This is a genomic window from Leucobacter sp. WKLB1 (genome assembly GCF_059696215.1).
In genome coordinates this window covers 2,345,615-2,800,275 of sequence record NZ_AP046115.1, presented here as the reverse complement: position 1 = coordinate 2,800,275, position 454,661 = coordinate 2,345,615, and the positions used below count along the sequence as shown (strand labels likewise).

Sequence of the window (454,661 nt, the reverse complement as noted above, 5' to 3'; positions counted from 1 at the left end):
CTTCCGTCTCTACGAGAAGCTCTCGGGCATGACCGGCACGGCCGAAACCGAGGCCAGCGAGTTCATGTCGACGTACAAGCTGGGCGTCGTGCCGATCCCGACGAACCGCGGCATGCAGCGCAAGGATCAGCCCGATCTCGTCTACAAGAACGAGGAAGCGAAGTTCGCGCAGGTCGTCGTCGACATCGCCGAGCGCTACGAGAAGGGTCAGCCCGTACTCGTCGGCACGACGAGTGTCGAGAAGAGCGAGTACCTGTCGCGTCTGCTCGCCAAGGCCGGTGTGCGTCACGAGGTGCTCAACGCCAAGAACCATGCACGCGAAGCGGCGATCATTGCCCAGGCTGGCCGACTCGGCTCGGTCACCGTTGCTACGAATATGGCCGGTCGCGGTACTGACATCATGCTCGGCGGCAACGCTGAATTCCTCGCGGTGCAGGAGATGGCCGCACGCGGCCTGTCGACCGACGAAGATCCGGAGGCCTACGAGGCTGCGTGGGACGACGTGTTCGCCGCGGTCAAGGAGACCGTTTCGGGCGAGGCCGCGAAGGTCATCGATGTGGGCGGGCTCTACGTGCTCGGCACCGAGCGTCACGAATCGCGCCGCATCGATAACCAGCTCCGCGGCCGTTCGGGCCGTCAAGGCGACCCGGGTGAGAGCCGTTTCTACCTCTCGCTCGGCGACGATCTCATGCGCCTCTTCAACTCGGGTGCTGCTGCGGCGCTCATGAACCGCGGCAGCTTCCCCGACGATCTCGCGATTGAGTCGAAGGTCGTCACGCGCGCGATTCAGAGCGCGCAGAGCCAAGTCGAGCAGCGCAACGCCGAGATTCGCAAGAACGTGCTGAAGTACGACGATGTGCTGGATCGCCAGCGCAAGGCCATCTACAGCGATCGCCAGCAGATTCTTGACGGCGAAGAGATCGAACCGCGCATCGACGCGTTCCGCGAGCAGACGATCGACGCAATCCTCGATTCGCACGGGCGTGATGATGACTGGGACTTCGACGCGCTCTTCAGCGATTTGCGCCAGGTCTACCCGGTCGGGCTCACCGTCGACGAGCTGCTTGCCGAGGCCGGCGGTTCGCGTCGCGTCGATCGGGCGTTCCTCCGTCGCGAGATTCTCTCGGACGCTGAGGTCGCCTACGAGGCGCGCGAACAGGCGCTCGGAGGCGAGGCGATGCGCGAGCTCGAGCGTCGTGTCGTCCTCGCGACGATCGATCGCCGCTGGCGCGACCACCTCTACGAGATGGAATACCTCAAGGAGGGCATCGGGCTCCGCGCGATGGCGCAGCGCGATCCGCTGGTCGAGTACCAGCGCGAAGGCTACAACATGTTCGAGGGCATGATGGGCCAGATCAAGGAGGAGTCCATGGGGCTGCTCTACAACCTGGAGGTCAAGGTGCGCCCCGCCGAGGGCCCGCAGGATCACGTGCACTTGGAGGGTGGCGGGCTCGAAGCCGAGCAGACCACTGACCAGTCGAAGCTCAGCTACAGCGCTCCCGACGAAGACGGCGCGCCCGCGGTCAGCGGTGCTGAGGCAAAGAACTCCGCGTCGGGGAAGCCCGCTCAGCAGGCTCGCGGAGCATTCGGTCAGCAGACCGGAAACGGTACATCGAATCGCGCGGAGCGCCGCTCCGGCAAGAAGAAGTAAGGCGCTCGCGCCCTCCACACTGATCCGTGATCCGCTGCGGCGGACCAACTGAGAGATATTCATGGCAAACGAGACGAATCCCCGTCCCACGAAGAATGAGCGTCGCGCTCAGGCGCGCGAGCAGGCAGCCGCTGCGCGTGTGCAGGAGAAGAAGCGGGAGAAGCGCAACCGCATCTTCCTGCAGGGTGGCATTGCCGTCGGTGTGCTCGCCGTGCTCGCGATCGTGGCGCTCGTGCTCACCCAGTCGATCAAGCCGGCAGGCCCCGGGCCAGAGAACATGGCATCGGGCGGCGTGGTGATCTCCAAGGACCTCAAAGTCGTTTCGGGCCCGGCGCTCGAGGCCGGTGGGGATCGCGTGGCTCCCGAGACCAACACCGATGAACTGCCGGTCAATGTGACGCTCTACGCCGATTACATGTGCCCCTACTGCGGCCAGTTCGAGCAGCAGTACGGCACCATGTTCGAGAACTACGTCGGCTCAGGTGACGTGAACCTCGAGATCTACCCGCTCAACTTCCTCGACAACGCGTCGCTCGGAACAAAGTACTCGACGCGCGCGGCGAACCTCTTCGCCTGCGTGGTCGATCAGCAGCCCGACTACGCGTTCAAGCTGCACAACACGCTGCTCAGCGCCGACGTGCAGCCGGCTGAGAGCACCACGGGCCTGACCGACGATCAGCTCGTCGAGCAGGCTGTGGCCGCGGGTGCTGAAGACACCACCGAGCTGCGCCAGTGCGTCAAGGACCGCCAGTTCGGCAGCTTCATTTCTGCGAACTACAAGCAGGTTAGCGAAGTGGGCATCCTCGGCCTCGCCAAGGGAGCCCAGCTGCTCAGTGCAGACGGCGTAACGCCGCAGGATGCCGACCAGCCGCAGCGACTCGTCAGCACCCCCACCGTGATCGTGAACGGTCAGCAGTGGAGCCAGAGCCGCGACGGCGACCTCGAGTCGTACCTGTTGAAGGTGAAGGGCGAACTGGAGCAGAACCAGAAGAACGCGTCATCCGACGAGGACGACGCCAAGTAAGCTAGACCGGGGCGGTCGTTCGCCGACCGCCCCCATTGCCGCCTTAGCTCATCTGGTAGAGCAGCGCCCTTGTAAAGCGCAGGTGGTCGGTTCGAGTCCGACAGGCGGCTCAAGGCACCACGCATCGCGTGGTGACGCAGAGTCGGCGGCGCACACGGCGACGCAACTGGGAAAAGGCCCCGCAATGCGGGGCCTTTCGCGTCGGCGCCTGTCGGTGTCCGCAGCCGAGACGGCTGCGGCGCGCTTACCTGTGCTGAGCGGGCACAGGTAAGCGGGAGAGCGGCGCTGCGCATCGGAGTACTGTTGGGGGAGTGTCGCAATCGAAACTGCCCGTGTGGGCTGCTCTGGTCGGGTCGGGCCTTGCGGGCGTGCTCGTCGCCCTGCAGTCCCGCATCAACGGCGGCCTGAGTCAGGAGCTTGGCAACGGGTATGTGACCGCTGCGGCGTCCTTCGGGTCGGGGCTCGTCGTGATGTGCCTCACGATGCTTGTTTCGCGCCGCGGCCGTGCAGGCCTGAGTCAGATACGCACCGAGGTGCGTTCCGGATCACTGCCGCTCTGGACGCTCTTCGGTGGCGCGGGCGGCGCGTTGTTCGTGCTCGCCCAGGGGCTGGTCGCACCGATCACGGGGCTGGCGCTGTTCACCGTCGGCATCGTTGCCGGCCAGGTGCTCGGAGGGCTGGTGCTCGATCGTGTGGGTTTGGGACCGGGGGGTCGAATTGACCCCACCCCGATGCGTATCGCGGGCACCGCACTCGCGATTGTCGCAGTCGCCCTGTCGGTCGGTCTGAGCGGCGTGCACGGTGTCTGGCTGATGGTCTTCCCGGTGGTCATCGGCGCGCTCGTCTCTGCCCAGTCGATGGTGAACGGGTTGGTGCGCGCTGCGGCTCAGAGCGCGATCACGTCGACGTTCGTGAATTTCGTCGTGGGCACGACGATCCTCGTCGTCATGGCAGCGGTATCGGTGGGAGCTACCGGCTGGCCGACGGAGTGGCCCACGGCGCCATACTTCTACATCGGCGGCATTATCGGCACGCTCTTCATCGCCATTGCGGCGATGCTGGTGCGCACCGCGGGTGTGCTGCTGCTCAGCATGTCGAATGTCGCGGGCCAGCTCCTCGCTTCGGTCGCGTTTGAAGCCGGGGCTCCGCTCGCGGGTGGCCTGACGCAGGGCATGATTGCCGGATCAGCGGTGGCGATGCTCGCGGTCGTCGTTGCCGCGCTTCCCGGCCGGCGAAGCTCCGCGGCCTGAGAGTCGGCCCGCTCGGGCCGCGCAGCCGAGTGGCGTGGAAGCCCGGCGCCGCTACTTCGGAGCGCTCAGGTGCTTCGAGACATCGAGCGGCTTACGCGGCTTCTCGGTGCGATCACGCTCCGGGATACCGCCGACGTGCATCCAGCCGAGCAGGTACTCGGGCTTCTTGACCCCGAGCGCCTTGCGTACGGCCTTGCTGCGCGTGTGCGTGCCGCTCTTCCAGATCGACCCCCAACCCGACTCGTGCAGCAGGAGCCCGAGGAAGTGAGCGACGCCGTTCGCGACAGACTCCTGCTCCCACAGGGGCACCTTGCGGCTCTCGCGCGGGCTGACGACGAAGACGAGAATGAGTGGCGCCCGAGTCATCTTGGCGATCTGCTTGCCGCGATCCTCACCCGATGCCTTGGCGAGCCCCTTCGCGAGCTTCTTCCTCGCCTTGCCGCGCAATTCGATCACCCGCCACGGGCGCAGCCGCGAGTGGTCGGCGACGCTGGTCATCGCGCCGATGTACTCCGCGAGTTCTTCGTGGCTCGGCGCCTCATCGGTGACTCGGGAGTGCGAGCGGCGTCGCCTGAGGGCGCGGTAGGCCGGGCCGCCGAACTCGCTCATGCGGGGTCGGCGGAGGCGCCGGGGTCGAAGCTGAGCGAGAGCGAATTCATGCAGTAGCGGTCACCCGTCGGGGTGCCGAAGCCGTCGGGGAAGACGTGGCCCAGATGCGAACCGCATTCGGCGCAGCGCACTTCGGTGCGCACCATGCCAAGGCTGCGATCTTCGAGCAGCTCGACGGCGCCGGGGCGCACGCTCTCGTAGAAGCTCGGCCAGCCGCATCCGGAGTCGAACTTGGTGCCGGCGACGAAGAGCTCGTTGCCGCAGGCGCGGCAGCGGTAGAGGCCGTCGCGCTCCTCATCGAGCAGCTCGCCCGTGCCGGCGCGTTCGGTGCCCTGGTTGCGGAGTACCGCGTACTCCTCTGCGGAAAGCCGTTCGCGCCACTCGCTTTCGCTGAGCTGGAACGGGTAATCGGCCGAGTCGATCGGCTTGCTCATGGCGACCTCCGAAGGGTTGATTGCGCCCGCCCAGTGTACGCCGATGGGGTTCCCGAATGCTGGTGGCTGAACTCATGGGCGAGCGTCACGAGAGAAACCTGAGAAATTGCTTGACGCGTGCCGATCGTTCTGTTTAGTCTGATCTTGGTAAGGCTAACCTAAGTTAGGGAACTTTGATCTCGGTGCGCATGGTCTCGCCTCCGAAGAGAGCATGCGATCACCGTCGATCTTGAGGCTGCCGGTGTCGGGTGGAGCGAGTGCTCTCCGGTGATGTGTTGAACACTCGCCCCACCGGCCGAGCACCTCAAGCGCGGTGCCCGCAATCGGGTACCGGTGATGCGCGGATGGCCACTCGGCTACTCCGCACTGTAACTGCGAAGTGAAGTGAGGACAAGAATATGACGTTCAAGACTCGAGCCACCAAAGTCGCACTGGGAACAGTCGCCGTTGCCGGATTGCTGCTTGCGGGTTCTGCGGGAGCAAATGCACTGAGCTACAGCCCGGGGCCGGCCGTCAGCGGCTCCCCGCTCTCAGTCACCTCGACGAGCACCAGCATCCCCGCCGGAACGTACCGCGTCGGCATTTGCACGAAGGCGAATGTCGGCATCCCTGCTATCGCCCCGGCGTGCGGCGCATTCTCCGCTGACGTCGTGCTCTCGTCAGCCGGGCAGATCGTGAATGCGGCTACCGATGTCGTCAAGCAGACCGGCAACGTGAACGCGCACGCGAGCATTCCGGGTCAGCCTGCGACCTTCAACTGCGCGTCGAACAATTGCGAAGTCGTGATCGTGAATCATGCCACCCGCGCGTTTATCGAGCGTCAGGATCTCGCCTTCTAGCCGAGCCCCGCGGGCCGTCGCACGATGCGTGCGGCGGCCCGCTCCCCTGTCACCCCCCTCGAATTCCGCTGTCACCAGAACCGTCCGAGAAATGGAACCTCAATGAGTCATCCGCACCCGCTTCGACTGGCGGCATCGTCGCCCTCCGCGCTCCCGGTCGCGCGCCGCGCCCCTCGCAGGCATCTCGCTCGACGCCTGATGGCCGGTGCACTTGCCGCGGGAATCGCGCTCGTCGGGATCGGTCTCGACCTCGGTGCGAATGTGCAACCTGCTCGCGCAGCCGATGACGCGGTGTCGATCTCGGAAGGGGCCGTGACGTGGGGGATCAAGGAATCGTGGCGCAACTACATGGGTGGCGGTGAACTCTCTGGCGGGGTCACTGCCTTACCGAGTGGCGAGTACCAGTGGCCGATCGAATCCGGTGCGTTCGACGAGTCAACGCAGACCCTCACGCTCGAACTCGGAGGGTCGGCGCACTACCGCGGGTACTGCGCTGACTCCGGGTTCTGCCAACTCGATTCAACCTTTGAAGATCTCGCACTCGAGATCAGCGCTGATCACCAGGTGATTCGCGGCACCTACATCGGCCGCCCGCAGGGCGATCCCGGCGGCCCGCTCCAGCGATCCGAGAACGGGGTCATCGCCGAACTCGACATCTACGATGCGCAGCCCACGGTTGCCGATGGTATGACAACGTGGTCCGAGATCCCGGCAACAGCCGGAGACGGCATGATCCTGTATTCAGGTGGTATTCCTATCGATCCCGTGTCGATCTCGTATTCGGGACCGGGAGGCAAACCCGATCTTGCCGAGCGATGGGACACCCCGGGGGCGCCGCGCTACACCGCCGGTGCTGAATGGGTGCCGGCGCCGTACCGATTCGGGGAACAACCCGCCGTGTACGCGTCTGCATCGAGCGACGCACTCGTCGCCACCGAGTTCCTCGGGGTATCGAATGGCGCGGCCCGCCTGCGCTTCTCCGCGCTCGATGCGACGACGCTCGAGCCGATCGGGCAAACGGAGATCGCAGCCGGCACTTCCGCCGAAACACAGACCGCCTTCGACCCGAAGACGAACACGGTGTTTTTCATGCAGCGATCAGTGACCACTGATCAGGCACGCATCTCGCTGCACGCAGCCCAGTGGAACTCCGAGACCTCTGCGTTCGACATCAGTGAGCTCTCATCGTTCTCGACGCCGAGAGGGGCAGGCATCGGCATTCCGAATGCTGGCGGTGTGCTGGCGTGGAATGACGTTTCTGAACAGGTGCTCTGGACGACATTTACGAACCAGGCAGGCGAAAACGACTCTCGAACGGACATCGTGCTGCACACGCTGAGCCGTTCCGACGGCGCGTGGGCGCACGAGGAGGCCGGACTCGACCTGCCTGCGGAGGTGCTCGCGGACCCGACTGAACGCAGTGCCGCGACGTTCCTGGTGCAATCGCTGCGATCTGAGCGGAGTTCCGTCAGCCTGTCCGATGGCAGCATGCTCTTTGCATTCGGCAGCACCTATTTCGACGCCGATTGGAACGAGATCAAGCGTCCGATCACCCGGCTCGCTCCGCTGGAAAATGGGCGCTGGAGCGTTGCCTACCTCAAAGATACGGTTGCCCCGGACACGACCGGATACGACGTGGGTCCGAGCGCCTATTCGGCGATCTCACGATCAGCCGACGGCAACATCATGGCGTTCGGCAGCGACTGGTCGGGCACCCTCGGGTACTTGCCGGCAGATGACTACACGGCTGCGATGGAGCACGTCGACCCCTACCCCGACGCGTTCACGTACTCTTCGATGAACGCCGCAGCCGACCCCGTGCACGGGTACGACCTCTCGCTCGACCCGTTCCAAAAGAGCGTCGCTGTGATGAGGGATCACCAGCTCCTGACGGAGTTCTCGATCCCGGTGAATCAGCGCTCGAGCACGTTCCTCGTGACGGGTGATGGCGCCTTGATCACCGCCGTCGAATCCGCAGATGGTGGGCCGCAGCCGCTGCGTCATTACGAGGTCATCGCGACGGCGCCGCAGATCACGCAGCAGCCGGGATCCGCCACCCTCGCACTCACCCAAGGTGCACTCTCATCGTCGACATCGCTCGCGCTCACGATCGACGATGCCGAGGCGGAGGTGCAGTGGCAGCGCAAGTTCCCGGGGCAGCAGCGCTTTGCGAACATCGGAGGCGCCACCGAGGCCACCTACGCGCCGGAACTGACGCTCGAACAGAGCGGTGCTGAGTTCCGAGCTGTGGTGGCGAACGACGCTGGCAGCGTGGTCTCGGAGACGGCGGCCATCACGGTCGTCTCGGCTCCACGTTTCGCTCAGCAGCCGGTCTCGTTGTCGGTGTACGACGGGGACACCGCCGTGTTCACCGCCCCGATCGCAGCCGGCATCGCGGGCGAGCAGCGCTGGGAGCAACGCGTCGATGACACCTGGGTTACTGTCGAGAACGATGACGCACACACTGCTGATGGAGCCACCCTCTCGGTCATCGCATCCGAGGTGGTTGACGGCCAGCAGTTCCGCTCCGTACTGACGAACGAGGTCGGCGAGAACATCTCGGACGCCGTGACCCTCACGGTCGTGCCGAAGGGGACGATTCCCGAGGGCGGATTGACGTACACCGGGGTCGGGTTCGAGTGGGACGGCAATGCCGAGTTGCAGCACCTCGCTCCGACGCGCGTGGCGAACCACTTCAGTGCGGGTGTCTCCGACGGCACCGCCGCGTCGTATCGCAGTTCCGAGGGAAACGTGCGCATTGTGCATGAAACTGCGGGTCAGCGATTCGAAGCGCAGTACGACAATCGCGAGTCTTTCATCGCAGCGGGTGGTCGGCAGCTCGTGGAACTGTCAAACGGTATCGCACAGGTGCAGGCGGATGGTTCTGCCGTCGTGCGTTGGGAAGGCTCCTGGTCGGTCAATATGTACGGCGGACTCGTGCCGTTCACAGTGTCCAACCCGGTGCTCGAGGTAGCGGCCGACGGTACCGGCACGCTCACCGGTGATCTGGCGGGGTACGCCGGCGACATGGCGAACCCCGACCAGAAGACGCCGCTCGAGCCGGTTGCCGGCGCAACCATCGCAACGTTCACCGGGGTGGCGCTCGACACCCTGAACGCCGATACGGTGACGCCCGACTATCGCGGCGTCTCAGTTGATATTCCTTCCGGTGTCGCCGCGGCGCAGTCGCGCATCGGGGCCGATTGGGGGGCCTGGCCGCAGTCATTCGTGAACTTCCAACTCGCGACCGGCCTTTCGTCGTACTGGTACTCCTCGGGAGGCGCCGCCGATGCCAACAAGGTGGCGAATCCCTTCATTATCGACTTCTCATCAGCGAAAGCAGAACAGCCGGTCACCACCGTGTCGGCGCCCCGGATCACCCAGCAGCCGCAGTCCACGACCGCGCAGGTGGGGGGTCGCGCTGAGTTCACCGCGTCGGCTTCGGGGGAGCCGAGCCCGACGGTGCAGTGGCAGAAGCGAGCCGCAATTGCCGTGTCAGAGGCTTCTCGCGCGACTGCGCTCGCCGCAGCCGATGAGGGCTGGACGGACATCACCGGTGCGACCGGTGCGGAATACACGACGCCGTTCCTCGTCCCCGAAGACGTGGGTGCGTGGGAGTTCCGCGCGGTATTCACCAATAGCGAGGGCAGCACCGCGACTGACGCTGCGTCGTTGTCCGTCGCAGCTATCGATGCGGAGAGCGACGCCGAAGCAGATTCCGGGGCAGCTGGGTCGGCGGATGCCGGTGCCGGCACCGCAGGCGGAAGCGAAGGTGGCGCCACGGCAGGCGCGAGTGCGAACGGCGTCGGCAACGCGAGCGGAACTGCCGCTGAAGCTTCGGGCACGAGCGGGGGTTCGCCGCAACCGAGTTCGGCGGAGAGCACTGGTACACGGAGCACTCAGGCTGACTCTCAGGGCGGTTCGGGCGACCTCGCGCGAACGGGCGGAGCCGAACTGGGCACGTTGACCACCGCTGCGGTGCTCGCATTGCTGCTCGGGAGTGGGGTCGTGGTGCTGGCTCGTCGACGTTCGGTTGCGGAACGAGACGCGATCCGGCACCGGCAGCGCTGATCGTCACCGGCCGTGGCCGATGCGGGAGTCGAATGCACTCCGCATCGGCCACGGCTGTTTCGTTGACTGTGCGATTGCTTCACGGACGCCGAATGCCGCGTGCAAGTTGCAACATCCGATGAAAATCGTCAGACTAGAGCCGGTGCTGTGGGTTAGGTGAGCCTCAGCTCAGTCCGATGAGTGTGTTGCTGCATGCGCGGTGGCCGATTCTTGATCAGAAAAGGAGTGCTTTCTTCATGACTGCACAGAAGAGTTGGCGCCGCCTGCTCGCGACTGCGACGGCGGGTCTGCTCGTCGCCGGTGGCGCAGTGATGGTGCCCGCAGTAGCGAACGCCGCACCGGGTGAGGGCGTCGTTGCAGACGCGACCCTGAACTGGGGTGTCAAGACGTCATTCCGCAACTACATCTCAAGCCCCATCGCGAAGGGCACGGCCACGCTGCTCGGGGCAACGACCGGTGCCGGGCCCTACTCTTGGACCGGCGGAACGGGATCCGCGAACCTCGACGGTTCCGACCTCGATGTCGCGTTCGGAGAGAACGACGGCGTGCACTTCCAGGGTCATGCAAGCGGTGACGACTACATTCTCGACCTCGCCTTCACGCAACCGCAGATCAAGGTCACTTCGGCGACGACTGCCGAGCTCTACCTCGATGTCGATGGTCGTGAATATGTGAATACGACGACCGTTGGCGACCGTTACTCGCTTGATGATGTGCACTTCGCCGACTTGGTGCTTCCGGCTCCCACGGTGAGCGGCTCGTCGTACACCTGGACCAATGCTGCCGCAAAGATGACAACCGAAGGCCTCGCAGCATTCGGTGGTTTCTACAACGCATCGACCGCGGATCTCGACCCGCTGACCTTCACCGCCCCGATCGCAGCTGTCCCAGCGACGGAGACCACTACCACGCTTGCTTCGAGCGCGGCATCCGCGACCGCCGGTGACACCGTCGAGCTGACAGCAACCGTGGCCCCCGCGGAAGCGGCGGGCGCTGTGACCTTCAGCAATGGCTCGACCGCTATCGGATCGGCTGTTCCCGTAGCGAACGGCGTCGCGAAGCTCTCCACGACCGAACTGACGGTCGGTGACAATGTCATTACTGCAAAGTTCACCCCGACGGACAGCGCAGCTTTCGCCGCGTCGACCTCCGCCAGCACGACGGTCACCATCACCGAAAAGAAGGTCTGGGCGCCCAAGATCGAGGTCTTCCAGGCTGATGGCGTGACGCCGGTCGGCGACACGCGCGTGTCTGCCGGAGACAAGCTGGTCGTTAAGGGGTCGGGCTTCGATCCTGAGGCCAACGTTGGCGGCCGCGGTGTGCCGATTCCCAACACCCTGCCTCAGGGCACCTATGTGGTGTTCGGTGAATTCGGCGAGAACTGGCAGCCCTCGAAGAGCGCAGCATCTACCGAGCGTCTCGTCGCAACACAGGGATGGGTGCTGACGGAGGGCACTGTTAATCAGATTCCGACCGCCTACCAGGCGACTGTGCGAGCACAGTGGGTGTCGTTGAACGCAGACGGGTCGTTCGAGTGGACGACCACGCTCAAGGATCGCGACACGACCAAGCCTGCTCCGGTCAACGGTAGCTACGGTGTCTTCACCTACGGTGCCGGTGGCGTGAATAACGCTGCTCAGGAACAGGCCGTTCGCGTGAACTACGGTGCTCCGCTCGTCACGACGACGACCACGTTGACCTCGAGCGCAGCCAGCGTGCTGCAGGGTGAGGAAGTCGAGTTGCAAGCCGAGGTCTCGCCTGCTGATCAGGCCGGTACCGTGCAGTTCTCGAACGGTTCGACCGCTCTGGGCGAGCCCGTCGAGGTCAAGGACGGCGTCGCAAAGCTCGTGACCTCGGAACTCCCCGTCGGCGCGAACCAGATCACTGCCGTGTTCACGCCCGCGGATGCTGCGAACGTCGTCAACTCGACGTCCAACACCGTTGATGTTTCGGTCGCTCTGAAACCTGCGATCACCATCGGTGGGCAGGAGCCCAGCGCGGCCAAGGTTCGACAGGGCGAGGCAATTGAGTTCGAGGTCGGGCCCTACGCAGAGGGCAGCGAGTTCGAGGTGTGGATCGATCCGACCGCGCCGGTTGCACGCACTGCCGCTGCGGACGCTGAGCCCGCTGCAAACGAGCCTCTGCAGCTCGACAACGTCGTTGTTGACGCTTCGGGTGTCGCCACGGTGAAGTGGGATGTTCCCGCGGACTTCGCCGCCGGTGACCACGTCATCGAGGTCCGGGGTCAGAATGTGCCCGCAACCTTGCGTGCGAACTTCACGGTCTCCCAGTTCACTCAGTCGACCACCACGCTCACCACGTCCGCCAGCGTCGGCGGCAGCCCGAAGGGTGTGGAATTCGTTGCGACCATCGCTCCGGAGACCGCGACCGGCACGGTGACGTTCACCAACAACGGCGCGACCATCGCGTCGGTTCCCGTTGCAGCCGGCGTGGCTCGGACTACGACTGATCTCGCCAACGGTTCGAACGAGATCGTCGCATCCTTCGCTTCGAGCGATGACACAGTCTCCGACTCCGTGTCCGATGCGCTGGTACTGACGGTCACCGGTGGAACTGACGGCACCGCGGGTTCCGGCTCGAACGGCGCGGCTGATGGAGGCGCGAACGGTGCTGGCACCGGCGCGAATGGCTCGGGCTCCGGCAACACCGGCGGCACGGTCGACTCAGTGGTCACCAAGCCAGCCGTTGCCGGCGCCAAGGGTCTCGCGACCACTGGTGGCGGTGACTTCACCGGCCTGCTCGTCGGCGGCGCATTCGTGCTGCTGCTCGGTGCCGGTCTGATGATCGGACGCCGACGCGCAACTGCGTAACGCGAACGCCACGCAGTTGCGGCCCTGCCATGCTCCTCGGAGTGCGGCAGGGCCGCAACTGTTTCGCTGCATCTACAATCGATGAGGACGAACCCGCTTGGGTGATCCCTCGAACTCACCAGGAGCCCGCTCATGTCTCTGCGATCCCGTCTCCGTGTCGCACTCGCGATGATTGCCACCGGCACGATCGGGTTGACTGGTGTCAGCGCCGTATCATCCGTCGCCTCGGCCGATGACTCGACCGTGGCTCCGCTCGCCTCTGGCGTTGTGATCTCCGACGGCGGCCTGAACTGGGGTGTGAAAGAGTCATTCCGGAGCTACCTCACCGGCCCGATCGCGCACGGTTCGATCAGTGCGTCAGGCGGGGCGACATTCGACGGCTCGAGCTTTCATTGGAACGCCGGTTCGGGCGTGATCTCGGACGCTCTGGACACTGCGCAGATTCAGTTCCCCGCTGATGCGTCGATCCACTTCCTCGGTCATGGGGGAGCACTCGACGTGACGCTTTCACGCCTGGCAATCCAGATCGAATCTCCGACGAAGGCAGTCTTGGTGGCAGATGCGGCGGGTGTCGCGCTCAGCGGCGAGGCCTATGATCTGCACGCGATGCGGGTTGCCACGATGACGTTGAACCAGCCCGTCATCGCTTCGGGCACTGCAACCTGGTCGGCGGCGCCGACGGTTCTGGCGCCCGAGGGTGTTCCGGTCTTCGCGAACTTCTACACGGCGGGAACCGCAATGGATCCCGTGACCTTCTCGGTGCAGGTGCCAGTCGCATCCACGAGCACCCGACTCAGCGCTTCGCCGGTGACGTCAACGGTTGGAACTGCGGTGACGGCGCGTGCCACCGTGCTGCCCGCGGGGGCCTCGGGAACGGTGCAATTCACTGAGCAGGGCAAGCCCGTCGGAACGCCGGTCGTCGTGACGAACGGTATCGCTACGAAGTCATTTTCGTTCAGCACCGCGGGCGCACGCACGCTCGGTGCAGTGTTTGTACCAAGCAACTCGCTGAGTGTCGCAGGCTCATCGGCGCAGGCGTCGGCTTCAGCCAATGCGAAGACGACAACGACCATCAAACTGAGCCCGAGCACGGTTGCATACAACGGGGCTGAGACCATCACCGTGGGCGTGAAACCGTCGGCGAGTGGGGCGGTCGCTGCCGGCATCGCGACCGTTACGGTCGCAGGGAAACGCTACTCCGCTTCGGTGCAAAATGGCGCGGCCGTGATCAAAGTGAATGCGCCGATTTCGGTGGGCACCCAGGCAGTGACTGCATCGTTCGCGCCCGCGAAGGGCAGCTATGCTCTCGCGTCGACCACGACGGCGAATCTCAAGGTGGCGAAAGCTACGCCGTCAGTGAGCGCGAAGCTCGCGAAGTCAACAGTGACGACGAAGCAGGCTGCAAAGATCTCGGTCGGGGTAAAAGTTCCAGGAACGCTCAAAGCGCAAGTCTCGAAGCTGCGCATCGAGGTCTACGACGGGTCGAAGAAAATCTCGACGTCGACGCTGAGCACGACCGGAGCCGCTCAGGTAAGCCTTCCGAAGTTGAAGGCCGGGGTGCACAAACTCAAAGTGAAGTTTGTCGGCAACGCGAATCTCAACGCGAAATATAGCGCGGTTGCGACGTTGACCGTCAAAAAGTAGACGACTGCACTTGGGTGGTCTTCGGCTCGGGTGCAATTTCGATGCCCTGGACGGCCCGAAAACTTGCATCATCTGATGAGGCGGACCAGACTAGAAGTTGGATTACTTAGGTGAACCTCACCTTGGGCAGACATTGCGCCGAGTGAGTGAGGAGCGAAGGATCCGGTCGACGTCGTCTCACAAAGGATTATTCGTGTCTGCTCGCACGCGCTTCATCAGAACCAGCTCCCTCGGGATCATTGGACTGCTCGTAGCTGGTGCGGTGTACAGCGGTGGATCGGCAGCGTACGCCGTCGGTGGATCAGTCGGAGGCTCGATCGGTGCAATCGAGTCGGTCGACGAGGCATCGTCGGCCAGTGAGGCGACGAACGACCCCGCGGCCGATGCATCGGACCCGGTGTCGGAGGCCGAAGGCACAACTGAGATTGAGGCGCCCGCAGCCCCCGCGCCGGTCGCGGATGCGGCCCCGGTCGAGGTGGCACCGGCGCCCGAGGCGACCGTGCTCCCTGAATCAACCGATGTGACCGAGCCCGTCGATGCCGCGGCGGGACTGGACGTACCTGCTCCGAACGCGGCTGACACGGCGACGTTGCAGTGGGGCGTGAAAACGTCGTTCCGAAACTACATCACGAGCCCGATTGCCAAGGGAACGATCACCCCACTCGGCGCCACGACGGGGACTGACACCTTCTCGTGGACCAGCGGATCGGTTGTGGAACCACAGGGCAATGATGCCACCGGACTTGAAATCGAATTCGGTGCTGTCGACGGCGTGCATTTCCAGGGCCATGCCAGCGGCAGCGACTTCATTCTTGATCTCGCCTTCACCCACCCGAAGATCAAGGTGACCTCATCGACAACGGCCGAGTTGTATCTGGACGTGGATGGTCGCGAATTCGTCGACACGACGACGGTGGGCGACTATTACTCGCTCGACGACGTGCACTTCGCCGATGTCACTCTGCCGGCTTACACACAGAGCGGCTCGACGTACACGTGGGCCAACGCCGACGCAACGATGACCGCAGACGGGCTTGAAGCGTTCGGCGGTTTCTACAACGCGACCACCGCGGGCCTGGACCCGATCACGTTCAGCGCCGACATTGAAACCCCTGTCGAAGGGCCGAAGGGGGAGAATACGACTGTCGCACTCTCAGCCACTCCGTCCTCGAAGTTTGTCGGTGCTGAGGTCGCGCTCGAAGCGAAGGTGGCGCCGGCCGAAGCGCTGGGTACGGTGCAGTTCTCCGAGAACGGCATCGCGATCGGAGCGCCGGTGGCCGTGCAACGCGGAAGCGCGAAGTACACGGCGAAGCCGACGAAGGCGGGCAACTTCGAATACCGCGCGTCGTTCACACCGACCGATACGAATCAATTCTTGGCATCGAAGTCAGTCGATCCCGTCACGGTGAGTCTCACCGAAGAGGTCACCGGCGCGAAGGGCACCCTGCAGTGGGGCGTCAAAGAGTCATTCCGGACCTACATCACCGGCAATATCGCGCATGGTGAGATCCGGGCGAGCGGAGGCGCGAAGCAGGCGAACGGCAACGGCGTCTTCACCTTCCCGCAGGCGTCCACTGAGAAGTGGAACGGGAAGACTGGTTCGGTGAAGTACGCCGGAACGGTGAATTTTACGGGCCACGGTGGCATCCTCAACGTCGACGTTCGCAACCCGGAGATCGTCGTCAAGAACGAGAAGTCCGCTGAATTGCGCATTCCATTCGGCACGAATCAGACCTTGACGGTGGCGACGATCGACCTGAGTAAGGCAACGCGCAGCACGCTCGCGGGCGGTGCGGTCAAGTTCGAGAACGCGAAGGCGACGCTGACCAACGACGGTTCGAGCAAGTTCTTCAGCTACGAGTTCAAACCGGGTGAACTGACCGAGTTCTACAAGCCCGGTCAGCAACTGGACGATATTACGTTCATCATCGGGGCCGACAGCGGGGCGAAGCCGTCGGAGCCCACGACGAATCCGTCGAAGCCGACGACCCCGTCGAAGAACGATCCCGCGACGCCCACCGCACCCGTCGCGACCGATGGTGCGGCTGCCGGGTCGATGAATTGGGGAGTTTCCTCGTACTTCGTCGGCTACACCACGCAGAAGTCGGGCCCGTCGTGCCCGACCGCGGGCAAACACTGCGCCGGTGGCTCCATTGATCAGTCCGGTGTGGGTGGCGACGCCGGGTCGGGCTGGTCGTTCCCGCAGGCCGTGAGTTCCAGTTGGAACACGGCTGCGCAGACGGGCACCGTGCAGTACTCGGGTTCGGTGCTGTTCAAGGGCTACGGGCAGACCATGTTCCAGGTCGTGAACCCCTCGATCACGGTGAACAGCGCAAGTTCGGCGACGCTCTCGACCGGTAACAGTACCCGCTACGGCCCCCAGTCGGTGCAGCTGAATCTTGCGAGCGCTGCGAAGTCGGTCGGCGCCAGCGGTGAGGTGACCTGGAGCGGAGTCACTGTCGAGGGCTCGATGATGGGCATCTCCGACAGTCAGGTGATCGGCTTCGACAACCTGAGCTTCACTGTCGGTTCGGCCGCGCAGGTCAGCTACGGGTCCGCCTCGGCGGGCGAAGGCGCGAAAGACAAGAAGACCTATACCCCAGCGGCCACGGCTCCGGCGACGACCGGGGTCACGGTGATCACCGACCCCGACAAGATCAAGCCGGGCGGTCGCATCGAGATCGAGGCCTCAGGCTTCGATGCCGAGGATGAGGGCGTGCTCGTCGTGCTCTATTCCGACCCGATCGTGCTCGATGACGCGGCGAAAGCTGACAAAAACGGTGTCGTGCGCTGGTCGGGAACGCTGCCGAAAGACGTGACCGGCACGCATACGATCACCATCCAAGGCAGTTCGAATGCGGGTGCCGTGATCGATATCGTCGACGAAAAGACCAAGAAGAAGGCCTCGCAGTCGAAGGCCGAGCAGGATGAGCAGCAGCTCACCGCGCAAGCAGTGCAGGATCGCGCTGCCGCCGCAGGGTTCCTCCCCACCGCGGGCGGCATGGCACTCTGGGAGTGGTGGGCCAGCGCGGGCGGCCTCGTCGCGATCGCCGCGTGCATGACACTGCTCGCGATCCGACAGCGTCGCCACTCCGCGTAGCCGCGCACCATCCGTGCTGACTTTCACCCGCAACTGAGACACAGGAGAACTATCCGTGAACGCCCGAATCCGCCGCTCCGGCGCACTCCTCGCCGGAGCCGCAATGATCGGCGGGCTGCTGCTCGCCCCGACCGCAGCGCAGGCCCAGCCGGTACGTGCCGAGAGCGCGACTGCGGGCACCTGCGAGGTCAGCGGTGGATCGTTCACCTGGGGTGTGAAAGAGAGCTTCCGCGCGTACATCAGTGGCAGCATCGCGAACGGATCGTGGGAGGAGAGCGACGGCGCCACCTACGAGACGCCGAACTTCTCGTGGGGCGGCGCGACCGGAAGCATCGACCCTGAGACGGGCGAGGGTTCGGTATCGTTCACCGGTACGGTGCACTTCACCGGCCACGACGGCGTGCTCGATCTCACGCTCGCGAACCCGACGATCGAGTTCGAGGGTGACGGCTCGGCGGCGTTGCTGCTCGATGCGCGCAGCAACGACATGGAGGGCGAGGTCGCGATCGACGCGACGCAGGAGTGGGTCGGTGACGTGACGGTGCCGGATCAGCTCGGCGTGAGCGACAACGCGCTGCAGCTGCAAGACCTGCCCACGAAGCTCACGAACTCCGGGGCGAAGGCGTTCGCCGGATTCTACGAGGCCGACATCGATCTCGACCCGATCGCGGTCGACCTGCAGTTCGCGAGCTGCGCGGATTCCGCGGGCGGCTCGGCGAGTGCGGCCGGTGACGGCTCAGCAGCGAACTCGGACGATACTGCGCTCGAGGCCCCCGTGGCGACGCAGACCCCCAACCCGGTGGAGGCGTCGAACGACATTCCATGGCTCCCGATCATCATCGGCGGCATCGCCATTCTGGTCATCGGGATCACCGGCGGCATTCTGCTGGGCGGGCGCAAGCCCAAGTCTGCGGCGCCCTCAGTCGCCCCGCATACCGATGCCGCGCAGCAGCCGCAGAACCCGCAAGCCACCGAGAAGCTGTTCGGAGACGAGCAGTGACGCGCGGTCGGCGTATCCCGGCAACCGCGGCGGCGATCCTGACCGCCGCGCTGCTGCTCGCTGGCTGCTCGACTGCCGCGAACGGTGGGGGAGATACGGCGTCCGGTGGGTCTGCGCAGCCGACGGTACCGCTCGCCGAACTGCAGACGCTCGACGACCCGAAAGCGTTTGAGGGGCCCTCGACGGCGGTGCTGCAGCACTCCGAGATCGAGCCGATCGCCGACAACCCGGCGCAGTCGCTGCCGGCGACCGTGCCGTCATACGCGACTGACGGGTCGAGCAGCGACGTCGTCATCGAGTCGACCGACAAGGTGGTTGCCGCAGATCTTGGCGGCAACATCTCCGTGACGATCGCCGGCCTCGGCTTCGCCGACAGCCTCGTCGGCGTCGATCAGTCGACCACCCTCGAGAGTCTGAGCGCCCTGCCGCGGGTCACGAGCGGAGGCCACACGGTGAACGCCGAGGCCATCATCGACCTCCACCCCGACCTCGTCATCACCGACGGCACGGTCGGCCCGCGCGACGTGATTGAACAGCTCCAAGACGTGGGCATCCAGGTCGTCTTCGTGCAGAACGAAGCGTCGTTCGCGGGCGCCGAGGATCTCACGCGGCAGGTCGCTGCGATTTACGGCAGCCCCGAGACCGGGGAGCAGCTCGCCCAGCGCATCGCGAGCGAGGTCGACGCGAAGAAGGCCGAGATCGCGAAGATCGCTCCCGAGAACGCCGACGGCAAACTGCGCATCGCGTTCGTCTACCTGCGCGGCACCGCGGGCGTTTACTACCTCTTCGGCAAGGAGTCGGGCGCAGATCAGCTCATCGAGGCGCTCGGCGGCGTCGACGTCGCGACCGACATGGGCTGGGACGGCATGAAACCGATGACCGACGAGGCGCTCGTCAAGGCGAACCCCGATCTCATCCTTGTAATGACGAAGGGCATCGAGTCGGTCGGCGGCGTCGATGGGCTGCTCGAGGAGAAGCCGGCCATCGCCGTGACGACCGCGGGCGAGCACCGGCGGTTCGTCGATATGGAAGACGGCACGATCCTCTCATTCGGCCCGCGCTCGGCAGACATTCTCGACGCTCTTGCCCGGGCGATCTACGCGCCCGTGGCCGAATAACTCGGCACCCGACTGCGCGCCGCGGCGTCGATACAATAGAACACTGTGTCGGCGCCCTCGCGGCCGCAGCGGCACCCACCGCACAGAAAGCAGCACGTGACGAACGCCACCCAACGGATTCTCGGCCGCCGCAGCGCGGGCCGCGGAGCCATCGTCATCATCGCGGCGGCGATCTTGCTCGCGATCGGCATCGTGCTCTCTGCCGGCATGGGGCAGCTCTCGATCGGGCCCGCTGAGGTCATCGGCTCCATCCTGCAGAAGCTCGGGATCACCAACAGCTGGGCGCCCACCGACGACCTGATGGATCGCACACTGTGGCAGATCCGCTTCCCGCGCGTCGTCATGTCTCTGCTCGTCGGTGCCGCACTCGCGGTCGCCGGCGCCGTGATGCAGGCGATCTTCGGCAACCCGCTCGCGGAGCCCGGTGTCGTCGGCGTGTCATCGGGTGCAGCGCTGGGCGCCTCGGCGTCGATCACCCTTGGCGTCACCGCCTTCGGAAACTGGACTGTCGCGGTCTTCGCGTTCGCCGGAGGGCTCGCGGCCACCCTCATCGTGTACCTCACGGCTCGGGCTCAGGGGCGCACCGAGATCGTCACGCTGCTGCTGACCGGCGTCGCGATCAACGCCTTCGCCGGGGCCGGTATGGCGCTCTTCACATTCATCGGCGACACGGCCAGCCGCGAGCAGATCGTGTTCTGGCAGCTCGGGTCGCTCAACGGGTCGCGCTGGAACGAAGTCGTCATCGTTGCACTCGTCGCCGCGATCGCCGCATTCGTGGCGATCCTGCTCGCCGACCAGTACGACCTGCTCTCGCTCGGCGATCGCACCGCGGCCCATCTCGGTGTTCGCGTGGAACGCCTGCGCATCGTCTCGATCGTGCTGGTGTCGCTGCTGACGGGCGTCGGCGTCGCGTTCGTCGGCGTCATCTCGTTCGTGGGCCTCGTCGTACCGCACCTGATGCGGATGATTCTGGGGCCATCGCATCGTATGCTCCTGCTCGCCTCCCTCCTGGGCGGCGGCGTGCTGCTGATCTACGCCGACCTGCTGGCGCGCACCCTCGTCGACGGTGCGGACCTGCCGATCGGCATGCTCACGTCGCTGGTCGGTGGGCCATTCTTCTTCTGGCTGATCCGCCGCAACCGCAAACGCGCAGGAGGATGGGCATGAGTGTCTCGACGACTCCGGAGCCCCGCCCCGGCCAGGTTGCGCAGCAGGTCACCGGTGTGAGCTATCACGTCGGCGAGTTGGCAATCCTCTCCGATGTGACGCTCGACGTGCGCTACGGCGAGGTGCTCGCGCTCGTCGGCCCGAACGGTGCGGGCAAATCGACGCTGCTCAGCGTGCTGTGCGGCGATGTGACTCCGAGTGCCGGATCCGTGACGTTTGACGACCGGGAGATGCACGCGTGGCCCGCCCGCGAATTGGCCCGCGCCCGCGCGGTGCTGCTGCAAGCGAATCAGGTGGCGTTCTCGTTCACCGCGCAGCAGGTCATCGACATGGGGCGGGCGCCGTGGATCGGTACTCTGCAGTCCGATGACGACGAGCGAGCGATCCACGATGCAACTGTCGCCGCCGATGTCGCCCACCTCACCGGACGCGGGTTTCCGCATCTCTCCGGTGGTGAGAAAGCGCGAGTGTCGCTCGCTCGCGTACTCGCCCAAGAGACGCGCGTCGTGCTGCTCGACGAACCCACGGCAGCGCTCGACCTCAAGCACCAGGAAGCCGTGCTGCAGATCGCGCGCCAGCTCGCCGCCGCCGGTCGCGCCGTCATCGTCGTGCTCCACGACCTGTCGCTCGCCGGCGCCTACGCCGACGAGGTGGCGATCCTCGCGGGCGGTGCGCTCGTTGCACGCGGCGCGCCCGGTGCGGTGCTCACGGAGCAGCGCATTGCCGACGTCTACGGCGCGCCCGTGCGAGTGATCCCGGACCCCGACACGGGGCGACCGATTGTGATACCGCGCCGCAATCACTGACGCTGTCATCGAACTGGCAGGTCGCGGCAGGTAGTGTGGGGGCATCTCGCCCCGCGAGTGGCGTGCATGGGGCACGGCAGGAATCAGCGAAGACGAAGGAAACCCGAGTGGCGCAACGGACCGATGTGGAGGTATCACGTCCCAGTGCCCGTCAGGCCTACCCGGAAGACCGCTTCGATCGGCTGAAGCGCTCAGGCCGAGTGGGAGCGCATCGCGTCACTGCTCGCCCTCGCTATATCTGGCAGTACCTCATCGCCGGGCTCCTCGGGTTCGCCGTGCTCACAACGCTCGGCATCCTCGCCGTGCAGGGCATCGGCGGTACCGGCAAGCTCTCCCTGGCGCCATCCGGCGGATCATCGGGATCCGCCAATACACAGGTCACCGCAGAGCTCGACCCGACGGCGACGGTAGCGATCCTCAACGGCACGTCCACCCAGTATCTGGCGGCCGCGCTCGACACGATCGTGACGGAGCAGCAGTGGGGATCGATCGAATTCTCGGGGAGCGCCGCCACCGCAGACGTCGCAATCTCCGCAGTGTTCTACTCGGACCCGGCAGATGCCGCCGCAGCCGCGGGGCTGGCAGAGAAGCTCGGGGGAGTCTCCACGTACACCTCGACCGATTACGAGAAGTACGGCGTGCGGCTCGTGGTGTTGCTCGGTGCCGACTACAAGGGACCGGGCATCGATGAGGCCGCGCAGCTCGCTGCGAATGGTGGTGACGCGACCGCCGACACCACTGCCGAAGCCGAGGGCGATGCGACGGGTGCGGCACAGCGAGAAGTGAACCCCGCGACGGGCAACGAGATCAACCCGGATACGGGGCTCGATATCGACCCGACGACCGGGTGGGATATCGATGTCGCCACGGGATGGCCGATCGACCCGGCGACGGGTCTGGCGACGGATCCGTCGACGATCGCCGCCGCGAGCGATGCCACGGCGAACGCGATGGCCGACGCCGCAGCTGCGCAGTAAGCGGGCACGGGCGCGTCCGCGATCTGTTCTCGGAGTGTTCGCTCAGCGCGAGCGCGAGCGCTTGCACTCCCTGGGTGAGAGTGCCAAGATTGGTGTTAGCAGTCAATCTGGCTGAGTGCTAAACATCTGTGCGCAGGCGCATTGCGTGGGCACGGTGATGACCACATCTCGAACGTCCGGGAGGGGCGAAATACATGGCAAAGATCATTGCGTTTGATGAGGAAGCGCGTCGTGGACTCGAGCGGGGCCTGAACATCCTCGCCGACGCCGTGAAGGTGACGCTCGGCCCGCGCGGTCGCAACGTCGTACTGGAGAAGAAGTGGGGCGCACCCACGATCACCAACGACGGCGTCTCCATCGCCAAGGAGATCGAGCTCGACGATCCCTACGAAAAGATCGGTGCCGAGCTCGTCAAGGAGGTCGCGAAGAAGACCGATGACGTCGCAGGCGACGGCACCACCACCGCGACCGTGCTCGCTCAGGCGCTCGTGCGCGAGGGCCTCCGCAACGTCTCGGCCGGTAGCGACCCCATCGCGATCAAGAAGGGCATCGAGAAAGCTGTTGCAGCTGTCTCGGCGAAGCTCCTCGAGAACGCTCAGGAGATCGAGACCACCGACCAGATCGCGGCAACCGCATCGATTTCGGCCGCTGACGAGCAGATCGGCAAGCTGATCGCCGAGGCGATCGACAAGGTCGGTAAGGAAGGCGTCGTCACCGTCGAGGAGTCGAACACCTTCGGCACCGAGCTCGAGCTGACCGAGGGCATGCGCTTCGACAAGGGCTACCTGTCGGCGTACTTCGTCACGGACACCGATCGCCAGGAAGCGGTGTTCGAGGATCCCTACATCCTCATCGTCAACAGCAAGGTCTCGAACATCAAGGACCTGCTCCCCGTCGTCGATCCCGTGATCCAGTCGGGCAAGCAGCTCCTCATCCTCGCTGAGGACGTCGAGGGCGAAGCGCTCGCGACGCTGGTGCTCAACAAGATCCGCGGCATCTTCAAGTCGGCGGCAGTCAAGGCTCCCGGCTTCGGCGACCGTCGCAAGGCAATGCTGCAGGACATCGCGATCCTCACCGGCGGCCAGGTCATCTCGGAAGAGGTCGGCCTCAAGCTCGAGAACGCGACGCTCGACATGCTCGGCACCGCACGCAAGGTCATCATCACCAAGGATGAGACCACCATCGTCCAGGGTGGCGGCGACGAAGAGGCGATCCAGGGCCGCGTGACCCAGATCCGCCGCGAGATCGACAACACCGACAGCGACTACGATCGCGAGAAGCTCCAGGAGCGCCTCGCGAAGCTCGCCGGTGGCGTCGCCGTCATCAAGGCTGGCGCTGCAACCGAGGTCGAGCTCAAGGAGCGTAAGCACCGTATCGAAGACGCCGTTCGCAACGCGAAGGCAGCTGTCGAAGAGGGCGTGCTCGCCGGTGGCGGCGTCGCGCTGATCCAGGCCGGCAAGGACGTCTTCAGCGCACTCGAGCTCTCGGGCGACGAGGCAGTGGGCGCGAAGATCGTGCAGACCGCCATCGAGGCTCCGCTGCGCCAGATCGCGCTCAACGCAGGCCTTGAGCCGGGTGTGGTCGCCGATCGCGTCGCGAACCTGCCCGTGGGTCACGGCCTGAACGCTGCGACCGGCGAGTACGGCGACCTCGTCGCCCAGGGCATCCTGGACCCGGCCAAGGTCACCCGCTCGGCGCTGCAGAACGCCGCATCGATCGCCGGCCTGTTCCTCACCACCGAGGCCGTCGTCGCCGACAAGCCGGAGCCCGCCTCGGCTGCTCCCGCCGGTGACCCGACCGGTGGCATGGACTTCTAAGTCCAATCCTCCTCACTGAGGGGTCGCGCCTGCGGGCGCGGCCCCTCAATGCGTTTGGGGGGAGTAATGAGCCGGGCTGCTGCTCCGCGCCGGGCTAGCTTTAGCCCCTTGCTCTTCAACCCTCAGAGGGTTATCTGCAGTCATCACACTCCTCGGCTACTGATACTTCCTCTGAATGCAGATCTTCCGCTGGCTGCGACGCTCGCGCCATGCGTCCACAATCCGCGAAATGAATGGAGTCTCTAGACCGTTCACATATCGGCGAAACGTCGCCGATCGAGGCGCACGCCGTCGGCATACTCGGAACCATGAACCTCACAGCGCACCTGGCGCGTACCCGTGGCATCGCTCGGTCACGAGACCTCACGCTGGCTGGCGTATCTCGCCACCGGATTGCGCGTGCGCTTGCAGCGGGGACAGTCGTACGCCCGGTGCGCGGTTGGGTGGCACTGCCCGACGCGGATCCTCAGCTGATCTCCGCTGCGAGAACCGGCACGGTGCTCACCTGCGTTACCCAGGCAAGCAGGTTGGGTCTTTGGGTGCTCGACGCGTCCGAAACCCATGTCGCTGCAACGTACCGAGGAAATCGCTATCGGCCGAGCATCGGGCGAGTGCACTGGGCGGCGCCTATGATGGCAAGGCAGCCGGGCACGCTCGAAGATCCCTTGGTGAATGTCTTGCAGCTGGTTTCTCAGTGCCAACTCCACGAGATTGCGGTCAGCATCTGGGATTCCGCACTGAATGCGCGCCTCATCGATCAGCCGAGCCTGCGGGCACTGCCGCTCTCCAAGCGTCAGCGCGACATTCTTGAGGCCTGCTCGCCATACGCAGACTCTGGCCTGGAATCGTTCGTTCGGACACGGACCTCGTGGATGCAGTGCAGCATTGTGACGCAGGCGTGGGTGGAGGGACACCGAGTCGATTTTTTCTTCGACGGGTGGCTCGTTCTGCAGATTGACGGAGGCCACCACGTCGGCCCCCAACGCGATCGCGACAATGCGCACGATGCGGCACTCCGTGCACGTGGATACGATGTGATTCGCGTGGGGTATGACGAGGTGATCAATCACTGGCCTGACGTGCAGCACCGCATTATGCTTGCGCTGGCACTGGGGCGACCGCGGGTGCGTCGTTGAACGCAAGATCTGCAATCATCACCTCTGATTGGTGGCCATTCGTTCCTCTGGCTGCAGATTTTCCTCTGAGCAAGCGCCGAGCCCCGCATCGCCCCTACTCGAGGCGAGGCACCGGCACCGTGTCGTCGGAGGCCGGGGCGCCCGGCAAGTCGACGCGGAAGGTCGCTCCACCACCAGGGGTCTCATGCACGCTGACGGTGCCGCCATGAGCGTCGACGATCGACCGCACGATGGCCAGGCCGAGGCCCGAGCCGCCGGTTTCGCGGTTACGTGAAGTATCGGCGCGCCAGAAGCGACCGAAGATCTTGTCTCTGATCTGCTCGGGTACGCCCTCACCGTGGTCCACGATCTCGAAGCGGGCGACGGGCTTGCCGTCGGGCTCAGGCGCGGGCGTCGACACGACGAGCTCGATGGGGCCGCCGTCTGGGGTGTGCCGCATCGCGTTGCCGAGCAGGTTCGTCATCAGCTGCCGCACCTTGTGCTCGTCGCCGATCACGGACGGCTCGGCGGGGTCTGCGACGACCGTCACCTCGCGGTCGGGTGCCTGCGCGCGTGCGTCGAGCGCGGCATCCGTTGCCAGCTGGTTCAGTGGCAGGTGCGCGAGCTCGAGCGGGCGACGCTCGTCGAGGCGAGCGAGTGCGAGCAGGTCCTCGACGAGCGAGGTCATGCGGATCGCCTCTTTCTCGATGCGCTCCATCGCCTGCGAGATATTTTCGTCTTCTTGCAGCGCGCCCATGCGATACAGCTCGGCGTACCCGCGCACCGAGACCAGCGGCGTGCGCAGCTCGTGGCTGGCGTCTCCGATGAAGCGACGCATGCGTTCGATGGTGCGCGCGCGGTCTTCGAGCGAGCCGTCGAGCCGGTCGAGCATGATGTTCAGCGACTGGCCGAGATGGCCGACCTCGGTGTGCGGGCTCGAGATCATGATGCGCTTCGAGTAGTCGCCGCGAGCGATTTCGAGCGCGGTGCGTTCGACCTCGGCGAGCGGCAGGAATGTGGCGGTGACGAGCAGGCGCGTGAGCGCGGCTCCGAGCAGGATCACTGCGATGCCGAACCCGGTGAAGATGATGATGTACTGCGCGACAGTCTGCGTGACGGGGGCGGTCGAAATGGCGACCAGGAGCGCGCCACCCACCTGGCCTTTCTCGGTGATCGGTTTCACGACACCGTTCCATTTGGTGCCATCAGCGGCGTAGAGCGGCACGATGCCGTTCGCCCACTCGTGCAGCACTGCGTCGGTCGAGAGCACACCCTCGGGCACCACCGGCACGCTCTTGTCGTCGGCGCTCAGCGTGTTGTCACGAACGATGTTGCCGTACGAATCGAGCTGGGCGACGTAGTAGCCCTGCGGTGCCTGCGTGATGTCTTGCGCGCGCAAACCGTTGACATTTGCAAGCGGGCCGAGCGCATTGGTCGGGTCAGCGCGCAGACGCTCAAGCGCTTGCGTCTGATTCGAGCTCAGCATGGGCTGCAGCACGGCGAGCGTACCGACCCCCGCGACGATCAACCCGAGAAAGAGGATGAAGACCGTAACGCCGGTGATCTTCGCGCGGAGCGAGATGTCGGCCCAACGCTCGGTCCAGTTGGGCCGAGCCACGCTACTTCGCTTCGGTCTTCAGCATGTACCCGAAGCCGCGTTTGGTCTGGATCAGCGAGTCTTCGGTGAGCGGATCGAGCTTGCGGCGCAGGTACGAGATGTACGACTCCACGATCCCAGCGTCGCCGTTGAAGTCGTACTCCCACACGTGATCGAGAATCTGCGCCTTCGAGAGCACGCGGTTCGCGTTCTGCATCAGGTAGCGCAGCAGCTTGAACTCGGTGGGGGAGAGTTCTACGGAGGCGCCCTGCACGGTGACCTCGTGCGTATCCTGATCCATCGTGATGGGCCCGACGCTGAGCACCGAATCCTCATCCTCCTGGATCGTGCGACGCAGTACGGCCTTGATGCGGGCGATAATCTCGTCCAGGCTGAACGGCTTTGTGACATAGTCGTCGCCACCGACAGTGAGCCCCTCGACCTTGTCTTCCGTGTCGTCTTTTGCCGTCAAGAAGATGATGGGGGCGGTGTAGCCGGCGGATCGCAGTCGCTTTGTGACGCTGAACCCGTTCATATCGGGCAGCATGACATCGAGCACGATGAGGTCGGGTTCCTCTTCGAGTACTGCCGAGATGGTCTGCGCGCCGTTGCCGACCGCGCGCACTCCGAACCCGGCGAAGCGCAAGCTCGTGCTGAGCAGCTCGCGGATGCTGGGTTCGTCGTCGACGATGAGAATCCGGGGTCCCTTTGGCTGAGTGTTCATGCGTCTCAGTCTCTGATTGTTTGCTATGAAGTGGCTGGAAATGATTGCGGATCGGAGCCCGAGCGTGTTCACGCTCAGCGCACGCTTCGACCTCCCGTTATCCGTCGACCTCTCGCTCCGTGACGACTTCGTGCGCCCGAGGCGGGTTCGCCCCGACGCGCGATGAGGTGATGCCGGCGGCGCGGACCGCGAATTCGAGTGCGTTGGTGACGCCGAAGCGATCCGGCACCGCCGTCGAGCGCAAGGATGCCGCAAGCGGGCCGTCGAGCACCGCGGTGAGGAGGGCCGCCATGAACGAGTCACCCGCGCCCACGGTGTCTGCGACGACAATGCGCGGCGCGGGCACGGAGTAAGCGTCGGCGGAGGTGCGCGCGAGACACCCCGCTGCGCCGCGCGTCAGCACCGCAAGCTGAGCTCCGAGCGACAAGAAATGCTCGAGCACGCCGTCTGCTGACCGCCCGGGGTACAGCCACTCGGCGTCTTCATCGCTCAGCTTGACGATGTGACTCATTGCGACCAGCGATTCGACCTGTCGGAGCGTATCAGCGTGGTCGACCATGAGCGCGGGGCGGATGTTCGGATCGTAGCTGCCCAGGGCGTGTTCCGCGGACGCAAAGGCGCGCGCGACTGTGTGCGACCCCGGTGCGAGGACGGCGCCCAGCGACCCGGTGTGCACCAGTTCGACACCGTCAAGCGAGGTCTCGGGGAGGGTCGAGTCGAGTGTGAACTCGTACTGCGCCTGACCGGCGTCATTCAGTACGACCTCGGCCCGCGACGTGGTCGCGCCGACAATCGGATCGGGGAAGGCGACGTCAGAAGCGCGCAGGTGCTCCGCGATCAGAGCTCCGTGCGCATCGTCGCCGAAGCGACCTGCCAGTCGCGTGGTGACCCCGAGACGACTCAGCCCGACGGCGACATTGAGTGGTGATCCGCCGGGAAAAGCGGTGCCGTCGATCACGTCGACGAGGGCTTCGCCGAACACGACGGCGCGGGGGCTGTGGGGAGGTCGGGGGGTGCCCGAAGCTGCGTTGCTCATCAGAGCGCAGTGTACCCGCCATCGATGACGATGGACTGCGCAGTCAGGTACGAGGACGCATCCGAAGCGAGGAATCCGACGAGCCCATGCAGATCGCTCGGGTCACCCATGCGCCCGAGCGGGATTCGCGAGGTCCAATCGGCGGCGAGCACGGGGTTGCTTTCAGTGAACTGCTTCGTCATATCCGAGAGAAAATACCCGGGAGCAATCGCATTGACGCGGATGCGGTGACCGGCCCACTCGACGGCGAGCGAGCGTGTGAGGTGATCTACTGCGGCTTTCGAGGCGTTGTAGGCGGTCTGCTGCTGGGGCACATTGACGATCTTGGCCGACATTGACGAGACGAGGATCGCCGAGCCCGCCAGTTCTGCAGCGATCAGGCGACGAGCGAACACCTGCGCAACGAAGAACGTGCCGTCGACGTTGATGGACTGCAGGCGACGCCACTGGGCCGGGTCGATGTCGACTGCTGCTTCGAGCAGGGTGATTCCCGCAGCGGTGAGCAGGATCTGCGGTGTCGCGATCTCCGCGGTGATGCGATCGAATGCGGCGTTGATCTGTTCGGGATCGGTGACGTCGGTGCGGATGCCGATGGCCTGCACCCCGTACTCGGCAGCGAGCGACGTGGCGGCCTCGCCGACCTCTGGGAGGACGTCGAGCAACGCGACGTTGACACCCTGACCGGCGAGTGCCTCGGCGAGGGAGAAGCCGAGGCCGCGCCCTCCGCCGGTGATGACGGCGGTGCGCCCGTGCAGATCTTCGAACTTCATGAATCGCTCCTGTGTGCTGAATCGGCGAGTGTGGCGTCGGCGAGGAGTGCCTGGGCCGTGATGGCGTCGCAAGCGAGAGAATGGATGAGGCCGCTCCGCAATGCTGCCCGTATCGCAACAAATTTGAGCGGACCGCCGGCTACGGCGAGAACGTGGGGCACATGTCGGAGCCCCTCAGCATCGATGCCGATGCTCTGCGCGGTGGCTTGCTCGATGACCTGGCCATCGGTATCGAGGAGCACTGCGCCGAGATCTGCGCGAACGCCGCTCTCCAGCAGTGAGTCCCTGATGCCGAGCTGGCCGGCGAGCATCGATACTTGCGAATCCTCGGGATTCCAACTGCCGATGCCCACAACGGCGGTGGTGACGTCTGCGAAGCGCGAGAACGTGTCGCGTGCCGCTGGCTCATCGCGCAGCAGCGCCGCCGACTCTGCGGTACGGGTGAGCAGCGGCGCGAGGAGCGCGTGGGGCGTGCCGCCGGAGACGCGTGCGGCGCGACGCACGAGTTCGACGCCGCTTTCGTGCAACCCCGCAGCGACGCCCTCGAGCTGCACGACGTCGACGGGTGGAAGCTGCTCGCAGGCCAGCACCATCTGACGAAGGGTGCGGCCGGCGGCGAGGCCCAATACCTCGCCAGGGAGGAGCACTTCTTCGAGCAGTCGCGCAGCGGCAGCGCCCAACCGCTCCTTCATCGTGATGTCGGCGCCGCTCGGCGCGTGTACAACAATTGCGTGACGAAGTGAGAACGCGGTGCGCAACTGAGCGGACAAGTTGAGATCGAGATCCTCGGGCGACGCGATCTCGAATCGGACCACTCCGCGCTCGCGCGCCTGCTCGAGGAGGCGCGCGACGACGAACCTGGAAATACCCATCTCATCTGCGATTTCAATGCGCGAGAGCCCGTCGATGTAGTGGCGGGTTGCCACGAGCGCCATTCGGCGTTCCGATTCGCTCATGCGGCTCCTTCGTCGGGCGTATTCGGCGGGTCAGGATGACTGTAGCACCGCTCAAATGTGCGCAAGTGTTTCTCAGATGTTACAACTCATGATAGAAACCTATACGGGCCGCGAACGCTGCGACCCAGAGCCGGAACGACGAGAAACCTCCGCTCGCCGTGGAGAGAGGTGCATGCATCATGAGTGACTTGCAAGCCAACGAGCCTGCGACCGCACCAGCGGGCGCGCTGCTCGAGTGCGCGGGCATCATCAAGGGCTTCGGCGGAGTTCCGGTGCTCCGCGGGATCTCCTTGACGCTAGAGGCGGGCACGATCACCGCGCTCGCGGGCGAGAACGGCGCCGGCAAATCCACGCTGATGAAGATCGCTTCGGGCCAGTACCGCCCAGATGCCGGCACCGTGCATGTGCAGGGCACGCCGCTCCCCGCGGGCAACGCGCAGGCCGCGCACCGACTGGGCGTCGCCATCGTGCCGCAGGAGCTTGCCTCGATTCTCGAGCTCTCCGTTTACGAAAATCTGTTCATCGGGCGTGAACTGCGCGGCCCGCTCGGGCTCCGTCGCGGCGCCATGATCGATGCGGCGCGGGATCAGCTGGCCGTCTTCGGCCTCACCATCGACCCGCGCAAGCGCATGGGCGATCTGCCCGTCGGCATCCGTCAGATCATCGAGATCGTCAAGGCGACGAACACGGGGGCCAGCGTGATCCTGCTCGACGAGCCGTCGAGCGCGATCTCCGAGCGCGAGGTCGGCCGACTGCTCGAGGTCATGGACATGCTGCGCCGACGCGGGGTCGCACTGCTCTTCACGACGCACAAGATGGAGGAGATCCGCGCGATCGCCGACCGAGTGATCGTGCTGCGCGACGGCGAGCTGGTCGAGGATCAGCCGCTCGGGAACCTCACCGACGACGACATCGTCACCGCGATGATCGGCCGAGAGCTCGAAGACCTCTTCCCGGATCGCGGCACGCACACCGACGAGGTGCTGCTCGAGCTCGACGCCGTGCAGGTCGCGGGCGCCGCAGAGCCCATCACGCTGAACGTGCGCCGCGGCGAGATCGTCGGGCTCGCAGGCCTCGTCGGCGCCGGTCGCACCGAGTTGATGGAAACCGTGTTCGGCGTGCGCCGCTCGGAGGGCGGCGAGGTGCGCGTGCGCGGCAAGCGCGTGAAGGCGGGCGAGCCCGCTGCTGCGATCACAGCCAAGATGGCCCTCGTGCCCGAGGATCGCAAGGGGGCCGGCGCAGTGCTGCCGATGTCGGTACTCGACAACGGCACGCTGCCGGGCCTCGGCCAGTTCTCGATCGCCGGCTTCCTGCGCCAGCGCGCCCGACGCGCGAAGATCTCGGAGGTCATGGACTCGGTGCGCCTGCGCAGCCGCGGTCTCGACCAGTCGCTCGAGACACTCTCGGGCGGCAACCAGCAGAAGGTGGTGCTCGCGCGGTGGCTGACCGACGACGTCGACGTGCTGCTGCTCGACGAGCCGACACGCGGCGTCGACGTGGGGGCTCGCAGCGAGATCTACCGCATCATCGTCGACCTGGCGGCCAGCGGTATGGCCGTGCTGATGGCATCGAGCGATATGCCCGAGATCCTCAGCCTCTCGCACCGCGCGCTCGTGCTGCGCGACGGCGCCGTCGCCGGGGAGCTCTCCGCCGATGACCTCTCCCGCGCCGAGGTGCAGGACCGAATCTTCCGCCTCGCCAGCGGACTCGAAGCCACGGATGCGAGCTCGGCTGCTGCCGACACGGCGGCCGCTCCGCGAAAGGACGCATGATCATGTCGAACCCGACGAAGACCGAAGTGATGCGGACGGTGTCCGAGAGCGGCGACCTCCGCCGATTCTCTGGCCCCTGGTTCCGAGAACTCGCCATCCGCTACGCGATGGTGATCGTGATGCTCCTGATCATCGCGTTCTTCCTGTACCGCAGCGCGCGCTTCGGCACCGTGGACAACGTGACCACGATTCTCATCGCGGCTGCACCGTTCGCGCTGATCGCTCTCGGGCAAACACTGGTGATCCTCACCGGCGGCATCGATCTGTCGGTGGGCAGTGTGATCGCGCTCAGTGCCATGGCCGCCGCAGTCACGGCGAAGTCCGCGCCCGACCAGCTCTGGCTCGCGCCGGTGGTCGCGGTGGCGGTCGGCTTCGCCGCGGGCTCGGTGAACGGCTTCGTGGTCTCGGTCATGAAGGTGCCGCCGTTCATCGCGACTCTCGGCATGCTCACCCTTGCCAGCGGCCTCGCATTCGTGCTCGGCGACGGCGCGCCGATCAACGGCCTGCCCACGGACTACGGCCAGTTCGCCAACACGCGCGTCTTCGGACTCACGATCCCGGTCATCCTGATGATCATCGCGATCGTCTGCCTCGGCCTCATCATGCGCCGCACCAGCTACGGCCTGCGCGTCTACGCCGTCGGCGGCAACCCCCTCGCTGCGCAGATCGCCGGTGTCAAGACCGGGCGCGTGCTCTTCAGCGTCTACGCGATCAGCGGTGCACTCGCCGGGCTCTCGGGCATCATGCTCTCTTCGCGCGTCATCAGCGGATCGCCGAACCTCGGACAGGGCTACGAACTCGATGCCATCGCGGCCGTTGTGATCGGCGGCGCCAGCCTCATGGGTGGTCGTGGCACCGTCTGGGGCACCGCCCTCGGTCTCCTCCTCATCCAGACCCTGAACAACGGTCTCGACATCCTGACCGTCCCGGCCTACTGGCAGGACGTGATCAAGGGCGTGCTGATCGTCGCCGCGGTCGCCGTCGACGTCTGGGCCAGCAAACGACGACGATCTTGAACGTCGCCGCGTCTCGCAGTTGAGACGCGGCGCTCCCTCTCACCGCACCACCCACACCGAAATGGAGTACCCCATGAAGTTCACCTCTCGAATGACCCGCAGCTTCGCGGTCGTCGTGGCGGGCGCCGCAGCGCTCTCGCTCGCGGCCTGCGGTGCCGGCGATCCTGCAGCGCAGCAGGGCTCGGACGACAGCGGCAAGGAACGCGTCACCATCGGTGTCAGCGTCTACGACATGTCTTCCTTCATCACTGAGGGCAAGGAAGGCATCGACCGCTACGCCGAAGACAACAACATCGAGATCCTGTGGAATGTCGCGAAGATGGACGTGTCCACGCAGGCGACCCAGGTCGACCAGTTCATCCAGGCCGGCGTCGACGCCATCATGGTCGTCCCGGTGCAGGCCGACACGCTGCAGCCCCAGGTGGCTGCGGCCAAGGAAGCCGGCATCCCCTTCCTCGACGTCAACGCGACCCTCAACAACGAGGACGTTGCCGGCAGCGTGCAGCCCGACGACGTGGCTGCGGGCGCTCAGGAAGCCGAGATGATGATGGACGAGCTCGGCGGCAAGGGCAACGTCGTCATTCTGCAGGGCCCCCTCGGCGGCTCGGGCGAGATCAACCGTGGCGCGGGCATCGACCAGGTGCTCGAGGAGAATCCCGACGTCAAGGTGCTCGCGAAGGACACCGCGAACTGGAGCCGCGACGAAGCGGTCAACAAGGTCAAGAACTGGATCTCGGCCTTCGGTGACGACATCGACGGAGTCATCTCGCAGAACGATGACATGGGCCTCGGCGCGAAGCAGGCGCTGCGCGAAGCCGGCATGGACGATGTTCCCGTCGTCGGCATCGACGGCATCGAGGACGGCCTGAACGCCGTCAAGAGCGGTGACTTCATCGGAACCTCGCTGCAGAACGGCACCGTGCAGCTCGCAACCGGTGTGGCGGTAGCCGCGGCGATCGCCCGCGACGAAGCCGTCGACAACAACCTCATCTACACGATGCCCCCCATCACGAAGGACAACGTCGAGGACGCTCTCGATCACGTCGTGAATGATCGCCCGGCCTTCCTCGACGGCCTGAGCGACCTGATCGCCGAAAACCTCAAGACCGGCGACATCGCCTACGAGGGTCTTCCCGGCCAGGAGAAGTGATTCGATGCACAGCGGCGGTCCGCTCCCGGGCAGGGGAGTGGGCCGCCGCTGTCGTTCTCAGTGGGAACTGGAGAGCAGTGCGAGTGCGGAGGCACGGTCGGTGATCAGCGTCGTCACGAACCCCGCCCGCAGGACCGCGCGCAGCGCTGCGTGCTTCTCGGCTCCGCCGGCGACGACCACGATCTCCGGGATGCGCTGCAGCTGATCGAAGGGAATCGCGATGGTGCGATCGTCGAGTGCCGAGACGCGCTCACCATGCTCATCGAAGAGCGATGCGCCGACGTCGGCGCGAACGCCGCGCGCGATGAGTGCGTCGGCCTCTGTCGCGGTGATCGAGTCGGCGAGTTGCGACACGACCGGCACCCAGCTGCCGAGCGCCAGCATCGCCCGGGTCACCTCTGGCATGCGCGCGAGAGTCTCGGCGACGCCTGGCTGGCGTTCGAAGACTGCCGCCGCCTCGGTGTCAGAAGCGACGAGCGGGATGTACATCGACGCAGGCGCGCCGGTTGAGATCGCGCTGACGGCGCGGACGAGGTCGCCGGCGGTTTCACCGGGCGGGCCGGAGAGACCGGTGAGTTGCACGACGTCGCAGACGGGCAACGAGCGCAGGTGCTGCGGGATCGCCCCGAGTGTGCGTCCACTGGCGAATCCGAGCACTTCGCCGGAGCGCACCGACGTCTCAAGGTACTCGGCTGCTGAACGTCCGAGAGCATCGCGAAGCGCTTCGGGGGAGGCTTCGCCGTCAGGGAGCGTGACGCAACGGATCTCTCGGAGCCCGTATCGACGCCGCAACTCTGCGGCCTCGTCGCGTGCGAGGGCCTGCGGATCGCCGATGGTGATGCGCAGTACACCGAGTTCCCGGGCCTCAGAGATGAGGCGGGCTACGCGGAACCGAGACATGCCGGTGCGAGCGGCGAGCTCCACCATCGGCACATCATTGATGAAGTGTTCGCGGGCGACGTGGGCCATTTCGACGAGTCGGTTGGGGCCGGGTTCCATGGGCGTCTCCTCTCGAGGGGTCATCCTCCCACACCGTTCGGCTCAATCGGTGCGGATTGCACCGATCGAAGTCGCGTCCTCTCGCACGAGGCGATAGAATCAATGCAACAAATGAGAGATCAGGTCAATCATATGAGCGCAACCGCCGCAGACCTTGTGCAGCACGCCCGAGAGTCGATCCTTCGCGAGTCGCAGGCACTCGCGAACCTCGCCGAGCAGATCGACGTCGACTTCGCCGAGGTCGTCGACGCCGTGCAGCGCTGCGCAGGCAAGATCGTCACCACGGGTGCGGGCACCTCCGGCATCATGGCCGAGCGCCTGGCGCACCTGCTGTCGGTCTCGGGCACACCCTCCTTTTATCTTCCGTCGCAGGATGCGCTGCACGGCGGAATGGGTGCCGTCACGCCTGACGACCTGGTCATCGCCTTCTCGAAGGGCGGCCAGTCGGCCGAACTCACGCAGCTCGCCGAGCGGCTGGCGGAGCGCGGCACCCATGTCATCGCGGTGACCGAGCGGCCCGACTCACCCTTTGCGGCTGCCTCCTCCCGGGTCGTGCACATCACCACCGACCCCGTCGAGGCGGATGCGGGCGGCCTCATCGCGCTCGGGAGCACGCTCGTCGCCGGCGCCTGGGGCGACGCACTCACCGTGACGCTGATGGGCTTGCGCGGCTTCAGCTGGGAAGAGGTCGTGCAGATTCATCCCGCGGGGATCGTGGGCCAACAGGAGGACCTGCCCGACGCGGTCTCGGTGCCGACGCAGGGGAAGAACGCATGATCTCGGTGGTCTGCGGCGTCGACACGTCGACGCAGTCGTGCAAAGTCGAGTTCTTCGCCATTGATGATGGGCGTCGCATCGCCGGGGCATCCGCCGCCCACCCGCCGGTTGCGCCGCCGCGCAGCGAGCAAGATCCGCGGGCCTGGTGGTCCGCCTTCGTGAGCGCGTTCCGGGCTGCGCTGGCCGATGCGGGCGCCGTGCGGGTGCAGGCGATTTCGGTCGCGGGCCAGTGCCACGGCATGGTGCCGCTCGACGCGCGCGGCGAGGTCATTCGCGACGCGAAACTGTGGAACGACACGACGACTGACGCCGAGCTGCGCAGCCTGACTGCGCGCATCGGCGCGGAAGAGCTCATCACCTCGACGGGGTCGCTGCCCACGGCGGCCTTCACGCTGAGCAAGGTTGCGTGGTTCGCCGACCACGAACCCGACAACTTCGCGCGCCTCGCGACCATCCTGCTGCCGCATGACTACCTCACCTACCGTCTCACCGGTGCGTTCGCGACCGATCGCTCGGAGGCGTCGGGCACGGGCTACTTCGACCCGGCCGCGAACGCCTACCTCTTCGACCACCTCAATCTGATTGACGACCGCCGCGACTGGGCGAGTATGTTGCCGGAGGTGCTCGCACCCGAGGGCGTGGCCGGTTCGACCACGGCTGAGGCGATGGCCGAGCTCGGGATCACCGAGCCCGCGCTCGTCTCAGCGGGCGGCGGTGACCAGCATGCCTCGGCGCTCGGCCTCGGCATCGCGCAGGGCGACGCGGTCTTCGCATTCGGCACATCGGGCGTGGTGTTCTCGACGACGCCCGATCCGGTGCGCGATCCGAGCGGCCTGGTCAACGGCGTGGCCAACCTCACCGGCGGGTTCTTGCCGCTCGTCTGCACACTGAACGGCGCCAAGGTCGTCGATACCTTCGCCCGACTCATGGGCGCGAACCACGACGAGCTCTCGGAGCTGGCGCTCGCAGCGGGCAGCGAGGGGCCGGTGCTGGCCGCGTTCCTCGACGGGGAGCGCACCCCCAACCGTCCGCTCGCCACGGGGCTGCTGGCCGACCTCACGACCGAGACCAGTCGTGAAGAGCTCGCGCGCGCCGCCTACGAGGGCGTCGTGTTCGGCCTCGTGACGGGGCTGTCACACTTCGAGCGCTGCGGCGTGCGCACTGACGGAGAGGTGATCGCCATCGGCGGCGCCGCCCGCTCCGCGGCGACCCGCCAGATTCTCGCCGATGCGCTCGGCAAGCCGGTGCACCTCGTCGATGCCCCCGAAGCGGTCGCGCGCGGTGCCGCGGTGCAGGCCGCTGCTGTCGCTACTGGCGCCCCGATCGCCGAACTCGCGGAGAGCTGGAAGCCGGAACGTCGCGTATCTGCGGTGCCGCGCCACGACTCGGCCGACCGCTTCGCGCGCTACACCGAGCTTGCTGCGATCGACACGCTCGACCGGAGCCGCGCATGACGCGCCTCCGAGAGCGCAGCGACGCCGTCGAGGCGCTCCTGCCGCATGCGGGATGGGTGGCCGAGCTTGCCGACGGCGCCGTGTACGCGAGCCTCTACTCGGCGCCGGAGGCGACGCGCGACGGCGTCGCGACGCGCTTCGTGAACGCGGGCCTGCCGATTCATCTCGACGTCATCATCTCTCGAAACGAGCGCGGCGCGCTCGTGCACCTCGGCATCGCACCCGAAGCGATCGAATCACTGGGTCGGCAGCACCCCGATGCGCTGCTCGAAGTGCACGTCATCGTGCTTGCCGACTCCGTGAAGCAGCCTGACGTACGCGCGGAGATTGCTCGGGTCATCGCGAGCGCGGCGCGCGTCGGCGCTCAACGCGTCGCGCTGCCGACCCCGTTCGCATCGGACCGCTCATTGAGTGACGCCTTCCGCGCTGCCGGCGGCGAGATCTGGTCCGTCGTGAATCCTGAAGACGAGCCCGCGGCGCACCGTCACCTCGACGGTGAGGAGGCCGCGAGCGGCACCCTCGTGATGCTCATTGAGCCCGGCACTCGGCAAGCGGCACGCCCCGAACTGCTCGAACGGGTCGCCGAGCTCGCGCCGTCCACGCGCGTGAGCGTCGACGGCGGCGTCGACGCCGCCCTCGCGGCACGCGCCCTCGGTCTGGGCGCGCACCACGTGGTCGTCGGCCGTGCGCTGCTCGGCCCGACTCCTCAGTCAGAACTTCCCGCATCCGCACCCCAAGGAGAACCGTCATGACCACCCCCGAGATTCCGCAGCAGATGCGCGCGAGCGTGCTGCTCGGCACGCGCGAGCTCACCATCGAGGAGCGCCCTGTCCCCACGCCCGCGGCCGATGAGGTGCTGGTGCGCGTGGGTGCTGTGGGCGTGTGCGGCTCTGACGTGCACTACTTCCGCGAGGGACGCATCGGCGACTTCGTCGTCGATGGCCCGCTGGTGCTCGGCCACGAGGTCGGCGGCGTGATCGTCGCCGTGGGCTCGGGCGTCGACGCATCGCGCGTGGGCCAACGCGTCGCCATCGAGCCGCAGCGCCCCTGCGGCCACTGCCGCGAATGCCGCATTGGCAAGTACAACCTGTGCCCGGACATGGAGTTCTACGCGACCCCGCCGATCGACGGTGCCTTCACCGAGTACGTGACCATCCAATCGATGTTCGCGCATGACGTGCCCGACACCGTGACCGATGAGGCCGCAGCGCTGCTCGAGCCGCTCTCGGTCGCGATCACGTCGGTTCGCAAGGCCGGCATCGTTCCCGGCTCGACGGTGCTGATCGCCGGTGCCGGCCCGATCGGCATCATCACGGCCCAGACCGCGCGCGCGTTCGGCGCCGGAGAAGTCATTGTCTCCGATCTCGTCGAGGAGCGCCGCGAACGGGCCCTGAAGTACGGTGCGACGCGCACCATCGACCCGCGCACCCAGAGCCCCGCCGACTTCGGCCTGCCGATCGACGCCTTCATCGACGCGAGCGGCGCCGCCCCCGCGGTGCAGTCGGGTATTCGCGCGGTGCGCCCGGCGGGTACCGCGGTGCTTGTCGGGCTCGGCAACCCGGAGATGACGCTGCCCGTCGAAGACATCCAGAACCGCGAGATCACCGTGACCGGCATCTTCCGCTACACCGAAACCTGGCCGGTGGCGATCCAGTTCGTCGCGAACGGACAGGTCGACCTCGATTCGCTCGTCACCGGACGCTTCGGCCTCGACGAGGTCGAGCAGGCGCTCGAGAGCGACACGAACCCCGACAGCCTGAAGTCGGTCGTATACCCCGGTCGCTGAGCCGCCGACGCCTCCATCCAACTTTCAGAACCCCGCACCACACGAAAAGGACATGCACATGACTACGTTCAGCCTCGAGGGCAAGACCGCTCTCGTCACCGGTGGCAACCAGGGCCTCGGCAAGGCGTTCGCCTACGGGCTCGCCGAAGCCGGCGCGCGCGTCGCGATTGCAGGCCGCAGCGCCGAGCGCAACGCACAGGTCGTCGCCGAGGCCGCGGCTGCCGGCCACGACTTCGTCGCGATCACCGCCGACATCACCGACGATGCGCAGATCACCCGCATGGTTGAGGAGGCCAAGGCCGGTCTCGGGCAGATCGACATCCTCGTCAACAACGCTGGCACCTGCTTCCACGGCGAGTCGTGGGGCGTGACCGATGAGCAGTGGGATGCCGTCTGGGACCTCAACGTGCGCGCGCTCTGGAAGGCGAGCATCGCGGTCGGCGAGCACATGCGCGAGATCGGCGGCGGTTCGCAGGTGAACATCGGTTCGATGTCGGGCCTCATCGTCAACCGCCCGCAGATGCAGCCCGCCTACAACGCTTCGAAGGCCGCGGTGCACCACCTCACCAAGTCGCTCGCGGTCGAGTGGGCGCCCCTGGGCATTCGTGTCAACGCGGTCGCGCCGGGCTACGTCAAGACCGAGATGGCCCCGGTCGACAACCCGGAGTTCCAGCGCTACTGGATCGAAGACGCGCCGCAGCAGCGCTTCGCTCTGCCCGAGGAGATCGCCCCGAGCGTCGTCTTCCTCGCGAGCGACGCCGCCTCGTTCATCACCGGGTCGGTGCTCGTCGCCGACGGCGGCTATACGGCCGTCTGATGGGCGACGTGTTGAACGCCGTGCGACGCATCGTCGTCAATGCGGCCGATGACATCCGGGTCGAAGAGGTCGCGGCTCCCGTCGCCGGTGCGGGCGACGTGCTCGTGCGCTCGACGATCGTGGGTATCTGCGGCTCCGACGTGCACGCCGCGCACGGTCGCCACCCGTTCATGTCACTGCCGTTCTGGCCGGGCCATGAGGTCATCGGCGTCGTTGAAGCCGCTGGGGCCGACGCGCCGGCCGAACTCGTCGGCAAGCGCGTGGTCGTCGAGCCGAATCTCGCCTGCGGCGAGTGCACGCCCTGCCAGCGCGGTCGCTACAACATCTGCGCGACGCTCGATGTGTTCGGCTGCCAGACCCCGGGCGGCATGACGGATCGCTTCACGATCGCTGCCGACCGCGTGATCGAGCTGCCCGACGATCTGAGCGACCGCGAGGCCGCTCTGATCGAGCCTTTCGCGACGCCCGTGCACGCGGTGCGCCGCGCGGGGGACCTCGCGGGAGCGCGCGTCGTCGTGCTCGGTGCGGGCCCCATCGGGCTGTTCGTCTCGATCGCCGCGCTTCACGCCGGCGCGTCGCAGGTGGTCGTCGCCGATCTGCTCGAATCGAAGCGCGCCCGCGCGGAGCGCCTCGGCGCCACCGGCAGCTTCGACTCCAGCGCGCCCGATGCGGTGGAGGCCGCCTTGCGCGAGCTCGGCGGCAAGGCCGATGTGGTCTTCGACTGCGTCTCGCGCGAGTCCACGGTGCGCCTCGCGATCGATCTGCTCGAGAAGGGCGGCACGGTCATGACCGTGGGCGTGCCCGCGGGCCCGACGACGATCGATCTGGAGCTGATCCAAGATCGCGAGATCGCGCTGCTCGGCAACCTGATGTACGTGCGCGAGGATGTCGAGGCGGCGATCGAGCTGCTGCGTGAGCGGCGCTTGCCGCTCGACGAGCTCGTGACCGCCGTGTTCCCGCTCGAGCAGGCGCAGCAGGCGTTCGACGCGTCGAACGATCTCGAGCAGGTCAAGGTGCTCGTAGAGGTCGGCGCGTAGTCGCGCTCCGCTGCACACGACAGGGCCGGTGCCCGAGGAATTCCTCGGACACCGGCCCTGTGCGTTGCGTGGTCGGGTTGCGCCCTCGCGCCGTCCGGTCGCGCCCCCGGTCGGAGCAGCGCATTCAGCCCCGGTCGCGCGCGCCAGTCTGCAGCCCGTGCGTGAGTGTGTGCATCGCGGGGAGCTGCGCGAACAGCGTTGCCTGCAACGCGTGATACAGATCGGGCTTTCCGCTCCAGGTGCCGCTCGCCGGCGCCCCATCTGCGTCGAGCTCGTGGATCCAGCTCCCATCGGTTTGGATGTGGTGCTCGGCGGCGTACGCCCAGAAGCGCGCGTACCAGTCGGCGTACTCCGAGTTGCCGGTCACCCGGTAGAGCACCGCCGAGGTGCCGACGGCCTCGGCGATCACCCAGTGGAAGCGGTGGTCATTGAGAATGCGCCCGCTCCAGTCGGTGCTGAAGGCGAAGCCGCCGCGATCCTCGTCCCAGGCATCGGCGACCGCACGGCGGAATAGATTCTGCGCGGCGTCGATCAACCACGAATCCGACTCGCCGAGTGCTGCGCGCTGCGCGGTCTCGAGCGCCACGATGAGTCGTGCCCACTCGAGCCAGTGGCCCACCGTCGCACCGTAGGGGCGGAAGTGGCTGTCGGGGGAATCGGCGCCGTATTCAGGATCAGGCGTCCAGTCCTCGAGATAGTGCTCGGGTAGTCGCCACTCGTTCTGCGCCGTGACCTCGCCGATCAGCCGGCGCACGATTGCGGTCGATCGCTCGATGTGTCGGGGGTCGCCGTCGGCCTCATACGCGAGTAGGCCCGCCTCCACGAGGTGCATATTGGGATTCGCGCCGCGATACGGGTCGAGAGCGGTGAACTCACGGTCCCACGTGTCGGCGTACATCTGCGGTCCGGGCTCCCACCAACGCTCCAGCTCGGTGAGCACGTCGGCATAGAGATCGTCAGCGTCGAAGCCGGCGAGCTTCGCCGAGGCAGCAGCGAGCAGCACGAACGCGTGCCCGTAACTCTCTTTCACCGTCGAATTCGCTGCAGGATCAGCCGCGCCGACCGTGACGAACCATCCGCCATGGGCCGTGTCGCGCAGCGCTCCGGATCGCAGGAATGCGAGACCGTGCTCGACGCGTTCAGCCTGGCCCGGGAATCCGAGCAGGTGCCCGAGCACGGCGCAGTAGGTGTACCGGCCCGCGAGCCAGAGCTGCGAACCCTCAGCAGGCACGGGGCGGCCCGCATCGTCGAGCCAGGCGAACCCTGCATCGGGGTCGAGTGCTGGCTCGGAGAAGGCGAGCAGCAAGCGCGTCTGCTCGTCGAGCCAGGCTCGGTGCTCGGCGGTGTCGATGGAGAAGTGCGGGTCGGTCATGCGCTGCCTTTCGAAACGGCGCTGCGCCGGGGAGCGGTGGAGTGATCCTGCCGTGCCCCGGCGCAGCTCAGTGCGTGAGCTTCTCGAGAAGCGACGCGGTGGTTACTCGTATTCCTTCACGATGTCGAGCAGGCTCGGCACGTTCTTGTATGCCTCAGCGGCATTCTCCTTCGTGACGATCACCGGATCGAGGAGGTACGAGGGGACGATCTTCGAGCCGTTGTCGTACTGCTCGGTGTCGTTGACATCGACCTCTTCGCCCTTCTGGAGCTGGCCGACCATCTTGACGGCCTGCTCGACGAGTAGCGTGGTGTCCTTGTTGATCGTCGAGTACTGCTTGCCCTCCATGATCGAGCGCACGGATTCGACCTCGGAATCCTGGCCGGTGACGACGGGCAGCGGCTTGCCGGCCTGCTCGACAGAGGTGAGGATGGCGCGAGCGAGGGTGTCGTTCGGCGAGAGCACGCCGTCGAGTGTCTTGTCGCTGTACGTCGCGGTCAGCAGCGTATCGGTGCGGCTCTGCGCGTTCTCGGCCTTCCAGCCAGCGGTCGCGGTCTGCTGGATGTCGGTCTGGCCCGAGCCGACCACGAGGGTGCCGTCGTCGATCTTCGGCTGCAGCACGTCCATCGCGCCATTGAAGAAGACTGCCGAGTTCGCGTCGTCGGTCGAACCCGAGAACAGCTCAATGTTGTAGGGTGCGTCGTGATCCGAGCGCTCCTTGAGCCCGTCGAGCAGCGCCTGGCCCTGCAGCTGGCCCACCTTGAAGTTGTCGAACGCGACGTAGTAGTCGAGCGCATCGGTGTTCTCGATCAGGCGGTCGTACGCGATCACGGTTGCGCCCGCGTCTTTCGCGGCCTGCACCTGCGTGCCGAGCTGCTTGCCGTCTTTCGCGCCGATGATGATGACCTTGGCGCCGCCGGTCACCATCGCCTGGATCTGGTTCTGCTGCTCGGCGACCGTGTTCGAAGCCGGGGCGTACTGCACGTCGGCCTTGAAGCCGGCCTTCTCGAGGTCATCGGTGAAGAGCTTGCCGGCGAGCACCCAGTTCTCACTGGTCTTGTCGGGCAGCGCGACGCCGATGGTCGAGCCGGCCTCGAAGCCGGTCGCGGTCTCGGAGGAATCGGACGAGCCGCCGGCATCGCTGCCACCGCGCTCAGAAGAGCAGCCGGTGAGCGCCAGTGCCGCCGCGGCGAGCAGCGCGCCCGTCGAGAGGAGGATTCTCTTATTCATGGATTCGATTCGCTTTCTGTAATCGTTGGTGGCACTCGTCATCGAGAGCCGGGTTCCCTCGTCGCGCTGTCGTCGGCGGGAGAAGTTTGGGGAGACGCGTCGCTGGGAGCTGGGGCCGCGGGCGGCGCCGGCTCCATGGCGCGGGCGCCGATAGGGGTGGTTTCGACGGAGCCGAATTCGCCTGCGGGAGTGCGCTTCTTCGTGAGGAAGCCGATCACCGAGGGGCGGCCCTGCTGCTTGTTGTACGCATCGATGCCCACGGCCACGAGCAGCACCGCGCCCTTGACCATCTGCACGGTGTCGGCGCCGAAGCTGAGCAACTGCATGCCGTTGTTCAGGAAAGCCATCACGAGACCACCGATGATCGAGCCGATCACGGTACCGATGCCGCCCGAGACCGCGGCACCGCCGATGAACACGGCTGCGATGGCGTCGAGCTCCCAGCCGTTTCCATCCTGCGGGCCGGATGCCTGTGAGCGGGCGACGAAGATCATGCCGGCCACGGCGGCGAGCACCGACATGTTCATCATCACGAAGAAGTCGACGCGACGATCCTTGACGCCCGAGAGCTTCGCCGCCTGGCGGTTGCCACCGACCGCATAAATGTGGCGGCCGAACACCGTGTGGTTCGTGACGAAGGAGTAGAGGATCACGAGCGCCAGCAGAATGAGACCCGAGACCGGGAAGCTCGTGCCGGGGCGACCGCTGCCGAAGAGCAGTGCGGCGCCGATGATGACGGCGCAGAGCAGCACCACCTTGGTGACGCTCACCCAGAGGGGTGCGCGATCCGACCCCATCTTCTTCTGCTGACGACGGATGCGCCATTCGAAGAAGACCAGCCAGGCCGCGGCGAGCACGCCGAGAATCAGCGTGGGCACGTTGTACGGGATCGGGATGCCGCCGATCTCAGGGAGGTAGCCGGCACCGATCACCACGAACTCCTTCGGCACCGGAACCGAGATCGAGTCACCGATCCACTGGTTCGCGCCGCGGAAGAACAGCATGCCCGCGAGCGTGACGATGAACGCCGGGACGCCGACATAGGCCACCCAGAGCCCCTGCCACGCGCCGACGAGGGCGCCGAGCACGAGGCCGAGAATGATCGCGGCCCACCACGGGAAGTTCCACTCCGCCATCGACTTCGCGACCACGATGCCGACGAACGCCGCGACCGAGCCGACCGACAGATCGATGTGGCCCATGATGATGACCATCACCATGCCGATCGCGAGAATCAGGATGTAGGAGTACTGCTGCATCACGTTGATGACGTTGCCCGGTGAGAGGGTGAGCCCGTGCGAAGCGATCTGGAAGATCAGGATGATCGCGATGAGGCTGCCCAGGATGCCGAACTGCCTCAGGGTGGAGGTGCCCCCGCCGAACATCTTGCGGATGTCGGTGAAACGGAAGCCGCGCTGCTCCGTGGTGTCGGTGGTGGTCATGCGTGTGCCTTTACATTCAGCGACGTCATGCTGCGCATGAGCGTCTCGGGAGTGGCCTGATCGGCGGGGATGCAATCGGTGATGCGCCCCTCGAACACCGTGTAGATGCGGTCGCAGATGCCGAGCAGCTCGGGGAGCTCGCTCGAGATCACGACGACGCCCTTGCCGGCGTTCGCGAGCTCGTTGATGATCGAGTAGATCTCGTATTTCGCTCCGACGTCGATGCCGCGGGTGGGCTCGTCAAGGATGAGCAGGTCCGGGTCCGTGAACATCCACTTCGCGAGCACAACCTTCTGCTGGTTGCCGCCCGAGAGGCTCGCGACCCCGTTGTTGACGTCGGGAGTCTTGATGCGCAGCGACTTGCGGTAGCGCTCGGCGACGATGCGCTCCTCCTGCGCATCGACCATGCCGCGATGGGTGATCTTCGAAAGCTTGGCGGCGACCACGGAGCGTTTGATCGAGTCGAGCAGGTTGAGGCCGAGCGACTTGCGGTCCTCGCTCACGTAGGCGATGCCGTGTTTGATCGCTGCCGGCACGTCGGGCACGTGGATCTCGACGCCGTCTTTCACGATTGTGCCCGAGATGAATCGGCCGTAGGAGCGGCCGAACACGCTCATCGCGAGCTCCGTGCGCCCGGCGCCCATGAGGCCGGCGATCCCGACGACTTCGCCTCGGCGCACATCGAAGCTCGACCCCTTCGAGACGAACCGCTCGGGCACCGTGGGATGCTGCACCACCCAGTCGCGCACCTTGAAGAACACGTCGCCCGGGTTCGGGGTGCGGTCGGGGTAGCGGTGCTCGAGCGACCGACCGACCATGCCGTGGATGATGCGATCCTCGTTGATGCCGCCGTGCTGCACGTCGAGGGTCTCGACCACGCGGCCGTCGCGGATGATCGTGATGTCGTCGGCGATCTGCTCGATCTCGTTGAGCTTGTGGCTGATGATGATCGAGGCGATGCCTCGCTCACGCAGATCGCGGATCAGGCCGAGCAGATGCGCGGAGTCGCTGTCGTTGAGGGCCGCGGTCGGTTCGTCGAGGATCAGGAGCCGCACGTTCTTGTTGAGTGCTTTCGCGATCTCGATGAGCTGCTGCTTGCCGACGCCGAGCGTCTTGATCGGGGTGTCGGGATCTTCGCGGAGCCCGACGCGTTGCAGCAACTCGGCGGTGCGCGTGCGCGCCTCCTGCCAGTCGATGCCGAGACCGCGGCGCAGTTCGTTGCCGAGGAAGATGTTCTCCGTGATTGAAAGCTCAGGGATCAGTGCGAGCTCCTGATGGATGATGACGATCCCCGCTTCTTCGCTGGCGCGAATGTCGCGGAATCGCATCTCTCGGCCTTCCACGATGATGTCGCCCTCGTATGTGCCGAACGGGTAGACGCCCGAGAGCACCTTCATGAGTGTGGACTTGCCGGCTCCGTTCTCGCCGCAGATGGCGTGAATGGTCGCCGGTCGCACGGTGAGAGAGACATTCGAGAGCGCTTTGACACCCGGGAAGATTTTCGTGATGTCGCGCATCTGCAGCACCGGCGCCTCGCCTGGCGTGCTCGTCTGGGGTTCCACTCGATCGACCTCACTGTCATCGTTTGCTGCCACTCATGTGACCGTTCACATCGTGGATGATGTTACGCCGAGTGTCAAGACGTTGTGGGGTGATTACAGAATCGTTACCGACGTGTTGCCGAGCCTGTTGTGGACTCCCGCACGATGAGCTCCGGGCTGAGCACCGCGAAGGTCGGCGGCTCCTGCCGGTCGATGGAGGCCAGCAAGTGCGTCACCGCACGCCGACCGAGCTCCGCGAAGTCCACGCGCACCGTCGAGAGGGTCGGCCAGACGTGCGCCGCAACGGGGATGTCGTCGAACCCCACCACGCAGATGTCGTCGGGCACGCGCACACCCGCAACGCGGAATCCGTGCATGAGGCCGACCGCCATCAGATCGTTCGCGGCGAACACTGCCGTGACGTCGCGTCGCCCCGCGAGCTCGCGGCCCGCGAAGTGCCCGAAATCGGCGGTCCAATCCCCGCGGATCGGGGGCAGTGCCGAGAGGTCGGCCTCGAACATCGCGTCGAGGTAGCCGCGCATGCGCGACTCCGCTTCAATCCAATCCTGTGGCCCGGCGATGTGCAGAATCTCTTCATGACCGAGTGAGACCAAGTGTTCAACCGCGACCCGTGCGCCAATGCGCTGGTCGGACGCGATGCTCTCTGCTGAGCCGTCGGCGTCGCTGTGGAGGCTCACCACCGGGACCGTGAGGCCGAACCCGCCGATGACGTTGAAGACGCGCACCTGCGGTGCGAGCACGATCAGGCCGGCCACTTGCTCGTGCTCGAGCTGTCGCACCGCAATCCCGATCGCTTCAGAGGAAGCGTCCGGGAGGTTCACGGTGCTGATCGAATACCCGCGATCGCGCGCGAATTGTTCGATTGCCACAATCGCAGATGTGGTTCCGTATTCGCCCACCGTCGCCGACAAAATCCCAATGACCTGGGTGCGCGATGATGCCAGCGCGCGCGCCGCCTGGTTCGGGCGGTAGTCGAGGCTGCGGATCGCGTCGAGCACCCGCTGTCGCGTTTCGGTGCGGATGCTCGGATGATCGTTGAGTACCCGGGAGACGGTCTGGTGCGAAACGGAGGCGAGGCGCGCGACATCACGGATGCTGGCCGGCTTGGCCCGCGTTTCTCCGTTTCCGGACATCAGGGCCTCCGCGCTGAAACTCGAATGTGCACGTTCACATTACTCGACCCAGCCGAGTTTCGAAATGGTTGCGTGAGTGAGCCGTACGGGTGAACCGCGCGCCGCGGTCGGTCTTACAGGTCGTCGGCGTCGAGGATCGTGTACGAGTACCCCTGCTCGGCGAGGAAGCGCTGGCGGTTCTGCGCGAAGTCTTGATCGACGGTGTCGCGCGTGATCAGCGTGTAGAACGACGCCGTCGCGCCGTTCGCCTTGGGCCGGAGTAGGCGGCCGAGGCGCTGTGCCTCCTCTTGCCGCGAACCGAACGAGCCGGAGATCTGAATGGCGACCGAGGCGTCGGGCAGATCGACGGAGAAGTTCGCGACCTTCGAGACGACGAGAATCTTCTCGTCGCCCGAGCGGAAGGCCTGGAACAGTCGCTCGCGCTCGTCGACGGGGGTCTGACCCGTGATCAGGGGCGACCCCAGAGCCTCAGCCATGGACTCCAACTGATCGATGTACTGGCCGATGACCAGGGTGCTTTCGCCAGGATGGCGATCGATGATGCGCTGAGCGATCGGTTGCTTGATCAGTGCGCTCGACGCGATGCGGTAACGATCTTGATCTTCGGCGACGGCGTAGTCGAGACGCTCGGCCTCACCGAAGTCGACGCGCACCTCAAAGCAGGCGGCGGGCGCGATGAACCCCTGCGCTTCGATGTCTTTCCATGCGGCGTCGTAGCGCTTGGGGCCGATGAGGCTGAAGACGTCGCCCTCGCGTCCATCTTCGCGAACCAACGTCGCGGTCAGGCCGAGACGGCGACGCGCCTGCAACTCGGCCGTGAGTTTGAAGACAGGAGCCGGCAGCAGGTGGACCTCGTCGTAGACGATGACCCCCCAGTCTTCGGCATCGAGCAGCGACAGGTGCGCGTACTCGCCCCTTCGGCGACTGGTGAGAATCTGATAGGTCGCGATGGTGACGGGCTTGACCTCTTTGACCTGCCCCGAGTACTCGCCGATCTCGTCTTCGGTGAGATTGGTGCGGCGCAGCAGTTCATCGCGCCACTGGCGAGCGGAGACGGCGTTCGTCACCAGGATCAGGGTCTTCGCGCCGACCGCGGCCATCGAGGCGGCACCGACGATCGTCTTGCCGGCACCACAGGGCAGTACGACGACGCCCGAACCGCCCCGTTGGAACGCCTCCACCGCTTTCGCCTGGTAGTCGCGCAGTTCCCAGCCGTCTTCGGCCAGAGCGATGTCGTAGGGCTCGCCGGGACGATAGCCCGCGAGGTCTTCGGCGGGCCAGCCGCGTGCGACGAGCTGTTGCTTGAGCTCGCCGCGCGCCCACGCTTCGACGGGGAAGGTGTGCTCATCGATGCGGTTGCCGAGCAGCGGCGCGATCTTCTTCGCGCTCGCGACCTCGCGCAGCACCATCGGATCCTCGGAGCGCAGCACGAGCTGAGTGGCGGGCTCGTCGGGCGCGCCCTCGGCGGCCGCCTCGGAAGAATCGCCGGGCAGTGGTGCGCGCTCGATCGTCAGGCGACCATAGCGGCGCATCGTGTCTTCGATTTCGGAGGCGACCCCGCTCGGCACCGGAAACTTCGCATACCGATTGAGCGTGTCGAGAATTTCGTCGGCCGTGTGACCGGCGGCGCGCGCATTCCACAGCCCGAGCCGCGTGACGCGATAGGTGTGGATGTGCTCGGGCGCGCGCTCGAGTTCGGCGAAGACGGCAAGCGCGTGACGGGCGTCTTCGGCGTCGGGATGGGCGACTTCGAGCAGCACGGTGTGGTCGCTCTGCACGATGAGGGGACCGAGAGTCATAACGAGCGATTCTACCGGGGAACGCTGAACCGGGGGTGGCCGCGCCACTCCAATCGGCGCGCTTCGCGGCCGGCTCGGAGCGCCACGAGGTTAGACGGGTTCGACCGAGGTGATCATGCTCACCGGGAAGGTGCGCTCCACGCCGGCGGCCTGATCGGCTGCGCGCAGTCGCCCGGCGTTCACGGAGACGGGGAGCAGCGTGAATGTGCGCACCTGCCCGCGCGCCTCGGCCGTGACGAGTACAGTGCTGCGATCGCGGATCGCGAGTTCGAGTCGTCGGGTGAAGTCGCCCGTTCCGGGCTCGGAGCGCGCGGCGGCGTAGACGCGATCGACCAGGTCCATGAGCGGGGCGGCGAGCGGGGTGTCGGCATCGGCAGGGGGCGGCGATGCGGCGCGTTGCGGATCGCCGACGCGTGCCAACGTCGGAGCACCCGTGCGCAGCGCGGCGTCGTGCGACGTGGCATGGTAGCGGGCGTCGGCGAGGGCTGCCAACACATGATCGGCGCTGAGTCGAGAGAACAGTTCGGTGTCGGATCCCGTGGAGCGGTGCAGCTGCAAGTGCTGCAGGGAGCGATCGACGAGCAACGTGCTCGCGACATCGGCCCGTGCCAGTGAGATGCGGGTGCGCCCCTCGTCGCCGACGTACTCGCCGACGACGATGCCGCCGACACGAGCCCCCAGCGATTCGATGAGGTACTCGAGGGGCTGGGGGATGCCCGTGAGCGAGATGCGAGAGAACGCCTCGCGTGCGGCCTCCGGAGTGAGCCCGCGCTCATACGCCTCGGCAATGGACGTTTCGGAGATGCGGCGAGTGGAAGCGACACCGATGTGCTCGGGGCGCGCGAGCGCGGCCAACACGGCTTCATCGGCTGGGTCGAGCGGGCCGGGAACCACGACGCTGAGGTCGGGCTGCACATAGACCCCGGCTGCGGGATCAGGCATCGCGTGTTGCACCTCAGGAGTGACGTCGGCCCCTCCCAGCAGTCCGTCGGCGACCGGGGTCAGCGCTCCTCCGAAAGTGAGGCCGAGGTGCTCGGCGCTCCGAACATACTCCGATACCGCCTCCAGATCGGCACTGGGCAACAGCGGATAACGGTGCGGGATCGACGCCGCGAGGAGCCCGAGGTGCTGGTCGGGTGTGCCGACTCGCTCCCATTGGACCCGCAACGGGTGAGGCATCGCGGCAGCTGCGGCAGTTGCCAGGCGCAGCCATCGCTGCACGTGATCGAGCGCCAGCCATTCACTTGAGTGGGCCGCCGTGATGAGAAGCTGATCGTCGGTGAGCGACGCGATGAGTTCAGTGCGCAGCAGTGCGCTCAGAGTGAGGGAGACGTCGTTGGCGTCGACACCGGTGGAATCGGCGATCTGCTTCACCGTGGCCACCGCGATGCTGCCAGTGCGGTTGAGTCGGCCGGGCCGATCGCGCAGTGTCCGCAGCGCTTCCGCGGATTGGCCGACCGCGGTCAGCGCTGATGTGAACCACGCACTGGTGTCGTGCGCCTGTTCGGGAGGACTCGCCGTCGTCGGTTCTGAGAGTCGCTCAGGTGCGACGCCATGGGCAGCCAAAGCTTCGTCGAGGACAGCATCGACTTCGGGGAGCCGCACGACTGCTCCCGCTTCAGTTCCGAGGAGGCCGAGACTGATCAACCGCGGCAGGTGCGTCGGGTCAGACCCCAATCGCAGCGCGGAAAGGAGTCCGCGATCGAGGGGGGCGATCGCCCGGGCGATGGAGTCAGGTTTCAAGAGATCTGCCGCGAAGCCGATCGGATCGGACACGCTCGATGGGGACATCGGGCGGCGCGCTCGGGCGAGAGCCGTGAGCGCGCCGCGATCCATCTCCGCAATAGCGGAAGCGAGCGCGAGTGTGCCGCTCATGGCAACGAACCCGGTCTAGCGACCGGTGAGCTTCCGGGCTTCGTGACGTCGTCGCCGCTGCGTGAGGATCAGCAGAATGATGAGCAGCGCGAAGCCGATGGGCAGACCGATCATCGAGATGCCGTACACCACCGGCCAAAACCCCTCGGCGAGTGCGCGTCGATCGTTCAGGCCGACGATCAGCGTTCCGAAGAATGAGAGCAGCGCGATCGCGATGATCGAGAGCGAGGCATACGCCAGAATGCGCTCGATGAGCGTCGGCGTGCTGGGTTCAGTGGACATCCGCTCCATTTTATCGGGTTTCAGGCTCCGCGTGGGGGCAGCATGCCCCGCTAGAATTGGCTGGATGTGTGGGCACCCGCGCTTGCCGACCGGCGTGAGCGAAACGCGGGGAACGCCCATCGAGACGGAGAGGGACGAGGCATGCCGAACGGCAAGGTCAGGTTCTATGACGAAGACAAGGGCTTCGGGTTCATCCAGGGCGATGACGGATCGCAGGTGTACTTGCACGCCTCGGTGCTGCCCGCAGATGCCGAGGTGCAGGCCGGAACGCGTCTCGAGTACAGCGTTGCCGATGGCCGCCGTGGACCGCAGGCGCTCTCGGTGCGCGTCATCGATACGCCGCGCATTGCGAAGCGCAGTCGCAAGTCTGCCGATGAGATGTCAGTGATCATCGAGGACTTGGTCAAGCTGCTGGACGGCCTCGGGGGGCGCCTCAAGAACGGGCAATACCCGGAGCGCTCGCAGTCGCGTAAGGTTGCGACCATGCTGCGCCGAGTGGCGGACGATTTCGATGTCTGAGGCTGTGACCCCGGACTCGGTGCTGCTCGCGGCGACGGAGCAGGCACGCTCGGCGCTGCTCGAGATCACTCCGGCCGAATCGATCGGCAGCCACGACGGGTATGCCGTCGAAGGCGAACACGTACTCACCCAGTTCTTCGTGTGCCGTCTGCCCGGGTACCCGGGCTGGCGGTGGGCCGCCACATTGACGCGAACCAGCGAAGAGGCCCCGATCACCGTGCTCGAAGTCGAGCTGCTTCCGGGTGAGGGCGCGGTGATTGCGCCCGAGTGGGTGCCGTGGTCGGAACGGCTCGCGCAGTATCGAGATGCCCAGTCGCGACAATCGGGCGGCGCCGAAGGTGATGAGGGCGATCACGACGACCTGGACGACGAGTTCGATGCCGAAGACGACGACCTCGACGATGACCTGGATGACGCGCTCGAGCTCGATGACGACGCAGTGGGTGACGCCGACCTCGATGACGATGAGGACGACGATGAAGGGCTCGCCGACGACGCTGACGATACCGAGCTCTTCGCCGGCGACACCGACGACGTCGATGATGAAGACGATGACACCGACGGCGATGATGACGTTGCGGGCGATGGAGCTGAAGATGGAGACATCCACCACCGCTGACGCTGGCTGAACACGCCCCAGGGCGCCTCGATTACACCCGAAAACCCCCTGTACCGCTCCGGCGGCGCAGGGGGTTTTCATGTTTGATCAGGCATTTGTACCCCCTCTGAAAAGTTGCGTAATTCTTACGGATCCCCTGGAAAGACGAAAAATCTACCGTTATCGCGAGGGGTAGCCAGCGTTGCGGGTAAAGCGTGATGCGTCCCTGTGAAGCAATCGAAACGGGGTCATCATGCAGCAGCTCAACCGCCCGAAGCGGGGACGGCACGGCCAGGCATCCCGGCACGCCTATGTTCGGTGGGAGCGCCGGGCAGTCACGGGTGTCGCCACGCTGGCAGCGTGCGCAATCGCACTGGTCGGCGCTTCACCCGCCCTCGCCGAATCCACGGCCAACGACGGTCAGCAGGTCACGCAGTCTCAGGTGCCGACGACGACGTCGACTCCGGACACCGCTACGGAACCCAGCGCCGCAGCACCGAACGAAGCAGCAGCTGACGCTGCAGCACCCGAGTCCACCGAGGCGGCCGATACAGCGGTCGATCCGGCCCCGGTCACCGAGACTCCCGTCACCGAAGCGCCCGCGCCTGAGGCCCCCGTGGTCGAGACGCCAGCGGACGATCCACTCGCGGCACCGTTCCTTCGCTGGACGGCCGTCGATGCAACAGGAGCGGCTGTCTCCTCGACCGCCTTTACGGTGGTCGGCGCACGCGACTCCCAGGTGGTTGCCGACGGCACGGCGGAGTGGGCGGCTGCGGTTCAGGGCACCGTGGCCGACAATACCGGTCAGAGCGATTACGTCGGAGCCGATCTCGATCCGACGCCTGGTGCGTTCCTGGTGAAGCAGCTCGCTTCCGACGCCGACGCCAGTGTGGTCGTCGACATCGCCGCTGAACAGACGTTCCGCGTGCGTCCGAGTCAGGTCGCCGCCGGTTTCCAGAGCGGTGATGCTGCGTCGTGGACGGAGATCGTCACCGAGGCGAATGCCGACACCGACGCGACGCAGGTCGCCATCGTCGCGACGCCGAAAGTCGTCACGCCGACGCCGACGCCACGCACCAAGGCGCGCGCGGCCGCGCAGCCGCTCGTCACCGCAGCTGCGGCGGCGACTCAGCCGGTCTGCACAGCGGGGTACGTATATGCCGTCTCGGCAAGCGGTCAGATGCAGCAGATCGCGCCGAACGGAACGGTGACCTCATTCGGTTCGCCGGCGGCAAACGTCTCCAACTTCAACGGACTCGGCATCGGGCTCGGCGGAGCTTCCGCGTATGCGATTATGCGCAGCACTGACATGGGTACCCAGCAGAACGGCACCGTCTACGTGTTTAACACGGCGACAGGCACGTGGAGCTCGACTGGGGCGAACTCCGGAAACACCCAGACAAACCTCGTGGCGGGGGCGGTCAGTCTCGGCAATGGGCGATACTACTTCGGCGGCTTTACGGACAACGGCAATTTCCGGCTCTACGAATACAACGCTGCCGCATCGAACCCGATTTCGTTCAAGGGTACGATCGCGATCAACTCGGGCTCATCGGCGAACGGCGATATGGCGTTCGACGCCGTCGGCAACCTCTTCGTCGTGCGAGGTGAAGGGGCCTCGACATCGATCTACAGCGTCACGGCGGCGAACCTCGCCGCCGCAAACGGAGGCACGATTCCGGCATCCGTTTCGGCGAGCCGCACCACCATGGACAACGTCAACGGCGTCGCCTTTGACGCCTCTGGCAAAGGGTATCTCGGCTCCGCGGGCCAGATTCGCTCCTATGACATGCCGGGGTGGTCGAATCCGACCGTCGTGACCACGACGGGGCTCAGCAGCACCGACCTCGCAAGCTGCTCTTCGCCTCCGACGATCACGCTTGAAAAGTTCATCGATGGTCAGCGCGTGAAGTCGACCGACCAGTTCGCACTCACCCTCACGCAGGGATCGCAGACCATCGGCACGACCACGACGACCGGTACCGCTTCGGGCCTGCAGGGCCAGCGCGTGGGGCCGATCCCGACCGTGCGGGGCGTCGAGCTCACGTTCACCGAGACCGCCTCGGGCGGCACTGATCTGTCGCAGTACGCCTCGAGCTACCGCTGCCTCGTCGACGGCGTGCAAACGACTCAGGGCACCACGACGACGGGCAAGATCACGATTCCTGCAGGCGGGCAAGCCGTGGAGTGCCGATTCTTCAATGCGCCGCTTGTCGCGCAGGTCACGATCCACAAGGACGTTACCGACGTGAACGGGCAGAACCCGACACCGCGTCAGGGGTGGACGGTGGGTGCCACGGCGACCCCAGCCAGCGGTTCGACACTGGTTGCGAGCACGAACGCGGTCACGCAGACCACCAGCACTGCTGGCGACGCCTCCTGGTCGTACACCTTCGGTGCCAAGGCGCAGTCGGCCACCATCACGGTGAACGAGCAGAACGGCACCGACTACGAGTTCCAACGCGGCAGCTGCCTCGTGACGCACCTCGATGGCACCACGGCCACGACCGCGTTGACCGGCCCCAACGCCACGCAGATCGCGGGCGTCATTCCCGGCGACCGCGTCGACTGCACCTATGTGAATCGGCTTAAAGCGCCAAAGCTCACCCTCGTCAAGAAGATGAACAATACGTCGGGCGGTACCAGTGTGGTCTCGGATTGGACGCTCACGGCGACCGGCCCCACCACAATCTCGGGCAAGACCACACAGGCGGCGGTCACCGCGGCCACGGTGACGGCGGGCAACTACACGCTCACCGAAGCCGGCCCCGGCGGGTACACCGCCAGCGCGTGGAGCTGCACGAACGGGCAGACGGCGCTCACGGTTTCTGCCGCAGGCGTCGTGCAGATCGCGAACGCGGCAGACGTCACCTGCACGATCACCAACAGTGACCGACCGGGCGCAGTGAAGTGGTCGAAGACCGCACAGGCAGGCGGTGCCCTGCTGAACGGATCCGAGTGGAAGATCACCGGCCCCGGCATGGGCGCTTCGGGCACCGCGATCACCGACTGCACCGCCACGCCCTGCACCGAACCCGACACCGATGCTGCCGCCGGCCGCTTCGCGCTCGGCAACCTCAACTGGGGAACGTACACGGCGACCGAGACGAAAGCACCTCCGGGATACGTCATCGGGGCGCAGTTCACCTTCACGGTCGATGCGAGCAACGCCGGCACCGTGATCGACAAGGGAGCGCAGACGAACAAGCAGCAGTCCGCGGTCGTCGTTCCCCTCACCGGTGGCCTCGGAGCCGATGCCTTCACCCTCGGCGGGCTCGGCGTCGCAGCGCTCGCCCTGATTACCGGCCTGGTCGCGCGAGGCATCCGCCGCGCACGAACTCACTGACCTATCCACGCTTTATAGAACACCGATACCCCGGTCCGTGTGCGCACGGCCCATAGAGAGGAAACCATCATGACTCGCAAGAATCGCGAAGGGATCGCCCGCCGGGCGATCGCCATCGCCGGCGCTGCCGCTCTGGCGCTGCTCGCAACCGTGGGTGTCGGGTCTGCGGCCCAGGCCGCAGACCCGAGCACGTCGAACATCACCGGCACTGTAGGATCGCTCACGATCCACAAGCACGCCGGCGACCCGGGCGTCGCCGGTGACGGCAAGGTCATCAACTCCCCGTCAGCGGTCTCGGCACTCGGCGCCGGGCTCGACGGCGTGACGTTCAAGATCGACCGTGTGGCCTACAACGGCACCCCGATCGACCTCACCACCTCGACCGGCTGGGATCAGACCAAGGTCGGCGGCAACTCGCTCACCCCGGCCGACGTGACCGGCAGCGCGGCGAAGGCCGGCTACAGCGTTGTGGCCGCCAGCACCCCGACGGTGACGACCGCAGGCGGCGGGCTCGCCACGGCGAGCAACCTGCCCTACGGCCTCTACCTCGTCACCGAGACCAGCCCGGGCTCGAACCCGGTCGTCTCGCCGGCGCAGCCGTTCCTCGTCTCGGTGCCGTTCCCGAGCTCGACCGACAGCACGTGGATCTACGACGTGCAGGTCTACCCGAAGAACAAACTGAACACGACGGTGCCGACCAAGTCGGTTTCGGCTCCTGACGACGTGAAGCTCGGTTCCACGGTCAAGTGGACGGTCTCGACCGCCGTGCCCGCACTCGGCGCGGGAGACACCTACCGCAAGTTCGTCATCACCGATCAGCTCGATTCGCGCCTCGGCCTCACCGCCGTCGACGTGAAGCTGAACGGCACGGCGCTCGTGCGCGACACCGATTACACATTGACCCCCGCCACGCTGCCCGCAGCGAACGGCGCGAACGTCATCGTGACCTTCACCGGCACCGGCCTCGGCAAGCTCGACAGCTCCAAGACGGTCACGGTCGATTACTCCACCAAGGTCAACTCGCTCGGCGACGGCAAGATCCTGAACCAGGCGTTCGTCAACACCAACGACTCGGTTCGCGAGACCAACAAGCCGCAGACCAACTGGGGCGGGCTCAAGATCGTGAAGACCTCGGCGAAGACCCCCGCGCAGACGCTGAAGGGCGCAGAGTTCACGCTGCACACCTCGAACACCGACGCTTCTCGCGTCGCCTCGGTCGGCACCCTCACGACGAACGACGCCGGTGAGATCACCATCGATGGCCTCTGGGTCGGCAACGACGCGACGGTATCGAAGGACTACTGGGTCAAGGAGACCAAGGCTCCCGCGGGCTACGTGCTTCCTACGGACAGCACGGTCTGGACCAAGATCACCGTGACCGCTGGTGCGATCACCTCCGTCACGCCCGTCACCATCAAGAACACGCAGCAATCGGTGCCGAACCTGCCGCTCACCGGTTCGACCGGAACCATGATCTTCATGGCCGGAGGCATCGCACTCGTGGCGATGGCCGGTGGTGCAGCGCTCGCCGCATCGCGTCGTAAGCAGCGGGCCGCGAACTAGCCGCGATCCGGCCGCGGATCGGGGGCGGCGCGCCAGCCGCCCCCGATCCTGGCCATCACTCCCGAAGCACACACCGCACCGCATCGAATCTCGAGAGGAGGGGATCCCATGAGCATCACGACCGCACCGCGTCCGAGCGCACCGCGCCACGCACAAGCATCGGTTCGACGCACCTGGCGGTTCCCTCGCCTCGCGACGGTGATCTCGGTGCTGGCACTCATCGGCGTACTGATCTTCATGTACCCGAGTGTGGCCAACTGGTTGTCTCAGCTGGAGCAGGCTCGCGTCATCGCCTCGGTCGGCGGTGCAGAGCAGCAGGAGACCCCGACGCAGCTCTCCGACGAGCTTGCGCGAGCGCAGGCGTACAACGACGACCTCGTCGGTGGGGCCCTGCTCGCGGAGAACGCGCGGGTGCCGCAGGGCACCGGCGTCGCGAGCGGCAACGGCGATTACGCCGACCTGCTGCGCGCCGACGCCGACGGAGCAATGGGGCGCCTGCGCATTCCGAAGATCGATGTCGACCTGCCGATCTACCACGGCACCGACGACGCGACGCTCGCGAAGGGCGTGGGACATCTGGAGGGCACGTCGCTCCCGATCGGTGGCGAATCGCAGCACTCCGTGCTGACCGCGCACCGCGGGCTGGCGTCGTCCGAGCTGTTCACGCACCTCGATCGTCTCGCGGTCGGCGACACCTTCACGATCGAGGTCTTCGGGCAAGTGCTCACCTACCGGGTGACGACCACCGAGGTCGTCGAACCCGAGGACACGGCATCACTCTTTCCTGAATACGGCAAGGATCTCGTCACCCTCGTGACCTGCACCCCGCTGGGGATCAACACTCATCGCATCCTCGTGACCGCAGAGCGCGTGACGCCGACTCCGCAGGCCGATCTCGATCGTGCCGGATCAGCATCCGATCAGCCGGGGTTCCCGTGGTGGGCTGTCGGACTCGCGGCGACGCTCCTGCTGCTCGGCTCCTACGTATACCGTTCGGGCATTCACACTTCGGAGGTCCAGTCGGACCCCCGATCCCAGACCGGAGCGGCTGATGGCCTTCCTCTGTCGGCTGCTCCGCCCCCAGCGGGTGCTCCATCGTCTGCATACCCCTTACCCCGCAGCGATGGACACCCGCGCCCCGCCGAGCCTGGAGCACCCCCCTTGTAAGCCGGGTTCGGCGGCTCAACGACGACGGGCCGGGTGAACGGTGGTTCTCAGAACCCTGTTCACCCGGCTTGTCGTCGCTTGGGTGGGTCGGTGCAGCGCGGCCGGTTACCCCAGGCGCTCGAGCACGTAATCGATCGAAGCGGTCAGCGCCCGCACGTCATCGGGGTCGATGGCGGTGAACGTCGCGACGCGCAGCTGATTGCGACCCAGCTTGCGGTACGGCTCGGTGTCGACGATGCCGTTGGCGCGCAGCGCCGAAGAAATCGCTGCCGCATCGACCGAGTCGTCGAAGTCGATCGTGACGACGACCTGCGAACGATGATCGGGGTTCGTCACGAACGGAGTGGCGACCGCCTTACGCTCGGCCCAGTCGTAGAGCACGGCGGAGGACTCGGCGGTGCGGGCCGCAGCCCACGACAGGCCGCCCTGCGCGTTCATCCAGCGCACCTGCTCGTCCATGAGCCCGAGGGTCGCGAGAGCAGGAGTGTTCAGCGTCTGGTCTTTCCGGGAGTTCTCGATGGCGCCGGCGAGGTTCAGCGTCTCGGGGATGTAGCGACCGGAAGCGGTGACGCGCTCGATGCGCTCGATGGCGGCGGGGGAGACCAGAGCGAACCACAGTCCGCCGTCGGAGGCAAAATTCTTCTGCGGAGAGAAGTAGTAGACGTCGACCTCGGATGCATCGAAGTCGATACCGCCCGCACCACTGGTCGCGTCGACGACGGTGAGCGATCCGGCGTCACCGGCCACACGGCGAACGGGGGCCATCACGCCCGTTGACGTCTCGTTGTGGGGATAGGCGTACACGTCGACGCCCGCGATCACGGACGATTCCGACCGCGAGCCCGCATCTGCGGAGCGCACGTCGGGCTGCTCCAGGAACGGCGCCGCGCCGGCCGCTTTTGCGAACTTCGCACCGAACTCGCCGAACGTGAGGTGCTGACTGCGGCGCTCGATGAGCGAGTGCACGGCCGAGTCCCAGAACGTCGTCGCCCCGCCGTTGGCGAGCAGGATCTCGTAGCCCTCGGGTGCGCGGAAGAGCTCGGCGAGGCCCGAGCGCACGCTGCCGACCAGGTTCTTGACCGGCGCCTGGCGATGCGACGTGCCGAGCACCCCCGGCTGCAGCGAACCGAGGAAGGAGATCTGCTCGTCACGCACCTTCGACGGGCCGCAGCCGAACCGTCCGTCGGCGGGCAGCAATTCAGCAGGGATCGTAATGTCAGCCATACGCGTAATTCTAGCGACGGCGCAGGGCCAGGCATGCGCCGCCAGGTCAGGATGCCCTAAGCTGGACGCCGGACCCGAAAGGACGGCGATGACGGACCTGATCGACACCACCGAGATGTACCTCCGCACCATTCTGGAGCTCGAGGAAGAAGGCATCGTTCCGCTGCGCGCGCGCATTTCGGAGCGCCTCGGCCACTCGGGTCCGACCGTGTCGCAGACCGTCGGTCGTATGGAACGCGACGGGCTCGTCGTTGTGACCGATGACCGCCGACTCGAGCTCACCGTTGCGGGCCGCAGCAAGGCGACGCACGTGATGCGCAAGCACCGGCTCGCAGAGCGTCTGCTCGCCGATGTCATCGGACTCGAGTGGGCGTATGTCCACGAAGAGGCGTGCCGCTGGGAACACGTGATGAGTGAGCAGGTCGAGCGCAAGCTGCTCGGCATCCTCGGCAACCCCACGGAGTCGCCGTACGGCAATCCCATTCCCGGTCTCGAAGAGCTCGGTGCGGTGCGCGCCGGTTCGTTCCAGACCGGGGTGACCGGACTCAGCGATGTGCTCATCGACCCCGACCAGCCGATCACCGCGCGCATCAAACGGCTCGCCGAACCGCTGCAGACCGACCCCGAGCTGTTAGAGCAGCTTGCGGGCGCGGGAGTGCTGCCCGGCAACAAGGCTTCCTTCACCCGGACTGCGGACATCGTCCACATCGAGGTTGAGGGTTCGAGTGAGGCGATCGATCTGCCAACCGAGGTCGCCGCCCACATTTTCGTCTCGCTGTAGAGACCCCGTAGTTCCCCCGCCGTCACGAAACGGCTCGTTTGGAGTGCGGTACCCATTCGGTGCGGCCTATGAGGTCTGCCCACAACGGAGTTGATACACCAAGGAGTAATTCGTGACCGTACCCACCCCAGAAGCGCATCTGCAGGCTGTTGCCGAGATCGTCGAATCACGCAGTGCCGCGGAGCCGGAGTTTCTGCAAGCGGTGCACGAGGTGCTCGAAACCTTGAGCCCGGTGCTCGCCGAGCACCCCGAGTTCATCGAAGCCGGTGTACTCGACCGGCTCGTGGAGCCGGAGCGGCAGCTGATCTTCCGCGTGCCGTGGACCGACGATGCCGGTCGCGTGCGCGTGAACCGCGGGTACCGCGTGCAATTCAACTCGGCACTGGGCCCCTATAAAGGGGGTCTGCGCTTCCACCCGACGGTCAACTTGTCGGTGGTCAAATTCCTGGGCTTCGAGCAGATCTTCAAGAACGCGCTCACCTCGCAGCGAATTGGCGGAGGCAAGGGCGGTTCCGACTTCGACCCGAGCGGCAAGAGTGACGCCGAGGTGATGCGTTTCTGTCAGAGCTTCATGACCGAGCTGGTGCACCACATCGGCGAGCACACCGATATTCCTGCAGGCGACATCGGGGTCGGGGGGCGCGAAATCGGGTATCTCTTCGGACAGTATCGCCGAATCACTCAGCGCTATGAAGCCGGTGTGCTCACGGGCAAGGGGCTCGGTTGGGGCGGTGCGGAAGTGCGCACGGAGGCAACCGGATACGGAGCCGTGTTCTTCGCCGAAGAGATGCTGCTGCGCGCGGGCGAAGGCATTGAAGGTCGTCGCGCCGTCGTGTCGGGCTCGGGAAACGTTGCGACGTACGCCATCGAGAAGGTGCAGCAGCTCGGCGGCATCGCCATCACGGCATCGGATTCGAGCGGGTACATCGTCGACGAGGCCGGTATCGACGTTGACCTCCTCAAGCAGGTCAAAGAGGTCGAGCGCGCGCGCATCTCGGAGTACGCAGAGCGCCGCTCGAGCGCGCGCTTCGTTTCGGGCGGATCAGTATGGGACGTCACCGGTGAGCTCGCTTTCCCCTGCGCCACGCAGAATGAACTGGACGCCGATCATGCCCGCTCGCTCATCGCCGGTGGCCTGCGCGCGGTTGCTGAGGGCGCCAATATGCCCGCGACGCCCGAAGCCGTAGAGCTCTTCCAGCAGGCCGGAGTACTGTTCGCGCCGGGCAAGGCGGCGAATGCCGGCGGTGTCGCGACGTCTGCGCTCGAAATGAGCCAGAATGCGGCTCGGTCGCGCTGGGACCGCGACACCAGCGAGTCTCGTCTTCACGACATCATGCGCGACGTGCACGATTCGGCGTATGAGGCTTCTGAACGGTACGGGCGACCCGGTGACTACGTGCTCGGCGCGAACTCGGCGGCGTTCGTCAAGGTCGCTCAGGCCATGCTGGCTCAGGGCGTGATCTGATCCCGTGAAATCGCTCGGCGTCGAAACAACGGCGCCGAGCTCTGGGCCCGAATTACCGCACGTTTCAGCGGAGGTTGAGGGTTTCGTGACCCGAGCGTGACATATTCGTGATGTTCGGTTACCCTTGAACAGTCGTGGCCCCAGGGCCCACACCTGACGCAGACACCCGTAGGCAACAGTAAGGCAGATACCCACGTGACTCAGCACTCCAGCGCGGACGTCGTGCTCCCGAGCGAACTCGGTCAGCGCACCCCGTCGCGAGCGAAGCGGATCGCCCAGATGGCCGGCGCAGCAGCGCTCAGCCTCGGCATGGTCGGCACGTTCTCGATTCCTGCATACGCAGCTACCCCGACCGTCGAAGGCGCACCTGATGCAGATGTTTCGCTGCAGCAGTCGCTGACCGCCGCAGACGTCGATATCACGCTCGTCGACTCCACCGTGGGTTCGGTCGAGGGCGCTGAGTTCATCGCCGCCGACAAGGCCGCGGAAGAGCAGAAGAAGCAGGAAGCCGCTGCGAAGAAGGCTGCTGAAGCTCAGGCAGCTTCCGCTGCCAGCGGTGGTACCGGAGCTGCGACTCCGGTGAACAATGGTTCGACCGGCACTGACGTTCCCGCCGGCGAAGGCGCCACCGGGCTGGTCGCTGCAGCGCTCGCACAGGTCGGCGTGAACCAGGACTGCACCGATCTCGTGCAGAACTCTCTCGCAGCCATCGGCCTCACGACGCGTCGTGATCAGGGCGGCTACGACCACGGTGTGAGCGACTTCACCCGCTACGGCACCCAGGTCACCGATGGCAACTACGCACCCGGCGACATCCTGATCTGGCCGGGCGCCCCGCACACCGCGATTTACATTGGCAATGGCCAGGCCGTGCACGGCGGCTGGGGCGGCAACCAGACCGTCGTCAACACGTACGCGTCACCGAGCGCGACTCCGATCGTCATCCGACTCGGCTAAGGCGTTCGATACAGCTCAGCGGGCGGGGTTTCGACTCCGCCCGCTGAGCTGTATCCGCGTCGCGTGCCTGGACAGAAGCGCGGGTCGCCGTTGCGTTAGACTCGCAGAGGCCGTTTCGCGGCTCGCACTGCGCCCCGGTAGCTCAGTGGATAGAGCACTTCTCTCCTAAAGAAGGTGTCGTAGGTTCGATTCCTATCCGGGGCACTTCAAGAATTTCGACTGAAATCGTTGCTATGAATGGCCTGTAGACGCAACTCTGAGGCCGCGGTCTCGCGCTTTGCCCACAATTTGCCCACAGTTGCAGCGCTCTTGGCTTGAGCGCAGCCGGTTATCCACAGATTCGGCGTCCGCTCGCTCGCTCGATTGAGTGATGCGAGACGCTGGATTCGTGGAACACATCATCTGTGACGAGAGCTGCGATCCCCTGGTGCCTTCGTGCCCGGCCTGCGACCTGCACCCGATGCGCGCGATGGGCCTCTGGTGGGCGTGCGGGTGCGGGGTAGTGCTCGTGCCTCGAGTGTCCGATCCGGTGCATCCTGCCGAGATTGTCGGGGGAGCGGCGTACGGTGCTGCGCATGACGAAACCTGCACCAATCCGTCTCGATGCTGACACGTGGGTGATCATGCGGAGTGAGAAGGATCGGCCCGCTGCGATCGTGAACCGTGTGACCGATACGCACGAGACGGCGAAGTTTCTCGTGATGGTGTGGAACATTGACCCGGCGAAGCGGCGAATGCACGGTATCTTCCCGACCCTGCAGGCTGCGGATGATTCGGTGCCGTTCGATAATGACGCAGAGATTGCGCGAGCGAGTAGGCGAACGTCGGGCCCGCCGAACGGTGGCGGGCCGCTGCACCGGTAGAGTGAACACTCCGCCAGCAGATGGAGGAGGAATCTTGCGATGAGCGGTGCGTTTACCCTCGGTGCTGCCCTCGTGCCGATTCTGGGGTCGATCTGGGTGTCGATATCCGCTCTTCTTCGGCACCACTCACGCGTTATGGAAGAGGCCTATCGCCAGGAGCACCAACTGCTGACGCTGAAATGGATGGAATCTGAGGGAGAGCTTGAAAAGCGCGTTAGAGCCATAACTGGCGATTGGAGAGCGGCCAGTGAAGCGAAGCTCGCTCTCGCAGACCTGCACCACATTCAAGCTCAACGCCTCCTCGAGTACCGCGGGTACGCACCTGACCCCAGCTACCGGCAAGTCGGAATCGATGTCGCTATGTCAGGCAGACCTCTGAACGTAGATGAGCGACGCGATCAGTGGGTGCTCATATGGTGCGCGATTCTTGGCGTGTTTCTTCTCGCGCTTTCGGGATTGTAGAGAACGCAGAAAACGCCCCCTCTCCCGGGCCGTGAGGCTCGGGAAAGGGGGCGTAAGTCAGGACTTTCCTGCTGAGGTGCCAAATTCATTGTCTAAAGCTTCATTGGACCTGGTGACTTTCGCGTCTACTGACGCGATCGCTTCAGAGTCGTCGTCGATGTAAGCGTCAGTCCATTCAACGAGTTGGCCGACTAAGAGGGCATAATTCTCAGCCATGGCCGTCGAGAAACTTCCTTTGTTTAGAAGGTCGCGTGTGAGTACTGCGTACCGGTCCTGCAGATCTGCGAGTGCTAGGTAGGACTCGCGAACGGGTTTTGCCAGATGCGAGCGAACCTCCCTATGGAGAGCGATCACCTCGTAACGCTGAGCTTCAAACTTTTCAAGCTCTTTACCTGTACTCGCAATCCGCTCGATCGTGAGAATCGCCACCATGAGTGAAGTGCGCAGACGCAGTATCTCTCGGTGTGCAGATGCTACCCGCTCAAGCTTCAATTGCTCATACAGCAGCGCCTTGTTCTCCTCGAGCTGGAATCGAAGAAGTTCAACATTCTTATCTTGCTGCTCTTTGAACTGAACTCTTTGGTCAGCGATTTGATCTTTATGCTGCCCCCATTGGACCCAAAGGGTGAGGATCAGAACAACAAGCATAATTGCGCCAGAGAGTAAAGCGCCGAAGAACCCGCTTGTAAGTTGCAGGCTATCGATGCTGGGCGGCTCACTCAGTTCCATCACGCTATGAGATTATCCGAATGGCCAAGTCCTGCTCATTTCACGATTGAGCCGAGAAATGGAACGCTCATTTTGCCGCGTAACGGGGTTCGTAATGTGGGCGGGCTGCGTTACCGAGCATCCACTTTTCGATGTTCGGCCAGCGGTCGCCGAGCCACTGCGCGATCTTCTGATAGGCCAGGATCGCGGCGGCAGTGATTGCGGCTTGGACGAGCGCGAGCGTGCTCAGCCCGCCGTACCCGGCTTCGGTGAAGATGCCGTCGACCCATGTGAGCAGGTCCGCGATCTGTGGAACGAGTGCGACGAGGCGCACGACGAGCACGCCGACGAGCGCCGCTACGAATGTGCGGGTGGACTGGATGGTCATGGTGTTTCTCCTGGGGTTGTAGGTGTGATGGGGTCGATGCGGCATGTGCCGGCGGAGACGGTGATTCCATCGGTGTAGGTGACTTGCCATTCGCCGGTGTCGTCGCAGGTGAGCGTCTCAATTCCTCGGCCTGTCGTACCTTGCATGCCTGGTGCACCGTCGCGTCCCGGGGGGCCGGTGGCTCCTTGAGGGCCGGGCACCGTTGAGTCGGCGCCGGGTGCCCCGTCCCGGCCAGTTGGCCCGATCGGTCCGCGCTCTCCGTCTTCGCCTGCCTTGCCCACGCAGATAATTGGCAGGCAGAATGCGGAGACCGCCGAAGCGATCTGTCCGTCGGTGGCGTTTCGGCCATTTGCGCCGGCCGGGCCCGCGGGGCCGACCGGGCCAGGTGGGCCTTGCACACCAGCAGTTCCTTCGACGATGTCGGAGGTGTCCTTCGCGACGTCGTCGGGTGCGGGTGCTGCTGGTTCCTGCCCAGTGCTCTGGGTGTACTCCTCATACAGCTCGACGTAGCGGTCTTGCCACGAGATGGACTGCTCGTGCCACGCCTGCCGCCCGTTCCAAGCTGTGGCCCACCCTGTTCCGAGTACGCCGATGGCGGCCAGGAGCACGAGCGTGAATGCCAGCACGATGCGGCGGCGTTCTTTCTGCGCTGCCTTCAGCAGTCGGTCGTTCGTCATGTGGTTCCCTTCAGCTCGTCGGGTAGATCCGGCCATGGCGGGATTGTGCCGTTCTCGACGCCGCGTTGGATCAGGGCGTAGTGCTGAGACCACGCGTTGTCTCGGCTGCGGTACTGCGTCATCTCGCTCCGCATGCCTCGGATTTCTTCGCCGAGTGCTTTGCGTTCGAGACGTTCCGCTTCGAGGTCTTCTTGGAGTTGGTCGATTCGAGTGTTTTCGATCGTGCCTTTGCGGGGGAGGAGTGCGATCAGTGCGAGCACGATCGCAGCTCCCCACCCCCCGATGGTGCCGACGACTTCCACAGGCGTCCCCTCACTGGGCGCGAACACCCGACTACCTGTCGCTGCATCTTCCGCGACAGCGTGCTTACTTGGCCGCGGCTCCTGCAACGGCTGCCTGAACGCCGGCGTTGACCATTGCCTGCAACCGCTTGTGTGTGGCGTCGTCGAGCGCGACGACCTCGACCTTGGGTGCGAGGATGCCGAGGAGGGCGAGCTTGTTCTTGTACTTGTCACTGCCGAGCTTGTCGCCCGCCCAGTTCGTCTTGATCGACCCCATGTACCCGGCGATCCAGTCGGCTTCTTTCTGGGTGTGTACCGCGAACACGCGCCCGGTCGCCCAGTTGATCCAGCACCACGACGGCACCTTGTCCACGACAGCGAACATCGAATCGATCATGTCCTCGTCCTCCTTGCTTGGGGCGGTGAGTCCGCCGTTGACGCGCGCCACTTCGGCGCGCGCGATGATCCGGTCCAGGTGTTGCACGATGTAGGGGCCGGGGCAGCTCGTCGGCACCCAGTCCTGATGGATGCCGACACCCTGCCCAGCACCGCGGCGCACGGGGCCGAGCCCGTGGCGGCGGTACACGTCCCCGATGAGTGCGGAGAGCGCGAGCTCTGCCGCTTCCGAGATCGCCCAGGTCTTGGCGCGAACGCCCTCGGGAGAGTTCGACACCTCGACGGTGATGTTGCGGTGGTCGGCCGCGGTGCCGGCGGGGTAGCCGGCCATCCCGGAGGTGAACGCGCGCAGGCTTTCATCGACGTTCGGGATGATGATCCCGGCGTTGGTGATCCAGTAGTTCGCGCTCACCTCCCGGTTCGGGTTCGACGCTTCCCCGTAGGCGTCTACGCCGGCGTTGTGATGGATGCCGAACCCCGTGACCCGGGATTGGCGCTCGTTGAAGCGTCCGCCGTCGGGGATGCGGCGGCTCATATTGGCCAGTGGTGAGAACCCCATGGGGTGCCTCCTATTCGGGGTCGGAGTGAGCATTGCGATGAATGCAAAGTGGTTTTGCATAGGGAACACTCATTTTGGATAGGCTCCTGGAATGAGTAACTTCTGGCGAACGCGTATTGATTCATTGAAGGCGGAGCATCCCGGTCGCATCGCAGTGGCGGCGATCGCCATCGTTATGGCCGCGGCTACAGCCGCCATCATGGCGCTCAATTGGGGTTCGATACCGGTGCTGATCGTGGTGGTGGCTGCCCTGGCGCTGATCGGAGCTGTAGCTCGAGTGGTTGCACACGACAAGAAAGATGAGCCGTACCCCACGATCGACTACTTCGGGAAACTACTCGCTGCTGTAGCCGCTCTCAGTGCGTTTACCGGCGCCCTGCTCACCGTCTTGCTCTGACAAAGAACAAACCGTGACGCATCGATCTATCCGATGTCACCAAGGTAGTCACGCATCGGCCACTGCATGACGCCGGTAACGAGGTTGATGTCTGTGGTCGAGTTGTTGCGCACGTAGATCTTGTAGTCCGTCGTGAGCGACGCGGTGACCTGCAGCCCGTTGCCTCCCGCGACGGTGCCGCGGGATTCCTGGAACGAGCGCGGGCAGAACTGCTCCGGCACGGCGTCGTTCGAGGCGAGCACCCAGGCGTTCTTCGCGAACGCAGTCGCCCCGGAGCTCAGGTTGAACTCGCACTGCACCATCCCGTCACGAGCCCGGAGCGAGAGCGCGGGAATGCCGGCGGCGGACTGCACGAACGGGGAGGCCGGCGTGAGCTTCACGCTGCCCGTATCGAACCGGTTCATCGTCGGCGCGGTGATCGCGACCGCCGACATGATGCCGCGTTCGAAACCGGCGTCGGTCGAAGGGTGGAACGTGACCCCGTCCCACACGCCCTGAGTGGATCCGCCACCGTCGAGGTTCACCGCGATGATGCAGCCCTCGGCGATCGCGAGGGCGGAGATCGCCGCGCCCGCGACACCGTAGCTGCCGGTCTTGCCGTGCACGAGGATGATAATGAAATCACCGTTCGCGGCCTGCCCGAGGATCGTGCGCGCTGACGTGCTCGTGACGAACGCCTGGTAGCCGGACTTCTGATGCCAGAGCGTGTCCTGCCCGTTGCGCACCAAGACGGGCCCGTGCGCGAACGTGTCGGTGACACCAGCTGCGACGTACTGTGCGGCGGTCTTGTTGTCCGCCCGCGAGATGTATCGCAGCACGCCGTCCTGGTAGAGCGCAGCAGCTTCCGTGTCGAAAGCATCCGTGCCAGGTGTCCCGAGCGGCGGCGAGTCACCGAATGACGCGTACGGGACGCCGCCGGTGATGTTGATGCCGTGCATGCGTGCGTGGGTCGCATCGACGGTCATCGAGGCGTCCGCGTTCACGATCGCGCCGTACCCGTTCTCGACAGACAGTTGCTTCAGCAGCCTCCGGTTCGCGCGCGGCACCCGCCCGTCGGGGAGGAAGCCGGGAGCCTGCACCTTCTTGATGCCGTCGCGGCCGGTGACTCGGATCACCTCGTAATCGAATCCGGTACCTCGCACGTACCGGACAGTCGCTCGGCCGCGCTGCTGCGCGTCCACCCGTGTCAGCTGCGTGCGCGTGGCCAGGGTGAGCGCGTCAACGAGCGTCGCCGCTGCTTCGCCGAGTTCGCTGTTCTGCTCCGCGAGGAGCGCGGCAGAGACTCGGTCGAGTGCTGCCTGCGTGGCGGAAGCGCTGCTGTCGATCAGACCAGCAGAGAGCGCGTCCATGCCGGAGCGTGTCTGACTGCCCGTTTTCGCGAGGAGCGCAGCGGTGGCGACATCGAGGCCTTGGTTCGAAGCCGACGTCGGTTCCTGCAGGTACGTGCCGATCGCCTGATCCGTCGGAACCGCGTTGGTGCCCGGCATGCCCTTCGGAATATCGAAGGCGACGTGCACGCTGTCACCGTGCTGCTCGATCACTGCGCGCGCGGGCTCGGTCGGTTCGACGGTCCGAGCAGAAGCGGACGACGCAACCCCGGGAGGACCCTGCGGGCCGCGCTCGCCCCGCGGGAGTCCGAGAACGAGGTGCACGTCGGACGTGCCCTCGAGCTTGGCCGTCGCGGGCTCACCGGGCGGGAGAGTAGCCGCGGATACCGAGGACACCGTTCCCGCGTCACCCTTCGGTCCTTGCGGGCCGCGAATGTTGTCGACGAGTTCCCATGCCATTTAGAACCACTCCTTCACGTCACCCGTTTCCGGGTTGATCCAATAGATGCCGGTGCGCTGTGCTGGCGGACGCGTGGTGCCAAGCCAGATGCGCGAGATGATTGCGTCGGTCATGTCGGCGATGGGGCCGCCGCCGAGTGCCGCGGTGAAGTCCCACTGCGCGTACCCGCGGATCACGCCGTCGGCGTCGAGCCATTCGCAGCGCAGCGAGTACTTCGTCGGTGGGGTGAGGTCGACGGTCGCGACCAGGTCGACCTGGAATCGGCCGGAGGATTGCACCGTGACCGGGATCCGGCGACTCGCGTGCACCGCGCCGTCGCGCCCGAAGGCATCCTGGAACGCTGAGACCCAGAGCCTCGGGATCGCTCCCGGGAAAGGTTTCTCGCCGAAGTCGGCGAGTGTTCCGGTGTAGGTATAGGCCGTCACAATGCCTCCTGTCTGAGCGGTCCGATGATCTGCTCCTCGACGTCGAAGTGGCCGCCGTGCTCTGCCTTCCGGGCCGCTTTCACGAGCCACGACACTTCACGTCCGGGGTCGCCGTACACGGTCATACGGCCGTCACGGATGGGCTCATAACCGACCGGGAACGGTCTTCCGACCGCGGTGATGTGCGCGGTGCGACCATCTGGCGAGGTGAGCGCTTCGAAGTACCCGGGGAGCTCGACGATGGCGACGCCCGCATCGTCGAGCTGTGCGGTGCCGGCGTATTCGACGCCAGACACGGGGGACTCAGTCGCCGCGTGCCTGAGCACGTGGTCCGGCTTCGTGGGGTGATCGATGACGAACTGCTTGGACCCCGTCACCTCGAGAGGGCCATTCACGCGGACGCGGTCGAAGTAGCCGTTCTGTGCGATAAAACCGGGCGCCAGTGAGACGACCGCGGTGACCGCGTCGAGGTTGAGGTAGGAGACCGTCGACACGATGCGCCCGCCACTCGCGTGCGCACGATCGAGCCGGATCGGTCCGACGTCGATGTAGCCGGACGCGCCGACCGTGAGTCGGTTCTTCACATCGAGGGCGCCGGTGATGTCGACGTTTCCCTGGATCTTCCCGTTGCCGGTGAAGTCCCACGCGCCGGCGAAGGTCGACCGGCCGTTCACGGTGATGTTGCCGTCGATGGCGACGGGCCCGGTGATGTCGCCGGCGCCTGCCAGCTCCCATGGTCCCGACCACACGAACTCGCCGGAGCCGAGCAGGCGACCGGTGACGCTGAGCAGTCCACTGACAGACTCGGTGCCGGTAACGAAGAGGCCGCCACCTTGGATCGTGATCGACCCGCCGTCGTAAACACGGAGCCCGGCGCGGCCGATGGAAGCGTTCTGGATCGTCGCGACCGCTTCACGGCGCACGATCCTGATCAGCTCGTCGATGCTGAGCTGCAGTCCGGGATGGTTCACCCCCATCAGGCACCTCCTACCGGCTGCACACCGATCGTGACGAAGGGGCCGGTATTCCCGGTCACCTTCACGACGCGGCGCTCGTGCCGTCCGTCTTCGATCCAGGCGTCGCCGTAGATCGGCAGATAGATCGTGTCGCCCACGTCGACGCCCTCGGATGCGAGTACCTCAAAGTCCCACTGCACCGTCGGCGACCCGTACATCGCAAGATCGGACAGCGCCATTTGCTCGAGCTGCAACGGGTCCGAGATCGTCTTCGCCGGGGTGATGCGGTCGAGCACGGGGAACGGTGAGGAGAAGTCCTGCCGGGATCGGGTGAGCATGTCGACCTCGCTGCCTTCACCGAGGCGCGCAGCGTTGTTGGTCATGCGGATCCCGTCATCGCTTTCGCGCAGGTTCGTGATCTTCGGCTGATCAGCGAGCGGCGCGAACTCGTGCACGTTGCCGGACTGCCACGTCATGCCCGCACGGAAGCCCCAGTCGAAGCGGTCGTTCACCCATCGCGGCTGCATGTAGATGTCGAGGCCCTCTTCGAGCAGCCCTGAGAGCACGTCGGCGATGTACTCGAAGTTGTAACCGAAGTACTTCCGCGACACCGACCCGCCGCCACCGGTGCTCACGAGTGATACCGGCATCTGGGTCTTGTTCAAGACGCCGCCGGTGATCGTTCCGCGCTCGATCGCGCGCCATGCTTGCAGGCCTCGCGTGCCGGCGACGGTCGCAGCCCATTGCGCGGTGATCGGAATCGATCGGTCCCATGCGCCGCGGCGTTGAAACATCGTCCACGCGTCTTGCAGGTTGGCCTGGAAAGTGCCAGCACCCAGGGGGCGGCCGCCGCCGGTCGCGTACCCGCCGTATTTGACTTCGCCGTCCTCCTCGAGAATGATGATGCGCTCCCAGCGAGCGAACGCTGCCCGACGTGCGGCGCGCGTGTGTTCGGGCTTCACGGGGATCGTGACCGATCCCTCGCCGCCCGCAGACAGCAGACGGTTGTAGCTGGCATCGGTGACCGGGAAGACATCGATCTTCTCGCCCGTGATCGCGTCGCACGACCAGGCGAGCATTCTCGACATCTGCACGGTTGCCCCCTAGTTAGATCCAGGTGTCGGTCGTGTCGACACTGAGTTCGATCCCGGACGATGCCGTGTGCACAACGGCAGCACCTGGCGGGATCGTCCACGGCTGAAACCGGGCGAGCGCACCAGTGAGGCGCGTGCTGCCTGAGTAGACACTTCCCGTGCTCACATCGATGCGATGCGTCGCACCGACGGCAAGCGCCGCCGATACGGTGATCTCGCCCGCGGGGGTGGTGATGGAGTATCCGCCGGTGCCGCTCAGGCGGCGTGCGTACAGGACAGGTGTGGCGGGGAAGTTGCCGTAGTTCACGGCGGGCTCCCGACCTACCGTGCGCCGCAGGGCGCCGAACTTTCGCGGGTCCGGGCAGATGATCTGCATGTCGAAGTCCGCGAGGAACGGTTTCGACGCGCTCCCACGATCACGGAACGAGGGGGATGCGGCCAGGCGGCCCATCATCGACACGGACTCGGCGAGGTGATCGACCTCGATCCGAAACAGTGACCCGTCACCGCCGACACCCAGGAGCCGCGATCGCAGCTGACCGAGATCGAACACCGACCGTTCGGCTGCGATCCCGGTGAGCGTGATCGCTCGAGAGCCACGCAGCACCGGGAAGTCGAACTCGCCGTGTCCGCCGGGAATCTCGATCGATTCCCGACGAACACCGGCACCGTCGTCGATTCCTTGCAGGCCGTCTTTCTTGATGAAGAGGCCGCGGATCTCGCGGTCTGGCGGGGTGGCGCCGAACATTTCGACGCCACCCACAGACACTCTCAATCGGTTCACAGTGACGACCTCACAATCTGATCGAGCTGCTGTTTCGCGAGCTCGGCCGCGACCTGTGGATCCTCGTTCGCGAAATGGTTCTCCTGATGGATATTCGTTTCGCGTGCCTGCGAACCTGCACCGCCGTCAGCCTGAGCGGCTGCGGCGCGCACGCGGGCGGTTGCCGAGATCTCGGTCGAGACGTTCGACATCGCTGCCTGAGCGCGCTGCGACGCGGACTGAGCCATATCGACAAGCGAGTCCCCGAACTCCGGGGCCTGCCTGTCGACACCGACCACCGCACCGCGCACGACGTCGCGGCCGGGCTGGATCATCTTCCGCGCCGGCGAGTGGATTCCGAAGAAGTCCTTGAACCCGTCGAACGCGCTCGATGCCAGATCCACGATCGCGTCGAGCAGCGCGCCACCCATGGAGGCGAGACCGTTGATGATCCCCATCACGATCTGCACGCCGAGGTCGAGCCAATCGACCCCCATGAGGCCGTCCCAGATCGCGGAAATGATCTGAGGCAGCATCTCGATGATCTGCGGGATCGCGTTCACCAGTCCCTCGATGAGAGCGACGATGAGCTGGATACCCGCCTCGATGAGCTGCGGCAGCATCGAGATCAGCCCGGTGACGAGCTGAATGATGAGATCGATCGCGGACGTAATCAGCGTCGGCAGCATACTCACGATCCCCTCAATGAGAGAGGTCAGGAGTTGGATGCCGGCTTCGATGATCATCGGCAGGTTGTCGACGATCGCCGTGATGAGTCCGAGCACGAGATCGAGCGCCGCCTGGATAAGCAGGGGGAGCGCATCGATCAATCCCGTAATGAGGGACTGCAGCATCTGGATACCGGACTCGATGATCAGTGGCAGGTTGCTGATGATCGCCGTGAGCAGCCCAGTTACGAGCTGCAGTGCGGCATCGATGAGCATCGGCAACGCGTTGATCAGGCCCGTCACGAGCGACGTGAGTAGCTGGATGCCACCCTCTATCAACATCTCGTGATACGCGACCAAGCTGTCGAGGAGGCTCGTGACAAGCCCAAGGACCGCTTCAATCAGCATGGGGAGCGCAGTTACGAGCCCCTGTACCAACCCCATCAGGAGCTGAATACCGCCCTGAATGATCAGGGGCAGCGCGCCGATGATCGCGGCCAGGAGGCCCGAGACGAGCTGGAATGCGCCCTCGATCACAATCGGCAGCGCAGCGATGATGCCCTGCAGTAAACCGTTCACGAGTTGGATCGCGCCGTCGATGATCATGGGGAGGTTCCCGACGATCGCGGCGATCAGGCCGCCGACGAGCGCGACGGCACCCTCAACGAGTACCGGCAGTGCGGTGATCAGTCCCTGCACGAGCGCGGTCACGATACTCGTCGCCGCGGTCAGTAGCAGCGGCAGTTGCGACAGGATCGAACCGACGAGGTTCGGGATCATCGTCGAGACGGTCGACACGAGCGCGGGAAGCGCGCTGACGACCTGCGTGATGATGCCCGTGATGCTCGACACCAGACCGGAGAAGTCGCCACCGGAGATCGCGAACCCAGCGAATGCCGCCGCAACGATCCCCAGCGGGGAAGCGAGTGCGGCCAGCGCCCCACCGAGACCCGGAAGCAGCGCACCGAGCGGCCCGAGACGGGCGAGCACGGATGCCAGGCCGCCAGCGCCGAGCGCCGCCATGATGCCCGCAAGTGGACCCGCGATGCCCGAGAGGTTCTCGAACATCGTGCCGGCGAGCCCGCCACCCTCAGCGAGCTTGTTCAGGAAGTCGGTGACCCGCTGAATACCGGGGCCGAGGATCGAGTCGAGCTTCGTACCGAACGCCGCAGCCCGCTCCTCGAGGGGAGCCATTGCGGCAGTGACAGCCTGCAAGAGTGGTGCGATGCGAGCGAATAGCCCGTACATCTCGCCGGTCTCTTTGTTGATGCCGCCGAAGATGCCGGCACCGGAACGCCCGAGCGAGGCGAGCATGTTCTTCCACGCGCCAGGTACGGTCTTGCCGATCTGGTCCGCGACGGTGCCAGCGGCTGCGGTTGCCGCGGCCGAGAACGTCTCGAAGTCGACCTTGCCCTCAGAAGCCATCTTGAAGACTTCGCCGGCGGTGACGCCCATCTGATCGGCGAGCGCCTGGTAGATCGGGATGCCCTTGTCAGCGAGCTGACTGATGACGTCGTTCTGCACGCCGTTGGCCTGTGTCGCGGCCTTATTGAAGATCGAACCCATGTCCTGCATGGACAGGCCCGCCGCCGACGCGTTGTTCGCGATCGACTTCAGGTGACCCTGCAGTGCCTCACCTGGCTTGATGCCGGCGGCGACCGCGGAAGCGGCAACCGTGGCGGCTTCGCCGAGCCCGAACGACGTACCCCGCACTGATGCGGTGGCGTCGCCCATGATCTGCGCGACGGTGGTTCCGTCATTGCCGAGGCCGACGAGCTTCGCCCGCGCGGTGTCAATCGACGAGAGCCGGGAAAGACCGGAGCCGAGCGCGACTCCGATCGCGGCGCCCGCAGCGGCGACACCAGCGGTAGCAGTGTTGGTGAGTGCGCTGCCGAGTGCTTGCCCCGCAGCGGAGCCCGCACGGGACGCGGCGGATACGACCGAGCTGAACGCGCTCGACGCCGCGCTCCCGATGCGGGAGACACCGGAGGCGAAGCTCGCGGCGAGGCGGCTCGCGCCGGTGGCGCCTGCGGTCCCGAGGCTCGCGAACAGGCCGCGCACCTGCGTGGTGACGGGGGAGAGGTAGGAGGCGACGCGGCGGCCGAGCTGCAGGAACGGTGACGCGATGAGCGTGCCCGCTGCTGCCACGTACTGCCCCATCGGTGCGAACGCGCTGCGAACGTAGGAGCCGACCGCGCCGAGGCGCGAGCGCGTCGCGGTCAGCGCATTCGCGATCCCGCCGCCGACCATGGTTGCGAGCGAGGTGAACTGCTTCGAGACCTGCTGTGCCTGCAGTGACGCCCAGGTGCCGAGCTTCGTGTTCCGGGCGAGGATCACGGTCTCTTTCGCGATGCCACCGATCGACCCGGCGACACCCGTGAACGCGGATGCGCCGACCCGCGCATCGGAGTAACCAGCGCGGAGGTCCGAAACGAACTGTGACACGCTTCCCGCACTGCGCGCCGTGGCGACGTTCACGGTCGCTGTGGCGGCGGCGAGTGCGGACTGTGCGGTCTTGAGCCGGGTGGCGGCTGCTGCCGCTGCATCGCTGCTGACCTGCTGGGTGCGGCGTGCGGATGCGAGCCGCTCGGATGCGGCGATCGCGACGGAGGACTCTGCACCGGACTTCGCGACGGCTTCCTGCAGGCGCGCCTCGGCGACGCGCACGCGGCCGGCGTCATCTTGCTGCTTCAGGCGTGCCTTCGAGAGCGCTGCGGATGCGGTGGCGATGTTCCGGTTGAGGGTCTTCATCGCGGTCGCGCCGAGGTCGCCGGCCTGCGCGTTGAGTGCCGACTTCATGTCGCGGCCGAGACCGCGACCCGTGCGCGCACCGGCCCCCTTGAAGCTGCCCTCGAAGGTCTTTGCGCCGGCGTCTCCGGCCGCCTTCACGTTCTTCGTCACATACCCCTTGAATCCGGGCATGGTGGGGAAGATCGCGATGTGACCGGAGCCGACCTGTGACGACATGGCACCCCCTCTGATTAGGACGAGAACACGATGCCCTCTTCGAGTGCCGCCTCAGCCTCGGCGACTTCCTCGGCTGAGAACTCCGGCTTCTTGCGGTTCGGATTGTCGAGTGCCCACGGCATCAGCTTCTTGGATGCCTTCTTGTCGCCGATCTGCGCGATGAGACCAATCAGTTGCGGGGTGCTCGCGGGGTACGCCCAACCGGCGAGTTCAGCACCGATAGACGTTGCGGGGTCGCTGGCTGCCGCCTCGAGCAGCAGCTTCGCCTCAGCCCAGGAGACGGCGCCGCCCAGATCCGAGAGCCCCACCCCGAACGTCTCACGCAGTGAGCGCGCGATCGCGGCGGGGTGCTCTCGGATGAACCGGACGACGCTCAGGATTCCGGGAGGGTGGCGCCCGCGATGCGAGCGAACGCGGTGAAGAACTTGTTCGCCATCGCGATCGTCTCCGTCATGTTCTGACGAGTGAACTCGGCGACGGCATCCTTGCCGCCGAGCTGCTCGAGGAGCACCTTCACTTGGTCGACCGGGTTCTCGGTTTTCTCGGTGAGAGCGTCGATCTCGTCGACCGACAGCGAGAGGGGGAGCTTCACGATCGTGCCGTCTTCGAAACGACCGATGAAGTTCTTCTCGGCGATGATGTACTTGATGTCGGGGGCGAGGGCTGCGAGAGCTTTCGTCTCGTCAGCCTCGGTCCAGCTGTCGAAGTCATACTCGACGACGTCGGTGGTCTTCGGGGTCTTGGTTGCGGTTGCCATGCTGGCGCTCCTTCGGGTTATCGGGTTATCCGGCGCAGGGTGCGCCGGATTCGTGCTGTGCGTCGCGCGTGGGCTACGACGCTGCGGTCGCATGCCCAGTCCGGTGCGGTGCGGAGCTCGCATTCGCCGCCGAGACCGAGGTAGTAACCCCGGCTCAATGCGTCGTGCTCCTGGCCCCTCATCACTGCGCGGGTGAACTTTTCGTAGTCGCTCGCTGCGAAGACGATTTCGAAGCGGTCTTCTCTGCCGGGCATAGCTCGGATCATGAATCTGCGAGCAATGTCCTTGATCAGGCGGTCGCGACGGAGGGCGGAAATGTTGTCCATGAGGACTCCATTCGGGTTACGGGTTCGGGTGTGAAGCTGGCCGGGACGACCCGATAACGCCCCGGCCAGCAGTCATGGTTAGGACGCGACGCCGGTCGCCCAGTCGCTGCCGTCCCAGTGCGCCTTCAGCGCGTTGCCGTACTCGATGTACTGGCCTGCCGACCATGCGGTCGTCTGCCCCAGATCGCCGAGGTCGCGCAGCGCGGCGATCGTGGCCGGCACCTGCGCACCCGAGGGGGTGAACGTGCCGGGGGTGCCCGCGGTCGCACCGGTGGGCTGCGGTGCAGCGCCGGGGATCGCGGGACCGAACTGCCAGAACGGCGACCCCTCGAACAGGTCGTGCTCGAGCCAGGTGAACGTCACCGAGGCGCCCTCGACCGATCCGCGCTCGGCCTGGTCGGACTCGACCGCCGAGATGTATGCGACGCCGAGCTGGCGCTTCTCCTTGCCGCCGCGGTAGCGCAGCGACGAGAAGAACAGGAATCGGTTCGATGGGAGCGCGGACGACACCTTGTAGATGCCGTGCTCGTCAGGCTCGACGCCTTCGATCAGGCTGAGCACGATGGGGTTGTTCTCGGCGAGACCGATGGTCAGCGAACGTGCGCCCTCACCAGCGAGCTTGTAGCCCTGCTGGAAGAGCTCGATCGCGTCGCCATCCTCGCGCCCCGGGGTTGGTCCGCCGTCTTGCTTGTACAAGCCGAGGCGCTTGTACGCCGGAGGCAGCACGATCGGACGTGCCGCGAGCTGCGGCTCGGTGAGCATGTTTGCTTCGAGCAACTGCGCAAACGCAGCCATGCCGGTAATTGGGACGCCGACGGCGTCGAGGTCGAATCCCTGCTCATCAGCAGACATGGGGTACTCCTTCGGAAATGCGGAAGCCCCGCGATCTGCGGGGCTTCGGATGGGTTGGTGGGTGGCTCACCAGGAGCCGGCCACGACGTACTGCGCCGTCAGGTAACGTCGCGCCACATCGAGGGTTTCGGTCACGGGGTACGGGCCGTTGCAGCCGTCCCACTCCACGGACACGATCGGCGTGCCATCGACGAGTGGGAGATCGGAGTCGTGGAGCAGCGCGGCGAGCCACCGCGCGAGCGTGTTCGCGGGTGCGTCGTTCTGCTTCGTCCAACCGAGCACGGATGCCCCGATGGAGCGGTCGAAGGTTGTGTGGTCGAGTCGCGTGCCGGAGTCGTCTCGGATGACGATCAGCGGACGAGCGAGCGGGAGCTTGAGTGTCGCCGGTTCCTTATTCGAGACATCGACGAGGTGTCCGGCGGCGAGTGCCTGCTCCCGCACGTACCGGGTGAGCCATTGCTCGAGGTCCGGCGGTGTCACTCTCACTGCTTCGCCGCTTTCAGGCTGCGCGCGAGGTTGCCGGTGCGGGCCTCGATGATGAGCGTCTTCGGATCGCTGCCGACGACGAGTGTGACGCGGCGGTAGCGCGACTCACGGTGCTCGATGTGCAGGCCGTCGCGATACTCGCCCGAGTCGACAGTTGCGTTTGATTTCGCGGTGGCCAGTGAGCGCCCGGCTGCCTCGTCGGTGAGGCGTTCGACTCCGGGCTGCCGGAGCACGGTCTCGAAGAACTTCGGGTTCGGGATGAACTCGGTATCGCCGCTGCGTGCCATAGTCGGTCCTCTCGGTCAGCCGACCGCGCGGGTCAGCGGGATTTCGCGCGGAGGCGTCCACCCCGTGAAGGGGTTCGTGTCCGCAGCGGGCGGGATGCCGTCGATCGTGTAGATCTCGCCGAGCATCCGCGTCCCTTCCGGGATCGTCTCGGCATCGTCTGGGAGCTCAGGGTCGAATGATCCGGTGAAGATCCGGTCGCCCTTCTGCACGTCGGCGCTGCCTTCGCAGAAGAGAGACTTCGATTCGAGAGCCTGCTCGCGCGTCGCATCCGTGAGCATCGACGTTGAAGTCTGCGCGACGAACGCCGCCTCGATCGCGAGCACCCTTGGCGACTCCCAGTCGCCGGGGACTTGGCCGCCGCTGTATGCGTCATCGACGAGGCCGGCGCGGAGCCGGTACACGGTGCGCCCATGTGTGAACACCATCGGCGCACCACCGTCGGCTATCTCATCGAGCCAGCCCATTACGGACCCCAGACGAGTCGGTACGGCGCGAGCAGGTCGCGCTCTGATTCGAGGAGCGGTACTCCCAAAGCTGATCCGTCTTTGCTCGTCGCGAGACGCTGAGATGCACCTCCGATGGATTGCTGCACGACTATCCCACTTGCTGCACTGCGCTTGGTCAGTGTCACGATGAGGGCGGCGACCTCCGGGACTTCCTCTATCGGGTAACCGTGGGTAAGCCGTATTGTGATGCCTCCGACGTCATGGCTCCAACCAGAAGCGAGGGTGATCACGCCGGCACTGCGAGAGAACTTCACCTCGTCTGTGACGGATATTCCGTCGTTGACGACTTCGATGATCGAAACAATGCGCTGCGATGGGAGGAGCAGCACTGTGCCACCCCTCCCATCGAGCACAATCGTTTCTTCGGCGACGGGCGCGACGTGCCATCCGCATTCGCGACGCACAGCACCTTGGGCAGCCTTCATCCAGAAAGCCGGATCAACCTGCGAGCTAGCGCTGATGATGTCAGGAATCGTCACGCCCGTCACCTCCTTCTACTTCGCCGCCCTGGCGGCCTCGGTCTTCGCGGCGCGAGCTCGCGGCGCCTTGTCGGTGTTCGCGCCGGCGGCGAGCGCCTCCTCGACCGCCGTCGCCACTCGGGTCTCGAATTCTGCTTCGAGTTCCGCTTTTCGGTCAGCGTGCTCCCGGTCGAGCTCGGCGACGCGTTCAGCGTGCGTGGCTTCGAAGGCCAGGCGGATCTTCTCGGCCTCGGCGTCAACGAGAGCGGCGATCTCTACGTCCGTTTCTGCTTCGATGAGGCCACGCTTTGCGGCATCTTCGTTGCTGAGCAGCATCGTGTGATCGACGCCGTCGATAGTGACGGTGTACTCCTTGAGGTCGGCCACGATCAGCCCTCCGTTCCGATGGTGACTTTCACGAAGGCCGAGGGGCGGCGTACCGCGAGCGCCAGGCGCTCCTCGCCGAGGATCGTGATCTTGTTGTTCACGAAGTCGTCCTCGTTGGTGTTGGTTGCCTGGAGGGTGAGGCCTCCCTTGCGGTAGACCGTGGCGCCGAGCTGGCCGGCACCGACGAGGATGGTGCCCTGTGCGATCGCGGGGGTCACGATGGTGCGCTTGCCCCAGATCGGAGGGTTCTGGAGCATGTCGCCGTTGCCGTACTGGCCCTGGAATGGGCCGCCGGCGATGTACTGATCGTTGCCGTCCTTTGCCAGGCGCAGCTTCTGGTAGTCCATCGGGTTGATCGCGACGCCGTCGGCGACGAGATCGGTGGCGGTTTCGACCTTCGTCATCGCGCGGAAGATCGCGTCGAAGACGTCCTTTTCGCCGGCGGCTGTCTCGGTTTGAATGCCGGAGCGATTCAGGAGCCCGCGAACGTTGGTGCCGGTCCCGTTGCCGTTGAGGAGCTGGTCTTCCTCGGCGAGTTGCAACTGGTAGAGCAGACGTCCCTCGATCTCAGACACCAGGAACGCGGCGTCCTCGGTCATCTCGTCAGAGATCTTGATGTAGCCGGCGACCTTCTTCAGAGTCTCCGTCACCGGGTCGTGGTCGGGGAAATGCAGCTGCGGCTTCTTCGCGCCCTCCGCCACGGTGGTGACGGCGCCTTCGATGGTGGGCGATTCGGTGAAGTAGACCAGCGTGTTGCCGGCAAGCGTGCCCGCGCCGAGCCACTCCGCAAGGAAGGGACGCTGGCGCTTGCCCTTGACGATGCTGAAGTCGTACTCCGGGAGGATGAGACCTTGCCCGGTGGTGGTGGTGAGGTGCGTGTCAGTGGCTGCCTTGTACTCCGGGAGCACAAGATTCATACCCCGTGTCCCCTTGACACGGTTTAGCTCGCCGAATGCGCTCTTGACGAAGTACCGCCCGAGCGAGATGTCGCTGCCGTCGGTTTCCTTCTTCTCGACCGCGGGCATCGACTCGATCGAGTCGAGCAGGGACTGTGCATCCATGCTCGATTTGATCTGCTCGTCGAACGCCTTGATCTCGGCGGTGAAGCCCTTCAGCTCCTCGATCTGCTCAGGCGTAAAGCCCTCGCCGTTGCTCTCTGCGGTGGTGAGGATGCCGCGCGCCTTTTCAGCGACGGACTTGCGCTCCTGCACCAGCTTTTCGATCGCGCTCATGCGTGATCTCCCTTCAGGGTTGTGATGTCGACCCCGACCATTCGGGCGAGGTCTTGGAGTGCGGATTCGTGCTCTGTCGTCTGCGACTTGACCTCTGCCGGCTCCTGATCCTTGACCCTTTCGGGCTCCTCAGACTTGGCCTGCTCGGGTTCCTGACCGCTGTCAGATTCCGACTCTGCAGCTCCCGCCGAGACGGCGGGAAGTTCAATGCCGGCGGCCTTGGCCGCCGTGGTGGCGCTCAGTAGTGCACCCTTTGCGAGACTGAGATGCTCAATCGCGACCCCAAAGAGAGTGGCGATCTCTTCGGGGGTCGGCTCTCGGCCGGCTGCCTTCGCTGCGAGGATCTCGGTTTCCTGATTTGCGCCGATCGGCACGACCGACACCTCGTGCAGCTTCAGCTTCCGCAACTCGTAATAGAAGCCGTGCTCTTCGGAATCAACGAACGCGCCCTCGACGACGGTGTACCCAAAGCTCATCTGGTTGACACGGCCCTCTTTCAAGAGCTTCAGCGTCTGTTTCGCGTTCTGGGTATCGAGATCGAGCTGCACCCGAACCCGGAGCCCGTGTGAGTCTTCCTTCGCCCAGATCGTCGACCCGATGTTCTTGAACGGGTCGGTGAAGTCGTGGCACCAGTACGTCGGGACACCCTGCCCCTCAGCCCCGAAGTCGGCGGCGAGCGTGTCGGCGAAGGCTCCGGGCACGATGACGTCACCGTAGGAGTCCTTGTTGCCGAAAACTGCTGCGTAGCCTTCGAACTGGCCGGCCTCGAGGTCGATCGCTTTCACATCGACACGAATGGTTTTGGTCTTCACGACCCCACCTCCAACATGGATTGATTCGCTGGTTCGCCCGACGAATAGTGATCGAAGAGCAGTGAGTTGATGCCGAATGCCGCCTGTGGCGCGTAGCGCTCCGGCACGCCGGCCTTCAACAGATCCGACGCGAGTTCACGGTTCCAACGCTGCGCATCCCACCAGCGCTCCGCGCCACCGTTCCTCTTGGCTTGCACGACCTCGAACTGTCGGACGAGGTAGTGCTCGGTTGCTGACTTCACCGCGTCGTCGCGCACGGTGACGGGAAGGAGCCCGGTGTGCTCGATTGGGTCGAGGCCGACCGCCGAGAGAGATGCTTGCGGCTCGAACCCGGCGCGGATTAACGAACCCGCTGCGGTGACCAACTTCGCGATTTCCTCGGCGGTCGGTCCGGCTTTCACGGGGACCGCTTCGATCTCCTCCGGGACACCACCGCCCCCCGAGGTCTCGCCATCCTGCGGAGATGCCTGGCCACCGAAGAGCACATTCAGCGGACGCACCATGTCGTCGCCGCCTTCAACCGGCGAGAGGTTGAAGAGTTTCCGCGACTCGTTGACGGTCTGCCAGGGCGCTCCGGTGGCGGTAGAGACTACAGCGGCTTGCTCCTCGAACGATCCGCGCAGCTTCGCTTCGACGTTGAACTCGACGTACTGGTTCTCGCTAGCACCAAGTGCGGGCAGGATGAAGCTATTGAATCGGTCCTCGATCTTCTTCACGATCGGCCCGAGAGAATCGCCGTAAAGCGACCGCCGAAATTCACGCACGTTCGAGAAGTTCGCGTTGTCGAGGAGCCCGACCATCGTCGGATTTACGTAGTAGACCTGTGCGCACATCTCGAGCGATGCGCGAACAGATTCGAGCCACTGATCTTCTTTCGACGCGATGCGCGTGGTCTCGTACTCCATGCCGTCTTCGAGGAGCGGGGCATCGCCGGCACGGGAACCTGAATTGCTTGTGAATGCCTGCCACATGCGATCGAACCGGCCGCGCGCTGCGTCGTCCCACTTCGGTGCTGCGGCGGGACGTTTCAAGTAGCCACCGAAGCGGCCGCCGCGCTTCCAGACCTGCTTGCGGAATGTGCGTGCCGAGTGCTGCTCTTCGAGCATTAGCTTCAGCGTTTCCACAGGTGATGTCGCCTTCAGCGGCTGCGATGGTGTCCACCCCTTGAAACGGAACACCTGATCCATCGACAGGTCGACGCGCTCGCCGTCCTTTGTGATGAGCTTGTACCCGTCGACCTGGAATGCGTTTCGTTTCTTCGGTGTCAACCACTTCGCGGGAAACACCCGAAGCTCTCCGCCCAGAAGAACGAGGTAGGAGTCATCCCAGAGCGCCCACTCACCGACCAGCGTGTAGAGCAACTCTGAGAATGTCTCTTCGCTGTTCGGGGTTTCAAGGAGCCGTGCGATCTTGCCGGTGCGTACCCGCTTGATGTCTTCACCGTCCCGCTCATAGAGCTTGAGACTGAGCTGCGACATCTGCCGGGCGATGAACCCGACGACGGTGCGCAGGTGAGGCTGGGACTTCCAGAGCGACTCGATCGTGTGCCCCTCGAGGCCTTCCCCTTCGGTCATGAAGGCGAATGCTGTGACAGCTTGGCCATTGAACTCGCCGGCGACTTGGCCCTGCTGTTTCCCAGAGATCATGCTCGTGAAGACGTCGAGAAATCCCATGCGTTCACCACCAGTCCTTTGCTTGCTCGCCCTCGGCGAGGGCGTACGCCGATTGCGCCTCTTCGGGCGGATCGGTCGTCAATAGGGCGTAGAGCGCGACGGTGATCGCGATGATGGGAGCGACGTCGACTTCGCCGGTGCGATCCCAGATCGGCATGCCGTTGAGGTTCCGAGTCGTGCCGTATTCGACTGCCGTGTTGAGTACCGGCTGTGAGCGTTGGCGAACGACACCATCGCGGACGGCATCGTTGAGGCGTCCGGCAGAGTTCAGCATCGGGGTGCCAGAGATCTCGTGCACCACGAAATCGGCCTGTTGGAGCGGCTTCACTAGGTCGGCTGCGGGGCAGCCTTTCGACTGCAGCGCCACCTCGTTGATGCCAGTCTTCTCGCGCACCTGCTTGAGGTAATCGACGACCCAGAGGATCCCGGCTCGCTGAGCGATCACTTCGACGTGCGCGAGCTCATCAGCACGGAGTCCAGCCACGCCGACGTAGGACATCTTTCGGTCGCCGGAAACATCGACGCCGAGTACCCGCCGAGATGCTTCTGGAATCTGTGACCCGAGGTACACGAGTTCGCCCCGTTCGTTGACCTGCGGGGCGTCCGCGCACGCTTCCCACTCTCCGAGGTTCAGATACGGCGTGACCTCAGCGGACACCCACTGTCCGAGCACCTCGATCTTCTCGACCGTGAGTGCTCCGGGCTTGTCGCGGGCGTTGGCCGCGGTGCGCATCAACTTCTCGATCGTCATACCGGGTAGGTAGCCGGCAGATGGATTCGCCTGCTCGAACGCGGTTGGATCGTCGATCGTCTGGTCGGGGTGCGCAGACCATTCCGCGACGAACCATTCAGCGTCCGGATCATCGACCTCGGCGTGCGCGATGTCGCGGGTGTCTTTGAGTACTTCGGATCTTGCCGTGCCGGCGTTTGAGAGCGCGAGCAGGAACGAGTCGTACACCGCGGTGTCGGCCTTTACGATCGCCGACCATCCCTCGTAGTCGTACTGCTTGCGGAGCTCATCGAGGATCATCCGCGCAGCGGTCAGCCCTCGGACGGCCTCGAAGGTACGCGGCTTGTACGCGGCTCCCTCATGGGTCTTCAGTTCGACTTCACCGTTCACCATGCGCGGCGAATAGGTGTGTTCTTGCAACAGCGGAACTCGGTCTGGGGCGATGCCGATCTTTGGGTTATCCGGGCCCGCCCACGCTCGTACCTGCCGCCACGGCTTCATCGCGACATCGAGTTTCTGTGCGGCCCCGTAAATTTCGAACTTGTGCGCGGGTGAGAGATCGCCCCATCGAGTCGCGTCGACGAACATCCAATAGGCCGAAAGCACTGACGCGAGCAGGGTCTTGCCGTTCTGCCGGCCGACGATGACGAGCGCCTTTCCGAACCGGAGCGTGCCATCTTCGTTCAGCTCGAACATGTGGATGAGGAGCCACTCTTGCCACGGGAACAGCGGGACGTGCAGAACCTTCGCTGCGAACGCGATGATCTCGAAACCGCGCGAAGTTTCCGGTGTCAACTCGGTGCGCGGCTTCGTGAACACGCGCGGCTCTGTGCGGCCGAAACGCTTCTTCGTCACGGCACCCCCCGGTTACACGGCCCGCAACCCTTCCCGCATTGCACCGAGGCCTACTGGCTTGGGTGCCGCACCGGGCCGTGCTCCACTCTGAGCCGCCTCACCCTCGGGCGGGAGGAGACGGAGCTTCTCGAGGTACTTCAGGAAACTCGCGATCGAGACGTTGTCGTTCGCGGGAACCGCTGGACGGGAGCCACGCTCGGAGGCATCCTCGATCGCCCAATCCACGATGACGTCCCACGCATCGATCTTGCGGGCGAGTGCTCGAGCTGCAGCCACGGCTGGTGCGTCACGAACGCGAAGGTGCTTTGCGTTCTTCACTGCCCGCTCGAATGCATCGCAGAGCGACTCGTCAGTGAAATTTGCCACCCGTATACCTCCTACTCGCGCGCACGCGCACGACCCCCTATCGGAGCCGGCGGGGAGAGAGGAACACTGCGCGCGGGAGGTGTTCCGTCGATCGCCCTTGCAGCGATCTGACCGCCCCTCCCCATAGGGGTAGCTCACCGTCGGGCATGATGGTCAGGTGGCGATCAAAGACTCACTTGAACGGACCGCGGCGCTGCGTTCATTGCGCGCTCAGATCTCAGAGCAAGCGGTGCTCGTCCAAGGTGCTTTGGGAGACCTCATGCGAGTAGGTGGCAGCCTCCCCAACGCCGCGCAGTCTCTCGGCCAACGCAACGGCAGCTTCAGGACGACCGATCTGCGACGATGGTTCACAGAAGCCGAGCAAGAGGAGCTGTGGAACATTGTCCGCGGTTTGCTCACCTATCGGAATCGTCTTGAACACGACATGTGGTTGTCCTTCTACACCAACGACATCGCGCCGGAGGGCGTTATGGGTCTCGGTGAAAAGCACATGACGAACACGAACTCGGCCTCTATCGAGCTGATACTCAAGGCATTCACGGTAGTCGCCGATCAGGCGCTCGCGCTCGCATCAGTCCTGCTCCGAGATCGCGACCAAGACATCGATATCGAGAAGTACCTCGACCCCATTCGCGAGGCTGCGGCCGCTCTGAGCAGGGATGTGAGCCCGTGGTGGAGATGGGATAGCTCCGAAGGAATGCCGGGAGCGGTCACGTCCAAGCCTGACTCAGAATCCCGAGGCTAGGACGCGGTGCACCGTTGCTTCGCTCGTTATTGCATAGATGAGCACTCGGTTTGAAATTCGCCGGGTCTTCCTGCAAATGCGGGTGAGTTGATACCGGATAGAAGTGGTCGAGCTCGAATCGGTCGTCGTTTTCCCAATCATCGAACGGAGCTTCGTAGTCGATGTGGGCTTGACCGCAGAGCCAGCACGCGCGGTTCTCCTCGGCGCATTTAGCTCGGAAGCGAGCACGCAGCTCGATGAAGCGGCGGGTGATTTTCCGCTTCCCGGCCACGACACCTCCATAAATGCCGAAGCCCCGGCGCCATGCGGACTCCGGGGCTTCGGAATAGTTCGCTCAGTCGTCAGCGTGCGAGCTAGAAGATGCTCGGTGCGATCTGATGAAACGATCGCCGGGAAACAAGAAACCGGCCCCATCAGGACGATGAGACCGGTTCTGCGGCACACTTATGCCGAGCACCCACAGGTTAACACACGAGCGCCGACATTACGCGCTCACGACTCACTGGGAGGATCGGTGAGGTGAGGGCGCGCTGTGCTCTCGCCGAGACTCGCTGCGATGAACTGGAACAGGCCCGGCCCCCATGACGCTCCGCATGCGAGGCACCGGATCTCGCGCGAGCACCCGTCTGAGTCGTGCACGAACACGAACACCCGGTACGGCACATGCTCACCACCCGATGTGCGGGCCGCCCACTCGACACCGCATTGAATGCATGGCGCCGCGATCTCGCGCGTGCGCGGCGGGTTGAAGAACTCCATTACCTGACGCACCCACCGGCGCATCAGCGCGACCCACGTGAAATCGACGGGCTGGCGTTCCACCCACCAATGCTCATCGCGCTCGCCTCGGTGCTCGACGCGCTGCTCTGCGACGAGCACGGTGATCGTCTCATCTTGCTTCGCAACGGCGACGACCTGGGACAGCAGCCGCTCCGGTGCATCGACGGTTGGCACCTGGCCAGGGAACGCCGAGACCCACGCCTCGGCGATCTGCTGGTCGATCGTTTCGTACAGGTCGAGCGCACCGTCGCTGATCGGGAGGCGTGCGCCGAAGCTCGCCGATCCGCCGGTGCTCTCCATCCCGCCGAACACGGCGCTGCGCAGCTCGGGGAGCAGGGCGGGCATGACGCGAGCGACGATGTGCCCGGTCTCGCTGTCTGGCTCATGCAGCGTCCACGGCTTCGTGAGTCGTTCGAAGCAGTCGTGCACGTCGAGCGTCGCGAGCTCGTCTGCGGCAGCCTCTGGGGTTCTGGTCTCAGTCACGTGATCCTCCGGTGTCAGGGTGAGCGAGCTTGGCGAGCGCGCGGGCGGTTTCGTCTTGAATGTGGGTGGTGATGCTGGCGCCGCGCACGAGCCGGCGGCGCTTTCGCACGGTGCTCACCCGTTCGCGTTCGGCGGCGGCCTGGCGCTTCTGGGCGAGCTGTGCAGGGTTCGGGATCTCTGCCATCAGTTCGTTCCTTCCTCGGCGGCGAGCGCGGCGGGTATCGGCAGAGTGGTGCCGGAGTAGGTGGTGACGATTGGGTCGGGGTCTGAGGTGTAGATGAACCCATAGTCGACGTAGTGCTGCAGCTCCTCGATCGATTCGCGAATGTCATCGAGTGCACGGTGCGCGAGCTTCTTCACCGGTGCGACACCGAACGTGTTCGGATCGAACCGGCGTGCGAGCTCCTTCACCGTTGACACGTCGATACTCCGGTAGTGCAGGTGCTCCCGGTTCAGCGTCGGCATCCACACGTCCAGGAACCCGCGATCGAACGACACGTTGCTGCCCGCCACCACCGCACCCGTCGCACCATGCGCCTCAAGGAACGCGATCACTCGGCGCTCCACCTCACCCACCGCCAACGACGCAGGCGCGGCGGCGAGCGCAGCGAACAGACCCGAATCGGTGTGCATCCGGTACACGACCTCCTCCATCTGAACCAACCCGCCGTCGTCCTGGCGGATCACCGACGAGAAGTGCGCGACCTCCCGCAGGCCGTTGTCAGTTACGACCACCGCAATCTCAAGCAACCGATCCGACGCAGCATCCAGACCCGTCGTCTCCGCATCAATCCACACAATGCAACCCGGATTCAGCACCGCAGGCACAGCAGCGCGCTCGCCGCCGGTGGGGGTCGGATGTGATGAAAGAGTGGTGCTCATTGTTTGCCTCCGGCTAGAGTTCGATCATGTCTGAGGAAGAATTTCCCAAGCTTGAGTCCTATTCGCAGCTCCCCCTGATTGGTGACGCAGTCTTCGAGATCGGAGATGCTCTGGTGCGATTCACTGCACGCGAGCAGAACGGCACACTGCTTGGTTGGACCGTGAACACGGGAGACCCCGGGTACGAGGGCACTCTGATTGCGTCGAACACAACCCAGTGGGTCGGGGACGGCCCCGAGCCCGTTCACGTTTACTCGCACGAAGAGCGCGGGACTCAGCCGGGTCAGCCCGCCTTCCGAAACTCGAATCCCACCGACGTCACGGTTGCTGAACTTAAGTCGCTGTACTTCGGCGTCCACGAGTAAGCGGCGTCGGCATCTGTTCGGCCTCATCGCTGCTCACCTCGCAGCACGGGCTTCACAGAGTGCTCGACCAGTCTGCGCGCAGTAGCGGCAAGCTTCCCCGCTGACCATTGCTCGGCGATACAAGAATCGGTTTCGAGTTCGTCAGCGATCGCCTCGGCGAGCTTCGCTTCGTCTACCTCGACCGGGGCGGCGAGAGCAGCAGCTAGATGCTCCTTCGCCTCTCGGAGGAGCGAGCCCCACGCCGTACCCTCGCGAGTAAACGGGCTGTTCAGGTCCAGCGCTGAGAGATTGTCCAGAGCGCGCTGGACAGGCTCCCTCCCTAGTGCGCCTGTTACCGTTGCCGCATGATCCTCGGACTCGGCCTGACGCTCCTCGGCATCGTGGTGCTCGTCCGCTTGATCAGCGGACGCAGACACTGACACAACGACGCATCCGGCACGCGTAGCGACCGCTGTAATCTTCTCGAGCAACGCAGCGATCGCTAGACCTCGGTGATCGTCGAGATGCTCGTAGGCGCCCAACGCAGTGACGGCTACATTGAGCAGCTCGGCGCGAACGTCGTCCAACGACTTACACACGCCCTTGCGCGGGTTCTGGCCTGTCGCCCCGATGAAGGCCTCGATCACCTCGCCCGCTTCTTCGGTGATTTTCGCGAGTCTGCCCGAGGTGACGGCCTCCGGGTCGCGGTGCGCATTGCCGGCATCGATCCATCGGCTTAGCGCCACGAGCGCCGGTGCAGCCGCATGTTCCTCGGTCGCGCCACCCTGCACGGCTGTCTTCTCGGTCATGCCTCGCCCTCCTCGTTCTTCGTCCACCAGCGCAGCCGGTACTTGATGTGATGCACACACTCGGGTCCGTGCGTGGGCCGTTTCGGATCCCCGATGAGGCGTGCCGCACCGATCGGGTCATGACTGCGGTCACACACGCACCCCTCAGCCGGCTTGAGCCAGTAGTCCACCGCCGCGAGAACCTCTTCGACGTTGAACCCGTAGAGGTCATTACCGGGTGTGGTGAACGGCAGATAATCGCGGTCAAGCTCGACATACCACCCACCGGCCAAACCGCCCATCTCGCCTGAGTCATAGGGGGCTTCATATTCGAGTTCGGTGATCTTGTAACCCCGAGACTCGACAGCCAGTCGGATCCGCCGACGTGTGCGTGTCTCCGCCTGCACGGGTGTCTTCTTGTTCGTCATGGCGTTGCCTTTCACTTCACATTGGCGTTGGGTTGCATCAGGTAGCGGTAGCCGTCGCCGGCGGTGAACATCACCGGGCCCGGCTTCGCCGCATCGGGATCGTGTGTGAACCACATCTCCACGACCGCCGCGCGGCACGAGTTCAGGGCATCGAGCACGAGCTGCGGCTTCAGTGCCACGGTGAGGCCCGCCGCGTCGGTCTCGACGTCGAACTCCTCGGACACGTCCTTGCCGTCAGCGGCCGACTTGCCCGCGACGCTGCACTCGCCCTCATCGAACGAGTACCGGACCGCACCATTAGGTTCGATCGCGAGCGCTGCGCGACCCGTCGCGTCCGCCGCGACATCACGATCGATGACGGCGCGAGCCCTTGGCTCACTCGGGAACAGACGGGCGAGGGGCGGGAAGTTGCCCTCGATGGTGCGAGCGAGCATCGTGCCGCGCTCACCACGGATCGAGATCGTGCCCGACTCGCCGACGATGATCTCGACCACCTCGGACGGTCCGAACGCCTTCGCAGCCTCCCGCATCACCACGGCCGACGCGATGAACTGCAGACTCTGCGTCGTCTCGCACGCGATCGGGAAGATCGCGACCCGGTGACGATCCGTCGCCTCGAACACGACCTCACCCTCGCCGACCATGACGTGCACGCCCATGAAGTGCGCCGGCTCCGGACTCGTTGAAGCTGCAACCGCGACGCGCGACACCGCGTCCTCGAACACCGCCCCCGAGAGCGTCGCGACCGTCGCGCCGTCGAGCGGCGGTGCCGGATACGTCTCGGCCTGCATCAGCGGGAGCGACGCGCGGACACTGCCGCACGTGATCTTCAGGACAGTGTCGGCAGTCTCGAGCGACACCGGAAGCTGCGGCAGTTTCGCGACGACCTGCGCCAGCGTGGCGGCGTGCACGAGCGCGACACCGGGATCCACGACGCTCGCGACGATCGACGTATCGGCGGCGGTCTCGTAGTCGTAGACAGTGAGCTTCAGCGCATCTGCTTCAGCTGTGAGCAGCACGCCCGCAAGCACGGGCTGCAGCGGGCGGCGCGGCGACATGCGCACGACGAACGCCACAGCATCAGCGAAGTCGCTGCGATCGATCGAGATCTTCATGCCTGCACCTCCTCGAGATCGAAGAGGGCCGGGCCGGTGCGCTCGCGGTCGCGGGCGAGCTCGGCGCGCTGCTCTTCCGTCAGCGGTGGCTGGCTGCTCACGTGGTCGGCGAACGCTTGGGCGAGCGGGCGCACGAGGTGCACGACGTCGTCGCCTTTCGCTGCGGCCTCCTGCATGGTCTGTTCGATGAGAGCGAGCGCTGCGTCAGTGGTCATCATGGTTTTCTCCTTCGTGGGGGTGAAATCTCGTGGGGTTACTCCGAAGCGCGCGAGCGCGACGACATCGGCGCCGGTAAGCCGGGTCATGCTGCGACCTCGTGCACGGCGGTAATGGCAGCGAGTGAGCGGTACGCGGCCAGCGCCTGCGGCGGCACCACGCCATTGCCGAGCATCTTCAGCTGCACCTCGCGCGCTTTGCGTGGCGAGATGTGGGCCCAGAGGTCGAGGTCTGTGACTCGCCCCGGCTCAAGGCACATCATCCACTCAACGAATGCCGGCGCGAGTTCCGGATTGTCCTTCGAATTACGCTGCGTCGGGGCAGGTGCAGTCCGCCCCAACATGGCTTCGTGACGCTCGACCGCGACGCCGTATTTGCCCCAGCCAGACCCTGTGTTCTCGTGCGCCCAACGGCCGCCTACCTGCCGCTCGAGTGTCTGCACACCGCCCGCCAATGCGGCGGTGGGGGTTTGAAGTAACGCCATCTGCGTGGCGAGCTTCGTCGACTTCTCGACTGGCCGCCCGCCGGTGCGTGCCGTCGCTGAGAAGACCGCGTCAGAGGCCTGGGGGGTGGGTAGGAGTCGAGGGTTTGGGATCGTCCCCATTTCGGTGCGCACGATGGCGTCCGTGAGCGTGACATTTGAAGGGGTGCTGCCGCCAGACGAATGCGGTTCCATCGTCGTCGGCGTGGGCAGCATCACCATTCCCTTCTCAACGACATCAGCCAGAGACACCGTGTGCCCACCTGCCTTCCGCTTCTCGGGATCCTGCGAGCCACCACGGCTGCCCTGATAGGCGTCGGGCGTGGGTAGAAGTGTCAGGTTGAGCGGCGGCTGATGCAATGTGACCGCGCGGAGCTCTCCGGCGCGCATCACTCCCGACACCGGCAGCTGCTCTGTCCACATCATCCGCTCGCCGAAGAGGTCCGCCTCGGCTTCGAGCCACCCGTCAGCGCCGGCAATGGCGAGCACGGGCCCACGCTGCGCGGCGACGAACTCGACCGGCTGGGCGTAGATGAACAGGCGCTCGCGACGGTGGCAAGCGCCGACCGCTGCAGCAGACAGGATGCGCCACACGACGGCGTAGCCGAGTGCGTTGAGGTCGTGCAGCACCTGGTCGAAGCCGAGCGAGAGGTGCCCGCGCACGTTCTCGAGGAGCACGTGCCGGGGACGCATGATGCGGATGCCCTCAGCAATCGACGGCCACAGGTGGCGGGGATCCTCCTCGCCCTTGCGCGCGCCGGCGAGGCTGAATGGCTGGCACGGGTAGCCGGCGGTGAGCGCGTCGATCGGCGCCATGATGTGCCACGGGATCCGCTTCACGTCGTGCATGTTCGGTACACCGGGGAAGCGTGCCTCGATGACGCGCGACGGGGCTTCCTCGAACTCAGCGCACCAGATCGTGCGCGCGCCGAGGAACTCCTCAGCGGCGAGGTCGAGGCCACCGTACCCGGTGCACAGCGAGCCGAGCCGGATGCTCTTGGTAGTGGTGCTCATGTGTCGGTGCTCCATCCCCGGCGGCGAGCGCGCGGGTTTTTGGTGGTGGGGGTGTTGGGCCAGGTGAGGCCGCAGCCGCATTTGTGGCGGGCTTCGTGGTTGGTGAAGTGGGTGCAGGTGTGGACCATGGCGCGGTTGCCTTGGGCGGTGCAGCGTCCGGCTTTGACGCTGGGGCAGTTGCGGGAGCGGTGGGCCATGGTCAGGAGCCTTTGCCGCAGGGGCAGGTGTGGTTGCAGTCGGGGCCGTGGTCGTGTTCGTGTTTGAATCCGCAGAGTGATTCGGTGCATTGTTCGGGGAGGTCTGCGGCGCGGGCGATGCGGCGGAGTGTTGCGGTGTTGATGAGTTGCTCGGTGATGAGGCCTTCGGCGATCGCGATCGCTGCGTTGCTGTCGACGGTGCCGTGGTGTTCGATGCGGGCGGCGAGGGTGTCGCGCATTTGCAGGGCGTGGTCGAGGGTGAACGTCTCCTGGACGGGCACGGCGGCGAGCGCGGCCTGTGTGGTGGCGATCTGCTGCTGGAATGTGGTGGGTCCGGGTTTCGGGGTGGTCATCGGGTGCTCCTAGAGGGTGTGGAAGTCGGCGGTGCGGCGGGAGTTGAGCTGCACCATGGCGAATGCGGCGAGCGCGTCCGCGATCTGTTTGGGGCTGAAGTAGGCAGGTGGCTGGCAGGGTTCGAGCTGTTCGTCTTCGGTCTGCAGGTGCCAGTCGTAGGCGGTGCCGTAATGGTTGATGCGGTAGATCGGGACGGTCGCTGGGTCCACCCATGAGGGGACGATGTAGCCGAGGGTGGTCGCGAGGTCGGGGTGTGCGTGTACCCAGCCGTGCTCGCCGGTGGTGCCGGAGCCGGTGAGGGTGACGAGGTTCGCGGGTGAGTGCGTGCCGCCCCTCGAGCGCAGCTGTCGGTGGTGGGTGGAGTAATGGCCGTTCGGGCCTGACGTCTTCGGGACGTCCGACCATGCCGAGCGGTCACGGTCCCGGCCGGCAGCGGCGGCGAAGCCGGATTCGCGGGTCCAGGTCAGTCCCTCAGTCGACATGCGCGCTCCCATCCGTTCGCCGCAACGAGGAGATCGCGCAGCGGGACGAGGACCGTGTTCGCGATCTTCGTGCCGAGCTCCTCGATGCGCACCGCTGCGGGCTGCACGTCGACCACAGACCAGCGGGAGCCGTCGAGCATCGTGAACGTGTCGCCGTGCGCCGGGTCGAGCGGGGTCGACCGTCCCAGGCGGCTCATGCTGCGGCCCGTTCATCCGAGACTCGACCGAAGCGGGCGGCGAGATCCTTTAACCCGTGCTCGGCGAGACGCTTCTGCACCGACGACGGCCGCATCTTCAGCTGACGAGCCACCACGTGCGGGTGAGTTCCGAACGACAGCAGCCAGTTCAGCTCGTCCACGAACTCATCGATCGGCAGCGCACCATGGCCCACACGCCTCGACTTCGCCGCGGTCACAGGTTCACCCCGAGATCTCGCAGCGTCCGCCGCGCGCGCTCGTTCGCGACAATGTCCGTGCGCTCGACGGCGTTCTCGATCTCTGCTGCCATGACGATGACGACATTCGCGTTGAGGGTGGCGCTGGCGATCGCGTGCTCCCGTTCGGCTTCGAGCAGCGTGATCCTCGCTTGCGCGGCGCCGAGCTCTTTCGCGATGACGTTCGCCTCGGCGAGATCCGGCCAATCCGGGTGCGCGTAGCGGTCGGTCATGATCTGGTTCGCGAGTGCCTGCTCGCTGGTGTGGTCTTCGGCTTCGGCTTTGAACGCGGCGATGGTGTCGGTGTCGAGCGAGAGGGTGAGGTTCAGGGTGTTCTTCGGCATGGTGTCCTCGTTGGGGTCAGGTGTGGTCGATGAGGCCGTCGGGAGTGATGTACTCCTCCGGGTCGTCAGTGTCAGCGGGCGGGAGAAGAGCTTGGGCGGCTGCGGCCTCGAGGTCCGCAAGCTTCCGCTCGAGCGGTGGGAGAACGGCGGCGCGGAGGATCGGTGAGAGCTTCCGTGCCTCGATGAGGGCGACGCGGGTTTCCTTGTGCTCTTCCTGTCGGAGCCTCGCGGTGCCACAGTTGCGACAGTCTTCGTCCTCTGGGGGACCGCCGGGGTGCTCGCTGCAGAACCGGGAAGGAGTGACTCGAAGCTTCGCCTGTGAGGTGGTTCCGGAGGAACCCGCCCGCTCGCCCGCTCCCGCGCTCGCGCTCTCGCCCGCGCACGCCCGCTCGCGCTCTCCCCCTACTACTGGTTTCCGGAGTGGCTCCACCATTGGGATCGCGGGGAGCGGTTGACGCTCGGTGTTCGGGGGCGGATCCCACTTCGGGAAGCCCTGCTTCTGTGGCTTCGGCCACGGGGCGAGCACCTGAAAGAGTTCCGTTCCCGTCCCCTTCGGATCCGGGTACAGCAGTAACCATCCGGCGTCCGCGAGTTCGAGCATCATCGTCTCGACCTCGTCGATCGATGGCCAGTGCGCGCCCTCCTCGCCGGCCTGCCACGTCTCCCGCCGAATGCGGTGCGGGTCGACCTCGCCCGCGCCGCCGACGTCCGCGAGCATCCTGAGCGCCTGCATCAGCACGCGGTGCGCGTCGGGGAGCCTGGCCCACGCGATGTTCGTGAAGTCGTCGCCAGGCACCTGCCTCGGCTGTCTGATGTACATACGGTGTGATTCCCTCAATGAAGATGTCGGTCGCGTCTCCTACCTGTGCAGGCGTGACGATGAAGCACTCGGTGAAGCCGCCACCCAGCGACCACAGGCCGTGCTCCTTCTGCTCGGCGTCGGTGCGGTACGCGCGTGGGAAGCGGCGCCGGGTCAGTTCGAGCACTTCCTGCTCGCACTCGCGCAGCACGCCCTCCTGCACGTAGAGCACGATCGCTCCGGTCGCGAGGTACTGGCGGACCCGGTCGAAGCGGTGCGCGCGACCGACCTTCAGCACCGAGTGCTCGGGCCACCAGACGAGGTAGACCATCGCGTACGGGTTCACCCGCGTGCACTCGGCGGCGCCGTCGCACGGGCAGTCCCACGCTTCACGCCGGGTCATCGGAGTGCCCGGTCGAGGTAGCGGGCGACGTCGCCGAACGCGTGCGCGACGCGAACCAGTCGATTGCGGTGATCGCCGTGACGAGCAGCCCGGGCGCGACCAACAGGATCAGAAAAACGGGGGCGATCGTGAATAGGCCGAACAGCGCCATGAGCCCCGCGAGCCCGGCCCACGCCTGCAGGCCTCGCCAGATGTAGTCCGTCCAATGCATGCGCGGTCACTTCTCCACTCCGGCGGCGAGCGCGATGGTGAGTACCGGGTCGACGCAGTCGCGGTTTGAGCGGTGGGGTTCGAAGCGGATGCGGAGTCCGGGGTGCGCGTCGCAGACCACTCGGCCGGCGTCGCGGGGGTGCTCGCACTCGGCCGAGATGCGGTGTGCACGAGGCATGATGCCGCGCGGGGTGTGGGCATCGGACTCGCAGGTGACGAGCAGCGAAGCATTCTCCGGGCGGATCGCGATGGGGGAGTTGAACAGGCGAGCGGCGGCGAGCGCGCGGCTTGTGGTGTGGGCGGTGGGGGTGGGCATGGTTTTCTCCTGGTTTTGGGTATGCGGTGGCCAGGCCGGGCAGCGGGTGCGCGGCGGGAGTGTGCGGCCGAATGGTTTAGGGGGTGAGCTGTGGTAGGGGTTCGGCGGCTCGGATCAGGTCGCGAAGCTTGCGCACGCCGTTGGGTGTGATCCGGATCTGTGGGGCGTCGACGATGACTTCGTCGGTGCCGGGGTGGCGGTGTGACTGTGCCTTGTACGCGAGGAGGCCGGCGTCGACCTTGTCTTGGTAGGCATGGGGGCGGCCGCCGCGGCGGAAGATCCAGCCGAGGGCGGTGAGAGTGGCGAAGAGTCGCTGCTGACCGGTGTCGATGCCGGCGTTGACGAGCATCTTCGCTGCGTCTGCGACCGAGTAGTCGCCGGTGCCGGATGCGAGCTCGTCCCAGGCATCGGCTTTCGGCTTGGCGACCTCGAGCGCAGCGAGTGCGGCGGATGCGGCTTCGAGGACGAGCTTCATGCCTGCGGGTGAGGTCGGGTCTACCTGCTGCGATCGGTAGGCGCCGGTACGGCGGATCTCGGGGAGGACCGTGCTCGTCACCCAGCGGCGGAACGTGACTGCCTCCGCCTTATCAGAACGGATCACGACCTCGTACATGCCAGCCTCAGACACCGTCGTTGCGCGCTGAGGGCGGCCCATCGTGTCGGTGACCTCAGCCAGACTGAGGGCATCCTCGCCGAGTGCCTCACGCACACGGCGCGACACCTCCGATGGGTTACTCAGATCCAACGCTCGGCACAGGTCCGCGAGAACAAACCATGGTTCTCCATTGACGTCGAGCACGCGGAGCTCCTGCGCGGCAGTGAAGCGGAAAATCTCGATCGGGTTCATCGTTGCGCCTTTCAGGGTCTTGCTGCTCGAGGAGATGATGCTGATGCCCGCACCCATCGATCGATTTCAGCGAGCTCGTAGATCACGGTCTTTGCAGAAGGTTTAAAGAACTGGGGTTCGAGGTTCTTCTTTCGCCGATCGGAAAGGATCTCGACTGTCATTCCTGGAACGCGTTCACACACCTGCGTCGGAGAGAGCCACACCGGCTCCGGGTGAAAATTCGCCTTCCGAATGGGCGTCACTGCCGCGGTCATGCCGAACCCAGACTCAAAAGGTCATCGAGACTGCAGAGCGGAAACGCGACTTTCAACCCCGCGATGAACTCGTTCGAAGGCACCGACTTGCCCGTCGAGACACGGTAAAGGGTTGATGCGTCGACTCGCAGGAGGCGGGCTAACTCAGCCTCAGATCGAATGCCGTTGGCGCGGCGGAGCTCATCGAGCTTCTGGCGATTGAGCGCCAGAACGGGGCGAATTGCGGGGGCGCTTGTGGGTTGCATGGCAGCAACACTAGCCATGCGATTGCGTCCTCGCAATTGCATTGCACGAATGAAATTGCAGCAATGGCGGAATCTTGCGGAGCGGCAACGGAAATCAATTGCACGCGTGCATGATTTCGAGTAGCCTCAATTCCTGTGGAAAACAAAGCATGGACGCGATACATGGCCGCAGCTACGCATCCCGACAACGACAAGACGATCGCCGAAAAGATCGGCGTCAGTCCCTCGACGATTGGTCGGTGGCGAAGTGGTGACGTGGACCCGAAGCCGCGACAGGTGGTGGGCCTCGCTCGCGCCTATGGAAAGGCACCGCTTTCTGCACTGATCGCCGCCGGCTATCTCGCGCCGGAGGACCTCGAAGGCGACATGGTCGTTTCACTCGCCTCCGACCTCGACGAAGTCTCCACCTCTCAACTTCTCGAGGAACTCTCTGACCGAATGGAGACCATGAGCGCCTTCATGAGTATTCTGCGTTCGGCTGGCGATGGCACCTCGTCCTCGGCGAACCTCTCCACTTCTGTGCTCCGCTATCTCGACCCGGACCGGGCGCCCGCGATCGTTGAGGGCACTGACTACGTTGCCCCGTTCGCAGACAAGATCTCCGTCCGTGAGATCGGTGGCACGACGTACGTTGGCTCCTTGCGCCACGGAGACGAGGTGAGGAATAGGTTCGACGGGGCTGCTGGCGATCTCCTAGGTGACGCCAATGTCGGTGGCCAGAGCGAGGATGACATCCCCCACCTCGGGCACGTCGCACTGGATGGACTGGCGCTTGCTGCGCACGACGAAGACGGGGCCGAAGACGAACAGGAACGAACCCAGGAAACCCCGTAAGGAGACCCCATGCAGGACTTGCTCGACGAAGCCGATCGTCTGGGAGTGCGTGTGAGCTTCGCTAAGCTCGCGCCGCCGCGCCGCGCTGTCTATCTCGATGACCAAAAGCTGATCCTTCTCAGCGACCGGCTCGACACGATTCAGACCAGAGAGTCCTGCGCCCACGAACTCGGGCATTGCAAATACGGTGACCGCTGCAGCAATCCAGATGCGGAAGAACGTGCGTGGATCTATGCGGCGAAGCTACTTGTTCAACTAGAGCCATACCGCCTCGCTGAGATTGAAGATCCGCACCCACTCGCGATCGCCCACAAATTGAATACGACACGAAGAATTGTCGAGCTCTACAAGGAACACCACCTTCAGCGTCAGGCGCTCGCCGCTCCCCGCAACATCTTTGGTGAGCTCGATGACGAAGACTACTTCGAAGATTCCATGCGTCACAGTTTGAAGACTGAGCGAGCATGGCGATGCGGCCTTGCCGCGATTTGAAACCCCGAAACATACCCATGGCTGCAAAGCAGCTTGAACGATATGAGCTGCGGCACTGTGCGCTGGCTCGAAAGGAAATCCAGCATGACCTACACCCAGCCTGCGCCGGCGCCAAAGAAGAAGAGCATCTGGAAGAACAAGTGGACGTGGATCGTTATCGCGGGTCTTCTCGTCGTGGGCGGCATTGGCAACGCGATCACCGGCGGCGAGCGCGAGTCACCGGCGGCGAGCGCACCCGATGAAGTTCCTGTAGCGGACGTCGTGAAAGCGGCCGTGCCTGATGTGACGGGCCTGTCTGGCAAGGATGCAGAGCAGGCTCTGCGTGACGCTGGGTTTACGATCGAGCGCGATGGAGGAGCCGAGTCGGTGGTGGCTCTCTCGAACTGGGATGCTACTGGAACCACTCCGGCCGCGGGCAGCGAGGCGGAGGCTGGCGCTTCAGTCCAGTTGCACCTTGTGCGGGCGACCGAGCGCCTCGCGGCTGAGCAGGCTGAACGAGATGCCGCTGCTCTGGCTCGGGCAAATGCCCCCATCGAGGAGATCGAAGCTCAGACCTTCTGTGACGCGTATGCTCAAACACAGTTCCCTTTCGGTGTGAAGCTGCATACCGTTGTGGGTGTCCTTGCTGAAGAGCAGACCGAGACCGGCTGGTATCTCAAGTACGAAGCGACCATCACGAATGCCTACAAGGCGAAGCAAGCAGCAAATGTTGAGTGTCACATCTCGGGTACCAATGGCACCCCGGTGATGGATAGCTTCTTGGCTTACTGATGGCCACGATCACGCCATATGAGACTGCGGCTGGGAAACGGTACCGCGTCCGGTACCGGAAACCCGACGGTTCACAGACCGATAAGCGCGGTTTCAGGACGAAACGCGAGGCCGACTATTTCGCGGCCACCGTCACCGTCTCGAAGGCGACCGGCGAGTACATCGACCCTGCACTCGGCAGGACAACTGTCGCAGCGATCGGGGAAGTTTGGATCGCTGGGCAGACCCACCTCAAGCCGGCATCATTCGTCGCATTCGATGCGTCCTGGCGCACGCACGTTCGTCCCCGATGGGGCGATCGCCAGATCTCTTCGATCGTCCACTCCGACGTGCAGACCTGGGTTGCCGAACTGACGAACGGTATCCCCGGCGCGGAAGAAGGGGAGTGGGTGCGGAAGCCGAAGTCGGCGGCGACGGTAGGCCGAGCGCATGGCGTGCTCTCGTCGATCCTCGACGTCGCCGCTCGTGACCGACTCATTGCGTCAAACCCGGCTCGCGGAGTGAAGCTGCCTCGCAAGGTACGGCGGGGGCATGCGTACCTCAGCCACTCACAGGTGGCGCATCTTGCACGTGAGTCCGGTGTTCACGCGACGCTCGTGAACACGCTCGCCTACACGGGCCTGCGATGGGGCGAAGTGACAGGGCTCCGGGTTATGGACTGCGACTTCGGCCGCTCTCGCGTGCGCATTGTGCAGAACGCTGTCACGGTCGGTGGGCAAGTGATTGTCGGCACTCCGAAGACGCACCGTGCGCGTTCGGTTCCGATCCCGGCGTTCGTGCGCGCGGACCTTGCAGAAGTCGTGGCGGGCCGATCGCCAGAGTCTCCGGTGTTCGGCGACGGCATGGCCACCATGAACGTGCCGGCTTCGAAGCGGGGCTGGTTCGCTCAGGCCGTGAAGCGCTGCCAGGGTGCCGACCCAACCTTCCCGCGGATCACGCCTCATGATCTGCGGCACACCGCTGCGTCGCTCGCGATTGCCAGCGGCGCGAATGTGAAGGCGGTGCAGCGCATGCTCGGTCACGCCTCGGCGGCGATGACGCTCGACGTCTATGCGGACCTCTTTGATGACGATCTTGATCTCGTCGCGAGTGCCATGGATCAGGCCCGGCGTGCCCACATTTTGCCCACACTCGATGACCCTCGACGCCCCCTGACACCCCTCGACGCCCCTCCATTGTCGGCATGATCATGCGGATGTTATGGTGGTTCCTCGGAGAAATGCGAATCGATTCCTATCCGGGGCACGCTCATTTCTCGCGTGTTGGGGCTCGCCAGCGCTGAGCGCGCATCCGCGCGTCACGATTCCGGCTTCGTGGCGTGTTACTGATACGCGGAACTCTCCGCAGACTGCGCCGACTGGCGCAATGAAATGTGATGGGACGTGCATGGCCGACGACAATCGAGCAGGTTCAGGCGACCTGCAACCGCTCGGCATCACGCACGCTTCCGATTACGGTACGCGTACCGTCTATGAGCTGAGCGGACAAGAGGGTCTGGACCTCTTCGCGGTCGTTGCGAACGGGCGCGCGCTCGATCCGGCGCGGTTCGTCGGCCGTCTCGTGTCGGTTCCTCTTGAAGAGGTCGGGTTCGAAGAGCTCACCCTGTCACCATGTGTCATCGAGCGAACGCCCGATCGCATCGCGACGCAGCCGAGCGAAGTCGTGCGGTTGAACTATGTGCTTGAGGGATATCTCGATCTCGAGACGCGAGATGGATCGTTTCGGGCTCAGGCCGGCGAGCTGGTGGTGCTCCCCATGACTGAGCCGTTCCGCTTGACGCTGAGCGAACCGGCGAAGTTCTCCGTCGTCATCGTGCCCGTACCGCTGCTCAAGATGTCGCCGAGTGTTGTCGATGTGACGAGGGCGCGTGTGCTCCCGTCGTCACCGTTGAGCGAATCGTTTATCGGTATTCTCCGCGGTCTTTCTCAAGAGGCTCCCGATGATCACACGGTCGACGCCGAGCTGCTGTCGCATGCCCTGATCGATATCGCAATCGGCCTGGTGCTCACTCGTGGTCGCGGGGCGGAAGTGGACTCCGAGGACACGCTGATGCGACGACGGGTGTACACGATGATCGAGCGCGAGTACGCGTCAGCTGATCTGCGCGTCGAGCAGATCGCCCAACGGCTTCGTGTGAGCGTACGGTACCTGCATCGCCTGTTTAGCTCGGAGAACCGCACGATCACGCAGGCGATCCGGGCGCGTCGCCTCGAAGCCCTGCGCGCGGAGTTGCTGCGTTCGGAGGAGACGTTCGAAGCGATCGCGAAGCAGGTCGGCTTCGGATCGACCGACGCCGCCTACCGCGGCTTCCGAGAAACGACGGCTCTCACCCCGTCTGAGTATCGCCGGAACGGTCGTTCGCACCACTGCGAGTAAGTCAGAACGCGTCAATCGGCGCCGAGAGTATGCGCGATGAGTACCTCGGCCGCGGCGCGCGCCTGCTGTGCGGCTGCCGGGTTGCCGCTGATCGCCGCGGTGCTCTGAGCGCCCTCGGCGAGAATCGAGAGCTGAGCCGCAAGCATCGGGGTGCCGCCGGCTTCGCCGACGAGTGCAGCGATATAGATCTGGAACGAAGCCTTGTGGTCGTGCACGATCTGCGCGACCGAGGCGTCGGTGCCGCTCAACTCACCGAATGCGTTGATGAATGCGCAGCCGTGGAAGCTCGGGTCGCGGAACCAGCCGTCGAGGTAGTCGAATACGGCGAGCAGGCGAGACCGTGCGTCAGGTGCGGCTCGCGAGACCTGATTCCCGAGGCCGCGCTCCCATTCAGCGTGCTTCCGGTCGAGCACCTCAGTGACCACAGCGCTCTTTGATGGAAACAGGGTGTAGAGCTTACGCAGAGATACCCCGGCGGCACTGCGTAGTTCGTCCATGCCCACTGCCGCGTAGCCCTTCGCGTAGTACAACTCTTCCGCTGCGCGCGCTACGCGCTCCCGGGCGTCGGTGTCTGCCATGGAGTCAGTCTACTTGACATGAGAACGAACGTTCTCGTACAGTGAGACCCGAGGCGAGAACGATCGTTCTCGCTCGATATCTGGCACGCGAGGAGCACACCATGGGCACTATCACCGTCGGCACCGAGAACTCCACTCCGATTGAGCTCTCCTACGAAGACCAGGGTTCGGGTCAGCCCGTCGTACTGATTCACGGCTATCCCTTGAACGGCCACAGTTGGGAACGCCAGACCCGCGAGCTACTGGCCGCCGGGTACCGAGTCATCACCTACGACCGGCGCGGGTTCGGTGGATCGTCCAAGGTGCACGCCGGCTACGACTACGACACGTTCGCCGCCGATCTCAACACGGTGCTTGAGACACTGGACCTCACTGATGTCGTGCTTGTCGGCTTCTCCATGGGAACGGGCGAGCTCGCGCGGTATGTCGGCACGTACGGCCACAAGCGCATCGCCAAGCTCGCATTCCTCGCTTCGCTCGAGCCATTCCTCGTGCAGCGCGATGACAACCCCGAAGGCGTACCGCAGGAGGTCTTCGATGGTATTTCGGAGGCGGCGCGCGGTGATCGCTACGCCTGGTACACGCAGTTCTTCTCGGACTTCTACAACCTCGACGAGAACCTGGGTACCCGCATCAGTCGGGAAGTCGTGACCGGCAGTTGGAACGTCGCGACTGCGAGCGCTCCGGTTGCCGCCTACGCGGTCGTGCCGACCTGGATCGAGGACTTCCGCTCTGACGTCGACGCGGTGCGCGAGAGCGGCAAGCCGACTCTGATTCTGCACGGTACCGCCGACAACATCCTGCCGATCGATGCCACCGCGCGCCGCTTCTCGAAGTTGGTGCCCGAAGCGCAGTACGTCGAGATCGAGGGCGCCCCCCACGGACTGCTCTGGACGCACGCAGACGAGGTCAACGAGGCACTCGCGGCGTTCCTGGCTCGGTAGGCCGGGTCAGCGCGGAGCGAAGGGCGGGTCGATCAGCAGGTCGGCCCGCTCGGTAAGAAAAGCGTCGAGGGTCGGCGCCCCGGAGAGTGGGGCGCCGGCCCTCCACCGCACGCGCACCTCGCCGGCGTCGAACCCGACGGGCAACTCGGAGGCGAGGGTGAGAATCGACTCGGGCGATGCCGGTTCGAGCGCGATCGGCACGGCGTCGTAGTTCACTTCGGTGCCCGCCGCGTAGCCGCCGCGCAGCGCTGCCGCGGCGATCTCTCGCCGCTCCTCGCGTGAGATCGACTGGTAGCCAGGCCTGCCGCGTTCCGCGGCGCGGGTGGCATGACCGAGCGCGAAGAGGGCGCCATCCGGGTCGAGCAGCAGTGAGCCGAGTCGCCAGACCGAGCCGAGAGGGCGCATGGTTGGTGGCTTCATCCGCAGAAAGCCGCGACGCGACGGCACGTACTGCGCCAGTTCTTCCGGCGCGACCGAGGAGTCGCGCAGCCGCGCAGCAGTGCCGCGAGCTGCCGCACCGGCGCGCTCGACGGCGGCACGCACCTCCGTCACTTCGACCACCGGGCCAGTGTAGCCCGGCCCACCCACTAAGCTCGGCCTGATGAGCAGTTCTTCGACGGCGCAGCGTTTCACGCTGAGCGCCATCATCCGTGCGATGCTCCTCGTGCTGATCGGCGCGACGGGTGTGCAGCTCTCCGCCGTGTTCGCGGTGGGTCTCTTCGAGCCGCTCGGAGTGCTCGGCACGAGTTCGATGCGCCTCGCCATCGCTGCGGTCTTCCTGTTGATCATCTTCCGCCCGAAACTGCGCGGCCGCACGCGTGCCGAATGGCTGGGCATCGTGTTGTACGGCATCGCGATGGCGTCGATGAACGCACTGCTCTACCTCGCCGTCGACCGGCTGCCGCTCGGCATTGCGACGACGCTCGACTTCTTGGGGCCGTGCGCGGTCGCGCTGCTCGCGTCTCGTCGATTGCGCGAGGGCCTGCTAGCGGTCGTGGCGCTGCTCGGCGTCGCGCTGATCGCGGGGTTCGGTGGGCCGCTCGATCCGCTCGGCATCGTGTTCGGACTGCTCGCGGGCACCGCCTTCGGGTTGTACACCCTGCTCGCCGCCCACGTCGGGCAATCGGGTGGCGGGCTGCCGGGAGTCTCCTTGTCGGTCGCGGTCGCGGCGATCCTGACCCTGCCGTTCACCATCCCTGCGATCCCGCTCATCCAAGCTCCGCACCTGCTGCCCCTCATCGCGTCGGCGCTGCTCGGCACGGCGTTGGCCTTTACCGTCGATACGCTCGCCGGCAAGCTCACCTCCGCGCGGGTGCTCGGCGTATTCTTCGCGTTCGACCCCGTCGTCGGCACGATCGTCGGTGCGATCTTCTTGCATCAGCTGCTCACGCCGATCGCGGTCGGCGGCATCGTGCTGGTCGTCGCGGCGGGTGCCGGAATTGTTTGGCTGGCGGGCGCGGATGCCGAACGCCGTCGCCTGGAACACAAGGGTTCTGAGCCGCCGACGGGGGAGTCGTCGCCCAGCGTCGGGTCATAGACTGGCAGCGTGAGTCACGAAGCCGGTCAGGAGTCGCTCGAGGTCGAGCGCAAGTACGAGGTTGCCGCCGATCTGCCGCTGCCCACAGCGGAGGCCTTTGCCGCAGTCGGACTGACGGCTTCCGCACCCGTGACCTACGAGCTCGCGGCGATCTACTTCGACACTCCGGAGCGCGACCTCGCACGCGGGGGCATGGCGATGCGTGTGCGGCACGGCGGCAAAGATGCCGGCTGGCACATCAAGCAGCGCGGCGCAGAAGGCGTGCGCGAGCTCTTCTGGCCGCCGCGCGACGAGATGCCTGCTGGGGTGCGCGAGGAACTCGCGGCGCGCATCGGTGAGGAGGCGAGTTCGGTGGCCCCTGTCGCCGAGCTCGACACGGAGCGCACGGTTGTGGTGCTCTCCGACGAGTCGGGGGCCGAAATCGTCGAATTGGCCGACGATCGCGTCGAGGCTTTCGATCGAGTCGCCGGTGTGGCACGGGTATGGCGCGAGTGGGAGGCAGAGGTGCTTCCGGGCGCCGACACGGCTGTGCTCGACAGAGTGGAGCCGGTGCTGCTCGCCGCGGGGGCGCGGGTCTCGCTCAGTCTCGCAAAAATCGCGCGTGCGACGGGGGCACTGATCCCGATGGCTCGCGCGCAAGGTGCCGAAGCGTCGCAGATCGCCGCGCTCGAAGCCCTCGATAGTGCCGACCGTGCCGCGGCGCGTGCGGCGGGTCTTGTCACGTCATCCTTAGACCTCGAAGAAGGAGCATCCCTGTGAGCCCGACCCCTCCGCCCCGCACACCCCGAGGCTCGGGCAAGCGCTCGCCGGGCGACTCCGAACCGCCGTCACCGCGGGCGCGACGCAAGCAGATCATCGTCGGCCTCGTCATGGGGGCCGTCATGGGGGTCGTGCTGGGCGCGCTTACCCAGTTCTGGCTGTGGCTCCCCGCCGGCCTGGCCATGGGGCTCGCTACCGGCGCGATCATGAAGCCGCCGGCCGACGAGAAGTAGTTCGCGCTTGTATTGCTGATTCCGCAGCAAAAGACACATGTATGTGTTGAAATCCGTGCATGGTGCCTGAAATGTGCGTGATTTCGAGGCAATTCGTCGAGATTTCGCATGTACAGAATCTGTTCGATGTGCAAGGATCGAATCGGACATCGACGACGAGGACGACATGCACCCCACTATTTTCGAAACCCATCGACCCGACGAGCACGTGATTGATGCGTCGCTCGCCGACACCCGTTTCTCCTGCTTCTGGACCGACGATGTCGAGCACCAAGCACCGCATCACCCCGAGCTCAGCGGGGAGCAGCGCGTCGACGACGCGGTCGTCGGTGGAGGGTTCGCCGGGTTGTGGACGGCGATCAAGCTGAAGACCGAGCACCCGGAGCGCCGTGTGGTGCTCATCGAGGCCGTGCGCGTGGGCTGGGCGGCCTCGGGCCGCAACGGCGGATTCTGCGAGGCGAGCATTACGCACGGCGAGCCGAATGCCGAGTCGCGCTGGCCCGAAGAGACCGGCACGCTGCGTCGTCTCGGGTACGAGAACCTCGACGCGATCGAAGCGTTCATCAGCGAGCACGGGCTCGACGTCGATTTCGAGCGCAACGGGGCTCTCTCCGTGGCGAACGAGGCCTATCAGGTCGACTGGCTGGGCGAGAGCGAAGACGAGCACGTCGTCACGCTGGATCGTGATGCCGTGCAGGCGCGCATTGCCTCCCCGACCTTCCTCGGCGGCGAGTTCTCGCCGTCGGAGAACGCGAATGTGCACCCGGCGAAGCTCGCACTCGAGCTCGCCCGGCACGCCGCGGAGATCGGCATCGAGATCTATGAGGGCTCACCGGTGAAGAATCTCGAGGGATCGGCCGAGTCTCCGATTCGCCTCACCGTCGCGAACGGCAGCACGGTGACCGCTGAGCGCGTGGCGCTCTGTACCAACGTGTTCCCCTCACTGCTGAAGCGATACCGGTTCCACACCATCCCGGTGTACGACTACGTGCTGATGACCGAGCCGCTGACGGACGAGCAGCTGGCGTCGATCGGGTGGGAGGGGCGCGAGGGGCTGTCTGATCTCGCGAATCAGTTCCACTATTCGCGCCTCACCAAAGACAACCGCATTCTTTGGGGCGGCTACGACGCGGTGTACCACGCTGGTGGGCGCATCAAGCGTGAGTATGAAGATCGCATGGAGAGCCACCGCAAGCTGGCGAGCCACTTCTTCACGACGTTCCCGCAGCTCGAGGGCGTGAAGTTCTCGCACCGTTGGGCGGGAGTCATCGACTCGAGCACCCGGTTCTGCGCGTTCTTCGGGCAGGCCCACGGTGGCCGGGTGCAGTACGTGTCGGGGTTCACCGGCCTCGGGGTCGGGGCGACGCATTTCGCGGCCGATGTGATGGTGGACCGGTTCGAGGGGCGCACGACGGAGCGCACGCAGCTGCAGATGGTGCAGCAGATGCCGCTGCCGTTCCCGCCCGAGCCGGCCGCGTCGATCGGCGTGAAAATGTTCCGCTGGTCGTTCGATCGTGCGGATCACAACGGCGGCAAGCGCAACTTCTTTTTGAAAGCGATGGATGCCGTGGGATTCGGGTTCGACTCGTGAGCGCGCTGGTGCCCGACGGTCGCAACGCCGCGGTGCCGGCGACGCAGATCGCGGTCGAACTCGAGGCGGTCGACCCGACGGACGTGGTGTCGGGTGCTCCGGTGCAGGGCATTTCGGAGCTCGGCACCGTCGGCGGTGCAGAAGTGGGTATCTGGGAACTGCGCGACGGCACCGTCACCGACACTGAAGTCGACGAGATCTTCATCGTGCTGAGCGGGGGTGCGCACATCGAGTTGCTCGAGGTGCCGGGTGCGCCCGAGGACATCGGAAGCGTCGTCGAGGTCGCCACCGGTGACGTGATGCGATTGGTCGCGGGTACCCGCACACGGTGGACGGTGCCGGATCACATTCGCAAGGTGTACGTCGCGGGGGAGTGATTCCTGAACGTCAGCTGAGCGCTAAGATGTGAGATTGGCTGTGCGCTCGAAGGGGTGGCCGTACGGCTCCTTGCGATCCGGCACCCCGAAGGAGCCCGCGATGGCATTGACCTGGAAGCAGCATGGAGACGGGACGCACGTTGCGCCCGACGCGATCGTGCTCCCCGAGGAGCGGCTCAGCTGGCTCCGCACGATCGGCTTCGGCGCCCAGCACGTGGTGGCGATGTTCGGTGCGACGTTCCTCGTGCCGCTGCTCACCGGCTTCAGCCCGACGGCGACGCTGTTCTTCTCGGGTCTCGGCACGCTGCTCTTCCTGCTGATCACGGGCAACCGCCTGCCCAGCTATCTCGGCTCCTCATTCGCTTTCATTGCTCCGATCATGGCGGCGACGGCGGGTGGCGACCCCGAGAACCCCGATCTCGGCCGCGCCTCGTTTGGCATCTTGGCCATCGGCGTGCTCATGGCGATCGTCGGCATCATCGTCAATCGCTTCGGCACCGGGTGGATCAATGCCCTCATGCCGCCGGTCGTGATGGGCGCCATCGTCGCGCTGATCGGCTTCAACCTCGCGCCCGCGGTCAAGAACAACTGGAATGCGACTGAGCTCTCGGGCTGGGTCGCGCTCATCACCATTACCGCGGTGCTCCTCATCACGGTGTTGTTCCGCGGGTTGGTCGGTCGCCTGTCGATCGTGCTCGGCGTGGTCGTTGGCTATATCGCCGCGGCACTCATGGGCGAGGTCGATTTCTCGAAGGTGGGCGACGCTGCCTGGATCGGTTTGCCGTCGTTCCACGCCGTCGGCAACCCGTTCGCGGACCCGACGCTCTGGGGGCTGCTGCCGGCGTTCCTGCCAGTCGTGCTCGTGCTCATCGCCGAGAACGTCGGCCACGTGAAGAGCGTCGGCCTCATGGTCAACCGTGATCTCGATCCCGTGACGGGTCGCGCGCTGCTCGCAGACGGCGTATCGACGATGCTGGCCGGCTTCGGCGGCGGATCGGGCACCACCACGTACGGCGAGAACATCGGCGTCATGGCGGCGACGCGCGTCTACTCGACAGCGGCGTACTGGGTGGCCGGCATCTTCGCCGTGCTGCTCAGCTTCTCCCCGAAGGTCGGCGAGATCATCTTCTCGGTGCCGGCGGGCGTGCTCGCGGGCGTCACGGTCGCTCTCTACGGACTCATCGGCCTCATCGGCGTGAAGATCTGGATCGATAACAAGGTCGACTTCTCCAAGCCGATCAACCAGTTCTCTGCGGCGGTGCCGCTGATCGTGGGCATCGCGGACTTCGGTCTGCAGATCGGGTCGGTCGTCTTCAACGGCATCGCGCTCGGCACGATCGCCGCAGTGCTCGTGTACCACGTGATGCGCGGGCTCGCGAAGCTGCGCGGCGGCGAGGTGCAGGTCGTCGATCCGGTGGTGACCGGCAGCACTCGCGACTGACCGTCGCAGCCTCGGTTGTTGCGGGGCTGAGCATTCGCACCGAAGGCACGCGGCGCGCCGCGAAACTCCGGGGAATCAGCGCCGATTCCCCGGAGTTCAGCCTAGGGTGGCGGTGTGTGGAGTGTAGATCGGCTACGGCGACCTGAAAAGGGACGCGGCGCGGGAAGCGCCGAGTCCACGGCAGCGCGCGTGAACGGCGCCGATGACGCGTCGGCCGACGCATCACGCACGAGTACGTCTCCCGACGCCGGCACTGCCGCGATGCAGCCGCGCAGCGAAGGTGCGCTGGCTACGGCCCCGCAGTCACAGCCCCAGCCCTCAGACGCTCTCGCATCGCAGCCCGTCGGACCCGTGTCGCTCGTCGATTCGTATGCCGACGAGCACGCCGAATGGCGACGCGAACTCGCGGGCATCGGTGGGCGCAACCCGCTGCTGCACTTCGAGGACGAGACGGCAAACCGTATCGAACTGTCGACGACGCACCCCGGTGGGTTGCCGCAGTTCATCACGGGCAACAAGATCCTGCTCTCCGCGTTGATCCGCGACGACCTGGCGCTGCGTCACGCCCGCGCTGCCGCTGGGCGTGTGACCGACAAGGCGATCGAGATGCGTACCGTGCGCGGTCTCGAGACCACGAACCTCGGCGTCGGCATTGCGAAGTGGAGCTTCGAGGGCGAGGACTTCTGCGCCCCGATTCTGCTGCGTCCCCTCGCCATTCGTCGATACGGTCGTGACTTCGAACTCAAGCTCAAGCAGTTCCCCGTTGTGAACTCCGAGCTGATCCGCGTCATGCGCGAGCAGTTCGGCATCAATGTCGACGCCCGCGCCCTGATCGAGCTGTCGCAGTCGGAAGGCGTCTTTAAGCCGCAGCCCGTCATCGATCGGCTGCGTCAGATGGCATCGGGTGTGCCGGGGTTCGTCGTGCAACCGCGACTCGTCGTCTCGTCGTTCCATAACGTCGGTCAGTCGATGGCGGCCGACGCCAAAGACCTCACCTCGCCCGTGCTCGCTGCCGTCTGCGGCAATGAGCCGGCGAAGCGTCAGATCGAAGCGGCGTATCGACCCGTGTCGGCGACGCCGCCAGACGATCGCTCACCTGACACCGACCGTGCGCTCTACGACGCAGACGCTGAGCAAGACGATGTGCTTGCGCAGATCGACGCCGGGCACTCCCTCGTCGTGCACACGCTCCCCGGTACCGGCGGCACCCAGACCGTCGTGAACGCGCTCGGCAACCTGGTGCGTGCCGGCAAGCGCGTGCTGGTCGTCTCGCCGCGCCGCGCCACGCTCGACGGCATCACCCATCGGCTTGCCCGTGTCGGTCTCGCCGGCCTCTCGGTGAGCCCGCGGCGCCTGCGTCGCAACCTCGTTGAATCGATCAGCCGCAACGAGAACGCGCGCGGTGAACAGTTGCGCGATGTCGATGAAGCGCTGATACGTCTGCGCGGCGTACTCCTCGACTATCAGAGCGCGCTCGCCGAACCCGACCAGCGTTTCGGCGTCTCGCCGCTCGAAGCGCTTCGCACGCTCACCGCGCTCTCGCTTGCCGAGCACCCGCCGACCACGACGGTCCGCCTCGACGACCAGGCACTCGGCCAGTTGACGCTCGATCGCTCGTCCGTGGCCGAATCGCTGACCGAGGTCGCGCGCCTCGGGCAGTTCCAGTACGGTCCCGAAGATTCACCGTGGTACGGCGTCAGTTTTGCGACGACCGAGGAAGCGCGCACCGCGTACGGCACCGCGGTCGACCTCGCCGAGTCGCAGTTGCCCCGCCTGATCTCGATGTCGAACGAGCTTGTGGGTCAGACGTCGATGCGCCCCTACGAGACGATCGCCGAGCTCGGCATCTACCTGCGGCTGCTCATGGGCATCCAGGAGACGCTCGACCGGTTCACCCCCGCCGTGTACGACCGTTCGCTGACCGAGGTCATCGCCGCGCACGCCCCCCGGGGCGACGAGATGTCGACGGCGAACAAGCGACGCCTGCGCAAGCTCGCTCGCGAGTACGTGCGCCCGGGTGTGCACATCTCAGACATGTACTCGCGGCTGGTGCAGATTCAGCAGCAGCGTGTGCTGTGGCAGCGGTACACCACGGTGGTCGGCGCACGCCCCGAGGTGCCGCTCGGCATCGCCGATGTCGTCGTGGCATACCAGTCGGCCTACCAAGATCTTGACGGGCTCGACCGAGTGCTCGGTACGACGACAGACGCGAGTCGCCTCAAGAACCAGTCGCTTGCGCAGCTCGCAAGCCGTGTTTCGGATCTCGCCCGCGAATCCGAGGTGCTGCAGAACATCCAAGAGCGTACGACGATCGTCGAGCAGATGCGCGCCGCGCACCTCGAACCACTGCTCGATGATTTGTCTGCCCGTCACGTGCCGGCAGAGGACGTCGCCGCTGAGCTCGAGCTCGCGTGGTGGCAGTCGGTGCTCGAGCGCATGCTGCAGTCGAACCAGGCGCTGCTGAGCGCCAATACGAGCGTGATCGATCGACTCGAAGCCGACTTCCGGCTCGTCGACGACGCGCATTCGGGTGCGAACGGCACCCTGCTGGCCGCTTCGCTCGCCGATGCCTGGCGCGTCGCGGTGCTCGACCATAAGCAAGAGGCGCTCGCGATGCGTGAGGCATTGCGCAGCGGCTACGTGTCGCCGATCTCGCTCGCGCAGCGTGCACCGCATCTGCTCGGCGTGCTTGCGCCGGTGTGGACGATGTCGCCGTACGAGGTCGCGATGCTGCCCGATTCGATGCGCTTCGATGTCGCCCTGGTGGTCGACGCGGGGGCGACGACGCTTGCCGAGAACCTCGGGGCGATTCGTCGCGCCGACCAGGTGGTCGCGTTCGGCGATACGATGACGCAGACGCCGTCGCACTTCGAGATCTCGGTCGGTGCCGATGCCGGGGCGGATCGCGGGGTCGACGATGCCGATGCACTGCATCAGCGGTCGGCCTTCGCCCAGCTGGGTGCGGTGCTGCCGACGCTGACGCTGACCCGCAGCTACCGCGCCGGCGGTGAAGACCTGACGAATCTCGTCAACACCCGCTTCTACGATGGTGCAATTCACTCGCTGCCGTGGGCCGGGAGCTTCTTGGGGCACTCGAGCCTGACGTACGAGTTCGTGCGCGGCGGCCAGGGGCTGCCGGATCAGCAGACCGGTGCGGTCGAAAGCACCGATGCTGAGGTCGAGCGCGTCGTACAGCTCGTGCTCGAGCACGCGAGCGATCGGTCTTCGGAGTCGTTGATGGTGATCACCGCGAGCGAGCGCCATGCGGTTCGGGTGTATCAATCCGTGCTGCAGGCCTTCTCGAAGTTCCCGCAGTACCGCGACTTCCTGCTGGGTGAACGGGCGGAGCCTTTCGCGGTGCTCACGCTCGAACAGGCGACGGCGCAGAGCCGCGATCGCGTGATCTTCTCGATCGGGTTCGGGCGTACACCGCACGGGCGCGTGCTATCGAACTTCGGGGGGCTCGGGCGACCGGGCGGCGAACGACTGCTCGCCGTCGCGATGACGCGTGCACGCCGTGCCATGACGATCGTCAGCTGCTTCAAGCCTGAAGACCTCGATCGCAACCGACTGAAGCACGGGGTCGTCGAACTCGCAGAGCTGCTCGCGTTCGAACACCCCGAGCCCGAGGCGCCGGCGCTCCCCGCAGAGCGCGATCCGATGCTCGGTGAACTCGCGGATCGCCTGACGGCGCTCGGCTTGACCGTCGCCATGGATTACCGCGGGGCGATCCCGCTCGTCGCCTCACTCGGTGAACGCGCGATCGCGATCGACCTCGACCTCGGCGCTGCGGGTGAGTATCGGGGCGACAGCCTGCGCGACACCCTGCGCTTGCGGCCCGCGGTGCTGCGACGTCTCGGCTGGCACTACCATCGCGTGCAAAGCTTCGATCTGTTCGCCGACCCCGACGAAGTCGCGCTGCGTATCGCGCGCATCGTGGGTTACGACGCGGGGGAGAGCGCGACCGCGTCGGAGCTCGGGTGATCCCGGAACCCGACGCCACACCGCGCCGTGTGTCGCGGCGCGCTTCCCGCCCGGCGCCCGACGGCGTCGACCCCCGCCCGTCAGAGCATCCCCTCGACGCACGTGCCTCGGAGGACCGCCCCGAAGGCTGGGGCGAAGATGGCACGCAGAAGCCGGGTGCGCCGAGTTCGCGTGATGCGGCATTAGCTCGGGATCGCCCGCCGCACTGGGGGTGACGCGCGTCGGCGGCCGCCGACGGTCGGGGCTACGAGCCTGAGCCGGAGGACGTCGAGGTGCTGGAAGACGAAGAGCCCGACGAACCCGAGGCTGATCCGGAACCAGAACCGGAGCCCTGCGAACCAGCTCGCGAATCGGTGCGGTAGAACCCCGACCCGTTGAACGTCACGCCGAGCGATCCGAAGACCTTGCGCAGCGTGCCACCGCACTCCGGGCAGACGGTCAGCGCATCATCGGAGAACGACTGGTAGATGTCGAAGGCGTGGCCGCACTCGGAGCAGCGGTAAGCGTACGTAGGCACAAGTAGATACTCTACTCGCCCTCACTCCGCAGTGAAGCGTCGCAGTGACGTCGCCGTCACCACCCCGTCGACGGGAATGTCGTGGGTTTCGCGGGGAAGCCAGGGATACAGGTCGTCGTCATCGACGATCGCGAAGAGCGGCGGTCGCGGCGCGATCGCCTCGAGCGCGCGGTCGTAGTAGCCCAGCCCCCATCCGAGTCGCGTGCCCCGATCATCGATCGCGCACGCCGGAATGAGCATGAGATCGACGTCGGCGGCCGCGGACGCTTCGAGGCGGGGGCCGTCGGGCTCAGCGATCCCGTGCAACCCGGTCACGCGATCGCCGGTATCGACCGCCCACGCGAGACGATGGCCGGGGAGTGAGACCGGCAGCAGAACGCGGACCTCGGCGGCTCGAGCCCACGCGAGGAAGCCCTCGGTATCGGGCTCGCTGCCCAGCGGCACGTATGCGGTCACCGAGCGCGCGCCCGTCTCCGCGATCAGCGTGGTGAGCTGCCGGGTGAGGCCGTCGCGGCGGCGGCGGCGCTCGAGCGGAGTGAGCGCATTACGCCGCGCACGCACCTCCGATCGGACCTCGATCTTGGCTACACGGGTGTCGCTCGACATAGCACTCAGCATAGGCGTCGGGCGACCGGTGATATCCGCGGCTTTGAGTGCGCAGGAGGTACGGATAGGCTGGCGGTCATGACTGATACGCGCGCGACGCAGCAGAGCACGGTGAAGAAAGCCGTCGTTCCGGCCGCCGGCCTCGGCACCCGCTTCCTTCCGGCGACGAAGGCGATGCCGAAAGAGATGCTCCCCATCGTCGACAAGCCGGCGATCCAGTACGTGGTCGAAGAAGCCGCCGCCGCGGGCCTCGGCGATGTGCTCGTCATCACGGGGCGCAACAAAGACAACCTGCTGAACCACTTCGACAGTGTTCCTGAACTCGAGTACACGCTCGAGCGCAAGGGCGACGAGGGCAAGCTCGGCAAGGTGCACGAGTCGAGCGAGGTCGCCGAGGTGCACTTCCTGCGCCAGGGGCAGCCGCTCGGGCTCGGTCACGCGGTCGGCCGTGCCCGTAGCCACGTCGGCAACGAATCGTTCGCCGTGCTGCTCGGCGACGACCTCATCGACCCCCGCGATCCGCTGCTCGATCGCATGATTGCTGAGCACGATGCGCGCGGTGCGACGGTCATCGCGCTCATGGAGGTGCCGCCGGAGTCGGTGCACCTGTATGGCTGCGCAGCAGTCGAGCCCACCGATGACCCCGACGTGGTGCGCATCACCGGCCTCATCGAGAAGCCTGCGCCCGAAGAGGCGCCCTCGAACCTCGCCGTGATCGGGCGCTATGTGCTGCGACCCGAAATCTTCGACATCATCGACGAGCTGCCGCCGGGGCGCGGTGGCGAGATTCAGCTCACTGACGGGCTCAATTATCTGGCCGAGGGCAAGGGTGACGGCCCCGTCTACGGCGTGGTCTTCCGCGGACGGCGCTACGACACCGGCGATCGCGCCGATTGGATCAAGGCAAACGTGCTGCTCGGGGTCGACCATGCGGAGCTCGGTCCGGAGATCACCGACTGGGTGATCGAGTTCGCGGATCGCCTCCGCGGGCGGCGCTCGGAGGGCTGACCGCACGTGCCGCTCGGGCGGGTGATCGAAGATCCGGGCTTCCTGTTCGCAGGGAAAGTCGGCGTACGCATCATCCGGTGGGGTGACGCGGAACCGCTGCGTCGCCTGCTCACGGAGAATCGCGAGTGGCTGCAGCGGTGGGAAGCCACGCACCCGTCGGGCCGCAGCGTGGTTCCGGGGTCAGTGTCGATGCGCCCGACCGTGCGCGTGTTGCGCAAGCAGTTGCGCAGCGGTAGCGGCATGCCCTTCGTCGTCACCTATGACGGCAAGGTCGTGGGGCAGCTGAGCGTCTCGGAGATCAGCGGTGGCGCGTTGCAGTCGTCGCAGATCGGGTACTGGGTGTCGCAGCACGTCGCCGGTCGCGGTATCGCGACAACCGCGGTCGCGCTCGTCATCGATCACCTCTTCGCCGAGCTGCAGCTGCATCGCGTCGAGATTTGCATTCGGCCGGAGAACGGGCCATCGCTGCGGGTGGTTGAGAAGCTCGGCCTGCGGCACGAGGGCCGTCGCCCCGCGTACATTCACATCGACGGCGCATGGCGCGATCATGAGAGTTTTATCGCGCTGCGCGAGGAGGCGGGAACGGGCTACGTGGCACGGCTGGGCACGGTCTAGCACGAGCGGGGAATGCGCAGGATCGTTGCGCCGCTACTCCCTGATCGGAACCCGATTTCGCCCGCAAGTGCGGCGCGGCGAGCAGATCGCCTGTGGCGAACACCGTACAGTGAACCCCATGACTGGCGGAGTACTCGGTGGGGGCGTGATCTTCGTGGTCGCGGCGCTTCTCTGGGGAGCCGTGCTCGTTCCGTCGTGGATGCGTCGACGCGAGTTCCGGGCCGCCGAGAAGAACGCACTGCGGTTGCAGCGCACGCTGCGCGTGCTGGCTGAGGCGAACGAAGTGCCCCAGGAAGTGCGGCTCGAGGCGACAGCCCGCGAGGCGCTTGCGCACGAGAAGATGCTGCGCAGTGCGCAGCGACGGCAAGACGCGGAGCGTGACGCGGCGCTCGCGGAAGCGGAGGCGGAACAGGTGCGAGCCGAGATCAGGGCGCAGCAGATGCGTCGCAAACAGGCCGCTGCGCAGCGCTCGGCGCAAGTTCGCCGGCCGATTGCGCGTCGAGTACGCGCGACCGCCGCGCTCGGCGCAGTGCTGGGAGTCGTCGGGGTGCTCGTCGGCACCGGCTTCGCGGTTGCCGGGAGCGGTGCCGGAATGCTGGTCGGTGCGCTCGCGCTCTTCGCCGCATCGAGCGGTGCGCTTGTGCTGCTCGCACCGGGTCGCAGTCGCGTGCACACGATTCCTGCTGAGCAAATGACCACGGCGATCGCGACCGCGGTTGTCGAGTCGGCTCCGCAGCCTGAACCCGAGGTCGATCCGACCGTCGCCGCGGCAGCGCACGCCGAAGCGCAGCGCGCCGCTGCCGAGCGCATCGAGCGTGCGCGCGCACTGGCTCGCGCTCGCGCCGAGCGCCCGGCTCAGAAGGTGAACCAGACGGACTCGATGCTGCTGCGCGAGGTGCGCCAGCAGCTGGCGCAGTCGGCTGCGGAGGCGTCGCCGGCACGCGCTGCGGCGTCGGCCGCCGCTGAAGAGCACCAACGTCAGCAGGAGCGCGCCCGTGACGAAGAGCGCCAGCGTGCCGCGGTTCGGGCTCGTGAAGTGCAGGCGCAGCGCGACGCGGCGAGTGACCGCCTGCGCCGCATGGGCGTGGTCGGCGATACCGCCGATGGTCTCCCCGACCTCGACGCCGCACTGCGTCGCCGTCGCAACGCGAGCTGAGGCACCCGAGGTCCTCATCACACGTATGTTAGGTTGAACTTACCTGCACACGTGCTTCTTGAGGTCTCCATGATTCTGCTCTCCGCCCCGTATGCGCCCTCCGCGCCGACTGCTCCGGCGACGGCTCCGGGGCAGGCACTGGCGCCGTCAGCAACTCCGACTCGCGCACATCGCGCGGCAACCCGAGACGCGGCACGTGAAGTCCCGAGGCACTTTCTTCTCGCGACGACCGTGTTGCAGCCCGACCACGGCCTCGCCTGGCCGCCGCACCGCCACGTCGAGCACGAGCTCCTCTGGACCGACAGCGGCGTCGCGCACATGGTGGTCGACGGGCGGCAGTGGACGGTCACGCCCGGTGTCGGCGTCTGGATTCCGGCGGGAGTGGAGCACGAGGGTTCAACTAGTGACCGCACGGCGGTGCGCGCTACCTACTTCGCACTCGACAGCTGGACGAAGACGTGGCCCGCGACGACGGCGGTGCGCATTCATCCGGCCGTGCGGCAGCTGCTGATGCATCTGAAGCACGCGGCCATGAGCGACGTGCAGCGGCTGCGCGCCCAGCAGGTCTGCATGGACATGCTCGAGGCGACGGAGTCGGTGCAGCTCGACGTACCGTTGCCGCCAGACGCGCGGCTCGCCCCGCTGGTTGCGCGCGTCATCGCTGACCCGGCCGACGATCGCTCGCTCGAACAGTGGGCGAGCGACATCAATGTGACAGCGCGCACGGTGAGTCGAATCTTCGCTGCCGAGGTGGCGATGAGTTTCGCAGCCTGGCGCAGGCTCGTGCGCATGCAGGCGGCACTCGGTGCTCTGGCAGGCGGCGTGCCGGTGAAGACGGTTGCCGGGCAGGTCGGCTATCGTACGACGAGCGCGTTCGTCGCGGCCTTCCGCAAAGTCGTGGGGTCGACCCCGGGTGATATCGCGGGCCGGTTGTGAGTCGCCCGACGGGTGTCCGGATCGCGACACCGACTGTCTTCCCGCACCGCCCAGAGCCGCGTAGCGTCGAATTCGTGCGCTGAAGCGCGCCCGGAGTCGTCACGACACCCGGCGCCGACCCCCGCAGCCCCTCACCCATCCCTTCGATCCTTACGGAGCCCGATTCACGTTGAGTGACACTCTCACCCGCCCGAGAGCGACGTCCGTCGGCCTCGCGTCGGGCAACGCGTCGCGGGCGCTCGTGCTCTGCGTGGCATCGGCAGTGCTCGGCGCGGTGGCGATCCTGAGCATCATGGTCGGGTCGCGCGACCTGGGGTTCGACGTGGTGCGCGATGCCGTCTTCGCGCCGAGCGGCGATGAGGCGCAGTTCGTCATTCTTGACCTGCGCATTCCGCGCACGGTCGTCGCGATCGTGGTCGGGGCGGCGCTTGGGGTGTCGGGCGGGCTGATTCAGGCGCTCACCCGTAACCCGCTCGCCGATCCCGGCATTCTCGGGGTGAACTCGGGCGCCGCGTTCGCTGTGGCGGTCGGCATCGGCGGCTTCGGGGTGGCATCGATATCGGGCTACCTGTGGTTCGCGTTCGCCGGGGCGCTTACGGTGTCGATCGCGGTGTACGCCATCGGTGCGGCCGGCCGCGGGGGAGCGGACCCGCTGCGGCTCGTGCTCGCGGGTGTCGCGCTGGGTGCGGTGCTCGGCGGTCTGACCAGCGGCTTGACGCTGCTCGACCCGAAGGCGTTCGACGCGATGCGCAACTGGGGCGCCGGCACCGTGGTGGGGCGCAGCCTCGAGGTGGTGCTCCCGGTGCTGCCATTTCTCGCCGTCGGGCTCGTGCTCGCCGCGGTCGTGGCGCGCTCGCTGAACGCGATCGCCCTCGGTGAGGATCTGGCGGCCGCGCTCGGGGCGAACGTGCTGCGCACGCGTATCATCAGCATCATCGCGATCACGCTGCTCGCCGGCGGTGCCACCGCGATCGCCGGCCCGATCGGGTTCGTCGGGCTCATGGTGCCGCACGTGGCGCGCTGGTTCGTGGGCCCCGATCAGCGATGGATTCTCGCGTACACCGTGGTGCTCGCGCCGATCCTGTTGCTCGTCTCCGACATCTTCGGGCGCCTCGTCATGCGCCCGGCCGAGATTCCGGTCGGCATCGTCACGGCGTTCGTCGGCGCTCCGTTCTTGATTGTGCTGATTCGACGCCGAAAGGCGAGTGGGCTGTGAGCGACGTTCAGGATCGCGTGGACTTCGGGCGCACCGTACACCGGTGGCATGCCCGCGGCGTCTGGCTGCGTGTCGACGTGCGCTCGGTGATCATCGGCGTCATGCTGCTCGTGGCCTGCCTGGTGCTCGGCGTGCTGGGATTGGTGTTTGGCGAGTACTCCCTCAGCTTGAGTCAGGTCGGCCACGCGCTGTTCTCGGGCGTCGACGACTTCACGCGCACCGTGGTGGTGGAGTGGCGCATGCCGCGTGTGCTCGCCTCGATCGTATCCGGAGCGGCGCTCGGCGCGAGCGGTGCGATCTTCCAGTCGCTGACGCGCAACCCGCTGGCGAGCCCCGACATCGTCGGCTTCTCGGCGGGAGCGTACACGGGCGCGCTCATCGTCATCATCGTGCTCGGCGGCACCTACCTCGAGGTCGCGGCCGGAGCTTTCACCGGTGGGCTCGCGACGGCGCTGCTCGTGTACGTGCTCGCGTTCAGCCGCGGCGTGCAGGGCTTCCGGCTCATCATCGTGGGCATCGCGGTGTCGGCGATGCTCGGGTCGGTGAACACGTGGCTGATGCTCACCGCAGACCTCGACCAGGCGCTCATCGCGGCCGTGTGGGGTGCCGGGTCGCTCAACGGCATCACGTGGGCGCAGGCCGGCGTCGGCAGTGCGCTGGTGATCGTACTGCTCGCTCTGGCGCTCGTGCTCTCTCGCCCGCTGCGGCAGCTCGAACTCGGCGACGACGCCGCCCAGGCTCTGGGGGTGCACGTCGAGGCGGCGCGCCTCGCGCTGATGCTCGTGTCAGTGGCGCTCATCGCCGTGGTCACCGCGGCGGCCGGGCCCATCGCGTTCGTGGCGCTCGCCGCCCCGCAGATCGCGCGTCGGGTGACCCGCGTCGCCGGCGTCTCGATCGGGGCGTCCGCGCTCATGGGTGCCGCGTTGCTTGCCGCCTCCGACTTTGTCGCGCTCCACGCGCTCCCCGCCATGCTGCCGGTCGGCATCGTCACGGTCGTGATCGGCGGCGCCTATCTCATCTGGCTCCTCATCCACGAAGCACGGAGGCGACTGTGACGTCCACAGACTCTGCACCTGCCCGCCTGCGCGTCGAGTCGGCGCGCATCGGCTACGACCGGCGGGTCATCTCAGATGACCTGACGGTCGCGATCCCGAACCACTCGTTCACGGTGATCGTCGGGCCGAACGCCTGCGGCAAGTCGACGCTGCTGCGCGCGCTCTCGCGGCTGCTGAAGCCGCAGCAGGGCGAGGTGCTGCTCGACGGCAAAGCGATCTCGACCTACAAGGCGAAGGAGGTTGCGAAGCGCCTCGGGCTGCTGCCGCAGACCTCGCTCGCGCCCGACGGCATCACGGTCGCCGACCTCGTCGCGCGCGGGCGCTACCCGCACCAGGGGCTCATTCGTCAGTGGACCGACGACGATGAGCGCGCCGTGGTCGAAGCGATGGCTGCGACCGGGGTCACCGAGCTCTCGCCCCGGTTGGTCGACGAGTTGTCGGGCGGGCAGCGTCAGCGCGTCTGGGTCTCCATGGTGCTGGCGCAGCAGACCCCGCTCCTGCTGCTCGACGAACCGACCACCTTTCTCGATATCTCGCACCAGATCGAGCTGCTCGAGCTCTTCACCGACCTGCACCTCGCGGGCAACACGCTCGTCGCGGTGCTGCACGACCTCAACCACGCCGCCCGCTACGCGACGCACCTCATCGCGATGAAAGACGGCGCGATCGTGGCCGAGGGCGCCCCCGCCGAGATCGTGAATGCGGATCTTGTGCACGAGGTGTTCGGGCTCGAGTGCCGCGTCGTGCCCGACCCGGTGACGGGCACTCCGATGGTCGTGCCGCTCGGCCGCGATCGCAGCGGCACCCCGCCCGTGCGTCCGGAACGCGACGCGACTCGTCCGCCCAGCGTCGCCGCGGCTCCCTAGCGTGGATCGTGGCGCTCCGCGCCGGTACCCCGTCTCCGAACGACCAAGGACTGACATGACTCTCGCTTCACCCTCCGCGACCCGTACCACCGCGCGCCCTGCCGTGCGCCGTGCGATCACCGCCTCGCTCGCCGGATTGCTCTCGGTCGGGCTGCTCGCAGGCTGTTCCGCGGAACCGTCTGCGGAAGCCGTGGGGTCGGGCGGATCCGCCGAGACCATCGATTTCTCATACGAGGGCTACGAGGCCACGATTCCCGTAGAGCCCGAGCGTGTGGTCGTGCTCGACAGCCGCAGCGGGCTCGAGATGTCGCTGCTCGCCGACTACCCGATCGTGGCGACCGCATTCGACGACGACAGCCCGCTGTCGCCGCTCGTCAGCGACGATGCCGCGCACCTCAAGAACACGGCGTTCGACCTGAACCGCGAAGAGATCGCATCATACGACCCCGACCTCATCGTGGTGGGCTCGGGCTGGGCGAACTATTACGAGGGCGAAGACTTCAAGCTCGACGAGATCGCCCCCGTGCTCGCGGTGAACGATGGCCTCGATGTCGCGGGCGCGTCGGCCGATGACCCGTTCGTGTCGATGACGGATCAGCTCACCTTGCTCGGCCGCACCGACGAGGCTGACGAGGCGATCGAGGGCTACGAAGATGCGGTGGCGGATGCGAAACAGCGGATCGGCGATCGCGTCGCGGGCAAGAGCGCCACGGTCATCCATACGCCGACCGACAACTTCACCGTGATCTCAGACGAGTCGGTCTATCAGGTCGTGCTGCCGGCACTGGGCTTCACGATTCTCGACAATGAGCAGATCAGCTCGGCACCGCCGAACCAGAACGGCATCGGCCACATGCTGAGCTTCGAGAATGCGGTGAGCGCACTCGGCGACGCTGACGTGGTATTCGTGTACAAGGCTGAGGAAGACATGGAACTCGATCCGCTGCTCGCCCGCGTGCCCGCCGTCGAAGCCGGCCACTGGATCGACGGAAACCTCGCGCAGCGCTTCGGCTTCGCGCTCACCTACACGAGCTTCGTGAACGATATCGCCGATCACGTCGAGGCATTCGACAACTTCTGATCCGTTTCGTGCGGATGCTCCTGAGGCCGCACACCGACCGGCCCGCCCCGAGAGGACCCCATGACCGACACCGCATCACCATTCCCCGCATCGTACGTGCCCCGCATTCACCGCGCCGAGGTGGTCGATGTGCGACGTCTCGGGCCGGGAATGGTGCGCGTGGTGTTCGGCGGCGACGATTTGGTCGACTACCCGACCACGGGCATCGGTGACGAGTACGTGCGCATGTTCTTCCCTGACACCCCCGACGACGAGGTGCGGCTGCCGTTCATCACGTCGCTGCGCGGCTGGGAGTACACCGAAGGCGTCGAGCCGTCGGAGATGCGCGTCTACACGATCCGGGCGCATCGCGCGGGGCAGGTCGACGTCGACTTCGTGGTGCACGAGGGCGGGATCGCCGCGGCGTGGGCGCTCCAGGCCCGGCCTGGGCAAGCGGTCGGTATCAACCCGCCGTGCGGGCTGTATGAGCGACCGGACCTGCTCAAGCGACAGATTCTCGTCGCCGACGAACCGGGACTGCCAGCGGCGCTGCGCATCGCTGAGGAGACTCCTGACGACGTCGAGACCGTGCTGCTGCTCGAGGTGGGAGATGCCGAGCGTCGGCTCCTTGCGGATGCCCCGGGCGTCGAATACCGCTGGCTCGACGGCTCGGGCAACGGGCATGCCGACAGTCGCGTGCTCGATGCGCTGCGCGAGCTCAACCCTGATGCGTCGACGTACGTCTGGGTGTCGACCGAGGGGCGGCTCAACCGTGCGGTGCGCAAGTATCTGCGCCACGAGCAGCAACTCCCCGCTGCGAACTACAAGTGCGTGGCCTACTGGCAGGAGCGCGCCGAGGCATGGCGTGCACGTCTCGACGCGCTCGGGCCAGCATTCACCGAGCGAGTACAGGCCCTGCGATCCGACGCAGACCGCGACTCGGAAGAGGTCGTCGACGCGGTCGAGGCGCTCTACGAGTCAGCGGGGCTGTAGGCGCGGTGCTGTTCAGAATGCGATGGTGCGGTACTCGCCCATGGCGTACGAGCTGACATCGACCGATTTCGAGCCCTCAGCAGCGCCGGCCCAGTCATCGTTCCAGCTCGTTGCGGAGATCGTGGCCGACCATGCACCGGCGATGTCGGCGGTGGCCGTGAAGCTCTTCAGGTCGTAGGTGATGCTGACCTGAGTGCCCGGTGTCGCGGTCCCCGAGACGACGGCGCGCTTTGCGGCGCGATCCACCGATGTAACCTGAGCGGCGAACTGCACCGTGCTCTGCGCACGGTCGATCGTGACGCCCGTGTATGAGCGCCCATCGTTCGTCGGAGCGCCGACGGTGCGGGCGCGGAACGTGTTATCGCCGTAGGTGCCCGTCACCTTCGCGCTCCACGCGCCCTGCGTGTTCGACTGTACCGTTGCGACGCGCACATAACGGCCCGCAGCAGCTCGCTCGATGTACACGGTCGTGCGCGCTGCCGCGGTGCCCGAGAGCTGCACCTGCTGGGTATCGGGCTGTACGGCGTCGACCTGGATGGTCGGGGCGCCAGTGGTCGAAGCGACCGTCGAGATACCGGCGGTCGTGTTGCTCGGCGCGGGTGCGACGGCATTCGCGGGGAGAGCGATGCCGCCGGCGAGGGCGGCTGCGAGGACGCCGGTGGCGCCGATACGGGTGATCTTGTTCGCGTGAGATCCTTCGGTCGTGCCGCATGTGGTGCGGCGATGGTGACGTGAGGAGGAAGCGGGCGGGGTGCCGCATCCTCACTCTCAAAGGTATGTTTCAGTGGCGGAGTGGCGGAGTGGCGGAGTGGCGGATCGACCGATCGGTTGATGTTCTGAAATTTTAGATGCGATTGTCGGGCGTGATTGTCGAAGCGTCAGCGATTGCGTTGCGAACTCATTTGCGAACTCACTCCACTTTGAATCTAAAACTTAAACCTTAATAAAACGCATAGGTTCAACTATGCTCAAAGCACTCTCTGATGGTGCGGGCACAGCCGCAGTGTTTCAACTGCCGGAGGTGCGCCCTGGTCCCACCACGTGCGGCGAGCCACCCGAGCACTTCTGGGTGGCTCGTTTCGTGTGATCCGACACCTGCGTTGCGAGTGGAAGCATTGTCGCTTGCGCCCCACTCATCACCGCGTACCCAGAGTGGGGGTCAGACCTGCGACGCCTGTTGCTCCTGGTGCCAGGTGGGCGGTGCCCAATCGTTGCCCGCGCGAGGCAGCAGGTGCATCTCTTCGCACGCGAGTTCCGCGGCGACCGCATCTCCGGCGATGATGGCATCGTGCATGCGAAGCCAGCCAGAGGCCAGCATGTCCCAGTTGGGTGTGCGCTGATCGACGGTAATGCTGTAATGAAAACTCAGTGACGTGACGGCCCAGTCGGCGATGCGCTGCATTGTCGGGTTCGGGCAGTGGGTGATGAGCAATCGATAATACTCGAGCGTAACTTCCATATGGGTGCGCGCTTCGGCGTTCGCGATCGCCCGGTTAGCCCGTTCGACCAGATCGAAAATCTGCGAACGGAGGCGATCGGAGAGACGAGGCACGACGGTGCGGAGTACGCCGCCGAAAATGACGCCCACGGTCTGAATAGAGTGCATGACCTGCTCGGGGCCCGGGTTCACCACCCGAGTATGCGTCTGCGCGGCGATTTCCACGAAGCCCTCGACCTGCAGGGCGATGATGGCCTCGCGGATCGGTGTGCGAGAGATGCCGAGCCACTCCTGCAAACTGGCGTCGTCGAGTTGTTCACCGGGGGCGAGCGTGCCGTCGAGAATGGCGTCGCGGATGAGGTCGTGCGCCTCATCGCGGAGCAGACGTCGAGCGATCTTGGGCTGGGCGGTATTGGGAACTGGCACGGTACTCACTCTAAGGGCGTCGGCGCTGGGATGCCTTGAACGCCTGTCTGCGCCTATTGCAATGGTCGTGATCCAGGGACTGGCTTCGACGCGATGCGATCACGATTCGAGAAGTCTGTAGCGGAAGAGACGATTACTCTGGCACCACGAGTGCACAACCGAAGGGACTTCGATGCCGAACGATACTGAAACGCTCTCTGCCGAAGAGCGAAAAGCGCTCAAGACGCGTGCTGCCGAACTGAAAAAGCGGGAGAACGGCGACGCCGAGGTGCGCAAGATCATCGCGGCGATGACGCCTGATGAGCAGGTGATCGCGCTTCGACTTCACGAGGTGATTCTCGAACAGGTGCCGCACCTGCTGCCCAAACTGCGTTACGGCCAGCCGGCCTACTATCTGAACGGCAAAGTGCTGTGCTTCTTCATGGCAGCCTCGAAGTATCAGACGAGCACGTCGACATTCGGATTCGAAGATGCGACATTGATTCGCGAGGGCGGCATGTGGCCGAGTGCATACGGCATTCTGGAGCTTTCAGACGCGGACGAGACGCTGCTGCTCAGCCTCGTGAAGCGTGCGGCGGGGTAACTGGGGAACCAACAAGCATTCAGGCGCTTTGTTGCTTGCTGCCTGAACGCAGTGGTGAACGTCTTTCCGTGTGTCAGCGCCTGGCCGGCTACCGGGGTTCGCTGAGAATGTCGCGTTCTTCGGCGGCGCTCAACCCCGCACGGCGGGGCCGATCGCGACCCCGCGCCAGTTCGTCAGTGAGTACGCGGATCAACGTGTCCTGGAGCGATCGCAGTCGACCTCCGGTAGACATGAAGGCCGCTCCGTCGCGCTGTGCGAACCCGGCAGCTTGTGTTGGGAGCCACAGCGGAAGCGACCGGGGGCCGGCCCAATGCTGCACGCCGCCGCTGAGAAGCGCATCGTCGTCGACGGTGATCAGACTGCCGTCGAACTCAGCAACCTGACGTGCCGCGCGAAAGAAGTCTTCCATCGTGTGTGCCGGGCCGACGGCATTGACAGTTTCGGTGATCTGGTCGGCGCCGGCCGTTACGATCCATGCTGCGAGATCGGAAACATCGATGAACTGCACAAATCGCCGATTCATTGTCGGAACGAGTACCCGTCCGCCTCGGTGCAATCGGGCGGGCCAATAGCCGAGCCGGTCACTCGGATCGCCGGGTCCGACAATCAGGCCAGGACGGGCGATGAGTAGGCGGTCTTGGAGGCATGCGCGTGAGACGCGTTCAGCGCTGACTTTGGCGTCCGCGTAGCGTGTAAGATCCCGTGGCTCAACCACCTCGGCTGACTCGTCGGCTCCGGGTGTGCTGTTGTTGGCATATACGGACACGGTTGAGACGAGCGTCCAGTGAGACGCGCGGGGCGCCAGCGCGTCGAGTGCGGATTGTACGAGCTGTGGTTCTGAAGAGAGCTCGATCACGTCATCCCATTCGTTCATGACCCGGTCATAGGCGCCTGGAAGACTGCGGTCGGCGCGCACGAGTTGCGTGCCGACAGGAACGTCGCCCGAATCGCCGCGCGCGAGACACGTCACTTTGGCTCCGCCGTCGCGCGCCGCCCGCGCAATCTCGTGCCCCAACCAGCCGGTTCCACCCAGCACCAATACTCGTCTCATGCGTACGAGTTCACGGGGTTCGGCTGCCTGGCGCAACGGACTTCGCTCTCGGCGCAGTGCAAAAGGTGCGTAAAGATCAAAAAAGAGCCCCGCTTCGAGAAGAAACCGAGGCCCTAACTGGTGGATCTGAGGGGAATCGAACCCCTGACCTTCTCATTGCGAACGAGACGCGCTACCAACTGCGCCACAGACCCTAACAGCGGTTTACTCTATCAGTCGTGCTGAGGCGATGTGAAATCGCGGTGTTGCGCTCGGCCATACACTGTCTGGGTGGCTCCTGCGATCTGGTTCTCCCTACTTACTGCATCGGTCGTCATCAGCTTGACGCCAGGAGCAGGGGCGATCAACACGATGTCGAACTCGATGACCTTCGGTTGGCGTCGATCGATCTGGGGCATCGCGGGGCAGCAGCTCGCCTTGCTGGTGCATCTCGTGATTGTCGCCGCCGGGGTCGGGGTGCTGGTCGCCGGCAGCCCTCTGCTGTTCAACGTGATTCGTTACGCGGGGGCGGCGTACCTCGTCTACCTTGGTCTGAGGCTCATCCTGACGAGGCCCAGTGAGATCGTCGACCGCGGCGAAGATGCCATTGACTCCGGTGGGCACTGGTCCATGCTGCGACGTGGATTCTGGGTGAACCTGCTGAACCCCAAAGCGATCGTTTTCTTCCTCGCGTTCGTGCCGCAGTTCATCCGGTCGGACCTGCCGCTCGCACCCCAGTACGCGGTGCTGGCGACGACCGTCGTGTGTGTCGACATTGCCGTCATGTGGGGGTTCTTCGCCGTAGCGGCGCGCCCATTCCGACGATACTCGGCGACGATGCCTGGGCAGCGCGTGCTTAATACCGTCTTCGGTGCGCTCTTCATCGGAGTCGCTGCGCTGCTGGCCTTTATTCACTGAGGATCCCGCGCCTGAGTCGCCAGGGCGACAGCGAGGCCGTGCGATCCGCTAAGCTTGATCGGGTTGGCCCCTATAGCTCAGCGGTAGAGCTACGGACTTTTAATCCGCAGGTCGTAGGTTCGATCCCTACTGGGGGCACCAACACCGCATATGAAACGGCCCCGCTCCCGGATGGGAGAGCGGGGCCGTTTCGCCGTGCGGCGGTTCAGTTGCCGAAGGCATCCTTCGCGGTGTCCTTGGCTTTCTCGCCGGCGCTCTTGAGGTCGCCCTTCGCCTGGTCGAGCTTGCCCTCGGCGACCTTCTCGTCATCGCCGGTCACGCGACCGACGGCTTCCTTCGCGTTGCCCTTCAGCTTGTCAGCTGCGGCAGAAATCTTGTCCGATGCACTCATACTGATCCTCCTCAGGAGTTCGGGAACATTCTCGGTGCGAGAACACGTTCCACCCTGCCATCGATCGGTTCACAGCCCCAGGGGGTTGCACCCCCGGCGGCGGGTCTGCAACGCGACGCCCTACCGATACAAGCTGTTCCTTCCAAGATACCGCTCGAGCCCGCGTACGACATGTGCGCACACGCGACGCCTGCGGCGTAGACTCGCGTGGTCTGCCACCCCGAACTCGAGAAGAGGCCGATGTCCCGCGATCACCAGCGCCCCGTGCTGCAGCCGAGCTTCACCTTCGACTGGATCATCGGATCCGATGAACCCGGAGCAGCTCAGCGCCTCGCCCAGGAGACCTCCTGGGCGCTGCTCGATCGCGTGCGACGCGTCGCCGACCCCGAGGTGGTCGAGCGCGTCGTCGGCCTCGCGGCGGGCTCTGGCCTCGATGACATTGCGGAGCTGTGGGCGGGGGAGAGCGCGCACTCGCTCGCGGGCCTGCTCTGGCGCCTGTACCTGTTGCGTCGCGTGGTCGATGCAGATCCTGCCGGATCAGCCGACCTCTTCCGCCGCGGCGCCGCGGTCACCGTCACTATCGACCCGATCGTCGCCGGCGCAGTCGAGCCGGTCACACCCGACTCGATTTCACACCTGTGCGACACGATTTTGCGCGGAGTGTTCGCGGGCGACCTCGGAGGAGCGCTCGATCGCGCAGCGAGTTACTGCCGCATCATGTCGCTCGGTGCCGCCGATCTCGCCGACGCGCGTGACGTGCTCGACGACGCGCACGCTGAAGAGCTGACAAGACGCGCGCTGCGCTACTCCACGCTCGCCCACGACCTGCACGGCGGTGCCCGACGCTGGCGAGACGGCACGCTCTCCTGATCGACGTCGAGATCATCGGACGCGCGAGGAAGACCGATCGCAGTGTTCGCCCTCCGCTGACGCCGCGCCGACGCGGCCCTGAGCCCGTTTGATAAACTGGTGCACGCCGGGCCGCAGTAACCCCGGGCTCCAATTTTCGCCGCTTCGAGCGGCCTTCCGCCGAGAGGCGTTTCTGCGGCTCGGTCTTTTCTGCCCAGCGGGTCTGAGAGTGCGTCAGGCGCACGCCGCGAACCGGTCGCGATCTCAAAACACACGCGTTCTAAGCTCGGGGTATGAGATCTCCGCTTCAGCACGCAGACGGCATCAACTTCTCGACGCGCAAGTGGGTGCGCCCCGAAGACATGAACGCGAACGGGTCGCTCTTCGGCGGCAGCTTGCTCAAATGGATCGACGAAGAAGCCGCGATCTACGCGATCATACAGCTCGGCAACCCGCATGTGGTGACGAAGCTGATCTCGGAGATCAACTTCGAGGCGTCGGCGCGCGAGGGCGACCTCATCGAGATGGGACTCGTCGCGACGGAGTTCGGCCGTACATCGCTCACGATGCGGGCGGTCGTGCGCAACATGATCACGCGCAAGACGATCCTCTCGATCGAGCGCATCGTCTTTGTGAACATCGGGCCCGACGGTACTCCGGTGCCGCACGGCTACACCGAGATCACCTACGATCGCGACCGCATGCCGACGGCCGACGAAATGCCGAACCGTATCGAGAACTGAGCGGCAACGCGAACACCCCGGTGCCGCCATCGACAGGCGTGCACCGGGGCGTTCGCGATCCCGACCTCGGGTTTACCCGAAGCGGCCCGAGACGTAGTCTTCGGTGGCCTGCACCGACGGGGTCGAGAAGATCGTCGAGGTGTCGTCGAACTCGATGAGCTTGCCCGGCTTGCCGGTGCCCGCGATGTTGAAGAACGCCGTGCGATCCGAGACGCGCGAGGCCTGCTGCATGTTGTGGGTCACGATCACGATCGTGTACTCCTGCTTGAGCTGATCGATGAGATCCTCGATGGCGAGGGTCGAGATCGGGTCGAGCGCCGAGCACGGCTCGTCCATCAGCAGCACGTCGGGCGACACCGCGATCGCGCGTGCGATGCAGAGACGCTGCTGCTGCCCGCCCGAGAGGCCCGAGCCCGGCTTGTCGAGGCGATCCTTCACCTCGTTCCAGAGGTTTGCGCCGGTGAGCGACTTCTCGACCAGTGCGTCAGAGTCGCTCTTCGACATGCGACGGTCGTTGAGGCGCACGCCGGCGAGCACGTTCTCGCGAATCGACATCGTGGGGAACGGGTTTGGCCGCTGGAACACCATGCCTACCTGACGGCGCACGAGCACCGGATCAACGCCCTGCCCGTAGAGATCTTCACCGTCGAGCAGCACCTCGCCCTCGACGCGAGCGCCGGGGATGACCTCGTGCATGCGGTTCAGCGTGCGCAGGAAGGTCGACTTGCCGCAGCCCGAGGGGCCGATGAAGGCGGTGACGCTGCGGGGCTCGATGTTGATCGACACCCCTTCGACCGCCAGGAACTTCGAGTAGTAGACGTTGAGGTCGTTGACCTCGATGCGCTTCGACATGGTGATTCTTTCGTTCGGGAGTCGGTGTGGGTCTGCAGGGCCGCCGGCTAGCGGCCGAACTTCGGGGCGAACCAGCGGGCGATGAGACGCCCGAGCAGGTTGAGTGCCATGACGATGAGGATCAGCACGAGGGCGGCGGCCCAGGCGCGGTCGATGAACGCTTCGGCCGGGTTGCCCTGGTTCATGAACTGCGTGTACACGTAGACGGGCAGTGACTGCATGCGGTCGGAGAAGAGGTTGTAGTTCATCGATGCCGTGAATCCGGCGGTGATGAGCAGCGGGGCCGTCTCGCCGATGACGCGCGCGATCGAGAGCATGATGCCGGTGGTGATACCCGCAATCGAGGTGGGCAGCACGACCTTCATGATGGTGCGCCACTTCGGCACGCCCAGCGCGTACGAGGCTTCGCGCAGTTCGTTGGGTACAAGACGCAGCATTTCTTCGCTCGAGCGCACGACGACCGGGATCATCAGCACGGAGAGCGCCACGGCGCCGACGATGCCCATGCGCACGCCTGGCCCGAAGAAGAGCGCGAACAGCGCGTAGGCGAAGAGACCCGCGACGATCGAGGGGATGCCCGTCATCACGTCGACCAAGAAGGTGATGGTCTTCGCGACCTTTCCGCGGCCGTACTCGACCAGGTAGATCGAGGTCATGAGGCCGAGCGGCACCGAGATGATGGTGGCCGCCAGCGTGATGAGCAGCGTGCCGATCATCGCGTGGAGCGCGCCGCCGCCCTCACCGGTGACGTTGCGCATCGAGGAGTTGAAGAACTCCGAGTCGAAGCGTGCGACGCCGTTCGAGACAACCGTGAAGGCCACGGACACGAGTGGCACCATCGCGAGCAGAAAGGCGCCCGAGACGATCGCGGTGATGAAGCGGTCCATCGCCTGGCGCGATCCTTCGACGCTCGCCGACATAATCGTGATGACGATCACGTAGGCGATGGCGCCGACCAGGACCGCACCGACGGGCGAGAACTCGGCGCCGCTCGCCGCGGCGAGCAGACCGAAGAGCGCGAGTGATGCGGCCAGGCACGCGGCGAGCACGACCCACGGTGTGGAGCGCGAGAGCCGGTTGCCGGCGAGGGAAGACCCTGCGCGGACGGGGCGAACGGTGATGGCCACGGAAGTGGTCCCCTCTTGAGTCGGTTCGGTCGTCTGGAGCATCAGTTCGCCGCCGAGAACTCGGCGCGGCGGCTCACGATCCAGCGAGCCAGCGCGTTCACCAGGAAGGTGACGACGAACAGGATGAGGCCGGTGGCGATCAACACGTTGATGTTCTCGCCGTAAGCCTCAGGGAACGACAGCGCGATGTTTGCGGCGATCGTGGAGGGGTTCTCGGAAGTGAGCAACCGGAACGTGACCAGGCCGGTCGCCGAGAGCACCATGGCGACGGCCATCGTCTCGCCAAGCGCGCGGCCGAGGCCGAGCATGGCGGCCGAGACGATGCCCGGGCGGCCGAACGGCAGCACGGCCATGCGAATCATCTCCCAGCGGGTCGCGCCGAGTGCGAGTGCGGCTTCCTCGTGCAGTCGGGGAGCCTGGAGAAAGATCTCGCGGCAGATCGCGGTCATGATCGGCAGGATCATCACCGCAAGCACGAGTGCCGCAGTCAGAATGGTGCGGCCCGTGCCGCTGACGGTGCCGCCGAAGAGCGGGATCCACCCCAGGTAGGTGTTCAGCCACTCGAAGATCGGGCGGGCAGCCGGCGCGAGCACGCCGATGCCCCAGAGACCGAAGACCACGCTGGGCACGGCGGCGAGCAGATCGACGATGTACCCGAGCACCTGCGCGAGCTGACGGGGCGCGTAGTGCGAGATGAAGAGTGCGATGCCAATGGCGAGCGGGAGTGCGATCAGCAGCGCCAGAGCCGCGGCCCAGACGGTGCCGAAGACGAGGGGGCCGACGTAGGCCCAGAAGTTGCTGGTGAGCAGTGAAGCGCTTTCATCGGTCGCGACGAACGCGGGGATGCTCTGCACGATGAGGAAGATGGCGACTGCGGCGAGCGTGACGAGAATCATGCTGCCCGCGAAGACCGCGGAGCGTGAGAACACGCGGTCGCCGAGGCTGAGCACCGGCTTGGCAGGGGCGGAAGTGGCGGTCACTGTGTCTCCGGGGTTGAGGGGAGAATGAGTCGAGGATGGTCGAGGGAGCCCGACCTGCGGAGAGCGGCGGGCACGAACTGCATCGTGCCCGCCGCTCTCACGGGGATTACTTGATCGAATCGATCGCGGTCTGCACCTTGGTGCGGAGATCGTTCGAGATCGGGGCGCTGCCCGCAGCCTCGGCGGCGGTGTTCTGGCCGTCCTCGCTCACGATGTAGCTGAAGTACGACTTCACGAGCTCAGCGTTCGCGGCATCTGCGTATTCTTCGCAACCGACGAGGTAGCTCACGAGCACGATCGGGTAGACGCCGCCCTCGGTCGAGGTGCGGTCGAGAGCGATCGCGAGGTCGTGGTCGGTGCGACCCTCCTCGAGCGGCGACGCGTCGACGACTGCGGCTGCAGCCTCGGGGGAGTAAGCGACGTACTCTTCGCCGACCTTGATCTCGACGGTGCCGAGGTCGCCTGCCTGCGATGCGTCGGCGTAGCCGATGGTGCCGGTGCCGTTCTTGACTGCCGAGACGACGCCCGAGGTGCCCTGTGCACCCTCGCCGCCGAACTCGGTCGGCCAGGTCTCGACCGAGCCCACGGTCCAGTCGGTCGAAGCCGCTGCACCCAGGTAGTCGGTGAAGTTGCCCGTGGTGCCCGAGTCATCGGAGCGGTGCACCGCGGTGATGTTCGCATCGGGGAGCTCGACGCCCTCGTTCTGCGCGGTGATCGCTGCGTCGTTCCACTTGGTGATCTTGCCCGAGAAGATCTGGGCGACGGTCGATGCATCGAGCTTCAGCGAATCGACACCGTCGACGTTGAAGATGATCGCGATCGGGGAGATGTACGCGGGGAACTCGACAATGTCGCCGGTCGCGCAGCCCTCGAAGGGGCCGGCCGAGATCTCGTCGGTCTTGAACGCGCGGTCCGAGCCGGCGAACGCGCTGGCGCCCTGCTGGAAGGTCTCGCGACCCGCACCCGAGCCCGAGGGCTCGTAGTTGACGGTGACGTCAGCGTTGGCGGTCTGGAAGCCGGCGACCCAGGCCTCCTGAGCCGAGCCCTGCGACGATGCGCCGGCGCCGACGAGCTCGCCCGAGAGGCTCGAACCGGCAGAGGTCTCTTCGCTGGAGGAGCTGCCGCCCTCGTTCGCGGCGCAAGAGGTCAGCGTGAGTGCGGCGATGCCACCGATGGCGGCGACCTTGGCGAATGCGGAAAGCTTCACTTGAGGGTGATCCAATCTGGAAAACGGATGTGAGGTGATGGTCTCGAACGACCACGACACCACGCTAAGCATCCTGCATGACGCGAGGTCTGCCAGCGGGTGAACAACAGGTGAACTCACGCCGTCTGAAAGCCGCCAGGTCAGATGATGCACGCGCATTCGTGCGCGTTGCCGTTCAGCTTGTCTACGGTGCGGTGAAACGATTCGCCGGTGCGCGTCAATGCTGCAGCGGGTAGGTTTCGACGCCCAGAATGCCGACCTCGGGGTGATGCTTCGCGAAGTGGAACACCGAAAAGCCCGCGGTGGGCAGTGCGGCTGCCGCGTCGAGATACGCGCCGATCGGGCTGCCGGTCGCGAGGGCGAGCTCGCGCGCGAGATCGGGCAGCACCGGGCGGTGGCTGCAGATGACCGCGCTTTTACGGCGTGAAACGATGCGCGTCAGCAGCGTGCGTAGCTCGGACAGGTCGCCCGTGTCCCAACGATCTTGGCTGATCGCGTCGGTCTCGCGCACGGTCTTGCCTCGATGGCGCGCGAGCGGTGCGATCGTCGACCGGCAGCGCACGGCGGTCGACGAATAGAAGCGCTTCGCACCGAAGGCCTCGAGTGTCGGCACCAGGGTTTCGGCCTGGTCTTGCCCGAAGGCGGTGAGCGGTCGCAGGTGGTCGGCCATGGTGCTCGACGAGCGCGGCAATGCCTTCGCGTGGCGCAGCAGCGTGATCGAGTACGTATCGAGCAGGTCGCGGCTGGCGAGGTCGAGGAAGACGTCGAAGAGTTCGCGGTCGGCTGCATATGTGAGGCGCTCGCGCACCGCATCGAGCGGCACCCATTCGATGGCGTCGACCTCGCTGTTCGGGCGGAAACGGCCGGCCCCCGCGACTCGCTCGGAGACCTGCGCCGCCCAGTACTGCACCGTCTTGCGGCGCCCGCCGCTCAGATCGTAATGGATCGTGCCGAGGTGCGCCCCGAGGTGCACTTTGAATCCGGTCTCTTCGCGAGTTTCGCGCACGGCGGCCTGGGGCATGCTCTCGCCCGGGTCGAGCTTGCCTTTGGGAAAGGAATAGTCGCCTCGCTTCGGGCGGTGGATCACCAGTACGAGCGTGCGAGCACCTCCTTCAGAGGTCGCTTCACGTCGCCAGCAGATTGTGCCCGCCGCGAAGACTTCCCCCGTCACCCGCCGTGTCAACGTGCCCGGCGCGCGCGACGCGCCTCGGTGCGGTCGTCCATGACGAGGTCTTGCAGATCGGGGAGCTTCTCGCCGGCCGCATTGACCACTGAGCGGTGCCAATTCCCGTCGGGCAGCATGCGCCATGACGACACATCGTCACTGAACGCGAAGTCGAAGAACCGGTCGATGCGCGCCAGGTGTTCGCGCTCTTCGAGCCGCACGAGCACCTCGATGCGGCGGTCGAGATTGCGGTGCATGAGGTCTGCGCTGCCGATGAAGACCTCCCGTTCGCCGTCGTTCTCGAAGGAGAAGATGCGCGAGTGCTCCAGGTACCGGCCGAGCACGGAGCGCACGCGGATCGTCTCTGAGAGCCCCGGTACCTCGGCGCGGATGGAACAGATGCCGCGCATCCACACATCGATCGGCACGCCGGCCTGGCTCGCACGGTAGAGCGCATCGATGATCGTTTCGTCGACCATCGAGTTGCCCTTGAGCTTGATGCCGCTCGACCGACCAGCGCGTGCGTGCTCCGCCTCGCGTTCGATGCGTTCGAGCAGCCCGCTGCGCAGTTGCAGGGGAGCGACGAGCAGACGGTCGTAATCGGTCTCGATGGCGTAGCCCGAGAGCACATTGAAGAGTTTCGTCACGTCGCGACCGACCTCGGGCGATGAGGTGAACAGGCCGAAGTCTTCGTAGATGCGGCTCGTCTTCGGGTTGTAGTTGCCGGTGCCGATATGGCAGTAGTGGGCAAGGCGCCCGCCCTCTTCACGAATTACGTGAACGAGCTTGCAGTGGGTCTTGAGCCCGACGAGGCCGTAGACCACGTGCACGCCCGCCTGCTCGAGCTTGCGGGCCCAGGTGATATTCGCCTCTTCATCGAATCGTGCCTTGACCTCGACGAGCGCGAGCACCTGCTTGCCCGCTTCAGCAGCCTTGATGAGCGACGCGACGATGGGGCTATCGCCTGACGTGCGATAGAGCGTCTGCTTGATCGCGAGTACGTCGGGGTCGGTGGCCGCCTGCTCGACGAACGCCTGCACGCTGGTCGAGAACGACTCGTAGGGGTGGTGCACGAGCACCTCGCGACGCGCGATCGCGGCGAAGGTGTCGGGCTTCTCACTCGGCGAGCTCGAGAGGAACTGCGGGTGAGTCACCGGAATGTGGGGCGTGAACTTGAGGTCGGGGCGCGCAACGCGTGTCAAGGCGAAGAGGCCGCTGAGATCGAGCGGCGCAGGCAGGGTGTACACCTGCTGCTCGTCGATGTCGAACTCGCGAACGAGCAGCTCGAGCGTCGCCTCGTCCATGTCGTCTGAGATTTCGAGACGGATGGGAGGCCCGAATCGGCGCCGCAGCAGCTCTTTTTCAAGCGCCTGAATCAGGTTCTCGGTCTCGTCTTCTTCGATCTCGACGTCTTCGTTGCGCGTCACACGGAAGACGTGGTGGTCGATGACCTCCATGCCGGGGAACAAACCGTCGAGCTGATTCGCGATGAGCGCTTCGAGCGGGATGTACCGAACGTCGTCGACGCTCTCGCGCCCGTCGACGCGTACGTACCGCGGAATCATCTGGGGTACCTTGAGGCGAGCGAACTCGACCTTGTCGGTATTGGGGTTGCGCACGCGAATGGAGACGTTCAGTGCGCGCCCCGAAATGTAGGGGAAGGGGTGCGCCGGATCGACGGCGAGCGGCATGAGCACCGGGTAGATGCGCTGCTCGTAGTAATCGGTGAGGATCTCACGATCGGCGTCGTCGAGATCTTCCCACTCGACGATCTTGATGCCGGCCTCGGCGAGTGCCGGCATGACATCGCCGCGGAAGCACTCGGCGTGCCGCAGCTGCAGCTCGTACGCCCGCCGATTGATGTCGGCGAGCACCTCGGTCGGTGCGCGACCCACGTTTGTCGGCACGGCGAGCCCCGTGACAATGCGGCGCTTCAGACCAGCCACGCGCACCATGAAGAATTCGTCGAGGTTCGCCGCAAAAATTGCGAGGAAGTTCGCACGCTCGAGCAGGGGTGTCGACGGGTCTTCGGCGAGCTCGAGCACGCGCTGATTGAACGCGAGCCAGCTCAGCTCGCGGTCGATGTATCGATCGGCCGGGAGCTCGATCGTGCCGTCGGCAATCTCGCTGATGTCGTCGTTCATGCGTCCATTGTGGCACCCGGCACCGACACTGGGGGCCGCTGCCACTGGCGGCTGCGTGAATCGATGGTGAACCCCGCGCGTTCATACAGCTCGACGGCCCGTGTGTTCTCGCCGTCCACATACAACGAGACGTGATCGGGCGAGTGCTGCGCCATCCGAGCGAGCGTGACGTCAAGCAGCAGGCGGCCGAAGCCGCGGCCGGCGAAATCCGGGCGAACTCCGACGGCGTAGAGCTCGGTCTCGACCGTCTCGCCGCGCACCGTCTTGATCCAGGTGGATCCGGCGGCCTCGCCGGCTTCGAGCCCTGCCTCCGCACCCGCGTCGGCGATGAGGAGCAGCAAATCGTCTGCGTCGAACCACGGTTCCGCGCAGATCAAGGCGAAGTCGGCCTCGGTGATGCGCCCCTGCTCGGGGTGGGTCGCGAATGCCGCTGCGTTCGCGCGCACCCACACCCCTGGGTCAGTGGCGCGAGAAGGATCGAAGGGTCGCAGGGCGAACCCCAGGGGAACATCCAGGGCGAGCAGATCGGTACCTTCGCAGGGAAGCAGCGCCGGGTCGAGCGACATGCGGTACAGCGACCGCACGGGTGCAAAGCCCGCTCCCGCCAGCAGCGATTCGGCGGCAGGATTCACCCCGTGTGCCCAAGCGAGGGATGCAGATTCGTCTCCGGCAGTCTCGAGCAGCACACCGAGTGCAGCGCGACCGACCCCGCGGCCTCGGGCTTCGGGACGTACGACGAGATCGACCTCGCCATCGCCGACGATGCCGAAGGCCACGGGATTCGGAATGCCGGCATCGGAGAAGAGCAGGAGGGCGCGCTCGCCCTGAGTGGCTGCGAGCATCGCCTGGTCAGAAACAGGGGCCGAGCCGTCGTGCGCCTCGGCAGCGTGGGCGATCACGCGGGCGGTCTCGAAGTCGGACGATCGTTCGGCGATGTGCGACTCGAGACGCGTCATTCGGGGCTCTCCTCCTCGGTGCGAGCCCGAGCGAAGCCGTACCCGACGCCGCGAACCGTGCTGATCAGGCCCTCGTGTTCGCCCAGCTTGGCACGGAGCCGCCGCACGTGCACGTCGACGGTGCGCGTGCCGCCGAAGTAATCGGTGCCCCATACATCGCTGAGCAACTGCTCGCGGGTGAACACGCGACCGGGGTTGCCGGCCAGGAAGTGGAGTAGCTCGAATTCCTTGTAGGTGAGGTCGAGCGGGCGCCCGAACAGGCGCGCGGTGAAGTTGGACTCGTCGATGACGACGCCGGCAGCGTGCACCGCAGAAGGCTGCTCGACGGCTTGCGGGCGTTCAAGGAGTCGCAAGCGCAGCTCGATTTCGACCGGGCTGGCGGTCGGCAGCAGCAGCTCTTGCACCCCCCAATCCGGGGTCAGTGCGGTCAAGGCGACTTCGGGAAGCACGACGATGCGAGGCGTATCGCTGCCGTCGATGAGGCTGAGGCACGCCGCACGAGCACGCCGCGCGTCGAGTGTGCCGTCGATCAGGATCGCATCGAAGCGATCGGCCATCGTCTCGGGCACCCGCAGTGAGAGCGGAGACGTGCGCACATCGTGCGGCAGGAGATCGAGGCCCGGGAGCGAGTCCGCAGGATCGCGATCTGACAGGCAGAGCAGCTGCATCGATTCGCTCCCTTCCTAGTCCGGTTGGTCTGGATTCATAGTACTCAGCGCCCTGTTTCGCGGCCGTTTCGTTCGTGTTTCACGGCATTGAACGTTGCGGAGAGGTCGAAAACCCGCGGTGTGGAACAATGGCCTGATGACCGAGACGCCGCCTCCGACTTCCGAGATGCCCGATGCGCACTCGTGGCACGTTTCGCGACTCATCATTGCCTGGGCGGTCGCCGCAGTGATCGGTGTACTCGTCTCGGTGCTCGTCGCCCCCGAGCACCGCTTCTCGTGGTTGGTGCTCGCCATCGGCGTCTCGACGCTGGTCACGTTCGGGCTGCAGCTCGGCACGGCGCAGCGCGAAGGCTTCATTACCCGTGTCGCATTCAGTGTCGCGGGCTCCGTGGTGGTCATCGCCGTTATCGACGTGATCGGGTTGCTGTTCTCCCACTGAGCCCTGCCGTGCTCCCTGTTTGACTCGACGGTATAGAATAGACGCATGCTTCTCGCGCTCGAACTCTTCTTCCTCGGACTGCTCGGCCTGGCGTCGCTCGCGATCGCCTGGGTGTCGGGCACGGTCATCTACAAGCTCTTCAAAGGCCAGCGCTAAGCGCACCACTGCGGTGACGCACGGGCTTCTCGCATGAATCCTTTCGCAGTGCTGCCCGGTGCGATTATCGACGCCGACTTGGGTGTGGCTCAACACTACGGCGAGCCACTCATCGAGCAGCGTGCGCTCGACGAGGGAAAGGCGATCGTCGATCTGTCGCACCACGGCATCATTGTGGTGTCGGGTCAGGATCGCCTGAGCTGGTTGCACTCGATGACGAGTCAGCAGTTGCTCGGTCTGCAGCCGGGCGAGAGCACCGAGACGCTGCTGCTCGACGCCAATGGACGCATCGAACGCGCGGCGCGGGTTATCGACGATGGCGAGCGCACCTGGTTGCTCGTCGACCAAGGGTCTGCGGCACCTCTGACCGAGTTTCTGCAGCGCATGCGATTCGCGCTCCGCGTTTCCGTTGAAGATGTGAGCGAGTCGCACGCTGCAGTGCTCGCATTCGCGGGAGAAGCTGCCGATGCAGTGCGTGCACTCGAGCCAGTGGTCGAATGGAACGACCCCTGGGCCGCGGTGAGCCGCGGAGGCGTGCAATACGCCCGCTCTGATGCGCCGCACGCGGGCGCTGATTGGTCGGCCACCCACTTCGTCTTCCCCCGAGAGCGCATCGGCGCAGTGACGGCGCTGGTGCGCTCTGGTGTTGTGCGCGCTGCGGGCTCACTCGCGCTCGACGCGCTCGAAGTGCGTGCCTGGCGCCCGTCGCAGGCCGGGGACGCCGATGAGCGGGCGATCCCGCACGAACTCGACTGGATGCGCACGGCGGTGCACCTCACGAAGGGCTGTTACCGCGGGCAAGAGACGGTCGCGAAGGTGCACAATCTCGGGCACCCTCCGCGGCGCCTCGCGCTGCTGCATCTCGACGGGCTGGCAGGGGAGCTTCCGGTCGCCGGTGCGCTGGTGTTCGCGGGTGCCGGATCCGCGAACGATTCGACGGCCCGGCCGGTCGGCCGTGTGACGCGCGCGGCGCTGCACTACGAGTGGGGCGGCATCGCGCTCGCGCTGCTGAAGCGCTCGGTCGCTGAAGACGCGATCCTTGAAGTGCGCAGTGGGCCGAACGGTAACGATGCGAGCGCTGTCGCGGAGGAGCCCATCGCGGCGACGCAAGAGACGATCGTGCCGCCCGAGGCCGGGGCGACGCGAGACATTCCTCGGTTGCAGCGTCTCTGGCGGTACAGCAGTGATCGTGCGCCCATAGACTGGGGCGTATGACGAATACGCTGATCCTGCTGCGTCACGGGCAGAGTGACTGGAACCAGAAGAACCTCTTCACCGGATGGGTCGATGTGCGGCTCACCGATCAGGGCCGCACAGAGGCCGCGCGGGCGGGCGAGTTGCTCGCCGAGGCCGGTCTGCTGCCCGACGTGCTGCACACCTCAGTGCTCAGCCGGGCGATTCAGACGGCTCATCTCGCGCTCGAGACCGCTGACCGACTCTGGGTGCCGGTGCGCCGCTCGTGGCGACTCAACGAGCGTCATTACGGGGCACTGCAGGGTCTCGATAAAGCTGAGACCCTTGAAAAGTACGGCGAAGAGCAGTTCATGGAGTGGCGGCGCTCGTTCGACACCCCGCCTCCCGTGCTCGACGACTCGAGCGAGTGGTCGCAGGCGGGCGACCCCCGTTACGCGCACATCGATGGCGAGCGTCCGCAGACCGAGTGCCTCGCCGACGTGATCGATCGCATGCTGCCCTACTGGGAGAGCGACATTCTCACAGACCTCCGCGCAGGCAACACGGTGCTCGTCACCGCGCACGGCAACTCGCTGCGTGCGCTCGTGAAGCATCTCGACGGCATTTCAGACGAAGACATTGCCGGCGTCAACATTCCGACGGGCATGCCGCTGGTCTACGAGATCAACGATGACGGTACGCCGACCGGCCCGGGTCGTTACCTCGATCCTGAGGCAGCTGCGGCCGGCGCTGCAGCCGTCGCTGCGCAGGGCAAGGGCCACTGAGCGCGACCAGTTGAATCGGTGTCGATTTCTGCGCGAGTGAACCACGAATTCGCGCAGAAATCGACACCGATCGCCGGCAGCGTCGGCATTCGGCGCCGTGAACTCACGATCGTGCGTTCAGGCACGAGTAAGGGCCCCTCCAGAGGAGGGGCCCTTACTCGTGTACCGCGAAGCGATGCGACGCGTCGAACTTAATCTTCGTCGTCGTCTTCCGCGTTGTACTTGCTGGCATATTCCGCCCAAGGATCTTCCTCGCGAACGCGCGATGCCTCAGCGGCTTCGGCCGCGGAGAGTTCTCGTTGCAGCGCAGAGTAGTTCGTATCCGGGCTGAAATACTTCAGCTCCCGGGCGACCTTGGTGTGCTTTGCCTTTTGACGGCCGCGCCCCATGCGTGACCCCCTTACACATTCGGGCCCCGCGGGATATGCTCCCCGAGGCAGATACCAGTTCATAGACGTATGGTGCAGATTCTAGCATGATGAGTCTGCTCACTACGCCGTGCGCGTTAGCATGAGGTCATGCTTTCGACGCGATCACGCCCCGTACGAATCGCGCTCATCGCGCTGCTGATCATTGCAGCGCTCGTGCTCGTCGCGGTCGCCGCAGTGGTTGCGCCGATCCTGCTGCATCGCAGCGCTGGCGGGTCAGGCCAGGCAGTGCCCGACACCATCGTCTCGTCGGTCACCGCCACCGGCGCCGACGACCGCACGCGCACGCTGACCGCGCAGAACTCCGACGGCGCGCCGGCTGTTCTCGACGCGCTCGAGCCCGGGCAGCAACTGCAGATTGACGGTGGCGGGTTCGATGCAGGCATCGGCATATACGTGGCGATCTGCGCGATCCCCGCGACGGCCGACGAGAAGCCGGGGCCGTGCCTGGGCGGCATTCCCGAGGGGGCCCAATCGGGTGATGCCGATCTCAGCCATCTGTCGAGTGCATGGGTGACGAACGACTGGGCGTGGCGCAACTTCGCCACGCACGCGTTCACCGAAGACGGTGATTTCTCGGTCGAGCTCACGGTGCCAGAGCCGGAGATCGACGGCCTCGACTGCCGAGTGCAGCGCTGTGCGATCGCGACCCGGGCGGACCACACCGCGTCGTCAGACCGCGTGCAAGACCTGCTGCTGCCCGTCGCCTATCGCGAGTGAACGACCTCGACGCTCGGCATCAGTGCGAAATGCCAGCCAACGGAGAGATCACGAGCGTGGCAATCGTGTAGATGACGAGACCCGCGAGTGAGCCCACGACAGTCCCGTTGATACGAATGAACTGCAGATCCTTGCCGACCTGCAGTTCGATCTTCTCTGCCGCCTCTTGCGCATCCCAGCGCTGCACCGTTTCAGTGATCACATTGGCAAGATCATGGCGGTAGGTACGCACGAGATGCTCCACCACCTCCATGACCCAGACATCGATCTTGTACTGCAGTGTTGCGTCCTCTTGCAGTTTTCGCCCGAAGTCTTGAGCTGCGCTGACCATGCGCACGCGCAGGTCGCTCTGCGGATCCTGCAGCATCTCGACGATCGCCGCGCGCGCCGTGCGCCAGGTGCTCGCTGCGAGCGCACGAATGCGCGGGCTGTCGAAGACCTCCCGTTTGAAGGACTCCAACTGCTGCTGCAGGTGCTCCTGCTGCTGCAAGTCGCCGGCAAGGTCGGTGAGGAACCGGGCGATTGCGATGCGAGCGGGGTGCTCAGGGTCACGCGCTACGTTCTGCGCAAACTTCACGGCTTCGGCATGCAGTCGATTATCGACAAAGCGATCGACGACGCTCGGCACCCATGACGGCAGGCGGGAAGAGACAACGTGATCGAACGCGGCCGGGTGGGCGATGAGCCACTCTGCGAGGCGATCCGCAGCGATGTCGAGCAGCGCGCCGTGATGACCCCCCGCCACGAATGTTTCCGTCGCGCGGCCCAGTAACGGGCCCCACTCGGGTTCGACGACGTGTCGTCGCACGAGTACCTCGATCAGCTCCTGCACGTCGTCATCGTCGAGCACGGCGAGAGCTCCGAGACCTGCATTCGCCACCATCTCGCCGACGCGCTCTGCGCTGCGGCGATCCGACAGCCACTCGCCGGCTCGGCGTGCGCCGCTGATCTCCGAGAGCTTGTTGTGCACGACCTCGTCGGCGAGGAAGTTCTCTTCGACGAACGATCCCAGCCCCTCGCCGATGTCATTCTTCTTCTGGGAAATGAGGTTGGTGTGCGGAATCTTGATGCCGAGGGGATGCCGGAACAATGCCGTGACTGCGAACCAGTCGGCGAGCGCGCCCACCATGCCCCCCTCGCTCGCCGCGCGCACAAACCCCCAGGCTGGAAAGCGAGCCTGCAGCACGAACGAGACGACGAACAGCACTGCCATCGCGATCAGCAGGGCCACCGCAATGGTCTGCATGCGGCGGAGCTCGGCAAGGCGCTGGAAGTCGGCGTCGGAGACGGCGCCGAGAGTGCGGCGCGTGCGGGGCTGCGGCATCCCAGTATTATCCTCCTTTGTACGACGGCCTTCCACGCGGAAGCTGGGAACCCCAGAATGTCGCACCCCGCATGGGATAATCGTGCCCATGCACCTGCTCACCGCGCTCAGCCTCAAAAACCGTGCACTGATCGCGCTCGTCACGATCGTTGCCGCCGTGTTCGGCTTGATCGGGGTCGGATCGCTCAAGCAGGAGCTGATGCCCTCGGTGCAGTTCCCGACGATCGCGGTGGTCACGAGTTACCCGGGAGCCTCACCCGAGGTCGTCAACAAAGACGTGTCGGTGCCCATCGAAACCGCGCTGCGCGGTGTGCCCCAACTCGAATCGTCGTCGGCAACGTCGAGCACGGGCACATCCACCGTGCTCGCGCAGTTCACATACGGGGTCGACCTCGCATCGACCGAGCAGAAAGTGGAGCGTGCGATCAGTCGCATCTCGCAGATGCTCCCGGACGCTGCGGACACCCAGGTGGTCTCGGGCAGCATCGACGACTTCCCGATCATTCAGATCGCGGTCACGCCCGCCGAGGGCGAAACTCCGGAATCGATAGCGGCACTGGCCGAGCGCACGGCGATTCCCGATCTCTCCGATATCGACGGCGTGCGCGACGCTCAGATTACCGGTGCGCGCACGGAGCGCATCACCATCACGCCGAACTTCGAAGCACTCGCGGCCCAGGGGCTCAGCGCGCAGACGATCACCGACACCCTGCAGCAGAGCGGTGTGCTCATCGCGGCGGGGTCAGTCACCGAGGGCGATCGTACGCTCGCGGTGCAAGCGGGTACCGAACTGCACTCCGCCGACGAGATCGCCGCGCTGCCGCTCGCGGTGAGCGCCGAACAACTCGCCGCGCAGCAGGCCGCGGCTCAGGCACCGGGGCTCGCTGATGACGCGACCGTGGCGCCGGCTCCGGCCACGATTGGTGCAGTCGCCACGGTGTCGCTCGAGCCGGGGCCTGAGACGAGCATTTCGCGGGTGAACGGTGCCTCGGCGCTCACTATCGCCGTGACAAAGACGTCGGCGGCGAACACGGTCGACGTCTCGCACGCTGTCCAAGCCCAGCTCTCCGACCTCGAAGATCAGTTGGGCGGCGCCCAGCTGACTGTGATCTTCGATCAGGCGCCCTACGTGGAGCAGTCGATCGAGACGCTCACGACCGAGGGGCTGCTCGGGCTCGTCTTCGCCGTGCTCGTCATTCTGGTCTTCTTGATGTCGATTCGCGCGACGCTGGTCACGGCCATCTCGATTCCGACTTCCGTGCTGCTCACGTTTGTCGGCTTGAACTTCGCCGACTACACGCTGAACCTGCTCACGCTGGGCGCCCTCACCATTTCGATCGGTCGCGTCGTCGACGACTCGATCGTGGTGATCGAGAACATCAAACGGCATCTCGCGGATGGGGGAGACCGGGCGCCGGTCATCATTACCGCAGTGCGAGAGGTCGCCGGTGCGATCACCGCATCGACGATCACCACGGTCGCGGTATTCCTCCCCATGGCCTTCGTCGGTGGTATGGTCGGCGAACTCTTCCGCCCCTTCGCCTTCACCGTCACCATCGCCCTCATCGCGTCGCTCCTCGTTTCGCTCACGATCGTGCCGGTGCTTGCTTACTGGTTCTTGCGTACCGGGCCCGCGCGGAGTCGAGACGGTTTCATCACGGCCGGCAGCGGAGAAGACGCGAAGTACCAGGCCGGCGCCGAAATCGATGCGCACCCGACGCGACTGCAGCGCTGGTATCGACCGATCATCGAATGGACGCTGCACAGCCCGTTGAAGACGTTGGCCATCGCGCTCGCGATCTTCATCGGCACGATCGGCTTGGCGGCGACACCGCTGCTGAAGACGAACTTCATCGGCTCTGATGAGCAGAACTCCGTCGGGCTCGTGCAGAACCTCGCTCCGGGAACCAGTCTCGACACGCAGTTGGCGCAGGCCGAGAAGGTCGAGCAGGCACTCGACCCGATCAGCTCGATCGAGAGTGTGCAGGTGACCATCGGCAGCGCCGGCGGAGCCGCGGCGTTGTTCGGAGGCGGTGGAGATGGCGCGGTGAACTACTCCATCACCACGAATGCGGACGCGAACCAGGCGCAAGCGCAAGATGATATTCGTGCCGCCGTCGATGCTCTCGATGGCGCCGGAACATTCTCGATCAGCCAGTCGGGCGGAGGAGTGACCGGATCGAGCGCGATCGAGGTCAATGTCACCGCTCCCGACCAGGATTCGCTCGCACAGGCAAGCGATGCCGTGGTTCAGGCGCTTTCAGACGTGTCGTCACTGCAGCAAGTGGAGAGCGATCTCGGCGTCTCACGCCAGTACCTCGCCATCACGGTCGATCGCACGCTCGCCGCCCAGGCAGGCCTGACCGAGGCGGGAGTCGCCGGACAAGTCGCGCAGCAGATGCAGCCCGCGCAGATCGGCCAGATCACCATCGATGCGAATACCGTCGCCGTCTACCTGGCGAACGGCGTTGCGCCGACCGATGCGGCGGGAGTCTCCGCCCTGACGATTCAAACAGCCAGCGGCCCCCAAGCGCTGAGCGGCCTCGCAACCGTTCAGGTCGCCGACGGTCCGGTCACCGTGCGTACCCAGGACGGTGCCCGATCGGTGACGGTCTCTGCGCTGCCACAGGCTGACGATCTTGGCTCCGCCGGCGCGCAGGTCAGCGCCGCGCTCGAGAGCATCGATCTCCCGCAGGGGGCGAAAGCCGAGGTCGGGGGAGTGCTCTCACAGCAGTCTGATGCCTTCCAGCAGCTCGGCCTGGCACTGCTCGCCGCGATTTTGATCGTGTATGTCGTCATGGTTGCGACGTTCCGCAGCCTGCTGCAGCCGCTGCTGCTCCTGATCTCGGTGCCATTCGCCGCAACCGGCACGATTCTCCTGCTGATCGCCACGGGCATCCCTCTGGGCGTGGCCTCGCTCATCGGCGTGCTCATGCTCGTCGGCATCGTCGTCACGAACGCGATCGTGCTCATCGACCTCGTGAATCAGTACCGCGTGCGCGGGGATGCCCTGCGCGATGCCGTGCTGCACGGCTCGCTGCAACGTCTGCGACCCATTGTGATGACTGCCCTGGCGACCATTCTCGCGCTTACGCCGATGGCACTGGGGATCACGGGCAAGGGAGGGTTCATCTCGCAGCCCCTCGCGGTCGTCGTGATCGGTGGTCTGCTGTCGTCGACGGTACTCACGCTCGTGGTGCTTCCGACGCTCTACTACCTCGTTGAACGGCGTCGGGAAACCGGGCCCCGGCGAGGGAGAGGCATCGCTGTGCCGGATCCGCGCGACTCGACCGACCCGCTCGCCCTCGCAACCGGTGACGGCGCGACGGCATCTCAGCCGCGCCGTCGCCGCGGTACCTTCGGGCGCACCGGTGCGAGTGCTGCGGGTGTCGGCATTGCGGAGGTCGGCGCAAGCGGCGGTGTGGGCGCGGGCGCGACCGCCACGGGCGTTGGCGCCAGCGGATTGGGTGACACGGGATATCCCGCCCACGGGGTGCCAGAGACGTCACCAGGGGGTCAAGTTTCTGCCGCTTTCGGTCAGCCGGCGACGGCGGCTCCGCCGACGCCAGCACCACTTTCGACACCCGGGCCGGAGTCGGAGATCGCTTCGGACTCCGTGACTGCCCCCGCGACCGCACCGGTCACGATCGAGCCGGCGTCGGTGAACGCCGAGCCCGCCGACGATTCCGTGCGCACTGACCACGTTGAGGCCTCCGCTCCGATCGAATCTTCTGCGCCGTCGGGGTGGGAACTGCTCGCACCCGATCACGTCGTCGACGTCGAACCGACACAAGGGGTCGAGCTCGATCCCGAACAGCACGAGTTCGGTCGTGTTCCCGAAAACGGTCACGAAGCGATGGGGCCGTCGACGCAGCAGATGTCGATGGATCTCTCCGACCTCGGGTTTACCGGCACGGACAATCCACTGAGCGATCTGGAGAGCGACCCCAACAGCTCTGAAGCAGCCGATGACACACCGACCCGGGCTGCTGGCGCCCACGGTGTGCCCGACGAGCCGGCGCAGATCGATCCGGAACCGTGGACTGCACCTGACCCCTGGCCCGCTCCAGAGACAGCCTCCGGCCAGAACATTGCGCCGCATCCCGCGGATGACGCCGTGGGCGAGTCGCAGCCTGAGAACCTGGAGCCTCCGGTCGAACCCGAGCCCGAGTCCCTACCCGATCAGCCGGAGCCGGTTGAGTCGGTCGCGCCGTTGTTCGCGCACTCCGACATCGATACGGCGACCACGCCGCTCGTGCTGCCGCAGCCGGAAGCTGCTGCAGAGACGCAGGAGCCTGCTCCGCCAGTGACCGGCGAGCTCGACTGGGAGCAGCTCATGTGGCAGGCGACGCAGGAGGTCGACGAGGCCGCAGGTCTCAAGCTGGCTTCGGGTGCGGCTGAAGGCACACGAACGGAAGATCCCGAGCCGACTGATCCCACCGAGGAACGCTGAGATGGCGCAAAAGAAGCGCGGCGGATTCAAACCCCCCGCCAATTACGATCCGAACCGGGGGCGCAAGCGGTCGGGCGGAGCGCCGGGGCGTCGCGGAGCTTCGGAATCGCAGGATTCGTCGACGCCGCGAGGTGGTCGGGAGCAGCCTGCCGACGCCGCGCGACGCGATTCACGGGGCGGCGGTGCGCGACGTGAGACTCACTCTGAGGTGGCGGGCCAGGGGCGCAGGACGACGCCTCGCGCGGACGCAGGCCGGCGTGACCACTCACGCGAGACATCGCGGCGTGACGCCACTGGCAGTGCCACAGGCGGCGCCCGGGTCTATGCCTTCGACGGCGACGGGTCGGCGAAGCGGACCCCTCGTGCATCTTCCGGGGCGGCCCCTGCGACCGCGAGCGAGACTCCTCAGCGTCTCGACGCTCAGCTGACGACGGCTGCGGAGGCCGCCGCGCTGTCGTTCAGTGATCTCGGCCTCGGCGGCAACCTGATTCGCGTGCTCGGTGAGCTGGGTGCGAAGAGCCCGTTCCCGATTCAAGCGGCTACGATTCCCGACACCATCGCCGGGCGCGATGTGCTGGGTCGAGCCCGTACCGGTTCGGGGAAGACGATCGCGTTCGGCGCGGCAATCGTGGAGCGTCTGCTGCGGCTCAAAGCCGACGGGGCGTTCTCGGCGGATCCAGCACCGGCGAAGCACCGGGTGCAGCGGGGCGTACGTGCTCCGAAGGGGCAGGTGCGCACGCCCAAAGCGTTGATCCTCGCACCGACCCGCGAACTCGCGTTGCAGATCGATCGCACGGTGCAGCCGTTGGCTCGCTCAGTCGGCTTCTACACCGCTCAGATGGTGGGCGGCATGCCGATCGAGCCGCAACTGCACGCGCTCGAGCGCGGGGTGGACATCGTTATCGGTACCCCGGGTCGCGTGCTCGATCTGGTGCAGCGCCGTCGACTCGACCTGCGCGATGTGCGGGTGTCGGTCATCGATGAGGCCGACCACATGTGCGACCTGGGTTTCCTCGAGCCCGTGCAACAGGTGCTCCGTGACACGGTGCGCGATGGCCAGCGGTTGCTCTTCTCGGCAACGCTCGACGCGTCAGTGTCGACCCTCGTGTCAGAGTTTCTCAGCAACCCCTCCGTGCGCGAAGCGGAGGAAGCCGCGGCAATGCCGGTGGACCATCGCGTGTTTGTCGTGTCTCGCGAACACCAGGACGAGGTGGTCGCTGAGCTCGTCAGGCGACGCGGGCGCATCATGGTGTTCACTCGCACCCGCGAGTATGCGGCACGGCTTACCGAGACGCTCACCGAAGCCGGGGTGCGCGCGGTAGAGCTGCACGGCAACCTCAGCCAAGCGCGGCGCGAGCGAAACCTTGAGAAGTTTGCAACGGGCAAGGCGGCGGTGCTCGTCGCGACCGACGTCGCCGCGCGGGGGCTGCACATCGATGATGTCGACCTCGTCGTGCAGGCGGACGCCCCGATCGATTTCAAGATCTACCTCCACCGATCCGGCCGCACGGGGCGCGCCGGAAAGGCGGGCCAGGTCGTCGTGTTGGTTCCGCGGGCGCGGCAGCAGCGCTTGCGCGACCTCCTCGATGAGGCCGGTGTCAGGCCCAGCTTCTTCGGCGACATCGAGCCCGGGTTCGCAAAGCGGTTCTGACGACGCCGATCGTGGGAGGGTTCCGATAGCTGCTGAGCTGACTATTTAGAGCTTTTACACAACTCGACCGGGGTGCGTCGTCGGTGTGCATTGTGCACGAGCGGGGGCTGCTTGGCGCCGTCGCAGCACTTCTTTACGCTGGCGTGACGAGGGTGCTCGGCCGCCGCGGCCGGCTCCCGAACGTCATCTCGAAGGAGAACCGATGGCCGACACCACCCCGTCGTCACAGCCCCGTATCGATGTCGACGTCGTCAGCGACGCCCTGCTCGGCACCTGGAAGGCCGAACGCCTCGCCTCGCGTGCGTTGGCGAGCGATTCCCGACTGCACACCATTCCCGGTCAGTCAATGGATGCGCACCGTGAGCGCGCCCTCGAGCAGATGGACATTCTCGTCGAGGCCGGCGCGATCCAGCGTGCGTTCCCGACGGCGCTCGGCGGGAGCGACAACCACGGCGGCAACATCGCCGCGTTCCAGGAGCTCGTGCTCGCCGACCCGTCGCTGCAGATCAAGAGCGGGGTGCAGTGGGGGCTCTTCGGTGCGGCGATTCTGCACCTGGGCACCGCGAAGCACCACGAGCAGTGGTTGCCCGACGTGATGAGTCTGGCGCTGCCCGGCGCATTCGCGATGACGGAGATCGGCCACGGATCAGATGTCGCGTCGATCGGCACCACGGCGACCTACGACGCCGACACCGAGGAATTCGAGATCCACACGCCGTTCCGTGGAGCGTGGAAGGACTACTTGGGGAACGCGGCACTCCACGGTCGCGCCGCCGTCGTCTTCGCACAGCTCATCACCCGCGGGGTCAACCACGGTGTCCATGCGTTCTTCGTGCCGATTCGCACCGCAGACGGCGAGATGATGCCGGGAGTCGGCAGCGAAGACGATGGTGTGAAGGGTGGCTTGAACGGCATCGACAACGGCCGTCTGCATTTCTCGCACGTTCGCGTACCGCGTGAGAACCTGCTCAACCGATACGGCGATGTCGCCGCCGATGGCACGTACTCGTCGGCGATCGAGAGCCCCGGGCGTCGCTTCTTCACCATGATCGGCACGCTGGTGCAGGGTCGTGTTTCGCTCGACGGCTCGGCCGTACGCGCGATGCAGGCCGCGCTCGGCATCGCGATTCGTTACGGCAGCGAGCGCCGTCAGTTCCCCGGCGCCTCAGGGCGCGAAACGGTGCTGCTCGACTACGGTCAGCATCAGCGCCGGCTGCTGCCGCGTCTCGCACAGACCTACGCCATGACCTTCGCCGACGAGCGCCTGTTGACCGTGTTCGACGAGGTCTTTTCGGGGGCCAAAGACACGGACGAGAATCGTGAAGATCTCGAGACACTTGCCGCGGCGTTCAAGCCCCTGTCGACATGGGCTGCGCTCGATACGCTGCAGGAGGCCCGCGAGGCCTGCGGCGGCTCAGGGTTCATCGCCAAGAACCGCCTTGTCGGGTTGCGGGCAGATCTCGACATCTACGTGACGTTCGAGGGCGACAACAACGTGCTGCTGCAGCTCGTGGGCAAGCGTTTGCTCACGGATTACGCGGCCCAGTTCAAGAATGCCGACCGCGCGACGTTGGCAAAGGCTGCCGCGACGCAGCTGGGGGATCGCGTGAGTCGCTTCGGGCTGCGCCAGGTCGGGCAGAGCATCGCCGACCTCGGCCAGGTGGCGCGCTCTGTTGAGAGCATGCGCACCCCCGAAGCCCAGCGTGAGCTGCTCGCCGACCGTGTGCAGACGATGGTCGCCGAGATCGCGCTCGCACTGCGCGACGCGACGAAGGGCATCGCGAAGAATGACAAGCGCGCTCGGGCGATTGCCAACGAAGAGGTGTTCAACGCCCAGCAGCACAAGCTGATCGAGGCCGCTCGCGCGCACGGCGAATTGCTGCAGTGGGAGGCCTTCACCGAGGCACTCGACAAGATCGCAGACCCCGGTTCGCGCCAGGTGCTCACCTGGCTGCGAGACCTCTTCGGTCTCGGGCTCATCGAGCAGCACGCGGCGTGGTATCTCATCGCCGGGCGCATCTCGGCGCACCGCGCCGAGTCGGTGACCGCCTACATCGACCGGCTCATCGGCCGCTTGCGCCCCCACGCGCTCGACCTCATCGAGCCGTTCGGGTTGACGCCCGAGCTGCTCCGTGCAGAAATCGCCACGGGTATCGAAGCCGAGCGGCAGGAGGAGGCGCACGCCTACGTCGAAGCGCAGCGAGCTGCGGGCACCTGGCCGATCCACGAGAAGGAGCTGCGCAAGCAGCAACAGGAGGATCAGCGTGCCGGTGTGCAGTCGGCGGTGGCGCCCGAGGCGGTGGCGGCAGCGGCTCGTTAGGGTGGAGTCATGACCGAGACGCTGCGAGAACTGTATCCGCCGATCGAACCGTACGCTCAGGGAATGCTCGCGGTCGGTGACGGCCACGAGATCTACTGGGAGACGTGCGGCAACCCTGACGGGAAGCCTGTCGTTTTCTTGCACGGCGGCCCCGGCGGTGGGTGCTCACCCGACCACCGCCGGTACTTCGACCCGGAGCGCTATCGCATCGTGCTCTTTGATCAGCGCGGATGCGGGCGCAGCGCTCCGCACGCGAGCGCCCCCGATGCCGACCTCTCGACGAACACGACCTGGCACCTCGTCGCCGACATCGAACTTCTGCGGGAGTCGCTCGGCATCGACCGCTGGCAGGTTTTCGGCGGCTCGTGGGGGTCGACGCTTTCTCTCGCGTACGCGCAGACGCACGCCGATCGGGTGACCGAGCTCGTGCTGCGCGGCATCTTCACGCTGCGTCAGAGCGAGATCCACTGGTTTTATCAGGAGGGCGCCTCGAACCTCTTCCCGGATGTCTGGGAGGAGTATCTGTCGGTGATTCCCGAGGCGGAGCGCGGTGAACTCGTGGCCGCCTATCACCGCCGTCTCTTCGACGCGGACCCTGCGGTGCACGTGCCCGCCGGAGTGGCCTGGACCGTGTGGGAGAACTCGACGATCCGTTTGATTCCCGATGCTGAGAGCATCGCCGCAGCCCGCGCCGATGAGGCTTCCGCCGTCGCGTTCGCGCGCATCGAGAACCACTACTTCAGCAATGACGGGTGGATGGAAGACGGGCAGCTGATCCGGGATGCGTCCACGAAGCTCACCGGTATTCCCGGGGTCATCGTGCAGGGGCGATACGATGCGTGCACGCCGCCGCAGACCGCATGGGATCTGCATCGGGCCTGGCCCGAGGCGCACTTCGAGATGATCCCGGATGCCGGCCATGCGGCCAGCGAGCCCGGCATCGTCGACGCTCTGGTGCGTGCGACCGACCGATTCGCCGACGCATAACCGTAGGGGCGCCGGGCGCTGAGCCAGCGACGATAGTCTCGAAGCATGCTGCACGCCACCATTCGCCAGATTGAACACGTTCAGGTCGAGGTAGCCGGTGAAGGCCTGCCCGAAGTACAGGAAAAGCTCGCAGAAGCGAGGCCGGAAGGCTTCGATCTCATCCTGGCGCCGGTGGCGATGCTGAAAGGGCAGACCGCGATCACGGCCGTCGGTACCTATGCCCGTCGCGACGGGCTGCGTGAAATCGAAGCGGAGACGCTGGATCAGCTGCGCGCGCAGGTGCCCGACGGGTGGCAGCTGCTCAACGTGCGTCGAGATTGACCCCTGCCGGCAGAAGCGCGCGAACGAGGGGGCGCGTACGGCGAATTCTCAGTACAATCTGGATCAACGGAAGCGTCGCGTGCTCGGTGAACGCGCGCGCTCCATCGCCCCACTGACGGACAGGAACCGCCGTGACCTTCAATGACAATGTGAGCATCGACAACTCGAAGGTACGCAAGCGCAGCGGAGCCGCGAAGGGCGGCATGATTGCCGGCGGCGGCATCGGTATCGCTCTGCTGCTCGCGATCGGCTCGCAACTGCTCGGGTTCGATCTCACGCAGTTCGCTCCGGCGGTGCAGCAGGTGGCGGGCGCGAACACGACCTCCTCCGAGGCCGAAGAGGTGCTCGCTTCGTGCAAGAACGGAGCCGACGCGAACACGGACGACGAGTGCCGGATGAATGCCACTGCCGACTCGCTCGATCGCTACTGGGCGACGCAGGTCGGCAATTACCGCGCCCCTGGTCCAGTCGTGCTTTTCAGCGGTCAGACGCAGTCACCGTGCGGCACCGCGTCGTCGGCGACCGGGCCGTTCTACTGCCCGGGGGACGAGACGATCTATGTCGATGTGGCGTTCTTCGACACGCTGAGCAAAGACTATGGTGCTTCGGACGGCTCGCTCGCGCAGATGTACGTGCTTGCGCACGAGTGGGGTCACCACATCTCGAATCTGATCGGCTCACTGCAGGGTGCCGGCCGAGAGACCGGCGCATCGTCGGGGTCGGTGCGACTTGAGTTGCAGGCCGATTGCTTCGCGGGCGCTTGGGTGCAGAACGCGTCGAACGTGACAGATGACCAGGGCGTCTCATTCTTGAAGCCCGTCACGCAGCAGCAGATCGCAGACGCGATGAGCGCGGCGGAGGCCGTGGGCGACGACCACATCATGGAGTCCGCCGGGGTGCAGGTGAATCCCGATCGTTTCTCGCACGGAACGTCGGAACAGCGCCAGCGCTGGTTCATGACGGGTTACGAAAACGGCCCGACAGCCTGCGGCACTTTCGATGTGAGCGCCTCACAGCTGTAGGAACGTCAGCCCGGGCCTCGCGCCGGGGGCGCCCATGCCCGGTCGGTTCAGCGGCGTTTGCGTCGTTTGGCCTGCCGGGCTTCCGCTTTTTTGCGCTCGGCCTTCTCTTTGGCGGCCTGCAACTGCGCACCTCGCGAATTCGGTTTGAGCTTCGGAGCCTGCTTCTTCGGCTGCGTCTGCACGCGCGGCGTGCGGCGTGTTTGCTCGGCCTCGGCCTGTGCAGACTCGCGGGAGCTGTTGGCCGTGCGGCCGCGCAGGATGCCGGCGAGGTGCTGCACCGTGTCGTCGTCGCGCTCGGTGCGCCAAACAGCCCAGACGACCGGACCGTCGAGCGGGGTGTCGCCCGGTTCAGGTCGCACAGGGAGCACCACATGCTCTCGCTTGGAGACGAGGTGGCGAGCGAGCGGAATGGGCAGCAGGATCGCGCCTGCCCCGGTCGCGACGAGTGCGAGGGCCGCACGAGGGTGCTTCGGCATCCACTCCGGGTTCTCCCACGGCGCCGCCGCAGGCCAGGAGGCGTGGTGATCGGGGTGGTCGAGGAGCGTGACGAACTGGATCTCGGCGAGACTGACCGACTCATGCTTCGCGAGTTCGTGATCGACGGGCACCACCAGGGCCATGGACTCGGCGTACAGCCGGATCGCGTGGCGCGTCTGCGCGGCTCCGTCGTGGCCTGCGCCGGCCGAGGCGCCGGCGGGGCGGACGTCGGGGGCCGTGCGCTCGATGAGCACGTCGCAGCCCTCCGCCGTCGCGACGATGTCGGCATTGCGCGCGTCGAGGCCCGACCCGAAGGCGACCTCAAGTGGCACGAGTTCGAGCTTGCGCCCCGGCGTTGCCGCTTTCCAGCGCCGTGCCCATTTGCTCGGCGCGATGCCGCGAGCGAAGCCGAGCCTGATCGGCGTCGGAGCGCCGAGTGGCGCGCCGGCGTCTGCCGAGAGCGCCGTTGCGCCAGATGCGGGGTCAATCGTCGTGTCGCTCACAGCGCCACCTCTCCAAAGATCTCGTGCGTGTAGGGCAGGCGGGCTGCCGAGAGGGCGATGCGATACTCGCCGGAGCGTGCGGCGCGCGCCGTCAGCTCTGCCTGCGACACCGCAGCCGCGGTGCCGGCACGGGCGGCTCCGGTGAGTCGAATGGGAGTGCCCTCTTCGACGTAGTGCGGCAGTGCGAGCTCTGCATGCCCCTGCGGGGGATTGCCGCTCGCCGGAATCACGCGCCACCAGGGCACTGCGTGCCCATACAGAGCCATCACCCGGCCCACGGCGCGCGGAGCCGAAGACCCGATCGCGATGCCGACGTCGCCGTAGGTCATCACGTGACCCGCGGGAATGCGCGTCACGACGTCGAGCACGGCTTCGACGAATTCAGCGGACGGCATGCGTCCAGACTACGCGGTGCCGTCGACACCCTGACTCGTCGGGCCGCCCCACGCGCAGACTACGACGTCGAGACGCCGAGCAACGAGCCGATCGTGTAGGTCACGGCGACCGCGATGCCGCCGAACACCAGCTGACGCACGGCACCCATGATCCAGTTGCGCTTCGTGAACCGTGCAGCGAGACCGCCCGCAATGAGCAGGCCGACGCCGCCGAACGCTAGTCCGAAGCCGAGGGTGCCGAATCCAAAGATGAAGGGCAGAATCGGAATCAGCGCGCCGATGCCGAACGCCGCAAGTGACGAGAACGCTGCGACCCAGGGAGACGGCTTCTCTTCTGGGCTCACCCCGAGCTCGGAGAGCAGATGCACCCGCACGGCCTGGTCAGCGTTTTCATGAACCTGTTCTGCAGCGGTTTCCGCGATCCGCGGCTCAACCCCCAGATTCTCGAGCAGCGCGGTGAGCTCGGCTTTCTCGCCCTCGGGGTTACGCAGATGCGCCTCGCGCTCGGTGCGCACCTCGTGGTCGAGTTGCTCGTTTGCAGTGCGCACCGAGGTGAATTCTCCGAGCGCCATCGATATGGCACCGGCGATCAGCCCGGAGATGCCGGTGATCGCGACGATGTGCGGTGCAGCACCCGCGGCCGCGATGCCGGCGATGAGCCCGAGGTTCGAGACGAGGCCGTCCATCGCCCCGAATACGCTGGCCCGCAGCCAGCCCGATGTGACGTCGGCGTGGCGATGATCGTACTCGTGCGGATTGGCGAGGTTGATGTCGCTCATGATTGCGTTCCCTTCGGCCCCTCGGGCGATGCCCGACCAGTCACCGTAGCAAGTTCTCGGCGCGAGGGAGAAGCCGGGTCGAGACCTCGTGCGACCAGTCGGTAGGAGTTCGAGGACACGAACTTTTCGGCTGCGTCGGTGCCGCCCTCTACGCTGGAGAAGTGCGGCACCGGCCGCGAATCAGCGACAGGAGACTGCCATGACCGAAACCAGCGGACGCGTCGTGCCCACGGTCGGAGGCCGCGACCTCATATTGGTGCGCTCCCTGGCGCTCTCCGACCACGAGGCGTGGCAATTTCTCACCGACTCCGTGCTCACCGAGCAGTGGTTCGGGCCTTGGGAGGGCGACGACCGGCCCGGGGGCGCCGTGCGCGTGCGGATGCGCTTCGAAGAGCATGAGCCGGCGATCAGTATGAAGATTCTGGCGTGCGACGAACCTCGTTTTCTGGCACTGCAGGCCGACGCCGAGGTGGGCGGCTGGAGGCTCGAGCTCCACCTCGAGGCCGACGGCGACGAAGATTCGCTGTTGACGTTCGTGCACCACCTTGACGCCGACGATGAGGTCGGGGAGATCGGCCCCGGCTGGGAGTACTACCTTGACCTGCTCGTCGCGGCGACCGAAGGCACCGAGCGGCCAGGGTGGGATCAGTACTACCCCGCGCTGCGCGAGGCCTATCTGGCGATGTAGCGAGGCTGTGGACAACGCCGCGCATCTGTGACCAAGTGCGCCTACACTGTCTCCATGCCATACGAGCCCGACGACCACGCGACCCGTTCGGGTTGCCGGGAATGGGACGTGGCATTCGACGGGGCAGGGGTCGCCGACATTCCTGACGCGTTCGCGCCGCTTCGTTCGTACGTCACGGCGTTTCGCGGTGTGAACGAGTCTGCGGTGCGCTTCGTGCTGCGAGACGGCGACGCGTGGTGGCGGATCGCGATGTGCGCGAAGGCTCCGAGCGATGGGGCTGCATCGGCCGACCGGGTCTCGGTCAGCGTGCAGTTCGGGGCGCAACCGCCGGGTGGTCTTTCGAATCGAGAGATCGAGATCGGCACACTGATTTCGGCGGGGCTGGCCGACAAAGAGATTGCGCAGCGGCTCGGCACGAGCCCGCGAACCGTCTCCACTCAGATCAGCCGCCTGCTCACGCGCTTGTCGCTTCCGACGCGCTCCGCGCTCGCCGCAGTGGTCACCTCGGAAGGGCGGGTGCTGCTCCCCATCGCGGGGCCGCCGATGCGCGACCCCGTGCTCCCGGTGTTCGCGCTCGATGCGCTCGTGCGCGGCGCGGAGACGCGCGTGCGCGAGGGTGCCGCTCAGTCTGCGGCGTCGGCGCGGGCCGGCGACACCCGTCGAACGGTGCGGGCTCCGCTGCGCATCGGGCTCCTGGTCACCTCGGGAGTGTTCAGCCACGACGGGATCGAAGCCGCACACGGTGCGGAGCTCGCGCTCGCGCAGATGACGCGCATGCATCGTGGGTTGCAGGGCCGGCCATTCGAGCCCGTGCGCATCGCGATCGACCCGCTTTCGGAGTCGTCGGTCGCCGACGGGCTCGCGCGGCTCGAGGCAGAGGATGTCGATGCGATCCTCAGCACCTATGCGAGCGCACTCAACCCCGCCATCTTCACTTTCGCGGCCGACTACGGCCGCCCGTTCCTGCACACGAATTCCTGGAGCGACTCGGCGCGGCGGGTGGCGCAAGATCCGATGCGCTTCGCCCACACGTTTCAGACTTCGCCGACCGAGCTCTCATACACGTCGGGCCTGCGCGCACATCTCATGCGTGCGCAGCAGCACGGGCAACTCGCAGTATCGCGAGTGTCGATCGTGGAGCTCGACGGGTACGGGTGCTCGCTTTCCGCAGGCGGAATTCACGACGAGCTGGCGGCTGAAGGCATCACCGTCGTGTCGACGGTGCGGGTCGGGCTCTCGATCGATTCAGCGGAACGCATCGCGCGTGAAGCACTGCGGCACGATCCGGGCATCGTGATCGTCTCGCACCTCGACGTCGACGTCGCGATCGAACTGCAGCGCGCGCTGCGGCGGGTGTCGGCAGAGACCCCGGTGTTCCAGCTGTACACGCCCTCGATTCCGCGCTTCTTCGACGAGCTTGGAGACGACGGCAATGGGGTCGTCTGGTCGACCACGACGGGGCGCACGCGCGATCTGCTGGGCCAGCGATTCAGCGAGGGCTACACGCAGGCGTTCGGTACGAGCCCGGGGTGGAGCCAGGCGAGCGCCGCCTATGACCAGGCGCAACTGCTCGCCCAAGCATTTCTTTTTTCAGGGTCGCGCCGCGCCGCTGACGTCTCGGACGCCCTGCGACTCATGGTGCATCGCGGGGTCAATGGCACCTACGCGCTTGGCACCCCAGGGCAGACGGTCGAAAGCTACCCGGCCGGTTCGGCCGATGCCACGCTGACGACCCCCACCATCACCTACCGCTACCAGGGCGGCCATATGTCGGTACTCGACTGATGTCGCCCGAGAAGGTCGATCGCGATGCCCGTTACATCACCGCCTGACCGCCGTCGACCGGGAGCACAGCTCCGCTGATGTACGACGCTGCGGGCGACGCGAGGAAGACACACGCCTCCGCGACCTCTGCGGCGAGACCCTCCCGCCGCAGCGGCACGCGCTGGGCAAAGAATGCGTCGGCCGCCTGGGGATCATCGGTCAGGGTTGTCATCGCGGTATCGATCACGCCGGGGGCAACGGCGTTCACCCGGATTCCCTGCGACCCCAGTTCGGCTGCGAGCTGACGGGTGAGCGACGTTACGGCGCCCTTCGACGACGAGTACGCCGCGCTCGGCTCGTGATCGTCGCCGCGGATCGCTCCGATGCTCGAGAGCAGCACGATTGCGCGGTCACCCGTCTTCGCGCCCGCGTTGTCGTCACCGTGCAGCATGAGGCGCGCCGATTCGCGGGCGATGAGGAAGCTGCCGCGCCCGTTGATTCCGAGCACCGCGTCCCAGGCCGAAGCCGCAGTCTCGATCAGCGGCGTCACCCGGTAGACACCCGCGCAGTGCACCACGGCGTCGGGCCCGCTCGGCCAGAGCTCCGCGACCTTGGCAAAGGCGTGCTCGACCGAGGCTTCATCGGAGACATCGCATGCGACGCCCGTCACGCCCGTTGCTGCCACAGCGTCGACGTCCAGGTCGAGTCCGATGACCGACCAGCCGTGTCGCGTCGCCTGTGCAGCAGTTGCAGCGCCGATGCCGGCTCCGGCTCCGGTGACGAGGAGACGTCGCGCGTCGGCCTTGGTGGATGCGTGTGGTGTTGCGGTGCTCATGCGGTCTGCACCCCTCCGTTGATGTTGAGTGTCTGGCCCGTGATGTATCCGGCGCTCTCCGACAGAAAGAACGCGACTCCCGCAGCGACGTCGGCCGCGGTGCCGTGCCGTTCGAGCGGAACAAGGGCGCGTACCGCTTCGGCCTGCTGATCGAAGGTGGTGCCGGATCGCTCTGCCCGGAATTCCAGCTCCTCGCGTTGCATGTCGGTCATGATGTAGCCCGGAGAAACGGAGTTCACCGTGAACGCGGGGGCCAGTTCGAGGGCGAGCGCGTGCATGAGACCCTGCACGGCACCCTTCGACGAGATGTACGGGGCGGCGCCGACGACCGGTTGCTGCTCGAAGAGCGAGCCGATGAGCACCACGCGTCCCCGCCCCACGTGCGCTCGAATATGGGGGACCGCGGCCTGTACGGCGTGCACGGCACCGAAGTAGTTGACGTCGAACACAGCACGGATCTGCTCAGGGGAGAGTTCCACGAGGAGGCCGTCGGGCCCGCCGATCGCGGCGTTCGCCACGACCGCGTCGAGTCGGCCGAAGCGCTCCGCCACCGCGCTCGTCGCCGAGGCGACTGCAGCGGGATCGCGTACATCGACCGCGGCAACATGCACGTCATCGGTGCCGAACGGCTCCGCAGGAACGGTGAGGTCGAGCGCCCCGACGCGCCAGCCCGCGGCGACGAGTGCCTCGACGACGGCGCGGCCGATCCCGCGCCCCGCCCCGGTAACGATGGCGACCGGGCCCGGTCGTGCGGGCGGGTGCGGATCACCGGGTGCCGGGGAAAGGATGCGTGCGGAGTCGTCAGCGGTCATCGGTGAACTCGTTTCGTGCGGTATGAACGCGCCATGGTCGACGCGCGGTGGCTCTCACCGAGTCAAGCGAACGGGCAGATGCCTGGCAATCCGCAAGATTGCGTACTGGCCTCGGCGCACGCGATTCCCGGCGCCGAGGCGACCGTGCGCGATGCGTAGGATTGCGCATTGTTCGGGTCGTCCGGTTCGGCGAAGGTTGCAGAAGCGATCCCGCTCTGTCGCGGGCATCCTCCTCAGAAAGGACCCACAGCGATGTCGTCCTCACAGACCGCTTCCCCCACGACGCAGGCCGGTGCCGGCGTCGGACTGCGCCGTGCGCTCAACCTGCCCACCCTGATCCTGTTCGGTATCAGCTACATGTCACCCGTCGCCGTGTTCACCACGTACGGGCTGATCAACCAGCAGACGGGCGGGCATTTGCCCGCAACCTACCTGGTGGCGACGCTGGCGATGCTGCTGACCGCGTACAGCTACGGTCGCATGGTGTCGTCGATCCCGACCGCCGGATCGGCCTACCGCTACGCGCGCGTCTCGTTCGGCCCGCACATCGGATTCATGACCGGGTGGACGCTGATGCTCGACTACCTGTTCCTGCCGATGGTCAGCTTCTTGCTCGCAGGGGTCTACCTGAACTCGATTCTGCCCGAGGCTCCGGCGTGGATCTTCAGTCTTGCGCTGCTCATCATCGTGCTGGGCCTGAATGTGCTCGGCGTGAAGCTCGTCAGCGGCGTCTCGGCCGTGATCATGGGCCTGACTGCCATCGTGATCGGCATCTTCGTGGTGCTCGGTTTCGCGCAGGCCGAGGTCGAGCCCGGGCAACTGTTCGAGGCATTCACCCCCACCTCGGAGCAGTTCCCGCTGATCGTTTCGGGCGCCGCGATTCTCGCGTTCAGCTTCCTCGGATTCGACGGCATCTCGACGATGGCCGAAGAGACGAAGGATCCGCGCAAGACCGTGCCGCGGGCGACGCTGCTCGCGACGCTCATCGCCGGGCTACTCTTCGCCCTCGTCGCGTGGGCGGGCAACCTCGCGCACCCCGGCACCGACTACGCGAACCCCGACGCTGCCGGCGTCGAGATCATGGTGCAGCTCGGCGGTCAGATCTTCGGCGTGATCTTCGTGATCGTCTACGTGCTCGGCTGCTTCGCCTCGGCCATGGTGTCGCAGGCCAGCGTCTCGCGCATCATGCTCTCGATGGGTCGAGACGGTGTGCTGCCGCGAAAGCTCGCCTACGTGCACCCGCGCTGGCAGACGCCCGTCGTGGCGCTCGTCGTCGTGGCCGTGGTCGCGCTGCTCTCGACCGTCCTCACCATTGAGCAGGCCGTCGTGATGATCAACTTTGGTGCGCTCGTCGCGTTCTCGATGGTGAACCTCAGTGTGATCAAGCACTACCTGGTGGATCGCAAGGAACGCACGGCAGGGTCGTTCCTGCGGCACGGCCTGATCCCGCTGCTCGGCTTCGCGGTGACCGCGTGGCTGTGGACGCAGTTGACCGGCCCCGCGTTCGTGGTCGGCTTCGTGTGGGTCGGTGTCGGGCTCGTGTACCTGCTGTGGAACACACGATTCTTCCGCCGCCAGCCGGCCGAGATTGATTTCAGCGAGTAGGGGCCGCGCCATGATTCAGTACCCCGGCGGCGCCTCTTTCGGCGCGACCATCTCGTTCGATTTCGATGCCGAGGAGGTGTGGATCGGTGAAGACCCCGCGAACGCGCATCGCCCGGGCGTGCTCTCCCAGGGTGCGTACGGGGCACGCGTCGGCGTGCCCCTGATCCTCGATCTGCTCGAACAGCTCGAAGTCACCGCGTCGTTCTACGTCTGCGGGCGCGACGCGCTGCGTCACCCCGATGCGGTGCGTCGCATTATCGCCGCCGGGCATGAGGTCGCCCACCACGGCCACAGTCACGTGTCGCCGACCCGGATGGACCGCGAGACCGAGGCGCGCGAGCTCGCCGACGGGCTCGAGGTGCTGCAGGGGCTCGGCGCGACCGTCACCGGGTACCGGTCGCCGAGCTGGGACTTCTCGGCGCACACGCTTGACCTGCTCGCGGAGGCCGGCATCACGTACTCGTCGAACCTGCTGAACGACATCCGCCCTTACCGCCACGACACGCACCCGATCACGGAGCTGCCGATCTCGTGGATCTTGGACGACGCCCCGCACTTCTGGTTCGCGAACGACACGTGGGAGAAGACGATCCGATCGCCCCGCGAGGTGTGGGACGTGTGGCAGCCCGAGCTCGACGGAATCGCCGACCTCGGCGGGCACGCGATGCTCACGTTCCACCCCATGATCTCGGGCCGCCCGTCGCGACTGCCGTTGATCGAGCGGGCGATCCGGCATCTGCAGGATCGCGGAGCGTGGTTCGGCACCAGCGCCGAGACGGCGGGGCTGCCCGGCATCCCCGTGCTCAGCGGCGCGCTGTCTCCGGCGGAGCCGCCGACGGCGCGAGCCTAGGGGCGCATCGCCCGGCGTGCCAGAATCGTGACTGTTGCCGTGCGGGTTCGCCGCGCGATGTGCCTGAGCGGGAGCTGCTGACGTATGAATCTTGACCCTTCGCGTGAAGCCGAGGCAGCAGTTGTCATCGATTCAGCAGTCATCGCGTTTTGGCGCGCACGTCGCACCGAGTCGCCCGGGCTGCCTGAACGGCTCCCCGAGGTCTGGGCGTTCGGAGCGACGCCCGAGCACGCTGACGAACTGCTCGATCTCGTGTTGGCAGGAGTGAAGACCGGCACCGCCTCGTCGCTCTGGGACTACGACGCTACGAGCGATCCGGTGCCCGCCGTCGGCGACTACAGTGTCATTCTCGACGGGGCCGGGGTTGCTCGTGCGGTGCTCGTGACGACCGAGATCGAGATCGTGCCCTTTGATGAGGTCACGGCCGAGCATGCGTATTCAGAGGGCGAAGGCGATCGCTCGCTGGAGTACTGGCGGGCCGCGCACGAGCGCTATTGGCGCGCCTACTCCGAAAATCCGCGGGGGTTCGCTGCCGATATGCCCGTGATCTGCGAGCGATTCACGCTCGTGTACCCCGAGCGCGACTGAAGTTTGTCGACCGCGTGCATCGGTAGCGGCGGCGCTGCGGCCATCGTGGATCGATCTCGAGCAACGGCTGCACGTCGAACCCGAGACGGCGATAGAACTCGACCGCGTCATCGTCGGTCTCTGCGACGATCGATGCACTTGAAACAGACTCTGAGACGTGTGCGATGAGCGAGCGGCCGACTCCTCTGCCCTGTGCTGATTCCGCGACCGCGATGTACTCGAGCGTCGCTCGCTCGGGAGCATCGTGGTACGCCGCGAAACCGGCGAGCTCGCCGCCTGCGTACCAGCCGAGCACCCGCAGCGCAGGCAGCTCCGCGCGAATGATGCGATCGAGTTCGTCTGCATCGACCTCGCAGGCGAGCCACAGCAGCGCCCGGAATGCCGGTGTCGTCAGGTCGTGTCGCTCGAGATGTCGGATCACCGTGCCAGAATATCGACCGGCGCACTCGGGTCGAGCAGCGCCGATCGAGGAGAGGGCACGGCATGCACGCAGCGGACTACTGGGACCTCATTCGGCGCGAACGAGCCGACCTGGCTGCTGCGGTCTCCGGCCTCACCGAGGCGCAGTGGGATTCGACATCGCTCTGCGACGGGTGGACGATCGAGGAGGTCGTCGCCCACCTCACTGCCGCGGCGAACACCGGCACGGTGGCGTGGCTTGTCAGTATCATCCGTGCCGGGTTCGACCCGGCCAAGCACAATGATCGACTGATCGAGCGCTATCGCGGGGCGGATGCGCCCGGCACGCTCGCCCGCTTCCGTGATGCCGTGCCGAGCCAGGTTGCTCCGACCCGCGACTACGCCGCGTTCCTCGGCGAAGTTGTGGTGCACGGGCAAGACATCGCGTTTCCGCTGGGCATCGCCCTCGAACCGCACCAGGCCGGCGTGCTCGAGGTCGCGCGCTTCTTCTCCACGCGCGACTTCGCGGTCAACAGCAAGAAGATGGTGCGCGGGCTGCGCCTCGTCGCGAGCGACGCCGACTTCGTCTCGGGAGACGGGCCGGAGGTGAGCGGCCCGCTGCTGGCGCTCGTCATGGTGATGGCGGGGCGCCCCGCGTTCCTCCCGCAGCTTGGAGGCCCAGGACTCTCCGAGCTGGCGGCGCGTCTGGGGCGGTAACGCCTACGCTGCGTCCCCCTGCACCGGGCCCTCGGCGTTCGACTTCCAGCCCAGCGCCGGCGCCACGTGCTCCGCGAAGGCCTGCAGCACGTGCAGGTTGTACTCGGGGCCGAGCTGGTTCGGGATCGTGAGCATCAGGGTATCCGCCGCCATCACGGCTTCGTCGGCCTGCAACTGCGCGATGAGGCGATCGGGCTCGTCGGCGTAGGTCTTGCCAAAGGTCGAGCGGAACCCGTCGATGACACCGACCTGGTCCATGTTCTCGCGCGAGCGCAGCCCGAAGTAGGCCTCGTCTTCTGCGGTGACGATCGGGAAGACGCTGCGGCTGACCGAGACGCGGGGCGTTCCGGCGTGACCGGCCTCGCGGTAGGCCTCGCGGTAGCGGTCGATCTGTTCGCGCTGCAGCACGTGGAAGGGCTGCCCGGTTGCCTCGGTGAGCAGGGTGGAGCTCATGAGGTTCACGCCCTGGCGGCCGACCTGTTCGGCGGATTCGCGCGATCCGGCACCCCACCAGATGCGGTCGCGCAGCCCCGGCGACCGCGGTTCGATGGCGAGTTTGCCGGGAGGCGCCATCTGCGGGTCGCTGTCGACGAGGGGTTCGCCGTCGATCGCGCGCAGGAAGAGGTCGAACTTGTCACGGGCGAGGTCGGCGCCGCGCGGGTCGTCGGAGCCGCCGTAGCCGAAGGCCTCGTAGCCGCGGAGGGCGGTCTCGGGGGATCCCCGGCTGATCCCGATCGCGATGCGTTGATCGGCGAGCAGGTCGAGAGCTGCGAGCTCCTCCGCGAGATAGAGGGGGTTCTCATAGCGCATGTCGATGACGCCGGTGCCGACCTCGATGCGCTTCGTGCGCGCCGCCATGGCGGTGAGCAGGGGAATGGGCGACGCGGCCTGGCGTGCGAAATGATGCACGCGCACGTACGCGCCGTTCACGCCGATCTCATCAGCGCCTTCGGCGAGCTCGACCGTCTGGCGCAGCATGTCGCCGGCGGTGCGCACGCGCGAACCGGGGACGGGGCCGTAGTGCCCGAATGACAGGAATCCGAATGCTTTCATGCCCGGTACAACGGTGGGCGACGAAGTATATTCCCGCGCATATAGTTCGGGACCGCCGGGCGCCGATCGATGCGCCCCGACCGCCGCCACACTCCGCTGCCACGCCGTGCCCGCCTCATCGAAAGCGGCACCAGGGGGCCACCCGCGTCGGTACCGAGGCACGATCCGCATAGGCGCGCCCGCTCGTAGCTTCGAAGTATGCAGATTCAACCGAGCGACATGGGAATGGTCGCGCTCGTCGCGAACCTCGGCAAGCACTACGGCGACGGCGAGCAGCGGGTGCGCGCGCTCGATGACGTCTCCATCGGCATCAAGCGCGGCCAATTCACCGCGATCATGGGGCCGTCGGGGTCGGGCAAATCGACGCTGATGCACGTCATGGCCGGTCTCGATACCGCCTCGACGGGGCGCGTCTGGCTCGGCGACGACGAGATCACCGGACTGAACGATGCTGCGCTCACGCAACTCAGGCGACGGCGCATCGGCTTCGTCTTTCAATCGTTCAACCTCGTGCCCACCCTTGACGTGCGCGGCAACATCCTGCTGCCGTTTCAGCTCGACGGAGTCTCACCGGATCGCGCCGAAATCGAGCGCATCGACGCCCTGCTGCACGGCCTCGGGCTCGCCGATCGCGCCCATCACCGCCCCCACGAGCTCTCGGGCGGGCAGCAGCAGCGGGTCGCGATCGCCCGCGCCCTCGCGACCCGCCCCGACGTCATCTTCGCCGACGAACCCACCGGTGCCCTCGACTCTCGCACGGGTCGCGACGTGCTGCGCCTGCTGCGATCGGCGGTCGACCACTCCGGGCAGAGCATCGCGATGGTGACGCACGATCCGATCGCTGCGAGCCACGCCGACCGCATCCTCTTTCTCGCCGATGGGCGCATCGTCGCCGACCGTGGCGCAATGACCGCGGCGCAGATCTCCGAGACGATGCTCGGGCTCGAAGCGGTGCAGGATGCGACGGGAGTCGCCTCATGATGCGCCGGGTCCGAGGCCGGGGTACGGTATCAAGCCGGGGCAGCCGCACGCGTGTCCACACCGGCGGCCGCATACGCGAGCACGCGGCGACGATTATTGTCGCGGCGCTCGCGACCCTGTTCGCGGTCACCCTGATTCTGGGCACCGGGGTGCTGACGGCCGCGCTCGATCCCGAACTCCTCGAGCAGTCGGGCACGTTTCGCGTCGTGCTGCTGATGGTCAGTGGGATTTTCGTGCTCATCGCGCTCTACGTCGGCGCCGTCGTTACCGCGAACACGTTCGCGACGGTCATCGCCGGGCGCGTGCGCAGCATTGCGCTGCTGCGGTTGCTCGGCGCGACGTCTCGCACCGTGCGAGTGCGGGTCGCAGGGGAGGGTCTCATGATAGGGGCGCTCGGGTCCCTGCTCGGGTTCGTGCTGGCCGAGGCGCTCGTCGCGGTGCTCACCGGATTCGGCCCGGCCTGGGGATGGCTGCCGCTTGGCCGCGACTACCCCCTGTTCGATCCGCTCGCGCTCGCCGCAGTCGTGATCGTGACGCTGACCACGTGGCTCTCCGCATGGGTGGGCACGCGTCGCGTCGCCGGCGTCTCGCCGATCGCGGCGACGGGAGCCGCGGTGGAGCCGGCACCGGCGGCCGCGCGGGAGCGGACGGGTCGCACCGTGTGGGCGCTGATCCTCATCGCCACCGGCATCGGCTGCCTCGCGCTCGGGCTGCTCGTCGGCATGGTGACCCCGTTGGGGCTGTTCGTCGCGTTTCTCGGCGGGCTCGGCTCGTTCACGGGCATCGTGGTCGGTGCGCACCTCATCATGCCGACGCTGCTGCGGGCGGCGGGCCGTCTGCTCGGCGGCAGTCTGACGGGCCGGATCGCTGCAGCGAACGCCGTCCGCACCCCCGATCGCAGTGCCCGCTCGACGATCGGTCTCGTGATCGGGGTGACGCTCGTGACGATGTTCGCGGTGGCGCTCGAGAGCTACCACTCGATGACACTCCTGGCGTTCGCGAACGATCCGGCGCTCGCCGAAACACTCGATCAGACCCTCGCGATCACCACGGCTATTTTCACGGGACTCGTCGGATTCTCCGCCGTGATCGCCGCCGTCGGGCTCGTGAACACGCTCTCGCTCAGCGTGCTGCAGCGCACCCGCGAACTCGGCCTGCTGCGCGCGCTCGGCTTCACCGGCGGTCAGGTGCGCCGCATGATCATGGCGGAGAGCGCGCAGATGACACTCGCCGCGCTCGGCTTCGGCCTGGCGCTGGGCATCGTCTACGGCTGGGTGGCGGCGCAGTCGCTGCTCGGGTCTCAGATCGGGATCGCCCCGCCCACGATTCCCTGGCCGGTGCTGGCGGGGGTCGTCGCGTTCGGGATCGCGCTCGCGATCATCGCCGCCGCGGCTCCGGCACGGCGCGCAATTCGGCTCTCTCCGGTCGCCGCGCTGGGAGTGGAATGATCGAGTGTCGGCGCGTGGTGCGGAGGTCGGTGCGCGAGGCGATTGAGCGGAGAGTGAACGCTCGGCGCGACCCGCAGAAATGTCGGCGGCGAGGTCTAGGCTTAACGCCATGACCGTTGTGATTGACCCTGCTTTCGATCCCGTCCCTTCTCTCTCCGCGAGCGCCGATGTGCGCGTCGTCGCGGGCGCCGCATTCGACGGTGCCGCCGCCGTCGCGAGCTTCGTCGCCAGCGAGGGCGACCTGCCCGAGGCGCTCGGCAGCGTGACGCGTGACGCGCTTGCCGCAGCCGGCTTCACCGGTGCGAAGAATCAGACCCTCGTGCTGCCCGGCGAGCAGCTGCGCGTGCTCGTCGGCACCGGCTCTGGCATCGAGTCGGCCGCTCATCTGCGCGACGCGGTCGCCGCGTTCACGCGTGCCGCTCGCGAAGTCGCCGACCTTGGCGTTGATGTCACCGAGGTGCTCGCAGGCGCGGCCCAGCTCGGCGCGGCCGATGCGGCGCTCGCCGTCACCGAGGGCGCGATTCTCGCGCGGTACCGCTACGACGCGCTGAAGGGCGACGCGCACACCGTGGCACTCGCCTCCCTCGCGATGGGCGTGACCGAGGCCGACGCCGAGGCCGCCCGCTCGGGTGTCGAGCGCGGACTGATCCTGGCTCGCTCCGCGAGCCTCGCGCGCGATCTTGCGAACACCCCGCCGCGCCACCTGAGCGCCGAGAAGTTCGCCGAGGTCATCGAGCGCCTCGCCCCCGACTTCGGTCTGGAGGTCGAGGTCTTCGATCGCGCCCAGCTCATCGAACTCGGCGCCGGCGGCCTGCTCGGCGTCAACGCGGGCAGCATCGAAGAGCCGCGCATGATCAAGGTCTCCTATCGTCCCGCCGACGCCGACGGGCACCTCGCGCTTATCGGCAAGGGCATCATGTACGACTCGGGCGGCATCAGCCTGAAGCCTTCGAACGCGATGCACGCAGCGATGAAGTTCGACATGATGGGCGCCGGCTCAGTGTTCTCGTCGATGACCGCGCTGCGCGATCTCGGCGCGACCACGGCCGTGACCGGCTGGCTCATGTGCACCGACAACATGCCCTCGGGCAGCGCCACCAAGCTGGGCGACGTGCTCACCATTCGCGGCGGCAAGACCGTCGAGGTCAAGAACACGGACGCCGAGGGGCGCCTGGTGATGGCCGATGGCCTCGTGCTCGCCACCGAAGACCGCGCAATCGCCGACCGCCGCCCCGACGCGATCGTCGACATCGCCACACTCACCGGTGCCGCCATGGCGGCGCTCGGCACGCGCACCGCGGCGATGCTCGCCAACGATGACGACGTGGCAGCGCAGCTGCAGGCGGCGGCAGACGCGACCGACGAGAACATCTGGCGCTTCCCGCTCGACCACCGCTACCGCGAGCAGCTGAAGTCGAACGTCGCCGACCTCTCGAACATCGGTGGCCAGTACGCTGGGGTCATTCTCGCCGCTCTGTTCCTGAACGAGTTCGTGGACGGCACCCCCTGGGGGCACCTCGACATCGCGGGCACCATGCAGGCTGAAAGCGACGACCTGTGGCGCTCGGTAGGCTCGACCGGCTTCGGCGCGCGGCTGCTCGCCGAATACGCGTTCAACTTCGCGCCGTCCGCCGGCGCAGCAACGAAGGAGTAACCCGGTGGCCCGTTCCGTGCTCTCCGACCGCGACGCCTACATCAGTGCGTTCGCCGACTTCGTCTCGGCGTCGCCGAGCTCGTACCACGCCGCTGGTGCGCTCGCCGAAACTCTCGCGAAGGCCGGTTTCGTCGACCACGATGAAACGCAGGGCTGGGCTCCGCTCGAGTCGGGCGGTCGCGGCTTCGTGCGGCGCGACGGCGCAGTGATCGCGTGGCGCGCCGGGGCCGACGTCGATGCGCTCAGCCCGGTGCGCGTGCTCGGCTCGCACACCGATTCCCCGGGGTTCGTAGTGAAACCCGAACCCGACTTCACCGCCGATGGCTGGGCGCAGGTCGGTGTCGAGGTGTACGGCGGGCCGCTGCTCACCTCGTGGCTCGATCGAGACCTCGGGTTCGCCGGGCGCATCGTCACCCGTGACGGTGCCGAGCACCTGGTGCGCACCGGCGCCGTGGCGCGCATTCCGCAGCTCGCGATCCATCTCGACCGCTCGCAGAACACAGAGCTGTCGCTCGACAAGCAGCGGCACACGCAGCCGATTATCGGCCTTGCCGGCGAAGAGCTTTCGGTGCTCGCACTGCTCGTGCGCGAGCTCGGCGGCGGTCGATCGGGCTCGGGGCGCGGCCGCGCGGCCGCGCGATCAGCCGCGCGCGCAGCGCTCACCGTTGACGACCTCATCGGTCTCGACGTGCGCCTGTACGACACGCAGGCGCCGCAGCGCATCGGTGCCAACGCTGAGCTCTTCGCCTCACCGCGTCTCGACAACCTCAGCTCGACCTACGCCGGTCTCGCCGCTCTGCTCGAGACCGAACCCGAACCCGGCACGATTTCGATGATCGCGGCGTTCGATCACGAAGAGCTGGGCTCGAACACGCGCTCGGGCGCAGCCGGCCCGTTCCTGTCAGATGTGCTCGACCGTCTCCGCCTCGGGCTCGGCGCGACCGTGGAGGACGCCGCGCGCGCCCTGGCGGGCTCGTGGTGCTTGTCGGCCGACGCCGGTCACTCGTTGCACCCGAATTACAGCGAGAAGCACGACCCGCGCGTGCGACCGCTCGCCGGTCGGGGGCCCATGCTCAAGCGCAACGCCAACCAGCGCTACGCAAGCGACGCGCACGGAGCCGCGCTCTGGAGCCGACTCAGCGCCGACGCGGAAGTGCCCACGCAGGAGTTCGTATCGAACAACACGGTGCCCTGCGGGTCGACGATCGGCCCGATCACGGCGACGCGCATCGGCATTCGCACCGTCGATGTGGGCGTACCGCTGCTCTCCATGCACTCCGCCCGAGAGCTCGCGCACGTCGATGATCTCTACGGTCTGGCAAAGGTCACCAGCTCCTTCTTCCAGCGCGCATGAGTCATCGCGTCGGCGGCCGAAGGCGTACGCGCGCTCGCGTGTGATGCCATTTCGGTCGCCGATGCGCAATCCCACCAACTGATCCGCGCGTGATCGGCCGTTTCTCTGCCCGAATCTGGAGTGATTCGCTAGGATCGTGCTATGAGCGAGATGCAGCAGTCGGAGAACGGGGGCGTTGCCCTTTCCAAGAACAAGCTGATGCCCGACGTTCAGCGCATCGGCTCTCGTGACATCGAAATCACCTACCTCGGTAAGAACGCCGACGGTTTGCCCACTTGGATCATGTGGAACGCCGCCGAACCCATGCTCATGGGCATGCTGCGCCAAGGCAAGATGGGGTACCACTTCGAACAGCGCACCAGCTCAGGCGTGCTACTGCTCGAGAACATCTCGCTCAGCCGCGTGCAGCGCGCCCTCGGCGGTTTCTGAGCCACACCTATCGCGTCTGCGATGGTCGCGTTATCTGCGCTGGCTGCGCACAGACCAGCTGCGCGGTGTGAACCCACACCGGCTGCGCCAGCTGAGTCCACGCCGGCTGGTCCGGCTGCGCACAAACCGGCTGCGATGTCTGCGCCGTTGAGCCTGCACTCGCCGGCCTCGAACCAAGCCCGCCGCGGTGCCGTGTTCGCGACGAGCCCGAGTTGATGGCCGCCAACTCCCGAGTGACCGTCCCCATCCCGGGTGACCGCTTCCATGCGCCATGAGCGCGGTCACTCAAGAATTGGGCGGTGGCTCGTGTGGGAGAGGGCGCTCACGAACCCGCTAGGCGTTTGCGCATGGCGCGGAGCCGCCTTGCGCCCGTTCAACTTTCGCCGAGCCCCTCTCTTCTCGCCGAGCGCTCGCAATGTGCGCGTGCAGGAAGGGAGCGCTCGGCGACTTCGAAGGGGCTCGCGCCAGCGGCGCCGCAGGCTTCTGTCCGCGAGTTGCGCAGTCGCGAGCCGCGCCTCAGCCGCCTCGCCCCGCGTCAGGCGCGGACGAGCACGCGGCCCAGCGTGCGGGCATAATCCTCTTTGATGACGTCGTAGTGCGTCCACGAGTCGAGCGCGCTGACTCCGGGCAGGGCGCGCATCGCGTCCATCACTGACAGCAGGTGCGCGGGCGACGGCCCCACCATCGTCGCGATGAAGTCGAAGCTGCCGTGCGCGCGCACCGCGAAATCGATATCGGGGGAGTCGACGATGTACTGGCGCACCGCCGCCGGGTCCCCGTTCACCGTGATGCCGACGCCGATCGCAATGCGGCTGCGCAGAATGCCGCCCGACTTGATCGTCGAGATGCGAATCACGCCGGCGTCGATGAGGCGGTGCACGCGGGCCCGCGCCGATGACGGCGACAGGTGCACGGTCTCGGCGAGGGCGCGGTAACTGGTACGCCCGTCTTGCTGCAGCACGGCGATGAGCTCGTAGTCGATGCGATCCAGCGCGATGTCTTGCTTGTCTTCAGACACGAAGAATCCTTTGAACACCTCGACGTAGGTCGACACGATGACGCGGCGCACCCCCGGCAGTGCGCGCACTAGGTCGAGCACCTCGTGCAACTCGGAGCTGTCGCCATGCCGTGTCTCGAAGACCAGGGGGAGCGGCCCGCTCGCCATCGAGACGAAGACGGCGTCGGGGAGCTCGGCGATGCGGCGCGCGATGGGCGCGACCGGTCCATCGACCTCGGCCTTCGCGTGCACCAGCAGGTTATGACCGACAAAGCCGGGGTCGAGTGCGGCGACGATGCGCAGCCCGCCGCTCTCGGTGAGTAGTCGGAGGCGCGCGGCGATGAAGTCGCGCGTCACTCCAAGCTGTGCGGCGAGCGCCTGCGTACTTGCCCGCCCGTCGCTCTGCAGCGCGCGGATGAGCGCGGCATCGAAGTCGTCGAGCTCGCTGACGCGCTGCTGGCTGCGCGCTTGCTCGGCGCGTCGGGTGATCGGCTGCATGGGTCGCTTTCTGCAGGTGCCGGGTCTCGCGCACTGCAAAAACCAAAATACGCGGAACCGGGCAATCTCGCACGCGATTCAATGGCATTTGTCACGTATCCACGCACGTATTCGGATGCATTTCGTACTTCCGGGCGCGATTCGTCGGTAATTGGGGCGAATTCCACGATCTATCCGCGCGCGAATGTCGTCGGTCTGACCTACAGTCGAGGCAGTTGCGCGCGAAGTGCGCCGTCCTTAAGCAAAGGAGCTTCCATGTCCACAGCCACAGCCCCGGTGAATACTCACCGCAGAGCGCTGAAGTCCGGTTTCGCCGCCGCCGTCGGCACCACCATCGAGTGGTACGACTTCTACGTCTACGCGACTGCCGCCGCCATCGTCTTCCCGAGCGTGTTCTTCCCCGAGCTCGATCGCGGTCTCGGCACGCTCGCATCGTTCGGCACGTACGCGGTCGCCTACTTCGCCCGCCCGCTCGGCGGCATCATCTTCGGGCACATCGGTGACAAGCTCGGCCGCAAGCCGGCGCTGACCATCACGCTGCTCGTCATGGGTATCGCCACCACGCTTGTGGGTCTCTTGCCCGGTTACGCCACCATCGGCATCTGGGGTCCCATCATGCTCATCGTGCTGCGAGTGGCCCAGGGCCTGGCGGTCGGCGGCGAGTGGGGCGGGGCAAGCCTCATGGCTGTGGAGAGCGCTCCTGAGAAGTTCAAGACCTTCTACGGCGGCTTCACGCAGCTCGGCAACCCGCTCGGCGCACTGCTGTCGACGGCGGCCTTCTGGATCCTCGCCGCGATGGGCGACGACGTGCTGCTCACGTGGGGCTGGCGCGTGCCGTTCCTCTTCAGCATCGTGCTCATCGGTGTCGGCTTCTGGGTGCGCTACCGCGTCGAGGAGACCCCGGTGTTCGAGCAGAAGATCGAGGGCCATAACCAGTCCACGCCGATCCTGTTCGCGCTGAAGAACAACTGGTGGCCGATGCTGCTCGGTTTTGGCATCATCGCGATGGCGTCGGGCGGCTACGTGCTCGCCACGACGTTCGTGCAGAACTACGCGACGAGCCCCGAAATCGGCCTCGATGCCGAAATCATTCTCGGGGCCATGACGGTTGCCGCGTTCGTCGAGACGCTCGTCACACTGCCGCTCGCGTGGCTCGGCGACAAGATCGGTGCGAAGACGATCATGATTCTCGGCTCGGGCCTGTCGCTCGTCGCGGTGATCCCGCTCGTGCTCTTCATCGATGCGCACAACGTCGCGATGATCTACCTTTTCGTGTCGGTGCTACGTCTGACGCTGAGCGGCGCCTGGGCACCGTTGTCGACGCTCATGGCGCAGATGTTCCGCCCGCAGGCGCGCTACACCTCGATGTCACTGTCGTACGGCATTGGTGCCGCAGTCTGGGGCGGCCTGTCGCCCGCGATCGCGACAGGCCTGCTCGTCGCCACCGGCAACTTCTGGGCCGTCATCGCGTTCTTTGGACTGCTGGCGCTGCTCGCCATTCTCGGCACCGTCTTCGCGCCGCAGCACTCGGACGCCGCTCCCGCGACGGCCTCGCTCAAGGCGCGCCTCGACACTACCGCCGTACCCACCTCCAACCGCTAGTCGGTTGGATGCATCACTGAATACCCACTGAAGGAGTAGCCCCGTGCGACAGCTCGCCACCTACGACGCCCGCGATTCGATCCCCACGATCGTCACCGCGCAGCGGATCCTGACCGTCGACACCGAACGCCCGGAGGTCGAGGCGTTCCTGACCGCCGGCGGGCGCATTCTCGCCGTCGGTTCCGTCGCGGACGTCGAGGCGGCGGCTGCCGACGCGGGGCTCACTCCCGAGCGGGCCGACTACCCGGACGCCACCATCGTGCCCGGCTTCATCGACCCCCACGCGCACCCGCTCATGTACGGGCAGATGCTCACCTGGATCGACATCTCGCCGGCGAAGGCCGGGTCGATTCCCGAGATCGTCGCGCTCATGCGCGAGGGAGCGGCGAAGCTGCCCGCGGGTGCGCCGATCCGCGGCTACGGCTACGAGCAGCGCAACCTGACCGAGCGCCGCCACCCCACCCGTCAGGAACTCGACGAGATCGCGACCGACCGCGAGGTGTACATCATGAACGCGTCGGGTCACGGCGGCGTCGTGAACACCTTCACATTCGAGAAGTTCGGGATCACCCGCGACACCCCGAATCCCGAGGGCGGCGAGTTCTTCCGCGACGCCGACGGCGACCTCACCGGCGAGTTGTCTGACGCCGCGTGCAACGTGCTCACCGGCCTGCACGGCGTGAAGATCGGGCACCACGGGCCCAACTTCCACCTCGGAGACGAGCCCGCAGAGCACCAGCGTCAGCTCGACCTGGTGCAGCGCGAGTTCCTGCGCGGCGGCGTCACGGCGATCGGCGACGCCCAGGTGTCGAAGCGCGAGTTCGCGGCGTACCTCGAGGCCGCCGACCGCGGCGCGCTCGACATGCGCGTCTCCATGTACTTCCTGTCGCACCTGCTCGACCAGGTGCTCGACCTCGGCCTGACCGGCCCGTTCGGCAACCCATTCCTCGCCGCGACCGGCATCAAGCTGTACGCAGACGGCACGCTGGGCGGCTGGACCGCCTACTTCCCGGAGGGCTACGTGGGCGATCCGTGCCGCACCGGCCAGCTGTACCACGAGCCGCGCGAGTACACCGAGCTCGTCAGCAAGGCGCACGCCGCCGGTCTGCAGACCGCCACGCACGCGCAGTCGCCGACCGCGATCAAGCTCGTCGTCGACGCGATCGAGCAGGCGCTCATCGAGCGACCCGACGCCGACGCGCGTCACCGCATCGAGCACTGCGGCTTGCCCACGCCCGAAGAGATCACGCGCATGGCGCAGCTCGGCATTCGCCCCGTGAACCAGACCCAGCACTACTACAACTGGGGCGAGGGCGTCGAGCAGGCGATCGGCACCCCGGGCGAGCGCTTCAACCCGCTCGGCGAGTTCATCGAGGCCGGCGTACCGGTCACGATCTCTTCGGATGCCCCCGTCGCCGAGCCCCGCCCGCTCGAGGCGATCCAGGCCGCGGTGACCCGCGTGACCCGCCGCGGCGCGCAGCTCGGCCCCGACTCGCTGCGCATCAGCCCCGAGGCAGCGCTGCGCGGCCACACGCTTGAGGGCGCGATCTCGTTGGGCCGCGAGAGCGAGCTCGGATCGATCAGCCCCGGCAAGCGCGCCGACTTCGTCGTGCTCGGTGCCAACCCGCTGACGGTCGACGGAGCGGAGATTTCGCAGATCCCGGTCCGTGAGACCTGGGTCGACGGCAGCCGCCGCTTCGCCGCCGACGAGGCACGCTGATGAGCGCCGTCTCCGCAGCCACCGCCGTCACCGAGACCGCCGCCAAGCGCACCACAGGCTGGGTCGTCATCGAGGCCCTGCGCGGCTACGGCGTCGACACGGTGTTCGGCATTCCGGGTACGCACAACCTTGAGCTGTACCGCCCGCTGAGTGCGCTCGGGATCCGCCCGGTCACCTCCCGCCACGAGCAGGGCGCGGGCTACGCCGCCGACGGCTGGTCGCTGCAGACCGGGCTGCCGGGCGTCGTGATCACGACCAGCGGCCCCGGGCTGCTCAACGCGCTCTCGGCCGCGGGCACCGCGTACTGCGAGTCGCGCCCCATGATCATCGTGTCGCCGGGCCCGGCCCGCGGCGCAGAATTCGCCGATGTGGGCACGCTGCATGAGACGAAGGATCAGCTCAGCGCCGCCTCGGCGATCGTCGAATGGGGTCGCCGCGTGCAGACCGCGGCCGAGGCCGTCGATGCCGTGCACGACGCCTTCGAACTCTTCGCCACCGGGCGTCCGCGCCCGGTCTATCTCGAGATTCCGCTCGACCTGCTCGAAGAGGAGACCGACCTCGACGCCGCCGCGCTCGCGCCGCGCGCATTCGCGCCAGTGCCCGCAGCAGACGCAGTGCAGGTTGCGGCCGCGGCCGCACTGCTCGCAGCGGCACGGGAGCCCGTGATTCTCGCGGGCGGCGGATCGCGCGGCGCGGGGGAGCAGCTGCGCGCGGTCGCCGAGCGCATCGGCGCCCCGGTGGTCACGACGCTGAACGCGAAGGGTGTGCTCGACGAGTCGCATCCGCTCGCGATCGGCTCGAGCCTGCGCCTCGCCGCCGCGCGCTCGCGCGCTCAGCAGGCCGACGTGCTGCTGGTGGTCGGCTCGAAGCTCGGCGAGGCCGAGCTCTGGGTCGAGCGCCTCGAGGCGCAGGGCCGCGTGATCCGCATCGATCTTCTCGCATCGCAGCTGCCGAAGAACCAAGAGATCGAGATCGGTCTCGTCGGCGACGCGGCCGCAACGCTCGACGCGCTGCTCGCGGAACTCGACGGCATCGCGACCGAGCCCGCCGTGATCGTCGCCGCCCGGGCTCGCGCGGAGGCGTCTGTCGCCGAGACGATCGCCCAGGTGCGCGCCGAGTCGGCCGAGCTGTCCGAGGCGAACACCGTGCTCGCCGAGCGCATCGCGACGGCGCTGCCCGCCAACGCGATCGTCGCGACCGACTCCTCGCAGATCGCATACTGGGGCCTGCTCAACACGCTGCGCGTCGCGCAGCCGAACTCGACGCCGTACATGGCGACGTATGCGACCCTCGGGTATGGTCTGCCGGCGGCGCTCGGTGCCCGCATCGGGGCTCCGGATCGCCCGGCGTTCGTCGTCGTCGGCGACGGTGCGCTGATGTTCTCCATGCAGGAGTTCATCACCGTCGTCGAGCAGCGCCTCGATGTCACCGTCATCGTCGTGGACAATGGCGGCTACGCCGAGATCAAGCAGAACGAGGCCGATGCGGGCATCGCTCCCGTGGGCGTCGACCTCGTGCAGCCCGACTGGGCCGCCGTGGCGACCGCGTTCGGCGGCACCGGCCGACGCGCATCGACGGGTGCCGAGCTCGCCGACGCGATCGCGGCCGCGACCGCCGGCGGTGGACTGCAGCTGATCCACATCGACCAGGCGGCCTTCACCGCCTAACCGTTTCGGGGCGGGCCTTGCCCCCGCTCGGCCCGCCCCGAATCTCACCGCGATCCGGAACTCCACCGACCCAGATCGCCACACCGAACACCGGTACCGACCCCGAACCGACCCGGCGCGGCAGCGACCCGCGCGGAAGCGAGCACCCCATGTCAGCGACCCCCGCCCCCCGCATCGCGGTCTACACCGACACCGATGACACCGATGTGGCCGCGGGCGTGCGGCTGCTCGAAGACGCCGGGTTCACCGTGCGCCTCCTGGAGACCCGCGACCCCGCCGAGATCATCGCGGGCGCCAGTGACGCCGAGGTGCTGCTGCCCGGCTACGCGTCGATCACTCGCGAGATCATCGTGGCGTTGCCGAATCTGAAGGTCATCGCGCTCATGTCAATGGGTTTCGACTACGTCGACATCGATGCGGCCACGGAGCGCGGCGTCTGGGTGACGAACGTGCCCGGTGCCGCCACCGAGGAGGTCGCGACGCACGCGCTGGCGATCCTGCTCCACGCGACCCGGCAGCTGCCGTTCTATCTTGCGTCGGCCACCCCGGCAGACTGGAACTCACGGGCCGAGGTCGCCCCGCCGCGCCTCAGCGAGACGACCCTCGGTATCGTCGGCCTCGGCAAGATCGGGCGCGAGCTCGCGCGGCTCGCGGGGCCGCTCTTCGGCCGCGTGCTCGGGTACGACCCGCTGCTGCCCGATACGCCTGAGATCCGCGCCGACCTCGACGCGCTCGGCGTGACTCGTACCGACCTCGAAACCGTGCGCCGCGAATCGCACGCGCTGTCGCTGCACTTGCCGCTCACCCCCGAGACCGAGCGCATGGTCGATGCCGCGTTCCTCGCCGACATGCCCCGCGGGTCGGTGCTCGTCAACGTGTCGCGCGGCGCCCTGATCGACGAACCCGCGCTGGCCGCTGCCCTCGACGCCGGGCAGCTGTCGGCCGCCGCGCTCGACGTGCTCGCTGAAGAGCCGCCCGCTCCCGGCCACCCACTCGTCGGTCGTGATGACGTCGTACTCACGCCGCACATCGCCTACTTCTCGGCCCGCACGGAAACCGAGTACGTGCGCATCCAGGCCCAGAACGCCGCGACCTACGCCGAGACGGGTGCGCCCGACTCACCGGTCAACCGGCTGTCCTGAGCTACGCGCAGCGATGCGGCGCCCGCTTCACTGCCGCACCCACTGCTTGCCGCCCCATTCCGCTTGTCGACCACCCCGCGCCCGATCGGTGACGGGGCGGCTCGACCGACCCCATACAACTCGAAAGGACCCGTCATCGTGACCGAACTCACCGCCGAGGCGAAGCGCACCGCGCAGACCTGGATCGACGACCACCTGCAGCAGCTCACCGAGTGGCACACGCACATCTGGGAGCTCGCAGAGCCGGCCTGGCGCGAGTACCGCTCGCAGCAGTGGTACGTGGAGCGCCTCCGCGCCGAAGGATTCGATGTCGAAGACGGCTCGGCGGGCATGCCGACCGCATTCAGCGCGCGCTGGTCGAACGGTGACGGACCCACGCTGCTCACCTACGCCGAGTACGACGCCGTGCCCGGCAACAGCCAGGCCGCGACCACTGCCGAGGCCCCGCGTGAGGGGCTCTCGCGCTTCGCCCCGGGGCACACCGACCCGCACTCGGTGCTCGGCATCTCGACGCTCGCAGGCGTGCTCGCCACGAAGCACGCGATGGAGCAGCACGGCATCACCGGCACCCTCCACTACACCGGAGAGCCCGCCGAGAAGATGCACGGCTCGAAGGTCGTGCACGGCCTGCGCGGCTACTACGACGACGCCGACGCCATCGTGTCGTTCCATCCCTTCTACATGCTGCCGCTCTGCAACACCGCGCGCTGGGATACCCAGTGCGGTGCGTACTACAGCAAGGTCTACTCGTTCGTCTGCGATCACCCCGAGCAGTGGCAGCTCTCGAGCGCCGACCCGAACTCCCCGATCCCGGCCTCGCACTCGGCCGCCCGCGCGCCCGGCGCCAACCTGTCGCTCGTGCAGATGTATTCGGCGTCGCGCAGCATGCTCGACGCAATGCTGCCCGCGGCGGGCGGGTGGAGCTTCTCTGACGCGATCCTGAGCGACGGCCAAGCGACCGCCGACAACCTGCCGCAGCGCGTCGCTCGCATCCAGTTCTCGTGGCGTACTCCCGACATCGAAATGGCCGAGCACATCCTCGCCGTGCTCGACCGCAACGCGGCCGCGGCGGCGACGATGGGCCACTGCGAACTCGAAGAGCGGTGGATCGCCCGCAGCCGACCCGGCCGCACCAACCACGCGATGGCGACCGTGCTGTTCGACAACTTGTCAGAGGTCGGAGCACCCTCCTACGGGCCCGAAGCGATCGCAGTGGCGCAGGAGGTGCAGCGCTCGCTCGGGCTGACGCCGAGTGAGCGGCCGTTCCTCGCCGAGACCGAGCAACTCATCACCCCGCAGGAGGCCGAGCGCGGGCTGCGCGAGCACATGCCCGCCTGGCAGCGCAACTGGACCAGCGACGACTACGTCGAGATGAGCCACTACGCCCCGCTCGTGCGCTTCTACGTGTCGCGGCCCGCGCTGCAGCCTGTGCCCGGCGCAGGCCCGTACCCGTCGTGGGTGATGAACGCGCTCGGCGGCATTCCCGAGACGATCGCCCCGACCATTCTGACCGCGGGCAAGACGGTCGCAGGCACGTTCCTCGACCTGCTGACGAAGCATTCGGTGTTGGAGGAGGCGCAGCGCGAGTTTGCCGAGCGCACCGCGGCCGAGCCGGTGCCCGCGCTGCTGCCCGCCGACTTCGAGCCGCCGATCGACCTCCCCTGGCCCGACTACCGCGCCGACCTCGCCGGCACGCACGAGCACCGCCACTGGTAGGTCTGAGCGGCTGGCTGCCGGCTGGCCGGGCGGCTCGTCGTGCGGCTGGCTTGGCGGTTTGCTCGGCGGCTTGTGCCAGATAGACTCACCGAACCCCTCCGAAGTTGCCGAGCCCCTCCTTTCTGCGCGTGCAGATTGGAGGGGCTCGGCAATTTGAGAGGGGTTCGACGTTTGACTCGCGGGCTCTACGCGCCCGACGCGTCTGGGCTATGGCCGGGCACGTCACCCCCGTGCCCATGCGTGTGCCCGCCGCCGCCATGGCCGTGGTCGCAAGTGCAGCCCGCTCCGCCCGCGGCGCCACCGGCGCAGCACGCGCCACCGCCCTTGGGCTGCGAGCGTGGGGCGTTGAGCGACGGGTTGCGGTCGAAGAACCCGAACGGCTTGAGCGTGAAGGCGACCTTGTCGACCGGCATGATCGGCCAGTCTTCGGCGCGCGTGATGTGGTGGATGCCGAAGACGTACCAGAGCACCACGTCCGTGTCGACGAGGTTCTCGTCGTCGGCGATCCAGACGCTCATGCCGTTGCCCTGGTCGTTCGCCGACTGTGTGGGGTAGTCGCCGGCCGGCCACATCTCGGTGTCGTGGTGCTGCGTCACCCAGAGCGTGTTGCCGATGACGGGGTTGCGGCGCAGAATCGGCGACGACTCGTCGAACATGGCCGGGAACGATCCGGTGGGTACGAGCTTGTACGCGGTCGGCGCGCCCCACGCGTTGAGCCGGTTGGGGTTCTGCACCTTCCACGCGCGCTGCCGATCCCAGCTGTACAGGCGCCCGGCGTCCTTCTCCGACGCGATCACGGTGCCCCGCGTGTTCAGGTCGAGCCCGAACGGGTTCGCGTCGCTGATGGGCGCGGGGAGCGAATCGGATTCGACGACGGTGTTGCGGTCGCCGTCGACATCGAGGTCGAGTCGGGCCACCAGGAAGTGCTGGTGGTGGGGTGCGTAGGTGCGCTGGTCGATGACGGTGCCGGTGGCGTGCGTCGCGGCGTGATCCTCCATTGGAGTCGACACCATGATGCCGGTCGCCCGAATCTCGCACTCGATGTTGCCGTCGGGGTAGAAGCGCCAGTAGACGAGGTACTCGTAGTTCGCGACGGTGGCGTGCACCGAGACGACGAAACGGCGCATGCGGCGCACTTCGGTGCCGGCATCGGGGTCTACGTGCTTCCAGAGCACCGCGTCATCTTCTTCGTGCAGGCAGATGACGTTCTTCGTGACGACCGGATCACCCGCGGTGTTCGGCAGCACCCCGTCGAGGTAGGTGATCTCGCCGAGGCAATCGCAGCCGAGTTCGAGCGAGGTGCACATGTAGCCGAGGCCCCACTCGCCGATGTCGAACGCGGTGCGGCGGTAGTGGTCGAAGCTCGAGTCGCGGTACGGGACGATCATCTCGGCCAGCGACATGCGGTACGCGACGTCGCGGTACTCGTCGCCGTCTTTGAACTTCACCTGGTAGATGACCGGGCCCTCACGGTAGTTGAAGCCGAGCCGAAATTCCCAGTCTTGCCAGCGCAGTCGCGACCCGTCAAGACCGAATGACACCCCGTCGGGCTGCACGATGTCGAGGGCTTTCAGGTCTTGTCGCTCGGGCTCGCCGCGCAACTCGGGCACGTACTCGGCGTCGACCTCGGGGAACCCGCGGTCGTGCCCGTCGTCGATCTGCAGCACCTCCATGGTGTTGACGTCGACGATGATCTTGAGCCCGCTCACCGGGTGCGCGTAGGGGTTGCCCTGCGGCGTCGCGCGCTTCCAGATGTCGACCCAGCCGAGGCGCCGGTCGCGCCACTGCGGAGGCATGACGGCGTTGCCGTACGTCCAGAGGTCGAACAGCACGAGGGCAGGATCGATGCCGCGCGCCTCGAGCACCGCGCGCACCTCGGCATTGTCGCGCAGAGCGACATCGCAGTCGTGGTATTCGTCGACGGTGAAGTTTGGAGTGACGCCGGGTCGGTGCTCCCAGGACTCGACGGTGGAATCAGAGAGGTTGACGATCGCTTCGTAGACCTCGTTGTTCGACTTGTTCCAGACGACGGAGAGGGAGCGGCGTTCGATCGGGTCGCCCTCGACCCACGCCAGCACCTGCGCCTTCGGCGGCTCGTGCAAGATGATTGAGGCGTAACGCCACCCGCCATCGATCTGGTGCTCGGTGGTGAGCAGCGCCGAGGTCGCGGCGATTTCATCGGCGGACAGGGAGTCGAGTGGGTGGGAAGCCATGGTGCTCCGATCTTTCGCGATCTCGGGGGTGCGACGTCGCGGTCGCATCGCTCTCAGGGTGCCACGGACCACAGACATTTGGGAAGATCCGAACGGGGGAGTGACCCCCGTCGCGTCGCCCGTGTTTCCGCGGATGTCGGGCGCTCGATGCATGAAATTCGCATCCCTGTTGCCAGTGCGACACGCCAGAGATCCCGCTTTTGCTGGCTCGATTTGCACCGGCATGAAAAGTCCCCGTAAGATTACATCTCGGTAGCAAGCGAGAAATTGCTTCGGCCCCATCGTTTAGCGGCCTAGGACACCGCCCTTTCACGGCGGCAGCACGGGTTCGAATCCCGTTGGGGTCACGCTTCACCAAACACAATTGAATAGCAATGCATTATGGCCCTGTGGCGCAGTTGGTTAGCGCGCCGCCCTGTCACGGCGGAGGTCGCGGGTTCAAGTCCCGTCAGGGTCGCCAAGGTGAGAAGCCCTTCTTCGGAAGGGCTTCTTCATCTCCCGGCGATCGCCATAAGGTGAATGCCTGGCTCTGTAGCTCAGTTGGTAGAGCGTTCGACTGAAAATCGAAAGGTCACCGGATCGATGCCGGTCGGAGCCACTGTGGGAGTATTACGCCCACTCCGAACCCTCGCAAGGCTTCTACTTGCGGGGGTTCTTTTTTGTCTGATTGAGGTTCGCCCGAAGTGCCACAGCTCGCCCGTTAGGCTCGAGAGTGATGTCTCTTGAACTCCCGCTCAGCACCGATCGACTCGTGCTCCGTGCGTATCGCACTGAAGATACTGGCGCTTTCCACGCGATCTATTCGCGGCCGGACGTCGCAAGGTACCTTCTTGATGATCCGTGGACTCCTGAGGTCGCTCAGGCGAAGATTGCTGAGCGGATCCTGCGCACTGGTCTCGACAGCGACGCCCACATGCTCGGTCTGGTCATTGAGCTCGACGGAACCGCGATCGGCGACGTCATGATCTGGCTCACCGACATCGAGCGCGGTGTGGCCGAGATTGGCTGGGCGCTTGACCCGGCGTTCGGTGGTAAAGGGTACGCGCGTGAAGCTGCGGCAGCGCTGCTCGACGTGGCATTCGAGGCGTACGAGCTGCACCGAGTCGCGGCCCAGCTGGATCCGCGCAATGTTGCCTCAGCGAAACTCGCAGAGAGTCTCGGTATGCACCGAGAAGCCCATCTGCGCCAGAACTGGTGGAGCAAGGGTGAGTGGACAGACACTGTGGTCTACGGGATGCTCGCGAGCGATCGAACGAGCTCATCAGAAGTTCGCGATTCATTGCGCTTCGACTGACCGATCTCGGTGGTGCAGTCGACGAAACCGGTGTCGCTCGATCGCTCGATGACGACGGTAGCGTCGACCGACACACGGCACGACACGGTGCGATCGTCGGTCGCCGAAGCGGGGAGCCGCACGATCAGCTGAACGCGACCGACATCGGAGCGGCGCTCCTCGGTGAAGACGCGCTCGGCTGTCTCGGTGACGTCGTCTTCGCCGACGATGTATCGCACGCTCACTGATTCGGCGGAGGCAGTTTGCGCCTCGAGCATGAGGTCGCGCTGCACGGATGAGGAATCTGCGGGGCCGCCGAACGCCCAGACCAGAAGCCAGACGGCGGCGATCATTGCAGCGGCTGCAAAGGCCCAGTCTCGTGGCCTGCGCACGAAGGGAACGGGGAAGGACTGCGACTGCGGCGCCATGGCCTTGCCCTCGAATGAATGAAACGCGACATCTCCAGCATTCCTGGTGCGCCGGGGAGTGAGCAACCCCACTGGTGAACCGGCCGGAGAGAGGTGCACATGGCTTCGACCGCATCAGCGCAACCCCGAGCGGCAGCGGCATCCCGAACCCTACGATTGACGCATGACGGCTCTGATCTGGTTCCGAGATGATTTGCGCCTCGCCGACCACGCGGCGCTCAGCGCGCTCGCCGATGACCCGGACGGCGTGGTCGCACTGTTCGTGCTCGACGAGGAATCGGCCGAGACGCGAGCCCTCGGCGGCGCGACGAAGTGGTGGCTGCACCATTCGCTGACCCGGCTGCAGGCGTCCCTCCAGCAGCACGGTGTGCCGCTGGTATTGCGGCGGGGCCGCGCTGAGGAGATCGTGCCGGCCGTGGTGCGTGAAGCGGGGGCGGATCGCGTGGCCTGGAATCGCCGCTACGGGTCCGAGCGGCACATCGATGCCCGTATCAAGGCGCAGCTGCGCGCGGACGGCGTCGACGCGCACTCGCAACCGGGCGGGCTGCTCTTCGAGCCGTGGACGATCGAGACCCAGACCGGCGGGCATTACCGCGTGTACTCACCGTTCTGGCGGGCATGCCTGAGCATGCCGGCGCCGCCCCCGCCGCTGCCGCGCCCGCGTGCGCTGAGCGGCATCGCCCAGCCCCCGGCATCGGACGCACTCGACGACTGGGAACTGCTGCCGACGGCTCCCGATTGGTCTGGCGGGATCGCCGAGACGTGGACCCCGGGCGAGCGTGCGGCATCGCTGCGCCTCACCAAGTTTTTGGACGGCCCCACGAGCGAGTATGCGACGCAGCGCGACTTCCCGTCCGAAGACGTCACCTCGGGGCTCTCGCCGTACCTCCGGTGGGGCGAGATCAGCCCGCGCACCATCTGGCACCGGGCGCTCGAGTCGGGCAAAGACGTTGGCACGTTTCTGTCAGAGCTCGGTTGGCGGGAGTTCGCCTGGCACACGACGTTTCACAACCCGCCGCTGCACCTGCACGGCCTGAACGCGCAGTTCGACGACTTCCCGTGGAAAGAGCCTGACCCCGAGCAGCTGCGGGCCTGGCAGCAGGGCCAGACCGGCTACGGTCTCGTCGACGCGGGCATGCGCGAGCTGTGGCGCACCGGATACATGCACAACCGGGTGCGCATGGTGACGGCGTCGTTTCTCACCAAGAACCTGCTCACTGACTGGCGGATCGGCGAGGCGTGGTTCTGGGACACCCTCGTCGACGCCGATGAAGCCAGCAACCCGTTCAACTGGCAGTGGGTTGCGGGGTGCGGAGCCGACGCGGCCCCCTACTTCCGCATCTTCAACCCGACGACGCAGCAGAAGAAGTTCGACCCCGATGGGCACTACGTGAATCTCTGGGCGTCAGACAGCGTGATGTACCCCGAGATCGTCGACCTCCGCGCGACGCGCGCACGGGCGCTCGCCGCCTACGATCAGGTGCGTCACGGCGGGTGATTATTTGCTCGGGTTCGAGAACGCCACTCCGAAGCAGATGCCCAGTGAGAGCCCCATGGTGATCCAGAGCCCGATGTTGTCGGTGAGCGCGCCGATGACGACGCCCGCCAGCGCGCCGAACACGAGCCCGTAGGCGAGCCGGCGGTTCGGGCGTGCACCGGGGTCGTCGTCAGACGGCTCGCGCTGCTCCGGCGGCGTCGGTCGTTGCGTGCTCATAGGGCGAACCTACGTGCCCGGATGCCTGCGCACATCCCCCTTGCGGGGGAGAATGAAGGGAGGCGAGGGCCAACGCGTCGCAACCGCGGCACCACATGCGAAGGAGTGCACCATGTCACCGAAGGAACCGGCAATGTCGCCTTCCGATGCTCCCGTCGACGAGGTGCTTGCGAAAGCGAGCGGCCCGCGGCGCGCGGAGGTCGACGAACTCCTGGAGCTGCATCGTGCCGTGAGCGGAGAGCCGCCCGTGGTGTGGGCCGGCCGCATCATCGGATTCGGTGAGGTCGGGTACACCTATGACACGGGCCACTCCGGTCGCATGCCCGTGATCGCGTTCGCGCCCGGAGCATCGAAGCACACCATCTACCTCACCTCGGGGTTTGCTGAGTGCTGGCCCGACCTGCTCGAACGCCTCGGCCCCCATCGCGCGAGCGTGGCGTGCTTGTATCTGACACGGCTCGCGCCGGTCAACCGCGCTGTACTCCGGGAACTGCTCGAGCGCACCCGCGATGCTGCGCTCGGGTCAGCGCAGTAATCGACCGCACGCACCCTGAGAGCGCGGGGAAACTTACCTGAGGGTCTGCCTGGCAGGCCTCAGAATGCAGCTCGCTGCATGATGCAGGCGCTACGGTAGGACCAGCGATCGGCGTATGCCTTTGGCTTACCCAGAGTCGTTCGCAGATCGGCTCGGAACGGAACCGGTGCTGATCATGACAACTCCAATCGCCCGTACCCTGAATGGCCTCGGCCCGTTGCGACCGACGCGATCGGGTACCGCCGACTTCCCGCCGATCGCCAAGGCTTACACGAGCGTGTCGCAGGTGGTGCGCGAGTCGGGGCTGTTGCGGCGAGCGCCCTGGTTCTACTCGCTGGTCGGCTCGGCGATCGTGCTCGCCTTCGGTGGAGCGGTCACCGGCTTCATTCTGCTCGGCGACAGCTGGTTCCAGCTGCTCATCGCCGGTGCGCTTGGCATCATCTTCACGCAGACGGCGTTTCTCGCTCACGAGGCGGCCCACCGCCAGATCCTCTCGACTGGACCGGCGAATGATCGTCTCGCACGTTGGTTGTCGGGCGCCATCGGCATGAGCTATTCGTGGTGGGATTCGAAGCACACACGCCACCACGCGAACCCCAACAAGGTCGGCAAAGACCCCGACATCGAGGTCGACACCATCTCGTTCATCGAGGAGGATGCGGTGGAGGCTCGCGGCCTGCGTCGCGCCATTACCAAACGGCAGGGGTGGTTCTTCTTCCCGCTGCTGACGCTCGAGGGCGCCAACCTGCACTTCCACAGTTTCAAATACCTCTTCGGCCGAGGCCAGATCTCGGGGCGGTGGACTGAGTTGTCGATCATCGCCGCGCGTTTCGCGCTGATTTTGGTGCCGGTGTTCCTGCTGCTGCCGGTCGGCATGGCGTTCGCGTTCATCGGGGTGCAGCTGGCCGTCTTCGGCGTCTACATGGGCGCCTCCTTTGCTCCGAACCACAAGGGCATGCCCGTCATCGCGCATGATGCGAAGCTCGACTTCTTCTCGAAGCAGGTGCGCACGTCACGTAACATTCGCGGTGGCTGGTGGGCGACGTGGCTCATGGGCGGGCTGAACTACCAGGTCGAGCACCACCTGTTCCCGAGCATGGCCCGGCCGCATCTTGTTCGTGCTCGCGCGATCGTGCGCGAGCACTGCCGCACGCTCGAAGTTCCGTACACGGAGACCTCGCTGTGGCGTTCGTACGCGATTGTTATCGACTACTTGAACCGGGTCGGCCTTGCCGCCCGCGACCCCTTCGACTGCCCGATCACGGCGCAGTACCGTCGCGCGTAACCCCGCGCGGCCGCCGGTCAGTCGGCGCCAGGTGACGAGGAGCGAGCGGCCTACTCGGCGTCGTACTCGGTTTCGCGCCGCGTACGCCGCGGGGTCGTGGTCGCTTTCACGAACAGGCGAACGAGGGCGCGCTTCTTCACGAAGTACGCGTGCCGACTGAGCTCACCACTCGCATATTGTTCGTCGAGCTCCCGGAGCGTCTCCTCCGCAGTTGCCGCGTCGAACCGCGAGCTGCCGTTCGCGAGCGTGTGTTCTTCTCGGATGCCCAAATCGATGCTCCTCTCGTGCGACCGATGCTACGCGCCGCCGCCGACAACGGGATCAATGAGCGTGCCGGGTTGACCTTGCACCGTAGTGCAGGGATAACACTTGCGGCATGTCACTCACTTCCGCACTCCGAATCGTTCGCGCTTCCGCTCTCTACGACCTCATTGTCACCGTAGGCTTCGCCTTCCCGTTCTCAGCTCCGCTGATCTTCGCCGGGGTCGCCGCACTGCAAACATCGCTCGGCGTGAGCGGGTCTCTGCCAGACGCCGGGGATGCCTCCACCGTGATGTTTGCGAATCTCATGGGCGGTCTTGTCACTGTCTGGGCGCTCTTCCGCATTGTGCGGCCATCGCTGCTCGCGGGGGCCGCAGACACTCTGGGTCGAGCATTCTTCAGCATGGGCATGATTGCCGCACTGATCGCCGGCGCATCGCCGGTGATCTGGATCATGCTTGTGCTCGAACTGGCATGGGGTGCCGTGCAGGGGAGCGCAGTCGTCGCGGCCTGGCACCGATCACGCGTGGCCACGGCGTAGAGTCCCAGACATGCAGATCACTGAGCTGGCGCGCCGCGCGGGTGTCAAGGTGTCCACGATCCGGTTCTACGAGCGCAGCGGTGTGCTCGCTGAGCCGAAGCGCACGAGCAACGGGTATCGCGCCTACGACGGCGATGATGCGGTGTTCGTGCGCTTTCTGCGGCGCGGGCAAGAGCTCGGCTTCACGCTGGCAGAACTCTCGGCCTTCGTCGAATTGTCGGCACGCGCACGATCGGGAATGGCGTCCGCCGACGAAGTCGCTCAGGCGGCGGTGAGCAAGGTCGCCGAGATCGAAGACCGCATCGCAGCTCTTGAGCGCACGCGCGCTGCGATCACCGGCATGATTGACGCGCAGTGCGTGGATGCTGACGCGCCGTGCCCGATCGTGCAGGCGCTCGGCGCGGAGTCCGCACCGGCACCGCGTCGCGCCGGCTAGCTGTACTGACCTCGACCGTTGTTGACGCGATCGATCGGAGATTGGCCCCCGATACCGAGATGGGGCCTGTCCAGGTTGTAATAATCGAGCCAGGCAGTCAACCCTGCCCGGCGATCCTCGTTCGACGCCCACGGCCGCGCGTACGCCCACTCCGTCGCGAGTGTGCGATTCAAGCGTTCGACTTTCCCATTCGTCCACGGGCAATGCGGACGAATGAACCGTTGCGCGATGTTGTGAGCGTCAAGAACACCACGAAACACTGCGGAGTGCCGGTATGCGAAAGCGTTATCGCTGATGACACGCTCGACCCGCACCCCAAGCAACGCATAGAACGCGATCGCACGCTCCAAGACCCCAGCCGCGGTAACACCTTTCTCATCATCGTGGATCTCGGCGTACGCGACACGCGAATGATCATCGATCACGGTATGGACATAGTCGTACCCGTGTCCCCGTTTCCGGTTCGGTCGTTCGCGACGACCGTGTAGCCGCCAACCGCCACCGTCGGGGATGCGGCCGAGTTTCTTGACATCGATATGGATCAACGAGCCTGGATGATCGTGCTCGTATCGGTTCGCGGATCGTCGTTCTGCGCGGATCCGAGTTCCCGTGACGGGATCGATATCGCGCAGCAATGGTTCCCGGTGGCGGCGCAGCACCCGTCCGACCGTCGAGGCGTGCATGCCGAGCTTGCCCGCAATGAAGACCGGGCCGCGGCGGGTCAACTCACGCATGATCCGCACACGAGTCTCCGCGCACGCATTGGTGCGGTTGGGATGCGTGTGCGCGACGCTGGATCGATCTTTCAAGCCCACGATCCCCAACTCACGGAATCGGCGCCACCACCGCCACGCAGTCGTGCGAGAGACCCCCATCTCAGCGGCGACATGCGCGACCGCACGCCCGGACTGGATGCGCTGAATCATGATCAAACGGCCCGCGGGAGCCAGTCGGGCGTTAGCGTGGGACATGAGAAGCCTCCGTGGTTCGAGATGTAGAACTAGACAGCTCCAACTCGACACCGGGGGCTTCTCTTATGTCAACAACGATCCGGGTCAGTACAGCTAGCACGTTCGCGCATCGAGCGTCACCCCGTGGCGCCGCCGCATCGCAGCACCTAGCGTGGATATCCCATTGGGAAGGAGCACGTCATGACCGAATCACACACCCACCCCCACCCCGCCAATGAGCACGAAGCGTCGAATGGCGGCGGTACCGTCCACGATTTCGGCTCGGGTGATACGCTCGACCACCCGGTGCTCGACGGTTCGACCGAAGACTACGGCTCGGAGGGGCAAGAGAAGAATCCCCGCTACGGGCAAGAGAATCCCGAACTGATTCGGCACCCCGAGACCGGCGAAGAGACCCCGACGCCCGACGAGAGCGCTTAACCGGGTGCGGTGCGCGGCGCGTCAGTGGTGTTCGGCGGGTCGGCGATCTGCGGCGCGTCAGCGATCTGTTGCGAGGGTGCGGCCGGGGTGCACGCCGAACTCAACGCGGTACGCCGTCGAGAACCGTGACACGTTCGAGAACCCCCAGCGACGGGCGATGCTCGCGACAGAGTCACCGGGGAGCGCGTCGAGCAGATCGTGGTGGGCTCCGGCTAACCGGGCGCGGCGCAGATACTCGCTCGGAGTGAGTTCCATCGACCGTCGGAACGCGTACTGTAGCCCGCGCGTCGAGATGTGCGCGGCCGCAGCGACATCATCGATGGTGATCGCGTCTTGGGCGTGGGCGTCGATGTAGGCGAGCGCACGGCGCACCGTATCGGGGGCCGCCGTGCGCTGCGGCGCACTCTCCCAGAAATCGGTGAATGTCGTCGAGAACGTCGTGAGAATCGTCCACAGGGCGTGCCGTTGCAGACCGGCGCCGACCGCGGTCTCGGGGTCGAGCGTCGCATCGCCCGACAGCACCGCCGCGGTGAGATAGGAGAAGGTGCGCTCCCACTGCGCGGCTTCGGCGTCGCCGACGGCCTCCGGCTTCTTCAACTGGATGGTGAGCGCATCGTCACCGATCATCTGCCGTGCCAGTCGTTGTGCGTGATCACGCTCGAAGACCATGGCGTGCACAATGGCAGAATCTTCCCACTGCGCGCGCACGGGGCGGCCGTGCGAGGCCCAGGGCCGCCCATGCGGCAGTGGGCGACGATCAGTTTCGGCGCCGCCGCGAGGCGAGTGCACACTGCACGTAAAGAGCTGGTCTTCGGGGGCGATTGACGACTCCACCTGAGCCGAGAGCTCGTACCGCACGAGCGAGAATCCGGTCGCAGTGGCGGAGAACCACTCAAGCTTGCTGCGATCGTCGTCGATGCTGACGAGCTGCGAGCTGGGGGCGTATTCCGCCCAGGTCTCGGCAACAGTTGCCGCGTCAGTAGAACGGAAGCGACGAATCTCGGTCGGTGGCACGGGTGTCGAACGTTCCTTTCGCGCTGCGCGGTGACGCGCGAAGGTGCACGTCTGGTCGAGCGTATTGAGTGCAACAAAGCTCTCGGCAGGGGTGTTCAAACGAAGCAAAATATGCAAGGCATTTCGGTGCTCGTGAAGCCGCATACTGGCGCGGTTTCGCGCGCGGGTGCGAAGAGTTCGTGCGTCTTCTGTACGGCTCTGCGTGGCGAGGCTCAAGAGACGCATCTCCGAACCGACCCACTGACAAACTGGGCAGTATGGGGTTTTTGATGCACGGGGGCACTGAGTACGAGTTCGAGGATCGCCTGCTGGCTCATCTCAAGATGGTCATCGGGCAGAAGTTGAAGAAGCAAGAGTGCTTTTTCGTGAGCTGGACGAAGTCGGCCGACGAGGGCAGTGGACGCGTTTCGGTCTGGTTGTCTCCCTATACGACCGTGGCGTTTCGGTTTGCGGGAAGCCGACCGCCCGAACTGAATCCTGCATGGGTAAAAGTGCTCATCGCACTCTCGCACTCCAACCGGGGCCTGGTGGTGATCTCGGAAGACGACGCCGTACGATACGCGCAGAAGAACCCCGACCTCATATAGGCCCGCCTTGCGTGCGCCTGACACCCCGGATACGGTCGAATGGGGAACGAATCGTGCGAATGGGGGTTCGCAATGCACGATGATTGGCGCGCGTGGCCGTCACGATGGCGCTGGAGTCGCGCTGCTTCGGGTGCGCTCACGGCCATGATGATCGCAGCGGCGAGCTGTGGCGCGGTCTTGGGAATCGCCGCGCCTGCGCCGGCCTCCGCTGCTCCACCGCACCCCACCTCGTGCATCGTGCCGGATGCCCCTCGCGGAGAACCCGGAGTCGCCGGCGAACCCGGAGCGCAGGGTGATCCCGGTCGACAGGGACCCACCGGGGAGACCGGGCCGCGCGGCCCATCGGCCGAGGCGAGCGCGAACGTGGTTCGCAGTGCGATGGTCGCCACGGCGACGTCTCCGTTCCTGGTGCGCGGCGAGGATGATGCGCCGAACTGCGCCGATATTGCGGAGGTCTGTGTCGTGCTGCTGCCCGGAGCCCAGGGGCAGCAGGGGGAGCCAGGTATCAAGGGTGCTCCTGGCCCGACGGGTGAACCCGGGGTTCCCGGGCCACCGGGGCCGCCCGGAACCCCGAATGCGGATGCGTCGCGATCGCTCATGCACCCCGAGTCCACGCGGGCAGCCGTCGCCGCGATCGCAACCATCGCGGTCGCGAGGCACGCCGAATCGCCAGCTCAGCGGGCACCCGCATGCCCCGGTATCGACGCGGTGTGCACCGTGACGGTGGCCGGTCCAGTCGGGCCCGCGGGCGAACCCGGTACCCCCGGTGAGGTCGGCGTGCCCGGTCCACAGGGGCTCCCCGGAGAGCAAGGGGAGCCCGGTGCGCCGGGGGCGCCGAGCACGCCGCAGGACCCCAGCTCGCTGGGAGAACCGAGTCGAGACCGTGAGAGCAGAATGACCACCCGCGCCGCGGCCTCGGCCAGCATGGTGCAGCCCGCCGCGATCACGCTGGAGAACGGCTCGTCGTTCGCGATTCCGTCCACCTGCTTCGAAGACGTGGGCGAGAGCGGTGCAGAGACGAGCGACGGTGGCGCGACGGCAGGCGGAAGCGGAGGCGGAAGCGACAACGGCGATCAGGGAACCAGCACCCGGCCCGTGAGCCCGCGCCCCGGGGAGACGTCGGACGCGCCAGCAACGGGAGCGAGCGCGACATCGGGCACGGACCCGCAATCGCCGGGCGGGAACACGGCGCGGCCGCCCGCTGAATCTGCGGAGGGCCCGTCGTCGGAGTCCGACGGCGTCGAGCGGCCGAGCGCCAATGACGCCCTTCCCTGCACTGGCGCGTCCATTGCGAGTGGCGCGCTCGCCGCAGCGGTGATCGGGTGCACGGCGCTGATCGGTGTCGGTGCATTGGTCGTGGCGCGTCGATCGCGCCGGTGAACGTTTCGAAAACCCTCGACGAACGTTCGGAGGCCGCGGGCGCGTGCGTCGAGGGCGCCTGCGCCGCGAGTGGGCCTCGCCGCTGATGCGGCGCGGATGGGGAGCGCCGGAAGTCAAGCCCTTCAGTATGAACGGTGGGTGCTGGCGAGAAAACTCCCAGTTCACGCGCTCATACACTCGGTGTGGTGAATGAGGTTCAGGCCGCAGCGCAGCAGAAGACCGGGGCGATCTCGGGCTCCGATCGCCCGGAGTCACGCCTCCGTGCCGAAAATGAGATTCCGCGCGGGGCCCGATCTCCCGAGTACCGCTTCTTCGAGATGCTGCCCGCCATGCTCAGCATTGGCGTGCCCGTCGTCGCGGTGGCGCTCTCGCTCATCGATCTGCGGGCCGGCATGGGGTTCGTCATGCTGTTTATCGCCATGACACTGGTGCGCGCGGTACGCGGCGGTGTCGATGCCCTTCGAGGGTTTCGGCGGCTGAAGACCGCTGAGTCGCTCGACTGGCCGGCGATCCTGCGCCACACGGAGACCGAGATCGTGCGCGCCCGACTCGGCATCGCGCCGACGTCACCGACCCCAGCGATCGCATCGCTACCGCGGCCCTTCAGCTCCGCGCATCGCCGTTTCCGCTCCGACCTCGCGGCCGACCCTGCGTCGTTCCCGCTGCCCTCGGAGCTGCTGCACGCCGTCATCGTCGCCGCGTACAACGAACCGTACGACGTGATCGAGCCGAGCATTCGTTCGCTCGTCCGGTCAACGACCGACGGGCAGCAGCTCGTCGTCGTCTTCGCGCACGAGGAGCGCGGCGGGTCGGCGATGCGAGCGACGGTCGAGCGACTGCAGCGCAACTTCGGCCACGAGTTCCGTGCATTTCTCACCGTTGAGCACCCGGCGGGGCTCCCTGACGAGTTTCCCGGTAAAGGCGCGAACATCACGTGGGCCGGTCGGGCGCTCGAGCGCTGGCTCCGCGGAGCCGACATCGATGCCGAGCGGGTGCTCGTGACGACGCTCGACTGCGACAACCGCGTGCACCCCCAGTACTTCGACAACGTCAGTTACACGTTCACGTGCGCACCCGATCGCGCTCGTCGGTCGTATCAGCCGATCTCGACCTTCGTGAACAACCTCTGGCATGCGCCTGCCCCCACCCGAGTGATCGCGGCGGGCAATACGCTCTGGAACCTCATATCGACCGTGCGCCCGGGCACCCTGCGCAACTTCGCGTCGCACACCCAGCCGATGCGGGCGCTCATCGACATGGACTTCTGGAGCCGGCGCACGATCGTCGAAGACGGTCATCAGTACTGGCGCAGCTACTTTCACTTCGACGGCGCCTACGAGGTGTCGGCCATCCACATACCGATCAGTCAAGATGCCGTGCTCGGAGAAACGCTCGGTCGTACGCTGCGGGCCCAGTTCACGCAACTGTGCCGGTGGGCCTACGGCGCATCGGATATCGCGTTCGTCGGCTCACGGCTCGTCGCGTCGGATCGCCGAGCCCCGTTCAGCCGCACGCTCTGGCGCTTCATCACGCTGCTCGACTCCCACGTCACGCTGGCGACGGTCGCGCCGATGGTGGCGTTCGGTGCCTGGATTCCGATCATCGTCGGCAGCCTGTCGGGCGGTGTCGGCACGCCTATCGCGATCCTCTTCCGCGAGGCAGCCGGTGCGAGCGCGTCGGTGCTCGACGGGGTCTCGCAGGTGCTCGGATTGCCGCTCTCCGCGGGCATTCCTGCCCTTGCCGCGTCGACCGGGTCGATTCCGACGCCGTTCGCGCACGCGCTCGTCGCACCCCCGTTCTCGGTCGCGCAGTTCGCCGCCGATCTGCCGGGCTTGATCGGCGGCGTGCAGCGTTTCGCGCTCGTCGGGGTGTGCATCACCATCGTGCTGACCCTGCTGCTCACCCCCGCGCGACCCGACGGAGTGCCGAGGCGACGCTCGCTCGGCATGCTCGTGCAGTGGATTCTGCTGCCGGTGACGCTGCTCTGCTACAACACGATGAGCGCCATCGTCGCGCAATCGCGGTTGCTCGTCGGAGCGTACCGCGAGGAGTTCGACGTCACCGAGAAGCGGGCGGCGGTGCCGGTGATCACCGGCGCGATACCCGTGCCGGTCGCCGATCGATCGGAGTGGCGCTAGTCTGCCGCTGTGCCGTTGCAGATCGCGATGGCGTGACCGCGATCTCGCGCGCCGATCTTCGCGAACGCCGTATTGATGTACGACTTCACGGTTGCGACCGAGAGGTGCAGCGCCGCGGCGATCTCGGGGTTGCTGCGCCCGACGGTCATCTGCGCGAGCACGTCGATCTCGCGCGGGGTCAGTGCGGGGAACCGCTCGCCCACGGGCGACGGAGGCGCGAAGCTGCGCGCGAGCAGCGCTCCGACGTCTCCCGAGAATGTCGCCTGACCGGCGACGGTGGTGCGAATCGCCGCCGCGATGTCACCACGGTGCGAGCCTTTCACGAGATACCCGCGCGCACCCGCGGCGAGCGCTCGAGCGATGGTCGCGTCGTCGGCGTAGGTCGTGAGCACGAGTACCGGGATCGCCGGCAGCTCGCGCGCGAGGAGCGCCGTGGCGGCGACTCCGTCGAGCACGGGCATGCGCAGGTCCATGAGCACGATGTCGGGCTGTGTCTCGCGTGCGAGCTCGACCGCTCGGCGTCCGTCTGCGGCAGTGCCGACCACGGTGATATCGGGCATCAGGGAGAGCACGGTGCTCAGGCCGTCGCGCACATCGTCTTGGTCGTCGGCGATGAGCACCCGAATGGGCGCGGTCATGCGGGAACCTTGATCTCGAGGCTGAATGCTGCTCCGTCGGCAACGCGGAGCGAACCGCCGAGGCGCTCGATGCGTTCGCGCATGCCGGTGAGGCCGTGACCGCCGCCAACGGACGCTGAGCGGGCTCCGGGGGCGTGCGGAGTGCTCGCCCGCAGCACCAGTCGCTCGGGGGTCTCGGGGCTCGAGGCGGTCGCGGCACCCGCATCGGCACTCGCGCCTCGCACTGACCCGCTTCGAGCGACCGTGAGCGTCGTTGCGCTGCCTGGAGCGTGTCGGCGAGCGTTCGTGAGCGCCTCGCGGCAGGCAGCGGCCAGCGCGTCGGCGACGTCGGGGGAGACCTCGCCGAGGTCCGCGATCTGGAGCGTCGCTGCACCGCCGAGCTCGCGGTGCTGATCGACGAGATAGGCGAGCGCTCGCGGCAGCGCGGTCGGCGCCGCCCGCAGCGAGGCCACCGCCTCGCGTGCCTCGTCGAGTCCGCGTGCGGCGAGCGCATGCGCCGAGCGCACGCGATCCCGCGCCGGCTCGAAGGCGCCGACCTCAAGTTCGGCATCGACGGCATCGAGTTGCAGCGTCAGGCCACCGAGCGTGTGCGCGAGGATGTCGTGCAGGTCGCGGGCGATGCGGGCTCGCTCCTCCGACGCCGCGGTGTCGGCCCGGGCCTGCGAGGCGGCCACCTGGTCGACGAGGGCCTGGCGCTGTGCGCGGGCCAGCGCACGCGATTGGCGGCGCAGCAGTGCGAACAGCGTGGTGAGCGCGAGCGTGCCCGTGCAGCCGATGACCAGCTCGACGGGGCTCACGCCGACCGCGCCGAGCCCCAGCGTAATGGTAATCGCCACCGTCACGGCGGAGACGCCCTGCCACCACGGCCGCTCGATCTGCGAGAGCGCGGTCATCGTACCGGCGATGGCGCCGGCAAAACCGAGGAACTGGGTGCCCGGTGCCGAGAGCGATCCGCACACGACCATGACCAGGATGAGTGCGAGGTCGAACGGGGTGTTGGGGTGATGGGTGAGGGCGCGCACCACCCACGCGGCCAGTGCGATGACGCCGAGGATCGAGGGGAGCAGCGCGGCGCCTTCGGCGGCGTTGGCGATGATACCCACGGTCATCCCGGCGGCCACCAGGCACGGCAGGATCACCTGCGCAAGTGCGCGGCGGTCGTCGGGGGTTTCGGGCACGCTCTATTCTCCCGCGGTGCCCGGCGCGTGGACCACCGCAGTGCCCCCGGCAGGAGCGTGCGCAAGGCTGTTGGCGCCGCGCGTGCCGCGGTCGCGCTCGGCGAGGCGCGAAGCCCGAGTGAGCAGCACACCGGCGCGGGCGCCGCGGTTCATCGCGATCGTGAGCAGCGCGCCGCCCGTCGAGAAAGCGCCCACGGTGCCCGTGCCGCGATGCTCGATCACCGCGACGAGAATGCGCACGGCGATCACCACAGCCCACAGGGCGATGCCCCAGCCTCCGGTGCGCGTGTCGAACGCTGCGGCGAGCGCCGACGGCGTCGCGCGGGTGCGCGATCGGGGTGGGATCTCGCTCGGGCGGAAGTGCGCGATGGCGCCCATGGCCACACCGGTCACGGCAGCGATGAACGTGGTGATCAGTGTGATCCAGATGCTCGGCAGCAACTGGTCGATGGCGATGCCACCCTGCAGGCCGGAACCGATGCTGGCGATGCCGGCGAGCGCGAGGATTGCGGGTGCGCGCCAGATGCGCGCGGGCTCGAGTCGACGCCACGTGGTCTGTCCGTACACCACCCATCCGATGACGGCGATGCCGCAGACGATGGAGGGGAGCTGTGCCAGAAGCGTGTCGGTGTGCATGTCTTCAGCTTCGTCGCCGTCGGTGATTGGCCGTACCACCCTGGGGTGGGATTGCGTGGTCGCGCGTTCGCGGAGCCGACACGTGACCCGCGCGACGACGTGTGCGAGGATGCCCGCATGGGGTATCTCGTGCATGGAAGCAATGAGTACGCGTTCGACGATCGCGTTCTCGCGCATCTGAAGCTGGCGATCGCGCAGAAGCTGCGGCAGCAGGAATCATTCTTCGTGAGCTGGGCGATTCGCCCGGAGGAGGGAAGCGGTCGTGTCTCGCTCTGGCTCTCGCCATCAGTCGATCTCGCTTTTCACTTCTTCGGGAGCAAACCTCCGGAGATCAACGTCGCGTGGGTGAAAGCGCTCGCCGCGACGTCGCACTCGGCGCAGGGGATCCGGGTGATGTCCGAACACGATGCGGAACGGTTCGCGGCGGCGAACCCCGATCTCGTCTAGCGCCCAGCGCAGTCTCGGCGATCGAGCCGGGCTGGTTACGGCACGGGCGCCGCTGCTGCGGCGAGCACGGCGTCGAGTAGCCCCGGGAAACGCGACTCGAGATCGTCCGTGCGCAGGCTGAGCCGGCGACCTCGGCCGTTCGCTTCGTTGCGGATGACCCCGGATTCGCGCAGCACCTTCATGAGGTGCGACTTCGTCGACTTCGGCATCGTCGGGTCGGTGAGTTCGCACGACGCCATGTCGAGGGGCCCCGCGACCAGCTGGCGTGCGATCGCGAGGCGCTCGGGATCGCTGAGCGCGAAGAGCACGTCGTGCAGCGCGATCTCGTCGCGCGAGGGATGCGGGAGCTGCGGTGCGGCTGGCATGGTTCGAGAATAGTTGAACCATTGTCGAAAATCCACTAAGCTCGCGTTCGTTCGAAAAACTTCGAACTGATGGGAGTCATCGCATGGCCGCTTCGGGTATTCGAGTCGCTGGGCACGCGCGCAATCGCGGGCGCGGGTTCGGGTTCGCGCTGTCGATCCTCACCATCACCGTCATGATGGCGGGGGCCAGCGCGCCGTCGCCTTTCTACCCGGTGCTGGCCGAAACGATCGGCTTCTCGCCGGTCGTGACGACTTCGATCTTCGCGGTGTACGCGGTTGCACTGCTGTCCACTCTGCTGACCGCGGGGTCACTCTCCGACCACATCGGTCGACGCCCCATCGCGAGCTTTGGCCTCGTGCTGCTCGCCGTCAGCATTCTGATCTTCTGGCACGCCGACACCGTCGGTCTGCTCGTGCTCGGGCGCATCGTACAGGGCGTGGCGAGCGGGTTGCTGCTCTCGGCGGTCTCCGCGGCGATCACCGATTTCGAGCCCGCATCGAGGCCCGGCTCGGCCGCGGTGTGGAATGCCGTGGCACCGATGCTGGGACTCGGGATCGGCGCGCTCGTCGCAGGCATCGCGCTCGACGGCGCGGGCGACGCCATGGCCGAGATCTTCGCGCCGCTGACCGGCCTGTACCTCGTGCTCGCGGTGCTGTTCTGGTGCGTTCCCGAGACCGCCGCGCTCACTCCAGGGGCGCTGCGATCCCTCCGATTCCAGCTCACCGTGCCGGCGTCGATGCGCGCCGACTTCCTGCGCGGCGCGCCGGCGATCTTCGCGGGGTGGGCGACCGGTGGGCTGTTCCTGTCGCTCGGAGCGAGCATCGTGCACGTCGAGCTCGGCGGAGAGGCGCATGTCTGGCAGGGGCTCTCGGTCGGTGTGCTCGCCGGGTGCGGGGCCATCGCCGCGTTCCTGCTGCGCCGACGATCAGCGCGCACCATCGCGATCTACGGCACCGCGGCGCTCGCGATCGGCACCGCGCTCTCGCTCGCTGCACTCGCCATCGGGTCGCTCCCAGCGTATTTCGTTGCCGTGGCGATCACCGGCTCCGGGTTCGGCACCGCGTTCTTCGGCGTCGTGAGTTCGCTCTCCCCGCATATTCCTGCGGCACAGCGGGCCGACGTGTTCGCGGTCATCTTCTTGGTGTCGTACCTCGCGTTCGGAATCCCGACGGTCATCGCCGGGCTGCTCGTGCAGTTCTTCGGGTTGGCCCCGGTGAGCTTCGGATACGGGGCCGTCGTGATCGTGCTGGCCGGTGTCGCCTGCGCGGTGCGAATGCAGTCGCCTGCGCGTGCGGCCGCCGCGCACTAGCCCGCGTCGTCGCAGCCCGCTCGCGTTCGGCGACCGCTGCGCTACACTGGGGCGCATGGATATCGAGGTCGACAGAATCTAGTCGCTGCTCCGCGGCGATCGCACGCATCTCGTGCGGCCGCGTGATGCACACGCATCCTCTGTCTCGCGGCTGTGTGCCGCATGCCGCTGTCCCTCCCGCGACGACCCGCGTTCGAGCCCTGCGCTCCGCGGCGCATCGGGGCCCTCTGCGACAGCGCAGAACGAATCGAGTCACCATGTCTCCATCAGCCGTCACCCTGCACTCCGTCAGCCACGTCTGGCCCGACGGTTCGCCCTCGCTCGTCGAGGTCTCCGGCACCTTCCCCGAGGGCCGTACCGGTCTCATCGGCCGCAACGGCGCCGGCAAATCGACGCTGCTCAAACTCATCGCCGGCGATCTCGCCCCCGCATCGGGGGTCATCGACGTCGCCGGCGACGTCGCAACGCTGCCGCAAACGCTGACGCTGCACGGCAGCACAACGATCGCCGAATTGCTCGGGATCGCCCCCACGCTGGCCGGTCTTCGCGCGATCGAGGCTGGCGACGTCGATGTACGTCATTTCGACGCGGTCAGCGATGACTGGGACATCGAATCGCGCGCCGACGAGGCGCTCGGTCGTATCGGGTTCTCGGCGGGAGACCTCGACCGCCGGGTGGCCGAGGTGTCGGGCGGCGAGTCCATGCTCATCGCGATTACGGGGCTCAGGCTGCGCCGCGCGGCCGTGACGCTGCTTGACGAACCGACGAACAACCTCGATCGTGCGACGCGTGCCCGACTCGGCGAGTTCATCGTCGACTGGCCGGGCACGGTCATCGTGGTGAGCCACGATCTCGAACTGCTCGAGCGCATGGAGCACACGGCCGAGCTCTACGACGGCGCGCTGACGACGTTCGGCGGTCCCTACAGTGGGTGGCGCGAGCACCGCGACCAAGAGCAGGCCGCTGCCGTGCAGGCCGCACGGGCCGCCCAGCAGGTGCTGCAGACCGAGAAGCGGCAGCGCGTCGAGACCGAGACGAAACTCGCGCGACGCGAGCGCGCGGCCCGCAAGGTGCAGCTCTCGGGCAGTCTGCCCAAGATTCTCGCGGGAAAGCGCGCGAATGCTGCGCAGGTCTCAGCGGGAGCGCTGCGCGGCACCATGGACGGCAAAGTCGACTCGGCACAGGCCGCCGTCGATGCCGCCGACGCGCGGGTGCGCGACGACCGACACATCTCGCTCGTGCTGCCCGATCCCGAACTCGCGAACGGGCGTCGTGTCATCGAGTTCGTCTCGGGGGAGCGGTCGTTCGTCGTGCAGGGCCCGGAGCGCGTCGCGCTCATCGGTGCCAACGGGTCGGGCAAGTCCACACTGCTCGCTCGGCTGCTGCGCGGCGATGGCACGCCCTCCGACGACGATGCGCCGAGCGATCGCCCCACGGCGCGCCTGCTCACCGAACGCGTCGGTTATCTGCCGCAGCGCCTCGACGCGCTGGACGACGCGGTGAGCGCGCTTGAGAATGTGCGAGCGGTGGCGCCGGGGCTGCCTGTAGGTACGATTCGCAACGGGCTCGCGCGCCTGCTGCTGCGGGGAGGCGCCGCTGATCGGCCCGTGTCGACCCTCTCGGGCGGCGAGCGCTTCCGGGCCTCGCTCGCGCGGCTCCTGTTCGCCGACCCTCCCGCGCAATTGCTGGTGCTCGATGAACCGACGAACAATCTCGACCTCGAGAGCGTGGAGCACCTTGCCGAAGCACTCGACGCCTACCGCGGCGCACTCCTCGTGGTGAGCCATGACGTCGCGTTCCTCTCGCGCATCTCGGTCGATACCGTGCTCGAGCTCGAGGTGGGCGAGCTGCGGCGGTTGGGTGAGCTTCCGGGTGGCGACCGCGCGGGGGCGCAGGCCGCCAGGTAGTCTGGCGACGCAACGGACGAAAGGGCGACGACCATGATCGTGGCGGGATGGGTGCTTGGCATCATTGCAGCGCTGCTGCACGTGTACATCTTCTGGATGGAATCGGTGACCTGGACGAGCGCGCGCACCCGCGCGACGTTCGGCGTCTCCGAGACCGAGGCCGAGGCGACGAAAGAGCTGGCGTTCAACCAGGGCTTCTACAACCTCTTCCTCGCCATCGTCACGGTCGTGGGCGTCGCCCTCGCCGCCGCGGGGTATGCCGATGCCGGCAATGCGCTCGTCTTCGCCGGAATCGGCTCGATGCTGGCCGCGGCGCTCGTGCTCTTCATCTCGTCGCCCGGTAAGCGCGGGGCAGCGGTGAAGCAGGGAACCGTGCCCCTCGTCGGCGTGATTGTGCTCGCGATCGGTCTCGCCATCGCGTGAGGGGTGCGGGATCGACCCTCGTCGAACGCTCCATCCCCGATGTCGGTGCGCCGGGGTAGCATCATCGACATGACTGAAGACTGGCGCAGCGCGCGCGTCGCGCACCTCCGCGATCTCCTGCTGCAGGCCGACCCCGGTGTCTCCGAAGAGGTGAAGTGGCGCAAGCCGTCGAACCCCGACGGGGTGCCGACGTTTTCTGCCGACGGGCTTGTGTGCACGGTCGAGACCTACAAGGACAAGGTGAAGGTGACCTTCGCCAAGGGAGCATCGCTCGATGACCCGACCCGCCTCTTCAATGCGAGCCTCGACGCGGGCACCCGACGCGCCATTGACCTGCATGCCGACGCCACGCTTGACGATGCCGCGTTTACCGCGCTGGTGCGTGAGGCCGTTGCGCTGAACCGCTCCTGAGTGATGGGGTCTGGTCGGAGCCGGCTACCCGGCGAGCGCCGCGTCGACGGCCTCTTCGACCGTGCGATGTGCGAACGTGAATCCAGTCTCTTCGAGTGCCGTCGGTGAGACTTGTGCGTTGCTGAGCAGCAGCGAATCGGCGGCGTCGGCCCCGAGCGCGAGACGCAGCGCCCACGCGGGCGCCGGAATGAGGAACGGTCGCCGCAGCACGCGTGCGAGTGCCCGCCCGGTATCGTTCGCGGTGGCGGGGGTGGGTCCCGTCAGGTTCACCGGGCCGCTGATATCGGTGTCGATGACGTGCCGGATCGCGCGGACTTCGTCTTCGAGCGTGATCCAGGGCCAGACCTGCCTGCCGCCGCCGAGCGGCCCACTCAGGCCGAGGCGCGTGAGCAGGATCAGCGGTTTCAGCACGCCGCCGCGGTCGATGAGCGGCGCCGTGCGCAGCAGCACGACGCGGGTGTCGGGCCCCGCACTGAGCGCCGCCCGCTCCCACTCGACGCAGAGCTCCGCGAGAAAGGTGTCGCCCGCTGAGCTCGTTTCGTCGAGCCGCTCGCCCGGGCGACTCCCGTAGAAGCCGACGGCGGAGGCGTTGACGAGTGCGGGCGCTTCGGCGCCGAGCGCGCGCACCGCGTCCGCTATGGTGCGGGTGGGGTCGAGACGCGACGTGCGCAGCGTCTTGCGGTACTCGCTCGTCCAGGGGAGCTTGCCGATGCTCGCGCCATTGAGGCAGACCACGGCGCGCGCGCCCGCGAGCACCGTGGGGTCGAGCGGAGCTGTGCCCGGATCCCAACGCACCTCGTGCTCGGATTCGGGGGCGCGGCGCACGAGATGAGCGACGGACACGCCGTCAGCGCGGAGCGAGCGGGTAAGGGCCTCGCCGATCAGCCCGGAAGCGCCGGCGATGATCACGCGCCCGGGGGCAGACGATTCGGCCCCCGAGGTGCCCGTTGCGTGTGCGTCTGCTGCTCCGACTGACATGTGCCGCCCCGATCGTTCGATGTGGTTCCAGGGTTCACCCTTGCGGGCGATCGCGCCAGCCCCCACGCGGTTCGTGCGCAGGGGCCGGGTGAGTTCTCAGCGCAGCTGGTCGGCTGGCGCGGAGTCCGTTGCGCTCGCGTGTGCCGGGTGCGGTTCGGCCGTGTGATCGTCGTGGCGCCCCTCGATGGCACCGGCGTGCTCCGGCCGGTGCTCGGGGGTGCGGCGCTCATCGCGCCAGAGCTTCGACGGCCACCAGATCGCGCGCCCGATGTCGGTGGCGAGTGCTGGCACGAGCAGCGATCGCACGATGAAGGTGTCGAGCAGCACGCCGAAGGCCACGATGAAGGCGATCTGGGCGAGGAACAGAATCGGAATCACGCCGAGCGCTGCGAACGTCGCCGCGAGCACGAGGCCCGCCGAGGTGATGACGCCGCCGGTGATGGTGAGCCCGCGCAGCACCCCCTCGTGCGTGCCGTGCCGCTTCGTCTCCTCGCGCACCCGCGTCATCAAGAAGATGTTGTAGTCGATGCCCAGCGCGACCAGGAAGACGAAGCCGTAGAGCGGCACGGCGGGGTCGGCGCCGGGGAAGTCGAACACGTGATTGAAGACGAGCGCGGCGACACCGAGTGCGGTGCCGAACGAGAGCACCGTTGTCAGAATGAGCAGGATCGGCGCGAGCACCGAACGCAGCAGCATCATCAGGATCACCAGGATCACGACGAGTACGAGCGGAATGATCAGATTGCGGTCGTGGATCGACGCCTGGTTCGTGTCGACGGAGGTCGCCGTGACGCCGCCGACGAGCGCGCCGGTGCCATCGAGCTCGCTGCGCAGACTGGTGATCGTCTCGGCCGCGGCGTCGGAGTCGGCCGCGTCGGAGAGCGTCGCCTGCAGCAGCACCTTGCCATCGCTGACGGTCGGCTCGGGCGCGGGAGTGCCGGGCGGTCCGAATGCCTGAATGCCATCGGCCGTGACCGAGGCGGTACCGCTCGGCGAATCGGCTGCGGTGACGGCGACGCTGTCGATGCCGTCATGTGCCAGGAGGGTGTCAGCGGTCTGCTGCAGGCGATCCTGCGCGACCAGCACATAGGCCGGGCTGCCCGAGCCGCCCGGAAAGTGCTCCCCGAGTATCGCCTGGCCGTCGCGGGCCTCTGACTGCCCGAGCACGAGGTCGGACTGGGGAACGCCGGTCGCTTGCAACTGAGTGGCGCCCACGGCGCCGACGGCGAGCACGAGCGCGGTCACAACCCAGATCGGGCGGGGGTGGCGCCGGATCAACCCGGCCAGGCGCTTCCACATGCCGCGGGTGGGCATGCCGTTCTCGGCCGCGACGACCTCGGGCTCGAACTTCGGGCGTCGCGGCCAGTAGGCCGCGCGTCCGAACGCGAAGAGGAGCGCGGGTAGCAGGGTGAGCGCCGACAGCATCGCGAACACGATGCCGATCGCGGCCACCGGGCCGAGCGTGCTGTTCGACTTCAGGTCGCTGAGCAGCAGGCAGAGGAGACCCACGATGACGGTGCCGCCGGAGGCCGCGATCGGCTCGATCGAGCCTTTGATGGCGGCGATGATTGCGGCCCCGCGATCCTGCGCCACCCGCAATTCTTCGCGGAACCGTGCGACGAGCAGGAGCGAGTAATCGGTCGCGGCGCCGATGACGAGGATGAACAGGATGCCCTGCGTCTGCCCGCTGAGCAGCAGCACGCCGGCGTCGGCCAGATGCCAGATGACGAACAGTGCGACGCACAGCGCGAACAGGCTGGTGCTGAGTACGACCAGGGGGAGCAGGAGTGAGCGGTAGACGATCACGAGGATGACGAGCACTGCGAGCAGGGCGACGAGCAGCAGGATGCCGTCGATGCCGGCGAAGCCCGCGGCGAGGTCGGCGGTGAAGCCTGCGGGGCCGGTGACGTGCGCGTCGACACCAGCGGGTGCATCTGCGCGCAGGGTGTCGCCGAGCTCGGCGACGACATCCTTGACCTCGGCGGTTGCGTCGATCGGCACGAAGACCTGCACGGCCTGTCCGTCTTCGGAGGGAATCGCCGGAGAGGTCTCGTCGAGCACACCGTCGAGTTCCGCCGCGTCGGTGATGGCCGTATCGATGCCGCTCAGCTGGCTGTCGGTGAGCTTCGCGCGGTCGGCTGACGAGAAGACGACGATGGCGGGAATCGCGTCGTCGCCGAGAAAGTCGGCCTGCACTTCACGCACCACCGTCGCGTCGGCCGACTCAGGCAGATAGGTCGTCTGGTCGTTCGATGAGACCTCGTCGACCTTGCCGAACAGTGGCCCACCGGCTCCGGCTCCGGCAAACCACACGATGATCAGGAGCGCGGGCAGCAGGATGCGGAGCCATCTGCGGCCGGTGCGTGCGGGAGTCGCGCCGGAGCCGCGCTGGGCGGCAGCCGATTGCATGTCATGTTGAGACATTTCTCTACTATCTCTCTAAGAAAGTATCTAGCTTGGCTAGCAATAATATAGCCGCTCGGCAGGGTCGATGTGAAGTCAAATGGAAATCGGCAGTGGCCCGGGGCGTCGATGCTCTTGTGTCGCCGTGTGTCGTCGCAGGTGCGCACCCCCGGGTCGCGGGAGCGGGCGAGCGTAGACTCGCCGCATGTCTGAACCGCGCCGACGCACGACCCCTGCCGAAGCCGAGGCCGCCGCAGCGGCCGCGATCGCTGCCGGGGCGCCGGGCGAACCGGTCGAACTGCTGGCGGCCGACACCGGCATCGTTCTCGAGCACGACTTTGCCACCCGACTGCCCGAACTTTCGGCGCCCTGGCGGGCATTGCGACCGGACGAGCCGCGCTTGCTCGTCTGGAACGACGCGCTCGCGGCGTCGCTCGGCATCGACGACGAGCGTCTCGCGGGCGATGCGCGCGTGCGCCTGCTGCTCGGCAATGCGCTGCCGGCTGGCGCCGAGCCGGTCGCGCAGGCGTACGCCGGGCATCAGTTCGGGGCGTACTCGCCACGGCTCGGCGATGGTCGCGCGTTGCTGCTCGGTGAAGTGCGCGACCCCTCCGGTGCGCTGCGTGATCTGCATCTGAAAGGCTCGGGGCGCACTCCGTTCTCTCGGGTTGACGGCTTTGCCGCGGTCGGACCGATGCTGCGCGAGCACCTGATGGGCGAGGCGATGCATGCCCTGGGTGTGCCCACCACCCGTGCGCTCGGGGTGGTTGCCACCGGCCGCAGGCTCGCCCGCGACGGTGAACTGCTCGAGGGTGCGGTGCTTGCGCGGGTGGCGAGCAGCCACCTGCGCGTCGGCAGCATGCAGTTCGCGCGCGCGCTCGACGATCGCGAGCTCCTTGAGCGGCTCGTCGAGTACGCCCTCGAACGCCACGCGCCCGAACTCGCGGCGGGCGGTGCCGCTCCCGCCGCGGTTCCCGCTGTCGCGCTGCTCGATCACGTGATCGCGGTGCAGGCGCAGCTGGTCGCCCAGTGGGTGCTCATCGGGTTTGTGCACGGCGTGATGAACACCGACAACATGACCCTTTCTGGTGAGACCATCGATTACGGACCTTGCGCGTTCATCGATGCGTTCGATCCCGGCGCTGCCTTCAGCTCGATCGATGCGCAGAAGCGGTACGCCTTCGGCAACCAGCCGTCGATCGCGCTGTGGAACCTCACGAGGTTCGCCGAGTCGCTCCTGCCGCTGCTCGGAGATGGCGTCGACGCTGCGAAAGATGTGGCCGTCGCGTCGCTCGACCGCTTCGGCGAGCTGTACAACGCGGCGTGGATGGCGGGCATTCGCGAGAAGCTCGGTCTCGGGAGCGCGGCTGCTCGCGCCGCGATCGATGAGGGCGCGCTTGCTGAATTGACCGCGGAGATGCTCGCAGACCTGCAGCGCCACTCGATCGACTACACCAGCTTCTTCCGCGCGCTCGCGTCATCGGTGCACGGGGACCACGCAGCGCTCGAAGCGGCCTTTCCGCTCGGCGAGGCGGCGGGTCCGTGGCTCGAGCGCTGGCGGGCGGCTGGCCCCGACGCCGCAGCGATGGATCGGGTGAACCCGGTCTACATTCCACGCAATCATCTGGTTGAGGAGGCGCTGGATGCCGCGGTGGCGGGTGATCTCGGGCCATACGAGACCTTGCTGAGCGTGCTCGAGCACCCGTTCGAGTGGCGTCTGGGGTTCGAGCGCTACGAGCGGCCAGCTCCTGCGGGTGGCCCGGCGCACGTGACCTTCTGCGGCACGTAGGATGCGAGTTTGCAGTCATTCAGATGCGATTTCGGTTGTTAAGAATGTATTCTGCAACTGAATTAGTTGTGATATGATCCATACGTGTGCGAAATCGACCGCGCGTTCCGATAATGATCTGAACCCGAATCGCGCGCCCGACTGGAGTGATACCCGTGACCTCCCCAGGCCACACCGCGGAGCGATCCGCTCGTCCCATCGCCCCCACGGCACCTCTGGGCTGGTTCATCGGCAGATCCCGGCTGCGACGAGTCGCGTTCGTCGGCGGCTACGAAACCCTGAGCGTGCTGTTTACCGTGTTCGTGCTCGGCGCGTTGCTCGGCCATGGTGGTGAAGCGTCGACGCTGACCGCGATCCTCGTCTCAAGCGTCGCGACGCTCTGGAACTACCTCTGGAACACCATTTTCGAAGCGTTCGAACGCCGCACCGGGGCGACCGGCCGCGGGGTGCGCGCCCGCGCTGTGCACGCCGTCGGGTACGAGGGCGGTGTGCTGCTCGTCACGATCCCGCTCGTCGCCGCGCTGCTCGGCATCGGGCTGTTCGAGGCCCTGGCGATCGAGGGCGGGCTCCTCGTGTTCTTCCTCGCCTTCACAGTCGTGTACACGTGGGCGTTCGACCGAGTATTCGGGTTGCCCCAGCAGCGGTGACTCGGGCGCGTCTCAGGCGTCTTGACCGGCGTGCGTGCCCTCCGCGATTTCTTCGACCAGCTTGGCGTTGAACGCAGGCAGATCGTCGGGAGTGCGGCTCGTCACCAGGCCCTGGTCGACGACAACCTCCTCGTCGACCCACGTCGCTCCCGCGTTCTGCAAGTCGGTGCGCAGGCTCGGGTACGAGGTGACATTTCGGCCCTGCAGCACGTCGGCGTCGGCGAGGATCCACCCGCCGTGGCAGATGGCCGCGACCGGTTTGTGCTGCGCGAAGAAATCGCGCGTCAGGCTGACTGCGGCGGCGTCGAGACGAATCTGATCACCGTTGACGACTCCACCGGGAAGCACGAGCGCGTGGAAGTCATCGGCTCGCGCGTCTGCCGAGGTCAGGGAAACCTCCTGCTCGTGGCCGTTCTTGCCCGTAATCGTGCCGGTCTCAGTGGAGATCACCACGGCCTCGGCACCGTGCTCGACGACCGCCGAGAGCGGGCTCGTCAACTCCGAATCCTCGAACCCGTCCGTGGCGAGAATGGCGACGCGCTTTCCGGTGAGATGTGACATCTGGAGGCCTCCTGTGGTGGTACGGGTGCGGGTGCTGTGGCGTCGACCTCGGAACACCCGAGGCCTACACCACCACCTCACCAGGGCAGCGCGATGCGCGTCACCCCATTGCGCGTCGATGGAGTGAGCGCTAGGCGCGGGCCTACCGAATTCGATGTCGGATCGCCAGCCCCCGATCGTTCCGATCGTTCGCAGCGAACACCCCTGGAGCAGTGTCGATGGCCCGGCGTAGTGTGGGCCGCATGGCACAGATCATTCTCTTCGGCGGACACGGCAAGATCGCACTCCTCACGGAACCGCTGCTCGCGCAGCGCGGCGATTCGGTGACGGCGGTGATTCGCAACCCCGACCATGCAGACGAGGTGCGCGCTGCCGGCGCTGAGCCCCTCGTCGCCGACATCGAACAGCTCGACACCGACGCGCTCGCAGATCTGATTCGCGGTCACGACGCCGTGGTGTGGTCGGCGGGTGCAGGCGGGGGAGATCCCCAGCGCACCTGGGCGGTCGACCGCGATGCGGCGATTCGCACGATGCAGGCCGCCGAACGCGCGGGAGTGCAGCGCTACGTGATGGTGTCGTACTTCGGCGCATCGCCCGACCACGGCGTCGACCCCGAGCACTCCTTCTTCGCCTATGCCGAAGCGAAGGCGGCCGCCGATGAGCACCTGCGCGCGAGCACGCTCGACTGGACGGTACTGGGGCCCAGCAGCCTGACGCTCGACCCGGCAACCGGCACCGTCGACACGCAGGCCGAGCAGTCGTCGAGCGTGGCTCGGGCCGACGTCGCCGGCGTCATCGCCGCGGTGCTCATCGACGACTCGACCGTGCGTCGCACGATCAGGTTCAACTCGGGTGAGACCCCGATCGCGGAGGCGGTGCGTGGCTGAGCCCGGGCCGACGCCGATGGCGACCTCAGTGCCGGGAGCTTCAGTGTCCGAGCGCCCTGTTGACGGGCCGGATGGCCGCCGTGCAGTCGCGATTGTCACCGGTGGCGCCCGCGGGCTCGGGCGAGCGATCGCTCGTGAGCTCGCGCGGCGAGGGTCACGTATTGGGGTGTTCGACCGTGATCTCGCGGGTGCCGAACAGACGGCCGCACTGGTGCGGGCTGAGACAGGGGATGCGGCATCAGCGGCAGCCTTCGAGGTCGACGTCAGCGACGAGGAGTCGGTGCAGGCGGGCGTCGCGCGGGTGGTCGACGAGCTCGGGGCCCCGCTGATCCTCGTCAACAATGCGGGCGTGCTGCGCGACGATCTGCTGTTCAAGATGACGGTGGAGGGGTGGGAAACGATCATGAACGTGCATCTCCGCGGCGCGTTCCTCATGAGTCGCGAAGTGCAGCGGCACATGGTCGCCGCGAAATGGGGGCGCATCGTGAGCCTGTCGAGCACGTCTGCGCTCGGCAATGCGGGGCAGGCGAACTATTCAGCCGCAAAGGCCGGCATTCAGGGGTTTACGAAAACCCTCGCGCTCGAGCTCGGGCGCTTCGGTGTCACGGCAAACGCGGTGGCACCGGGCTTCACCGTCACCGATATGACCCGCAGCGTGGCCGAGCGCGTGGGGGTGCCCTTCGAACAGTTGGTCGAGCGTGAGGCCGCAGCCACCGCGGTGCGTCGCGTTGGGGCGCCCGAAGATATCGCGAACGCGGTCGCCTTTTTCGTCGCCCCCGAGAGCGGCTTCGTGTCGGGTCAGGTGCTGTACGTGGCGGGTGGCCCGAAGGGGTGAATCCGAGCGGGCCGGGGTGGTGCACCCCCGCCCGCACCGATCTATTTGCCGAGGGCAGAAGACAGGGCGTCTGATTCCTCCTGGATCGTTGCCGCGTCCACGAGGTCCGAGGCATCGTCGAGCAGCGTCTGCGTTCGAGTCTCGAGCAGCTCCTGCGCGACGCCTGAGTCCACGAGCTTCTCCTGCAGCGACGCCGACGCCGCATCGACCAGCGCGGCGAACTCCGGCACGTCCATGAAGCGCTCGACCAAGATGTTCGACCGGCCCATCGACCCGCCTCCGCCGGCGTTTCCATCGGCACGGGCGGTTCCGTCAGCGCCGTCCGAGCCGTCCGCGGTTCCAGCGGGGCCCGCGTCACTCGGCGCCAACCCGCTGTCGGTGCTCGCATCGTCGCCAGTCGGTCCATTCTGCCCGCCCGGGGGCATGCCGCCGCCGAAACCGGCACCGTCGGTGTCGTCGCCACCGCCGAAGCCTGCCCCGCTGCCCATTCCGCCGCCGGGGCTGGCCCCGAACGCGAGGTTCAGATCCCAGTTCACCACGGTCATCTGCGTCGTATCGGGGTCGTAATACAGGTAGGAGTTGTTGCCGGGGCCGTCGATGTCGTCGGAATTCTGCACCAGCTCCTGGAACGCGAGGTAGGTCGCGAATGACTGCACGTCGAGGTGCTCGTCGAGATCCGCCGCGAACGTGTCGTCGTCGGACTCGTTGATCCATTGCAGGAACGAGATCAACGGAGTGAGATCGTCGTCGCCGCCCTGCTGGTCGAATACGTCGGTGTACGAGCTCTCGTCGTCTCCGCGATAGCTGTAGTCGCCCGAGGCGTCAGCCTTGTACAAGAGGCCGTCGCCGAGCTCGCGTTCCATCCAGGTGTCGTCGGGGTTCTCGATGACGAGGCGCAGGGAAGCATCGGAGCCGTCTGCGCTGAAGCGCACGGCAGTCGCCTGTTCGGTTGCGAGGCCTGATTCGCGGAGCAGGTCGAGGGCCAGCGCCTCGTTCAGCGAGGTCTCCGAGGAGTTCCCGCGCACGACGAGCTCGGTCGCCCCCTCGTGGTTCTGTCCATCGACGTACTTGTCGAGTCGGATGATCCAGGGGAGGTCTTGGGGGTTCGCGGAGCTCAGCGTCGCGTCTTCGCTCGTTGAGAGCGAGCGCAGCGACGAGTTTCCTTTGAGCTTGAGGCCGACGTTCAGATAGGTCGTGCCGTCGATGGTGACGCCGGCGGAGATCCACTCCTTGCTCCCCGAATCGAGGTACGCGTCGATGAGCGCGTCGTAGGCGTCGACGTCGTACGTGAGGTCGATGGTGTGGACTTGCGTGGTGTCCCACAGGGTGGACGTCGTGGTGGCCGACGATGATGATGTGCTTCCGGATTCGGCGGTATCAGAAGCGTCGGATTCCGTGGCCTGCATCGCAGCGGCCACGGCGCTGCAGCCGGCGACGCCGGATATCCCGGCCAGCACGAGTGCCGCGGCGATTGCGGTGGTGGCGCGCACTGACCGTCGAGGTTTGGGGCGTCGTGCGGGGCTGGTGTCGTGCGGGGGAATCGAATGCTGCTCGGGAGTCATGTGACCACAACATCCGATTGCCCTATGTGTCCACTATGTCGAAACTGGACCAGGCGTGAGAGCTCCTCATGTCATGCGAGAATCACAGGGCGTGAATTTCGCGCTTTATTTGAATTACTCAAAATAGGTGGGTAGGGTGGTCCATATGGAGACGAGCAACGAAACGGCATTGCGCAGTGCCGGTTTGCGTGCGACCGCTGGCCGGGTCGCCGTGCTCGAGGCGCTCGCCTCCATGCCCCACTCGGACGCGGAGCACGTGTTCCGAGTGGTCCAGAGCGCACTGCCGACCACCTCGATCCAGTCGGTGCACAACATTCTCGCGGACCTGACGACGGCGGGCCTCACCCGCCGGATCGAGCCGGCAGGCTCCGCGGCGCTCTATGAACGACGTGTCGGCGACAATCATCATCACGTCGTCTGCTCCCAGTGCGGAGCGGTCGCCGATATCGATTGCGTTGTCGGTCACACGCCGTGCCTCGCCCCGTCCACCACGGCCGGGTTCACCGTACAGACCGCCGAAGTGACGTTTTGGGGCATCTGCCCCGAGTGCGCCGTTTTGGCTGCATAGGCGAACACGCACCAGCGCCCCCGGTGACGGGGCGGTGTTCGTCGTGCCTGAAACTCCTGGAGGAGCCTCATGAGTAATCCCAAGACCACCACGCAGACTGGTACGCCGGTCGCCAGCGATGAGCACTCGCTCGCAGCCGGGCCAGACGGCGCGGTCGCCCTCCACGACCGCTATCTCGTCGAGAAGCTGGCCCAGTTCAACCGAGAGCGCATCCCCGAGCGCATCGTGCACGCGAAGGGCGGCGGCGCGTTCGGCGAGTTCGTCGTCACCGGTGATGTCTCTGCGTACACGCGGGCCGCGGTGTTCCAGCCGGGTGCGCGCACCGAAACCGTGCAGCGCTTCTCGTCGGTCGCGGGGGAGCAGGGCTCGCCCGACACCTGGCGTGACGTGCGCGGCTTCTCGGTGAAGTTCTATACGGCTGAGGGCAACTACGACATCGTGGGCAATAACACCCCGGTCTTCTTCATCAGAGACGGCATCAAGTTCCCCGACTTCATCCACTCGCAGAAGCGACTGCCCGGTTCGGGACTGCGCGACGCCGATATGCAGTGGGACTTCTGGACATTGTCGCCCGAATCGGCCCATCAGGTGACCTACCTCATGGGTGACCGCGGTCTGCCGCTTTCGTGGCGCCACATGCCCGGCTTCGGTTCGCACACGTATCAGTGGATCAACGAGGCCGGCGAGCGCTTCTGGGTGAAGTACCACTTCGATGCGCTGCAGGGCAATCAAGAGATGACGGGTGCCGAGGCCGAGGCGATCGCCGGTGCCGATGCCGACTACTACCGTCGTGACCTCTTCGACGCGATCGAGCGCGGCGACTTCCCCGCGTGGAAAGTCTCGGTGCAGGTGATGCCCTACGAAGCGGCGAAGACCTACCGCTTCAATCCGTTCGACCTCACCAAGGTCTGGCCGCACGCCGACTACCCGAAGATCGAGGTCGGGGTGCACACACTGAACCGCAACCCTGAGAACTTTTTCGCGCAGATCGAGCAGGCCGCGTTCTCTCCGGCGAACACGGTGCCCGGCATCGACATCTCGCCCGACCGCATGCTCATGGCGCGCGTATTCTCGTACCCGGACGCGCAGCGGTACCGCGTGGGCACGAACTACAACCAGATCCCGGTCAACGCTCCGGTGGCGCCGGTGGCGAATTACTCGCAAGATGGCGCGCAGCGTCACGGTTTCAACACACCTGGTACCCCGGTCTACGCTCCGAACTCTGCAGGCGGACCCGTCGCCGATGCGCAGGCCGCCGGAGCGGGGTCGTGGGAGTCGGATGGCGAGCTGGTGCGCACCGCGGCGTCGTTGCACGCAGAAGACGATGACTTCGGTCAGGCGGGCACGCTCTACCGTGACGTGTTCGATCAGGCAGCGAAGGATCGCTTCCTCGACACCATCACGGGTGCCGTCGGCGGCGTGCAGCGTGCGGAGATCCGCGAGCGCGCTGTCGGCTACTGGACGCAGGTCGACGCCGAGCTCGGCGCTGCGCTGCGCCAGCGTCTCGAGGCAGCGCAGTGAGCGGGGCGCATTCGACAGCCGAAATCGGTGAGGCTGCGCAGACATCGCACCGAGCCTCTGATGCCGAGCAAGCTTCTGCCCGTCGGGGTCGAGCGGGCAATCGGCTCCGCGCCGAGCGACGCCATCGCCGCGCGATCGCCGCGGCCGGCGCCCACGCCGAAAGGTACGCCGATCTGGTCATGACGCCGAACCAGATGCTCGTGCGGCGTTCGCACTGCGCGCACGACTGACGCGATAGCCTACGGAGTCGCTCCGAGCCGGTCCTCCCGTCGAGAAGCACTCAGCGGTGGGACCGGCTCTTGGCATCCCGGGCACCGGATACCCTCTATCCTCGATAGCAGGGGATCCGGTGCCGAACCTGCAGCTGATCTCCGGTGCGGCGCGGAGACCTCGCGTCGGGCAGAGGCAGAGAGAAAGCTGGATTCATGAGCGACCTGGCAGTGTTCGACCAGTACGAGTCGGAAGTTCGCGGATACATCCGGTCCTTCCCGATCGTGTTCGAGCGTGCGCAGGGATCCGTGCTGACCGCGGAAGACGGTACCGAGTACCTCGACTTCTTCAGCGGCGCCGGTGTCGTGAACTACGGCCACAACAACCCGGTCTTCACTGAGGCGCTCATCGCTTACCTGCAGAGCGGCGGCATTATCCACGGCCTCGATATGGCGACCTCGGCGAAGCGCGATTTCATCGATGCGTTCCAGCGCCTCGTGCTCGCTCCGCGCGGGCTCGACTACAAGCTGCAGTTCACCGGACCGACCGGCGCAAATGCGGTCGAATCGGCATTGAAGCTCGCGCGCCAGGCGACGGGGCGCCAGAATGTCGTCGCCTTCACGAACGGGTTCCACGGCCTCAGCCTGGGTGCGCTCGCCGCGACGGGCAACGAGAAGTATCGCGCAGCCGGCGGGGTCTCGCTCGGCGATGTGACGCGTCTGCCCTACGACGGCTACCTGGGTGAGGGCATCGACACCCTCGACCTGCTCGAGCGCATGCTCGACGACCCGGGTTCGGGTCTCGATCTTCCGGCCGCCGTGATCGTCGAAGCGATCCAGGGCGAAGGCGGCATCAACGTCGCAAGTGCCGAGTGGCTGCGACGCCTGCGCACGATCACCGCGCAGCGCGGCATCCTGCTCATCGTTGATGACATTCAGTCGGGCGTCGGGCGCAGCGGTCAATTCTTCAGCTTCGAAGACTCGGGGATCGTGCCCGACCTCGTCACGGTCTCAAAGTCGATCTCCGCGTCCGGTCTGCCCATGGCGATTCTACTGCTGCGCCCCGAGATCGACGTCTGGAAGCCGGGTGCCCACACGGGCACGTTCCGCGGCAACAACCTCGCGTTCGTCAGTGCACGTGTCGCGCTCGAAACCTACTGGGCAGACGACGCGTTCACCGCGCAGATCGCGGAGCGGGCCGAGCAGTTGCGCGCGGCGCTCGAAGCGATCGCCGCCGACTTCCCCGAGGCGGCGTTCACGGTGCGCGGCCGCGGCCTCATGTGCGGCCTCGCCTCGCCCTCGCGACCCGAACTCGCCGGGGCGGCATCGCAGCAGGCGTTCGCTCGCGGAGTCGTGATTGAGACTTCGGGTGCGCGCGACGAGGTGCTGAAGTTCCTTCCCGCGCTCACGATCACCGCCGACGAACTCGACCGCGGCATCGCGATCGTGCGCGAGTCACTCGCCGCGGCCCTGTCGGCGTAGACCGCCGCCCCGTTCAGGCAGCGTCTACCCCGCGGCGCTGACCGCACGGCCGGCGGCGCGTCCCGAGAACAGGCACCCGCCCAAGAAGGTGCCCTCGAGTGCGTTATAGCCGTGCACGCCCCCGCCGCCGAATCCGGCGGCCTCGCCGGCGGCGTACAAACCAGGAATCGGCGTGCCGTCGGCTCCGAGCACTCGTGAGTCGAGGTCGGTCTGAATGCCGCCGAGGCTCTTGCGGGTCAGCACATGCAGTTGCACCGCGACGAGCGGCCCGGCCGCCGGGTCGAGCAGCCGGTGCGGGGCCGTGGTGCGCGTCAGCCGGTCTCCGAGGTAGCGACGCGAGTTGCGGATGCTGTGCATCTGCGCATCTTTCGAGAACGGGTTCGCGAGCTGCGCATCTCGGTCGCGCACGACGCGCTCGACGGCTGCGGTGTCGAGCAGTGGCTCGTCAGTGAGCGCGTTCATGCGCTCGACGAGTTCGGGAACTGAGGCGGCCGAGACGAAGTCGGCGCCGCGGTCGATGAACGCCTGCACGGGGCCCGGCGCTCCCGAGCCGAGCCGCGTCTGCAGCAGCAGCTTGCGGTCGCGGAACGTGAGATCGGGGTTCTGCTCCGACCCCGAGAGCGCGAACTCTTTCGACGCGATGCGGTGCGTGACGATGAACCAGGAGTGGTCGTGGGGTGCGATGGCCGGGTCGGTGCGCAGCATCGTGAGGGTGCCGAGGGTGTCGTGCCCGGGGAGCCCGGGCGGCGGGAGGCGGCGACCGAGGGCGTCGAGCCACAGCGGGGACGGGCCAGGCAAGATGCGGATCGCGTGCCCCGGCCAGACGGGCGCCCAGTTGCGCACGCCCTCCGTGTAGTGCCACATTCGATCGCGGTTCACGAGCCGTGCTCCGGCCGTCTCGGCGATGCCGAGCATGCGCCCGTCGACGTACTCGGGCACACCGGTGACCATGCGCTTCGGCGGCGTGCCGAGGCGCTCGGGCCAGAAGCGGCGCACGAGATCGTGGTTGCCGCCGATCCCGCCGCTCGTCATGATGACGGCCGGCGCACGCAGCTCGAATTCACCCTTGGGCACGCGATTGGAGGCCGCGCCGCGCGGGGTCGTGTCGGGCGCGAGCACGGTGCCGCGGACCCCGACAACCGCGCCCGCCTCGACGACGATTTCGTCGCATCGGTGCCGATGCCTGATCTCGGTGAGACCGAGGTCGACCGCCTCGTGCGCAGCGTCGATGAAGGGTTGCACGACTCCGGTGCCCGTGCCCCAGGGCACGTGGAATCGCGGCACCGAGTTGCCATGGCCGCTCGCCGTCAGATCGCCGCGCTCGGCCCAGCCCACGACCGGCGTGAGATCGATGCCCGCTTCGCGGATCCAAGAGCGCTTCTCACCCGCGGCGAACTCGACGTACGCTCGTCCCCACCGCTCGGCCCACACGTCTTCGTTGCTCGAACCGTCGTCGGCTCCGACTCCCGGTCCGGCGCCAAGCCGATCCCACTGCGCGCTGCCGCGCCAATCCTGCCAGGCGAGATCGGCCGAGTCGCGCACGCCGAGTCTGCGTTGCTCGGGAGAGTCGACAAGAAACAGTCCGCCGAACGACCACCAGGCTTGCCCGCCGAGATCCTGCGGACCCTCCTGATCGATGATGAGCGTGCGGAGGCCCTCGCGGGCGCACTCGCGTGCGGCGACAAGACCGGCGAGGCCCGCACCAACGATGATGACATCAGCTGCGTTGCTGGGGTTCATGCCCCCATTGTGCCCCGTTGCGGTTCGATCGTGGCGTGTTCTTCGGCGCGCTCCTGTCCGGTGAGGTCGTGAATCGCCTGCATGATGCGCTCCGTGGCCTCACGACGGGCTCGTCCGGCAGGGAGCTCTGCCAAATCGCGCAGGTGCACGGGGGCTCCGAATCGCACCTCGACGCGATCGGGCCGGCCCGTGCCGGGAGTGCGCAGCGCACGGTTCGTGCCGATCAGTCCCACCGGCACCACCGCGGCTCCCGTCTCGAGGGCGAGCCAGGCCGCGCCGCTGCGCCCCCGATAGAGACGGCCGTCGCGCGAGCGACTGCCCTCGGGGAACACTGCAAAGACCTTGCCCGCGGCGAGCACGTCGCGCCCGGCGTCGAGCGCGGCCTGCGCCGCCGATGACGCTTCGCGGTGCACCGGGATCGCGCCGATCTGCCGGAAGAACCAGCCGCCGATGCGCGATGCAAACAGTGACGACTTGGCGAGAAACTGCACCTTGCGCGGCGAGAACGACGGGATGAGGATCGTGTCGAGCCCCGAAAGGTGGTTGCTCGCCAGCAGCACGGGCCCCGCCTCGGGCACATGCTCGCGGCCCGTGACTCGGGGGTGAAACCGGAGCCGCAGTAGCGGGCGCAGCACGGCTCGCCCGATCACGAAGACGGGCCCGGGGGACGGGACTGCTGCGGCAGGTTCGGCGGAACGCACGCTCCGAGACTATCGCTGCGCTTCGCGCCACGTGACGCAGCCATCAGCGCACAGCGGATGCATAGTGCAGGGCACGATCCGGTCACAAGGGCTTGCGGGGATTGCGGGCGTCGGCGTTAGGGTGGAACGACGCGCTGCTTCTGGCGCACGCACCGGGAGGGGCCGACGTGATCGAGTTCGAACGGGTGTCGAAAGTGTACGCCGGCGGCGCAACGGCGGTGCATGAGTTCTCTTTGACGATTCCGTCGCACCGCGCCGTCGTGCTCGTCGGTTCTTCGGGGTCGGGCAAGACGACGCTGATGCGCATGGTGAACCGCATGGTCGATCCGACGAGCGGGCGCGTGCTGATCGATGGTGAAGACGTGCGCGACAAGAACCCGGTCGCGCTGCGCCGTTCGATCGGGTACGTGCTGCAGCAGGGCGGCCTGCTGCCGCACCGCACCGTTGCCGACAACGTCGCGGCGGTACCGGTGCTCACCGGAACGTCGCGCCGAGAAGCCCGACTGGCGGCGGGCGCGCTGCTCGAGCGAGTGGGGCTCGATCCCGCGCTCGCTTCGCGGTACCCCGCGCAGCTCTCGGGCGGTCAGCAGCAGCGCGTCGGCGTCGCCCGGGCGCTTGCGTCCGACCCCAACATCCTGCTGATGGACGAGCCGTTCGGTGCCGTGGACCCCATTGTGCGGCGCGAACTGCAGCAAGAGCTGCTGCGTCTGCAGGCCGAGCTGGGCAAGACCATCCTCTTCGTCACCCACGACGTCGACGAGGCGTTCCTCCTCGGCGACGAGGTCGTCGTGCTCGAGACCGGTGGACGGATCGCGCAGCGCGGCACGCCCGCCGAGATTCTGGGCAGCCCCGCGAACGACTTCGTGCGCGATTTCGTCGGGGCGGACCGCGGAGAGCGTCATCTGCACGTCGTACAGACGGAGGGGCAGCGGATCGCGGTCGATGCGGCCGGGCGCCCGGTGGGAGTGCTCGAGCCGTGAAATGGTTCTTTGCGAACTGGGAGTTCGTGGCGCAGCTCGCGCTGTCGCACCTGGTGCTGAGCGTTCCGGCGATCATCATCAGCGTGATCGTCGCGATCCCGATCGGCCGTCTCGCATTTCGCCACCCGCGGGTGGGTGGCCCACTGCTCTCAGTGGCGACCCTCGCCTACGCGATCCCGGCGTTGCCGTTGCTCATCATCATTCCGGCACTGATCGGCACGGCGTTGCGGTCGTGGCAGACCATGGTGGTGGCGCTCAGCGTGTACGGCGTCGCGCTGCTCGTGCGCACCGCGGCCGACGCGTTCGGCTCGGTCGATCGGCAGCTGCGCGACGCCGCGGTCGCGATCGGGTATGCGCCGCGGCAACTGTTCTGGCGCGTGGATCTGCCGTTGTCGGTGCCGGTGCTGATCTCTGGCGTGCGCGTCGTCTCGGTATCGACGATCAGCTTGGTCACGCTGGGGGCGCTCATCGGGGTGCCGAGTCTCGGCACCCTCCTCACCGACGGCTTCCAGCGCGGTATCTTCGCGGAGATCTGGACGGGCGTGCTGGCGACGGTGGTGCTCGCGCTCGCGCTCGATGCCATCGTGCTCCTGATCGGGCGCGTGCTGACACCGTGGTCGCGCCGCGTCGCAGCCGGCACGCGCTCGAGCGCCGTGCGTGAGGAGGCACGTCGCGCATGAACCTGTTCGCCGACGCGATCGCCTGGCTCGCCGACCCCGCCCACTGGTCGGGAGACGGGGGCATTCCGACCCGCCTGCTGCAGCATCTCGGTCTCGCCGCCGCGGCGCTCGTCATCGCCGGTGTGATCGCACTGCCGCTCGGCGCGATCATCGGGCATACGCGGCGAGGAGCGGGTGCCGTCGGCGCGCTCGCCGGTGCTGCGCGGGCGCTGCCGACGCTCGGTGTGCTCACGCTCTTCGGTCTGGCGCTGGGCATCGGCATCACGGCACCGCTGCTCGCCCTCATCGTGCTGGCGATCCCGTCGTTGCTCGCGGGCGCTTACGCGGGCGTCAGTGCCGTCGAACCCACCGTGCCGGCGGCGGCCCAGGCGATCGGGTTCAGCCCGACGCAGGTGCTGCTGCAGGTCGAGCTGCCCCTGTCGCTGCCCGTCATGATCGGCGGCATCCGCGCCGCGACCCTGCAGGTCGTGTCGACCGCGACGCTGGCCGCCTACACCTCCGACGTCGGGCTGGGGCGCTACCTCTTCAGCGGACTGAAGTCCCGCGACTACGGCCAGATGCTGGCGGGGGCGCTGCTCGTCATCGCGCTGACCATCGTGCTCGAGATCTTGCTCGGGGCATGCCAACGCCTTGCCGCCCGTAGGATCGCGCGGCTCCCCGCGCGCACCGGCTGAACGCACCATCCAAACGCCGACCGGCACCGAACACCGTACGACCATCAGATCACCTACCGAGAGGACCCGATCATGCATCGTCGACCCGCACTGCGCTCCGCCAGGTGGGGAGCCGCGCTCGCCGCTGGCGCACTCGCCATCACCGCCGCGCTAACCGGCTGCTCGAGCGGCGACCCGCTCGACAGCGGCTCGGCCGACTCCGGCGGCTCAACCGAGGGCGGCACCATCGTCGTCGGCTCGCAGGATTACTACTCGAACGAGATCATCGCCGAGATCTACGCGCAGGCGCTTGAGGCGAAGGACTTCGACGTCGACCGCCAGTTCCGCATCGGGCAGCGAGAGGTCTACCTGCCCGAGATCGAAGCGGGCAAGATCGATCTCTTCCCGGAGTACACGGGCAACCTGCTCCAGTTCTTCGTTCCGGATGCACCGGAACGCGTGTCCGATGATGTGTACTCCGCGCTTGAGAAGGCCATGCCCGAGGGGCTTCGCGTGCTCGACCAGTCGCCCGCGACCGATCAAGACACGTATGTCGTGACGAAGGAATTCGCCGACAAATGGCAGCTGAAGACCGTCGAAGATCTGAAGAACGTCACCGAGCCGCTCACCTTCGGGTCGAACTCTGAAGCGGAGACGCGCCCCTACGGGCCCGCCGGGCTGGCGAAGACCTACGGTATCGAGGGCGTCAAGTTCACGCCGATCGAAGACAGCGGCGGCCCACTGACGGTGAAGGCGCTCAAGGACGGGTCGATTCAGTTCGCGAACATCTATTCCGCTGATCCGTCGCTCCAGGCCAACGACCTCGTGACGCTCGAAGACACCAAGGGTATCTTCCTCGCTTCGCACGTCGTGCCGATCGCGAGCGAGAAGATCGACGACGCGGCGGCGCAGGTGATCAACGACGTCGATGCGGCGCTGAGCCCCGAAGACCTGGTGTCGTTGAACGGGGAGAGCGTGAACGATGAGCGCTCGGCCGCCGATATCGCGAAGGATTGGCTCGCCGAGCAGAACCTCTGAGCGAACAACCCACGCGTGATGGCGGGGTCGACCGTAGGATCTCCCCATGGAGAATGCTGCGGTCGACCTCGCCATCATCGGTTCAGGATCGGGCAACTCGCTCATCACCCCGTTCTGGGATGATCGTCGGGTCGCCATTGCGGAGCAGGGCACGTTCGGCGGCACCTGCTTGAACGTCGGGTGCATTCCGACCAAGATGTTCGTGCGTCCGGCGGCGCTCGCACGGGGGCCGGAAGAGGCTGCCCGGCTCGGGGTGACCCAGCACACGGACTCGGTCGACTGGCCGGGCATGCGCGATCGCATCTTTGGTCGGATCGATGCCATCTCGGCCGGGGGCGAACGCTATCGACGTGATGAGCTCGACAACGTCACGCTGATCTCGCAGCGCGTACGCCTGGCCGGAACGCACGGCTTCGTCGCCGCCGACGGCACGCACGTCGAGGCGAAGCAACTCGTTATCGCCGCGGGGTCGCGCGCCGTACTGCCTGAGGTTCCGGGCATCGATCTGCCCCAGGTGCACACCTCGGACACCATCATGCGGCTGCCCGAACTGCCGCGTCGCGTGCTGGTCGTGGGCGGCGGATATATCGCGGCCGAATTCGCGAACATTTTCTCGTCGTTCGGTTCGGAGGTGACGCAGGTGCATCGAGGGGCGCGGTTGCTGCGCCGATCTGACGTCGACATCGCGGAGCGCTTCACCAGCGAGGCCGCTCGGCAGTGGGACCTGCGGCTCGAACGTGAGCTCGCTTCGGTGCGTCTCGGCGATGACGGGGGCGTCGTCGCGGAGCTGGTGCCGTCGGGGAATGCCGCTGCCGGATCACCGAACGCATCGGAGCGCATCGCGGTCGACGTGGTGCTGGTCGCAGTGGGCCGCACGCCGAACTCCGATCTCGTGGGTGCGCGCGAGGCCGGGCTCGATCTGCACGAGGACGGCCGGATCGCCGTCGACGCGTTCCAGCGTGTGCTCTCGGGCGGCGAGCCCGTCGCGGGGCTCTACGCGCTCGGCGACATCAGTTCGGCCGCGCAGCTCAAACATGTCGCGAATCACGAAGCGCGCGTGGTCGCGCACAATCTCGAGCACCCCGACGACCTTCGCCCGTCGAGACAGGAGGTCATCCCGGCAGCGATCTTCACCGACCCCGAGATCGCCCAGGTGGGCTGGACGGAGGCCGAGGCGGTTGCCGAGATCGGTGCCGAGCACGTGACGACCACAGTGCAGGCCTACGGCGATACCGCGTACGGGTGGGCGCTCGAAGATCGCACGGGCGTGTTCAAAGTCGTTGCTGACCGTCGCGACGGGCGCATCCTGGGAGCGCACGTGCTGGGGTACCAAGCGTCGAACCTCATTCAGGTCGTGGTGACGGCGATGAGCTTCGGCATCGACGCCCACACGGCCGCGCGGGGCCAGTACTGGATTCACCCCGCACTGATGGAGGTCGCGGAGAACGCGCTCCTCGGACTCGATGTGCCGACGGGATCGCGCCCTCCGCTCTGAGCGGTGCCGCGGCTCTGCCTGGTCAGTTCTGCTGACCGAGCCCGCCCATGCCGCCGCCCTGACCGCCCTGACCGGTGGGGGCGCCCTGCCCGCCGCCGAAGCCGCCGCCCTGACCCGCAGCAGCCTCACCGGCCGTCGCGGTGCCGGCTTCGGATCCGTTCACGAGCAGTGTGTACGACTCGCCGGTCGCGATGTCTGCCGTGGAGACAGTGATCGCACCCGCCGACTTCGCCGAAGTCGCGGTGGCGACGGTGGTTCCGGAACTGTCGACCACCGTGACGGTGTCGCCCGCAGCGACCTGGCCCGTGAGCATGACCCAGCCCTGCCCCGAAGTGTCGCTCGGTGCCTGCTCCATGCCACCGTTGCCGAACGCCACCAGTGTGCCGCCGGTGATCGAGAGATCGCCGTTCGCATCCAAGGCGCCGTTCATCGAAGCGCTCGGGCCGTACACAGTGATCGTGCCGCCCGAGATCGTGAGCGAGCCGTTGGAGTCGAGACCGTCGCCCTCGGCATTCACGGTGACGGTGCCGCCCGAGATTTCGACGCGCTGACCGCCGTCGGCCATGTCGCCGCCGCCCATCCCGTTCTCGGCGCTGGTGCCGCTCGAATCCGTGCTGGTGGTCGCCGAGGTGGCCGATCCCGAACCGTTGAGACCGTCGTCGCTCGAGGTGACCGAGACGGTACCCCCGCCGATGCCGATCGCGGCGGCCTCGATGCCCTCGTTCGACTGCGTGATGTTCACGGTACCGTCGCCGATCGACACGATCGCCTCGCCTTTCACACCGTCGTCCACGGCCGATACGGTCAGATCGCCGCCCGAGATGACGGTGTCGGTCTGCGCCTGCACGCCGTCGTCGCCGGCGGCGATGTCGATCGTGCCCCCCGACACCCAGATGTACCCCTGGGTATCGTCGGAATCCTGGTCGCTCTTCAGGCCGTCGCCGCCGGTCGCCGTGAGGTCGAGCGTGCCGCCGGACACGACGAGGGAATCTTTGCCGCGGAGGGCGTCGTCGGCGGCCGTCACGGTGATGCTGCCCGAGAGGATGACGAGGTCATCGGTGCTCACGATGCCGTCATTGCCGTTTCCGGCGACGGTGAGCGCACCGGTGCCGGAGATGGTGAGGTCTGCGTGCGAGTGGATCGCCGCGTTGGCGTCCGCGTCGTCCGCGTAGCTCGAAGCATCGGAGACCGTGTTCTTCGACCCGTCGGCGAGATACAGCGCGACGTCGTCGGCCGTCTGCACGTCGATCGCCGCCCCCGCGGTGTTCGTGATGGTGGCGCCGTCGAGCACGAGTACGACCTGTGCGTCGTCGAGCGCGGCGACCACCACGGTGCCGTCGAAGCTGCCGGAGAGCCGGTACACGCCCGCAGCAGAGATGGTGAGCGTCGGGGTGCCCGACGCATCGCTGACGGCGACCGCGTCGCTCTCGCTCGTTGCGGAATCTCCGTTCAGTGCGACGTCCACCGCATCGTCGAGATTCCACTCGTCATCGTTCACGGTGGTGGAGTTCGCGTTGGCGGCGAGCACGTCGTCCGGGCTGAGATCGCCCGTGAACGCTGCGGAGACCGCCGTCGTGGTCGATCCGCTGGTGCCGGTGGTCGAGGTTGCCGATGACGTGACGGCGGAGCACCCGGCGAGCAGGCCTCCGCAGAGGAGGACCGCGGAGGTGGCCAAGACAGTGCGTTTCAATGAGGGGGTCATGCTGCATCCTCCAAGGAATCAGGGGTACGGGGGTGGGGTGCGGTGCGCCGAGGGATCGGACCGGCGGAGGCGGAATGGTGCGGAATCGACAGATCGGTATCTGGGAAGGTGTCGCGCAGAATGCGCGCCCACTTGTTGCTCGGCAGTTCGGGGTGCAGCGCAGCGGTGCCCGTGCCGAACTTGCTGATGCCCTGCGGGCGGTGGCCGAGACGCCAGAGTGCCCGGTCGATCTCGGTGGCGGGGCCCGCGGATTTGGATTCGATGATCACGTGTGCGGGAAGCGCGACGCGCTCGCCGCCGGCGTCGATCCAGTCGAGCTCGGTGTCGATGGTCGCCCGGCTGCCGCCGGGAGCCAGGAGCGTGGTGCGGCGGTAGCGCGTGGTGAGCGTCGGGCGCATCTCATGAGTCAGATTCGGATCGAGTCCGATCGCCTCCAACGATTCCCCGACGTATCGGTGGCCCTCGGGGGTCAGGCGGTCGAGGTAGTCGGCCGAATAGGGAATGCGATCCTTCACCGTCGCCCCCCGGCCGCCTCGAGTTTTCATCTCGAGGTAGGCGGTGCCGCTCGAGAGATAGGCTCGGGTGCGTAATTTGAAGCGACGTCGACGCGGTCGTGCGGCGAGGTGGTAGCTGAGTCGATCCGGGGTGTCGAAGTACACGGAGGCGTACGCGAACGCGCGTTCGCCGGCGATATCGAGCACGCGGGTGGCCGGTTCAATGGCGGCGAGTACGTGTGCGGCGTCGGCGGCAGGGAGCAGATACTTGCGGTCGACGCGGGTCAGAAGCGCCGCGTCCGAGACGAGCTCATCGAGTTCGATCGGCGCGAGTGAGCCGGCGATGCGGCTGAGCTCGGCGCTCATCGGGCTGCCACCTGAGTACGTGCCGAGGTGCGCCCTGCCGTGTGCATCTGAGGTGCCGGCGGCGCGGGCAAACGGTAGCGCACGTCGACGAGCGTCGTGTCGTTCACGAAATCGAGATCCTGCACGGTGAGCGAGGTCACCCGCGCGCCGAGACGCTGCTCGATCTCGCCGCGCAATTCGTGCTCGTCGACGATCGCGCGATCGAGGCGCACGACCTGGTGTCGGCTGCGTGCGAGCAGGGCCGGGTGATCCGCCGCCCACATCACGATAAGAATGAGCGCGATGCACAGGATCGGCGTGACGAGACTTGCGGTGTTCAGCCCGCCGAGCAGTCCCATCGCGAGGGCCGAGAAGTAGTAGGCGACCTCGCGCTGCGAGATCTCCGAAGAGCGGAGGCGGATGATGGAGAGCACCCCGAAGAGACCGAGACCGAGACCGAGCGCGACCTCAGCCGTGCTCAGCACCGTCGCGACCGCGAGTACGCCGATGTTGACGCCGAGAAAGGCGACGACGAGGTCGCGGCGGCGATGGCGGCGGTAGTAGATGCCGAAGGTGAGGATGAGTGCTGCGGCGAGGTCGACGGCGATGAGGATGAGAGTGCTGGACGTCACGGGATCTCCAGGATCGAGGGAGGTGGGGCGGGGCCCCGGTGGATACTGGATCCATTCGAACCGGTGATGCTATGTGAAAGTTATGCAATCGCTTCGCGAAGGATGAATCGCGGGTAAACGGGCGCGCTCGCGCCGTCCCGCGATTCAGCCCTGCAGCAGCGCGGGAAAGATGTAGTCGGTGTTCAGCGGCGCGATGTCATCGCGATCGCTTGCGGGATCGATCCACTCCACCGCAGCGATCTCCGCCAGCGGCCCGGCGGCGTCGGCCGACTCCACGAACGGGTGCTCGAACACGGTCGCCTCCACGAGGTGACCGGGCTCGTTCGCCGCCACCGCGCGGAAGACGCCCAGCGGGCGCAGCAGATCGCGGTCGAGATCGATACCCAGCTCCTCACCGAACTCGCGAACCGCGGTGTCGATCGGCGCCTCATCAGGCTCATGCTTGCCACCCGGCAGCATGAACGACGCGGTGCCTCGCTTGCGCACGTTGAGCACCCGCCCGGCCGCATCGCGCATCACGACGGCGCTGACGCGAATGACGCGCTCAGCGATGCTCGGGTGCTCCGGAACGTCGTTGTGCTCCGCAGGATTCACGAGGCGTACCCGGGGGCTGCGGGGAGACCGAAGAATTCCTCGAGGGTGGTGGCACCGGTGTCGCGCAGGTGCTGCGCGAGGTCGGTGCCGACGAATCGGAAATGCCAGGGCTCGGGCATGAATCCGGTGACCTCCTGTTTGCCGTCGGGATAGCGCACGATAAACCCGTACTCGGCCGCGTGCTCCGCGAGCCAGACGCCGGCCGTGGTCTCGCCGAAGCACTCGGAGAGGTAGCAGTCGCCGTGATCGTCGAGGTCGATCACCAGACCGGTCTGGTGCTCCGAGAAGCCTGGGCGCGCCGAATAGGTGTCGGCAGCCTCCTGGCCGTCGCGGGCGACGTAGCTGTCGTAGAGGGCGACCTGCGTGGCGTAGTCGCGGTAGGCGCTGATGATGCGAACGTCGAGCCCAGCATCGGCCGCACCCGCGATGAACGCCTCGGCAGCTCGCGCGGCCGGTTCGCGCAGCGGCTGGGCGAACTCGTTCTCGACGCCCTCTGGCATGACGAGGTCCGTCGGAGCGAAATCGAGGGGCTGCAGCGGGCGCAATTTGTTGCTGACGACCCAGATCGACATCGGATCATCGGTCGAGTTCGCGGTCGCATCGAACGCTGGTGCGGTCGGCGTTGGGGACGAGGTCGCTGTCGTGTCGGGCGCCACCGACGTGGGCGAGGACGAAGCGGAAGCGCCCGATGCCTCGTTCGGCCCGGGGGCGCACCCGATGCTGCCGAGCACCGCTGCAGAGGCCAGGAGGGCGACCGTCGCGCGGGTGATCGCTCGCAGTGTCATACCCTCCATCGTAGCGTTCAGGCTCGCCCCGACTCCCGTCTGTCGGAGGCCCGGGCTAGGCTGGAACGCATGGATGACGGCAGCGGATCGCGCACCCCTGAACCCGGGTACACCCCCATCGCGGTGACCGGCAGGAAGCGGCTCTCGCGTCGCGCTCGCACGGCGATCACGCTCGGTGCGATCGCTGTGATCGTGCTCGGTCTGGGCGGGGGAGCGGCTGCGCTCGTCTGGGGTGCGTCGCGCGACGAAGCGCCGCCGGTCGCAACCCCCGCACCGAGCCCGAGTGCGTCGCCGAGCCCCGAATCGGAGCCGACGGAGGCTCCCGCGACCGGTGACGACGACGACGGATCGGTGCACCTCATCGCCATGGGCGACATGCTGCCGCACGACTCGGTCAACGCCAACGCGCTCGGCGCAGATGGCACGTACGACTACGGCCAGTTCTTCTCGGGCATTGCGCCGCAGCTTGCCGCCGCCGACGTGACCTTCTGTAACCAGGAGGTGCCGAGCGCCGGCGTCGACTTCGGCATCAGTGGGTACCCCACGTTCAACGCGCCCGCAGAGTTCGCGCAGGCGCTGCAGGCCACGGCGGGGTGCGACCTCGTGAACATCGCGACCAACCACTCGGCCGACCTCGGCGCGGCCGGTATCGCGGCGACCCGCGGCGTCTGGGACGGGCTGGCACCGGCGGTCGTCGATGGCGCCAACCGCACGGCTGAAGAACAGCGCTCGGTGCCGGTGTTCGAGCAGGGCGGCATCACCTTCGCTCTCGTGTCGTTCGCCGAGTACTCGAATGCCCCCGTCGATGGGGTCTCGCTGAACATGATGAGCGACACGGCCCTCGTCACCGACCTCATGACGCAGGCCGCGGCCGCGGCCGATGTGGTCATCGTCTCGGCGCACTGGGGCACCGAAGACTCACACGAGGTCAATGACCAGCAGCGCGCGTTCGCGCAGCAGGTCGCCGATCTCGGTGCCGACGTCATCGTCGGCACGGGCCCGCACGTGCTGCAGCCCACGGCCTGGCTCGACCGCGCCGATGGCGGGCGCACGCTCGTCTGGTACTCGATCGGCAACATGCTCAACACCCAGATCGAACTCGACCAGCGCACCGGGGTGATTGCGGGCTTCGATGCGGTGCGCGACGCTGCCACGGGAACGGTGACCATCGCGAACCCGACCGGCATCCTCACCTACATGCACTACGACTGGACCGCAGAGCAGGAGGCGGCGAACGATCTGCTCGCACGCACGAATCTGTCGATCACGCCGCTGGCGCAGGCAGACGCGCTGCTGGCGACGACGCGTTTCGGCGTGACCGCCGAACAGCAGGTGGCGGCATCGAGTGCGATTCTCGGCCCTGACGTCACCATCCTCCCGGAGTAGCGCCGCCTCCCGGAGGTACGCCCGTTCGTAGCCGAGTGCGGCGCCTCAGTCGTGCCCGAGCGCCCGGTAGTCGTCGACGCTCAGGCGGTCGCCGATCACGGGGAACTCGCCGCGCACCTCCGCGACTAGCGCACCGTCGAGTTCGACCACGAGTACCTCTTCCGCGTCGCCGCACTCGGCGACGATGCGCCCTGAGGGGTCCACGACGCGGCTGAACCCACCGAGCTGCACGTCGCCCTGCGCGCCGCAGGCGTTCACCGCGATCACCCAGAGCTGGTGCTCCACCGCCCGCGCCTGGGTGAGCAAGCGCCAGTGCTCGCGACGTGCCGCCGGCCACGCCGCAGGCACGATGACAGCTTCGGCTCCGCGGGCGCTCAGTTCTTGCCACAGGCCAGGAAAGCGCAGGTCGTAGCACGTCGTGCTGCCGGTCGGGCCGAGCGGCCCCGGCACGACACTGAGGCTCGACCCCGGGGTGAGCAATTGGGATTCGAGCGACTGATAGCCGAAGACGTGAATCTTGCGATACGTCTGCGCGATCCGCCCTGCGCGATCGATCAACACGGCCGTGTTGTGCAGCCGGCCGTCGTTCCCGAGCTCCACGAAGCTGCCCAGGTGCACGGCCGAGCCGAGGTCGCGCGCCACGCGCTGCGCCATCTGCACCGTCGGCCCGTCCAGCGTCTCCGCGCGTTCGCGGTACTGCTCGAACGAAAAGTAGCCGGCGCTCCACAGCTCGGGCAGCACGAAGAGGTCGACGGGGCCGGTGTGGCGCAGCAGCGCCTCGACTCGGGCGATGCGAGCCTGCGGGCTTTCTGCTTCAGGGCTGGCGATCTGTACGAGCGCGACACGGCGCGCGGGCTCGGAACGGGCGTGCTCGGTGACCTGCATGACTCCCAGCCTAGGTGAGGCGTGCCGAGCGCGACAGCGTCTCGGGTCATGCGAAGATGGGACGCGGATCGGTTCGCGCGTGCGAGCCGCGCGACCGGGAATGGTGAGGGTATGACGATCGATACCGCCGAGCTTCCCGACCCCGAGGGGCCGGAAGATCGACCGACACCGCCGGGCAATCCCGGATGGCTGAGCGATGACGAGCTGAGCTTCGTGCGCGGCCGGCTGCCGATCGTGTACGTCGAAGCGGTGCCCGTGCGCCTCGACGGTCTCGGCCAGGTCGTCGAAGTCGGCCTCCTGCTGCGCAGCACCCCCGAAGGCGTGATGACGCGATCGCTCGTGTCCGGGCGCGTGCGCTACGGCGAGACGCTGCGAGAGGCGCTCTTCCGTCACCTCGAGAACGACCTCGGGCCGATGGCGTTTCCGCAGATGCCCGCGGCCCTCGTGCCGGTGCAGGTCGCGGAGTACTTTCCGATGCCCGGCATCTCGCCGTATGTGGATGAGCGCCAGCACGCGGTGTCGCTCGTGTACGTCGTGCCGGTCACCGGAACCTGCAATCCGCGCCAGGATGCGCTCGAGGTCACGTGGATGGCCCCGGACCAGGCGCTGCACCCGGCGAACCTCGACGAGTTCGTGAATGGCCGGGGTGCCCTGCTGCGGCAGGCGCTGTCGTCCATGAGCTGCTGACGGCTGGCGAGGCGGGCTCGCTGCGTCAGTCGCGCGGTCGCCAGGAGATGACATGCTCGGGCGCGAACCGCTTCGCGCATCGACCGCACGAGTGCAGGCGCGTGGGCTTGCGGAAGCGGTAGTGCTCGTGCCCCGCTGAGCAGCGCCCCACCCACGGCGCGCGTTCGTGCGCGATCTCGCCGTGGTGCGTGACCCCGCCGACGTAGCCGAGATCGCGGGCGATGGCCTTCCACGTCGCTCCGTGGCCGGCTTCGGGCCCGGCGAGCGCGTGGGCGACCTCATGGAGCAGCACCTGATGGATTTCATCGTCGTCGAACTTTTCCGTGAGGTAGCGCGACACCGTGATGCGACGGTCGGTGTAGTTGCAGAGCCCCGCGCGCCGCTTGGCGTGATCGAATGCGAACGACCATGGCTGGTCTCCGGGTGCGAGCCTCGGCTGCAGGTGCGTTCTGATCAGCGCCTCCGCCCAGACACGGACGCGCGCGAGATCGGCCACGATCAGTTCCGTTCGAAGAGCTCGCGCGCGGGCTCGGGGGAGTCGACGGCGGTCGCGTCGGTGACGGCGGCAGTGCCGCGCACCCACTCGGCGAACTCTCGCCCGACGAGCATGCGGGCCGGATGCGGTCCCCCCGCCAGCAGGCGGGGCAACCATTCGAGTGCCTCGAGGTCGGCGTCGGAGGCAACGAAGACGACATTGCCGAACCGGCGGCCCTTCAGCACCTGAGGCTCAGCGATGGCGACGGCAGACGTGAAGAGTCGATCGAGTGTGGCGGCCTGACCGCGCACGAACGGGAGCCCCGCGCCGTCTGCCGCGTTGACGACGACGACGCCATCGGGCGTGAGCAGCGGCCGCAGCAATTCGTAAAACTCGACGCTCGACACGTGGGCCGGCGTGCGTGCGCCGGCGAAGATATCGACGACGATCAGATCCATGGCACCGCGCATGCCCTCTGGCAGCTTGGCGACGACATCGCGCGCATCGCCCCGACGCACGCGAATGCTCGCCCGCTTCGGCAGGGGAGCGGCCTCTCGGACGAGATCGACGAGCGCTCCCTCGAGCTCGATAACTTGTTGTCGGCTGCCGGGCCGGGTCGCCTCGATGTAGCGCGGCAGCGTGAACGCGCCCCCGCCGAGGTGCAGCGCAGAGATGGTGCGGCCCTGCGGGCGGAAGAGGTCGATGACGTGGCCGATGCGACGCACGTATTCGAAGAAGAGCTCGCTCGGATCGCGGAGGTTCACGTGCGACTGCGGCGTGCCGTCGACGACGAGCTGGACTGCTCCGGGCACCCATCGGTCGGCTTCGATCTCGGCGCTCAGCCCCGAGCTGAGCGTCACCGGGTCGGGAAACGGCTTCACGGGCGCGAGAGCCCCAGCTCGTCGATCTTGCGCAGCATGTCGGCATTCGACGGTTCGACCTGGTGGCTCGCATCGGGGTACAGGATGACCGGGATGTTGGTGCGACCGCTGATATCGCGGGCGACGTCGGCGGCCGCCGGATCTTGCACCAGGTCGACGTACCGGTACGGCGTGCCCGAACGGTCGAAGATGAGCTTGGCGCGGCGGCAGTCGCCGCACCAGTCGGCACCGAAAATGACGGTCTCGGTGGTGGGTGCGGGAGCGCCGGCGGCGGGCTCGGTGGAGATCTGATCGCTCATGGTGTCAGCCTACGCGGGGCTGCCGACATCGATGTCGATTTCGCGCAGAGTGATGCCTTCCGAGGCGGGGGAATGGAATCGACGCGCGCCGTGTTCTGAGACAGGAGAGCGTTGTTCCTCAGGGGTACGGCGCACCTGAAGGAACGGAGCACGGCACGATGCACGCACCCGCAGTCGACGAGCAGGCGCTGAGCCCGAGTCTCGCTATGGATGCGGTGACGCTGCGCGTCGGCGACCTCGAAGAGATGTCGTCGTACTACGCCGAGGCGCTCGCGCTCACCCCGATCGAAGAGCGCGCCCGCGGCACCGAGGTGCACCGAGTGCTTGGCCGCGGGTCGGTGCCGTTCGTGCGGTTGATCGGTGCGCCCGAGTTGCCGCCGGTGCGACCGGGCGATGCCGGTCTCTTTCACACGGCGTTTGTGTTCGAATCGCAGGCGGCGCTCGCGGCGACCGTATTCCGTACCGCGAGAGATGCGCGCAGCCGGTTCTCCGGCTCGTCAGACCATTTGGTCAGTGAGGCGTTCTACTTCACTGACCCCGAGGGCAACGGCATCGAGCTGTACGTCGATCGCGCCCGCGACCAGTGGAGCTATGTCGGCGCCGAACTGCAGATGGGTACCGAGTACCTCGACCCGAATGCGTACCTGCGCGCTCACCTCGACGAGCAGGTGCTCGCTGATGTTGCGCAGCAGGCCGGTGGGGTCGGCCACGTGCACCTGCAGGTCGGCGATGTCGCTGCGGCTCGCAGCTTCTATGTCGACGGGCTCGGATTCGAGCCGACGGTGTCGGGCATACCGACGGCGCTGTTCGCGTCGGCCGGCGGATACCACCATCACGTCGCGATGAACACATGGAACAGCCGCGGTGCCGGGCCCCGTGCGGCACGATTGGGGTTGGGTGATGTCGCCATCACCCTGCCCGCGCGTGAGGATCTCGACGCGCTCGGCGATCGCCTGCGGCGGCGCGGGATCGCGTTCGCCGATACCGGCCGCTCCATCGTCGCGCACGATCCCTGGGGCACCCAGGTCACCCTCGCTCTGCCGCAGGCGACTGCGGAGCAACTGCTCAGCGACTGAGAGCGGGCCTGCGTTCGGGGCTGAACCAGAGCCGCCGCGCGAGTACCGCAGCCGCTGTGCCCAGCAAGGCGCCGGCGAGCGTATCGGTGAGCCAGTGGACGTGGAGGGCCGTGCGGCTCCACATCATCGCGACGATCCAGATGCCCGCTGCGGCGATGATCCATCGGGTGAGCTGCGGCCCGAGTCGCTCCGAACCGATCGCGATGAGGGCGATCGACACGGCGAGCGCTGCCGCGCCCATCGAGTGCCCGGACGGGTATGACGCCCCGTGGCTTTCGAAGAGTTGGCCAGACGGGCGCGCGCGAAGCACGAGCGCCTTCGCCGTCTCGGAGCACGCGACACCGATGAGTGCGGCGGTCATGAGCGCCGCGGCGTCTCGCGGGCGACGGAGCGCGAAGCAGAGCGCGGCCAAGATGGCGACGAGCGCCGCCGACCCCGCACCGTCGCCGACCTGAGCGAGAAAAACGGCGACGGCGTAGGGGCCGGAACCGCGCTCGACCGTGACGACGCTGTTCCACCAGGCGTCGATCGGCAGCGCGCCCGTGTGCGTCAGCCGCAGAAACGCTCCGAAGGCAGCGACGAGCAGGATCGCAACGAGTGCGCCGCCCACGGCCGCGCGGGGCGGCGTGCGGCGTGCGGGGGCGGCCCGCCCGTCCGATGGGGTGCGGCGTACGTGGGGTTCACTCGGTGCCATTCCGATACGGTAGTGGAATCGCCTGAGGGTGAGGCGCAGGCGCCCGTGCATCGAAACGGAGTGCGTCGCGGCGCGGCGCGGCGCGAACCGCATCCCTGCGAATTCTGGAACAGGAACTGGACACGCCATAACAATGCTGTTACAGTTGGCAGTTGCACTACGGACACCAGTGTGCCTCCATATAGCGGGAGGCCCCGGGAGCTGGCGCGAAAGCGCAGATGAGCCTCGCCCGCGTGATCCCGAAGCAATTCTCGCAAGACCAGGTCAACCGGCCCGACGGGGCCCACGGAGGTAGTTTCCTTGGCTGCTGCGCGCAACGCATCGTCCACCCAGAATCCGAAGAACGGCCGCGATCACCAGCGGCTCTCCTTCGCCAAGATTTCCGACACGCTGTCGGTGCCCAATCTGCTGGCACTGCAGCTCGAGAGCTTTGATTGGCTCGTCGGCAACGATACGTGGAAATCGCGTGTCGTCGAGGCACAGGCTCAGGGGCGCGATGACATCGCGCTGAAGAGCGGCCTCGAGGAAATCTTCGATGAGATCTCGCCGATCGAAGACAACGCTGGCACCATGCAGCTGTCGTTCGAGAACCCGATCCTCGACGAGCAGAAGTTCACCATTGAGGAGTGCAAGGAGCGCGGCAAGACCTACGCCGCGCCGCTGTACGTCGAGGCGGCCTTCTACAACACCGAGACTCAGGTGCTGAAGAGCCAGACGGTCTACATGGGTGATTTCCCCATCATGACCGACAAGGGCACCTTCATCATCAACGGCACCGAGCGCGTCATCGTGTCGCAGCTCGTTCGTAGCCCGGGTGTCTACTTCGAGCGCGCTCAGGAGAAGACGAGCGATAAAGACGTCTTCACCGCACGCGTCATCCCCAGCCGCGGTGCCTGGCTCGAGTTCGAGGTCGACAAGCGCGACCAGGTCGGCGTGCGCATCGACCGCAAGCGCAAGCAGTCGGTCACGGTCTTCCTGAAGGCTCTCGGCATGACCAGCGAAGAGATCCTCGAGGAGTTCGCCGGCTACGAGTCGATCGCGCTCACCCTCGAGAAGGACGCCATCCTCACGCAGGAAGAGGCGCTCAAGGACATCTACCGCAAGCAGCGTCCGGGCGAGCAGGTGGCCATCGAAGCCGCCCGTGCGCTTCTCGACAACAGCTACTTCAATCCGAAGCGCTACGACCTGGCCAAGGTCGGCCGTTACAAGATCAACCGCAAGCTCGGTGTCGACGCCGCCATCACCGACTCGGTGCTGTCGCTCGAAGACATCGTCGCGACGATCAAGTACCTCGTCGGCCTGCACGCCGGCACGGAGACGCTCCCCGGCACCCGTGAGGGCAAGCCGGTCGACGTGCGCCTCGAGACCGACGACATCGATCACTTCGGCAACCGTCGCATCCGCGCAGTGGGCGAGCTGATCCAGAACCAGGTGCGCACCGGTCTCAGCCGTATGGAGCGCGTCGTGCGCGAGCGCATGACGACGCAGGACATCGAGGCGATCACCCCCAACACCCTGATCAACACGCGCCCCGTGCTCGCGGCGATCAAGGAGTTCTTCGGCACCTCGCAGCTGTCGCAGTTCATGGATCAGAACAACCCGCTCGCGGGCCTGACCAATAAGCGCCGCCTCTCGGCGCTCGGCCCCGGTGGCCTCTCGCGTGACCGCGCAGGCGTCGAGGTGCGAGATGTGCACCCGTCGCACTACGGCCGCATGTGCCCGATCGAGACCCCGGAAGGCCCGAACATCGGCCTGATCGGTGCGCTCGCCACGTTCGCGCGCATCAACGCCTTCGGCTTCATCGAGACCCCGTACCGTCGCGTCGTCGACGGCAAGGTCACCGACCAGGTCGACTACCTCACCGCGCACGAAGAGGACGAGTTCCTCATCGCCCAGGCCGGCGCCCCGCTCACCCAGGACGGCGTCTTCGCCGAGAAGCAGGTGCTCGCGCGCCCCCGCGGCTCCGAGGTCATCATGGTCGACGCCGATCGCGTCGGCTACATGGACGTCTCACCGCGCCAGATGGTGTCGGTCGCGACCTCGCTGATCCCGTTCCTCGAGCACGACGATGCGAACCGAGCCCTCATGGGTGCCAACATGCAGCGTCAGGCCGTGCCGCTCGTGCGCAGCGAGTCGCCGGTCGTCGGTACCGGTATGGAGGGCTACGCAGCCATCGACGCCGGTGACGTGGTCACCGCGCAGAAGTCGGGCGTCGTCTCCGAGGTCTCCGCAGACTTCGTGACGATCGAGCACGACGAGGGCGGCTCGAAGAGCTACTTCATGCGCAAGTTCGACCGCTCGAACCAGGGCACGAACTACAACCACCGCGTCATCGTCAAGGCCGGCGAGCGCATCGAGGCCGGCGAGGTCATCGCCGACGGCCCCGCAACCGAGAACGGCGAGCTCGCGCTCGGCAAGAACCTCCTCGTGGCGTTCATGTCGTGGGAGGGTCACAACTTCGAGGACGCGATCATCCTGAGCCAGAACCTGGTGAAGGACGACACGCTCTCGTCGATCCACATCGAGGAGTACGACGTCGACGCCCGCGACACCAAGCTCGGCAAGGAAGAGATCACCCGTGACCTCCCCAACGCCAGCATGGAGGCGCTGAAAGACCTCGACGAGCGCGGCATCATCCGCATCGGCGCCGAGGTTTCGCCCGGCGACATCCTTGTCGGCAAGGTCACGCCGAAGGGCGAGACCGAGCTCTCGGCCGAGGAGCGCCTGCTCCGTGCGATCTTCAACGAGAAGAGCCGCGAGGTGCGCGACACCTCCCTCAAGGTGCCCCACGGCGTCTCGGGTACGGTCACGTCCGTCAAGGTCTTCGACGCGGAGAACGACAACGATGACGAGCTCGGCTCGGGCGTCAACCAGCGCGTGGTCGTCTACATCGCTCAGAAGCGCAAGATCACCGAGGGCGACAAGCTCGCCGGTCGCCACGGCAACAAGGGCGTCATCTCGAAGATCCTCCCGGTCGAAGACATGCCGTTCCTCGCAGACGGCACCCCCGTCGACGTCATCCTGAACCCGCTGGGCATCCCCGGCCGAATGAACTTCGGCCAGGTTCTCGAGGTGCACCTCGGCTGGATCGCCAAGCAGGGCTGGAAGGTCGACGGATCGCCGGAGTGGGCTGCCAAGCTCTCGCAGCAGGCGCTCGAGGCCGCACCGAACACCAAGGTCGCGACCCCGGTGTTCGACGGCGCTTCGGAGGCGGAGATCGCCGGTCTGCTCGATTCGACCCTCGTCACCCGTGACGGCGATCGACTCATCGACTCGTCGGGCAAGACCCGCCTGTTCGATGGTCGCTCGGGCGAGCCGTACCCGTACCCGATCTCGGTCGGCTACATGTACATCTTGAAGCTGCACCACCTCGTCGACGACAAGATCCACGCGCGTTCGACGGGCCCCTACTCGATGATCACGCAGCAGCCGCTGGGCGGTAAGGCCCAGTTCGGCGGCCAGCGCTTCGGTGAGATGGAGGTGTGGGCGCTCGAGGCATACGGCGCCGCATACGCACTGCAGGAGCTGCTCACGGTGAAGTCGGACGATATCCTCGGCCGCGTGAAGGTCTACGAGGCGATCGTGCGCGGGGAGAACATCCCCGAGCCCGGCGTCCCCGAGTCCTTCCGAGTGCTCATGAAGGAGATGCAGTCGCTCTGCCTGAACGTCGAGGTGCTCGGAGCTGACGGCCAGGCCGTCAACCTGCGCGACAACGACGACGAGGCCTACCGCACCGCGGAAGAGCTCGGCATCAACCTCTCCACCCGCTTCGAATCCTCGTCGATCGACGAGATCTAAGCCGGACACCTTCACTTTTCAGTAATTCCCAAGGAGAACATTTTGCTCGAGGGTACGAGTTTTAACGAGCTGCAGATCCGTCTCGCCACGGCTGAGGACATCCGCAGCTGGTCGTTCGGCGAGGTCAAGAAGCCGGAGACCATCAACTACCGCACGCTGAAGCCCGAGAAGGACGGTCTGTTCGGTGAGCAGATCTTCGGGCCCAGCCGCGACTGGGAGTGCGCGTGCGGCAAGTACAAGCGCGTTCGGTACAAGGGCATCGTCTGCGAGCGCTGCGGCGTCGAGGTCACCAAGTCGAGCGTCCGTCGCGAGCGCATGGGCCACATCGAGCTCGCTGCTCCCGTCACGCACATCTGGTACTTCAAGGGCGTCCCGTCGCGTCTGGGCTACCTGCTCGACATGGCACCGAAGGACCTCGAGAAGGTCATCTACTTCGCCGCGTACATGATCATCGACATCGATGAAGAGGGCCGTCACGAAGATCTGGGCGAGCTGGAGGCCGAGCTGCGTCTCGAGCTGAAGGCGCTCGAAGATCAGCGCGACATCCAGATCGCTCAGCGCCAGCAGCAGGCCGAGTCCGATCTCGCCGCGCTCGAAGCCGAAGGGGCGAAGGCCGATCAGCGCCGCCGCGCCGAGGCTTCCGCCGAGAAGGAGATGACCTCGATCCGCAAGGGCTTCGACGACGACATCGCTCGTCTGCAGCGCGTGTGGGAGGACTTCCGCGGGCTCAAGGTCGGCGACCTCAAGCCCGAGGATGCAGTCTTCGCCGACCTGCAGGATCGCTACGGCGATTACTTCGAGGCGTACATGGGCGCCGAGGCGATCAAGAAGCGTCTCGAGTCGTTCGACCTGGCCAACGAGGCCGAGGTGCTGCACCTGCAGATCGCCGAGGGCAAGGGTCAGAAGAAGATCCGCGCGATCAAGCGTCTCAAGGTCGTCAGCTCCTTCCTGCAGACGGGTGCGAGCCCGGCAGCGATGGTGCTCGACGTCGTTCCGGTGATCCCGCCGGAGCTGCGCCCGATGGTGCAGCTCGACGGTGGCCGCTTCGCGACCTCGGATCTCAACGATCTGTACCGCCGCGTGATCAACCGCAACAACCGTCTGCGCCGCCTGCTCGATCTCGGGGCTCCCGAGATCATCGTGAACAACGAGAAGCGCATGCTCCAGGAAGCCGTCGACGCACTGTTCGACAACGGCCGCCGCGGTCGCCCGGTCACGGGTACCGGCAACCGTGCACTGAAGTCCTTGAGCGACATGCTCAAGGGTAAGCAGGGCCGCTTCCGTCAGAACCTGCTCGGCAAGCGCGTCGACTACTCGGGCCGTTCGGTCATCGTGGTCGGCCCGCAGCTCAAGCTGCACCAGTGCGGTCTGCCCAAGCAGATGGCGCTCGAGCTGTTCAAGCCGTTCGTGATCAAGCGCCTCATGGATCTGTCGCACGCGCAGAACGTAAAGGCTGCGAAGCGCATGGTGGAGCGCGCGCGCTCCGAGGTGTGGGACGTGCTCGAGGAGATCATCCGCGAGCGCCCCGTGCTGCTGAACCGCGCACCGACCCTGCACCGCCTCGGCATCCAGGCGTTCGAGCCGCAGCTCGTCGAGGGCAAGGCCATCCAGCTGCACCCGCTCGTCTGCGCCGCCTTCAACGCGGACTTCGACGGTGACCAGATGGCCGTGCACCTGCCGCTGTCGGTCGAGGCTCAGGCCGAGGCCCGCGTGCTGATGCTCGCGTCGAACAACATCCTGAAGCCGTCGGACGGCCGTCCGGTGACCCTGCCCTCGCAGGACATGATCATCGGTCTGCACCACCTCACCACGATCAAGAAGAACGCTCCCGGCACCGGCCGCGCGTTCGGCTCGATCGCCGAGGCAATCCTGGCCATGGATGAGGGCACCCTCGACCTCGGCGCGCTCGCGAAGATCCGTCTCATCGGCTACACCAATGCCGAGGGCGTGACCTCCGACAAGCCCGTGCTGGTCGAGACCTCGCTCGGACGCGCGATCTTCAACGAGGCGCTGCCCGCCGATTACGTGTACTTCGAGGCTGTCGCCGACAAGGGCTCGCTCTCGGGCTTGGTCAACGACCTCGCCGAGCGCTACCCGAAGACCGAGGTCGCGGCGACGCTCGACCGCATCAAGGACGCCGGTTTCCACTGGGCATCGCGCTCGGGTGTGACCGTATCGCTCTCCGACGTTGTGACCCCGTCGAACAAGGCGGAGATCATCTCGGAGCACGAGAAGCGCGCCGCCAAGGTGCAGCGCGACTACGACCGCGGCATGATTCAGGACAGCGAGCGCAAGAAGGCGCTGACCGAGATCTGGACCGAGGCGACCGACGAGGTGGCTGCCGCCATGCGCGAGCAGTTCCCCGAGGACAACACCATCTTCCGCATGGTGTCGTCGGGTGCTCGTGGTAACTGGCTGCAGATCCGCAACATCGCCGGTATGCGTGGCCTGGTGTCGAACCCGAAGGGTGAGATCATCCCTCGCCCGATCATCAACTCGTACCGCGAGGGCCTGTCGGTGGCGGAGTACTTCATCGCGACGCACGGTGCGCGTAAGGGTCTGGCCGATACGGCACTCCGTACCGCCGACTCGGGCTACCTGACCCGTCGTCTCGTCGACGTGTCGCAGGACGTCATCATTCGCGAGGAAGACTGCGGCACCCGCCGTGGTCTTGACCTCCCGATCGCCGCTCCCGACGCCAACGGCGTGCTGGTCGGCGACGAGAATGTCGAGAACTCGGTCTACGCTCGCACGCTCGCCGCTGACGCGGTGAACGGCGAGGGCGCGGTTGTGGCTCAGGCAGGCGAAGACGTGGGCGACGTGCTCATCGAGAAACTGGTCGCCGGTGGCGTCACCGAGATCAAGGTGCGCTCCGTGCTCACCTGCGAGTCGGCGGTCGGCGTCTGCGCGACCTGCTACGGCCGTTCGCTCGCGACCGGCCAGCGCGTCGACATCGGCGAGGCGGTGGGCATCATCGCGGCGCAGTCGATCGGTGAGCCGGGCACGCAGCTGACGATGCGTACCTTCCACACCGGTGGTTCGGCTTCGGCAGACGACATCACGCAGGGTCTGCCCCGCGTGCAGGAGCTCTTCGAAGCGCGTACCCCCAAGGGTGCATCGCCGATCGCCGAGGCCGCAGGCCGCGTCGTGATCGACGACACCCCTAAAGGTCGTGTCGTGTTGCTCACCCCGGATGACGGTACCGAGGAGAAGGCGTACCCCGTGCTGAAGCGCGCCACGCTGCTCGTCGAAGACGGCGACCACGTCGAGCTCGGCCAGCCCTTCCTCGCGGGTACGCTCGACCCGAAGGACATCCTGCAGGTCGGCTCCACCGAGAACGGCAAGCACATCCCGGGCGAGCGCGCGGTGCAGAAGTACCTCGTCGAGGGCGTGCAGGGCGTGTACCGCTCGCAGGGCGTGCCGATTCACGATAAGCACATCGAGGTCATCGTGCGCCAGATGCTGCGCAAGGTGACGGTCGTGGATCACGGCGAGACCGAGCTGCTCCCGGGCGAGCTCGTCGATCGCGCGCGTTACCAGCGCATCAACCGCGAGGCGCTGCTCGAGACGAAGCGCGCTGCGACGGCCCGTCCCGAGGTCATGGGCATCACCAAGGCCTCGTTGGCGACCGAGTCGTGGTTGTCGGCCGCGTCGTTCCAGGAGACGACCCGCGTGCTCACGCAGGCAGCGATGGAAGGATCGAAGGATCCGCTCATCGGCCTCAAGGAGAACGTCATCATCGGCAAGCTCATCCCGGCCGGCACCGGCCTGGGCGTCTACCGCGATGTCGACGTGGCGGCCACCGAGGAGGCGAAGGCGGAGCGCTACCCGAACCGCCTGTTCGCGACCGAGGGCACCTTCGACGAGAACGACCTGTCGTTCGTGGACTTCGACAGCTTCACCGCTGACGAGTTCAACCCGGGCAATTACAGCTGATCCGGCGTTCCTGCGCAACGGGCGCCCGCACCTTTCGGTGCGGGCGCCCGTTGCCGTTTCGTCGGGTTGTCGGCTCGCGGCGCGTGGTCCGTGCGATCTTCCGTGAACCTTGTACTGTGGCGGCACAGTGACTGTGTTCCGTCGTCTGCGGACGGTCGAACACCACGAACGCTACGAGAGGTGAAGCGATGAGCGACGAGCGCGAGGCATCGGCATCGAGGGCTGCAGAGACGCCCGAAACCGCCGCCACTCCGGGGGCGCCGGTCGAAGAGACCGAGGCGAGCCAGACCGAGGTACTCCGTGCGGTCGAGCGCTCGCGCGTTCCCGGTGCGGATGAGACCGTCGACGACGCGCAGGGCGCGACGACCGCAGCCGCCGCGGACGTGACCGAGGCCGAGGTCGCTGCGGCGGCCGAGCGCGCGCATCGCGAAGAGGTCTCGCTCGTCGATACCGAACTCAATCTTGAGCCGCCGTCGGCGCAGGCGGCTTCGACCACCACGCCGTTGACGCGGGAAGAGACGTCTGCGCTCCCGGCGCTCGACGACCTGCCAAGTGCTGCCGCGGCGGCACCGACTGCGTCGGAACTCGACGGCGAGATTCGCATCAGTTCGGATCACCCGATGGCCGGTCTGTACGTGCAGTCGCCGCTGCCGCCCGACATCAAGGGCAATCGCGGTGCGGGCGCGCTCATCGCGCTCGTCGCGACGATCGGGTTCGCCATCGTGCTCGCGGGGGTGCTCGCACTCTGGCTCGCGCCGACGTTCCCTCCGTCGACATTCCTCACTGAGGCGTTGGTTCCGTGGGTGACCTCTTGGCCCGTGATCGCCGCAGTGGTGGCGTTCTTCCTAGGGCTGCTGCTCCTCGTGCTGATCGTCGGTCGAGCCGGATGGTGGGCGTACGTACTGGGCGGGTTCTTCGTCGCAGCGCTCGTCTGGGTCGCCGTGACGCTGTCGCTCGCGTACTTCGGTACGCCGTTCGAGACGCCGCGCGAAATGCTCGGCGGATCCCGCGGTTGGTCGGGAGACCTGCAGACGCTCGTGACCCGCTTCGGGCTCACGGTGCCCGCCCTCGGTGCGGCACTCGTCGCGCGCGAGGCGACGGTGTGGTTCGGTGCCTGGATCGGCGCTCGCGGACGTCGCGTCAAGCTGCGCAACGCACGTGAACTCGCGGACTACGAAACCGCGCTCGCCGAGTCCCAGACCGCCGCACAGGCATGACCGACGGCCCGCGGCGCGGAGTGACCCGAGGCTATGTCGGGGCACTCATCGGCGCAGCGGGCATTGCCGCAGTGGCGGTTCTGGTTGCGGTCTGGGGCGGCCTGGCGCTGGCGCTGGATCGCGAGCCGGTGACTACCGACGCCGTTGCGGCATGGGCAGCGCCTGCGGTGATCCTCGTCGCTCTGATCGCTCTCGCGGTGTCGCTGTGGGCGTCGGCCATCGCGCTCCTGCGCGGGCGACGATCGCCCTCGTGGGGAATCGTGCTCGGTCTCGGGTTCGGCGTCTACCTCTGGTGGTGCCTCGCGGGTATGCTCGGCGGCATGTCAGCTGCCGAGACCTGGTTCAGTGCCTTCGCGCTCGGCTTGGCGGTCATCTGGAGCTTGGCGGCGCTGGCGTTCTGGGCGGTGCTCGCACGCCGCGTCTATACCGATCGGCCGGCACCGCGTTGGCCCTGGGAACGCGATGAGGCGGGCGAGTGAGCGCGGCGAATACGATCGAGGGTCGGGTCAATGCGGCGGTCGACGCGTGGTTGCGATGGGTGCCGAGCTGGAAGCCGGGAACGCATCGCGGTCGCGCACGGGTGTGCCGACGCTGCACCGGATCGCCCATTCTCGCCGCGTCGGGGCTCGCCGCCGATGTGCCGCATCAGGTGACGCACGCGCTCGTTTCGCGCATGCAGCGCATCATCGACAAGCGGGTGGAGGAGTTCACCGCCTCCGAGCTCCCCGCGCTGCACGCCGAACTCTCCGACGCAGAGATGTGGAATGCCGGGGGCTACGACCCGTCGCAGGGGCTCGAACCCGAGTTTGAGGGGCTCGACCCCGATCCCGAACCTGAAACGGGGGATCAGCCGTTCCTGTTCACGCTGACCGGTCTCGCGGAGGAGTCCCGGCCAGAGCCGCCGCTGCCGCGCCCGCCGCTCAGTGCTGATGAAAAGGTGCGCCTGCGGCGAGAGATCGAGCTGGCCGATGCGCAAGCGGAGGAGGCCGGGCGCGAGGTGTGCTTCGCGCTCGTCGCACATCGCCCGCGCATCGAGGCCGCAGTGCACCGCTTCGTGGAGCCGCTGATTCAAGACATGCTCGACGAGCTGAGTCGCAACCTGGAGCCGCCGCAGTAGCAGGCGTTCTCTGGGGCGGGGCATAGGTTACACAAATCGGGTGCGGCTTCACTCGTGGATATGGACACGAACCCCACCCCGACTTCCGCGGCTTCCGCGCACCTTGAGCCGAACCCGGCACCCCCGAAGCCGAAGCGCCGCCGCTCGCGCCGATTCCGCATCGCACTCGCGGCTTCCGTCACCGCCGTCGCGCTCGTGCTTGGCGGCAGCGCTGCCTGGGCCGCCGACCGCTTTCTCATCGCGAAGGTCGAGATCTCCGACGTCACGAGCTACGAGGCGGCGCACGCATCGCAGGCCACGAGCGAGGCCGCCACTGAGTCGGACAATGTGGCGACGACCGGCACCGTCGACGGCGATGAATACACGAACGGCGACACCTCGGTCAGCGTGCGTCAGGTCACCACGGGAAGCGGCGACGCCACCGTGACCTATTACGTCGCCGACGTGCAACTCGGCGACGCGACGGACCTCAGATCGGCGTTCGCGCAGAATCAGTTCGGCGAGAACATCACCGAGACGACGAGCGCGATCGCCGCCGACAACGGGGCAGTGTTCGCGATCAACGGCGACTACTACGGCTTCCGCGACAGCGGCATCGAGATTCGCAACGGCGTCGTGTACCGCGACGAGGGAGCTCGCGAGGGCCTGGCCTTTTATGCCGATGGTTCGGTAGAGGTGTACGACGAGACGCAGACGAGCGCAGCAGATCTGCTCGCCGACGGCGTCTGGAACACGCTCAGCTTCGGGCCCGCAATCGTCGAGGATGGTGCGGTGGTCGACGGGATCGAGAGCGTCGAGGTCGACACCAATTTCGGTAATCACTCGATTCAGGGGGAGCAGCCGCGCACAGCGGTCGGCGTCATCGATGACAACCACCTCGTCTTCGTGGTCGTCGACGGACGCGACCCCGGTTATAGTCGCGGTGTCACGATGACCGAGCTCGCCGGGATCATGCAGGATCTCGGAGCGACCACCGCCTACAACCTGGATGGAGGCGGTTCCTCGACGATGGTGTTCAACGGCGAGGTGCTGAACCAGCCCTCGAACGGCGGGGAACGCGGCACCAGCGACATTCTGTACGTGGCGGAGTGAACCATGTTCGTGCTGATCCCCGCCTACGAACCCGACCAGCGGTTGCTGGATCTCGTTGTCGAGCTCCGGTCGCGCGCGCCTCGGCTCGAGATCCTGGTCGTCGATGACGGCTCGGGCCTCGGGTACGCGAGCATCTTCGATGCGGTGCGGGCTGCGGGCGCTCGCGTGATGACCTGTGCCCAGAACCGTGGCAAGGGCGCGGCCCTCAAGGCGGGGTTCGCGTGGATATCCCGGGAAGGCGCCGGTGCCTCCGTGGTGACTGCGGATGCCGACGGACAGCACACGGTGGCCGACATCGAGCGAATCGCCGCCGCACTGACTGCGGGGGCGGCGGGTTGTGTTCGCGGAAGCGCTGTGCCCTCGATGGTGCTCGGCTGCCGCGACTTCACCGGTGAGGTCCCGTTCCGCAGCCGCTTCGGCAACGCCGTCTCCCGCGGCCTCTTCCGCGCGGTGTCCGGGTGGAGGCTCCGCGACACTCAGACCGGGCTGCGGGGCATCCCTTCGCAGATGCTCGACTGGCTGGCAACGGTGCCGGGGGAGCGGTTCGAGTACGAGCAATCGGTGCTCTTGCAACTGCGCGGTGCCGGGTACGACGCCGTCCAGATCCCGATCACCACGGTGTATCTCGAGGAGAACCGCTCCAGTCACTTCAGGCCGATTCTCGATTCGGTGCGCGTGATGCTGCCGGTCGCACTCTTCGCGGCGTCGTCTTTGGCGGCATTCGCGATCGACGCGATCGCACTGTTTCTGCTGCAAGGACTCACCGGTGCGCTGATTCCGTCGATCATCGGTGCGCGTGTGCTGAGTGCCGGGGCGAATTTCGTCGTGAATCGTCGGCTCGTCTTCGCCCGACGGGGGCGTGCCGGGCTCCTGCGAGAGGCGCTGCAGTATCTCGCGCTTGCGGCGCTGCTGCTCGCCTCGAACATCGTGTGGATGTCGTTCCTGACTGAGCATGGCGTGCCACTGTGGCTCGCAAAAGTCGTGACCGAGGGAGTGCTGTTTCTCACGAGCTATCGCGTGCAGCGGGGCGTCATCTTCACGGCGCGGGGCACTACGGAAGTCGCAGTTGATCCTGAGCCGACGACCATTGCCAAAACGCCGTTCAGGGCCGTATAGTTGTGTGTTGGTGTGTTCCACTGGTTCCGTCGTGCCCGCACGTCGGGGCCAAGGGACTGCATCACAGGGTCAGACGCCTCACCTGAGGCGAACCCCCACGGCATACCTGCACTCGGTTCCGCTTCGGTGGAACAGCAGGTCAGCGTCAGCGCAAGCAGTCGCACATGCTCATCCATTGAAGCATTCCTGTCACCGTGCAGGACGAATGAGGAGAAATATTGCCTACCATTCAGCAGTTGGTCCGTAAGGGCCGGTCGCCGAAGGTCACCAAGACCAAGGCGCCCGCTCTGAAGGCGAACCCGCAGCAGGCTGGCGTGTGCACGCGTGTGTACACCACCACCCCGAAGAAGCCGAACTCGGCGATGCGCAAGGTCGCTCGTGTGAAGCTCCGCAACGGCACCGAGGTCACCGCCTACATTCCGGGCGAGGGCCACAACCTGCAGGAGCACTCGTTGGTGCTCGTGCGCGGTGGTCGTGTGAAGGACCTCCCCGGTGTTCGTTACAAGATCGTGCGCGGCGCGCTCGACACGCAGGCGGTCAAGGATCGCCAGCAGGCTCGCAGCCGCTACGGTGCAAAGAAGGTGAAGTAATGCCCCGTAAAGGTCCCGCTCCCAAGCGCCCCGTCGTCGCTGATCCCGTCTACGGTTCGCCCGTAGTCAGCCAGCTCGTCAACAAGATTCTGCTCGACGGCAAGAAGGGTCTCGCAGAGCGCATCGTTTACGGTGCACTCGAGGCCGTTGCTGCCAAGTCCGACCAGGATGCCGTGACCGTGCTCAAGAAGGCGCTCGACAACGTGCGCCCCACCCTTGAGGTGCGTTCGCGTCGTGTTGGCGGCAGCACCTACCAGGTGCCCGTCGAGGTCAAGCCTCATCGTGCGAACACGCTCGCCCTTCGCTGGCTCACCAGCTACGCGAAGGCTCGTCGTGAGAACTCGATGACCGACCGCCTCACCAACGAGATCCTCGACGCATCGAACGGCCTCGGCGCCGCGGTGAAGCGTCGCGAGGACACGCACAAGATGGCGGAGTCGAACCGCGCGTTCGCTCACTACCGCTGGTAGTACTCAGGTGCCGGGTCGGATCGCCTCGCGCGCTCCGACCCTGCACCCCGAGTCCAGCACCGCGACTCGCTCGTTCGAGTCGCAATCTCCCGAACTTTCACCCCCACCCCGGAGGAGAACCCTGTGGCACAAGACGTGCTCACCGACCTGAGTAAGGTCCGCAACATCGGCATCATGGCCCACATCGATGCCGGCAAGACCACCACCACCGAGCGCATCCTGTTCTACACGGGTGTGAACCACAAGCTGGGTGAAACGCACGACGGCGCTTCGACGACCGACTGGATGGAGCAGGAGAAGGAGCGCGGTATCACCATCACCAGCGCTGCCGTCACGTGCTTCTGGAACAAAAACCAGGTCAACATCATCGATACGCCCGGTCACGTCGACTTCACCGTCGAGGTGGAGCGCTCGCTCCGCGTGCTCGACGGCGCAGTTGCCGTGTTCGACGGCAAGGAGGGCGTTGAGCCCCAGTCCGAGACCGTCTGGCGCCAGGCCGACAAGTACGGCGTGCCCCGCATCTGCTTCGTCAACAAGATGGACAAGATGGGTGCCGATTTCTACTTCACGGTCGACACCATCATCAGCCGTCTGGGCGCGAAGCCGCTCGTGATGCAGCTGCCGATCGGTGCCGAGTCTGACTTCATCGGTGTCGTTGATCTGCTCTCGATGCAGGCATTCGTCTGGGAAGGCGACGCCAAGGGCGACGTGTCCCTGGGTGCCGCGTACGAGACGCAGGAGATCCCCGCCGATCTCCAGGCCAAGGCCGAGGAATACCGTGCGCAGCTCGTCGAGGCCGTCGCCGAGAGCGACGACGCCCTGCTCGAGAAGTACTTCGGCGGCGAAGAGCTCACCATCGACGAGCTCAAGGCGGGTATCCGCAAGCTCGTCGTGAACAACGAGATCTACCCCGTGTACTGCGGCTCGGCGTTCAAGAACCGCGGCATCCAGCCGATGCTCGACGCGGTCGTCGACTTCCTCCCGAACCCGCTCGACGTGGGCTCGATCGAGGCTCACGATCCCCGCGACGAGTCGATCGTCATCGAGCGCAAGCCGGCAGCGAGCGAGCCCTTCTCGGCACTCGCCTTCAAGATCGCCGTGCACCCGTTCTTCGGTCGCCTCACCTACGTGCGCGTCTACTCGGGCAGCATCCCCTCCGGCACCCAGGTCGTCAACTCGACCAAGGGCAAGAAGGAGCGCATCGGCAAGATCTTCCAGATGCACGCCAACAAGGAGATCCCGGTCGACGATCTCAACGCGGGCAACATCTACGCCGTGATCGGTCTGAAGGACACCACCACCGGTGACACCCTCTCGGATCCGAACAACCAGGTCGTGCTCGAGTCGATGACCTTCCCGGAGCCCGTGATCGAGGTGGCCATCGAGCCGAAGACCAAGAGCGACCAGGAGAAGCTCGGCGTCGCGATCCAGAAGCTCGCAGAAGAGGACCCCACGTTCCGCGTGAGCCTCAACGCCGAGACCGGCCAGACCGTGATCGCCGGCATGGGCGAGCTACACCTCGACATCCTCGTCGATCGCATGAAGCGCGAGTTCAACGTCGAGGCGAACGTCGGCAAGCCCCAGGTGGCCTACCGCGAGACGATCCGCCGCGAGGTGCCGAAGTACGACTACACCCACAAGAAGCAGACCGGTGGTTCGGGTCAGTTCGCGAAGGTGCAGATCTCGCTGGCACCGCTCGAGAGCGACGACGACAAGACCTACCTGTTCGAGGACAAGGTCACGGGTGGTCGCGTGCCGCGCGAGTACATCCCGTCGGTCGACGCCGGTATCCAGGACGCCATGCAGTACGGCATCCTCGCCGGGTTCCCCGTCGTCAACGTCAAGGCACAGCTGCTCGACGGCCAGTACCACGACGTCGACTCGTCGGAAATGGCGTTCAAGATCGCCGGCTCGATGGCCTTCAAGGAGGCCGCGCGTCTGGCTCAGCCCGTGCTGCTCGAACCGCTCATGGCGGTCGAGGTGCGTACTCCCGAGGAGTACATGGGCGACGTCATCGGCGACCTGAACTCTCGTCGCGGTCAGATCCAGTCGATGGAGGACGCGAGCGGCGTGAAGGTCGTGCGCGCGCTCGTTCCGCTGTCGGAGATGTTCGGGTACATCGGTGACCTCCGGTCGAAGACCAGCGGTCGCGCCGTGTTCTCGATGACCTTCGATTCTTACGCCGAGGTTCCCAAGGCCGTGGCTGAGGAGATCGTGCAGAAGGCTAAGGGCGAGTAACTCCGCCCCGAGGTCGGCGGCGATGCCGAGCATCGCCGCCGACCGAATCGCTCAGCTCGCGATCACAGCGCTGAGCTTGTAACATAGTGACACCAACCCCGTACCAGGGCCCTCCGAAACCGTCGGAGTCGCAAGGGTACTTAACGTCCTGAGGAGGACCATAGTGGCGAAGGCCAAGTTCGAGCGGACCAAGCCGCACGTAAACATCGGAACGATCGGTCACGTTGACCACGGTAAGACGACTCTTACCGCGGCGATCTCGAAGACCCTCGCCGACAAGTTCCCGTCTGACGTGAACGTGCAGCGCGACTTCGACACGATCGACTCGGCTCCCGAGGAGCGCCAGCGCGGCATCACGATCAACATCTCGCACGTCGAGTACGAGACCGACAAGCGTCACTACGCTCACGTTGATGCCCCCGGTCACGCTGACTACATCAAGAACATGATCACCGGTGCTGCTCAGATGGACGGCGCAATCCTCGTGGTTGCGGCGACCGACGGCATGATGGCGCAGACCAAGGAGCACATCCTGCTCGCCAAGCAGGTCGGCGTTCCTTACCTGCTCGTCGCACTGAACAAGAGCGACATGGTCGACGACGAGGAAATCCTCGAGCTCGTCGAGATGGAGGTCCGCGAGGAGCTCACCAAGAACGGCTACGACGGAGACAACGCTCCCGTCGTCCGCGTCTCGGGCTACGAGGCGCTGCAGGGCACCGAGAAGTGGGTCGACTCGATCGTCGAGCTCATGACCGCTGTCGACGACAGCATCCCGGATCCGGTGCGCGACAAGGACAAGCCGTTCCTGATGCCCGTTGAGGACGTCTTCACGATCACCGGTCGTGGCACCGTCGTCACCGGCCGCGCCGAGCGCGGTACGCTGAAGATCAACTCCGAGGTCGAGATCGTGGGTCTGCGCCCGACGCAGAAGACCACCGTCACCGGCATCGAGATGTTCCACAAGCAGCTCGACGAGGCATGGGCCGGCGAGAACTGTGGCCTCCTGCTCCGCGGCACGAAGCGTGAAGACGTCGAGCGCGGCCAGGTCGTCGTGGCTCCGGGTTCGATCACCCCGCACACCAAGTTCGAGGGCACCGCCTACATCCTGAAGAAGGAAGAGGGCGGCCGTCACAACCCGTTCGAGACGAACTACCGTCCGCAGTTCTACTTCCGTACGACTGACGTGACCGGTGTCATCACCCTGCCCGAGGACAAGCCGATGGTTATGCCCGGCGACACCACGGACATGTCGGTCGAGCTGATCCAGCCGATCGCTATGGAAGAGGGCCTCGGCTTCGCGATCCGTGAGGGTGGCCGCACCGTCGGCGCCGGCACGGTGACCAAGGTCTCCGAGTAAGTCTCGTAGTACCGCCTTCCTCGGCCTGACGGCCGATGATGTGAACCCCCGGGAATTCGTTCCCGGGGGTTCTTGCGTTTTCGTCGCAGTGCGCGCGGCCTGCGCGGGTACCCAGCACCGAAGCGGTATCCTCGAAATCTGATCCACGTCGGCGCTCCCGCGCCGCGCAGTATGAAGGGAGCCCACGTGCCGCAGACCGTAGCGGGCCGCATCGCTCACTTCACCCGGCAGTACGGCGTGCTCTTCTTGATCGACGCTCTTGCGTGGGCCATCGCCATCCTTGCCGCACTCGTGCTGCGCTTCGACTTCAATCTGATGCGCATTCACTGGGGATGGACGCTGACGGTGATCGGGGTGACCGCGATCCTGCAGCTGCTGTTCGGCTGGGTGTTCTGGCTCTATCGCAATCGCTACCAGGTAGGCAGCTTCGATGAGGTGCGCGTGCTCGTGCTCGACGTCACCGCAGTGCTGGTGGTGGCCTGGCTCTTCGCTTATCTGGTGGGGTACGGCAACGGCATTCCGCGCAGTACGCTGGTGATTGCCGCCCCCATCACGTTCAGTCTGATGGGGGTCGCCCGCTACGTCGTCAGGCTCTACAACGAACGGCAGCTCCTGCCGGGCACGGAGGCCGAACGGACGCTGCTGTATGGCGCCGGCTATCTCGGAGTGCAGACGGCCAAGCGACTGCTGACCGATGCCAAAGGCTCTACCCTTCCCGTCGGGTTCATCGACGACGATCCCATGAAGCGCAACCAGGAGGTTCGTGGAGTGCGGGTGCTGGGCGGCTTCGCCGATCTCGCCGAGGTCGCACGTGATACCCATGCCACCAAGGTCATCGTGTGTATCGGCGACGCCGATGCGACGCTGATGCGCCAGGTCGACGAGGTCGCGAACGATGTCGGCATGACAGCGCTCGTGCTGCCCCCACTCGATCAAATTCTTCGCAACAACTCGGTGATCTCCGACTTCAGGCAACTGTCGATCGAGGATCTCATCGGCCGCCACCCCGTGCGACTCGAGACGGAATCGATCGCCTCGTACTTGCAGGATCGCCGTGTGCTGGTCACTGGCGCAGGCGGCTCGATCGGTTCGGAGCTGTGCCGACAGCTCGCACGCTTCGCACCTCGCGAGCTCATCATGCTCGACCGTGATGAAACCTCATTGCAGGAGTCGCAGCTCTCGATCAGTGGTCACGGATTGCTCGACACCAATGACGTCGTACTCGCGGACATTCGCGATGCCGCTGCTCTCGAACGCATCTTCCTCGAGCGACGCCCCGAAGTGGTGTTCCACGCGGCGGCGCTCAAACACCTGCCGATGCTCGAGCAGTATCCCGATGAAGCGTGGAAGACCAATGTGCTCGGAACGCTCAACGTGCTGCGGGCCGCGGAAGCCGCTGGTGTCGGCACGTTTGTGAACATCTCGACCGACAAAGCAGCGAACCCCACCAGTGTGTTGGGGCATTCGAAGCGCGTGGCCGAGAAGCTCACCGCCTACATGGCCGAGCGCACCGGTCAGCGTTACCTCTCCGTGCGCTTCGGCAACGTGATCGGCAGTCGCGGTTCAATGCTTCCCACTTTCCGCTCACTCATCGAGTCGGGCGGGCCGGTGACGGTCACGCACCCTGACGTCACACGGTTCTTCATGACCATTCCCGAGGCATGCCAACTCGTGGTGCAAGCCGGCGGCATCGGGCGGCCGGGCGAGGTCCTGATCCTCGACATGGGGGAGCCCGTGCGTATTCTCGACGTGGCGCAGCGCATGATTGAGCAGTCGGGTCGCGATGTCGACATCGTTTTCACCGGGCTGCGTCACGGTGAGAAGTTGCACGAAGAGCTCGTGGGTGACGGCGAAGGCGACGAGCGTCCTTTCCACCCGAAAATCTCGCATGCCACGGTCGATACCATCTCGCCAGAGGTGCTCGATCACGAGGGCTGGGTTGCGCGCATGGATCTGACTGCAGAGGCTGAGGAGCGGGTGCAGTGACCGTTACGGCGCTTGCCTGGGTGGTCGGGGGTGTCGCGGCGCTGCTCAGTATCGCGCTGCCCGTTGCGGTGCGGCCGCTACTCGTGCGGCTCGGCATCATGGACGTGCCGAACGAGCGCTCTTCGCATGAACGGCCGGTACTGCGCGGACTCGGCCTCGCAGTGTTGATTGCGATCGCTATCGCGGAAGGGATCGGGGTCGCTGCCCTGGTGGATTCCGGCGACGTGTTCGGCGGGTGGCGGGTGCTCCTCATCGTGGCACTCGGCACCTTTGCCTCCGGAATGCTCGGCCTGGCCGAAGACCTCCGCGGGCTCAGCGTGGGAGTGCGCAGTGTGCTGCTCCTCGGTATCGCTCTCTTCGCAGCGGTTGCGCTGCTCATCATGGCCCCGGCAGTGGGCGGCGTCGCGACCCTCACCGGGAGTGGTGCGGCTTCGTTCGGATGGGTGGCCGGTGCGGGCGGGCTCCCGCTCTGGGCATCAGTGCTACTCGCCATCTACGCCGTGCTCTTCATCTCGAGCTATATCAACGTTGCGAACTTCATGGACGGGCTCAACGGCATCAGCGGCTTCCATGGCGTGATCGCCGGGCTCACGTTCGCGGCCGCAGGCTGGTTCGCTGGGATGCCCTGGCTCATCGTCGCCGGCGCCGCCCTCGCGGCTGGATTCGCAGGCTTTCTCCCATGGAACCTCACGAAACCGGGGGCATTTCTCGGCGATGTGGGCAGTTACCTGCTGGGGGGAGCCGTCGCGATCACCAGCTTCGCCGCATTGGTTTCGGGAGTACCCCTGCTTGCGACCATCGGCCCCATGGTCATCTGCTTCGGCGACGTCGCGGTCACGCTCGTCAAGCGCGTGCGGGCCGGCCATCGCTGGGACGAGCCGCACAAAGAGCACGCGTATCAGCGCATCCAGCAGCTCGGATACTCGCACGTGCAGGCGTCGGCCTGCACGGCGGGCGCCAGTCTCCTCACCTCCGTTCTGGGCCTCGCATCGTTCTTCACCGGGCTCGGGGGAGCAGTGCTGCTGCTCGTCGCAGGTCTCGCCGTGCTACTCGTCTACCTCCTCCTGCCACGGCTCCTGCCGACCCGCAATTGACGGTCGACACCACAGTGCCTGAGGCGATCCGACACGCGACACGCCCGGGTTGCACGGCGGCCATCCGCGTGCGAGAATAGACAGGTTCAGTACTCCACGCTCCGGTGTGGGTCACTGCCAGGCAGTGCATAATCGCTCCGAGTGATCGGGGTTCGGGTTAGGCCGCGGGTAGCGAACAACACCCGCACGCCGTTCGGCGGCCAGACATCAGTCCGGCCGCTTTCGTGCGCGCGGGGCCGACTTCTCGTCGATACGGGTGGTCGGTTTTGACAGGTGAACAGAGACCCAGCACGAGGCGCGAGAGCGCCAACGCCAGGGCGCTGGTACGTAAGACGTCCAATGCGGCGCACTTCGGTGCGCAGTACGACGCAAGTAGAAAAGAGAGTCACATGGCGGGACAGAAGATCCGCATCCGACTGAAGTCGTATGACCACGAGGTCATCGACAGCTCCGCACGCAAGATTGTCGACACGGTCACCCGCGCTGGTGCCACCGTGATCGGCCCCGTGCCGCTCCCCACGGAGAAGAACGTGATCGCAGTCATCCGTTCGCCCCACAAGTACAAGGACAGCCGCGAGCACTTCGAGAAGCGCACGCACAAGCGCCTGATCGACATCGTCGATCCCACCCCGAAGGCCGTCGATTCGCTCATGCGTCTCGACCTGCCTGCCGACGTCAATATCGAGATCAAGCTCTAAGGGGGGATCCGGACATGTCAGTAGTACGTAACGTGAAGGGTCTTCTGGGCACCAAGCTCGGTATGACGCAGGTCTGGGACGAGAACGGCAATGTCGTTCCCGTCACCGTGATCGAGGTGGCACCCAACGTGATCACCCAGATCCGCACCCCCGAGGTCGACGGCTACAGCGCCGTGCAGATCGCCGCGGGTCAGATCGATCCCCGCAAGGTGAACAAGCCCACGGCTGGTCACTTCGAGAAGGCCGGCGTGACGCCGCGCCGTCACCTCACCGAGGTTCGCACCTCCGACGCGGCTGAGTACGCGCTCGGTCAGGAGCTCACCGTCGATGGCACCTTCGAGGCCGGTCAGAAGATCGACGTCGTTGGCACCTCAAAGGGCAAGGGCTTCGCCGGCGCCATGAAGCGTCACAACTTCAAGGGTGTTGGCGCCTCGCACGGTGCTCACCGCAACCACCGCAAGCCGGGCTCGATCGGTGGAGCCGCGACCCCGGGTCGCGTCTTCAAGGGTCAGCGCATGCCGGGCCGCATGGGTGGCGAGCGCGTGACCGTGCAGAACCTCACCGTGCAGGCGATCGACGCCGAGAAGAACCTCATCCTGGTCAAGGGTGCGGTTCCCGGTGCACGCGGTCGTCTCGTTTTCGTTCGCAACGCAGTGAAGGGGGCGTAGTTCATGGCTACCGCTACCAAGCTCGAGGTGTTCGACGCCCAGGGTCAGAAGGCCGGGTCGGTTGACCTGCCCGAGACCATTTTCGGTGTCGAGACCAACGTCCCGCTGATCCACCAGGTGGTCACCGCTCAGCTCGCAGCTGCGCGTCAGGGTACGCATAAGACCAAGAACCGCGGCGAGGTCTCCGGTTCGGGTGTCAAGCCGTTCAAGCAGAAGGGCACCGGCCGCGCTCGTCAGGGTTCGGTTCGTGCTCCTGAGCACCGCGGCGGCGGCGTCGTGCACGGCCCCGTGCCGCGCGACTACTCGCAGCGCACCCCCAAGAAGATGATTGCTGCTGCACTCCGCGGTCTGCTGTCGGATCGCGCTCGCGCGAACCGCCTGCACGTCGTCGAGGGCTTCGGTATCGCCGACAAGCCCAGCACCAAGGCCGCACGCGTCTTCCTCGCGTCGGTTGCTCCGGGCAAGCGCGTACTCGTGGTCGTCGACCGCGATGACGAGCTGACGGCGCTCAGCGTGCGCAACCTGGAGCACGTCCACGTGATCTTCCAGGACCAGCTCAACGCCTACGACGTGGTCGTCAGCGACGATCTCGTCTTCACCAAGGCCGCCTTCGACGCCTTCGTCACCGGCCGTGCCGCTCAGGAGGTCTCGAAGTGAGCTTGAACAAGTCCGCACACGACGTCATCATCCGCCCGATCGTTTCGGAGAAGAGCTACGGTCTCATCGACGCCAACGGCCAGTACACCTTCGAGGTGCAGCCGGAGTCGAACAAGACCGAGATCAAGCTCGCTGTCGAACAGGTCTTCAATGTGAAGGTCGCCAAGGTCCGCACGCTGACCCGCAAGGGCAAGACCCGCCGCACCAAGTTCGGTCTGGGCAAGCGCAAGGACACCAAGCGCGCGATCGTCACCCTGAAGTCGGGCTCCATCGACATCTTCACGGCTGCGCTGTAGAAGGGGCGAAGAGGAACACATCATGGCAATTCGCAAGTACAAGCCGACGACCCCGGGTCGTCGCGGCTCGAGCGTTGCTGATTTCGCAGAGATCACGCGCTCCACGCCCGAGAAGTCGCTGCTTCGCCCGCTCCCCAAGACCGGCGGCCGCAACAACCAGGGCCGGATCACCACCCGTCACATCGGTGGTGGCCACAAGCGTCAGTACCGCGTCATCGACTTCCGTCGTCACGACAAGGACGGCGTCGACGCCAAGGTCGCTCACATCGAGTACGACCCCAACCGCACCGCACGCATTGCACTGCTGCACTTCCAGGACGGCACGAAGCGCTACATCATCGCGCCGAACAAGCTGAAGCAGGGCGACGTCGTCGAGTCGGGTGCCGGCGCTGACATCAAGCCGGGCAACAACCTGCCGCTGAAGAACATCCCGACGGGTACCGTCATCCACGCGATCGAACTGAAGCCCGGTGGGGGAGCGAAGCTCGCTCGTTCCGCAGGCACCTCGGTTCGCCTCGTTGCGAAGGACGGCCCCTACGCTCAGCTGCGTCTCCCCTCGGGCGAGATCCGCAACGTCGATGTGCGCTGCCGCGCAACCGTCGGCGAGGTCGGCAACGCCGAGCAGTCGAACATCAACTGGGGCAAGGCCGGCCGTATGCGCTGGAAGGGCGTCCGCCCGACCGTGCGTGGTGTCGTCATGAACCCGGTGGATCACCCTCACGGTGGTGGCGAAGGCCGCACCTCGGGTGGTCGTCACCCGGTCAGCCCCTGGGGCCAGAAGGAAGGCCGTACGCGCCATCCGAACAAGGAAAGCGACAAGCTCATCGTGCGTCGCCGCAACGCTGGCAAGAAGCGTTAGTCGACAGGTAGGAGAGAGTAGAAGATGCCTCGTAGTCTCAAGAAGGGCCCCTTCGTCGATAACCACCTGTTGAACAAGGTGATTGTGCAGAACGAAGCTGGCTCCAAGAACGTGATCAAGACCTGGTCGCGCCGCTCGATGATCATCCCCGCCATGCTGGGACACACCATCGCGGTGCACGACGGTCGGAAGCACATCCCCGTGTTCGTCACGGAGACCATGGTCGGTCACAAGCTGGGCGAGTTCGCGCCCACGCGTACCTTCCGTGGACACGTGAAGGACGACAAGAAGGGCCGTCGCCGCTAAGCGGTGACGTGAAGGAGGAAGAGAAATGGTGGAGTCGATCGCACGCGTGCGTCATATCCGCGTTACCCCCCAGAAGGCCCGTCGCGTTATTGATCTGGTTCGTGGGAAGAACGCTCAGGAGGCACTCGCCATCCTGAAGTTCGCCCCGCAGGCCGCATCGGAGCCGATTTTCAAGCTGGTGGCCTCGGCGATCGCGAATGCGCGCGTCAAGGCTGACAAGGAGAATCTGCGTCTCAACGAGGACGAGCTGGTCATCGCTCGTGCCTTCGTGGACGAGGGTGCGACGCTGAAGCGTTTCCGCCCCCGTGCACAGGGACGCGCGTTCCGCATCAACAAGCGCACCAGCCACATCACGATCGTGCTGCAGTCGGCTGATGAGCTGGCTGCCGCGAAGAAGGGAGCCTAACGGTATGGGCCAGAAGATTCATCCCTACGGCTTCCGCCTCGGGATCACCACTGATCACGTGTCGCGTTGGTTCTCGGACTCGACGAAGGCCGGTCAGCGCTACGCTGACTACCTCGCCGAGGACATCAAGATCCGTCAGCACCTGACCAAGCAGCTCGATCGTGCGGGCGTTTCGCGCGTCGAGATCGAGCGCACCCGTGACCGTGTTCGCGTGGACATCCACTCGGCACGTCCCGGCATCGTCATCGGTCGCCGTGGCGCCGAGGCCGAGCGCATCCGCGCCGACCTCGAGAAGCTCACCGGCAAGCAGATCCAGCTGAACATCCTCGAGGTCAAGAACCCCGAGGCCGACGCTCAGCTCGTCGCGCAGGGCATCGCCGAGCAGCTCGCTGCTCGTGTGGCGTTCCGCCGCGCGATGCGCAAGGGTCTGCAGGGCGCTCAGCGCGCCGGCGCCAAGGGCATCCGTATCCAGGTCTCCGGCCGCCTCGGCGGCGCCGAGATGAGCCGCTCGGAGTTCTACCGTGAGGGTCGCGTGCCGCTGCACACGCTCCGCGCGAACATCGACTACGGCTTCTACGAGGCAAAGACCACCTTCGGCCGCATCGGCGTGAAGGTCTGGATCTACAAGGGTGACCTGACCAACAAGGAACTCGCTCGTGAGCAGGCGGCCCAGAAGCCGTCTCGCGACCGCGGCGACCGCCGCCGTGCGCCCCGTGGCGCACAGGCCGAGGCTGCACCTGCTGCAGCAGGAGCGGAGAAGTAAGCATGCTGATTCCCCGTCGAGTCAAGTACCGCAAGCAGCACCACCCCAGCCGCACCGGTCAGTCCAAGGGTGGCAACACCGTGGCATTCGGTGAGTTCGGCATCCAGGCGCTGACCCCCGCTTACGTGACGAACCGTCAGATCGAGTCCGCTCGTATCGCCATGACGCGTCACATCAAGCGCGGCGGCAAGGTGTGGATCAACATCTACCCGGACCGCCCCCTCACCAAGAAGCCTGCGGAAACCCGCATGGGTTCCGGTAAGGGCTCCCCGGAGTGGTGGGTTGCCAACGTCAAGCCGGGCCGCGTCCTCTTCGAGGTCGCCGGCGTCGATGAGGAGCTCGCACGTGAGGCGCTCACCCGCGCCATCCACAAGCTGCCCCTCAAGGCCCGTATCATCAAGCGCGAGGAGGGCGACGCGTAATGGCGATCGGTACCCAGGAACTGGCCATCACCGAGCTCGATAGCTTCGAGAACGAGCGACTGGCAGAGGAACTCAAGAAGGCGAAGGGCGAGCTCTTCAACCTTCGTTTCCAGTCGGCCACCGGCCAGTTGGAAAGCCACGGCCGCGTTCGCCAGGTGAAGCGCGACATTGCTCGCATCTACACCGTGCTGCGTGAGCGTGAGCTCGGCATTCGTGCCACGCCCGCTGCTGCTGCGCCCGCAAAGGCAAAGAAGAGCAGCAAGAAGACCGAGCAGGCGGATGCCGCCGCTGAGACGAAGGAGGCCTGAACATGGCTGAGGTCGAGAAGGAACAGCGCGGCTACCGTAAGGCTCGCCGCGGCTACGTCGTCAGCGACAAGATGGAGAAGACCATCGTTGTCGAGGTCGAGGATCGTGTGAAGCACCCGCTCTACGGCAAGGTGCTCCGTCGTTCGTCGAAGGTCAAGGCCCACGACGAGCAGAACACGGCCGGCATCGGCGATCTCGTGCTCATCCACGAGACCCGCCCGCTGAGCGCGACCAAGCGCTGGCGTCTGGTCGAGATCCTCGAGAAGGCGAAGTAAGCCCCCGGGCTTACTGAGTGAAGGAGTAACAAGTGATTCAGCAGGAATCCCGACTCAAGGTTGCCGACAACAGCGGCGCCAAGGAGTTGCTCACGATTCGTGTGCTCGGAGGCTCGAAGCGTCGTTACGCCGGTGTCGGCGACACGATCGTCGCGACCGTCAAGGACGCAATCCCCGGCGGCAACGTGAAGAAGGGCGACGTCGTCAAGGCGGTCGTCGTTCGCACGCGCAAGTCGACTCGTCGCGCGGATGGCTCGTACATCGCGTTCGACGAGAACGCTGCCGTCATCCTCAAGGCCGATGGGGAGCCCCGCGGCACCCGTATCTTCGGGCCGGTCGGACGTGAGCTGCGCGATAAGCGGTTCATGAAGATCGTCTCGCTCGCACCGGAGGTGATCTAGTCTTATGGGCGCAAAGATCAAGAAGGGTGACCTCGTCGAGGTCATCTCGGGCCCGTCGCAGGAACGCGGCGGCTACAAGGGCAAGCAGGGTCGCGTCATCGAGGTTCTGACCGAGACCGACCGCGTCGTGGTTGAGGGCGTCAATTTCGTCACCAAGCACGTCCGTGTCGGCCAGTCGGAGCGTGGCACCCGCGAGGGTGGCATCGAGACCGTCGAGGCCCCGATTCACGTGTCGAACGTCGCCATCGTCGACCCCGAGACGAAGAAGCCGACCCGCGTCGGGTTCCGCGTCGAGGAGATCGAGAAGGACGGCAAGAAGAAGACGGTTCGCGTGCGCTACGCGAAGTCGTCCGGGAAGGATCTCGCATGACCGAGACTGCAGCGACCAACGCTCAGCCCCGCCTGAAGCAGAAGTACCGCGCTGAGATCGTCCCCGCGCTCCGCGAGGAGTTCAACTTCGCCAACATCATGCAGGTTCCCGGGATCGTCAAGGTCGTCGTGAACACGGGTGTCGGCGAGGCTGCACGTGACAGCAAGGTGATCGAGGGCGCAATTGCCGACCTCGTGAAGATCACCGGTCAGAAGCCCATGGTCACCAAGGCTCGGAAGTCCATCGCGCAGTTCAAGCTGCGCGAGGGCCAGGCCATCGGTGCGCACGTCACGCTTCGTGGCGATCGTTCGTGGGAGTTCCTCGACCGTCTGATCAACCTCGCACTGCCCCGTATCCGCGACTTCCGTGGCCTGTCGCCGCGTCAGTTCGATGGAAACGGCAACTACACCTTCGGTTTGACCGAGCAGAGTGTGTTCCACGAGATCGATCAGGATAAGATTGATCGCGTGCGTGGGTTCGACATCACCGTCGTGACCACCGCAAAGACTGACGACGAGGGTCGTGCGCTGCTTCGCGCGCTCGGCTTCCCCTTCAAGTCGGAATAACTGAATAGTCCAAGCGGCGAGGGTGCCCGGGTTCTCCCGGGCACCCCATCCGTGTGTCACCTAGGTCGTGCGTCGGTGTACCGGCGCATGAAACCAGGCGAGAAAGAAAGAGTCACTCATGACGATGACTGATCCGGTAGCAGATATGCTCACCCGGTTGCGCAACGCAAACTCTGCGCATCATGACGACGTTTCGCTCCCCGGCTCGAAGCTGAAGGAGCGGATCGCTGAGATCCTCAAGCGCGAGGGCTACATTCAGGACTGGAAGGTTGAGCCGGCACGCGTCGGAACGACCATCACCATGTCGCTGAAGTACGGCCCGAACCGCGAGCGTTCCATCGAAGGCATCAAGCGGGTTTCCAAGCCCGGCCTTCGCGTGTACGCGGGCACCACTGAGATCCCGAGCGTGCTCGGCGGCCTCGGCATCGCGATCCTGTCCACCTCCTCGGGTCTCCTGACCGACCGCGAGGCTGAGCAGAAGGGCGTTGGCGGGGAAGTCCTCGCTTACGTGTGGTAACCCGTCATGTCACGTATTGGTAAGCTTCCCATCGCCGTTCCCGGCGGTGTCGACGTCAAGATCGATGGCCAGAAGGTCACGGTCAAGGGTTCGAAGGGCGAGCTCGCGCTTGTCGTTTCGGAGCCCATCCGCGTTGCGTTCGAAGACGGACAGGTGCTGGTCACCCGTCCCGACGACGAGCGCGATTCCCGAGCGCTGCACGGCCTGACCCGCACGCTCATCAACAACAACATCATCGGTGTCACCGAGGGCTACACCAAGCAGCTCGAGGTCGTCGGAACCGGCTACCGCGTGCAGCAGAAGGGCGCAGGCCTCGAGCTCGCGCTCGGCTTCTCCCACCCGGTGAACGTGGATGCCCCCGAGGGCATTACGCTCGCAGTCGAGGGCAACACCAAGATCACCGTCAGCGGGATCTCGAAGCAGGCTGTCGGCGAGGCCGCAGCTAACATCCGCAAGCTGAAGAAGCCGGAGCCCTATAAGGGCAAGGGCATTCGCTACGCGGGCGAGGTTGTCCGTCGCAAGGCAGGAAAGGCTGGTAAGTAACCATGGCCGCTTCAGTAACCCGGGCTAAGGGTCGGACCGCTGCGCGCGTTCGACGCCACACCCGCCTGCGTAAGAAGATCGTCGGCACGGAGGTTCGCCCCCGTCTCGTCGTGAACCGTTCCGCGCGCCACGTCTTCGTGCAGATCGTCGACGATTCGAAGGGTCTCACCCTCGCATCGGCTTCGACCATGGAAGCCGACCTGCGTTCGTTCGACGGTGACAAGACCGCCAAGGCACGCAAGGTCGGCGAACTCGTCGCCGAGCGCGCCAAGGGCGCCGGCATCGACGCGGTCGTCTTCGACCGTGGCGGTAGCAAGTACGCCGGTCGCGTCGCAGCGATCGCCGACGGCGCTCGCGAAGGGGGGCTGACCCTGTGAGCAACGAAACGAAGGAGCAGGAAGTGTCTGCAGAGGCCCAGTCTGAGACGACGGCCGCGCAGGCCCCGGCTCAGGATCACCGCAACGAGCCGCGCGAGCAGCGTCGTGGAAGCCGCGATCGTGGCACCCGCAACGAGCGCAGCGGCCGCGATCGCAACGAGAGCCAGTTCCTCGAGCGCGTCGTGACCATCAACCGCGTGTCGAAGGTCGTCAAGGGCGGCCGTCGCTTCAGCTTCACCGCGCTTGTCGTGGTGGGCGATGGCAACGGCACCGTGGGCGTCGGCTACGGCAAGGCGAAGGAAGTTCCCCTCGCGATTGCCAAGGGCGTCGAAGAAGCCAAGAAGAACTTCTTCCGCGTGCCCCGCGTCGGCAGCACCATCCCGCACCCCGTGCAGGGTGAGGCCGCGGCCGGCGTCGTGCTGCTGCGTCCCGCTGCTGCCGGTACCGGTGTTATCGCCGGTGGCCCGGTCCGCGCCGTACTCGAGTGCGCGGGCATCCACGACGTGCTGAGCAAGTCGCTCGGTTCGTCGAACACCCTGAACATCGTGCACGCGACCGTTGAGGCGCTGCAGCTGCTCGAGGAGCCCCGCTCCGTTGCAGCTCGCCGTGGCCTTGACTTCGACCGCGTCGCCCCGGCTCGCATCGTGCGCGCTGAGGCGAAGGCTGCGGCCGACGCTGCCGCGAAGGCAAAGGCAGGTGCGTAATGGCGAAGAGCCTGAAAGTTACGCAGACGAAGTCCGTCATCAGTGAGAAGCAGAACCAGCGCGACACGCTGCGCAGCCTCGGCCTCAAGAAGATCGGCCAGTCGGTCGTTCGTGAGGACACGAAGGCCAACCGCGGCTACATTCGCGCGGTCGCTCACCTGGTAGTGGTTGAGGAGATCGACGCATGAGCGAGAAGAACGAGGAGCGTGAGTCGGTGCTGAAGGCACACCACCTCCGTCCGGCTCCGGGCGCCAAGAAGGCCAAGACCCGTGTGGGTCGCGGTGAGGCGTCGAAGGGCAAGACCGCTGGCCGCGGTACCAAGGGCACCAAGGCCCGTTACCAGGTCAAGGTCGGCTTCGAGGGTGGGCAGATGCCGCTGCACATGCGCACCCCGAAGCTGCGCGGGTTCAAGAACCCGTTCCGCACCGAGTACCAGGTCGTGAACGTTGCCAAGCTCGCAGAGCTCTACCCCCAGGGTGGCGACGTGACCGTCGATGATCTGGTGGCCAAGGGCGCCGTGCGCAAGAACCAGCCCGTCAAGGTGCTGGGCGACGGCGACCTGCAGGTCAAGCTCACCGTGCAGGTCGATAAGGTCTCGAGCTCGGCTGAGCAGAAGATCGTCGCCGCCGGTGGTGCAGTGAAGTAACGATCCGTCAGGATCATGCAGTACCCCCGGGTGTAGCCCGGGACGCGGGGGCTCGGGTCGGGCGGCAGCACTGTCGCCCGACCTGACCCCCGTTTTTTGCTTGTCCGCCGCCGTCTTTCGTGACGGAGGCTTCAGGCGCACGGCCGATGCCGTGTAGTCTGGAGAAATTGGTTCTCGTCGTTAGGCGAAGCCCCTTACGACGTTCCAGGAGGCAGATTTTGTTCAGCGCCATCGGACGGATCTTCCGGACTCCCGACTTGCGCCGGAAGATCGTGTTCACACTCGCGATCGTTTCGCTGTTCCGGTTGGGGTCTTTCATCCCCGCGCCCTTCGTTGACTTCAACAACGTGCAGGCCTGCCTCGTGGCAAACCAGGCGAGCAGCGGAGGCAACGGCCTCTACGACATGATCAACCTGTTCAGCGGCGGTGCGCTGCTGCAGCTCTCGATCTTCGCGCTCGGCATCATGCCCTACATCACGGCATCGATCATCACGCAGCTGCTCCGCGTGGTCATCCCGCACTTCGAAGCGCTCCACAAGGAGGGTCAGGCGGGCCAGAGCAAGCTGACGCAGTACACGCGCTACCTCACCATCGCACTCGCGATCCTCCAGTCGACCACGCTGATCACCGTCGCGCGCTCGGGCCAGCTCTTCGGCTCGCTCGCGAACCAGGCCTGCCAGAACCTCGTGTCGCAGGAATGGTGGGCTGTCCTCATCATCATCATCACGATGACGGCCGGCACCGGTCTCATCATGTGGTTCGGCGAGCTCATCACTGAGCGCGGCATCGGTAACGGCATGTCGCTGCTGATCTTCACGTCGATCGCGGCACAGTTCCCGGGTGCCATGTGGATCATCAAGGAGTCGCGCGGCTGGGAAGTCTTCTTCATAGTTCTGGGCGTCGGCTTGCTTGTGGTGGCAGCGGTGGTCTTCGTCGAGCAGTCGCAGCGCCGCATCCCGGTGCAGTACGCGAAGCGCGTCGTGGGTCGGCGTACCTACGGGGGAAGCAGCACCTACATCCCGATCAAGGTCAACATGGCGGGTGTGATCCCCGTGATCTTCGCGTCGGCGATTCTCTACCTGCCGATGCTCATCACGCAGTTCAACCAGCCCAAGATCGGTGAAGACCCGAAGCCGTGGGTCGTCTGGATTCAGAACAACCTCGTGCTCGGCGATCAGCCGTTCTACATGCTGGTGTTCTTCCTGCTCGTCATCGGGTTCACATTCTTCTACGTGCAGATCACCTTCAACCCTGAAGAGGTCTCCGACAACATGAAGCAGTACGGCGGCTTCATTCCCGGTATCCGCGCTGGTCGTCCGACTGCCGAATACCTCAACTACGTGCTGACGCGCATTACGAGCGCTGGCTCGCTTTACCTCGGTGTCATCGCCCTGCTTCCGCTCGTTGCCCTGTCGTTCTTCGGTGCGAACCAGAACTTCCCCTTCGGCGGCTCCTCGATTCTCATCATCGTGGGCGTCGGCCTGGAGACGGTGAAGCAGATCGACGCCCAGCTGCAGCAGCGCCACTACGAAGGGCTTCTCAAGTGACTGAGACCACCACCACGCGACTGCTCATCATCGGCCCTCCGGGCGCTGGTAAGGGCACCCAGGCCGGCAAGATCGCGGAACGCTACGGAGTTCCGGCGATTTCGACCGGTGACATTTTCCGCGCGAACATCAAGGGTGGCACGGAGCTCGGCAAGCAGGTGCAGGCCATCATCGAGCAGGGCGAACTCGTTCCCGACTCGCTGACGAATGACATCGTCGCCGACCGTCTGACGCAGGCCGACGCGGCCGCAGGGTTCTTGCTCGATGGCTATCCGCGCACCGTCGATCAGGTGCATGCGCTCGACGGCATGCTCGACGGCTCCTCGCTCGATGCGGTGGTGCTGATCGAAGCCGATGTCGACGAGGTCGTTGCCCGTCTGCTCAAGCGTGCGCAGGTCGAAGGCCGTGCAGATGACACCGAAGAAGTGATTCGCCACCGGCAAGACGTCTACGCCGCGCAGACTGCGCCGCTCGTCGAACTGTTCTCAGAGCGGGGCATTCTCGTCTCCGTCGATGGAATCGGCAGCGTGAATGCCGTCGCGGAGCGTATCGCCAATGGGCTCGACGCTCAGCTCGGCGCCCGAGTCGCCTCCTAGATCGTGAGTCCGCGCGGGTTCCTGCGCCGGTCGATCTACAAGTCGCCGGCGCAACTGCGATTGATGATCGAGCCGGGGCTCGCGACGGCTGCGGCGCTGACCGCGATGCGCGAGGCGGTGCGACCCGGAATCACGACGCTCGAACTCGACGCAATCGCGGAAGCCGCAATTCGTGCTCGTGGCGGCGCGCCGAATTTCATGCTCGAGCCCGGGTACCGACACACCATTTGCGCGAACGTCAACGAGCATGTCGTGCACGCGATCCCGACCGAGCGTCCGCTCGCGGCCGGCGACATCGTGGCGCTCGACGCGGGTGCGGTGGTCGGTGGGTGGCACGGCGATGCGGCGTTCACGGCGGTGCTTCCCGACTTCGCCGACGATGCGCGCACTGTGGCGAACCAGCGCCTCAGCGAGGTGACCGAGCAAGCCATGTGGCGCGGTATCGCCCGGCTCTCCACAGCCAAGCACCTGAACGAGGTCGGGGCAGCAGTATCGACCTACGTGCGTGCGCAGAGCGACTTCGGCGTGCTTGAGGACTACATCGGGCACGGTATCGGCCGGTCAATGCACGAAGAACCCCCGGTGTTCAACGTTCCGACGCGACGCCGGGGGCCCGAAGTCAAGCCGGGGCTGGTGGTAGCGATCGAGCCCATCATCTCTGCTGGGGGCATCGAGACGGACGTCGAAGACGATGACTGGACCGTCACGATGTCCGACGGATCGATGAGCGCTCAGTGGGAGCACACGGTCGCCGTACATGAACGTGGCATCTGGGTGCTGACGGCCGAAGACGGAGGAGCCAGCGGGCTCGCTCCTCTGGGCGTGCACCCGGTACCGATTCCCTAGCCTTCACTGAACGTTTCGTTCGCCGTGCGCCCCGGCGTTCTCAGCTTTACAAAACGAGACACGCCCGGTACGCTTGATCTTTGGTGCTTTGCGCCTGTTTTTGCGTTCTCGGTTTCGAGTCGGTTGAGCAGGAGTCAAGCATTCGCATGACCAGTACACCTACGCAAGCGATAGTGAGGCTATGGCCAAGAAAGACGGCGTCATCGAGATCGAGGGACACATTGTCGAGGCTCTGCCCAACGCGATGTTCCGCGTCGAGCTGACCAACGGACACAAGGTGCTCGCTCATATCTCGGGCAAGATGCGCCAGCACTACATCCGCATCCTCCCCGAGGACCGCGTGATCGTGGAGCTGACGCCCTACGATCTGACCCGCGGCCGTATCGTCTACCGCTACAAGTAGGTCGCTGGGAAGTAACGACTCGCGGCACCCCGCGAGTACGAGGACAGCGAAATACACGAAGGAAACATCATGAAGGTCAACCCCAGCGTCAAGCCGATCTGCGATCACTGCAAGGTCATCCGTCGCCACGGGCGCGTCATGGTGATCTGCAAGGGCAACCCGCGCCACAAGCAGCGCCAGGGCTAAGTCCCGGCGATTGCGGCTGAGGATTCCTCCGAAGCCGGAACCCGCTCCCGCAGAGCACACAACTGAATCACCGATCCAGCGCATCGAAGAACCCTCCGGGTAACCGGTGGGGGACACCTCGGGACAGAGGCCCGGACCCCCGGTGCGCACCACACCTCTACAATCCGCAAGGAGAGCCAACATGGCACGTCTCGCAGGAGTAGACATCCCACGCGACAAGCGCGTTGAGATTGCACTCACCTACATCTACGGCGTTGGGCGCACCAGCGCACTGAAGACCCTCGCCGACACCGAGATCGACGGCAACATCCGCGTCAAGGATCTGTCCGACGAGCAGCTCGTCGCGCTTCGCGATTACATCGAAGCCAACTTCAAGGTTGAGGGCGATCTCCGCCGCGAGGTCACTGCTGACATCCGCCGCAAGGTTGAGATCGGCAGCTACCAGGGGCTCCGCCACCGTAAAGGCCTGCCTGTGCACGGTCAGCGCACCAAGACGAACGCTCGTACCCGCAAGGGCCCGAAGCGCACCGTCGCCGGCAAGAAGAAGTAATCGCCGGTTCGTTAGACCGACACACAGAGCTTTTCAGGAGAACACTCAATGGCTGCACCAAAGACCGCGGCTCGCAAGCCGCGTCGCAAGGATAAGAAGAACGTTGCCGTGGGCCAGGCCCACATCAAGTCGACGTTCAACAACACGATCGTTTCGATCACCGACACCACCGGTGCTGTGATCAGCTGGGCTTCCTCGGGCGGCGTGGGCTTCAAGGGCTCGCGCAAGTCGACCCCGTTCGCCGCGCAGCTTGCCGCAGAGTCGGCTGCTCGCAAGGCACAGGAGCACGGCATGAAGAAGGTTGACGTCTTCGTCAAGGGTCCGGGTTCGGGCCGCGAGACCGCGATCCGCTCGCTGCAGGCCGCCGGCCTCGAGGTGGGCTCGATCAACGACGTGACGCCGCAGACCCACAACGGCTGCCGTCCGCCGAAGCGTCGCCGCGTCTGAGTGGAACGCTGCGCCGGCTCCGGCCGGCGCAGCTGCCGCTCCCGGCGGCGATCCGCCTCTTCTCGCGCTGGCCTTCCCAGCGCTTCAGGCCACTTCACTCCCGATACCGCATGAGTCATATAGCGGACTCCAGCGAAAGGATCACACACCGTGCTGATTGCACAGCGACCCACTCTGACTGAAGAATCCATCTCCGAGTACCGTTCGCGCTTCGCCATCGAGCCGCTCGAACCTGGCTTCGGCTACACGCTCGGCAACTCGCTGCGGCGCACGCTGCTGTCGTCGATTCCCGGCGCAGCGGTCACCAGCGTTCGCTTCGAGGGCGTCGCCCACGAGTTCACGACCATTCAGGGCGTGACCGAGGACGTCACCGAGATCATCCTGAACATCAAGGATCTCGTCGTCTCGAGCGAGCATGACGAGCCCATCACCGCGTACCTGCGCAAGACGGGAGCCGGCGAGGTCACTGCTGCCGACATCTCTGCTCCCGCCGGTGTCGAGGTGCACAACCCCGAGCTCGTCATCGCGACGCTCGGTGATTCGGCGCAGTTCGAGCTCGAGCTCACCATCGAGCGCGGCCGCGGCTACGTTTCTGCAGCTCAGAACCGCAATGAGGATGCCGAGGTCGGTCGTATTCCGGTCGACTCGATCTACTCGCCCGTGCTCAAGGTGACCTACCGCGTCGAGGCGACTCGTGCCGGTGAGCGCACCGACTTCGATCGCCTGGTGGTCGATGTTGAGACGAAGCCGGCGATCGGCCCCCGCGATGCCATCGCATCGGCCGGTTCGACGCTGGTTGAGCTGTTCGGTCTCGCGCGCGAGTTGAACACCGCCGCCGAGGGCGTCGAGATCGGCCCCGCGCCGGTCGAGGTCGTCACCGAGGGCGAGCTGTCGATTCCGATCGAGGATCTCGATCTGTCGGTGCGCAGCTACAACTGCCTGAAGCGCGAGGGCATCAACACGGTGAGCGAGCTCGTGGCGCTCTCCGAGGCCCAGCTGATGAACATCCGCAACTTCGGCCAGAAGTCGGTATTCGAGGTGCGCGACAAGCTCACCGAGATGGGCCTCTCGCTGAAGGACGCAGTGCCCGGGTTCGACGGCGCGCAGTTCTACAGCTACGAAGACGACAACAACTAACGATCCGGCATCGCTGGCCTGATCGCACACTTACTGGAGTAAACAATGCCCAAGCCCAACAAGGGCCCCCGCCTCGGAGGCGGCCCCGCACACGAGCGTCTGATGCTCAACCAGCTGGCTTCGCAGCTCTTCGAGCACAAGCGCATCCAGACGACGGAGACGAAGGCCAAGCGCCTCCAGCCCGTCGCCGAGCGTCTCGTGACCTTCGCAAAGCGCGGAGACCTGCACGCACGCCGTCGCGTCATGCGTCAGATCCTCGACAAGTCGGTCGTGCACGAGCTCTTCACCGAGATCGCGCCGCTGGTCGAGAACCGCGAGGGCGGCTACACCCGCATCATCAAGACCGGTTTCCGCAAGGGCGACAATGCTCCCCTCGCAGTGATCGAGCTCGTGCTCGAGCCGGTTGCTCCGAAGCCCAAGGCGAAGAAGGCAGCCGCTGAGAAGCCGGCCGCCGAGGTCGTCGAAGAGGCTCCGGCCGAGGAGACCGCTGAGGTCACCGAAGCTGCTGAGGAGACCACCGAGGCTGCTGCCGAGGAGAAGGCCGAGTAATTCGAACCCGGTTCCGTCACGAAACCCCCGTCGCACTGCGACGGGGGTTTCGTGCGTTCGGGCACGACACGCCCGTTCACCGGCGTGCACGTGCCGTTCACCCGCAGGGCAACTGGCAGGGGCATGGACGTCACTCCCGCACCGTAGCGTCGTGATGGTCGCCTGGTCCACGGGCTGACACAAGCCGCCGGATCACGCCGGCGCCCCGGAGTCGCACGATGCGGTTCCGTCAGTCACGGAGAAACTGGTGCCCCAGAAACGATCACAACGCCTGTGCGCTGCAGCTGCCATTGCAGCTGTCGCGGCAGTACCGCTCATCGCGACCCCCGCGTACGCCGCCCCCGACGGATCAGGGGTGGTGATCAATGAGATCTATGCTGCCGGTGGCAACGGGGGAGCCGTTCTGAACGCCGACTTCGTGGAGCTCGCGAACCCCACGGAGTCGCCGATCAGTCTCGAGGGCTGGTCGCTCCAGTACCGTTCCGGGACGTCGACGAACCCGGCGTCGGGTTCGAACGTGATGCCCCTGCGCGGCTCGATTCCGGCGCAGGGTTCGTTCCTGATTACGGGAACTGTCGGTGCGAACGGCGCCGCTGTCGCCGGCGCGGATCTCGCGACGAGCCTGGCCGCGGGTGCCGGCGGTGGTCAGATCGTGTTGGCGAAGACGACGTCGCCCATCGCGGTCGGTGCCGAAGGCGATGCCACCACCGTTGCCGACTTCGTGGGCTACGGCAGCGCCACCCGGTTTGAGGGTTCCGGAGCAGCCCCGGCGCCCTCGACCATGGAAAGCATCGAACGCACGGCTACGGCCGACTCGGATGACAACGCTGCGGACTTTGTCACTGTCGCACCGTCACCCACGGGGTCGGGGCAGGAGCCCACGGTCGATCCCGAGCCTGAGGTGCCGGCCGATGTCACCCCGATCACGGAGATTCAAGGCACGGGTCCGGCGAGCCCGCTGGCCGGCCAGCAGGTGAAGACCCGCGGCATCGTGACGGCGGTGTACCCGACGGGCGGTTTCGCCGGCTACACGATTCAGACCCCGGGAACCGGTGGCGACCTCGACCCGGCAATGCACACCGCTTCGGAGGCGGTCTTCGTCTACTCGAGCGCGACGGTGGCGGAGGCCTCCGTGGGCAGCTACGTGGAAGTGACCGGTGCGGTTTCGGAGTTCAACGGACTGACCGAAATCACAGTGGCCGCGGGCGGGCTGGTGCCGATCGCGGAGGAGGTCGCACCGGTCGTGCCGGCCGCGATCCCGTTCCCGAAGACGGATGCTGAGCGCGAGGTCTTCGAGAGCATGCTCATCGCGCCGCAGGGCGCCTTCACGGTCTCTGACACGTACGACACCAACTTCTACGGTGAGATCGGCCTCGCTGCCGACAGCTCGCCGCTGCTCAACCCGACGGCCGCGGGCCTGCCGGGCAGCGAGGCGTACACGGCGGCCCAGTCGCGCAATGCCGAGATCGGCGTACTGCTCGACGACGGCGCGAGCATCAATTTCAACTCGACAGCGAACAAGGGGGTGCCGCTGCCGTATCTCTCGACCACGGCGCCTGTGCGCGTCGGTGCGCCGGTCACCTTCACCGCGCCCGTCGTGCTCGACTACCGCAACGGAGCCTGGAAGTTCCAGCCGACCACACAGCTGACGCCCGACAATGCGGCGACGGTGCAGCCGGCGACGTTCGCGAACACGCGTACGGAGCACCCGGAGAAGGTCGGCGGCGATGTGCGGCTGGCCGGCTTCAACGTGCTGAACTACTTCACGACGTTCGGCGTCGACGTTGCGGGCTGTGAGGCCTACACGGATCGCGCGGGCAACAAGATCGCCGTGAGCAAGGGCTGCGATGCGCGCGGCGCCTGGGATCAGGCGAACTTCGATCGCCAGCAGGGCAAGATCGTCGACGCGATCAACGCGCTCGACGCGAACGTGATCTCGCTCGAGGAGATTGAGAACTCGGCGCGGTTCGGGCAGGATCGCGATGCGACTCTGGCGAACCTCGTCGATGCGCTGAACGCCGATTCGGGCCTCACGGGTGGCGACTGGGAGTACGTACGATCGCCCGAGAAGCTGCCGCAGAACGAGGACGTGATTCGCACGGCCTTCATCTTCAAGAAGGATTCGATCGCGCCGGTCGACGAATCGGTGATCCTCACCGATTCGCCCGCCTTCGCGAACGCGCGCGAGCCGCTCGCGCAGCACTTCTCCGTGACGGGAACCGACACCGATTTCGTGGTCGTCGCGAACCACTTCAAGTCGAAAGGCGACAGTACCCCCGCAGCGACCGGTGACAATGCCGACTTGAAGGACGGCGTCGGCGCATTCAACGGCGATCGCACCCGCCAGTCCGAGGCACTGGTGAGCTTTGCGGCAGACCTGGAGGAGCAGGCGGGCACTGACCGCGTCTTCCTCGTGGGTGACTTCAACTCGTACGCGGGCGAACAGCCGATCCAGACGATTCTGGGGGCCGACTACGTCAGCCAGGGTGCGAAGACCGGCAAGGAGACCTACACCTACGACGGTGCGGTGGGATCCCTCGACTACATTTTCGCCTCGCCGAGTGCGGAGAAGCTCGTCACCGGAGCAGACATCTGGAACATCAACTCGGTCGAAGCCGTCGCGCTCGAGTACAGCCGCTACAACTACAACGCGCTCGACCTGTTCGCCGAGGGCCCGTATCGCTCGTCCGACCACGACCCGATCGTGGTCGGCATCTCGGCCGAGGGTGCTGCGTCGGAAACCAAGCAGCTCAACTTCCTGAATATCAACGACTTCCATGGGCGTATCGACGCCAATACGGTGAAGTTCGCGGGCACGGTCGAGGGACTGCGCGCGGATTACCCCGACAGCAGCGTGCTGCTCTCGAACGGCGACAACATCGGTGCATCGCTCTTCGCCTCATCGGTGGCGCAGGATCAGCCGACGCTCGACGTGCTGAACGCGCTGGGCGTCGCCGCGTCGTCGACCGGCAACCACGAGTTCGATCAGGGGTACGACGACCTTGACGGGCGCGTGAAGGCTGCGGCGAAGTTCCCCTACCTCGCGGCAAACGTGACGCGCGACGGCAAGCCCGCCGTGCAGGAGTACGAGATCATCGAGGTCGACGGCGTGAAGGTCGGCATTATCGGTGCGATCACGCAGGAGACTCCGGCACTGGTATCACCCGGTGGCATCGAAGGGCTGACCTTCGGTGATCCGGTCGCGGCGGTGAACCGCGTCGCGGCGCAGCTCACCGATGGCGACCCGGAGAACGGCGAGGCCGATGTGATCATCGCCGAGTATCACGAGGGCGCTGCCGGTGGCAACGCCGAGCAGTCGTCGCTCGAGCAGGAGCTCGCCGCGGGCGGCGTGTTCGAGCGCATCGTGAACGAGACGAGCGCGTCGGTCGATGTGATCTACAACGGCCACACCCACGCCGAGTACGCCTGGAACGCTCCGGTGCCCGGCGCTACCGACGGCAGCACCCGACCGGTGCTGCAGACCGGTAGCTACGGCGCGAACGTCGGCCAGGTCGTGCTCGACTACAACTCGGCGACGGGCGACACGAACGCCACCGTCACCCGCAATGTGCCGCGCGTCACCACCGATGACGCCGTCTTGGTGGCGGGATCGCCCGTGGTCGCCGAGGTCGACGGCATCGTGCGCGAGGCACTCGCGAACGCCGCTGAGATCGGCAACCAGCCGATCAGCGAGGCGACCGCCGACATCACGACGGCCTTCACCGGCGAGACGCGTGATGATCGCGGCTCGGAGTCGACGCTCGGCAATTTCGTCGCGGACGCGCTGCTCTCGAGCCTGTCGTCGTCAGACCGTGGCGGTGCCGAGATCGGCGTCGTCAACCCGGGTGGGCTCCGCGCGGAGCTCGAAGCCGGTGAGATCACCTATGCCGAGGCAAACGCGGTGCTCCCGTTCCTGAACAACCTGTGGACCACGAAGCTGACCGGCGCACAGTTCAAGACCGCGCTGGAGCAGCAGTGGCAGCGCACGGCCGAGGGCGCAGTGCCGTCCAAGCCGTACCTGCAGCTCGGCCTGTCGAAAAACGTCAGCTACACGTTCGATGAGACACGAGAAGAGGGCGACCGCATCACCGGCATCATGGTGAACGGGGCGCCGATCGATCCGGAACGCGAGTACCGAATCGGCTCCTTCAGCTTCCTGCTGCAGGGCGGCGACAACTTCCGCGAGTTCGCAAACGGAGTGGATACCAAAGACACGGGTCTCGTCGATCGCGACGCCTGGATCGAGTACCTGCGCGCGAACAGCCCGGTGTCGCCGAGCTACGACCGTCGCTCGGTGCAGATCAGTAGTTTGCCGACCGGCTCGGTCAAGCCCGGGCAGACGCTCAGCCTGCAGTTCTCGAAGCTGGATCTGACGTCGCGCGGTGTGCCCGTGAACACGCAGGTCTCGGCCTCGATCGCTGCGGACTCGGGTGCCGTTGCTCGTGCGGCTGCTGCAGCCGTCACCCCGCTCGCCACGGCTCCGGTCGTGGGTGGCGCGGCGACCCTGGAGTTCGCGATCCCGGCAGACCTCGCGGGGCCCGCAACCCTCACCATCGCCACCGATGTCAGCGGCACGACCGTGACGGTGCCGGTGCAGGTCGACGCCCCGGTCACCGGTGCGGAGGGCGGCGCCAACGGCACTGCGGGTGGTGCCGCGGATGGCGCCGCAGACGGTGCAGGAGCCGCTGCCGACGGAGCATCGGGTGCGGGTGGCGCGGCCGAGGGCACCGGATCGGCGGCCGGTGCGGGCACGAGCGGAGCCGCGGGCGCGAACGCCGCGAATGCGACTGAAGGTTCGCAGGCGTCGGGCTCGGGGGCTTCGGGTTCGTCTGCGAACGGATCGCTGGCGTCGACCGGTGGCATGAGCCCCTGGTTCGCTGCGGCAGGCGCAGCCGCGCTGCTGGCGCTCGGCGGTGCCGTGCTCGTCGCACGTCGCGCGCGCGTGGAGCGCTGACGGCCGGGTGATCCTCACCTGAGCCACCGGCTCGGTTCGGCCCCGCACCTCGTTCGAGGGTGCGGGGCCGAACTCGTCTCACCGGCGGGGGAGCCCGTACCCGATGCCCTCGCCGGGGCGCTGCAGATCGTCGAGTGCCTGCTGCACGCACGCCGCGTAGAGCTCGCCCCCACTGGGGTTGGGGTGAATACCATCACCCGCGAGGGCCGAGCTGGGAGCGCGAGAGATGGAACCGTTCCAGTCGGCGACGACGACGCCGCGATGGGCATCGGCGTACTCGGCGAGTGCTGCGTTGACGCCGGGAATCCAATCTCGATCGGCATGGGCGTTCACGAGCACGAGCGGGCGCCCCTGCGCGCTCGCGCGGAGCGCATCGAGTTCGGCGGTGTCGACCGGACCGTTGGTGCCAAGGCCCACGACGAGCACCTGCCTGAGCTCGCCGTCCGACGCCAGGCGCTCGGAGAGCTCGACGCCGACGCCCATGCCGCGTGAGACCTCCGCGTCAACCGAGATGCCGGGGAAGTGCGCCTCGAGTTCGGGCAGGCTCGCGAGCATCACGGAGTCGCCGATCGCGTTCACCTCCGAACCGGTCGGTGTCGCGGGGGTTTCGGGTGCACTCGCCGCGGCATCGTCCTGCGGAGCGGGGGTCGAAGGCGGCGGCGGCGTTGCGTCTGCGGAATTCTGCACCGCTCGGCCCCGGTCGACCGCGGCGGCTCCCGAACTCACCTTCGGCGCCGTGGCCACCGCCACGCCCGCGGCCGGCACCGTGGTGATGAGGACGACCCCGAGCGCGATCGACACGGTGCGACGGCGCGCGGTGTGATGCGCGGGGCGGAAGAGCATCGCCAGTGATCGGCGCAGCCCGAATCTCCGCACGGGCTCTTCCACGAAGCGGTACGAGAGTGCGGCTGCCGCGACGGTTGCGGCGAGGGTGCACCCCGCGATCCACCATGGCGACACCGCACCGAGCCACGCGGTGATGATGAGCAGCAGCGGCCAGTGCCACAAATAGATGCCGTACGAGCGCTCGCCGATCCAGCGCAGTGGGCGCGCGTCGAGAGCGGTGCCCGCCCAGGCGCCCGGGCGTGACACCGCCCACACGGTGACGAGCGCGGCAATGGTCGCCAGCTGGAAGCCGCCCGCGAAGCTCTCCGCGCCCGCTTCAGAGACCGTCAACGCGAGCCAGCCGAGCGTGGCGAGGCCGGCGCACGTGAGCGCGACGAGCCCGAGCTGCGCGACGCGACTGAGCGAGTCCGAAGCCGCGCTCATGGCGCCGGGCGCAGACGCTTTCGGCGCGGTAAGCGCCGCGAGTGCGGCGCCCAGCAGCAGTCCGAACGTGTGCGTGTCCGACCCGAAATACACGCGCGTCGCGTCGGCTCCGGTCGCGGCGAAAACGGCCATGAGCAGGGCCGACGCGAGTCCGAGCAGCAGGAGCGGAAGCGCGCGCAACCATCGGCTGCGCAACCTCACCAGCACGAGCAGCAGGAGCGGAAGCACCAGGTAGAACTGCTCCTCGATCGAGAGCGACCAGGTATTGCGGAAGAGTTCGGGAGTGTCCGCTGAGAAGTAGTCGGCGCCCGCCGAAATCGACGTCCAATTGCTGACGAACAGTGCGGCGCCGACGATTTGACGTCCGATGCCGACGAGCAGGTCGCGCCCGACGAGCAGCGCCAGCGCGGTGCAGGTCACCAGCACGAGGCCGAGAGCCGGCAGGAGACGCCGAGCGCGCCGACGCCAGAACGAGCCGAGCCGCATCCTGCCGCTGGTGCGGTGTTCGCGCAGCAGCAGGGTCGTGATCAAGAAGCCGCTGATCGCGAAGAAGACGTCGACGCCCAGAAAGCCACCTGGCAGTGCGGACGGGAACAGGTGGTAGCCGAACACCAGGCAGACCGCGATCGCACGGAGACCGTCGAGGCCGCCGAGATGGAACGGGCGCGCGGTGGGAGGGGCTGTCTGCGGCGGAGTCATAAGCGAAGGATCGGGCGCGCCGGCGCGCGCCTCGGCCATCCAGTGTACGCACGCGACACGAGTGCGCGCTGCGTCTGGCAGGATCATGGGTATGCCCGATGCCGATCAGACTCGCCTGCGCCTCGACCTGGCGTACGACGGCACGGACTTCGCCGGGTGGGCGATGCAGCCCGGGCTGCGCACGGTGCAGGGCGAGATCGAAGCGGCGATCGCCCGGTTGCTGCGCGTCGATGCACCCGACTTCGTCCGGCTGACGGTGGGCGGCCGCACCGACGCCGGCGTGCACGCACGCGGCCAGGTCGCGCATGTGGATGTGACCGCTGCGCACCTCGAAAAGTGGGCGTCGCGGCGGCGCCCGGGTGATCCGGCACCGAGCGAGACCGAACTGATGCACGTGCGTGCGCGCAAGCTCACCGGGGTACTGAAACGCACAGCACCCGACGTGGTCATCCACACAGTACGGGCGGTGCCCGCGGAGTTCGACGCCCGGTTCGGGGCGCTGCGTCGCCGATACGAGTACCGTCTGCGGGGTGAGGGGATGCGGCAGGATCCGCTCACCTCCCGATTCACCGCGCAGATTCCGAGGGCGCTCGATCTCGACCTGATGCAGCGCGCCGCCGACGAGTTGCTCGGGCTCAATGATTTCACGACCTTCTGCAAGGCGCGCGAGGGGGCGACAGCGGTGCGTGACCTGCTTCGCTTCGACTGGCGTATCACCGATGACGGCGCGTATGCGGCCCGTATCGAGGCAGACGCGTTCTGCCATTCGATGGTGCGCGCGCTGGTTGGTTCCGTGGTCGCCGTCGGCAGTGGACGCCTCGCGCTCGATGACCTGCGAGAGCTCCGAGATGCGCGAGCGCGCACGAGCCGTTTCACGGTGATGCCGGCGCTGGGTCTCTCCCTGGAGGAGATCGCCTACCCGGCCGACGACGCACTCGCCGAGCGCGCCGCAGCGACCCGTGCGCGCCGCGAACCACTGGCGAGCGCCGATGCACGAGAGTCGGCGCCGACGCCGCACTGATTCGGGGGGAGTCGCCGCGCGATCCTGTGCTAAGCTCGTTCCTTGGTGCGCAAGCACCCGATTTGTTGAGCCCTCCATCCGCGCGAGCACCCGTCAGGGACCACGCACCGGAGCGGGATTCACGAACTCCTCCAATTCGACAGAAAGCAGCACTCAAGTGACTCGCACGTATTCACCGAAGGCCGCAGAGCAGAAGCACGACTGGCTGATCATCGACGCCACCGACGTGGTGCTCGGCCGTCTCGCTTCGCACGCAGCAGCTCTGCTCCGCGGCAAGCACAAGACCACGTTCGCCCCCCACATGGACATGGGCGACTACGTCATCATCATCAACGCCGACAAGGTCGTGCTGACGGGCAACAAGGCTGCGAACAAGCGCGCCTACCGCCACTCGGGCTACCCGGGCGGTCTCCGCTCGGTCAGCTACACCGAGCTGCTCGACAAGAACGCCGACCGTGCAGTGGAGAAGGCCATTCGCGGCATGCTCCCCAAGAACTCGCTCGGAGCCGATCTGTTCCGCAAGCTGAAGGTGTACAAGGGTGCCGAGCACCCGCACGCTGCTCAGCAGCCCACCCCCTACACCTTCGGCCAGGTCGCGCAGTAATCGCGCCCCGAAACCTCAGAGAGAGAATTCACAGTGACTGAAGAGCAGACCGTGGCCCCCGAGAGCTACACCACCGAGACGCCGGCCGGCCAGGCCACCGTCGCGACCCCGCGCCCCGCGCTCACCGTTTCGGGTGCAGCCGTCGGCCGCCGCAAGCAGGCCATCGCTCGCGTGCGCCTCGTTCCCGGTGCCGGCACCATGACCGTCAACGGTCGCGAGCTCGCCGAGTACTTCCCGAACAAGCTGCACCAGCAGCTCATCACCGATCCGTTCACCGCACTCGAGCTGGGCGGCTCGTACGACGTGATCGCCCGCATCGTCGGCGGCGGCCCCTCGGGCCAGGCCGGTGCACTGCGTCTCGCGATCGCCCGTGCGCTCAACGAGATCGACGCCGAGCACAACCGCCCGACGCTGAAGAAGGCCGGCTTCCTGAGCCGCGACGCTCGCATCAAGGAGCGCAAGAAGGCCGGTCTCAAGAAGGCGCGCAAGGCGCCTCAGTACTCGAAGCGCTAATCCGGAGCTTCCTGCACATGGGACGCCTGTTTGGCACCGATGGGGTTCGAGGGCTGGCTGGGGTCGATGTGACCGCCGAGCTGGCCCTCAGCCTCGCACGCGCTGCGGCTCTCGTTCTCGGGCGTTCTGCCCGGAGCGAGAGCCGTCGTGCTGTCGCCGTCGTTGCACGCGATCCGCGTGTCTCCGGTGAGTTCATCGCGGCCGCCGTTTCGGCCGGCCTCGCCTCAGCCGGGGTCGACGTGCTCGACGCCGGGGTGATCCCGACGCCGGCCGCGGCGTACCTCGTAGCCGACACCGGAGCCGATTTCGGTGTCATGGTCTCGGCCTCGCACAACGCGGCCCCCGATAACGGCATCAAGTTCTTCGCCGAGGGCGGGCGCAAGCTCCCCGACGACGTGGAAGATCAGATCGAAGCCGCGATCGACGGGGCGACCGTCGCCGTCACCGGCCGCGAAGTCGGCCGCATTCGCCGATTCGCCGATGCCGAAGACCGCTATCTGGTGCACCTCTTGGGCACGCTCGAGGGCCTGCGGCTCGACGGCATTCACGTGGTGCTCGACTGCGCGCACGGCGCCGCAGCCGGCATTTCTCCCGACGTCTTCACCGACGCGGGCGCGAAGGTCACCGTGATCGGCAACGATCCCGACGGCTTCAACATTAATGACGGCGTCGGATCGACGTATCTCGAACCGCTGCGCGCTGCCGTACTCGAGCACGGCGCAGATCTCGGCATCGCCCACGACGGCGACGCAGATCGCTGCCTCGCAGTCGATGCTGCCGGCGAGGTCGTGGACGGCGACAAGATCATGGCGATCCTGGCGCTGTCGATGGCACGTCGTGGCAAGCTCGAGCGCAACACGCTCGTCGCCACGGTCATGTCGAACCTGGGGCTCAAGCTCGCGATGGCCGACAACGGCATCGATGTGGTCGAAACCGGCGTGGGCGACCGCTACGTGCTCGAAGCCATCAATGCCGAGGGCTACTCGCTCGGCGGGGAGCAGTCGGGTCACGTCATCATGAGCGATCATGCGACGACGGGCGATGGCATTCTCACGGGTCTGCACATCGCCGCCGAGATCGTGCGCAGCGGGCAGACGCTGGCCGAGCTCGCGCAGTGCATGACGGTGTACCCGCAGGTGCTCGTCAACGTGCGCGGCGTCGACCGTACCGGTGTGCACGGCGATGAAGTGCTGCAGCAGGCCGTCACTCAAGCCGAGATCGCGCTCGCGGGCAAGGGGCGAGTGCTGCTGCGCCCCTCCGGCACCGAGCCGGTCGTGCGCGTGATGGTCGAGGCCGAGCACGAGGAGCAGGCCCAGCGTCTCGCCGACGACCTTGCACAGGTCGTGCTGGAGCGTCTCGCCGTCTGAATCGCTTCCGTATGCCGGAGCGCCCGGACCCGCCAGGTGCGGGCCCGGGCGCTCCGGCGTTTCGGCTCAGTACCAGTGCGGGTCGCGCGCTTGCCAGGTGTTCCACGCATTGCACGGGGTGCCGTAGACCGACTGGATGTACGCGAGACCCCAGTCGACCTGGGTGTTTCCGTTCGTCAGCCAATCTGCCCCGGCAGTCGCCATCTTCTCTGCGGGCAGCGATTGGGGAATTCCGTAGGCGCCGCTCCACGGGTTCAGCGCGTCAGCGCGCCAGTCGGACTCGCCCGTCCAGAGCGAGACGAGGCAGGAGAACTGGTCATCGCCCCACCCATACGCGGGCAGCACCGAACGGGCGTGCGCCTGAGCACCGGCGGGATCCACCACGACAGAACCGCCGCCAGAGCCACCAGAACCCGAACCGCTGGAGCCGGATCCGCCGGAGTCGCCCCCGCCGCCGCTCGAACCGCCACCCGTGCCGTCATTCTCCTGCTGCTCCTGCTGTTGCCGCGCGGCCTCCTCGCGCGCACGCTCCTGTGCGGCGGCCTGCTCGGCGACCTGCACGCCGATCTGATAGCGCCGCTCGACATCGGTAGTAGTGCCGCGCAGTGACGCCAACTGGGCGTACATCGTGTCGGTGCGTTCGTCGGCGAGGGCGACCGCCTGCTGCGCCGTGTGCGCTGCCGCTGCGGCGTCGGCGGCAGCAGCATCTGCGGCCTGAGAGAGGCGCTCGCGTTCAGCGGCAGCGTCGGCGGCCTGCTCGTTCAACGAGGCGGCAGTATTCACCTGAGATTCTGCACGTTCTGCGATGCCGTTCCAGGTGCCCGACACCTGAGTCGCCATCCCGATCTTCGCCATGAAGTCTTCGGGGTCCTGCGCATCAGCGAGCGCGCTGGCACTCGCAAGCCCCGTACCGTTCGTGTAGAGCCACGACACCATGCGTCCGAGTGCCTCATCGTTGTCGGCGAACTCGTGCTCGGAGTCGGCGATTTGCTGCTGCAACGACGCCTCCTTCGCCTGTGCGAGCTGCAGGTCGTGGTTCGCCGCTCTGGCGACCGCAGTGGCATCCGCAGCAGCCGCGGTCGCCGTACTGGCCTCATCTTGCGCACGCTGGAGCGCGCGCTGCAGCCGTGCATACTCGGCCTGGGAATCGCTCTCGGATTGCTTCGCCGCCTGCACGTCTTCCCAGGTCGGGTAGTCATCGGTGCTCTGCTCCACCGCGAGGGCCGGAAGCGTGCCGGTGACGACGATCGCGGCCGCGAGTGCGGCTGCCGCGATGTGGCGGAAGAGACGGGTGCGACGCATGGAGCCCAGGGTAGACCTTCAGGCTGAGGTCTACACCTTTCTCAGCAGCACCTTCTGCACCCGGTGGTCCGATTCCTTGCGGAGCACGAGGCTGGCGCGAGCGCGTGTCGGTCGGATGTTCGCGACGAGATTCGGTTCATTGATGTTGTTCCAGAATTCATCAGCCACCGCGACTGCGGCGTCGTCATCGATCGAGGCGAAGCGTTTGAAGTGCGAGCTCGGGTTCGCGAATGCGCTTTCGCGCAGCTGCAAGAAGCGATGCCGGTACCAGCGTTGGATGTCTGCCGTGCGCGCGTCGACATAGACGGAGAAATCGAAGAGGTCGCTGACGGCAAGCGGATGATCCATCGACGCGGGCTGCAGCACGTTGAGGCCCTCGACGATGAGAATGTCGGGGCGGCGCACAATGGTGAACTCGTCGGGCACGATGTCGTAGACGAGATGGCTGTAGTGCGGTGCGCGGACCTCGGCGACGCCGGCCTTGACCTGGGAGACGAATCGCAGGAGTGCTCGGCGGTCATAGGATTCGGGGAAGCCCTTGCGATGCGCAATTCCGCGCCGCTCGAGCTCGGCATTGGGGTAAAGAAACCCATCGGTGGTAATCAGTTCGACCTGCGGTGTCTCGGGCCAACGGGCGAGCAGATCTCGCAGGATGCGTGCGACGGTCGACTTGCCAACGGCGACCGAACCGGCGATGCCGATCACAAACGGACTCGGCTGCTCATCCGCGCGCTGCAAGAACCCACGGGTGCGCTGATGCATTTCACGAGCGGCGATTGCGTACTGGTTGATGAGCCGGCTGAGCGGCCGGTACACCTGTGAAACCTCCGCGAGGTCGAGTGGCTCTCCGAGGCCTCGGAACGCCGCGATCTCACCTTCCGTCAGCGGCATCGGCGTCTCACCGGCGAGCCTCGCCCACTCGTCTCGATCGATCTCGGTGAACGGGGAGGTGAACTCGGGTCTCACCAGTGCGTGGGTGTCGGTCGAGACGTCGCCGCCACGGGGAGTCAGGGTGTTCTTGGTCATCGTGCATCAATGCTGCCACTAAACTATGGCCCATGTGTGGAATCGTCGGATATGTCGGCCCTAACGACACCGTTGAAGTACTGCTCAACGGATTGCGTCGCCTCGAGTACCGCGGCTATGATTCGGCCGGAGTCGCAGTCGTGGACTCCGCCGGAACGCTGTCGGTGCGCAAGCGCTCGGGCAAGCTCGCCCGCCTGGAAGAACTGCTGGAGGCCAGCCCGCTCGACGCGGCGGGCACCGGTATCGGTCACACTCGGTGGGCAACCCACGGCGGCCCGACCGATGTCAACGCGCACCCGCACCTCGGGGACGACGGCAAGCTCGCGCTCATTCATAACGGCATCGTCGAGAACTTCGCCGAGCTGCGCACGGAGATCGAGGCAGACGGTATCGAACTGCTGAGCGAGACCGATACCGAGGTCGTCGCGGCACTGCTCGGGCGCGAATTCGCTCGCGTGGGCGACCTCGAAACCGCCTTCCGTTCGATCGTCGCCCGCCTGCACGGCACGTTCACTCTGCTCGCGATGCACCGAGATGAGCCCGGCAAGGTCGTCTCGGCGCGTCACCATTCGCCGCTCGTCATCGGGCTCGGCGACGGTGAGAACTTCTTGGGCTCGGACGTCGCCGCGTTCGTGTCGTCGACGCGACGAGCAGTGGCGGTCGGCGAAGACAACATCGCGATCATCACCCCCGACGAGGTTCGCATCACCGACTTCGCCGGCACTCCCATCGAGTTCGAGGAGTTCGAGGTCGAATGGGACGCCGAGGCGGCAGACAAGGGTGGCTGGTCCTCCTTCATGGCGAAGGAGATCACCGAACAGCCCGACGCGGTCGGCAACACGATTCGCGGGCGCCTCTCGGCCGCGGGCGTCGACATTCCTGAGCTCACTGCGCTGGGCGACGAACGCCTCGCAAACATCGAGCGCATCATCATCATCGCCTGCGGCACGGCGGCGTACGCCGGACAGGTCGGAGCCTACGCGATCGAGCAGTGGGCGCGCGTGCCCGTCGAGGTGCAGCTCAGCCACGAATTCCGCTACCGCGACCCGGTGCTCTCCGATCGCACGCTGGTGATCTCGGTCAGCCAGTCGGGCGAGACCATGGACACGCTCATGGCCGTCAAGTACGCCCTGGAACGCGGGGTCACCACGATCTCGGTGTGCAACACGCAGAGTGCGACCATTCCGCGCGAGTCTGATGCTGCGGTGTACACGCACGCCGGCCCGGAGGTTGCGGTCGCGTCGACCAAGGCCTTCGTCGCGCAGATCACAGCTCTCTACTTGATCGGGCTCCACCTGGGGCGCGTCCGCGGTGCGCTCTCGGCTGAAGACCAGGCACAGGCCGTCGAACAGTTCGAGGCGCTGCCCGCCAAGGTCGCCGAGGCGGTCGACACGCACGACCAGATCGCGCAGCTCGCGCACTGGATGGCCGACACTCGTTCGGTGCTGTTCCTGGGACGCCACGTCGGGTTCCCGATCGCACTCGAAGGTGCGCTCAAGCTCAAGGAGATCGCCTACATTCACGCCGAGGGCTTCGCCGCCGGCGAGTTGAAGCACGGGCCGATCGCGCTCATCGATCACGGTCAGCCGGTGTTCGTGCTGGTGCCGAGCCCGCGCACGTCGCCGCTCATGCACTCGAAGGTCGTCTCGAACATTCAGGAGATCCGGGCGCGTGGCGCGCGTGTCATCGCCATCGTCGAGAAGGGCGATACCGCCGTGCTGCCGTACGCCGACGATGTGGTCCGCCTTCCGCTGGCAGATGCATTCTTCGAGCCGCTGCTGCAGGTCGTTCCGCTGCAGTGGTTCGCGCTCGAGCTGTCGTCGGTCAAGGGACTCGATGTCGACCAGCCGCGCAACCTCGCGAAGTCGGTCACGGTCGAGTAGTCGATGCACTCGCGCCGAACGAGGTTCGGCGCGAGTCGTGTGAGGAGCAGGTCATGATTCTCGGGATCGGGGTCGACACGGTCGACATCGCCCGGTTCGAGCGCACGCTTGCGCGTTCGCCGAAGCTGCAGGATCGCCTGTTCACCGTCGGCGAGCGCGTGCGCCCGCTGCATTCACTCGCGGCACGTTTCGCCGCGAAGGAAGCGCTCATCAAGGCGCTCGGCGGTTCGGGCGAACTGCGCTGGCACGATATGGAGATCACCCGCGAGCGGGATCGCCCCCCGCGATTCGTGCCGAGCGAGCGATTGCAGCGTGCCCTTGCCGAGCGCGGTGCCGGGCTGCCGCATGTCTCGATGACGCACGACGGCGGGTTCGCGACGGCATTCGTCGTGCTCGAAACTGCGGCCACTGCAGGAGCTGCGGAGTGAGCGCGCAGCGCATCGTCGAGACGTGGCATCCCAACTACCCCGACGCGATGCATGACCTGGGGGTGCAGCTCGGGCGTGTGCTCCGCGCCGGCGACCTCGTCATTCTCACGGGGCCGCTGGGCGCGGGCAAGACGACGTTGACCCGGGGGATCGGTGAGGGGCTGGGGGTGCGCGGCCCGGTGCAGAGCCCGACGTTCGTGCTCGCCCGCACTCATCCTTCACTGAGCGACGGCCCGCCGCTCGTGCACGTCGATGCGTATCGTGTGCGCGATGCCGAAGAGCTCGACGATCTCGACCTCGATTTTGAAGGGTCCGTAGTCGTCGCCGAGTGGGGTGCCGGCGTCGTCGATACTCGGTCGCACTGGATCGAGATCGTGATTGAGCGCCCGGTCGGAAGCGCTGACGATGATGGAGCGGGTATCTCGGCCGGCGCCCCGCTTCAGGACTGGTCTGAGACGCTGGTCGAACCCCGAACGGTGACGATTACCGCGTGGGGCGCACGATGGGCAGAAGGAGTGCTGCAATGAGCGAAGTCGCTCCGGAACTCGGCGAGCACGTGCTGCTCGCCATCGACACCGCGATCGGCACAAGCGTAGCGGTGGGGGCGGCCGGCCGCGTCACGGTGGCCTCGAGCGATGACGCGCGCGGTCACGCTGAAGCCATCGGCCTGCTGCTCGAACGGGCATTCGCCGAATCCGGAGTGTCTCCCGCCTCGATCACCGGCGTCGTCGCCGGGATCGGGCCCGGCCCGTTCACCGGCCTGCGCGTCGGCATCTCCGCCGCGCACGCGTTCGCGACGGGGCGGCGCGTGCCGCTGCTGCCCGTGCAGGGGCATGAGGCGGTGGCGCTCGAGGTCTTGGAGCAGGGGGCCGCGTCGAGCGTCCGCGTCGTGCAAGACGCCCGTCGACGCGAGCTGTTCGTGACGGAGTTCCGTGCGCTGGACTGGGCCGGAATTCCCGAACCGGTCGCGGGGCCGAGGCTCTGGGCACGCGCGGACTTCGCCGAGCAGCCGGGTGACGTCTGGCCCGAGCGCATCCCCGCGGCGTCGCTGGTGCGTCTCGCCGCGCGCCGGCTCGCGACGGGCCTGGCATTCGACGACGATCGTGCGCGATACCTGCGGGCTCCGGATGTCGTGCAGCCCGGTGCCCCGAAGCGCGTGTCGACGTGACGAACGGCGATCCGGCACCCCTGGCGATGCGCGACGCGACTCTGGATGACGTGCCGCAGATCTGGGCACTCGAGGTCGAGGTCTTCGGCGCGGAGGCCTGGAGTGAATCGATGGTGCGGGAGGAAATCGTGGGTGACCACCGCACCTACCTCGTGCTCACTGATGCCGGGGGATCGGTGCGCGGCTACGCCGGCCTCCTCGCCGTGGGAACCGAGGCGGACGTGCAGACGATCGCGCTCTCGGCGTCATCGCGCGGCGCTGGTGACGGGCGCCGCTTGATGAACGCACTGCTCGACGATGCCGATGCGCGTGGCGTGCGAGAAGTCTTCCTCGAAGTGCGCGCGGACAATCCGGTAGCGCAGCGGTTGTACACCTCCCTCGGGTTCGCCGAGATCGGGGTGCGCCCCCGCTACTACCAGCCCGACGGCGTGGATGCCGTTGTGATGAGACTTGAGATGCGGCGCCGCGAGGGTCGCACGAACGGAGAGGCGGAACGGTCATGACGGTGCGCGAACCGCTCGTGCTCGGCATCGAGACGAGCTGCGACGAGACAGGCGTCGGCATCGTGCGCGGGCGCACCCTGCTCGCAAACGCTATTGCTTCGTCGATGGATGAGCACGCGCGGTTCGGAGGCGTCGTGCCCGAGGTGGCAGCGCGTGCGCATCTCGAAGCCATGACGCCCACGATCGAGCGCGCACTCGCCGACGCCGGGGTGCAGCTCGACGAGCTCGACGCCATCGCGGTGACCTCCGGCCCCGGGCTCGCGGGTGCGCTGATGGTCGGCGTCTCCGCGGCGAAGGCGCTCGCGATCGCGCTCGACAAGCCGCTCTACGCGGTCAACCATCTCGTCGGCCATGTCGGCGCCGACCTGTTGCACGGCGAGGGATTGCGCGAGGCCGTCGGTGCGGTCGGAGAACTCGAGTTGCCGACCATCGCGCTGCTGGTGTCGGGCGGGCACACCTCGCTGCTGCTCGTGCGCGATTTGGTCGGCGACGTCGAACTGCTCGGGGAGACCATCGATGATGCGGCGGGGGAGGCCTTCGATAAAGTGGCTCGTCTGCTCGGGCTCCCGTATCCCGGGGGCCCGCAGATCGATCGGGTTGCCGCGGATGGCGACCCGAACGCGATCCGCTTTCCGCGCGGGCTCACCCGGCCCAAAGATTTGGAACGGCATCGGTATGACTTCTCCTTCTCCGGGCTGAAGACTTCGGTCGCGCGCTGGGTCGAGCAGCAGGTGTCTGCCGGAGCCGAGATTCCCGTTGCCGATGTCGCGGCGAGCTTTCGTGAAGCCGTAGCCGACGTGCTGCTCACGAAAGCGATTGCCGCCTGCCGCGACCTCGGCGTGCCGCGACTGCTGCTCGGCGGAGGCGTTGTCGCGAATGCACGCGTGCGAGCACTTGCGGCAGAGCGTGCGGCCGGTGCGGGTATCCAGCTCCGCGTGCCACCGCTCTCGCTGTGCACCGATAACGGTGCGATGATCGCGTCGCTCGGGGCGCAGCTTGTCGCGGCGGGGCATGCACCCTCAGGGCTCGGATTCGGGGCGGACTCGACACTGCCGGTGCAGCAGGTGCAAGTCGGGTGACGGGCGGTCGGCGACGAATTTCGTCGTCACATGCGCAGGAAATGCGTGCATCAGTCGAACCTGAGCGTTATCTTTGAAGAGCGAATTGGGGAATACGCCTCATCGATGCTTGATCGAAGGAGAATCATGTCCGACAACCTGCCTGGCAACGAACCCGCTGCGGGCCCGGTGCCGCCTGCCGCTCCGAGCGCATCATCGGTGCCGCCGGCTCCGTCTGCGCCCGCCGCTCCCGGAGTTCCCGCGTACGCCGGAGCTCCGGTGCAACCGAAGGGTCTCGCGCTCTCGTCGCTGATCGTCGGTATCGTCAGCCTCGTGCTCTCATGGCCGCTGAGTGTCATCGGTATCATCGGCGGCATCGTCGCGCTGGTACTGGGCATCGTCGCACGCAAGAAGGGCCAGTCCAAGGGGCTCTCGCTGACCGGTATCATCACTGGTTCGATCGCGATTGTGCTCGGCATTATCGTGCTGATCCTCGTCGCCGTGGTGTTCGCGTCGGTGGTCAACGACCCGAACCTGCAGCAGCAGCTGCAGGAGCAGCTCGACCAGCAGTAAGCAGGAATCACTGCACCCACATGCACAAGGGCCCGGAAGCTTCGGCTTCCGGGCCCTTGTGCATCTGCGGCAGGCGCCCGTCAGCAGCGCTCGGTCAGCAGTGTGATGTGCTTGCCGGCCGCATCGCGCGTCAGCACGAGTGTCGCGCTGCGATCGCCTCGGAGTTTCAAACGTGTGCGCAACTGCGCCGGGTCGATGTCGGCTCCGCGCTTCTTGATCTCAAGCCGACCGATACCGCGAGCCGCGAGCTCGCGCCGCAGATCTTTCTCGCGTGAGGGCAACGCATCGAGCACGCGGAAGGACTGCACGAACGGTGACGCAGTGAGCGTGTCGCTCGTCAGGTAGGCGATGTGTGCATTGATCATCCCGGCGCCGAGCTCGTCGGCAACCGCTCCGATGAGGCGCGCGCGAATCACCGCACCATCGGGTTCGTGCAGGTAGGAACCGAGTGGGCGCACCTGTGCATCGGGAGCATCGGCCGCGGCCGTGAGCTCGTGGGTCTCGGCGCCGCGATGCAGCAGCGCGGCACGCTTCACGCCCGTGCGGGCCGCACCGCCGAACCACAGTGCGGTTTCGACGACCTGCCCGTCGACCGAGACCCATTGCGCCTCGGCATCGTCGGGGATAAGATCGCGGTCGAGCCCCGGCCCCAGCTTCACCCCGACGGGCAGCCGATCTGCGAGGCCGAATGCGAAATTGAGGGACGGCGAGTAGTCGTCGGGGGAAGCGATGCGGCGAGTGTCGCGATGCCCGGCGGTGCGACGAGCCGGATCGAGAAAGGCGCCGTCAGCGCGATCGAGAGCGAACTGCGTGGCATCCCCGCAGGTCACCTCGGGTGCCGGTGCCCCGGTGCTGCGGGCGACGACCCCGACGTTCGCTGCGGCGAGCCGCGCGGTGAACGGATCGAGTTCGACGGCGAGGGGCGAGATGCCCGCTTCGAGGAGTGCGATCGACTCCGTGCCGATCCCGCACCCCAAATCTGCGACCCGAGTGCAACCTGCGTCGCGGAATCTGGCGGCGTGGCCGCGAGCGACAACCATGCGGCTCGCCTGCTCGAGGGCGGCAGGGGTGAAGAGCAGGGACCGCGACAGCTCACCGAACTTCGCTGAGGCCTTGCGCTGCAGCGCGCCTTGCGTGAGTACCGCGGCGACCAACTCGGGGGCGGACCCCGCGGCGCGCAGGCGACGGTTGAGCGAATCCGCGGTCTCGCCGGCTTCGAGGGCGTCTCCCACCAGCGCGAGCGCTTCGAGGCCGTCCGGGGTCAGCAGTGCGTTCCAGCCCGGCAGGGCGCCGGCAGCAGTCGGCCCCGGGACGGGATCCCGGGGCCGGTGCGGCTCATGAGCCGATGCGTGCATGCGGTTCAGTAGCTGTAGGGGTCGTACCCCGAGTCGAACCCGGAGAACGCGGCCCCGAGTGACGCGATCATCGTGATGACGAAACCGACGTACAGCACGACGAAGAGGGCGACGAGCACGAAGTAGGCGTAGCCGATGATCAGCCCGGTGAGCGCAATGCCCCGACCGGCGTCGCCCGTGCGCTTGATCTGGCTCAGGCCCATGTGACCGAACACGATCGCGGCGACCGGAGCGATGAACGCGAGGATGATCGCGAGCAGTGCGAAGGTGTTCGTCTGCGCGAGTGTCGTCGCCGTCGACGCGGGCACGGGTTGCCGGTAGGGCTGCGCGGCATAGCCGTTTGGGGCTCCGTACGGCGCCGCTGCGCCGGCGGGGGCCTGCGGGAACGCCTGCGTCGGCGCGGCAGACGATGCGAGATCGGGGAGCGGGGTAGTCGGCTGCTCCGGGTACTGGGGTGTGGACATTGCGGCTCCTCCAGAACGATTCGGTGCGACGGACCCGTCGAGGCGCCATCGCGGGCGTACTCCACATTGTAGGCGCGGCGTTCGCTGTCGGCGATCCTGGCTGACACGGTTGGCACTCCCCTTGCACGAGTGCCAACCGGAGCCATAGACTCGGACCTAGACGCGCTCGCATGGGGTGGGCGCGAACTCACTTTCAGACATTGGAAAGAGGTCAACCGTGTCGGTCGCCATCAAGCCGCTCGAGGATCGAATCGTTATCAAGCAGGTCGAGGCAGAGCAGACCACCGCTTCCGGTCTCGTCATTCCCGATAGCGCCAAGGAGAAGCCCCAGGAGGGCGAGGTCGTCGCAGTGGGCCCGGGCCGCGTCTCCGACGCGGGCACCCGCATTCCGCTCGATGTCGCCGTGGGCGACGTCGTGATCTACTCGAAGTTCGGCGGCACCGAGGTCAAGGTCGGCGGCGACGACTACCTCGTGCTCTCGGCTCGCGACATTCTCGCGGTCGTCACGCGCTAAGCATCGCGTTCTCGCACAGCGGCCCCGATGATCCGGACGGATCGTCGGGGCCGCTGTCGTATTCGCGGGGTCGGCGGTCGTAGACTGATTCGATGGGGCAGACGCGTGCAGGGCTCGGATTCGGTCTCGGCGCGTACCTCTGGTGGGGTGCGTTCCCGTTCTACTTCGGCCTCATCGCGATGGTCGGTCCGTTCGAGGTGGTGCCGTGGCGCGTCGCCACATCGCTGCTCTTCTGCGCGCTGCTCGTCACGGCGACGCGCAAGTGGGCTCAGGTGCTGACGATCCTGCGCACACCGCGCCTGCTCGGCTGGTTCGCCCTCTCCGCGCTGTTTTTGTACGCGAACTGGCAGATTTTCGTCATCGGTGTCATGACCGGGCACGTGCTCGAGACGGCGCTCGGCTACTTCATCAACCCCCTCTTCACGATCCTCATCGGCGTGATCGTGCGCAAAGAACGACTGACCCGCTTGCAATGGGTCGCCGTGGGCATCGCCGGCGTCGGGGTGCTCATCGCCGCGATCGCGTACGGATCGTTCCCGTGGATCGCACTCGGTATCGCGCTCTCGTTCGGCCTGTACGGTGCGGTGCACAAGCACGCGGGGGAGTCCGTCGACGGCATCACCGGGCTCACGGTTGAGACGATCGCCACGCTGCCGATCGCCGCCGTGCAGCTCGCCATCATCGCCACGACGACCGGGATCACCGCGTTCTCGTTCGGTGCCGATATCACCGTTCTCGTGTTGCTCAGCGGCATCGCGACCGCAGTGCCGCTGATCCTGTTCGGCGAGGCTACGCGGCGGTTGCCGCTGTCGTACATCGGATTCCTGCAGTTCCTCACACCGATTCTCAGTTTCCTCTACGGCACGTTCGTGACGCACGAGGAGATCACGGTCGGGCGTTGGATCGGCTTCATCGGGGTATGGATCGCGCTCGTGATCCTCATCATCGATATGGTGCGCACGCTGCGGCGTTCGCCGTCGGCGCAGGTGACCACCGCCCCCATACCTTTAGACTGAGATGCAGCACGGGTGCCGCATCCGGCGACCCGCGAATCTCTGACAGACCCACTCCCAGATAGATAGAGGTTCCATGGAACAGCGTGACCCCTTCGCGTTCACCGGCCTGACCTACGACGATGTGCTGCTGTTGCCGGCGCACACCGACGTCATCCCGAGCGAGGCGGACACGTCCACTCAGCTCACACGGCGCATCCGCCTGAACATCCCGCTGATCTCAGCGGCAATGGACACGGTCACCGAAACCCGCATGGCGGTGGCCATGGCGCGCAACGGCGGCCTCGGCATTCTGCACCGCAACCTCTCGATTCAGGATCAGGCCGAGATGGTCGACCGGGTCAAGCGCAGCGAAGCCGGCATGATCACCAACCCCGTGACGACGTCGGTCGACGCGACGGTGGCCGAGGTCGACGCGCTGTGCGGCGAGTACCGCGTTTCGGGGCTGCCCGTCGTCGATTCGAACGATGTGCTGCTCGGCATCATCACGAACCGCGACATGCGATTCATCGATCCGAAGGATCGCTCGCAGGTGCGGGTGGCCGACGCCATGACGAAGATGCCGCTGATCACCGGCCCGCGTGGCATCTCGCGCGAAGACGCAGCAGCGATCTTCCGACAGCACAAGATCGAGAAGCTGCCCCTCGTCGACGGCGAAGGGCGACTCACCGGGCTCATCACGGTCAAAGACTTCGACAAAGAAGAGCAGTACCCGCTCGCGACGAAAGACGAAGCCGGGCGACTCCGCGTCGGCGCGGCGGTCGGTTTCTTCGGTGATGCATGGAAGCGCGCGGGTGCACTGGTCGACGCGGGAGTTGACGTGCTCGTCGTCGACACCGCGAACGGTGACAGCAAGGGCGTGCTCGACATCATCGCCAAGATCAAGGCCGACCCGGCGTTCGCCGCGGTCGACGTGATCGGCGGCAACGTCGCGACCTACTCGGGCGCGAAGGCGATCGTCGACGCCGGTGCCGATGCGGTGAAGGTGGGCGTCGGGCCCGGCTCCATCTGCACCACGCGCGTCATCGCGGGTGTGGGCGTGCCCCAGGTCACCGCGGTGTACGAGGCTGCGAAGGCCGCAACGCCGGCGGGTGTGCCGGTCATCGCCGATGGCGGGCTGCAGTACTCAGGCGACATCGCGAAGGCGCTCGTCGCGGGCGCATCATCGGTGATGATGGGTTCGCTGCTCGCGGGCACGGATGAAAGCCCGGGCGACCTGGTCTTCGTCGGGGGCAAGCAGTTCAAGAACTATCGCGGCATGGGGTCGCTGGGCGCGCTGCAGACGCGCGGCGAGCGCACGTCGTACTCCAAGGACCGCTACTTCCAGGCCGACGTGCCGAGCGACGAGAAGCTCATTCCCGAGGGCATCGAGGGTCAGGTGCCCTACCGCGGCCCGGTCGGTGCCGTCAGCCACCAGATGATCGGCGGGCTGCGGCAGTCGATGTTCTACGTGGGGGCGCGCACCATCGTCGATCTCAAGGAGCGCGGCAACTTCGTGCGCATTACCGCGGCGGGGCTCAAGGAATCGCACCCGCACGATGTGCAGATGGTCGTCGAAGCGCCGAACTACAAGCGCTAAGCAGTTCGCGTCGCGGGCCCGGGTCGGTTTCGATCCGGGCCCGCGGTGTATCCGGCCGGATCACCGACACGCGTGGGGATCCGCGTCGCGGGTGAACTGGCGGGTGAAGTTCCGACTCGGCCCTGCTGCAGTGGCGTCCGCATCACTAGGATCGCGCTCATGGCTTTTTCTCAGGAAACGCATCCGACGTTCAGATTCGCTCGGCGTCGATGGAGTGGCACGATGCTCGCGTGTGCGCTCGTCACCGGTCTTGCCGTGTCGGCGATCGGAACCCCGGCTCCGGCGCAGGCAGTGGGCGCTGCGGATCCTGCGACCACCGCACCGATCACCGAGGTGCTCGACGCCCCAGTGGAGGGGGCGAATCCAGAAGACGCGGCTCCTGCAGACCCGGCTCCGTCGACCGAGACAGCTCCCGAGGTCGAATTCGCCGCACCGGGTGTGTCGGTGTCGCCAGCCAACATCGAGCTCGGGGACGCCGCGGTTACCGTCGCCGTGCAAATTTCGTATGCGGCGGGTGATCCCGCAGCCGATCATGAACCATTCAGTGAACTGCGCAACGGCACTGCGGTGAAGCCGGTCACGGGGTGGCAGCGTTCGATGGGAGAGTCCGGCGAACTCACATGGACGGCGTCCGTGGCGTTCGACGGTAGCGACCGAATCGGGGTCTGGGCCCTGACCGGCCCTGACCCGCTGCTTACCGGAACGCTCATGGCGCTGCCAGAGACGCTGCGCGCCACCGCCGCGCCGATCGTTTCAGGGTCCTTCGCGGTGGGCTCGACCCTGCAGGCGACCTCCGGCACCTGGGCGCCGAGCGTGCCGCAGGCACCGAGCGTCGCACTGCAGTGGCTCCGTAACGGTGAGGCGATCCCGAATGCGACCGCGGCGACGTACACCCTGACGCCTGCAGACGCTCAGGCGAAGATCAGCGTGCGCGCCACGGCGACGCGCGCAATTCCAGGGGTCGATATTCCCGTCACCGCGGTGTCGGTCTCGGCCGAGCGCGCGGTCGGGGTGGGGCAGACGCAGGCGGGCCAGGTCGCGATCAGTGGCACCCCGCAGATGGGGCAGGACCTGACCGCGAAGACCTCGGGATGGACGACGGGTTCGGCGCTGAGCTACCAGTGGAAGCGCAACGGGGCGGTGATTCCGGGAGCGACGCAGGGCCGCTACCGGCTCACCCCGGGCGACGTGAATCGTGCCATCTCGGTGACCGTCACCGGGCGACTGGCGGGGTACGCGGATGCGTCACGCACCTCGTCAGCCTCGAAGGCCGTCGTCGCGGCTGCGCTCCGCACCGCGACCCCGAAGATCACGGGCACCGCGGTCGTCGGGAAGAAATTGCAGGCGAGCGCGGGCACCTGGACCACCGGGGCCAAGCTCACCTATCAGTGGAAGCGCAACGGCACTGCGATCCGCGGTGCCACGAAATCGTCGTACACGCTCGTTGCAGCCGATGGCGGCGCCCGGGTCACGGTCGCCGTCACCGGATCACTTGCCGGCTACCGCAACGCCAGCACCACCTCCGCCGCGAAGTCCGTGTTGCGCCTGCTCGCTCCCGTCACCCCGAAGATCGTCGGCGCCGCGCAGGTGGGGTCGACAGTGAGTGCGCAGACGGGCTCGTGGAAGCCGGTCTCGCCGAAATTCTCTTATCAGTGGCTGCGCGACGGTTCCGCCATTCGGGGCGCGACGGGCGCGAGCTATCGCGTCGCCTCCGCCGACGCGGGGAAGACGCTCTCGGTGCGAGTGACCGGCACGAAATCGGGGTACCAGTCAGCGACGCGCACCTCGGCCGTGAAGCGTGTGCCGAAGGTACTGAAAGCCGGGAACCCGCGCATTTCTGGGAGCGCCACGGTGGGGTCGAGGCTCTCGGGCTCGGCAGGGTCGTGGACGGCCGGCACCACGCTGCGCTACCAGTGGTATCGCAGCGGCGTGGCCGTGCCCGGTGCCACGGGCACAAGCTACTGGGTGGGGGCGGCCGATGTCGGCCACACCATCACGCTGTACGTCGCCGGATCGAAGAGCGGCTACGTCTCGACCGCGCGTTCGACCGGACCGACGCGCGTGGTGAGCTACCCCAGCCGCACGACGCCCTACGGCTGGGATTGCCCGGCCTGGGCTCCGATCAAGGGGAACGCCAGTTCGCGGATCTACCACGTGCCGGGCGGGGCGTACTACTCGCGAACAAAGCCCGAGGAGTGCTTCGCGACGAGGTGGGCTGCCGAACAAGCCGGGTACCGTGCGTCGATGCGCTGAGCCGAACGGGCCTCCAGCTCGAGTTGCCATCGATTCGATCCCGCGGCCCGTTCGGCGCCCCCTGGATCACCCGTCGGGCTCGGCGCGTTCAGCCCGCTCCAGATAGACTGGTCGGGTGAGCAACGAGATCGAGATCGGGCGCGGCAAGCGTGCACGCCGCGTGTACACCTTCGATGAGATCGGCATCGTGCCCACGCGGCGCACGCGCGATCCTGAACTCGTCTCGACCTCCTGGTCGATCGACGCGTTCCACTTCGACATTCCGGTGCTCGGCGCACCCATGGACTCCGTCATGTCGCCGGCAGCGGCCATCGCGCTCGGCGAGCTCGGCGGCCTCGGAGTGCTCAACCTCGAGGGCTTGTGGACGCGGCACGAGAACCCTGAGCCGCTGCTCGAAGAACTGGCGCAGATCACCGACGAGCGTGCCGCCATCGCACGCATGCGCGAACTCTACGCCGCGCCGATCCAGCCCGAGCTCATCACGGCACGACTGAGCGAGATTCGCGAAGCCGGCGTCACGGTCGCAGGTGCGCTCTCGCCGCATCGCACCGCCGAATTCACCGATACCGTCGTCAAGGCGGGCGTCGACCTGTTCGTGATCCGCGGCAACACGGTGTCGGCGGAGCACGTCTCGGAAGAGGGTCGCGAGCCGCTCAACCTCAAGGAGTTCATCTACGAGCTCGATGTTCCGGTGATCGTCGGCGGCGCAGCAACCTATCAGTCGGCACTGCACCTCATGCGTACCGGAGCCGCGGGCGTGCTCGTCGGGTTCGGTGGGGGAGCCTCTTCGACGACGCGCGCCACGCTGGGCATTCGCGCTCCAATGGCGAGCGCGATCGCCGATGTTGCGGGCGCTCGCTCTGACTACCTTGACGAGTCGGGCGGCCGGTACGTGCACGTCATCGCCGACGGCGGCCTCGGCACGTCGGGCGACCTGATCAAGGCGATCGCCTGCGGTGCAGACGCCGTCATGCTCGGTGCCGCATTGGCAAAGGCCTCGGATGCTCCCGGCCGCGGGTGGCACTGGGGGCAGGAAGCGCACCACGAAGATCTGCCGCGCGGCAAGCGCGTCGCTGTCGATCCGGTGGCTCCCCTTGCCGAGATCGTGAACGGCCCCGCGCACGTCGCCGACGGGAGCGCGAACCTCGTCGGTGCGCTGCGCCGGGCGATGGCGACGACCGGCTACTCGGAGCTCAAGGAGTTCCAGCGCGTCGGCGTCGTGTACGCCGAACGCTAAGCGAGCATTTTGGCACGCAGTAAGCCGGAATACCTGGGCGAGCCGACCCTCGCCCAGGTCATGTGGCGACCGCGCTGGATTCTGGCACTGCTGCTCGCGCTCGGCATTGCCGTCGCGTTCGCCGCGCTAGCGCAGTGGCAAGCGGGGGTCGCCGTGCAGAACCAGACGCAGCAGCACGTCGATACCGAGTCGGTGCGCCCGCTGTCAGAGGTCACGTCGTTCGACCGAGGCGTGACAGACGCAGGGGCCGGCGTCGTCGTGCAACTCGACGGAACCTTCGTTCTCGAAGACTTCTCTGTGGTGTCTCCCCGCGATAACGACGGCCGCACCGGAGCCTGGGTCGTCGGGCACCTCATCACCAGCGGCGAGCACGCCGAGGCAGGCGCGAGTCTGTCGGTCGCGGTGGGGTGGGCGCCCAGCGCCGACGACGCGCGCCGCATCGCCGAGAAACTGTCGGGTGAACCCGCATTTGCGGCCACCGCGTCGCTCACCGGGCGCTACATGCCGCCGGAGGGGCCGCAGGTGCCGGATCGCGATGAAGATCCGCAGACCCAGCACACCATGGTGCCCGCCGCGCTCGCCAACCAGTGGCAGGTCGTTGAGGGCCCCGTCTACTCGGGGTATCTGGTGCTGCATGATGACTCGGGCTCACGTCCGATGCTCGACGCAGCCGGTCTCGATCCGGTCGATTCGGTCGCACCGCTGCCGGCTGAAACCGTCAACTGGTTGAACGTGTTCTACGCGATCGAATGGGTCGTGTTCGCCGGGTTCGCCATCTTCTTCTGGTACCGACTTGCACGGGATGCCTGGGAGAAAGAACACGAACTCCTGCTGCTCGAAGCTGGCGCAGACGCCGAATCTGACTCCTGACCCCTCCTCCGACGCTGTGCGAGCGGTGTCAGAGGCCCGCCGTAGAATGGATCCCATGCAGTTGCAGCCCAAGCCCGCCGATTTCCCGCGCATCCGTAAAGCGCTGAGCTTCTACAAGGTCACCTCGGTGATCACCGGCGTCATGCTGTTGCTGCTGTGCGCAGTCATGGTGATGAAGTACGCGTTCAACGTGCAGCTGTTCCTCTTCACCCCCGACGGGTTCGCGCACTTCTACGAACTCGCTCCCGCGGGGCTCGAATCCGACTTCCAAGCGAACGGGTTCGATCTGTTCAAAGCGATCCTCATCGCCCACGGCTGGTTCTACGTCGTCTACCTGATCTCCGACTTCCTGCTGTGGAGCCCGATGCGCTGGGGCTTCGGCAAGTTCCTGCTCATCGCTCTCGGCGGGGTGATTCCGTTCATGTCGTTCTTCCTCGAGGCGCGCATCGTGCGCCAGGTGAACGGCACCCTCGCAACACTCGGGAACGCGACCGACTCGGCCGCCGGCCCCGCCTCGTCCTCATCCGCTGCGGCCTCGTCCGCGACTTCCTGAAAGGCTCACTGGAGCGAACATGACGATTCAGTCGGAACAGCCGGGGCACCGCCCCGTACTCGTCGTCGATTTCGGTGCGCAGTACGCGCAGCTGATCGCGCGACGCGTGCGCGAGGCCGGAGTGTATTCGGAGCTCGTACCTCACACCATCACCGCGGCAGAGGTGCAGGCGCGCAACCCGCTCGGTATCGTGCTCTCGGGCGGGCCGTCATCGGTGTACGAAGAGGGCGCTCCGTCATTCGATGACAGCGTCTTCGAGCTCGGTGTTCCCGTGCTCGGCATCTGCTACGGCTTCCAGGTGATGGCGCGTGCACTCGGCGGCACCGTCGGCAATACCGGCGACCGTGAGTACGGCGCCACCGACGCGACGCTCGTCGGCGACGGCGGTGCGATTCTCGGCGGCCAGCCGGCCGAGCAGAACGTTTGGATGAGTCACGGCGATGCGGTGCAGGAAGCCCCTGCGGGCTTCGAGGTGCTCGCGAAGACTGCTGTGACCCCGGTCGCCGCCTTCGGCTCGGCCGAGCGCAAGCTCTACGGCGTGCAGTGGCACCCTGAAGTGAAGCATTCGGATCACGGCCAGAAGATCCTCGAGAACTTCCTCCACCACGTCGCCGGTATCGCTCCCGACTGGAATGCGGGCAACGTCATCGCCGAGCAGATCGAGCTCATCCGTCAGCAGGTGGGCAACGCACGCGTCATTTCCGCACTGTCGGGCGGCGTGGACTCGGCCGTCTCGACCGCTCTCGTGCACGAAGCGATCGGCGACCAGCTCACCGCGGTGTTCGTCGATCACGGTCTGCTGCGCAAGGGCGAGCGCGAACAGGTCGAGAAAGACTACGTCGAGTCGACGGGTGTGCGACTCATCACCGTGGAGGCCGCAGACACGTTCCTCGGCCATCTCGCGGGCGTCACCGACCCCGAAGAGAAGCGCAAGATCATCGGCCGCGAGTTCATTCGCGCGTTCGAGCAGGTGCAGCGCGACCTGGTCGCTGAGGCCAAGGCCGAGGGCGAACCCATCAAGTTCCTCGTGCAGGGCACGCTGTACCCCGACGTCGTCGAGTCGGGCGGCGGTTCGGGCACCGCGAATATCAAGTCGCACCACAACGTCGGCGGTCTTCCCGATGACCTCGATTTCGAACTGATCGAACCGCTGCGCGCCCTGTTCAAGGACGAGGTGCGTGCGATCGGTCGTGAACTCGGTATTCCCGAGGCGATCGTCGGCCGCCAGCCGTTCCCCGGCCCCGGCCTCGGCATTCGCATCGTCGGCGAAGTCACCCGCGAGCGTCTCGAGGTGCTGCGCGAGGCCGATGCGATTGCTCGTGCCGAGCTCACGGCCGCCGGTCTCGACAACTCGATCTGGCAGTGCCCGGTCGTGCTGCTCGCAGACGTACGCTCCGTAGGCGTGCAGGGCGATGGCCGCACCTACGGTCACCCGATCGTGCTGCGCCCGGTCTCGTCAGAAGACGCGATGACTGCCGACTGGACCCGCGTGCCCTACGACGTGCTGGCCCGAATCTCGAACCGCATCACGAACCAGGTTCCGGAGGTGAACCGAGTGGTGCTCGACGTCACGTCGAAGCCGCCGGGAACCATTGAGTGGGAGTGAGCGCGTAAGGATTGCCCATTTCTGGGCAATCCTCGCTCACTCCGAGACCGTCTCGGTCTCGGTCCGCTCGGCGAGCGGGAAGGCGAGAGCCCGGCCTTCGGCCGGGCTCTTCCCGTTTCGTGGCGTTCATGCGATCGGTCGATGCATGTCGCGAGTCACCCTTGCGCGGCCGAGTTACCGCACCGATTCGCGATTTCGGCGGTGGCTCGAGAGAAAGACGGTGGCTCAGGAAGAGCACCGTCCCACCTCACACGAAAACGGGCCCGGCGCCGAAGCGCCGAGCCCGTTCGTGTGCGAGGAGATCGCTAGTTGTTGCCGCGCAGAATCGCGAGGATGCGCAGAATCTCGACGTAGAGCCAGATCAGCGTCACCATGAGGCCGAAAGCGGCCGACCAGGCCCACTTCTCGGGCACGCGATTGCGCACGCCGTTCTGGATCAGCTCGAAGTCCATGACCAGCGAGTACGCGGCCAGCAGCACGGCGAGTCCACCGATGACGACGCCCAGGGGGAGCCAGCCGAAGAGCAGCGCTCCGCGCATGCCCCACGGATCCTGGTTGACGCCGGTGAGCATCAGCACGAGGTTAACGACCGAGAAGGCGAGGTAGCCGAAGATCGCGACCATGAAGATCTTGTTCATCTTGGGGCTGGTGCGCACCTTGCCGCTGCGGAAGAGCAGCAGCGTCACGCCGAATACGGCGAGTGTGCCGATGATCGCCTGCGAAACGATGCCCGACCACTGCGATTCGAAGATGCCAGAAATGCCGCCGAGGAAGACGCCCTGGAACACCGCGTACAGCACGATGAGGGGCACGCTGGGCTGCTTCTTGAACGAGTTCACGAGGCCGAGCACCAGGCCGATGACTGCCGCGGGGAACATTAGCACCGGCACGAACCAGCCGACCGCGCCGAACGCGAGCACGATGACGAACAGCAGCACGGTCTTGGAGATCGTGTTCTCGTAGGTCATCGGCTTGTCGGAGGGCGCGACCACCGGGGGCTGCTGCGCGCCGAAGCCGGCGTCGGTGGCGGGCGTATCGACACCGGGGCGCTGCGTCTGCGCAGCGGGCTGGTCGTAAATGCGGCGCAGCTCGTCAGCGCTAAGTGTCTTACCGTTGAGTGCGGGGTTGTTACTGAGAGCCGGATTGCTCATGCGTCGGAATCCTTTCCAGGCGTATGGGACACGCCCAGTCTACGGAGTGAGCGCTTCGGATGCGCTGTGACTTTTGGACGCCGTTCACCCAGGGCGTAGCGCCGCAGCTCTAGGCTGGGCACATGGTCAGCTCACGCCCCAGCCCACTCGTCATCGGTCATCGCGGGGCATCTGGATACCGCCCGGAGCATACGCTCTCGGCCTATCGTCTCGCGTGCGAGCTCGGCGCCGACCTGGTGGAGCCCGACATCGTCGCCACGAGTGATGGAGTGCTGGTCGTGCGGCACGAGAATGAGATATCCGGGACGACCGACGTGGCGGATCACCCGGAGTTCGCCGAGCGCCGCACGTCGAAGGTGGTGGACGGCGAGAGTCTCGAGGGCTGGTTCACCGAGGACTTCACCTGGGCCGAGCTCGAAACCTTGCGGAGCAGAGAGCGGATGCCCCGTGTGCGCCCCGGCAACACCGCATTCGACGGGCAAGAGGGGATTCTGCGCCTCAGCGATGTCTTTGCCGTCGTTGATGCGCAGAGCGCCGCGCTCGATCGTGAGGTCGGGGTCGTGGTTGAGGTGAAGCACGCGCGCTTCTATGCTGATCGCGGCATTGACCTCGCTGAGCTCCTCATCACCGCGCTCTCGGCTGCCGGATGGGACGACCGGCCGGATCGTCTGGTGATCGAATCATTCGAGCTGGGCGTGCTCGACCAGCTGCGCGAAGCTGGCTTGCGCGCCGCATTCGTCTTTCTCGCTGAGCACTTCGGGTCACCGGCAGACGAGCCGGTCGGCGATGCACCGCCGCGCAGCTACGCCTGGTACCGCAGTGACGCCGGTCTCGACGCGCTCGCGGCGCGCGTGCACGGCATCAGCGTGGCCAAAGAGAACCTGCTCCGCCGTGATGTGCTGGGCCGGGCGATCGGGCCGACCAACCTCGTCGACCGGGCCCATGCCCGCGGCCTTCGGGTGTTCACCTGGACGCTCAGGCCCGAGAACCGCTCGCTCAATGCGCGCTTCCAGACCGATGCGGGTCGCATCGAGTGGGGCGACTGGCATTCCGAATTCGCGATGATCGCGGCCTCGGGAGTCGACGGCATCTTCGTGGATCATCCGGATCTCGGCGTGATGATCCGCGACGGCGTTACGGAGACCGCAGCGGGGTGATGCGTCTGCCGCGCACCAGTACCACGGCGAGCGCGAGTGCTCCGGTGCCCGCGGCTGCGGTGACGAGGCCGAGCGCATCGACGGTGACCCAGAACGCCCCGCCGAATGCCGCGAGGGCGGCGATGCAGATGGCGAGGTTGCCCGTTTTCCGTGACGCATAGGTCACGGGTACCCGTTCGAACCGCGAGAGCGGCACGGCGAGGGCGATGACGGCGGCGACCACGACGAGGTAGACGATCGGCCGCGTCGCCCACCACAGTGGAGAAGCGGGTGTCGGCCCGCCCCCGGGCAACAGCAGCCCCAGACCGGTGATCGCGATGATGAGGGGCAGGTGCCACAGGTACACCGTCATCGCACGCGCGCCGACGAGGTATGCGACGCCCTGCACGGGGCGCAGACGGATGAGGGAGCGCAGTGCGGGTCGCAGCAGCTCGAAGAGCGCGAGCTGGGCGATGCCGAGCAACACCAACGAAACGGTCGGCGGGTTCAGATTCTGCAGCATGTCTGCCGAGTCCCAACCCGCCGCGACGCCGGCTCCCAGCGCGGCGTACGCGGATGCGGCGATGGCAATGAGCAGCCACACCCCACCTGGTCGGGCGCGAAGCCGCTCGGTCGATCCGTCGAGCAACAGGAATCCGAGTTGCTGCACGAACCACCAGACGAACGCGAAGTTCAGCCAGCCGATTGCCACGAATCCGGTGGCGATCCGGATCGCATCGACTCCGATCGCCAGCACTGCGAGGGCGATCAGCGTCTGCCACCGCCAGCGCGCATGCAGCGCGGCGAAGACCGGTACGACGCACTGTGCGAGCAGAAATGCGGCGAGAAACCAGATCGGCGTTCCTGCGCCGGCAGCGACGGCGTCGAGCAGCGCCGCATCGATGCCCGCGGCGCGACCGGCGAGCAGCACGATGAGCCAGAAGACGAAGAACGGGAGTGCCGGGCGGGCAAGTCGTGCAACGCGTCCGCGCACGTAGGCCATCGCGGTGGCCCCGCGGGCGTGCGAGCTGCGCCACGAGCGGAGCCCGGTGAACCCGCCGAGCAAAAAGAAGAGGGGCATGATCTGGCCGACCCACGTTGCCGCCGCGAACCAGGGTTGTGCCTCGAGCGGCCGCGAGAGCTGCACCCCGCGCGTTCCGACGGTGGCGCCGATCATCAGGAGATGGATCAGTATGACCAGCAGCAGGCTCCCGATGCGCGCCGCATCGATGGACAGATCACGATCGCCAGGAACAACGGTCTGCCGCGGGCGCGCATCGGGGCGAGTCACGACTCGTGATCCGCCCGTTCGCCCACCAGATTGGCGTGCATCAGGAGACGGAGCTCGTCACCTGCGAACCCCCGGTCGAGCAGGTACCCGAGTTTCGCGGTCGCGGCTTCGACGGTGAGGTCGCCGCCGTCGATGACGCCGGCTGCGGCGAGTTCGCGGCCGACGGCGTAGCGATTGAGATCGACCCCACCGGTCACGCACTGCGTGACCGCGACGACCGGGAGTGCCGTGCAGAGCTCGCGCAGCGTTCCGAGCATGCCCGGGCGAGACATCGGGCCGTTACCGCTGCCGTAGCACTCGAGCACGAGGCCCTGCGGTCCGCCGCCGACGGCGGCGCGCAGATCGTCGGCGGTGACGGCAGGTACGAAACGGAACGTCAGGACACGGGCGGGTGCCGCGGAGGTTTCGGTGCGCGTTGTCGCGGTTTCGGAGGGTACGCCGGCGGAGTTCGCCGCGAGCGGCAACTCGGCTCGGAACGCGGTGAGCGAGACGCTGTCGTGCTTCGTCGTGCGCACCGCCGGCAGCAGGGCGCCACCGAAAGCGATTGCAGCGGGTGAGCCGGGAGCTGCTTTGACGGCGGCGCGAATCGCGAGCGTCAGGTTGTCGCCGGCATCGGTGCCTTGCGCGCCGTGCGGCAACTGGCTGCCGGTGATGACGATGGGCACGCCGAGGTCGGCGAGTTCAAACGCGAGGCGCGCCGCGGTGTACGCGAGCGTATCGGTGCCGTGCGTGATCACGACGCCTCGCGGGCGCTGCGTGCGTACGCGAGCGCGCACGGCGCGGGCGATCTTCGGAGCGGTTTCGGCGTCGGCGTTCGCGCTGTCGATGGCGGGGGAGAGATGGTTGACCCGATGATCGATGCCCAGCGGGGCGCAGATGCGATCGACGAGGGTTTCGAGCACGTCGGCGAAATCGGGATCGGGGGCGAGCCCGCCGTCGGTACTGCGCATGCCGATCGTGCCGCCGGTGGCGAAGACGAGCACGGAGGGGCGCGCGGAAACAGACATGCCTTCTATTGTGCGGGATCGCGAAGGGTCGAGCGTGCATCGCGCCGCACGCGGCCGAATGTCGGGGGCTGCTCGTAGACTGATCCGTACGATGAGCGAATTCGAACTACTGGACCCCTCGGGCATTCCGATTGGCGGCAGCGCAGGCGGCTCCGACCCGTTGGTCGACGGCCTGAACCCGGCTCAGGCGCGTGCGGTGGTCGCGCGTGGGCCCGCGCTGCTGATCGTTGCCGGTGCTGGGTCGGGCAAGACCCGCGTGCTGACGCACCGCATCGCCCATTTGATTCGCGAGAAAGAGGCCTGGCCGAGTCAGATTCTCGCGATCACCTTCACCAACAAGGCAGCTGCCGAGATGCGCGAACGCATCGAGGGGCTGCTCGGCGATGCGTCGCAGGGCATGTGGATCTCGACGTTCCACTCGGCATGCGTCCGTATCCTGCGCCGCGAGGCCGAGCGTTTCGGCTACGTGTCGGGCTTCACGATCTACGACTCCGCCGACTCGCGCGCACTGCTCAAACGCATCATCAAAGAACTCGACGCCGACACCTACGGCTTCACGCCGGCCAATTCGGGCTCCAAGATCTCGCGTCTGAAAAACGAGCTCACCGATGCCGATAGCTACTCGAGCACGATGAACGACAGCGACCCGCGCGAGCGGCTCTTCGTCGAGATCTTCAAGATGTATGAGCAAGAGCTTCGACGGGCGAACGCCTTTGACTTCGACGACCTGATCGGGCAGACGGTTCATCTGTTTCGGGCGCACCCCGATGTCGCCGCGATCTATCAGCGACGGTTTCGGCACATTCTCGTCGATGAGTACCAAGACACCAACCATGCGCAGTATTCGCTCATTCGCGAGCTCACACGGGCGATCGAGCCCGAAGAGGTCGAGCGGCTGGTGCCGCCCGCCCGCGATCGGGAGCTCGATGCCGACGGGCGAATCGCCGCTGCAAGCCTGACCGTCGTCGGCGACTCCGACCAGTCGATCTACGCCTTCCGCGGTGCCGATATCCGCAACATCGTCGAATTCGAGCGAGACTTCGCCCGCGCCGAAGTGGTGAAGCTCGAGCAGAACTACCGCTCCACCCAGAACATTCTGTCGGCGGCAAACGCGGTCATCGGCAACAACTTCGACCGCCAAGAGAAGCGACTCTGGACCTCGGAGGGCGATGGCGAGCGCATTGTCGGGTTCACCGGGTACTCGCAGCACGACGAAGCGCGGTTCGTCGCCGAAGAGATCGAAGATCTGCACCGCGGCGGCCTCGCCTACGGCGACGTTGCCGTCTTCTACCGTACGAACTCGCAAACACGTGCACTCGAAGAACTCCTCATCCGCTCGGCGATTCCCTATCGAGTGCTCGGTGGCACGAAGTTCTACGAGCGGGCCGAAGTGAAAGACGCGATGGCGTACCTCACGAGCATCGCCAACCCCTTTGACCCCATCGCATGGTCGCGACTCATCGGTGCGCCGAAGCGCGGCATCGGCGCGATGGCGGAAGCGCACCTCGCGAACTTCCAGGAGGCGCACGGGCTGTCGTTCCACGAAGCGATGCTGCGCGCAGATGAAGTCTCGGCTCTCGGCCCGAAGATCAAGGGCGCTGTGCGCCAGCTCGCCGATCTGCTGACCCGAGCCGCTCGAATGGCCGTGGGCGGCGGCGCGACCGATGTTGCCGGTGAGGCAGCGGTGCCGGCTCCGGTCGGCGACCTGCTGAAGCTCATCCTCGACGAGACCGAGATGATCGAGAAGCTCCGGGCGAAGCGTGATCCGCAAGACGATGCGCGAGCCGAGAACCTCGAGGAACTCGTCGCGGTGGCCCGAGAGTTCGATGCGAAGCAGCCCGGAGCCGGCCTGCTCGCGTTCCTCACCGAAGTGAGCCTGGTGGCGGCGGCTGACGACCTCGACGACTCGAGCGGCACGGTCTCGCTCATGACGATGCATACCGCGAAAGGCCTCGAGTTCAAGGCGGTGTTCATCACGGGCGTCGAAGAGGGGCTGCTGCCCCATCAGATGTCGGTCGACGAAGTCGGCGGTATCAGTGAGGAACGACGGTTGATGTACGTCGGAATCACTCGCGCCCGGGAACGCCTCTATCTCACGCTCGCGTCGACGCGAGCGACATTCGGCGATGTCTCGGTCGCGATGCCGTCGCGTTTCTTGCAAGAGATCCCAGAAGGCCTCATCGACTGGCGGCAGTCACCGGGCGAGGTGACGGGTCGCGGCGGCACCGCCTCGAGGGCGCTCAATGCACCGCGCAGTTCGACGGCCTCGTGGTCTTCGCGCACCCGCACTGATTCATCGGTGACGTTCTCCGGTGCCGGCGGCGGCTCTGGAGCCGCCGCCGTGAGCGAACCGGCCAGCGGCAACATGCAGTCGGCTCTCGACAAGTGGCGCGAACGGAAGCGTCTCGCGAAAGAAGCCCAGGCGGCCGGTGGCGGGTTCCCCAACCTCGTCGGGGGAGCGGTGCGCGACAACGGAGATCTCGAACTGGCGTCGGGAGATCGCATTCAGCACGAAGAATACGGGGCAGGGCGGGTGACCGGAATCTCTGGCATCGGTTCGAAACGCATCGCGCACGTCGTCTTCGACTCTGTCGGCGAGCGCAAACTGCTGGTAAAGCTCGCTCCGATCGAAAAGGTCGACGAGTAGACGCCGCAGCTTCGTTCTGAATCTCGGTGCGGAGGTCGCTTCGGAATCGGGGTCCGTTAGCCGAGCAGCTTGCGGTATTCCTCGGCAACGCTCATGAAATCGCTCTCGTCGGCATCCGTGTCCCCGCTCCCCGCAGACCAGACCGCCATCTGCGCAGACATCGCCCCGTGCACCAGTGCGAGTGCGAGCATCGACTCGCGCTCGGGCGAATCGAGTTTGGCGTGCTCGGGTCGAGCGCGCAGCCAAGCGGTCGCGACAATATTGAGCTGATATCCCGACTCGAGCAGTGACACCATCGTCAAGCGGCCTGCTTCGAGCTGCTCGTTCACGAGCCGCAGTCGATTGCGCGCGACTTCGGCGTTGATGTTGCGATGCCCGATCGCCGCGAAGAGCAAGCGGAAGAGGCCGAGTGGAAGGTTGTCTGGTGTGCTGTCGAGTACCGAGAAAGCGAGGTCGCCTTCCGGAATCTCGATGGCGCGGCCCACAATTGCGTCATCGCGTGACGGGAAGTAGTTGAAGAACGTGCTCCGAGAAATGTCGGCTCGCTCGCAGATCGCATCGACGGTGACGTTCTCGACGCCGAGTTCGAGTGCGAGAGCGACCGCCGATGACTCGATCGCGTTTTCGGTGCGGCGGCGTTTGCGGGCGCGCAGACCCTCGGGTGGGGCGGCCTCGATGGTGCTCACGTGATTGCTCTCCCGCTGCGCCGACTCGAGCGACTCCCCGGAGTGGGAGGGGCGGCGACGCAGTGCGATCGAGTGTAATCACGATCACTGAGAAAAGGGCAACGATCCCGCCGATGTTTTTCAGGAACCCAGAGGAAATTTCTTCCATCATTGTGTAGCCTGTGGGTCTGACAGTTGGGGAAATCGGGGGGTTTGCAACAACGTCACAGAGGAGGGGCGACCCGTGTCCTGGTTCCGCATGCTCGCGCAGCGGCAGAACGCGCACTCGTGGTATGTCGCGTTTGCGGCGTTGCTCATGAGCCTGACGCTCGTGATCGATCTGCTGTTTCACCATTACATGGCGCATCGCTGGTTCATCTGGACCCTCTTCGTTCTCAGTCTCGCCGGCGGCTTGGGCGCGTTGCTCGCCGGTGCTCGGATTCCGCGGTCGGTCGGGGTGACCGGGGTGATTATCTTCTTCGTCGCCCAGGGCTATTTCTTGAGCCTGAGCGACGATCCGCAATCGGTGATCTCCTCGGTGCAGCAGTTCCCGATCGTCGCGTTCTATCTGGGGTGGTTCGTGCGCCCCAAGATCGCCGTGCCACTCGCCGCCGTCGGGCTCGTCGGCTTCGCCATCGTCATGTTCTCGAATCCGCTGTTCGGGGCGAACGGCAGCATCGGTGCACCCGTCGCCGTACACGCGCTTCTCGGACTCGTCTTCTGCTACAGTGCGGGGCTGTATCTTTGGCGCCGCGAGGTGCGAATCGAGTCTGCAGATCCGCTCACGGGAGCCCTCACACGCGCGAGATTCCAGGAACGCGCAGCGCATCGCATCGATCGGGCACGCGCACCGTTGAGTCTCATCGCGATCGACTTCGACGATTTCAAAACCTTGAACGATACGCACGGCCACGCTGCGGGCGATGTCGCGCTCGAAACGACGATCGGCATCTGGTTCGAGGAAGTGCGCGTCGGTGATGTCATCGGGCGCATCGGCGGCGACGAATTCGCTCTCCTGCTCCCGTCGACCAATGCGGTGACGGCAGCCGAAATCGCCGAACGCTTGCTCGCGGTGTCTCCGCATTCCTGGTCGTGGGGCGTTGCGGAACTGCAGGTCGGAGACGACACCGCAGCGTTGTGGCGTCGCGCCGACGCAGCGCTCTACGAGCAGAAGCGCGAGAAACGACAGGCGCATCTTGGATAGGCGCCGGCTGTACCCGGACCTCGCGAGCCTCGGCTCGGAGACGTGGATGCGGTTTGTACGCTGGCAGACCCCATTCACCTACATGAGCGCCGCGATTCCCGCACTGCTTGCGATCGTGTTCGTCTCTGACCTTCTCGTCGGGCACCAGCACATGAACCGCTTCATGGTGGCGTTGTGGCTCATCTTCTACGGAGTCGCTGCCGCGCTGCCGCTGATACTCGGGCGCCGCTACCCGCTGTGGGCAGGGGTGGTGATGTTCGCCGTGATCGAGACCTGGTCAACCTACTTCCTGCTGTTCTCTTCGCACGCGCACGCCGAGATCAATGCCCTCCTGGAACTCCCGTTCGTCGCGTTGTATCTCGGCTGGTTCTACCCGCCGGCCTTCGGTCGCGTGCTCATGGTCATCGGTGTGATCCGCATGCTGGTCATCCTGATGGTGAATCCGGACCTCGGTAAGGGCCTCGCCGACCCGAACGTGATGGTCGGCTACGCGATCCTCATCGCGATCTTCTGTTACGTCGGGGCGCGCACCATGCAGCGTCAGCTCCATCGCGAGGCCCGTACCGATTCGTTGACGGGCGCACTGAACCGGCGTGGCCTGAATGAGCTCGCAAAGGTCGTGCGCAAGCGAGCGGAGCGGGTGGGGGAGCCGGTGACCGTTGCGATGATCGACTTCGACGACTTCAAAGGTCTGAACGATGCGGGGGGGCACATCGCGGGCGATGCCGCACTCATCGAGTCGGTGGAAGTCTGGACCGTGCTGGTGGGGATGCGCGGCACCTCGGGACGATCCGGGGGCCTCGTCGCGCGGCTCGGCGGTGACGAGTTCGCCCTGGTGCTGCGCAGCGGGCCCGGCGAGCTCGAACAGGCGCTGGACTCGATGCGAGCGGCATCGCAGTTTGCATGGTCGTGGGGCATTGCCGAGTCGGTTCCCGGAGAGCCGCTCGACATCGCCCTCGCACGCGCTGATGACGAGCTGCTCCGTGCGAAACCAGCACGCGGTAAGGGTTCGATCACTTCGCGGTGATAGGCTTTTTGTCGGTCGAGCTAGCTCGACATCGAGACATTTTTCTGCCTCGGATCACCCCGACTCCCAAGCAAAGGACAGTACGTGGATCTGTACGAGTACCAGGCACGAGATCTATTCGAACGATACGAGGTGCCGGTACTCGCCGGCATCGTCGCCGACACCCCGGAAGAGGTGCGTGCGGCCGCCGAGAAGATCGGTGGCGTGGTCGTCGTAAAGGCACAGGTAAAGGTCGGTGGCCGCGGCAAGGCCGGCGGCGTGAAGGTAGCAAAGACGCCCGACGAGGCCTTCGAAGCGGCTCAGGCCATCCTGGGGGTCGACATCAAGGGCCACACCGTCGAGCGCGTGATGGTCGCGGCGGGTGCCGACATCGCTCAGGAGTTCTACTTCTCGGTGCTGCTCGATCGTGCCAACCGCTCGTACCTCTCGCTCGCGTCCGTCGAGGGCGGCATGGAGATCGAGCAGCTCGCCGTCGAGAAGCCCGAGGCGCTGGCACGTATCGCGGTCGATCCGATCACCGGCATCGACGCAGCCAAGGCCGAGGAGATCGCCCGCGCGGCGAACTTCCCGGAAGAGCTCGTCGCCAAGGTCGTTCCGGTGTTCCAGAAGCTGTTCGCTGTATACGCCGGCGAAGACGCGACGCTTGTCGAGGTGAACCCCCTCGTGCTGACCGGAGCAGGTGACATCGTCGCGCTCGACGGCAAGGTCTCGCTCGATGAGAATGCCGAGTTCCGCCAGCCGCAGCACGCCGAGCTTGCTGACAAGTCGGCGGAGGATCCGCTCGAGGCCAAGGCCAAGGCGCAGGATCTCAACTACGTGAAGCTCGATGGCGAGGTTGGCGTGATCGGCAACGGTGCAGGGCTCGTGATGTCGACGCTCGACGTCGTTGCCTACGCCGGCGAGAACCACGGCGGCGTCAAGCCGGCCAACTTCCTCGACATCGGCGGCGGCGCGTCGGCCGAGGTCATGGCGGCGGGGCTCGATGTGATTCTGGGCGACCCGCAGGTGAAGTCGGTATTCGTCAACGTGTTCGGCGGCATCACGGCCTGCGACGCGGTGGCCAACGGTATCGTCGGCGCGCTCGAGAAGCTCGGCGACGCGGCGAACAAGCCGCTCGTCGTGCGCCTCGACGGGAACAACGTCGAAGAGGGCCGGGCGATCCTGAACGCAGCGGCGCACCCGCTCGTCACCCAGGCCGCCACCATGGACGAAGGCGCCGACAAGGCCGCCGAGCTCGCCAACGCCCGCTGATCCGAGACGAAAGACTGTAGGAGTAGAACCACCATGTCGATCTTCCTGAACAAGGATTCCAAGGTCATCGTCCAGGGCATCACCGGCGGCGAGGGCACCAAGCACACCGCGCGCATGCTCGCGGCGGGCACCAACATCGTTGGCGGCGTGAACGCGCGCAAGGCGGGCACGACGGTGTCGCACGTTGACGCGCAGGGCAACGCCGTCGAGCTGCCGGTGTTCGCGACTGTGGCCGAGGCCATCGCTGCGACGGGCGCCGACGTGTCGGTCGCATTCGTGCCGCCGGCCTTCACCAAGGATGCGGCCATCGAGGCCATCGATGCCCGCATCGGCCTGCTCGTCATCATCACCGAGGGAGTGCCGGTCAAGGACTCGGCCGAGCTGTGGGCGCACGCTCAGGCCACCGGCAATGAAACCCGCATCATCGGCCCGAACTGCCCCGGCATCATTACGCCGGGCGAGGCCCTCGCAGGTATCACCCCCGCGACCATCACGGGCAAGGGGCCGATCGGCCTCGTGTCCAAGTCGGGCACGCTGACCTATCAGATGATGTACGAGCTGCGCGATCTGGGCTTCTCGACCGCCATCGGCATCGGCGGCGACCCCGTCATCGGCACGACGCACATCGACGCGCTCGCCGCGTTCGAGGCCGACCCCGAGACGCAGGCCATCGTGATGATCGGTGAGATCGGCGGCGACGCCGAAGAGCGCGCGGCCGAGTTCATCAAGGCCAACGTGACAAAGCCGGTCGTCGGCTACGTCGCCGGCTTCACCGCGCCCGAAGGCAAGACGATGGGCCACGCGGGCGCCATCGTCTCGGGTTCGGCCGGCACCGCTCAGGCGAAGAAGGAGGCCCTCGAGGCCGCCGGCGTCAAGGTCGGCAAGACACCGACCGAGACCGCCGAACTGCTGCGCGCGGCGTTCTCCCAGCTGTAAACGCGTCAGCGTTTACCGCGAACCGCGCCAGGCAGTCGCTGCACGGCAAGCAGCACACGCTCGTCAACGGGCCGGTCACCCTCGGGTGGCCGGCCCGTTGCGTTGGGGCCGGGTGGGTTCGGTGCGGCGACGCACCGGCGGCACGCCCGCACGGGAGCGTCTCGGCTCGGCATTTCTCTCGCGGAGTAAGCTTCTGACGATGAGATCTTTGGTGACCGCGGTGATCGCCGCAATCGAAGCCGTCGCGGTGGCATTCGCCGGGCTCGCGGTCGTCGCGGTACCCGGAGTACTGCTCTGGATCGTGACGTTCGGGCTCTCCGCTGAGCCGGCAGCGGTCACGTCGGCGGTCACCGGAGTGTGGCTGCTCGCTCACTTCGTGCCGCTGCACTTCGCGGTGCCCGCTGAAGCTGCGCTTGCGATGGGGCTTGCACCTGAAGCGCTGCAATTCACGCTCTCGATCGCTCCGCTCGGCATCACCCTCGTCACCGTGCTGCTCGCGCTGCGCTCGGGCTGGCGGTTCGCGGCTCGCGGAGGCGTCGGGGCATTCGGTGCGCTGGGGGGCGCGGCCGGGTTCGGTGGCATCGCGTTCGCGGCGGCGGCGCTCGCCGCACCACTGCTGGTCTGGCCCCACGCGCTCGCCGCCGCGGTTGCGGCCGCCGTATTCGGGCTGTCCTCGCTCGCCGCCTTCGTCGTGCGGGCCGCGATCGACGGGCACGATTGGTGGCACGCGCTGGTGCGCCAGGTGCAGCGCGGCCTGGAGGCGCTCGACTTCCGAGGCGCGGCATCGCTCCCTGCTCGCGGCGCCGAAGCGATTCGGCTTGCTGCAGCATCGATCGCGCTCGTCATCGGGCTCGCCGCGGTCGCGTTCTCGATTGCCGTGATCACGAGTTACGCCGATGTCACCGCGCTCACGCAGAGTCTGCAGCTCGACCCTCTCGGCTCGCTCACCGTATTCATTTCGCAACTGGCTCTGGTGCCGACGGCAATTGTCTGGAGTCTGTCTTGGCTTGCCGGGCCCGGGTTCGCGGTCGGCGTCGGCAGCTCGACGACGCCGTTCGAAACGCTCCTCGGCCCATTGCCGGCGCTGCCGATCTTCGGGGCGATCCCGTCGAGCTGGGGCGCGTTCGGTGGAGTGGCGCCCGCCATCATCGTGCTCGCCGCGATCGTGCTCGGCGTGCGGTTCGCGAGGCGGCCCGCGCAGCGCCGTTCGGGGTGGTCGGTGGTGCTGGCCGCACCGGTCTTCGCTGGCCTGTGCACGGGCCTCGTCGCGGTGGGGCTGGCCGCGGCTGCGGGGGGCGCGATGGGGCCGGATCGCCTCGCCGAGAACGGCCCGCACCCCTGGGCATTCGGCGGGTTTCTCGCGCTCGAGGTCGGCGCCGGGCTGCTGCTGGGTGCGCTGGCGGGCCGAATGGATGTGCAACAGGTGCGCTCCGCGATGCCCGAGCGCGTCGCGGACGCGACGCCGGCGCTCGTGGGATTGACGCTGGGGCGCCGTCGTCGCGCCGAGCCAGTTGAGGCCGATATCGTTTCGGCGCATCTGGCCGTTCCAGATGCGTTCGATGTTGCGGATGCCTATGAAACGGTGGAGCTCGAGCGGTCGGCCGTCGACGAGGCCCACCGCGACGACGAGTATCTGGACGATGCACCCGTCGATGCCGGGAACGATGAGACGGCAGCGTTCGAGACCGGGCGCATCGGAACTGCTGAGTTCGAGACGGCGCAATTCGAGAGCGCAGAGTTCGAGACGGCTCAGATCGACGCAGACGATCTCGAGGCGGCGTCGAGTGCCTCGATGCCGTTCGATACACAGCCGGAGCCCGATCAGGCCGCACGCGACGCCAATGCTGACCACAGCAGCGCAGATCCGGAGCTCAGCGAAGCCGACCTGCTCCGCGCCTACGCCTGGGACGCGGCGCCCGAAACCACTAAAGCATCGTCTGATGCGGAGGACCACGGCGAAAAACGCTCCGGTTGGCGCTGGCCGGGCGGCGGGCACTAAGGTATAGAGGGCAATCCACGGGAGTCCTGACGCGCAGGGCTGAGAGGGAGCACGCGAGCTCCGACCGTCAACCTGATCTGGTTCATGCCAGCGGAGGAAGGAAGCACTCAATGACGCCTATCCACTTTTCCCGTCGCGCGCGGCGATCGGCACTGGTCTCGGTGACGGCAGCGGCCGCACTCGGTCTCGTGCTGACGGGGTGCACCACCGGTGCCGCCGATGAAGCCGATGCGAAGACGGTGACGCTGATCGTGCACGACTCGTTTCCGAACGACGACTTCGCCACAGCTGCGAGTGCCGCGACCGGCTACGACGTGCAGGTCGTCTCGGCAGGAGACGGGGGCGAGCTCACGAACAAGCTCGTGCTCACGAAGGGCGCGCCCGTCGCCGATGCGTTCTTCGGCGTCGACAACATCTTTGCATCGCGGCTCGTCGACAACGGCGTGGTGAAGGAGTACGTCCCAGCAGAGCTTCCCGACGGCGCGCTCGACTTCGCGGTTTCCAAGCTGCAGACCGATAGCCGACACGCGGGCCACATCGAAGCAACCGGCATGATCCCGGTCGACCACGGTTCCACCTGCATCAACATCGACACCGCCTGGTTTGCCGAGCACGGCGTCGCCGAGCCGCAGACGTATGCCGATCTGGCGAAGCCCGACTACCGCGACCTCACCGTGTTGCTCGACCCGACCGCATCGTCGACAGGCAGCTCGTTCTTGATCGGCACGGTCGAGGAGTTCGGCGAAGACGGATTCGCGGACTACTGGCAGCAGCTCGTCGACAACGGCGCCCGCATCGAGCAGGGCTGGAGCGACGCCTACTACGGGCAGTTCACGCAGGGCGGCGAAGACGGCACGCGTCCGATCGTCGTGTCGTACGCGTCGTCGCCGGCGTTCACCGTGAACGACGCGGGCACTGCGTCGAGCACCGCTGCACTGCTCGACACCTGCACGCAGCAGGTCGAGTACGCCGGAGTGCTGCAGGGTGCCGCCAACGAAGCCGGAGCCGAGGCCGTCGTCGACTACCTCGTCTCGCACGAGTTCCAGCAGACTATCCCTGAAGCGATGTATATGGTGCCCGTCGACAGTTCGGTGGAACTCCCCGAAGCATGGGCGAAGTTCGCTCCCGAGCCCGCGGCCGACCAGACGCACGATCTTACTGCGTCGGAGATTGAGGCCGGGCGCGAGGGCTGGCTGAAGACGCTGGGCGAGCAGATCGGACTCTGACGCCTTGGGCCGCGGAGGAAGAGCGCCCGAGCAGGCGCCGCGACCGCGGCAGTCCATGCCCCGGGATACGCGGCGAACCCTGAGCACCGGCCCGTGGGGTGTCGCGGCGTGGACGGCGGCGACGGCCGTGCCGCTCGCCTTCCTCGCGCTCTTCTTCCTGTGGCCCGTGGTGTCGCTCATCGCGACGGGGTTCGTCGATGACGGTGCGCTCGACTTCAGCGGCATCCCCGAGGTGTTCGGCGCGGGGCGCACCTGGCGGGTCATCGGTCAGACGCTCGCCCAGGCCGGTGTCGCGACGCTCATCTCGCTCGCGCTGGGTGTGCCCGCGGCGTACGTGCTCTACCGCCTCGACTTTCCGGGGCAGGGCCTGCTGCGGGGCTTTCTCACCGTTCCGTTCGTGCTGCCGTCGGTGGTGGTGGGCGTCGCGTTCTCCGCGCTGCTCGGCGCGGGCGGTCCGTTCGCAGGGTGGGGCCTTGACCGGAGCTTTGCCGCGGTGGTACTCGCCCTCGCGTTTCCGAACGTGGGTGTGGTGGCGCGCACCGTCGGGGGGTTCTGGGCGAGGCTCGACGACACCTCCGAGCAGGCGGCGCGGGTGCTCGGTGCCTCGCGAGCGCGGGCCTGGACCCTCGTGACTCTGCCCGCGCTCGGGCCAGCGCTTGCCTCGGCGGCGTCGCTCGTCTTCCTCTTCTGTTCCACGTCTTTCGGCATTGTGCTCATTCTCGGCGGCTCGGCGTTCGCGAACGTGGAGACCGAGATCTACCGGCTCACGGTGCAGTACCTCGACCTGCGGGGCGCCGCCGTGCTGTCGATCGCGCAGTTCGCGATCGTCGGGTTCGCGCTCGTGGTGTCGTCGCGACTGCGCAGGGCAGGCGAACGAGCGGTGCAGTTGCGTGAGGATCGCGCGCACGGGGCGCGCCCCCGTCGCGTCGACATCCCGGCGCTGGTGGTGTTCGGGGCGACGATGGCTCTGCTGCACGCGCTGCCGCTCATCACCCTGCTGTCGCGGTCGCTGCGGGATCGCAGCGGTGCGTGGACGCTCGCAAACTACACGGCCCTCGTCGTGCCTCCCGAAGGGTTGCCGATCGACGGCTCGGTGCTCTCGGCGATCCTCGCGTCGCTCCGCATCGCGGTGGTGGCGGCGCTCCTCGCAATGGTGCTCGGGGCCCTGCTCGCGCTCGTGCTGTCGCGCCGGCCCCGATCCCGAACCCTGCGCCGCGGCATCGACCTGTTCGACGGCCTCGTCATGTTGCCTCTCGGAGTGTCGGCAGTGACCCTCGGATTCGGGCTGCTGCTCACGATGCATCGGCCGCTCGGCATCGGATTGGATCTGCGCACCTCGACCGCGCTCATCCCGATCGCGCAGGCGCTGGTCGCCCTGCCGCTCGTGGTGCGCACGCTGCTGCCCGTGCTGAGGGGCATCGCCCCCGAACTGCGCGACGCCGCCGCCTCGCTCGGGGCGGGGCCGTTCGCGATGCTGCGCGTGATCGACGTGCCGCTGCTCGGGCGGTCGACGGGGCTCGCGCTCGGCTTCGCCTTCGCGGCCTCGCTCGGCGAGTTCGGGGCCACGTCGTTTCTGGTGCGGCCGGGGGAGCAGACGCTGCCGGTCGCGGTGGCGGCGCTCATCGGTCACCAGGCACCGGGCAGTTACGGTGCCGGCCTCGCCGGGGCGGTGGTGCTCGGCGTGCTCACCGCGGGCGTCATGCTGCTGGCGGAGCGCTGGCGCACTGACGGGAATCGGGAGTTCTGATGCAGACATTTGCGGTGGACTGGGATGTGCTCATCATCGACGGGCGCTCGGGGTCGGGCAAGACCCAGCTGGCGGCTGTGATGCAGCAGTACTGCGCGGCATCGGGCCGTCCGGCGGAGCTGCTGCACGTCGAAGAGCTGTACCCCGGGTGGGACGGGCTGGGTGCCGGATCGCTCGGCGTCGCCCGTGCACTGCGCGAGGGCGGATTCGCCGCCTACGACTGGATCGCGGAGCGCTTCGGCGCGTGGAATCCGTTGGCGCCCCGTTTGCCCCTCATCATCGAGGGGTGCGGGGCGTTGACTGCCGAGAACGTGGTGGCGGCGCGCGAGTGGGGTGCGCGGACCTCGGGTGGAGAGCGGGAGCCCCGTGTGCGCAGCATCTGGCTCGAGTGCGCGGCCGCGGAGCGCAAAGCGCGGGCCCTCGCCCGAGACGGCGACACGTACGCGCCCCATTGGGAGCGCTGGGCTGCTCAGGAGGACGCGCACTACGCCGCGCACCAGCCCTGGCTCATCGCGGACGACGTACGGGAGTGCTGAGCCGCCGCGGCGCCTTCGCGGCTTCGTGGCTCGGGGCCGCAGTGCGGGCCGGAGCGGCGCGACGCAGCGGCAGCGAAATGAGTCGCTCCGCGCGTCGCGTAGACTGATCCGGTGCTGAAAATCGCGGTTCTCATCTCCGGTGGCGGCAGCAACCTCAAAGCGCTGATCGACGCGACCGCCGACCCCGAGTTTCCGGCACGCATCGTCTGCGTCGGCTCCGACACCGAAGCGGCGGGTCTCGACCACGCCCGTGCCGCAGGCATTCCCACGTTCGTCGTGCGCCCGCGCGACTCCAGTACGCGTGAGGAGTGGGGGCAGGTGCTGGCCGCCGCCATTCAGGAGCACGGCGTCGGCAGCGGCCCTGATGCCGGCCTCGTCGTGAGTGCCGGTCTGATGCGCATTCTGCCACCCGGCTTCGTGCGCGAGTTCAGCCCGCGCCTCATCAATACGCACCCTGCGCTGCTCCCGGCCTTCCCCGGCGCCCACGCCGTCCGCGATGCGCTCGCCGCGGGTGCTGAGCGCACCGGCGTTACCGTGCACGTCATCGACGAGGGCGTCGACACCGGCCCCGTGCTGCGCCAGGCCGCCGTCGAGGTGCAGCCCGGCGAAACCGAAGACGAGCTGCACGAACGCATCAAGCAGCTGGAACGCCCGCTGCTCGTGCAGACCGTGCGCGACATCGCACTCGGGCAGCTCACGCTGCCGCGGGCCGGGTGATCCCGCACCGCCGTGGGTGACCCAGCGACCCCTCACACCCTTCCGAAGCCAGCGAACACGAACCCGAGGAGCCCTTCCGCATGGCAGTTCAGAGCCACGATCCGAGCCTGTACGAACACCGCGACCAGATTCCCGTGCGCCGCGCGCTCATCTCCGTGAGCGACAAGACCCGCCTGCTCGACCTCGCCGCTGCGCTCGCCGCAGCCGGTGTCGAGATCGTCTCGACCGGTTCGACGGCCTCGACGATCCGCGAAGCGGGCCACGCGGTGACCGACGTCGCCGAGGTCACCGGGTTCGCCGAGGCGCTTGATGGGCGCGTGAAGACGCTGCACCCCGCCGTGCACTCCGGCCTGCTCGCCGACCTGCGCCTCGCAGACCACCGCGCACAGCTCGAGACGCTCGGCTTCGCCGCGTTCGAGCTCGTCGTCGTGAACCTGTACCCGTTCGAAGAGACGGTCGCCTCGGGCAAGCCCGCCGCCGACGTCATCGAGAACGTCGACATCGGCGGCCCCGCAATGGTGCGCGCGAGCGCGAAGAACCACGCGAACGCGGCCGTTGTGGTCTCCCCGGCGCGCTACGACGAGGTCATTGCCGCGGTGCAGGCCGGCGGCACGACCCTCGCCCAGCGCCGTTCGCTCGCGACCGAGGCGTTCGTGCACACCGCGCAGTACGACGCGGCCGTCGCCAACTGGTTCCTCGAGCAGGAGGATGCCGAGTGGGGCGCTGCCGAGACGCTTGAGGCGCCGTCTGACGAGGCCTCGATCGACAGCATCTTCGCAACGACCGAGGGCTACGTCGGCTACGAGGTCTTCGGCCTGCGCGAGTCGGTGCTGCGCTACGGCGAGAACAGCCACCAGCGCGGCGCACTGTTCACCGAGAACGAGGGCGCCGGCATCGCGCAGGCAACCCAGTTGCACGGCAAAGAGATGTCGTACAACAATTACGTCGACGCCGATGCCGCACTGCGCGCCGCGTTCGATCACGAGCGCCCGGCCGTGGCCATCATCAAGCACGCGAACCCCTGCGGCATCGCCGTCGCGCCCGAGGGCGCAGCAGATCCGATCGCCGCAGCGCACGAGCTCGCTCACGCCTGCGACCCCGTGTCGGCGTTCGGCGGCGTGATCGCCGCGAACCGCGTCGTCACGCGGGCCATGGCTGAGACGGTCTCCGAGATCTTCACCGAGGTCATCGTCGCGCCGGGCTTCGAGCCCGAGGCGCTCGCGATCCTCACTCAGAAGAAGAACGTGCGTTTGCTCGTGCTTCCCGCCGATTACACCCCGAATCCGGTCGAACTGCGGCAGGTGTCGGGCGGCTTCCTCCTGCAAGACGCAGATCATGCCTTCGCGCCGGCCGCCGAATGGGAGCTCGCGACGGGCGAATCGGCGAATGCCGAGACCCTCGCCGATCTCGAGTTCGCGTGGCGCGCGAGTCGCGCGGTGAAGTCGAACGCTATTCTGCTCGCTTCGGGCGGTGCGTCGGTCGGCGTGGGCATGGGGCAGGTCAACCGTGTCGACTCATGCCGCCTTGCGGTGGAGCGTGCCGGCGATCGTGCGCGCGGCTCGGTCGCGGCGTCTGACGCGTTCTTCCCGTTCGCCGACGGACTGCAGGTGCTGCTCGATGCCGGCGTGCGCGCCGTCGTGCAGCCGGGCGGATCGGTGCGCGACCCCGAGGTCATCGCAGCCGCCGAGGCGGCCGGCGTCACGATGTATTTCACCGGCGAGCGCCACTTCTTCCACTAAGCTGGGGCCTTTCATCGGAATGGGCGCTGATCTGCAATTTTACTGATGATTCATCAGTTGTGAGCAAGCCTCGCCTACGTTGCGCGGCGGGGTGCGTGCCGTCAGAATCAAGACGTGGAAATCGTCAAGGGAATTCTGATCGTCTTGCATCTCGTCGGCTTCGGCGCTGTCTTCGGCAGCACGCTGGCGCAGCTCTCGGCGGTGAAGGAAGCGCGCGCTCGCATCACGCCGGGCATTCTGCACGGCGCTTGGCTGCTGCTCGCGACCGGCCTGCTGCTCGTGGGCATGGTCTATGCGACCGGTGGCCAGCCGAACAACGCGAAGATCGGCGTGAAGCTGGTCGTGCTGCTCGTGCTCATCGCCGTTGTGCTCATCGGTCGGAAGAAGCAGCCCACGTCGGCTGGCATGCTCGGCGCCATCGCCGGCCTCTCGCTCGTCAATGTTGCATTGGCGGTGCTCTGGCACTGAGTCGCGGCTGCATACGATGGATCCCCTCGGAGCAAGCTCCGGGGGGATCGTTGTGTGTGCGGCGCCGATCGCGCGGTGGGCGATGGGCCGCGCGGTGATGGTGAGGGCGAGGCTGCGTTAGAAGCGTACGCCCGCGTCCGATCCGTGCTCGAGCTCGAACTCGCGGCGTGTTCGTCGGGCGCGCAGGATGCGCCGAAGCGAGACCAATCCGAGCGTCACCCAGATCGCGGTCGCGAACCAGAGCCACCCGGGGCCCGTGATGGCGCGTTGGATTGAGAACGCGCTGGAGAGAATGGCAATCACGAGCATCCACCACCCGGTACGCGAATCTCGTTCGAAGGCGAGGCGCTGCTGAATCAGACTGGGCATGCTTCGACGGTACCGGAACGATGCAGTCGCCGGTTCCCGCACCCGCTCCCGCCGAACGCCGCCCATCTCGCCGAGCGCCTGCGATGTGCGCGTGCATTCGGCAGGCATTCGGCGAGATGGGCGGCGTTCGGCGGAAGTGGCGCGGGGCTACTGGGGCGGGGCCACCGCCGCGAGGCGAGGCGCGGGCGTCTACCGCCAGCGGGCTCCCCAGGCGCGGGATTCGCCTGCGGGGGCGATCTGCTGCGGTACCCCGAGTGGGTTGTCGTCGCGGAGGGCCTCGGGGAGAAGCGCGACGGGGGCATTCTGGAAGGCGACGGGGCGCAGGAAGCGCGTGATCGCTGCCGTGCCGACCGAGGTCGAGGCATCGTTTGTCGTTGCGGGCCAGGGGCCGCCGTGCTGTTGTGCGGGTGTGACGGCGACACCGGTCGGCCATCCGTTGAACAAGACGCGACCGACCTGCTCGGCCATTGCGTGAACGAGAGCGCCGAGTGCTGCGGCGTTCGGATGCGTCGGCAAGGCCTCGGCCCCGCCGTGGTGCAGTGTCGCAGTCAGATTTCCCTCGAAGAACTCGGGCAACAAGGTTGCCAAGTCGGTGCCGTGAGACACCTCGACGATGATGGAGAGCGGGCCGAACGCCTCGTGGGCAAGCGCCTGGTGCTCGGCACGGAAGTCGTCAAGGTCGACGGCGACGATGGTGGGAGTCGCCCAGCCCTGCCTAGCCTCGTCGAATCGCACGCCGCCTGAGACGATCGGGCGCACCCCGCGCGCACCGAGCACTGCCGTACGGCGCTCGTCATACGCGCGGGCGATGCGCGGGTCGAGCAGGCGGTGCTCAGCAGTGCCCTCTGCGGCGGTGCGGATGCGATCCTGCCACTGCTCTGTCGCCACTCCCGCCGGCACGAAGACGAACCCGGGCTTCGTACACAGCTGCCCCGCCGACCCGGTGACGCTGGTGACGAAGCCGGTGGCGATGTCTTCGGCGCGCTCGGCGATGGCGTCGGCGGTGATGAAGACCGGGTTGACGCTGCCGAGTTCGCCGTAGAAGGGGATCGGGGCGGGGCGAGCTGCGGCGATGTCGGCGAGCAGGCGCCCGGCGGCGATCGATCCCGTGAACGATCCGGCGCGCACGCGCGCGTCTTGCAGGATCGCTACCCCGGCTTCGCGTCCGTGCACGAGTTGGAATGATCCCTCGGGCAGCCCCGCGTCGCGAATCGCCTCGGTAGCCACGCGTGCCGTGGCGTCGGAGAGTTCGGGGTGCCCGGAGTGGGCTTTGACGATGAGGGGGCAGCCGGCGGCGAGGATGGCGGCGGAGTCGCCGCCCATGACGGAGAACGCGAAGGGGAAGTTGGAGGCGGAGAAGTTGATGACGGGGCCGAGGGGGAGGTGGGTGCGGCGGATGTCGGGGCGTGCGCCGAGGGCGAAGTCGGGGTCGGCGTGGTCGATGCGGGCGTCGAGGTAGCCGCCGTCGACGATGGTGTCGGCGAAGAGGCGGAGTTGGACGGCGGTGCGGGTGATTTCTCCGGTGAGGCGGGCCTCGGTGAGTCCGGTTTCGCGGAGTGCGATGTTCACGAGTTCGGGTGTTGCGGCTTCGAGTGCGTCGGCGATGGTGACGAGTGCGTGTGCGCGGTGTTGTGCGGTGGTGGCGGCGAGCTGGGGGGCTGCTGCGGTGGCTCGGGCGACGACGACTTCGAGTTCGGAGGAGAGCTCGGTGTGACTGGGCATCTGGCTGCTTTCGTATATGACGGGTGAAACGGGGGTATCTGCGGTCGCGGGATCAGCGGCCATGGGATCGGCCGTAGAGCGCGACGACGACCAGAATGATGGCGCCATAGACCATGTCTTGCACGGTGACGCCGAGGTTGAAGACAACGACGAGGGTCGACACCTGACCGAGTACGAGTGCGCCGGCAAGGGTGCCCAGCACGGACCCGCGACCGCCGAAGATTGAGGCGCCACCGACGACGACGGCGGCGACTGAGCTCAGCAGGTATGGTGCACCCATCATCGTTTCGGCTTGGTTGTAGTAGCCGACGATGACGATTCCGGCGAATCCGGCGAGCACGCTGCTCAGCATGTAGCCCGAGATGCGGATGCGCGCTACCGGTTGGCCGGTGAGATGCGCGGTCGCCTCCGATGAGCCGACGAGAAAGAGGGCGCGCCCCCACCCGGTCCAGCGCAGCAGCGCGTGCAGCAGCAGCATGAGCACGACCGCGAGTGGCACCACGGCCGCGATGGAGGAGCCGAGGAACGGCAGCTTCGTCGAGGTCATGGCCTTCAAGAAATCGGGCACATTGGTGAGCTCGGAGAGACTGAAGTTGAGTAGGAGCACGCCGAAGAGCAGCCCGTTCATCGCGATCGTCGTGACGATCGGGGTCAGCCCGATCTTGGCGATGACGTATCCGTTCACGAACCCGATGACGGCGGATGCGGCGAGGGCGGCGATCAGGGCGAGCACGGGCCCGAGCGTCGCATTCCAAGTGAGGAATGACAGTGCGGCGAACGCGATGGTGTTGGGGACCGAGAGATCGATACCGCCCTGAATCACGGCAATTGTCTGGCCGAACGAGGCCACCGCGAGAATCGATGCGAACGTGACGGTGGTGATGAGCCCGTCGAGAGTGAACAAACTCGGTCGGATCACGCCACTCGCGACGAAGAGCACGAGGAAGGCGATGAAGACCCATGCGCTCGTGGGAATGCGGCGCAGCAGGGAACGCCCGCTGGGGCGCGGCGTCGCGCTCACGGCCTGGCCGGGAAGTGTGTCAGTCATGGTGTCCTCCCTGGGCGAGCGCCTTCCGTGTGCTGATCACGCGGACCAGTACGGGAATGGCGACCACCGCGAAGATGATGAGCGCGTTGATGATGTACTGCCAGTACGAATTGATGCCGGCGAAGAAGAGCAGGTTGCCGACCAGCCCGAGCGTGATCGCCGCGGCGATTGTGCCCAGCACCGAGCCGCGCCCACCCGCGAAGCTCGCGCCGGAGAGCGCCACCGCCGCGATCGACGTGAGCAGGTAGGAGTCGCCGCTGCGGGGGTCGCCGGTCACCGTTGAACCTGCGAGGAGTACGGCGGCGATCGACGCGAGTGCGCCCGAGAGCATGAATGCGCCGAGGATCGCCATGCGCGAGTTGATGCCCGCCGCCTGCACGGCATCGCGGTTCGACCCGACGCCGTAGATCTGGCGCCCGAACGCGGTGCGCTGCAGCACGAACCAGACGAGTACGGCGACGAGGATCAGCCACACGACCGCCATCGGGAGGTAGGGGAGTGCCTCGCCGCTCGTCACGTTGAAGATGGTCTCGCTCAGTGCACCGCCGGGGCGGTCGAGCACGGTACGCGCGATCGCTCCGATGATGAACGTGCTGGCGAGGGTGACGGCGATGGCCGGCAGCCTGCCGAAGGCGACGAGCAGTCCGTTGAACAGTCCGCACACGATCCCGATGAGCACGGCGAGCACGAGGGCCACCGGGCCGGGGAGCGCTGCGAGACTGGTCGCGAAGACGACGTTGCACAGGCTGATGATCGCGCCGATCGAGATGTCGATGCCGCCGATGAGCACGATGATCAGCTGTGCGAGCGCCGCGATTGCCAGTGGCACGACGAGGTTTGCGGCGGATTGCAACTGGAATCGGGTGAGCAGGCTCGGGTTCACGGAGAGATAGATCGCGATGAAGAGCACGAACGCGATGACGGGCGGCGCGGCTCCTTCGTGGAGTGAGCGCTGCACCCAGATCGGGAGCGAACGTCGCGGTGCGACGGGCGCGAAGATGGTGCCGGTGGTCATGAGTGTGCCGCCATTCCTACGGCCGCGCCGACTACGGCGTCGGCGGTGATTTCGGATCCCGCGAGTTCTTGCACGACGCCGCCCCGATACAGTACGGCGACGCGGTTGCAAAGGTGTACGAGCTCTTCGACCTCGCTGGAGAACCAGACGATGCCGACTCCGGATTCGGCCAGAGCGATCATGGCGCGATACAGCTCCTGCTTGGCGCGCACGTCGATGCCGCGCGTGGGGTCGTGCAAGATGAGCACGCGTCGATCGCGGTCGATCCAGCGGCCGAAGACGAGTTTCTGCTGGTTGCCGCCCGAGAGCGCCCCGGCAGCTTCGAGCGGCCCCCGCGTGCGCACGCTGAGCGCGTGCAGCACGCCGTCGATCCACCCCTGTTGCCGGCGCAGCAGCGGTGCACCGCCCGAGCCGGTGAGCGAGAGCCACGGGGCGAACAGGTTCTCGCCGACGCCCAGTTCGAGCGCCAGGCCCTCGGTCTTGCGGTCTTCGGGCACGTACCCGAGTCCCGCTTTCACCGCACGTCGGGGGTTCAGCTTGCCGACGGCAGCGCCGGCCACTTCCCAGTGCTCCGCGGTCGCGGGAACGGCTCCGAACAGGGCTCGCAGCAGTTCCGTCTGCCCTTGGCCTTGCAGGCCACCGATGCCGAGGATCTCCCCGCCACGGACGGTGAGCGACACGTCGCTCAGTCGGTTCGACTGCAACCCGCGCACGTCGAGCACGACCGGTGCGTCGTCGGGTACGGTCGGTGCCGGCGGGAACTGCTTCTGCGTTTCGCGACCGGCCATCATCGTGATGAGGGAGTCCTCGGTCCACTCGCCGCGCGCGAAGGTGCCGACGGCCGCGCCATCGCGCAGCACGGTGCCGCGGTCGGCGATGACCTGCAACTCCTGCAGCCGGTGCGTGACGTAGATGACCGCACTGCCGGTCGCGGTGATGTCACGGATGCGGTCGAAGAGCCACTCCACGCCGGGTGGGGTCAGGGCGCTCGACGCCTCGTCGAGAATGAGGAGTTTCGGGCGGGCGGCGATCGCACGTGCGATCTCGACGAGTTGCCGGTCGGCGAGCAGTAGCGTGCCGAGCCGCGCATGCGGGTCGATGTGCGGCAGGTGCAATTGCTCCAGGATCTCTCGAGCGCGCTGCAGGGCTCTGCCGGGGGAGAAGAGGCGCGTCGACCCGACCTCGGGCAACGCGAGATTCTCCGCGACGGTCCATTCGGGTACCAGCGCGATCTCCTGGTACGCGCAGGCGATGCCGACCGCCCGAGCGCGAGCGATGCTGCCGCCTTCCAAGTGCTGGCCGTCGATTGTGACTGTGCCGTTCGTGGGCACCACGGCGCCGGAGAGAATCTTCGACACGGTGCTTTTGCCCGCGCCGTTCTCGCCGACCAGCGCGTGCACCTCGCCTGGCTGACAGGTGAAGGTGACATTGGCGACGGCGGTCACCGCGCCGTATTGCTTGCTGAGGTCCTGCGCCACGAGGAGTGGCGCAGGACGGCCGGTCGACGTCGGCTGTGCGACGTCGACCGGACCGATCTGCTGGGTCATCTGTGCCTCCTCGATGAATCGCGATTACTGCTTGGCGAACTCGAGGTATTCGTCGAGCGTGATGTCGAGACCGGGGAAGTCGTAGCCCAGCTGGAAGTTGTCGGGCATATCGGGCTGGCAGAAGTCGGCCGCGTTTTCGGTGGTGATCTCGGCCGGAGCAAAGTACTGCTCCTGGTCGATCGTGTCGCCCTTCAGCAGCTTCACGGCCTGCTCGAGCCCCTTGGCATAGATGGCGGGCTGACCGAAGACCATGTTTCCCGTGAGTCCGGCGTCCGCATCGTCGACGAGCGTGCACGCCTCGGCGTTGTACCCCGAACCGCCGACGACCGGTACGAAGTCGATGTTCGCATCGGCGAAGGCTGCCGGGACACCCTGGCCGCCGGTGAGGAACGAGTACACGCCACCGACATCCGGGTGCGACTGCAAGATCTGCGACATCGTCTGCTGCGCGTCGGCTTCGTTCCACCCGTTCGCACCCTCCGCGACGATGTTCACGCCGGCGTCGGTGAGTACTTTCTTCACCGTCGGCATGGACGTGTCGTTGAGCGGCACGCCGGCGACGCCCTCGAGCACCACGACGTCCTTGTTGTCGCCGAGTTGCGAGACGAGCCATTCGGCGCCGTTCTTGCCGGCGCTCGCCCAGTCGGTGGAAACCGTATAGACGTAGTCATTGTCGTAGGGGCCGCCGTTGGCGAAGACGGGAATTCCGGCCGCCTTGGCCTGCGAGATCGCCGCGTCGGCGCCGGTCGCCGAAGCGGGGTCGAAGAGGATGGCGTCTACGCCCTGCGCGATGAGGTTCTGGATGGCGGCGTTCTGCTGTGCCGCGTCGTTGTCGTTCGTGCGAACGATTTTGAGTTCGACCGAGTCGCCGTAATCGCGCGCGGCGAGTGCCTGCATCGCCGCGAGGCCGGTCTCGCGCCAGGCCTGGCCGCCGAGAGGCTGTTGGAAGCCGATGACGAACTTTTCGCCGTCCCCGCCACCGGCGCTCCCACCGGAGCCTCCGCCCTCGGCGGGTGCTGAACTGCAGGCCGCGAGGCCGGCGGTGAGGGCTGCGATCGCCGCGATGCCCAGGCCTCGGGTGATGGTGCGTGAGTGCTGCATGCTTTCTCCTTTGAAATCAAACTGCGCGGTGCAGGGTTCCTGGCGACGATGCCGGGAGCGTTTCCGTGTGGTTTCGGGAACGTGTTGACGAACGCTGCGTGGTGACACTAACATCAAAATGGCAGCGCTGCCAAGAGCGCTAACATAACGACTGTGAAATGATGGCCGCGGCGCTCACGCGCAACTTCAAGGAGGAAGTGCAGATGACATCAACGGAGACACTCGAGGCGTCGCGCTCGGTTCGGAGCGCGGCATCACTCGGTCTCGAACCCGACGCCCCAGTGCGGGCGCGGACGCATGCGATCGGGGCGATCGGTGCCGGTGCGATCATGGCCGACCAGCACCTCGAGGCCTACCGGCAGGCCGGATTCCCGGTCGTCGCGATCGCTTCCCGAACCCGCGAGAACGCGGCGGCGGTTGCCGCACGCTACGGCATCGGCACGGTGCACGCCTCACCGCGGGAGTTGATCCTCGACCCGCGTGTCGAGATCGTGGACATCGCGTTTCCGCCCGATCAACAGCCCGATCTCATCCGCTTGGCGCTCGCGCAGCCCCACGTGCGCGCGGTGCTCGCGCAGAAGCCGCTCGCGCTCTCGCTCGACGACGCGATCGCGCTCCGCGACGAAGCTGCCGCGGCCGGCAAGATCCTCTCGGTCAACCAGAACATGCGGTACGACCAGTCGATCCGCTCGCTCAAGCAGCTCCTCGACCGCGGGGCGCTCGGAGACCCTGTCTTCGCCGCGATCGACATGCACGCGGTGCCGCACTGGCAGACATTCCTCGCCGAGTACGATCGGCTGACTCTCGCGAACATGAGCGTCCATCACCTCGACGCGCTCCGCTACCTGTTCGGTGAGCCCATCGATATCTACACCGCCGGGCGCCCCGATCCCCGCACCGAGTTTCCGCACACCGACGGCATCGTCGCGTCGACGCTGCGCTTCGAGAACGGCGTGCTGGCTGTCTCTCGCGAGGACGTGTGGGGCGGGCCGCGTCACGAGGGCTTCGACTCCGACTTCTGCATCTCCTGGCGGGTCGAAGGCACCGAGGGCGTTGCCCGCGGCACGATCGGGTGGCCCGATGGCGCTCCCTCGACCATCGCCTTCGCCTCGGCGCGCGAGACCGACGGCGAGTGGGTCACGCCCGAATGGGAGACCCACTGGTTTCCGCACGCCTTCATCGGCGTGATGGAGCAGGTGCAGCACGCCCTCGACAGCGGCGAGTCGCCCGCGCTCACGGTCGCCGACAACGTACGCACGATGGCGCTCATCGAAGCGGGCTATCGCTCGCTCGACGAGCGTCGTGCCGTACGACTCGACGAATTCGCGCTCGACGCCTCGCAGTCCCACTGACCCACTGACCGTATTCACCCACACCCCCAACACGGAACGCAAAGGAGCACTTCCACCATGATTCAGATCGGCATCTTCTCGGGCTACTTCCCCTACGATCTCGAGACCACCGCGCAGAAGATCCAGGAGCTCGGTCTCAATGCGGTGCAACTCGACCTGCATTTCAAAGACATCGATCTCTCATCGGGCCAGATCACGAAGGAGAAGGCGAAGCGCGTGCAAGACACGTTCCGCGACCACGATGCGCCGATCTGCGCGATCTCGGGCTACACGAACATCGTGCACCCCGACCTCGACAAGCGGCGCTCGAACGTTGAACGCCTGAAAGAGATCATTCGCAGCGCCCGAGACTTCGGCACCCCGTACGTGATCAGCGAGTCGGGCACGTTCAACGCTGAGAGCGAATGGGATCACGATCCGCACAACCGCAGTGAAGACGCCTATGAGCAGGTGCGCTCGGTGCTCACGGAGCTCGCCCAGGAAGCGTGGGATCACGGCGCCACGTTCCTGCTCGAGACCTACGTCAACAATGTGGTCGGATCGGTTCGCGAGACATCGCGAGTGTTCAACGACATCAACCACCCCGGTCTCGAGCTGCTCATGGACCCGACCAACTACTTCGACGCGAGCAACATCGATGATCAGGCCGGCGTCTTGAACGAGGTCTTCGACACGCTCGGCGACCGGGTCCGTATCGCCCACGCGAAAGACGTGAAGCGCGCCGGAGACGACAAGAGCGAGAAGCACGCCGACATCGGGGATGACGACGCGCTCGCCTCGCACACGTTCCGCGGCGTGGGGGAGATCGAACTTCCGGCGGCGGGCCTGGGTTCCCTCGACTACGACCTGTATGTGCGTCGCCTGTCGGAGCGCAACCCGAACGTGCCGCTCATCATCGAGCACCTCGATGAGTCGGATGTGCCGCGCGCCAAGGAGTTCCTGCGCGAAGTGCTGAAGCGTCAGGGCGTCTGAGCATGCCGACCACTGCATCACCCGCCTCCCGCTCCGCGTTCGTCACCGGAGCGGGAGGCGCCCTCGGGCGCGCGATCGCGCTGCGCCTCGGCCAGGACGGCTATGCGGTCGCGGTCGTGGGCCGGGGTGCCGAGACGCTCCGCGAAACGGCGGCCCTGCTTGACGAGCACGGCATCACCAACCTGGCGATCGAGCTCGACCTGCGCGACACTGCAGCGATCGACGCCGCCGTTGACCGCGCCGAGCGCGAACTCGGTCCGGTCGAGGCCATGATCAACAACGCCGCCATCTATCCGGCCACCCCGTTTCTCGAGATTCCGCTCGCGGAGTACGAGGACGTGCTGCGAGTGAATCAGATCGCCTACTTCGCCGGAGCGCAGGCTGCGGCGAAGCGCATGGTGCCGCGCGGACGTGGAGCGATCGTGAGCATCGGGTCGATCACCTTCCACGGGGGGTGGGAGCACCTGGTGAGCTACGTCTCCACCAAGGGGGCCGCGGTCGGGCTCACCCGTTCACTCGCGCGTGAACTCGGGCCGACGGGGGTGCGGGTCAATGCGGTGTCTCCCGGTGCGTTCCCGACGAAAGCCGAGGAGATCAACGGCGACCCCGAGACGTACAACCGAGCGGTCATCGAGAAGCAATCGATCAAGCGCCGCGGGCGCAACGATGAGTTGGCATCGGTGGTGTCGTTCCTCGTCGGCGACGACGCCTCCTTCGTGACCGGGCAGACGATCAACGTCGACGGCGGATGGGTGATGGAATGAGCGCGAACGATTGGTACGGCGAAGCCGTGCGGCTCTCGACCGGGGAGCTGCGGCGTCGCAGCGGCGATCTCGCGGCGTTCGCGGAGATTCGCGAGGTCACGCGGTCGAACGGGCAGGAGCGCGGCGTGCGTTCGCTCCAGATCCGCAATGCCGACGGGCTCGAGGTCGAGGTGCTCATCGACCGGGCCTTCGATCTCGGCGATGTGCGCTACCGCGGCGTGCCTGTTTCGTGGCGCTCGGGCAACGGCTACCGCCACCCGTCGCTGCACGAGGTCGAGGCCGAAGACGGCCTCGCCTGGCTGCGCACCCTCGACGGCTTCTTGGTGAGCGGGGGGCTCGATCACGCGCTCTTCGGCGGCGAGTACGACGCGAGCCATTACCACTACCCGCCCAAGCAGACCGTGCGTCACGGATTGCACGGGCGCCTCAGCTCGCTGCCGGCGCGGCTGCTCTCCATCGATGAGGATTGGCAGGAGAACGGCGGGGTGCTTCGCGTTCGGGGTGAGGTCGTGCAGGCGACATCGTTCGGCGAGCACCTGCGGTTGCGCCGCACGATCGAGGTCGATGTGTTCGGCAGCGGCTTCCGCATCGACGACGAGGTCGAGAACCTCGGCTTCGAGCGCACCCCGCACATGTTTCTCTATCACATCAATATCGGATGGCCCGTGGTCGACGCGGGCTCCGAATTCCACGGCGCGGTCGAGGGGCATCTCTGGCAGTCCGATTCGGTGACGGATCAGGGCGCTCCGTTCGATCGCCTCATCGCACCGACGCGAAACTTCGTCGAACAGGTGTGGGAGCACGCGCTCGCCGCCGACGAGTCGGGTCGCCACCGGGTCGCGCTGATCCGCAGCGATGGCGAATTCGGGATCGAGCTCGACTGGGATGCGGCAGGGATGCCGCACTTCTTCGAGTGGCAGAACCTGCGCGAGGGTCAGTACGGTGTCGGGCTCGAACCGTCGACGCACCACGTCTCGGGAGAGGCTGCCGCGCGTGCAGACGGCTCGATGACCTGGCTCGAGCACGGCGAAACTCGCCGGTACCGCACTGCCGTCACGTTGCTCGACGGCGTCGAAGCCACCGCTGCCGCGCGCTCGCGCGTGCAGTCCATTGCAAGGAAAGAAGGATCCGCATGACCGCCTCGAACGGTGTGCTGAGCGGCTATCGCGTGCTCGATTGCTCCATCGCGATGGCGGGGCCGTTCGCGGCGCAGCGCCTCGGCGACCTGGGGGCGGATGTGGTGAAGGTCGAGCCGACCACGGGGGAGTGGCAGCGTCACACCCCCGCCGGCGGGGTGACCGGCAACAAAGTGAACGTGTCGTTCCTGTCGTTGAATCGCAACAAGCGATCGCTCGCCGTGAACCTGAAGGACCCGGAGGGACGCGCCCTGCTCGCCGAGCTCGTCGCGGAGTCGGATGTCTTTCTGCAGAACTATCGCCCGGGCGTCGCGCAGCGTCTCGGCGTCGACTACGAGTCGCTGCGGGCGATCAACCCGTCGATCGTGTACGTCTCGATCTCGGGCTACGGCGAAGACGGGCCGTATCGCGACCGCCCCGGCCAAGATCTGCTGCTGCAGGCCATGTCGGGCGCGATGCTTTCGACGGGAGCCGTCGGGCAACCGCCGCAGGCCGCGGGCCAGTATCTCGCCGATGCGGTGACGGCCTCGACCGCGTTCGAAGGCGTACTCGCCGCGCTGCTGCACCGCGAGCGCACCGGCGAGGGCCAGCTGGTCACGGTGAACATGCTCGACGCGATCACCACGCTGCAGATGCAGGAACTGTCGGTGTACACGGTCGGCGGGGTGCCGCAGAAGCGCAGTGCGCAGCCGCACGCGCACGTCTACATCCGCTCGCCCTACGGATCGTTCCGCACGCAAGACGGATACATCGTGCTCGCGTTCCCGCCGCTCGAGGTGCTCGCCGACCTCTTCGGCGACGAGTCGCTGCGCGGTCTCGACGATGAGCAGGCGGCGTGGAGCATGCGCGATGAACTGTTCGCGAAGACGGCGCGCGCGCTCGAAACCCGCACCAGTGCGGAGTGGCTGGCGCTCTTCGCCGAACGCGGGGTATGGGCCGGGCCGGTCTACTCGTACGAAGATCTCGTGAACGATCCCCAGATCGCCCACAATCAGACGTTTGTAGAGTACGACCACCCGACGGAGGGTCGCGTGAAGACTCCCGGCTTCCCCTACCGGTTCTCGCAGTCGCCGCCCGCCGTCTACCGCGGTGCACCGCAGACCGGGGAGCACAGCCGGGAGATTCTCACCGAGCTCGGGAGGTCGAGCGCCGACGTCGACCGGTTGATCGCCTCGGGTGTCGTCGCGCAGCTCGAGGAAGCGCTGGAACTCCCGTGAACGCCTATCGCGGTCTGACGTGGGATCACCCGCGCGGCAGAGTATGGCTCGAGGCAGCATCCGTGCTGTGGCGCGAACGCGGCATCGACGTGACCTGGGACGCGCAGCCTCTGGAGGGGTTCGAAGCCCATCCGATCGACGATCTCGCGGATCGCTACGACCTCATCGTGCTCGATCATCCGCACGTCGGCGACGCGCTCGCCACCGGGTCGCTGCAGTCGATCGAGTCGGTGCTCGGGGCCAACGACCCGCTGTGCTCGACCGGCTATGTCGGGCCCACACTCGCGTCGTATCAGAGCGCCGGGGAGACCTGGGCATTGCCGATCGACGCGGCGACGCAGGTGAGTGCGCGCGATGCGCGCGTGGTCGCCGAGGCGCCCGAGACGTGGGGCGACGTCGCGGCACTCGCCGGGCAGCAACCGGTCGCGCTGAGTCTCGCCGGCCCGCACGCGCTCATCTCACTGTTCTCGGTCGCGGCCGCTCTGGGTTCGCCGCCGGTCGACGCGCCGGGCGAGAGTTGGGTGCCGGATCGCGTCGCGCTCGAGGCCCTCGACCTGCTGCAGGCCGTGCACGCCCACGCACGACCTGAGTACGCCGAGCTGAACCCGATCGGGCTCCTCGAACGCGTCGGTTCGGACGACCTGCTCGCCTACGTGCCGCTCGTCTTCGGGTACGTCAACTACTCGCTGCCCGATCGAGCCACGCCAGTCGCGTTCGGTGCCGCGCCCGCGGCAACGCCCGGCGGAACTCCGGGTTCGACGATCGGCGGTACCAGCGTGGCGATCAGTCGTCGCGCTGACATCTCGGATTCGCTCCGCGCCTTCCTGCGCTGGCTGGCCGCCCCCGCGACGCAGCGTCGGATCATTCCCGAGTTCGCCGGGCAGCCCGCGGCGAGCGCCGCGTGGAGCGACGTCGAGGTCGACGCCGCCGCGGCAGGGTTTTACTCGGCGACGCGGAGCACCATCGAGGCCTCCGTCGTGCGCCCCCGGTACGCAGGGTTCCCGGAATCACAGCTCACGGGCTCCGCGATCGTGCGCGCGGCGCTCGCCGCAGAGCTCAGCCCGAGCGACGCGGTCAGCGCGCTCGCCGATCTCGCTCGCCGCTCGCGCGAGCCCGTTGTGGAAGGTCGCTCATGACCCGCATCACCGAACTCGCGACGGAGCAGATCGGCGTCGAACTCGCCGATCACATCCTGACGATCACGCTGCAGCGTCCGGAGAAACTCAATGCCGTCACCCCCGAGATGTCGTACGCCCTCGAGGCGATCGCCCACGCGGCGAACGACGACCCCGAGGTGCGGGCCGTGATCCTCACCGGTGCCGGCGAGCGCGCCTTCTGCGCCGGCAGCGACATCCGCTCGCTCGACGCATATGCGACGCCGTGGGAATTTCGCAACCGCACCGACTACTGCGACGCGTTGCACCAACTGCGCAAGCCGATCATCGCGGCAATCAACGGCTATGCGCTGGGCGGTGGCCTCGAAACCGCGCTGATCTGCGACATCCGCATCGCTGCTGAGACGGCGCAGCTCGCGGCGCCCGAGGTGAAACTCGGGTGGATCGGCGGCGGCGGCATGAGCGCCTTCCTCGCCGCCGCAGCCGGTCCGAGCAACGCGGCGATCATGACCATGACGGGCGACATGATCGACGCGGAAACCGCGCAGCGCTGGGGCATCGTGAGCGAGGTGGTGGCCGGAGACCGGTTGATCCCGCGCGCACGGGAGCTCGCTGCGATCATCGCCTCGCGCCCCCCGATCGCCGTCGAAACGGCGAAGGCCAACATCCGCGCAGCCTACAACCTGCCGCAGGAGCAGGCCGTCGCGTACGAGCGCGACCTGCAGACCGTCGCCTTTGCGACGGAGGACGCCGCCGAAGGGCGACGCGCCTTCGCCGAACGCCGCGACGCCACCTTCACCGGGCGCTGATCCACGGCGCCTGCGGCCGCAGCGCAGCAAGTCGCCGCACTGCCGCACTCTTCTCGCAACGATCGAATAGGACGTCCCATGTCTGCTTCCTGGCCCCTCACCCTCGCCGACACACTGCCCGAGGACCACGCTTCCGCCACACTGATCGGCCGGGTCTGGGACCCGGCGGTCTCGGGCCCGAGCCCCGTTCTGGTCACGGGCGACGCGGTCTACGACCTGTCGCGCTCGTTCGCGACCGTGAGCGATCTCATGCGGGCGGAGCACCCGGCGCAGGCCGCTCGAGACGCGCGCGGCGCCGTGCTCGGCCATCCCGCTGACATTCTCGCGGCGACCCTCGACTCCGACGCCGACGCCGTGCGCTTCCTTTCACCGGTCGACCTGCAAGCCGTGAAAGCGGCGGGCGTGACGTTCGCGGTGTCGATGCTCGAGCGGGTCATCGAGGAGCGTGCGCGCGGCAACGCCGAAGAGGCCGATCGCGTGCGCGCTCAGGTGCTCGACATGATCGGGGGCGACCTGCGCGCGGTGCAGCCCGGGTCGGCCGCCGCGCAGCAGCTCAAGGAGTACCTCATCGAGCAGGGGCTGTGGAGCCAGTATCTGGAGGTCGGGATCGGCCCCGACGCGGAAATCTTCACCAAATGCCCCGTGCTCGCCTCGATCGGCACCGGGTCAGAGATCGGTGTGCTTTCGACCTCGGCCTGGAACAACCCGGAGCCCGAGATCGCGCTGATCGTCGACCCCTCGGGGCGCATTCTCGGTGCGACCCTCGGCAACGATCTGAATCTGCGCGACGTCGAGGGTCGCAGCGCGCTGCTGCTGCCGAAGGCGAAAGACAACAATGCCTCCGGATCGCTCGGCCCCTTCATCCGTCTCTTCGACGGCGGGTTCACCCTCGACGACGTGCGCAGCGCAGCGGTGCACCTGCGCGTGGAAGGCGCAGACGGATTCGTGCTCGACGCGCAGTCGGACATGACGCAGATCAGTCGCGACCCCGAAGACCTCGTGCGTCAGCTGCTCGGACCGCAGCACCAGTATCCCGACGGGGCGGCGCTGTACCTCGGCACGCTGTTCGCACCGACGGAGGATCGCGGCGAACCGGGGGCCGGATTCACGCACCGTGTCGGCGATGTCGTACGAATCTCGTCGCCTACACTGGGGACACTGGTCAATCGGGTCGCCTACAGCGAAGACTGCGCTCCGTGGCAATTCGGAGTCGGCGCGCTGATGCGTAATCTGGCTCGGAGAGAACTCCTGGGGTGAACATGCACGGTGAGAGTGAGAAGCGCGCGAGTCGGCGATCCACCCGCAGCGTCACGCTCTCCGAGGTCGCCGCGCACGCCGGGGTGTCGCCCCAAACCGTCTCGCGCGCGATTCGTCAGCCCGATGTCGTCTCCGAAGACACTCTGGAACGCGTGCAGGAATCGATTCGCGCGACCGGGTATGTGCCGAATCTGGCGGCGAGCAACCTCGCTTCGAACCGCAGCCGTACGATCGCGGTGCTGATTCCGGCAGTATCGGCCTCGGTGTTCGCCGAGACCGTGCAAGGGCTCGAAACGGTGCTCGCACCCCACGGCTACCACCTCTTCATCGGCACGACCGAGTACAGCCTGCAGCAGGAGGAAGACATGCTGCGCGCCTTCCTCGGTCGGCGCCCCGACGGCATTGTGCTCGTCGGAACCGAGCACAGCCCCGGAGCCCAGACGTTGCTGAACGCGGCCCAGGTGCCGGTTGTCGAGTCGTGGGAGCTCACCCAGCACCCCGTCGACTCGGTCGTGGGATTCTCCAACTACGCTGCGATGAGCGGCCTCATCGAGCACGTGCACGCCCTTGGCTACCGATTCCCCGTGCTCGCCGGCCAGTTCGCCGGGGGCGATGTGCGCGCCTTGCGCCGACGTGCCGCATTCGAAGACGGCATGCGCCGACTGTATCCGCAGGTGCCCGTGCGCATTCTCGATTCGGGCGCGGCCGGAGTGAGTATGGAAGCGGGGCGCGAACTCTTTCGGCAGGCGCGCGAACAGCTGCCACAGGCCGACGTCATCATGTTTGCAAGCGATGTCTTCGCTTCGGGAGCGGTGCTCGAAGCCGTGCGATCCGGAGTTGCGATTCCCGGCGACGTGGGCGTCACCGGATTCGGCGGCTTCGAACTCGGTCAGCACCTGACCCCGTCGCTCACCACCGTGCTGGTGCCGAGCCGGCGCATCGGAGAGGAAGCGGGGCGCGTCTTGCTCGAGCGCATCGAGGCCAACCGCGCACCCGCGACGCCGACGATCGTCGATGTGGGGCACACGCTCGTCACGGGTGAGAGCACAGCGCCGCAGCCCGTCTGATCGCGTCGCGCGACTGCCGCGCTGTGCTCTGCCGCTCCGCACTGCCCCATTGCGGATCGGGGTAACTTCGGACCAGTGCGGACACTGAAAAGCGACGGCACACCGGTCCGAAGTTACCCCGATCCGGCAGAGGCCGACGGACCGGGCTACCGCCAGCGGGCTCCCCAGGTGCGGGATTCGCCTGCGGGGGCGATTTGCTGCGGTACGCCGAGCGGGTTGTCGTCGCGGAGGGCTTCGGGGAGGAGCGCGGCGGGGGCGTTCTGGAAGGCGACCGGGCGCAGGAAGCGCGTGATCGCCGCGGTGCCCACTGAGGTCGAGGCGTCGTTGGTGGTCGCGGGCCAGGGGCCGCCGTGCTGCTGGGCTGGCGTGACGGCGACGCCGGTCGACCACCCGTTGAAGAGCACGCGGCCGACCTGGTTCGCGAGTGCGGCGACGAGTGCGCGCAACGCGTCGGCGTTCTCGGTCTCGCCGGTGGCCTCGGCGGCGCTCAGGTGCACCGTGCCCGAGAGATTGCCCTCGTAGAACTCGGGCATGAGGGCGGCGAGGTCGGTGCCCTCGGGCACCTCGACGAGGATGGAGAGCGGGCCGAACGACTCCTCGAGGAGCGCCTCGCGGCCGGCGCGGAAGTCGTCGAGTGCGATCGAGACGATGGTCGGCGTCACCCAGCCCTGACCGGCATCGTCGAAGCGGATGCCGCCGGCGATGATGGGGCGCGCGCCCGCGGTGCCGAGCACGGCGGTGCGTCGATCGTCGTAGCTCTGCGCGATGCGCGGGTCGAGCAGACGGTGCTCGGGCACGTCGGTGGCATTGGCGAGGATCGCGTCGGCGAGTGCGCTGCCGGCGGGCACGAAGGCGAAGCCGGGCTTGGTGCAGAGCTGGCCCGCGGAACCGGCGACGCTGGTGAGGTACCCCGTGGCGATGTCATCGGCGCGCTCGGCGATGGCGTCGGCGGTGATGAAGACCGGGTTCACGCTGCCGAGCTCACCGAAGAAGGGGATGGGAGCGGGGCGGTTCGCCGCGATGTCGGCGAGGAGTCGGCCGACGCGGATAGAGCCGGTGAATGATCCGGCCTTGACGCGCGGATCCTTGAGGACCTCGACTCCGGCTTCACGGCCGTGGATGAGTTGGAACGCGCCCTCGGGCATCCCCGCCTCGGTGAGCGCGCGAGTGGCGACCTCTGCGGTCGCGTCGGAGAGTTCGGCGTGGCTCGAGTGGGCTTTGACGATGAGGGGGCAGCCGGCGGCGAGGATGGCGGCGGAGTCGCCGCCCATGACGGAGAACGCGAAGGGGAAGTTGGAGGCGGAGAAGTTGATGACGGGGCCGAGGGGGAGGTGGGTGCGGCGGATGTCGGGGCGTGCGCCGAGGGCGAAGTCGGGGTCGGCGTGGTCGATGCGGGCGTCGAGGTAGCCGCCGTCGACGATGGTGTCGGCGAAGAGGCGGAGTTGGACGGCGGTGCGGGTGATTTCTCCGGTGAGGCGGGCCTCGGTGAGTCCGGTTTCGCGGAGTGCGATGTTCACGAGTTCGGGTGTTGCGGCTTCGAGTGCGTCGGCGATGGTGACGAGTGCGTGTGCGCGGTGTTGTGCGGTGGTGGCGGCGAGCTGGGGGGCTGCTGCGGTGGCTCGGGTGATGACGGCTTCGAGTTCGGGGGAGAGCGCTGCGGTGGTCATGCATCCATCCTTCGGAGGTCGGGGCGGCAATGCCGGGGGATCCTGCGGCTATTCTCGCAGCCGCAACTCTGCGCGACGCTGTGCGCTCTGCACAGTGCGCAACGTGGGCGCCGTGCACTCCGTGCGCCTGGTGCGAACGGTGGCTCGGTCACCGCCGGCCCGAGTGGTGCGCCATGGCAGGAGCACGAACGCCCCGCACGCCTCGGGCAGAGGCGACAGCGCTGCTCATCACGATGAGGGCAACGCCTGCCCACTCCATGAGGGCAAGCTGTTGCCCCAGAATCATCCAGCCGAAGAGTGCAGCGCACACCGGATTGCAACTGGTGAGCACGCCGAACAGTGAAGCGGGAACCCGGCGCAGCGCGAGCAGATCGACGATGTACGGCACCGCGGAACTCAGCACCCCGCAGGCCACGGCGAGCAGGATCACGGGGAGCGTCGGGGCGTGCGACGTGAACCAGATCACCGCGACCGGGGCCCAAAACAGGCAAGCGACGAGACTCGCCGCGCCGCTGCCCTCGAGCCCGGGCAGCACGCGGCCGATGCGTCGGTTGAGCAAGATGTACATCGCCCACGCGCACCCGGCGATCAGACCGAAGGCGATCCCGAGCGCATCGGTCGACGGCCCGGGGTGCGTCAAGGCGAGTACTCCTCCAGCCGCGACGAGCGCGCACCCGAGATCGATGAGGCGTCGCGTGCCAAGGAGTGCGATGGTCAGCGGCCCGAGAAACTCCAGCGTGACCGCGAGGCCGAGCCCGATGCGCTCGACCGCGCTGTACAGGGCGAGATTCATGACCGAGAACGCGAGAGCCAAGCCGAGAATCGGCAGCCACTCCGCCCGCCCGTATCGCAGGAGCCTCGGCCGGCCTGCGGGCAGCAGCACGGCGAGCGCGACGAGTTGGCGGATCGCCACGACGCCGACCGGCCCGATCACCGGGAACGCGAGCGCCCCGAGCGCGCCGCCGAGCTGGCCCGAGGCACCGCCGGCGAGCACGAGCCCGACACCGAACGCGCGCTGACCCGGGCGGTCGGCGAGCGCTCGGGGCTGCTGCGGGATCGGAATCGCCCCCGTCGCGGGCGTCGGTTGAAAGCTCACCCGACTACGGTACTGCCCGTGGCGCGAGACTCGAATCGCGAGGTCGGCCGCTCATCAGTGAAGCGAAGCCATGTGAATCGTGCAATAGTGTGAAGCGCACCTGCAGGGTGGTGCGCGGAAGGCGGGGATCGTGCTCGAAATGAAGCGACTCAGGCTGCTCTGGGAGCTCGAGGTGCGCGGCACCGTTGCCGCGGTCGCGGAGGCGCTGAGTTACAGCCCCTCGGCCATCTCGCAGCAGCTGGCGCTGCTCGAGCGCGAAGCCGGAGTGCCGCTGCTGCGTCGGGTGGGTCGCACACTCGAACTGACCCCCGCCGCTCATGCGCTTGTGGCTGAAACGCATGAGCTGCTCGCGGGGCTGGAGCGCGCCGAGGCCGCGCTGCATCGCGCCCATGCCGAGGTGGCGGGCACCGTTCGCCTGGCGGTCTTTCAGACTGCGATGCTGGCGCTCATGCCGCAGGTGCTCGAGCGACTGCACCGTACACACCCGGCACTGCGTGTCGAAATGGTGCAGCACGAGCCGGCAGCCGGTCTCGAAGAAACCTGGGCGCGCGGGTTCGACCTGGTCGTCGCCGAACAGTACCCGGGTCACGCCGCCCCGCACTTCGCCGGTCTCGACCGACAGCCCCTGATCGCCGATCGCATCAGTTTTGCGGCGCCTGAAATCGGAGTCGGTGATCCGGAATTCGCGCGAGTGCACAGCCTGGCCGATGCCGCCGCGCTGCCGTGGGTCATGGAACCTGAGGGGGCAGCGTCTCGTCACTGGGCGCTACAAACCTGCCGCAGTGCCGGGTTCGAGCCCGACATACGCTACGAGACAGCGGATCTCCAGGCGCACGTGCGCCTCGTCGAGACGGGCAACGCCGTAGCGCTGCTGCCGGGGCTGGTGCACAGCGGTGCAGTGCTGCGAATGCGTCGCATCGATCTGGCGGGGGAGCCGCAGCGCACCGTGTTCACGGCGGCACGGTCCGCGGCTTACGGATACCCGGCGCTCGAGGCGGTGCGCGATGCGCTGCGCCTCGAGGCCGGGCTCATCAGTGGCGAATCGACGCCGCTTACTTGACCTTCGGCTGCTGCTGCGTGATGCAGTGGATGCCGCCGCCGCGCGCGAAGAGCGGACGGGCGTCGAGGCCGATGACCTCGCGGCCCGGGTATGCCTCGCGGAGGATCGCGAGCGCGCGATCGTCGGCGGGGTCGTCGAACGCGCAGGCGAGCACCGCGCCGTTGATCACGACGTGGTTGATGTAGCTGTAGTCGACATATCCCTCGTCGTCGCGCAGGGCCTCCGGTGCCGGGAGGTCGATGATCTCGAAGCCTGCGGAAGTGTCTTCGCGATAGCGGTCGGCGACCTCGCGATTCGTGCGCGCGATGATGTGGTCGGGGTGCGAAGCCGCGTCTTGGCGGTGCATGAGGAGCAGATCCGGGCTGGTGAACGCGGCGAGAATATCGGAGTGACCGCGGGTGCCGAAGGTGTCGTGGTCGCGACTCAGGCCGCGCGGCAACCACAGTGCGCTCGTCGCGCCGATCGTGCGCTCAAGTTCAGCCTCGACCTGCTCCTGCGTCCAGCCCGGGTTGCGACCCGGATCGAGCTGCACGGTTTTCGTGATGACGACGCGCCCCGTGCCGTCGACCTGGATGCCGCCGCCCTCATTGGTCATCTCCGAGTTCACGAGCTCGGCGCCCGAGGCCTCGGCGACGATCCGGCCGATGTGCTGGTCGTGGTTCCACTGGGCCCACTCCTGGTCGCCCCAGCCGTTGAACACGAAGTTCACGGCACCCAGCCGGCCATCGTCGCCGATGACGAAGCTCGGGCCGATATCGCGCATCCACGCATCGTTGAGGGGAGCCACGATACGGTCGATCTGACCCGACAGGTAGTGAGCGGCGATGGCTTCATCACCGGGATTGACGACGACCGTCACGTGCTCGTGCTCGCTCGCGGCGTTGGCGACGGCCGCCCAGGTCGTGCGCGCTTCCTCGGCTTCTGCCTCGGTGTCGCCCAGCGTGTATCCGCTCGTCGGCCAGGCCAGCCACAGGCGTTCCTGCTCGTGTCCTTCGATCGGCATGCGCCATGCAGTCATCAGTGCTCCCTTGTCTCCGAGTTCAAACGGCGTCGATTCAGTCTACTGGGTGCGTGACCAATAAGGCGAGTGGCGCTTCATTCGTCGTCGGTGACCCCGGTCGCCCACACCGTGCGCGAGCGCGAGATGTGTTTGCACTGCAACGCTTCGGCCGCCACCGCGTCACCCGCGACGAGCAGATCGATGAGTTCGTGATGCTCGCGTGCGGAATCGACGAGGCGCCCCTGGCGGGCCAGCGAACCGATGCCATAGAGCCGCGTTCGGCGGCGCAGCGAGGTCGCGAGATCGACCAACTGATCGTTGCCGGTCAAGGTCAGCACCAGTGCGTGGAACTCGCGATCGTGACGCAAATACGACTCGAGCTCGCCGCGCTCGGCCGCGCGCAGACATGCATCAGCGAGGCGGCGCATGCCGACCACTGCGGCCTCCGGAACGTGCCCGACGACGAAGTGCATCGCGGGCGGTTCCAAGAGCAGTCTGATCTGCGCCAGGTCATCGAGATCGTGCTCACTCATCGTGGTCACCCGGAAGCCCTTGTTCTTGAGGGTTTCGACCAGGCCCTCGCGCGCGAGATCCATCATCGCCTCGCGCACGGGAGTCGCGGAGACCCCGAGCGTGACGCCGAGCGCCGGTGCCGAAACGACCTCGCCTTCCGCGATCTTTCCGGTGATGATCGCCGTGCGCAGCTGTTCGAGTACGGTCTCGCGCAGGCTGAGCGGGCGCGTCAGCGGGGTGAGGGACGAGTCGAGCTCGCGCTCGGGTGGGGTGATGGCCATGCGGGCTCCTCGGAGTCCAGGGCGGCGCGCCGGATGCGGCGCTGCGCGCGGAGTATCGACCCCTCATCTTCCCATGCCGACGTGCAGAGCAGCCGAGAGATGCTCGAACTCGCCAGTGATCTGCGACGATGTGAGCATGACCGAATGGCTGCTCATCCTCATCGCCGGGCTGATACTCATCGCCGCTGCGGCAATGCTCTCACCCCGGCTCGGCATCGCGGCTCCCATCATTCTCGTGGCCTTCGGGGTCGCCGCGAGCTTCGCGCCGGCGCTTCGCGACGTCGAGATCGATCCCGAATGGATCCTCGCCGGTGTGTTGCCACCCCTGCTCTATTCGGCCGCGGTGTCACTGCCGACCATGAATTTCCGCCGCGAGTTCGGGGCGATCAGCGGGTTGTCCGTGCTGCTCGTCGTGGGCACCTCGCTCGTGCTCGGCGTGCTCTTCATGTTCGTGATCCCCGGAATCGGGTTCGCCTGGGGCGTCGCGCTCGGAGCGATCATCAGCCCGACGGATGCGGTGGCGACCTCGATCGTGAAACGCACCGCGGTATCGAAGCGGGTCATTGCGATGCTCGAGGGCGAAAGCCTGCTGAACGACGCCACGGCGCTCGTGCTGCTGCGCACGGCGATCGTGGCGACGGCCGCATCATTCTCGGTCTGGGGTGCCGTGGGCACATTTGCAAGCTCGGTCGCCATCGCCGCGGTGCTCGGAGGGGTGGTCGGATGGGCGAACCTCTGGGTGCGCCGCCGCGTCACCGATTCGACCGTGAACACGGCGATCTCGTTCACGGTACCGTTTGCCGCGTCGGTGCCTGCCGAACTGCTCGGCGGCTCGGGCCTCGTCGCGGCGGTCGTGGCGGGTCTGATTACCGGAATTCGCGCGCCGCGGATGATCTCGCCACAGCATCGGCTATCCGACGGACAGAACTGGCGCACCGTCGAACTCGTGCTGGAGGGCGCGGTGTTCCTCACCATGGGGCTGCAGCTCAGCTCCATCGTGTCGAGTGTGGAAAAGGATCACGCAGGGGTTGGGGCTGCGCTGCTCATTGCGCTCGGAGCTCTGATCGTCACGATCGCGGTGCGCGCGGGCTATGTCGCTTCCCTGCTCGGCGTGCTCTCGCGCCGCAGGCGCGGCAGTGAGCGGTTCCACAATCGACTGCAGGAGATCGATGAGCAGATCGCGACTCCCGAGGGTCGCGACGCGCAACGCGCCGACTTCGCATCGCGCGGCCGCCCGATGTCTGAACGGCAGTGGGACCGGTTCGTCAAACGGGTGACCCGAGGGATTGCAGACCTGGACTACTTCATGAGTGCCCCGCTCGGCTGGCGCGATGGAGTCGCCGTGGTGTGGGCCGGAATGCGCGGAGCCGTCACCGTGGCAGCCGCCCAAACGCTGCCTGCAGAGACGCCTCAGCGATCACTGCTCGTGTTCATCGCTTTTGTCGTTGCACTTGCGTCACTGCTACTGCAGGGCGGAACGATCGGCCCATTGCTGCGGCGGATCGCACCGGCTGCGACTTCCGAGGACTCGGACGCGAATTTGCGTGATGAGCGTACCGAAGTGATGAGATTGCTGCGGGCGAGTGGTGACGCGGTACCCGAGCCCGAGCGCCCGGAGACTCCGCGGCCCGAACAGTTCGAGATCGAGAAGCGATATCGCCTCGCCGTGCTGGAAGCTCAGCGCACCGCGTTGCTCGATGCTCGAGATAACGGCACCTACGATGCCGAGCTCTTGGCGGATCAGCTCACCCAGCTTGATGCCGCCCAGATTGCGATCGAGCTGCGAGGCTGAGCTCCGCCCCCAGGAACAGACCAGCCGGGCCGCGTCGCACCGATGAGATGCGTCACGGCCCGGCTGGGCGGCGGTGCGTTGCTTATTCTGCGTCGAAGCTGAGGGCGCGCGAGATGAGCGCTTCCTGTTCAACGGCGTGCACCTTCGCCGATCCGGTCGACGGTGCGGCCGACGCGGCGCGCGAAACCACGCGGATGCGATCGTTCGCGAGCTTCTTCGAGAGCTCAAGGGAGATGAACGGCCAGGCGCCCTGGTTCTCGGGCTCGTCTTGCACCCACACCATCTCGGCGCCCGGGTACTGTGCGAGTACGCGACCCAGCTGCACGGCGGGAATCGGATAGAACTGCTCGACGCGCACGAGGGCCACACGTGGGTCGGGGTTCTTCTCAAGGGCGCCGCGCAGGTCGTAGTAGACCTTGCCGGCGACGAGCAGCACGCGCTCGACGCTCGACGCATCGGTGATGTTCGGATCATCGATGACGGGTTGGAACGCGCCCTCGGTGAACTCTTCGACCGATGACGTCGCGCCGCGGAGGCGCAGCATCGACTTGGGCGTGAACACGATCAGCGGCTTGCGAGGCCGGGCGTAGGCCTGGCGACGCAGCAGGTGGAAGTAGTTCGCGGGCGTCGACGGACGCGCGACGATCATGTTGTCTTCCGCGCAGAGCTGCAGGTATCGTTCGATGCGCGCCGACGAGTGGTCGGGCCCCTGCCCCTCGTAGCCGTGGGGGAGCAGCATGACGACGGACGACTGCTGGCCCCACTTCTGCTCGGCGGCGCCGATGTACTCGTCGATGACGGCCTGAGCCGTGTTGGCGAAGTCACCGAACTGCGCCTCCCAGAGCACGAGGGCATCCTCGCGCTGCAGCGAGTAGCCGTACTCATACGCGAGAGCCGCGTACTCCGACAGCAGTGAATCGTAGATCCAGAACCGGGCCTGCTCTTCCGAGAGGTTGAGCAGCGGGATCCACTCCTGCCCGTTCGCGCGATCGTGGAACACGGCGTGACGCTGCGCGAAGGTGCCGCGACGCGCATCTTGACCGGCGAAGCGCACCGCGGTGCCTTCCATCAGCAGCGAGCCGAGCGCGAGCAGTTCGCCGAAGCCCCAGTCGATTCCGCCCTGGCGGCTCATGTCGTGCCGCTTGTTGAGCAGCTGCTGCAGCTTCTGGTGCACGGTGAAGCCATCGGGCTGGTTTGCGTGGGCGTCGCCGATGCGCTCGATGACGGTGCGATCGACCGCGGTTTCGAAGTTTTGCTCGGCGCGACCGCCGGACTCTGCCACCTCGCCGATGCCGCTGGTGTCGATCACGGGGATCGAACCGGTCTGCGCTGCGTGCGTTTCCTGGAACGCGCGCTCCAGGCGATCCTGGAAGTCTTGCTTCGCCTTGTCGTACTCTTCCTCGGTGATGTCGCCGCGACCGACGAGCGCGCTGGTGTACAGGCGTCGAGTCGAACGCTTCGCCTCGATGAGGTCGGTCATCAGCGGCTGCGTCATCGACGGGTCGTCGCCCTCGTTGTGCCCGCGACGGCGGTAGCACACCAGATCGACGATGACGTCGATGTGGAAGCGCTGACGGAACTCGTAGGCGAGCTTCGCGACGCGCACGACCGACTCGGGGTCGTCGCCGTTCACGTGGAAGATCGGCGCCTGCACGACCTTGCCGATGTCGGACGAGTACGTGGTCGAGCGCGAGTCCAGGGGCAGCGTGGTGAAGCCGACCTGGTTGTTGATGATGATGTGGATCGTGCCGCCCGTGCGGTAGCCCCGCAGCTGCGACATCTGCATGGTCTCGTAGACCACGCCCTGGCCGGCCATTGCCGCGTCGCCGTGAATGATGATCGGGAGCGTGGTGAACGAGCCGATCGGCTTCAGGTCTTGCTTGGCGCGGACGATGCCCTCGAGCACGCCGTCGACGGTCTCGAGGTGCGACGGGTTCGCGGCGAGGTGGATCGGCACCTGCGTGCCGTTCGGAGCAGTGAAGACCCCGGAGGTGCCGAGGTGGTACTTCACGTCGCCCGAGCCGGACTTGTGGGCCTGCGCACCCTCGAACTCGCGGAAGATCTGCCCGTAGGTCTTGCCGGCGATATTCGACAGCACGTTCAGGCGGCCGCGGTGCGCCATGCCCACGTCGACGCTGTCGACCCCGTCTTCGGCGGCGTCGCTGAGCATGGCGTCGAGCAGCGGGATGACGGTCTCGCCACCCTCGAGGCTGAAGCGCTTCTGGCCGACGTACTTCGTCTGGAGGAAGGTCTCGAAGGCCTCGGCCTCGTTGAGCTTCTCGAGGATGCGCATTTGCTCATCGTGACTCGGCTTGGCGTACGGCACCTCGAGCTGCTCGCGCAGCCACAGGCGCTGAGCCGGATCCTGGATGTGCATGTACTCGATGCCGATCTTGCGGCAGTACGAGTCGCGCAGCACGCCGAGGATGTCGCGCAGCGGCATGGAGCGCTTGCCGCCGATGCCACCGGTCGGGAACTCGCGATCGAGGTCCCAGAACGTGAGCCCGTGCGATTCGATTTCGAGGTCGGGGTGCGTGCGCTGCACGTACTCGAGCGGATCGACATCGGCCATCAGGTGGCCGCGCACGCGGAACGAGTTGATCAGCTCTTGCACGCGGGCGGTCTTGTCGACCGCGCCGAACACGTCGACGTGGATGTCGGAGGCCCACTGCACCGGCTTGTACGGGATGCGCAGCGCGGCAAAAATGTCTTCGTAGAAGTCGTGCTTGCCGATGAGACGCTCGTGCACGAGCTTCAAGAACTCGCCCGAGCCGGCACCCTGGATGACGCGATGGTCGTAGGTGCTCGTGAGGGTGATGGTCTTCGAGATACCGAGGCGGTTGAGCGTTTCTTGCGAGGCGCCCTGGAACTCCGCGGGATACTCGAGTGCCCCCGCGCCGATGATGCTGCCCTGACCCTGCATGAGGCGGGGCACCGAGTGCACGGTGCCGATGCCACCGGGGTTGGTGAGCGAGATCGTCGTGCCCTGGAAATCGCCGGCGCCGAGCTTGTTGGCGCGTGCGCGCTTGACCAGGTCTTCGTAGGCGGCCAGGAACTCGTTGAAATCGAGCGATTCCGCGCGCTTGACGGCGGGAACGAGCAGCGAGCGGGTGCCATCGGGCTTCGGGACGTCGATGGCGATGCCCAGACCGATGTGCGCCGGGGCGACCACGGAAGGCTTGCCGTCGACCTCGGCGTACGAGACGTTCTGGCTGGGGAAGTCCTTGAGCGTCTGGATGAGGGCCCAACCGATGAGGTGCGTGAACGACACCTTGCCGCCGCGGCTGCGGCGCAGGTGGTTGTTGATGACGATGCGGTTGTCGATCAGGAGCTTGGCCGGAATGGTGCGCACGCTGGTCGCGGTGGGCACGGTCAGGCTCTGATCCATGTTCTTGGACAGGGTACGAGCCATGCCCTTGAGCGCCGTGACGACATCTTCTTCGAGCGGCTCGGAGTCGGAGGCGGTGCGCGCCCGACTCGGCGCATCTGCGGGAATCGGCGCGACACGGGGGGCGGCCTTCGTGGTGCGAGCCGGCTGCGTCGGTGTCGTGATGGGGGTCGTGCTCGGCCCGGTTGCGGGGGCGGCACTCGCCGGCGCCACCGGGGTTGCGGGGGCGCCCGATTGCTCGGCCCCGTACTTCTCGAGGACCGGCCACCACGACCGATCGACGGCGTTCTTATCGACCTGGAACTGCTTCCAGAGTTCGTCGACCAGCCACGCGTTTGCACCGAAATCTCCTGCGGGACCAGCCTGGTTGGTGGTCTCCGTGCGCTCCGCCAAAGCGACTTCCTCTCGTTGTGCCCTGCATGCAAGATAGATGTAGTCGTGAGGTGACGGCGCCTGAGCCGCACCGGAGACAAGCCTACGCCCATCTGTTCGACGCCGAGTAAAATCTCACAGCACGATCGGGGAGTTCAGGTGGTAATCTCGGATGGCTATGGACGTTGATTCTCGAAGACCCTCAGACCCTCCGAGTATCGGCCGCGCTGATGCGCGGCACATCGTCTTTTCGTGGAGCCAAGGATGAACGACTGGCTTCTCCTGCTCATCGGAGTGATCCTTACTCTGGGCACGGGTATCTTCGTCGCGGCGGAGTTTTCGCTCGTCGCGCTCGACCGTCAAGATCTCGAGCGTCGTCGCGCCGGTGGCGAGCACGGGCTCGATCGGGTCATTCGTGGCCTTTCGCGCACCTCGACGCACCTGTCGAGCGCGCAGCTCGGCATTACGCTCACGACGCTGCTGGCGGGCTACACCCTCGAACCAGCACTGAGTAACTTCCTCGCGGGCCCGCTCGGCGCACTGGGAGTTCCCGAAGAGCTGCGTCGCGCCATCAGTGCGCCGATCGCGGTGGCGATCGCCACGGTCTTCTCGATGATCGTGGGCGAGCTCGTGCCGAAGAACTTCGCGATCTCGCGTCCGTTGCCCACCGCGAGGTTCGTCATGCCCGCGCAGGCCGCCTTCACGACGACGCTGAAGCCCGCCGTGCTGGTGCTGAACGGCAGTGCCAACGGGATCCTGCGTTCACTGGGCATCGAACCCCAGGAAGAGCTCTCGGGTGCGCGTTCCGCCCAAGAGCTGTCGTCACTCGTGCGGCACTCGGCAGAAGCCGGGCTCCTCGAAGCCGATACCGCGACCCTGCTCGATCGAACGCTGCGCTTCTCAGAACTCACCGCGGGCGACGTCATGACGCCGCGTCTGAAGGTCGAGAGCCTGCAGCGTCTCGAGTCGGCGAAAGCGGTGCTCGAGTTGTCGGGCCGTTCCGGGTTTTCGCGATTCCCGGTCATCGACGAGGATCGCGATGACATCGTCGGGGTCGTGCATGTGAAGCAGGCCGTCGCGGTGCCACGGGCGAAGCGCGATGAGGTTCCCGTGGCCGCACTCATGGAAGATGCGGTTCGCGTACCCGACACGATGCATCTCGACCAGCTGCTCGAAGAGCTGCGCGGCAGCGGCTTCCAGCTCGCGATCGTCGTCGATGAGTACGGGGGAACTGCGGGTATCGCGACGCTGGAAGATCTCGTCGAAGAGATCGTGGGCGAGGTCGCCGACGAGCACGATCGTGCGGCAGCGGGAGTCGTCGGCACCGCCGAACAGATGAGCTTCCCCGCCGATCTGCGCCCGGATGAGGTGCGCGAGCAGACCGGCATCGAGATTCCTGAAGACGATGCCTATGACACTGCGGCCGGGTTCGTGCTGCACGCACTCGGCCGAATTCCAGAACCCGGCGACGAGGCCGAACTGCCCGGCGGCGGCACGCTGCGGGTGATGCGCATGGACGGGCGTCGGATTGCGCGATTGCGCTTCACCAGCGCTCCGTCGGTGTCAGACGCCGAAACGGAGGACCGCGCATGAGCGACTGGGTCGGAATCGTGTGGCTCGTGGTGCTGCTCGGCGCGAACGCCTTCTTCGTGGGTGCGGAGTTCGCCGTCATCTCGGCGCGGCGCTCGCAGATCGAACCGCGCGCCGAAGCGGGGTCGAAGCGCGCCCAGACTGCGCTCTACGCGATGGAGCATGCAACGCTGATGCTCGCGACGAGCCAGCTCGGCATCACGGTCTGCTCGCTGCTCATCTTGAACGTCTCCGAGCCGGCGATCCATCATCTGCTCGAGGGGCCGCTGCACTGGACGGGAATTCCCGCCGAAGCGGTGTCGATCGTCGCGTTCGTGCTGACGCTGCTCGGAGTGTCGTATCTGCACGTCGTCTTCGGCGAGATGGTGCCGAAGAACGCCGCCTTCTCGATGCCGGATCGCGCGGTGCTCTTGCTCGCACCGCCGCTCGTGGCGATTTCACGTCTCCTCAAGCACGTCATCGCCGCGTTGAACGCGGTCGCCAACGGGGTGCTTCGGCTTTTCGGTGTCGAGCCGAAGTCGGAGACCAACAGCACGTTCACGCTGGAAGAAGTGGCGAGTATCGTGAGCCACTCGACGCGTGAGGGGGTGCTCGAAGACCGGAGCGGCGCGCTCTCGGCCGCGTTCGAATTCACGACGAAGCGGGCGCACGATCTGCTCGTTCCCGCTGAGCGACTCGTCGTGCTGCCGGCTGGCGCCACCCCCGAAGATGTTGAGGCTGCAGTCGCGCGGCACGGCTTCTCACGGTATCCGATCGCGAACGAAGCCGGGGAGCTCGACGGCTACGTGCACATCAAGGATCTCGTGCGCCTCGGTGACGAGCGCATCGCACAGCCGATTCCGGGGAAGCGCATTCGCGAGATGGAATCGATCCGCGCCGTGACGGAGTTGGAAGACGTGCTCGCCAGGTTGCAGGGTCGGGGCATTCACCTCGCGCGCATCCACGATGACACCGGTGCCGTGCTCGGCGTCGTGTTTCTTGAAGACGTCATCGAGGAGCTCGTCGGGGAGATCCACGACGCGACGCGTCGCCAGCGTTTCGCGTAATCGCCCGGCCGCCCACCGTTCGCGCGTGAAGAGAGGGCAAATCGGGCGCGATTACTGCGAAACGAGCACGAGGTGCGCCGAGACCTCGTCGAACGGCAGCCCAGCGGTCGATGCCAGCAGATTGTCGGGCACCGCGAAAGTCACGTCGAATTGCGCTTGGTCTTCGCCGAGCTCTGTCGGGGTGAGCTCGACCGACGTGTTCGGCTGGGAGACGTTTCCGACAGAGAGGGTGCCGACCGAGCTGATCGCTTCGATATCGTCGTCCGACTGCGAGATGAGCCGAGTGGGCTTCGTCTGCACGAACGATGCCTCGGGCATGTCCGTGAACTTCACGGTCAGTTCTGCGGCCGTGATCATGCCGTCGTTGATGACCATGTATCCCGTTGACGAGATCTGATTCTCGAGCGCCGAGCCGAGCGCTGAAGCCGCCATCGGAGCGATGAGATTGATCTCGGTGACGTCGTACGTGCGATTGACCGGCATCGTGAGCAGATCGGAGTCTGGAGCGGCCTGCAACTCTGCAGCCTGCGCACTGAGATCGACGGCGGGTGCACACCCGGTCAGGCAGAGCGGGATCGCCGCGGTGACCGTGGCCACCACTCCCAGAGCGCGCGCGGAGGTGCGCGCATGCAAGATCGTCAAGCTGCCGCTCCTCTTACCTTCGATGCCGTCATGGGCTCCACGCAAATGGTGCCCGACCGGCGGTGCGCCGGTTCGTATGGTGAGAGCCTACGATCGGTAGGTGGGAGGCTCCCGTGTGCTCCCTGCGAGCCCGTTCAGGCGGCGAGGAGGCGACGCAACTGCGTTCCGACGCGCTCGAATTCGATGAGGAACGCATCATGCCCGAACGGCGAATCGATGCGGGTGGCGAGGGAACCATCGAGACTGCCCGGGCTGTGTTGCGCGATCTCGTCTTGCCCGTCGAGGGTGAAGAGCCGATCGCTTGGGATGCCGAGTACGAGGAGCGGCAGATCGAGCGTCGAGAGTGCGGCGCGCACCCCGCCGCGTCCGCGGCCGACATCGTGCGAATTCATCGCCTGTACCAGCGTCACGTAGCTGCCCGCATCGAATCTCCGTGTGAATTTATTTCCGTGGAAATCGAGGTACGACTCGACGGCGAAACGCCCGCCCGCTCCGAGCGGGCTCACCGCGGACTGCCAGGCGCGCCCGAACCGCGCGTCAAGCTCGGTGTTGCTGCGGTAGTTGAGCAGCGCAAGGCGGCGTGCGGTCGCCAAACCGTGGTGCGGCCCCACGCCATCGGGGGAGTCGTAGTAATTGCCGCCCCGGTAGCTGGGATCGGAGCGGATCGCCTCGAGTTGCACCAGGTTCAGGCCGATCTGGTCGGCTGTGGTGACCGGCGGCGCGGCGATGACCGCGAGACGCTCGACGCGATCTTGATGCGCGATGCCCCACTCGAGTGCGTGCATGCCGCCCATCGACCCGCCGATCACAGCAGCGAAGCGATCGATTCCAAGTGCGTCGGCGAAGCGGCGGGTCGCGGCGACTTGATCGCGAACGGTCAAATACGGAAAGCGGCCGCCCCACTCGCGGCCGGTCGGGTCCAGCGATCCCGGACCGGTCGTGCCCTGGCATCCGCCGAGCACGTTCGGGGCGATGATGCAGTAGCGGTCGGTGTCGAGCGGTCGCCCGGGGCCGACGATCTCGCCCCACCAGCCGTCGGTCGAGTGCCCCGCAGACGCCGGGCCGACGAGATGGCTGTCGCCCGTCAGCGCGTGAAAGACGAGGATCGCGTTGTCTCGACGGTCGTTGAGTTCGCCGTACGTCTCGTAGGCGAAGCGCACGTGGGGCAGGTGTCCACCGGTCTCAGTGGTGAACTCGCCGATCGAGAGGAACTGGCGATCGCCGACCGGATCACCGTCGCGCCAGCCGCCCGAGATCGGCGGCCGACCCATCAGCGCGCGCAACTGCGCGTCGGTGATGAAGTCGGTCGGAAACGAATCCTCGGGGGTCTGCCAGTCCATGACTCACCATTCTGCCCTGGCAGCGCCCCGAGGCTGCGTTTGTTACGCCCGAAGCGCGCGGAGCTAGGCTCGCGCCGCCGACTCGGCGACGACCTTGCGGGCCGCGGCGAACCCGCGTTCGAGGTCGGCCTTGATGTCGTCGATGTGCTCGAGGCCGACCGACAGGCGCACGAGGCCGGGGGTGACGCCGGCGGTGAGCTGCTGCTCGGGAGTCAGCTGCGAGTGCGTGGTCGATGCCGGGTGGATGATCAGGCTGCGTACATCACCGATGTTCGCGACGTGGCTGAAGAGTTCGACATTTTCGACGACCGCGCGGCCTGCATCCACTCCGCCCTTGAGCTCGAATGAGAGCACGGCTCCGACGCCCTTCGGTGCGTACCGGTTCGCGGCAGCGTACCAGGGGCTCGACGGCAGGCCGGAGTAGTAGACCGATGCGACGTCGTCATGCTCGTCGAGCCACTCGGCGACCTCCTGCGCATTCTGCACGTGGCGCTCGACGCGCAGCGACAGCGTTTCGATGCCCTGCAGCAGCAGCCACGCGCTGTGGGGCGCGATGGACGAGCCGAGATCGCGCAGCAGCTGCACGCGAGCCTTGATGATGTAGGCGATCGCGTCGCCGACGGCGCCGGTGTAACTGACACCGTTGTACGACGGGTCGGGCTCGGTGAGGCCGGGGAACTTGTCGGCGTGCTGCGACCAGGGGAAGGTGCCGCCGTCGACGATCACGCCGCCCAGAGTCGTGCCGTGCCCGCCCAGGAACTTGGTGGCCGAGTGGAGCACGATGTCGGCACCGTGCTCGAAGGGGCGCACGAGGTAGGGGCTCGCCACGGTGTTGTCGATGATGAGCGGCAGGCTGTTCTCATGCGCGACATCGGCGACCGTGCGGATGTCGAGGATGTTCGAGCGGGGGTTCGCGATCGATTCGGCGAAGAAGAGCTTGGTGTTGGGCCGCACGGCGCGCTGCCACGCTGCAGGATCATCCTGATCCTCGACGAAGGTGACCTCGATGCCGAGTTTCGCGAGCGAGTATTTGAAGAGGTTGTACGTACCGCCGTAGATCGAGCTCGACGAGACGATGTGGTCGCCGGAATTGGCGATGTTCAGCACGGCGAACGTCGATGCGGCCTGGCCGCTCGCGAGCAGGAGGGCGGCGGTGCCCCCCTCGAGCGCGGCGATGCGCTCCTCGGCGACGGCGACCGTGGGGTTCGTGATGCGCGTGTAGATGGGGCCGAGTTCGGCGAGTGCGAAGCGGTTCGCCGCCTGCGCGGTGTCGTCGAAGACGAATGACGTCGTCTGGTGAATGGGCACGGCTCGCGCCCCGGTCTCGTCGGGCTGCTGGCCGGCATGGATCTGGCGGGTTTCGAATCCCCAGGCGCTCGGGTCGGTCATGGTGACTCCTTCGAAGAGTGTGAAGCGGAAGCGGTGGACACGGTGGTGCGGTGCTCTGAGCGTACGAGAGCGCCCTGTGCCCGGCAACGGGTTCGGTCGCACTGCGTAACGTACCCCCTAAGCTCGAAGCAGGCCCGCAGGTGCGGGCGCGACGACGCAGCGAGGAGGACGTGATGCAGCGACGAGTGGTGGTCACCGGGGCCAGTTCAGGGATCGGCGCGGCGACGGTGCGTCGATTCGCGGAACTCGGCTGGGAGACCGTGGCGGTCGCGCGTCGCGCTGAGAAGCTCGAAGCACTCGCCGCCGAGACGGGCTCACACGTCGTCGTCTGCGACGTCACCGATGAGGCGCAGGTCGCCGCGCTCGCCGCAGAGGTCGCCGCGACCGGCGGCGCCACGGCGCTCGTCAACAACGCCGGAGGTGCGCTGGGGGTCGAATCGGTAGAGCACGCGTCGAACGATGATTGGCGCCGCATGTTCGAGGTGAACGTGATCGGACTCCGCACAGTGACCGCGGCACTGCTGCCGGTGCTCCGCGAGGGCGCGCGTCGCTCGGGGTGGGCCTCGATCCTGAACCTCACGTCGACTGCCGGGCTCGACGCCTACCCGGGGGGCGGCGGATACAACGCCGCCAAGCACGCGGCGCACGCCGTGACGAACGTGCTGCGCCTCGAACTCGGCGGGGAGCCCATTCGCGTGATGGAACTGGCCCCGGGCCTCGTGCATACGGAAGAGTTCACGCTCAACCGTCTGCGCGGCGATGCCGCCGCAGCGGAGCGACCCTACGCCGACGTCACGCCGCTCACAGCGGAAGACGTCGCGCGCGTGCTCGTCGGCGCGTTCGAGCAGCCGCCGCATGTCAACCAAGATCTGATCGTGCTGCGCCCCGTGGCGCAGTCGAGCGTCTTCCACACGCATCGCGGGCCGCTGACACCGAAGGCCGAATGACCGGGGCGCTGGTGCGCCGCGGCATCGCCGATGACTGGGCGGTGGCGCTGGCGCCGGTCGCCGACGAACTCGCCGCGGTGGAAGCATTCGTGGCGAGCGAGCGAGCGGCGGGCGTCGACGTGTTGCCGGCCCCTGAGCGGGTGCTGGCGGCGTTCGAGAGACCGATGGACGAGGTGCGCGTGCTCATCGTGGGGCAGGATCCCTATCCGACTCCCGGCCACGCCATCGGGCTATCATTCGCGACGGACCCGGGTGTGCGGCCGCTGCCGCCGAGCCTGCGCAATATCTACCGGGAGCTCGCCGATGACCTCGGAATCGCGCCCGCGGCTCACGGAGACCTTACTCCCTGGGCCGACCGAGGGGTGCTGTTGCTGAACCGTGTGCTGACCGTTGCCGCCCATGACGCCGGGTCGCATCAGCGGCGCGGCTGGGAGACGGTGACTTCGCGCGCGATCACCGCCCTCGCGGAGCGGGGAGGGCCGCTGGTTGCGATGCTGTGGGGCAAGCCCGCGCAAACCGTCGGCGCACTGCTCGGCGACATCCCGCGCATCGAAAGCGCGCACCCGTCGCCGTTGTCGGCGTCGCGTGGGTTCTTCGGCTCGCGTCCGTTCAGCCGGGCCAACGCGGCGCTTGAGGCGCAGGGCGCCGCCTCGATCGACTGGAGTCTGCCGTCGATCGAGGCGACCCTGTTCTGACGGCTCAGCGCTCGGTCGTCGAAGCGATGGTGATGGGCTCGGTTCGGTCGACGAGCTGGTGCGGTAGCCGGCCGGAACCGCGCACGAAGAGCAGGTAGCACGCGGTCAGCGCGGCGACCCAGATCAGCCCCACCCAGAGGGCCGGCCGAGACTCGGGCACGATGCCGACCATCACGATCACGAACAGGATGAATCCGACCGTGAGCCATGAGGCGACCGGCCACAGCGGCACGGGAAACTCGCTCGGCAGCCTGCGGTCGCGGGCGATCTCGGCCTTCATGCGGATGTGTGCGACGAGGATCACCAGCCAGACCAGCACCGTCGCGAAGGTCGCGAGCGCACCGAGCAGGAACAGCACCTGATCGGGATAGAGATAGTTGAGCACGACACCGACGAGCAGGCCGATCACCATGGTGATGACGGTCATGATCGGCACGCCGGTGCGCGTGGTCCGCGTGAACGAGCGCGGGGCCTGGCCCTGCTCGGCGAGCCCGTGCAGCATGCGACCGGCACCGAAGATATCGGCGTTCATCGCCGAGAGCGCGGCGGTGATGAGCACAACGTTGAAGACCGCTGCCGCGGCCTGGAAGCCGACGGACTCGAAGATGGAGACGAAGGGGCTGGTCTCGCCGGTGAGTTCAACCCAGGGCTGAATGCACATGATCACGCCGAGCGTCAGCACGTAGAAGAGCAGGATGCGCACGGGTACCGAGTTGATCGCCTTGGGCAGCACCTGCTTCGGATTCTGCGCCTCTCCGGCGGTGACACCGATGATCTCGATGCCCCCGAAGGCGAACATCACGATCGTGAACGAGGCGAGCAACCCCCACACGCCGTGCGGCAGGAACCCGCCGTGATCGACGAGATTCTGCGGCCCCATCTGGTCGTGGCCGGCGGCACCGAATCCGAACAGGATGATGCCGATGCCGGCGACGATAAGAGCGATGATCGCGACGATCTTGATGAGCGCGAACCAGAATTCGAGCTCTCCAAAGACTTTGACGCCGATGAGGTTGATCGCGGCGATGAAGCAGACGACCGCGAGCACCCACACCCACTGCGAGACCTCGGGGAACCAGAACCGCATGTAGACGCCGATGGCGGTGGCGTCGAAGACTGCGACGAGAAACATCTCGAACGCGAACGTCCACCCGACCAGGAAGCCAGCGTACGGGTGGATGTATCGGGAAGCGTATTGCCCGAACGAACCGGAGACCGGGTGGCGCACGACCATCTCGCCGAGCGCGCGCATCACCATGAAGACCGCCGCGCCGCCGATCACGTATGCCAAGAGCACGGCAGGCCCAGCGGTCTGGATCGCCCCAGACGATCCCATGAAGAGCCCGGTGCCAATAGCCGATCCGAGCGCCATGAAGCGGATGTGGCGCGCCGTCAGACCGCGCTGCAGGCCCGAGTGCGAACTCGACTCGTCGGGCGAGGGATCGGCGGTGGTGGTCGATGCGGGTGCCGGAACGGTCATGGCATCATCCTTTCGTCGTTGAACGGAGGGGAGAAATCGGGCGCGACGGCGCGTCCCGCGACGCCGGCGCGCGTTGAGGGAGTTGGCGTGCGGCGAGTGGTGCGCGTCAGGCGTTGAATTGCGGGTGGGTCTGAGCCGATCAGTGCCCGAGTCGATGGGCGAGGCCGGCGGCAGCCTCAAGCACGAGCAGTGCTGCGAGACGCACGGTTCGGCCGTCGGGTGCGTCTGCGGTTGCATCGACCTCGGCGATGTCGATGCCGCGGACGCGCTCGTCAGCGGCGAGTAGCCGGGTCGCCGTGCGCAGCTCGTGGGCCTGAAGGCCTCCCGGAATCGACGCCGGGCAGCCGGGGGCCACCGAGCGGTCGCAGACATCGACGTCGAGGTCGACATGGATCGGGCCGCCACCGGCGCCGGCGATCTCCAGGGCTTCGGCGACGACGTCGCGCATCGGTCGCTCGTGGAGCTCATCGCGGTGGATCACCGTGATGCCGAGCTGCTGCGCCCGTTCGCGGTAGGCCCGTGAGTTCGCGAAGTCGGCGATGCCGATCTGCACGATGCGCTGCGGGTCGAGACCCGCTTCGATGAGGCGGCGCACGGGCGATCCATTGCTCCGCCCATCACGCAGATCGTGGTGAGCGTCGAACGTGATCAGACCGGCGGTGCCGAGCGAGGTTCCGGCGACGCCGAACGCGGCCGGCACGGTGAGTGCATTGTCGCCACCGAGCGCGACGACGAGTGCGGCGCGCGCGGCGAGCGCTGCGATCATCGAGGCGGCCGACTCCTCACCGGCCTCGGTGTCCGGGTCCGGGCAATCGCCGGCGTCGACGATGGTGAGTGCCTCGTCGAGCACGAGCTGCGATTCGGAGCCGCGTTGGTGCGGCGCTCCGGGGCCGACGACATGGCCGGAGTAGCGCCGGATCGCCTCGCGGATCGCCGCGGGGGTCTCGTGCGCGTTCGAAGGAGACAGTGAGGTGCGCGATGTCGGTACGCCAATGATCGCGAGGTCGATCGGCCCGGTATCCGTGGCAGCGGTGACGGGCCAGGCACCGGTGCGGGGCCAGAGCGGATCGTGCGACAGGGTGGCGACCATGGGACTCCTCGGAAGATCGATCGGTTCGTGTGGGCGCTCGACCGGTGTCGTTGCGGGTCGCGGCGCCGTCGCGGGGATGCTGACCCCAGTGTGCCGTTCGCGGCACGCACCACGCATCGGTCGAGCAAAATCGCTCGTCCGGGATCCCAGATTGACTTCTTCGACCCGTTTGTCCGGAATCCCGGACACGCACCTACTCGATTCAGTGGCCGCCGGGTCGCGAGTGCGCTGAGATCGATCCATGACCGATCAAGCTGCACCCGCCGTCGTTCTCGGCGCCGACCCACTGACCATCGCCGACGTCGTCGCGGTCGCCCGTTACGACGCGCCGGTCGAGATCGCTCCCGAGGCGATCACCCGCGTCGAAGAGAGCCGACGAGTGATCGAGAAGCTCGCCGACGACACGCGCCCCCATTACGGCGTTTCGACTGGGTTCGGGGCGCTCGCGAACGTGCAGATCCCCGTTGAGAAGCGGCAGCAGCTGCAGCGCAGCCTCATTCGCTCACACGCGGCGGGCACTGGCGACCACGTCGAGCGCGAGGTCGTGCGCGCGCTGATGCTGCTGCGTCTGAACACGTTGGCTAGCGGCCGCACCGGCGTGCGCGTCGCCGTCGTCGAGACCTACGCGGCGATCCTGAACGCCGGCATCACGCCGGTGGTTCACGAGTACGGGTCACTCGGCTGCTCCGGCGACCTCAGCCCGCTCGCGCACTGCGCCCTCACGCTCATGGGCGAGGGCGACGTGCGCACCTCCGCGAACGCCAACAGCACTCCGGTCGCCGCGGCCGATGCGCTCGCCGCAGCGGGGATCACCCCGCTCGTGCTCGCCGAGAAGGAGGGGCTCGCGCTGATCAACGGCACCGACGGCATGCTCGGCATGCTCTGCCTGGCCCTCACCGATCTCGCGCAGCTGCTCACAGTTGCTGACATCGCTGCTGCTGCCTCCGTCGAAGGGCTCACCGGCACCGACGCGGTGTTCGCCGCCGACCTGCAGGCTCTCCGCCCCCACCCGGGTCAGGCTAGTGCCGCCCACAATATGCGCCGGGTTCTCGAAGGCTCCCATCTCGTGCAGCGTCCGCGCGACGACGAGTTCACCCGCGTGCAAGACGCCTACTCGCTGCGCTGCGCCCCACAGGTGCACGGAGCGGCGCGCGATACCGCGGCCCACGCCGCACGCGTTGCCGGCGTCGAACTCGTCTCCGCGGTCGACAACCCGGTGGTGCTGGCCGACGGCCGCGTCGAATCGAACGGCAACTTCCACGGTGCGCCGGTCGCCTACGTGCTCGACTTCCTCGCGATCGCCGTCGCTGACGTCGCGAGCATCTCGGAGCGCCGCACCGACCGTTTCCTCGATGTCGCGCGCAATCACGGCCTGCCCCCCTTCCTCGCGGCCGACGCCGGGCTCGATTCGGGCCTCATGATCGCGCAGTACACGGCGGCCGGCATCGTCTCCGAGTTGAAGCGTCTCGCCGCACCCGCCTCCGTTGATTCGATTCCGTCATCGGCCATGCAAGAGGATCACGTATCGATGGGGTGGGCCGCCGGGCGCAAACTGCGTCGTGCCATCGACGGGCTCGCGCGCGTGCTCAGCATCGAGCTGCTCGCGTCGACGCGTGCGCTCGACTTCCGGGCGCTCGCCGGGAGTGGCGATCCCGCGCCCGCGACCGCCGCGGTGCACGAGCTGTTCCGCACCAGCATTCCCGCGCCCGAGACCGACACGTTCCTGTCGCCGACGATCACCGCGGCCTACGAGTTCGTGGCGAACGGCCAGGTCGCGGCCGCAGTCGCCGGAGCGCTCGGCGCGCCGCTCGAGTGACGTCGGGCAGGGCGACGGGGGATAGGCTGCGGAGATGGTGACGCCGAAGGTTCCCGCAGCCGATCACACGCTGCGCATCCTGAGGCTGCTCGCGAGCTCGCGCGGACCGCTCGCCGCGAGCATGATCGCCGGGCAACTCGACCTGCCGCGGTCGACGGTGTATCACCTGCTCGACACGCTGCAGGAGCACGGGTTCGTCATGCACCTCCCCGAGGAGCGACGGTACGGCCTCGGCATTGCCGCGGTCGAACTGAGCTCTGCGTACGAGCGCCAGGAGCCGCTCGCCCGCATCGGGCGCCCGCTGCTGGCCGCACTCGTCGATCGGGTGCGGCTCAGCGGGCACCTCGCCGTTCCCCACGGGCGCGACGTGCTCTACGTCGTCGAGGAGCGGGCTCCCGAATCGCCGCCGCTCGTGACTGACGTCGACGTGCGCCTGCCCATGCAGCTCACCGCGAGCGGCCGCGCCATTCTCGCGGCGCTGCCGAAGGCGCAGGTGCGCGCCCTCTTCCCCGACCGCGAGGCGTTCGTGCACCGGCATGACGACCCTGACGGGATCGACCGTTACTCCCGACTCCGCAGCGTGCTCGATGCCACAATGACGCGCGGCTACGCATTGGAGGAGGGGTCGGTGACCGCCGGCCTCTCGTCGATCGGGGTGCCGGTGCTCGATCATCGGGGGTGGCCGGTGGCAGCCATCGCAGTGACCTATCCTGCAGCGGGCGTGGCGCCCGAGGTGGCTTCGGGTTTGGCGGCAGAAGTGCGGGCCGCGGCCAAATCGCTGTCGACCCGCATCCACGGCCGCGCCGCGACACCGAGTGCATCGCGCACCGACCGAGCGCCGCAGCGACCCGGTCGCTCGAAAACCATGGTGTAGACTCAGTGGCTGTACTTCGGCGAGGGGCCTTCGAGCCCGTGATCGACGCGGGACGGACTGCCTCAGCGGGCCATCTTGCTGCGTAGCTACGCAAGTGCGAGACACCAATTCCGGCGGCCAGACCGCCCTCATTGGGCGAGAGCCCGCAAGGAGATATCACTATGAGCGAGAAGAACCAGCTCGTCGGCAACGCGCGCGACAACTTCGGCAAGGGCGCGGCCCGCAAGCTTCGCGCCGCAGGTCAGACCCCCGCAGTGGTGTACGGTCACGGCACGGAGCCGATCCACGTATCGATCGACACTCACCCGCTGAGCCTGATCCTGCGTCAGAAGAACGCGATCATCGAGCTCGACATCGCGGGCAAGAATCAGCTCGTGCTCGTCAAGGATGTGCAGAAGGATCCGGTGCGCCAGATCATCGAGCACGTCGACCTCATCGTCGTGAAGAAGGGCGAGACGGTCGACGTCGAGGTAACCGTGCACGTGATCGGTGAGTCGTTCTCGGGCACCCAGGCGCTGCAGGAGCTCAATACCCTCCACATCAGCGCTCCTGCGGCATCGATTCCCGAGAGCGTTGAGGTCAACGTTGACGGTCTCGAAGAGGGTGCGCAGGTGCTCGCCGGTGCCGTCAAGCTTCCCAAGGGCGCCACCCTGCTGGGCGATCCCGAGCAGCTCATCGTGAACGTCGTCGTGCCCCGCGGCGCGGCAGGCGATGACGAGGAGTCGGCTGAGGACGCCGCTGCGGAGTAAATCTTCTCTCGAATTCGGGCCCGTCGGCTCGGCGATGCGTCGCCGGCCGACGGGCCGTTCGTTTCTCCAGAGATGTCGGAAGCGCCTGCGAAGATAGGTGCCGAGAGGGGAACGAATGTTCTGGCGCAAGCGAAAGAAAGCGGAGGATCACGTGTCCGATGACAGTTGGCTCGTCGTGGGTCTCGGGAACCCGGGCGCGAAGTACGAGGCGACGCGGCACAATGTCGGCCAGATGGCACTCGACGTGCTCGCTGGGCGCATCGGTGGCACGTTCTCGGCGCACCGCACCGGTTCTCGCGTCGCCGAGGGGCGCGTGCGACCCGGCGGGCCCAAGCTCGTGCTCGCCAAGTCGAACGGGTACATGAACACGTCGGGCGGCCCGACCTCGGCGCTCGCAAAGTACTTCGGGGTGCCCGCTGAGCGCGTCATCGTGCTGCACGACGAACTCGACCTCCCGTTCGACACCGTGAAGCTCAAGCAGGGCGGCGGCCACGGCGGCCACAACGGGCTCCGCGACATCGCGAAAGCGCTTGCGACACCTGAGTTCCTCCGCGTGCGCATCGGCATCGGTCGACCCCCGGGGCAGCAAGACCCGGCAGATTTCGTGTTGAAGCCCTTCGGCACTTCTGAGCGCGCGAACCTCGGTGTGCTGCTCGAAGACGCAGCCGACGCGGCCGAGGCGCTCATCGATGAGGGGCTGCTCGCTGCCCAGCAGCGCTTCCACAGCCGGAGCGCGCAGTGACGCTGCGGGGCCTCGACCGTCTGCTCGAGGCATCCGCGTCGTTCTCCACCGCGCTTGACGCGAGCGACTCCGATGTCGAGCTTTCGGTTGTCGAAGGGCTGCGGGCCCCGCTGATCGCGGGCATGCTGCGCCGACGCCGTGCCGGGGGCGATCGTGGCGCGCTGCTCGTCATCGCCGCGACCAGCCGCGAGGCCGACGCGCTCCGCAGCGCGCTCGCGTCGCTGGTGCCCGAGGCCATCGCCACAGAATTCCCCGCATGGGAGACGCTGCCGCACGAGCGTCTCAGCCCGAGTGCTGAAACGGTGGGTCGCCGGGCTGCCGCTCTGCGTCTCCTGCGTGAGCACACCGGTGAGGAGCCGCTCATCGTGGTGGCCTCGGTGCGCGCCGCGCTGCAGCCGGTGTCACCGCACGCGGCTGCGGCCTCACCGATCGTGCTCACCGCGGGCGCCGATTCCGACGGGCTCGAATCGGTGGCGCGCGGTCTCGTCGACGCGGCGTACACCCGCGTCGACATGGTCACGCGTCGTGGCGAGTTCGCCGTGCGCGGCGGCATCCTCGACGTCTTCCCGCCGACGGCCGAACAGGCCGTGCGCGTCGACTTCTTCGGTGACGAAGTCGATCAGATCAAGCGCTTCGCGGTCTCAGATCAGCGCAGTGCCGGCGATCCCTTGCCCGGTATCGAGTTGTGGCCGGCGCGTGAGCTGCTGCTCACCCCCGACGTGCGTGCACGTGCGGCCGAGCTCCTGCCGCAATTTCCGGCGCTCAGTTCGCTCCTCGAAAAAATCAGTCAGGGCATTCCGGTCGAGGGCATGGAGAGTCTGTTGCCGCAGCTGCTTCCTGGCGTCTCACCGTTGACCGCGCTGCTGCCCGAGGGCGGCGCCGTGCTCGTCGCGTCGCCAGAGCGCGTGGCCAGCCGGTCGGTGAGTCTCGCCGAGACGAACCGAGAGTTCTTGGAGGCGGCCTGGCAGGCTGCGACGGCGGGTGCCGACGCTCCGGTGCCGGTCGACGACAGCGGCATGCTGTCCATCGGCCAACTCCGCGCCGCCTCAGCGGGGCGGCCCTGGTGGTCGGTCTCCAACTTTGTTCGTGACGAAGCCGTCTCAGGCGCAGTCGCGCCGACGAATGATCCCTCGGTGTTGGCCGTGCACGCCGGGGCGTTCCCGCGGCCGGCGCAGGTCGGCGAGGCGACCGGCGCCGCGATTCGACTCATCGGCGAGCGCCTGCGCGACGGCTGGCACGCGATCGTCACCGCGCAGGGCATCGGGCTCGTGGAGCGGGCACGCGACGTGCTGGCCGAGGCCGGCGCCGCCGCACGCATCGTCGAGGAGCTGCCCGAGTCCCTCGACGACGGCGTGGTTTACCTCGTTGCCGGAACAGCCTGGTCGGGCTTCGAGAGCGGCGAGGCGCGCCTGCTCGTTGCGACCGAGGCCGAGTTCTTCGGGCGCTCTGCCGGGGCTCAGGCGGCGGCAGGCCAAAAGCTCGCGAAACGGCGCGGCAAGAATGTCGTCGACCCGCTCAAGCTCGTGCCGGGCGACTACGTCGTGCACGAGACGCACGGCATCGGCCAGTTCGTCGAGTTGACGCAGCGGATGGTGCCGACTGGCGTCGGGCGTGATGCGACGAAGGCGCTGCGCGAATACCTGGTGCTTGAGTACGCCTCGACCAAGCGCAACATGCCGAAAGACAAACTGTATGTGCCGACCGATCAACTCGATCAGCTCTCCCGGTATGTCGGCGGCGAGGCCCCGGCCCTGTCGAAGATGGGCGGTAGCGATTGGGCGACCGCGAAGAAGAAGGCGCGCAAGGCGGTCCGCGACATCGCCGTCGAGCTGGTGAAGCTCTACTCGGCGCGCGTGGCCTCTCAGGGTTTCGCCTTTTCCACCGACACCCCGTGGCAGCACGAGCTCGAAGAAGCGTTCCCGTACGCCGAGACGCTCGACCAGCTCACCACCATCGACGAGGTGAAGCGCGACATGGAGCGGTCGATTCCGATGGATCGCCTGATTGCGGGCGACGTCGGCTTCGGTAAGACCGAGGTCGCGGTGCGCGCTGCCTTCAAGGCGGTGCAAGACGGCAAGCAGGTCGCGATGCTCGTACCGACGACGCTGCTCGTGAACCAGCATCTCGAGACGTTCCAGAATCGTTTCGCCGGGTTCCCCGTGCGACTGCGCCCGCTCAGTCGATTCCAGACCGAGAAGGAGTCGCGCGATACCCTCGACGGGCTTGCCGCCGGCACCGTCGACGTCGTCATCGGCACCCACCGGCTGCTGGCCGAGAGCGTGCGCTACAAAGACCTCGGCCTCGTCATCATCGACGAGGAGCAGCGTTTCGGCGTCGAGCACAAGGACTCGCTCAAGAAGCTGAAGACCAACGTCGACATCCTCGCGATGAGCGCGACGCCCATCCCGCGTACGCTTGAGATGGCCGTGACCGGCATCCGTGAAATGTCTACACTCGCGACCGCGCCAGAAGACCGTCATCCGATTCTCACGTTCGTCGGTCCGCGCAGTGACAAGCAGATCACCGCTGCGATTCGTCGCGAACTCCTGCGCGAGGGGCAGGTGTTCTTCGTGCACAACCGGGTGCAGTCGATCACGCGCATCGCGAACCAGATCGCCGAACTCGTGCCCGAAGCCCGCGTCGCCGTGGCGCACGGCAAGCTGAGCGAGCATCAGCTCGAACAGGTCGTGCAAGACTTCTGGGAGCGCAAGTTCGACGTGCTGGTGTCGACCACCATCATCGAAACCGGCCTCGACATTGCGAACGCCAACACGATCATCATCGATGCCGCCGACAAGTACGGACTCAGCCAGCTGCACCAGCTGCGCGGTCGTGTCGGGCGCAGTCGCGAGCGCGCCTACGCCTACTTCCTCTACGATCCCGATAAGCCGCTCACCGAGCACGCGCATGAGCGCCTCGACACGCTCGCCACGAACAACGAGCTCGGCGCAGGCATGCAGGTCGCGCTGAAGGACCTCGAGTTGCGCGGCGCCGGCAACCTGCTCGGCGGCGAGCAGTCGGGTCACATCGCCGGTGTCGGCTTCGACCTGTATTTGCGCATGATCGGCGAAGCCGTCAGCACGTTCAAGGGTGAAGACGTCGCAGGTTCCCACGAGCTCGTGCTCGAACTGCCGGTCGACGCCCATATTCCCGAGGAATACGTCGAGAGCGAGCGTCTGCGTCTCGAGGCCTACCAGAAGTTCTCGGCGGCCTCCCACCCACAGGCCCCCGAAGAGCACGTGGCGCTCGTGCTCGAAGAACTCACCGACCGCTACGGCGCCCCGCCCGCCGAGGTCGAGCGGCTCGCCGCAGTCTCGGCACTGCGCCGTCGCGCCTCGCGACTCGGCCTCACGAAAGTTGTCGCTGCGGGCCCGTCGCTCCGCATCGAACCCGTCAAGCTTCCTGACTCGCGCCGTATGCGCATGAATCGGATGTACCCGGGCTCGCGCACCGTCGAAGCGACCGAGAGCCTGCAGATCCCGTTGCCCGGCGGTACCGCCTCGTCGCGCAGCCCGCTCGCCGGCGTCGGTCAGAAGCACGTGGGCGACGAGAGCGACATCGTCGCCTGGACGACACGGGTACTCGCCACGCTCCTGGAGCCCGACGCGCCCGCACCCAGCTGACCCGTGACACAGGTCGGGCCCCGATTCCGTCGTATGGAATCGGGGCCCGACCTGCACAACGACTGGGTCAGCCGGCGTTGCAGACTTCCTGCAGCTTCTGACCGGCCTCGGTCAGTGAAGACGACTGCTCCTGGAGCTTCGAGGAGATCTCCGCCGACTCCTCCTGGAACTTCTCGAGCTCCGCCATCTGGTCGGGGTCACTGGGGTCGATGTTGCTCGTGTCCGGGATCTCGAACCCCGAGAGCGTGTCGCTCATGGCGTTGAACTGATCGGTGACGTCGGCAAGCGCCGTCGACACCTCTTCGTTCGTGACCTTCGACTTGGCCTCATCGAGCGCTGCGCTGATGGGCTCGAAAGCGGAGGCGATGTCGCCGCCGCCCGACGTGACCTCGCTCATGATGCTCTGCAGATCACCCGTCGCGTCGTTCACCGTGCTGTTCGCGACCTGGCAGGCCTCTGCAACGCTCTGGCCGCCCGAGCACGCTGCCAGGCTGAGTGTGAGTGCGGCAGCGCCCAGCACGCCGGCGAGCTTGAAGACAGACTTCTTTTCCATGTGTGGATTCCCCTTGTTCGTCGGTGCCCCAACGTGATTCCCCGGGGCGCGACTAGGCTAACAGCAATCACACAGGCTTCGCGCGCCCGATAGGGTGTTGGAGTATGACGAGCGAAGCTGTTGCAGCCGGACGTCCGAATCCCTTCGATGCATTGCTGGCCACGATCCGTCGGCTCGTCGCTCCCGGAGGCTGTGCCTGGCACGAGGTGCAGACGCACGAATCGCTGACACAGTTCTTGGTCGAAGAGACTGCCGAGCTCATCGATGCGATCGAGCGCGAACTGCCCGCCGATGAGATGCAGTCTGAGCTCGGCGACGTGCTCTACCAAGTGCTGTTCCACGCAGCGATCGCCGAACGTGACGGCGAGGGGTACGACATCGACGGCGTGGCGCGCACCCTCAACGACAAGTTGGTGTCGCGTCATCCGCACGTGTTCGGTGATCGCGGCTACATGAGTGTCGACGAGCTCCACGCGGAGTGGGAGCGGTTGAAAGAGGACGCCGCGGGGGAGGCGCGCGGGTCACGCGGCCCACTCGAGGGAATTCCGGCGGGGATGCCCACGCTCGCCCGTGCCGCGAAGGTCGTGGAGCGCCTGAAGCGCGCGGGGCTCGTGGATCCGGGCGCGGGCGACAGCTCGCCTGAGGACCCGCTCGCGGCGGTGATCGGTCCCGACGAGCAGCGCCTCGCAGAGTTCGGCATCGGTGACTCCATGCTCGCGATGATCATGCGGGCGAACCGTGCCGGGGTCGATCCCGATCGCGCACTGCGACTCGCGGTGGAGCGTCTGACCGCGCGCGTGCTGCACGACGAGGGCTGATCTGACTCCGGGCGATCCGGTGCCGCGCGTGGGCGGTGCACGGTGCGTTCGGTGCCGTGAAAGAATGGTGAACCATGGCCCAACCCGTGAACCCGCCGCGCGGCATGCGCGACTTCCTTCCCGCTGACAAGGCGCGTCGCGAGCACGCGCTCGGGATCATCAAGAGCGTGTATCGCTCGCACGGTTTCGATGAGATCGAGACCCCGGTGGTCGAAGACTATGCGCGTCTGCACGCCGGGCTCGGCGGTGACAACGAGAAGCTCAGCTTCTCCATTCTGAAGCGCGGGATCCGCCCCGAGTCGTTGGCTGCGGCAGCCGAGTCGGGTGATGCTGAGCAGCTGGCCGATCTGGGGCTCCGATTCGACCTGACGGTGCCGCTCACACGCTTCTACGCCTCGCACCGGGCGGAGCTGCCGCCGGTGTTCCGCTCGATTCAGATCGCGCCGGTCTGGCGCGCCGAGCGCCCGCAGAAGGGTCGCTACCGCCAGTTCGTCCAGGCGGATATCGACATCATCGGCGAGGCCGGGCTGCTCGCCGAGATCGAGCTCATAACGGCGACCTCGCAGGCGCTTGCCGCGCTCGGGCTCGCCGGGTGCGTGATTCGCGTCAACGATCGCCGCATCCTGTTCGGCCTGCTCGAGCACTGCGGGTTCCCAGCCGAGACCCATGACCGCGCCCTCATCACGATCGACAAGCTCGATAAGATCGGCGCCTCGGGCGTCGTCGAAGAGCTCCGCGAGATCGACGCGGCCGGCGCCGAGCGCATCGGAGCGGTGCTCGCCGCGGTCGAACCGCTGCTCGGGGCCGACGGATCCGGAGCCGGAATCGCGCTCACGCGCGAGGCGATCGCCGCAGTACTGCCCGAGGGTGCTGCCGAGGCCGGCGTCGACAATCTTGCCGCTTTGGGTGACGCACTCGCCGGAAGCCTGCCTGAGGGCGTGAGCGTGCAGTTTGATCCGACCCTCGTGCGGGGCATGGGGTACTACACCGGCACGATTTTCGAGGTCGCGCACCCCGGCTCCGGCAGTTCGGTGGGCGGCGGCGGACGGTACGACGGCATGGTGGGGCGCTTCCTGGGTCAAGACGTGCCAGCGGTCGGCTTCTCGATCGGCTTCGAGCGCGTCGTCGATCTCATCGAACTGCCCGAGACCACCGGGCCGGAGTCGGTTGCGCTCATCGCCGACGCCGACGTGGAACTCGCCGACCTGCTCTCGCTCAAGCGCGAACTCGTGTCGCGCGGGCACCGTGTGCGGCTCGAGAAGCGGCAGAAGAACATGAAGACTCTGCTCGCTCGCGTGGCCGCGGAGGGGTTCACGAGTATCGCGAACGTGCGCGCCGGGGTCTCGGATGCCGACGCGCTGGAACTCCGCTCACTCGCTGACTGACGACGCGGCGCTGCGGGTGGCCCGCGCAACGCCGATCGCGCATTGACGCGACGGCGGCGCGGTGCCACGCTTACCAGTGCGCCGCGCCGACGGGGCGGGCCGAACCTGGAGGATGCCATGAGCACGCAGATCTTCGTCAACTTCGCCACCGACGACCTGGAACGGTCGAAAGCCTTCTACACGGCGCTCGGCTGCGAGATCAATCCGAACTTCACCGATGAAAACGCCGCCTGCGTCGTGTGGGACGAGAGCATTTTCTTCATGGTGCTCACGCGCGAGTACTTCGGCACGTTTACCGACAAGCCGATCATCAACGCGCACGAGTCCGCGCAGGTGTCGCTCGCGTTCAGCCGCGACTCGCGCGAGGCCGTCGACGATGTGCTCGCGAGGGGGCTCGCAGCCGGGGGCAGCGAGCCTCGCCCCGCGCAGGATCTCGGCTTTATGTACTCCCGCGATCTCGACGACCCCGACGGCAACTCGCTCGGCTTCCTGTACATGGACCCGGTGGCCGCTGAGCAGGGGCCGGAAGCGTTCGAACAGCCCGAGGGCTGAGCCGACGGTGCCCTAGACTGGGGTGCGGCGGGTTCGCCCGTCGCACCCTTTGCTTTCACCCGGCACCGGACACCCCTTCAAGGAGCGCATAGTGGCTTTTATCGACGCAGTGATCGCCCGAGAGATTCTCGATTCGCGAGGCAACCCGACCGTTGAGGTCGAGGTCGGCCTGACCGACGATTCGGTGGGCCGCGCTGCGGTTCCGTCGGGAGCCTCCACCGGGGCGTTCGAAGCGTACGAGCTGCGCGACGGCGAAGACCGCTACCTCGGCAAGGGCGTGACCCGCGCCGTCGACGCCGTCTTCGACGAGCTCGCGCCGGCGATCGAGGGTCTTTCGGCCGACGACCAGCGCATCATCGACGAGACGCTCAAGGAGGTCGACGGCACCCAGAACAAGGAGCGCGTCGGCGCCAATGCGATCCTCGGCGTCAGCCTCGCCGTCGCCCACGCTGCAGCCGCAGCGGCTGAGCTGCCCCTCTATCGCTACCTCGGCGGCCCGAACGCGCGCACCCTCCCCGTGCCGCTCATGAACATCATCAACGGTGGTGCGCACGCCGACACCGGCGTCGATATCCAGGAGTTCATGGCGGTGCCCCTCGGCGCCGAGACCTTCTCCGAGGGCCTGCGCTGGGGCGTCGAGGTCTACCACTCGCTGAAGGCACTGCTCAACGAGAAGGGCCTGTCGACCGGCCTGGGTGACGAGGGCGGCTTCGCCCCCGACCTGCCCACCAATGCCGAGGCGCTCGACTTGATCGTCGAGGCCATCACCCGCGCCGGCTACGAGCCGGGCCGTGACGTGGCCGTGGCGCTCGATGTGGCATCGTCGGAGTTCTTCGAGAACGGCGTCTACACGTTCGAGGGCCAGCAGCGCACTGCGGCCGAGATGAGCGCCTACTACGCCGATCTGCTCGACCGCTACCCGCTCGTCTCGATCGAGGATCCCCTCGACGAGAGCGACTGGGAGGGGTGGAAGCACCTCACCGACGAAATCGGCGCGCGCGTGCAGCTCGTCGGCGACGACCTGTTCGTCACGAACCCTGAGCGTCTGGCGCAGGGCATCGAACAGGGTGCGGCGAACTCGATCCTCATCAAGGTCAACCAGATCGGTACGCTGACCGAGACCCTCGACGCTGTGCAGCTCGCGCAGCGCTCGGGCTACACGGCCGTGATGTCGCACCGGTCGGGCGAGACCGAAGACGTGACGATCGCCGACCTCGCGGTGGCGACCGACTGCGGCCAGATCAAGACCGGCGCACCGGCACGGTCCGACCGCGTCGCGAAGTACAACCAGCTCCTCCGCATTGAAGAGGAGCTGGGTGCTGCAGCGCAGTACGCCGGCCGCAGCGCGTTCCCGCGCTTCGAGGCCTGAGCCGGAATCGCCCGGCCTCACTGACGAACACCCCGCACGTACGAAACGACGACCACGATGAAGCGCTGGATCGATGACATCGGAACGTGGGCTGCAAGCCTGCGATTCAGCGCATTCACCGTGGTCGTCGTCGTGCTCGTGCTCGCCGGTGCCGTGATCGTCAGCCCGAGCCTGTCGACGTTCGTGCAGCAGCGCCGAGAGATCTCTGAACTGCGCGAAAGCGTGCGGCAGAGCCAGGAAGCGGTCGATGCCATCGACGCCGAGCGGGCGAAATGGAAAGACCCGGTCTACGTGCGCGCCATGGCGCGCGATCGATTGTTCTACGTCATGCCGGGGGAGACCCAGCTCAACGTCATCGACGACATCGTGATGCCGGTCGAATCCGATGAAGAGACGGAAGCCGAGCTCTCGCGCATCCCGACGAACTGGGCGCGCACGCTGACTGCATCGTTTTTGAGCGCCGGCACCACGGATGCGCCTCCGGTCGATGCCGGCGCATCGACCGACGACGGCGCCGCACCCACCCAGACCACTGACCCCGCTTCGGGCACCGACGCTGTCGACCCGGCGACATCCTCCGAGGAGTACCCGCAATGACCCGCCCGCCCTACACCGCACCCACTGATGCCGACATCGCGGCGGTGAGCGAGCAGCTCGGGCGCGAAGCGCGCGGCGTGATCGGAATCGCAGCCCGTGCCGCAGACGGAAGCCCGGCAGTCGTGGCAACCGCGCCGCGGCTCCCTGACGGGTCTCCGTTCCCGACGTTCTACTACCTCTGCCACCCCGAGGCGGTTGCTGCGGCGTCGCGCCTCGAAGCCGCAGGTGTGATGAACGAGTTCAACGACCTTCTGGCAGAAGATGCAGAGATGCGCGAGCAATACCAGCGCGCGCACGAGCAATTCATCGCCGATCGCGACAGCGTCGGCGAGGTGCCCGAGGTCGCCGGGGTGAGCGCCGGTGGCATGCCCACCCGCGTCAAGTGCCTCCATGCGCTCATCGGTCACGCACTGGCCGCCGGCCCGGGCGTCAATCCGATCGGCGACCTGGCGCTCGCGCGAAGCGACTGGAACGGCTAAACGCCCCAGTTCTCGTCACGCGGAGCTGTGAAAAGGCGATAAGCTTGACTCACGGGCGTGTTGCGCCCGATTTTTCTGTGCCCGCACTGCGGGTCCGACACTGATTGCTGCAAGGAGATCGCTACGTGGCGAAGAAGATTCTGATCGTTGGTGGTGGCTACGCCGGCTTCTACACCGCATGGAAGCTCGAGAAGCTGCTCCGTGCCGGTGAGGCTGAGGTCACGATCGTCGATCCGCTGCCCTACATGGCGTACCTGCCCTTCCTCCCCGAGGTCGCATCCGGTTCGATCGAGCCCCGCCACGCGGTGGTCGCGCGCCGCCGTCACCTGAGCAAAACCGCGAACATCGCGGGCAAGGTGACCGGCATCTCGCATGCGACGAAGTCCGTGACGATCACGCCGAACGTGGGCGAGGCGTACGACTTCTCGTACGATCACATCGTCATCACGACCGGCTCGGTCTCGCGTACCTTCCCGATCGCGGGCATCGCCGACAACGCGATCGGCATGAAGACCATCGAAGAGGCCGTCGCCGTGCGCGATCGCCTGGTCGGCAACTTCGAGCGCGCTGCATCGCTGCCCAAGGATTCGGCCGAGCGTGCGCGCCTGCTCACCGTCACGGTGGTCGGCGGCGGCTTCGCCGGTATCGAGACGATCTCCGAGCTCCGCTCGTTCGCGACCTCGCTGCTGCGTCGTTACCCCGAGATTTCGTTCGACGAGACGGTCTTCCACCTCGTCGAGGCGATGGGCCGCATCATGCCCGAGGTCTCGCAGGAGACGGCAGACTGGGTCGTCAAGGATCAGACGCGCCGCGGCGTGCAGATCCACCTCGACACGCAGCTCTCATCGGCGCTCGACGGCAACATCGAGCTGTCGACCGGCGAAAAGTACGAGTCCGACCTGATCGTCTGGACCGCCGGCGTCATGCCCCGTCCGTTCCTGCGCGGCACCGACCTGCCGATCGGCCCCCGTGGCCACGTCATCGGCAGCCCGTCGCTCCGCATCACCACCGAGGAGGGCGAAGCCCTCGTCGGTGCGTGGACTGCCGGAGACACCTCGCAGACCCCCGACATCTCGTCGACCCCCGGCCCCGGCGGCTTCTGCGTGCCCAACGCGCAGCACGCGGTGCGTCAGGGCAAGCTGCTCGCGAAGAACATCGTCGCGGACCTGCGCGGCGAAGGCGTCGCCGAGTACAACCACAAGAACGCCGGCGCGGTTGCCGGTCTCGGAGTGAACACCGGCGTGTTCCAGTCGGGCAAGTTTGCGATGAAGGGCTACTTCGCGTGGCTCGCGCACCGCTTCTACCACGGCCTCGCGATCCCCTCGTGGGAGCGCAAGTGGCGCGTGTTCGGCGGCTGGGTCTCCCACTTCTTCCTGGGTCGCGACGTCGTCAACATCGAAGCGGTGCAGCAGCCCCGCGACATCTTCGAGGAGTTCGCGTCGCGTCCTAAGGCGTAACGCGAATCCGCACGAAACGGGAGTGGCCCCGCAGCATCCGCTGCGGGGCCACTCCCGTTTCACGACTCAGTGTGCTTCGACGGGGAGCGACGTGCTACGACGCTTCGGGCGAGTGCTTCGCGAGGAACTCGTACATCTCAGTGTCATCAACGCCCGGGAACGTGCCGGTCGGCAGCGGTGACAGCACGTGCGCGTGCATGCGCGCGCTCGGCCACGCCTTGCCCTGCCACTTGGTGAGTAGGCCGTCGGCCGGCGTGCGGCAGCAGGCGGGGTCGGGGCAGGTCGATACCTGCCGTTCGGTGGTGTCGCGACCGCGAAACCATTTCGCATCGTCGAAGGCGACGCCACAGGCGATCGCGAAGGGACCGAGTTCGGCATCGCCAGTCTGTACGCTCGACCAGTAAGTGCCCGAGGGGGTGTCCGTGTACTGGTAGAACTCGCTGGTGCGATTGCGGCGGTTGAACGCGGTGCGGCCGCCCCATTTGTGGCAGAGCACTTCGCCCTCGATCGACCCGGAGTCGTCCGCAGGATAGGGGAGCCCGTCGTTCTGGTATCCCCGCACGATGGCACCCGCACCGTCGGCCCGGTAGTGGTGAGCGCGAAGGTCGAGATGCTGGGTGGCGAGGTTGGTGAACCGGTGCGAGGCGGCTTCGTGGGTGACACCGAACGCGTCGCGGAAATCTTCGATCGCGAGATTGCGATTGCGCTTGGCGGCCTGAAGAAACTCGACTGCGCGGGCCTCCGGGATGAGGCACGCCGCTGCGAAGTAGTTGATCTGCAGGCGCTGCTGCAAGAACTCTGCGTAGCTCGAAGGCTCAGCATGCCCCAGCACTCGGTGCGCCATGGCTTGGAGGGCCAGTGAGCGCAGGCCGTGGCCGCCCGGAATCGACGCCGGAGGCAAATAGATGCGCCCGTTCTCGAGATCGGTGATGCTGCGAGTGTTCGATGGCAGGTCGTCGACGAAGATCAGGGTGAATCCGAGCATCTCGGCGAGCATGGCAACCTCGCGGTGCGTGACAGCACCGAGTGTGTGGCCGATGCGGCGCATGAGATCGGAGGCGACGAGCTCGATGTCGTGAATGTAGTTGTCGCGTGCTTGCATCTGCATGCGGATCGCGGTGTTCGCGCGGCGCGCCTCTTCCGAGGTCGTTGCGGCGGCGCGGGATCGCCGGGCCAATTCTCGGTGCAAGCCCACGAGGGCTTCGAGCGTGTCATCCGGCAACGTGCGCGGGGTACGCACGTGGGGGAGTCCGAGCCGCGAGTAGGTCGGCGTGGATTGCGCCCGCTCGAGTTCGACCTCGAGGGTGCTGCGGCGATCCGGAGCCTCTCGCTTGAGCAGTTCGGCCGCATCGATGCCGAGTTCTCGGGAGACGCTCTGCAGGAGCCCGAGTCGGGGCTCGCGGCGACCATTCTCGATCAGCGACAGTTGGCTGGCGACCACGCCGACCCGCTCGCCGAGCTGCTCGAGGGTGAGGCCCGCGCGGGTGCGGAAGTGACGAATGCGTTTCCCGAGAATGAGGCGGTCGAGTTCAGAGTCGTCGAATCCAGAGGTCGTTAGGGGCACTTCAGGGGTCATTCCTTGACTATATGTCAAAAATGGCGAAAATTTCTGCCTAAAAGGGTGAATCAGTGATGAACGGCCCGCTCAGAATGGACATGTCGCCGGTTCTTCGCCCGGCGGCGTCACATTCCGAGGAGCACGTCATGGCACTGACCCAGACCATCGATACCGAGAACACGATTGCCGATCTCGTTCGCACTGGCGCGACGACGACCAACGAAGAGGTGCTGCAGTGGGTGACCGAGGTCGCCGAGCTGACGCAGCCGGAGTATGTGGTCTGGTGCGACGGCTCGCAAGACGAGTGGAATCGCATCACCGGCGAGATGGTCGAAGCGGGCACGTTGATCCCGCTCAACAAGAACCTGCGCCCGGGGAGCTTCCTCGCCCGCTCGAACCCCTCCGACGTCGCGCGCGTCGAGGATCGCACCTTCATCTGCTCGATCGATGAAGCCGACGCCGGCCCGACCAACAACTGGGTCGCCCCTGACGCGATGAAGCGCGAGCTCATGCCGCTCTTCGCCGGCTCGATGCGCGGACGCACCATGTACGTCGCACCCTTCTCAATGGGCCCTGTCGGCGGCGCCATTACGCAGCTCGGCATCGAGATCACCGATTCGCCGTACGCCGTGCTCAACCTGCGCATCATGACGCGCATGGGGCAGGATGCGCTGGACGGCATTCTCCCCGGCGGCGAATGGGTGCGCACCGTGCACTCGGTGGGTGCGCCCCTCGAGTTCGGTCAGCAGGAGGTGGCCTGGCCGTGCAACGACACCAAGTACATCACGCACTTCCCGGAGACCCTCGAAGTGTGGTCGTACGGTTCGGGCTACGGCGGCAACGCACTGCTGTCGAAGAAGTGCTTCGCGCTGCGCATCGCGAGCGTCATGGGCCGCAACGAGGGCTGGCTCGCCGAGCACATGCTGCTGCTCAAGCTGACCAACACTGAGAGCGGCAAGGCGTACCACCTGTCGGCGGCGTTCCCGTCTGCATGCGGGAAGACGAACCTCGCGATGTTGCAGCCCACAATTCCGGGCTGGAAAGTCGAGACCATCGGCGATGACATCGCCTGGCTGCGACCCGGCACCGACGGGCGTCTTTACGCGATCAATCCCGAAGCCGGTTTCTTCGGCGTCGCACCGGGCACCGGCGAGTCGACGAACCCTGTCGCCGTGGAGACGCTCTGGGGCAACACGATCTTCACGAACGTGGCGCTGACCGACGACGGCGACGTGTGGTGGGAGGGCAAGACCGACGAGGTGCCCGCGCACCTCACCGACTGGCAGGGGGAGTCGTGGACGCCCGAGTCGGGTCGCGTCGCCGCTCACCCCAACTCGCGCTTCACCGTGCCCATCCAGCAGACCCCGACGCTCGCCCAGGATTGGTACGAGCAGAACGGCGTGCCGCTCGACGCGATCCTCTTCGGAGGTCGTCGTGCGACAAACGTGCCGCTCGTCGCCAAGTCGCTGTCGTGGGAGCACGGCGTGTTCGTCGGCGCGACCATCTCGTCCGAGAAGACCGCGGCCCAAGAGGGGACCGTCGGTGAGCTGCGCCGCGACCCCTTCGCCATGCTGCCGTTCTGCGGCTACAACATGGCCGATTACTGGGGCCACTGGCTCGAGATGGGCCAGGAGCTCGGCGAAAACGCGCCGAAGATCTTCCAGGTCAACTGGTTCCGCAAGGGAGCCGACGGTCGCTTCCTGTGGCCCGGATTCGGCGAGAACTCTCGTGTCATCGACTGGATCATTCGCAGCGTCGAGGGCTCGGTTGAGGGTCGCGAGACCGCGGTCGGCACGATTCCGGCAGCCGGTGAGCTCAACCTCGACGGCATCGAGGTGCCGCAGAGCGATCTCGATGAGCTGTTCGCGATCGATCCCGCTTCGTGGCTCGCCGAGGCCGACCTGACCGAAGAGTTCTTCGGCCAGTTCGGTGACCGGGTTCCGACAGCGCTCTCCGCGCAGCTGATCGAGCTCCGCGCCCGCCTCGGCGACGCGTAGCAGATGCGCCGGCTCGCCCGGCGCCCCGAGACCGTAGGCCCCGCCGTTCTGCCCAATGGCGGGGCTTACTCGTACCCGGCGTTCGCGCCGGATCGTTCTACCTCGCAGAGTCTGCGAGAATCGGACGAGCCCCCTATAGCCCAACTGGCAGAGGCAGCCGACTTAAAATCGGCACAGTCAGGGTTCGAATCCCTGTGGGGGGACCAGGTGCGGCCATAAGGTCGCCGGCCCGTGGGGTCGCTGGGCCAGGCTGAGAGTTTCGTCTGCCAAGGCGAACTGCATGGCCTTCGCCGCAATACACTGGCGGCGTGCGCACGATGACGAAAACCCGGTTGATCGTCGCCGTATGGCTCCTCGGCTTCGCGGTGGGGACCGTCACGCACACCCTCGATCTTGTGCTCGGAGGGCGCGACGTCTATTCCGATTTCCCGATGCTCGTTCGATGGTTCTGGGTGCTGCTCACCGTGCTCGACCCGCTCATCATCGTGCTGCTCGTGCGCCGATCGCGGGCCGCGGCTCCGACGGCCGTCATCGTGATGGTCGCGGACCTCGCCGTGAACTGGAGCGTGTTCTTCAGTGTCGGGGGTCTGTCCCTGTTCGGGTGATCGCACAGTCCCTGTTCGGTGCCCTCGTGTTCCTCACCGCCACGCACGTCTGGTGGAGGCATCGGCGCAGCCGCCCGCCTGCGTCGCGTGACTGAGCCGGCGGTCGAGCCGACTAGGCTGGCCGCGTGCTCTTCGCCAAGTTCGTGCTCGTCGCCGCGATCCTCGTCGCCGTCGTTTTTGCGGTGCTGATGCGCGTTCGGGCTGCCCGACTGCGCCGTGAGCGTGCACGGCGCGAACGAGCGCGGGCGAGGTCGCGCCCTGCGGTGCCGTGAGCGTGCAGCCATCCCAGCAGATTCAATGCCGCCACCGGTAAGATGCCAACCATGTCTGGTGGATTGATTGCCACGCTCGTCGTGGTCGGCGTGCTTGTAGTGCTCATCGGGTACGTCTGGGCGACGTACAACTCGCTCGTGACGCTGCGCGTGCGCGTCGATGAAGCGTGGAGCGACATCACGGTGCAGCTGAAGCGTCGTGCCGACCTGATCCCGGCGATCGTCGAGACCGTGAAAGGCTACGCGGCGCACGAGAAGACCGTGTTCGAAGACGTCACCAAGGCGCGCGCCGAGACCATTTCGGCACAGGGCCCCGCTGAGGCGTCGGCCGCTGAGAATCACATGCAGCAGGCCTTGAAGAGCATCTTCGCGGTGGCCGAGGCCTACCCGCAGCTGCAGGCCAGCCAGAACTTCTTGCAGTTGCAGAGCGAACTCGTCGACACCGAGAACAAGATTCAGGCGTCGCGCCGGTTCTACAACGGTGGTGTGCGCGAGTACAACACGAAGATCCAGGTGTTTCCGAACACCCTGTTCGCCCGCGGCATGGGCTTCACGGAGCGCGTGTTCTTCGAGGTCGAAGACATCGCTTCGATCTCGGAGCCCCCGCGCATCCAGTTCTAATCGGGGCGGGCCGTGTATCGCGCAATACGCCGCAATAAGGTCAACAGCTTCCTGATCATTCTGCTGTTTCTCGGCATCGTCGGTGGGCTCGGCTACCTGGCGGCGACGATCTATCGTTCGCCGGGCATCGTGATCGTCGTCGTCGTCGTCGTGTCGATCGGTTACGCGCTGTTCCAGTACTTCATGGCGGGGCGCCAGGCCATCTCGATGAGCGGCGCGCAACGCATTACCGAGGCCGACCACCCGCGGCTCTACCGGATCGTCGAAAACCTGTCGATCACTACGGGAAGCCCGATGCCCGAGGTCTACATCGTGAACGACCCGGCCCCCAACGCCTTCGCCACGGGACGCGACCCCGAACACGCGATGGTGGCGGCGACCACTGGGCTGCTCGATCTCATGACCGATCCCGAGCTCGAAGGCGTCATGGCCCACGAGCTCGGTCACGTGCGCAATTACGACATTCGCGTGTCGATGATCGTGTACGGACTCGTGGTGGCCGTCGGCATGATCGCCGATGTGCTCGTGCGCATGGCCTTTTTCGGCCGCAATAACAACAACGGCAATCCGGTCGTACTGATCTTTGGATTGGTTGCGATGCTGGTAGCCCCGCTCGTCGCAACCGTCGTGCAGCTTGCGGTGTCGCGGCAGCGCGAATACCTTGCCGATGCCACTGGTGCGATGACGACGCGTCACCCCGAAGCGCTTGCCAGCGCGCTCCACAAACTCTCGACCTACGGGCAGCCGCTGCAGCGCCAGCAGTCCAGCATGGCGCACCTCTGGATCGCGGATCCGTTGAAGCCAGGCATGGTGCAGCGCCTCTTCGCGACCCACCCGCCGATTCCGGATCGCATTCGCCGCCTGCTCGATATGGGTGGGAAGTTCTAGTCTGCAGCCAGGGGATTCCGGACGCTCGGTCGCCCACGTCCCCGGTGTCTGCAGAGAGCGGGCGTAAGGTAGAGGGGTAGCCCAGGAGGTCGCCCGCACCGTGTCAAGCATGTTCCGCTCGCTCTCCGTACGCGACTACCGCATCTGGTTCTTCGGAGCGCTGGTGTCGAACATCGGAGCCTGGATGCAGGCCACCACGCAGAGCTGGGTGGTGCTGACCGAACTCACCGATACCAATGCGGCGGCCGTCGGCACGACGATGGCATTGCAGTTCGGCCCGCAGCTGCTACTCGTGCCGTTCAGCGGGGCGGTTGCCGATCGCTTCGACCGTCGACGCGTGCTCATGGTGACGCAGTCGTTGCTGATGCTGCTGGCAGCAGGCCTCGGTGTGCTGTTGATCACGGGGCAGGCAGAGCTTTGGCATCTCTACGGGTTCGCGCTTGCGCTCGGCGTCGTGAATGCCTTCGATACGACTTCGCGCCAGGCCTTCGTTTCTGACCTGGTCGGTCTCGAGCAGACATCGAATGCGGTCGCACTGAACTCCGCCTCGTTCAATTCGGCGCGACTGATCGGCCCCGCAGTCGCGGGGGTGCTGATTGCCGCGATCGGTTCGGGCTGGGTGTTCATGATCAATGCGGTCTCGTTCCTCGCCGTACTCGGCGCGCTCGCGGCAATTCGCACACGCAGGGTCAAACCGCCGCAGACGGGGCGCCGTGAATCGCAGTGGCGCCAGCTCTCCGCGGGCTTCCGGTATGTGCGTGGCCGCCATGACCTGCTGGTGATCTTCGCGATGGTCTTTCTCGTTGGCGCCTTCAGCATGAACTTCCCGGTGATCTCGTCGACCATGGCGATCGAGTTCGGCCGGGGTGCGAGCGACTACGGATTACTCTCCTCGGTGCTCGCGATCGGGTCTTTGGCGGGGGCGCTGCTTTCCGCGAGGCGTCCGGCGGCCCGCATGCGCGTGGTCATCATTGCGGTGGGCGGTGTCGGAATTGTCAGTGTCGTCGCGGCGGTGATGCCGAGCTTCTGGACGTTCGCGGCTACCCTCGTCTTCTTCGGGCTCGCGATCTCCACGATGCTGACGACTGCGAACGGCTTCGTGCAGACGACCGCGGCTCCTGCGGTGCGCGGCCGAGTGCTCGCGCTGTACATGGCGATTCTCATGGGGGGCACGCCGATCGGCGCTCCGCTGGTCGGCGCTGCGGCCGACGCGCTCGGGCCGCGTTCGACGCTGTTCATCAGCGCTGCAGCGGGCTTGCTGGCGTTCGGGATCGGCCTCGCCTGGTTGTTCTCGGAGCGGAAGCTGCGGTTCCACCGCGACGGCACCCACGTGCGCGTCACGCACGCCGGTCGACCGGGCTTGGACGACGACCCGAACGCGCAGGTCGAAACGCTGACCGCATCGATCGCGGTGCTGAGGAGGGAGCCTCGTTCTGCGCCGATCATCGGGGCCGGCGAGTCGGTGCCGCAAGAGGGTTCGAGTAGCTCGGCGACGGGCGCGATCGGCGTGAGTGACGTCGTGGCTGAGGTCAGTGATTCGATACCCAGCGCGAAACCGGACGACCGCGACGATGATCGGCATGACCCACGCGCGTGACGTTGGGTGGCCTCGGTTGGTTGTGAATCACGGGGTACTGCGGGGTTACGCGCGGGCCTGCAAGCCGTCGCGAAGGCGAGCCGCGATGTCGCAACCGATATCCTGGAGATACCGATCCGCGTGTTGCATGCTCTCCGCGCGGTTCGGAGCCCGGTCCATCACGGCGTAGCACCCCGCGAATCCCGCGGCTCGCCATTCGGCTTCGGTGAGTGCTGTGGTTCCGCAGACGGCAATCGTCGGAATCTGCAGCGAGCGAGCTGCGCGCTCGACGCCGACCGGGGTCTTTCCTCCGAGGCTCTGCTGATCGAACGATCCTTCGCCCGTGATCACGAGATCGGCCCCCGCCAAATGTGCACGCAGCCGTGTGAACTCTGCAACCATGTCGACGCCCGGTCGTGGAGCCGCGCCGAGTATGTGGAGCGCTGCAAACCCGACGCCCCCCGCGGCGCCAGCGCCCGGAGAAGCGGTGGCGTCGACCCCCGAACGGCTCGGTTCCCACGACTCGATGACGCGGGCCGCGAATCTCGTGAGCGCCAATTCGAGCAGCACGATATCGTGACGGCTGGCCCCTTTCTGGGGGCCGAACACGGTCGCAGCGCCTCTCGGGCCGAGCAATGGGTTGTCGACGTCGCTGGCGAGGATGAATCGGGTCGTCGCGAGCCGCGGATCGAGACGGGAAAAATCGGCGCGGTGCAGCTGCGTCAATGCGGCACCGCCGTCGGGGAGCTCGTGGTCGGCTTCGTCGAGGAATCGCGCGCCCAGGGCGGCGAGCATTCCGGCTCCGCCGTCAGTGGATGCGCTTCCGCCGATGGCGAGCACGACGGTCGTTGCCCCGGCATCAAGCGCAGCGGCGATGAGCTCTCCCGTTCCGCGCGACGTGGCTGCGAGAGCGTCTCGGCGGGCTGGGGGAAGAAGCTCAAGTCCGGATGAGCGCGCAAGTTCGACGACCGCGAGGTGATCCTGCAGCGCGAATGAGGCGCTGAGGGGTGCCCCGAGTGGGTCGGCCACCATCAGGGAATGCTCGACGAACCCGCTCGCGATCGCAGCTTCGAGTGTTCCTTCGCCACCATCTGCCATGGGAACCACGGTGATGTCTGCGTCGGGGGCGCTCGCCCGTATTCCTTCGGCGAGCGCTGCGCCCACTCCGCCGGCATCGAGCGACCCCTTGAACTTGTCCGGTGCGATAACGATGCGCATGCCTCCACGCTATCGACTCAGCTGCGCCGGGGAGCCGCGAATCGTGCCGAAGCTTCACTGGCGAGGAACGTACGCAGATGCCCGTTTCGGTCAATAATTCGGCCGCAGGCCGAACCGCTGCCCGCGTGCACGCCAGGACGGTAGGCTGAGTCGCGTCCCGGCGGCTCGCGCCGCTTTTCCACGAGTATGGAGCCATGATTCACGGTGAGTGATTTCTTGTCCGCACAGACCCGCACTGAAACGGACTCTCTCGGCAGCGTCGAGATCCCCGCCTCCGCCTACTGGGGGGTGCACACCGCTCGGGCGCATGAGAACTTTCCGATCGCGCGCCGCCCGGTGTCGGTGTACCCCGACTTCATCCGTGCGTTCGCCTGCGTGAAGCAGGCCGCAGCGCGGGCGAACCTTGAGATCGGCGCGCTCGATGAGCAGCGCGCCACCCTGATCGATCGTGCTTGCGAAGAGATCAAGACGGGCATGCTGCACGATCAGTTCGTGGTCGGCGTCATCCAGGGCGGTGCCGGCACTTCGACGAACATGAACGCGAACGAGGTCATCACGAATCGCGCGCTCGAGCTCGCGGGGCACGCGAAGGGTGACTACGCGTTCATCAACCCCAACGATCACACGAACCACAGCCAGTCGACGAACGACACGTACCCGACCGCGATCAAGATCGCGCTCGCGTTCTCGCTGGGCAGCTTGCTCGACGAGCTCGGGCTGCTTGCCGAGTCGTTCGCCGCGAAGGGCCGCGAGTTCTCCCACATCATCAAGGTCGGCCGCACCCAGCTGCAAGACGCCGTGCCCATGACGCTCGGCCAGGAGTTCAACGCGTTCGCCGTGACGCTGCGCGAAGACATCGAGCGTCTGCGCGAGGCCGTCTCGCTGCTGCGCGAGGTCAACATGGGCGCCACCGCGATCGGCACGGGCATCAACGCGCCGCGCGGGTACAAGGAAGCGGTCATCAAGCATCTCCGCGACATCACGGAGCTGCCGCTCGAGACCGCGGGCGACCTCGTCGAGTCGACGAGTGACACCGGTGTGTTCGTGACGTTCTCGGGTGCGCTCAAGCGCAGCGCACTGAAGCTCTCGAAGATCTCGAACGATCTGCGTCTGCTCTCATCGGGCCCGCAGGCCGGCTTCGGCGAGATCAACCTGCCCGCCCGCCAGGCCGGCTCGTCGATTATGCCCGGCAAGGTCAACCCGGTCATCCCGGAGGCCGTCACACAGGTGGCGTACTCAGTCGCTGGCGCCGACGTCACCGTATCGATGGCCGTCGAGGCCGGGCAGCTGCAGCTGAACGCGTTCGAGCCGGTCATCGCGCACTCGCTCTTCCAGTCGATCACGTGGCTCGAGCGCGCGTGCCAGACGCTGCGCGTCAACTGCGTCGACGGCATCACCGCGAACGAAGACCGCCTGGAAGACATGGTCTCCCGATCGGTCACCGTGATCACCGCGTTGGCGCCCGTCATCGGCTACGCCGAGGCGGCGAAGCTCGCCAAGGAGGCGCTCGCCACCAACGCAAAGGTCTCCGAGCTCGTCACCTCGCGCGGTCTGCTCGATCAGGCGCAGCTCGACGACATCTTGCAGCCGTCGAAGCTCGCGGGCCTCGCCCCAGAGACCGACGTGATCGACATCATCGCGGAGAACGCGATTGCGGCGCCGCAGAAGCTCGAGGATGGCGAGGGGCCCGAGGTTACGAAGAAGTCCGCGAAGTAGGGCGGTATCACATGCGAAAGGGAGGGGAGGATCAGCCGATCCTCCCCTCCCTTTGGTGTTGCAGCTGCGCCCGTCTCACCGCAACGTACTGCCCCTCACCATGAATGGGTGTCACTTTCTGCGCGAAATCAGCGTGAGATCGCGCAGAAAGTGACACCCATTCTGGTGCCCGAGGAGTCGAGCGGGTCACGCCTCGACGCAGTGCGAGGTGAGTGCGCCGATGCCCTCGATGGTCACGGTGACCTCGGTGCCCGGGCGCAGGTAGAGCGGCGGCTTGCGCGAGCGGCCGGCGCCACCGGGGGAGCCCGTCGAGATGACGGTGCCCGGGAGCAGTGTGGCCTGCTGCGAAATCGAGGCGATGAGCTGCGCGACCGTGCGAATCATGAAGCCGGTCGTCGAGTCTTGCACCCGCAGGCCGTTCACGTCGGTGGTCAGCGCCAGCGCCTGAGGATCGGGAATCTGGTCGGCGGTGACGACGACCGGGCCGATGGGGGTGAAGCCGTCGAACGACTTGCAGCGCGACCACTGCGGCTCCTGGAACTGGATGTTGCGGGCCGTCACATCGTTGATCGCGGTGTACCCGAAGACGTAGTCGAGCGCTTCTTCGGCGGTGACGTTCTTCGCCGGCTTGCCGATGATCACCCCGAGCTCGCCCTCGTAGTCGACCTCTTCGCTGACCTCGGCGTCGAGCGGCACCTGGCCGCCGTGCGCTCCGAGCGAGTTCGGGAAGAGCGAGAAGAGTACCGGACCCGAGTCGTTGTCGAGGCTGAGCTCGCTTGCATGCTCGTCGTAGTTGAGGCCTACCGCGAGCACGATCGGCGCACCGATGACGGCCGGGGCGTGAGTCGTGTCGCCCACGGGCTTCCAGGCATCGGCGGGGAGCGATGCGACAGCGGCGCGGACGCGCTCCAGAGCGATATCACCGGCCTCAATGAGCTGCTGCAGGGTGTCGAACGCCTCCCCGAGGTCACGCAGCGCGACGTAGCGATCTGCGTCGATGGCGACGAGAACGGGGGCGGAGTGCGGAGCAAGGATCAGGTGTGCGAATCTCACCCACTCAGGGTATCTGATGCCGCACGCGGTTGTAGGTAGGGTGCAGCGGAATGCGCCTGGCTTTGTAGGGCGCTGCGCTGGCCCAACGGGCACGCGACGCGCACGTCGCGGCCACCAGCACTTGCGACACGGTTTCCCTCTGGGCGAACTCGGAGCCCGAATCGCTCGGAGATCCAGCAGAATAAAGTCATGACTGAATCACCGAAGACGAAGCCGGAGATCGAATTCCCGGAGGGCCCGGCGCCCGCTGAGCTGCAGATCGTAGACATCGTGGAGGGTTCCGGCGAAGAAGCGCTCGCCAGCTCGACGGTCGACGTGCACTACCTCGGTGTCGAATACGACTCCGGCGAAGAGTTCGACTCGTCGTGGAACCGCGGCGAATCGATCAACTTCCCGCTGCGCGCCCTCATCCAGGGATGGCAGGTCGGCATCCCCGGCATGAAGGTCGGCGGTCGCCGCAAGCTCATCGTGCCCGCGGCGCAGGCCTACGGCACCTCGGGCGGTCATCCCCTTTCGGGCAAGACGCTCATCTTCGTCATCGATCTGCTCGGCGTCAGCTGAAGCTGACCCGATACCGCCGTCTCGTGCGGTGAATCCTGAGGCCGTCCGCACCCGCGGGCGGCCTCAGCTGTCTGTGGGCGGTGGTACCGTCTTCTTGTTCAGTGAACACTCAGCAAGACGGATTGGAGCGGCCCGTGGCGGACCCGCAGCAGGTGACGAACGAGCAACGGCCCTCGGGCGCATGGGGTGGTGTTGACCGCTACTTCAAGATCTCGGAGCGCGGATCGACCTTCGGTACCGAGGTCCGCGGAGGTCTCGTGACCTTCGTGACGATGGCGTACATCGTCATTTTGAACCCGATTATTCTGACGAGCGGCGCCGACGTCAACGGAGACACGTTGTCGTTCCCCGCGGTCAGTGCCGTCACCGCGCTCACCGCCGGTGTCATGACCATCCTGTTCGGCCTCGTCTCGCGTCTCCCGTTCGGGTTCGCGGCAGGCCTCGGCATCAATGCCTTCCTCGCGTTCTCCGTCGTCGGTCAGGTCACCTGGCCTGAGGCGATGGCCCTGGTCGTCATCAATGGTGTGCTCATCGTGCTGCTCGCGGCGACCGGCCTGCGCCGCATGATCTTCGACGCGGTTCCCGTCGAGCTGAAGCTCGCGATTACCGTGGGCATCGGCCTGTTCATCGCCTTTATCGGGTTCGTGAACTCCGGATTCGTGACGTCGACGGGCAGTTCGTCTCCGCCGGTCGGCCTCGGTATCGGCGGATCGGTCGTCACGGTGCCGACACTCATCTTCGTGATCACGCTCATTCTCACGGGGGTGCTCGTGGCCGCTCGGGTCAAGGGCGGCTTGCTCATCGGCCTCGTCGCCGGCACCGTCATCTCAGTCGTGGTCGAGGCGATCTGGCACCTCGGGGCAGGCACCGACAACCCGGGCGGCTGGGGCCTCACCGTGCCGGCACTCAGCGGGGCACCGTTCAGCCTGCCCGACCTGAGCCTCGTCGGCGCCGTGAGTTTCGACCTGAGCCGGGTCGGCGCGGTCACGATCGTCATGCTCGTATTCACCCTGCTGTTCACCAATTTCTTCGACGCCATGGGCACGATGACGGGGCTGTCGCGCGAGGCGGGGCTCGCCGATGAGCAGGGCAACTTCCCGCGCCTCAAGTCCGCGCTCGTCGTTGAGGGCGTCGGCGCAATCGCCGGTGGCCTGACGTCGTCGTCGTCAAACACCGTCTTCATCGAGTCCGGTGCCGGCATCGGCGAGGGCGCGCGCACCGGATTCGCGAACATCGTGACCGGGCTCATGTTCCTGCTCGCGATGTTCTTCACCCCGCTCACCAACATCGTGCCGACCGAGGTCGCAGCGGCCGCGCTCGTCATCGTCGGCGCGCTGATGATGGCGCAGATCAAGCACATCGACTTGACCGACTTCCGTGTGCTGCTGCCCGTGTTCCTCACGGTTGCCGTCATGCCGATGACGTACTCGATCGCCAACGGCATCGGGGCGGGCTTCGTCGCCTGGGTACTCGTGCATGCGTTCTCTGGGCACGTCAAGCGCATTCACTGGCTGCTTTGGGTCGTTGCGATCGGCTTCGTGCTGTTCTTCGCACGCGGGCCGATCGAGGCCGCGCTGGGCGTATAGCCGCCCCAATAGACGGCGGGGTGTGCAGGATCGGCGATCCTGCACACCCCGCCGTTCGTCGGGCCGCTGGGTGCTACTCGTTCCCGCCCAGCACCACGTCGCGCAGCTCTTCGACGAGCGCGGGCGAACCGGCGACCAGAAACGGCTCACCCGGAGGCGTTGCGTCATCGCGGCCGAGGAGTCGGGCTCCCGCCTCGCTCGCAATCAGCACTCCGGCCGCGTAGTCCCACGGCTGCAGTCCGCGTTCGAAGTAGGCGTCGAGACGGCCCGCCGCGAGCAGGCAGAGATCGTAGGCGGCCGACCCGATGCGCCGAATGTCGCGAGCCTTCGGCAGGAGGCGTGACACCATGGCAGCCTGTTCGACGCGACGCTCGACGGTGTAGCCGAATCCGGTGGCCACGAGCGAGAACGAGAGATCTTCTTGGCCCGTGATGGCGATCGGCTCGCCATTTCGGGTCGCGCCGCCGCCCTGCCAAGCCACGAACAGCTCGTCGGTGCGCGGGTTGCACACCGCACCGGCGATCGCACGGCGGCCATCGGCGAACGCGGTGGCGTCGGTCACGGTTGCGGCGATGCTGACGGCGTAGGCGGGAAGGTCGTACAGGTAGTTCACCGTGCCGTCGATCGGGTCGATCACCCAGGTGATTCCGCTCGTGCCGGCGATACCGGTACCTTCCTCACCCAGAATGCCGTCGTCAGGGCGCGCCTGCTGGATCGCGGCGACGATGAGCTGCTCGGACTCCTGATCGGCAGCGGTCACGATGTCGGTCGCGCTCGATTTACTCGCCGCTACTGCGACGCCTTGCGCGCGCAGTTCGAGGATGCGGGCGGCTGCCTGCTGCGCGATTTCGGCCGCGAGTTCGGCGAGGGCCTGCGGGTCGTGTGCGGGTGCTGCGCTGGAATCGGAGGAGTCGCTCATGCTGCGAGCCTACTGCGTCGGCGCAGCAGAACGGGGCCCGGGCGTCATCGGCCGGGCCCCGTGTATCGGTGAAGCGGATCAGCGCAGTTGCGCGTTCACCACTTCAGGCTCTGCGTAGGCGTACGCTTCCTCGCCGTGCGCGGCGAAGTCGATGCCTGCTTCTTCGACCTGCGGCGGAACGCGGAGGCCGGTCACCAGCTTCACGCCGAGGGCGATGATGAGCGAGACGACGAAGGAGTACACCATCACCGCGACCACCGAGATGGTCTGCACCAGCAGCAGGCCGGCATCGCCGCCCGTGAACAACCCGTCGTCGAAGGCGAAGAAGCCGAGGTAGAGCGATCCGATGACGCCGGCGACGAGGTGCAGGCCGACCACATCGAGCGAATCGTCGTAGCCCAGGCGATACTTCCAGTCGATGGCGAACGCGCAGGCGATGCCGGCGATGAGGCCGAGCAGCAGCGCCCACACCGGGGAGAGGCTCGCAGCGGCGGGGGTGATGGCGACGAGGCCGCCGACAGCGCCCGATGCCGCTCCGATGACGCCCGGCTTCTTGCCGCGCAGCGCGTCGATGATGATCCAGCCGATGATGCCGGCTGCGGGGGCTGCAAGCGTATTCACCAGGATCAGGCCGGCCTCGCCGGTTTCCGTTGCGAGGCCGCCGTTGAAGCCGATCCACCCGAACCACAGGAGGGCGGCGCCAATGGTGACGAGCGGGATGCTGTGGGGCTGGTGCGATCCCTTCCCGAAGCCGATGCGCTTTCCGACGACGATGGCGAGCGCGAGTGCAGCGGCGCCCGCATTGATGTGGATCACCGTGCCGCCGGCGAGGTCGATCACATCGGGGAGCCCGAGCGTGCTGCCCAGGTTCTGAATCCAGCCACCGCCCCAGACCCACGCGGCGACGGGGAAGTACACGAAGGTCGCCCAGATCCCCGAGAAGAGCACCCAGGATCCGAGGCCGACGCGGTCTGCGATCGCGCCCGAGATCAAGGCGGCGGTGATCATCGCGAAGACGGCGCCGAAGCCGACGCCGATAAAGCTCGCGGGGTCGGTGTTGATGAGACCGAAGTCCTTGAACGGGCTGCCGGCGAACCCGCTCTCGCCTTCGGCGAAGTAGTTCATGCTGTATCCGAAGAGGATCCAGAGCACTCCGACGACGCCCATGGCGCTGACGCTGAAGAGCATCATGTTGACGACGGAGCGGACGCGGACGAGGCCGCCGTAGAAGAGCGCGAGGCCCGGGGTCATGATGAGGACGAGTGCTGCGCTGGTCAGCGTCCACACATCCGAGGGGGTGAGTTCCATGCTGCTGCCTTTCTCTCGTGCGGGCCGAGGCCGCCACAGTGTGACCAGTGTGCGGGGTCGCTGTTTCACAGCCGTTCCCCGGGAGTTTCGCTGTCGTACCGATCGTGTTTCGAAACGGTGACGAGGTCTCGTGCGAGCAGCACCGGGCTCGTCGCGCATGAATGCACGAATACTGCTAAGCTGTTCAGGTTGCCGTGAATACGGCCGCGGATAAAGAGAGCCCCAGCACCCCGCTGAAGGCGCCGCGCAGCAAGAGGAAGGGGATCCCTATGGCACTGAATGCAGAGGTCAAGAAGGCGATCATCGATGAGTACGCAACCAAGCCCGGTGACACCGGTTCCCCCGAGGTTCAGGTCGCGATGCTCAGCCGTCGTATCAAGGATCTGACCGAGCACCTCAAGGAGCACAAGCACGACCACCACTCGCGTCGTGGCCTCCTGCTGCTCGTTGGCCAGCGTCGCCGTCTCCTGGGTTATCTCCAGGACGTCGACATCACGCGCTACCGCTCGCTCATCGAGCGTCTCGGTCTGCGCCGCTAGTCGTTTCAGGTTCGCGGCGATCGCATGATCGTCTGACGCACCATCTGCGAAGCGCCCGTCATCTTATGGTGGCGGGCGCTTCTGCGTTGTTCGAGGGGTGTCGATGTTTTAGAACGCCGCCGCCAAAAAGCCGCTGAACAGGCTGAACACGAATGACAGCGCCCCGAGGGCCGCGGAGACCGCGGCGCCGATGGCCGTCCACCGCCAGCGCGTCATCGTCTTCGAGACCAGCCCGATGATGGCGAGAACGCCCGCAATGACGATCGCTGAGCCGTTCACGACCCAGGAGATCGTCGAGGCGAAGGCGTAGGAGTCGAACTCCATCCCTATCCTTATGAGGAGCGGGAGAAACAATGACATCAGCGACGACAGCGCGAGCACGGCGAGGGCGATGATGCCGGGAACGTTGAGCTTGCCGACGCTTGGGACGCCGCGGGGCTGCGGCGTTGGGGCGGCGTATTGCTGTTGATAATGCTGCTGGAACTGCTGTGGAGCGGCGAACTGCTGCTGCGGTTGCTGCGGTGCGTACTGCGGGGGTGGTGGGCTCTGCGGTTGTTGCGGGGAGGCAGGCTGCTGAGTCGGCTGCTGGGGCTCGAAGCTGCTCATGCCTCGAATACTATCCGCGTGCGTGCGCCCCCGATAGGGTTTGGCATCGACGCACTGATCGGCATGTGCACCAACATCATGCGCTCACACGCCCGTCTGGGTCCGCAATGGTGTGAGTTTCTGGGGACAGCGACGAACGCACGACGACGAGCGGCCAAGATGTGAGGATGTTTGACGCACCTGTTGCCGCAAGAATTCTCAGCATGCGCAAGCAGCTCATCTTCCGGCATCGCGCTATCGACCTCGTCGAATCGCGCGCACTTACCGCGGCGGTGAACGAGGGGCGCCTCGTTCGAGTGATACGCGGGTGCTATGTCGACCAGTCGACGTGGGAGGGCTGGTTTCACGAACAGCGAGTGCTGGCGCGCACGATTGCCGTAGCGGAACTGCAGGCCGCGCGCCGTCCAGTGTTTTCGCATCAGTCTGCAGCTGTGATCTGGGGATTGCCCCTCGTCTCGGAACGCGATGGGCGGGCGCACGTCGTTACTCCGCCTGCGGCACCGGGGCGGAGTTCGCCAATCGTTCAGCGTCATGTCCTCGAGACTCCGCACGCGGACATCGTGTCGATCGCGGGGATGAATTTCACGAGCCTCGACCGCACCATGATCGATCTGATGCGGTTTGCCACGATGAATACTGCGATCTCCGCTGCGGACGCGGGACTACGCCTCCAGTTCGGGGCATGCAAATCGGGATTGCCTGCTGAGGTCGAATCCTGGCGTGCGGAGCATCTGGGACGATTGGGGCGTCATGCTGGGTATCGTGGAAACACACGCGCACGGCAGATCCTTGAGCTCGCCGACCCTCGAGCCGATTCTGTGGCAGAGAGCGTGAGCCGCTTGCAACTGACGCGACTCCGTGTGCCGGTCGAGATTCAGGTGCGTGTCGTGGGCCCCAGTGGTGCCGTTTACTGGGTCGACTTCGAGTTCTTGGGGCAACGAACGTTTGGCGAGGTCGACGGCGTATCGAAGTACAGCGATCCGTCGCTGCGAGGCGAAAGGTCTGCATTGCAGGCGGTGATGCGGGAGAAGCGACGCGAAGATGAGATTCGGGGAGTCTCGCAGTTCGCTCTCGCAAGGTGGGAACCATCACATGCGAACACGGCTCGCGCCTTGGGGAACCGGCTGCAGGCGTTCGGAGTGCGAGTACCGGCGCTTGAAACGGGGCAGCGTATGCGCTTGCTTGCATCGTGAGAACGAGGGGAAACCGTGAGTACGAGGGCTCAACACCTGTCTTTCGCCTCGCATTCGAGTTTTACCCTCACACTCAGCGTTTACCCTCACACTCGCGGGACACGGGACACGGGACACGGGACACGGGGCGCGGGACACGGGGCGGGGAGTGGGGACCCGCGCGCTGCGTCCACGTGCAGAAACGGGTGTGGCCCCCACGCCGTCAGGCGAGGGGGCCACACCGATCCCGAATCGGGGTTTGCGATCAGATCTTGGAGGACGCGTCTTTCAAGACACTGCGCAGGATGCCACCGATCTCGGCGAACTCCGACGGACCGATGGTCAGCGGGGGAGCGAGCTGGATGACGGGGTCTCCACGGTCGTCGGCGCGGCAGTAGAGGCCGGCCTCCCACAGTGCGGGGGAGAGGTAGTCGCGGAGCAGTCGATCCGACTCCTCCTCGTTGAAGGTCTCCTTGGTGGCCTTGTCCTTCACCAGCTCGATGCCGAAGAAGTAGCCCTCGCCGCGCACGTCACCGACAATGTCGATGTCGAGCAGCTTCTCGAGCTCGGCGCGGAACAGCGGGCTGTTCTCGCGCACGCGGCCGTTGAGGTCCTCTTCCTCGAAGATATCGAGGTTCTCGAGCGCCGCAGCCGCCGCTGCCGGGTGACCGGCGAAGGTGAAGCCGTGGTAGAAGGTGTTGTCGACCGAGTTGAACGGCTCCGACACCTTGTCCGAGACGATCATCGCACCGAGGGGAACGTAGCCCGAGGTGATGCCCTTGGCGGACGTGATGATGTCGGGCTCGTAGCCGAGTGCCTTCGAAGCGAAGAACTCGCCGACGCGACCGTAGGCGCAGATGACCTCGTCCGAGACGAGCAGCACGTCGTACTGATCGCAGATCTCGCGCACGCGCTTGAAGTATCCGGGGGGCGGGGGGAAGCATCCGCCCGAGTTCTGCACCGGCTCGAGGAATACGGCGGCAACAGTCTCGGGGCCCTCGAAGAGAATCGCCTCTTCGATGCGGTTCGCGGCCCACTGGCCGAAGGCCTCGAGGTCGTTCGAGGGAGCGCCCATCTCGTCGGCGCGATAGAAGTTCGTGTTCGGCACACGGTGGCCGCCCGGGGTGAGCGGCTCGTAGAACTTCTTCATGTCGGGAATGCCGGTGATGGCCAGCGCGCCCTGCGGGGTGCCGTGGTAGGCGACCGAGCGCGAGATGACCTTGTGCTTCATCGGCTGGCCCTTGATCTTCCAGAAGTGCTTCGCCAGCTTGAATGCCGACTCCACAGCTTCGCCACCACCGGTGGTGAAGAAGACCTTGTTCATCTCGCCGGGGGCGTACGACGAGAGGCGCTCCGAGAGTTCGATCGCAGCCGGGTGGCCGTACGACCAGATCGGCATGAAGTCGAGCTGCTGCATCTGCTTGGCCGCAGCCTGCACGATGCGCTCGCGACCGTGGCCGGCGTTGACCACGAACAGGCCGGCGAGGCCGTCGATGTACTGCTTGCCGGCAGCGTCGTAGATGTGGTGACCTTCGGCGCGGGTGATGACGGGGATGCCGTCGTTCAGCACCTTGCGGTTGGTGAAGTGCGGCCACATGTGCTTCTTCGCAGAAGCCTGAAGCGCGGCAGTGTCTACCGCAGCAGTGGGATCGTAAGACATGGTTATCGTGTTCCCCAGTCGTATTTCTGTTTGGTGAGTTGAAGGTAGACGAACGATTCGGTCGATGCCACGCCCTCGATCTTGCGGATCTGGTCGTTCAGCAGTTCGATCAACCCCTCGTCGTCTTCGCAGACGACCTCGGCGAGAATGTCGAAGGAGCCCGCGCTGAGTACGACGTAGGCAATCTCTGACATTTCGGCGAGGCGATCGGCAACGACCCTGGTGTCGCCGGATACGCGGATGCCGAGCATGGCCTGACGGCTGAAGCCGAGGCTCATCGGGTCGGTCACGGCAACAATCTGCATGACCCCGGCATCCGTGAGCTTTTGCACGCGCTGGCGCACGGCGGCCTCGCTGAGGCCGACCGCCTTGCCGATCTCCGCGTACGATCGACGGCCATCTCGCTGGAGTTGCTCGATGATCGCCTTCGACGTGGAATCGAGCGCCGGCGTTGTGCGTTTGCTGCTCACGCTTCTGATTCTTGCAGTCAAACCCCGAAAGCGCAAAGGAATCCGAAGAACGAAAGTAGATATTCAGCCTATTTCCACATTTCGGGCAGGTGAATTCACCGCGCACATTCGGAAAATTGACCCCTGTGCAGACTGTTCGCTTGCGTGCGTCCGCACGACGGGTGCAAGATGATGGCTTGGTGATCCCCCTATTGCCCCAGTGAAGCTGCTCGGCGCGACATCGCTCGAGTGAGCAGCTGTTCTTGAAGGAGAGAACATGACGGCACTATCCGCTCCGGCATCGTCGAACGGCGCCCGACTCAAGCGCAGCCTCGGGCTGTGGGCGATCGTCGGCCTCGGTCTCGGCTACATGACTCCGACCGTCGTGTTCGACACCTTCGGTCTGGTCGCGCGCGACACGAACAACGTCGTACCGCTCGCGTATCTGGTGGCCCTGATCGTGATGATTTTCACGGCGATCAGCTACGGGAAGATGGCTGGCGCCATTCCGAGCGCCGGGTCGGCGTACACGTACGCGCGTGAATCCATGCATCCCAACGTGGGCTTCGTGGTCGGGTGGACGGCGCTGATCGACTACATGCTGCTCCCCATGGTGAACTGCCTCATCATTCGCAGCTACCTGGAAGCGTTCTTCCCCGGTATCCCGGGCGCGGTGTGGGTGATCGTGTACGTGATCTTCGTGACGAGCATCATCTACCTCACGATGCGCGGCACGTCGAACATCAACATGCTGCTGCTGATCTTCTCGATCGTGGTCATGGCGGTGTTCGTCTTCATGGTGATCGTGCAGCTCGCGGGCGGTGCGGGCAACAACGGCGTCGTCACGATCCAGCCGTTCTTCCACAGCGGCGTCGAGTTCGGTGCCGTGCTCGCGGGAGCCACGATCGTGTGCTTCTCGTTCATCGGGTTCGACGCGGTCACCATGTACGCGGAAGAGGCGAAGACGCCCAAGATCATGCCGAAGGCGATTCTGCTCACCGTGGTGCTGGGCGGCGCGATCTTCTTGATCGCCGGGTACTTCACGCAGCAGCGTTTCGCGGACTGGAACGAGTTCGCGCCGGGCGGCGACATGCAGTTCGTCGAAGACAGCACGCTGCCGATCATCGGCGAGTTGGTCGGCGGCAAGGTGTTCTCCGCAGTGCTGACGGCTGCTGGTTTTGCGGCGACACTGGCCTCGGGTCTGGCTTCGCATGCCTCGGTGTCGCGCATGCTGCTCGTGATGGGGCGCAACAACGTGCTCCCGAGCAAGGTCTTCGGCTACATCAATCCGAAGACGCACACCCCGACCTTCAACATCGTGCTGACGGGAGCGATCTCGCTGCTCGCGATCGCGTTCACCCTTGAGATGATCGCCGCCTACATCAACTACGGCGCGCTGATCGCGTTCACCTTCGTGAATCTGTCGGTGATCGCTTGGTTCGCGATCCGCAAGGGCCGCCGCCGCACGCCGAAGGACATCTTTACCTACATCGTGATGCCGGTGGTGGGTACGTTGCTGACCGGGCTCCTGTGGGTCAACCTCGACGGGCATGCGCTGCTGGGCGGCCTGATCTGGACGGGCCTCGGCGTGCTCTACCTCGTCTTCTTGACGAAGGGATTCCGCCGCAAGGTGGCGTCGTTCGATGAGAGTCAGCCGGTCACCGGCTTCAACAAGGTGAGCGACGAGGTGTAGCGCACCGCGCGGGCGAAGCCCGTCGCGTCAGGAGGGGAGCGATGCTTCCCGGTCTGATGCGGCGGGCTTCGTCGTGTCCGCTTCGGGGGTGGTCGCGGGGCGCCGGATCGCCCGGCCCGCGAAGAACGGCAGCGTGATCGAGCAGAGCGGCCCGATGAGCACCGCGAAGACCACGGTGCCGACGCCGACGTTGCCGCCGAGCCACCAGCCGATGAGCAGCACAGTGACTTCGACGCCCGTGCGGCCGACCCAGATCGGGCTGCCGAATCGACGGTGGATGCCGGTCATGAGGCCGTCGCGGGGGCCGGGGCCGAGGTTCGCGCCGATGTAGATGCCGCTGGCGACGGCGAGCAGCAGCAGTCCGATCGCGAAGAAGAGGATGCGCACGACGAGCGTCTGCGGGGTGGGGAGCAGCCAGAGGCCGAGTTCGATCCCGGGCCCGACCAGCAGGATGTTGAGCACGGTGCCGATTCCTGGCTTCTGCCGCAGCGGCCACCAGAGCAGCAAGACGAGCACGCCGACGATGTTGGTGAGGATCCCGATGCCGAGTCCGGTCTGCAGTGAGAGGCCCTGGGCGAAGACCGTCCAGGGGTCGACGCCGACGGCGGCGCGGATCATGAAGGCGTCGGCGACTCCGTAGAGCAGGAGGCCGGGGATGAGACGTGCGAGTCGAGCGAACATGGAGATAGTTCACCGCCAATTGGCCTTGTCGACAAGATGCCAATCTGCATAGAGTGGCCTGATGAATGAAGTGTGGACCCCGCAGCGACTGGGCGCCCGGCGACTGGCGGAGCTGCTCGGCGCCTGGCGCGGCAAGGGGCATGGCTACCGCGAGCTCGCGGAGAGCATCGCGCTGCTCGTGCGCGATGGGCGGGTCGCCCCGGCCACGACGCTGCCGGCCGAGCGGCCGCTCGCCGACGCCCTCGGCGTCAGTCGAACCACGGTCGCGGCGGGGTATCAGCGGCTTCGCGAACTCGGTGTCGTCGCCTCGCGTCGCGGCTCGGGCACGGTGGTGCGGGGTGGTGGCGGCCCACGGGCTGGCCTGTGGGCGGGTGCGAGCGCCGGCATCGATCTGTCGAGCGCGTGCCCCGAGCCCTGGAACGGCATGGCATCGCTCAACGCCCGAGCGATGGCGGAGCACCCCGAGGCTTTCGCGCAGATCGGGTACGACACGCTCGGCTTGCCGGCCCTCCGCGCTGCGATCGCCGACCGCTACACCGCGCGCGGCTTGCCGACGTCGCCCGAGCACATCATGGTGACGCTGGGCGCGCAGCACGCGATCTTTCTCATCGCTCGCACACTGCTGCGGCGCGGCGATCGGAGTCTCATCGAATCGCCGAGCTATCCGCACGCACGGGAGGCGCTCGCCGCAACGGGGGCGCTCGTCGCCGAGCTGCCGATCGGCGGCCCGTTGGCAGCAGAACCCTACGATGCCGCTGCACTGCTCGAGATCGCGGAGCGCACGAGCCCCAAGCTCACCTATCTGATTCCGGATCATCACAACCCGACCGGCCTCACGATGCCCGATGGGGTCAAGCGCGGACTCATCACGGTGCTCGCCGGTCAGGGGGGCTACGTCATCGCGGATGAGACGACCGCCGAATTGACGCTGGGGAAGCCCCGAACTCTGCAACCGTTCGCGGCGTTCGCGGAGCAGGCGCATCATGAGGATGCGATCCTGACCATCGGATCGCTCGGCAAGACGGTCTGGGGCGGCATGCGCGTCGGGTGGGTGCGAGCCGCGCCCGATCTGATCGTGCGGTTGGAAGCTGCGCGCCGGGTCGGTGATCTCGGAACGGGCACGTGGGAGCAGGTGCTCGCGCTCCTGGCCCTCGAGCAGTACGACGAGATTCTGACCGAGCGTTCCGCGCAACTCACCGAGCGCCACCGCGTGTTGGTGGAGCGCGTCGCGCTCGAACTGCCCGAGTGGCGGCTCTCTGCGGCTGGCGGCGGCGTCTGCGTGTGGGCCGATCTCGGGTCGCGAGCGAGCACGCGACTCAGCCGCACCGCATCCGCCTACGGGGTGCACCTGCCGCCCGGCCCCAGGTTCGGCAGCCCCGGCACCTTCGAGCGTTTCGTGCGGCTGCCGTTCTCGGCACCGGAGTCCACGCTGATCGCGGCGGTGTCGCGACTCGCCGAGGCGTGGCGCAGTGAAGGCGAGGCGGTTGGTGCGGCCGGCATCTCCGAAGCCGTGATCTGACGCGGGTGCGCGGCGAGTAAGCTTGGGCCTCATGCTCGACCTTGATTTCTCCGCCCGCATCCGCGCGCTCCGCTCCACCTACGCCGATATCGCCGCGGTGACGGATCTGCCGAAGCTCGATCGCGAGATCATCGAACTCGAAGAGCAGGCGGCGGCCCCCGACCTCTGGGACGATCCGGCGGCCGCGCAGAAGGTTACCAGTGGGTTGTCGCATCGCCAGGCGCGCGTCAAGCGTCTGCGCGGTGTCGAGCAGCGCCTCGACGACCTCGAGGTGCTCATCGAGCTGGCCGAGGAAGCCGACGACGAGGATTCGGCGGCGGAGGCGACCGAGGAGCTGGCCGCACTCGAGAAGGTGATTCAAGATCTCGAGGTGCAGACGATGCTCTCGGGCGAGTACGACGAGCGCGCCGCGGTGGTCACGATTCGCTCGGGCGCCGGGGGCGACGACGCGACCGACTTCGCCGAGATGCTGCTGCGCATGTACCTGCGGTGGGCCGAGCAGCACGATTACCCGACGAAGGTACTCGACACGTCGTATGCGGAGGGGGCGGGCATCAAGTCGGCCACCTTCGAAATCGATGCGCCCTACGCGTTCGGCACCATCTCGGTCGAGGCCGGCACGCACCGCCTCGCTCGCATCAGCCCCTTCGGCTCCGCAGACAAGCGCCAGACCAGCTTCGCGGGCGTCGAAGTGATCCCGCTGCTCGAGGAGGCGACCGAGGTCGACGTGCCCGAGACCGATATTCGCGTCGACGTGTACCGTTCGTCGGGACCCGGCGGCCAGTCGGTGAACACCACCGACTCCGCCGTGCGCATCACGCACCTCCCCTCGGGCATCGTCGTGTCGATGCAGAACGAGAAGTCGCAGATTCAGAACCGCGCGGCAGCCATGCGCGTGCTGCAGACGCGCCTGCTGCTGCTGCAGCGCGAGCAGGAAGCCGCGAAGAAGAAGGAGCTGGCCGGCAGCATCACCGCCAGCTGGGGCGACCAGATCCGCTCGTACTTCTTGTACGGTCAGCAGCTCGTGAAAGACTTGCGCACCGGCCATGAAGCGTCGCAGCCCGAAGCGGTGTTCAACGGCGATCTCGACGGTTTCATCGCCGCCGGCATCCGGTGGCGCTCGCTGTCGAAGAACGACTGAGAGTTCGCCCGAAGCGCGCGCGTCGCAGCGCGCCTGGGGCGTCGCGCGGGCGCGAGGGCGTACAGTCGTCTCGTCATGATCCTCTTCGAGAACGTCACCAAGAAATACCGGGGCACCGCGAAACCGGCACTCGACGGCATCGACCTCAAGGTCGACCGCGGCGAGTTCGTCTTCATCGTGGGCGCATCCGGTTCTGGGAAATCCAGCTGCTTGCGGTTGATCCTTCGTGAGGATCAGCCGAGTGCCGGGAAGATTCACGTGCTGGGGCAAGACCTCAGCAAGATCTCCTCGCGCAAGGTTCCGTACTTCCGTCGGAACCTCGGAACCGTGTTCCAGGACTTCCGTCTCCTCACGAACAAGACCGTCTACGACAACGTGGCCTTCACCCTCCAGGTGATCGGCAAGTCGCGCGGCTTCATTCAGGAGGCCGTGCCCGACACGCTCGAAATGGTCGGACTGGCGAACAAGGCGAAGCGCTTTCCGCATGAGCTGTCGGGCGGTGAACAGCAGCGCGTCGCCATCGCACGTGCGATCGTCAACAAGCCGGCGATCCTGCTCGCCGATGAGCCCACGGGCAACCTCGACCCCGCTACGAGCCTCGGCATCATGCAGTTGCTGCGCGCGATCAACGCTGCCGGCACGACCGTGGTGATGGCGACGCACGAGGCCACCTTCGTGGACATCATGCAGCAGCGCGTCGTCGAGCTCTCGCAGGGTGTCGTCGTGCGCGACGAGGTCGGCGGCGGATACGGCCAGACCGCCTCGATTCCCATTGCGGATCTCTCTGACGCCGGGGTGCAGGTGCTGCGCACCTCGGAAGCCGTGGTGCGCGCCGCACTCGCCCCAGAACTGATCGGTGACCTGCCGCAGGCCGCCGTTGTGCAGGAGGCGACCGAGCGCGAGCCCGAGCTCGCCGAGGCCGCCGCGGGTGTCGTGGCCGCAGCAGTGAGCCCTGAGCCTGCCGAGGTCCCGAGCACAGATGCGCCGGCCACGGACGATGTCGAATCGACTCCGCCGGTGCATGAGGCTTCGGTCTTCGAGGAGCCGCACCCGTTCGGCGATGACGACGATCTCGACGAGACGGTGCATGCTCAGGATCGCGGTGGCAAGCGCATCCCGACGTTCCTCGAGCCCGGTAAGCCCTTGGACCCGGTGCAGATGGCCGAGACGGGCAGTCTCGCCGAGCACCTCGGCCTCAAGCGCAAAGACGATGACCAGACGGATGTGGGGCCGGTTCGATGAGGGTGGGACTCGTACTCGGTGAGGTGTGGAGCGGCTTCCGCCGCAACCTTTCCGTGGTGATCTCGGTGGTGCTCGTGACGTTCGTGTCGCTCACGTTCGTCGGTGCCGCCATTCTGATGCAGCTGCAGGTGCAGCAGATGAAGACGTTCTGGTACGACCGCGCCCAGGTCGCGGTGTACCTCTGCACTGATTACGACCAGAGCGCGACGTGCTCGGGTTCGGACGCGGGTGAAGAAGAGATCGCCGCAGTGCAGGCAGCACTGGACTCGGATACCCTCGCGCCCTATATCGAGGATTCTTTCTTCGTCGATCACGATCAGGCATATGAGGAGTTCACGAAGCAGTTCGAGGGCAACCCGATCGTCGAGATCACCAAGCCGGAGCAGCTCAACCAGACGTTCTGGATCAAGCTGAAAGATCCGTCGCGTTCCGACATCATCCAGGAGACATTCGCCGGCATTCCCGGCGTGCAAAGCGTCTCCGATCAGCGAAGCCTGCTCGACCGCATTTTCCTCTTCCTCGGAGCAGCGAGCTACACCGCGATCGCCATTGCGGGTCTGATGCTCATCGCCGCGATGCTGCTGATCTCCACGACGATTCGCCTGTCGGCGTACTCGCGGCGTCGTGAAATCGGCATCATGCGATTGGTCGGCGCGTCGAACCGGTTCATTCAAACCCCCTTCATCTTGGAAGGCATCATCGCGGCGCTCATCGGCGCGGTGCTCGCGAGTGCGGCTTCGGTCGCCATCGTGAAGTTTTTCGTGCAGGGGTTCCTGGTGAGTGAGGTACCGTTCACGAGCTACATCACCGTGGAACAATCGTTGATCGTGCCCCCGATCCTGATCCTGGTCGGCGTCGTCCTCTCGGCGATCGCGGCGAAGATCGCTATTACGCGATACCTGCGGGTGTAGTCGGCGCGGTATGCTGGGAGGTCCGTCCGCGCGAGAAAGGAAGTGCCATGCCCAAGGAGACCGGCGAGAAGCTGATCGCCTCGAATAAGAAGGCCCGGCACGAGTACGAGATTCTCGACACGTACGAGGCCGGCATGGTGCTCACCGGAAGCGAGGTGAAATCGCTGCGCATGGGTCGCGCGTCGCTCGTCGACGGGTACGTCTTCATCGAGCACGGCGAAGCCTGGCTCGACGCGGCGTACATTCCCGCGTACCTCAATGGCTCGTGGACGAACCACGCGCCGCGCCGCAAGCGCAAGCTGCTGCTGCACCGACAGCAGATCGACAAGCTGTACCAGAAGACCCGCGAGGGCGGGGTGACGGTCGTGCCGTTGCGCCTCTACTTCTTGGACGGTCGTGCGAAGGTGGAGATCGCGCTCGCGCGAGGCAAGCGCGAGTACGACAAGCGTCAGGCGCTGCGCGAGCAGCAAGACAAGCGCGAGGCCGAGCGCGCCATGCGCCAGCGCAACCGGATGGGCGACTGAGCGAGGTGCCGCGCGACCCTTCGGCACTGGTCGAGACCGCGAGCCCGTCGGGCCGTGTGCGCAAGTCGGCGGAGGCGCGTCGCGCCGAGATCGTCGAGGAAGCCGCTCGAATCGCGTTGACCGGCGGCCTCGAGCGGATCACCCTGCGCGCGGTTGCGGAGCCGCTCGGGGTGCGCCCCGGCTTGATCGGGCATTACTTTCCGGCGGTCGATGACCTCGTCGTCGATGCGTTCGTGTTCGCGGTGACCCGTGAGCGCGACTGGCTGTTCGGCTCGGCAGACATCGGTGCGCCGCCGCTGATGCGCATGGCGGGTTTCGTGCAGCGGGCGGAAAGCCCCGAAGCGTTCGAGCTCTGCAGACTGTGGCTGAATGCGCGGCACATGGCCAGGTTCATGCCGCGTCTCGCGGCCGTGATCGATGAGCAGGAGACGCTCGATCGTCACCGCATGGTCGAGCTGATCGAGTCAGGAGTGGTGACGGGCGCCTTCACTGCCGTTGACGCCGTTGCCGCGAGCACGCGGATCTACCTGGCCGTTGACGCAGTCGGGGCCTACTCGAACAACGCGCACCCGTTCGATCACCCGGCATCGCGCCATTTCGTGGCGGACGTCGCCGGCTGGTCGCTCGGTATTGATCCGAGTTCGCTGAGCGCTGACGCGGCGACGCTGCCCAGGTTCGCTTCGCGCACGTCGGGCTGATAGGCTGAACGCTCCGGTGAACGCCGGTTGTGCCGGTGCTCGCACCGGAACTGAAAATTCCACAGCGCATGATGCGAACGTCCCGACCGCACCGGAGTATCCGGTGCACTCCCGGGGCCGATCGGTTTCGACACGTCGATTTTGAGACTGTGAGAAGCGGGCCGAGGACGCGGAGTTATCTCGTAAACGCCCTTCGCAAACCATAGGTGCCAACGCTAAGCGCACCGACTTCGCTCTCGCTGCCTAAGCACGAGACCGAGTCCGTCAGGTCGGGTGGGCCTCCGCCCCGGTTTCCTGGCGTCATTTAGGGGGCTCGCTGGTACGTCGCGTTTCAGGGCGTATCGGGACTTTCACTGGAACTGGGCCTGTCGCACGAGGTGTTCGTGACAACGTGCGGGGCCGAGTAGAACGCTTGCACGAACTACGCTCGTAGAAGGCACGGAATCGTCGAAGTGGACCGGGGTTCAATTCCCCGCGGCTCCACCGATACGTTCGCATCATGTGGCGGGGGTGACCCCGTGTGGACACGCAGGCGCGCACTCTCGAGTGCGCGCCTGCGTGCGTTTTCAGGGTGATGCGCTTCGGTTCACGCGAAGAGCGTCTCGCCGATGTAGCCGCCCTCTGAGCAGCCCGGTGGAATCGCGAACACCGCCGAGCCGATCGGTGTGGTCCACTCGTTGAGCAGGTCGAGCTCGTCAAGACGACGCTGAATCGGCACGAACTGCTTCGTGACGTCGGCCTGGAACGAGACGAACAGCAACCCGCTATCCGAGATCTCGGAGCCTGCCGGTGCGTGGTCGTAGTTGTACGCCCGGCGATAGATGCGTTCGTCGGTGTTCTCCGAACGCGCCCGCCGAATGTGCGAGAACTCGGGGATCACCGGGAATCCGATGCTCGTCTTCGCCGCGAAGTCGGGCTCGTCGTGCTCGTGGACCCCGGTGAGCGGCGCGCCGTTCGCGAGCGTGCGCCCGACCGACTGCTCCCGGCCGCTGCGGTCGAGCCGATCCCACTTGTCGAGGTTCATGTGCGTGCGGCGCAGCACGAAACTCGTGCCGCCGGCGAGCCATCCCTCGGTCGCCCACACGAGTGCGTCGAAGTCGGCGTCTTCGGGCTTCGGGTTCGACGTGCCGTCGACCTGACCGAACAGATTGCGCATCGTGGTGCCCGGCGGCTCGGAGCCGAGCGCGCGGCGAAACCCGGTCTGGCTCCACCGCACCGACGCGAAACTGCGGGAATCTTTCAGCAGCATGCGGGTGGCGTGCGCCACGGTGAACGCGTCGTCCGAGGCGATCTGCAGCAGCAGGTCGCCGTCGTTCCAAGCCGGTTCGAGGCGATCAATGGTGAATGCGGGCAACGGCCCGAGCCACTCGGGGAGGGCGGCTGATCCCGCAGCTCGCGTGACGAATCGCGGGCCGAAGCCGAATGTCACCGTGAGACGGGCGGGCACCGTGCCGAGTTCGGGCTCGGAGTCGGCGAGTGCGGGATCACCCTGCGTCAGGCGCGCGGCGTCTTCGGTGAGAATCTGCATCATGCGCCGCAGCGCGTCGCGATCGGTGTCATCGTGCAGATCGAGCGCGACGAACGTCGCGTGCGCCTGCGGCGTCGTGGCGATTCCCGACTGATGCCGGCCGTAGAAATCGATCGTCTGGCTCCCCTGGAGTGGCGCCGGCGCATCGAGCGCGGCGCTCGCGTCGTGCTGCGGCGTTCGGTTCAGCAGCGTGTCAGCGCCCACCGCAACGGCGGCGCCGATGCCGGCGACGGCCCCTCCGAAGAGGAGCCCCCGCCGACTCATGCCAGACCGACCGGTTCCGGTCGTCTGATCGGTGCTCATTCGGAGTGACCGCTCATATCGGCGTGCTCATCCATGGTCATGTCCATGTCGTCGCCGCCTTCGTAGTTCTCATTCGCTCCCGCATAATCCTTCGCGGGAACGGTGTACTCGTACGTCGAGTCGTCGGAGAAGGTCAGGGTGAATGTGACCTCATCACCCGCTCGGAGCGGTTCGGTCAGACCCATCAGCATGATGTGGTTTCCGCCGGGCTCAAGCGACAGGCTGTCACCCGCGGCGATGACGAACCCGCCCGTCTTCTCGCGCATGATCATCTCGCCCGTTTCGTTTTCGACGGTCTCGTGCAGCTCGAGCGACGTCGAAGCTTCGGTTGTCGCGGAGACGACGGTGACGTCACTGGAGCCCGTGTTTTCCAGCTCGCCGAACGCAGCCGACATGCCGCTTTCGGCGGCCTTGACCCAACCGTTCTCCATGCTGACCGAGGCGCCGGCGGGGGCGTCGGTCAGCGACGGCGTATCCGTGGACGTTGGGCTGCAGCCGGTGAGGGCCAACAATGCGGCGGCGGCGAGGGCGAACGTCGGAGCGATGGTGGTGCGTGCAAACATGGTGGTGCCTTTCAGCGTGAAGTGAAGATACAAGAGTTCGGATCGGCGTCAGCGCGACGCATCGGATGAGGAGTGGGGTCGCCGCTTCCTGCGCGACCAGAGTGCGAACCCGAGGAGGGCGATTGCGGCACCGCCGAACCCGATGATGACCGTGCGCCAGACGCTCCCGGTGTCCGTCGCCCGCGACGCGGCGTGAGCCGATGCCTCGGGAGCCTGGATCACGCTCTCGCTTGGCGACACCGGGGCGGGGGCGTTCGAATTCGACGAGGCTCCGGAGTTGGAGGTCGGCACTCCGTCTCCGACCGTGAACGGAATGACGCTGCTGATCGGATGCCCGTCAGACGAGACCACGCGCCAGCGCACCTCGTAGTTCCCGTCGGGCAGTGCGCTCTCAACCGGCACGCTCACTCTCGGCCCGTCGAGCTCAGGCGCGGCGTTCACCCACTCCGTGCCATCCTGATCGACGAGCAGCACGACCGCGCCGACGGTGAGTACTCGGTCGGAGAACTCGAGCGAGATCTCCGTCGGAGCTGAGGCGAGGCGCGCCGACTCGGCGGGAGTGCTCGACACCAGCTGATCGTGCGCGAACGCGGGTGACGCGCTCCCGAACAGGATTGCGGCAGCGCAGAGCACGATCGCGCCGATCCGCCCGCGAGCACTCTGGGCATCGCGGATGGATCGGGCGCGAGGACGCCATCGGTGTCGCGCAGGGTCGGGTGAGCGTGTGGACGGGGTGCAGGGCATAGCCGTGCCTTTCGAAGCGGTGATGACGGTCATCGATGGGTGCAGTTCGAGCGCCCGCGTGCATGCGGGCGGCATCGAGGTGCCTCCGGAAGCGGGCGCACAGGGCCAGTGTGCGACCGAATCCGATGCATCGAGTCGGTCGCACGGGCATCGCGCGCGCGTCGCAGTCGCCCGCGCGCAGGACGTGCGTCACGCCCCGTGTGTCAGGACAGTGCGACGCGCCTCGTGGTGCAGACGGGGCGGTTCAGAAGGAAGCGGTCAGCGCCGGAGGACCACGGCGCGCGTGCACCGAGGGATACACGCCGAGCGGCAAGACCACCGCGTTGGAATCGTGGAACGGGGTGAGCCGCGCCACCGACGCAGACGGCCCGGAAATTTCGGGTGCGACCGGCCGCAGCCGAGACAGGCTCGCCATCAGGAGCCGCGCCAGTGCGGCCAATGAGGCGAGCGACGTCTCAGCGCAGGAGAGCGCGATGACGGTGAGGAGACATGCGATGGCGTGCGCGACCCACATTGCGGCACCGGCGTGCCCGAGATGCGCGGAGGTTGCGGTCGACGGGTCGAAGCTCGACGTGACGGCGTGCACGTGCTTCGGCATCGCCGACGCGGAGGTCGATGCAGCTGCGTTCGTCGCGCCGAGAATAAAGAGCGCGTGGAAGAGGAACTGGCTGGCTGCGACGGAGATCGTCAGTCGGGGGAGCGACAGTCTGCGACCGGCGAGCGCGACGCAGACGAGCGTCGAGAGTACCAGCGGTACGACGATACCGAGCGCCCTCGGCACCTCGCCGCCGCCCGCGACATGCGAGAGCAGTGCGACAAAGGTCGCCAGCGCCGCCGCGGCCGTACCCCGGAGGGCTGCACTGGCGCGGGCTGACGTCATGCCCCCATTGTGTCAGACGGTTCGCGGTGCAGCGCGATCGAGCACGGAGCGAAATGCGCGTGCCGCCGGACTGGGATTGAACTCGCTCCACGCGAGATACTCGACGCGCGCGGGCCCATCGGTGAGCGGAATCTCGCAAATGCCGGGCTCGGAACGGATCGTGTTCGGAGGAAGCAGCGCGACCCCGAGTCCCTGCCGCACGAGTTCGAGGGTCAACCCGGTGCTCATCGCCTCGTACATCACCGAGCGCTGCACGCCGGCCGCTCGGTACGCGCCGTCGGATTGCGCGCGACCCGGTGTGCCCCGGGGGAAGTCGATGGCCGGCTCATCCGCCAGATCGGCCAGGTCGAGCCGACGCCGCCGTGCGAGCCGATGACCGGGGGCGACGACGGCCACGTGACGTTCTCTGGCGAGCTCTCGAAACGCGACGCCGGCAAGCACGGTCGACTCAGGGAGGCCCAGGACCGCGATGTCGACGGCCCCGGATGCGATCTCGGCGATAAAGACGTCGCTTCCGCCCACACGGAGCGACACCGACACCGAGGGATGCAGGTCGCGGAACTCGCGGAGTGCTGCGGGGATGTCGAGCCGTGTCGCAGTCGGAATCATGCCGATCGCGAGGCTGCCCCGGATCTCGCCCGCGGCGGCGACCGCATCGGTGGCCGCGCGATCCGCCGCGTCGAGTGCCGCCCGTGCTGACGCAACGAATGCTTCGCCGGCGGCCGTCACCTCGACTCGTCGGCTGGTGCGAGCGAAGAGGGCGACGCCGACTTCGCGTTCGAGGGCTTTGATCTGATGGCTCAGTGACGACTGCACCACGAAGCAGCGCTCTGCGGCTCTCGTGAAACTGCGCTCCTCGGAGAGCGCGACCGCGTACCTGAGTTGCTGCAGTTCCATATATTCATGATTGCAGATCATGAATTCCATGCAACAGATGTGTTGGACGCATGGGGGTGATCCCGGCGAGGCTCGATGCATGCAGAAATTTTCAGCGATGTCCTCACGCTTCGGCTGGACCGCGCTCACCGCGCTCGCTCCCGCGATCTGGGGGTCGACGTACATCGTCACCACTCACCTTCTGCCGCCCGGGCACCCGTTCTTCGCCGCCCTCATGCGGGCGCTTCCCGCCGGCCTGATCGCGCTCGCCGTGGCACGCGCACTGCCGAAAGGTTCTTGGTGGTGGAAGAGTCTGGTGCTCGGCACGCTCAACATGGGGGCGTTCTTCCCGCTGCTCTTCCTCTCGGCGCAACATCTGCCCGGGGGCGTCGCGGCGACGCTCGGCGCTGCCCAGCCCATGGTGGTTGCCGTGCTCGCCGTGCTGATCCTGCGCGAGCGGCTGTCGAGCTGGCGGATGCTCTGGGGCGTCGTCGGGGTGATTGGCGTGGGGCTTGTCGTACCCGGCCCCGGGGCCGGTCTTGACGCGATCGGCGTCGTAGCCGGGCTCGCTGGCGCCGCCTCGATGGGGACCGGTGTCGTGCTCGCGAAACTCTGGGGGCGCCCCGACGGAGTCTCGGCGATCGGGTTTGCCGGGTGGCAGCTCACCGCGGCGGGCCTCGTGCTGCTCGCACCTGCGCTGCTCATCGATGGTGTGCCTGCCGGTATCGACGCTCCGGCGCTCGCCGGGTACCTGTGGCTGGGGCTCGCCGGTGCGCTCGTGAGTTACACGATCTGGATGGCCGGTATCCGGCAATTGCCCGTGACCGCGACGGCGCTGCTGGGCCTGCTCTCGCCACTCGTCGCCGCACTTCTCGGTGCCGGCATCGCCCGCGAAGCGCTCAACCCGCTGCAGATCGGTGGCTTCGCGCTCGCGCTGCTGGCGATGCTCGCCGGGCAGTTGGCGCCGCGCGCCGTGCAATCGCGCCCCTCCGTTCCGCGCTAGCCTGGCATCGGGAAGTACCAGCGATACGCCGCAATGATGCGGAGAGAGAAAGGAACGCAGAGGTTCATGCTGCAATCTGAAACTCAACACACACCGGGGAACGGGCTCGAACGGGCGCTGAGCAATCGGCACATCCAATTGATCGCCATCGGCGGGGCCATCGGCACGGGGCTCTTCATGGGGTCGGGCAAGACCATCTCGGTCGCCGGGCCCTCGGTCGTTCTGGTGTACATGATCATCGGCTTCATGCTCTACTTCGTCATGCGCGCCATGGGGGAGCTGCTGCTCAGCCGCACCCACTACCGCAACTTCGCGGACTTCGCCGGCGACATCTTGGGGCCCGCCGCTGCGTTCTTCGTCGGGTGGACCTATTGGTTCTGCTGGGTGGTCACGGGCGTCGCAGATGTCATCGTCATCGCCTCCGTCTACGTGAAGTACTGGCTGCCGGTACTGCCGAGCTGGATTCCGGCGGTCGCCATCATCGTGCTGCTGATGCTGCTCAACCTGCCCTCGGTGCGCGGCTTTGGCGAGACTGAGTTCTGGTTCGCGATGATCAAGATCGTCGCGATCGTGGCGCTCATCGTCGCCGGTATCGTGCTCATCGCGACGGGCTTCACGAACCTGTACACCGATACCCATTCGGGCGGCACGGTCGAAGCCACGGCCTCGTTCGCGAACCTGTTCACGGTCGGCGGCGGGTTCTTCGGCGGCGGATTCATGGGCTTCATCATGGGCTTTCAGATCGCCGTGTTCGCTTTTGTTGGCGTCGAACTCGTCGGCACAGCTGCGGCCGAGACGAAGAACCCGGAGCACAATCTGCCGAAGGCGATCAACGCCATCCCGATTCGCATCCTCCTCTTCTACGTGGGTTCGCTGGTCATCCTGATGTCGGTGGTGCCGTGGATCGCGTTCAGCAAAGACGAGTCTCCGTTCGTCATGCTCTTCTCGCTCGCCGGCATCGGCGCGGCGGCCCACCTCGTCAACCTCGTCGTGCTGACGTCGGCCGCCTCCTCGGCCAATTCAGGCATCTACTCGACGTCGCGCATGGTCTACACGCTTGCGACGAGTGGCGACGCCCCGCGTCTCTTCGCGAAGCTGACGCGCGCGAAGGTGCCGCGTAACGCGCTGTTCCTCACAGGAGTGCTGCTGCTGAGCTCGCTCGTGCTGCTGCTCACCGGTCTCGACAAGTCGACCGGATTCTCGATTGTGACCACGATCTCGTCGCTGTGCTTCATGTTCGTCTGGACCATGATTCTCATCAGCTACCTCGTGTATCGCCGCCGGCGTCCGCAGGATCACGAGCAGAGCCGGTTCAAGATGCCCCTGGGTCGCACGATGCCGTTCGTCGTCATCGCGTTCTTCGTCTTCCTGCTGTGGGCCTTCACCCAGGATCCCGATACGCTCGCGGGGCTCATCGCGACACCGGTCTGGTTCCTTGTCGTGGCCATCGGTTACCTGGTGCTGCGCAAGAACCCGGAGCACGCACGACTGCGCGCCGAGCACGTGGACAAGGTCGCCGAGGAGCGGCGCGCGGTGGCCGATTGGCAGGCCGGGCAGCGCTGACCCCAGCGGGGCCGGGGTCAGCCGTCGCGGAGCGCATCGACGGGTTCGATGCGCGCGGCCTTGATCGCGGGGTAGCCGCCGGCGGCGAGTCCCACGAGTGCGCCGACGGCGACCCCGACCGGCGCGGCCCACGGTGCGATGACCGGCGTCCACTGCTGCACCAGGCACACGCCGATCAGGGCGAAGAGCCCGACCACCACACCCATGAGTCCGCCGAGCACACCGGTGGTCAGCGATTCGAACATGAACTGCCAGGCGATGTCGCGCGTGCGCGCGCCGAGGGCACGGCGCAGGCCGATCTCTCCGCGACGCTCTGACACGGAGAGCAGGGTGACATTGGCGATGCCGATGCCGCCGCCGATGAGTGCGACGATACCGATCGCCAGGAAGAGCACATTCACGTCGGCCTGCACACCCTGGCGCAGCGCGCTCGACGACGACGGTGCGCCGATCTTGAAACCGTCGGGTGAGTTCGGATTGAGGGCGATCGGAGCCTGATGCGCGACGACCTCGCCGGCACCCAGGTCGATGCGGATGTCGAGGCTCTCGGCGGAAGCGACTCCGAGTTCATCGCGCCCCGTCGAGATGGGCACGATCACTGAGTCGAGCAGCGGCTTCCGAGTGCCCACGGCGTCGAGTATGCCGAGGACGGTATACGAGTGATCGTCGATGAAGACGGCCGGCTGCCCGGTGACGCGGTTCACCCCGAGTCGCTCAGCAGCTCCAGCGCCCAGCACCGCGACCCGGTCCGTGCGATTGTCGTGCCCGGCGTCGAAGAAGCGCCCGGTCTGCAACCGGCCGTCGACGGTTTCGAGGAGTTCGGGGGAGGCGGCGATCACTGCGGGAGACGCCTGCTGCGCGGCGGAGGGATCTTGCACCTGCACCGCGTCGACCTTCGGCGCCCGGGCGGGTTTGGCGACGAGCGCCGCGTACTCGACTCCGGCGAGGTCTGAGACCCGCTCGACGGAATCCCACGGCAGTGACGCTGTCGCGCGATCTTTCCCGTTGGCGGCTTTCGTGGACCCCGGCTCCACGGTGACGCGGGTCGCGGAGAGCGCGTCGAACTGCTGGGCGATCTGGCCCGCGGCAGTCTGTGCGAATCCGATGGTCGCGACGAGCGAAGCGATGCCGAGCACGGTGCCGATCAGGGTGATGATGAGACGCGACGGGCGCGCCCCGACCCCCTCAAGCGTTTCTCGCAGCAGGTCTCGGCCCGAAATTCCGGTGTTCACTCGTCGCTGCCACGGAACTCGAGGCCGTGCCGCCCAGACGCTGATGCGCTGCCGCACTACTCGGCCTCCGAGAGTACGCCGTCGTGCATACGGACGCGTCGGTGCGCGGCCGCTGCGACGTGCGCATCGTGGGTGATCATCACAATGGTGAGTCCGTCGGCGCTGAGATCGGAGAAGAGGCTCAGGATCGCCTGGGAGTTCCCGCGGTCGAGGTTGCCGGTGGGCTCGTCTGCGAGCAGGAGGCGCGGCGACGTGCTCACGGCCCGGGCGATGGCGACGCGCTGGCGTTCGCCGCCCGAGAGGGTATTGGGAAAGAAGTCGACGCGATGCGAGAGCCCGACTCGCTCGAGCGCCGCACGCGCCAGCGGCTCGCGCTCCACGCGTGACAGTCCGGCGTAGGTACCCGCGAGCATCGTGTTCTCGAGCACGGTGCGCGTGGGCATGAGGTGGAACGACTGGAAGACGAAGCCGATAGCGCTGGCGCGCAGAGCGGCGCGGGCGTCTTCCCCAAGATCGCCGACGTCGATGCCCTCGAAGCGGAAGTCGCCGGTGCTCGGGCGATCCAGCAATCCCAGGGTGTTGAGCATGGTCGATTTGCCCGAGCCCGACGGGCCGATAATCGCGAGGTAGTCGCCGCGACCGACGCTGAGCGTGACGCCGCGGAGCGCGTTCACCGGGGGCGGTCCGGGGAAGAATCGGGTGACGTCGTCAAGTGCGATGAGCGGTCCGGCGAAGTCGGGATCGCCGGCGCCGAGCGCGCCCGCGTCGACGCTCGCGGTCGCCTCGTGGGCGTGCTGACGTGCGCGGCGTCGCGCGGCTCGCACGGTTCGGCGATCCTGCGCCCGTGGGCGGCCAGGTGCGGGCGTGGGATCACCGAGCGATGCATCAGCGATCGCCTCGTCGGTCGACACTCCCGAGGGTTCCGCGAGCAGGCGCGTCAGCTCGCTCACCGGCCGACCACGACCTTCACGCCCGACGCGATGCGCCGGTCGTCGCTGGAGATTTCGACATACCCGTCTGCGGCGAGTCCGGCGGTGACGTTGATGAGTTCGGTCTCGGCATCGGCACCATCGCGAAGATCGACGAGGAGCTCGACGCGATCTTGCCCGCCCGAGCCCGACGACAGCGCCGCAATCGGCACCGCGAGCACGTCGCCGTCGGTGCTCGCAACGGGAACGCGCACGCGCACGTTGGTGCCCCGCAGCGCCTCGATCTGGTCGCTCGTGAGGTCGCTCGGGGCGAAGTGCACCGTGTAGCGCGACGAGGTGTCAGCGTCGCCTCCTGAACCGGGAGAGCCTCCACTGTCGCTGCCGCTGGTCTCGCCGTCACCGCCGTTCGCGGAACCGCCGCTGCGCTTCTTGGGAGCTTCGATGCTCGCCACCGTCGCTTGGATGTCGGCGCCGTCGGGGCCGGGAAAGGTCGCGACAGCGCCCTCCACGAGCAGTTCAGCGTCTTGCGCGGAAATCGTGCCGACAATGGTGAGTGTTGCGCCCGACACGCTCATGGGTGAACCTGAGAGCACGTCGCCGCGAGACACGGAGACGTCGTCGACGCGTCGCGGCAGGTCGCTGAGAAACAGCACCTCGCTCGACGGAAGCGTGGGGAGCACGCGCTCCTGAGCGGTCGCGAGCTCGTCCTGCGCGTCCGAGAGCAGATCGTTTGCGGAGGTCACCGCAGCTTGTTCCGCGAGCAGATCGGCGGCAGCGGCTCCGACTTCGGCGGCCTCGTTCGCTGCGTCACGGGCCTGATTCAATGCCGACTGCGCCTGGGCGAGTGACACGTTGGCATCCCGCACCGCGCGTTCGGCGTTCTGGAGCGCGTCTACCGCCTCGTCGCCGCCGGTAGCGGGGGCATACCCGATCTGGTCGTAGACGGCACCGACGGCTGCCGCCGTGTCCCACTCGAACGTGTCGTTGCCGAGGTCTCCGGCGGCATACCCGAGCGAGCCCAGCGCGGACTTCAGCTGCACGACGTCAGGACCGCGCATACCGACGCTCAGGCTGCGATATGCCGGAAGCTCCCCGGGAAGCACGATGACCGGCCGCCCGGCAATCTCGAGAGCGATGCTGCCGGACTGGAGCACCGCGCCCACCTCGGGTACGTGCCCGGTAATCACCGGTCGATCGCCGGCCGCCCCCGAGTCGATGGCGACGGCGACTGCATCGGCGTAGGTCACCTCGCCGCGTGTGACGACCGTGTTCTCGATGCTGCGCTCCTCGATGGGCGCGGTGATCGGGCCGGCCTCGGGTGCCGCCGTGCGAGCAGCGACCTCGGTGGGGGACACGATGAACTGCATCACGCCGATGCCGACCAACAACGAGATCACGGCGACGCCGGCGATCAGCGCGACGAGGCGGGTGCCGGCCCAAGCTCGACGCGCACGACCGACGACCGGCTGATCCGGCTGGTCGCTGCGCTCAGTCACCTGCGCAGGAGACCCCTCAATGTTCAGGGGCGTCTCAGAGGTCTCGGAGGCGCGCTCGGCCCCGGCGCGACTGCGGCGCACGAATCCCCAACCCACGGGCTTACTTCTTGACGCCGTACTGCGCGACGAGGGCATCGAGCTCGGAGCGGTGCTCGTCGATGAACTCCTGCTCCGCGGCAAAGGTGAGCTTCTGCAGCTTCTGGTCGTAGTCGACCTGCTTCTTGCACGTCGCGTCGCCTACCGCGACCTCGATCTCGCGCTTCTTGAACGCTGCCAGCTGCTCCTGATCAGGCTCGGAGTATTCGTCTTCACCGCCCCCGGAGTACAGCGCATTGCTCTCCTCCGAAACCTCTTGGGCAGCCGTGTTCGGCGACGTGAACTCATCGATGCCGCGGTCGGCCATGCACGACGCCCACTGCTGATCGAGATCGGCGACCTCGGGTGCATTCGCTTCCTCACTGTAGAAAGGTTCGTACACCGCGTTCATCGCTTCGAAGAGCTCCGCGAACTGCGGGTCTTCGTATGCCGCCTGCGATCCGCCCTGCGTGTCTTGGAGCTCGTGCTGAGCGGCACCCTGGCACCCGGCGGTCTTCCAGTCGTATTCGTAACTACCGTCTTCATCGAGCGCGGATTCGTCTTGCGGGCCGTACAGGGTTTCGTAGAAGGCTTCGCGCTCAGATTCGCTGAGTGATTCGAGATAGGTGCCGTTGGGATCGACGTACTCCTCCACGTCTTCCTCCGCTTCGTCATCACCCGGCCAGGAGGTGATGCCGTAGCCGTACTGTTCGGCGAACTCAAGGGAACCCCATTCAGGTTCGTCGCCGTCGGTATCGGAGCTGTACATGACGCTGCCGCTGTTCGTGCTGGGCTGGTATTCGAAACCCTCCTTCGTCATGCACTCGGCGATCAGGGCTTCCGACTTCGCGTTCTGCTCGTCGAGTTTCTCTTGCGTGAATTCGTTCTCGTCGTAGAGTGCCGACAGATACTGCTGCAGTGGGCCAACAGCCTCGTCTTCGGGTGACGCATCGGATGCTCCGCCCGTGCATCCACTCAGCAGCATCGCGGCGGCGACCGCGAGCGTCGATGCAGCGGTGAACCGGATACGGGTGCGGGGTGTGGCGTTGTGCATGCGCATGGGAACCTCGGTTTCGGGGCGTGCGGGGCCTGGAGACATGCCCGGCAGTATCGACACTCGGCCGATGGGATTTTGGATGATCCTCCCACTTTAGATGCGCCGTCGGCCGAAATGCGAGTGCACCGCTGTTGCGAGTCGGTTCGGATTTCGGATATTGACCCGCTTGGCGTGCGTGCTCGCAACGCGAGCGGATCGTCGCCCGGGTAGGATCGGAGCGTGGAATCGACACGGGGCGAGCGAGCAGGCCGAGGCCTGATCGCTGCGGGCGTCGCAACGTTCGTTGCCGCGTTCTCGCACTCGCTCGCCGACGGGAGCCCGGCCCCGCTGCTCGGCGTGCTGCTGGCGCTCGTCTTCGCGGCCCCGGTCTGCGTTGCGCTCGCGGGTCGATCGCTCTCGTGGGTGCGTCTCTCGATTGCCGTCGGCGCCAGCCAGTTCGCCTTCCACGGGTTGCTCCTCGTCGGTCTCGGCGAGGGGTCATTCGGGTGGCCGGCGTCCGGAGGCGCGCATCTGCACGCGACGGCAGCGGCGATGACCTCGTCGGGAGCATCGCCCGCGCTCGAGGCTGTTGCGCACACCGCGCACGCCACTCCGGCGATGTGGATCGCGCACGTCTGCGCCGCCGTCATCACGGTGCTCGCCCTCGGGGTGGGGGAGCGCACGGTTGTGGCGATCCTCGGGCTCGTGCGCCTTGCGCGCGTCTCGGCTCTGTTGCAGTGGAGCCCGCGAGCCTTCGGCGATCCCGAACCCATCCCGGAGACCTGGCGCCTGAGCATGCCACGGCTCGCGGTGCTCACGGTGATGCGTCTGCGAGGGCCGCCCGTCGCGGCGTAACCCTCCCAGCACATCACTCGCGTGACGGCCGTTCGCCGCCGCGGAGCTCTGCCCGTACCGCGCATCGCGCGGGGGCGGAGCCTGTGGTCGCCGCCGCGCACCCTCAACATCACCGGAGTTATTCCATGTCTCAGCACACCCGTACCCAGTTCTTCGTCCGCACCCTGTCGGGCATCGCCGCGGGCGCCGTTCTCGCCGTCGCCGCTCCGCTGGCGGCATCGGCTCACGTGACCGTCACCCCTGACCAGGTCGAGTCGGGCGGATGGTCGTACCTCACCTTCCGCGCGCCGACCGAGTCGGAGACGGCGAGCACCACCAAGCTCGAATTCCATCTGCCCGAAGACACCCCGTTCTCGCATGTTTCGTACCAGCCCGTGGCAGGCTGGTCGGCGACGATCGATGACGAGCAACTGCCGAAGCCGGTCGAGGTGCTCGGCAACACCATCAGCGAGGCCCCGGTGACCGTGACCTACACGGCGGATGGCGCCGGCATCGAGCCCGGCCAGGTGCAGATGTTTACGCTGTCGGTCGGCCCGATCGCCGACACCGGCCACATCGTTATCCCGGTCACCCAGACCTACAGCGACGGCTCGGTTGTCGAGTGGCAGGCGACCCCTGAAGAAGTCGCGGCTGACGACACGCTCGAGCCCGCCCCCGTGCTCTGGGTGAATGATGCCCCGCCGGCTGACGATCACCACGCGAGCGGTGCCGCAGCGGGCGACCACGACACGGCAGCCACTGAAACGGAGACCGCAGCGGCGACGGATTCGAGCGGCGTGACGCTCGGTCTGAGCATCGCCGCACTCGTGATCGCCGCCGGAGGCGCCCTGCTCGGTGCCCTCGCTCTGGCGCGCGCCCGCAAGGCGTCGGCGTGACGCTCGCGCACCGCATTCGGCTCGCAGCGGCGGGCGCGCTCGTCGCGCTCGTCGCGGTGCCCGCAGTGGCGACGGCGGCGTTCGCACACGACAGTCTCGTGAGCGCGGACCCGCTCGCGGGCACCACCGTCGAGTCGCTCGACAGCATCACCCTGCAGTTCAACAACTCACCGCTCGGCCTCGATGGCAGCAACCTGGTGCAGGTGATCGGCCCAGACGGCAAGTACTACGAGACCGGGTGCCCCACACTCGCCGGCCCCGTCGTCACCGCCCCCATCGCGTTGGGTGCAGCTGGCGAGTATCAGGTCGAGTGGCGGGTGGTCTCATCCGACGGGCATCCCATCTCCGAGGAGTACACGTTCACCTACGCGCCCCAGGCGGGGGCAGAGGCCTCCACAGGGTCTGAGACGCCACAGTGTGGCACGGCCGCCGGATCGCCCGGCGATGCGGCGAACTCCGCCCCCGCCGGCGGTGACACGGCCGACGAGCGCGTCGCCGAGACCCGGAGCCCCGTGAGCGGGCTCGGCATCGGCATCGGGGTCGGCGGGTTCGCCGTGGTTGCGATTGCGGCTGCGGCCTGGTTCATCCTGAGGAAGCCCCGTGGCGAGTAGCGGCGTGTAGCGACGCGTGCTGGCGCCCCAGTCGTGAAGCTTGGGGTGCCGCCGCAGGGCGCGGAGTGAGCCGGGCGGTGCCGACCAGCGCCGCCCGGCTTACTCGTGCGCGTCGTCAGCAGTTGCCCACTCGGGGAACGGGTCGGGAAGCGCGAGCCACGCCTCGGGCCCGGCCTCGAACTCGGCGTCGGTGAGGGCGGCCTCGTCGAGTGCAGAGCCGAGCCCGTCGCGGTCAAGGTCGATGCCGATGAATGCGAGGTCTTGGCCGATCGCGAGCAGCTCGGCGTCGACGCCGACTCCACTGCCGAGCGGTTCGAACGAGATGACGCGCCCGACGTGATCCCAGCTCGCGACGGTGGCAGGTCGGGTCGCTAATCGGCAGAACCCTGCGGAGCGCGCGACCGTGCCGAACTCGCCCGGTTCGATGCGCTGGTCGAGCACCTGTTGCAGACGCCCGGGGTGCAGAGGGCGCTCGTGGGTGTAGCGGAACCCGCAGACGCGCGGGTCGGTCATGTGCGGATCGAATTCGCCGTTGAGAAGCGCGATCCACCCCGCGCCGTCCTGCCTAGCAGTGAGGGCATGCGTTGCCCCGTCGGCGATCGATGCCGCCCCGCCATCGAGGGAGCCGCCTCCCTGCCGGAGACTGAGTCGTGCTCGAGGCGCGAGATGATTCGCGAGGGCCATGAGCCTGGAGAGATCGGGTGTCGAGAGTGTCTCCCAGTTCACGAGCACGATGTGCGAGGCGAATTCGACCTGCGTGACCAGCAGTTCGGAGCGCGCGACGTGCAGCGCGCTGCCTCGCACACGCACATAGTCGTCGCGCATCAAGTCGGTGAGCAGGTGACTGGCGTCGACGACGCAGACGACGCGGGTGAGGCGCAGGTCGTCGGGCTCTGACGAGAACGCGCCGATGAGTTCGGTGGACCGGATGTCGGCGGGCAACTCGACCACGACGCTGCCTCCGGAACCGGCCCACGGGGCGAGCGCGATGGCCTCGCGAATCGGATCCATGGCGACCGCGAGGCGAGCCGCTGACAGGAGCATGGCGCGATCGCGCTCGGCCATGCGTGAGGCGTAGGCGCGGCGTTCAGGCACGCAGGCGCCGACGATGGCGATGACGGGGATGTGGTGCTCGGTCATATGAGCCTCCGAAGGTGTGGGGTGCGGCAGTACATTGTTGTGCTTCCACTATAATGATAATTCTTATCAATAAGGACCGGAGCATCGCACATGAAAGTTCGCGCGTCACTGAAGTCGCTCAAGCAGCAACCGGGAGCTCAAGTCGTACGGCGGCGAGGTCGGGTGTACGTCATCAACAAGCAGAATCCCCGGTTCAAGGGGCGTCAGGGCTGAGTCAGAGTCGGTGGGCTCAGCGGCACCAGTCGCTGAGCCCACCGATCACCGAGCGCACGGTCTCGCCTGTCGTGAGGCGCACGTAGTTCGTCGTCGTATGCGAGTACCCGCCCGTGACCGGCACCTCATCGGGGGCTCCCTCGCGCGACACCGCCTCGACCGCGGCGAATTCGCCATTCGGGGAGACACAGACCCGCCCCACACCCGTATCGCCGGCGGCGGGACTGTATACGAGCGTGCTGCCGATCGGTGCGGGGTCGTCGGGTTGGGTGGTGCCGGAGGCGGCGCCGTCGCTCGCGAGTCGAAGCAACTGACCGCCCGACGCGAGGCTGCCATTGCCGAGCAGCGACCCCGCCGATCGTGGATCGACCCGCACCGCGTCGGTCGCGAGGGCGACGCTCTGGCTTCCCGCTGGCGCGGCGGACGAGGCCCCGGTGCGCACAAGCGCGCTGTGCGTGTCGAGCGGAAGCGTGGCGTTCGGATCGCCCGCACCGTGATCGATGGGGGTTGCCGGCGGTGCGCCCGCGAACGTTCCGGTCACAATGCTCGAGAGGTCGAGGAGCACGTCGCCCGACTCCGTCGCTACTGCGAGGTTCGTACTCCCGGGTGCGAAGCCGAGGAGGTCACCGGTGACCCCCAGATCGAAGCTGCGCGGCGTCGGAGCTGCCTCCCAGCCATGCAGGCGCTTATCGGGGGTCTGGAATACGAGCGAGGTGGTGCCGGGGATGAATCGCCAGTCACGAACCGGCAGCGCGGCGCCGGTGTCGTCGGTCACTGTCGACACGATGATGGCTTGTGGATCGATGATGAGGAGCGTGCGGTCGTAGTGCGTGCCGTCTTCGCCGACGCCGGATCCGACCATTCCGAGGACCCCGCCGTCGGGTTCACTGCGCAACTGGCCGAGGTCCGCGAGACCCATGATGCGGAACGGTTGGTCGCTCGCGCCGCTGCCAGGGTTCGCGTGCGGTCCGTGGACGGTGAGTTCTGCGCTTCCGGTGTCATCGCGTGTGATGACCGCGAGGCCGGTCGCGACCTGCGCGTACTCCTGGATGTTCTGCGCGGCGAAGGCAGTGCGCGTGGCCGTGGCATCATGCACGCGATGCTCGAGCAGGCGATCCTCTGTCTCTCCGCGCACCAGCGTGTACGTCAGTGGATCCGGCGTGCGAAATGCTGCCTCGACGGTGCCTGAGCTCCCTGTCGCGACTCCCGTCACGGATGCTGAGATGCGGTATTCCGTGTCGATCTCGAGCATGCCTGTGAACCGCAGTGTGATGGTACCGCCGTTCGTCGAGACCTCGAACGGGGCGGCGGGCGTCACGGAGACGGCGGTGGCCTCCATCTCGGTGACCGGTTGACTGAGGTGAAGCTGTACCCGTTGGGCGGTGCGCGACACCAGCAGATCGGTGTTGGCATCGGTCGACTGCAGTCGCGGTGCCTGGAGGAGGTTGGCGATCGCGAGACCCGACGCGAGCAGCACCAGGATCGCGAACACCGCGATTGCGGTGACGCGAGCGCGCCGCCGTGCACCGGCCTCGAACCCTCGTTCAGTAGACATACGGATCATCCGGCTCTGCGATCGCGGTCACCGAGTAGGGGCGCAGCACGACCGGCTGGTCGCTCGTCACGTCGGGGTTCGGCACGAATGCACCCTCGACCTCGACCCACGACCCCGCCGGGTGATCCTGCGCCCACCCGGGTGCGAGTACCGGCACGCCGAGCGGCTGGGCATCGACGGCGCAACACGACACGACAAAGCGTGAGGCGTAGAACAGGTCCGCTTGCGAATCGGGGCCGGCGAGCACGAACCCGATGAATCGTGCGGTGCGCCCCTCGGCCTCGGCGCCGCCGTTCTGGCGCAGCAGCATGGCCCAGTCGCGAGCATCCCGATCTTCATCGGCGGCATTCATATCGGCAGTGCCGCCGCCTCCGCCCGCGTTGACCTCCCGCTGCTGCGCGGTCGCTGCCGAGAGCGTGGTGGGTGGAGCGATGAGCAGCGCGGCGGCGGTACCGCCCACCAGCAGTGCGGCACCGGTGGTGTGTATGAGGCGGCGTGCCGTGCGGCGGGGCGCTGGGGCTGCGGGATCGCCGTGCGTGTGCGGCTCATCGTGCGCCGGCCCGTGCGCGTGTTCGTGCTGATCTCGTGCCCGCCGTACCACGGGCACGGCGGCGATGAGAGCGATCGCGGCGATGGCACTCAGCGACACGGTGAACCACAGATAGCGGGGGTGCACGTACCAACTCAATCGCCCAGTGGCGGCGAGCCAGGCCACGGCGGCGATCCCGATTCCGCTGAGCAGCAGGCCGCGCCAGTACTTCGCGAAGCGATCAGGCGACAAGATTGAGCCCCCATCCGGTGACGAGGCAGCAGAGGGCGACCAGCGCTGTCACGAGTACCAGCGTGCGCGCCGTGAACGTGGTGCGCAGCAGAGCCAGCATCTTGACGTCCATCATTGCTCCGAAGAGCAGAAATGCGACGATGCTGCCGGGCAGGAACGTGGTGCTCAGCGAAAGGATGAAAAATGCATCCACGCTCGAGCAGATCGCGATGACGAATGCCAGAAGCATGAGCGCGAGCACCGACCAGAGCGGGTGCGCGCCGAGGGTCACGAGGAGGTCGCGCGGAGCTCCGACCTGAATCGCGCCGGCGATCGCCGAGCCGATGATGAGCGCAGGCATGAGTGCGCTGGTCTCTTCTGCGATGCCGAGGAGGCTGCGCTGCCAGCGGCTGCCGCGCTGGTGTTCGTCGCCGTGCTCGCAGTGCGCCCTGAACTCGCGTGTCAGTGCGGACGCGGGATTCGATGAGCGGCTGAGGAGCCATCCCGCGAGGTTGGCAATGACGAACCCGCCGATGATGCGGGCGGCGAGAATTCCGTCGCTCCAGCCGAACGCCTGATAGGTCGTGATGATCGTGACCGGGTTCAGTACGGGGGCGGCGAGGAGAAAGGTCACGGCTTCCGGCACCGAGAATCCGCGCAGCATGAGCCCGCGGGCCAGGGGCACGTTGCCGCACTCGCATACCGGGAGCAGGATGCCGGTTACCGAGAGGACGGCTCGCCGCAGCGCTGGCGTGCGGGGGAGCAGTCGATCGATGAGTCGCTGCGGCACCCACACCTGCACCGCGGTCGAGAGCAGGATGCCGAGGAACACGAACGGCAGCGACTCGATAAACACGCTCAGCGCGAGTGTCACGAAGTCGGCGATCGCGGTGGGCAGCGCGAGGGCGGCTCCGGCACGATCGGTCAGCGCGCGGACTCCGATCGCGGCGAGCAGCGCGGCGGCAGCGATGGCGATGGGGATGACGTTGCGCGGGCGTGTGGCGGTCAGGTGCATGCCGCCTCCATACTTTCCGAGCGCAGCGGCATGGTTGTGCCACGGGTCACGGGAGATCGATAATCGTTCTCAGTATAAGTGGACTACGAGCGCCCCGCGGAACGGCACTCCGCACAGATGCCGAAGACCTCGAGCGTGTGCGAATGGATCTCGAAATCGTGCGTACGCGCCACCGAGGTGAACCACGCTTCATCGGGAGGCTCGATCTCGATCGTCGTACCGCAGCTCGTGCACACCATGTGGTGGTGATGCGTCTGCGGATCATCGCACGCCCGGTACAACTGGCCGTCGGGAGTCGAAATCGCGTCGGCTTCCTGATTGTCGACCAGCGTATTCAACTGTCGGTACACCGTGGCGATACCGATCTTCAGGCCGTCATCGGCGAGGCGACGATGGAGCTCCTGGGCTGAGATGAATCCGGCCATGGATTCGAGCGCCGTGCGCACCGCAGTTCCCTGCGTCGTGCGCCGGGTGCGAATGGTCGTCACGGTGAAACTCCCGGGGGTCGATGGTCGTCTCCGATGCTAGCAGCGGCGTGTCGAGCGCGGGTGACGCCGCCAGCGAACGAAGACGGCGTGCGGAAATGGTTGGAGTCCGCCTTCGCCCCTTTCGAGCGTGGGTCGCGGTCGATAATCTGGACAAACGACCGAAAGGACATTCGCGCATGGGTTTCTTCACCAAGGACACGGCACCCGCGGGCGGCGCAGCAGGCGCCATGGCTCCACTCTCGAAAGATCGCATCAAGGCTGCCCTGGAGGCCGCCGGCTGGTCGTACAGTGTCGACGGCGACGGCGATATCGGGGGCGGTTGGGAGTACGGCTCGTTCTTCTTCTTCGTGAACGGCAACCATGACGAACTGCTGTGCGTGCGCGGATACTGGCGCGGCCGACTCGAGGAGACCGACTACTTGCGGGCATTGGAGCTCGCGAACGAGTGGAACGCGGAAAAGCTCTGGCCCAAGACTTATATCGGTCGCGACGACGAGGGCGCCGTGCGCGTCAACACCGAGCACAACGTCGACTACGAGCCCGGTCTGACCGATGAGCAGCTTGCGCAGCACTTGCTCTGCACCGTCAACACCAGCATGGCATTCTTCGAACGCGTCAACGAGGTCTTTCCCGAAGCCTGGGCGAAGTTCAAACCCGAAGACTGATCGCCAACTGTGGACCAGCGTTTTCAAGTCGACCTTGCCGGAATGGTCGACCTCCTCTCCCGGCATCTCTATTCGGGGCCGCAGGTGTACCTGCGCGAACTCATCCAGAACGCGGTCGACGCGGTGACGGCTCGGCGCGAGCTGGACACCGGCGCGCCCGCGACGATCCGACTTCGCACGTCTATCGATGACGACGGACGTGCGCACCTCGAGATCGCCGACACCGGAATCGGGCTGACGGCCGACGAGGCCGCCGAACTGCTTGCGACGATCGGGCGATCATCGAAGCGCGATCCCGTGCTCGGTCTGGGCCGAGACGCGTTTATCGGCCAGTTCGGCATCGGCATGCTCGCGGCCTTCATGGTGGCAGACCGAATCGTCGTGCACTCACGCTCTGCGAGTGGAACCGAGTCGATGCGATGGGAAGGGCGAGCCGACGGCACCTTCACGGTCGCCGTCGAGCTCGCGGGCGCGGGCAGCGGGGAGACCGGTCCCGGATTCACCGAGACCGGATCGACCGTGAGACTCACGGCCCGAGCCGACGCTGCCCACTGGTTGGCGAACGAAACGGTGGTCGGGCTGGCCGCCGAGTTCGCCTCGCTGCTGCCGTTCGACGTCGCCGTCGAAGTGCCAGTGACGGCGACCGAACGCGCGTGGCGCAGGATCACTCAGGCCGAGCTTCCCTGGCGGGCGGCGCACGAGACGACGACGGCCCGCTCGCGAGCGCTCGCCGAGTACTGCGAGCGGGTGTTCGGCTTCACGCCACTCGGGCATATCGACCTCGACGTGCCGCTCGCCGGCACGACCGGGGTCGCGTTCATCCTGCCCCAAGCCGTTTCGCCTGGCGCCGGACAGCACCGCGTATATATGAAACGCATGCTGCTCGGGCCCCGTGTCGACCGGGTGCTGCCCGAATGGGCATTCTTCGTGCGCGCGGTGATCGACTCGGATGCGCTCTCACCGACCGCCTCCCGCGAACACCTCCACGACGACGAGATCCTGCTCGGCGTGCGCGAGTCGCTCGGCGCGCAGCTGAAGCAGTGGGCGACGCTCACCCTGCGTCAGCCCGGCGACGCGATGAGTCGGTTCATCGAAACCCACCACCTCGCGCTCCGCGCGCTCGCGGTCACCGACCCCGACATGCTCGCGCTCGTCGCTGAGGTATTGCCATTCGAGACGAGTGATGGGCCGATGACGCTCTCCGGCGCCGCGTCCCATGGAGAGATCGTCTACACGGCGACTCCCGAGGCCTATCGCCGCGTGGCCGCGGTCGCACGCGCTCAAGAGCTCGTCGTGGTGAATGCCGGCTACGTGTACGACGCCGACATCATGGAGCGGTTGGGGCGCCTCGACGGCTGGGCGGTCCGCGAACTCGACAGCGCCGATCTGGTGCAGGTGCTCGGCGTGCCCGCCGTCGACCGCGAGCTCGCCGTGGCCGATGCGGTCGCCCGCGCGCGCGACCTGCTCGAAGACGACGACTGCGATGTGCTCGTGCGCACCTTCGCACCCGACACCGTTCCCGCGATTCTGCTGCGTGATTCCGACGGCGAGCACCGGCGAGCTCTCGATCGTGAGCGTCGGGCGACACCCGATCTTTGGGGTGGGCTGCTCGACGCCTTCGCCGAGACGAACGCGGGAACGCGGCGCACCCGCACGCTGGTGTTGAACGACGCGTCGCCCGTCGCACGCCGACTCTTGGCAGCGCCCGGCAACGCGGTGTTCGCTGCCGGGCTGCGCTCCCTGTATCTCTCGGCGGTCATGCTCGCCGGTGAAGGCCTGCGAGCGAGTGAATCGGCATCGCTGTCGGATGCGCTTGGCGTGCTGCTCGATGCGTCACTCACTGGCGCATCCGATCGTGACGCGGGGCTGCCGCACCCCTCTGATCCCCGCAGACCGGAGGACCCCCGATGACGATCGATCAGCAACTCCTCGATCTGCGAGATCTTCCGTACGGCGTTGCGCGTACCGCCGCGACCGAAGCGATCGCCCGTCGCGTTGAAACCGAGGGGCCGCGCGAGCATCTAGCGATGGCGTTACTCGAACTCGTCGAGGCGTACACCTTCACCGATGAGGGCGCGAAGTCGTTTGTGGTCTTCGCTCAGCTGCTGCGGCTCTGGGACAAATCGCCCGAACTCTTCGACGCAGCCGACGAGCGCAACCTCTTCTGGGAGTTCAAATGGATCGCCGCCGATGTGCCCGAGTACCCCCAGATCTCACACGAGCAAGCGGCCGCCTTTCTCGACGACATGCAACGGCGCTTCGAACTCGCAGGGCACGGGCTGTCATCGGTGCGCATGAGCCGATTCCGGTGGGCTTGGCACGTCGGCGATCCCGAAGCCGAGTCGGCCCGCATCGACTGGGTCACCGGTATGCGCGACGAGTTCGAAGACTGCGTGGCCTGCACAATTGGTCAACAGGTCGATTTCTTCGCCGAGACCGGCCGCCCCGCAGAAGCCGTGGCACTCGGGCTCACGCAGGAGTTCGAGTGCAATCTTGAGCCGGCCCGCACCCGGTACGCCGTCGCGCTTGCCGCATTGGAGGTCGGCGATGCCGAACTCGCCGCCCGATCGGCCGGCGACGCGCTCGCCGCAGACGACGGAGGGGCGACCGACTTCGGGCCGGCACGGGGCAAACTCTTCGCCACACTCGCGCGGGGCGGGGACCTCGACCGTGCACTCCGAGTGCTGCGCAACGAGCACGTCGCGCTGCTGCGGGGAGGTTCGAGCCCGCTCTTCCGCTTGCGGTTTCTCCTCGGGGTGCTCGCCGGGCTCTCGGCCCGCCACGATCAGGGAGATACGGAGACCGGTTTGCGCGACCCGGAATGGCGGACGGTCGCAGATCTGCACACCTGGGTGCATCGGGAGAGCACCGCGCTCGCCGACCTTTTGGATCCGCGCAATGGCAATCACTACTACGCCGATGCGATCGCGGCGGCGCTCGCGACTCAGCCCAGCGCGTTGCACTTGCCGACGAGCGGGCAGCCCGTGCCGGTCGCTAACGGTCCCGCCGGCGAACGATCGGCGGAGACGGATGTCACGCGCACTGCGAGGTCGGAGGTGCGTGCCGAAGCCGATGCGGTCTGGGCGTCGGGAGAAGCCACCTTTGCCGCTGCGGAACACGCCGCCGGTCAGCGCGATCACGGTGCCGCAGCTCGAGCCTATGCGCGAGCCGCGGAGCTGTTTGAAACGGAGGGGTGGCTGGAGCGCGCCGGGTTCGCGCACGCGGAAGCCGCGCAGTGCGCTGCCCTGTCAGGCGCCGACCCCGACGCCCACCGCCGATTCGCCGCAGCGATTCCGCGTCTGCGAATGGGGGGAGCCGACCCAGATGCGATCGTCGCGGTGCTCGCGGCCTGGGCCCCTGTGGCGTCACGCATGTCCGACCCCGAGATGCATGTGCGCGAGGTGGCGGCTGAACTCGATCGCATGATCGCGTTCGACGCCGGAGACACTGCGGAGGCGTTGGCCGAGCGGCAGCGCGACGCGTGGAGTGCACGGCGCGCGACGCTCAGAGACACGCTCGCCCGCTCGATCGCGGCTGCGCCGCCGGAGGCTGTCGCGGGCCTGCGAATCTCACCGGACGCGACCAAAGCAGACCGCGACCTCACCGTCGGGCGGGCGATCGTGGAAGCGCTGCTCGCGGGGGAGGAGTTTGCGACACTCGGCCGTCTCGTCGACGCCGCGCATGCGTTCTGGCTCGCCGGCCGCCTGCAACGCGACCAGGGCGACACTGCCGATGCGATCTGGTCGCTCGAATCCGCATTCGAAGGCTTCACGCTGGCCCGGCAGAAGCCTGATCGGGCCCGCGCTGCTGGCGAACTTCTCGAACTGCTGCGGGCCTCGGGGCAGGAGGCGCGCGCCGAGGCGATCGTCGAGGCGCTCGCAACCGGCTGATGCGGGTCGCGGAGTGTGATGCGTCGTCGGCCGCAGCGGTAGGCTGGTGCGTATGAAACGGGTCGCCGTGGTGGTGCTCGAAGGCGCCAAGCCGATGGATGTCGGGATCCCTGCGCAGGTCTTCACGCACCGCGCGAGTATGCCCTACACCGTCGACGTCTGCGGGGTGCACCCGGGATTGATCGCCGGCGGCGACGGGCTCTCCTACCACGTCGATCATGGTCTGGAAGCACTGGAGACTGCCGACCTCATCTTCGTTCCCGGGTATCGGTTCCCGGATCGCGATGCGCCTCCCGCCGAGCTCACCGCCGCACTCGGCGCCGCTCATGAGCGCGGTGCGATCCTCGCCGCCATCTCGACCGGGGCGTTCGCGCTCGCCGCGACGGGCCTGCTCGACGGGCGTCGCGCGACGACGCATTGGCACTATGCGCGCCGGCTCGCGGAGCAGTTTCCGGAAGTGCGCGTGGACGAGCGGGTGCTGTTCGTCGATGAAGGGTCGGTACTCACCTCCGCCGGGGCCGCCTCGGGCATCGACCTCTGTCTGCATCTGTTGCGCCGAGACGCGGGTATGGCGGTGGCGAATCACGCGGCGCGACGCCTGGTCGCTGCGCCGTACCGCAGCGGGGGGCAAGCCCAGTACCTGCCGCACAGCGTTCCCGAGTCGCACGGCGAACGCTTCACGCAGACCCGCGAGTGGGCGCTCAGGCACCTGGGGTACCCGCTCACCATTTCACGGCTCGCCGCGCACGCGCGGGTGTCGGAGCGCACGTTCTCACGACGCTTCCTCGACGAAACGGGATACACCCCGATGCAGTGGATCATGCGGGCGCGCGTCGACCGGGCCCGTGAACTTCTCGAAGAGACCGACCTCGGGGTCGACGAGATCTCGGCGAGCGTCGGATTGGGGTCGGCGACGAACCTGCGTCGCCACTTCCGCCAGGTGCTCGGCACTGCCCCGACGGCGTATCGGCGCACGTTCTCGCAAAGCTCCTGAGACGTGTCCGGGGTGATTTCCGGGGTGTTTCCCACGCATGTCACATCATGGCAGCTTTCGTTCGAATGATGGCATTGCGGCCACTGGCGTGGACGCTGCCGAGCGGCCACTCTGGAAATGGTTCATCATGCACGTCATTGTGAAGGAGATCGTGAAGCCATGACCCGTCGGGTAGCAATCAACGGATTCGGACGCATCGGGCGCGGAGTACTGCGCGCACTGCTGCAGCAGGGGAGCGACCTGGAGGTCGTCGCCATCAACGATCTGACCGATGCGCCCACGCTGGCGCACCTGCTGGCACGCGACACCCTGTACGGCAAGCTCGAGCAGCCCGTCTCGGTCGACGGCAGCACGCTCGTCGTCGGCGATCGTCGCATTGAGATCCTCGCCGAGCGCGACCCCGCCAAGCTGCCCTGGGGTGAGCTCGGCGTCGACGTCGTGCTCGAATCCACCGGCTTCTTTACCTCCCAGGAAGGCGCGAACAAGCACATCGAGGCGGGCGCGAAGCGCGTGCTCGTCAGCGCCCCGGCGAAGGGCGCCGACCTGACCATCGTCGTCGGCGTGAACGATGACCTCTATGACCCCGAGCAGCACCGCATCGTGTCGAACGCATCGTGCACCACGAACGCTCTCGCGCCCCTCGCCAAGGTGCTCGACGACCTCGCCGGCATCGAGTGGGGCACCATGATGACGGTGCACGCCTACACGCAGGACCAGCGTCTGCAAGACGCCCCCCACTCAGATCTGCGCCGTGCACGCGCCGCCGCACTCAACATCGTGCCGACGTCGACCGGTGCGGCGACCGCGATCGGCCTCGTGCTGCCGCAGCTCGACGGCAAGCTCGTCGGCGGCTCGCTCCGCGTGCCGGTTCCGGTCGGCTCAATCGTCGAGCTCACTGCAGTGGTGTCGCGCGAGGTCACTCGTGACGAGGTACTCGCGGCCTACCGCGCCGCTGCAGACGGCCCGCTCGCCGGAGTGCTCGAGTACTCGGAAGAGCCGCTCGTCTCGTCTGACATCGTGGCGAACCCGCACTCCTCGATCTTCGATTCGGAGCTCACCTACGCCGACGGCAAGCACGTCAAGGTGACCGCCTGGTACGACAACGAATGGGGCTTCTCGAACCGCGCCGCTCAGGTGCTCGGAACGCTCGCCGCGTCGTAACCAACTGTAGAGAACGACCCCGCCCCGGACGTACCCTGGGCGGGGTCGTTCTGCATGCGCTCGCCCGCCCTTCTGCTCGGTTGCGCAAGCGTGCGCGGCTCCGTCGGGAGGCGCGGTTATGCGGCGCGGCGTCGCAGACGGAGCGCCAGAGCCGCGATTGCGCGCCAGCCGAGTACGAAGACGGCGAGCGTGACCGTCGCGACGATGATGAACGCCGGGGCAACACTTGCACGGGTCGCGGCGCGGAGCAGCATGCCGATTACGACCGTGCCGATCCACAACGGTACTCCGGCTCGCAGCACGGAAAGGGGGTGCCGCGCGACGCGCAGCGCCAGCCACGTGATCGCAAGGCCGACAAGAAACGGCCAGGCGGTGTTGAAGAGGCCGATCAGTGACGCCTCGCGCTCGTGACTGCTGCGACCGATGCCGGCGAACAGCAGCACGAACGCGATGTCGGCGCAGAGCGCAAGCATCACGGTACGGGTGAGGGAGCGCTGTGCGTCGGCCGGGTGCACTGTCGAGCTCATTGCGACTCCTGCTTCGACGTTCTGGCGACGTGCTCGAGCACCGCATCGTGCAAGGCGCCGTTGGTCGCGAGTGCGCTGCCGTTCCAGGCGCTCGACGCACCGTCGATGTCGGTGAAGCGGCCTCCGGCCTCTCGCACGATGGGCACCAGCGCGGCGAGGTCGTAGGGCTTCACATCGAACTCGGCAACGATGTCGACGAGGCCTTCCGCGAGCAGCATGTAAGACCACATGTCACCGTAGGCGCGGTCGCGCCAGACCGCGCGGGTGAGCGAGATCAACGGCTCGAGATACCCCGCAAGATCCCACTGCTCAATGCTCTGGAAGCTGAGGGAGGCGTGTTCGAGGTCGGAGACGCCCGAAACGCGCAACGGGCGCGGCGTCTCGCCCTGACGCTGCCCCCAGGCGCCCGATCCGGTCTCGGCCCACCAGCGTGCGCCGAAGCCCGGCGCTGACACGACGCCGACTGTCGGCTGACCAGCCACCTCAAGTGCGATCAGCGTCGCCCAGTTGGGAACACCGCGAAGGAAGTTCGACGTTCCATCGATCGGGTCGATGATCCATTGTCGTTCACCGCCGTCGACGACGCCCGATTCTTCACCGAAGAACCCGTCTGCGGGTCGGTCCGTCTGAATGCGTGCGCGCAGTGCCGCTTCGACGGCCGTATCGGCGTCGGTCACGAACGTGCGGTCGGGTTTCGTGTCGATCGTGAGATCTGCGGCCTGAAACCGGGGAAGCGCGATACTGTCGGCGAGGTCTGCGAGTGCGAGCGCGAACTCGAGATCGGCTGAGGGGGCGTGAGTGGTCATGGCGCCTGCCTTCCGGGGCCGGTGGCGGATATGCGAAAAGCCCGGTAGCAACTACCAGGCTTTTCGATTTGTGCGCCCTCACGGGCTCGAACCGTGGACCCGCTGATTAAGAGTCAGCTGCTCTACCAACTGAGCTAAAGGCGCATTTTCGCTGATTCAGAACGTGATTCCCGCGCTGAGCAACGGATGAAACTCTAGCACGGGGTTCACGCGCCGTTCAAATCGACGTCGTCATCCCGCGCGCGTCGCGCGCCGCGGGCGGTAGAGCAGTGCGGTCGCGAATGCGACGGCGACTAGCGAACCCACCATGACGGCGAGTCTCGCGGTATCTGCGTCGCTCGGATCGGGCAGGCTCAACTCGGTCACGAGCAACGAGACGGTGAAGCCGACACCGGCTAGGGCAGCGACACCGATCAGCTCCCGCCACCGAACGGCGGCGTCGAGCTCGGCGCGGGTGAAACGCGTGACGAGCCAGGTCGTGGCGGCAATGCCGACGGGCTTGCCGACCACGAGGCCGAGCATGACGCCGATCGCAATCGGGTCGGCAGGGAAGCGTGAAGCGCCACCGAGCGCAACGCCGGCGGCGAAGAACGCGAACACGGGAACGGCGAACCCGGTCGACAGCGGACGAATGCCGTGCTCGAGCGATTCAGCCAGGGCTGCGCCACGACGGCCTCGCACGGGGATGAGGAAGGCGAGGAGCACGCCGGCGATGGTGGCGTGGATGCCCGAGGCAAGGACCAACGCCCACACGATGACGCCGACGGGGAGGAGCGCCACCCAGGGCAACCAGGGCAGTCGCACCAGCTGGGGTGCGAACCGGTGCGCGATCCAGCCGAATACCGTGAGGGGGACGAGGGCGACGAGAAGCGGCAGGAAGCTGAGCTGCTGTGTGTACACGATGGCGATGATGAGGATCGCGATGAGGTCGTCGACCACAGCCAGTGTCAGCAGGAAGAGGCGCAGAGCCGGAGGGACTCCCGGGGCGATCACCCCGAGCACCGCAACAGCGAAGGCGATGTCGGTGGCGGTCGGGATCGCCCACCCGTGCAGGCCGCCGCTCTGGGCATTGACCGCGGCGTACACGAGAGCGGGCACGACCACGCCCCCGACTGCCGCCGCGACAGGAACGACGGCCGTCGAGATGCGGCGCAATTCTCCGGCGACGAACTCGCGCTTGAGCTCGAGACCGACGATGAAGAAGAAGATCGCGAGGAGCCCGTCGGACGCCCAGTGGCCGATGCTGAGATCGATGCCGATCGCCGGAATGCCGATATGGGCATCTCGCAGTGCGCGATAGGCGTCACCTGCGGGGGAGTTGGCTGCAAGAAAGCCGAGCGCCGCAGCGACGACGACGATCGCACCGCCGATGGACTCGGTGCGCAGGAGCCTGCCGAGTCGGGATGCCTCTCGTCGGCTCAGCGCAGCGAGAACGGTGCGGCGGCGTGCGGGAGGGGATGCGGGTGAGGTCACGGTTGGCCTTTCCGAGTGGAGACGACTGTATCAATCGTCGACCAGGCTTCCCGACTCACCACCGCCCATTCTACAGCGAGCGGCTGCGCGACGTCACTCCGTGTCGGAGTCGTGCGCGAATTCGTCGTCACGCTCCTGCATGGCGACGCTGGCGACAGCGAGCGCGAGCCCGGCGATCCAGACTCCCCAGACGAGAAAACGGCGCCAGTCCTTGCGCATGGACTGCGTGCGGCGTGCCGTGCTGACGGCGCCGAACGCGGCTCCGAGTACTCCGGGGTTGGTGACGTACTTGCCGATCGACACGGTGACTCCCTCGAATTCGGTACTGTGACTGCTTCAGCCTATCGTTCGGGTCACGGGCGACGAGGGGGTTGCGGTAGCCTGGGGGCACGAGATTCCGCGCGCGCGGAACCCCACCCTGAGCGGCCGCGATGCGGGCGCCGAGCCACGATAAAGGAGAAGCCAGCATGGCGAAGGAGAACGGCGCACTGTTCGAGGAGAGCTCGCAGGGTGCAGTGAGCGCAGTCACCGGCATCATCTTCATTCTCTCGATCGTGCTCGCTTTCGGCGGGTTCATCGTGATGAGCTACGGGGTGAACCCAGAACTGGGTGCGGCTGAGATCTGGACGTTCGTGGCCGGTCTCGCAGCGACCATCCTCGGCTTCGCGCTGCCGTTCACGCTGCTGCCCGCTACCGGCAAATAACCGACGCGCACGAACGGGGCCGGGGAGCGATCGCTCCCTCAGGCCCCGTTCGTCGTTTTCCGCGGTTGCGGATCGGGTGGCGCTGGGCGCGTGTCGGGGTCGTGACCCCGCGCCTGCGCGGCATGCTGGTGCCTCTAGAATGGCGGCATGGCAGAGATTGACATGAAGCCGCGCAGTCGCGACGTCACCGATGGAATCGAGAAGGCTGCGGCGCGAGGCATGCTCCGTGCGGTCGGCATGGGAGACGAAGACTGGGACAAGCCTCAGATCGGTATCGCGAGCTCGTGGAACGAGATCACTCCCTGCAACCTGAGCCTCGACCGCTTGGCCCAGGGCGCCAAGGAGGGCGTGCACTCGGGTGGCGGGTACCCGCTGCAGTTCGGCACCATCTCGGTATCCGATGGTATTTCCATGGGCCACGAGGGTATGCACTTCTCGCTGGTATCGCGCGAAGTCATTGCCGACTCCGTGGAGACCGTCATGATGGCGGAGCGCCTTGATGGTTCGGTGCTCCTCGCGGGGTGCGACAAATCGCTGCCCGGCATGCTGATGGCCGCTGCGCGTCTCGATCTGGCCTCGGTGTTTTTGTACGCCGGCTCCATTGCCCCCGGTTGGGTGAAGCTCACCGACGGCACGGAGAAGGAAGTCACGATCATCGACGCCTTCGAGGCCGTCGGCGCCTGCAAGGCGGGCACGATGAGCGAGGAAGACCTGAAGCGCATCGAGTGCGCGATCGCTCCGGGCGAGGGAGCCTGCGGCGGCATGTACACCGCGAACACCATGGCCTCGATCGCCGAGGCGCTCGGCATGAGCTTGCCTGGCTCGGCCGCTCCGCCCAGTGCTGATCGCCGCCGCGACTACTTCGCGCACCGCTCCGGCGAAGCCGTGGTGAACATGCTGCGTCTCGGTATCACCGCGCGCGACATTCTCACGAAGAAGGCGTTCGAGAACGCGATCACGCTGCTCATGGCCTACGGCGGGTCCACGAACGCCGTGCTGCACCTGCTCGCGATTGCCCGTGAAGCCGAGGTCGACCTGACGCTGGAAGACTTCAACCGGATCGGTTCGAAGGTGCCGCACCTCGCCGACATGAAGCCGTTCGGCAAGTTCGTGATGGCCGACATTGATCGCCAGGGCGGCGTGCCCGTCGTACTGAAGGCACTGCTCGATGCTGGCCTGCTGCACGGCGACGCACTCACGGTCACGGGCAAGACCATGGCCGAGAATCTCGCCGAGCTGAACCCCGACCCGATCGACGGCACGGTGATCCATCACCTTGACGATCCGATTCACGCGACGGGCGGCCTCTCGATCCTGCACGGTTCACTGGCGCCCGAGGGCGCCGTCGTGAAGACCGCGGGCTTCGACGCCGAACTGTTCGAGGGCCCGGCCCGGGTGTTCGACCGTGAGCGAGCCGCCATGGACGCACTGACCGAGGGGCGCATCGGCAAGGGCGACATTGTCGTGATCCGCTATGAAGGGCCCAAGGGTGGCCCCGGTATGCGTGAGATGCTCGCCATCACCGCGGCCATCAAGGGTGCGGGTCTCGGTAAAGATGTACTACTATTGACGGACGGGCGATTCTCAGGCGGCACAACCGGCCTGTGCATCGGCCACATTGCACCTGAGGCAACGGACGGCGGTCCGATTGCCCTGGTTCGCGACGGAGACCTGATTCGGGTCGATATCGCCGCACGAACGCTCGATCTGCTGGTAGACCCCTCCGAGCTTGAGGCCCGCCGAGAAAACTGGGCCCCGCTTCCTCCGCGGTACACGCGCGGTGTGCTGGCGAAGTACGCCAAGCTCGTCAAGTCGGCGTCTCACGGCGCCGTCACCGGCTGATCTGAGTCGGTCGACGTGCGCGCGATTCGCTCACGTCGACCGGCTGCACCAGCCGCGTACCGCGACATCACCTCCGATCACGAAAGCTGGACATGACCTCGGAATCGAGTGCACTCCCATCACCGTCCGCCGCGCAACGCGGCGAGCGGATGACCGGCGCACAGGCCGTCGTTCGCAGTCTCGAAGCCCTCGGAATATCCGATGTCTTCGGGCTGCCGGGCGGTGCCGTGCTGCCGCTGTACGACGCGCTGATGAGCGCGGAAAAGCTGAACCACATCCTCGTTCGTCACGAGCAGGGGGCGGGTCACGCTGCTGAAGGCTTCGCGAGTGCGAGCAACACCGTCGGTGTGTGCATCGCCACCTCCGGGCCCGGCGCAACGAACCTGGTCACCGCGATCGCCGACGCCTACATGGATTCAGTGCCGCTCCTCGCGATCACCGGCCAGGTGTTCTCGCACCTCATGGGTACTGACGCATTCCAGGAAGCCGACATCGTCGGCATCACGATGCCGATCACGAAGCACTCGTTCCTGGTGAAGCGCCCCGAAGACGTTCCGGAAGCGATCGCCGCCGCGTACCACCTCGCATCGACGGGGCGCCCCGGGCCGGTACTGGTTGACATCACGAAAGACGCGCAGGAGGGGGAGCTCGACTTCGTCTGGGACCCGCGCGTCGATCTGGCGGGCTACCGTCCGATCACGAAGGCGAACAGCAAGCAGATCCAGGCCGCAGCCGATCTCATCGCCGACGCGAAGCGACCCGTGTTCTACGTGGGCGGCGGTGTCGTGCGCGCCGGAGCGGCCGAGGAGCTCAAGCAGCTCGTCGAGCTCGTCGGGGCGCCGGTCGTGACGACGCTCATGGCGCGCGGCGTCTTCCCGGACTCGCACCCGCAGCACCTGGGCATGCCCGGGATGCACGGAACGGTGCCCGCGGTGCTGGCGCTCCAGGAAGCCGACCTGCTCATCACGCTCGGCGCGCGATTCGACGATCGTGTCACGGGCCGCGCTGCACTGTTCGCCCCCGAGGCGAAGGTGATCCACGCCGACATCGATCCCGCCGAGATCGGCAAGATTCGCGCCGCCGATGTGCCGATCGTGGGCGACGCGGCAGAGGTGATCGCCGACCTGATCGCAGCGATGACCACGGCGCAGGTGAGCCGCGAGTGCGCGAACATCGGTACCTGGTGGGAGCGTCTGCGCGGGCTGCAGCAGCAGTTCCCGCTCGGGTACCAGGAGACGAGCGACGGGCTGCTGTCTCCGCAGCACGTGATCCAGCGCATCGGCGAGCTCACGGGCCCCGAGGGAATCTACGCCGCGGGCGTCGGCCAGCACCAGATGTGGGCCGCGCAGTTCATCAAGTACGAGCGCCCCGGCGCGTGGCTGAACTCGGGCGGTGCGGGCACCATGGGGTACTCCGTGCCCGCCGCGATGGGGGCCAAGGTCGCCGAGCCCGACCGGGTGGTCTGGGCGATCGACGGCGACGGCTGCTTCCAGATGACCAATCAGGAGCTCGCGACGTGCGTCGTGAACAACATTCCGATCAAGGTCGCGGTCATCAACAACTCGTCGCTCGGCATGGTGCGGCAGTGGCAGACGCTCATCTACGACGGCCGCTACTCCAACACCGAGCTCAACACGGGCCACGGTTCGTCGCGCGTGCCCGATTTCGTGAAGCTCGGCGAAGCCTACGGCTGCCTGGCGATCCGCGTCGAGCGCGAAGACCAGGTCGATGAGGCGATCCAGCTCGCCCTCGCGACCAACGATCGGCCGGTGCTCATCGACTTCGTCGTGAGCGCGGACGCCATGGTGTGGCCGATGGTGCGCCAGGGCACGTCGAACAGCGACATTCAATACGCGTTGGAGCACAGCCCCGAGTGGGAGGGAGAGTAACCATGAGTCGTCACGTTCTCAGCCTCCTCGTCGAGGACAAGCCGGGTCTGCTGACCCGGGTCGCCGGGCTGTTCGCCCGACGCGGATTCAATATCGAGTCGCTGGCCGTCGGCCCGACGGAGATGCGCGGCCTGTCACGCATCACGGTCGTCGTCGATCAAGACGACATCCTGCTCGAGCAGGTCACCAAGCAGCTCAACAAGCTCGTCAACGTGATCAAGATCGTCGAACTCGAAGCCGGCACATCGGTGCAGCGCGAGCACGTGCTCATCAAGGTGCGGGCCGACAACCAGTCGCGTTCGCACGTGCTCGAAGCCGTCAACCTGTTCCGCGCTCGCGTCGTCGATGTCGTGCCCGACGCGCTGACGATCGAGGTGACCGGAGACCGGGGCAAGATCGAGGCCTTCCTGAAGGTGCTCGAACCCTACGGCATCAAGGAGATCGCCCAGTCGGGGCTCATCGCCATGGGCCGTGGCGCGAAATCGATCACCGAGCGCGTCTTCAAGAACTAGCGGAACCCCGTTCCGCTGCAGTACCCGTAACGAATCACCAAACGAAGGAGAGTCCCAAGTGGCTGAGATGTACTACGACGCCGACGCAGATCTGTCGATCATCCAGGGCAAGAAGGTCGCCGTTGTCGGCTACGGTTCGCAGGGTCACGCCCACGCGAAGAACCTGCGCGACTCCGGTGTCGAGGTCGTCATCGCGCTCAAGGAGGGCTCGAAGTCCACCGCCAAGGCCGAAGAGGCCGGGTTCGAGGTCAAGAACGTGGCCGACGCCGCGGCATGGGCCGACCTCATCATGATCCTCGCACCGGATCAGCACCAGCGCAGCATCTTCAACGAGTCGATCAAGGACCAGCTGACCGAGGGCAAGACCATCGCCTTCGCCCACGGCTTCAACATCCGCTTCGGCTACATCGAGGCACCGGCGGGCGTTGACGTCATCCTCGTCGCTCCGAAGGCCCCGGGTCACACCGTGCGCCGCGAGTTCGAGGCCGGCCGTGGCATCCCCGACATCATCGCCGTTGAGTCGGATGCGTCGGGCACCGCGTGGGAGACTGCGAAGTCGTACGCGAAGGCGATCGGCGGCACCCGAGCCGGCGTCATCAAGACCACCTTCACCGAGGAGACCGAGACCGATCTCTTCGGCGAGCAGTCGGTGCTCTGCGGTGGCACCAGCCACCTCGTGCAGTACGGCTTCGAGGTGCTGACCGAAGCCGGTTACCAGCCCGAGATCGCCTACTTCGAGGTGCTGCACGAGCTGAAGCTCATCGTCGACCTCATGTGGGAAGGCGGCATCGCCAAGCAGCGCTGGTCGATCTCCGACACCGCCGAGTTCGGCGATTACGTGTCGGGCCCCCGCGTCATCGGCCCGGAGGTCAAGGAGCGCATGCAGGAGGTGCTCGCAGACATCCAGTCGGGGGCCTTCGCCAAGCGCTTCATCGATGATCAGGACAACGGCGCCGTCGAGTTCGCCGAGCTGCGCAAGAAGGAGGAGTCGCACCCGATCGAGAAGACCGGTGCCGAGCTCCGCAAGCTCTTCGCATGGCAGGCGCAGGACGAGGATTACGTCGAGGGCTCTGCCGCTCGCTAACCCGCGTCACACGCAGTGAACGCCCGTCGGGAATCTCCCGGCGGGCGTTCCGCATTTCTGCGGCGGCGTCGCGGGCCGCGGCAGGCGAGGCCGGTTACCCGGAGGCGCGTTTCGTGCGTGCCGTCGCGCGCGCCGTCCACGGATCCTCGGGCCACGGGTGCTTCGGGTAACGCCCGCGCATCTCCTTGCGCACCTGCTGGTACGGCCCGTTCCAAAACGACTCGAGGTCATCGGTGACGGCGAGCGGTCGGCGTGCGGGGGAGAGGAGGTGGAAGAGCACCGGCACCCGGCCATCGACGAGCCGCGGGGTCTGCGCGAGGCCGAAGAGCTCCTGCAGTTTGACCGCGATGACCGGACGATCACCATCCCCGGCATCGTGGCCCGAAGCGGAAGCAGGGTAGTCGATGCGTGCGGTGTTGCCCGACGGTACTTCGAGGCGTTCGGGCACGAGCGCGTCGAGGCGCGCGGCGTCGGGCCAGGGCAGCAAACGTCGCAGTGCGGGGGTGAGATCGAGCCGATCGAGCGCCGCCCGAGGGCTGAGTCGTTCGAGATCCGGGCCGAGCCAGTCGTCGAGGCCGGCGAGAAGCGCTGCATCGTCGACCGCCGGCCATGGCGCACCCAGTTCGCGGTGCAGCAGTGCAAGGCGATGACGCAGCGATGCGGCACCGTCGCTCCAGGTGAGCGCCTGCATCCCGGAGGTCCGCACTAGCGCGGTGATCGCCGGGCGCGTATCGGCGGGACCTGCGGCAACCGGTGTCTCGGCGAGCAGGATCGCGCCCAGATGCCGTTCCTCTCGCACCTGAACCCGACCGTCCGCAATCGTCGCGGTGCGTCGGTCGCTGCGGAGGCTCGCGCCGAGACGCAGTGCAGTCGCGTGGTCGAGGGGTGCGGCAAGCCGAATCACGGCCCCGGTTCCGTCGGCGGCCCGCCCGGCGGCGCGCTGCACGTCGTGCACTGCGATCCATTCGCTGCCGAAGAGCGTGCTGCCCTCGGGAATCGCCGCGCGGGTGCCGCTCGCGAAGTGATACACGCGCGACGCAGGAGCGACGCGGCGGGCGATCCATTCGGGTCGCGCGAGCGCGAGCAGGGCTCCGGGCGAGAGAGAACCGCGAGACGCTGCGGCGAGGACGTCGTCGTCGCCCGGTGCACCCGCAGGCTGCGTCGCGATCTCGCGCAGACGCGCGGATTCGCGGCGCCACCGATCGGCGCCGACGGCCCGCCCGGTGCGCAGCTCACGGAGCAACACCGTCAGGTCGGCACCCGCTTCGCGGGAGTCGCCGGTGAACGCCGCCACGATCTCCGCAGCAGCTCGCGCGCCGCCGGCTTCTGTGCGGCCGGCGAGCAGGGCGCGAGCAGCGCGCGCCCCGACGGGCATTTGCGCGACGGTGAGGCCGTTCGCCGTGACTCTGCCGTCCGCATCGACGAGGCCAAGGGTGCGCAAGACCGTTTCGGCTTCATGCATGGCAGCGGGCGGCGGTGCCGTGGGCAACCGAAGCCCGTCGCCGCGCGGTGTGCCCCACGCGGCGAGCATCAGCGCGGCATCGGTGAGGTCGGCCGCGGCGATCTCGGGCGGTGCGCTCGCGGGCATGCGCGCGAAGTCAGACTCGGCATAGGCGCGGATGACCTGGCCCGGGCCGAGTCGAGCTGCGCGCCCTCCGCGCTGTTCAGCGCTGGCGCGTGAGGCGCTGACCGTGACGAGGCCGGTCATGGCGCGGGATTGGTCGCGGCGCACTTCGCGAGCGAGTCCGGCATCGATGACGAGTCGCACCCCCGGTACGGTGAGCGAGCTCTCGGCGAGCGAGGTACTCACCACGATGCGCGCGGGCTCCCTCCCCGTTCGGCCCCGCACGGCGCGGTCTTGCTCACGTGCGGGGAGCTGTCCGTGCAGGGGAAGTACGTCGATGTCGTGCGGCGTGCCCGGAGCATTGAGCCGCGCGCGCAGCAGCCGCACCGTCTCATCGACCTCGCGCACGCCGGGCACGAAGACGAGGGCGTCATGCCCGGCGCGGCGCTGCGCATCGATGGAAATGTCGGCGAGGTGAGCGAGAAATGCGCGCGAGACGCCACGGTCGTCGAGTCGTGGCCCAGGTGCCGGGGCGTAGTCGATGCGGAGCGGGTGCAGTGCGCTCGCGATGTCAACGACTGCGGCGGCAGACTCCTGCCCATCCGCTCCGCTGAGCAGTACGGCGAACCGCTCCGCCTCGAGCGTGGCCGACATGGCGATCACGATAAGGTCGTCTCGGAGCGCACGTGCCTCGGCGATCATGCCGAGCAGGAGGTCGCCCTCGAGCGATCGCTCATGCACCTCATCGAGGATCACCGCACCGACACCCGGCAGGTCGGGGTCGCGCAGCAGGCGGCGCAGCAGCACACCGGGGGTGAGCGCCTCGATGCGATCGTCGCGGCCGACCAGACGCTGCCCGCGCACGGTGAAACCGACCGCGTCGCCGACGGGGGAGCCGTCGAGTTCGGCGATGCGTGCGGCAGCCGCACGAACGGCGACGCGACGGGGCTGCGTGAGCAGCACGCGCGTGGCAGCGCCGCCGCGCTCAAGCAGCAGGTTCGCGACGAGAGGCGGCACGTACGTCGACTTGCCCGTGCCGGGAGGTGCAGTGATCACCGCTGCGCCTGAGAGCGTCGCTGCGCGTATCTCATCATGCGCGTCGGCGACGGTGAGCCCGGAGCCGATGGCCGGGAGGTCAAAGCGATGCGGCATGCGCTCCAGTCTAGGAGCGCATGCCGCATGGCCGAGCGGTGGAGACTACTCCGCGGGCGTCTCGGTGGGCTCGTCAGTCGAGGAATCGGTCGAGTCGTCGGCCGCGGGGGCCTCTTCGAGCACGGCGACATCGCCCGCCAGCGCTGACTCGACGGCGTCGACCTGTTCCTGCGTGTAGCCGCAGTAGTTCACGGCCTCGCGCTGCCAGTAGCTGACGAGCCGGTCTTTGCCGGCCTCGTGCGCAGCCGCGACGGCGCCCTGGTAGATCTGACCGTCGTTCGATTCCTTGTTGACGTCGGGCACCGCATCGCAGACGTGGAAGACCGAGCCGCCCTTGACCCAGAAGACCTCGTCTGCGCCGGTGAGCTGTTCGACGATGTTCGTCTCGGCGGCGTACTGCTCTTGCGACGGAGACTCGAACGACGCGCCGAAGAAGCCGGCGACGAGCAGCACGACAACGCCGATGCCACCGGCGAGCGCCTTCTGCTTGCCGTCGAGATTCTTGTTCGTGAAGATCAGGATGATCAACGGCAGGAACGCGATGATCGCGATGATCGCGCCGAGCTGGTTCTGCACGAAGAAACGAACGGTGTCACGCTTCGATGCCGGGTCGAGGCGGTTCGCTTGCTTCCACAGCAACGAACCGACCACTGAGAGCACACCGGTGACCACGATCGCGCCGATGAGCAGCAGCATGTTGACGGGAACCTGCTTGAGCACCCAGAAGATCGCGAAGATCTCGATGGCGATGGCAAGCACCCACAGCCCGGCCGCGATCCAGCGGAACTTCGTCGCCTTCGCATTGGATTCCGGTGTCGGAGTCCAGACTGGCTCGTCGGGTGCGCCGGCTTCGGAGGCTCGTGCACCGCCAGCGGGGGCAGTGCGCGATGCCGCCGGAGTCTTGGGCGACTCGACGCGGACGACCTTTTTCTTCTTCGGCGTTTCGGCCATGCTGTTCCCCCCGGGAAGTCGAATACGGCTCCCAGCATATCCATAAGGTCCTCGCTCCCGGCAGTCTCAAAGACATCGGGAGTTACCCTGTAAAGATGAAGCAGAAGCCGGGCCGCGCGTCGCGGGAGTCGCGGGCACGGGATGCTCGAGAGAGCACGCTGGCCAGCGGGTGGACCGTTGAAGGGGAGCGGAGTGCCGACGCACCCGATGTGGCAGGCGACCGCCACGCAGTGGAGTCCAGTGATTCCGGATCGCCAGTCCCCGCGATCGCTCCGCCAGACGCGGCCGCCGTCGACTCGACGGCCAGCCGCGAACTCACGGAGGAGACGCCCGGCGATGCCCTCGACGACGTGGCAGACGCGGCCGAACCCCGAGCGCAGATCTCGAACGGTGCACTGGTCGTGCTGGGCGTGTTCGGTGGGCTCTACTTGCTGTACACCTGGGGATGGTTCATCGTGGCGCAGGCCTATTCCGCGGTGAATGCGGTCACTGCGGCCGGGAGCGGCGTCATCGGCGGCGTGCTGCAGCAGATCGTCTTCTGGGCGGCACCGATGGCGGCGCCCCTGTGGTTCTTCACCGCACTCGCGCTCAGCCGCGGTGGCAAGACGAAGCGTCTGGCGATCCTGCTCGTCGTCGGCGCAGTGGTGCTGCTGCCTTTGCCCATGCTCATCGCGAGAGGGGCCTGATCCGTGCTCACACGCATTCTTTCGTGGATCGGCGGGCTGCTGCTCGCGCTCCTGTACTTCTACGCAGTCGTCACGGGAATCGGCAACTTCGTCGGCTTTGTGGGTCTCAGCGGTGCGCTCGACACCGACCTCAGCGCGCTCGGCCGCGTCTGGTTGATCGTCGGCATCGCCTTTCCGCTGATCGTGTTCGTGCTCGCGCTGCTCGCCGGGCGCCGCCGCAGCGCGGGAGTGCGCATCCTACTGCTCGCCGCGGGCCTCGCCCTCGTCGCGGCGTGGCAGATCGACATCATGCACGTCATTCCCGAGTCGTCATATTTCGCGTAGCCGCGGGTCGTCACGAGTGCGCCGCTAGACTGGTGGCCTGCGTGCTCCGCACGCATCGTCCTCGTTATCAACCCGAAGGATCTGCTTGATGTCTGCGCCGGTCGTGCTGATCGCCGAACAACTCTCGCCCGCCACCATCGCCGCACTCGGCCCCGACTTCGAGGTGGTGCACGTCGACGGCACCGATCGCGACGCGCTGCGTTCGGCGCTCGGTTCGGCTGATGCAGTGCTCGTCCGGTCTGCCACGCAGATCGATGCCGAGGCGCTCGGGTGGGCCCCGAAGCTCAAGGTGATCGCTCGCGCCGGAGTGGGGCTCGACAACGTGGACATCAAGGCGGCCACGCAGGCCGGTGTCATGGTCGTCAACGCACCGACCTCGAACATCATCAGCGCCGCCGAACTCACCGTGGCGCACATTCTGGGTCTCGCGCGCCACTTACCGCGCGCCCACGCGTCGCTGTCGGCGGGGGAGTGGAAGCGCTCCTCCTTTACCGGCATCGAGCTCTACGAGAAGACCATCGGCATCATCGGCCTCGGCCGCATCGGTGCACTCATCGCCGAGCGACTGCGCGGGTTCGGGGTCGAGCTCATCGCGTTCGATCCGTACGTGACCGCGGCCCGCGCGCAACAGCTCGGCGTGCAGCTCGTCTCGCTCGACGAACTCATCAGCCGCGTCGACTTCCTCACCATCCACATGCCCCGCACGCCCGAAACGCTCGGCATGATCGGTGCTGAGCAGCTGCGCGCGATGAAGAACACCGCGTACGTCGTCAATGTCGCTCGTGGCGGCCTCATCGACGAAGACGCACTCGCCGAGGCGCTCGCGAACGGTGAGATCGCCGGCGCTGCGCTCGATGTGTTCGTCAGCGAGCCCCCCGCCGACACGCGGCTCACGGGCCTGCCGAACGTCAACGTGACCCCGCACCTCGGTGCGTCGACTGATGAGGCGCAAGAGAAGGCCGGCGTATCGGTCGCAAAGTCCGTGCGTCTCGCGCTCGCGGGCGACCTGGTGCCCGACGCGGTCAACGTCGCGGGTGGCGTCATCGACGAGTACGTGCGCCCCGGCCTCCCGCTCACCGAGAAGCTCGGGCAGGTGTTCGCCGGTCTTGCCGACGGTGCGATCGCATCGGTCGATATCGAGGTGCACGGCGAACTCGCCGAGCACAAGGTCGAGGCCCTGCGTCTGGCCGCGCTCAAGGGCATCTTCTCGAAGATCGTGAGTGATCCGGTGTCATACGTCAACGCGCCGTTGCTCGCGGAGCAGCGCAATATCGAAGTGCGATTCAGCGTCGACGCGGTGTCCGAGAGCTACCGCAACGTCATCACGTTGCGCGGCGGGCTCACCGACGGCACCGCGATCTCGGTTTCGGGCACGCTCACCGGCCCGAAGCAGGTCGAGAAGATCGTCGAGATCAACGGCTACGAGGTCGAGTTGCCCATTCCCGAGCACCTCATCGTCTTCAGCTACACGGACCGCCCCGGCATCGTCGCAACCTACGGCGGCGTGCTGGGTGAGGCGGGCGTCAACATCGCCGGCCTGCAGATCGCCCGCGATGAAAAGCAGGGCACGGCACTGTCGGTGCTCTCGATCGATGCCCCGGTCGAAGAAGCGATCATCGTCGCGCTGCGCGGTGCGATCGGCGCCGAGAGCCTGCACACGATCGACATCGACGCGCTCTAACTCGTCGACTCCGATGCCGGCGGTTCCCGCAACGGGAGCCGCCGGCATCGCTGTGTGCGGCGCAGACGAATGCGCGCGGGTCGGCGCGCTCAGCGGCCGGCGCGAATCGCCGAGGCGACCGCGTCGATGTGGTGCAGTGCGGCGCGCTCGGCCTCGAGCCGATCGCCCGATTCGATTGCCGCGAAGATCTCGGCGTGCTCGACATCGGAGGTGTGCTGACGCGCTTGGGTGATGTTCAGGAACTCTGACTGCAGGTCGAGCGAGCGGCGCATCGAGGCGGTGATGCTCAGCAGCACGGAGTTGTGGCTCGCCTCGGCGACGAGCGTGTGGAAGTCGCGGTCGAGCCGCACCCATTCGTGCAGCACCGAGGTGTCGCGCATGCGAGCCAGCAGACGGCGCATCGCGTCGAGTTCTTCGGTGGTGCGGCGTTCGGCGGCGTGGCCGGCGGTCGGCACCTCGACGTGGATGCGCGCTTCCATCAGGTGATCCGGATCGAACCCACCGAACTCTGAGACGCCCGATGGCGTCTTCGACAGCACGTAGGTGCCGCTGCCGCTGCGCGTCTCAGTGAGCCCGAGCGTCGCGCACGCATGCAGCGCCTCACGCACCACGGAGCGGCTCACGCCGAATTGCTTGGCCAGCGCGAGCTCGCCCGGAAGCCGGTCGCCCACGGCGAGCGCGTGATCGTCGATGAGTCCCCGAATGGCGCTGAATGCGGCTTCGGTCGCGCTGACGCGCTGAACGGGGGAGTGCATGTTGGGGGAACCTTTCGGGAGCGCGTCTCGGTCTCCCTGGCGGAGTGGTCGGCGTCGGCGCAGATCTACTCGAATAAGGATATTGAGATTCTGTCGGATTCGGGTAATCTGTCTGACAGCCGGACAGATATGCGCACAGGAGCGCCACCGAGCGACAGAGAAGGGTCTCGACTCATGAACGAAGAAGTTCTTCCGCCCCACGCGGCGTCGGGCGAAGCCGTCGACGCGGGCGATAGCGGGTATCACCGCGGTCTCAAGCGCCGACACCTCACCATGATCGCGATCGGCGGCTCGATCGGTACGGGCCTCTTTCTCGGCGCCAGTGGCCGAATGGAGATCGCCGGGCCGTCGCTCGCGTTCGTCTACATCATCTGCGGCATCTTCGCGTTCCTCGTCGTGCGAGCGCTCGGCGAACTCGTGATGTATCGCCCCTCCTCGGGGGCGTTCGTCTCGTACGCACGCGAGTTCATGGGGGAGAAGGGCGCCTACACCGTGGGGTGGCTCTACTTCCTGAACTGGTCGACGACGGTCATCGCCGACATCACCGCGGTCGCGCTGTATCTGCACTTCTGGGCGGTCTTCGTGCCCGTGCCCCAGTGGTTGCTCGCGCTGATCGCGCTCGCGATCGTCTTCGCGATGAACGTCGCCTCCGTGAAGCTCTTCGGCGAGATGGAGTACTGGTTCGCGATCATCAAGGTCGGTGCGATCGTCATCTTCGGCCTGATCGGCATCTATCTCGTCGTCACGCAGACCCCGGTCGATGGGCACACTCCGGGCTTCTCACTCATCACCGACAACGGCGGCTTCTTCCCGAACGGGATCGGGGCGATGTTCGTGATCGCGCTCGGCGTGGTGTTCGCGTTCGGCGGCACCGAGATGGTGGGCGTCGCTGCGGGCGAATCGGAGAACCCGCGCGCGGCGATCCCGAAGGCCGTCAACTCGATCATGTGGCGCATCATTCTCTTCTACGCGGGTTCGGTGATCCTCTTCACCTTGCTGCTGCCGTGGAATGCGTACTCGGGCAGCGAGAGCCCCTTCGTCACCGTGATGAACTCGATCGGCATTCCGTACGCGGGCGACATCATGAACGTCGTAGTGCTGACCGCGGCGATGTCGAGCCTCAATGCTGGCCTCTACGCCACGGGTCGCACGCTGCGCTCGATGGCGGTCGCGGGGACCGCGCCGGCGTTCGCGAAGCGCCTCAACTCCGCGGGCGCACCCTACGGCGGCATCATGATCACCGCGGCGATCGGTGTGGCCGGTGTCGGGCTCAACTTCATCGTGCCGGCGCGCGCCTTCGACATCGTGCTGAACCTCGCGGGTATCGGCATCGTCGGCACGTGGGCCGCGATCATGATCTGCCACTGGCTCTACGTGCGCCGCACCCAGCGCACCGGGGAAAGCCGCCCCACGTACCGGTTACCGTTCGCGCCGATCACCAATACCGTGACGCTGATCTTCCTCGTCGGCATCGTCGTGCTGATGGCGCTCGACGCCGCCGTGGGGCAGATCACACTGCTCGTGTTCCTCGGGGTCGTCGTGCTGATGGTGCTCGGCTGGTTCGTCGTGCGTCGCCGCATCAATGCGGCCGCCTTCACCTCGGCATTCGCGATTCCGGAGGCCGCGCTCGACGCCGACGATGCGGATCGCGACGTTCGATGATGACGGGTGACGAGCAGCGCCGACTGCTGGTGGTGTACTGCGGGGGCACGTTCGGCATGCGCGAATCGGGCCACGGGCTCGCGGCGCAGACCGAGTTCGGCGCTGAACTCGCCGCGCTCGTGCGCGAAGCGGAGCGGGTGATCGGGCGAACGGTCGTGTGGGAGCTCGCCGAGCCGGCTGAGATCATCGACAGTGCGGAGGCGGGCCACGGCACCGCACTCGAAATCGCCGATATCGTGCGCGAACGTGCGGTCGCGGCTGCGGTTGCGGGATCGCCGCTGGTCGGTGCGCTCGTCGTGCACGGCACGGACACGCTGGCGCACAGCGCGGCGCAGGCGGCCTTCGCCTGCGCCGATCTCGCACTGCCGATCGTCTTCACGGGGGCGCAGCATCCGCTCGGCACAGCCGGCGGTGACGCGGGCACCAACTTCGTGAACGCGTTTGCGGAAGCGACCGCGGGCGGCGCTGCGGGAGTGCGCATCGTGTTCGGGGGGCGGTCGCTTCCAGCCGTGCGCGCCGTGAAGCGATCGAGCGAGGCCGACGAGGCGTTCGACGCGCGCCGTCCGCTCGGCGAGGGGGCGAAGCTCCCGGATCGCGCGGCGGCAGCACTTGCCGGCGCCGCGCGATCGGCAGCGCCGCGGGTCGGCATGCTGAGCGCGGTCCCCGGTCTGCCACCGAAACTTCTCGAAGCGGCGATCGATGCGTTTCCTGATGGGCTCGTGCTCGAGTGCTACGGCGCTGGCACTGCGCCGTTCTCGGGGGAACGGGCGCGCGAGGTGCTGCACGCGGCTCGGGAGCGCGGTGTGCCGATCCTGGCGATCACCCGATGCGATGACGGTGCCGTCGACTTGCAGAGGTACGCGGTCGGGTCCGTGCTCGCCGATGCCGGGGTCATCGGCGGAGCCGATCTCACCGCGGAGGCCGCGATTGCCAAGCTGCGCGCGCTCGTGCGGGCGGGCTTTTCCGGTGCGCAGCTGCGCGCGTTGCTCGGAGAGAATCTGATCGGCGAGCAGCGCCCCGCCGCAGCGGGTGAATCGGGCCCCGACTTCCGCTGAATCTCGGGGCTTCTCCGGGCGCGAATGCTACGCTGGTGGGGCGGGCAATCGCCCGCAGCAACGAAGAATCGAGCACGTCGGCAGGCGGGCTGGTCTTCGGTGGTGGATCCCTCTGAATCCGAGCATGGTTGCAGGGTGGTCGTCTACTGAACATCAGCTCCCGCGCACGCCGCACACCAGGTGCGTCCTCTCCGGGACTGCCGGCCGCGTGCTCTCGTGAGTAAGGAGAACCCGTGGAGGGTCCTGAAATCAAGTTCGCCGAGGCCGTTCTCGACAACGGCAAGTTCGGCAAGCGCACCATTCGGTTCGAGACCGGTCGTCTCGCACAGCAGGCTCAGGGCGCCGTCGCGGCCTACCTCGATGAGGAGACGATGCTCCTCTCGGCCACCAGCGCATCGAAGCAGCCGAAGGATCACTTCGACTTCTTCCCGCTGACCATCGACGTCGAAGAGCGCTCGTACGCCGCGGGCAAGATCCCCGGCTCGTTCTTCCGTCGTGAAGGCCGCCCCTCGACCGAGGCGATCCTGGTCTGCCGTCTGATCGACCGCCCGCTGCGCCCCTCCTTCGTGAGCGGTCTGCGCAACGAGGTCCAGGTCGTCATCACCGTGCTTTCGATCGCACCGGGTGAGTTCTACGATGCTCTCGCGATCAACGCGGCTTCGGCATCGACCCAGATCTCGGGGCTGCCGTTCTCCGGTCCGATCGCTGGTGTGCGCCTCGCGCTCATCGGTGACCAGTGGGTCGCGTTCCCGAACGTGGAGCAGCTCAAGGATGCCGTGTTCGACCTGGTCGTCGCCGGCCGCGTCGTCACCGACGCGCAGGGCAACGAAGACGTCGCGATCATGATGGTCGAGGCCGAAGCCACGGAGCAGAGCTGGGAGCTCATCCGCGGTGGCGCGACCAAGCCCAACGAGGCCGTCGTCGCCGAGGGCCTCGATGCGGCGAAGCCGTTCATCGCGCAGCTCGTCAAGGCGCAGTCGGAGCTCGCCGCGCAGTCGGCGAAGGAGATCGCTGACTACCCGGTCTTCCTGCCCTACACCGACGAGGTGCTCGCAGCGGTCGACGCCCTCGCTCGCACCGAGCTTGCACCGATCTACCAGATCGCCGACAAGCTCGAGCGTCAGGACGCCGATGACGCCCTCAAGGCTCGCGTCAAGGAGGCCATCGCGGCCAAGGTCGAGGCCGGGGAGCTCCCCGCATCGGCCAACGCTGAGGTTTCGGCCGCCTACAAGTCGGTCACCAAGGACATCGTGCGCAGCCGCGTGCTCACCGAGGGCGTCCGCATGGACGGCCGCGGCACGAGCGACATTCGCGCGCTCGACGCCGAGGTTCAGGTCATCCCGCGCGTGCACGGTTCGGCCATCTTCCAGCGCGGCGAGACCCAGATCCTGGGCGTCACCACGCTGAACATGCTCAAGATGGAGCAGCAGATCGATTCGCTGTCGCCGATCACGAGCAAGCGCTACCTGCACCACTACAACTTCCCGCCGTACTCGACCGGTGAGACCGGTCGCGTCGGCTCGCCGAAGCGTCGCGAGATCGGGCACGGCTTCCTCGCCGAGCGCGCACTCGTGCCGGTGCTGCCAAGCCGCGAGGAGTTCCCCTACGCCATCCGCCAGGTCTCCGAGGCGCTGGGTTCGAACGGCTCGACCTCGATGGGCTCCGTCTGCGCTTCGACGCTGTCGCTGCTCAACGCCGGTGTGCCGCTGCGCGCACCCGTTGCCGGCATCGCCATGGGCCTGGTCTCCGACCAGGTCGACGGCGAGACTCGTTACGCTGCCCTCACCGACATCCTCGGTGCGGAAGATGCGCTCGGCGATATGGACTTCAAGGTCGCCGGTACTTCGGAGTTCATCACCGCGATCCAGCTCGACACCAAGCTCGACGGCCTTCCGGCCTCCGTGCTGAAGGGTGCGCTGACTCAGGCTCACGAGGCTCGCCTCACGATCCTGGGCGTGCTGAACCAGGCGATCGACGTCCCCGACGAGATGGCTCCGACCGCGCCTCGCGTGATCACGGTGAACATCCCGGTCGACAAGATCGGTGAGCTCATCGGCCCCAAGGGCAAGACGATCAACGGCATCCAGGACGAGACCGGCGCCGACATCTCGATCGACGACGACGGCACCGTCTACATCGGCGCCACCGATGGCCCCGCGGCCGAGGCTGCGCGTGCGCAGGTCAACGCGATCGCCAACCCGCAGAACCCCGAGGTCGGCGAGCAGTACCTCGGTACCGTCGTGAAGAACGCCGCCTTCGGCGCCTTCGTGTCGTTGCTCCCGGGCAAGGACGGCCTGCTGCACATCTCCGAGGTGCGCAAGCTCGCCGGTGGCAAGCGCATCGAGAGCGTGGACGACGTGCTCTCGGTCGGCCAGAAGATCCTCGTGAAGATCACGAAGGTCGACGACCGCGGCAAGCTGTCGCTCGAGCCCGTCATCGACGAGGCTCCGGCGGAGGCAGCAGCCGAGGCTTCGGAAGAGGCTCCGGCTGCCGAGTAATCTCGACGCCTGAACGACAGCGCCCGCCGATTCGTCTTGCACGGATCGGCGGGCGCTGTCGTGTGTGTCGGCCTGTTTCGTCATTTGGGCACCGATCAATGCATTCGGGTGCATAATGGGTCACATTATGCAAGCGAATGTAGTGATTGTCGCCCTCGCGGCGCTCGTCGTCGCGTCCCTCGGTCTCGGGTGGGTGCTGCACCTGACCCGCACGCGCGTGCGCACGCCCAGGGCCGCGCATCCGGAACGCCTGCGACCCGAGGTCATCGGCGCACCGGGCGGGGAGCCGGTTCGGTTCGGGGAGCGGCTCACGCTCGTGCAGTTCAGCACCGAGACGTGCGCGCGCTGCCCAGCGACGGCGCGCACGCTGAGCCGCGCCGCCGAGTCGCACACCGGCGTGGCGCACGTCGAAGTGGACGTCACCAATCGCGATGACCTGATCTCGCGCTTCAACATTCTTCGCACGCCGACGGTGCTGATTCTCGACGATGCCGGGCGCCTGCGCACTCGCGTATCCGGCCCGATCAGTGCAGCGCAGGCGACGCAGTTGGTCGATCTCGCCCTCGCACCCGAACGCGACGCCCAGACCGAGGCGCGCCTGCTCGAACGGAGTTACGTATGACGATCACAGCTGCTCCTCCGGTGCTCGCACGCGGCCAGGTCGATCCGCGGGGTCCGCGCTTCGCCGCGGCGATCACTGCGACACTGCTGTTCATCGCGGTCGCCCTGTCGCTTGCGACGGGTTCCTCTGTCGACCCGACCGAATTGGCGCAGCGGACTCCGATCGCACGATTGCTCGAACCGGGTGCGCTGTTGCTGCTCGTGCTGTTCGCGCTCTTCGTGTGGGGGGCCGCGGCGGGCGTGCGCCGACACCCATTCGGGCTCCTGTTCGCCGTGGCGATCCGACCACGCCTCGCGCCGCCCGCCGAGCTCGAAGCCGCGGCGCCGCCGACCTTCGCGCAGGGGGTAGGCGCATTCGTCACGGGAGCCGGGTTGCTGCTGCACGTGCTCGGCGTACCGTGGGCCCTGCCGATCGCGGCCGCAGCGGCATTCATCGCCGCATTCCTGAACGCGGCATTCGCATTCTGCCTGGGCTGCGAACTCTACCTGCTGCTGCGGCGCGCGCGGGTGATTCGCTGAATCAGTTTCGCGACGAATGGTGCAGGATCGCTGCGTCCCGTTGAGGCCCTAGGCTGAGGGGCATGCGTGCACCCATTCAGCTTCCCCTCGACCAGGCAGAACTCACCGCAGATCTGAGCGGGGGCCTCGTGCGGCGCACCGTGCACCCCAGTGGACTGCGCGTGCTCACCGAGCGCATGCCCGGGGCACGCAGCGCATCGATCGGATTCTGGGTCGGGGTCGGGTCTCGTGACGAGCAGGCCGAGCGCGGGGATGCCCCGGGCAGCCTGGGGTCGACGCACTTCCTGGAACACCTCTTGTTCAAGGGCACCCCGTCGCGCGACGCGTACACGATCGCGACGGAGTTCGACCGCATCGGCGCCGAGCACAACGCGCTGACAGCCAAGGAATACACCTGCTACTACGCGAAGGTGCGTGACGCCGACCTCGAGGTGGCTGTCACCATGCTCTCCGATATGGTCGCGAACTCGGTGGTCGACGCCGATGAGTTCGAGACCGAGCGCGGGGTGATTCTCGAAGAGCTGGCGATGGCCGCCGACGACCTGGCCGACGTCGCGAATGAGCGCTTCTTCGAGGCCGTGCTCGGTGCACAGCACCCGCTCGGTCGACCGATCGGGGGGTGGCCGCAGACGATCCAAGAGGCGCGTCGCGACGACGTCGATCGGCACTACCGAGACCGGTACGATCCGTCGACGCTCG

At 66.6% G+C, this 454,661-nt stretch carries 432 protein-coding genes, 9 tRNA genes, 1 other RNA gene and 1 riboswitch (2 of these 443 running past the window's edge); of the genes, 273 read left to right on the top strand and 169 right to left on the bottom strand.

The features are described from left to right. The 4 genes from secA to ACZF5Y_RS12865 all read left to right on the top strand — a co-directional run. Positions 1-1,651 carry the 3' portion of a preprotein translocase subunit SecA gene (gene secA, locus ACZF5Y_RS12880; protein WP_497533027.1) on the top strand. 1,085 nt of this gene lie to the left of the window's left edge, so only the last 1,651 of its 2,736 coding nucleotides appear in the window; its start codon lies off the left edge, out of view; the stop codon is at positions 1,649-1,651. Positions 1,652-1,712: 61 nt separating this feature from the next. Next, positions 1,713-2,675: a DsbA family protein gene (locus tag ACZF5Y_RS12875; protein ID WP_497533026.1), complete on the top strand. Its 963-nt coding sequence runs from the start codon at positions 1,713-1,715 to the stop codon at positions 2,673-2,675. Positions 2,676-2,712: 37 nt separating this feature from the next. Then, positions 2,713-2,785 (top strand) — tRNA-Thr (locus ACZF5Y_RS12870). Between the two features lie 201 nt (positions 2,786-2,986). After that, complete coding sequence (locus ACZF5Y_RS12865) at positions 2,987-3,925, top strand: DMT family transporter (RefSeq protein WP_497533025.1); 939 nt, start codon at positions 2,987-2,989, stop codon at positions 3,923-3,925. Positions 3,926-3,976: 51 nt separating this feature from the next. Here ACZF5Y_RS12865 and ACZF5Y_RS12860 read toward each other — a convergent pair whose 3' ends face one another. Together ACZF5Y_RS12860 and msrB are read right to left on the bottom strand one after the other, a co-directional pair. After that, entirely contained in the window at positions 3,977-4,534 is a 558-nt protein-coding gene (locus ACZF5Y_RS12860; protein ID WP_497533024.1) for a nitroreductase family protein, read from the bottom strand. Beyond that, complete coding sequence (gene msrB / locus ACZF5Y_RS12855; protein ID WP_497533023.1) at positions 4,531-4,968, bottom strand: peptide-methionine (R)-S-oxide reductase MsrB; 438 nt, start codon at positions 4,966-4,968, stop codon at positions 4,531-4,533. Before msrB ends, ACZF5Y_RS12860 begins: the two co-directional genes overlap by 4 nt. 398 nt (positions 4,969-5,366) lie before the next feature. On the opposite strand from msrB, the gene ACZF5Y_RS12850 reads away from it, so the two are divergent. From ACZF5Y_RS12850 to ACZF5Y_RS12795, 12 genes are all read left to right on the top strand, one after another. Next, entirely contained in the window at positions 5,367-5,807 is a 441-nt protein-coding gene (locus tag ACZF5Y_RS12850) for a hypothetical protein (protein WP_497533022.1), read from the top strand. Positions 5,808-5,909: 102 nt separating this feature from the next. Beyond that, positions 5,910-9,878 (top strand): HtaA domain-containing protein, encoded by a 3,969-nt coding sequence (locus ACZF5Y_RS12845; RefSeq protein WP_497533021.1) that lies wholly within the window; start codon positions 5,910-5,912, stop codon positions 9,876-9,878. 236 nt (positions 9,879-10,114) lie between these two features. Next, positions 10,115-12,709: an HtaA domain-containing protein gene (locus ACZF5Y_RS12840; RefSeq protein WP_497533020.1), complete on the top strand. Its 2,595-nt coding sequence runs from the start codon at positions 10,115-10,117 to the stop codon at positions 12,707-12,709. Positions 12,710-12,841: 132 nt separating this feature from the next. After that, positions 12,842-14,353: an HtaA domain-containing protein gene (locus ACZF5Y_RS12835; protein WP_497533019.1), complete on the top strand. Its 1,512-nt coding sequence runs from the start codon at positions 12,842-12,844 to the stop codon at positions 14,351-14,353. Positions 14,354-14,546: 193 nt separating this feature from the next. Beyond that, the gene (locus ACZF5Y_RS12830) at positions 14,547-17,453 is read left to right on the top strand and encodes an HtaA domain-containing protein (protein WP_497533018.1); all 2,907 of its coding nucleotides are present in this window, start codon (positions 14,547-14,549) and stop codon (positions 17,451-17,453) included. 55 nt (positions 17,454-17,508) lie between these two features. Continuing rightward, positions 17,509-18,453 (top strand): HtaA domain-containing protein, encoded by a 945-nt coding sequence (locus tag ACZF5Y_RS12825; RefSeq protein WP_497533017.1) that lies wholly within the window; start codon positions 17,509-17,511, stop codon positions 18,451-18,453. Then, a complete protein-coding gene (locus ACZF5Y_RS12820) occupies positions 18,450-19,571 on the top strand; it encodes a heme/hemin ABC transporter substrate-binding protein (RefSeq protein WP_497533016.1) in 1,122 nt (373 codons plus the stop codon). The genes ACZF5Y_RS12825 and ACZF5Y_RS12820 overlap by 4 nt, the downstream gene beginning before the upstream one ends. Positions 19,572-19,667: 96 nt before the next feature. Continuing rightward, the gene (locus ACZF5Y_RS12815) at positions 19,668-20,738 is read left to right on the top strand and encodes a FecCD family ABC transporter permease (protein WP_497533015.1); all 1,071 of its coding nucleotides are present in this window, start codon (positions 19,668-19,670) and stop codon (positions 20,736-20,738) included. Next, on the top strand, positions 20,735-21,544 hold the full coding sequence (locus ACZF5Y_RS12810; RefSeq protein WP_497533014.1) for a heme ABC transporter ATP-binding protein: 810 nt from the start codon (positions 20,735-20,737) through the stop codon (positions 21,542-21,544). The genes ACZF5Y_RS12815 and ACZF5Y_RS12810 overlap by 4 nt, the downstream gene beginning before the upstream one ends. Positions 21,545-21,651: 107 nt before the next feature. Continuing rightward, positions 21,652-22,521, top strand: coding sequence for a LytR C-terminal domain-containing protein (locus tag ACZF5Y_RS12805; RefSeq protein WP_497533013.1), 870 nt, complete (start codon positions 21,652-21,654; stop codon positions 22,519-22,521). A gap of 194 nt (positions 22,522-22,715) precedes the next feature. After that, positions 22,716-24,338, top strand: a complete 1,623-nt coding sequence (groL, locus tag ACZF5Y_RS12800; protein WP_497533012.1) for a chaperonin GroEL — start codon at positions 22,716-22,718, stop codon at positions 24,336-24,338. A 308-nt stretch (positions 24,339-24,646) separates the two neighbouring features. After that, the gene (locus ACZF5Y_RS12795) at positions 24,647-25,474 is read left to right on the top strand and encodes a DUF559 domain-containing protein (protein WP_497533011.1); all 828 of its coding nucleotides are present in this window, start codon (positions 24,647-24,649) and stop codon (positions 25,472-25,474) included. Between the two features lie 94 nt (positions 25,475-25,568). Here ACZF5Y_RS12795 and ACZF5Y_RS12790 read toward each other — a convergent pair whose 3' ends face one another. From ACZF5Y_RS12790 to ACZF5Y_RS12770, 5 genes are all read right to left on the bottom strand, one after another. Next, positions 25,569-27,071, bottom strand: a complete 1,503-nt coding sequence (locus ACZF5Y_RS12790) for a sensor histidine kinase (RefSeq protein ID WP_497533010.1) — start codon at positions 27,069-27,071, stop codon at positions 25,569-25,571. A gap of 1 nt (position 27,072) precedes the next feature. Continuing rightward, the gene (locus ACZF5Y_RS12785) at positions 27,073-27,774 is read right to left on the bottom strand and encodes a response regulator transcription factor (RefSeq protein ID WP_053352324.1); all 702 of its coding nucleotides are present in this window, start codon (positions 27,772-27,774) and stop codon (positions 27,073-27,075) included. Between the two features lie 97 nt (positions 27,775-27,871). Then, complete coding sequence (locus ACZF5Y_RS12780) at positions 27,872-28,810, bottom strand: carbohydrate kinase family protein (RefSeq protein WP_497533009.1); 939 nt, start codon at positions 28,808-28,810, stop codon at positions 27,872-27,874. Beyond that, on the bottom strand, positions 28,810-29,580 hold the full coding sequence (locus tag ACZF5Y_RS12775) for an SDR family oxidoreductase (RefSeq protein ID WP_497533008.1): 771 nt from the start codon (positions 29,578-29,580) through the stop codon (positions 28,810-28,812). The genes ACZF5Y_RS12780 and ACZF5Y_RS12775 overlap by 1 nt, the downstream gene beginning before the upstream one ends. Continuing rightward, positions 29,577-30,536: a sugar-binding transcriptional regulator gene (locus ACZF5Y_RS12770; RefSeq protein WP_497533007.1), complete on the bottom strand. Its 960-nt coding sequence runs from the start codon at positions 30,534-30,536 to the stop codon at positions 29,577-29,579. The genes ACZF5Y_RS12775 and ACZF5Y_RS12770 overlap by 4 nt, the downstream gene beginning before the upstream one ends. A gap of 179 nt (positions 30,537-30,715) precedes the next feature. Here ACZF5Y_RS12770 and ACZF5Y_RS12765 point away from each other — a divergent pair, with 179 nt between their 5' ends. The 3 genes from ACZF5Y_RS12765 (at position 30,716) to ACZF5Y_RS12755 (ending at position 34,474) form a co-directional block, all read left to right on the top strand. Then, on the top strand, positions 30,716-32,308 hold the full coding sequence (locus ACZF5Y_RS12765) for a sugar ABC transporter ATP-binding protein (RefSeq protein WP_497533006.1): 1,593 nt from the start codon (positions 30,716-30,718) through the stop codon (positions 32,306-32,308). 2 nt (positions 32,309-32,310) lie between these two features. Then, a complete protein-coding gene (locus ACZF5Y_RS12760; RefSeq protein ID WP_497533005.1) occupies positions 32,311-33,324 on the top strand; it encodes an ABC transporter permease in 1,014 nt (337 codons plus the stop codon). A gap of 73 nt (positions 33,325-33,397) precedes the next feature. Next, a complete protein-coding gene (locus ACZF5Y_RS12755; protein WP_497533004.1) occupies positions 33,398-34,474 on the top strand; it encodes a substrate-binding domain-containing protein in 1,077 nt (358 codons plus the stop codon). 57 nt (positions 34,475-34,531) lie between these two features. On the opposite strand, the gene ACZF5Y_RS12750 is transcribed toward ACZF5Y_RS12755, so the two are convergent. Next, entirely contained in the window at positions 34,532-35,473 is a 942-nt protein-coding gene (locus ACZF5Y_RS12750; RefSeq protein WP_497533003.1) for a sugar-binding transcriptional regulator, read from the bottom strand. Positions 35,474-35,605: 132 nt separating this feature from the next. Between ACZF5Y_RS12750 and ACZF5Y_RS12745 the strand changes: the two genes are divergently transcribed. The 6 genes from ACZF5Y_RS12745 to ACZF5Y_RS12720 are packed head-to-tail and all read left to right on the top strand — an operon-like array spanning position 35,606 to position 41,344. After that, complete coding sequence (locus tag ACZF5Y_RS12745) at positions 35,606-36,250, top strand: SIS domain-containing protein (protein WP_497533002.1); 645 nt, start codon at positions 35,606-35,608, stop codon at positions 36,248-36,250. Continuing rightward, positions 36,247-37,704: a xylulokinase gene (xylB, locus tag ACZF5Y_RS12740; RefSeq protein ID WP_497533001.1), complete on the top strand. Its 1,458-nt coding sequence runs from the start codon at positions 36,247-36,249 to the stop codon at positions 37,702-37,704. Before ACZF5Y_RS12745 ends, xylB begins: the two co-directional genes overlap by 4 nt. Then, positions 37,701-38,456, top strand: a complete 756-nt coding sequence (locus tag ACZF5Y_RS12735) for a beta/alpha barrel domain-containing protein (RefSeq protein WP_497533000.1) — start codon at positions 37,701-37,703, stop codon at positions 38,454-38,456. The genes xylB and ACZF5Y_RS12735 overlap by 4 nt, the downstream gene beginning before the upstream one ends. Further along, on the top strand, positions 38,453-39,490 hold the full coding sequence (locus ACZF5Y_RS12730; RefSeq protein WP_497532999.1) for an NAD(P)-dependent alcohol dehydrogenase: 1,038 nt from the start codon (positions 38,453-38,455) through the stop codon (positions 39,488-39,490). Before ACZF5Y_RS12735 ends, ACZF5Y_RS12730 begins: the two co-directional genes overlap by 4 nt. Before the next feature lie 58 nt (positions 39,491-39,548). Continuing rightward, positions 39,549-40,307 carry an SDR family NAD(P)-dependent oxidoreductase gene (locus ACZF5Y_RS12725; RefSeq protein WP_497532998.1) on the top strand — a complete coding sequence of 253 codons (759 nt, stop codon included), beginning with the start codon at positions 39,549-39,551 and terminating at the stop codon, positions 40,305-40,307. Further along, positions 40,307-41,344: a zinc-dependent alcohol dehydrogenase gene (locus ACZF5Y_RS12720; protein ID WP_497532997.1), complete on the top strand. Its 1,038-nt coding sequence runs from the start codon at positions 40,307-40,309 to the stop codon at positions 41,342-41,344. Before ACZF5Y_RS12725 ends, ACZF5Y_RS12720 begins: the two co-directional genes overlap by 1 nt. 124 nt (positions 41,345-41,468) lie before the next feature. Here ACZF5Y_RS12720 and ACZF5Y_RS12715 read toward each other — a convergent pair whose 3' ends face one another. From ACZF5Y_RS12715 to ACZF5Y_RS12680, 8 genes are all read right to left on the bottom strand, one after another. Next, on the bottom strand, positions 41,469-42,716 hold the full coding sequence (locus ACZF5Y_RS12715) for an AGE family epimerase/isomerase (protein ID WP_497532996.1): 1,248 nt from the start codon (positions 42,714-42,716) through the stop codon (positions 41,469-41,471). Between the two features lie 102 nt (positions 42,717-42,818). Next, the gene (locus ACZF5Y_RS12710) at positions 42,819-43,946 is read right to left on the bottom strand and encodes a substrate-binding domain-containing protein (RefSeq protein WP_497532995.1); all 1,128 of its coding nucleotides are present in this window, start codon (positions 43,944-43,946) and stop codon (positions 42,819-42,821) included. 38 nt (positions 43,947-43,984) lie between these two features. After that, a complete protein-coding gene (mmsB, locus tag ACZF5Y_RS12705; protein ID WP_497532994.1) occupies positions 43,985-45,388 on the bottom strand; it encodes a multiple monosaccharide ABC transporter permease in 1,404 nt (467 codons plus the stop codon). Beyond that, positions 45,385-46,905, bottom strand: coding sequence for a multiple monosaccharide ABC transporter ATP-binding protein (mmsA, locus tag ACZF5Y_RS12700; protein ID WP_497535338.1), 1,521 nt, complete (start codon positions 46,903-46,905; stop codon positions 45,385-45,387). The genes mmsB and mmsA overlap by 4 nt, the downstream gene beginning before the upstream one ends. 149 nt (positions 46,906-47,054) lie before the next feature. After that, entirely contained in the window at positions 47,055-48,083 is a 1,029-nt protein-coding gene (locus ACZF5Y_RS12695; protein ID WP_497532993.1) for a LacI family DNA-binding transcriptional regulator, read from the bottom strand. Between the two features lie 113 nt (positions 48,084-48,196). After that, positions 48,197-49,882, bottom strand: coding sequence for a DNA repair helicase XPB (locus tag ACZF5Y_RS12690; protein ID WP_497532992.1), 1,686 nt, complete (start codon positions 49,880-49,882; stop codon positions 48,197-48,199). A 90-nt stretch (positions 49,883-49,972) separates the two neighbouring features. Beyond that, positions 49,973-51,757 (bottom strand): helicase-associated domain-containing protein, encoded by a 1,785-nt coding sequence (locus tag ACZF5Y_RS12685; RefSeq protein ID WP_497532991.1) that lies wholly within the window; start codon positions 51,755-51,757, stop codon positions 49,973-49,975. 15 nt (positions 51,758-51,772) lie between these two features. Further along, on the bottom strand, positions 51,773-52,039 hold the full coding sequence (locus tag ACZF5Y_RS12680; protein ID WP_053352305.1) for a hypothetical protein: 267 nt from the start codon (positions 52,037-52,039) through the stop codon (positions 51,773-51,775). Between the two features lie 141 nt (positions 52,040-52,180). Here ACZF5Y_RS12680 and ACZF5Y_RS12675 point away from each other — a divergent pair, with 141 nt between their 5' ends. From ACZF5Y_RS12675 to ACZF5Y_RS12655, 5 genes are all read left to right on the top strand, one after another. Beyond that, complete coding sequence (locus ACZF5Y_RS12675) at positions 52,181-52,558, top strand: cold-shock protein (RefSeq protein WP_497532990.1); 378 nt, start codon at positions 52,181-52,183, stop codon at positions 52,556-52,558. Beyond that, positions 52,551-53,177: a DUF3027 domain-containing protein gene (locus ACZF5Y_RS12670; RefSeq protein WP_497532989.1), complete on the top strand. Its 627-nt coding sequence runs from the start codon at positions 52,551-52,553 to the stop codon at positions 53,175-53,177. Before ACZF5Y_RS12675 ends, ACZF5Y_RS12670 begins: the two co-directional genes overlap by 8 nt. Before the next feature lie 232 nt (positions 53,178-53,409). Then, complete coding sequence (locus tag ACZF5Y_RS12665; protein ID WP_497532988.1) at positions 53,410-56,502, top strand: SpaA isopeptide-forming pilin-related protein; 3,093 nt, start codon at positions 53,410-53,412, stop codon at positions 56,500-56,502. Positions 56,503-56,571: 69 nt separating this feature from the next. Then, positions 56,572-58,065, top strand: a complete 1,494-nt coding sequence (locus tag ACZF5Y_RS12660) for a SpaH/EbpB family LPXTG-anchored major pilin (protein WP_497532987.1) — start codon at positions 56,572-56,574, stop codon at positions 58,063-58,065. Positions 58,066-58,173: 108 nt separating this feature from the next. Next, the gene (locus ACZF5Y_RS12655; RefSeq protein ID WP_497532986.1) at positions 58,174-59,232 is read left to right on the top strand and encodes a class C sortase; all 1,059 of its coding nucleotides are present in this window, start codon (positions 58,174-58,176) and stop codon (positions 59,230-59,232) included. Between the two features lie 105 nt (positions 59,233-59,337). Here the strand turns inward: ACZF5Y_RS12655 and serC are convergent, their stop codons facing one another. Beyond that, positions 59,338-60,456: a phosphoserine transaminase gene (gene serC, locus ACZF5Y_RS12650; protein WP_497532985.1), complete on the bottom strand. Its 1,119-nt coding sequence runs from the start codon at positions 60,454-60,456 to the stop codon at positions 59,338-59,340. Between the two features lie 88 nt (positions 60,457-60,544). Here serC and ACZF5Y_RS12645 point away from each other — a divergent pair, with 88 nt between their 5' ends. The 6 genes from ACZF5Y_RS12645 to ACZF5Y_RS12620 all read left to right on the top strand — a co-directional run bounded on the left by ACZF5Y_RS12645 (position 60,545) and on the right by ACZF5Y_RS12620 (position 64,984). Beyond that, complete coding sequence (locus ACZF5Y_RS12645) at positions 60,545-61,237, top strand: iron-dependent transcriptional repressor DtxR (RefSeq protein WP_497532984.1); 693 nt, start codon at positions 60,545-60,547, stop codon at positions 61,235-61,237. Positions 61,238-61,349: 112 nt separating this feature from the next. Next, positions 61,350-62,702: an NADP-specific glutamate dehydrogenase gene (gene gdhA / locus ACZF5Y_RS12640; RefSeq protein ID WP_497532983.1), complete on the top strand. Its 1,353-nt coding sequence runs from the start codon at positions 61,350-61,352 to the stop codon at positions 62,700-62,702. Between the two features lie 195 nt (positions 62,703-62,897). Further along, complete coding sequence (locus ACZF5Y_RS12635; protein WP_497532982.1) at positions 62,898-63,659, top strand: NlpC/P60 family protein; 762 nt, start codon at positions 62,898-62,900, stop codon at positions 63,657-63,659. A 131-nt stretch (positions 63,660-63,790) separates the two neighbouring features. After that, a tRNA-Arg gene (locus tag ACZF5Y_RS12630) sits at positions 63,791-63,863 on the top strand. Positions 63,864-64,234: 371 nt separating this feature from the next. Continuing rightward, the gene (locus ACZF5Y_RS12625; protein WP_497532981.1) at positions 64,235-64,522 is read left to right on the top strand and encodes a hypothetical protein; all 288 of its coding nucleotides are present in this window, start codon (positions 64,235-64,237) and stop codon (positions 64,520-64,522) included. Between the two features lie 39 nt (positions 64,523-64,561). Then, entirely contained in the window at positions 64,562-64,984 is a 423-nt protein-coding gene (locus ACZF5Y_RS12620) for a hypothetical protein (protein WP_497532980.1), read from the top strand. Positions 64,985-65,041: 57 nt separating this feature from the next. On the opposite strand, the gene ACZF5Y_RS12615 is transcribed toward ACZF5Y_RS12620, so the two are convergent. The 5 genes from ACZF5Y_RS12615 to ACZF5Y_RS12595 form a co-directional block, all read right to left on the bottom strand. After that, positions 65,042-65,713 (bottom strand): hypothetical protein, encoded by a 672-nt coding sequence (locus tag ACZF5Y_RS12615; protein WP_497532979.1) that lies wholly within the window; start codon positions 65,711-65,713, stop codon positions 65,042-65,044. 67 nt (positions 65,714-65,780) lie between these two features. Beyond that, positions 65,781-66,080 (bottom strand): hypothetical protein, encoded by a 300-nt coding sequence (locus ACZF5Y_RS12610; RefSeq protein ID WP_497532978.1) that lies wholly within the window; start codon positions 66,078-66,080, stop codon positions 65,781-65,783. Further along, the gene (locus tag ACZF5Y_RS12605; protein ID WP_497532977.1) at positions 66,077-66,757 is read right to left on the bottom strand and encodes a hypothetical protein; all 681 of its coding nucleotides are present in this window, start codon (positions 66,755-66,757) and stop codon (positions 66,077-66,079) included. Before ACZF5Y_RS12605 ends, ACZF5Y_RS12610 begins: the two co-directional genes overlap by 4 nt. Then, complete coding sequence (locus ACZF5Y_RS12600) at positions 66,754-67,059, bottom strand: hypothetical protein (protein WP_497532976.1); 306 nt, start codon at positions 67,057-67,059, stop codon at positions 66,754-66,756. The genes ACZF5Y_RS12605 and ACZF5Y_RS12600 overlap by 4 nt, the downstream gene beginning before the upstream one ends. Before the next feature lie 64 nt (positions 67,060-67,123). Further along, entirely contained in the window at positions 67,124-67,993 is an 870-nt protein-coding gene (locus ACZF5Y_RS12595; protein ID WP_497532975.1) for a peptidoglycan recognition protein family protein, read from the bottom strand. A 91-nt stretch (positions 67,994-68,084) separates the two neighbouring features. Between ACZF5Y_RS12595 and ACZF5Y_RS12590 the strand changes: the two genes are divergently transcribed. Then, a complete protein-coding gene (locus tag ACZF5Y_RS12590; protein ID WP_497532974.1) occupies positions 68,085-68,390 on the top strand; it encodes a hypothetical protein in 306 nt (101 codons plus the stop codon). 26 nt (positions 68,391-68,416) lie between these two features. Here the strand turns inward: ACZF5Y_RS12590 and ACZF5Y_RS12585 are convergent, their stop codons facing one another. The 20 genes from ACZF5Y_RS12585 to ACZF5Y_RS12490 form a co-directional block, all read right to left on the bottom strand. Beyond that, positions 68,417-70,177, bottom strand: a complete 1,761-nt coding sequence (locus tag ACZF5Y_RS12585; RefSeq protein WP_497532973.1) for a phosphodiester glycosidase family protein — start codon at positions 70,175-70,177, stop codon at positions 68,417-68,419. Further along, entirely contained in the window at positions 70,178-70,603 is a 426-nt protein-coding gene (locus ACZF5Y_RS12580; RefSeq protein WP_497532972.1) for a hypothetical protein, read from the bottom strand. Next, on the bottom strand, positions 70,600-71,580 hold the full coding sequence (locus ACZF5Y_RS12575) for a hypothetical protein (protein ID WP_497532971.1): 981 nt from the start codon (positions 71,578-71,580) through the stop codon (positions 70,600-70,602). Before ACZF5Y_RS12575 ends, ACZF5Y_RS12580 begins: the two co-directional genes overlap by 4 nt. Continuing rightward, a complete protein-coding gene (locus tag ACZF5Y_RS12570; RefSeq protein WP_497532970.1) occupies positions 71,580-72,653 on the bottom strand; it encodes a hypothetical protein in 1,074 nt (357 codons plus the stop codon). Before ACZF5Y_RS12570 ends, ACZF5Y_RS12575 begins: the two co-directional genes overlap by 1 nt. Before the next feature lie 13 nt (positions 72,654-72,666). After that, positions 72,667-73,401 carry a hypothetical protein gene (locus tag ACZF5Y_RS12565; protein WP_497532969.1) on the bottom strand — a complete coding sequence of 245 codons (735 nt, stop codon included), beginning with the start codon at positions 73,399-73,401 and terminating at the stop codon, positions 72,667-72,669. 32 nt (positions 73,402-73,433) lie between these two features. Further along, on the bottom strand, positions 73,434-77,051 hold the full coding sequence (locus ACZF5Y_RS12560; protein WP_497532968.1) for a phage tail protein: 3,618 nt from the start codon (positions 77,049-77,051) through the stop codon (positions 73,434-73,436). Positions 77,052-77,065: 14 nt separating this feature from the next. Beyond that, positions 77,066-77,359, bottom strand: coding sequence for a hypothetical protein (locus tag ACZF5Y_RS12555; RefSeq protein ID WP_497532967.1), 294 nt, complete (start codon positions 77,357-77,359; stop codon positions 77,066-77,068). 65 nt (positions 77,360-77,424) lie between these two features. Then, entirely contained in the window at positions 77,425-77,808 is a 384-nt protein-coding gene (locus ACZF5Y_RS12550) for a hypothetical protein (RefSeq protein WP_497532966.1), read from the bottom strand. Between the two features lie 17 nt (positions 77,809-77,825). Then, positions 77,826-78,134, bottom strand: coding sequence for a hypothetical protein (locus ACZF5Y_RS12545; RefSeq protein WP_497532965.1), 309 nt, complete (start codon positions 78,132-78,134; stop codon positions 77,826-77,828). Positions 78,135-78,212: 78 nt separating this feature from the next. Continuing rightward, positions 78,213-78,986, bottom strand: coding sequence for a hypothetical protein (locus tag ACZF5Y_RS12540; protein ID WP_497532964.1), 774 nt, complete (start codon positions 78,984-78,986; stop codon positions 78,213-78,215). Between the two features lie 66 nt (positions 78,987-79,052). Further along, positions 79,053-79,466 carry a hypothetical protein gene (locus tag ACZF5Y_RS12535; protein ID WP_497532963.1) on the bottom strand — a complete coding sequence of 138 codons (414 nt, stop codon included), beginning with the start codon at positions 79,464-79,466 and terminating at the stop codon, positions 79,053-79,055. A 2-nt stretch (positions 79,467-79,468) separates the two neighbouring features. After that, positions 79,469-79,759: an HK97 gp10 family phage protein gene (locus tag ACZF5Y_RS12530; RefSeq protein WP_497532962.1), complete on the bottom strand. Its 291-nt coding sequence runs from the start codon at positions 79,757-79,759 to the stop codon at positions 79,469-79,471. A gap of 15 nt (positions 79,760-79,774) precedes the next feature. After that, positions 79,775-80,185 carry a hypothetical protein gene (locus ACZF5Y_RS12525; RefSeq protein ID WP_497532961.1) on the bottom strand — a complete coding sequence of 137 codons (411 nt, stop codon included), beginning with the start codon at positions 80,183-80,185 and terminating at the stop codon, positions 79,775-79,777. A gap of 38 nt (positions 80,186-80,223) precedes the next feature. Further along, positions 80,224-80,745 (bottom strand): hypothetical protein, encoded by a 522-nt coding sequence (locus ACZF5Y_RS12520; protein ID WP_497532960.1) that lies wholly within the window; start codon positions 80,743-80,745, stop codon positions 80,224-80,226. 15 nt (positions 80,746-80,760) lie between these two features. Next, complete coding sequence (locus ACZF5Y_RS12515) at positions 80,761-81,111, bottom strand: hypothetical protein (RefSeq protein WP_497532959.1); 351 nt, start codon at positions 81,109-81,111, stop codon at positions 80,761-80,763. Positions 81,112-81,113: 2 nt separating this feature from the next. Then, the gene (locus ACZF5Y_RS12510) at positions 81,114-82,343 is read right to left on the bottom strand and encodes a phage major capsid protein (protein ID WP_497532958.1); all 1,230 of its coding nucleotides are present in this window, start codon (positions 82,341-82,343) and stop codon (positions 81,114-81,116) included. After that, positions 82,340-83,155: an HK97 family phage prohead protease gene (locus tag ACZF5Y_RS12505; protein ID WP_497532957.1), complete on the bottom strand. Its 816-nt coding sequence runs from the start codon at positions 83,153-83,155 to the stop codon at positions 82,340-82,342. Before ACZF5Y_RS12505 ends, ACZF5Y_RS12510 begins: the two co-directional genes overlap by 4 nt. Next, a complete protein-coding gene (locus ACZF5Y_RS12500; RefSeq protein ID WP_497532956.1) occupies positions 83,152-84,828 on the bottom strand; it encodes a phage portal protein in 1,677 nt (558 codons plus the stop codon). The genes ACZF5Y_RS12505 and ACZF5Y_RS12500 overlap by 4 nt, the downstream gene beginning before the upstream one ends. A 4-nt stretch (positions 84,829-84,832) precedes the next feature. Then, entirely contained in the window at positions 84,833-86,413 is a 1,581-nt protein-coding gene (locus tag ACZF5Y_RS12495) for a terminase large subunit domain-containing protein (protein WP_497532955.1), read from the bottom strand. 12 nt (positions 86,414-86,425) lie between these two features. Further along, positions 86,426-86,779, bottom strand: a complete 354-nt coding sequence (locus tag ACZF5Y_RS12490; protein ID WP_497532954.1) for a terminase small subunit — start codon at positions 86,777-86,779, stop codon at positions 86,426-86,428. Between the two features lie 157 nt (positions 86,780-86,936). Between ACZF5Y_RS12490 and ACZF5Y_RS12485 the strand changes: the two genes are divergently transcribed. Then, entirely contained in the window at positions 86,937-87,524 is a 588-nt protein-coding gene (locus ACZF5Y_RS12485; RefSeq protein WP_497532953.1) for a hypothetical protein, read from the top strand. Between the two features lie 492 nt (positions 87,525-88,016). Here ACZF5Y_RS12485 and ACZF5Y_RS12480 read toward each other — a convergent pair whose 3' ends face one another. Genes ACZF5Y_RS12480 through orn form a run of 3 tightly spaced genes read right to left on the bottom strand, consistent with a single transcriptional unit; the run spans position 88,017 to position 89,669 of the window. Continuing rightward, the gene (locus tag ACZF5Y_RS12480; protein WP_497532952.1) at positions 88,017-88,787 is read right to left on the bottom strand and encodes a hypothetical protein; all 771 of its coding nucleotides are present in this window, start codon (positions 88,785-88,787) and stop codon (positions 88,017-88,019) included. Then, on the bottom strand, positions 88,780-88,971 hold the full coding sequence (locus ACZF5Y_RS12475; protein ID WP_497532951.1) for a hypothetical protein: 192 nt from the start codon (positions 88,969-88,971) through the stop codon (positions 88,780-88,782). Before ACZF5Y_RS12475 ends, ACZF5Y_RS12480 begins: the two co-directional genes overlap by 8 nt. Next, positions 88,971-89,669, bottom strand: a complete 699-nt coding sequence (orn, locus tag ACZF5Y_RS12470) for an oligoribonuclease (protein WP_497532950.1) — start codon at positions 89,667-89,669, stop codon at positions 88,971-88,973. The genes ACZF5Y_RS12475 and orn overlap by 1 nt, the downstream gene beginning before the upstream one ends. Positions 89,670-89,695: 26 nt before the next feature. Here orn and ACZF5Y_RS12465 point away from each other — a divergent pair, with 26 nt between their 5' ends. Further along, positions 89,696-90,034, top strand: a complete 339-nt coding sequence (locus ACZF5Y_RS12465; RefSeq protein ID WP_497532949.1) for a hypothetical protein — start codon at positions 89,696-89,698, stop codon at positions 90,032-90,034. Positions 90,035-90,057: 23 nt separating this feature from the next. Here the strand turns inward: ACZF5Y_RS12465 and ACZF5Y_RS12460 are convergent, their stop codons facing one another. The 14 genes from ACZF5Y_RS12460 to ACZF5Y_RS12395 all read right to left on the bottom strand — a co-directional run bounded on the left by ACZF5Y_RS12460 (position 90,058) and on the right by ACZF5Y_RS12395 (position 98,497). After that, entirely contained in the window at positions 90,058-90,822 is a 765-nt protein-coding gene (locus tag ACZF5Y_RS12460; RefSeq protein ID WP_497532948.1) for a MazG-like family protein, read from the bottom strand. After that, the gene (locus ACZF5Y_RS12455; RefSeq protein WP_497532947.1) at positions 90,819-91,229 is read right to left on the bottom strand and encodes a hypothetical protein; all 411 of its coding nucleotides are present in this window, start codon (positions 91,227-91,229) and stop codon (positions 90,819-90,821) included. The genes ACZF5Y_RS12460 and ACZF5Y_RS12455 overlap by 4 nt, the downstream gene beginning before the upstream one ends. A gap of 11 nt (positions 91,230-91,240) precedes the next feature. Next, positions 91,241-92,344: a DNA polymerase III subunit beta gene (gene dnaN / locus ACZF5Y_RS12450; RefSeq protein ID WP_497532946.1), complete on the bottom strand. Its 1,104-nt coding sequence runs from the start codon at positions 92,342-92,344 to the stop codon at positions 91,241-91,243. After that, positions 92,341-92,649, bottom strand: coding sequence for a hypothetical protein (locus ACZF5Y_RS12445; protein WP_497532945.1), 309 nt, complete (start codon positions 92,647-92,649; stop codon positions 92,341-92,343). The genes dnaN and ACZF5Y_RS12445 overlap by 4 nt, the downstream gene beginning before the upstream one ends. After that, complete coding sequence (locus ACZF5Y_RS12440) at positions 92,646-94,055, bottom strand: DNA cytosine methyltransferase (protein WP_497532944.1); 1,410 nt, start codon at positions 94,053-94,055, stop codon at positions 92,646-92,648. The genes ACZF5Y_RS12445 and ACZF5Y_RS12440 overlap by 4 nt, the downstream gene beginning before the upstream one ends. 199 nt (positions 94,056-94,254) lie before the next feature. Next, the gene (locus ACZF5Y_RS12435; protein WP_497532943.1) at positions 94,255-94,605 is read right to left on the bottom strand and encodes a hypothetical protein; all 351 of its coding nucleotides are present in this window, start codon (positions 94,603-94,605) and stop codon (positions 94,255-94,257) included. Positions 94,606-94,614: 9 nt separating this feature from the next. Further along, positions 94,615-95,088 (bottom strand): hypothetical protein, encoded by a 474-nt coding sequence (locus ACZF5Y_RS12430; protein ID WP_497532942.1) that lies wholly within the window; start codon positions 95,086-95,088, stop codon positions 94,615-94,617. After that, entirely contained in the window at positions 95,070-95,285 is a 216-nt protein-coding gene (locus ACZF5Y_RS12425) for a hypothetical protein (protein ID WP_497532941.1), read from the bottom strand. Before ACZF5Y_RS12425 ends, ACZF5Y_RS12430 begins: the two co-directional genes overlap by 19 nt. Then, positions 95,282-95,503: a hypothetical protein gene (locus ACZF5Y_RS12420; RefSeq protein ID WP_497532940.1), complete on the bottom strand. Its 222-nt coding sequence runs from the start codon at positions 95,501-95,503 to the stop codon at positions 95,282-95,284. The genes ACZF5Y_RS12425 and ACZF5Y_RS12420 overlap by 4 nt, the downstream gene beginning before the upstream one ends. Beyond that, positions 95,500-95,865: a hypothetical protein gene (locus ACZF5Y_RS12415; RefSeq protein WP_497532939.1), complete on the bottom strand. Its 366-nt coding sequence runs from the start codon at positions 95,863-95,865 to the stop codon at positions 95,500-95,502. Before ACZF5Y_RS12415 ends, ACZF5Y_RS12420 begins: the two co-directional genes overlap by 4 nt. Positions 95,866-95,881: 16 nt before the next feature. Then, entirely contained in the window at positions 95,882-96,685 is an 804-nt protein-coding gene (locus ACZF5Y_RS12410; protein WP_497532938.1) for a hypothetical protein, read from the bottom strand. A gap of 368 nt (positions 96,686-97,053) precedes the next feature. Continuing rightward, positions 97,054-97,278 (bottom strand): hypothetical protein, encoded by a 225-nt coding sequence (locus tag ACZF5Y_RS12405; protein ID WP_497532937.1) that lies wholly within the window; start codon positions 97,276-97,278, stop codon positions 97,054-97,056. A gap of 6 nt (positions 97,279-97,284) precedes the next feature. Continuing rightward, on the bottom strand, positions 97,285-97,593 hold the full coding sequence (locus ACZF5Y_RS12400) for a hypothetical protein (protein ID WP_497532936.1): 309 nt from the start codon (positions 97,591-97,593) through the stop codon (positions 97,285-97,287). A 76-nt stretch (positions 97,594-97,669) separates the two neighbouring features. Then, the gene (locus ACZF5Y_RS12395; RefSeq protein ID WP_497532935.1) at positions 97,670-98,497 is read right to left on the bottom strand and encodes a phage antirepressor; all 828 of its coding nucleotides are present in this window, start codon (positions 98,495-98,497) and stop codon (positions 97,670-97,672) included. A 604-nt stretch (positions 98,498-99,101) separates the two neighbouring features. On the opposite strand from ACZF5Y_RS12395, the gene ACZF5Y_RS12390 reads away from it, so the two are divergent. From ACZF5Y_RS12390 to ACZF5Y_RS12370, 5 genes are all read left to right on the top strand, one after another. Further along, positions 99,102-99,773, top strand: coding sequence for a helix-turn-helix domain-containing protein (locus tag ACZF5Y_RS12390; protein WP_497532934.1), 672 nt, complete (start codon positions 99,102-99,104; stop codon positions 99,771-99,773). Positions 99,774-99,782: 9 nt separating this feature from the next. Further along, positions 99,783-100,265 carry an ImmA/IrrE family metallo-endopeptidase gene (locus ACZF5Y_RS12385; RefSeq protein ID WP_497532933.1) on the top strand — a complete coding sequence of 161 codons (483 nt, stop codon included), beginning with the start codon at positions 99,783-99,785 and terminating at the stop codon, positions 100,263-100,265. An 84-nt stretch (positions 100,266-100,349) separates the two neighbouring features. Then, the gene (locus ACZF5Y_RS12380) at positions 100,350-101,036 is read left to right on the top strand and encodes a YPYG domain-containing protein (RefSeq protein ID WP_497532932.1); all 687 of its coding nucleotides are present in this window, start codon (positions 100,350-100,352) and stop codon (positions 101,034-101,036) included. Beyond that, positions 101,036-102,223, top strand: coding sequence for a tyrosine-type recombinase/integrase (locus ACZF5Y_RS12375; RefSeq protein ID WP_497532931.1), 1,188 nt, complete (start codon positions 101,036-101,038; stop codon positions 102,221-102,223). The genes ACZF5Y_RS12380 and ACZF5Y_RS12375 overlap by 1 nt, the downstream gene beginning before the upstream one ends. Positions 102,224-102,422: 199 nt before the next feature. After that, the gene (locus tag ACZF5Y_RS12370; protein WP_497532930.1) at positions 102,423-103,412 is read left to right on the top strand and encodes a helix-turn-helix transcriptional regulator; all 990 of its coding nucleotides are present in this window, start codon (positions 102,423-102,425) and stop codon (positions 103,410-103,412) included. 11 nt (positions 103,413-103,423) lie between these two features. Here the strand turns inward: ACZF5Y_RS12370 and ACZF5Y_RS12365 are convergent, their stop codons facing one another. Then, complete coding sequence (locus ACZF5Y_RS12365) at positions 103,424-103,990, bottom strand: TetR/AcrR family transcriptional regulator (protein ID WP_497532929.1); 567 nt, start codon at positions 103,988-103,990, stop codon at positions 103,424-103,426. Positions 103,991-104,091: 101 nt separating this feature from the next. Here ACZF5Y_RS12365 and ACZF5Y_RS12360 point away from each other — a divergent pair, with 101 nt between their 5' ends. Further along, positions 104,092-104,934, top strand: a complete 843-nt coding sequence (locus ACZF5Y_RS12360) for an alpha/beta fold hydrolase (RefSeq protein WP_497532928.1) — start codon at positions 104,092-104,094, stop codon at positions 104,932-104,934. Positions 104,935-104,940: 6 nt separating this feature from the next. Here the strand turns inward: ACZF5Y_RS12360 and ACZF5Y_RS12355 are convergent, their stop codons facing one another. Then, complete coding sequence (locus ACZF5Y_RS12355; protein ID WP_497532927.1) at positions 104,941-105,495, bottom strand: hypothetical protein; 555 nt, start codon at positions 105,493-105,495, stop codon at positions 104,941-104,943. A 40-nt stretch (positions 105,496-105,535) separates the two neighbouring features. Here ACZF5Y_RS12355 and ACZF5Y_RS12350 point away from each other — a divergent pair, with 40 nt between their 5' ends. The 7 genes from ACZF5Y_RS12350 (at position 105,536) to ACZF5Y_RS12320 (ending at position 114,856) form a co-directional block, all read left to right on the top strand. Next, positions 105,536-106,471, top strand: coding sequence for an EamA family transporter (locus ACZF5Y_RS12350; protein ID WP_497532926.1), 936 nt, complete (start codon positions 105,536-105,538; stop codon positions 106,469-106,471). 9 nt (positions 106,472-106,480) lie between these two features. Then, a complete protein-coding gene (locus tag ACZF5Y_RS12345) occupies positions 106,481-107,230 on the top strand; it encodes a CYTH domain-containing protein (RefSeq protein WP_497532925.1) in 750 nt (249 codons plus the stop codon). Then, complete coding sequence (locus ACZF5Y_RS12340; RefSeq protein ID WP_497532924.1) at positions 107,227-107,463, top strand: HPP family protein; 237 nt, start codon at positions 107,227-107,229, stop codon at positions 107,461-107,463. The genes ACZF5Y_RS12345 and ACZF5Y_RS12340 overlap by 4 nt, the downstream gene beginning before the upstream one ends. A gap of 166 nt (positions 107,464-107,629) precedes the next feature. Further along, the gene (locus ACZF5Y_RS12335) at positions 107,630-109,054 is read left to right on the top strand and encodes an NAD(P)/FAD-dependent oxidoreductase (protein ID WP_497532923.1); all 1,425 of its coding nucleotides are present in this window, start codon (positions 107,630-107,632) and stop codon (positions 109,052-109,054) included. After that, positions 109,051-109,431: a cupin domain-containing protein gene (locus tag ACZF5Y_RS12330; protein ID WP_497532922.1), complete on the top strand. Its 381-nt coding sequence runs from the start codon at positions 109,051-109,053 to the stop codon at positions 109,429-109,431. The genes ACZF5Y_RS12335 and ACZF5Y_RS12330 overlap by 4 nt, the downstream gene beginning before the upstream one ends. Before the next feature lie 100 nt (positions 109,432-109,531). After that, positions 109,532-110,872 (top strand): uracil-xanthine permease family protein, encoded by a 1,341-nt coding sequence (locus ACZF5Y_RS12325; protein WP_497532921.1) that lies wholly within the window; start codon positions 109,532-109,534, stop codon positions 110,870-110,872. A 261-nt stretch (positions 110,873-111,133) separates the two neighbouring features. Next, positions 111,134-114,856: an AAA family ATPase gene (locus ACZF5Y_RS12320; RefSeq protein ID WP_497535337.1), complete on the top strand. Its 3,723-nt coding sequence runs from the start codon at positions 111,134-111,136 to the stop codon at positions 114,854-114,856. A 244-nt stretch (positions 114,857-115,100) separates the two neighbouring features. Here the strand turns inward: ACZF5Y_RS12320 and ACZF5Y_RS12315 are convergent, their stop codons facing one another. Both ACZF5Y_RS12315 and ACZF5Y_RS12310 read right to left on the bottom strand, forming a co-directional pair. Next, positions 115,101-115,373, bottom strand: coding sequence for an FmdB family zinc ribbon protein (locus tag ACZF5Y_RS12315; RefSeq protein ID WP_497532920.1), 273 nt, complete (start codon positions 115,371-115,373; stop codon positions 115,101-115,103). 21 nt (positions 115,374-115,394) lie between these two features. Beyond that, positions 115,395-115,979, bottom strand: a complete 585-nt coding sequence (locus ACZF5Y_RS12310) for a 5-formyltetrahydrofolate cyclo-ligase (RefSeq protein WP_497532919.1) — start codon at positions 115,977-115,979, stop codon at positions 115,395-115,397. A gap of 78 nt (positions 115,980-116,057) precedes the next feature. On the opposite strand from ACZF5Y_RS12310, the gene ACZF5Y_RS12305 reads away from it, so the two are divergent. The 9 genes from ACZF5Y_RS12305 (at position 116,058) to ACZF5Y_RS12265 (ending at position 124,884) form a co-directional block, all read left to right on the top strand. Then, positions 116,058-116,987, top strand: a complete 930-nt coding sequence (locus ACZF5Y_RS12305) for a UTP--glucose-1-phosphate uridylyltransferase (RefSeq protein WP_497532918.1) — start codon at positions 116,058-116,060, stop codon at positions 116,985-116,987. Between the two features lie 6 nt (positions 116,988-116,993). Beyond that, positions 116,994-117,602: a GNAT family N-acetyltransferase gene (locus ACZF5Y_RS12300; RefSeq protein WP_497532917.1), complete on the top strand. Its 609-nt coding sequence runs from the start codon at positions 116,994-116,996 to the stop codon at positions 117,600-117,602. A 118-nt stretch (positions 117,603-117,720) separates the two neighbouring features. Then, entirely contained in the window at positions 117,721-118,758 is a 1,038-nt protein-coding gene (locus ACZF5Y_RS12295; RefSeq protein WP_497532916.1) for a hypothetical protein, read from the top strand. A 231-nt stretch (positions 118,759-118,989) separates the two neighbouring features. Continuing rightward, the gene (locus ACZF5Y_RS12290; RefSeq protein ID WP_497532915.1) at positions 118,990-119,694 is read left to right on the top strand and encodes a helix-turn-helix domain-containing protein; all 705 of its coding nucleotides are present in this window, start codon (positions 118,990-118,992) and stop codon (positions 119,692-119,694) included. 169 nt (positions 119,695-119,863) lie between these two features. Beyond that, positions 119,864-120,910 (top strand): FecCD family ABC transporter permease, encoded by a 1,047-nt coding sequence (locus ACZF5Y_RS12285; RefSeq protein ID WP_497532914.1) that lies wholly within the window; start codon positions 119,864-119,866, stop codon positions 120,908-120,910. After that, positions 120,907-121,965, top strand: a complete 1,059-nt coding sequence (locus ACZF5Y_RS12280) for a FecCD family ABC transporter permease (RefSeq protein WP_497532913.1) — start codon at positions 120,907-120,909, stop codon at positions 121,963-121,965. The genes ACZF5Y_RS12285 and ACZF5Y_RS12280 overlap by 4 nt, the downstream gene beginning before the upstream one ends. Next, complete coding sequence (locus ACZF5Y_RS12275; protein ID WP_497532912.1) at positions 121,962-122,831, top strand: ABC transporter ATP-binding protein; 870 nt, start codon at positions 121,962-121,964, stop codon at positions 122,829-122,831. The genes ACZF5Y_RS12280 and ACZF5Y_RS12275 overlap by 4 nt, the downstream gene beginning before the upstream one ends. A 55-nt stretch (positions 122,832-122,886) precedes the next feature. After that, positions 122,887-123,912 (top strand): ABC transporter substrate-binding protein, encoded by a 1,026-nt coding sequence (locus ACZF5Y_RS12270; protein ID WP_497532911.1) that lies wholly within the window; start codon positions 122,887-122,889, stop codon positions 123,910-123,912. Positions 123,913-123,972: 60 nt separating this feature from the next. Then, positions 123,973-124,884 carry a siderophore-interacting protein gene (locus ACZF5Y_RS12265; RefSeq protein WP_497532910.1) on the top strand — a complete coding sequence of 304 codons (912 nt, stop codon included), beginning with the start codon at positions 123,973-123,975 and terminating at the stop codon, positions 124,882-124,884. A 12-nt stretch (positions 124,885-124,896) separates the two neighbouring features. Here ACZF5Y_RS12265 and ACZF5Y_RS12260 read toward each other — a convergent pair whose 3' ends face one another. Both ACZF5Y_RS12260 and ACZF5Y_RS12255 read right to left on the bottom strand, forming a co-directional pair. Beyond that, a complete protein-coding gene (locus ACZF5Y_RS12260; protein ID WP_497532909.1) occupies positions 124,897-125,385 on the bottom strand; it encodes a hypothetical protein in 489 nt (162 codons plus the stop codon). A 658-nt stretch (positions 125,386-126,043) separates the two neighbouring features. Continuing rightward, positions 126,044-126,748, bottom strand: a complete 705-nt coding sequence (locus ACZF5Y_RS12255) for a GntR family transcriptional regulator (protein WP_497532908.1) — start codon at positions 126,746-126,748, stop codon at positions 126,044-126,046. 172 nt (positions 126,749-126,920) lie between these two features. Between ACZF5Y_RS12255 and ACZF5Y_RS12250 the strand changes: the two genes are divergently transcribed. Beyond that, positions 126,921-127,331, top strand: a complete 411-nt coding sequence (locus tag ACZF5Y_RS12250) for a hypothetical protein (RefSeq protein ID WP_497532907.1) — start codon at positions 126,921-126,923, stop codon at positions 127,329-127,331. Between the two features lie 88 nt (positions 127,332-127,419). On the opposite strand, the gene ACZF5Y_RS12245 is transcribed toward ACZF5Y_RS12250, so the two are convergent. Together ACZF5Y_RS12245 and ACZF5Y_RS12240 are read right to left on the bottom strand one after the other, a co-directional pair. Next, positions 127,420-128,382, bottom strand: a complete 963-nt coding sequence (locus ACZF5Y_RS12245; RefSeq protein ID WP_497532906.1) for an NAD-dependent epimerase/dehydratase family protein — start codon at positions 128,380-128,382, stop codon at positions 127,420-127,422. A 118-nt stretch (positions 128,383-128,500) separates the two neighbouring features. Beyond that, a tRNA-Ala gene (locus tag ACZF5Y_RS12240) sits at positions 128,501-128,576 on the bottom strand. A gap of 76 nt (positions 128,577-128,652) precedes the next feature. On the opposite strand from ACZF5Y_RS12240, the gene ACZF5Y_RS12235 reads away from it, so the two are divergent. Further along, positions 128,653-129,279 carry a LysE family transporter gene (locus tag ACZF5Y_RS12235; RefSeq protein WP_497532905.1) on the top strand — a complete coding sequence of 209 codons (627 nt, stop codon included), beginning with the start codon at positions 128,653-128,655 and terminating at the stop codon, positions 129,277-129,279. Between the two features lie 66 nt (positions 129,280-129,345). Beyond that, positions 129,346-129,420, top strand: a tRNA-Lys gene (locus ACZF5Y_RS12230). A 64-nt stretch (positions 129,421-129,484) separates the two neighbouring features. On the opposite strand, the gene ACZF5Y_RS12225 is transcribed toward ACZF5Y_RS12230, so the two are convergent. After that, positions 129,485-129,670, bottom strand: coding sequence for a CsbD family protein (locus ACZF5Y_RS12225; RefSeq protein ID WP_053352255.1), 186 nt, complete (start codon positions 129,668-129,670; stop codon positions 129,485-129,487). 240 nt (positions 129,671-129,910) lie between these two features. On the opposite strand from ACZF5Y_RS12225, the gene ACZF5Y_RS12220 reads away from it, so the two are divergent. Together ACZF5Y_RS12220 and ACZF5Y_RS12215 are read left to right on the top strand one after the other, a co-directional pair. Further along, positions 129,911-130,540 (top strand): hypothetical protein, encoded by a 630-nt coding sequence (locus tag ACZF5Y_RS12220; RefSeq protein WP_053387632.1) that lies wholly within the window; start codon positions 129,911-129,913, stop codon positions 130,538-130,540. A 272-nt stretch (positions 130,541-130,812) separates the two neighbouring features. Continuing rightward, positions 130,813-131,262, top strand: coding sequence for an acyl-CoA thioesterase (locus ACZF5Y_RS12215; RefSeq protein ID WP_497532904.1), 450 nt, complete (start codon positions 130,813-130,815; stop codon positions 131,260-131,262). Positions 131,263-131,334: 72 nt separating this feature from the next. Here ACZF5Y_RS12215 and pstB read toward each other — a convergent pair whose 3' ends face one another. The 8 genes from pstB to ACZF5Y_RS12175 all read right to left on the bottom strand — a co-directional run bounded on the left by pstB (position 131,335) and on the right by ACZF5Y_RS12175 (position 140,361). Beyond that, positions 131,335-132,114 (bottom strand): phosphate ABC transporter ATP-binding protein PstB, encoded by a 780-nt coding sequence (gene pstB / locus ACZF5Y_RS12210; protein ID WP_053352253.1) that lies wholly within the window; start codon positions 132,112-132,114, stop codon positions 131,335-131,337. Between the two features lie 47 nt (positions 132,115-132,161). Further along, the gene (gene pstA / locus ACZF5Y_RS12205; RefSeq protein ID WP_497532903.1) at positions 132,162-133,283 is read right to left on the bottom strand and encodes a phosphate ABC transporter permease PstA; all 1,122 of its coding nucleotides are present in this window, start codon (positions 133,281-133,283) and stop codon (positions 132,162-132,164) included. Beyond that, on the bottom strand, positions 133,283-134,221 hold the full coding sequence (pstC, locus tag ACZF5Y_RS12200) for a phosphate ABC transporter permease subunit PstC (protein ID WP_053352251.1): 939 nt from the start codon (positions 134,219-134,221) through the stop codon (positions 133,283-133,285). Before pstC ends, pstA begins: the two co-directional genes overlap by 1 nt. A 106-nt stretch (positions 134,222-134,327) precedes the next feature. Further along, positions 134,328-135,428: a phosphate ABC transporter substrate-binding protein PstS gene (locus tag ACZF5Y_RS12195; RefSeq protein WP_497532902.1), complete on the bottom strand. Its 1,101-nt coding sequence runs from the start codon at positions 135,426-135,428 to the stop codon at positions 134,328-134,330. 217 nt (positions 135,429-135,645) lie between these two features. Further along, positions 135,646-136,599, bottom strand: a complete 954-nt coding sequence (locus ACZF5Y_RS12190; protein ID WP_497532901.1) for an NUDIX hydrolase — start codon at positions 136,597-136,599, stop codon at positions 135,646-135,648. Positions 136,600-136,607: 8 nt separating this feature from the next. Further along, positions 136,608-138,737: an RNA degradosome polyphosphate kinase gene (locus ACZF5Y_RS12185; RefSeq protein WP_497532900.1), complete on the bottom strand. Its 2,130-nt coding sequence runs from the start codon at positions 138,735-138,737 to the stop codon at positions 136,608-136,610. Beyond that, positions 138,734-139,693 carry a mycothiol synthase gene (gene mshD, locus ACZF5Y_RS12180; RefSeq protein WP_497532899.1) on the bottom strand — a complete coding sequence of 320 codons (960 nt, stop codon included), beginning with the start codon at positions 139,691-139,693 and terminating at the stop codon, positions 138,734-138,736. The genes ACZF5Y_RS12185 and mshD overlap by 4 nt, the downstream gene beginning before the upstream one ends. After that, complete coding sequence (locus tag ACZF5Y_RS12175; protein ID WP_497532898.1) at positions 139,690-140,361, bottom strand: winged helix-turn-helix transcriptional regulator; 672 nt, start codon at positions 140,359-140,361, stop codon at positions 139,690-139,692. Before ACZF5Y_RS12175 ends, mshD begins: the two co-directional genes overlap by 4 nt. Positions 140,362-140,497: 136 nt before the next feature. Here ACZF5Y_RS12175 and ACZF5Y_RS12170 point away from each other — a divergent pair, with 136 nt between their 5' ends. From ACZF5Y_RS12170 to ACZF5Y_RS12160, 3 genes are all read left to right on the top strand, one after another. Continuing rightward, entirely contained in the window at positions 140,498-140,800 is a 303-nt protein-coding gene (locus tag ACZF5Y_RS12170; RefSeq protein WP_497532897.1) for a hypothetical protein, read from the top strand. A 189-nt stretch (positions 140,801-140,989) separates the two neighbouring features. Further along, the gene (gene ygfZ, locus ACZF5Y_RS12165; protein WP_497532896.1) at positions 140,990-142,171 is read left to right on the top strand and encodes a CAF17-like 4Fe-4S cluster assembly/insertion protein YgfZ; all 1,182 of its coding nucleotides are present in this window, start codon (positions 140,990-140,992) and stop codon (positions 142,169-142,171) included. Continuing rightward, positions 142,168-142,914 (top strand): phosphoglyceromutase, encoded by a 747-nt coding sequence (locus ACZF5Y_RS12160; RefSeq protein WP_497532895.1) that lies wholly within the window; start codon positions 142,168-142,170, stop codon positions 142,912-142,914. The genes ygfZ and ACZF5Y_RS12160 overlap by 4 nt, the downstream gene beginning before the upstream one ends. A gap of 191 nt (positions 142,915-143,105) precedes the next feature. Here the strand turns inward: ACZF5Y_RS12160 and ACZF5Y_RS12155 are convergent, their stop codons facing one another. Continuing rightward, positions 143,106-143,303 (bottom strand): DUF3073 domain-containing protein, encoded by a 198-nt coding sequence (locus ACZF5Y_RS12155; RefSeq protein ID WP_053352243.1) that lies wholly within the window; start codon positions 143,301-143,303, stop codon positions 143,106-143,108. Positions 143,304-143,432: 129 nt separating this feature from the next. On the opposite strand from ACZF5Y_RS12155, the gene ACZF5Y_RS12150 reads away from it, so the two are divergent. Next, entirely contained in the window at positions 143,433-144,062 is a 630-nt protein-coding gene (locus ACZF5Y_RS12150) for a hypothetical protein (RefSeq protein ID WP_497532894.1), read from the top strand. A gap of 19 nt (positions 144,063-144,081) precedes the next feature. On the opposite strand, the gene ACZF5Y_RS12145 is transcribed toward ACZF5Y_RS12150, so the two are convergent. Further along, complete coding sequence (locus ACZF5Y_RS12145; protein ID WP_497532893.1) at positions 144,082-145,386, bottom strand: DUF445 domain-containing protein; 1,305 nt, start codon at positions 145,384-145,386, stop codon at positions 144,082-144,084. 88 nt (positions 145,387-145,474) lie between these two features. Here ACZF5Y_RS12145 and ACZF5Y_RS12140 point away from each other — a divergent pair, with 88 nt between their 5' ends. From ACZF5Y_RS12140 to ypfJ, 6 genes are all read left to right on the top strand, one after another. Continuing rightward, a complete protein-coding gene (locus tag ACZF5Y_RS12140) occupies positions 145,475-149,839 on the top strand; it encodes an efflux RND transporter permease subunit (protein WP_497532892.1) in 4,365 nt (1,454 codons plus the stop codon). A 1-nt stretch (position 149,840) separates the two neighbouring features. Beyond that, positions 149,841-151,490: a DEAD/DEAH box helicase gene (locus tag ACZF5Y_RS12135; protein ID WP_497532891.1), complete on the top strand. Its 1,650-nt coding sequence runs from the start codon at positions 149,841-149,843 to the stop codon at positions 151,488-151,490. Between the two features lie 202 nt (positions 151,491-151,692). Next, positions 151,693-153,810, top strand: coding sequence for an acyl-CoA dehydrogenase family protein (locus ACZF5Y_RS12130; protein WP_497532890.1), 2,118 nt, complete (start codon positions 151,693-151,695; stop codon positions 153,808-153,810). Positions 153,811-153,819: 9 nt separating this feature from the next. Continuing rightward, on the top strand, positions 153,820-154,797 hold the full coding sequence (gene pip, locus ACZF5Y_RS12125) for a prolyl aminopeptidase (RefSeq protein ID WP_497532889.1): 978 nt from the start codon (positions 153,820-153,822) through the stop codon (positions 154,795-154,797). Positions 154,798-154,842: 45 nt separating this feature from the next. After that, positions 154,843-155,118: a hypothetical protein gene (locus tag ACZF5Y_RS12120; RefSeq protein WP_497532888.1), complete on the top strand. Its 276-nt coding sequence runs from the start codon at positions 154,843-154,845 to the stop codon at positions 155,116-155,118. Between the two features lie 131 nt (positions 155,119-155,249). Next, the gene (gene ypfJ / locus ACZF5Y_RS12115; RefSeq protein ID WP_497532887.1) at positions 155,250-156,140 is read left to right on the top strand and encodes a KPN_02809 family neutral zinc metallopeptidase; all 891 of its coding nucleotides are present in this window, start codon (positions 155,250-155,252) and stop codon (positions 156,138-156,140) included. A gap of 47 nt (positions 156,141-156,187) precedes the next feature. Here the strand turns inward: ypfJ and ACZF5Y_RS12110 are convergent, their stop codons facing one another. Genes ACZF5Y_RS12110 through ACZF5Y_RS12100 form a run of 3 tightly spaced genes read right to left on the bottom strand, consistent with a single transcriptional unit; the run spans position 156,188 to position 158,294 of the window. Then, entirely contained in the window at positions 156,188-157,120 is a 933-nt protein-coding gene (locus tag ACZF5Y_RS12110; RefSeq protein ID WP_497532886.1) for a LysR substrate-binding domain-containing protein, read from the bottom strand. After that, positions 157,117-157,515, bottom strand: coding sequence for an MGMT family protein (locus ACZF5Y_RS12105; RefSeq protein WP_497532885.1), 399 nt, complete (start codon positions 157,513-157,515; stop codon positions 157,117-157,119). Before ACZF5Y_RS12105 ends, ACZF5Y_RS12110 begins: the two co-directional genes overlap by 4 nt. Positions 157,516-157,574: 59 nt before the next feature. Next, a complete protein-coding gene (locus tag ACZF5Y_RS12100) occupies positions 157,575-158,294 on the bottom strand; it encodes a VIT1/CCC1 transporter family protein (RefSeq protein WP_497532884.1) in 720 nt (239 codons plus the stop codon). Positions 158,295-158,493: 199 nt separating this feature from the next. Between ACZF5Y_RS12100 and ACZF5Y_RS12095 the strand changes: the two genes are divergently transcribed. Both ACZF5Y_RS12095 and ACZF5Y_RS12090 read left to right on the top strand, forming a co-directional pair. Next, a complete protein-coding gene (locus tag ACZF5Y_RS12095) occupies positions 158,494-158,982 on the top strand; it encodes an SRPBCC family protein (RefSeq protein ID WP_497532883.1) in 489 nt (162 codons plus the stop codon). Positions 158,983-159,036: 54 nt separating this feature from the next. Further along, on the top strand, positions 159,037-160,767 hold the full coding sequence (locus tag ACZF5Y_RS12090; RefSeq protein ID WP_497532882.1) for an ABC transporter substrate-binding protein: 1,731 nt from the start codon (positions 159,037-159,039) through the stop codon (positions 160,765-160,767). Positions 160,768-160,798: 31 nt separating this feature from the next. Here the strand turns inward: ACZF5Y_RS12090 and ACZF5Y_RS12085 are convergent, their stop codons facing one another. Then, positions 160,799-161,581: an SDR family NAD(P)-dependent oxidoreductase gene (locus ACZF5Y_RS12085; protein WP_497532881.1), complete on the bottom strand. Its 783-nt coding sequence runs from the start codon at positions 161,579-161,581 to the stop codon at positions 160,799-160,801. After that, positions 161,578-162,393 carry an SDR family NAD(P)-dependent oxidoreductase gene (locus tag ACZF5Y_RS12080; RefSeq protein WP_497532880.1) on the bottom strand — a complete coding sequence of 272 codons (816 nt, stop codon included), beginning with the start codon at positions 162,391-162,393 and terminating at the stop codon, positions 161,578-161,580. The genes ACZF5Y_RS12085 and ACZF5Y_RS12080 overlap by 4 nt, the downstream gene beginning before the upstream one ends. 15 nt (positions 162,394-162,408) lie before the next feature. On the opposite strand from ACZF5Y_RS12080, the gene ACZF5Y_RS12075 reads away from it, so the two are divergent. The 4 genes from ACZF5Y_RS12075 to ACZF5Y_RS12060 all read left to right on the top strand — a co-directional run bounded on the left by ACZF5Y_RS12075 (position 162,409) and on the right by ACZF5Y_RS12060 (position 165,436). Then, positions 162,409-162,552 (top strand): hypothetical protein, encoded by a 144-nt coding sequence (locus ACZF5Y_RS12075; RefSeq protein WP_497532879.1) that lies wholly within the window; start codon positions 162,409-162,411, stop codon positions 162,550-162,552. Positions 162,553-162,645: 93 nt separating this feature from the next. Further along, positions 162,646-163,998 (top strand): APC family permease, encoded by a 1,353-nt coding sequence (locus tag ACZF5Y_RS12070; RefSeq protein ID WP_497532878.1) that lies wholly within the window; start codon positions 162,646-162,648, stop codon positions 163,996-163,998. Positions 163,999-164,008: 10 nt separating this feature from the next. Continuing rightward, positions 164,009-164,848 carry a polysaccharide deacetylase family protein gene (locus ACZF5Y_RS12065; protein ID WP_497532877.1) on the top strand — a complete coding sequence of 280 codons (840 nt, stop codon included), beginning with the start codon at positions 164,009-164,011 and terminating at the stop codon, positions 164,846-164,848. An 84-nt stretch (positions 164,849-164,932) separates the two neighbouring features. Continuing rightward, positions 164,933-165,436, top strand: a complete 504-nt coding sequence (locus tag ACZF5Y_RS12060; protein ID WP_497532876.1) for an ASCH domain-containing protein — start codon at positions 164,933-164,935, stop codon at positions 165,434-165,436. Here ACZF5Y_RS12060 and ACZF5Y_RS12055 read toward each other — a convergent pair. Then, entirely contained in the window at positions 165,408-165,857 is a 450-nt protein-coding gene (locus ACZF5Y_RS12055) for a GNAT family N-acetyltransferase (protein ID WP_497532875.1), read from the bottom strand. The two genes, ACZF5Y_RS12060 and ACZF5Y_RS12055, sit on opposite strands and share 29 nt — an antisense overlap. A gap of 62 nt (positions 165,858-165,919) precedes the next feature. On the opposite strand from ACZF5Y_RS12055, the gene ACZF5Y_RS12050 reads away from it, so the two are divergent. Continuing rightward, positions 165,920-166,552, top strand: a complete 633-nt coding sequence (locus ACZF5Y_RS12050; RefSeq protein ID WP_497532874.1) for a maleylpyruvate isomerase family mycothiol-dependent enzyme — start codon at positions 165,920-165,922, stop codon at positions 166,550-166,552. Between the two features lie 3 nt (positions 166,553-166,555). Here ACZF5Y_RS12050 and ACZF5Y_RS12045 read toward each other — a convergent pair whose 3' ends face one another. Next, complete coding sequence (locus ACZF5Y_RS12045) at positions 166,556-167,605, bottom strand: LLM class flavin-dependent oxidoreductase (RefSeq protein ID WP_497532873.1); 1,050 nt, start codon at positions 167,603-167,605, stop codon at positions 166,556-166,558. Between the two features lie 198 nt (positions 167,606-167,803). Between ACZF5Y_RS12045 and ACZF5Y_RS12040 the strand changes: the two genes are divergently transcribed. The 5 genes from ACZF5Y_RS12040 (at position 167,804) to ACZF5Y_RS12020 (ending at position 173,471) form a co-directional block, all read left to right on the top strand. Beyond that, complete coding sequence (locus ACZF5Y_RS12040) at positions 167,804-168,586, top strand: ABC transporter ATP-binding protein (RefSeq protein WP_497532872.1); 783 nt, start codon at positions 167,804-167,806, stop codon at positions 168,584-168,586. Beyond that, positions 168,583-170,034: an ABC transporter permease gene (locus ACZF5Y_RS12035; protein WP_497532871.1), complete on the top strand. Its 1,452-nt coding sequence runs from the start codon at positions 168,583-168,585 to the stop codon at positions 170,032-170,034. The genes ACZF5Y_RS12040 and ACZF5Y_RS12035 overlap by 4 nt, the downstream gene beginning before the upstream one ends. 109 nt (positions 170,035-170,143) lie before the next feature. Beyond that, positions 170,144-171,688, top strand: a complete 1,545-nt coding sequence (locus ACZF5Y_RS12030; protein WP_497532870.1) for a leucyl aminopeptidase family protein — start codon at positions 170,144-170,146, stop codon at positions 171,686-171,688. A 4-nt stretch (positions 171,689-171,692) separates the two neighbouring features. Further along, entirely contained in the window at positions 171,693-173,042 is a 1,350-nt protein-coding gene (locus ACZF5Y_RS12025; RefSeq protein ID WP_497532869.1) for a M18 family aminopeptidase, read from the top strand. 141 nt (positions 173,043-173,183) lie between these two features. Further along, the gene (locus ACZF5Y_RS12020; protein ID WP_497532868.1) at positions 173,184-173,471 is read left to right on the top strand and encodes a hypothetical protein; all 288 of its coding nucleotides are present in this window, start codon (positions 173,184-173,186) and stop codon (positions 173,469-173,471) included. A 535-nt stretch (positions 173,472-174,006) separates the two neighbouring features. Here the strand turns inward: ACZF5Y_RS12020 and ACZF5Y_RS12015 are convergent. Further along, entirely contained in the window at positions 174,007-174,966 is a 960-nt protein-coding gene (locus ACZF5Y_RS12015) for an Lrp/AsnC family transcriptional regulator (RefSeq protein ID WP_497532867.1), read from the bottom strand. 255 nt (positions 174,967-175,221) lie between these two features. Between ACZF5Y_RS12015 and ACZF5Y_RS12010 the strand changes: the two genes are divergently transcribed. From ACZF5Y_RS12010 to ACZF5Y_RS11990, 5 genes are all read left to right on the top strand, one after another. Further along, positions 175,222-176,568 carry an MFS transporter gene (locus ACZF5Y_RS12010; RefSeq protein WP_497532866.1) on the top strand — a complete coding sequence of 449 codons (1,347 nt, stop codon included), beginning with the start codon at positions 175,222-175,224 and terminating at the stop codon, positions 176,566-176,568. A gap of 43 nt (positions 176,569-176,611) precedes the next feature. Continuing rightward, entirely contained in the window at positions 176,612-178,288 is a 1,677-nt protein-coding gene (locus ACZF5Y_RS12005) for an amidohydrolase (protein WP_497532865.1), read from the top strand. After that, positions 178,288-179,955 carry a thiamine pyrophosphate-dependent enzyme gene (locus ACZF5Y_RS12000; RefSeq protein WP_497532864.1) on the top strand — a complete coding sequence of 556 codons (1,668 nt, stop codon included), beginning with the start codon at positions 178,288-178,290 and terminating at the stop codon, positions 179,953-179,955. The genes ACZF5Y_RS12005 and ACZF5Y_RS12000 overlap by 1 nt, the downstream gene beginning before the upstream one ends. 149 nt (positions 179,956-180,104) lie before the next feature. Further along, the gene (locus ACZF5Y_RS11995; RefSeq protein WP_497532863.1) at positions 180,105-181,097 is read left to right on the top strand and encodes a C-terminal binding protein; all 993 of its coding nucleotides are present in this window, start codon (positions 180,105-180,107) and stop codon (positions 181,095-181,097) included. 138 nt (positions 181,098-181,235) lie between these two features. Continuing rightward, entirely contained in the window at positions 181,236-182,813 is a 1,578-nt protein-coding gene (locus ACZF5Y_RS11990) for a zinc-binding metallopeptidase family protein (RefSeq protein WP_497532862.1), read from the top strand. A 185-nt stretch (positions 182,814-182,998) separates the two neighbouring features. On the opposite strand, the gene ACZF5Y_RS11985 is transcribed toward ACZF5Y_RS11990, so the two are convergent. Then, positions 182,999-185,074: a primary-amine oxidase gene (locus ACZF5Y_RS11985; RefSeq protein WP_497532861.1), complete on the bottom strand. Its 2,076-nt coding sequence runs from the start codon at positions 185,072-185,074 to the stop codon at positions 182,999-183,001. A 226-nt stretch (positions 185,075-185,300) separates the two neighbouring features. On the opposite strand from ACZF5Y_RS11985, the gene ACZF5Y_RS11980 reads away from it, so the two are divergent. The 4 genes from ACZF5Y_RS11980 (at position 185,301) to ACZF5Y_RS11965 (ending at position 186,320) form a co-directional block, all read left to right on the top strand. Further along, a tRNA-Glu gene (locus ACZF5Y_RS11980) sits at positions 185,301-185,373 on the top strand. 36 nt (positions 185,374-185,409) lie between these two features. Then, positions 185,410-185,486, top strand: a tRNA-Asp gene (locus ACZF5Y_RS11975). 65 nt (positions 185,487-185,551) lie between these two features. Continuing rightward, positions 185,552-185,624 (top strand) — tRNA-Phe (locus tag ACZF5Y_RS11970). Positions 185,625-185,741: 117 nt separating this feature from the next. Then, the gene (locus ACZF5Y_RS11965; RefSeq protein ID WP_497532860.1) at positions 185,742-186,320 is read left to right on the top strand and encodes a GNAT family N-acetyltransferase; all 579 of its coding nucleotides are present in this window, start codon (positions 185,742-185,744) and stop codon (positions 186,318-186,320) included. Here the strand turns inward: ACZF5Y_RS11965 and ACZF5Y_RS11960 are convergent. Then, the gene (locus ACZF5Y_RS11960) at positions 186,254-186,727 is read right to left on the bottom strand and encodes a hypothetical protein (protein WP_497532859.1); all 474 of its coding nucleotides are present in this window, start codon (positions 186,725-186,727) and stop codon (positions 186,254-186,256) included. The two genes, ACZF5Y_RS11965 and ACZF5Y_RS11960, sit on opposite strands and share 67 nt — an antisense overlap. A 163-nt stretch (positions 186,728-186,890) precedes the next feature. Between ACZF5Y_RS11960 and ACZF5Y_RS11955 the strand changes: the two genes are divergently transcribed. Next, positions 186,891-188,225 (top strand): cryptochrome/photolyase family protein, encoded by a 1,335-nt coding sequence (locus tag ACZF5Y_RS11955; RefSeq protein WP_497532858.1) that lies wholly within the window; start codon positions 186,891-186,893, stop codon positions 188,223-188,225. Here ACZF5Y_RS11955 and ACZF5Y_RS11950 read toward each other — a convergent pair whose 3' ends face one another. Further along, positions 188,226-188,441 (bottom strand): glycine zipper domain-containing protein, encoded by a 216-nt coding sequence (locus ACZF5Y_RS11950; RefSeq protein ID WP_497532857.1) that lies wholly within the window; start codon positions 188,439-188,441, stop codon positions 188,226-188,228. Positions 188,442-188,553: 112 nt separating this feature from the next. On the opposite strand from ACZF5Y_RS11950, the gene ACZF5Y_RS11945 reads away from it, so the two are divergent. Both ACZF5Y_RS11945 and ACZF5Y_RS11940 read left to right on the top strand, forming a co-directional pair. Further along, positions 188,554-188,976 (top strand): DUF1801 domain-containing protein, encoded by a 423-nt coding sequence (locus ACZF5Y_RS11945; RefSeq protein ID WP_497532856.1) that lies wholly within the window; start codon positions 188,554-188,556, stop codon positions 188,974-188,976. 175 nt (positions 188,977-189,151) lie between these two features. Further along, the gene (locus tag ACZF5Y_RS11940; protein ID WP_497532855.1) at positions 189,152-190,261 is read left to right on the top strand and encodes a fatty acid desaturase family protein; all 1,110 of its coding nucleotides are present in this window, start codon (positions 189,152-189,154) and stop codon (positions 190,259-190,261) included. A 50-nt stretch (positions 190,262-190,311) separates the two neighbouring features. Here ACZF5Y_RS11940 and ACZF5Y_RS11935 read toward each other — a convergent pair whose 3' ends face one another. After that, positions 190,312-190,530 (bottom strand): hypothetical protein, encoded by a 219-nt coding sequence (locus ACZF5Y_RS11935; protein WP_497532854.1) that lies wholly within the window; start codon positions 190,528-190,530, stop codon positions 190,312-190,314. A 107-nt stretch (positions 190,531-190,637) separates the two neighbouring features. On the opposite strand from ACZF5Y_RS11935, the gene ACZF5Y_RS11930 reads away from it, so the two are divergent. Together ACZF5Y_RS11930 and ACZF5Y_RS11925 are read left to right on the top strand one after the other, a co-directional pair. Beyond that, positions 190,638-191,063, top strand: coding sequence for a hypothetical protein (locus ACZF5Y_RS11930; RefSeq protein WP_497532853.1), 426 nt, complete (start codon positions 190,638-190,640; stop codon positions 191,061-191,063). A gap of 10 nt (positions 191,064-191,073) precedes the next feature. Then, the gene (locus ACZF5Y_RS11925; RefSeq protein WP_497532852.1) at positions 191,074-191,499 is read left to right on the top strand and encodes a MerR family transcriptional regulator; all 426 of its coding nucleotides are present in this window, start codon (positions 191,074-191,076) and stop codon (positions 191,497-191,499) included. On the opposite strand, the gene ACZF5Y_RS11920 is transcribed toward ACZF5Y_RS11925, so the two are convergent. Further along, on the bottom strand, positions 191,496-192,470 hold the full coding sequence (locus ACZF5Y_RS11920) for an IS481 family transposase (RefSeq protein WP_497532199.1): 975 nt from the start codon (positions 192,468-192,470) through the stop codon (positions 191,496-191,498). The two genes, ACZF5Y_RS11925 and ACZF5Y_RS11920, sit on opposite strands and share 4 nt — an antisense overlap. Positions 192,471-192,650: 180 nt before the next feature. On the opposite strand from ACZF5Y_RS11920, the gene ACZF5Y_RS11915 reads away from it, so the two are divergent. Further along, positions 192,651-192,890: a hypothetical protein gene (locus ACZF5Y_RS11915; protein WP_497532851.1), complete on the top strand. Its 240-nt coding sequence runs from the start codon at positions 192,651-192,653 to the stop codon at positions 192,888-192,890. A gap of 57 nt (positions 192,891-192,947) precedes the next feature. Here ACZF5Y_RS11915 and ACZF5Y_RS11910 read toward each other — a convergent pair whose 3' ends face one another. Then, positions 192,948-193,904, bottom strand: a complete 957-nt coding sequence (locus tag ACZF5Y_RS11910; protein WP_497532850.1) for a helix-turn-helix transcriptional regulator — start codon at positions 193,902-193,904, stop codon at positions 192,948-192,950. 269 nt (positions 193,905-194,173) lie between these two features. Between ACZF5Y_RS11910 and ACZF5Y_RS11905 the strand changes: the two genes are divergently transcribed. The 3 genes from ACZF5Y_RS11905 (at position 194,174) to ACZF5Y_RS11895 (ending at position 198,009) form a co-directional block, all read left to right on the top strand. Beyond that, entirely contained in the window at positions 194,174-194,491 is a 318-nt protein-coding gene (locus ACZF5Y_RS11905; protein ID WP_497532849.1) for a DUF7882 family protein, read from the top strand. A 363-nt stretch (positions 194,492-194,854) separates the two neighbouring features. Further along, a complete protein-coding gene (locus ACZF5Y_RS11900) occupies positions 194,855-195,871 on the top strand; it encodes a hypothetical protein (protein WP_497532848.1) in 1,017 nt (338 codons plus the stop codon). Positions 195,872-196,056: 185 nt separating this feature from the next. Beyond that, entirely contained in the window at positions 196,057-198,009 is a 1,953-nt protein-coding gene (locus tag ACZF5Y_RS11895) for a glycosyltransferase family 2 protein (protein ID WP_497532847.1), read from the top strand. Here ACZF5Y_RS11895 and ACZF5Y_RS11890 read toward each other — a convergent pair. From ACZF5Y_RS11890 to ACZF5Y_RS11880, 3 genes are read right to left on the bottom strand one after another with little or no spacing between them, the layout of a single operon-like run. Further along, positions 198,006-198,647 carry a response regulator gene (locus ACZF5Y_RS11890; RefSeq protein WP_497532846.1) on the bottom strand — a complete coding sequence of 214 codons (642 nt, stop codon included), beginning with the start codon at positions 198,645-198,647 and terminating at the stop codon, positions 198,006-198,008. The genes ACZF5Y_RS11895 and ACZF5Y_RS11890 overlap by 4 nt on opposite strands. After that, positions 198,644-199,825 carry a sensor histidine kinase gene (locus ACZF5Y_RS11885; protein WP_497532845.1) on the bottom strand — a complete coding sequence of 394 codons (1,182 nt, stop codon included), beginning with the start codon at positions 199,823-199,825 and terminating at the stop codon, positions 198,644-198,646. The genes ACZF5Y_RS11890 and ACZF5Y_RS11885 overlap by 4 nt, the downstream gene beginning before the upstream one ends. A gap of 3 nt (positions 199,826-199,828) precedes the next feature. Further along, on the bottom strand, positions 199,829-200,461 hold the full coding sequence (locus tag ACZF5Y_RS11880; protein WP_497532844.1) for a hypothetical protein: 633 nt from the start codon (positions 200,459-200,461) through the stop codon (positions 199,829-199,831). Between the two features lie 117 nt (positions 200,462-200,578). Here ACZF5Y_RS11880 and ACZF5Y_RS11875 point away from each other — a divergent pair, with 117 nt between their 5' ends. Then, on the top strand, positions 200,579-200,908 hold the full coding sequence (locus ACZF5Y_RS11875; protein WP_497532843.1) for a DUF7882 family protein: 330 nt from the start codon (positions 200,579-200,581) through the stop codon (positions 200,906-200,908). Positions 200,909-200,943: 35 nt separating this feature from the next. Here the strand turns inward: ACZF5Y_RS11875 and ACZF5Y_RS11870 are convergent, their stop codons facing one another. Further along, positions 200,944-201,273 carry an ArsR/SmtB family transcription factor gene (locus ACZF5Y_RS11870; protein ID WP_497532842.1) on the bottom strand — a complete coding sequence of 110 codons (330 nt, stop codon included), beginning with the start codon at positions 201,271-201,273 and terminating at the stop codon, positions 200,944-200,946. Between the two features lie 83 nt (positions 201,274-201,356). Between ACZF5Y_RS11870 and ACZF5Y_RS11865 the strand changes: the two genes are divergently transcribed. The 4 genes from ACZF5Y_RS11865 (at position 201,357) to ACZF5Y_RS11850 (ending at position 205,324) form a co-directional block, all read left to right on the top strand. Further along, complete coding sequence (locus tag ACZF5Y_RS11865) at positions 201,357-202,583, top strand: MFS transporter (protein ID WP_497532841.1); 1,227 nt, start codon at positions 201,357-201,359, stop codon at positions 202,581-202,583. A 257-nt stretch (positions 202,584-202,840) separates the two neighbouring features. Beyond that, positions 202,841-204,490 (top strand): ABC-F family ATP-binding cassette domain-containing protein, encoded by a 1,650-nt coding sequence (locus tag ACZF5Y_RS11860; RefSeq protein ID WP_497532840.1) that lies wholly within the window; start codon positions 202,841-202,843, stop codon positions 204,488-204,490. A 33-nt stretch (positions 204,491-204,523) separates the two neighbouring features. Then, positions 204,524-204,913 (top strand): DUF1304 domain-containing protein, encoded by a 390-nt coding sequence (locus ACZF5Y_RS11855; protein WP_497532839.1) that lies wholly within the window; start codon positions 204,524-204,526, stop codon positions 204,911-204,913. A 69-nt stretch (positions 204,914-204,982) separates the two neighbouring features. Next, the gene (locus tag ACZF5Y_RS11850) at positions 204,983-205,324 is read left to right on the top strand and encodes a DUF1801 domain-containing protein (protein ID WP_497532838.1); all 342 of its coding nucleotides are present in this window, start codon (positions 204,983-204,985) and stop codon (positions 205,322-205,324) included. Positions 205,325-205,348: 24 nt separating this feature from the next. Here the strand turns inward: ACZF5Y_RS11850 and ACZF5Y_RS11845 are convergent, their stop codons facing one another. Continuing rightward, complete coding sequence (locus tag ACZF5Y_RS11845; RefSeq protein ID WP_497532837.1) at positions 205,349-206,302, bottom strand: TIGR01777 family oxidoreductase; 954 nt, start codon at positions 206,300-206,302, stop codon at positions 205,349-205,351. A 96-nt stretch (positions 206,303-206,398) separates the two neighbouring features. Beyond that, complete coding sequence (locus tag ACZF5Y_RS11840; protein ID WP_497535336.1) at positions 206,399-208,711, bottom strand: MMPL family transporter; 2,313 nt, start codon at positions 208,709-208,711, stop codon at positions 206,399-206,401. 199 nt (positions 208,712-208,910) lie between these two features. Here ACZF5Y_RS11840 and ACZF5Y_RS11835 point away from each other — a divergent pair, with 199 nt between their 5' ends. Together ACZF5Y_RS11835 and ACZF5Y_RS11830 are read left to right on the top strand one after the other, a co-directional pair. Next, complete coding sequence (locus ACZF5Y_RS11835) at positions 208,911-210,494, top strand: protein adenylyltransferase SelO (protein WP_497532836.1); 1,584 nt, start codon at positions 208,911-208,913, stop codon at positions 210,492-210,494. A 155-nt stretch (positions 210,495-210,649) separates the two neighbouring features. Next, positions 210,650-211,141, top strand: a complete 492-nt coding sequence (locus ACZF5Y_RS11830; RefSeq protein ID WP_497532835.1) for a PACE efflux transporter — start codon at positions 210,650-210,652, stop codon at positions 211,139-211,141. 12 nt (positions 211,142-211,153) lie between these two features. Here ACZF5Y_RS11830 and ACZF5Y_RS11825 read toward each other — a convergent pair whose 3' ends face one another. After that, entirely contained in the window at positions 211,154-211,702 is a 549-nt protein-coding gene (locus tag ACZF5Y_RS11825; RefSeq protein ID WP_497532834.1) for a type 1 glutamine amidotransferase domain-containing protein, read from the bottom strand. A 242-nt stretch (positions 211,703-211,944) separates the two neighbouring features. On the opposite strand from ACZF5Y_RS11825, the gene ACZF5Y_RS11820 reads away from it, so the two are divergent. Both ACZF5Y_RS11820 and ACZF5Y_RS11815 read left to right on the top strand, forming a co-directional pair. Beyond that, positions 211,945-212,589, top strand: a complete 645-nt coding sequence (locus ACZF5Y_RS11820; protein WP_497532833.1) for an SDR family oxidoreductase — start codon at positions 211,945-211,947, stop codon at positions 212,587-212,589. A gap of 43 nt (positions 212,590-212,632) precedes the next feature. Then, positions 212,633-213,424, top strand: coding sequence for an SDR family oxidoreductase (locus ACZF5Y_RS11815; RefSeq protein WP_497532832.1), 792 nt, complete (start codon positions 212,633-212,635; stop codon positions 213,422-213,424). A 41-nt stretch (positions 213,425-213,465) separates the two neighbouring features. Here ACZF5Y_RS11815 and ACZF5Y_RS11810 read toward each other — a convergent pair whose 3' ends face one another. Then, on the bottom strand, positions 213,466-214,914 hold the full coding sequence (locus ACZF5Y_RS11810; protein WP_497532831.1) for a CotH kinase family protein: 1,449 nt from the start codon (positions 214,912-214,914) through the stop codon (positions 213,466-213,468). A 217-nt stretch (positions 214,915-215,131) separates the two neighbouring features. On the opposite strand from ACZF5Y_RS11810, the gene ACZF5Y_RS11805 reads away from it, so the two are divergent. The 3 genes from ACZF5Y_RS11805 (at position 215,132) to ectB (ending at position 218,766) form a co-directional block, all read left to right on the top strand. After that, a complete protein-coding gene (locus tag ACZF5Y_RS11805; RefSeq protein WP_497532830.1) occupies positions 215,132-215,554 on the top strand; it encodes a Fur family transcriptional regulator in 423 nt (140 codons plus the stop codon). A gap of 69 nt (positions 215,555-215,623) precedes the next feature. After that, positions 215,624-217,075 (top strand): catalase, encoded by a 1,452-nt coding sequence (locus ACZF5Y_RS11800; protein WP_497532829.1) that lies wholly within the window; start codon positions 215,624-215,626, stop codon positions 217,073-217,075. Positions 217,076-217,500: 425 nt separating this feature from the next. Next, entirely contained in the window at positions 217,501-218,766 is a 1,266-nt protein-coding gene (gene ectB, locus ACZF5Y_RS11795; RefSeq protein WP_497532828.1) for a diaminobutyrate--2-oxoglutarate transaminase, read from the top strand. Positions 218,767-218,790: 24 nt separating this feature from the next. Here the strand turns inward: ectB and ACZF5Y_RS11790 are convergent, their stop codons facing one another. Together ACZF5Y_RS11790 and ACZF5Y_RS11785 are read right to left on the bottom strand one after the other, a co-directional pair. Next, positions 218,791-220,506, bottom strand: coding sequence for an FAD-binding dehydrogenase (locus tag ACZF5Y_RS11790; protein WP_497532826.1), 1,716 nt, complete (start codon positions 220,504-220,506; stop codon positions 218,791-218,793). Next, positions 220,503-221,207, bottom strand: coding sequence for a lysophospholipid acyltransferase family protein (locus tag ACZF5Y_RS11785; protein ID WP_497532825.1), 705 nt, complete (start codon positions 221,205-221,207; stop codon positions 220,503-220,505). Before ACZF5Y_RS11785 ends, ACZF5Y_RS11790 begins: the two co-directional genes overlap by 4 nt. A gap of 167 nt (positions 221,208-221,374) precedes the next feature. On the opposite strand from ACZF5Y_RS11785, the gene ACZF5Y_RS11780 reads away from it, so the two are divergent. The 5 genes from ACZF5Y_RS11780 to ACZF5Y_RS11760 all read left to right on the top strand — a co-directional run bounded on the left by ACZF5Y_RS11780 (position 221,375) and on the right by ACZF5Y_RS11760 (position 226,053). After that, positions 221,375-222,187: an ABC transporter ATP-binding protein gene (locus ACZF5Y_RS11780; protein ID WP_497532824.1), complete on the top strand. Its 813-nt coding sequence runs from the start codon at positions 221,375-221,377 to the stop codon at positions 222,185-222,187. Then, entirely contained in the window at positions 222,184-222,867 is a 684-nt protein-coding gene (locus tag ACZF5Y_RS11775) for an ABC transporter permease (RefSeq protein ID WP_497532823.1), read from the top strand. The genes ACZF5Y_RS11780 and ACZF5Y_RS11775 overlap by 4 nt, the downstream gene beginning before the upstream one ends. Continuing rightward, entirely contained in the window at positions 222,864-223,541 is a 678-nt protein-coding gene (locus tag ACZF5Y_RS11770; RefSeq protein ID WP_053352869.1) for an ABC transporter permease, read from the top strand. The genes ACZF5Y_RS11775 and ACZF5Y_RS11770 overlap by 4 nt, the downstream gene beginning before the upstream one ends. A gap of 72 nt (positions 223,542-223,613) precedes the next feature. Continuing rightward, the gene (locus ACZF5Y_RS11765) at positions 223,614-224,558 is read left to right on the top strand and encodes an ABC transporter substrate-binding protein (RefSeq protein ID WP_497532822.1); all 945 of its coding nucleotides are present in this window, start codon (positions 223,614-223,616) and stop codon (positions 224,556-224,558) included. Positions 224,559-224,604: 46 nt separating this feature from the next. Beyond that, positions 224,605-226,053, top strand: a complete 1,449-nt coding sequence (locus ACZF5Y_RS11760) for a mycothione reductase (RefSeq protein WP_497532821.1) — start codon at positions 224,605-224,607, stop codon at positions 226,051-226,053. Between the two features lie 22 nt (positions 226,054-226,075). Here ACZF5Y_RS11760 and ACZF5Y_RS11755 read toward each other — a convergent pair whose 3' ends face one another. From ACZF5Y_RS11755 to ACZF5Y_RS11735, 5 genes are all read right to left on the bottom strand, one after another. Next, entirely contained in the window at positions 226,076-227,755 is a 1,680-nt protein-coding gene (locus ACZF5Y_RS11755; protein ID WP_497532820.1) for a carbohydrate-binding domain-containing protein, read from the bottom strand. Continuing rightward, positions 227,752-228,615 (bottom strand): VTC domain-containing protein, encoded by an 864-nt coding sequence (locus ACZF5Y_RS11750; protein ID WP_497532819.1) that lies wholly within the window; start codon positions 228,613-228,615, stop codon positions 227,752-227,754. Before ACZF5Y_RS11750 ends, ACZF5Y_RS11755 begins: the two co-directional genes overlap by 4 nt. Then, positions 228,612-229,226, bottom strand: a complete 615-nt coding sequence (locus ACZF5Y_RS11745; protein WP_497532817.1) for a DUF4956 domain-containing protein — start codon at positions 229,224-229,226, stop codon at positions 228,612-228,614. The genes ACZF5Y_RS11750 and ACZF5Y_RS11745 overlap by 4 nt, the downstream gene beginning before the upstream one ends. 144 nt (positions 229,227-229,370) lie before the next feature. Continuing rightward, positions 229,371-229,820 (bottom strand): NUDIX hydrolase, encoded by a 450-nt coding sequence (locus ACZF5Y_RS11740; protein ID WP_497532816.1) that lies wholly within the window; start codon positions 229,818-229,820, stop codon positions 229,371-229,373. Further along, positions 229,817-230,605, bottom strand: coding sequence for a M15 family metallopeptidase (locus ACZF5Y_RS11735; protein ID WP_497532815.1), 789 nt, complete (start codon positions 230,603-230,605; stop codon positions 229,817-229,819). The genes ACZF5Y_RS11740 and ACZF5Y_RS11735 overlap by 4 nt, the downstream gene beginning before the upstream one ends. A 69-nt stretch (positions 230,606-230,674) precedes the next feature. On the opposite strand from ACZF5Y_RS11735, the gene ACZF5Y_RS11730 reads away from it, so the two are divergent. Continuing rightward, positions 230,675-231,991: a CapA family protein gene (locus ACZF5Y_RS11730; RefSeq protein WP_497532814.1), complete on the top strand. Its 1,317-nt coding sequence runs from the start codon at positions 230,675-230,677 to the stop codon at positions 231,989-231,991. A 45-nt stretch (positions 231,992-232,036) separates the two neighbouring features. Here the strand turns inward: ACZF5Y_RS11730 and ACZF5Y_RS11725 are convergent, their stop codons facing one another. Beyond that, positions 232,037-232,876, bottom strand: coding sequence for a carbon-nitrogen family hydrolase (locus tag ACZF5Y_RS11725; RefSeq protein WP_497532813.1), 840 nt, complete (start codon positions 232,874-232,876; stop codon positions 232,037-232,039). Positions 232,877-232,987: 111 nt separating this feature from the next. On the opposite strand from ACZF5Y_RS11725, the gene ACZF5Y_RS11720 reads away from it, so the two are divergent. Then, positions 232,988-233,563 carry an NUDIX hydrolase family protein gene (locus tag ACZF5Y_RS11720; RefSeq protein WP_053352772.1) on the top strand — a complete coding sequence of 192 codons (576 nt, stop codon included), beginning with the start codon at positions 232,988-232,990 and terminating at the stop codon, positions 233,561-233,563. Between the two features lie 25 nt (positions 233,564-233,588). On the opposite strand, the gene ACZF5Y_RS11715 is transcribed toward ACZF5Y_RS11720, so the two are convergent. Genes ACZF5Y_RS11715 through ACZF5Y_RS11705 form a run of 3 tightly spaced genes read right to left on the bottom strand, consistent with a single transcriptional unit; the run spans position 233,589 to position 235,218 of the window. Further along, positions 233,589-234,059, bottom strand: coding sequence for a SprT-like domain-containing protein (locus tag ACZF5Y_RS11715; RefSeq protein ID WP_497532811.1), 471 nt, complete (start codon positions 234,057-234,059; stop codon positions 233,589-233,591). 2 nt (positions 234,060-234,061) lie between these two features. After that, positions 234,062-234,919, bottom strand: coding sequence for a spermidine synthase (locus tag ACZF5Y_RS11710; protein WP_497532810.1), 858 nt, complete (start codon positions 234,917-234,919; stop codon positions 234,062-234,064). Continuing rightward, positions 234,916-235,218, bottom strand: coding sequence for a glutaredoxin domain-containing protein (locus ACZF5Y_RS11705; RefSeq protein WP_497532809.1), 303 nt, complete (start codon positions 235,216-235,218; stop codon positions 234,916-234,918). Before ACZF5Y_RS11705 ends, ACZF5Y_RS11710 begins: the two co-directional genes overlap by 4 nt. 158 nt (positions 235,219-235,376) lie before the next feature. Here ACZF5Y_RS11705 and ACZF5Y_RS11700 point away from each other — a divergent pair, with 158 nt between their 5' ends. Beyond that, positions 235,377-236,294 (top strand): VOC family protein, encoded by a 918-nt coding sequence (locus ACZF5Y_RS11700; protein ID WP_497532808.1) that lies wholly within the window; start codon positions 235,377-235,379, stop codon positions 236,292-236,294. Here the strand turns inward: ACZF5Y_RS11700 and ACZF5Y_RS11695 are convergent. Then, positions 236,284-236,988: a phosphatase PAP2 family protein gene (locus ACZF5Y_RS11695; RefSeq protein WP_497532807.1), complete on the bottom strand. Its 705-nt coding sequence runs from the start codon at positions 236,986-236,988 to the stop codon at positions 236,284-236,286. The two genes, ACZF5Y_RS11700 and ACZF5Y_RS11695, sit on opposite strands and share 11 nt — an antisense overlap. Before the next feature lie 300 nt (positions 236,989-237,288). Between ACZF5Y_RS11695 and rpoB the strand changes: the two genes are divergently transcribed. The 43 genes from rpoB (at position 237,289) to ACZF5Y_RS11480 (ending at position 277,996) form a co-directional block, all read left to right on the top strand. Beyond that, a complete protein-coding gene (gene rpoB / locus ACZF5Y_RS11690) occupies positions 237,289-240,786 on the top strand; it encodes a DNA-directed RNA polymerase subunit beta (protein WP_497532805.1) in 3,498 nt (1,165 codons plus the stop codon). Positions 240,787-240,828: 42 nt separating this feature from the next. Beyond that, positions 240,829-244,722 (top strand): DNA-directed RNA polymerase subunit beta', encoded by a 3,894-nt coding sequence (locus ACZF5Y_RS11685; RefSeq protein WP_053352779.1) that lies wholly within the window; start codon positions 240,829-240,831, stop codon positions 244,720-244,722. A 188-nt stretch (positions 244,723-244,910) separates the two neighbouring features. Continuing rightward, positions 244,911-245,939, top strand: a complete 1,029-nt coding sequence (locus ACZF5Y_RS11680) for a hypothetical protein (protein ID WP_497532804.1) — start codon at positions 244,911-244,913, stop codon at positions 245,937-245,939. Next, a complete protein-coding gene (locus ACZF5Y_RS11675) occupies positions 245,936-246,418 on the top strand; it encodes a DUF6121 family protein (RefSeq protein ID WP_497532802.1) in 483 nt (160 codons plus the stop codon). Before ACZF5Y_RS11680 ends, ACZF5Y_RS11675 begins: the two co-directional genes overlap by 4 nt. Then, positions 246,415-247,056 carry a spermidine/putrescine ABC transporter substrate-binding protein gene (locus tag ACZF5Y_RS11670; protein WP_497532801.1) on the top strand — a complete coding sequence of 214 codons (642 nt, stop codon included), beginning with the start codon at positions 246,415-246,417 and terminating at the stop codon, positions 247,054-247,056. The genes ACZF5Y_RS11675 and ACZF5Y_RS11670 overlap by 4 nt, the downstream gene beginning before the upstream one ends. A gap of 60 nt (positions 247,057-247,116) precedes the next feature. Continuing rightward, entirely contained in the window at positions 247,117-248,148 is a 1,032-nt protein-coding gene (locus ACZF5Y_RS11665) for a phosphodiester glycosidase family protein (RefSeq protein ID WP_497532800.1), read from the top strand. Positions 248,149-248,151: 3 nt separating this feature from the next. Beyond that, positions 248,152-249,264, top strand: a complete 1,113-nt coding sequence (locus tag ACZF5Y_RS11660; RefSeq protein ID WP_497532799.1) for a glycosyltransferase — start codon at positions 248,152-248,154, stop codon at positions 249,262-249,264. A gap of 218 nt (positions 249,265-249,482) precedes the next feature. After that, positions 249,483-249,854 (top strand): 30S ribosomal protein S12, encoded by a 372-nt coding sequence (gene rpsL, locus ACZF5Y_RS11655; RefSeq protein WP_010156385.1) that lies wholly within the window; start codon positions 249,483-249,485, stop codon positions 249,852-249,854. Continuing rightward, the gene (rpsG, locus tag ACZF5Y_RS11650) at positions 249,854-250,324 is read left to right on the top strand and encodes a 30S ribosomal protein S7 (RefSeq protein WP_053352784.1); all 471 of its coding nucleotides are present in this window, start codon (positions 249,854-249,856) and stop codon (positions 250,322-250,324) included. The genes rpsL and rpsG overlap by 1 nt, the downstream gene beginning before the upstream one ends. 123 nt (positions 250,325-250,447) lie before the next feature. Beyond that, complete coding sequence (gene fusA, locus ACZF5Y_RS11645) at positions 250,448-252,562, top strand: elongation factor G (protein WP_497532797.1); 2,115 nt, start codon at positions 250,448-250,450, stop codon at positions 252,560-252,562. A gap of 163 nt (positions 252,563-252,725) precedes the next feature. Beyond that, entirely contained in the window at positions 252,726-253,919 is a 1,194-nt protein-coding gene (gene tuf / locus ACZF5Y_RS11640) for an elongation factor Tu (protein ID WP_053352786.1), read from the top strand. 186 nt (positions 253,920-254,105) lie between these two features. Beyond that, complete coding sequence (locus ACZF5Y_RS11635; protein WP_497532796.1) at positions 254,106-255,905, top strand: polysaccharide biosynthesis protein; 1,800 nt, start codon at positions 254,106-254,108, stop codon at positions 255,903-255,905. After that, positions 255,902-256,999 carry an MraY family glycosyltransferase gene (locus tag ACZF5Y_RS11630; RefSeq protein ID WP_497532794.1) on the top strand — a complete coding sequence of 366 codons (1,098 nt, stop codon included), beginning with the start codon at positions 255,902-255,904 and terminating at the stop codon, positions 256,997-256,999. Before ACZF5Y_RS11635 ends, ACZF5Y_RS11630 begins: the two co-directional genes overlap by 4 nt. Before the next feature lie 389 nt (positions 257,000-257,388). Further along, a complete protein-coding gene (gene rpsJ, locus ACZF5Y_RS11625) occupies positions 257,389-257,697 on the top strand; it encodes a 30S ribosomal protein S10 (protein ID WP_010156393.1) in 309 nt (102 codons plus the stop codon). 14 nt (positions 257,698-257,711) lie between these two features. Next, positions 257,712-258,365 (top strand): 50S ribosomal protein L3, encoded by a 654-nt coding sequence (rplC, locus tag ACZF5Y_RS11620; protein ID WP_053352789.1) that lies wholly within the window; start codon positions 257,712-257,714, stop codon positions 258,363-258,365. 3 nt (positions 258,366-258,368) lie between these two features. After that, complete coding sequence (gene rplD / locus ACZF5Y_RS11615; protein ID WP_497532793.1) at positions 258,369-259,022, top strand: 50S ribosomal protein L4; 654 nt, start codon at positions 258,369-258,371, stop codon at positions 259,020-259,022. Beyond that, a complete protein-coding gene (rplW, locus tag ACZF5Y_RS11610; RefSeq protein ID WP_053352791.1) occupies positions 259,019-259,318 on the top strand; it encodes a 50S ribosomal protein L23 in 300 nt (99 codons plus the stop codon). Before rplD ends, rplW begins: the two co-directional genes overlap by 4 nt. A 22-nt stretch (positions 259,319-259,340) precedes the next feature. Further along, the gene (gene rplB, locus ACZF5Y_RS11605; protein WP_053352792.1) at positions 259,341-260,177 is read left to right on the top strand and encodes a 50S ribosomal protein L2; all 837 of its coding nucleotides are present in this window, start codon (positions 259,341-259,343) and stop codon (positions 260,175-260,177) included. Between the two features lie 24 nt (positions 260,178-260,201). Continuing rightward, positions 260,202-260,483, top strand: coding sequence for a 30S ribosomal protein S19 (gene rpsS, locus ACZF5Y_RS11600; protein ID WP_010156398.1), 282 nt, complete (start codon positions 260,202-260,204; stop codon positions 260,481-260,483). Between the two features lie 25 nt (positions 260,484-260,508). Beyond that, positions 260,509-260,889 (top strand): 50S ribosomal protein L22, encoded by a 381-nt coding sequence (gene rplV, locus ACZF5Y_RS11595; protein WP_053352793.1) that lies wholly within the window; start codon positions 260,509-260,511, stop codon positions 260,887-260,889. Positions 260,890-260,893: 4 nt separating this feature from the next. Continuing rightward, a complete protein-coding gene (gene rpsC / locus ACZF5Y_RS11590) occupies positions 260,894-261,652 on the top strand; it encodes a 30S ribosomal protein S3 (RefSeq protein ID WP_053352794.1) in 759 nt (252 codons plus the stop codon). Positions 261,653-261,654: 2 nt separating this feature from the next. Next, the gene (rplP, locus tag ACZF5Y_RS11585) at positions 261,655-262,074 is read left to right on the top strand and encodes a 50S ribosomal protein L16 (RefSeq protein WP_053352795.1); all 420 of its coding nucleotides are present in this window, start codon (positions 261,655-261,657) and stop codon (positions 262,072-262,074) included. Further along, positions 262,074-262,382, top strand: a complete 309-nt coding sequence (gene rpmC / locus ACZF5Y_RS11580; RefSeq protein WP_053352796.1) for a 50S ribosomal protein L29 — start codon at positions 262,074-262,076, stop codon at positions 262,380-262,382. Before rplP ends, rpmC begins: the two co-directional genes overlap by 1 nt. 2 nt (positions 262,383-262,384) lie before the next feature. Continuing rightward, the gene (gene rpsQ, locus ACZF5Y_RS11575) at positions 262,385-262,657 is read left to right on the top strand and encodes a 30S ribosomal protein S17 (protein WP_053352797.1); all 273 of its coding nucleotides are present in this window, start codon (positions 262,385-262,387) and stop codon (positions 262,655-262,657) included. 32 nt (positions 262,658-262,689) lie between these two features. Next, positions 262,690-263,058 carry a 50S ribosomal protein L14 gene (gene rplN, locus ACZF5Y_RS11570; protein WP_053352798.1) on the top strand — a complete coding sequence of 123 codons (369 nt, stop codon included), beginning with the start codon at positions 262,690-262,692 and terminating at the stop codon, positions 263,056-263,058. 4 nt (positions 263,059-263,062) lie between these two features. Beyond that, positions 263,063-263,428: a 50S ribosomal protein L24 gene (gene rplX, locus ACZF5Y_RS11565; RefSeq protein ID WP_053352799.1), complete on the top strand. Its 366-nt coding sequence runs from the start codon at positions 263,063-263,065 to the stop codon at positions 263,426-263,428. After that, entirely contained in the window at positions 263,425-263,994 is a 570-nt protein-coding gene (gene rplE / locus ACZF5Y_RS11560) for a 50S ribosomal protein L5 (RefSeq protein WP_053352800.1), read from the top strand. Before rplX ends, rplE begins: the two co-directional genes overlap by 4 nt. Positions 263,995-264,112: 118 nt before the next feature. Beyond that, a complete protein-coding gene (rpsH, locus tag ACZF5Y_RS11555; RefSeq protein ID WP_053352801.1) occupies positions 264,113-264,511 on the top strand; it encodes a 30S ribosomal protein S8 in 399 nt (132 codons plus the stop codon). Between the two features lie 6 nt (positions 264,512-264,517). Then, positions 264,518-265,054: a 50S ribosomal protein L6 gene (gene rplF, locus ACZF5Y_RS11550; protein ID WP_053352802.1), complete on the top strand. Its 537-nt coding sequence runs from the start codon at positions 264,518-264,520 to the stop codon at positions 265,052-265,054. A gap of 2 nt (positions 265,055-265,056) precedes the next feature. Beyond that, positions 265,057-265,431 carry a 50S ribosomal protein L18 gene (gene rplR, locus ACZF5Y_RS11545; protein ID WP_053352803.1) on the top strand — a complete coding sequence of 125 codons (375 nt, stop codon included), beginning with the start codon at positions 265,057-265,059 and terminating at the stop codon, positions 265,429-265,431. Then, positions 265,428-266,135 carry a 30S ribosomal protein S5 gene (gene rpsE, locus ACZF5Y_RS11540; protein WP_053352804.1) on the top strand — a complete coding sequence of 236 codons (708 nt, stop codon included), beginning with the start codon at positions 265,428-265,430 and terminating at the stop codon, positions 266,133-266,135. Before rplR ends, rpsE begins: the two co-directional genes overlap by 4 nt. Continuing rightward, positions 266,135-266,323 carry a 50S ribosomal protein L30 gene (rpmD, locus tag ACZF5Y_RS11535; protein WP_053352805.1) on the top strand — a complete coding sequence of 63 codons (189 nt, stop codon included), beginning with the start codon at positions 266,135-266,137 and terminating at the stop codon, positions 266,321-266,323. Before rpsE ends, rpmD begins: the two co-directional genes overlap by 1 nt. Further along, positions 266,320-266,781: a 50S ribosomal protein L15 gene (gene rplO / locus ACZF5Y_RS11530; protein ID WP_053352806.1), complete on the top strand. Its 462-nt coding sequence runs from the start codon at positions 266,320-266,322 to the stop codon at positions 266,779-266,781. Before rpmD ends, rplO begins: the two co-directional genes overlap by 4 nt. 218 nt (positions 266,782-266,999) lie before the next feature. Next, positions 267,000-268,328 (top strand): preprotein translocase subunit SecY, encoded by a 1,329-nt coding sequence (secY, locus tag ACZF5Y_RS11525; protein WP_053352807.1) that lies wholly within the window; start codon positions 267,000-267,002, stop codon positions 268,326-268,328. Continuing rightward, positions 268,325-268,924: an adenylate kinase gene (locus tag ACZF5Y_RS11520; RefSeq protein WP_497532789.1), complete on the top strand. Its 600-nt coding sequence runs from the start codon at positions 268,325-268,327 to the stop codon at positions 268,922-268,924. The genes secY and ACZF5Y_RS11520 overlap by 4 nt, the downstream gene beginning before the upstream one ends. A 3-nt stretch (positions 268,925-268,927) precedes the next feature. After that, entirely contained in the window at positions 268,928-269,770 is an 843-nt protein-coding gene (gene map / locus ACZF5Y_RS11515; protein WP_497532788.1) for a type I methionyl aminopeptidase, read from the top strand. A gap of 181 nt (positions 269,771-269,951) precedes the next feature. Next, positions 269,952-270,173, top strand: coding sequence for a translation initiation factor IF-1 (infA, locus tag ACZF5Y_RS11510; protein WP_010156420.1), 222 nt, complete (start codon positions 269,952-269,954; stop codon positions 270,171-270,173). A 69-nt stretch (positions 270,174-270,242) separates the two neighbouring features. Further along, the gene (gene rpmJ / locus ACZF5Y_RS11505) at positions 270,243-270,359 is read left to right on the top strand and encodes a 50S ribosomal protein L36 (protein ID WP_497532787.1); all 117 of its coding nucleotides are present in this window, start codon (positions 270,243-270,245) and stop codon (positions 270,357-270,359) included. A gap of 181 nt (positions 270,360-270,540) precedes the next feature. After that, positions 270,541-270,909: a 30S ribosomal protein S13 gene (rpsM, locus tag ACZF5Y_RS11500; RefSeq protein ID WP_053352810.1), complete on the top strand. Its 369-nt coding sequence runs from the start codon at positions 270,541-270,543 to the stop codon at positions 270,907-270,909. A gap of 48 nt (positions 270,910-270,957) precedes the next feature. Further along, the gene (gene rpsK / locus ACZF5Y_RS11495) at positions 270,958-271,356 is read left to right on the top strand and encodes a 30S ribosomal protein S11 (RefSeq protein ID WP_053352811.1); all 399 of its coding nucleotides are present in this window, start codon (positions 270,958-270,960) and stop codon (positions 271,354-271,356) included. Between the two features lie 150 nt (positions 271,357-271,506). Beyond that, positions 271,507-272,493: a DNA-directed RNA polymerase subunit alpha gene (locus tag ACZF5Y_RS11490; protein WP_053352812.1), complete on the top strand. Its 987-nt coding sequence runs from the start codon at positions 271,507-271,509 to the stop codon at positions 272,491-272,493. A 45-nt stretch (positions 272,494-272,538) separates the two neighbouring features. Beyond that, positions 272,539-273,042 (top strand): 50S ribosomal protein L17, encoded by a 504-nt coding sequence (gene rplQ / locus ACZF5Y_RS11485; protein ID WP_053386926.1) that lies wholly within the window; start codon positions 272,539-272,541, stop codon positions 273,040-273,042. A gap of 247 nt (positions 273,043-273,289) precedes the next feature. After that, positions 273,290-277,996, top strand: coding sequence for an ExeM/NucH family extracellular endonuclease (locus tag ACZF5Y_RS11480; protein WP_497532786.1), 4,707 nt, complete (start codon positions 273,290-273,292; stop codon positions 277,994-277,996). Positions 277,997-278,074: 78 nt separating this feature from the next. Here the strand turns inward: ACZF5Y_RS11480 and ACZF5Y_RS11475 are convergent, their stop codons facing one another. Further along, a complete protein-coding gene (locus ACZF5Y_RS11475; RefSeq protein ID WP_497532785.1) occupies positions 278,075-279,964 on the bottom strand; it encodes an acyltransferase family protein in 1,890 nt (629 codons plus the stop codon). Positions 279,965-280,055: 91 nt separating this feature from the next. On the opposite strand from ACZF5Y_RS11475, the gene ACZF5Y_RS11470 reads away from it, so the two are divergent. The 4 genes from ACZF5Y_RS11470 (at position 280,056) to glmM (ending at position 283,469) form a co-directional block, all read left to right on the top strand. Then, complete coding sequence (locus tag ACZF5Y_RS11470) at positions 280,056-280,985, top strand: tRNA pseudouridine synthase A (protein WP_497532783.1); 930 nt, start codon at positions 280,056-280,058, stop codon at positions 280,983-280,985. Between the two features lie 157 nt (positions 280,986-281,142). After that, positions 281,143-281,589, top strand: coding sequence for a 50S ribosomal protein L13 (gene rplM / locus ACZF5Y_RS11465; protein WP_053352817.1), 447 nt, complete (start codon positions 281,143-281,145; stop codon positions 281,587-281,589). 33 nt (positions 281,590-281,622) lie between these two features. Next, a complete protein-coding gene (rpsI, locus tag ACZF5Y_RS11460; RefSeq protein WP_497532781.1) occupies positions 281,623-282,102 on the top strand; it encodes a 30S ribosomal protein S9 in 480 nt (159 codons plus the stop codon). 17 nt (positions 282,103-282,119) lie between these two features. Continuing rightward, entirely contained in the window at positions 282,120-283,469 is a 1,350-nt protein-coding gene (gene glmM / locus ACZF5Y_RS11455; protein ID WP_497532780.1) for a phosphoglucosamine mutase, read from the top strand. A gap of 66 nt (positions 283,470-283,535) precedes the next feature. Here the strand turns inward: glmM and ACZF5Y_RS11450 are convergent, their stop codons facing one another. Together ACZF5Y_RS11450 and coaA are read right to left on the bottom strand one after the other, a co-directional pair. Further along, positions 283,536-284,771, bottom strand: coding sequence for an aggregation-promoting factor C-terminal-like domain-containing protein (locus tag ACZF5Y_RS11450; RefSeq protein WP_497532779.1), 1,236 nt, complete (start codon positions 284,769-284,771; stop codon positions 283,536-283,538). 30 nt (positions 284,772-284,801) lie between these two features. Beyond that, positions 284,802-285,797 (bottom strand): type I pantothenate kinase, encoded by a 996-nt coding sequence (gene coaA, locus ACZF5Y_RS11445; protein ID WP_497532777.1) that lies wholly within the window; start codon positions 285,795-285,797, stop codon positions 284,802-284,804. Positions 285,798-285,829: 32 nt separating this feature from the next. Between coaA and glmS the strand changes: the two genes are divergently transcribed. The 7 genes from glmS to ACZF5Y_RS11410 all read left to right on the top strand — a co-directional run bounded on the left by glmS (position 285,830) and on the right by ACZF5Y_RS11410 (position 291,410). Beyond that, positions 285,830-287,680: a glutamine--fructose-6-phosphate transaminase (isomerizing) gene (gene glmS, locus ACZF5Y_RS11440; protein ID WP_497532776.1), complete on the top strand. Its 1,851-nt coding sequence runs from the start codon at positions 285,830-285,832 to the stop codon at positions 287,678-287,680. A 53-nt stretch (positions 287,681-287,733) separates the two neighbouring features. Beyond that, entirely contained in the window at positions 287,734-288,108 is a 375-nt protein-coding gene (locus ACZF5Y_RS11435; RefSeq protein WP_497532774.1) for a holo-ACP synthase, read from the top strand. Positions 288,109-288,155: 47 nt separating this feature from the next. Continuing rightward, a complete protein-coding gene (gene tsaE, locus ACZF5Y_RS11430) occupies positions 288,156-288,635 on the top strand; it encodes a tRNA (adenosine(37)-N6)-threonylcarbamoyltransferase complex ATPase subunit type 1 TsaE (protein ID WP_497535335.1) in 480 nt (159 codons plus the stop codon). Then, positions 288,632-289,276, top strand: a complete 645-nt coding sequence (tsaB, locus tag ACZF5Y_RS11425) for a tRNA (adenosine(37)-N6)-threonylcarbamoyltransferase complex dimerization subunit type 1 TsaB (protein WP_497532772.1) — start codon at positions 288,632-288,634, stop codon at positions 289,274-289,276. Before tsaE ends, tsaB begins: the two co-directional genes overlap by 4 nt. Positions 289,277-289,302: 26 nt before the next feature. Next, a complete protein-coding gene (gene rimI, locus ACZF5Y_RS11420; protein WP_497535334.1) occupies positions 289,303-289,779 on the top strand; it encodes a ribosomal protein S18-alanine N-acetyltransferase in 477 nt (158 codons plus the stop codon). Continuing rightward, positions 289,776-290,858, top strand: a complete 1,083-nt coding sequence (gene tsaD / locus ACZF5Y_RS11415; RefSeq protein WP_497532771.1) for a tRNA (adenosine(37)-N6)-threonylcarbamoyltransferase complex transferase subunit TsaD — start codon at positions 289,776-289,778, stop codon at positions 290,856-290,858. Before rimI ends, tsaD begins: the two co-directional genes overlap by 4 nt. A 126-nt stretch (positions 290,859-290,984) precedes the next feature. Continuing rightward, the gene (locus ACZF5Y_RS11410; RefSeq protein WP_497532770.1) at positions 290,985-291,410 is read left to right on the top strand and encodes a hypothetical protein; all 426 of its coding nucleotides are present in this window, start codon (positions 290,985-290,987) and stop codon (positions 291,408-291,410) included. Positions 291,411-291,490: 80 nt separating this feature from the next. Here the strand turns inward: ACZF5Y_RS11410 and ACZF5Y_RS11405 are convergent, their stop codons facing one another. Continuing rightward, entirely contained in the window at positions 291,491-292,765 is a 1,275-nt protein-coding gene (locus ACZF5Y_RS11405) for a THUMP-like domain-containing protein (RefSeq protein WP_497532768.1), read from the bottom strand. Positions 292,766-292,770: 5 nt separating this feature from the next. Then, a complete protein-coding gene (locus tag ACZF5Y_RS11400) occupies positions 292,771-293,229 on the bottom strand; it encodes a DUF4190 domain-containing protein (protein WP_497532767.1) in 459 nt (152 codons plus the stop codon). A 217-nt stretch (positions 293,230-293,446) separates the two neighbouring features. On the opposite strand from ACZF5Y_RS11400, the gene groES reads away from it, so the two are divergent. From groES to guaA, 8 genes are all read left to right on the top strand, one after another. Then, a complete protein-coding gene (gene groES / locus ACZF5Y_RS11395; protein ID WP_497532765.1) occupies positions 293,447-293,743 on the top strand; it encodes a co-chaperone GroES in 297 nt (98 codons plus the stop codon). Positions 293,744-293,835: 92 nt separating this feature from the next. Further along, positions 293,836-294,759 carry an EamA family transporter RarD gene (gene rarD / locus ACZF5Y_RS11390; RefSeq protein WP_497532764.1) on the top strand — a complete coding sequence of 308 codons (924 nt, stop codon included), beginning with the start codon at positions 293,836-293,838 and terminating at the stop codon, positions 294,757-294,759. A 73-nt stretch (positions 294,760-294,832) separates the two neighbouring features. Next, positions 294,833-296,335 (top strand): IMP dehydrogenase, encoded by a 1,503-nt coding sequence (gene guaB, locus ACZF5Y_RS11385; protein ID WP_053352829.1) that lies wholly within the window; start codon positions 294,833-294,835, stop codon positions 296,333-296,335. A 222-nt stretch (positions 296,336-296,557) separates the two neighbouring features. Then, positions 296,558-298,588 (top strand): sunset domain-containing protein, encoded by a 2,031-nt coding sequence (locus ACZF5Y_RS11380; RefSeq protein ID WP_497532763.1) that lies wholly within the window; start codon positions 296,558-296,560, stop codon positions 298,586-298,588. Positions 298,589-298,703: 115 nt separating this feature from the next. Next, positions 298,704-299,825: a GuaB3 family IMP dehydrogenase-related protein gene (locus ACZF5Y_RS11375; protein ID WP_497532762.1), complete on the top strand. Its 1,122-nt coding sequence runs from the start codon at positions 298,704-298,706 to the stop codon at positions 299,823-299,825. Between the two features lie 9 nt (positions 299,826-299,834). Further along, positions 299,835-300,695, top strand: a complete 861-nt coding sequence (locus ACZF5Y_RS11370; protein ID WP_497532761.1) for an SURF1 family cytochrome oxidase biogenesis protein — start codon at positions 299,835-299,837, stop codon at positions 300,693-300,695. A gap of 55 nt (positions 300,696-300,750) precedes the next feature. Further along, entirely contained in the window at positions 300,751-301,248 is a 498-nt protein-coding gene (locus ACZF5Y_RS11365; protein WP_497532759.1) for a DUF3817 domain-containing protein, read from the top strand. A 19-nt stretch (positions 301,249-301,267) separates the two neighbouring features. Next, positions 301,268-302,854 (top strand): glutamine-hydrolyzing GMP synthase, encoded by a 1,587-nt coding sequence (guaA, locus tag ACZF5Y_RS11360; RefSeq protein WP_497532757.1) that lies wholly within the window; start codon positions 301,268-301,270, stop codon positions 302,852-302,854. 305 nt (positions 302,855-303,159) lie between these two features. On the opposite strand, the gene ACZF5Y_RS11355 is transcribed toward guaA, so the two are convergent. Then, positions 303,160-304,005 (bottom strand): Bax inhibitor-1/YccA family protein, encoded by an 846-nt coding sequence (locus tag ACZF5Y_RS11355; RefSeq protein WP_497532756.1) that lies wholly within the window; start codon positions 304,003-304,005, stop codon positions 303,160-303,162. A gap of 122 nt (positions 304,006-304,127) precedes the next feature. Here ACZF5Y_RS11355 and ACZF5Y_RS11350 point away from each other — a divergent pair, with 122 nt between their 5' ends. Then, complete coding sequence (locus ACZF5Y_RS11350; protein ID WP_497532754.1) at positions 304,128-305,162, top strand: glycerophosphodiester phosphodiesterase family protein; 1,035 nt, start codon at positions 304,128-304,130, stop codon at positions 305,160-305,162. On the opposite strand, the gene ACZF5Y_RS11345 is transcribed toward ACZF5Y_RS11350, so the two are convergent. After that, positions 305,140-306,432, bottom strand: coding sequence for an acyltransferase family protein (locus ACZF5Y_RS11345; RefSeq protein ID WP_497532753.1), 1,293 nt, complete (start codon positions 306,430-306,432; stop codon positions 305,140-305,142). The two genes, ACZF5Y_RS11350 and ACZF5Y_RS11345, sit on opposite strands and share 23 nt — an antisense overlap. Next, positions 306,429-307,439 carry an asparaginase domain-containing protein gene (locus tag ACZF5Y_RS11340; RefSeq protein ID WP_497532752.1) on the bottom strand — a complete coding sequence of 337 codons (1,011 nt, stop codon included), beginning with the start codon at positions 307,437-307,439 and terminating at the stop codon, positions 306,429-306,431. The genes ACZF5Y_RS11345 and ACZF5Y_RS11340 overlap by 4 nt, the downstream gene beginning before the upstream one ends. A 91-nt stretch (positions 307,440-307,530) precedes the next feature. Here ACZF5Y_RS11340 and ACZF5Y_RS11335 point away from each other — a divergent pair, with 91 nt between their 5' ends. Continuing rightward, on the top strand, positions 307,531-310,086 hold the full coding sequence (locus tag ACZF5Y_RS11335; RefSeq protein ID WP_497532751.1) for an ATP-dependent helicase: 2,556 nt from the start codon (positions 307,531-307,533) through the stop codon (positions 310,084-310,086). 56 nt (positions 310,087-310,142) lie between these two features. On the opposite strand, the gene ACZF5Y_RS11330 is transcribed toward ACZF5Y_RS11335, so the two are convergent. Further along, the gene (locus ACZF5Y_RS11330) at positions 310,143-310,772 is read right to left on the bottom strand and encodes a TetR/AcrR family transcriptional regulator (protein WP_497532750.1); all 630 of its coding nucleotides are present in this window, start codon (positions 310,770-310,772) and stop codon (positions 310,143-310,145) included. A 223-nt stretch (positions 310,773-310,995) separates the two neighbouring features. Between ACZF5Y_RS11330 and ACZF5Y_RS11325 the strand changes: the two genes are divergently transcribed. The 11 genes from ACZF5Y_RS11325 to ACZF5Y_RS11275 all read left to right on the top strand — a co-directional run bounded on the left by ACZF5Y_RS11325 (position 310,996) and on the right by ACZF5Y_RS11275 (position 323,601). Further along, positions 310,996-311,955, top strand: a complete 960-nt coding sequence (locus ACZF5Y_RS11325; RefSeq protein ID WP_497532749.1) for a GGDEF domain-containing protein — start codon at positions 310,996-310,998, stop codon at positions 311,953-311,955. 46 nt (positions 311,956-312,001) lie between these two features. Continuing rightward, on the top strand, positions 312,002-312,982 hold the full coding sequence (locus ACZF5Y_RS11320; protein ID WP_497532748.1) for a GGDEF domain-containing protein: 981 nt from the start codon (positions 312,002-312,004) through the stop codon (positions 312,980-312,982). Positions 312,983-313,066: 84 nt separating this feature from the next. Next, positions 313,067-314,233 (top strand): ADP-forming succinate--CoA ligase subunit beta, encoded by a 1,167-nt coding sequence (gene sucC / locus ACZF5Y_RS11315; RefSeq protein WP_497532747.1) that lies wholly within the window; start codon positions 313,067-313,069, stop codon positions 314,231-314,233. 33 nt (positions 314,234-314,266) lie between these two features. Next, positions 314,267-315,169, top strand: a complete 903-nt coding sequence (gene sucD, locus ACZF5Y_RS11310; protein WP_497532746.1) for a succinate--CoA ligase subunit alpha — start codon at positions 314,267-314,269, stop codon at positions 315,167-315,169. Between the two features lie 199 nt (positions 315,170-315,368). Further along, complete coding sequence (locus tag ACZF5Y_RS11305) at positions 315,369-317,168, top strand: cell division protein PerM (RefSeq protein WP_497532745.1); 1,800 nt, start codon at positions 315,369-315,371, stop codon at positions 317,166-317,168. 7 nt (positions 317,169-317,175) lie between these two features. Beyond that, a riboswitch (TPP riboswitch) is annotated at positions 317,176-317,284 on the top strand. Further along, positions 317,279-318,394, top strand: a complete 1,116-nt coding sequence (locus tag ACZF5Y_RS11300; RefSeq protein ID WP_497532744.1) for a thiamine ABC transporter substrate-binding protein — start codon at positions 317,279-317,281, stop codon at positions 318,392-318,394. It overlaps the preceding riboswitch by 6 nt. A gap of 55 nt (positions 318,395-318,449) precedes the next feature. Beyond that, positions 318,450-320,141 carry an ABC transporter permease gene (locus ACZF5Y_RS11295; protein WP_497532743.1) on the top strand — a complete coding sequence of 564 codons (1,692 nt, stop codon included), beginning with the start codon at positions 318,450-318,452 and terminating at the stop codon, positions 320,139-320,141. Further along, a complete protein-coding gene (locus ACZF5Y_RS11290) occupies positions 320,141-320,677 on the top strand; it encodes a nucleoside/nucleotide kinase family protein (protein WP_497532742.1) in 537 nt (178 codons plus the stop codon). The genes ACZF5Y_RS11295 and ACZF5Y_RS11290 overlap by 1 nt, the downstream gene beginning before the upstream one ends. Before the next feature lie 111 nt (positions 320,678-320,788). Next, positions 320,789-321,394, top strand: coding sequence for a phosphoribosylglycinamide formyltransferase (gene purN, locus ACZF5Y_RS11285; RefSeq protein WP_497532741.1), 606 nt, complete (start codon positions 320,789-320,791; stop codon positions 321,392-321,394). 80 nt (positions 321,395-321,474) lie between these two features. Then, complete coding sequence (gene purH / locus ACZF5Y_RS11280; protein WP_497532740.1) at positions 321,475-323,133, top strand: bifunctional phosphoribosylaminoimidazolecarboxamide formyltransferase/IMP cyclohydrolase; 1,659 nt, start codon at positions 321,475-321,477, stop codon at positions 323,131-323,133. A 114-nt stretch (positions 323,134-323,247) separates the two neighbouring features. Continuing rightward, complete coding sequence (locus ACZF5Y_RS11275) at positions 323,248-323,601, top strand: hypothetical protein (RefSeq protein WP_497532739.1); 354 nt, start codon at positions 323,248-323,250, stop codon at positions 323,599-323,601. 117 nt (positions 323,602-323,718) lie between these two features. Here ACZF5Y_RS11275 and ACZF5Y_RS11270 read toward each other — a convergent pair whose 3' ends face one another. The 6 genes from ACZF5Y_RS11270 to ACZF5Y_RS11245 form a co-directional block, all read right to left on the bottom strand. After that, the gene (locus tag ACZF5Y_RS11270; protein ID WP_497532738.1) at positions 323,719-323,970 is read right to left on the bottom strand and encodes a hypothetical protein; all 252 of its coding nucleotides are present in this window, start codon (positions 323,968-323,970) and stop codon (positions 323,719-323,721) included. Positions 323,971-324,159: 189 nt separating this feature from the next. Further along, on the bottom strand, positions 324,160-325,692 hold the full coding sequence (locus ACZF5Y_RS11265; protein WP_497532737.1) for an aldehyde dehydrogenase (NADP(+)): 1,533 nt from the start codon (positions 325,690-325,692) through the stop codon (positions 324,160-324,162). Between the two features lie 52 nt (positions 325,693-325,744). Then, positions 325,745-326,740, bottom strand: a complete 996-nt coding sequence (locus ACZF5Y_RS11260; protein ID WP_497532736.1) for an ABC transporter permease — start codon at positions 326,738-326,740, stop codon at positions 325,745-325,747. After that, positions 326,733-327,755 carry an ABC transporter permease gene (locus ACZF5Y_RS11255; protein WP_497532735.1) on the bottom strand — a complete coding sequence of 341 codons (1,023 nt, stop codon included), beginning with the start codon at positions 327,753-327,755 and terminating at the stop codon, positions 326,733-326,735. The genes ACZF5Y_RS11260 and ACZF5Y_RS11255 overlap by 8 nt, the downstream gene beginning before the upstream one ends. Next, on the bottom strand, positions 327,752-329,302 hold the full coding sequence (locus tag ACZF5Y_RS11250; protein WP_497532734.1) for a sugar ABC transporter ATP-binding protein: 1,551 nt from the start codon (positions 329,300-329,302) through the stop codon (positions 327,752-327,754). Before ACZF5Y_RS11250 ends, ACZF5Y_RS11255 begins: the two co-directional genes overlap by 4 nt. Positions 329,303-329,326: 24 nt before the next feature. Further along, positions 329,327-330,403 (bottom strand): substrate-binding domain-containing protein, encoded by a 1,077-nt coding sequence (locus tag ACZF5Y_RS11245; protein WP_497532733.1) that lies wholly within the window; start codon positions 330,401-330,403, stop codon positions 329,327-329,329. 203 nt (positions 330,404-330,606) lie between these two features. Here ACZF5Y_RS11245 and ACZF5Y_RS11240 point away from each other — a divergent pair, with 203 nt between their 5' ends. The 9 genes from ACZF5Y_RS11240 to ACZF5Y_RS11200 all read left to right on the top strand — a co-directional run bounded on the left by ACZF5Y_RS11240 (position 330,607) and on the right by ACZF5Y_RS11200 (position 340,092). Next, positions 330,607-331,755, top strand: coding sequence for a Gfo/Idh/MocA family protein (locus tag ACZF5Y_RS11240; protein ID WP_497532732.1), 1,149 nt, complete (start codon positions 330,607-330,609; stop codon positions 331,753-331,755). Positions 331,756-331,812: 57 nt separating this feature from the next. Next, complete coding sequence (locus ACZF5Y_RS11235; protein ID WP_053352853.1) at positions 331,813-332,727, top strand: sugar phosphate isomerase/epimerase family protein; 915 nt, start codon at positions 331,813-331,815, stop codon at positions 332,725-332,727. 2 nt (positions 332,728-332,729) lie between these two features. Next, positions 332,730-333,491, top strand: a complete 762-nt coding sequence (locus ACZF5Y_RS11230) for an SDR family NAD(P)-dependent oxidoreductase (RefSeq protein ID WP_497532731.1) — start codon at positions 332,730-332,732, stop codon at positions 333,489-333,491. Beyond that, positions 333,488-334,627 (top strand): aldose 1-epimerase family protein, encoded by a 1,140-nt coding sequence (locus tag ACZF5Y_RS11225; protein WP_497532730.1) that lies wholly within the window; start codon positions 333,488-333,490, stop codon positions 334,625-334,627. Before ACZF5Y_RS11230 ends, ACZF5Y_RS11225 begins: the two co-directional genes overlap by 4 nt. Beyond that, a complete protein-coding gene (locus tag ACZF5Y_RS11220) occupies positions 334,624-335,844 on the top strand; it encodes a CaiB/BaiF CoA transferase family protein (RefSeq protein ID WP_497532729.1) in 1,221 nt (406 codons plus the stop codon). Before ACZF5Y_RS11225 ends, ACZF5Y_RS11220 begins: the two co-directional genes overlap by 4 nt. Continuing rightward, positions 335,841-336,980 carry a type 2 periplasmic-binding domain-containing protein gene (locus ACZF5Y_RS11215; RefSeq protein WP_497532728.1) on the top strand — a complete coding sequence of 380 codons (1,140 nt, stop codon included), beginning with the start codon at positions 335,841-335,843 and terminating at the stop codon, positions 336,978-336,980. The genes ACZF5Y_RS11220 and ACZF5Y_RS11215 overlap by 4 nt, the downstream gene beginning before the upstream one ends. Continuing rightward, on the top strand, positions 336,977-337,768 hold the full coding sequence (locus tag ACZF5Y_RS11210) for an enoyl-CoA hydratase/isomerase family protein (RefSeq protein ID WP_497532727.1): 792 nt from the start codon (positions 336,977-336,979) through the stop codon (positions 337,766-337,768). Before ACZF5Y_RS11215 ends, ACZF5Y_RS11210 begins: the two co-directional genes overlap by 4 nt. A gap of 78 nt (positions 337,769-337,846) precedes the next feature. After that, positions 337,847-339,025 (top strand): fumarylacetoacetate hydrolase family protein, encoded by a 1,179-nt coding sequence (locus ACZF5Y_RS11205; protein ID WP_497532726.1) that lies wholly within the window; start codon positions 337,847-337,849, stop codon positions 339,023-339,025. A 2-nt stretch (positions 339,026-339,027) separates the two neighbouring features. Further along, positions 339,028-340,092, top strand: coding sequence for a LacI family DNA-binding transcriptional regulator (locus ACZF5Y_RS11200; RefSeq protein WP_497532725.1), 1,065 nt, complete (start codon positions 339,028-339,030; stop codon positions 340,090-340,092). Between the two features lie 146 nt (positions 340,093-340,238). On the opposite strand, the gene ACZF5Y_RS11195 is transcribed toward ACZF5Y_RS11200, so the two are convergent. Together ACZF5Y_RS11195 and ACZF5Y_RS11190 are read right to left on the bottom strand one after the other, a co-directional pair. Further along, positions 340,239-341,759: an aldehyde dehydrogenase (NADP(+)) gene (locus ACZF5Y_RS11195; protein WP_497532724.1), complete on the bottom strand. Its 1,521-nt coding sequence runs from the start codon at positions 341,757-341,759 to the stop codon at positions 340,239-340,241. 148 nt (positions 341,760-341,907) lie between these two features. After that, the gene (locus tag ACZF5Y_RS11190) at positions 341,908-342,855 is read right to left on the bottom strand and encodes an EamA family transporter (protein WP_497532723.1); all 948 of its coding nucleotides are present in this window, start codon (positions 342,853-342,855) and stop codon (positions 341,908-341,910) included. A 130-nt stretch (positions 342,856-342,985) separates the two neighbouring features. Between ACZF5Y_RS11190 and ACZF5Y_RS11185 the strand changes: the two genes are divergently transcribed. Beyond that, positions 342,986-343,915 carry a LysR family transcriptional regulator gene (locus ACZF5Y_RS11185; protein ID WP_497532722.1) on the top strand — a complete coding sequence of 310 codons (930 nt, stop codon included), beginning with the start codon at positions 342,986-342,988 and terminating at the stop codon, positions 343,913-343,915. On the opposite strand, the gene ACZF5Y_RS11180 is transcribed toward ACZF5Y_RS11185, so the two are convergent. Together ACZF5Y_RS11180 and ACZF5Y_RS11175 are read right to left on the bottom strand one after the other, a co-directional pair. Beyond that, a complete protein-coding gene (locus ACZF5Y_RS11180) occupies positions 343,908-344,933 on the bottom strand; it encodes an agmatine deiminase family protein (protein WP_497532721.1) in 1,026 nt (341 codons plus the stop codon). The genes ACZF5Y_RS11185 and ACZF5Y_RS11180 overlap by 8 nt on opposite strands. A gap of 77 nt (positions 344,934-345,010) precedes the next feature. Continuing rightward, a complete protein-coding gene (locus tag ACZF5Y_RS11175; RefSeq protein ID WP_497532720.1) occupies positions 345,011-345,709 on the bottom strand; it encodes a GntR family transcriptional regulator in 699 nt (232 codons plus the stop codon). Between the two features lie 136 nt (positions 345,710-345,845). On the opposite strand from ACZF5Y_RS11175, the gene ACZF5Y_RS11170 reads away from it, so the two are divergent. Then, positions 345,846-347,501 (top strand): cation:proton antiporter, encoded by a 1,656-nt coding sequence (locus ACZF5Y_RS11170; RefSeq protein ID WP_497532719.1) that lies wholly within the window; start codon positions 345,846-345,848, stop codon positions 347,499-347,501. Between the two features lie 82 nt (positions 347,502-347,583). Here ACZF5Y_RS11170 and ACZF5Y_RS11165 read toward each other — a convergent pair whose 3' ends face one another. Further along, positions 347,584-351,282 (bottom strand): multifunctional oxoglutarate decarboxylase/oxoglutarate dehydrogenase thiamine pyrophosphate-binding subunit/dihydrolipoyllysine-residue succinyltransferase subunit, encoded by a 3,699-nt coding sequence (locus ACZF5Y_RS11165; protein ID WP_497532718.1) that lies wholly within the window; start codon positions 351,280-351,282, stop codon positions 347,584-347,586. A gap of 243 nt (positions 351,283-351,525) precedes the next feature. Here ACZF5Y_RS11165 and ACZF5Y_RS11160 point away from each other — a divergent pair, with 243 nt between their 5' ends. Then, on the top strand, positions 351,526-352,854 hold the full coding sequence (locus tag ACZF5Y_RS11160) for a hemolysin family protein (protein WP_497532717.1): 1,329 nt from the start codon (positions 351,526-351,528) through the stop codon (positions 352,852-352,854). Beyond that, positions 352,851-353,897, top strand: coding sequence for a hemolysin family protein (locus tag ACZF5Y_RS11155; RefSeq protein WP_497532716.1), 1,047 nt, complete (start codon positions 352,851-352,853; stop codon positions 353,895-353,897). Before ACZF5Y_RS11160 ends, ACZF5Y_RS11155 begins: the two co-directional genes overlap by 4 nt. Before the next feature lie 51 nt (positions 353,898-353,948). On the opposite strand, the gene ACZF5Y_RS11150 is transcribed toward ACZF5Y_RS11155, so the two are convergent. From ACZF5Y_RS11150 to ACZF5Y_RS11140, 3 genes are all read right to left on the bottom strand, one after another. Beyond that, on the bottom strand, positions 353,949-354,539 hold the full coding sequence (locus ACZF5Y_RS11150) for a hypothetical protein (protein WP_497532715.1): 591 nt from the start codon (positions 354,537-354,539) through the stop codon (positions 353,949-353,951). Between the two features lie 134 nt (positions 354,540-354,673). After that, complete coding sequence (gene metX, locus ACZF5Y_RS11145) at positions 354,674-355,879, bottom strand: homoserine O-acetyltransferase MetX (protein ID WP_497532714.1); 1,206 nt, start codon at positions 355,877-355,879, stop codon at positions 354,674-354,676. Between the two features lie 63 nt (positions 355,880-355,942). Next, positions 355,943-357,268, bottom strand: a complete 1,326-nt coding sequence (locus ACZF5Y_RS11140; protein ID WP_497532713.1) for a bifunctional o-acetylhomoserine/o-acetylserine sulfhydrylase — start codon at positions 357,266-357,268, stop codon at positions 355,943-355,945. A 173-nt stretch (positions 357,269-357,441) separates the two neighbouring features. On the opposite strand from ACZF5Y_RS11140, the gene ACZF5Y_RS11135 reads away from it, so the two are divergent. Both ACZF5Y_RS11135 and ACZF5Y_RS11130 read left to right on the top strand, forming a co-directional pair. Beyond that, positions 357,442-358,215: an SDR family oxidoreductase gene (locus ACZF5Y_RS11135; protein ID WP_497532712.1), complete on the top strand. Its 774-nt coding sequence runs from the start codon at positions 357,442-357,444 to the stop codon at positions 358,213-358,215. Continuing rightward, entirely contained in the window at positions 358,212-358,910 is a 699-nt protein-coding gene (locus tag ACZF5Y_RS11130; protein ID WP_497532711.1) for a uracil-DNA glycosylase, read from the top strand. Before ACZF5Y_RS11135 ends, ACZF5Y_RS11130 begins: the two co-directional genes overlap by 4 nt. 4 nt (positions 358,911-358,914) lie before the next feature. Here the strand turns inward: ACZF5Y_RS11130 and ACZF5Y_RS11125 are convergent, their stop codons facing one another. Together ACZF5Y_RS11125 and ACZF5Y_RS11120 are read right to left on the bottom strand one after the other, a co-directional pair. Next, positions 358,915-360,390 (bottom strand): amino acid permease, encoded by a 1,476-nt coding sequence (locus ACZF5Y_RS11125; protein ID WP_497532710.1) that lies wholly within the window; start codon positions 360,388-360,390, stop codon positions 358,915-358,917. 139 nt (positions 360,391-360,529) lie between these two features. Then, positions 360,530-361,480, bottom strand: a complete 951-nt coding sequence (locus tag ACZF5Y_RS11120; protein WP_497532709.1) for an arginase family protein — start codon at positions 361,478-361,480, stop codon at positions 360,530-360,532. Positions 361,481-361,721: 241 nt separating this feature from the next. Between ACZF5Y_RS11120 and hutH the strand changes: the two genes are divergently transcribed. From hutH to mfd, 5 genes are all read left to right on the top strand, one after another. Then, positions 361,722-363,296, top strand: a complete 1,575-nt coding sequence (hutH, locus tag ACZF5Y_RS11115) for a histidine ammonia-lyase (RefSeq protein WP_497532708.1) — start codon at positions 361,722-361,724, stop codon at positions 363,294-363,296. Between the two features lie 34 nt (positions 363,297-363,330). Then, positions 363,331-364,170 carry an IclR family transcriptional regulator gene (locus tag ACZF5Y_RS11110; RefSeq protein WP_497532707.1) on the top strand — a complete coding sequence of 280 codons (840 nt, stop codon included), beginning with the start codon at positions 363,331-363,333 and terminating at the stop codon, positions 364,168-364,170. A 161-nt stretch (positions 364,171-364,331) separates the two neighbouring features. Further along, positions 364,332-364,919: a 50S ribosomal protein L25/general stress protein Ctc gene (locus tag ACZF5Y_RS11105; RefSeq protein WP_497532706.1), complete on the top strand. Its 588-nt coding sequence runs from the start codon at positions 364,332-364,334 to the stop codon at positions 364,917-364,919. A gap of 115 nt (positions 364,920-365,034) precedes the next feature. Further along, a complete protein-coding gene (gene pth / locus ACZF5Y_RS11100; RefSeq protein WP_497532705.1) occupies positions 365,035-365,661 on the top strand; it encodes an aminoacyl-tRNA hydrolase in 627 nt (208 codons plus the stop codon). Further along, positions 365,658-369,284 (top strand): transcription-repair coupling factor, encoded by a 3,627-nt coding sequence (gene mfd / locus ACZF5Y_RS11095; protein WP_497532704.1) that lies wholly within the window; start codon positions 365,658-365,660, stop codon positions 369,282-369,284. Before pth ends, mfd begins: the two co-directional genes overlap by 4 nt. A gap of 67 nt (positions 369,285-369,351) precedes the next feature. Here the strand turns inward: mfd and ACZF5Y_RS11090 are convergent, their stop codons facing one another. After that, entirely contained in the window at positions 369,352-369,837 is a 486-nt protein-coding gene (locus ACZF5Y_RS11090) for a hypothetical protein (protein WP_497532703.1), read from the bottom strand. A gap of 104 nt (positions 369,838-369,941) precedes the next feature. On the opposite strand from ACZF5Y_RS11090, the gene ACZF5Y_RS11085 reads away from it, so the two are divergent. The 7 genes from ACZF5Y_RS11085 to ACZF5Y_RS11055 all read left to right on the top strand — a co-directional run bounded on the left by ACZF5Y_RS11085 (position 369,942) and on the right by ACZF5Y_RS11055 (position 376,494). After that, on the top strand, positions 369,942-370,655 hold the full coding sequence (locus tag ACZF5Y_RS11085) for a MazG nucleotide pyrophosphohydrolase domain-containing protein (RefSeq protein ID WP_497532702.1): 714 nt from the start codon (positions 369,942-369,944) through the stop codon (positions 370,653-370,655). Between the two features lie 74 nt (positions 370,656-370,729). After that, positions 370,730-372,040: a histidine--tRNA ligase gene (gene hisS, locus ACZF5Y_RS11080; RefSeq protein WP_497532701.1), complete on the top strand. Its 1,311-nt coding sequence runs from the start codon at positions 370,730-370,732 to the stop codon at positions 372,038-372,040. Positions 372,041-372,157: 117 nt separating this feature from the next. Then, on the top strand, positions 372,158-372,592 hold the full coding sequence (locus ACZF5Y_RS11075) for a VOC family protein (RefSeq protein WP_497532700.1): 435 nt from the start codon (positions 372,158-372,160) through the stop codon (positions 372,590-372,592). Positions 372,593-372,683: 91 nt separating this feature from the next. Beyond that, a complete protein-coding gene (gene eno / locus ACZF5Y_RS11070; protein WP_497532699.1) occupies positions 372,684-373,961 on the top strand; it encodes a phosphopyruvate hydratase in 1,278 nt (425 codons plus the stop codon). Between the two features lie 57 nt (positions 373,962-374,018). Beyond that, positions 374,019-374,558: an FtsB family cell division protein gene (locus ACZF5Y_RS11065; RefSeq protein ID WP_497532698.1), complete on the top strand. Its 540-nt coding sequence runs from the start codon at positions 374,019-374,021 to the stop codon at positions 374,556-374,558. Continuing rightward, on the top strand, positions 374,555-375,037 hold the full coding sequence (locus tag ACZF5Y_RS11060) for a DUF501 domain-containing protein (RefSeq protein WP_497532697.1): 483 nt from the start codon (positions 374,555-374,557) through the stop codon (positions 375,035-375,037). The genes ACZF5Y_RS11065 and ACZF5Y_RS11060 overlap by 4 nt, the downstream gene beginning before the upstream one ends. A 125-nt stretch (positions 375,038-375,162) precedes the next feature. Next, positions 375,163-376,494: an NAD(P)/FAD-dependent oxidoreductase gene (locus tag ACZF5Y_RS11055; RefSeq protein WP_053353506.1), complete on the top strand. Its 1,332-nt coding sequence runs from the start codon at positions 375,163-375,165 to the stop codon at positions 376,492-376,494. 94 nt (positions 376,495-376,588) lie between these two features. On the opposite strand, the gene ACZF5Y_RS11050 is transcribed toward ACZF5Y_RS11055, so the two are convergent. Beyond that, on the bottom strand, positions 376,589-378,070 hold the full coding sequence (locus tag ACZF5Y_RS11050; RefSeq protein ID WP_497532696.1) for a helix-turn-helix domain-containing protein: 1,482 nt from the start codon (positions 378,068-378,070) through the stop codon (positions 376,589-376,591). 128 nt (positions 378,071-378,198) lie between these two features. On the opposite strand from ACZF5Y_RS11050, the gene ACZF5Y_RS11045 reads away from it, so the two are divergent. The 7 genes from ACZF5Y_RS11045 to ACZF5Y_RS11015 all read left to right on the top strand — a co-directional run bounded on the left by ACZF5Y_RS11045 (position 378,199) and on the right by ACZF5Y_RS11015 (position 384,032). Then, positions 378,199-380,049 carry a phosphoenolpyruvate carboxykinase (GTP) gene (locus ACZF5Y_RS11045; RefSeq protein ID WP_497532695.1) on the top strand — a complete coding sequence of 617 codons (1,851 nt, stop codon included), beginning with the start codon at positions 378,199-378,201 and terminating at the stop codon, positions 380,047-380,049. A 129-nt stretch (positions 380,050-380,178) separates the two neighbouring features. Further along, a tRNA-Leu gene (locus ACZF5Y_RS11040) sits at positions 380,179-380,255 on the top strand. Positions 380,256-380,357: 102 nt separating this feature from the next. Next, a complete protein-coding gene (locus tag ACZF5Y_RS11035; protein ID WP_497532694.1) occupies positions 380,358-380,654 on the top strand; it encodes a hypothetical protein in 297 nt (98 codons plus the stop codon). A 125-nt stretch (positions 380,655-380,779) separates the two neighbouring features. Next, positions 380,780-380,926, top strand: coding sequence for a hypothetical protein (locus ACZF5Y_RS11030; protein WP_497532693.1), 147 nt, complete (start codon positions 380,780-380,782; stop codon positions 380,924-380,926). 51 nt (positions 380,927-380,977) lie between these two features. Continuing rightward, on the top strand, positions 380,978-381,547 hold the full coding sequence (locus tag ACZF5Y_RS11025) for a LemA family protein (protein ID WP_497532692.1): 570 nt from the start codon (positions 380,978-380,980) through the stop codon (positions 381,545-381,547). Between the two features lie 12 nt (positions 381,548-381,559). Further along, entirely contained in the window at positions 381,560-382,435 is an 876-nt protein-coding gene (locus ACZF5Y_RS11020; RefSeq protein ID WP_497532691.1) for a M48 family metalloprotease, read from the top strand. 109 nt (positions 382,436-382,544) lie between these two features. Next, entirely contained in the window at positions 382,545-384,032 is a 1,488-nt protein-coding gene (locus ACZF5Y_RS11015) for an MFS transporter (RefSeq protein WP_497532690.1), read from the top strand. A gap of 45 nt (positions 384,033-384,077) precedes the next feature. Here the strand turns inward: ACZF5Y_RS11015 and ACZF5Y_RS11010 are convergent, their stop codons facing one another. Continuing rightward, entirely contained in the window at positions 384,078-385,229 is a 1,152-nt protein-coding gene (locus ACZF5Y_RS11010; protein WP_497532689.1) for a glycerate kinase, read from the bottom strand. Positions 385,230-385,433: 204 nt separating this feature from the next. Here ACZF5Y_RS11010 and ACZF5Y_RS11005 point away from each other — a divergent pair, with 204 nt between their 5' ends. Further along, entirely contained in the window at positions 385,434-386,945 is a 1,512-nt protein-coding gene (locus ACZF5Y_RS11005) for an aspartate ammonia-lyase (RefSeq protein ID WP_497532688.1), read from the top strand. Positions 386,946-387,131: 186 nt separating this feature from the next. Here the strand turns inward: ACZF5Y_RS11005 and ACZF5Y_RS11000 are convergent, their stop codons facing one another. After that, positions 387,132-387,998: a fumarylacetoacetate hydrolase family protein gene (locus ACZF5Y_RS11000; RefSeq protein WP_497532687.1), complete on the bottom strand. Its 867-nt coding sequence runs from the start codon at positions 387,996-387,998 to the stop codon at positions 387,132-387,134. A gap of 189 nt (positions 387,999-388,187) precedes the next feature. Between ACZF5Y_RS11000 and ACZF5Y_RS10995 the strand changes: the two genes are divergently transcribed. Together ACZF5Y_RS10995 and ACZF5Y_RS10990 are read left to right on the top strand one after the other, a co-directional pair. Then, positions 388,188-388,559 carry an FKBP-type peptidyl-prolyl cis-trans isomerase gene (locus ACZF5Y_RS10995; RefSeq protein WP_053353497.1) on the top strand — a complete coding sequence of 124 codons (372 nt, stop codon included), beginning with the start codon at positions 388,188-388,190 and terminating at the stop codon, positions 388,557-388,559. A gap of 134 nt (positions 388,560-388,693) precedes the next feature. Beyond that, positions 388,694-390,145: an NCS2 family permease gene (locus ACZF5Y_RS10990; protein ID WP_497535333.1), complete on the top strand. Its 1,452-nt coding sequence runs from the start codon at positions 388,694-388,696 to the stop codon at positions 390,143-390,145. A gap of 73 nt (positions 390,146-390,218) precedes the next feature. On the opposite strand, the gene ACZF5Y_RS10985 is transcribed toward ACZF5Y_RS10990, so the two are convergent. Continuing rightward, positions 390,219-391,064 carry an inositol monophosphatase family protein gene (locus tag ACZF5Y_RS10985; protein WP_497532686.1) on the bottom strand — a complete coding sequence of 282 codons (846 nt, stop codon included), beginning with the start codon at positions 391,062-391,064 and terminating at the stop codon, positions 390,219-390,221. Between the two features lie 78 nt (positions 391,065-391,142). Further along, entirely contained in the window at positions 391,143-392,372 is a 1,230-nt protein-coding gene (locus ACZF5Y_RS10980) for an ammonium transporter (RefSeq protein WP_497532685.1), read from the bottom strand. 269 nt (positions 392,373-392,641) lie between these two features. Between ACZF5Y_RS10980 and rpsO the strand changes: the two genes are divergently transcribed. Then, a complete protein-coding gene (rpsO, locus tag ACZF5Y_RS10975; protein WP_053353494.1) occupies positions 392,642-392,911 on the top strand; it encodes a 30S ribosomal protein S15 in 270 nt (89 codons plus the stop codon). A 108-nt stretch (positions 392,912-393,019) separates the two neighbouring features. Here rpsO and ACZF5Y_RS10970 read toward each other — a convergent pair whose 3' ends face one another. Further along, complete coding sequence (locus ACZF5Y_RS10970; RefSeq protein ID WP_497532684.1) at positions 393,020-393,517, bottom strand: hypothetical protein; 498 nt, start codon at positions 393,515-393,517, stop codon at positions 393,020-393,022. A 203-nt stretch (positions 393,518-393,720) separates the two neighbouring features. Here ACZF5Y_RS10970 and ACZF5Y_RS10965 point away from each other — a divergent pair, with 203 nt between their 5' ends. Further along, complete coding sequence (locus tag ACZF5Y_RS10965) at positions 393,721-394,710, top strand: hypothetical protein (protein WP_497532683.1); 990 nt, start codon at positions 393,721-393,723, stop codon at positions 394,708-394,710. A 244-nt stretch (positions 394,711-394,954) separates the two neighbouring features. Here the strand turns inward: ACZF5Y_RS10965 and ACZF5Y_RS10960 are convergent, their stop codons facing one another. Further along, complete coding sequence (locus ACZF5Y_RS10960) at positions 394,955-396,349, bottom strand: aspartate aminotransferase family protein (RefSeq protein WP_497532682.1); 1,395 nt, start codon at positions 396,347-396,349, stop codon at positions 394,955-394,957. Between the two features lie 2 nt (positions 396,350-396,351). Next, entirely contained in the window at positions 396,352-396,819 is a 468-nt protein-coding gene (locus ACZF5Y_RS10955; protein WP_497532681.1) for an Lrp/AsnC family transcriptional regulator, read from the bottom strand. A 256-nt stretch (positions 396,820-397,075) separates the two neighbouring features. Between ACZF5Y_RS10955 and ACZF5Y_RS10950 the strand changes: the two genes are divergently transcribed. Next, positions 397,076-398,491: an APC family permease gene (locus ACZF5Y_RS10950; RefSeq protein WP_497532680.1), complete on the top strand. Its 1,416-nt coding sequence runs from the start codon at positions 397,076-397,078 to the stop codon at positions 398,489-398,491. 27 nt (positions 398,492-398,518) lie between these two features. On the opposite strand, the gene yczE is transcribed toward ACZF5Y_RS10950, so the two are convergent. Then, the gene (yczE, locus tag ACZF5Y_RS10945) at positions 398,519-399,172 is read right to left on the bottom strand and encodes a membrane protein YczE (protein WP_497532679.1); all 654 of its coding nucleotides are present in this window, start codon (positions 399,170-399,172) and stop codon (positions 398,519-398,521) included. Positions 399,173-399,233: 61 nt separating this feature from the next. Between yczE and yczR the strand changes: the two genes are divergently transcribed. The 7 genes from yczR (at position 399,234) to ssrA (ending at position 405,693) form a co-directional block, all read left to right on the top strand. Then, positions 399,234-400,691, top strand: a complete 1,458-nt coding sequence (yczR, locus tag ACZF5Y_RS10940; protein WP_497532678.1) for a MocR-like transcription factor YczR — start codon at positions 399,234-399,236, stop codon at positions 400,689-400,691. A gap of 31 nt (positions 400,692-400,722) precedes the next feature. Beyond that, entirely contained in the window at positions 400,723-401,832 is a 1,110-nt protein-coding gene (gene prfB / locus ACZF5Y_RS10935) for a peptide chain release factor 2 (RefSeq protein WP_497532677.1), read from the top strand. A 75-nt stretch (positions 401,833-401,907) separates the two neighbouring features. Further along, positions 401,908-403,074, top strand: coding sequence for a cell division ATP-binding protein FtsE (gene ftsE, locus ACZF5Y_RS10930; RefSeq protein ID WP_497532676.1), 1,167 nt, complete (start codon positions 401,908-401,910; stop codon positions 403,072-403,074). Further along, positions 403,071-403,985, top strand: coding sequence for a permease-like cell division protein FtsX (ftsX, locus tag ACZF5Y_RS10925; protein WP_053353485.1), 915 nt, complete (start codon positions 403,071-403,073; stop codon positions 403,983-403,985). The genes ftsE and ftsX overlap by 4 nt, the downstream gene beginning before the upstream one ends. A 47-nt stretch (positions 403,986-404,032) precedes the next feature. Next, the gene (smpB, locus tag ACZF5Y_RS10920; RefSeq protein WP_497532675.1) at positions 404,033-404,509 is read left to right on the top strand and encodes an SsrA-binding protein SmpB; all 477 of its coding nucleotides are present in this window, start codon (positions 404,033-404,035) and stop codon (positions 404,507-404,509) included. Positions 404,510-404,514: 5 nt separating this feature from the next. Then, a complete protein-coding gene (locus ACZF5Y_RS10915; protein WP_497532674.1) occupies positions 404,515-405,207 on the top strand; it encodes a TetR/AcrR family transcriptional regulator in 693 nt (230 codons plus the stop codon). Positions 405,208-405,320: 113 nt separating this feature from the next. Next, positions 405,321-405,693, top strand: a transfer-messenger RNA (tmRNA) gene (gene ssrA, locus ACZF5Y_RS10910). A 100-nt stretch (positions 405,694-405,793) separates the two neighbouring features. Here ssrA and ACZF5Y_RS10905 read toward each other — a convergent pair. From ACZF5Y_RS10905 to ACZF5Y_RS10885, 5 genes are all read right to left on the bottom strand, one after another. Beyond that, the gene (locus ACZF5Y_RS10905; protein WP_497532673.1) at positions 405,794-407,038 is read right to left on the bottom strand and encodes a Dyp-type peroxidase; all 1,245 of its coding nucleotides are present in this window, start codon (positions 407,036-407,038) and stop codon (positions 405,794-405,796) included. Further along, entirely contained in the window at positions 407,035-407,601 is a 567-nt protein-coding gene (locus ACZF5Y_RS10900) for a copper chaperone PCu(A)C (protein ID WP_497532672.1), read from the bottom strand. Before ACZF5Y_RS10900 ends, ACZF5Y_RS10905 begins: the two co-directional genes overlap by 4 nt. 48 nt (positions 407,602-407,649) lie before the next feature. Beyond that, entirely contained in the window at positions 407,650-408,171 is a 522-nt protein-coding gene (locus ACZF5Y_RS10895) for a copper resistance CopC family protein (RefSeq protein WP_497532671.1), read from the bottom strand. Between the two features lie 418 nt (positions 408,172-408,589). After that, positions 408,590-409,225, bottom strand: a complete 636-nt coding sequence (locus ACZF5Y_RS10890) for a hypothetical protein (RefSeq protein ID WP_497532670.1) — start codon at positions 409,223-409,225, stop codon at positions 408,590-408,592. Between the two features lie 12 nt (positions 409,226-409,237). Next, complete coding sequence (locus ACZF5Y_RS10885; RefSeq protein WP_497532669.1) at positions 409,238-410,122, bottom strand: LysR family transcriptional regulator; 885 nt, start codon at positions 410,120-410,122, stop codon at positions 409,238-409,240. A gap of 79 nt (positions 410,123-410,201) precedes the next feature. Here ACZF5Y_RS10885 and ACZF5Y_RS10880 point away from each other — a divergent pair, with 79 nt between their 5' ends. Together ACZF5Y_RS10880 and ACZF5Y_RS10875 are read left to right on the top strand one after the other, a co-directional pair. Next, positions 410,202-411,104 (top strand): EamA family transporter, encoded by a 903-nt coding sequence (locus ACZF5Y_RS10880; RefSeq protein WP_497532668.1) that lies wholly within the window; start codon positions 410,202-410,204, stop codon positions 411,102-411,104. 66 nt (positions 411,105-411,170) lie between these two features. Then, positions 411,171-412,667 (top strand): amino acid permease, encoded by a 1,497-nt coding sequence (locus ACZF5Y_RS10875; protein WP_497532667.1) that lies wholly within the window; start codon positions 411,171-411,173, stop codon positions 412,665-412,667. A gap of 17 nt (positions 412,668-412,684) precedes the next feature. Here the strand turns inward: ACZF5Y_RS10875 and ACZF5Y_RS10870 are convergent, their stop codons facing one another. From ACZF5Y_RS10870 to ACZF5Y_RS10855, 4 genes are read right to left on the bottom strand one after another with little or no spacing between them, the layout of a single operon-like run. Next, a complete protein-coding gene (locus tag ACZF5Y_RS10870; protein WP_497532666.1) occupies positions 412,685-413,956 on the bottom strand; it encodes an ABC transporter permease in 1,272 nt (423 codons plus the stop codon). Next, complete coding sequence (locus tag ACZF5Y_RS10865; protein WP_497532665.1) at positions 413,956-414,849, bottom strand: ABC transporter ATP-binding protein; 894 nt, start codon at positions 414,847-414,849, stop codon at positions 413,956-413,958. The genes ACZF5Y_RS10870 and ACZF5Y_RS10865 overlap by 1 nt, the downstream gene beginning before the upstream one ends. Then, entirely contained in the window at positions 414,846-416,420 is a 1,575-nt protein-coding gene (locus tag ACZF5Y_RS10860) for a hypothetical protein (RefSeq protein WP_497532664.1), read from the bottom strand. The genes ACZF5Y_RS10865 and ACZF5Y_RS10860 overlap by 4 nt, the downstream gene beginning before the upstream one ends. 4 nt (positions 416,421-416,424) lie before the next feature. After that, the gene (locus tag ACZF5Y_RS10855) at positions 416,425-417,498 is read right to left on the bottom strand and encodes a hypothetical protein (protein WP_497532663.1); all 1,074 of its coding nucleotides are present in this window, start codon (positions 417,496-417,498) and stop codon (positions 416,425-416,427) included. Between the two features lie 177 nt (positions 417,499-417,675). Between ACZF5Y_RS10855 and ACZF5Y_RS10850 the strand changes: the two genes are divergently transcribed. From ACZF5Y_RS10850 to ACZF5Y_RS10840, 3 genes are all read left to right on the top strand, one after another. Next, positions 417,676-418,290, top strand: coding sequence for a hypothetical protein (locus ACZF5Y_RS10850; protein ID WP_497532662.1), 615 nt, complete (start codon positions 417,676-417,678; stop codon positions 418,288-418,290). A 125-nt stretch (positions 418,291-418,415) separates the two neighbouring features. Further along, complete coding sequence (locus ACZF5Y_RS10845; protein WP_497532661.1) at positions 418,416-419,165, top strand: YcnI family copper-binding membrane protein; 750 nt, start codon at positions 418,416-418,418, stop codon at positions 419,163-419,165. After that, the gene (locus ACZF5Y_RS10840; RefSeq protein WP_497532660.1) at positions 419,162-419,776 is read left to right on the top strand and encodes a copper resistance CopC family protein; all 615 of its coding nucleotides are present in this window, start codon (positions 419,162-419,164) and stop codon (positions 419,774-419,776) included. The genes ACZF5Y_RS10845 and ACZF5Y_RS10840 overlap by 4 nt, the downstream gene beginning before the upstream one ends. Positions 419,777-419,875: 99 nt before the next feature. On the opposite strand, the gene ACZF5Y_RS10835 is transcribed toward ACZF5Y_RS10840, so the two are convergent. After that, the gene (locus ACZF5Y_RS10835) at positions 419,876-420,916 is read right to left on the bottom strand and encodes a GTP-binding protein (RefSeq protein WP_497532659.1); all 1,041 of its coding nucleotides are present in this window, start codon (positions 420,914-420,916) and stop codon (positions 419,876-419,878) included. Between the two features lie 90 nt (positions 420,917-421,006). Between ACZF5Y_RS10835 and ykgO the strand changes: the two genes are divergently transcribed. Further along, positions 421,007-421,129, top strand: a complete 123-nt coding sequence (gene ykgO, locus ACZF5Y_RS10830) for a type B 50S ribosomal protein L36 (RefSeq protein WP_053388021.1) — start codon at positions 421,007-421,009, stop codon at positions 421,127-421,129. A 16-nt stretch (positions 421,130-421,145) separates the two neighbouring features. On the opposite strand, the gene ACZF5Y_RS10825 is transcribed toward ykgO, so the two are convergent. The 4 genes from ACZF5Y_RS10825 to ACZF5Y_RS10810 all read right to left on the bottom strand — a co-directional run bounded on the left by ACZF5Y_RS10825 (position 421,146) and on the right by ACZF5Y_RS10810 (position 424,947). Further along, positions 421,146-422,684, bottom strand: a complete 1,539-nt coding sequence (locus tag ACZF5Y_RS10825; protein WP_497532658.1) for a hypothetical protein — start codon at positions 422,682-422,684, stop codon at positions 421,146-421,148. Continuing rightward, positions 422,674-423,465 (bottom strand): TIGR03943 family putative permease subunit, encoded by a 792-nt coding sequence (locus ACZF5Y_RS10820; protein ID WP_497532657.1) that lies wholly within the window; start codon positions 423,463-423,465, stop codon positions 422,674-422,676. The genes ACZF5Y_RS10825 and ACZF5Y_RS10820 overlap by 11 nt, the downstream gene beginning before the upstream one ends. Beyond that, positions 423,455-424,459, bottom strand: coding sequence for a permease (locus ACZF5Y_RS10815; protein WP_497532656.1), 1,005 nt, complete (start codon positions 424,457-424,459; stop codon positions 423,455-423,457). The genes ACZF5Y_RS10820 and ACZF5Y_RS10815 overlap by 11 nt, the downstream gene beginning before the upstream one ends. 83 nt (positions 424,460-424,542) lie before the next feature. After that, positions 424,543-424,947: a Fur family transcriptional regulator gene (locus ACZF5Y_RS10810; protein ID WP_497532655.1), complete on the bottom strand. Its 405-nt coding sequence runs from the start codon at positions 424,945-424,947 to the stop codon at positions 424,543-424,545. Positions 424,948-425,123: 176 nt separating this feature from the next. Between ACZF5Y_RS10810 and ACZF5Y_RS10805 the strand changes: the two genes are divergently transcribed. From ACZF5Y_RS10805 to gap, 5 genes are all read left to right on the top strand, one after another. Beyond that, positions 425,124-425,612 carry a type III secretion system chaperone family protein gene (locus tag ACZF5Y_RS10805; protein WP_497532654.1) on the top strand — a complete coding sequence of 163 codons (489 nt, stop codon included), beginning with the start codon at positions 425,124-425,126 and terminating at the stop codon, positions 425,610-425,612. 9 nt (positions 425,613-425,621) lie between these two features. Beyond that, entirely contained in the window at positions 425,622-427,523 is a 1,902-nt protein-coding gene (locus ACZF5Y_RS10800) for an HSP90 family protein (RefSeq protein WP_497532653.1), read from the top strand. Beyond that, complete coding sequence (locus ACZF5Y_RS10795) at positions 427,520-429,502, top strand: hypothetical protein (protein WP_497532652.1); 1,983 nt, start codon at positions 427,520-427,522, stop codon at positions 429,500-429,502. The genes ACZF5Y_RS10800 and ACZF5Y_RS10795 overlap by 4 nt, the downstream gene beginning before the upstream one ends. Positions 429,503-429,554: 52 nt before the next feature. Then, positions 429,555-430,496 (top strand): GlxA family transcriptional regulator, encoded by a 942-nt coding sequence (locus ACZF5Y_RS10790; protein ID WP_497532651.1) that lies wholly within the window; start codon positions 429,555-429,557, stop codon positions 430,494-430,496. A 159-nt stretch (positions 430,497-430,655) separates the two neighbouring features. Then, positions 430,656-431,657, top strand: coding sequence for a type I glyceraldehyde-3-phosphate dehydrogenase (gene gap / locus ACZF5Y_RS10785; protein ID WP_497532650.1), 1,002 nt, complete (start codon positions 430,656-430,658; stop codon positions 431,655-431,657). Between the two features lie 116 nt (positions 431,658-431,773). Here gap and ACZF5Y_RS10780 read toward each other — a convergent pair whose 3' ends face one another. The 5 genes from ACZF5Y_RS10780 to ACZF5Y_RS10760 form a co-directional block, all read right to left on the bottom strand. Then, positions 431,774-432,184, bottom strand: a complete 411-nt coding sequence (locus ACZF5Y_RS10780; protein ID WP_497532649.1) for a DUF3054 domain-containing protein — start codon at positions 432,182-432,184, stop codon at positions 431,774-431,776. Beyond that, positions 432,181-432,990, bottom strand: a complete 810-nt coding sequence (locus tag ACZF5Y_RS10775; protein WP_497532648.1) for an inositol monophosphatase family protein — start codon at positions 432,988-432,990, stop codon at positions 432,181-432,183. The genes ACZF5Y_RS10780 and ACZF5Y_RS10775 overlap by 4 nt, the downstream gene beginning before the upstream one ends. Before the next feature lie 71 nt (positions 432,991-433,061). Further along, positions 433,062-433,134, bottom strand: a tRNA-Lys gene (locus ACZF5Y_RS10770). A gap of 87 nt (positions 433,135-433,221) precedes the next feature. Beyond that, positions 433,222-434,463, bottom strand: coding sequence for a Na+/H+ antiporter NhaA (gene nhaA, locus ACZF5Y_RS10765; protein ID WP_497532647.1), 1,242 nt, complete (start codon positions 434,461-434,463; stop codon positions 433,222-433,224). A gap of 93 nt (positions 434,464-434,556) precedes the next feature. Then, positions 434,557-434,766, bottom strand: a complete 210-nt coding sequence (locus ACZF5Y_RS10760) for a hypothetical protein (protein WP_053353461.1) — start codon at positions 434,764-434,766, stop codon at positions 434,557-434,559. 164 nt (positions 434,767-434,930) lie between these two features. Here ACZF5Y_RS10760 and ACZF5Y_RS10755 point away from each other — a divergent pair, with 164 nt between their 5' ends. The 5 genes from ACZF5Y_RS10755 to ilvC all read left to right on the top strand — a co-directional run bounded on the left by ACZF5Y_RS10755 (position 434,931) and on the right by ilvC (position 440,494). Then, positions 434,931-435,167: a hypothetical protein gene (locus ACZF5Y_RS10755; protein ID WP_053353460.1), complete on the top strand. Its 237-nt coding sequence runs from the start codon at positions 434,931-434,933 to the stop codon at positions 435,165-435,167. Positions 435,168-435,314: 147 nt separating this feature from the next. Continuing rightward, positions 435,315-437,009 (top strand): dihydroxy-acid dehydratase, encoded by a 1,695-nt coding sequence (ilvD, locus tag ACZF5Y_RS10750; RefSeq protein ID WP_497532646.1) that lies wholly within the window; start codon positions 435,315-435,317, stop codon positions 437,007-437,009. Between the two features lie 92 nt (positions 437,010-437,101). Next, positions 437,102-438,898, top strand: a complete 1,797-nt coding sequence (locus ACZF5Y_RS10745; RefSeq protein ID WP_497532645.1) for an acetolactate synthase large subunit — start codon at positions 437,102-437,104, stop codon at positions 438,896-438,898. Between the two features lie 2 nt (positions 438,899-438,900). After that, the gene (ilvN, locus tag ACZF5Y_RS10740; protein ID WP_053353457.1) at positions 438,901-439,410 is read left to right on the top strand and encodes an acetolactate synthase small subunit; all 510 of its coding nucleotides are present in this window, start codon (positions 438,901-438,903) and stop codon (positions 439,408-439,410) included. Between the two features lie 67 nt (positions 439,411-439,477). Then, a complete protein-coding gene (ilvC, locus tag ACZF5Y_RS10735) occupies positions 439,478-440,494 on the top strand; it encodes a ketol-acid reductoisomerase (RefSeq protein ID WP_370726595.1) in 1,017 nt (338 codons plus the stop codon). Positions 440,495-440,588: 94 nt separating this feature from the next. Here ilvC and hrpB read toward each other — a convergent pair whose 3' ends face one another. Together hrpB and ACZF5Y_RS10725 are read right to left on the bottom strand one after the other, a co-directional pair. Next, on the bottom strand, positions 440,589-443,210 hold the full coding sequence (hrpB, locus tag ACZF5Y_RS10730; protein WP_497532644.1) for an ATP-dependent helicase HrpB: 2,622 nt from the start codon (positions 443,208-443,210) through the stop codon (positions 440,589-440,591). 45 nt (positions 443,211-443,255) lie between these two features. Further along, positions 443,256-444,161: a hypothetical protein gene (locus ACZF5Y_RS10725; protein ID WP_497532643.1), complete on the bottom strand. Its 906-nt coding sequence runs from the start codon at positions 444,159-444,161 to the stop codon at positions 443,256-443,258. A 95-nt stretch (positions 444,162-444,256) separates the two neighbouring features. On the opposite strand from ACZF5Y_RS10725, the gene ACZF5Y_RS10720 reads away from it, so the two are divergent. The 3 genes from ACZF5Y_RS10720 (at position 444,257) to serA (ending at position 446,852) form a co-directional block, all read left to right on the top strand. After that, a complete protein-coding gene (locus tag ACZF5Y_RS10720) occupies positions 444,257-444,847 on the top strand; it encodes a hypothetical protein (protein ID WP_497532642.1) in 591 nt (196 codons plus the stop codon). A 3-nt stretch (positions 444,848-444,850) separates the two neighbouring features. After that, the gene (locus ACZF5Y_RS10715; RefSeq protein WP_497532641.1) at positions 444,851-445,171 is read left to right on the top strand and encodes a hypothetical protein; all 321 of its coding nucleotides are present in this window, start codon (positions 444,851-444,853) and stop codon (positions 445,169-445,171) included. Between the two features lie 88 nt (positions 445,172-445,259). Then, positions 445,260-446,852, top strand: a complete 1,593-nt coding sequence (serA, locus tag ACZF5Y_RS10710; protein WP_497532640.1) for a phosphoglycerate dehydrogenase — start codon at positions 445,260-445,262, stop codon at positions 446,850-446,852. An 89-nt stretch (positions 446,853-446,941) separates the two neighbouring features. Here serA and ACZF5Y_RS10705 read toward each other — a convergent pair whose 3' ends face one another. Beyond that, positions 446,942-447,607 carry a FadR/GntR family transcriptional regulator gene (locus ACZF5Y_RS10705; protein WP_497532639.1) on the bottom strand — a complete coding sequence of 222 codons (666 nt, stop codon included), beginning with the start codon at positions 447,605-447,607 and terminating at the stop codon, positions 446,942-446,944. A 174-nt stretch (positions 447,608-447,781) separates the two neighbouring features. Between ACZF5Y_RS10705 and ACZF5Y_RS10700 the strand changes: the two genes are divergently transcribed. The 6 genes from ACZF5Y_RS10700 to ACZF5Y_RS10675 form a co-directional block, all read left to right on the top strand. After that, a complete protein-coding gene (locus ACZF5Y_RS10700) occupies positions 447,782-449,269 on the top strand; it encodes an amino acid permease (protein ID WP_497532638.1) in 1,488 nt (495 codons plus the stop codon). Further along, positions 449,266-450,324: an asparaginase domain-containing protein gene (locus ACZF5Y_RS10695; protein ID WP_497532637.1), complete on the top strand. Its 1,059-nt coding sequence runs from the start codon at positions 449,266-449,268 to the stop codon at positions 450,322-450,324. Before ACZF5Y_RS10700 ends, ACZF5Y_RS10695 begins: the two co-directional genes overlap by 4 nt. 233 nt (positions 450,325-450,557) lie before the next feature. Then, a complete protein-coding gene (locus ACZF5Y_RS10690; RefSeq protein ID WP_497532636.1) occupies positions 450,558-452,822 on the top strand; it encodes a polyribonucleotide nucleotidyltransferase in 2,265 nt (754 codons plus the stop codon). 127 nt (positions 452,823-452,949) lie between these two features. Further along, positions 452,950-453,444: a thioredoxin family protein gene (locus tag ACZF5Y_RS10685; RefSeq protein ID WP_497532635.1), complete on the top strand. Its 495-nt coding sequence runs from the start codon at positions 452,950-452,952 to the stop codon at positions 453,442-453,444. Then, positions 453,441-453,962 (top strand): DUF4395 family protein, encoded by a 522-nt coding sequence (locus ACZF5Y_RS10680; RefSeq protein ID WP_497532634.1) that lies wholly within the window; start codon positions 453,441-453,443, stop codon positions 453,960-453,962. Before ACZF5Y_RS10685 ends, ACZF5Y_RS10680 begins: the two co-directional genes overlap by 4 nt. Before the next feature lie 62 nt (positions 453,963-454,024). Next, positions 454,025-454,661, top strand: the 5' end (the start) of a protein-coding gene (locus ACZF5Y_RS10675) for a M16 family metallopeptidase (protein ID WP_497532633.1). The gene runs 758 nt beyond the window's last position; only the first 637 of its 1,395 coding nucleotides appear in the window; its start codon is at positions 454,025-454,027; the stop codon falls past the right edge of the window.

Excerpts from the sequence above, each read along its gene's own strand:
- rplF (WP_053352802.1), top strand. The coding sequence starts at position 264,518 with ATGTCACGTATTGGTAAGCTTCCCATCGCCGTTCCCGGCGGTGTCGAC.
- ACZF5Y_RS12140 (WP_497532892.1), top strand. The coding sequence starts at position 145,475 with ATGCACCTGCTCACCGCGCTCAGCCTCAAAAACCGTGCACTGATCGCG.
- ACZF5Y_RS10795 (WP_497532652.1), top strand. The coding sequence starts at position 427,520 with ATGACGATCGATCAGCAACTCCTCGATCTGCGAGATCTTCCGTACGGC.
- ACZF5Y_RS12605 (WP_497532977.1), bottom strand. The coding sequence starts at position 66,757 with ATGACGAACGACCGACTGCTGAAGGCAGCGCAGAAAGAACGCCGCCGC.
- ACZF5Y_RS12130 (WP_497532890.1), top strand. The coding sequence starts at position 151,693 with ATGGCCGACACCACCCCGTCGTCACAGCCCCGTATCGATGTCGACGTC.
- ACZF5Y_RS11800 (WP_497532829.1), top strand. The coding sequence starts at position 215,624 with ATGAGTAATCCCAAGACCACCACGCAGACTGGTACGCCGGTCGCCAGC.
- ACZF5Y_RS11090 (WP_497532703.1), bottom strand. The coding sequence starts at position 369,837 with ATGGAAAAGAAGTCTGTCTTCAAGCTCGCCGGCGTGCTGGGCGCTGCC.
- ACZF5Y_RS11705 (WP_497532809.1), bottom strand. The coding sequence starts at position 235,218 with ATGAGCGATCAGATCTCCACCGAGCCCGCCGCCGGCGCTCCCGCACCC.
- ACZF5Y_RS11730 (WP_497532814.1), top strand. The coding sequence starts at position 230,675 with ATGGATGACGGCAGCGGATCGCGCACCCCTGAACCCGGGTACACCCCC.
- ACZF5Y_RS12400 (WP_497532936.1), bottom strand. The coding sequence starts at position 97,593 with ATGCCCACCCCCACCGCCCACACCACAAGCCGCGCGCTCGCCGCCGCT.
- ACZF5Y_RS12500 (WP_497532956.1), bottom strand. The coding sequence starts at position 84,828 with ATGGGATTTCTCGACGTCTTCACGAGCATGATCTCTGGGAAACAGCAG.
- ACZF5Y_RS11925 (WP_497532852.1), top strand. The coding sequence starts at position 191,074 with ATGCAGATCACTGAGCTGGCGCGCCGCGCGGGTGTCAAGGTGTCCACG.
- ACZF5Y_RS11160 (WP_497532717.1), top strand. The coding sequence starts at position 351,526 with ATGAACGACTGGCTTCTCCTGCTCATCGGAGTGATCCTTACTCTGGGC.
- ACZF5Y_RS12095 (WP_497532883.1), top strand. The coding sequence starts at position 158,494 with ATGACCGAAACCAGCGGACGCGTCGTGCCCACGGTCGGAGGCCGCGAC.
- ACZF5Y_RS10885 (WP_497532669.1), bottom strand. The coding sequence starts at position 410,122 with ATGGAACTGCAGCAACTCAGGTACGCGGTCGCGCTCTCCGAGGAGCGC.
- ectB (WP_497532828.1), top strand. The coding sequence starts at position 217,501 with ATGAGCGACCTGGCAGTGTTCGACCAGTACGAGTCGGAAGTTCGCGGA.
- rplC (WP_053352789.1), top strand. The coding sequence starts at position 257,712 with ATGTCAGTAGTACGTAACGTGAAGGGTCTTCTGGGCACCAAGCTCGGT.
- ACZF5Y_RS11675 (WP_497532802.1), top strand. The coding sequence starts at position 245,936 with ATGACCGACGGCCCGCGGCGCGGAGTGACCCGAGGCTATGTCGGGGCA.
- ACZF5Y_RS11025 (WP_497532692.1), top strand. The coding sequence starts at position 380,978 with ATGTCTGGTGGATTGATTGCCACGCTCGTCGTGGTCGGCGTGCTTGTA.
- ACZF5Y_RS12810 (WP_497533014.1), top strand. The coding sequence starts at position 20,735 with ATGAGTGTCTCGACGACTCCGGAGCCCCGCCCCGGCCAGGTTGCGCAG.
- ACZF5Y_RS12405 (WP_497532937.1), bottom strand. The coding sequence starts at position 97,278 with ATGCATTGGACGGACTACATCTGGCGAGGCCTGCAGGCGTGGGCCGGG.
- ACZF5Y_RS10775 (WP_497532648.1), bottom strand. The coding sequence starts at position 432,990 with ATGACCACTCACGCCCCCTCAGCCGATCTCGAGTTCGCGCTCGCACTC.
- guaA (WP_497532757.1), top strand. The coding sequence starts at position 301,268 with ATGACGATTCAGTCGGAACAGCCGGGGCACCGCCCCGTACTCGTCGTC.
- ACZF5Y_RS12070 (WP_497532878.1), top strand. The coding sequence starts at position 162,646 with ATGTCGTCCTCACAGACCGCTTCCCCCACGACGCAGGCCGGTGCCGGC.
- ACZF5Y_RS12860 (WP_497533024.1), bottom strand. The coding sequence starts at position 4,534 with ATGAGCGAGTTCGGCGGCCCGGCCTACCGCGCCCTCAGGCGACGCCGC.
- ACZF5Y_RS10680 (WP_497532634.1), top strand. The coding sequence starts at position 453,441 with ATGACGATCACAGCTGCTCCTCCGGTGCTCGCACGCGGCCAGGTCGAT.
- ACZF5Y_RS12565 (WP_497532969.1), bottom strand. The coding sequence starts at position 73,401 with ATGTTCGGCGCCACCCCGCCAGACCGCGAGATCCGCGGCCTCTTCATC.
- ACZF5Y_RS11125 (WP_497532710.1), bottom strand. The coding sequence starts at position 360,390 with ATGACCGTTCCGGCACCCGCATCGACCACCACCGCCGATCCCTCGCCC.
- ACZF5Y_RS12785 (WP_053352324.1), bottom strand. The coding sequence starts at position 27,774 with ATGAACACTCAGCCAAAGGGACCCCGGATTCTCATCGTCGACGACGAA.
- ACZF5Y_RS12435 (WP_497532943.1), bottom strand. The coding sequence starts at position 94,605 with ATGACCACCCCGAAACCCGGACCCACCACATTCCAGCAGCAGATCGCC.
- ACZF5Y_RS11870 (WP_497532842.1), bottom strand. The coding sequence starts at position 201,273 with ATGCCAGCCGCACCGCAGCTCCCGCATCCCTCGCGCGACGAGATCGCG.
- ACZF5Y_RS11720 (WP_053352772.1), top strand. The coding sequence starts at position 232,988 with ATGACGATCGATACCGCCGAGCTTCCCGACCCCGAGGGGCCGGAAGAT.
- tsaE (WP_497535335.1), top strand. The coding sequence starts at position 288,156 with ATGCATGACCTGGGGGTGCAGCTCGGGCGTGTGCTCCGCGCCGGCGAC.
- mshD (WP_497532899.1), bottom strand. The coding sequence starts at position 139,693 with ATGACGCGTCTCGAGTCGCACATCGCCGAACGATCGTCCGACTTCGAG.
- rimI (WP_497535334.1), top strand. The coding sequence starts at position 289,303 with ATGCGCGACGCGACTCTGGATGACGTGCCGCAGATCTGGGCACTCGAG.
- ACZF5Y_RS11085 (WP_497532702.1), top strand. The coding sequence starts at position 369,942 with ATGACGAGCGAAGCTGTTGCAGCCGGACGTCCGAATCCCTTCGATGCA.
- ACZF5Y_RS12335 (WP_497532923.1), top strand. The coding sequence starts at position 107,630 with ATGCACCCCACTATTTTCGAAACCCATCGACCCGACGAGCACGTGATT.
- rpsS (WP_010156398.1), top strand. The coding sequence starts at position 260,202 with ATGCCTCGTAGTCTCAAGAAGGGCCCCTTCGTCGATAACCACCTGTTG.
- ACZF5Y_RS12755 (WP_497533004.1), top strand. The coding sequence starts at position 33,398 with ATGAAGTTCACCTCTCGAATGACCCGCAGCTTCGCGGTCGTCGTGGCG.
- ACZF5Y_RS11755 (WP_497532820.1), bottom strand. The coding sequence starts at position 227,755 with ATGACCCCCTCATTGAAACGCACTGTCTTGGCCACCTCCGCGGTCCTC.
- ACZF5Y_RS10880 (WP_497532668.1), top strand. The coding sequence starts at position 410,202 with ATGCAGAAATTTTCAGCGATGTCCTCACGCTTCGGCTGGACCGCGCTC.
- ACZF5Y_RS10985 (WP_497532686.1), bottom strand. The coding sequence starts at position 391,064 with ATGAGCGACTCCTCCGATTCCAGCGCAGCACCCGCACACGACCCGCAG.
- mmsB (WP_497532994.1), bottom strand. The coding sequence starts at position 45,388 with ATGACCACCACCGACACCACGGAGCAGCGCGGCTTCCGTTTCACCGAC.
- ACZF5Y_RS11965 (WP_497532860.1), top strand. The coding sequence starts at position 185,742 with ATGTCTCTTGAACTCCCGCTCAGCACCGATCGACTCGTGCTCCGTGCG.
- ACZF5Y_RS12590 (WP_497532974.1), top strand. The coding sequence starts at position 68,085 with ATGAGTAACTTCTGGCGAACGCGTATTGATTCATTGAAGGCGGAGCAT.
- ACZF5Y_RS12660 (WP_497532987.1), top strand. The coding sequence starts at position 56,572 with ATGACTCGCAAGAATCGCGAAGGGATCGCCCGCCGGGCGATCGCCATC.
- ACZF5Y_RS11350 (WP_497532754.1), top strand. The coding sequence starts at position 304,128 with ATGGTCAGCTCACGCCCCAGCCCACTCGTCATCGGTCATCGCGGGGCA.
- ACZF5Y_RS12685 (WP_497532991.1), bottom strand. The coding sequence starts at position 51,757 with ATGAGCGGCACACTCGCGCTCGCTTCCGCTATTGCGGAGATGGATCGC.
- ACZF5Y_RS12410 (WP_497532938.1), bottom strand. The coding sequence starts at position 96,685 with ATGTACATCAGACAGCCGAGGCAGGTGCCTGGCGACGACTTCACGAAC.
- ACZF5Y_RS12530 (WP_497532962.1), bottom strand. The coding sequence starts at position 79,759 with ATGGCACGCAGCGGCGATACCGAGTTCATCCCGAACCCGAAGTTCTTC.
- ACZF5Y_RS10815 (WP_497532656.1), bottom strand. The coding sequence starts at position 424,459 with ATGCACCTGACCGCCACACGCCCGCGCAACGTCATCCCCATCGCCATC.
- ACZF5Y_RS11195 (WP_497532724.1), bottom strand. The coding sequence starts at position 341,759 with ATGACCACCGCAGCGCTCTCCCCCGAACTCGAAGCCGTCATCACCCGA.
- ACZF5Y_RS11435 (WP_497532774.1), top strand. The coding sequence starts at position 287,734 with ATGATTCTCGGGATCGGGGTCGACACGGTCGACATCGCCCGGTTCGAG.
- ACZF5Y_RS12105 (WP_497532885.1), bottom strand. The coding sequence starts at position 157,515 with ATGCCGTCCGCTGAATTCGTCGAAGCCGTGCTCGACGTCGTGACGCGC.
- ACZF5Y_RS12060 (WP_497532876.1), top strand. The coding sequence starts at position 164,933 with ATGAATCTTGACCCTTCGCGTGAAGCCGAGGCAGCAGTTGTCATCGAT.
- ilvN (WP_053353457.1), top strand. The coding sequence starts at position 438,901 with ATGAGTCGTCACGTTCTCAGCCTCCTCGTCGAGGACAAGCCGGGTCTG.
- ACZF5Y_RS11065 (WP_497532698.1), top strand. The coding sequence starts at position 374,019 with ATGAAGCGCTGGATCGATGACATCGGAACGTGGGCTGCAAGCCTGCGA.
- ACZF5Y_RS11665 (WP_497532800.1), top strand. The coding sequence starts at position 247,117 with ATGGACACGAACCCCACCCCGACTTCCGCGGCTTCCGCGCACCTTGAG.
- ACZF5Y_RS10835 (WP_497532659.1), bottom strand. The coding sequence starts at position 420,916 with ATGACCGAGCACCACATCCCCGTCATCGCCATCGTCGGCGCCTGCGTG.
- ACZF5Y_RS11320 (WP_497532748.1), top strand. The coding sequence starts at position 312,002 with ATGCGGTTTGTACGCTGGCAGACCCCATTCACCTACATGAGCGCCGCG.
- hrpB (WP_497532644.1), bottom strand. The coding sequence starts at position 443,210 with ATGCCGCATCGCTTTGACCTCCCGGCCATCGGCTCCGGGCTCACCGTC.
- ACZF5Y_RS11905 (WP_497532849.1), top strand. The coding sequence starts at position 194,174 with ATGCACGGGGGCACTGAGTACGAGTTCGAGGATCGCCTGCTGGCTCAT.
- ACZF5Y_RS11875 (WP_497532843.1), top strand. The coding sequence starts at position 200,579 with ATGGGGTATCTCGTGCATGGAAGCAATGAGTACGCGTTCGACGATCGC.
- ACZF5Y_RS12305 (WP_497532918.1), top strand. The coding sequence starts at position 116,058 with ATGACTGATACGCGCGCGACGCAGCAGAGCACGGTGAAGAAAGCCGTC.
- ACZF5Y_RS11840 (WP_497535336.1), bottom strand. The coding sequence starts at position 208,711 with ATGCAATCGGCTGCCGCCCAGCGCGGCTCCGGCGCGACTCCCGCACGC.
- ACZF5Y_RS11985 (WP_497532861.1), bottom strand. The coding sequence starts at position 185,074 with ATGCGACCGCGACGTCGCACCCCCGAGATCGCGAAAGATCGGAGCACC.
- sucD (WP_497532746.1), top strand. The coding sequence starts at position 314,267 with ATGTCGATCTTCCTGAACAAGGATTCCAAGGTCATCGTCCAGGGCATC.
- rplB (WP_053352792.1), top strand. The coding sequence starts at position 259,341 with ATGGCAATTCGCAAGTACAAGCCGACGACCCCGGGTCGTCGCGGCTCG.
- metX (WP_497532714.1), bottom strand. The coding sequence starts at position 355,879 with ATGGACTGGCAGACCCCCGAGGATTCGTTTCCGACCGACTTCATCACC.
- ACZF5Y_RS11105 (WP_497532706.1), top strand. The coding sequence starts at position 364,332 with ATGAGCGAGAAGAACCAGCTCGTCGGCAACGCGCGCGACAACTTCGGC.
- ftsX (WP_053353485.1), top strand. The coding sequence starts at position 403,071 with ATGAGGGTGGGACTCGTACTCGGTGAGGTGTGGAGCGGCTTCCGCCGC.
- ACZF5Y_RS12780 (WP_497533009.1), bottom strand. The coding sequence starts at position 28,810 with ATGAGCAACGCAGCTTCGGGCACCCCCCGACCTCCCCACAGCCCCCGC.
- pip (WP_497532889.1), top strand. The coding sequence starts at position 153,820 with ATGACCGAGACGCTGCGAGAACTGTATCCGCCGATCGAACCGTACGCT.
- ACZF5Y_RS12840 (WP_497533020.1), top strand. The coding sequence starts at position 10,115 with ATGACTGCACAGAAGAGTTGGCGCCGCCTGCTCGCGACTGCGACGGCG.
- ACZF5Y_RS10685 (WP_497532635.1), top strand. The coding sequence starts at position 452,950 with ATGCAAGCGAATGTAGTGATTGTCGCCCTCGCGGCGCTCGTCGTCGCG.
- ACZF5Y_RS10745 (WP_497532645.1), top strand. The coding sequence starts at position 437,102 with ATGACCTCGGAATCGAGTGCACTCCCATCACCGTCCGCCGCGCAACGC.
- ACZF5Y_RS12510 (WP_497532958.1), bottom strand. The coding sequence starts at position 82,343 with ATGAGCGCGATCGAAAAGCTGGTGCAGGAGCGCAAGTCCGTCGCTGAA.
- ACZF5Y_RS12615 (WP_497532979.1), bottom strand. The coding sequence starts at position 65,713 with ATGGAACTGAGTGAGCCGCCCAGCATCGATAGCCTGCAACTTACAAGC.
- ACZF5Y_RS11300 (WP_497532744.1), top strand. The coding sequence starts at position 317,279 with ATGACGCCTATCCACTTTTCCCGTCGCGCGCGGCGATCGGCACTGGTC.
- ACZF5Y_RS12065 (WP_497532877.1), top strand. The coding sequence starts at position 164,009 with ATGATTCAGTACCCCGGCGGCGCCTCTTTCGGCGCGACCATCTCGTTC.
- ACZF5Y_RS11305 (WP_497532745.1), top strand. The coding sequence starts at position 315,369 with ATGAGATCTTTGGTGACCGCGGTGATCGCCGCAATCGAAGCCGTCGCG.
- ACZF5Y_RS11140 (WP_497532713.1), bottom strand. The coding sequence starts at position 357,268 with ATGACCGACCCGAGCGCCTGGGGATTCGAAACCCGCCAGATCCATGCC.
- ACZF5Y_RS11820 (WP_497532833.1), top strand. The coding sequence starts at position 211,945 with ATGGCACAGATCATTCTCTTCGGCGGACACGGCAAGATCGCACTCCTC.
- ykgO (WP_053388021.1), top strand. The coding sequence starts at position 421,007 with ATGAAAGTTCGCGCGTCACTGAAGTCGCTCAAGCAGCAACCGGGAGCT.
- ACZF5Y_RS12360 (WP_497532928.1), top strand. The coding sequence starts at position 104,092 with ATGGGCACTATCACCGTCGGCACCGAGAACTCCACTCCGATTGAGCTC.
- ACZF5Y_RS12160 (WP_497532895.1), top strand. The coding sequence starts at position 142,168 with ATGACGAATACGCTGATCCTGCTGCGTCACGGGCAGAGTGACTGGAAC.
- ACZF5Y_RS11340 (WP_497532752.1), bottom strand. The coding sequence starts at position 307,439 with ATGTCTGTTTCCGCGCGCCCCTCCGTGCTCGTCTTCGCCACCGGCGGC.
- ACZF5Y_RS10720 (WP_497532642.1), top strand. The coding sequence starts at position 444,257 with ATGAAGCAGAAGCCGGGCCGCGCGTCGCGGGAGTCGCGGGCACGGGAT.
- ACZF5Y_RS11075 (WP_497532700.1), top strand. The coding sequence starts at position 372,158 with ATGAGCACGCAGATCTTCGTCAACTTCGCCACCGACGACCTGGAACGG.
- rplV (WP_053352793.1), top strand. The coding sequence starts at position 260,509 with ATGGTGGAGTCGATCGCACGCGTGCGTCATATCCGCGTTACCCCCCAG.
- ACZF5Y_RS10695 (WP_497532637.1), top strand. The coding sequence starts at position 449,266 with ATGATGACGGGTGACGAGCAGCGCCGACTGCTGGTGGTGTACTGCGGG.
- ACZF5Y_RS11155 (WP_497532716.1), top strand. The coding sequence starts at position 352,851 with ATGAGCGACTGGGTCGGAATCGTGTGGCTCGTGGTGCTGCTCGGCGCG.
- ACZF5Y_RS12295 (WP_497532916.1), top strand. The coding sequence starts at position 117,721 with ATGACTGGCGGAGTACTCGGTGGGGGCGTGATCTTCGTGGTCGCGGCG.
- ACZF5Y_RS12545 (WP_497532965.1), bottom strand. The coding sequence starts at position 78,134 with ATGGACAACATTTCCGCCCTCCGTCGCGACCGCCTGATCAAGGACATT.
- ACZF5Y_RS11680 (WP_497532804.1), top strand. The coding sequence starts at position 244,911 with ATGAGCGACGAGCGCGAGGCATCGGCATCGAGGGCTGCAGAGACGCCC.
- ACZF5Y_RS12760 (WP_497533005.1), top strand. The coding sequence starts at position 32,311 with ATGTCGAACCCGACGAAGACCGAAGTGATGCGGACGGTGTCCGAGAGC.
- ACZF5Y_RS12175 (WP_497532898.1), bottom strand. The coding sequence starts at position 140,361 with ATGCAGCTGCTCTGCCTGTCAGATCGCGATCCTGCGGACTCGCTCCCG.
- yczR (WP_497532678.1), top strand. The coding sequence starts at position 399,234 with ATGAATGAAGTGTGGACCCCGCAGCGACTGGGCGCCCGGCGACTGGCG.
- ACZF5Y_RS12035 (WP_497532871.1), top strand. The coding sequence starts at position 168,583 with ATGATGCGCCGGGTCCGAGGCCGGGGTACGGTATCAAGCCGGGGCAGC.
- ACZF5Y_RS12465 (WP_497532949.1), top strand. The coding sequence starts at position 89,696 with ATGTCTGAGGAAGAATTTCCCAAGCTTGAGTCCTATTCGCAGCTCCCC.
- ACZF5Y_RS12620 (WP_497532980.1), top strand. The coding sequence starts at position 64,562 with ATGAGCGGTGCGTTTACCCTCGGTGCTGCCCTCGTGCCGATTCTGGGG.
- prfB (WP_497532677.1), top strand. The coding sequence starts at position 400,723 with ATGCTCGACCTTGATTTCTCCGCCCGCATCCGCGCGCTCCGCTCCACC.
- ACZF5Y_RS10970 (WP_497532684.1), bottom strand. The coding sequence starts at position 393,517 with ATGAGCAGCTTCGAGCCCCAGCAGCCGACTCAGCAGCCTGCCTCCCCG.
- ACZF5Y_RS12430 (WP_497532942.1), bottom strand. The coding sequence starts at position 95,088 with ATGTCGACTGAGGGACTGACCTGGACCCGCGAATCCGGCTTCGCCGCC.
- ACZF5Y_RS11790 (WP_497532826.1), bottom strand. The coding sequence starts at position 220,506 with ATGAACCCCAGCAACGCAGCTGATGTCATCATCGTTGGTGCGGGCCTC.
- ACZF5Y_RS12395 (WP_497532935.1), bottom strand. The coding sequence starts at position 98,497 with ATGGGTGCGGGCATCAGCATCATCTCCTCGAGCAGCAAGACCCTGAAA.
- ACZF5Y_RS11130 (WP_497532711.1), top strand. The coding sequence starts at position 358,212 with ATGACCGGGGCGCTGGTGCGCCGCGGCATCGCCGATGACTGGGCGGTG.
- ACZF5Y_RS12320 (WP_497535337.1), top strand. The coding sequence starts at position 111,134 with ATGCAGCCGCGCAGCGAAGGTGCGCTGGCTACGGCCCCGCAGTCACAG.
- ACZF5Y_RS12850 (WP_497533022.1), top strand. The coding sequence starts at position 5,367 with ATGACGTTCAAGACTCGAGCCACCAAAGTCGCACTGGGAACAGTCGCC.
- ACZF5Y_RS12170 (WP_497532897.1), top strand. The coding sequence starts at position 140,498 with ATGACCGAGACGCCGCCTCCGACTTCCGAGATGCCCGATGCGCACTCG.
- ACZF5Y_RS11700 (WP_497532808.1), top strand. The coding sequence starts at position 235,377 with ATGCACGCACCCGCAGTCGACGAGCAGGCGCTGAGCCCGAGTCTCGCT.
- msrB (WP_497533023.1), bottom strand. The coding sequence starts at position 4,968 with ATGAGCAAGCCGATCGACTCGGCCGATTACCCGTTCCAGCTCAGCGAA.
- ACZF5Y_RS11805 (WP_497532830.1), top strand. The coding sequence starts at position 215,132 with ATGGAGACGAGCAACGAAACGGCATTGCGCAGTGCCGGTTTGCGTGCG.
- rpsQ (WP_053352797.1), top strand. The coding sequence starts at position 262,385 with ATGGCTGAGGTCGAGAAGGAACAGCGCGGCTACCGTAAGGCTCGCCGC.
- ACZF5Y_RS11960 (WP_497532859.1), bottom strand. The coding sequence starts at position 186,727 with ATGGCGCCGCAGTCGCAGTCCTTCCCCGTTCCCTTCGTGCGCAGGCCA.
- ACZF5Y_RS12010 (WP_497532866.1), top strand. The coding sequence starts at position 175,222 with ATGTCCACAGCCACAGCCCCGGTGAATACTCACCGCAGAGCGCTGAAG.
- ACZF5Y_RS12475 (WP_497532951.1), bottom strand. The coding sequence starts at position 88,971 with ATGGCAGAGATCCCGAACCCTGCACAGCTCGCCCAGAAGCGCCAGGCC.
- ACZF5Y_RS12030 (WP_497532870.1), top strand. The coding sequence starts at position 170,144 with ATGACCGTTGTGATTGACCCTGCTTTCGATCCCGTCCCTTCTCTCTCC.
- pstB (WP_053352253.1), bottom strand. The coding sequence starts at position 132,114 with ATGTCGAAGCGCATCGAGGTCAACGACCTCAACGTCTACTACTCGAAG.
- tsaD (WP_497532771.1), top strand. The coding sequence starts at position 289,776 with ATGACGGTGCGCGAACCGCTCGTGCTCGGCATCGAGACGAGCTGCGAC.
- ACZF5Y_RS11250 (WP_497532734.1), bottom strand. The coding sequence starts at position 329,302 with ATGACCCAGCAGATCGGTCCGGTCGACGTCGCACAGCCGACGTCGACC.
- ACZF5Y_RS12185 (WP_497532900.1), bottom strand. The coding sequence starts at position 138,737 with ATGAACGACGACATCAGCGAGATTGCCGACGGCACGATCGAGCTCCCG.
- ACZF5Y_RS10755 (WP_053353460.1), top strand. The coding sequence starts at position 434,931 with ATGGCGAAGGAGAACGGCGCACTGTTCGAGGAGAGCTCGCAGGGTGCA.
- ACZF5Y_RS11110 (WP_497532707.1), top strand. The coding sequence starts at position 363,331 with ATGGTGACGCCGAAGGTTCCCGCAGCCGATCACACGCTGCGCATCCTG.
- ACZF5Y_RS11920 (WP_497532199.1), bottom strand. The coding sequence starts at position 192,470 with ATGTCCCACGCTAACGCCCGACTGGCTCCCGCGGGCCGTTTGATCATG.
- ACZF5Y_RS11225 (WP_497532730.1), top strand. The coding sequence starts at position 333,488 with ATGAGCGCGAACGATTGGTACGGCGAAGCCGTGCGGCTCTCGACCGGG.
- ACZF5Y_RS11945 (WP_497532856.1), top strand. The coding sequence starts at position 188,554 with ATGTCACCGAAGGAACCGGCAATGTCGCCTTCCGATGCTCCCGTCGAC.
- ACZF5Y_RS10805 (WP_497532654.1), top strand. The coding sequence starts at position 425,124 with ATGGGTTTCTTCACCAAGGACACGGCACCCGCGGGCGGCGCAGCAGGC.
- ACZF5Y_RS12385 (WP_497532933.1), top strand. The coding sequence starts at position 99,783 with ATGCAGGACTTGCTCGACGAAGCCGATCGTCTGGGAGTGCGTGTGAGC.
- ACZF5Y_RS11660 (WP_497532799.1), top strand. The coding sequence starts at position 248,152 with ATGTTCGTGCTGATCCCCGCCTACGAACCCGACCAGCGGTTGCTGGAT.
- ACZF5Y_RS12750 (WP_497533003.1), bottom strand. The coding sequence starts at position 35,473 with ATGGAACCCGGCCCCAACCGACTCGTCGAAATGGCCCACGTCGCCCGC.
- yczE (WP_497532679.1), bottom strand. The coding sequence starts at position 399,172 with ATGTTCGCTCGACTCGCACGTCTCATCCCCGGCCTCCTGCTCTACGGA.
- ACZF5Y_RS11010 (WP_497532689.1), bottom strand. The coding sequence starts at position 385,229 with ATGCGCATCGTTATCGCACCGGACAAGTTCAAGGGGTCGCTCGATGCC.
- ACZF5Y_RS11120 (WP_497532709.1), bottom strand. The coding sequence starts at position 361,480 with ATGGTCGCCACCCTGTCGCACGATCCGCTCTGGCCCCGCACCGGTGCC.
- ACZF5Y_RS12670 (WP_497532989.1), top strand. The coding sequence starts at position 52,551 with ATGTCTGAGGCTGTGACCCCGGACTCGGTGCTGCTCGCGGCGACGGAG.
- ACZF5Y_RS11860 (WP_497532840.1), top strand. The coding sequence starts at position 202,841 with ATGTCTCCATCAGCCGTCACCCTGCACTCCGTCAGCCACGTCTGGCCC.
- ACZF5Y_RS11235 (WP_053352853.1), top strand. The coding sequence starts at position 331,813 with ATGATTCAGATCGGCATCTTCTCGGGCTACTTCCCCTACGATCTCGAG.
- ACZF5Y_RS12250 (WP_497532907.1), top strand. The coding sequence starts at position 126,921 with ATGCCGAACGATACTGAAACGCTCTCTGCCGAAGAGCGAAAAGCGCTC.
- ACZF5Y_RS12845 (WP_497533021.1), top strand. The coding sequence starts at position 5,910 with ATGAGTCATCCGCACCCGCTTCGACTGGCGGCATCGTCGCCCTCCGCG.
- ACZF5Y_RS11175 (WP_497532720.1), bottom strand. The coding sequence starts at position 345,709 with ATGGCCATCACCCCACCCGAGCGCGAGCTCGACTCGTCCCTCACCCCG.
- pstA (WP_497532903.1), bottom strand. The coding sequence starts at position 133,283 with ATGCTCCAGACGACCGAACCGACTCAAGAGGGGACCACTTCCGTGGCC.
- ACZF5Y_RS12040 (WP_497532872.1), top strand. The coding sequence starts at position 167,804 with ATGCAGATTCAACCGAGCGACATGGGAATGGTCGCGCTCGTCGCGAAC.
- rplP (WP_053352795.1), top strand. The coding sequence starts at position 261,655 with ATGCTGATTCCCCGTCGAGTCAAGTACCGCAAGCAGCACCACCCCAGC.
- ACZF5Y_RS12245 (WP_497532906.1), bottom strand. The coding sequence starts at position 128,382 with ATGAGACGAGTATTGGTGCTGGGTGGAACCGGCTGGTTGGGGCACGAG.
- ACZF5Y_RS11940 (WP_497532855.1), top strand. The coding sequence starts at position 189,152 with ATGACAACTCCAATCGCCCGTACCCTGAATGGCCTCGGCCCGTTGCGA.
- rpsO (WP_053353494.1), top strand. The coding sequence starts at position 392,642 with ATGGCACTGAATGCAGAGGTCAAGAAGGCGATCATCGATGAGTACGCA.
- rpmD (WP_053352805.1), top strand. The coding sequence starts at position 266,135 with ATGGCGAAGAGCCTGAAAGTTACGCAGACGAAGTCCGTCATCAGTGAG.
- ACZF5Y_RS12765 (WP_497533006.1), top strand. The coding sequence starts at position 30,716 with ATGAGTGACTTGCAAGCCAACGAGCCTGCGACCGCACCAGCGGGCGCG.
- ACZF5Y_RS12100 (WP_497532884.1), bottom strand. The coding sequence starts at position 158,294 with ATGAGCGACATCAACCTCGCCAATCCGCACGAGTACGATCATCGCCAC.
- ACZF5Y_RS11260 (WP_497532736.1), bottom strand. The coding sequence starts at position 326,740 with ATGACTGACACACTTCCCGGCCAGGCCGTGAGCGCGACGCCGCGCCCC.
- ACZF5Y_RS10960 (WP_497532682.1), bottom strand. The coding sequence starts at position 396,349 with ATGTCTTACGATCCCACTGCTGCGGTAGACACTGCCGCGCTTCAGGCT.
- ACZF5Y_RS10825 (WP_497532658.1), bottom strand. The coding sequence starts at position 422,684 with ATGTCTACTGAACGAGGGTTCGAGGCCGGTGCACGGCGGCGCGCTCGC.
- ACZF5Y_RS11135 (WP_497532712.1), top strand. The coding sequence starts at position 357,442 with ATGCAGCGACGAGTGGTGGTCACCGGGGCCAGTTCAGGGATCGGCGCG.
- ACZF5Y_RS12675 (WP_497532990.1), top strand. The coding sequence starts at position 52,181 with ATGCCGAACGGCAAGGTCAGGTTCTATGACGAAGACAAGGGCTTCGGG.
- ACZF5Y_RS11255 (WP_497532735.1), bottom strand. The coding sequence starts at position 327,755 with ATGACCACCGGCACCATCTTCGCGCCCGTCGCACCGCGACGTTCGCTC.
- ACZF5Y_RS11290 (WP_497532742.1), top strand. The coding sequence starts at position 320,141 with ATGCAGACATTTGCGGTGGACTGGGATGTGCTCATCATCGACGGGCGC.
- ACZF5Y_RS11825 (WP_497532834.1), bottom strand. The coding sequence starts at position 211,702 with ATGTCACATCTCACCGGAAAGCGCGTCGCCATTCTCGCCACGGACGGG.
- groL (WP_497533012.1), top strand. The coding sequence starts at position 22,716 with ATGGCAAAGATCATTGCGTTTGATGAGGAAGCGCGTCGTGGACTCGAG.
- ACZF5Y_RS11470 (WP_497532783.1), top strand. The coding sequence starts at position 280,056 with ATGCCCGATGCCGATCAGACTCGCCTGCGCCTCGACCTGGCGTACGAC.
- guaB (WP_053352829.1), top strand. The coding sequence starts at position 294,833 with ATGGAACAGCGTGACCCCTTCGCGTTCACCGGCCTGACCTACGACGAT.
- ilvC (WP_370726595.1), top strand. The coding sequence starts at position 439,478 with ATGTACTACGACGCCGACGCAGATCTGTCGATCATCCAGGGCAAGAAG.
- ACZF5Y_RS11380 (WP_497532763.1), top strand. The coding sequence starts at position 296,558 with ATGCTCGCGTGTGCGCTCGTCACCGGTCTTGCCGTGTCGGCGATCGGA.
- ACZF5Y_RS11850 (WP_497532838.1), top strand. The coding sequence starts at position 204,983 with ATGACTGAAGACTGGCGCAGCGCGCGCGTCGCGCACCTCCGCGATCTC.
- ACZF5Y_RS11950 (WP_497532857.1), bottom strand. The coding sequence starts at position 188,441 with ATGAGCACGCAACGACCGACGCCGCCGGAGCAGCGCGAGCCGTCTGAC.
- ACZF5Y_RS10790 (WP_497532651.1), top strand. The coding sequence starts at position 429,555 with ATGAAACGGGTCGCCGTGGTGGTGCTCGAAGGCGCCAAGCCGATGGAT.
- ACZF5Y_RS10980 (WP_497532685.1), bottom strand. The coding sequence starts at position 392,372 with ATGGAACTCACCCCCTCGGATGTGTGGACGCTGACCAGCGCAGCACTC.
- ACZF5Y_RS11450 (WP_497532779.1), bottom strand. The coding sequence starts at position 284,771 with ATGCGTCGCACCCGTCTCTTCCGCCACATCGCGGCAGCCGCACTCGCG.
- mmsA (WP_497535338.1), bottom strand. The coding sequence starts at position 46,905 with ATGCGCGACATCACGAAAATCTTCCCGGGTGTCAAAGCGCTCTCGAAT.
- ACZF5Y_RS12550 (WP_497532966.1), bottom strand. The coding sequence starts at position 77,808 with ATGGCAACCGCAACCAAGACCCCGAAGACCACCGACGTCGTCGAGTAT.
- ACZF5Y_RS10965 (WP_497532683.1), top strand. The coding sequence starts at position 393,721 with ATGCGCAAGCAGCTCATCTTCCGGCATCGCGCTATCGACCTCGTCGAA.
- ACZF5Y_RS11475 (WP_497532785.1), bottom strand. The coding sequence starts at position 279,964 with ATGACTCCGCCGCAGACAGCCCCTCCCACCGCGCGCCCGTTCCATCTC.
- purH (WP_497532740.1), top strand. The coding sequence starts at position 321,475 with ATGGCAGTTCAGAGCCACGATCCGAGCCTGTACGAACACCGCGACCAG.
- dnaN (WP_497532946.1), bottom strand. The coding sequence starts at position 92,344 with ATGAAGATCTCGATCGATCGCAGCGACTTCGCTGATGCTGTGGCGTTC.
- ACZF5Y_RS11855 (WP_497532839.1), top strand. The coding sequence starts at position 204,524 with ATGATCGTGGCGGGATGGGTGCTTGGCATCATTGCAGCGCTGCTGCAC.
- ACZF5Y_RS12735 (WP_497533000.1), top strand. The coding sequence starts at position 37,701 with ATGACGCGCCTCCGAGAGCGCAGCGACGCCGTCGAGGCGCTCCTGCCG.
- ACZF5Y_RS11050 (WP_497532696.1), bottom strand. The coding sequence starts at position 378,070 with ATGACCCCTGAAGTGCCCCTAACGACCTCTGGATTCGACGACTCTGAA.
- ACZF5Y_RS12150 (WP_497532894.1), top strand. The coding sequence starts at position 143,433 with ATGCTTTCGACGCGATCACGCCCCGTACGAATCGCGCTCATCGCGCTG.
- ACZF5Y_RS10905 (WP_497532673.1), bottom strand. The coding sequence starts at position 407,038 with ATGAGCACCGATCAGACGACCGGAACCGGTCGGTCTGGCATGAGTCGG.
- ACZF5Y_RS11060 (WP_497532697.1), top strand. The coding sequence starts at position 374,555 with ATGACCCGCCCGCCCTACACCGCACCCACTGATGCCGACATCGCGGCG.
- xylB (WP_497533001.1), top strand. The coding sequence starts at position 36,247 with ATGATCTCGGTGGTCTGCGGCGTCGACACGTCGACGCAGTCGTGCAAA.
- ACZF5Y_RS12325 (WP_497532921.1), top strand. The coding sequence starts at position 109,532 with ATGGCATTGACCTGGAAGCAGCATGGAGACGGGACGCACGTTGCGCCC.
- ACZF5Y_RS12655 (WP_497532986.1), top strand. The coding sequence starts at position 58,174 with ATGAGCATCACGACCGCACCGCGTCCGAGCGCACCGCGCCACGCACAA.
- ACZF5Y_RS11230 (WP_497532731.1), top strand. The coding sequence starts at position 332,730 with ATGCCGACCACTGCATCACCCGCCTCCCGCTCCGCGTTCGTCACCGGA.
- ACZF5Y_RS11890 (WP_497532846.1), bottom strand. The coding sequence starts at position 198,647 with ATGACCGCGCCCATTCGGGTGCTCATCGCCGACGACCAAGACGATGTG.
- ACZF5Y_RS12020 (WP_497532868.1), top strand. The coding sequence starts at position 173,184 with ATGAGCGAGATGCAGCAGTCGGAGAACGGGGGCGTTGCCCTTTCCAAG.
- rplX (WP_053352799.1), top strand. The coding sequence starts at position 263,063 with ATGGGCGCAAAGATCAAGAAGGGTGACCTCGTCGAGGTCATCTCGGGC.
- ACZF5Y_RS10890 (WP_497532670.1), bottom strand. The coding sequence starts at position 409,225 with ATGACGTCAGCCCGCGCCAGTGCAGCCCTCCGGGGTACGGCCGCGGCG.
- ACZF5Y_RS11270 (WP_497532738.1), bottom strand. The coding sequence starts at position 323,970 with ATGCCCAGTCTGATTCAGCAGCGCCTCGCCTTCGAACGAGATTCGCGT.
- ACZF5Y_RS11835 (WP_497532836.1), top strand. The coding sequence starts at position 208,911 with ATGTCTGAACCGCGCCGACGCACGACCCCTGCCGAAGCCGAGGCCGCC.
- ACZF5Y_RS11880 (WP_497532844.1), bottom strand. The coding sequence starts at position 200,461 with ATGCACACCGACACGCTTCTGGCACAGCTCCCCTCCATCGTCTGCGGC.
- rpsH (WP_053352801.1), top strand. The coding sequence starts at position 264,113 with ATGACGATGACTGATCCGGTAGCAGATATGCTCACCCGGTTGCGCAAC.
- ACZF5Y_RS11265 (WP_497532737.1), bottom strand. The coding sequence starts at position 325,692 with ATGCCCAGTCACACCGAGCTCTCCTCCGAACTCGAAGTCGTCGTCGCC.
- rpsK (WP_053352811.1), top strand. The coding sequence starts at position 270,958 with ATGGCTGCACCAAAGACCGCGGCTCGCAAGCCGCGTCGCAAGGATAAG.
- hutH (WP_497532708.1), top strand. The coding sequence starts at position 361,722 with ATGACCGATCAAGCTGCACCCGCCGTCGTTCTCGGCGCCGACCCACTG.
- ACZF5Y_RS10875 (WP_497532667.1), top strand. The coding sequence starts at position 411,171 with ATGCTGCAATCTGAAACTCAACACACACCGGGGAACGGGCTCGAACGG.
- ACZF5Y_RS12445 (WP_497532945.1), bottom strand. The coding sequence starts at position 92,649 with ATGACCCGGCTTACCGGCGCCGATGTCGTCGCGCTCGCGCGCTTCGGA.
- ACZF5Y_RS11045 (WP_497532695.1), top strand. The coding sequence starts at position 378,199 with ATGGCACTGACCCAGACCATCGATACCGAGAACACGATTGCCGATCTC.
- ACZF5Y_RS11410 (WP_497532770.1), top strand. The coding sequence starts at position 290,985 with ATGTCCGACAACCTGCCTGGCAACGAACCCGCTGCGGGCCCGGTGCCG.
- ACZF5Y_RS12695 (WP_497532993.1), bottom strand. The coding sequence starts at position 48,083 with ATGTCCGGAAACGGAGAAACGCGGGCCAAGCCGGCCAGCATCCGTGAT.
- ACZF5Y_RS12835 (WP_497533019.1), top strand. The coding sequence starts at position 12,842 with ATGTCTCTGCGATCCCGTCTCCGTGTCGCACTCGCGATGATTGCCACC.
- ACZF5Y_RS11735 (WP_497532815.1), bottom strand. The coding sequence starts at position 230,605 with ATGACACTGCGAGCGATCACCCGCGCGACGGTCGCCCTCCTGGCCTCT.
- ACZF5Y_RS12000 (WP_497532864.1), top strand. The coding sequence starts at position 178,288 with ATGAGCGCCGTCTCCGCAGCCACCGCCGTCACCGAGACCGCCGCCAAG.
- ACZF5Y_RS11725 (WP_497532813.1), bottom strand. The coding sequence starts at position 232,876 with ATGCAGGTCACCGAGCACGCCCGTTCCGAGCCCGCGCGCCGTGTCGCG.
- ACZF5Y_RS12875 (WP_497533026.1), top strand. The coding sequence starts at position 1,713 with ATGGCAAACGAGACGAATCCCCGTCCCACGAAGAATGAGCGTCGCGCT.
- ACZF5Y_RS11015 (WP_497532690.1), top strand. The coding sequence starts at position 382,545 with ATGTTCCGCTCGCTCTCCGTACGCGACTACCGCATCTGGTTCTTCGGA.
- coaA (WP_497532777.1), bottom strand. The coding sequence starts at position 285,797 with ATGACCAAGAACACCCTGACTCCCCGTGGCGGCGACGTCTCGACCGAC.
- ACZF5Y_RS12390 (WP_497532934.1), top strand. The coding sequence starts at position 99,102 with ATGGCCGCAGCTACGCATCCCGACAACGACAAGACGATCGCCGAAAAG.
- rplO (WP_053352806.1), top strand. The coding sequence starts at position 266,320 with ATGAGCGAGAAGAACGAGGAGCGTGAGTCGGTGCTGAAGGCACACCAC.
- ACZF5Y_RS11295 (WP_497532743.1), top strand. The coding sequence starts at position 318,450 with ATGCCCCGGGATACGCGGCGAACCCTGAGCACCGGCCCGTGGGGTGTC.
- ACZF5Y_RS10995 (WP_053353497.1), top strand. The coding sequence starts at position 388,188 with ATGACTGAATCACCGAAGACGAAGCCGGAGATCGAATTCCCGGAGGGC.
- ACZF5Y_RS12745 (WP_497533002.1), top strand. The coding sequence starts at position 35,606 with ATGAGCGCAACCGCCGCAGACCTTGTGCAGCACGCCCGAGAGTCGATC.
- ygfZ (WP_497532896.1), top strand. The coding sequence starts at position 140,990 with ATGAATCCTTTCGCAGTGCTGCCCGGTGCGATTATCGACGCCGACTTG.
- rpsC (WP_053352794.1), top strand. The coding sequence starts at position 260,894 with ATGGGCCAGAAGATTCATCCCTACGGCTTCCGCCTCGGGATCACCACT.
- ACZF5Y_RS11760 (WP_497532821.1), top strand. The coding sequence starts at position 224,605 with ATGGAGAATGCTGCGGTCGACCTCGCCATCATCGGTTCAGGATCGGGC.
- ACZF5Y_RS11915 (WP_497532851.1), top strand. The coding sequence starts at position 192,651 with ATGACCGAATCACACACCCACCCCCACCCCGCCAATGAGCACGAAGCG.
- ACZF5Y_RS10950 (WP_497532680.1), top strand. The coding sequence starts at position 397,076 with ATGACGGCACTATCCGCTCCGGCATCGTCGAACGGCGCCCGACTCAAG.
- smpB (WP_497532675.1), top strand. The coding sequence starts at position 404,033 with ATGCCCAAGGAGACCGGCGAGAAGCTGATCGCCTCGAATAAGAAGGCC.
- rpsM (WP_053352810.1), top strand. The coding sequence starts at position 270,541 with ATGGCACGTCTCGCAGGAGTAGACATCCCACGCGACAAGCGCGTTGAG.
- ACZF5Y_RS12265 (WP_497532910.1), top strand. The coding sequence starts at position 123,973 with ATGACCGACACCGCATCACCATTCCCCGCATCGTACGTGCCCCGCATT.
- ftsE (WP_497532676.1), top strand. The coding sequence starts at position 401,908 with ATGATCCTCTTCGAGAACGTCACCAAGAAATACCGGGGCACCGCGAAA.
- ACZF5Y_RS12775 (WP_497533008.1), bottom strand. The coding sequence starts at position 29,580 with ATGAAGTTCGAAGATCTGCACGGGCGCACCGCCGTCATCACCGGCGGA.
- ACZF5Y_RS12455 (WP_497532947.1), bottom strand. The coding sequence starts at position 91,229 with ATGACGAACAAGAAGACACCCGTGCAGGCGGAGACACGCACACGTCGG.
- ACZF5Y_RS12045 (WP_497532873.1), bottom strand. The coding sequence starts at position 167,605 with ATGAAAGCATTCGGATTCCTGTCATTCGGGCACTACGGCCCCGTCCCC.
- ACZF5Y_RS12090 (WP_497532882.1), top strand. The coding sequence starts at position 159,037 with ATGCCATACGAGCCCGACGACCACGCGACCCGTTCGGGTTGCCGGGAA.
- ACZF5Y_RS12365 (WP_497532929.1), bottom strand. The coding sequence starts at position 103,990 with ATGGCAGACACCGACGCCCGGGAGCGCGTAGCGCGCGCAGCGGAAGAG.
- ACZF5Y_RS12625 (WP_497532981.1), top strand. The coding sequence starts at position 64,235 with ATGACGAAACCTGCACCAATCCGTCTCGATGCTGACACGTGGGTGATC.
- ACZF5Y_RS10845 (WP_497532661.1), top strand. The coding sequence starts at position 418,416 with ATGTCTCAGCACACCCGTACCCAGTTCTTCGTCCGCACCCTGTCGGGC.
- ACZF5Y_RS12145 (WP_497532893.1), bottom strand. The coding sequence starts at position 145,386 with ATGCCGCAGCCCCGCACGCGCCGCACTCTCGGCGCCGTCTCCGACGCC.
- ACZF5Y_RS12050 (WP_497532874.1), top strand. The coding sequence starts at position 165,920 with ATGCACGCAGCGGACTACTGGGACCTCATTCGGCGCGAACGAGCCGAC.
- tsaB (WP_497532772.1), top strand. The coding sequence starts at position 288,632 with ATGAGCGAAGTCGCTCCGGAACTCGGCGAGCACGTGCTGCTCGCCATC.
- ACZF5Y_RS10855 (WP_497532663.1), bottom strand. The coding sequence starts at position 417,498 with ATGTCTCCAGGCCCCGCACGCCCCGAAACCGAGGTTCCCATGCGCATG.
- ACZF5Y_RS11245 (WP_497532733.1), bottom strand. The coding sequence starts at position 330,403 with ATGCAGCACTCACGCACCATCACCCGAGGCCTGGGCATCGCGGCGATC.
- ACZF5Y_RS12350 (WP_497532926.1), top strand. The coding sequence starts at position 105,536 with ATGAGCAGTTCTTCGACGGCGCAGCGTTTCACGCTGAGCGCCATCATC.
- ACZF5Y_RS11955 (WP_497532858.1), top strand. The coding sequence starts at position 186,891 with ATGACGGCTCTGATCTGGTTCCGAGATGATTTGCGCCTCGCCGACCAC.
- ACZF5Y_RS12215 (WP_497532904.1), top strand. The coding sequence starts at position 130,813 with ATGAGATCTCCGCTTCAGCACGCAGACGGCATCAACTTCTCGACGCGC.
- ACZF5Y_RS12665 (WP_497532988.1), top strand. The coding sequence starts at position 53,410 with ATGCAGCAGCTCAACCGCCCGAAGCGGGGACGGCACGGCCAGGCATCC.
- ACZF5Y_RS11930 (WP_497532853.1), top strand. The coding sequence starts at position 190,638 with ATGTCACTCACTTCCGCACTCCGAATCGTTCGCGCTTCCGCTCTCTAC.
- gap (WP_497532650.1), top strand. The coding sequence starts at position 430,656 with ATGACCCGTCGGGTAGCAATCAACGGATTCGGACGCATCGGGCGCGGA.
- ACZF5Y_RS12425 (WP_497532941.1), bottom strand. The coding sequence starts at position 95,285 with ATGAGCCGCCTGGGACGGTCGACCCCGCTCGACCCGGCGCACGGCGAC.
- hisS (WP_497532701.1), top strand. The coding sequence starts at position 370,730 with ATGGCCCAACCCGTGAACCCGCCGCGCGGCATGCGCGACTTCCTTCCC.
- infA (WP_010156420.1), top strand. The coding sequence starts at position 269,952 with ATGGCCAAGAAAGACGGCGTCATCGAGATCGAGGGACACATTGTCGAG.
- ACZF5Y_RS12380 (WP_497532932.1), top strand. The coding sequence starts at position 100,350 with ATGACCTACACCCAGCCTGCGCCGGCGCCAAAGAAGAAGAGCATCTGG.
- ACZF5Y_RS11170 (WP_497532719.1), top strand. The coding sequence starts at position 345,846 with ATGACCGAATGGCTGCTCATCCTCATCGCCGGGCTGATACTCATCGCC.
- ACZF5Y_RS12375 (WP_497532931.1), top strand. The coding sequence starts at position 101,036 with ATGGCCACGATCACGCCATATGAGACTGCGGCTGGGAAACGGTACCGC.
- ACZF5Y_RS11995 (WP_497532863.1), top strand. The coding sequence starts at position 180,105 with ATGTCAGCGACCCCCGCCCCCCGCATCGCGGTCTACACCGACACCGAT.
- ACZF5Y_RS11845 (WP_497532837.1), bottom strand. The coding sequence starts at position 206,302 with ATGTCAGTCGGAGCAGCAGACGCACACGCAACGGGCACCTCGGGGGCC.
- pth (WP_497532705.1), top strand. The coding sequence starts at position 365,035 with ATGTTCTGGCGCAAGCGAAAGAAAGCGGAGGATCACGTGTCCGATGAC.
- rpsG (WP_053352784.1), top strand. The coding sequence starts at position 249,854 with ATGCCCCGTAAAGGTCCCGCTCCCAAGCGCCCCGTCGTCGCTGATCCC.
- ACZF5Y_RS12460 (WP_497532948.1), bottom strand. The coding sequence starts at position 90,822 with ATGACCGAGAAGACAGCCGTGCAGGGTGGCGCGACCGAGGAACATGCG.
- ACZF5Y_RS12710 (WP_497532995.1), bottom strand. The coding sequence starts at position 43,946 with ATGAATAAGAGAATCCTCCTCTCGACGGGCGCGCTGCTCGCCGCGGCG.
- ACZF5Y_RS10900 (WP_497532672.1), bottom strand. The coding sequence starts at position 407,601 with ATGTTTGCACGCACCACCATCGCTCCGACGTTCGCCCTCGCCGCCGCC.
- ilvD (WP_497532646.1), top strand. The coding sequence starts at position 435,315 with ATGGCAGAGATTGACATGAAGCCGCGCAGTCGCGACGTCACCGATGGA.
- ACZF5Y_RS12440 (WP_497532944.1), bottom strand. The coding sequence starts at position 94,055 with ATGAGCACCACTACCAAGAGCATCCGGCTCGGCTCGCTGTGCACCGGG.
- rpmC (WP_053352796.1), top strand. The coding sequence starts at position 262,074 with ATGGCGATCGGTACCCAGGAACTGGCCATCACCGAGCTCGATAGCTTC.
- ACZF5Y_RS11750 (WP_497532819.1), bottom strand. The coding sequence starts at position 228,615 with ATGAGCGCCGAGCTCAGCCGCATCGCCGGCTCACTCGCGCCGATCGAA.
- rplR (WP_053352803.1), top strand. The coding sequence starts at position 265,057 with ATGGCCGCTTCAGTAACCCGGGCTAAGGGTCGGACCGCTGCGCGCGTT.
- ACZF5Y_RS12560 (WP_497532968.1), bottom strand. The coding sequence starts at position 77,051 with ATGTCGTCACAGGTCGGCTCCGGTCACATCGCGATCTTCCCCACCATG.
- glmS (WP_497532776.1), top strand. The coding sequence starts at position 285,830 with ATGTGTGGAATCGTCGGATATGTCGGCCCTAACGACACCGTTGAAGTA.
- ACZF5Y_RS11180 (WP_497532721.1), bottom strand. The coding sequence starts at position 344,933 with ATGACTGCATGGCGCATGCCGATCGAAGGACACGAGCAGGAACGCCTG.
- glmM (WP_497532780.1), top strand. The coding sequence starts at position 282,120 with ATGGGACGCCTGTTTGGCACCGATGGGGTTCGAGGGCTGGCTGGGGTC.
- ACZF5Y_RS12085 (WP_497532881.1), bottom strand. The coding sequence starts at position 161,581 with ATGAGCACCGCAACACCACACGCATCCACCAAGGCCGACGCGCGACGT.
- ACZF5Y_RS12310 (WP_497532919.1), bottom strand. The coding sequence starts at position 115,979 with ATGTCGAGCGACACCCGTGTAGCCAAGATCGAGGTCCGATCGGAGGTG.
- ACZF5Y_RS11865 (WP_497532841.1), top strand. The coding sequence starts at position 201,357 with ATGGCCGCTTCGGGTATTCGAGTCGCTGGGCACGCGCGCAATCGCGGG.
- ACZF5Y_RS12725 (WP_497532998.1), top strand. The coding sequence starts at position 39,549 with ATGACTACGTTCAGCCTCGAGGGCAAGACCGCTCTCGTCACCGGTGGC.
- ACZF5Y_RS11355 (WP_497532756.1), bottom strand. The coding sequence starts at position 304,005 with ATGAGCAATCCGGCTCTCAGTAACAACCCCGCACTCAACGGTAAGACA.
- ACZF5Y_RS12690 (WP_497532992.1), bottom strand. The coding sequence starts at position 49,882 with ATGACTCTCGGTCCCCTCATCGTGCAGAGCGACCACACCGTGCTGCTC.
- ACZF5Y_RS11400 (WP_497532767.1), bottom strand. The coding sequence starts at position 293,229 with ATGTCCACACCCCAGTACCCGGAGCAGCCGACTACCCCGCTCCCCGAT.
- rarD (WP_497532764.1), top strand. The coding sequence starts at position 293,836 with ATGGGGCAGACGCGTGCAGGGCTCGGATTCGGTCTCGGCGCGTACCTC.
- ACZF5Y_RS12415 (WP_497532939.1), bottom strand. The coding sequence starts at position 95,865 with ATGCCGAAGAACACCCTGAACCTCACCCTCTCGCTCGACACCGACACC.
- ACZF5Y_RS12370 (WP_497532930.1), top strand. The coding sequence starts at position 102,423 with ATGGCCGACGACAATCGAGCAGGTTCAGGCGACCTGCAACCGCTCGGC.
- ACZF5Y_RS11770 (WP_053352869.1), top strand. The coding sequence starts at position 222,864 with ATGAACCTGTTCGCCGACGCGATCGCCTGGCTCGCCGACCCCGCCCAC.
- ACZF5Y_RS11210 (WP_497532727.1), top strand. The coding sequence starts at position 336,977 with ATGACCCGCATCACCGAACTCGCGACGGAGCAGATCGGCGTCGAACTC.
- ACZF5Y_RS12770 (WP_497533007.1), bottom strand. The coding sequence starts at position 30,536 with ATGAGCGAATCGGAACGCCGAATGGCGCTCGTGGCAACCCGCCACTAC.
- ACZF5Y_RS12720 (WP_497532997.1), top strand. The coding sequence starts at position 40,307 with ATGGGCGACGTGTTGAACGCCGTGCGACGCATCGTCGTCAATGCGGCC.
- serA (WP_497532640.1), top strand. The coding sequence starts at position 445,260 with ATGTCTGCGCCGGTCGTGCTGATCGCCGAACAACTCTCGCCCGCCACC.
- ACZF5Y_RS12135 (WP_497532891.1), top strand. The coding sequence starts at position 149,841 with ATGGCGCAAAAGAAGCGCGGCGGATTCAAACCCCCCGCCAATTACGAT.
- ACZF5Y_RS12595 (WP_497532975.1), bottom strand. The coding sequence starts at position 67,993 with ATGGGGTTCTCACCACTGGCCAATATGAGCCGCCGCATCCCCGACGGC.
- ACZF5Y_RS12730 (WP_497532999.1), top strand. The coding sequence starts at position 38,453 with ATGACCACCCCCGAGATTCCGCAGCAGATGCGCGCGAGCGTGCTGCTC.
- rpsJ (WP_010156393.1), top strand. The coding sequence starts at position 257,389 with ATGGCGGGACAGAAGATCCGCATCCGACTGAAGTCGTATGACCACGAG.
- ACZF5Y_RS11405 (WP_497532768.1), bottom strand. The coding sequence starts at position 292,765 with ATGCACGCATCGGCTCATGAGCCGCACCGGCCCCGGGATCCCGTCCCG.
- ACZF5Y_RS11695 (WP_497532807.1), bottom strand. The coding sequence starts at position 236,988 with ATGGCACCGAGTGAACCCCACGTACGCCGCACCCCATCGGACGGGCGG.
- ACZF5Y_RS12270 (WP_497532911.1), top strand. The coding sequence starts at position 122,887 with ATGACTCTCGCTTCACCCTCCGCGACCCGTACCACCGCGCGCCCTGCC.
- ACZF5Y_RS12795 (WP_497533011.1), top strand. The coding sequence starts at position 24,647 with ATGAACCTCACAGCGCACCTGGCGCGTACCCGTGGCATCGCTCGGTCA.
- ACZF5Y_RS10725 (WP_497532643.1), bottom strand. The coding sequence starts at position 444,161 with ATGGCCGAAACGCCGAAGAAGAAAAAGGTCGTCCGCGTCGAGTCGCCC.
- ACZF5Y_RS11765 (WP_497532822.1), top strand. The coding sequence starts at position 223,614 with ATGCATCGTCGACCCGCACTGCGCTCCGCCAGGTGGGGAGCCGCGCTC.
- ACZF5Y_RS12225 (WP_053352255.1), bottom strand. The coding sequence starts at position 129,670 with ATGAGTGCATCGGACAAGATTTCTGCCGCAGCTGACAAGCTGAAGGGC.
- rplQ (WP_053386926.1), top strand. The coding sequence starts at position 272,539 with ATGCCCAAGCCCAACAAGGGCCCCCGCCTCGGAGGCGGCCCCGCACAC.
- ACZF5Y_RS12015 (WP_497532867.1), bottom strand. The coding sequence starts at position 174,966 with ATGCAGCCGATCACCCGACGCGCCGAGCAAGCGCGCAGCCAGCAGCGC.
- ACZF5Y_RS10780 (WP_497532649.1), bottom strand. The coding sequence starts at position 432,184 with ATGAGCTCGACAGTGCACCCGGCCGACGCACAGCGCTCCCTCACCCGT.
- ACZF5Y_RS10705 (WP_497532639.1), bottom strand. The coding sequence starts at position 447,607 with ATGCACTCCCCCGTTCAGCGCGTCAGCGCGACCGAAGCCGCATTCAGC.
- ACZF5Y_RS11335 (WP_497532751.1), top strand. The coding sequence starts at position 307,531 with ATGAGCGAATTCGAACTACTGGACCCCTCGGGCATTCCGATTGGCGGC.
- rpmJ (WP_497532787.1), top strand. The coding sequence starts at position 270,243 with ATGAAGGTCAACCCCAGCGTCAAGCCGATCTGCGATCACTGCAAGGTC.
- ACZF5Y_RS12120 (WP_497532888.1), top strand. The coding sequence starts at position 154,843 with ATGCTGCACGCCACCATTCGCCAGATTGAACACGTTCAGGTCGAGGTA.
- ACZF5Y_RS12585 (WP_497532973.1), bottom strand. The coding sequence starts at position 70,177 with ATGGCATGGGAACTCGTCGACAACATTCGCGGCCCGCAAGGACCGAAG.
- ACZF5Y_RS12155 (WP_053352243.1), bottom strand. The coding sequence starts at position 143,303 with ATGGGGCGCGGCCGTCAAAAGGCAAAGCACACCAAGGTCGCCCGGGAG.
- ACZF5Y_RS12575 (WP_497532971.1), bottom strand. The coding sequence starts at position 71,580 with ATGGGGGTGAACCATCCCGGACTGCAGCTCAGCATCGACGAGCTGATC.
- ACZF5Y_RS12220 (WP_053387632.1), top strand. The coding sequence starts at position 129,911 with ATGTCCCGCGATCACCAGCGCCCCGTGCTGCAGCCGAGCTTCACCTTC.
- ACZF5Y_RS10700 (WP_497532638.1), top strand. The coding sequence starts at position 447,782 with ATGAACGAAGAAGTTCTTCCGCCCCACGCGGCGTCGGGCGAAGCCGTC.
- orn (WP_497532950.1), bottom strand. The coding sequence starts at position 89,669 with ATGAGCACCACTCTTTCATCACATCCGACCCCCACCGGCGGCGAGCGC.
- rplD (WP_497532793.1), top strand. The coding sequence starts at position 258,369 with ATGGCTACCGCTACCAAGCTCGAGGTGTTCGACGCCCAGGGTCAGAAG.
- ACZF5Y_RS12610 (WP_497532978.1), bottom strand. The coding sequence starts at position 66,080 with ATGACCATCCAGTCCACCCGCACATTCGTAGCGGCGCTCGTCGGCGTG.
- ACZF5Y_RS11205 (WP_497532726.1), top strand. The coding sequence starts at position 337,847 with ATGTCTGCTTCCTGGCCCCTCACCCTCGCCGACACACTGCCCGAGGAC.
- ACZF5Y_RS12680 (WP_053352305.1), bottom strand. The coding sequence starts at position 52,039 with ATGTCCACTGAACCCAGCACGCCGACGCTCATCGAGCGCATTCTGGCG.
- ACZF5Y_RS11200 (WP_497532725.1), top strand. The coding sequence starts at position 339,028 with ATGCACGGTGAGAGTGAGAAGCGCGCGAGTCGGCGATCCACCCGCAGC.
- ACZF5Y_RS12080 (WP_497532880.1), bottom strand. The coding sequence starts at position 162,393 with ATGACCGCTGACGACTCCGCACGCATCCTTTCCCCGGCACCCGGTGAT.
- ACZF5Y_RS12715 (WP_497532996.1), bottom strand. The coding sequence starts at position 42,716 with ATGACCGACCCGCACTTCTCCATCGACACCGCCGAGCACCGAGCCTGG.
- rplE (WP_053352800.1), top strand. The coding sequence starts at position 263,425 with ATGACCGAGACTGCAGCGACCAACGCTCAGCCCCGCCTGAAGCAGAAG.
- ACZF5Y_RS11220 (WP_497532729.1), top strand. The coding sequence starts at position 334,624 with ATGACCGCCTCGAACGGTGTGCTGAGCGGCTATCGCGTGCTCGATTGC.
- ACZF5Y_RS11365 (WP_497532759.1), top strand. The coding sequence starts at position 300,751 with ATGCAGTTGCAGCCCAAGCCCGCCGATTTCCCGCGCATCCGTAAAGCG.
- ACZF5Y_RS12525 (WP_497532961.1), bottom strand. The coding sequence starts at position 80,185 with ATGGTGTTCACACATGGGCGCACCGTGTACCGGCTCCGCGCCGGCCTC.
- ACZF5Y_RS11240 (WP_497532732.1), top strand. The coding sequence starts at position 330,607 with ATGACATCAACGGAGACACTCGAGGCGTCGCGCTCGGTTCGGAGCGCG.
- serC (WP_497532985.1), bottom strand. The coding sequence starts at position 60,456 with ATGGCTGACATTACGATCCCTGCTGAATTGCTGCCCGCCGACGGACGG.
- ACZF5Y_RS12540 (WP_497532964.1), bottom strand. The coding sequence starts at position 78,986 with ATGTCTGCTGATGAGCAGGGATTCGACCTCGACGCCGTCGGCGTCCCA.
- ACZF5Y_RS12645 (WP_497532984.1), top strand. The coding sequence starts at position 60,545 with ATGACGGACCTGATCGACACCACCGAGATGTACCTCCGCACCATTCTG.